420 protein-coding genes, 3 tRNA genes and 1 pseudogene (1 of these 424 running past the window's edge) are annotated in these 449,314 nt (G+C 68.1%); 231 read left to right on the top strand and 193 right to left on the bottom strand.

Annotation, left to right across the window (positions count from 1 at the left end):
- Positions 1-56 precede the first annotated feature (56 nt).
- Positions 57-1,058, bottom strand: coding sequence for a pyridoxamine 5'-phosphate oxidase family protein (locus ACFOMD_RS08120; RefSeq protein ID WP_380859561.1), 1,002 nt, complete (start codon positions 1,056-1,058; stop codon positions 57-59).
- 104 nt (positions 1,059-1,162) lie between these two features.
- Between ACFOMD_RS08120 and ACFOMD_RS08115 the strand changes: the two genes are divergently transcribed.
- The gene (locus ACFOMD_RS08115; protein ID WP_380859558.1) at positions 1,163-1,585 is read left to right on the top strand and encodes an EVE domain-containing protein; all 423 of its coding nucleotides are present in this window, start codon (positions 1,163-1,165) and stop codon (positions 1,583-1,585) included.
- A gap of 14 nt (positions 1,586-1,599) precedes the next feature.
- Here the strand turns inward: ACFOMD_RS08115 and ACFOMD_RS08110 are convergent, their stop codons facing one another.
- From ACFOMD_RS08110 to ACFOMD_RS08100, 3 genes are all read right to left on the bottom strand, one after another.
- Positions 1,600-2,232 (bottom strand): hypothetical protein, encoded by a 633-nt coding sequence (locus ACFOMD_RS08110; RefSeq protein ID WP_380859556.1) that lies wholly within the window; start codon positions 2,230-2,232, stop codon positions 1,600-1,602.
- Positions 2,233-2,300: 68 nt separating this feature from the next.
- The gene (locus ACFOMD_RS08105; RefSeq protein WP_380859554.1) at positions 2,301-4,583 is read right to left on the bottom strand and encodes a GAF domain-containing protein; all 2,283 of its coding nucleotides are present in this window, start codon (positions 4,581-4,583) and stop codon (positions 2,301-2,303) included.
- Positions 4,583-4,906 (bottom strand): hypothetical protein, encoded by a 324-nt coding sequence (locus ACFOMD_RS08100; protein ID WP_380859552.1) that lies wholly within the window; start codon positions 4,904-4,906, stop codon positions 4,583-4,585. The genes ACFOMD_RS08105 and ACFOMD_RS08100 overlap by 1 nt, the downstream gene beginning before the upstream one ends.
- Before the next feature lie 157 nt (positions 4,907-5,063).
- On the opposite strand from ACFOMD_RS08100, the gene gdhA reads away from it, so the two are divergent.
- The 9 genes from gdhA (at position 5,064) to ACFOMD_RS08055 (ending at position 20,378) form a co-directional block, all read left to right on the top strand.
- A complete protein-coding gene (gene gdhA, locus ACFOMD_RS08095) occupies positions 5,064-6,425 on the top strand; it encodes an NADP-specific glutamate dehydrogenase (protein WP_380859549.1) in 1,362 nt (453 codons plus the stop codon).
- Positions 6,426-6,468: 43 nt separating this feature from the next.
- Positions 6,469-7,644: a hypothetical protein gene (locus ACFOMD_RS08090; RefSeq protein WP_380859547.1), complete on the top strand. Its 1,176-nt coding sequence runs from the start codon at positions 6,469-6,471 to the stop codon at positions 7,642-7,644.
- Between the two features lie 66 nt (positions 7,645-7,710).
- Positions 7,711-7,908 (top strand): hypothetical protein, encoded by a 198-nt coding sequence (locus ACFOMD_RS08085; protein WP_380859545.1) that lies wholly within the window; start codon positions 7,711-7,713, stop codon positions 7,906-7,908.
- A 44-nt stretch (positions 7,909-7,952) separates the two neighbouring features.
- Positions 7,953-9,635: an acetolactate synthase large subunit gene (locus ACFOMD_RS08080; protein WP_380859542.1), complete on the top strand. Its 1,683-nt coding sequence runs from the start codon at positions 7,953-7,955 to the stop codon at positions 9,633-9,635.
- Positions 9,636-9,639: 4 nt separating this feature from the next.
- Positions 9,640-11,085: an aldehyde dehydrogenase family protein gene (locus tag ACFOMD_RS08075; RefSeq protein WP_380859539.1), complete on the top strand. Its 1,446-nt coding sequence runs from the start codon at positions 9,640-9,642 to the stop codon at positions 11,083-11,085.
- Between the two features lie 87 nt (positions 11,086-11,172).
- Positions 11,173-12,546 (top strand): multiheme c-type cytochrome, encoded by a 1,374-nt coding sequence (locus ACFOMD_RS08070; protein WP_380859536.1) that lies wholly within the window; start codon positions 11,173-11,175, stop codon positions 12,544-12,546.
- Positions 12,546-14,546, top strand: coding sequence for a heme-binding protein (locus ACFOMD_RS08065; protein WP_380859533.1), 2,001 nt, complete (start codon positions 12,546-12,548; stop codon positions 14,544-14,546). The genes ACFOMD_RS08070 and ACFOMD_RS08065 overlap by 1 nt, the downstream gene beginning before the upstream one ends.
- On the top strand, positions 14,543-16,408 hold the full coding sequence (locus ACFOMD_RS08060; RefSeq protein WP_380859530.1) for a hypothetical protein: 1,866 nt from the start codon (positions 14,543-14,545) through the stop codon (positions 16,406-16,408). The genes ACFOMD_RS08065 and ACFOMD_RS08060 overlap by 4 nt, the downstream gene beginning before the upstream one ends.
- Positions 16,409-16,418: 10 nt before the next feature.
- The gene (locus tag ACFOMD_RS08055; protein ID WP_380859527.1) at positions 16,419-20,378 is read left to right on the top strand and encodes a hypothetical protein; all 3,960 of its coding nucleotides are present in this window, start codon (positions 16,419-16,421) and stop codon (positions 20,376-20,378) included.
- A 22-nt stretch (positions 20,379-20,400) separates the two neighbouring features.
- On the opposite strand, the gene ACFOMD_RS08050 is transcribed toward ACFOMD_RS08055, so the two are convergent.
- The 4 genes from ACFOMD_RS08050 to ACFOMD_RS08035 form a co-directional block, all read right to left on the bottom strand.
- The gene (locus tag ACFOMD_RS08050; protein ID WP_380859524.1) at positions 20,401-21,288 is read right to left on the bottom strand and encodes a phosphodiesterase; all 888 of its coding nucleotides are present in this window, start codon (positions 21,286-21,288) and stop codon (positions 20,401-20,403) included.
- Between the two features lie 129 nt (positions 21,289-21,417).
- Positions 21,418-23,229, bottom strand: coding sequence for a cytochrome c3 family protein (locus ACFOMD_RS08045; protein WP_380859521.1), 1,812 nt, complete (start codon positions 23,227-23,229; stop codon positions 21,418-21,420).
- 7 nt (positions 23,230-23,236) lie between these two features.
- Positions 23,237-24,112 (bottom strand): hypothetical protein, encoded by an 876-nt coding sequence (locus ACFOMD_RS08040; RefSeq protein WP_380859518.1) that lies wholly within the window; start codon positions 24,110-24,112, stop codon positions 23,237-23,239.
- Between the two features lie 5 nt (positions 24,113-24,117).
- Positions 24,118-26,565, bottom strand: coding sequence for a cyclic nucleotide-binding domain-containing protein (locus tag ACFOMD_RS08035; RefSeq protein WP_380859515.1), 2,448 nt, complete (start codon positions 26,563-26,565; stop codon positions 24,118-24,120).
- A gap of 144 nt (positions 26,566-26,709) precedes the next feature.
- Between ACFOMD_RS08035 and ACFOMD_RS08030 the strand changes: the two genes are divergently transcribed.
- Genes ACFOMD_RS08030 through ccmI form a run of 4 tightly spaced genes read left to right on the top strand, consistent with a single transcriptional unit; the run spans position 26,710 to position 30,902 of the window.
- Positions 26,710-28,698: a heme lyase CcmF/NrfE family subunit gene (locus ACFOMD_RS08030; RefSeq protein ID WP_380859512.1), complete on the top strand. Its 1,989-nt coding sequence runs from the start codon at positions 26,710-26,712 to the stop codon at positions 28,696-28,698.
- Positions 28,695-29,228, top strand: a complete 534-nt coding sequence (locus ACFOMD_RS08025; RefSeq protein WP_380859509.1) for a DsbE family thiol:disulfide interchange protein — start codon at positions 28,695-28,697, stop codon at positions 29,226-29,228. The genes ACFOMD_RS08030 and ACFOMD_RS08025 overlap by 4 nt, the downstream gene beginning before the upstream one ends.
- Positions 29,225-29,686 carry a cytochrome c-type biogenesis protein gene (locus ACFOMD_RS08020; RefSeq protein ID WP_380859507.1) on the top strand — a complete coding sequence of 154 codons (462 nt, stop codon included), beginning with the start codon at positions 29,225-29,227 and terminating at the stop codon, positions 29,684-29,686. Before ACFOMD_RS08025 ends, ACFOMD_RS08020 begins: the two co-directional genes overlap by 4 nt.
- Positions 29,687-29,696: 10 nt before the next feature.
- On the top strand, positions 29,697-30,902 hold the full coding sequence (ccmI, locus tag ACFOMD_RS08015) for a c-type cytochrome biogenesis protein CcmI (RefSeq protein ID WP_380859504.1): 1,206 nt from the start codon (positions 29,697-29,699) through the stop codon (positions 30,900-30,902).
- A 119-nt stretch (positions 30,903-31,021) separates the two neighbouring features.
- On the opposite strand, the gene ACFOMD_RS08010 is transcribed toward ccmI, so the two are convergent.
- The 6 genes from ACFOMD_RS08010 to ACFOMD_RS07985 form a co-directional block, all read right to left on the bottom strand.
- Positions 31,022-32,728 carry a ShlB/FhaC/HecB family hemolysin secretion/activation protein gene (locus ACFOMD_RS08010; RefSeq protein ID WP_380859501.1) on the bottom strand — a complete coding sequence of 569 codons (1,707 nt, stop codon included), beginning with the start codon at positions 32,726-32,728 and terminating at the stop codon, positions 31,022-31,024.
- 13 nt (positions 32,729-32,741) lie between these two features.
- Entirely contained in the window at positions 32,742-34,697 is a 1,956-nt protein-coding gene (locus tag ACFOMD_RS08005) for a CHASE2 domain-containing protein (RefSeq protein WP_380859498.1), read from the bottom strand.
- Positions 34,694-35,416, bottom strand: coding sequence for a hypothetical protein (locus ACFOMD_RS08000; protein ID WP_380859495.1), 723 nt, complete (start codon positions 35,414-35,416; stop codon positions 34,694-34,696). Before ACFOMD_RS08000 ends, ACFOMD_RS08005 begins: the two co-directional genes overlap by 4 nt.
- On the bottom strand, positions 35,413-38,418 hold the full coding sequence (locus ACFOMD_RS07995; RefSeq protein WP_380859493.1) for a CHAT domain-containing protein: 3,006 nt from the start codon (positions 38,416-38,418) through the stop codon (positions 35,413-35,415). The genes ACFOMD_RS08000 and ACFOMD_RS07995 overlap by 4 nt, the downstream gene beginning before the upstream one ends.
- Positions 38,415-44,348, bottom strand: coding sequence for a beta strand repeat-containing protein (locus ACFOMD_RS07990; RefSeq protein WP_380859490.1), 5,934 nt, complete (start codon positions 44,346-44,348; stop codon positions 38,415-38,417). The genes ACFOMD_RS07995 and ACFOMD_RS07990 overlap by 4 nt, the downstream gene beginning before the upstream one ends.
- Before the next feature lie 442 nt (positions 44,349-44,790).
- A complete protein-coding gene (locus ACFOMD_RS07985) occupies positions 44,791-45,156 on the bottom strand; it encodes a PilZ domain-containing protein (RefSeq protein WP_380859488.1) in 366 nt (121 codons plus the stop codon).
- A gap of 410 nt (positions 45,157-45,566) precedes the next feature.
- Here ACFOMD_RS07985 and ACFOMD_RS07980 point away from each other — a divergent pair, with 410 nt between their 5' ends.
- The gene (locus tag ACFOMD_RS07980) at positions 45,567-45,698 is read left to right on the top strand and encodes a hypothetical protein (protein ID WP_380859485.1); all 132 of its coding nucleotides are present in this window, start codon (positions 45,567-45,569) and stop codon (positions 45,696-45,698) included.
- A gap of 93 nt (positions 45,699-45,791) precedes the next feature.
- A complete protein-coding gene (locus ACFOMD_RS07975) occupies positions 45,792-46,739 on the top strand; it encodes an isopenicillin N synthase family dioxygenase (RefSeq protein WP_380859482.1) in 948 nt (315 codons plus the stop codon).
- On the opposite strand, the gene ACFOMD_RS07970 is transcribed toward ACFOMD_RS07975, so the two are convergent.
- Positions 46,736-47,053, bottom strand: a complete 318-nt coding sequence (locus tag ACFOMD_RS07970) for a hypothetical protein (protein WP_380859480.1) — start codon at positions 47,051-47,053, stop codon at positions 46,736-46,738. The genes ACFOMD_RS07975 and ACFOMD_RS07970 overlap by 4 nt on opposite strands.
- A 65-nt stretch (positions 47,054-47,118) precedes the next feature.
- Here ACFOMD_RS07970 and ACFOMD_RS07965 point away from each other — a divergent pair, with 65 nt between their 5' ends.
- From ACFOMD_RS07965 to ACFOMD_RS07935, 7 genes are all read left to right on the top strand, one after another.
- The gene (locus ACFOMD_RS07965; RefSeq protein ID WP_380859477.1) at positions 47,119-48,147 is read left to right on the top strand and encodes a serine hydrolase domain-containing protein; all 1,029 of its coding nucleotides are present in this window, start codon (positions 47,119-47,121) and stop codon (positions 48,145-48,147) included.
- On the top strand, positions 48,144-48,623 hold the full coding sequence (locus ACFOMD_RS07960) for a UPF0262 family protein (RefSeq protein ID WP_380859474.1): 480 nt from the start codon (positions 48,144-48,146) through the stop codon (positions 48,621-48,623). Before ACFOMD_RS07965 ends, ACFOMD_RS07960 begins: the two co-directional genes overlap by 4 nt.
- Before the next feature lie 12 nt (positions 48,624-48,635).
- Positions 48,636-49,190: a dCTP deaminase gene (gene dcd / locus ACFOMD_RS07955; RefSeq protein ID WP_380859471.1), complete on the top strand. Its 555-nt coding sequence runs from the start codon at positions 48,636-48,638 to the stop codon at positions 49,188-49,190.
- Between the two features lie 20 nt (positions 49,191-49,210).
- Positions 49,211-50,494 carry a UDP-N-acetylglucosamine 1-carboxyvinyltransferase gene (murA, locus tag ACFOMD_RS07950; RefSeq protein ID WP_380859468.1) on the top strand — a complete coding sequence of 428 codons (1,284 nt, stop codon included), beginning with the start codon at positions 49,211-49,213 and terminating at the stop codon, positions 50,492-50,494.
- Positions 50,494-50,895: a DUF2948 family protein gene (locus tag ACFOMD_RS07945; protein WP_380859465.1), complete on the top strand. Its 402-nt coding sequence runs from the start codon at positions 50,494-50,496 to the stop codon at positions 50,893-50,895. The genes murA and ACFOMD_RS07945 overlap by 1 nt, the downstream gene beginning before the upstream one ends.
- A 4-nt stretch (positions 50,896-50,899) precedes the next feature.
- The gene (locus ACFOMD_RS07940; protein WP_380859463.1) at positions 50,900-52,693 is read left to right on the top strand and encodes a putative 2OG-Fe(II) oxygenase; all 1,794 of its coding nucleotides are present in this window, start codon (positions 50,900-50,902) and stop codon (positions 52,691-52,693) included.
- 112 nt (positions 52,694-52,805) lie between these two features.
- On the top strand, positions 52,806-53,744 hold the full coding sequence (locus tag ACFOMD_RS07935) for a retroviral-like aspartic protease family protein (RefSeq protein WP_380859460.1): 939 nt from the start codon (positions 52,806-52,808) through the stop codon (positions 53,742-53,744).
- Here the strand turns inward: ACFOMD_RS07935 and ACFOMD_RS07930 are convergent.
- Both ACFOMD_RS07930 and ACFOMD_RS07925 read right to left on the bottom strand, forming a co-directional pair.
- Positions 53,719-55,200 (bottom strand): lipopolysaccharide biosynthesis protein, encoded by a 1,482-nt coding sequence (locus ACFOMD_RS07930; protein ID WP_380859457.1) that lies wholly within the window; start codon positions 55,198-55,200, stop codon positions 53,719-53,721. The genes ACFOMD_RS07935 and ACFOMD_RS07930 overlap by 26 nt on opposite strands.
- Positions 55,201-55,247: 47 nt before the next feature.
- A complete protein-coding gene (locus ACFOMD_RS07925; RefSeq protein ID WP_380859454.1) occupies positions 55,248-55,505 on the bottom strand; it encodes a DUF6356 family protein in 258 nt (85 codons plus the stop codon).
- 116 nt (positions 55,506-55,621) lie between these two features.
- On the opposite strand from ACFOMD_RS07925, the gene ACFOMD_RS07920 reads away from it, so the two are divergent.
- Positions 55,622-56,095 (top strand): Lrp/AsnC family transcriptional regulator, encoded by a 474-nt coding sequence (locus ACFOMD_RS07920; protein WP_380859451.1) that lies wholly within the window; start codon positions 55,622-55,624, stop codon positions 56,093-56,095.
- Positions 56,096-56,105: 10 nt separating this feature from the next.
- Positions 56,106-56,807, top strand: a complete 702-nt coding sequence (locus ACFOMD_RS07915; RefSeq protein ID WP_380859448.1) for an SGNH/GDSL hydrolase family protein — start codon at positions 56,106-56,108, stop codon at positions 56,805-56,807.
- Here ACFOMD_RS07915 and ACFOMD_RS07910 read toward each other — a convergent pair.
- Positions 56,804-58,138, bottom strand: coding sequence for an MFS transporter (locus tag ACFOMD_RS07910; RefSeq protein WP_380859445.1), 1,335 nt, complete (start codon positions 58,136-58,138; stop codon positions 56,804-56,806). The genes ACFOMD_RS07915 and ACFOMD_RS07910 overlap by 4 nt on opposite strands.
- Positions 58,139-58,307: 169 nt before the next feature.
- Here ACFOMD_RS07910 and ACFOMD_RS07905 point away from each other — a divergent pair, with 169 nt between their 5' ends.
- Positions 58,308-60,149, top strand: a complete 1,842-nt coding sequence (locus ACFOMD_RS07905) for a DUF885 domain-containing protein (RefSeq protein WP_380859442.1) — start codon at positions 58,308-58,310, stop codon at positions 60,147-60,149.
- A 152-nt stretch (positions 60,150-60,301) separates the two neighbouring features.
- Here ACFOMD_RS07905 and ACFOMD_RS07900 read toward each other — a convergent pair whose 3' ends face one another.
- Both ACFOMD_RS07900 and ACFOMD_RS07895 read right to left on the bottom strand, forming a co-directional pair.
- The gene (locus ACFOMD_RS07900; protein ID WP_380859439.1) at positions 60,302-61,060 is read right to left on the bottom strand and encodes a hypothetical protein; all 759 of its coding nucleotides are present in this window, start codon (positions 61,058-61,060) and stop codon (positions 60,302-60,304) included.
- Between the two features lie 115 nt (positions 61,061-61,175).
- A complete protein-coding gene (locus ACFOMD_RS07895; RefSeq protein ID WP_380859436.1) occupies positions 61,176-62,762 on the bottom strand; it encodes a lysine--tRNA ligase in 1,587 nt (528 codons plus the stop codon).
- Between the two features lie 42 nt (positions 62,763-62,804).
- Between ACFOMD_RS07895 and ACFOMD_RS07890 the strand changes: the two genes are divergently transcribed.
- On the top strand, positions 62,805-65,510 hold the full coding sequence (locus ACFOMD_RS07890) for an ATP-dependent DNA helicase (protein ID WP_380859433.1): 2,706 nt from the start codon (positions 62,805-62,807) through the stop codon (positions 65,508-65,510).
- Positions 65,511-65,578: 68 nt separating this feature from the next.
- Complete coding sequence (locus ACFOMD_RS07885) at positions 65,579-66,118, top strand: SixA phosphatase family protein (protein WP_380859430.1); 540 nt, start codon at positions 65,579-65,581, stop codon at positions 66,116-66,118.
- A 107-nt stretch (positions 66,119-66,225) separates the two neighbouring features.
- On the opposite strand, the gene ACFOMD_RS07880 is transcribed toward ACFOMD_RS07885, so the two are convergent.
- Both ACFOMD_RS07880 and ACFOMD_RS07875 read right to left on the bottom strand, forming a co-directional pair.
- Positions 66,226-67,860 carry a M28 family metallopeptidase gene (locus ACFOMD_RS07880; RefSeq protein ID WP_380859427.1) on the bottom strand — a complete coding sequence of 545 codons (1,635 nt, stop codon included), beginning with the start codon at positions 67,858-67,860 and terminating at the stop codon, positions 66,226-66,228.
- A 116-nt stretch (positions 67,861-67,976) separates the two neighbouring features.
- On the bottom strand, positions 67,977-68,249 hold the full coding sequence (locus ACFOMD_RS07875) for a hypothetical protein (protein WP_380859424.1): 273 nt from the start codon (positions 68,247-68,249) through the stop codon (positions 67,977-67,979).
- Between the two features lie 54 nt (positions 68,250-68,303).
- On the opposite strand from ACFOMD_RS07875, the gene ACFOMD_RS07870 reads away from it, so the two are divergent.
- Together ACFOMD_RS07870 and ACFOMD_RS07865 are read left to right on the top strand one after the other, a co-directional pair.
- On the top strand, positions 68,304-69,809 hold the full coding sequence (locus ACFOMD_RS07870) for a M20/M25/M40 family metallo-hydrolase (protein WP_380859421.1): 1,506 nt from the start codon (positions 68,304-68,306) through the stop codon (positions 69,807-69,809).
- Between the two features lie 26 nt (positions 69,810-69,835).
- Positions 69,836-71,065: a DUF418 domain-containing protein gene (locus tag ACFOMD_RS07865; protein ID WP_380859418.1), complete on the top strand. Its 1,230-nt coding sequence runs from the start codon at positions 69,836-69,838 to the stop codon at positions 71,063-71,065.
- A gap of 134 nt (positions 71,066-71,199) precedes the next feature.
- On the opposite strand, the gene ACFOMD_RS07860 is transcribed toward ACFOMD_RS07865, so the two are convergent.
- The 9 genes from ACFOMD_RS07860 to ACFOMD_RS07820 all read right to left on the bottom strand — a co-directional run bounded on the left by ACFOMD_RS07860 (position 71,200) and on the right by ACFOMD_RS07820 (position 79,380).
- A complete protein-coding gene (locus tag ACFOMD_RS07860; protein WP_380859415.1) occupies positions 71,200-71,553 on the bottom strand; it encodes a HesB/IscA family protein in 354 nt (117 codons plus the stop codon).
- Positions 71,553-71,999: an SUF system Fe-S cluster assembly protein gene (locus ACFOMD_RS07855; protein ID WP_380859412.1), complete on the bottom strand. Its 447-nt coding sequence runs from the start codon at positions 71,997-71,999 to the stop codon at positions 71,553-71,555. The genes ACFOMD_RS07860 and ACFOMD_RS07855 overlap by 1 nt, the downstream gene beginning before the upstream one ends.
- Positions 71,996-73,210, bottom strand: coding sequence for a cysteine desulfurase (locus tag ACFOMD_RS07850; RefSeq protein WP_380859409.1), 1,215 nt, complete (start codon positions 73,208-73,210; stop codon positions 71,996-71,998). Before ACFOMD_RS07850 ends, ACFOMD_RS07855 begins: the two co-directional genes overlap by 4 nt.
- On the bottom strand, positions 73,207-74,319 hold the full coding sequence (locus tag ACFOMD_RS07845; RefSeq protein ID WP_380859406.1) for a SufB/SufD family protein: 1,113 nt from the start codon (positions 74,317-74,319) through the stop codon (positions 73,207-73,209). Before ACFOMD_RS07845 ends, ACFOMD_RS07850 begins: the two co-directional genes overlap by 4 nt.
- The gene (sufC, locus tag ACFOMD_RS07840) at positions 74,316-75,056 is read right to left on the bottom strand and encodes a Fe-S cluster assembly ATPase SufC (RefSeq protein WP_380859403.1); all 741 of its coding nucleotides are present in this window, start codon (positions 75,054-75,056) and stop codon (positions 74,316-74,318) included. Before sufC ends, ACFOMD_RS07845 begins: the two co-directional genes overlap by 4 nt.
- Positions 75,056-75,454 (bottom strand): hypothetical protein, encoded by a 399-nt coding sequence (locus ACFOMD_RS07835; protein WP_380859400.1) that lies wholly within the window; start codon positions 75,452-75,454, stop codon positions 75,056-75,058. The genes sufC and ACFOMD_RS07835 overlap by 1 nt, the downstream gene beginning before the upstream one ends.
- Entirely contained in the window at positions 75,451-76,920 is a 1,470-nt protein-coding gene (gene sufB / locus ACFOMD_RS07830; RefSeq protein ID WP_380859397.1) for a Fe-S cluster assembly protein SufB, read from the bottom strand. The genes ACFOMD_RS07835 and sufB overlap by 4 nt, the downstream gene beginning before the upstream one ends.
- A 3-nt stretch (positions 76,921-76,923) precedes the next feature.
- Positions 76,924-77,352 carry an SUF system Fe-S cluster assembly regulator gene (locus tag ACFOMD_RS07825; protein WP_380859394.1) on the bottom strand — a complete coding sequence of 143 codons (429 nt, stop codon included), beginning with the start codon at positions 77,350-77,352 and terminating at the stop codon, positions 76,924-76,926.
- Positions 77,353-77,556: 204 nt separating this feature from the next.
- The gene (locus tag ACFOMD_RS07820) at positions 77,557-79,380 is read right to left on the bottom strand and encodes a DUF885 domain-containing protein (RefSeq protein WP_380859391.1); all 1,824 of its coding nucleotides are present in this window, start codon (positions 79,378-79,380) and stop codon (positions 77,557-77,559) included.
- Positions 79,381-79,464: 84 nt separating this feature from the next.
- Here ACFOMD_RS07820 and ACFOMD_RS07815 point away from each other — a divergent pair, with 84 nt between their 5' ends.
- The 4 genes from ACFOMD_RS07815 to ACFOMD_RS07800 all read left to right on the top strand — a co-directional run bounded on the left by ACFOMD_RS07815 (position 79,465) and on the right by ACFOMD_RS07800 (position 85,756).
- A complete protein-coding gene (locus tag ACFOMD_RS07815) occupies positions 79,465-80,502 on the top strand; it encodes a quinone-dependent dihydroorotate dehydrogenase (protein ID WP_380859388.1) in 1,038 nt (345 codons plus the stop codon).
- Positions 80,503-80,570: 68 nt separating this feature from the next.
- Positions 80,571-82,301, top strand: coding sequence for a gamma-glutamyltransferase (gene ggt / locus ACFOMD_RS07810; protein WP_380859385.1), 1,731 nt, complete (start codon positions 80,571-80,573; stop codon positions 82,299-82,301).
- Between the two features lie 25 nt (positions 82,302-82,326).
- Complete coding sequence (locus tag ACFOMD_RS07805; RefSeq protein ID WP_380859382.1) at positions 82,327-84,123, top strand: AMP-dependent synthetase/ligase; 1,797 nt, start codon at positions 82,327-82,329, stop codon at positions 84,121-84,123.
- A 160-nt stretch (positions 84,124-84,283) separates the two neighbouring features.
- Positions 84,284-85,756, top strand: a complete 1,473-nt coding sequence (locus ACFOMD_RS07800) for an MATE family efflux transporter (protein ID WP_380859379.1) — start codon at positions 84,284-84,286, stop codon at positions 85,754-85,756.
- On the opposite strand, the gene ACFOMD_RS07795 is transcribed toward ACFOMD_RS07800, so the two are convergent.
- Positions 85,744-86,478: an SIMPL domain-containing protein gene (locus tag ACFOMD_RS07795; RefSeq protein WP_380859376.1), complete on the bottom strand. Its 735-nt coding sequence runs from the start codon at positions 86,476-86,478 to the stop codon at positions 85,744-85,746. The genes ACFOMD_RS07800 and ACFOMD_RS07795 overlap by 13 nt on opposite strands.
- A gap of 83 nt (positions 86,479-86,561) precedes the next feature.
- Here ACFOMD_RS07795 and ACFOMD_RS07790 point away from each other — a divergent pair, with 83 nt between their 5' ends.
- The 6 genes from ACFOMD_RS07790 (at position 86,562) to ACFOMD_RS07765 (ending at position 91,081) form a co-directional block, all read left to right on the top strand.
- Entirely contained in the window at positions 86,562-87,017 is a 456-nt protein-coding gene (locus ACFOMD_RS07790) for an acyl-CoA thioesterase (protein ID WP_380859373.1), read from the top strand.
- Positions 87,014-87,451 (top strand): VOC family protein, encoded by a 438-nt coding sequence (locus ACFOMD_RS07785; protein ID WP_380859370.1) that lies wholly within the window; start codon positions 87,014-87,016, stop codon positions 87,449-87,451. The genes ACFOMD_RS07790 and ACFOMD_RS07785 overlap by 4 nt, the downstream gene beginning before the upstream one ends.
- Positions 87,451-87,855, top strand: coding sequence for a VOC family protein (locus tag ACFOMD_RS07780; protein ID WP_380859602.1), 405 nt, complete (start codon positions 87,451-87,453; stop codon positions 87,853-87,855). The genes ACFOMD_RS07785 and ACFOMD_RS07780 overlap by 1 nt, the downstream gene beginning before the upstream one ends.
- Entirely contained in the window at positions 87,848-88,576 is a 729-nt protein-coding gene (gene gloB, locus ACFOMD_RS07775; RefSeq protein ID WP_380859599.1) for a hydroxyacylglutathione hydrolase, read from the top strand. The genes ACFOMD_RS07780 and gloB overlap by 8 nt, the downstream gene beginning before the upstream one ends.
- Before the next feature lie 264 nt (positions 88,577-88,840).
- Positions 88,841-90,616 carry a gamma-glutamyltransferase gene (gene ggt, locus ACFOMD_RS07770; RefSeq protein ID WP_380859367.1) on the top strand — a complete coding sequence of 592 codons (1,776 nt, stop codon included), beginning with the start codon at positions 88,841-88,843 and terminating at the stop codon, positions 90,614-90,616.
- A gap of 57 nt (positions 90,617-90,673) precedes the next feature.
- The gene (locus ACFOMD_RS07765; protein ID WP_380859364.1) at positions 90,674-91,081 is read left to right on the top strand and encodes a hypothetical protein; all 408 of its coding nucleotides are present in this window, start codon (positions 90,674-90,676) and stop codon (positions 91,079-91,081) included.
- A gap of 103 nt (positions 91,082-91,184) precedes the next feature.
- On the opposite strand, the gene ACFOMD_RS07760 is transcribed toward ACFOMD_RS07765, so the two are convergent.
- Positions 91,185-91,946 carry a tetratricopeptide repeat protein gene (locus ACFOMD_RS07760; RefSeq protein ID WP_380859361.1) on the bottom strand — a complete coding sequence of 254 codons (762 nt, stop codon included), beginning with the start codon at positions 91,944-91,946 and terminating at the stop codon, positions 91,185-91,187.
- Positions 91,934-92,692: an alpha/beta fold hydrolase gene (locus tag ACFOMD_RS07755; protein ID WP_380859358.1), complete on the bottom strand. Its 759-nt coding sequence runs from the start codon at positions 92,690-92,692 to the stop codon at positions 91,934-91,936. Before ACFOMD_RS07755 ends, ACFOMD_RS07760 begins: the two co-directional genes overlap by 13 nt.
- Positions 92,693-92,780: 88 nt before the next feature.
- Here ACFOMD_RS07755 and thrS point away from each other — a divergent pair, with 88 nt between their 5' ends.
- Entirely contained in the window at positions 92,781-94,775 is a 1,995-nt protein-coding gene (gene thrS / locus ACFOMD_RS07750) for a threonine--tRNA ligase (RefSeq protein ID WP_380859596.1), read from the top strand.
- A gap of 72 nt (positions 94,776-94,847) precedes the next feature.
- Positions 94,848-95,447: a translation initiation factor IF-3 gene (gene infC, locus ACFOMD_RS07745; protein ID WP_380859355.1), complete on the top strand. Its 600-nt coding sequence runs from the start codon at positions 94,848-94,850 to the stop codon at positions 95,445-95,447.
- Positions 95,448-95,514: 67 nt separating this feature from the next.
- Here the strand turns inward: infC and ACFOMD_RS07740 are convergent, their stop codons facing one another.
- On the bottom strand, positions 95,515-96,615 hold the full coding sequence (locus tag ACFOMD_RS07740; RefSeq protein WP_380859352.1) for an alkene reductase: 1,101 nt from the start codon (positions 96,613-96,615) through the stop codon (positions 95,515-95,517).
- Between the two features lie 146 nt (positions 96,616-96,761).
- Between ACFOMD_RS07740 and ACFOMD_RS07735 the strand changes: the two genes are divergently transcribed.
- Positions 96,762-97,607, top strand: a complete 846-nt coding sequence (locus ACFOMD_RS07735; RefSeq protein ID WP_380859349.1) for a DMT family transporter — start codon at positions 96,762-96,764, stop codon at positions 97,605-97,607.
- On the opposite strand, the gene ACFOMD_RS07730 is transcribed toward ACFOMD_RS07735, so the two are convergent.
- A complete protein-coding gene (locus tag ACFOMD_RS07730) occupies positions 97,604-98,746 on the bottom strand; it encodes a sugar-transfer associated ATP-grasp domain-containing protein (protein ID WP_380859346.1) in 1,143 nt (380 codons plus the stop codon). The two genes, ACFOMD_RS07735 and ACFOMD_RS07730, sit on opposite strands and share 4 nt — an antisense overlap.
- 80 nt (positions 98,747-98,826) lie before the next feature.
- On the opposite strand from ACFOMD_RS07730, the gene ACFOMD_RS07725 reads away from it, so the two are divergent.
- Together ACFOMD_RS07725 and ACFOMD_RS07720 are read left to right on the top strand one after the other, a co-directional pair.
- On the top strand, positions 98,827-99,873 hold the full coding sequence (locus ACFOMD_RS07725) for a potassium channel family protein (RefSeq protein ID WP_380859343.1): 1,047 nt from the start codon (positions 98,827-98,829) through the stop codon (positions 99,871-99,873).
- A 54-nt stretch (positions 99,874-99,927) separates the two neighbouring features.
- A pseudogene (locus tag ACFOMD_RS07720) lies at positions 99,928-101,264 on the top strand (UDP-glucose dehydrogenase family protein).
- Between the two features lies 1 nt (position 101,265).
- On the opposite strand, the gene ACFOMD_RS07715 reads toward ACFOMD_RS07720, so the two are convergent.
- Positions 101,266-102,675, bottom strand: a complete 1,410-nt coding sequence (locus tag ACFOMD_RS07715) for a helix-turn-helix domain-containing protein (protein WP_380859340.1) — start codon at positions 102,673-102,675, stop codon at positions 101,266-101,268.
- 149 nt (positions 102,676-102,824) lie between these two features.
- Between ACFOMD_RS07715 and ACFOMD_RS07710 the strand changes: the two genes are divergently transcribed.
- The 4 genes from ACFOMD_RS07710 (at position 102,825) to ACFOMD_RS07695 (ending at position 107,170) form a co-directional block, all read left to right on the top strand.
- Positions 102,825-104,420, top strand: coding sequence for an isocitrate lyase (locus ACFOMD_RS07710; protein ID WP_380859337.1), 1,596 nt, complete (start codon positions 102,825-102,827; stop codon positions 104,418-104,420).
- A 119-nt stretch (positions 104,421-104,539) separates the two neighbouring features.
- On the top strand, positions 104,540-106,126 hold the full coding sequence (aceB, locus tag ACFOMD_RS07705) for a malate synthase A (RefSeq protein WP_380859334.1): 1,587 nt from the start codon (positions 104,540-104,542) through the stop codon (positions 106,124-106,126).
- A 62-nt stretch (positions 106,127-106,188) separates the two neighbouring features.
- Complete coding sequence (locus ACFOMD_RS07700) at positions 106,189-106,797, top strand: methyltransferase family protein (RefSeq protein ID WP_380859331.1); 609 nt, start codon at positions 106,189-106,191, stop codon at positions 106,795-106,797.
- A gap of 10 nt (positions 106,798-106,807) precedes the next feature.
- Positions 106,808-107,170 carry a hypothetical protein gene (locus tag ACFOMD_RS07695; protein WP_380859328.1) on the top strand — a complete coding sequence of 121 codons (363 nt, stop codon included), beginning with the start codon at positions 106,808-106,810 and terminating at the stop codon, positions 107,168-107,170.
- Between the two features lie 21 nt (positions 107,171-107,191).
- Here the strand turns inward: ACFOMD_RS07695 and ACFOMD_RS07690 are convergent, their stop codons facing one another.
- On the bottom strand, positions 107,192-109,405 hold the full coding sequence (locus tag ACFOMD_RS07690; RefSeq protein ID WP_380859325.1) for a YjbH domain-containing protein: 2,214 nt from the start codon (positions 109,403-109,405) through the stop codon (positions 107,192-107,194).
- 134 nt (positions 109,406-109,539) lie between these two features.
- Between ACFOMD_RS07690 and ACFOMD_RS07685 the strand changes: the two genes are divergently transcribed.
- Positions 109,540-110,214, top strand: a complete 675-nt coding sequence (locus tag ACFOMD_RS07685; protein ID WP_380859322.1) for a YjbF family lipoprotein — start codon at positions 109,540-109,542, stop codon at positions 110,212-110,214.
- Between the two features lie 99 nt (positions 110,215-110,313).
- Here ACFOMD_RS07685 and ACFOMD_RS07680 read toward each other — a convergent pair whose 3' ends face one another.
- Positions 110,314-110,724, bottom strand: a complete 411-nt coding sequence (locus ACFOMD_RS07680) for a hypothetical protein (RefSeq protein ID WP_380859319.1) — start codon at positions 110,722-110,724, stop codon at positions 110,314-110,316.
- 123 nt (positions 110,725-110,847) lie between these two features.
- Here ACFOMD_RS07680 and ACFOMD_RS07675 point away from each other — a divergent pair, with 123 nt between their 5' ends.
- Genes ACFOMD_RS07675 through ACFOMD_RS07665 form a run of 3 tightly spaced genes read left to right on the top strand, consistent with a single transcriptional unit; the run spans position 110,848 to position 113,901 of the window.
- The gene (locus ACFOMD_RS07675) at positions 110,848-111,975 is read left to right on the top strand and encodes a UDP-glucose 4-epimerase family protein (RefSeq protein ID WP_380859316.1); all 1,128 of its coding nucleotides are present in this window, start codon (positions 110,848-110,850) and stop codon (positions 111,973-111,975) included.
- A 56-nt stretch (positions 111,976-112,031) separates the two neighbouring features.
- Positions 112,032-113,219, top strand: a complete 1,188-nt coding sequence (locus ACFOMD_RS07670; RefSeq protein ID WP_380859313.1) for a UDP-N-acetylglucosamine 4,6-dehydratase — start codon at positions 112,032-112,034, stop codon at positions 113,217-113,219.
- A gap of 4 nt (positions 113,220-113,223) precedes the next feature.
- Positions 113,224-113,901, top strand: a complete 678-nt coding sequence (locus tag ACFOMD_RS07665; RefSeq protein WP_380859310.1) for a sugar transferase — start codon at positions 113,224-113,226, stop codon at positions 113,899-113,901.
- Here ACFOMD_RS07665 and ACFOMD_RS07660 read toward each other — a convergent pair.
- The 23 genes from ACFOMD_RS07660 to ACFOMD_RS07550 form a co-directional block, all read right to left on the bottom strand.
- Positions 113,885-115,876 carry an acyltransferase family protein gene (locus ACFOMD_RS07660; protein WP_380859307.1) on the bottom strand — a complete coding sequence of 664 codons (1,992 nt, stop codon included), beginning with the start codon at positions 115,874-115,876 and terminating at the stop codon, positions 113,885-113,887. The genes ACFOMD_RS07665 and ACFOMD_RS07660 overlap by 17 nt on opposite strands.
- A gap of 110 nt (positions 115,877-115,986) precedes the next feature.
- Entirely contained in the window at positions 115,987-116,766 is a 780-nt protein-coding gene (locus ACFOMD_RS07655; protein WP_380859304.1) for a glycosyltransferase, read from the bottom strand.
- Between the two features lie 2 nt (positions 116,767-116,768).
- Positions 116,769-117,749, bottom strand: a complete 981-nt coding sequence (locus ACFOMD_RS07650) for an NAD-dependent epimerase/dehydratase family protein (protein ID WP_380859301.1) — start codon at positions 117,747-117,749, stop codon at positions 116,769-116,771.
- 11 nt (positions 117,750-117,760) lie between these two features.
- A complete protein-coding gene (locus tag ACFOMD_RS07645) occupies positions 117,761-118,666 on the bottom strand; it encodes a glycosyltransferase (RefSeq protein WP_380859298.1) in 906 nt (301 codons plus the stop codon).
- A gap of 3 nt (positions 118,667-118,669) precedes the next feature.
- On the bottom strand, positions 118,670-119,884 hold the full coding sequence (locus ACFOMD_RS07640) for a hypothetical protein (RefSeq protein WP_380859295.1): 1,215 nt from the start codon (positions 119,882-119,884) through the stop codon (positions 118,670-118,672).
- Positions 119,885-119,972: 88 nt separating this feature from the next.
- Positions 119,973-121,868, bottom strand: coding sequence for an asparagine synthase (glutamine-hydrolyzing) (asnB, locus tag ACFOMD_RS07635; RefSeq protein WP_380859292.1), 1,896 nt, complete (start codon positions 121,866-121,868; stop codon positions 119,973-119,975).
- A 46-nt stretch (positions 121,869-121,914) separates the two neighbouring features.
- Positions 121,915-123,354 (bottom strand): lipopolysaccharide biosynthesis protein, encoded by a 1,440-nt coding sequence (locus tag ACFOMD_RS07630; RefSeq protein ID WP_380859289.1) that lies wholly within the window; start codon positions 123,352-123,354, stop codon positions 121,915-121,917.
- Between the two features lie 145 nt (positions 123,355-123,499).
- Entirely contained in the window at positions 123,500-124,774 is a 1,275-nt protein-coding gene (locus ACFOMD_RS07625; protein ID WP_380859286.1) for a hypothetical protein, read from the bottom strand.
- Positions 124,775-124,833: 59 nt separating this feature from the next.
- Positions 124,834-125,388, bottom strand: a complete 555-nt coding sequence (locus tag ACFOMD_RS07620; RefSeq protein ID WP_380859283.1) for an acyltransferase — start codon at positions 125,386-125,388, stop codon at positions 124,834-124,836.
- Positions 125,389-127,266, bottom strand: coding sequence for an asparagine synthase (glutamine-hydrolyzing) (gene asnB, locus ACFOMD_RS07615; RefSeq protein ID WP_380859280.1), 1,878 nt, complete (start codon positions 127,264-127,266; stop codon positions 125,389-125,391). It lies immediately after the preceding gene.
- A 2-nt stretch (positions 127,267-127,268) separates the two neighbouring features.
- On the bottom strand, positions 127,269-128,294 hold the full coding sequence (locus tag ACFOMD_RS07610) for a class I SAM-dependent methyltransferase (RefSeq protein ID WP_380859277.1): 1,026 nt from the start codon (positions 128,292-128,294) through the stop codon (positions 127,269-127,271).
- Entirely contained in the window at positions 128,266-129,408 is a 1,143-nt protein-coding gene (locus ACFOMD_RS07605) for a DegT/DnrJ/EryC1/StrS family aminotransferase (RefSeq protein WP_380859274.1), read from the bottom strand. Before ACFOMD_RS07605 ends, ACFOMD_RS07610 begins: the two co-directional genes overlap by 29 nt.
- On the bottom strand, positions 129,408-130,385 hold the full coding sequence (locus ACFOMD_RS07600) for an SDR family NAD(P)-dependent oxidoreductase (RefSeq protein ID WP_380859271.1): 978 nt from the start codon (positions 130,383-130,385) through the stop codon (positions 129,408-129,410). The genes ACFOMD_RS07605 and ACFOMD_RS07600 overlap by 1 nt, the downstream gene beginning before the upstream one ends.
- A gap of 10 nt (positions 130,386-130,395) precedes the next feature.
- Positions 130,396-131,601, bottom strand: a complete 1,206-nt coding sequence (gene lhgO, locus ACFOMD_RS07595; RefSeq protein WP_380859268.1) for an L-2-hydroxyglutarate oxidase — start codon at positions 131,599-131,601, stop codon at positions 130,396-130,398.
- The gene (locus ACFOMD_RS07590) at positions 131,598-132,758 is read right to left on the bottom strand and encodes a DegT/DnrJ/EryC1/StrS family aminotransferase (RefSeq protein ID WP_380859265.1); all 1,161 of its coding nucleotides are present in this window, start codon (positions 132,756-132,758) and stop codon (positions 131,598-131,600) included. Before ACFOMD_RS07590 ends, lhgO begins: the two co-directional genes overlap by 4 nt.
- On the bottom strand, positions 132,743-133,327 hold the full coding sequence (locus ACFOMD_RS07585; RefSeq protein WP_380859262.1) for an acyltransferase: 585 nt from the start codon (positions 133,325-133,327) through the stop codon (positions 132,743-132,745). The genes ACFOMD_RS07590 and ACFOMD_RS07585 overlap by 16 nt, the downstream gene beginning before the upstream one ends.
- 13 nt (positions 133,328-133,340) lie before the next feature.
- The gene (locus ACFOMD_RS07580) at positions 133,341-134,393 is read right to left on the bottom strand and encodes a Gfo/Idh/MocA family protein (protein ID WP_380859259.1); all 1,053 of its coding nucleotides are present in this window, start codon (positions 134,391-134,393) and stop codon (positions 133,341-133,343) included.
- A 29-nt stretch (positions 134,394-134,422) separates the two neighbouring features.
- A complete protein-coding gene (locus tag ACFOMD_RS07575) occupies positions 134,423-135,718 on the bottom strand; it encodes a nucleotide sugar dehydrogenase (protein ID WP_380859256.1) in 1,296 nt (431 codons plus the stop codon).
- A 47-nt stretch (positions 135,719-135,765) separates the two neighbouring features.
- Positions 135,766-136,893 (bottom strand): GDP-mannose 4,6-dehydratase, encoded by a 1,128-nt coding sequence (gene gmd / locus ACFOMD_RS07570; protein WP_380859253.1) that lies wholly within the window; start codon positions 136,891-136,893, stop codon positions 135,766-135,768.
- 14 nt (positions 136,894-136,907) lie between these two features.
- Positions 136,908-137,873 (bottom strand): GDP-L-fucose synthase, encoded by a 966-nt coding sequence (fcl, locus tag ACFOMD_RS07565; RefSeq protein ID WP_380859250.1) that lies wholly within the window; start codon positions 137,871-137,873, stop codon positions 136,908-136,910.
- Between the two features lie 377 nt (positions 137,874-138,250).
- Positions 138,251-139,276, bottom strand: coding sequence for a Wzz/FepE/Etk N-terminal domain-containing protein (locus ACFOMD_RS07560; protein ID WP_380859247.1), 1,026 nt, complete (start codon positions 139,274-139,276; stop codon positions 138,251-138,253).
- A gap of 172 nt (positions 139,277-139,448) precedes the next feature.
- Positions 139,449-139,524: transfer RNA gene (locus tag ACFOMD_RS07555), tRNA-Ala, on the bottom strand.
- A gap of 73 nt (positions 139,525-139,597) precedes the next feature.
- Complete coding sequence (locus tag ACFOMD_RS07550) at positions 139,598-139,918, bottom strand: TIGR02300 family protein (protein ID WP_380859593.1); 321 nt, start codon at positions 139,916-139,918, stop codon at positions 139,598-139,600.
- Between the two features lie 164 nt (positions 139,919-140,082).
- On the opposite strand from ACFOMD_RS07550, the gene aroA reads away from it, so the two are divergent.
- A complete protein-coding gene (aroA, locus tag ACFOMD_RS07545; protein WP_380859244.1) occupies positions 140,083-141,420 on the top strand; it encodes a 3-phosphoshikimate 1-carboxyvinyltransferase in 1,338 nt (445 codons plus the stop codon).
- Positions 141,420-141,980, top strand: coding sequence for an NUDIX domain-containing protein (locus ACFOMD_RS07540; protein WP_380859241.1), 561 nt, complete (start codon positions 141,420-141,422; stop codon positions 141,978-141,980). The genes aroA and ACFOMD_RS07540 overlap by 1 nt, the downstream gene beginning before the upstream one ends.
- Here ACFOMD_RS07540 and ACFOMD_RS07535 read toward each other — a convergent pair whose 3' ends face one another.
- Positions 141,981-142,463, bottom strand: coding sequence for a GNAT family N-acetyltransferase (locus tag ACFOMD_RS07535; protein WP_380859238.1), 483 nt, complete (start codon positions 142,461-142,463; stop codon positions 141,981-141,983).
- Positions 142,464-142,821: 358 nt separating this feature from the next.
- Between ACFOMD_RS07535 and bfr the strand changes: the two genes are divergently transcribed.
- Entirely contained in the window at positions 142,822-143,301 is a 480-nt protein-coding gene (gene bfr, locus ACFOMD_RS07530; protein ID WP_380859234.1) for a bacterioferritin, read from the top strand.
- A gap of 9 nt (positions 143,302-143,310) precedes the next feature.
- Here bfr and ACFOMD_RS07525 read toward each other — a convergent pair whose 3' ends face one another.
- A complete protein-coding gene (locus ACFOMD_RS07525) occupies positions 143,311-144,855 on the bottom strand; it encodes a PQQ-dependent sugar dehydrogenase (RefSeq protein WP_380859232.1) in 1,545 nt (514 codons plus the stop codon).
- A gap of 77 nt (positions 144,856-144,932) precedes the next feature.
- The gene (locus ACFOMD_RS07520; RefSeq protein ID WP_380859230.1) at positions 144,933-145,340 is read right to left on the bottom strand and encodes a VOC family protein; all 408 of its coding nucleotides are present in this window, start codon (positions 145,338-145,340) and stop codon (positions 144,933-144,935) included.
- A gap of 53 nt (positions 145,341-145,393) precedes the next feature.
- On the opposite strand from ACFOMD_RS07520, the gene cmk reads away from it, so the two are divergent.
- From cmk to ACFOMD_RS07465, 11 genes are all read left to right on the top strand, one after another.
- Entirely contained in the window at positions 145,394-146,056 is a 663-nt protein-coding gene (gene cmk / locus ACFOMD_RS07515; RefSeq protein ID WP_380859228.1) for a (d)CMP kinase, read from the top strand.
- A 125-nt stretch (positions 146,057-146,181) separates the two neighbouring features.
- Positions 146,182-147,909, top strand: coding sequence for a 30S ribosomal protein S1 (gene rpsA / locus ACFOMD_RS07510; protein WP_380859225.1), 1,728 nt, complete (start codon positions 146,182-146,184; stop codon positions 147,907-147,909).
- 181 nt (positions 147,910-148,090) lie between these two features.
- On the top strand, positions 148,091-148,375 hold the full coding sequence (locus ACFOMD_RS07505; protein ID WP_380859222.1) for an integration host factor subunit beta: 285 nt from the start codon (positions 148,091-148,093) through the stop codon (positions 148,373-148,375).
- Between the two features lie 96 nt (positions 148,376-148,471).
- Positions 148,472-148,825 carry a hypothetical protein gene (locus ACFOMD_RS07500; RefSeq protein ID WP_380859219.1) on the top strand — a complete coding sequence of 118 codons (354 nt, stop codon included), beginning with the start codon at positions 148,472-148,474 and terminating at the stop codon, positions 148,823-148,825.
- 2 nt (positions 148,826-148,827) lie between these two features.
- The gene (pyrF, locus tag ACFOMD_RS07495) at positions 148,828-149,502 is read left to right on the top strand and encodes an orotidine-5'-phosphate decarboxylase (protein WP_380859216.1); all 675 of its coding nucleotides are present in this window, start codon (positions 148,828-148,830) and stop codon (positions 149,500-149,502) included.
- A 5-nt stretch (positions 149,503-149,507) separates the two neighbouring features.
- Positions 149,508-149,678 (top strand): hypothetical protein, encoded by a 171-nt coding sequence (locus ACFOMD_RS07490; RefSeq protein WP_380859213.1) that lies wholly within the window; start codon positions 149,508-149,510, stop codon positions 149,676-149,678.
- Positions 149,675-150,310, top strand: coding sequence for a phosphoribosylanthranilate isomerase (locus tag ACFOMD_RS07485; RefSeq protein WP_380859210.1), 636 nt, complete (start codon positions 149,675-149,677; stop codon positions 150,308-150,310). Before ACFOMD_RS07490 ends, ACFOMD_RS07485 begins: the two co-directional genes overlap by 4 nt.
- Positions 150,307-151,536: a tryptophan synthase subunit beta gene (gene trpB, locus ACFOMD_RS07480; RefSeq protein ID WP_380859207.1), complete on the top strand. Its 1,230-nt coding sequence runs from the start codon at positions 150,307-150,309 to the stop codon at positions 151,534-151,536. Before ACFOMD_RS07485 ends, trpB begins: the two co-directional genes overlap by 4 nt.
- Entirely contained in the window at positions 151,533-152,348 is an 816-nt protein-coding gene (trpA, locus tag ACFOMD_RS07475) for a tryptophan synthase subunit alpha (protein WP_380859204.1), read from the top strand. The genes trpB and trpA overlap by 4 nt, the downstream gene beginning before the upstream one ends.
- On the top strand, positions 152,345-153,196 hold the full coding sequence (gene accD, locus ACFOMD_RS07470; protein ID WP_380859201.1) for an acetyl-CoA carboxylase, carboxyltransferase subunit beta: 852 nt from the start codon (positions 152,345-152,347) through the stop codon (positions 153,194-153,196). Before trpA ends, accD begins: the two co-directional genes overlap by 4 nt.
- A 7-nt stretch (positions 153,197-153,203) precedes the next feature.
- Positions 153,204-154,532 (top strand): bifunctional folylpolyglutamate synthase/dihydrofolate synthase, encoded by a 1,329-nt coding sequence (locus ACFOMD_RS07465; RefSeq protein ID WP_380859198.1) that lies wholly within the window; start codon positions 153,204-153,206, stop codon positions 154,530-154,532.
- Here the strand turns inward: ACFOMD_RS07465 and ACFOMD_RS07460 are convergent.
- Entirely contained in the window at positions 154,529-155,836 is a 1,308-nt protein-coding gene (locus tag ACFOMD_RS07460; RefSeq protein WP_380859195.1) for an AmpG family muropeptide MFS transporter, read from the bottom strand. The genes ACFOMD_RS07465 and ACFOMD_RS07460 overlap by 4 nt on opposite strands.
- A 97-nt stretch (positions 155,837-155,933) precedes the next feature.
- On the opposite strand from ACFOMD_RS07460, the gene ACFOMD_RS07455 reads away from it, so the two are divergent.
- The 4 genes from ACFOMD_RS07455 to ACFOMD_RS07440 all read left to right on the top strand — a co-directional run bounded on the left by ACFOMD_RS07455 (position 155,934) and on the right by ACFOMD_RS07440 (position 160,167).
- Positions 155,934-157,085 carry an aromatic ring-hydroxylating oxygenase subunit alpha gene (locus ACFOMD_RS07455; protein WP_380859192.1) on the top strand — a complete coding sequence of 384 codons (1,152 nt, stop codon included), beginning with the start codon at positions 155,934-155,936 and terminating at the stop codon, positions 157,083-157,085.
- Positions 157,082-157,510, top strand: a complete 429-nt coding sequence (locus tag ACFOMD_RS07450; protein WP_380859189.1) for a RidA family protein — start codon at positions 157,082-157,084, stop codon at positions 157,508-157,510. Before ACFOMD_RS07455 ends, ACFOMD_RS07450 begins: the two co-directional genes overlap by 4 nt.
- Positions 157,511-157,600: 90 nt before the next feature.
- Entirely contained in the window at positions 157,601-159,067 is a 1,467-nt protein-coding gene (locus ACFOMD_RS07445) for a mechanosensitive ion channel family protein (RefSeq protein ID WP_380859186.1), read from the top strand.
- Between the two features lie 8 nt (positions 159,068-159,075).
- Complete coding sequence (locus tag ACFOMD_RS07440; protein ID WP_380859183.1) at positions 159,076-160,167, top strand: hypothetical protein; 1,092 nt, start codon at positions 159,076-159,078, stop codon at positions 160,165-160,167.
- On the opposite strand, the gene ACFOMD_RS07435 is transcribed toward ACFOMD_RS07440, so the two are convergent.
- A complete protein-coding gene (locus ACFOMD_RS07435; RefSeq protein ID WP_380859180.1) occupies positions 160,168-160,845 on the bottom strand; it encodes a DJ-1/PfpI family protein in 678 nt (225 codons plus the stop codon).
- On the bottom strand, positions 160,842-161,426 hold the full coding sequence (locus tag ACFOMD_RS07430; RefSeq protein WP_380859177.1) for a cysteine hydrolase family protein: 585 nt from the start codon (positions 161,424-161,426) through the stop codon (positions 160,842-160,844). The genes ACFOMD_RS07435 and ACFOMD_RS07430 overlap by 4 nt, the downstream gene beginning before the upstream one ends.
- Positions 161,427-161,570: 144 nt before the next feature.
- On the opposite strand from ACFOMD_RS07430, the gene ACFOMD_RS07425 reads away from it, so the two are divergent.
- From ACFOMD_RS07425 to ACFOMD_RS07395, 7 genes are all read left to right on the top strand, one after another.
- A complete protein-coding gene (locus tag ACFOMD_RS07425) occupies positions 161,571-162,545 on the top strand; it encodes a GlxA family transcriptional regulator (RefSeq protein ID WP_380859174.1) in 975 nt (324 codons plus the stop codon).
- A 102-nt stretch (positions 162,546-162,647) separates the two neighbouring features.
- A complete protein-coding gene (gene scpA, locus ACFOMD_RS07420) occupies positions 162,648-164,792 on the top strand; it encodes a methylmalonyl-CoA mutase (RefSeq protein ID WP_380859171.1) in 2,145 nt (714 codons plus the stop codon).
- A gap of 3 nt (positions 164,793-164,795) precedes the next feature.
- Positions 164,796-165,224: a TIGR01244 family sulfur transferase gene (locus ACFOMD_RS07415; RefSeq protein ID WP_380859168.1), complete on the top strand. Its 429-nt coding sequence runs from the start codon at positions 164,796-164,798 to the stop codon at positions 165,222-165,224.
- Positions 165,221-165,613 (top strand): hypothetical protein, encoded by a 393-nt coding sequence (locus ACFOMD_RS07410; protein ID WP_380859165.1) that lies wholly within the window; start codon positions 165,221-165,223, stop codon positions 165,611-165,613. Before ACFOMD_RS07415 ends, ACFOMD_RS07410 begins: the two co-directional genes overlap by 4 nt.
- Positions 165,606-166,505 (top strand): sterol desaturase family protein, encoded by a 900-nt coding sequence (locus ACFOMD_RS07405; protein ID WP_380859162.1) that lies wholly within the window; start codon positions 165,606-165,608, stop codon positions 166,503-166,505. Before ACFOMD_RS07410 ends, ACFOMD_RS07405 begins: the two co-directional genes overlap by 8 nt.
- A gap of 36 nt (positions 166,506-166,541) precedes the next feature.
- Positions 166,542-167,294, top strand: a complete 753-nt coding sequence (locus ACFOMD_RS07400) for an MOSC domain-containing protein (RefSeq protein ID WP_380859159.1) — start codon at positions 166,542-166,544, stop codon at positions 167,292-167,294.
- On the top strand, positions 167,291-167,737 hold the full coding sequence (locus ACFOMD_RS07395; protein ID WP_380859156.1) for a GNAT family N-acetyltransferase: 447 nt from the start codon (positions 167,291-167,293) through the stop codon (positions 167,735-167,737). The genes ACFOMD_RS07400 and ACFOMD_RS07395 overlap by 4 nt, the downstream gene beginning before the upstream one ends.
- 67 nt (positions 167,738-167,804) lie before the next feature.
- Here ACFOMD_RS07395 and ACFOMD_RS07390 read toward each other — a convergent pair whose 3' ends face one another.
- The 4 genes from ACFOMD_RS07390 to ACFOMD_RS07375 form a co-directional block, all read right to left on the bottom strand.
- Positions 167,805-169,175 carry an ammonium transporter gene (locus ACFOMD_RS07390; protein ID WP_380859153.1) on the bottom strand — a complete coding sequence of 457 codons (1,371 nt, stop codon included), beginning with the start codon at positions 169,173-169,175 and terminating at the stop codon, positions 167,805-167,807.
- A 13-nt stretch (positions 169,176-169,188) separates the two neighbouring features.
- Positions 169,189-169,527 (bottom strand): P-II family nitrogen regulator, encoded by a 339-nt coding sequence (locus ACFOMD_RS07385; protein ID WP_380859150.1) that lies wholly within the window; start codon positions 169,525-169,527, stop codon positions 169,189-169,191.
- A gap of 156 nt (positions 169,528-169,683) precedes the next feature.
- Positions 169,684-171,075 (bottom strand): UdgX family uracil-DNA binding protein, encoded by a 1,392-nt coding sequence (locus ACFOMD_RS07380; RefSeq protein ID WP_380859147.1) that lies wholly within the window; start codon positions 171,073-171,075, stop codon positions 169,684-169,686.
- Positions 171,076-171,111: 36 nt separating this feature from the next.
- Positions 171,112-172,356: a putative DNA modification/repair radical SAM protein gene (locus ACFOMD_RS07375; protein ID WP_380859144.1), complete on the bottom strand. Its 1,245-nt coding sequence runs from the start codon at positions 172,354-172,356 to the stop codon at positions 171,112-171,114.
- A gap of 95 nt (positions 172,357-172,451) precedes the next feature.
- Between ACFOMD_RS07375 and ACFOMD_RS07370 the strand changes: the two genes are divergently transcribed.
- Positions 172,452-172,742 carry a UvrB/UvrC motif-containing protein gene (locus tag ACFOMD_RS07370; protein ID WP_380859141.1) on the top strand — a complete coding sequence of 97 codons (291 nt, stop codon included), beginning with the start codon at positions 172,452-172,454 and terminating at the stop codon, positions 172,740-172,742.
- Between the two features lie 3 nt (positions 172,743-172,745).
- On the opposite strand, the gene ACFOMD_RS07365 is transcribed toward ACFOMD_RS07370, so the two are convergent.
- Together ACFOMD_RS07365 and ACFOMD_RS07360 are read right to left on the bottom strand one after the other, a co-directional pair.
- The gene (locus ACFOMD_RS07365) at positions 172,746-173,375 is read right to left on the bottom strand and encodes a glutathione S-transferase family protein (protein WP_380859138.1); all 630 of its coding nucleotides are present in this window, start codon (positions 173,373-173,375) and stop codon (positions 172,746-172,748) included.
- Between the two features lie 13 nt (positions 173,376-173,388).
- The gene (locus tag ACFOMD_RS07360; protein ID WP_380859135.1) at positions 173,389-174,732 is read right to left on the bottom strand and encodes an FAD/NAD(P)-binding protein; all 1,344 of its coding nucleotides are present in this window, start codon (positions 174,730-174,732) and stop codon (positions 173,389-173,391) included.
- A gap of 142 nt (positions 174,733-174,874) precedes the next feature.
- Between ACFOMD_RS07360 and ACFOMD_RS07355 the strand changes: the two genes are divergently transcribed.
- On the top strand, positions 174,875-176,623 hold the full coding sequence (locus ACFOMD_RS07355) for a DUF885 domain-containing protein (RefSeq protein ID WP_380859132.1): 1,749 nt from the start codon (positions 174,875-174,877) through the stop codon (positions 176,621-176,623).
- A gap of 58 nt (positions 176,624-176,681) precedes the next feature.
- The gene (locus ACFOMD_RS07350) at positions 176,682-176,924 is read left to right on the top strand and encodes a hypothetical protein (protein WP_380859129.1); all 243 of its coding nucleotides are present in this window, start codon (positions 176,682-176,684) and stop codon (positions 176,922-176,924) included.
- Here ACFOMD_RS07350 and ACFOMD_RS07345 read toward each other — a convergent pair.
- Together ACFOMD_RS07345 and ACFOMD_RS07340 are read right to left on the bottom strand one after the other, a co-directional pair.
- Positions 176,901-177,281 carry a DUF4345 domain-containing protein gene (locus tag ACFOMD_RS07345; protein ID WP_380859126.1) on the bottom strand — a complete coding sequence of 127 codons (381 nt, stop codon included), beginning with the start codon at positions 177,279-177,281 and terminating at the stop codon, positions 176,901-176,903. The two genes, ACFOMD_RS07350 and ACFOMD_RS07345, sit on opposite strands and share 24 nt — an antisense overlap.
- Positions 177,278-178,405: a glycosyltransferase family 4 protein gene (locus ACFOMD_RS07340; RefSeq protein ID WP_380859123.1), complete on the bottom strand. Its 1,128-nt coding sequence runs from the start codon at positions 178,403-178,405 to the stop codon at positions 177,278-177,280. Before ACFOMD_RS07340 ends, ACFOMD_RS07345 begins: the two co-directional genes overlap by 4 nt.
- 79 nt (positions 178,406-178,484) lie before the next feature.
- Between ACFOMD_RS07340 and ACFOMD_RS07335 the strand changes: the two genes are divergently transcribed.
- Complete coding sequence (locus ACFOMD_RS07335; RefSeq protein ID WP_380859120.1) at positions 178,485-180,230, top strand: hypothetical protein; 1,746 nt, start codon at positions 178,485-178,487, stop codon at positions 180,228-180,230.
- Here the strand turns inward: ACFOMD_RS07335 and ACFOMD_RS07330 are convergent.
- On the bottom strand, positions 180,219-181,085 hold the full coding sequence (locus ACFOMD_RS07330; RefSeq protein WP_380859117.1) for an alpha/beta fold hydrolase: 867 nt from the start codon (positions 181,083-181,085) through the stop codon (positions 180,219-180,221). The genes ACFOMD_RS07335 and ACFOMD_RS07330 overlap by 12 nt on opposite strands.
- A gap of 147 nt (positions 181,086-181,232) precedes the next feature.
- On the opposite strand from ACFOMD_RS07330, the gene ACFOMD_RS07325 reads away from it, so the two are divergent.
- The 7 genes from ACFOMD_RS07325 (at position 181,233) to ACFOMD_RS07295 (ending at position 190,212) form a co-directional block, all read left to right on the top strand.
- Positions 181,233-181,874 (top strand): TetR/AcrR family transcriptional regulator, encoded by a 642-nt coding sequence (locus ACFOMD_RS07325; RefSeq protein ID WP_380859114.1) that lies wholly within the window; start codon positions 181,233-181,235, stop codon positions 181,872-181,874.
- A gap of 33 nt (positions 181,875-181,907) precedes the next feature.
- Positions 181,908-183,311, top strand: coding sequence for a protein adenylyltransferase SelO (locus ACFOMD_RS07320; RefSeq protein WP_380859112.1), 1,404 nt, complete (start codon positions 181,908-181,910; stop codon positions 183,309-183,311).
- A 32-nt stretch (positions 183,312-183,343) separates the two neighbouring features.
- Positions 183,344-184,984, top strand: coding sequence for a thiamine pyrophosphate-dependent enzyme (locus ACFOMD_RS07315; protein ID WP_380859109.1), 1,641 nt, complete (start codon positions 183,344-183,346; stop codon positions 184,982-184,984).
- A gap of 23 nt (positions 184,985-185,007) precedes the next feature.
- Positions 185,008-186,222 (top strand): hydrolase, encoded by a 1,215-nt coding sequence (locus ACFOMD_RS07310; RefSeq protein WP_380859106.1) that lies wholly within the window; start codon positions 185,008-185,010, stop codon positions 186,220-186,222.
- A gap of 163 nt (positions 186,223-186,385) precedes the next feature.
- Complete coding sequence (locus ACFOMD_RS07305; protein ID WP_380859103.1) at positions 186,386-187,405, top strand: arginine N-succinyltransferase; 1,020 nt, start codon at positions 186,386-186,388, stop codon at positions 187,403-187,405.
- On the top strand, positions 187,392-188,825 hold the full coding sequence (gene astD / locus ACFOMD_RS07300) for a succinylglutamate-semialdehyde dehydrogenase (RefSeq protein WP_380859100.1): 1,434 nt from the start codon (positions 187,392-187,394) through the stop codon (positions 188,823-188,825). Before ACFOMD_RS07305 ends, astD begins: the two co-directional genes overlap by 14 nt.
- A gap of 100 nt (positions 188,826-188,925) precedes the next feature.
- Positions 188,926-190,212, top strand: coding sequence for an N-succinylarginine dihydrolase (locus tag ACFOMD_RS07295; protein ID WP_380859097.1), 1,287 nt, complete (start codon positions 188,926-188,928; stop codon positions 190,210-190,212).
- On the opposite strand, the gene ACFOMD_RS07290 is transcribed toward ACFOMD_RS07295, so the two are convergent.
- Genes ACFOMD_RS07290 through ACFOMD_RS07275 form a run of 4 tightly spaced genes read right to left on the bottom strand, consistent with a single transcriptional unit; the run spans position 190,209 to position 193,022 of the window.
- Positions 190,209-190,514: an I78 family peptidase inhibitor gene (locus ACFOMD_RS07290; RefSeq protein WP_380859094.1), complete on the bottom strand. Its 306-nt coding sequence runs from the start codon at positions 190,512-190,514 to the stop codon at positions 190,209-190,211. The two genes, ACFOMD_RS07295 and ACFOMD_RS07290, sit on opposite strands and share 4 nt — an antisense overlap.
- 58 nt (positions 190,515-190,572) lie before the next feature.
- Positions 190,573-191,100 carry a Smr/MutS family protein gene (locus ACFOMD_RS07285; protein ID WP_380859091.1) on the bottom strand — a complete coding sequence of 176 codons (528 nt, stop codon included), beginning with the start codon at positions 191,098-191,100 and terminating at the stop codon, positions 190,573-190,575.
- Positions 191,075-192,319, bottom strand: a complete 1,245-nt coding sequence (mltA, locus tag ACFOMD_RS07280) for a murein transglycosylase A (RefSeq protein ID WP_380859088.1) — start codon at positions 192,317-192,319, stop codon at positions 191,075-191,077. Before mltA ends, ACFOMD_RS07285 begins: the two co-directional genes overlap by 26 nt.
- Before the next feature lie 31 nt (positions 192,320-192,350).
- Complete coding sequence (locus ACFOMD_RS07275; RefSeq protein ID WP_380859085.1) at positions 192,351-193,022, bottom strand: Tim44/TimA family putative adaptor protein; 672 nt, start codon at positions 193,020-193,022, stop codon at positions 192,351-192,353.
- A 165-nt stretch (positions 193,023-193,187) separates the two neighbouring features.
- On the opposite strand from ACFOMD_RS07275, the gene secB reads away from it, so the two are divergent.
- The 20 genes from secB (at position 193,188) to ACFOMD_RS07175 (ending at position 209,830) form a co-directional block, all read left to right on the top strand.
- Positions 193,188-193,703 carry a protein-export chaperone SecB gene (gene secB, locus ACFOMD_RS07270; RefSeq protein WP_380859082.1) on the top strand — a complete coding sequence of 172 codons (516 nt, stop codon included), beginning with the start codon at positions 193,188-193,190 and terminating at the stop codon, positions 193,701-193,703.
- Positions 193,704-193,758: 55 nt separating this feature from the next.
- Complete coding sequence (murJ, locus tag ACFOMD_RS07265; protein ID WP_380859079.1) at positions 193,759-195,375, top strand: murein biosynthesis integral membrane protein MurJ; 1,617 nt, start codon at positions 193,759-193,761, stop codon at positions 195,373-195,375.
- The gene (trpS, locus tag ACFOMD_RS07260) at positions 195,372-196,373 is read left to right on the top strand and encodes a tryptophan--tRNA ligase (RefSeq protein ID WP_380859076.1); all 1,002 of its coding nucleotides are present in this window, start codon (positions 195,372-195,374) and stop codon (positions 196,371-196,373) included. Before murJ ends, trpS begins: the two co-directional genes overlap by 4 nt.
- Positions 196,374-196,456: 83 nt before the next feature.
- Complete coding sequence (locus ACFOMD_RS07255; RefSeq protein ID WP_380859073.1) at positions 196,457-197,128, top strand: DUF4136 domain-containing protein; 672 nt, start codon at positions 196,457-196,459, stop codon at positions 197,126-197,128.
- Between the two features lie 45 nt (positions 197,129-197,173).
- Positions 197,174-197,641, top strand: coding sequence for a universal stress protein (locus tag ACFOMD_RS07250; RefSeq protein ID WP_380859070.1), 468 nt, complete (start codon positions 197,174-197,176; stop codon positions 197,639-197,641).
- Between the two features lie 54 nt (positions 197,642-197,695).
- The gene (locus ACFOMD_RS07245; protein ID WP_380859067.1) at positions 197,696-198,250 is read left to right on the top strand and encodes a NifU family protein; all 555 of its coding nucleotides are present in this window, start codon (positions 197,696-197,698) and stop codon (positions 198,248-198,250) included.
- The gene (locus ACFOMD_RS07240; RefSeq protein WP_380859064.1) at positions 198,250-198,846 is read left to right on the top strand and encodes a malonic semialdehyde reductase; all 597 of its coding nucleotides are present in this window, start codon (positions 198,250-198,252) and stop codon (positions 198,844-198,846) included. Before ACFOMD_RS07245 ends, ACFOMD_RS07240 begins: the two co-directional genes overlap by 1 nt.
- A complete protein-coding gene (gene tsaB, locus ACFOMD_RS07235) occupies positions 198,846-199,466 on the top strand; it encodes a tRNA (adenosine(37)-N6)-threonylcarbamoyltransferase complex dimerization subunit type 1 TsaB (protein WP_380859061.1) in 621 nt (206 codons plus the stop codon). The genes ACFOMD_RS07240 and tsaB overlap by 1 nt, the downstream gene beginning before the upstream one ends.
- Positions 199,463-199,927, top strand: a complete 465-nt coding sequence (locus ACFOMD_RS07230) for a GNAT family N-acetyltransferase (protein ID WP_380859058.1) — start codon at positions 199,463-199,465, stop codon at positions 199,925-199,927. Before tsaB ends, ACFOMD_RS07230 begins: the two co-directional genes overlap by 4 nt.
- A gap of 109 nt (positions 199,928-200,036) precedes the next feature.
- Positions 200,037-200,453, top strand: coding sequence for a MucR family transcriptional regulator (locus ACFOMD_RS07225; protein ID WP_380859055.1), 417 nt, complete (start codon positions 200,037-200,039; stop codon positions 200,451-200,453).
- A 75-nt stretch (positions 200,454-200,528) separates the two neighbouring features.
- Positions 200,529-200,957 carry a Fur family transcriptional regulator gene (locus tag ACFOMD_RS07220; protein ID WP_380859052.1) on the top strand — a complete coding sequence of 143 codons (429 nt, stop codon included), beginning with the start codon at positions 200,529-200,531 and terminating at the stop codon, positions 200,955-200,957.
- Positions 200,958-200,998: 41 nt separating this feature from the next.
- Positions 200,999-201,763, top strand: a complete 765-nt coding sequence (locus tag ACFOMD_RS07215; protein ID WP_380859049.1) for a lysophospholipid acyltransferase family protein — start codon at positions 200,999-201,001, stop codon at positions 201,761-201,763.
- 45 nt (positions 201,764-201,808) lie between these two features.
- A complete protein-coding gene (gene miaB, locus ACFOMD_RS07210; protein ID WP_380859046.1) occupies positions 201,809-203,131 on the top strand; it encodes a tRNA (N6-isopentenyl adenosine(37)-C2)-methylthiotransferase MiaB in 1,323 nt (440 codons plus the stop codon).
- Entirely contained in the window at positions 203,131-204,141 is a 1,011-nt protein-coding gene (locus tag ACFOMD_RS07205) for a PhoH family protein (protein WP_380859043.1), read from the top strand. The genes miaB and ACFOMD_RS07205 overlap by 1 nt, the downstream gene beginning before the upstream one ends.
- On the top strand, positions 204,128-204,643 hold the full coding sequence (ybeY, locus tag ACFOMD_RS07200) for an rRNA maturation RNase YbeY (RefSeq protein WP_380859040.1): 516 nt from the start codon (positions 204,128-204,130) through the stop codon (positions 204,641-204,643). Before ACFOMD_RS07205 ends, ybeY begins: the two co-directional genes overlap by 14 nt.
- Positions 204,644-204,645: 2 nt before the next feature.
- Complete coding sequence (locus ACFOMD_RS07195; RefSeq protein ID WP_380859037.1) at positions 204,646-205,545, top strand: hemolysin family protein; 900 nt, start codon at positions 204,646-204,648, stop codon at positions 205,543-205,545.
- The gene (gene lnt, locus ACFOMD_RS07190; RefSeq protein ID WP_380859034.1) at positions 205,542-207,089 is read left to right on the top strand and encodes an apolipoprotein N-acyltransferase; all 1,548 of its coding nucleotides are present in this window, start codon (positions 205,542-205,544) and stop codon (positions 207,087-207,089) included. Before ACFOMD_RS07195 ends, lnt begins: the two co-directional genes overlap by 4 nt.
- Positions 207,090-207,168: 79 nt before the next feature.
- Entirely contained in the window at positions 207,169-208,335 is a 1,167-nt protein-coding gene (gene metK / locus ACFOMD_RS07185) for a methionine adenosyltransferase (protein ID WP_380859031.1), read from the top strand.
- An 83-nt stretch (positions 208,336-208,418) separates the two neighbouring features.
- Complete coding sequence (gene trmB / locus ACFOMD_RS07180; protein ID WP_380859028.1) at positions 208,419-209,102, top strand: tRNA (guanosine(46)-N7)-methyltransferase TrmB; 684 nt, start codon at positions 208,419-208,421, stop codon at positions 209,100-209,102.
- Between the two features lie 14 nt (positions 209,103-209,116).
- The gene (locus ACFOMD_RS07175) at positions 209,117-209,830 is read left to right on the top strand and encodes a dienelactone hydrolase family protein (protein WP_380859025.1); all 714 of its coding nucleotides are present in this window, start codon (positions 209,117-209,119) and stop codon (positions 209,828-209,830) included.
- A 6-nt stretch (positions 209,831-209,836) separates the two neighbouring features.
- On the opposite strand, the gene polA is transcribed toward ACFOMD_RS07175, so the two are convergent.
- A complete protein-coding gene (polA, locus tag ACFOMD_RS07170) occupies positions 209,837-212,632 on the bottom strand; it encodes a DNA polymerase I (RefSeq protein ID WP_380859022.1) in 2,796 nt (931 codons plus the stop codon).
- Positions 212,633-212,753: 121 nt separating this feature from the next.
- Here polA and ACFOMD_RS07165 point away from each other — a divergent pair, with 121 nt between their 5' ends.
- Entirely contained in the window at positions 212,754-213,800 is a 1,047-nt protein-coding gene (locus tag ACFOMD_RS07165) for a right-handed parallel beta-helix repeat-containing protein (protein ID WP_380859020.1), read from the top strand.
- On the opposite strand, the gene ACFOMD_RS07160 is transcribed toward ACFOMD_RS07165, so the two are convergent.
- Positions 213,797-215,077, bottom strand: coding sequence for a dipeptidase (locus ACFOMD_RS07160; RefSeq protein WP_380859017.1), 1,281 nt, complete (start codon positions 215,075-215,077; stop codon positions 213,797-213,799). The genes ACFOMD_RS07165 and ACFOMD_RS07160 overlap by 4 nt on opposite strands.
- Complete coding sequence (gene nadB / locus ACFOMD_RS07155; RefSeq protein ID WP_380859014.1) at positions 215,074-216,696, bottom strand: L-aspartate oxidase; 1,623 nt, start codon at positions 216,694-216,696, stop codon at positions 215,074-215,076. Before nadB ends, ACFOMD_RS07160 begins: the two co-directional genes overlap by 4 nt.
- Positions 216,697-216,836: 140 nt before the next feature.
- On the opposite strand from nadB, the gene ACFOMD_RS07150 reads away from it, so the two are divergent.
- The 6 genes from ACFOMD_RS07150 to ACFOMD_RS07125 all read left to right on the top strand — a co-directional run bounded on the left by ACFOMD_RS07150 (position 216,837) and on the right by ACFOMD_RS07125 (position 222,801).
- Positions 216,837-217,919: a serine hydrolase domain-containing protein gene (locus ACFOMD_RS07150; protein WP_380859011.1), complete on the top strand. Its 1,083-nt coding sequence runs from the start codon at positions 216,837-216,839 to the stop codon at positions 217,917-217,919.
- 83 nt (positions 217,920-218,002) lie between these two features.
- Positions 218,003-219,064 carry a DUF898 family protein gene (locus ACFOMD_RS07145; RefSeq protein ID WP_380859008.1) on the top strand — a complete coding sequence of 354 codons (1,062 nt, stop codon included), beginning with the start codon at positions 218,003-218,005 and terminating at the stop codon, positions 219,062-219,064.
- Positions 219,061-220,113, top strand: coding sequence for a M48 family metallopeptidase (locus ACFOMD_RS07140; RefSeq protein ID WP_380859005.1), 1,053 nt, complete (start codon positions 219,061-219,063; stop codon positions 220,111-220,113). The genes ACFOMD_RS07145 and ACFOMD_RS07140 overlap by 4 nt, the downstream gene beginning before the upstream one ends.
- Before the next feature lie 98 nt (positions 220,114-220,211).
- Complete coding sequence (locus tag ACFOMD_RS07135) at positions 220,212-221,687, top strand: cytochrome ubiquinol oxidase subunit I (protein ID WP_380859002.1); 1,476 nt, start codon at positions 220,212-220,214, stop codon at positions 221,685-221,687.
- On the top strand, positions 221,687-222,688 hold the full coding sequence (gene cydB, locus ACFOMD_RS07130; RefSeq protein ID WP_380858999.1) for a cytochrome d ubiquinol oxidase subunit II: 1,002 nt from the start codon (positions 221,687-221,689) through the stop codon (positions 222,686-222,688). The genes ACFOMD_RS07135 and cydB overlap by 1 nt, the downstream gene beginning before the upstream one ends.
- Positions 222,688-222,801, top strand: coding sequence for a DUF2474 domain-containing protein (locus ACFOMD_RS07125; RefSeq protein WP_380858996.1), 114 nt, complete (start codon positions 222,688-222,690; stop codon positions 222,799-222,801). Before cydB ends, ACFOMD_RS07125 begins: the two co-directional genes overlap by 1 nt.
- Before the next feature lie 100 nt (positions 222,802-222,901).
- Here the strand turns inward: ACFOMD_RS07125 and ACFOMD_RS07120 are convergent, their stop codons facing one another.
- Positions 222,902-223,825 (bottom strand): ABC transporter ATP-binding protein, encoded by a 924-nt coding sequence (locus tag ACFOMD_RS07120; RefSeq protein WP_380858993.1) that lies wholly within the window; start codon positions 223,823-223,825, stop codon positions 222,902-222,904.
- 81 nt (positions 223,826-223,906) lie between these two features.
- Between ACFOMD_RS07120 and ACFOMD_RS07115 the strand changes: the two genes are divergently transcribed.
- From ACFOMD_RS07115 to speB, 4 genes are all read left to right on the top strand, one after another.
- Entirely contained in the window at positions 223,907-224,089 is a 183-nt protein-coding gene (locus tag ACFOMD_RS07115) for a zinc-finger domain-containing protein (protein ID WP_380858990.1), read from the top strand.
- 33 nt (positions 224,090-224,122) lie between these two features.
- A complete protein-coding gene (gene tldD, locus ACFOMD_RS07110) occupies positions 224,123-225,553 on the top strand; it encodes a metalloprotease TldD (RefSeq protein ID WP_380858987.1) in 1,431 nt (476 codons plus the stop codon).
- Positions 225,554-225,678: 125 nt separating this feature from the next.
- Complete coding sequence (locus tag ACFOMD_RS07105) at positions 225,679-227,007, top strand: dicarboxylate/amino acid:cation symporter (protein WP_380858984.1); 1,329 nt, start codon at positions 225,679-225,681, stop codon at positions 227,005-227,007.
- Positions 227,008-227,009: 2 nt separating this feature from the next.
- Entirely contained in the window at positions 227,010-227,810 is an 801-nt protein-coding gene (speB, locus tag ACFOMD_RS07100; RefSeq protein ID WP_380858981.1) for an agmatinase, read from the top strand.
- Here speB and wecB read toward each other — a convergent pair.
- Positions 227,785-228,834, bottom strand: a complete 1,050-nt coding sequence (gene wecB / locus ACFOMD_RS07095) for a non-hydrolyzing UDP-N-acetylglucosamine 2-epimerase (protein WP_380858978.1) — start codon at positions 228,832-228,834, stop codon at positions 227,785-227,787. The two genes, speB and wecB, sit on opposite strands and share 26 nt — an antisense overlap.
- A 178-nt stretch (positions 228,835-229,012) precedes the next feature.
- Between wecB and ACFOMD_RS07090 the strand changes: the two genes are divergently transcribed.
- On the top strand, positions 229,013-230,122 hold the full coding sequence (locus ACFOMD_RS07090; protein ID WP_380858975.1) for a substrate-binding domain-containing protein: 1,110 nt from the start codon (positions 229,013-229,015) through the stop codon (positions 230,120-230,122).
- A gap of 1 nt (position 230,123) precedes the next feature.
- On the opposite strand, the gene ACFOMD_RS07085 is transcribed toward ACFOMD_RS07090, so the two are convergent.
- Positions 230,124-230,993, bottom strand: coding sequence for a hypothetical protein (locus ACFOMD_RS07085; RefSeq protein WP_380858972.1), 870 nt, complete (start codon positions 230,991-230,993; stop codon positions 230,124-230,126).
- An 80-nt stretch (positions 230,994-231,073) separates the two neighbouring features.
- On the opposite strand from ACFOMD_RS07085, the gene ACFOMD_RS07080 reads away from it, so the two are divergent.
- The 3 genes from ACFOMD_RS07080 to ACFOMD_RS07070 all read left to right on the top strand — a co-directional run bounded on the left by ACFOMD_RS07080 (position 231,074) and on the right by ACFOMD_RS07070 (position 234,868).
- Entirely contained in the window at positions 231,074-231,442 is a 369-nt protein-coding gene (locus ACFOMD_RS07080) for a DUF4345 domain-containing protein (RefSeq protein ID WP_380858969.1), read from the top strand.
- Between the two features lie 75 nt (positions 231,443-231,517).
- Positions 231,518-232,363, top strand: a complete 846-nt coding sequence (locus tag ACFOMD_RS07075; RefSeq protein ID WP_380858966.1) for an amidohydrolase family protein — start codon at positions 231,518-231,520, stop codon at positions 232,361-232,363.
- A gap of 117 nt (positions 232,364-232,480) precedes the next feature.
- Complete coding sequence (locus ACFOMD_RS07070; RefSeq protein WP_380858963.1) at positions 232,481-234,868, top strand: putative bifunctional diguanylate cyclase/phosphodiesterase; 2,388 nt, start codon at positions 232,481-232,483, stop codon at positions 234,866-234,868.
- A gap of 4 nt (positions 234,869-234,872) precedes the next feature.
- Here the strand turns inward: ACFOMD_RS07070 and ACFOMD_RS07065 are convergent, their stop codons facing one another.
- The 3 genes from ACFOMD_RS07065 to ACFOMD_RS07055 all read right to left on the bottom strand — a co-directional run bounded on the left by ACFOMD_RS07065 (position 234,873) and on the right by ACFOMD_RS07055 (position 238,046).
- Positions 234,873-237,143, bottom strand: coding sequence for an NADP-dependent malic enzyme (locus ACFOMD_RS07065; RefSeq protein WP_380858960.1), 2,271 nt, complete (start codon positions 237,141-237,143; stop codon positions 234,873-234,875).
- Between the two features lie 39 nt (positions 237,144-237,182).
- A tRNA-Leu gene (locus tag ACFOMD_RS07060) sits at positions 237,183-237,271 on the bottom strand.
- 16 nt (positions 237,272-237,287) lie between these two features.
- On the bottom strand, positions 237,288-238,046 hold the full coding sequence (locus tag ACFOMD_RS07055) for a competence/damage-inducible protein A (protein ID WP_380858957.1): 759 nt from the start codon (positions 238,044-238,046) through the stop codon (positions 237,288-237,290).
- A gap of 57 nt (positions 238,047-238,103) precedes the next feature.
- On the opposite strand from ACFOMD_RS07055, the gene map reads away from it, so the two are divergent.
- Complete coding sequence (gene map, locus ACFOMD_RS07050) at positions 238,104-238,931, top strand: type I methionyl aminopeptidase (RefSeq protein ID WP_380858954.1); 828 nt, start codon at positions 238,104-238,106, stop codon at positions 238,929-238,931.
- Positions 238,932-238,983: 52 nt separating this feature from the next.
- Positions 238,984-239,625, top strand: a complete 642-nt coding sequence (gene radC / locus ACFOMD_RS07045) for a RadC family protein (protein WP_380858951.1) — start codon at positions 238,984-238,986, stop codon at positions 239,623-239,625.
- Here the strand turns inward: radC and ACFOMD_RS07040 are convergent.
- The 3 genes from ACFOMD_RS07040 to ACFOMD_RS07030 all read right to left on the bottom strand — a co-directional run bounded on the left by ACFOMD_RS07040 (position 239,622) and on the right by ACFOMD_RS07030 (position 241,800).
- On the bottom strand, positions 239,622-240,500 hold the full coding sequence (locus tag ACFOMD_RS07040) for a class I SAM-dependent methyltransferase (RefSeq protein WP_380858949.1): 879 nt from the start codon (positions 240,498-240,500) through the stop codon (positions 239,622-239,624). The genes radC and ACFOMD_RS07040 overlap by 4 nt on opposite strands.
- Positions 240,501-240,587: 87 nt before the next feature.
- Positions 240,588-241,394, bottom strand: a complete 807-nt coding sequence (locus ACFOMD_RS07035; RefSeq protein WP_380858946.1) for a hypothetical protein — start codon at positions 241,392-241,394, stop codon at positions 240,588-240,590.
- A 94-nt stretch (positions 241,395-241,488) separates the two neighbouring features.
- Positions 241,489-241,800 (bottom strand): hypothetical protein, encoded by a 312-nt coding sequence (locus ACFOMD_RS07030; RefSeq protein ID WP_380858943.1) that lies wholly within the window; start codon positions 241,798-241,800, stop codon positions 241,489-241,491.
- Between the two features lie 213 nt (positions 241,801-242,013).
- On the opposite strand from ACFOMD_RS07030, the gene purB reads away from it, so the two are divergent.
- Positions 242,014-243,318 carry an adenylosuccinate lyase gene (purB, locus tag ACFOMD_RS07025; RefSeq protein WP_380858940.1) on the top strand — a complete coding sequence of 435 codons (1,305 nt, stop codon included), beginning with the start codon at positions 242,014-242,016 and terminating at the stop codon, positions 243,316-243,318.
- A gap of 4 nt (positions 243,319-243,322) precedes the next feature.
- On the opposite strand, the gene ACFOMD_RS07020 is transcribed toward purB, so the two are convergent.
- From ACFOMD_RS07020 to ACFOMD_RS07005, 4 genes are all read right to left on the bottom strand, one after another.
- Positions 243,323-243,535: a hypothetical protein gene (locus tag ACFOMD_RS07020; protein WP_380858937.1), complete on the bottom strand. Its 213-nt coding sequence runs from the start codon at positions 243,533-243,535 to the stop codon at positions 243,323-243,325.
- A 155-nt stretch (positions 243,536-243,690) separates the two neighbouring features.
- A complete protein-coding gene (locus tag ACFOMD_RS07015; protein ID WP_380858934.1) occupies positions 243,691-244,224 on the bottom strand; it encodes a hypothetical protein in 534 nt (177 codons plus the stop codon).
- A gap of 104 nt (positions 244,225-244,328) precedes the next feature.
- Complete coding sequence (locus ACFOMD_RS07010; protein ID WP_380858931.1) at positions 244,329-245,450, bottom strand: diguanylate cyclase; 1,122 nt, start codon at positions 245,448-245,450, stop codon at positions 244,329-244,331.
- A 146-nt stretch (positions 245,451-245,596) separates the two neighbouring features.
- Positions 245,597-246,682, bottom strand: a complete 1,086-nt coding sequence (locus ACFOMD_RS07005; RefSeq protein WP_380858928.1) for a phytase — start codon at positions 246,680-246,682, stop codon at positions 245,597-245,599.
- 90 nt (positions 246,683-246,772) lie between these two features.
- On the opposite strand from ACFOMD_RS07005, the gene ACFOMD_RS07000 reads away from it, so the two are divergent.
- Positions 246,773-249,010, top strand: coding sequence for a TonB-dependent receptor plug domain-containing protein (locus ACFOMD_RS07000; RefSeq protein WP_380858925.1), 2,238 nt, complete (start codon positions 246,773-246,775; stop codon positions 249,008-249,010).
- Positions 249,011-249,016: 6 nt separating this feature from the next.
- On the opposite strand, the gene ACFOMD_RS06995 is transcribed toward ACFOMD_RS07000, so the two are convergent.
- Positions 249,017-249,385 carry a hypothetical protein gene (locus tag ACFOMD_RS06995; RefSeq protein ID WP_380858922.1) on the bottom strand — a complete coding sequence of 123 codons (369 nt, stop codon included), beginning with the start codon at positions 249,383-249,385 and terminating at the stop codon, positions 249,017-249,019.
- Positions 249,386-249,775: 390 nt separating this feature from the next.
- Complete coding sequence (locus tag ACFOMD_RS06990; RefSeq protein WP_380858919.1) at positions 249,776-251,371, bottom strand: PAS domain-containing sensor histidine kinase; 1,596 nt, start codon at positions 251,369-251,371, stop codon at positions 249,776-249,778.
- A gap of 46 nt (positions 251,372-251,417) precedes the next feature.
- On the opposite strand from ACFOMD_RS06990, the gene ACFOMD_RS06985 reads away from it, so the two are divergent.
- Positions 251,418-252,044, top strand: a complete 627-nt coding sequence (locus ACFOMD_RS06985) for a response regulator transcription factor (RefSeq protein ID WP_380858917.1) — start codon at positions 251,418-251,420, stop codon at positions 252,042-252,044.
- Here ACFOMD_RS06985 and ACFOMD_RS06980 read toward each other — a convergent pair.
- The gene (locus ACFOMD_RS06980) at positions 252,041-253,333 is read right to left on the bottom strand and encodes a dicarboxylate/amino acid:cation symporter (RefSeq protein ID WP_380858914.1); all 1,293 of its coding nucleotides are present in this window, start codon (positions 253,331-253,333) and stop codon (positions 252,041-252,043) included. The two genes, ACFOMD_RS06985 and ACFOMD_RS06980, sit on opposite strands and share 4 nt — an antisense overlap.
- 199 nt (positions 253,334-253,532) lie before the next feature.
- Here ACFOMD_RS06980 and ACFOMD_RS06975 point away from each other — a divergent pair, with 199 nt between their 5' ends.
- The 3 genes from ACFOMD_RS06975 (at position 253,533) to ACFOMD_RS06965 (ending at position 255,493) form a co-directional block, all read left to right on the top strand.
- On the top strand, positions 253,533-253,895 hold the full coding sequence (locus ACFOMD_RS06975) for a response regulator transcription factor (RefSeq protein ID WP_380858911.1): 363 nt from the start codon (positions 253,533-253,535) through the stop codon (positions 253,893-253,895).
- A gap of 130 nt (positions 253,896-254,025) precedes the next feature.
- Positions 254,026-254,235 carry a hypothetical protein gene (locus ACFOMD_RS06970; RefSeq protein ID WP_380858908.1) on the top strand — a complete coding sequence of 70 codons (210 nt, stop codon included), beginning with the start codon at positions 254,026-254,028 and terminating at the stop codon, positions 254,233-254,235.
- Between the two features lie 10 nt (positions 254,236-254,245).
- The gene (locus tag ACFOMD_RS06965) at positions 254,246-255,493 is read left to right on the top strand and encodes a thiolase family protein (RefSeq protein WP_380858905.1); all 1,248 of its coding nucleotides are present in this window, start codon (positions 254,246-254,248) and stop codon (positions 255,491-255,493) included.
- Here ACFOMD_RS06965 and ACFOMD_RS06960 read toward each other — a convergent pair.
- The 4 genes from ACFOMD_RS06960 to ACFOMD_RS06945 all read right to left on the bottom strand — a co-directional run bounded on the left by ACFOMD_RS06960 (position 255,490) and on the right by ACFOMD_RS06945 (position 259,488).
- On the bottom strand, positions 255,490-256,272 hold the full coding sequence (locus ACFOMD_RS06960; RefSeq protein ID WP_380858902.1) for an acyl-CoA thioesterase: 783 nt from the start codon (positions 256,270-256,272) through the stop codon (positions 255,490-255,492). The genes ACFOMD_RS06965 and ACFOMD_RS06960 overlap by 4 nt on opposite strands.
- Positions 256,273-256,314: 42 nt before the next feature.
- Complete coding sequence (locus ACFOMD_RS06955) at positions 256,315-258,375, bottom strand: PAS domain S-box protein (protein ID WP_380858899.1); 2,061 nt, start codon at positions 258,373-258,375, stop codon at positions 256,315-256,317.
- A gap of 33 nt (positions 258,376-258,408) precedes the next feature.
- The gene (locus ACFOMD_RS06950) at positions 258,409-258,768 is read right to left on the bottom strand and encodes a response regulator transcription factor (protein ID WP_380858896.1); all 360 of its coding nucleotides are present in this window, start codon (positions 258,766-258,768) and stop codon (positions 258,409-258,411) included.
- 99 nt (positions 258,769-258,867) lie between these two features.
- Entirely contained in the window at positions 258,868-259,488 is a 621-nt protein-coding gene (locus tag ACFOMD_RS06945) for a response regulator transcription factor (protein ID WP_380858893.1), read from the bottom strand.
- Positions 259,489-259,674: 186 nt separating this feature from the next.
- Here ACFOMD_RS06945 and ACFOMD_RS06940 point away from each other — a divergent pair, with 186 nt between their 5' ends.
- The 9 genes from ACFOMD_RS06940 to ACFOMD_RS06900 all read left to right on the top strand — a co-directional run bounded on the left by ACFOMD_RS06940 (position 259,675) and on the right by ACFOMD_RS06900 (position 271,659).
- Positions 259,675-260,088, top strand: coding sequence for a hypothetical protein (locus ACFOMD_RS06940; protein ID WP_380858890.1), 414 nt, complete (start codon positions 259,675-259,677; stop codon positions 260,086-260,088).
- Positions 260,089-260,135: 47 nt separating this feature from the next.
- Complete coding sequence (locus tag ACFOMD_RS06935; RefSeq protein WP_380858887.1) at positions 260,136-260,564, top strand: OsmC family protein; 429 nt, start codon at positions 260,136-260,138, stop codon at positions 260,562-260,564.
- A gap of 194 nt (positions 260,565-260,758) precedes the next feature.
- Positions 260,759-261,577 carry an alpha/beta hydrolase gene (locus tag ACFOMD_RS06930; RefSeq protein WP_380858884.1) on the top strand — a complete coding sequence of 273 codons (819 nt, stop codon included), beginning with the start codon at positions 260,759-260,761 and terminating at the stop codon, positions 261,575-261,577.
- Positions 261,578-261,629: 52 nt separating this feature from the next.
- Positions 261,630-262,424, top strand: coding sequence for an SDR family NAD(P)-dependent oxidoreductase (locus tag ACFOMD_RS06925; RefSeq protein WP_380858881.1), 795 nt, complete (start codon positions 261,630-261,632; stop codon positions 262,422-262,424).
- A gap of 117 nt (positions 262,425-262,541) precedes the next feature.
- Entirely contained in the window at positions 262,542-263,711 is a 1,170-nt protein-coding gene (locus ACFOMD_RS06920) for an efflux RND transporter periplasmic adaptor subunit (RefSeq protein ID WP_380858878.1), read from the top strand.
- A complete protein-coding gene (locus tag ACFOMD_RS06915) occupies positions 263,708-266,776 on the top strand; it encodes a multidrug efflux RND transporter permease subunit (RefSeq protein ID WP_380858875.1) in 3,069 nt (1,022 codons plus the stop codon). The genes ACFOMD_RS06920 and ACFOMD_RS06915 overlap by 4 nt, the downstream gene beginning before the upstream one ends.
- Complete coding sequence (locus tag ACFOMD_RS06910) at positions 266,773-269,847, top strand: efflux RND transporter permease subunit (RefSeq protein WP_380858873.1); 3,075 nt, start codon at positions 266,773-266,775, stop codon at positions 269,845-269,847. The genes ACFOMD_RS06915 and ACFOMD_RS06910 overlap by 4 nt, the downstream gene beginning before the upstream one ends.
- Positions 269,848-269,887: 40 nt before the next feature.
- Positions 269,888-270,886, top strand: a complete 999-nt coding sequence (locus tag ACFOMD_RS06905; protein ID WP_380858870.1) for a FecCD family ABC transporter permease — start codon at positions 269,888-269,890, stop codon at positions 270,884-270,886.
- Positions 270,880-271,659: an ABC transporter ATP-binding protein gene (locus tag ACFOMD_RS06900; RefSeq protein ID WP_380858867.1), complete on the top strand. Its 780-nt coding sequence runs from the start codon at positions 270,880-270,882 to the stop codon at positions 271,657-271,659. Before ACFOMD_RS06905 ends, ACFOMD_RS06900 begins: the two co-directional genes overlap by 7 nt.
- On the opposite strand, the gene ACFOMD_RS06895 is transcribed toward ACFOMD_RS06900, so the two are convergent.
- The 3 genes from ACFOMD_RS06895 to ACFOMD_RS06885 all read right to left on the bottom strand — a co-directional run bounded on the left by ACFOMD_RS06895 (position 271,656) and on the right by ACFOMD_RS06885 (position 273,656).
- The gene (locus tag ACFOMD_RS06895) at positions 271,656-273,113 is read right to left on the bottom strand and encodes a cobyric acid synthase (RefSeq protein WP_380858864.1); all 1,458 of its coding nucleotides are present in this window, start codon (positions 273,111-273,113) and stop codon (positions 271,656-271,658) included. The two genes, ACFOMD_RS06900 and ACFOMD_RS06895, sit on opposite strands and share 4 nt — an antisense overlap.
- 37 nt (positions 273,114-273,150) lie before the next feature.
- Positions 273,151-273,222: transfer RNA gene (locus tag ACFOMD_RS06890), tRNA-Thr, on the bottom strand.
- Between the two features lie 140 nt (positions 273,223-273,362).
- Positions 273,363-273,656: a hypothetical protein gene (locus ACFOMD_RS06885; RefSeq protein ID WP_380858861.1), complete on the bottom strand. Its 294-nt coding sequence runs from the start codon at positions 273,654-273,656 to the stop codon at positions 273,363-273,365.
- A 305-nt stretch (positions 273,657-273,961) separates the two neighbouring features.
- Here ACFOMD_RS06885 and ACFOMD_RS06880 point away from each other — a divergent pair, with 305 nt between their 5' ends.
- Both ACFOMD_RS06880 and ACFOMD_RS06875 read left to right on the top strand, forming a co-directional pair.
- Entirely contained in the window at positions 273,962-274,237 is a 276-nt protein-coding gene (locus tag ACFOMD_RS06880) for a hypothetical protein (protein WP_380858858.1), read from the top strand.
- 157 nt (positions 274,238-274,394) lie between these two features.
- Entirely contained in the window at positions 274,395-275,186 is a 792-nt protein-coding gene (locus ACFOMD_RS06875) for a DUF1206 domain-containing protein (protein WP_380858855.1), read from the top strand.
- 123 nt (positions 275,187-275,309) lie between these two features.
- Here the strand turns inward: ACFOMD_RS06875 and ACFOMD_RS06870 are convergent, their stop codons facing one another.
- Positions 275,310-275,528, bottom strand: coding sequence for a hypothetical protein (locus ACFOMD_RS06870; protein WP_380858852.1), 219 nt, complete (start codon positions 275,526-275,528; stop codon positions 275,310-275,312).
- Positions 275,529-275,658: 130 nt separating this feature from the next.
- Here ACFOMD_RS06870 and ACFOMD_RS06865 point away from each other — a divergent pair, with 130 nt between their 5' ends.
- From ACFOMD_RS06865 to ACFOMD_RS06855, 3 genes are all read left to right on the top strand, one after another.
- Entirely contained in the window at positions 275,659-275,988 is a 330-nt protein-coding gene (locus ACFOMD_RS06865; protein WP_380858849.1) for a helix-turn-helix domain-containing protein, read from the top strand.
- Positions 275,989-275,994: 6 nt separating this feature from the next.
- On the top strand, positions 275,995-277,353 hold the full coding sequence (locus ACFOMD_RS06860; RefSeq protein ID WP_380858846.1) for a hypothetical protein: 1,359 nt from the start codon (positions 275,995-275,997) through the stop codon (positions 277,351-277,353).
- A gap of 120 nt (positions 277,354-277,473) precedes the next feature.
- A complete protein-coding gene (locus ACFOMD_RS06855; RefSeq protein ID WP_380858843.1) occupies positions 277,474-280,623 on the top strand; it encodes an autotransporter outer membrane beta-barrel domain-containing protein in 3,150 nt (1,049 codons plus the stop codon).
- A 28-nt stretch (positions 280,624-280,651) separates the two neighbouring features.
- On the opposite strand, the gene ACFOMD_RS06850 is transcribed toward ACFOMD_RS06855, so the two are convergent.
- Entirely contained in the window at positions 280,652-281,932 is a 1,281-nt protein-coding gene (locus ACFOMD_RS06850; RefSeq protein ID WP_380858840.1) for a M20/M25/M40 family metallo-hydrolase, read from the bottom strand.
- A gap of 26 nt (positions 281,933-281,958) precedes the next feature.
- Positions 281,959-282,237, bottom strand: coding sequence for a BolA family protein (locus tag ACFOMD_RS06845; RefSeq protein ID WP_380858837.1), 279 nt, complete (start codon positions 282,235-282,237; stop codon positions 281,959-281,961).
- 44 nt (positions 282,238-282,281) lie between these two features.
- Here ACFOMD_RS06845 and ACFOMD_RS06840 point away from each other — a divergent pair, with 44 nt between their 5' ends.
- From ACFOMD_RS06840 to ACFOMD_RS06815, 6 genes are all read left to right on the top strand, one after another.
- Positions 282,282-282,872, top strand: a complete 591-nt coding sequence (locus ACFOMD_RS06840) for a J domain-containing protein (RefSeq protein ID WP_380858835.1) — start codon at positions 282,282-282,284, stop codon at positions 282,870-282,872.
- A 13-nt stretch (positions 282,873-282,885) separates the two neighbouring features.
- Positions 282,886-283,887 (top strand): cobaltochelatase subunit CobS, encoded by a 1,002-nt coding sequence (gene cobS / locus ACFOMD_RS06835; protein WP_380858832.1) that lies wholly within the window; start codon positions 282,886-282,888, stop codon positions 283,885-283,887.
- On the top strand, positions 283,884-284,645 hold the full coding sequence (locus tag ACFOMD_RS06830) for a hypothetical protein (RefSeq protein WP_380858829.1): 762 nt from the start codon (positions 283,884-283,886) through the stop codon (positions 284,643-284,645). Before cobS ends, ACFOMD_RS06830 begins: the two co-directional genes overlap by 4 nt.
- A gap of 77 nt (positions 284,646-284,722) precedes the next feature.
- Complete coding sequence (cobT, locus tag ACFOMD_RS06825; RefSeq protein WP_380858826.1) at positions 284,723-286,588, top strand: cobaltochelatase subunit CobT; 1,866 nt, start codon at positions 284,723-284,725, stop codon at positions 286,586-286,588.
- Between the two features lie 238 nt (positions 286,589-286,826).
- A complete protein-coding gene (locus tag ACFOMD_RS06820) occupies positions 286,827-288,410 on the top strand; it encodes an amidohydrolase (RefSeq protein WP_380858823.1) in 1,584 nt (527 codons plus the stop codon).
- Positions 288,411-288,716: 306 nt separating this feature from the next.
- On the top strand, positions 288,717-289,076 hold the full coding sequence (locus ACFOMD_RS06815) for a glycine zipper 2TM domain-containing protein (protein WP_380858820.1): 360 nt from the start codon (positions 288,717-288,719) through the stop codon (positions 289,074-289,076).
- Positions 289,077-289,128: 52 nt separating this feature from the next.
- Here ACFOMD_RS06815 and ACFOMD_RS06810 read toward each other — a convergent pair whose 3' ends face one another.
- On the bottom strand, positions 289,129-290,529 hold the full coding sequence (locus ACFOMD_RS06810; protein WP_380858818.1) for an amino acid permease: 1,401 nt from the start codon (positions 290,527-290,529) through the stop codon (positions 289,129-289,131).
- 98 nt (positions 290,530-290,627) lie between these two features.
- Between ACFOMD_RS06810 and ACFOMD_RS06805 the strand changes: the two genes are divergently transcribed.
- Complete coding sequence (locus ACFOMD_RS06805) at positions 290,628-291,299, top strand: YbhB/YbcL family Raf kinase inhibitor-like protein (protein ID WP_380858815.1); 672 nt, start codon at positions 290,628-290,630, stop codon at positions 291,297-291,299.
- Between the two features lie 28 nt (positions 291,300-291,327).
- Here ACFOMD_RS06805 and recQ read toward each other — a convergent pair whose 3' ends face one another.
- The gene (recQ, locus tag ACFOMD_RS06800) at positions 291,328-293,124 is read right to left on the bottom strand and encodes a DNA helicase RecQ (protein ID WP_380858812.1); all 1,797 of its coding nucleotides are present in this window, start codon (positions 293,122-293,124) and stop codon (positions 291,328-291,330) included.
- Positions 293,125-293,170: 46 nt separating this feature from the next.
- Between recQ and ACFOMD_RS06795 the strand changes: the two genes are divergently transcribed.
- Complete coding sequence (locus ACFOMD_RS06795; protein ID WP_380858809.1) at positions 293,171-294,142, top strand: esterase-like activity of phytase family protein; 972 nt, start codon at positions 293,171-293,173, stop codon at positions 294,140-294,142.
- A 130-nt stretch (positions 294,143-294,272) separates the two neighbouring features.
- Here ACFOMD_RS06795 and ACFOMD_RS06790 read toward each other — a convergent pair whose 3' ends face one another.
- The 4 genes from ACFOMD_RS06790 to ACFOMD_RS06775 all read right to left on the bottom strand — a co-directional run bounded on the left by ACFOMD_RS06790 (position 294,273) and on the right by ACFOMD_RS06775 (position 295,958).
- Positions 294,273-294,740, bottom strand: coding sequence for a Rid family hydrolase (locus tag ACFOMD_RS06790; RefSeq protein WP_380858806.1), 468 nt, complete (start codon positions 294,738-294,740; stop codon positions 294,273-294,275).
- A gap of 113 nt (positions 294,741-294,853) precedes the next feature.
- Positions 294,854-295,150, bottom strand: a complete 297-nt coding sequence (rpmB, locus tag ACFOMD_RS06785; protein ID WP_380858803.1) for a 50S ribosomal protein L28 — start codon at positions 295,148-295,150, stop codon at positions 294,854-294,856.
- 99 nt (positions 295,151-295,249) lie between these two features.
- Positions 295,250-295,726 carry a BrnA antitoxin family protein gene (locus ACFOMD_RS06780; RefSeq protein WP_380858800.1) on the bottom strand — a complete coding sequence of 159 codons (477 nt, stop codon included), beginning with the start codon at positions 295,724-295,726 and terminating at the stop codon, positions 295,250-295,252.
- The gene (locus ACFOMD_RS06775) at positions 295,686-295,958 is read right to left on the bottom strand and encodes a BrnT family toxin (protein ID WP_380858797.1); all 273 of its coding nucleotides are present in this window, start codon (positions 295,956-295,958) and stop codon (positions 295,686-295,688) included. Before ACFOMD_RS06775 ends, ACFOMD_RS06780 begins: the two co-directional genes overlap by 41 nt.
- A gap of 238 nt (positions 295,959-296,196) precedes the next feature.
- Here ACFOMD_RS06775 and ACFOMD_RS06770 point away from each other — a divergent pair, with 238 nt between their 5' ends.
- Together ACFOMD_RS06770 and ACFOMD_RS06765 are read left to right on the top strand one after the other, a co-directional pair.
- Entirely contained in the window at positions 296,197-298,101 is a 1,905-nt protein-coding gene (locus ACFOMD_RS06770) for a TonB-dependent receptor (protein ID WP_380858795.1), read from the top strand.
- An 11-nt stretch (positions 298,102-298,112) separates the two neighbouring features.
- Complete coding sequence (locus tag ACFOMD_RS06765; RefSeq protein ID WP_380858792.1) at positions 298,113-298,292, top strand: DUF4169 family protein; 180 nt, start codon at positions 298,113-298,115, stop codon at positions 298,290-298,292.
- Here the strand turns inward: ACFOMD_RS06765 and ACFOMD_RS06760 are convergent.
- The gene (locus ACFOMD_RS06760) at positions 298,289-298,972 is read right to left on the bottom strand and encodes an LrgB family protein (RefSeq protein WP_380858789.1); all 684 of its coding nucleotides are present in this window, start codon (positions 298,970-298,972) and stop codon (positions 298,289-298,291) included. The genes ACFOMD_RS06765 and ACFOMD_RS06760 overlap by 4 nt on opposite strands.
- Positions 298,969-299,343: a CidA/LrgA family protein gene (locus ACFOMD_RS06755; RefSeq protein WP_380858786.1), complete on the bottom strand. Its 375-nt coding sequence runs from the start codon at positions 299,341-299,343 to the stop codon at positions 298,969-298,971. Before ACFOMD_RS06755 ends, ACFOMD_RS06760 begins: the two co-directional genes overlap by 4 nt.
- 52 nt (positions 299,344-299,395) lie before the next feature.
- On the opposite strand from ACFOMD_RS06755, the gene ACFOMD_RS06750 reads away from it, so the two are divergent.
- Both ACFOMD_RS06750 and ACFOMD_RS06745 read left to right on the top strand, forming a co-directional pair.
- Entirely contained in the window at positions 299,396-299,677 is a 282-nt protein-coding gene (locus ACFOMD_RS06750; protein ID WP_380858783.1) for a YciI family protein, read from the top strand.
- A complete protein-coding gene (locus ACFOMD_RS06745) occupies positions 299,674-300,453 on the top strand; it encodes a crotonase/enoyl-CoA hydratase family protein (RefSeq protein ID WP_380858780.1) in 780 nt (259 codons plus the stop codon). Before ACFOMD_RS06750 ends, ACFOMD_RS06745 begins: the two co-directional genes overlap by 4 nt.
- 161 nt (positions 300,454-300,614) lie before the next feature.
- Here the strand turns inward: ACFOMD_RS06745 and ACFOMD_RS06740 are convergent, their stop codons facing one another.
- Positions 300,615-300,902 (bottom strand): hypothetical protein, encoded by a 288-nt coding sequence (locus ACFOMD_RS06740; RefSeq protein WP_380858777.1) that lies wholly within the window; start codon positions 300,900-300,902, stop codon positions 300,615-300,617.
- A gap of 244 nt (positions 300,903-301,146) precedes the next feature.
- On the opposite strand from ACFOMD_RS06740, the gene typA reads away from it, so the two are divergent.
- The 3 genes from typA to ACFOMD_RS06725 all read left to right on the top strand — a co-directional run bounded on the left by typA (position 301,147) and on the right by ACFOMD_RS06725 (position 303,944).
- The gene (gene typA, locus ACFOMD_RS06735) at positions 301,147-302,970 is read left to right on the top strand and encodes a translational GTPase TypA (protein WP_380858775.1); all 1,824 of its coding nucleotides are present in this window, start codon (positions 301,147-301,149) and stop codon (positions 302,968-302,970) included.
- Positions 302,971-303,078: 108 nt separating this feature from the next.
- Positions 303,079-303,405: a hypothetical protein gene (locus ACFOMD_RS06730; RefSeq protein ID WP_380858772.1), complete on the top strand. Its 327-nt coding sequence runs from the start codon at positions 303,079-303,081 to the stop codon at positions 303,403-303,405.
- 83 nt (positions 303,406-303,488) lie between these two features.
- Positions 303,489-303,944: a nucleoside deaminase gene (locus ACFOMD_RS06725; protein WP_380858769.1), complete on the top strand. Its 456-nt coding sequence runs from the start codon at positions 303,489-303,491 to the stop codon at positions 303,942-303,944.
- Positions 303,945-304,080: 136 nt separating this feature from the next.
- Here ACFOMD_RS06725 and ACFOMD_RS06720 read toward each other — a convergent pair whose 3' ends face one another.
- Positions 304,081-304,764 carry an OmpA family protein gene (locus tag ACFOMD_RS06720; protein ID WP_380858766.1) on the bottom strand — a complete coding sequence of 228 codons (684 nt, stop codon included), beginning with the start codon at positions 304,762-304,764 and terminating at the stop codon, positions 304,081-304,083.
- A 78-nt stretch (positions 304,765-304,842) separates the two neighbouring features.
- Complete coding sequence (locus ACFOMD_RS06715; RefSeq protein ID WP_380858763.1) at positions 304,843-305,592, bottom strand: alpha/beta fold hydrolase; 750 nt, start codon at positions 305,590-305,592, stop codon at positions 304,843-304,845.
- Between the two features lie 84 nt (positions 305,593-305,676).
- On the opposite strand from ACFOMD_RS06715, the gene ACFOMD_RS06710 reads away from it, so the two are divergent.
- Positions 305,677-306,996 (top strand): hemolysin family protein, encoded by a 1,320-nt coding sequence (locus ACFOMD_RS06710; protein ID WP_380858760.1) that lies wholly within the window; start codon positions 305,677-305,679, stop codon positions 306,994-306,996.
- Positions 306,997-307,002: 6 nt separating this feature from the next.
- Here ACFOMD_RS06710 and ACFOMD_RS06705 read toward each other — a convergent pair whose 3' ends face one another.
- Both ACFOMD_RS06705 and purD read right to left on the bottom strand, forming a co-directional pair.
- Positions 307,003-308,079 (bottom strand): phosphotransferase, encoded by a 1,077-nt coding sequence (locus tag ACFOMD_RS06705; RefSeq protein WP_380858758.1) that lies wholly within the window; start codon positions 308,077-308,079, stop codon positions 307,003-307,005.
- Positions 308,079-309,350, bottom strand: coding sequence for a phosphoribosylamine--glycine ligase (gene purD / locus ACFOMD_RS06700; RefSeq protein WP_380858755.1), 1,272 nt, complete (start codon positions 309,348-309,350; stop codon positions 308,079-308,081). The genes ACFOMD_RS06705 and purD overlap by 1 nt, the downstream gene beginning before the upstream one ends.
- A gap of 64 nt (positions 309,351-309,414) precedes the next feature.
- On the opposite strand from purD, the gene xseA reads away from it, so the two are divergent.
- The 3 genes from xseA to ACFOMD_RS06685 are packed head-to-tail and all read left to right on the top strand — an operon-like array spanning position 309,415 to position 311,941.
- Positions 309,415-310,845: an exodeoxyribonuclease VII large subunit gene (gene xseA, locus ACFOMD_RS06695; RefSeq protein ID WP_380858752.1), complete on the top strand. Its 1,431-nt coding sequence runs from the start codon at positions 309,415-309,417 to the stop codon at positions 310,843-310,845.
- The gene (locus ACFOMD_RS06690) at positions 310,845-311,063 is read left to right on the top strand and encodes a DUF2093 domain-containing protein (protein ID WP_380858749.1); all 219 of its coding nucleotides are present in this window, start codon (positions 310,845-310,847) and stop codon (positions 311,061-311,063) included. The genes xseA and ACFOMD_RS06690 overlap by 1 nt, the downstream gene beginning before the upstream one ends.
- Entirely contained in the window at positions 311,060-311,941 is an 882-nt protein-coding gene (locus ACFOMD_RS06685) for a M23 family metallopeptidase (protein ID WP_380858746.1), read from the top strand. The genes ACFOMD_RS06690 and ACFOMD_RS06685 overlap by 4 nt, the downstream gene beginning before the upstream one ends.
- On the opposite strand, the gene ACFOMD_RS06680 is transcribed toward ACFOMD_RS06685, so the two are convergent.
- Positions 311,938-313,143: an aspartyl/asparaginyl beta-hydroxylase domain-containing protein gene (locus tag ACFOMD_RS06680; protein ID WP_380858743.1), complete on the bottom strand. Its 1,206-nt coding sequence runs from the start codon at positions 313,141-313,143 to the stop codon at positions 311,938-311,940. The two genes, ACFOMD_RS06685 and ACFOMD_RS06680, sit on opposite strands and share 4 nt — an antisense overlap.
- Before the next feature lie 5 nt (positions 313,144-313,148).
- The gene (locus tag ACFOMD_RS06675) at positions 313,149-313,667 is read right to left on the bottom strand and encodes a hypothetical protein (RefSeq protein ID WP_380858740.1); all 519 of its coding nucleotides are present in this window, start codon (positions 313,665-313,667) and stop codon (positions 313,149-313,151) included.
- A 235-nt stretch (positions 313,668-313,902) separates the two neighbouring features.
- On the opposite strand from ACFOMD_RS06675, the gene ACFOMD_RS06670 reads away from it, so the two are divergent.
- The gene (locus ACFOMD_RS06670; protein WP_380858736.1) at positions 313,903-317,001 is read left to right on the top strand and encodes a TonB-dependent receptor domain-containing protein; all 3,099 of its coding nucleotides are present in this window, start codon (positions 313,903-313,905) and stop codon (positions 316,999-317,001) included.
- A gap of 134 nt (positions 317,002-317,135) precedes the next feature.
- On the opposite strand, the gene ACFOMD_RS06665 is transcribed toward ACFOMD_RS06670, so the two are convergent.
- Complete coding sequence (locus ACFOMD_RS06665) at positions 317,136-318,173, bottom strand: hypothetical protein (protein ID WP_380858733.1); 1,038 nt, start codon at positions 318,171-318,173, stop codon at positions 317,136-317,138.
- 120 nt (positions 318,174-318,293) lie between these two features.
- On the opposite strand from ACFOMD_RS06665, the gene ACFOMD_RS06660 reads away from it, so the two are divergent.
- Positions 318,294-318,572 carry a hypothetical protein gene (locus ACFOMD_RS06660; RefSeq protein ID WP_380858730.1) on the top strand — a complete coding sequence of 93 codons (279 nt, stop codon included), beginning with the start codon at positions 318,294-318,296 and terminating at the stop codon, positions 318,570-318,572.
- 67 nt (positions 318,573-318,639) lie between these two features.
- Here ACFOMD_RS06660 and ACFOMD_RS06655 read toward each other — a convergent pair whose 3' ends face one another.
- From ACFOMD_RS06655 to clpB, 3 genes are all read right to left on the bottom strand, one after another.
- Positions 318,640-320,817 (bottom strand): M3 family metallopeptidase, encoded by a 2,178-nt coding sequence (locus ACFOMD_RS06655; RefSeq protein ID WP_380858727.1) that lies wholly within the window; start codon positions 320,815-320,817, stop codon positions 318,640-318,642.
- 139 nt (positions 320,818-320,956) lie between these two features.
- Positions 320,957-321,436 carry a PadR family transcriptional regulator gene (locus tag ACFOMD_RS06650; protein ID WP_380858720.1) on the bottom strand — a complete coding sequence of 160 codons (480 nt, stop codon included), beginning with the start codon at positions 321,434-321,436 and terminating at the stop codon, positions 320,957-320,959.
- Between the two features lie 224 nt (positions 321,437-321,660).
- Positions 321,661-324,243, bottom strand: a complete 2,583-nt coding sequence (gene clpB, locus ACFOMD_RS06645) for an ATP-dependent chaperone ClpB (protein WP_380858716.1) — start codon at positions 324,241-324,243, stop codon at positions 321,661-321,663.
- Positions 324,244-324,577: 334 nt separating this feature from the next.
- On the opposite strand from clpB, the gene ACFOMD_RS06640 reads away from it, so the two are divergent.
- Positions 324,578-324,841 carry a hypothetical protein gene (locus ACFOMD_RS06640; RefSeq protein WP_380858713.1) on the top strand — a complete coding sequence of 88 codons (264 nt, stop codon included), beginning with the start codon at positions 324,578-324,580 and terminating at the stop codon, positions 324,839-324,841.
- On the opposite strand, the gene acs is transcribed toward ACFOMD_RS06640, so the two are convergent.
- The 3 genes from acs to ACFOMD_RS06625 form a co-directional block, all read right to left on the bottom strand.
- On the bottom strand, positions 324,838-326,775 hold the full coding sequence (gene acs / locus ACFOMD_RS06635) for an acetate--CoA ligase (protein ID WP_380858711.1): 1,938 nt from the start codon (positions 326,773-326,775) through the stop codon (positions 324,838-324,840). The two genes, ACFOMD_RS06640 and acs, sit on opposite strands and share 4 nt — an antisense overlap.
- A gap of 177 nt (positions 326,776-326,952) precedes the next feature.
- A complete protein-coding gene (locus tag ACFOMD_RS06630) occupies positions 326,953-327,303 on the bottom strand; it encodes an endonuclease domain-containing protein (RefSeq protein WP_380858708.1) in 351 nt (116 codons plus the stop codon).
- Between the two features lies 1 nt (position 327,304).
- The gene (locus ACFOMD_RS06625) at positions 327,305-328,084 is read right to left on the bottom strand and encodes a class II aldolase/adducin family protein (protein WP_380858705.1); all 780 of its coding nucleotides are present in this window, start codon (positions 328,082-328,084) and stop codon (positions 327,305-327,307) included.
- Between the two features lie 155 nt (positions 328,085-328,239).
- Here ACFOMD_RS06625 and ACFOMD_RS06620 point away from each other — a divergent pair, with 155 nt between their 5' ends.
- Positions 328,240-329,859 carry an alkaline phosphatase D family protein gene (locus ACFOMD_RS06620; protein WP_380858702.1) on the top strand — a complete coding sequence of 540 codons (1,620 nt, stop codon included), beginning with the start codon at positions 328,240-328,242 and terminating at the stop codon, positions 329,857-329,859.
- Positions 329,860-329,871: 12 nt separating this feature from the next.
- Complete coding sequence (locus ACFOMD_RS06615) at positions 329,872-330,711, top strand: TauD/TfdA dioxygenase family protein (protein ID WP_380858699.1); 840 nt, start codon at positions 329,872-329,874, stop codon at positions 330,709-330,711.
- Here the strand turns inward: ACFOMD_RS06615 and ACFOMD_RS06610 are convergent.
- Genes ACFOMD_RS06610 through ACFOMD_RS06590 form a run of 5 tightly spaced genes read right to left on the bottom strand, consistent with a single transcriptional unit; the run spans position 330,708 to position 334,343 of the window.
- On the bottom strand, positions 330,708-331,418 hold the full coding sequence (locus tag ACFOMD_RS06610) for a hypothetical protein (RefSeq protein ID WP_380858696.1): 711 nt from the start codon (positions 331,416-331,418) through the stop codon (positions 330,708-330,710). The two genes, ACFOMD_RS06615 and ACFOMD_RS06610, sit on opposite strands and share 4 nt — an antisense overlap.
- Positions 331,415-332,128, bottom strand: a complete 714-nt coding sequence (locus tag ACFOMD_RS06605) for a hypothetical protein (protein WP_380858693.1) — start codon at positions 332,126-332,128, stop codon at positions 331,415-331,417. Before ACFOMD_RS06605 ends, ACFOMD_RS06610 begins: the two co-directional genes overlap by 4 nt.
- 5 nt (positions 332,129-332,133) lie before the next feature.
- Positions 332,134-333,243, bottom strand: a complete 1,110-nt coding sequence (locus tag ACFOMD_RS06600) for an FAD-dependent oxidoreductase (protein WP_380858690.1) — start codon at positions 333,241-333,243, stop codon at positions 332,134-332,136.
- 18 nt (positions 333,244-333,261) lie between these two features.
- Complete coding sequence (locus ACFOMD_RS06595; protein ID WP_380858687.1) at positions 333,262-333,831, bottom strand: DUF7010 family protein; 570 nt, start codon at positions 333,829-333,831, stop codon at positions 333,262-333,264.
- 53 nt (positions 333,832-333,884) lie between these two features.
- Positions 333,885-334,343, bottom strand: a complete 459-nt coding sequence (locus ACFOMD_RS06590) for an AAC(3)-I family aminoglycoside N-acetyltransferase (protein ID WP_380858684.1) — start codon at positions 334,341-334,343, stop codon at positions 333,885-333,887.
- Positions 334,344-334,471: 128 nt separating this feature from the next.
- On the opposite strand from ACFOMD_RS06590, the gene ACFOMD_RS06585 reads away from it, so the two are divergent.
- Positions 334,472-335,218: a hypothetical protein gene (locus ACFOMD_RS06585; RefSeq protein ID WP_380858681.1), complete on the top strand. Its 747-nt coding sequence runs from the start codon at positions 334,472-334,474 to the stop codon at positions 335,216-335,218.
- On the opposite strand, the gene aroB is transcribed toward ACFOMD_RS06585, so the two are convergent.
- Positions 335,215-336,321, bottom strand: a complete 1,107-nt coding sequence (gene aroB, locus ACFOMD_RS06580) for a 3-dehydroquinate synthase (protein WP_380858678.1) — start codon at positions 336,319-336,321, stop codon at positions 335,215-335,217. The genes ACFOMD_RS06585 and aroB overlap by 4 nt on opposite strands.
- Entirely contained in the window at positions 336,318-336,872 is a 555-nt protein-coding gene (locus tag ACFOMD_RS06575; protein ID WP_380858675.1) for a shikimate kinase, read from the bottom strand. The genes aroB and ACFOMD_RS06575 overlap by 4 nt, the downstream gene beginning before the upstream one ends.
- Positions 336,873-336,947: 75 nt before the next feature.
- Here ACFOMD_RS06575 and ACFOMD_RS06570 point away from each other — a divergent pair, with 75 nt between their 5' ends.
- From ACFOMD_RS06570 to ACFOMD_RS06555, 4 genes are all read left to right on the top strand, one after another.
- Complete coding sequence (locus tag ACFOMD_RS06570; protein ID WP_380858672.1) at positions 336,948-337,088, top strand: hypothetical protein; 141 nt, start codon at positions 336,948-336,950, stop codon at positions 337,086-337,088.
- 252 nt (positions 337,089-337,340) lie between these two features.
- Positions 337,341-339,125 (top strand): hypothetical protein, encoded by a 1,785-nt coding sequence (locus tag ACFOMD_RS06565; RefSeq protein ID WP_380858669.1) that lies wholly within the window; start codon positions 337,341-337,343, stop codon positions 339,123-339,125.
- Positions 339,125-340,009 carry a tyrosine recombinase gene (locus ACFOMD_RS06560; protein WP_380858666.1) on the top strand — a complete coding sequence of 295 codons (885 nt, stop codon included), beginning with the start codon at positions 339,125-339,127 and terminating at the stop codon, positions 340,007-340,009. Before ACFOMD_RS06565 ends, ACFOMD_RS06560 begins: the two co-directional genes overlap by 1 nt.
- A 54-nt stretch (positions 340,010-340,063) precedes the next feature.
- A complete protein-coding gene (locus ACFOMD_RS06555; RefSeq protein WP_380859590.1) occupies positions 340,064-341,008 on the top strand; it encodes an acetyl-CoA carboxylase carboxyltransferase subunit alpha in 945 nt (314 codons plus the stop codon).
- Here ACFOMD_RS06555 and ACFOMD_RS06550 read toward each other — a convergent pair whose 3' ends face one another.
- Positions 341,009-341,137: a hypothetical protein gene (locus ACFOMD_RS06550; RefSeq protein ID WP_380858663.1), complete on the bottom strand. Its 129-nt coding sequence runs from the start codon at positions 341,135-341,137 to the stop codon at positions 341,009-341,011.
- Positions 341,138-341,357: 220 nt separating this feature from the next.
- On the opposite strand from ACFOMD_RS06550, the gene ACFOMD_RS06545 reads away from it, so the two are divergent.
- Positions 341,358-342,827 carry a M48 family metalloprotease gene (locus tag ACFOMD_RS06545; protein ID WP_380858660.1) on the top strand — a complete coding sequence of 490 codons (1,470 nt, stop codon included), beginning with the start codon at positions 341,358-341,360 and terminating at the stop codon, positions 342,825-342,827.
- Positions 342,828-342,831: 4 nt separating this feature from the next.
- Here the strand turns inward: ACFOMD_RS06545 and ACFOMD_RS06540 are convergent, their stop codons facing one another.
- The 3 genes from ACFOMD_RS06540 to ACFOMD_RS06530 all read right to left on the bottom strand — a co-directional run bounded on the left by ACFOMD_RS06540 (position 342,832) and on the right by ACFOMD_RS06530 (position 344,591).
- Entirely contained in the window at positions 342,832-343,920 is a 1,089-nt protein-coding gene (locus ACFOMD_RS06540; RefSeq protein WP_380858658.1) for a phosphatase PAP2 family protein, read from the bottom strand.
- 138 nt (positions 343,921-344,058) lie between these two features.
- Positions 344,059-344,226 carry a Flp family type IVb pilin gene (locus ACFOMD_RS06535; RefSeq protein ID WP_380858656.1) on the bottom strand — a complete coding sequence of 56 codons (168 nt, stop codon included), beginning with the start codon at positions 344,224-344,226 and terminating at the stop codon, positions 344,059-344,061.
- Between the two features lie 209 nt (positions 344,227-344,435).
- A complete protein-coding gene (locus ACFOMD_RS06530) occupies positions 344,436-344,591 on the bottom strand; it encodes a Flp family type IVb pilin (protein WP_380858654.1) in 156 nt (51 codons plus the stop codon).
- 79 nt (positions 344,592-344,670) lie between these two features.
- On the opposite strand from ACFOMD_RS06530, the gene ACFOMD_RS06525 reads away from it, so the two are divergent.
- Positions 344,671-345,126, top strand: coding sequence for a (deoxy)nucleoside triphosphate pyrophosphohydrolase (locus ACFOMD_RS06525; RefSeq protein WP_380858651.1), 456 nt, complete (start codon positions 344,671-344,673; stop codon positions 345,124-345,126).
- On the opposite strand, the gene ACFOMD_RS06520 is transcribed toward ACFOMD_RS06525, so the two are convergent.
- Both ACFOMD_RS06520 and ACFOMD_RS06515 read right to left on the bottom strand, forming a co-directional pair.
- Positions 345,106-345,921 (bottom strand): class I SAM-dependent methyltransferase, encoded by an 816-nt coding sequence (locus ACFOMD_RS06520; protein WP_380858648.1) that lies wholly within the window; start codon positions 345,919-345,921, stop codon positions 345,106-345,108. The genes ACFOMD_RS06525 and ACFOMD_RS06520 overlap by 21 nt on opposite strands.
- 9 nt (positions 345,922-345,930) lie before the next feature.
- Positions 345,931-347,508: an ABC-F family ATP-binding cassette domain-containing protein gene (locus tag ACFOMD_RS06515; RefSeq protein ID WP_380858645.1), complete on the bottom strand. Its 1,578-nt coding sequence runs from the start codon at positions 347,506-347,508 to the stop codon at positions 345,931-345,933.
- 155 nt (positions 347,509-347,663) lie between these two features.
- On the opposite strand from ACFOMD_RS06515, the gene ACFOMD_RS06510 reads away from it, so the two are divergent.
- The 6 genes from ACFOMD_RS06510 to xth all read left to right on the top strand — a co-directional run bounded on the left by ACFOMD_RS06510 (position 347,664) and on the right by xth (position 351,510).
- Positions 347,664-348,413 (top strand): double zinc ribbon domain-containing protein, encoded by a 750-nt coding sequence (locus ACFOMD_RS06510; RefSeq protein WP_380858642.1) that lies wholly within the window; start codon positions 347,664-347,666, stop codon positions 348,411-348,413.
- Positions 348,414-348,424: 11 nt separating this feature from the next.
- On the top strand, positions 348,425-348,679 hold the full coding sequence (grxC, locus tag ACFOMD_RS06505; RefSeq protein WP_380858639.1) for a glutaredoxin 3: 255 nt from the start codon (positions 348,425-348,427) through the stop codon (positions 348,677-348,679).
- Between the two features lie 8 nt (positions 348,680-348,687).
- Positions 348,688-349,518, top strand: coding sequence for a carbon-nitrogen hydrolase family protein (locus tag ACFOMD_RS06500; protein ID WP_380859587.1), 831 nt, complete (start codon positions 348,688-348,690; stop codon positions 349,516-349,518).
- Positions 349,515-349,961, top strand: a complete 447-nt coding sequence (locus ACFOMD_RS06495; protein ID WP_380858636.1) for a DUF1178 family protein — start codon at positions 349,515-349,517, stop codon at positions 349,959-349,961. Before ACFOMD_RS06500 ends, ACFOMD_RS06495 begins: the two co-directional genes overlap by 4 nt.
- 268 nt (positions 349,962-350,229) lie before the next feature.
- Entirely contained in the window at positions 350,230-350,682 is a 453-nt protein-coding gene (locus tag ACFOMD_RS06490; RefSeq protein ID WP_380858633.1) for a hypothetical protein, read from the top strand.
- A gap of 12 nt (positions 350,683-350,694) precedes the next feature.
- Positions 350,695-351,510 (top strand): exodeoxyribonuclease III, encoded by an 816-nt coding sequence (gene xth, locus ACFOMD_RS06485; protein WP_380858630.1) that lies wholly within the window; start codon positions 350,695-350,697, stop codon positions 351,508-351,510.
- A gap of 169 nt (positions 351,511-351,679) precedes the next feature.
- On the opposite strand, the gene ACFOMD_RS06480 is transcribed toward xth, so the two are convergent.
- Positions 351,680-352,009: a UrcA family protein gene (locus tag ACFOMD_RS06480; protein WP_380858627.1), complete on the bottom strand. Its 330-nt coding sequence runs from the start codon at positions 352,007-352,009 to the stop codon at positions 351,680-351,682.
- A 248-nt stretch (positions 352,010-352,257) separates the two neighbouring features.
- On the opposite strand from ACFOMD_RS06480, the gene ACFOMD_RS06475 reads away from it, so the two are divergent.
- Entirely contained in the window at positions 352,258-353,130 is an 873-nt protein-coding gene (locus tag ACFOMD_RS06475; RefSeq protein ID WP_380858624.1) for a LysR family transcriptional regulator, read from the top strand.
- Here the strand turns inward: ACFOMD_RS06475 and ACFOMD_RS06470 are convergent.
- The 4 genes from ACFOMD_RS06470 to ACFOMD_RS06455 form a co-directional block, all read right to left on the bottom strand.
- Positions 353,127-354,653, bottom strand: coding sequence for a M20/M25/M40 family metallo-hydrolase (locus ACFOMD_RS06470; protein ID WP_380858621.1), 1,527 nt, complete (start codon positions 354,651-354,653; stop codon positions 353,127-353,129). The two genes, ACFOMD_RS06475 and ACFOMD_RS06470, sit on opposite strands and share 4 nt — an antisense overlap.
- Positions 354,654-354,732: 79 nt before the next feature.
- Positions 354,733-356,049 (bottom strand): PDC sensor domain-containing protein, encoded by a 1,317-nt coding sequence (locus ACFOMD_RS06465; RefSeq protein WP_380858619.1) that lies wholly within the window; start codon positions 356,047-356,049, stop codon positions 354,733-354,735.
- 99 nt (positions 356,050-356,148) lie between these two features.
- Positions 356,149-357,156: an inorganic phosphate transporter gene (locus ACFOMD_RS06460; protein WP_380858616.1), complete on the bottom strand. Its 1,008-nt coding sequence runs from the start codon at positions 357,154-357,156 to the stop codon at positions 356,149-356,151.
- Positions 357,153-358,277, bottom strand: a complete 1,125-nt coding sequence (locus ACFOMD_RS06455; RefSeq protein ID WP_380859585.1) for a DUF47 family protein — start codon at positions 358,275-358,277, stop codon at positions 357,153-357,155. Before ACFOMD_RS06455 ends, ACFOMD_RS06460 begins: the two co-directional genes overlap by 4 nt.
- Positions 358,278-358,389: 112 nt before the next feature.
- On the opposite strand from ACFOMD_RS06455, the gene ACFOMD_RS06450 reads away from it, so the two are divergent.
- The 4 genes from ACFOMD_RS06450 to ACFOMD_RS06435 all read left to right on the top strand — a co-directional run bounded on the left by ACFOMD_RS06450 (position 358,390) and on the right by ACFOMD_RS06435 (position 363,137).
- The gene (locus ACFOMD_RS06450; protein WP_380858613.1) at positions 358,390-358,824 is read left to right on the top strand and encodes a MarR family winged helix-turn-helix transcriptional regulator; all 435 of its coding nucleotides are present in this window, start codon (positions 358,390-358,392) and stop codon (positions 358,822-358,824) included.
- Positions 358,821-360,026: an MFS transporter gene (locus tag ACFOMD_RS06445; protein WP_380858611.1), complete on the top strand. Its 1,206-nt coding sequence runs from the start codon at positions 358,821-358,823 to the stop codon at positions 360,024-360,026. The genes ACFOMD_RS06450 and ACFOMD_RS06445 overlap by 4 nt, the downstream gene beginning before the upstream one ends.
- Positions 360,023-360,145, top strand: a complete 123-nt coding sequence (locus ACFOMD_RS06440; RefSeq protein ID WP_380858608.1) for a hypothetical protein — start codon at positions 360,023-360,025, stop codon at positions 360,143-360,145. Before ACFOMD_RS06445 ends, ACFOMD_RS06440 begins: the two co-directional genes overlap by 4 nt.
- 148 nt (positions 360,146-360,293) lie before the next feature.
- Positions 360,294-363,137, top strand: coding sequence for a M16 family metallopeptidase (locus ACFOMD_RS06435; protein ID WP_380858605.1), 2,844 nt, complete (start codon positions 360,294-360,296; stop codon positions 363,135-363,137).
- A 7-nt stretch (positions 363,138-363,144) separates the two neighbouring features.
- Here ACFOMD_RS06435 and ACFOMD_RS06430 read toward each other — a convergent pair whose 3' ends face one another.
- Positions 363,145-363,918: a Crp/Fnr family transcriptional regulator gene (locus ACFOMD_RS06430; protein ID WP_380858602.1), complete on the bottom strand. Its 774-nt coding sequence runs from the start codon at positions 363,916-363,918 to the stop codon at positions 363,145-363,147.
- Positions 363,919-364,104: 186 nt separating this feature from the next.
- On the opposite strand from ACFOMD_RS06430, the gene ACFOMD_RS06425 reads away from it, so the two are divergent.
- On the top strand, positions 364,105-364,821 hold the full coding sequence (locus ACFOMD_RS06425) for a Crp/Fnr family transcriptional regulator (protein ID WP_380858599.1): 717 nt from the start codon (positions 364,105-364,107) through the stop codon (positions 364,819-364,821).
- Here ACFOMD_RS06425 and ACFOMD_RS06420 read toward each other — a convergent pair.
- Positions 364,818-365,966 carry a hypothetical protein gene (locus ACFOMD_RS06420; protein ID WP_380858596.1) on the bottom strand — a complete coding sequence of 383 codons (1,149 nt, stop codon included), beginning with the start codon at positions 365,964-365,966 and terminating at the stop codon, positions 364,818-364,820. The two genes, ACFOMD_RS06425 and ACFOMD_RS06420, sit on opposite strands and share 4 nt — an antisense overlap.
- A 329-nt stretch (positions 365,967-366,295) precedes the next feature.
- Here ACFOMD_RS06420 and ACFOMD_RS06415 point away from each other — a divergent pair, with 329 nt between their 5' ends.
- The 5 genes from ACFOMD_RS06415 (at position 366,296) to ACFOMD_RS06395 (ending at position 368,926) form a co-directional block, all read left to right on the top strand.
- The gene (locus tag ACFOMD_RS06415) at positions 366,296-366,502 is read left to right on the top strand and encodes a hypothetical protein (protein ID WP_380858593.1); all 207 of its coding nucleotides are present in this window, start codon (positions 366,296-366,298) and stop codon (positions 366,500-366,502) included.
- Positions 366,503-366,633: 131 nt separating this feature from the next.
- Positions 366,634-367,341 (top strand): PEP-CTERM sorting domain-containing protein, encoded by a 708-nt coding sequence (locus ACFOMD_RS06410; protein ID WP_380858590.1) that lies wholly within the window; start codon positions 366,634-366,636, stop codon positions 367,339-367,341.
- Positions 367,342-367,406: 65 nt separating this feature from the next.
- On the top strand, positions 367,407-367,754 hold the full coding sequence (locus tag ACFOMD_RS06405; RefSeq protein WP_380858587.1) for a DUF6152 family protein: 348 nt from the start codon (positions 367,407-367,409) through the stop codon (positions 367,752-367,754).
- A gap of 107 nt (positions 367,755-367,861) precedes the next feature.
- Entirely contained in the window at positions 367,862-368,230 is a 369-nt protein-coding gene (locus ACFOMD_RS06400) for a hypothetical protein (RefSeq protein ID WP_380858584.1), read from the top strand.
- An 87-nt stretch (positions 368,231-368,317) separates the two neighbouring features.
- Entirely contained in the window at positions 368,318-368,926 is a 609-nt protein-coding gene (locus ACFOMD_RS06395; RefSeq protein ID WP_380858581.1) for a DedA family protein, read from the top strand.
- Between the two features lie 53 nt (positions 368,927-368,979).
- On the opposite strand, the gene ACFOMD_RS06390 is transcribed toward ACFOMD_RS06395, so the two are convergent.
- The 4 genes from ACFOMD_RS06390 to ACFOMD_RS06375 all read right to left on the bottom strand — a co-directional run bounded on the left by ACFOMD_RS06390 (position 368,980) and on the right by ACFOMD_RS06375 (position 372,577).
- Positions 368,980-370,326 carry a HAMP domain-containing sensor histidine kinase gene (locus ACFOMD_RS06390; protein WP_380858578.1) on the bottom strand — a complete coding sequence of 449 codons (1,347 nt, stop codon included), beginning with the start codon at positions 370,324-370,326 and terminating at the stop codon, positions 368,980-368,982.
- Positions 370,326-371,000 carry a response regulator transcription factor gene (locus tag ACFOMD_RS06385; protein ID WP_380858576.1) on the bottom strand — a complete coding sequence of 225 codons (675 nt, stop codon included), beginning with the start codon at positions 370,998-371,000 and terminating at the stop codon, positions 370,326-370,328. The genes ACFOMD_RS06390 and ACFOMD_RS06385 overlap by 1 nt, the downstream gene beginning before the upstream one ends.
- Before the next feature lie 89 nt (positions 371,001-371,089).
- Positions 371,090-371,599 (bottom strand): PepSY domain-containing protein, encoded by a 510-nt coding sequence (locus tag ACFOMD_RS06380; RefSeq protein ID WP_380858573.1) that lies wholly within the window; start codon positions 371,597-371,599, stop codon positions 371,090-371,092.
- Positions 371,600-371,701: 102 nt separating this feature from the next.
- On the bottom strand, positions 371,702-372,577 hold the full coding sequence (locus ACFOMD_RS06375) for an alpha/beta fold hydrolase (RefSeq protein WP_380858570.1): 876 nt from the start codon (positions 372,575-372,577) through the stop codon (positions 371,702-371,704).
- A gap of 124 nt (positions 372,578-372,701) precedes the next feature.
- On the opposite strand from ACFOMD_RS06375, the gene ACFOMD_RS06370 reads away from it, so the two are divergent.
- Genes ACFOMD_RS06370 through ACFOMD_RS06360 form a run of 3 tightly spaced genes read left to right on the top strand, consistent with a single transcriptional unit; the run spans position 372,702 to position 376,020 of the window.
- Positions 372,702-373,508 (top strand): SDR family oxidoreductase, encoded by an 807-nt coding sequence (locus ACFOMD_RS06370; RefSeq protein WP_380858567.1) that lies wholly within the window; start codon positions 372,702-372,704, stop codon positions 373,506-373,508.
- 5 nt (positions 373,509-373,513) lie between these two features.
- A complete protein-coding gene (locus ACFOMD_RS06365; protein WP_380858564.1) occupies positions 373,514-374,680 on the top strand; it encodes an acyl-CoA dehydrogenase family protein in 1,167 nt (388 codons plus the stop codon).
- Positions 374,677-376,020 carry a M24 family metallopeptidase gene (locus ACFOMD_RS06360; protein ID WP_380858561.1) on the top strand — a complete coding sequence of 448 codons (1,344 nt, stop codon included), beginning with the start codon at positions 374,677-374,679 and terminating at the stop codon, positions 376,018-376,020. Before ACFOMD_RS06365 ends, ACFOMD_RS06360 begins: the two co-directional genes overlap by 4 nt.
- Here ACFOMD_RS06360 and ACFOMD_RS06355 read toward each other — a convergent pair.
- The 4 genes from ACFOMD_RS06355 to ACFOMD_RS06340 all read right to left on the bottom strand — a co-directional run bounded on the left by ACFOMD_RS06355 (position 376,001) and on the right by ACFOMD_RS06340 (position 378,128).
- Positions 376,001-376,279, bottom strand: a complete 279-nt coding sequence (locus tag ACFOMD_RS06355; protein ID WP_380858558.1) for a hypothetical protein — start codon at positions 376,277-376,279, stop codon at positions 376,001-376,003. The genes ACFOMD_RS06360 and ACFOMD_RS06355 overlap by 20 nt on opposite strands.
- Positions 376,280-376,289: 10 nt before the next feature.
- The gene (locus tag ACFOMD_RS06350) at positions 376,290-376,625 is read right to left on the bottom strand and encodes a hypothetical protein (RefSeq protein ID WP_380858555.1); all 336 of its coding nucleotides are present in this window, start codon (positions 376,623-376,625) and stop codon (positions 376,290-376,292) included.
- Between the two features lie 113 nt (positions 376,626-376,738).
- On the bottom strand, positions 376,739-377,179 hold the full coding sequence (locus ACFOMD_RS06345; RefSeq protein ID WP_380858552.1) for a hotdog fold thioesterase: 441 nt from the start codon (positions 377,177-377,179) through the stop codon (positions 376,739-376,741).
- Between the two features lie 67 nt (positions 377,180-377,246).
- Entirely contained in the window at positions 377,247-378,128 is an 882-nt protein-coding gene (locus tag ACFOMD_RS06340; protein ID WP_380858549.1) for an oxygenase MpaB family protein, read from the bottom strand.
- 60 nt (positions 378,129-378,188) lie between these two features.
- Between ACFOMD_RS06340 and ACFOMD_RS06335 the strand changes: the two genes are divergently transcribed.
- The 5 genes from ACFOMD_RS06335 to ACFOMD_RS06315 all read left to right on the top strand — a co-directional run bounded on the left by ACFOMD_RS06335 (position 378,189) and on the right by ACFOMD_RS06315 (position 385,378).
- On the top strand, positions 378,189-378,932 hold the full coding sequence (locus ACFOMD_RS06335; RefSeq protein WP_380858546.1) for a helix-turn-helix transcriptional regulator: 744 nt from the start codon (positions 378,189-378,191) through the stop codon (positions 378,930-378,932).
- An 80-nt stretch (positions 378,933-379,012) separates the two neighbouring features.
- Complete coding sequence (locus ACFOMD_RS06330) at positions 379,013-380,638, top strand: fatty acid--CoA ligase (protein WP_380858543.1); 1,626 nt, start codon at positions 379,013-379,015, stop codon at positions 380,636-380,638.
- Positions 380,638-381,816 (top strand): acyl-CoA dehydrogenase family protein, encoded by a 1,179-nt coding sequence (locus tag ACFOMD_RS06325; protein ID WP_380858540.1) that lies wholly within the window; start codon positions 380,638-380,640, stop codon positions 381,814-381,816. The genes ACFOMD_RS06330 and ACFOMD_RS06325 overlap by 1 nt, the downstream gene beginning before the upstream one ends.
- Before the next feature lie 186 nt (positions 381,817-382,002).
- Complete coding sequence (locus ACFOMD_RS06320; protein WP_380858537.1) at positions 382,003-384,348, top strand: TonB-dependent receptor; 2,346 nt, start codon at positions 382,003-382,005, stop codon at positions 384,346-384,348.
- Positions 384,349-384,541: 193 nt separating this feature from the next.
- Positions 384,542-385,378 carry an energy transducer TonB gene (locus ACFOMD_RS06315; protein ID WP_380858534.1) on the top strand — a complete coding sequence of 279 codons (837 nt, stop codon included), beginning with the start codon at positions 384,542-384,544 and terminating at the stop codon, positions 385,376-385,378.
- Here the strand turns inward: ACFOMD_RS06315 and ACFOMD_RS06310 are convergent.
- The 4 genes from ACFOMD_RS06310 to ACFOMD_RS06295 form a co-directional block, all read right to left on the bottom strand.
- Positions 385,375-386,283 (bottom strand): FAD:protein FMN transferase, encoded by a 909-nt coding sequence (locus tag ACFOMD_RS06310; RefSeq protein WP_380858531.1) that lies wholly within the window; start codon positions 386,281-386,283, stop codon positions 385,375-385,377. The two genes, ACFOMD_RS06315 and ACFOMD_RS06310, sit on opposite strands and share 4 nt — an antisense overlap.
- A gap of 89 nt (positions 386,284-386,372) precedes the next feature.
- On the bottom strand, positions 386,373-387,185 hold the full coding sequence (locus ACFOMD_RS06305; RefSeq protein ID WP_380858528.1) for a DUF4198 domain-containing protein: 813 nt from the start codon (positions 387,183-387,185) through the stop codon (positions 386,373-386,375).
- Between the two features lie 14 nt (positions 387,186-387,199).
- Entirely contained in the window at positions 387,200-387,706 is a 507-nt protein-coding gene (locus ACFOMD_RS06300; RefSeq protein WP_380858525.1) for a DUF2271 domain-containing protein, read from the bottom strand.
- A gap of 11 nt (positions 387,707-387,717) precedes the next feature.
- Positions 387,718-388,344: a PepSY-associated TM helix domain-containing protein gene (locus ACFOMD_RS06295; RefSeq protein ID WP_380858522.1), complete on the bottom strand. Its 627-nt coding sequence runs from the start codon at positions 388,342-388,344 to the stop codon at positions 387,718-387,720.
- Positions 388,345-388,503: 159 nt separating this feature from the next.
- On the opposite strand from ACFOMD_RS06295, the gene ACFOMD_RS06290 reads away from it, so the two are divergent.
- Positions 388,504-388,914, top strand: a complete 411-nt coding sequence (locus ACFOMD_RS06290; RefSeq protein WP_380858520.1) for a hypothetical protein — start codon at positions 388,504-388,506, stop codon at positions 388,912-388,914.
- 45 nt (positions 388,915-388,959) lie between these two features.
- Here the strand turns inward: ACFOMD_RS06290 and ACFOMD_RS06285 are convergent, their stop codons facing one another.
- Positions 388,960-389,274 (bottom strand): hypothetical protein, encoded by a 315-nt coding sequence (locus ACFOMD_RS06285; protein ID WP_380858517.1) that lies wholly within the window; start codon positions 389,272-389,274, stop codon positions 388,960-388,962.
- Between the two features lie 251 nt (positions 389,275-389,525).
- Between ACFOMD_RS06285 and ACFOMD_RS06280 the strand changes: the two genes are divergently transcribed.
- The 3 genes from ACFOMD_RS06280 to ACFOMD_RS06270 all read left to right on the top strand — a co-directional run bounded on the left by ACFOMD_RS06280 (position 389,526) and on the right by ACFOMD_RS06270 (position 391,819).
- The gene (locus ACFOMD_RS06280) at positions 389,526-389,804 is read left to right on the top strand and encodes a hypothetical protein (RefSeq protein WP_380858514.1); all 279 of its coding nucleotides are present in this window, start codon (positions 389,526-389,528) and stop codon (positions 389,802-389,804) included.
- Positions 389,805-389,807: 3 nt separating this feature from the next.
- Entirely contained in the window at positions 389,808-390,704 is an 897-nt protein-coding gene (locus ACFOMD_RS06275) for a LysR substrate-binding domain-containing protein (RefSeq protein ID WP_380858511.1), read from the top strand.
- Between the two features lie 380 nt (positions 390,705-391,084).
- Positions 391,085-391,819 carry a TorF family putative porin gene (locus ACFOMD_RS06270; RefSeq protein WP_380858508.1) on the top strand — a complete coding sequence of 245 codons (735 nt, stop codon included), beginning with the start codon at positions 391,085-391,087 and terminating at the stop codon, positions 391,817-391,819.
- A gap of 121 nt (positions 391,820-391,940) precedes the next feature.
- On the opposite strand, the gene ACFOMD_RS06265 is transcribed toward ACFOMD_RS06270, so the two are convergent.
- The 6 genes from ACFOMD_RS06265 to ACFOMD_RS06240 form a co-directional block, all read right to left on the bottom strand.
- Positions 391,941-393,080, bottom strand: coding sequence for an aminotransferase (locus ACFOMD_RS06265; protein ID WP_380858505.1), 1,140 nt, complete (start codon positions 393,078-393,080; stop codon positions 391,941-391,943).
- Positions 393,077-394,345: an MFS transporter gene (locus ACFOMD_RS06260; RefSeq protein ID WP_380858502.1), complete on the bottom strand. Its 1,269-nt coding sequence runs from the start codon at positions 394,343-394,345 to the stop codon at positions 393,077-393,079. The genes ACFOMD_RS06265 and ACFOMD_RS06260 overlap by 4 nt, the downstream gene beginning before the upstream one ends.
- 56 nt (positions 394,346-394,401) lie before the next feature.
- The gene (locus ACFOMD_RS06255) at positions 394,402-396,495 is read right to left on the bottom strand and encodes a glycosyltransferase (RefSeq protein WP_380858499.1); all 2,094 of its coding nucleotides are present in this window, start codon (positions 396,493-396,495) and stop codon (positions 394,402-394,404) included.
- 14 nt (positions 396,496-396,509) lie between these two features.
- Complete coding sequence (locus ACFOMD_RS06250) at positions 396,510-397,676, bottom strand: HlyD family efflux transporter periplasmic adaptor subunit (RefSeq protein WP_380858496.1); 1,167 nt, start codon at positions 397,674-397,676, stop codon at positions 396,510-396,512.
- 231 nt (positions 397,677-397,907) lie between these two features.
- On the bottom strand, positions 397,908-398,429 hold the full coding sequence (locus tag ACFOMD_RS06245; RefSeq protein WP_380858494.1) for a phosphoribosyltransferase: 522 nt from the start codon (positions 398,427-398,429) through the stop codon (positions 397,908-397,910).
- Positions 398,426-399,448 (bottom strand): adenosine deaminase, encoded by a 1,023-nt coding sequence (locus ACFOMD_RS06240; protein WP_380858491.1) that lies wholly within the window; start codon positions 399,446-399,448, stop codon positions 398,426-398,428. Before ACFOMD_RS06240 ends, ACFOMD_RS06245 begins: the two co-directional genes overlap by 4 nt.
- Before the next feature lie 116 nt (positions 399,449-399,564).
- Here ACFOMD_RS06240 and ACFOMD_RS06235 point away from each other — a divergent pair, with 116 nt between their 5' ends.
- Positions 399,565-400,101, top strand: a complete 537-nt coding sequence (locus ACFOMD_RS06235) for a 3'-5' exonuclease (protein WP_380858488.1) — start codon at positions 399,565-399,567, stop codon at positions 400,099-400,101.
- Here ACFOMD_RS06235 and ACFOMD_RS06230 read toward each other — a convergent pair.
- Genes ACFOMD_RS06230 through ACFOMD_RS06220 form a run of 3 tightly spaced genes read right to left on the bottom strand, consistent with a single transcriptional unit; the run spans position 400,098 to position 402,663 of the window.
- Positions 400,098-400,319, bottom strand: a complete 222-nt coding sequence (locus ACFOMD_RS06230; protein ID WP_380858485.1) for a hypothetical protein — start codon at positions 400,317-400,319, stop codon at positions 400,098-400,100. The genes ACFOMD_RS06235 and ACFOMD_RS06230 overlap by 4 nt on opposite strands.
- Positions 400,320-400,321: 2 nt before the next feature.
- Positions 400,322-402,049: a flotillin family protein gene (locus tag ACFOMD_RS06225; protein ID WP_380858482.1), complete on the bottom strand. Its 1,728-nt coding sequence runs from the start codon at positions 402,047-402,049 to the stop codon at positions 400,322-400,324.
- Positions 402,049-402,663, bottom strand: coding sequence for a YqiJ family protein (locus ACFOMD_RS06220; RefSeq protein ID WP_380858479.1), 615 nt, complete (start codon positions 402,661-402,663; stop codon positions 402,049-402,051). Before ACFOMD_RS06220 ends, ACFOMD_RS06225 begins: the two co-directional genes overlap by 1 nt.
- 235 nt (positions 402,664-402,898) lie before the next feature.
- Between ACFOMD_RS06220 and ACFOMD_RS06215 the strand changes: the two genes are divergently transcribed.
- The 8 genes from ACFOMD_RS06215 to ACFOMD_RS06180 all read left to right on the top strand — a co-directional run bounded on the left by ACFOMD_RS06215 (position 402,899) and on the right by ACFOMD_RS06180 (position 414,409).
- Positions 402,899-404,368 carry an efflux transporter outer membrane subunit gene (locus ACFOMD_RS06215; RefSeq protein WP_380858476.1) on the top strand — a complete coding sequence of 490 codons (1,470 nt, stop codon included), beginning with the start codon at positions 402,899-402,901 and terminating at the stop codon, positions 404,366-404,368.
- On the top strand, positions 404,368-405,759 hold the full coding sequence (locus tag ACFOMD_RS06210) for an efflux RND transporter periplasmic adaptor subunit (protein ID WP_380858473.1): 1,392 nt from the start codon (positions 404,368-404,370) through the stop codon (positions 405,757-405,759). The genes ACFOMD_RS06215 and ACFOMD_RS06210 overlap by 1 nt, the downstream gene beginning before the upstream one ends.
- Entirely contained in the window at positions 405,749-406,453 is a 705-nt protein-coding gene (locus tag ACFOMD_RS06205) for an ABC transporter ATP-binding protein (protein ID WP_380858470.1), read from the top strand. Before ACFOMD_RS06210 ends, ACFOMD_RS06205 begins: the two co-directional genes overlap by 11 nt.
- 2 nt (positions 406,454-406,455) lie before the next feature.
- On the top strand, positions 406,456-407,664 hold the full coding sequence (locus tag ACFOMD_RS06200; protein ID WP_380859583.1) for an ABC transporter permease: 1,209 nt from the start codon (positions 406,456-406,458) through the stop codon (positions 407,662-407,664).
- Positions 407,665-407,792: 128 nt separating this feature from the next.
- On the top strand, positions 407,793-408,062 hold the full coding sequence (locus ACFOMD_RS06195) for a hypothetical protein (RefSeq protein ID WP_380858467.1): 270 nt from the start codon (positions 407,793-407,795) through the stop codon (positions 408,060-408,062).
- Positions 408,049-409,245, top strand: coding sequence for a winged helix-turn-helix domain-containing protein (locus ACFOMD_RS06190; RefSeq protein ID WP_380858464.1), 1,197 nt, complete (start codon positions 408,049-408,051; stop codon positions 409,243-409,245). The genes ACFOMD_RS06195 and ACFOMD_RS06190 overlap by 14 nt, the downstream gene beginning before the upstream one ends.
- Positions 409,246-409,305: 60 nt before the next feature.
- Positions 409,306-411,027: an N-acyl-D-amino-acid deacylase family protein gene (locus ACFOMD_RS06185; RefSeq protein ID WP_380858461.1), complete on the top strand. Its 1,722-nt coding sequence runs from the start codon at positions 409,306-409,308 to the stop codon at positions 411,025-411,027.
- Positions 411,028-411,091: 64 nt separating this feature from the next.
- Positions 411,092-414,409, top strand: a complete 3,318-nt coding sequence (locus tag ACFOMD_RS06180; protein WP_380858459.1) for an amidohydrolase family protein — start codon at positions 411,092-411,094, stop codon at positions 414,407-414,409.
- Between the two features lie 443 nt (positions 414,410-414,852).
- On the opposite strand, the gene ACFOMD_RS06175 is transcribed toward ACFOMD_RS06180, so the two are convergent.
- Positions 414,853-415,578 (bottom strand): LytTR family DNA-binding domain-containing protein, encoded by a 726-nt coding sequence (locus ACFOMD_RS06175; RefSeq protein WP_380858456.1) that lies wholly within the window; start codon positions 415,576-415,578, stop codon positions 414,853-414,855.
- A 178-nt stretch (positions 415,579-415,756) separates the two neighbouring features.
- Between ACFOMD_RS06175 and ACFOMD_RS06170 the strand changes: the two genes are divergently transcribed.
- Complete coding sequence (locus ACFOMD_RS06170) at positions 415,757-416,254, top strand: hypothetical protein (protein ID WP_380858453.1); 498 nt, start codon at positions 415,757-415,759, stop codon at positions 416,252-416,254.
- A gap of 43 nt (positions 416,255-416,297) precedes the next feature.
- On the opposite strand, the gene ACFOMD_RS06165 is transcribed toward ACFOMD_RS06170, so the two are convergent.
- The 7 genes from ACFOMD_RS06165 to ACFOMD_RS06135 form a co-directional block, all read right to left on the bottom strand.
- Positions 416,298-417,779, bottom strand: coding sequence for a reverse transcriptase/maturase family protein (locus tag ACFOMD_RS06165; RefSeq protein ID WP_380858450.1), 1,482 nt, complete (start codon positions 417,777-417,779; stop codon positions 416,298-416,300).
- Positions 417,780-418,206: 427 nt separating this feature from the next.
- Positions 418,207-418,926 (bottom strand): exopolysaccharide biosynthesis protein, encoded by a 720-nt coding sequence (locus ACFOMD_RS06160; protein ID WP_380858448.1) that lies wholly within the window; start codon positions 418,924-418,926, stop codon positions 418,207-418,209.
- Positions 418,923-419,327 carry a cupin domain-containing protein gene (locus tag ACFOMD_RS06155; RefSeq protein WP_380858446.1) on the bottom strand — a complete coding sequence of 135 codons (405 nt, stop codon included), beginning with the start codon at positions 419,325-419,327 and terminating at the stop codon, positions 418,923-418,925. The genes ACFOMD_RS06160 and ACFOMD_RS06155 overlap by 4 nt, the downstream gene beginning before the upstream one ends.
- A 65-nt stretch (positions 419,328-419,392) precedes the next feature.
- Complete coding sequence (locus ACFOMD_RS06150) at positions 419,393-421,018, bottom strand: M28 family peptidase (protein WP_380858443.1); 1,626 nt, start codon at positions 421,016-421,018, stop codon at positions 419,393-419,395.
- Positions 421,015-423,045 carry an amidohydrolase family protein gene (locus ACFOMD_RS06145; protein WP_380858440.1) on the bottom strand — a complete coding sequence of 677 codons (2,031 nt, stop codon included), beginning with the start codon at positions 423,043-423,045 and terminating at the stop codon, positions 421,015-421,017. The genes ACFOMD_RS06150 and ACFOMD_RS06145 overlap by 4 nt, the downstream gene beginning before the upstream one ends.
- A gap of 78 nt (positions 423,046-423,123) precedes the next feature.
- A complete protein-coding gene (locus ACFOMD_RS06140; RefSeq protein ID WP_380858437.1) occupies positions 423,124-423,639 on the bottom strand; it encodes a hemerythrin domain-containing protein in 516 nt (171 codons plus the stop codon).
- 77 nt (positions 423,640-423,716) lie between these two features.
- Entirely contained in the window at positions 423,717-426,152 is a 2,436-nt protein-coding gene (locus tag ACFOMD_RS06135) for a zinc-dependent metalloprotease (RefSeq protein ID WP_380858435.1), read from the bottom strand.
- Between the two features lie 116 nt (positions 426,153-426,268).
- On the opposite strand from ACFOMD_RS06135, the gene ACFOMD_RS06130 reads away from it, so the two are divergent.
- The 6 genes from ACFOMD_RS06130 (at position 426,269) to ACFOMD_RS06105 (ending at position 431,740) form a co-directional block, all read left to right on the top strand.
- Positions 426,269-427,570 (top strand): M20/M25/M40 family metallo-hydrolase, encoded by a 1,302-nt coding sequence (locus tag ACFOMD_RS06130; RefSeq protein ID WP_380858433.1) that lies wholly within the window; start codon positions 426,269-426,271, stop codon positions 427,568-427,570.
- Positions 427,571-427,630: 60 nt separating this feature from the next.
- Positions 427,631-428,320, top strand: coding sequence for a response regulator transcription factor (locus ACFOMD_RS06125; protein WP_380858431.1), 690 nt, complete (start codon positions 427,631-427,633; stop codon positions 428,318-428,320).
- Between the two features lie 597 nt (positions 428,321-428,917).
- Positions 428,918-429,301, top strand: coding sequence for a response regulator (locus ACFOMD_RS06120; RefSeq protein WP_380858430.1), 384 nt, complete (start codon positions 428,918-428,920; stop codon positions 429,299-429,301).
- Complete coding sequence (locus ACFOMD_RS06115; RefSeq protein ID WP_380858427.1) at positions 429,298-429,564, top strand: Hpt domain-containing protein; 267 nt, start codon at positions 429,298-429,300, stop codon at positions 429,562-429,564. Before ACFOMD_RS06120 ends, ACFOMD_RS06115 begins: the two co-directional genes overlap by 4 nt.
- 2 nt (positions 429,565-429,566) lie before the next feature.
- A complete protein-coding gene (locus tag ACFOMD_RS06110) occupies positions 429,567-431,234 on the top strand; it encodes a sensor histidine kinase (RefSeq protein ID WP_380858425.1) in 1,668 nt (555 codons plus the stop codon).
- Entirely contained in the window at positions 431,231-431,740 is a 510-nt protein-coding gene (locus ACFOMD_RS06105; protein ID WP_380858422.1) for a GAF domain-containing protein, read from the top strand. The genes ACFOMD_RS06110 and ACFOMD_RS06105 overlap by 4 nt, the downstream gene beginning before the upstream one ends.
- On the opposite strand, the gene ACFOMD_RS06100 is transcribed toward ACFOMD_RS06105, so the two are convergent.
- The 3 genes from ACFOMD_RS06100 to ACFOMD_RS06090 are packed head-to-tail and all read right to left on the bottom strand — an operon-like array spanning position 431,737 to position 434,842.
- A complete protein-coding gene (locus tag ACFOMD_RS06100; RefSeq protein WP_380858419.1) occupies positions 431,737-433,293 on the bottom strand; it encodes a DHA2 family efflux MFS transporter permease subunit in 1,557 nt (518 codons plus the stop codon). The two genes, ACFOMD_RS06105 and ACFOMD_RS06100, sit on opposite strands and share 4 nt — an antisense overlap.
- 2 nt (positions 433,294-433,295) lie before the next feature.
- Positions 433,296-434,405 carry an HlyD family efflux transporter periplasmic adaptor subunit gene (locus ACFOMD_RS06095; protein ID WP_380858416.1) on the bottom strand — a complete coding sequence of 370 codons (1,110 nt, stop codon included), beginning with the start codon at positions 434,403-434,405 and terminating at the stop codon, positions 433,296-433,298.
- On the bottom strand, positions 434,402-434,842 hold the full coding sequence (locus ACFOMD_RS06090; RefSeq protein ID WP_380858413.1) for a MarR family winged helix-turn-helix transcriptional regulator: 441 nt from the start codon (positions 434,840-434,842) through the stop codon (positions 434,402-434,404). Before ACFOMD_RS06090 ends, ACFOMD_RS06095 begins: the two co-directional genes overlap by 4 nt.
- A gap of 92 nt (positions 434,843-434,934) precedes the next feature.
- Between ACFOMD_RS06090 and ACFOMD_RS06085 the strand changes: the two genes are divergently transcribed.
- Both ACFOMD_RS06085 and ACFOMD_RS06080 read left to right on the top strand, forming a co-directional pair.
- Complete coding sequence (locus ACFOMD_RS06085; protein ID WP_380858410.1) at positions 434,935-435,858, top strand: hydroxymethylglutaryl-CoA lyase; 924 nt, start codon at positions 434,935-434,937, stop codon at positions 435,856-435,858.
- 92 nt (positions 435,859-435,950) lie between these two features.
- Positions 435,951-436,406, top strand: coding sequence for a hypothetical protein (locus tag ACFOMD_RS06080; protein WP_380858407.1), 456 nt, complete (start codon positions 435,951-435,953; stop codon positions 436,404-436,406).
- 148 nt (positions 436,407-436,554) lie between these two features.
- Here ACFOMD_RS06080 and ACFOMD_RS06075 read toward each other — a convergent pair whose 3' ends face one another.
- Positions 436,555-437,844: a hypothetical protein gene (locus ACFOMD_RS06075; protein ID WP_380858404.1), complete on the bottom strand. Its 1,290-nt coding sequence runs from the start codon at positions 437,842-437,844 to the stop codon at positions 436,555-436,557.
- Between the two features lie 12 nt (positions 437,845-437,856).
- Positions 437,857-438,447 carry a DUF2239 family protein gene (locus tag ACFOMD_RS06070; protein ID WP_380858401.1) on the bottom strand — a complete coding sequence of 197 codons (591 nt, stop codon included), beginning with the start codon at positions 438,445-438,447 and terminating at the stop codon, positions 437,857-437,859.
- 65 nt (positions 438,448-438,512) lie between these two features.
- Here ACFOMD_RS06070 and ACFOMD_RS06065 point away from each other — a divergent pair, with 65 nt between their 5' ends.
- Complete coding sequence (locus ACFOMD_RS06065) at positions 438,513-438,836, top strand: GIY-YIG nuclease family protein (RefSeq protein ID WP_380858398.1); 324 nt, start codon at positions 438,513-438,515, stop codon at positions 438,834-438,836.
- A 57-nt stretch (positions 438,837-438,893) separates the two neighbouring features.
- Here ACFOMD_RS06065 and ACFOMD_RS06060 read toward each other — a convergent pair whose 3' ends face one another.
- On the bottom strand, positions 438,894-439,190 hold the full coding sequence (locus ACFOMD_RS06060; protein WP_380858395.1) for a hypothetical protein: 297 nt from the start codon (positions 439,188-439,190) through the stop codon (positions 438,894-438,896).
- A gap of 405 nt (positions 439,191-439,595) precedes the next feature.
- Between ACFOMD_RS06060 and ACFOMD_RS06055 the strand changes: the two genes are divergently transcribed.
- Positions 439,596-439,922, top strand: coding sequence for a hypothetical protein (locus ACFOMD_RS06055; protein ID WP_380858392.1), 327 nt, complete (start codon positions 439,596-439,598; stop codon positions 439,920-439,922).
- A gap of 21 nt (positions 439,923-439,943) precedes the next feature.
- On the opposite strand, the gene ACFOMD_RS06050 is transcribed toward ACFOMD_RS06055, so the two are convergent.
- From ACFOMD_RS06050 to ACFOMD_RS06040, 3 genes are read right to left on the bottom strand one after another with little or no spacing between them, the layout of a single operon-like run.
- Entirely contained in the window at positions 439,944-441,764 is a 1,821-nt protein-coding gene (locus tag ACFOMD_RS06050) for a M56 family metallopeptidase (protein ID WP_380858389.1), read from the bottom strand.
- On the bottom strand, positions 441,764-442,147 hold the full coding sequence (locus tag ACFOMD_RS06045) for a BlaI/MecI/CopY family transcriptional regulator (protein WP_380858386.1): 384 nt from the start codon (positions 442,145-442,147) through the stop codon (positions 441,764-441,766). The genes ACFOMD_RS06050 and ACFOMD_RS06045 overlap by 1 nt, the downstream gene beginning before the upstream one ends.
- 22 nt (positions 442,148-442,169) lie before the next feature.
- A complete protein-coding gene (locus ACFOMD_RS06040; protein ID WP_380858383.1) occupies positions 442,170-442,745 on the bottom strand; it encodes a GIN domain-containing protein in 576 nt (191 codons plus the stop codon).
- 250 nt (positions 442,746-442,995) lie between these two features.
- On the opposite strand from ACFOMD_RS06040, the gene ACFOMD_RS06035 reads away from it, so the two are divergent.
- The 3 genes from ACFOMD_RS06035 (at position 442,996) to ACFOMD_RS06025 (ending at position 446,953) form a co-directional block, all read left to right on the top strand.
- A complete protein-coding gene (locus ACFOMD_RS06035) occupies positions 442,996-445,041 on the top strand; it encodes a hypothetical protein (RefSeq protein WP_380858380.1) in 2,046 nt (681 codons plus the stop codon).
- Positions 445,042-445,136: 95 nt separating this feature from the next.
- Positions 445,137-445,859 (top strand): energy transducer TonB, encoded by a 723-nt coding sequence (locus ACFOMD_RS06030; protein WP_380858377.1) that lies wholly within the window; start codon positions 445,137-445,139, stop codon positions 445,857-445,859.
- A gap of 17 nt (positions 445,860-445,876) precedes the next feature.
- Complete coding sequence (locus ACFOMD_RS06025) at positions 445,877-446,953, top strand: alpha/beta fold hydrolase (protein WP_380858374.1); 1,077 nt, start codon at positions 445,877-445,879, stop codon at positions 446,951-446,953.
- Here ACFOMD_RS06025 and ACFOMD_RS06020 read toward each other — a convergent pair.
- Positions 446,950-447,072 (bottom strand): hypothetical protein, encoded by a 123-nt coding sequence (locus tag ACFOMD_RS06020; RefSeq protein ID WP_380858371.1) that lies wholly within the window; start codon positions 447,070-447,072, stop codon positions 446,950-446,952. The genes ACFOMD_RS06025 and ACFOMD_RS06020 overlap by 4 nt on opposite strands.
- Before the next feature lie 62 nt (positions 447,073-447,134).
- The gene (locus tag ACFOMD_RS06015) at positions 447,135-447,617 is read right to left on the bottom strand and encodes an SRPBCC family protein (RefSeq protein ID WP_380858368.1); all 483 of its coding nucleotides are present in this window, start codon (positions 447,615-447,617) and stop codon (positions 447,135-447,137) included.
- A 50-nt stretch (positions 447,618-447,667) separates the two neighbouring features.
- Here ACFOMD_RS06015 and ACFOMD_RS06010 point away from each other — a divergent pair, with 50 nt between their 5' ends.
- A complete protein-coding gene (locus ACFOMD_RS06010; RefSeq protein WP_380858365.1) occupies positions 447,668-448,888 on the top strand; it encodes a TCR/Tet family MFS transporter in 1,221 nt (406 codons plus the stop codon).
- A gap of 71 nt (positions 448,889-448,959) precedes the next feature.
- Positions 448,960-449,314, top strand: the 5' portion of a protein-coding gene (locus ACFOMD_RS06005) for a metal-dependent hydrolase family protein (protein ID WP_380858362.1). Its footprint extends 950 nt past the window's final position; 355 of the gene's 1,305 nt are visible here — the first part of the coding sequence; it begins with the start codon at positions 448,960-448,962; the stop codon falls past the right edge of the window.

Raw genomic sequence — 449,314 nt, 5'->3', positions numbered from 1 at the left:
TCACAACAAGCCCACTGAGGGAATCCAAATTCGATTCAGAGGAAAATCATCCCGCTCTAGTAGAGATTGGTGGCGTAGTCCTTCTCTAGGCCCTTCTTCATCAGCCCCGGCACTGACAGCACCGCGCCCGCGAGTTTCGCCTGCAGGCCCTTGTCGCGGTTGAGCTTCATATGCGCGACGAGGATTTTCGCCGGATCGATGTCGGGCGCTGGCGCGGCGGGCCACAGTGACGCGCGGGCCAAAGCCGGGCTGTCGCGCAGCTCGATCGCGACATCGTCAACGGTGGTGACGAGGACCGGCGTCTTCTCTTTCACCACGAAGCGCGCGCGTTCGTCGGCATCGGCGCTGAGGCGGGCGACGCCATGCAGGATCGCGACGCGGGTCGCGCCGGGGACGAGCAGCGCCCCGGCAATGCGTGGCTGGGTGAGGATATTGCGGAAGCTGTCGGCGCGGCGGTTGCCGGGGCGGTCGGCGTAGCGGAGCGTGGCGCCGTCGAGCCGCGCCATCGCCCCCGCCGGATCGCCCTTGGGGCTGAGGTCGGCGCCGCCGGCCGCGCCGAGGGTGGCCAGCGCCATGAAGCGGCTGGCGGCGACGAAGTCCGTCGCGTCGGTGGGCGCGTCGGCGGGGGTCGCCTTCCAGAAGTCGGAGCGGATCAGCGCCTTGGCGCAGTGGATATAGGCCTCCTCGACCGCGACGCGCGCGGTGCCGGCCTCGATCGCGGCGACGCGGCTGTTGATGCGCAGAGTCTCGCCGATGCCGGGGATCAGGAACAGCGAACCGAAGGCGTCGCCGACCTGTATTAGCGCCGGGTCATCGATCGCAGCGAGCGGCAGATGCAGGTTCGCGTGATGGCCGCTGGCGAAACCGGCCGCCCCGCCAGCCAAGGTCGCGGTGACATTGCCGTCGCGCCCCAGGCTGGCGAACATCAGCGGTGAGGCGGCCAGCCAGCGCAGGCATTCGCGGTCGAGATGGTCGATGACCTTGAGATCGATCATCGGCGACGAGGCGCCGATGCAGCTTTCGAGCGCCGCGACGCTGTCGACATCATTGCCGTGCATCGCGTCCTCCCCAAGTTGCGATCCGTTCGCATCTTGCGCCGCGCGGGGCTCGCGCGCAACCCGGGCCGCCGCTATGGTCGCGCCACACGAACAACGGAGCATCCATGAGCGGCACGTCGGGCAAGTGGCTGGTGAAGTCGGAGCCGGTCAAATATTCCTGGGACGACTTGGTCCGCGACGGCGAGACGGCGTGGGACGGCGTGCGCAACAACCAGGCGGCGCTCTACCTGAAGGCGATGAAGGTCGGCGACGAGCTGTTCTACTACCACTCGAACGAGGGGCTGGAGGTCGTCGGCATCGCGACAGTGTCGAAGACCGCCTATCCCGACACTACCGACCCCAAGGGCCGCTTCGTCGCGGTGTCGGTGAAGCCCGGCAAGAAGCTCGACCACCCTGTCACCCTCGCCGCGATGAAGGCCGAGCCCAAGCTCAAGGATATGGCGATGTTCCGCCAGTTCCGCCTGTCGGTGGTGCCGCTGACCGCCAACGAGTGGAAGACCATCCTCGCAATGTCGAAGAAGGGCTGATCAACAGGCTGAATTTAAAGGCCCTCTTGAGCCGCAATCTGCAAAAGGTCTTGAGCAAACTCAAATTCAGAGATGAGTTCCTCCGCCGTCTCATTAGGCCAGCCATGCTCCTTAAGCGCCTCTCTGAGCAGCGGCGTATCCACGGCGGCGTGGCAACGATGGACTGCGATAAGAAACTTCGCCCATCGCTTAAAATCTGCAGGATGAGACGAGCCGGTAGTCTTGTTTGCTGCTCCCGAAAATTGCTTGAGGAGGGTGGCCACCTCGGGAGTCGTTTCGGCAGCTAGAGAAGTTCTCGGTAGAGATGTAACAATTGACAGGCCGAGCTCGTCAGCTCCAGGCTGCGCCAACTGAACTAAGAAATCCTGAAGAATACCATTATATTCCGCTCGTGATAGATTTTGCCGATCCCTCGGCACGATATTTACGATCTGTAGCCCATACGGTTCTAGGTATAAAGCGACGCTCGCCGCAGGTAGGCTATCAGCAACTTCGCGATCAAAAACTCGAAATTCGGGTGTGCCGATATTCTCTTCGCCCTCGTAGGAACGGCTCCATGGTGGAGTCGCAAGCGACGTTAGACCTTCTATGAAGGCATCCATTTGGGATGACGTGCCATGAACCTTAAGGTCGCGAGAGATTTCCATTGCGATAGCTTACACAGGTTCTCACAATGTTCCATAGGCATCGTGTTATCTGAGGCGAGTAAACGGCCTTATTTCTCCTTCGCCACCCAGACGCCATCCCAGTCGGCGGGCGGGTCGGCGCGGAGCTTTTCGCAGCGGTCGATGTACATTTGCGACAGCCCGTCGTCGGGGTTGAGCGACAGCGCGCGGGTGAAGGAGGCGATGGCGGCGTCCCATTTGGCGCTGCGATAGGCCTCGATGCCGAACTTGAAGGCGTCGAGCACCTCGCGGGCGTTCGGGAAGCTTTCGTCGGTGTGATAGTCGAGCACCTCATGGACTTCGACGGGCTGGGTCTTACCCTTCACCACCAGCAGGTCGACCGGACGCAGTCGGTAGGTGCCGCGCAGCTTCTTCACCGTGTTCTCGGAGATGAGGATGCGCGCGTGATAGGCCTTGCAGGCGCTTTCCAGCCGCGCCGCCAAATTCACGCCGTCGCCGATGATGGTGAAGTCCATCCGCTTCGCCGAGCCGATGTTGCCGGACACCACCATGTCGGTGTTGAGGCCGATACCCATGTCGATCGGGCGCTTGCCTTCGGCGGTGCGGATCCTGTTCCAGGCGCGCAGGTCGCTGATCATGCCGATCGCGGCGCGCACCGCGCGGTCCTCATTGTCCGAATGCGCGACCGGAATGCCGAAGGCGGCCATGATCGCGTCGCCGATGAACTTGTCGAGCATCCCGCCCTCGCGGAGGATGCAGTCGACCATGATCTCGAAATATTCGTTGAGCATGCCGACGGTGGCCTGCGGGCCGAGCTCTTCGGAGATCGTGGTGAAGCCGCGGATGTCGGTGAACAGCACGGTCGCCTCGACGCTCTTGCCGCCCATAAGATCGCCGCCGTCGCCGCCGGCGAGCAGCTGGTCGGCGATGCCGGGGTCCATGTAGCGCGACATCGTCGATTTCATGCGCTTCTCGGACGAGATATCCTCGAGCATCACCATCGTGCCGAGGCTCTTCGCCTCGGTCGAGATCAGCGGCACGACGGTGGCGTTGACCGAGCGGCGCACGCCGGCGGTTTCGAGGTCGGCGTCCATCAGCACTTCGGACGCGCCGCTCTCCTTCACCTTGCCGATCTTCTCGATGATCCACGGGTTGGGCGCGAAGAAGTCGGTGGCGGTGTGGCCGATCACGGCGGCGGCCTCGATCTCGAAAATCTTCAGCCCCTGCGCGTTGCAGGTGGTGATCTTGCCATCCTCGTCGAGCGTCACCACGCCGTTGGTTATGCTCTGCAGCACGCCTTCATTGTAGTTCTTCATGTTCTGCACGTCGTTGAACAGCTTGGCGTTTTCGAGCGCGACGGCGACCTGCGCGGTGAAGGCTTTCAGCCGCTGCTCGTCCTCGGCGGTGAAGGGGCCGCCGCGGCGGTTGAGGCACTGGGTGACGCCGATGATCTTGCCCTGCTTGTTCGCCACCGGCACGCACAGCATCGATCGGGTGAAATAGCCGGTCTGCCGGTCGAAGCTCGGGTTGAAGCGCAGGTCGGCGTAGCAATAGGGAATGTTGACCGACTGGCCCGAGGTGAAGACCGCGCCGGCGATGCCCGCGGTCTTCGGCAGGCGGATCTGGAAGGCGCCGACGCCCTCGCCAACGATCGAGAATAGCTCGTCGGTCTTCTCGTCGATCAGGAACAGGGTCGATCGGTCGGCGGACAGCATGCGCGTCGCCTCGCCCATGATGCGCTTCAGCAGCATCGGCAGGTCGATCTCGGAGGTGACGTCCGCGACCATGTCGAGGAACGCCATTTCCTGCGCGCGCGCCTTCTGCACCGATTCGATGAACATCGCATGCTGGAGGACCAGCGCCGCCTGCGTGGTCATCGCCTCCAGCAGCTCTTCGTCGGCCTTTGTGAAGCCCTCGGGCAGCTTGTTGAGCACCTGCGCGACGCCGATCAGGTCGCCCTTCATCGTGCGGATCGGCACGCAGAGGATGTTGCGGGTGCGGTAGCCGGTTTGTTCGTCGATGCTGCGGTCGAAGCGATCGTCGGCATAGGCGTCGCCGATGATCAGCGCCTCGCCGCTCTGGAAGACATGGCCGGCGATGCCGCGGTCGTTGAGCAGCCGGATCTCGCGGTTCACATTGCCCTGCGCGACGCGCGAATAGAGCTCGCCGGTCGACGGGTCGTTGAGGAACAGGGTACCGCGCTCGGCGCCGATCTCTTCGGAGGCGGCGTTGACGATCATTTCGAGCAGCGGATCGAGCGCCTCGATCGACGCGGCCTTGCGGGTGAGGTCGAGCAGCAGCTCGACGCGGCGCAGCCGCTCGCGCAGCTTCGTCTCGCTCTCGTCGCGGGCGCGGCTGGTGACCGCGTCCATCAGGCCGCCGCCTTTTCGAGCTGATCGCGCAGCGCGACGATGGTGTCACGCAGTTGGCGGTTCTCGTCGCGCAGGGTCGCACCGGCGTCCTCGACGCGCTTCTCGGCAAGGCCCTGCATCTTCTCCATCTCGGTGCGCAGCGCGTTGATGGTGGCTTTCAGCTGGACGATCTCGGCTTGCGACGCGGCGAGCGCCGCCTGCACCTTCGCGCCTTCCTGCGCCTGCATCTCTTCGAGCTTCAGGCGCAGCGCGTTGATCGTCGCTTTCAGCTGACGATTCTCGGCATCCAGTTGCTGATCGATCGCTGGCGCGACCTCGGTCACGGCGGCCTCTCCCCCCAATGGCGCGCATTAGCCTGCAGATGGGGGAGGGCGTCAAGAATCGCCGCTGGCGTGACATGAAACTGCGCTATGCTCGCCACTTCGCGACTCCGGGGGGTGGGAATGAGGACCGCCGGGGCGCCGTGGGAGGGGACGCGTCATGGGTTTATCTGATCATGTGGATCTCGAGCATTTCGTCGAGGGCGTGAAGAAGCGCAATCCGGGGCAGCCGGAGTTCGTGCAGGCGGTGCAGGAAGTCGCCGAGGACATCTTCGACTTCATCGCCGACAAGGAACCCTACCACCGCTGGCAGATCCTGCGCCGCATCGCCGAGCCGGATCGCGTGGTCTCCTTCCGTGTCTGCTGGCAGGACGACAAGGGCGACATCCGCGTGCAGCGCGGCTGGCGCGTCCAGAACAACAACGCCATCGGGCCGTACAAGGGCGGCATCCGCTTCCACCCGTCGGTGACCGAGGGGACGCTGAAGTTCCTGGCGTTCGAGCAGACCTTCAAGAACGCGCTGACCGGCCTGCCCATGGGCGGCGGCAAGGGCGGCTCCAACTTCAACCCGAAGGGCAAGAGCGACGCCGAAGTCATGCGCTTCTGCCAGAGCTTCATGACCGAGCTGTATCGCCACATCGGCGCCGACATCGACGTGCCGGCGGGCGACATCGGCGTCGGCGGGCGCGAGATCGGCTATATGTTCGGCCAGTACAAGCGCATCACCGGCGAGTTCACCGGCGTGCTGACCGGCAAGGGCCTCGAATATGGCGGCTCGCTGATCCGCACCGAGGCGACCGGCTATGGCGCGGTCTATTTCCTGCAGAACATGCTGACCCACGTCGGCAATTCGGTCGAGGGCAAGCGCGCGGTCATCTCGGGATCGGGGAACGTCGCGACGCACGCGGCGGAGAAGATCGTCCAGCTCGGCGGCAAGGTGCTGACGCTCTCCGACTCGGAAGGCTTCATCCACGACCCGGACGGCATCACCCAGGAGAAGATCGACTGGGTGAAGAACCTCAAGAACAAGAAGCGCGGCCGCATCTCGGAATATGTAACCGAGTTCACCGGCGCGACCTTCCATGGCGGCGGCGCGCGGCCGTGGAGCGTGCCGTGCGATGTGGCGCTGCCCTGCGCGACGCAGAACGAGCTGGTCGGCAGCGAAGCGGAGACGCTGGTGAAGAACGGCTGCATCGCGGTGTCGGAAGGCGCCAACATGCCGACCGATCTCGATGGCGTGCACGTTTTCAAGAAGGCGGGCATTCTCTACGCGCCGGGCAAGGCGGCGAACGCCGGCGGCGTCGCGGTCTCCGGCCTCGAGATGAGCCAGAATTCGGCGCGCATCGCGTGGAAGGAAGACGAGCTGCAGAAGCTCTTGAAGGACATCATGATGGGCATCCACAACCGCTGCGCCGAATATGGCGGCAAGGCGGGCTCGTCGCACATCGACTATGTCCGCGGCGCCAACATCGCCGGCTTCAAGAAGGTCGCCGACGCGATGCTCGCCTACGGCGTCGTCTGATTAGGAACTAACGAAGGCCGCCTAAGAAGGACCTGGGTGCCGGATGGCAACGCTGCTCGGCACCTGGGAACTCGGCCAGGGCTACGGACATATCGCGCATCTGGCGCCGGTCGCCGCTGCGCTTAACGCACGCGGCCACCGGATGGCAGTCGCGGCGCGCAACCCGGCGACCGCCGATGCCGTGCCCGGCGCGCCCTTCGCCGGCGTGATCGAGCCGCCGATCTACCATCCCGCCGCCCGCCAGCCCGAAACGATCAACTATGCGCAGGTGATCGGCGACGGCGGCTTTGCCGACCTGCCGGCGATGCGGCTGATGGTGCGGCGCTGGCTTGAGATCTTCGAGGCGGTGAAGCCCACCGCGATCGTCGCCGAACATGCGCCGGTGTCGTTGCTGGCGGCGCATGTCGCGGGGCTGCCGGCGGCGATGCTCGGTGCGGGGTTCCTGGTGCCGCCCGCGCAGCAGCCGCTGCCGTCGCTGATGCCGTGGAAGGGGCATGACGACGCGGCTTTGCTGGCCGCCGGCGCGGCGGCCGACGCCTCGGTGCAGGCAATCTGCGTGGAGTTCGGCGCGCCGATGCTCGACAGCGTCGCGACGCTGCTCGCGCGTGGCCCCGCCTATCTGACCACCTGGCCCGAGGTCGACCCCTACGGCCCGCGCACCGGTGTCACCTATTATGGGACGATGAACGGCTTTCGCGTGTCGGCGCGCGCGGCGTGGCCGGCGGGCGACGGTCCCCGCGCCTTCGTCTATTTTCCGTTCGCGCATCCGGCGGCGGGCGCGCTGATCGAGGCGCTGGCGCAGCTCGGCTGGCCGGTGCTCTGGCATTCGGTGGGGGCCGAGGCGCCACCGTTACCTCCGAATATCATCCATTCGCCGCAACCGCTCGACATGCCGGCGACGCTCGGCGAGGCGGCGCTGCTCATCAGCCGCGGCGGCCACGCCACTTCCTGCGAGGCGATCCTCGCCGGTACGCCCAATCTGGTGCTGCCCGACTCGCTCGATACGGTGCTGATCGGCCGCAAGCTTACCGCCAACCGCCTCGGCGGCGCGACGGTGCAGCGAGACGGGCTGGGCATCGCCGCTGCCATCGAGGCGATGATGAGCGATGCTGCCATCGCCGCTGGCGTCGCAGCGGCAGCCACGCGTTACGTTCCCTATCGCGGCGAACGGGCGGCGGCGCAGCTGGCCGCGCAGATCGTCGCCGATTTCGCGCTCTGAACCGCCCCTTTCGCTTGCGCCGCAAGCTGATACACTCCGCGCCACCGCGAGTTCGCCGAGGGGGAGATGGGCGACACGGCCGGAGCCTCATGGGATGAAACGCCGCTCGACGCCGATGCGCGCCGGGCAGCCGGCGTCGCTTCGCGACTCGGCGAGAGCGACCGCGAGCGACTCGCCGATCTGGGGCTGGGCCTCGCCAGCGGGGCGGGCGGGCTGGCCGACCATCTGAAACGGCTGATCCGCGACGGCGCCGCCGACGCGTAACCATCGGGATTTAACGCTCGCGAGGGGCGAGCAGGGAGACAGACGTGAGCACCAAGGCATCCGATCTCTTCATTGAGTGTCTCGAGGAAGAAGGGGTCGAATATGTGTTCGGCGTGCCGGGCGAGGAGAATCTCGATTTCCTCGACTCGCTGTCGCGTTCAGACAAGATCAGGCTGGTGCTGACCCGTCACGAGCAGGGCGCGGGCTTCATGGCGGCGACCTATGGCCGGCATACGGGGAAGGCGGGCGTCTGCCTCGCCACGCTTGGGCCGGGCGCCACCAATTTCGTCACCGCCGCCGCCTATGCGCAACTGGGTGGCATGCCGATGATGATGATCACCGGCCAGAAGCCGATCAAGAAGTCGAAGCAGGGCCGCTTTCAGATCCTCGATGTCGTCGCGATGATGGGGCCGATCACCAAATACGCGCACCAGCTTGCGTCGTCGGACAATATTCCGTCGCGCGTCCGAGAGGCCTTCCGGCTTGCCGAGGAAGAGAAGCCCGGCGCGGTCCATATCGAATTTCCCGAGGACATCGCCGACGAGCACACCGATTCGCGGCCGCTGAAGGCCAGCCAGTCGCGCCGACCGGTGCCCGAGGAGAAGGCGGTGCGCGCCGCGATCAAGCGCATCGAGGCGGCGACGTCGCCGGTGCTGGTGATCGGCGCCGGCGCCAACCGCCGGCTGACCGGGCGGATGCTGACGCAGTTCATCGAAAAGACCGGCATCCCCTTCATCACCACCCAGCTCGGCAAGGGCGTGGTCGACGAGCGGCACCCGAAGTTCCTCGGCTGCGCCGCCCTGTCGGCGGGTGACTTCGTCCACCGCGCTCTGTCCGAATCGGATTGCATCATCAACGTCGGCCACGACGTGATCGAGAAGCCGCCCTTCTTTATGAAACAGGGCGGGACCGAGGTGATCCACGTCAACTTCCGCTCGGCGGAGGTCGACCCGGTCTACTTCCCGCAGATCGAGGTGATCGGCGACGTCGGCAACGCGATCTGGCAGATGAAGGAGGACATCCTCAAACAGGGCCACTGGCAGTTCGACAAGATGCTCGCCGCCCGCGCGCACGAGATCGCGCACCGCGGCGACAGCGGCAAGGACCCGCGCTTCCCGATCTATCCGCAGACCCTGGTGCAGACGATCCGCGACGCGATGCCGTCGGACGGCATCATCTGCCTCGACAATGGCGTCTATAAGATATGGTTCGCGCGCAATTACGAGGCGCACCAGCCGAACACCGTGCTGCTCGACAATGCGCTGGCGACGATGGGCGCCGGCCTGCCGTCGGCGATGATGTCGAAGATGGTCTATCCGGGCCGCAAGGTCATGGCGATCTGCGGCGACGGCGGCTTCATGATGAACAGCCAGGAGATGGAGACCGCGGTGCGCCTCGGCCTCGATCTCGTCGTGCTGATCTTGAACGACGGCAGCTACGGCATGATCCGCTGGAAGCAGGCCAACATGGGCTTCAAGGACTGGGGCCTGACCTACGGCAATCCCGATTTCGTGAAATATGCCGAGGCTTACGGGGCACACGGCCACCGCGTGACGAGCGCCGCGGCGCTGCCCGAGATGATCAAGGCCTGCCTCGACGCCAAGGGCGTTCACCTGATCGACTGCCCGGTCGACTATTCGGAGAACGACCATATCCTCAACAAGGAGATCAAGGAGCTGAGCGTTCAGGTCGACCTGTCGGCGCGCGTCGCCGAGCCGGCGGAGTAGGCGCGTGGCCTCGCCGAAGCTGCGCGACACCTACCCGCTGTACCTGGCCAACGAGGCGGTGTTTTCGAACACCGACCTCGAGGTCACCGACAAGTACACCGGCGAGGTGGCGACCCGCGTCGCGCTCGCCGACGCGAAGACCATCGACGCCGGCATCGCGGCGGCCGACGCGGCGGTCGAGCCGATGGCGCGGCTCGCCGCCTATGAGCGGCAGGATGTGCTCGCGCACTGCGTGTCGCGCTTCAAGGAACGCTACGACGAGCTCGCCTATGCGCTGTGCATCGAGGCGGGAAAGCCGATCCGCGACGCGCGCGGCGAGGTCACGCGGCTGATCGACACCTTCCGCATCGCGGCCGAGGAATCGGTGCGGATGACCGGCGAGGTGCAGCCGCTCGACATCAGCCCCCGGGCGCGCGGCTATCAGGGCATGTGGAAGCGGGTGCCGATCGGCGCGTGCAGCTTCATCTCGCCGTTCAACTTCCCGCTCAACCTCGCCGCGCACAAGATCGCGCCGGCGATCGCGGTCGGCTGCCCGTTCGTGATGAAGCCGGCGTCGCGCACGCCGCTCGGCGCGCTGATCATGGGCGAGATTCTCGCCGAGACGAACCTGCCGAAGGGCGCCTTCTCGATCCTGCCGGCATCGCGCGACGGCGCCGACCTGTTCACCACCGACGAGCGGCTGAAATTGCTGTCCTTCACCGGCTCGCCCGACGTGGGCTGGAAGCTTAAAAGCCAGGCCGGCAAGAAGAAGGTGGTGCTCGAACTCGGCGGCAACGCGGCGGTGATCGTCGATGCCGACGCCGATCTCGACGACGCGATCGAGCGCGTGGTGTTCGGCGCCTTCTACCAGTCGGGGCAGTCGTGCATCGGCGTGCAGCGCATCATCGTCCACGCCGACATCTACGAGACTTTCCGCGACCGGCTGGTGGCGAAGACGAAGACGCTGATCGCCGGCGACCCGCACAACGAGGATACGTTCGTCGGCCCGATGATCGACGTGAAGGAAGCGACGCGGCTCGACGGTTGGATCGAGGAAGCGCGCGGAAAAGGCGGCAAGCTGCTGTGCGGCGGCCAGCGGGACGGCGCGATGCTCGAGGCGACGTTGCTTGAGGGCGTACCGCGCGACACCAAGCTCTACCGCGAGGAAGCGTTCGGGCCGGTGGCGATCATTTCGAAGTTCAGCGACTTCGAGGAGGCACTCGAAGAGGTGAACGATTCGAAGTTCGGCCTGCAGGCCGGCGTGTTCACCCGCGACCTCTACAAGATGATGCGCGCCTGGGACGTGCTCGACGTCGGCGGCGTAGTGATCGGCGACGTGCCGAGCTACCGCGTCGACTCGATGCCCTATGGCGGCGTCAAGGATTCAGGACTGGGCCGCGAAGGCGTGCGTTTCGCGATGGAGGACATGACCGAAATCCGCAATCTGGTCATCCGTCGCCGCGACGTCTGAGCCTTTACGGGAATCCCTGTAGTGGTAGAAGGATAAGCAGGGGATCGACCGGGTTTTTCGGTCGGTGCATCATCGCGGGGAGCGAGGATGGCGGGGGGTCGAATCTGGACGCTGATGTGCGTCGCCGGCGCAGGGCTCGCGCTGGCGGTGTTCGGCGTCGTCGGACCCGCCGATGGCGCGCCCACGCAATCGACCCAGCAGAATTACCGGCATGAGGGCGTCGCCTCCTGCGGCGGCTCGACCTGCCACGGCCGGCAGGAGCCGACCGGCGCCGTGGTCCGCCAGAACGAGCTGCTGACCTGGCAGGAACCGAGCAGCCCGGCGGGCGCCCATTCGCGCGCCTATCAGCTGCTGCTCGAACCGCGCTCGCAGGCGATTGCCGCGAAGCTCGGCATCGGCCCGGCCAATCAGGCGCCGATGTGCCTCGGCTGCCATGCCGACAATCCGCCGCCCGCGCTGCGCGGTGCCCGCTTCGACATCACGCAAGGGGTGGGGTGCGAATCCTGCCACGGCGGGTCGCAGCAATGGCTCTCAAGCCATTATGCCGTCGGCGCGACGCACGCCTCGAACGTCGCGATGGGCATGTACCCGCTGTCCGACCCGAAGAAGCGCGCCGAGCGCTGCCTCGACTGCCATTTCGGCAGCGCGGGTCAGGGCCAGTTCGTCACCCACCGCATCATGGCGGCGGGTCACCCGCGCGTGTCGTTCGAACTCGACCTGTTCACCGCCCTTCAGCGCCACCATGACGAGGACGCCGATTACCGGCGCCGCAAGCAGACGGTGCGCGGCGTGAAGACCTGGGCGATCGGGCAGGCGATGGCGCTCGACCGCGCGACGGCGCTCTATGCGACCCCGCGCGGGCAGGACGGCGCTTTCCCCGAATTCTATTTCTTCGATTGCCGGACCTGCCACCGTAATTTCTCCGACGATCCGGGCTTCCGCCCGGCCGATGTGGCGAACCCGGGCCGGCCGTCGCTGTCGGGCTTCCCGACGTTCAACGATGAGAACATCATCATGCTGGCGGCGGCGGCGCGCATCGCCGCGCCGACGCTGGCCGCGCAGCTGACCACCCAGTCGCGGGCGTTCCATGCCGCGTTCGCCAGCGACCGCGCGACCGCGGTGCGGGCGGCCGGGCAGCTTGGCGGCACCGCGCGGGCGCTGGCGGCGGCGTTCGAGAATGCCAGCTTCTCGAATGCGCAGACGCTGTCGATCCTCGAGGCGGTGCTGGCGCAGGGGCAGCTCTACACCGACTATCAGGGCGCGCAGCAGGCGGTGATGGCCGCCGACACCTTGATCAGCGACCTGCAGGCGACCGGCGGCGTCGGCGGCAATGCGGCGAAGCTGCTGCGCGGCGACCTCGACCGCGCCTATGCCGCGGTACGCACGCCGGAAGGCTTCAAGCCCGCGGAGTTCCGCGCAACGACGGCGCGGCTGGCGGCGGGCGTCCGGGGCCTGCGCTGATGCGGCGTGCGCGGGCCGTGGCGTTGCTGGCGAGCGTCGCGTTCGCGGTGAGCTCGTGCGGCGGCGGGGGCGGCGGGTCGTCGACACCCGCGCCAACCCCCTCACCGTCACCCAGCCCCACCCCGACGCCGAGCGGCGGCCTGTTCGCGGCGCCGGCGGCCGAGGCGCTGACCGTCGCCGATGTGCAGCGGATCATTTCGCAAGCGGCCGAGGAAGCGGCGGCGCGCTCGACGCCCTCGGTGATCGCCGTTACCGACCGGGTTGGCAATGTGCTGGCGGTGTTCGCGATGAACGGGGCGCGCGCGACGGCGAAGCTGCGCGCCAGTCGCAGCGGCACCAACACCGACCTCGAAGGCGTCGACGTGCCGGCGGGCGCGGGCGCGATCGCCAAGGCGATCACCGGCGCCTATCTCTCCTCGTCGGGCAACGCCTTTTCGACGCGCACCGCGAGCATGATCGTGCAGGAGCATTTTCCGCCGAGCCGCGGCACGGCGGGCCTCGAGAGCGGGCCGCTGTTCGGCGTGCAGTTCAGCCAGCTCCCCTGCTCCGATCTCGCGTCGCGCTTCGCGGCGGGCGGTGGCCCGGCGGCCTTCATCGGGCCGAAGCGCTCGCCGCTCGGCCTCGCTGCCGATGCGGGCGGCTTTCCGCTCTACAAGAACGGCGTGGTGGTCGGCGGCATCGGCGTGATGGCCGATGGCGACTATGGCTTCGACACCGAGATTCTCGACACCGACGACGATGCCGAGGAGATCATCGCGACGGCGGGGCTGACCGGCTTCGAAGCGCCGACCGAAATTCGCGCCGACCGCGTCTCGGTCGACGGCACCACCCTTCGCTATTCGGACGCGACGCCCGCCGCGCTACGCTCGACGCCGGCGAGCGCGCGGCCGTTCGCCACCATCGCCGCGACGCTCGGCACGCTGGCGCCGGTCATCGGCTACAGCGCCGGCGCGATCATCGCCGGCCAGACCTATGGCACCGAGGGCAGCGGCGTGCGCCGCGCCACCACCGCCGAATATGCCAATAGCGACGTGTTCGTGTTGACCGACGGTTCCGGCGCCAACCGCTACCCGCCGCGCGCCGGCACCGATGGCGCCAACGCGCTGACCGCCGCCGAGGTGCGCAGCGTGCTCGGCGAGGCGTTCACCGTCATGAGCCGAGCGCGCGCGCAAATCCGCCGCCCGCTCGACAGCCGCGCGCAGGTGTCGATCTCGATGGTCGATACCAACGGCAATGTGCTCGGCCTCGTGCGCTCGCCCGACGCGCCGATCTTCGGCATCGACGTGTCGCTGCAGAAGGCACGCACCGCGATGTTCTTCTCAGGCAGCTTCGCGGGTGCCGACCTGCTCGCGGCGCAGCGCAACCCGGCGCTGGCGACCGGCGCCGACGCCAACGTCAGCGCGTTCGTCGCGCGCACCCGCACCTTCCTCAACGACCCGGCGGCGCTGACCGGTCAGAAGGCGATCACCGCGCGCGCCATCGGCAACCTCGCGCGGCCCTATTTCCCCGACGGCGAACTCGGTCGGCCCAACGGCCCACTGTCGCGGCCGATCGCCAACTGGAGCCCGCTGTCGACCGGGCTGCAGTCGGCGCTGGTGTTCGACAATCTCGCGCAGCATGTCGGCCATGTGGTGAGCGGCGGCACCTCGCCCGACACGCCCGCCGCCTGCACCTTCCTGCCCGCGCCGAGCGCGGCGGGACCGCGACTGCGCAACGGCATCCAGATCTTCCCCGGCGCGGTGCCGGTCTATCGCGGCACGACGCTCGTCGGCGCGATCGGCGTCTCGGGCGACGGCATCGATCAGGACGACATGATCTCGTTCCTCGGCACGCACAATGCGGGCGTCGGCGGCGCCAACGTCCGCAATGCCGACCCTGTCAGTCGGTCGGACACCATCGTCGTCGACGTGAACCCCGGCACGGCGCGGCTGCGCTACGTCGGTTGCCCGTTCGCGCCGTTCCTCGACAGCGCCGACCAGTCGGCGTGTAACGGCAAATGAGCGGCGGCGGCTTCCTCGGCGCGATGTGCGCGCTCATCGGCGCCGGCGCACATGGGCCGGCGCACGACACGCATGCCGAGGCGGCGCATGCGCTGGAGCATGCCGAGGTCGCCGAAGCGTCGCATGCCGCGCAACACGCCGGCGAGGCGATGATCGGCGAGATGATCGGCGCGCCGGTCGAGGATCGCCGCCGTCCGGGTGTCCGGCCCGGCCTTCCCGAAGCGACGGTGCAGACCAACGAGGGCGCCATCCGCCCGCCGGCGCCCGAAGCCTTCCCCGGCGACCATCTGCCGGTGCCCGACCGCTGGCGCATCGTCGATGCGATCGGCGTCAAGGACCGCTGGTGGGACCCCTATAACCAGAACACCTTGAAGGGCGACCGGCCGGTCAAGGGCACCGACCATTGCTTCCTCGTGCTGACCGGCATCTCGGACACCGTCGTCGAGCCGCGCTCCTTCCCGATCCCGGTCGGCGTGCAGACCACCGACCGGCCGGGCAGCCTCGACGTGTTCGGCCGCACCTCGAGCCTCGTCTTCTCGCAGACCAGCATCGCCAGCGTTGCCTTCATCAAGGGCTCGACGGCGTTCCAGCCGCCCTCGGTCGAGCTGCGGCTGACCTTGGCTGCCAACTACAATCACGTCGACGTGCCCGAGAAGCGCGTGCTGTTCGTCGAGCCGTCGAAGGGCACCCATCGCTCCGACGCCTTCCTTGGCGTGCAGGAGCTGTTCCTCGACTATCACCTCACCAAGTTCGACAATTCGCGCTACGACTTCGTGTCGATCCGCGCGGGCATCCAGCCCTTCTCGAGCGACTTCCGCGGCTTCCTGTTTCAGGACAGCCAGCCGGGCCTACGCCTGTTCGGCAACCGCGACAACAACCGCTTCCAGTTCAATCTCGCCGTCTTCGGCCGGCTGGAGAAGGACACCAATTCGGGCCTCAACGCCGTCACGCGCACGCCACGCGACGACCTCATCTTTCTCGGCAGCCTCTACCGGCAGGATCTGCCGATCGTCGGCCTGACCAGCCAGGTGATCGTCGCCTACAACCGCAACCGCGAAGGCAACAGCCTCGAGGTCGACACCAACGGCTTCCCGGTGCGCCCGGCGCTGCTCGGCAATCTGCGCGCCCGCGACTATGACGTGACTTACCTCGGCTACAATGCTGACGGGCGCATCGGGCGTATCAACCTTACCGCCTCGGCCTATGCCGCGGTCGGCGAGGATCGCGACAATATCTTCACCGGCCGCCCGGCGAAGGTCCGCGCCTTCTTCGCCGCCGTCGAGCCGTCCTACGACTTCAACTGGATTCGCGTCCGCCTGTCGGGCCTCTACGCCTCGGGCGACGGTGATCCCTATGACGACACCGAGCGCGGCTTCGACGCGATCTTCGAGAACCCGCAGTTCGCCGGTGCCGACACGAGCTACTGGATTCGCCAGACCATCCCGTTCGCCGGCGGCGGCCGCGTCGTCTCGATCGCGGGGCGCAACGGCATCCTCAACTCGCTGCGTTCCTCGAAGGAGCAGGGCCAGTCGAACTTCGCTAACCCCGGCACGATGCTGCTCGGCGCCGGCGCCGATTTCGACGTGACGCCCGAGCTTCGCCTCACCACCAACCTCAACCATCTGTGGTTCGAAAAGACCGCGGTGCTCAAAGCCCTGCGCATGGAGGGCTCGATCCCGCGCGAGATCGGCTGGGACGCCTCGGTCTCGGCGATCTGGCGGCCCTATTTCACGCAGAACGTCGTCATCCGCGCCTCCGCCGCGGTGCTCGATCCCGGCAAGGGCTTCACCGACCTGTTCAGCAACGCGACGGGCGACGACCGCTATTATTCGGTCCTCCTCAACGCGACGCTGACCTTCTAGGGTGGGCGCGATGGGGGGATCGCTGAAACGCTGGACCGCGGGGGCGCTGCTGATCGCGGCGGTGGCCTTCGGCTCGGCGCAGCTGATCGCCGCCGAGGGCGAGAAACCGCGCGACATCAAATATGAATTCACCCCGCCGTCGCCGCTGACGCAGACCAAGGCGCAGGCCGACGCGAAGAGCGCCGGTTGCCTCACCTGTCACACGGCGTCGGACGCCTATTCGATGCACGCTTCGCCGGCGGTGGTGCTCGGCTGCGTCGATTGTCACGGCGGCAAGGCGAGCGTGAAGGCGCCGGCGGGCCTCAACCCGAAGAGCGCCGCTTATATGCGCTTCCAGGAAGCCGCGCACGTGCTGCCGCGCTATCCGGAGAGCTGGCATTATCCGAGCTCGGCCAACCCCAAGGTCAGCTACACGCTGCTCAACAAGGAAGCGCCCGAGTTCGTCCGCTTTGTCAATCCGTCCGACTATCGCGTCGCGCGGCAGGCCTGCGGGGCCTGCCACATGGAGGTGATCGAGGCGGCGGAGCGCTCGCTGATGGCGACCGGCGCGATGCTGCTCGGCGGCGCCTCCTACAACAACGGCATCCTGCCCTATAAGAATTACATCCTCGGCGAGGCCTATACGGCGAAGGGCGAGCCGGCGAAGCTGACCTCGCCGGGGTCGCCGGGGATGAAGCCGGGCGAGCTGTCGGCCGAGGCGAAGGCGCGCGGCGCGCTGCCCGAACTCTACCCGATCCCGCGCTGGCACACGACGCCGCCGGGCGACGTGTTCCGCGTGTTCGAGCGCGGCGGCCGCAACATCGGCACGCAATTCCCCGAGATCGGCCTGCCCAACGCCGCCGGCGCGATCCAGCGCATTGAGGAGCCGGGCCGTCCCGACGTCCGCCAGTCGAACCGCGGCCCGGGCACCGGCCTGCGCATCGCGGTGCCGGTGCTGAACGTGCACAAGACGCGCCTCAACGACCCCTTTACCTGGTTCATGGGCACCAACGATCAGCCGGGCGACTATCGCACCTCGGGCTGCGGATCGTGCCACGTCGTCTATGCGAACGACCGCGAGCCGCGGCACAGCCTGACCTGGGCGAAGTACGGCCGCGACGGCAAGACGGCGACGGTCGACCCGACGATCCCGAAGGAAGAAAAAGGCCATCCGATCAAGCATGTGTTCACGCGCGCGATCCCGACGTCGCAGTGCATGAACTGCCACATGCACCAGCCGAACATGTTCATGAACACCTACCTCGGCTACACGATGTGGGACTATGAATCGGACGCGCCGCACATGTGGCCGGCGAAGCAGAAATACCCGACCGCCGACGAGGTCCGGAAGATCAACGACCGCAACCCGGAAGGCGCGGCGGCGCTCGGCAACTGGGGCGACCTCGACTTCCTGCGCAATGTCTACGACCTCAACCCGAAGCTGAAGGACACCCAGTTCGCCGACTATCACGGTCACGGCTGGAATTTCCGTGCCATCTTCAAGCGCGACCGCGAGGGCAATCTGCTCGACGCGGAAGGCAATATCGTCGCCAACGACGATCCGGAGAAATGGCGCAGACAAGGCGAGGACAAGTTCGTCCCCGTCGGCGTAAACCCCGGCAAGACCGTCCACATGATGGACATCCATGCCGAAAAGGGCATGCAGTGCGCCGACTGCCACTTCGCGCAGGACAGCCACGGCAACGGCTTCATCTACGGCGAGGTGGCGAACGCGGTCGAGATCGGCTGCAAGGATTGCCACGGCACCGTCGATGCCTTCCCCAGTCTGAAGACCTCGGGCCCCGCGGCGCGGCCGGGCGGCAACGACCTGTCGTCGATCCGCAACCCCGACGGCCGCCGCCGCTTCGAATGGGTGGAGCGCGAAGGCCGGCGCACCTTGATCCAGCGCTCGATCATGGACCCCAAGCTCGAATGGGAAGTGTCGCTGGTGAAGGATGCGGTCGACCGCACCAGCCCGCACTTCAACGCCAAGGCGGCGCGGTCGAAGCTGATGTCGAAGACCGGCGCGGAGACCGGCAGCTACGGCTGGGGCCCGGGCGTGCCGCAGGCGGAGCGGGCGCACAAGGACAGCGAGATGGCCTGCTACACCTGCCATCTGTCGTGGACGACCTCGTGCGGCGGCTGCCACCTGCCGATCGAGGCGAACTGGAAGACGCCGGGGCACAAGTATGACGGCGACACCACGCGCAACTTCGCGACCTATAATCCGCAGGTGGCGCGCGACGAGATGTTCCAGCTCGGCAAGCACCAGACCACCAAGGGCAACATCATCGCGCCGGTGCGCTCGACCTCGGCGCTGGTGCTGTCGTCGACCAACATCAACCGCGAGCGGCTTTACGTGCAGCAGCCGCCGATCGCGGCGAGCGGCTTCTCCAGCCAGGCGTTCGCGCCGCACTTCCCGCACACGGTGAGGAAGACCGAGACCAAGACCTGCACCGACTGCCACCTGTCGGCCGACAACGACAATAATGCGATCATGGCGCAGCTGCTGTTGCAGGGCACCAACTTCGTCAACTTCGTCGGCCTCCACGCCTATGTCGGCCTCGACAAGGGGCTGGAGGCGGTGCGCGTCACCGAATGGAGCGAGCCGCAGGCGGTGATCGGCTCTTACCTGCACAAATATGCCTATCCGGACTTCTTCAAGGCGCATGTCGAGCGCAACAAGCGTGAGTTGGTCGAATGGCGGCGCGGCAAGGTCTTCGACGCGAAATGGTCGGGCGAGACGCATGCGGTCGAGGAGTTCGCCAACGTCCACCAGAAGACCGGCGGCGCGACGCAGTGCCTGCAGCTGCGCGGCGAATATCTGTTTGTGACGGAAGGGCGTGGCGGTTTCCGCGTCTATGACGTCGCTAACATCGCCAACAAGGGCACCTCGGAGCGCATCGTCACCGCGCCCTTCTCGCCGCTCGGCCAGGACGCGCGCATCAAATCGAAGAACGCGACCTGCATGGCGCTGTCGACCAACCAGCCGATCGCGCCGACCCGCAACACGCCGATGATGCAGACGGAGAACCAGGAACAGCCGTTCCACCCGATCTACAATTATGCGGTGATCACCGATTCGGTGGAGGGCCTGATCCTCACCAACGTCAACACGTTCGCGGACGGCGAGCCGCGCAACAACTTCATTAAGCGCGCGGTGACCTGGAACGAGGGCGGTGTGCTGACCGGCGCCCGCCACGTCACGCTCGGCGGCCGCTACGCCTATATCACCGCCGATGTCGGCTTGGTGGTGGTCGACCTCAACGATCCGCTCAAGCCGCGCCTCGCGGCGACGGTGCCCATGCGCGACGCCCGCGCTTCCGCGCTGCAGTTCCGCTACCTGTTCGTCACCGATGCCGAAGGGCTGAAGGTGCTCGACGTGACGAAGCTCGACCAGCCGGTGCTCGTCGCAGGCGCGAGCGTGCCGCTGGCGGATCCGCGCAAGATCTACCTCGCGCGCACCTACGCCTATGTTGCGGCGAAGCGCGAGGGCCTCGTCATCGTCGACATCAAATACCCGGAAAAGCCGCGGCTGGTGCAGCGCGTCACCTTCGATGGCGCTTTGAACGACGCCGAGGACGTGATCGTCGCGTCGACCAACGCCTCGCTGTTCGCCTATGTCGCCGACGGGCGGAACGGCATGAAGGTGCTGCAGCTCACCAGCCCCGACAGCCAGCCTAATTTCTACGGCTTCTCGCCGGCGCCGCGACCGGAGCTGATCGCCTTCGCGCGGACCAAGGGACCGGCGCTCGCATTGTCGAAGGGCCTCGACCGCGACCGTGCGGTCGACGAGACCGGCGGCCAGATGGCGGTGTTCGGCCGCCTCGGCTCGCGGCCGTTCACGCGCGCGGAGATGGAGCGCTTCTTCCTCAACCGGAAGGGCGTGCCGTACCGCGTTGTCGATGCGACGCGCATGGAGGATTGGCTGCCGGCGCAGCCGCCGCTGCGCGCGGCCGCCGGCGGTGGCGGAGCGATGCGCCGCCGCTGAGCTTCAGCGTTTCAGCAGAAGTCTAGGAAACGGCGACGGCGGCTTCGCGCTCGACGAGCATGCCTTCGACCATCGGCTGGAGCTGCGGCGTATAGCTGGCGAGCACCGCATGGCCATCCGCGAGGCCGAGATGGCTGAGCAGGGTCTGCCCGTTCCACAGGTGGAGCGCATAGGCCGGCGGCTCGCTGACGATCAGCGGCCGGCCGTCGGGATTCGCCGGATCGATTTCGCGCAGGTCGAGCGCCACCTGCGGCGCGGTCGACGGGCATACCGAGATGCGCGTTCCCGCCCAGGCGACGTTGATCGAGCGGTGGATATGGCCGGCAAGGACCGCAACGACATTGCCGTGGCGCGCGATCACCGCCTCGATCTTTGCCGCCCAGGGCTCGGCGGCGTTGATGGTCATCCAGTCGATGCCGGTCTGCACCGGCGGATGATGAAGGAAGACGACGACCGGCTTGTCGGTCTCGGCCAGCCGCTCGTCGAGCCAGCGGGCGCGGATGTCGCAGAAGGCGCCGCCGTGGCGGCCGACCTCGAGCGTATCGAGCAGGAGGATACGCAGCGGCCCCTTGTCGACGACATATTCGACGAAGCCGTCATGCCCCGGCACCTCGGGAAACACCTCCCAGAAGGTCTCGCGCAGGTCGTGGTTGCCCATCATCGGCAGCACTGGCACCGGCGAGGCATCGAAAATCGCCTTCAGCGTCAGATAGTCGACGAGGTCGCCGTTTTCGGTGAGGTCGCCGCTGGCGACGATGAAGTCGGGGCGCGGCTGTACCGTCGCCAGCTCGGCGAACACCGCGTCCAGCCGCCGTCGGTTGAACTCGTCCGGATTGCCGGGCTCAAAGCCGATGTGCAGATCGGTGATCTGCGCGATCAACAGCGACTGCGACCGGCCGTCGCCGCGCATCGTGCTTGATTGATATGCCGGGTCCATGGATCCGGAAGAGCCCCCTCTAGCCTGCCCGTCGGCCCACATCGTCCCTCACCCAGTCCACATTGCCCCGTGGAGATACGCACGGGAATGCTTGACGGATGATCAACGCGCGGGCCGCGCGCCTCCCTCGATACGCGGTTTGTAAGTCTCCGTCGTCGACGGCGTCCGCCGGTCTGCCCCGACCGGCTTCAGCACGCGGGGCGCGCCCGGCGCCTCATGATAGGTGTGGCAGCTCGCGCAGGTCGAGGTGACCTTGCCCTTTTCGGGGTGCGAGCCGGTGTGGCAGTCGCGGCAGACCGCGATGCCCGGCAGCAGCAGGTCGGCGGCGCGATCCGAGGTTTCCGCCGCATGGCAGGTGCCGCAGGCGGTGACGCTGTTGCCATGGTCGCGATGATCGAACCAGGCGCGGTCCATGTAGCGGTCCTTCAGCACCACCGGCCATATCTTGAAGTCGAGCGAGCCGGCGGCCGGCTCCTTGATGACGTGGCAGTCGTAGCAGGCGCCGCCTTCCTCGAAGACTGCGCGGATGCGGGCATCGACGCTGCCGCCGCGCGACACCGCGCGCTGGCCGACCGCGCCCGGCCGCTGGCGCCCCTCATTTCTGGCCCCCATCGATCCGGCAAAGCTGTTGCCACCGGCGCGGTAGAAGTCGCGAAGATCGGCGACGACCTGCGCGGGCTCGCCGTGGCGAAGCTGCCGCATCGTGCCGCCGACCTCGGCGAAGTCGAGCGTGTGGCAGGAGCCGCAATCGCGCTCCATCTCGATGGCGCGGAAACGCACGCCGGTCGCGTCGGGCGTGTGGCAGTTCGAACAGTCGAGCCCGGCACCGGCCTCGATCGTGCCCATGCGCTGCGCCATCTGCGCGACGCCGCCGGTCTTCACCAGGTGCAGCCGGTGCGGGAATTTGAGGCCAGAGCCTTCCTTGGGCTTGTCGGCGAGCGAGGCGAATTCGATGCGCGGCCCGTCCCATGTCGAGGCGCGGACGATCGCCGGGCGGAACTCGGGGTGATCGTCCTCGAAGTCGCCGGCGTCGAGCAGCTTGGTGTCGGGCAAGGTCTTCGACAGGCCGGTGTGGCAGTCGCTGCAGAAGCTGTCGGCGGTCAGCGGCATCGCGACTGGCCCCTCATGCTCCTTGTGGCAGGTGGTGCAGCCCCATTCTTCGAGGCCGAAGGTGCCCGCCATCGCCGAGCGGAACTTCGCCTGCAGCCCCTTGTCGCTGTGCGCGGCCATCAGCCGGTCGGGCGTCGCATGGTCCTTCAGCTTGATGTGGCAGCCGACGCAGGTCTCGTCGCGCACCGCGACGAACGCCTTCACATGGCAGGACTGGCAGTCATTCTCGAGATTGGCGTGCGCCGCCGACAGGCTGCCCGTCGACCAGCTCGAATCGCCATGGATGCGGCGCGGCTCCTCGGCGTTGCGCGTGATGAACGCGGTTACCGGCCAGATTAGGAAGGCGATCAGCACCGCCGCGATCAGCCCCCACGCCAGGCGCCGCTTGCCGGGAATCGCGCCCGACAGCGAGAAGATCTTCTCCTCGTCCTCCGCCTGCGCGCCTTCCGACAGGGCGGCGACTCGCTCGACGGTGACCATGACGGCGCCGTCGGCGTCGGGCTCGACGGTCAGCCGATGGCTGCCGACGGTGATCTTCGCACCCTTGGCCACCTCGATCTCGGCGCGCGGCACGAACTTGCCGTCGATCTCGAGCGGCGAGCCGCCCAGCGCCTCGGCGAGGATGAAGCCGCCCGGCCGCTCTGTCAGCATCGCATGGTGCGGCAGCACCGCGAGGTCGGCGAGCGCGATGATGTTGTCCGACGCGCGGCCGACGGTCAGCGCCGCGACGTCGTGGCGCACCGCCCGGATGATATCTCCGCCGCCGGTGGCACGGCGCGCGATTTCGCGAACGATGAAGCTCACGCCGGCCTCACCAGTAGAAGAACACGCTGACGATGTGCGCGATCAGCGCCGCCAGCAGGGCAAAGGTGGCCGGGACGTGGACGTACAGCCAGATTTCCAGCAGCGTCTTGTAGCGGATGTGACGGCGCGCCTGCGCCAGCATCGCGCCCTTGCGCTCCAGCAGGAACAGCAGCTGGCTCAGCACCTCCTTGTTGGGCGGGTTGTTGCGCACCTCGGCGCGCACGCCCTCCAGCGCGGCGCGGTTGCCGCACCGCGGATGGCGCGCGGTGATCCGCGCGTAGAGGCCACCCGCGACATCGCAATTCTCGAGGCTCTGCCGCACGATCGCTGCCTGCGCCGGCCCGAGCGGCTGCGCGGTGTCGTGGATCTGCCGGTCGATGGCGCGCAAGGTATCGAGCATCTGCGCCTGCGTGGTCTCGGCGCGATTGAGGCTCATCGCCTGCGGCAGCCGTGCATAGGCGACGATGCCGAAGATGCCCGAGGCGATGACCAGCATCATCATGACGTAAGCGAGCGTGTGGACGTTCCACCCGAGCTGGAAGCCGGTGTGGAGGGTGCCGATGACGATCAGCGCGAGGCCGAGATAGACGTGCGCCGAGGTCCAGGCCTTCAGCGACCAGCGGCCCGGCGTCATCGCGCGCTTGCGGATGCCGAGCAGCGCCAGCCAGACGATCAGCCCGGCGCCGGCGGTGCCGAGCAGATAGCCGTACCAGCTGCCGCCATTGTGGCGCGGCGTCACGTCGACCAGCAGGTAGACGAGGATGGCGACGAGGCTGATCGCCGTCGCCCATTTCAGGTAGCGGCGGTTGGCATAGGCGAGGAAGCCCTCGTGCTGCACGTCGCCACCGCGCCGCCGCTTGCCCTGGGTTGCCGCGCGCGCCATCGCGTTCAGCTATCCCCGCGCGACAGCAGCGCGACCGACAGGAATTCCTCCGGGGAGACGCGGATCGCCGCGCCGGTCGGGCAGGCGCGCACACAGGCGGGGCCGCCGGCTTTCCCTGAGCACATGTCGCACTTGATCGCCTTCTTCGGCGCCTCGACGCCGGCCTTCTTGGCCTTCGCGTAGGCCCATTTCTTGTCGGGCTCGCCGGGGCCGGGGCCGGCGCCGAACGCCAGCCATGACAGCAGGCCCGGCTTCTTCGGCGGCACCTTGTCGAGGCGGATCACGCCGTAAGGGCAGTTGCGCTCGCAATTGCCGCAGCCGATGCAGGTGTCGTCGATGAACACCTCGCCGTCGGGGCCGCGATGGATGGCGTTGGGCGGGCAGTCGGCCATGCAGTGCGGATGCTCGCAGTGCCGGCATGAGGTCGGGACGTGGAGGTGCGCATAGGTGCGCCCCGCCTCGCGGTCGAGCCGCGACAGGCCGTCATGGCTGTCGGCGCAGGCCTTCTCGCAATTGTCGCAGCCGACGCAGAGATGCTCGTCGATGAGCAGCACGTCGGTCGCCTCACCGACGCCGTTCTCGACGAGGAAGCTCGCGACCGAGCTGTACATATCGACGATGCCGCCGAAGCTGTCCTTCTTCGCCTCGATGTAATTGTTGAGGTCCTTTCGCGCTGCCATGTCGGTCTGCGCCTTCTTGGCGAGTTCGGGCTTGCGCGCGAGCAGTCGGCGGAAGGCATCGCCCTCCAGCTTGATGACGTCGGATTTGACCGCCGCCTTGACCGTCGCGGTGCGGCGGCCGCCGTCGATCAGCGCCATCTCGCCGACATAGGCGCCGGCCGGGACATAGGAGAGGAAGATCGGCTTGCCGCCGATTTCCTTCTGCACGACCATCGATCCCGAGCGGATGACGAAGATGTCGTAGCCGTCCTCGCCCTCCTTGATGATCGGCTCACCGGCCTTCACCGTCTTCACCTCGGCCGAGGCGACCACTTCCTCGATGTCGGTGCGCGACAGGCCGGAGCCGAACATCTGCAGCAGCAGCCGCTCGGTGGTGATGCGGTTGATGGTGCGCTTGGCGCTCGGCACGGTGGCCATGAGCTTGAGCGCGGCGGTACGCGAAATCTCGACGAGGATCGAATCGGCGCCGGCGCGGATGGTGGCGCCGCGGCGGCGGCCCGAGATCAGGCCGACCTCGCCGAAGATCGAGCCCGCCGGGATCGGCACGGTCACCGACGGATCGGTCGGCTTGATCTCGACCAGCACGCCGCCCGAGGCGATGCCGAACAGCGACGATCCGGGCGCGTTGCGTTCAAAGACGCGATCGTCCTTCTTGTAGAAGCGCACTTCGGAATCGAGCAGGAACTCGCGCATCTGCAGCGGCGACAGCTCGTTCAGGATCTCGACGTTGGCGCGCAGGAATTCGAGCCACTCGCTGACCGACTTGCGGCCGGGCAGCCCTTCCAGCTTCTTTTCGAGAATCGGCTCGTCGGCGGGCTTCAGCTCGGTGTTGCCGGCGATGAATTCGACGACGTCATAGCCCTGGTTCATGCAATGCTTGATCAGCGGATAGCCGGCGAGCGCGCCGATCACGAACACGCCCGGCGTCGTCGTCTCGAAGGTCGGCGACAGCTTCGGGAACGCCTCGCGGTCCTCGCTGGTGAATTCGATGCCGCAGCTTTCGACGAACTTGCGCGGCGCCGCCGACCCCATGCGCGCGATGACGCGGTCGCAGGGAATGCGCGCCTCGCCGTCGCGGGTGTCGAGCGTCATCCAGCCCGCCTCGATCTTCGACGGCGACGATTCGGTGAGGATGGCGATGCGGCCCTGATCACGCGCCTGCGTCAGCGCCTTGACGTTGGCGTCCTTGGCGCGGGCGAAATCCGCCGAGCGGTTGACGATCGAGACGATGTTGCGCTGCTCAGGGTCGGCGGCGAGGCCGAGCGCATTCTCGATGCCCGCGTCGCCGGCACCGATCACCACGATATTCTCGTCGACATATTCGGCGGGGTCGTCGAGCTGATACTGGACGTGCGGCAGGTGGCCGCCCTCGGCGCGCACGGTGTTCGGGTTGCCCTGCGTGCCGATGGCGAGGACCACCGTCTCGGCGATCAGCTTGTCGCCGTTGGTCAGCGTGATCTCGAAATTGCCTTGGCTACCCGTGATCGACTTCACCTCGGCATTGAGGCGCACGTTGACTGGTCCCGCCTGCTCGTTCCAGGTGCCGAGCACCGTCTCGCGCTTGCCGGCGTCGAACGACATGTCGGAGCGAAGCACGAGCTGGCTCGGCGTCGCCATGACGTGCTTGCCTCGCTGATATTTGTAGATGGTGTCCGACAGATGGTCGGTCTTTTCGAGGAGGATATGCGGCAACCCGCGCGCGGCGGCGCGGCCGGCAGCGCTTAGCCCGGCGGGACCGGAGCCGACGATGGCAATCCGATAGCGTTCCGACACTGTCGACTACTCCCCCTCCGCGCCGGAATATACACTGCCCAGAGGGCTTTGCGAGCAGCTTTCCGCTGCGTCGTTACGACTGGCTTACGGTGTGGCGTCGGCGCGGCTAGATTGCGGCCGGCATCAAGGCTATCGGGGGCGCCTATGTGGGGGGAAATCGGACATTTCGCGCTGATCCTGGCCTTCGTGCTGGCGATCGTGCAGTCGGTGGTGCCGTTCATCGGCGCCGCGCGCGCCGATCCGGCGCTGATGGCGTTCGGGCGCGCGACCGCGATCTGGCAGGCGCTGTTCGTCGCCATCGCCTTCGGCTGCCTCATCGAACTGTTCGTCGGGCTTGAGTTTTCCTACGCGATCGTCGCGCAGCACACCCATTCGACGCAGCCGTTGATCTACCGCTTTGCCGGCACCTGGGGGAACCATGAGGGCTCGCTGCTGCTCTGGGTGCTGATCCTTGCGGTCTTCGGCGGTGCCGTCGCCTGGTTCGGCGACAATCTGCGCGAGACGCTGCAGGCGCGCGTGCTGGCGGTGCAGGGGCTGATCGGCGTCGCCTTCATGGCGCTGCTGCTGTTCACCTCCAACCCGTTCGAGCGGCTGGTGCCGGCGGCGCTGGATGGCAGCGAATTGAACCCGCTGCTGCAGGACCCCGGCCTCGCGCTGCACCCGCCGCTGCTCTACCTCGGCTATGTCGGCTTCTCGGTCGCCTTCGCCTTCGCGGTCGCCGCGCTGATCGAGGGCCGCGTCGATGCCGCCTGGGCGCGCTGGGTGCGGCCGTGGGTGCTTGCCGCCTGGGTCAGCCTCACCGCCGGCATCGCGCTCGGCAGCTTCTGGGCCTATTACGAGCTCGGCTGGGGCGGCTGGTGGTTCTGGGACCCGGTCGAGAACGCCTCGCTGATGCCGTGGCTGCTCGGCACCGCGCTGCTCCATTCGGCGCTCGTCCTCGAACGGCGCGGCGCGCTGATCAGCTGGACGATCCTGCTCGGCATCCTCACCTTCTCGCTGAGCCTCGTCGGCACCTTCCTTGTCCGTTCGGGCATCCTGACCAGCGTCCATGCCTTTGCGGTCGATGCGGAGCGCGGCGTGTTCATCCTCGCGATGATCATCGGTTTCACCGGCGCGGCGCTGGCGCTGTTCGCGTGGCGCGCGCCGACGATGAAGTCGGGTGCGATGTTCGGCGCGGTCAGCCGCGAGGGCGGCCTCACCGCCAACAATTTGTTCCTGATGGCGGCGACCGCCACCGTCTTCCTCGGCACCTTCTATCCAGTGGTGGTCGACGCGGTGAACGGCGACAAGATTTCGGTCGGCCCGCCCTTCTACGCGATCACCTTCGTGCCGATCGTCATTCCGCTGCTGCTGCTGGTGACGCCGGGACCGATGCTGCAGTGGAAGAAGGACAGGCTGCCGGCGCTCTGGCAGCGGCTGCGCTGGCCGGCGATCGCGGCGCTGGCGCTGTTTGCGATCACCGTCGCGTTCTCCGGGCTGGCCGACACGCTCGCCGCCTTCGGGCTGGGCCTGGGCCTGTGGCTGGTGCTCGGCGCGCTGCTGTTGCTGGTGCGCCGCGCGCGGCTCGGCGCGGCCGCGGGCGACAGCTCGCTGCGCCTGCTGCGCACCACCCCGCTCGCCGTCTACGGCATGGTGATGGCGCACGCCGGGCTCGGCCTGATGACCGCCGGCATGAGTGCGATGACCGCGTGGGAGACGTCGAAGGTCGTCACCATGACGCCGGGCGCCACCGAGACGCTCGGCGATATCCAGGTGACCTTGTCCGATGTGCGCATGACGCAAGGACCCAATTATCAGGCGGAGCAGGCACTGTTCCTCGTTCGCCGCGGCAGCCACATTTTCGAGCTGTCGTCAGAGCGGCGCGCCTATCCGGTCAGCGGCCAGCAGACCACTGAGGCGGGCATCCATGCCGAAATCCGCGGCAACACCTATGTCGCGATCGGCGAGGCCAGCGCCGACGGGCTCGTCGTGCGCATCTACAATCATCCGCTGGTCGGCTGGATCTGGGCCGGCGCGATCCTGATGTCGCTGGGTGGTTGCGTTTCGCTCGGTGACCGCCGGCTGCGCGTCGGCGCGCCGAGCCGCGCGGCGCGCACCGTGACGCCGCCGCCGGTGATGGCGCCCGCCGAATGAACCGGCTGCTGTTCCTCCTGCCGGTGGTGATCTTCGCCGTCGTCGTTGCCGCCTTCGCCTTCGGGCTGACGCGCGATCCGTCGAAGCTGCCGTCGATGCTGATCGACCGGCCGCTGCCGGTGCTCGACCTGCCGCCGCTTTCCGAAGGCCAGCCGGGCCTGAAGACCGCGATGCTGACCGGCGAGCCGGCGCTGCTCAACGTCTTCGCCTCCTGGTGCCTGCCCTGCCGTGTCGAGCACCCGCTGTTGCTCGACCTGAAAGCGAAGGGCGTGCCGGTCTATGGCCTCGACTGGAAGGAGCCGGCGGCCGACGGCGCCAAGTGGATCGCCGAACTGGGCGATCCCTATCGCGTGATCGGCAACGATGAATCGGGCCGCGCCGGCATCGAGCTCGGTGTCACCGGCGTTCCCGAGACCTTCGTCATCGATAAGAAGGGCCGCGTTCGCTACAAGCATATCGGCCCGATCACCCCGCAGGACTATGACGAGAAGCTGGCGCCGCTGCTGGCGAAGCTGAGGGCCGAGGCATGAGGGCGCTACGCTTTCTCCTGCTCGCCTCGCTGTTCGTGGCGGGCACGGCAGGCGCGGTGCTGCCGGACGAGCAGCTCGCCGATCCGGCGCTCGAGGCACGGGCGCGGGCGATCAGCAAGGAGCTGCGCTGCGTCGTCTGCCAGAACCAGTCGATCGACGATTCAGATGCGCCGCTGGCGCGCGACCTGCGGATCATCGTCCGCGAGCAATTGTCGGCGGGCAAGAGCGACGACCAGACGATGGACTATGTCGTCGCGCGCTACGGCAATTTCGTGCTGCTCAAGCCGCCGTTCGAGCCGGCGACCTGGGCGCTGTGGCTGCTGCCGATGGGCGTGCTGGTGATCGGCGGCATCGGCGTTGCCCGCTATCTGAAGGGTCGCCGTCATGCGGCGGCCGATACCCCAGACCTGACCCCCGAGGAGCGTGCGCGCGTCGACGCGCTGCTGCGCGACAGCTGACGAGGCCTTCATGATTTTGTGGATCATCCTGACCCTGATGGTCGCGCTTGCCGTCGCCGGCGTATCGATCCCGCTGGTGCGCCGCTACGAGACGCGAGTCGATCAGCGTGCCGCGACCTTGGCGGTGCTGAAGGATCAGCTCGCCGAGATCGACGGGCAGGAGAAGGCGGGCGTCGTCGCCGGGCCCGAGGCCGAGGCGCTGCGCGTCGAGCTGCGCCGCCGCCTGCTGGTCGAATCGCGCGAGATTCACGCCGAGGCGCGGCCGATCGGGGCGCAGAACCTCGGCCGCTTCGCCTTCGGCATGGCGGCGATCGTCGCGCTGGCGGCAACCGGCCTCTATGCGATGATGGGTCGCCCCGACCTGACCGGCGAACCGGTCGCGACCGCGGGCGGGCCAGCCGCGACCGAGGGCGGTGAGGATGTCGACGGGCTGATCCGCGGGCTCGAACAGCGGATGGAAGCCAATCCGAGCGACCCCGAAGGCTGGCGCATGCTCGGCTGGTCCTATTTCCAGCGCGGCCGCTTCGGCGAATCCGCCAACGCCTATCGCCGCGCCGTCGCGCTGGCGCCGACCGCGCCCGGTTTCCAGTCGGCGTTCGGCGAAGCGCTGGTGCAGGCGTCGCAGGGCAATGTCACGCCCGAGGCGGCGGCGGCGTTCGAAGCCGCGCAGAAGCTCGACCCGTCGGACGCCCGCGCCCGCTATTTCCTCGCGGTGGCGAAGGACCAGCGCGGCGACCGCGCCGGCGCGATCACCGACTGGGTCAATCTGCTCAACGAAGCGCCCGCCGATGCGCCCTGGGCGCCCGACCTGCGCCAGTTCGTCGAGCGTATCGCCAAGGAAGATGGCATCGACCTCGCGGGCCGGCTGAAGCCGGCGGCGGTTGCCGCCGCGCCCGTCGCCTCGATGCCGGTCGCCGGCGCCACCGGCGCGATGCCGCAGCCGTCGCAGGAGCAGGTGCGCGACGCGATGGCGCTGCCCGAGGCCGACCGGCAGGCGATGGTGCGCGGCATGGTCGACGGCCTCGCCGCCCGCCTGCAGACCTCTCCTCGCGATTCGGACGGCTGGGTCCGCCTGATGCGCGCGCGCATGGTGCTCGGCGAGCGCGACGGCGCGTCGGCGGCGCTGAAGAGCGGCCTTGCCGCGTTCGGCGATGCGCCGGCCGAGCAGCAGAAGCTGCGCGACGCGGCGGCGGCGCTGGGCGTTCCGGGGGCGTAGTACGCTGGTCGTCATTCCCGCGAAGGCGGGAACCCAGCACATAAAATGGCGCCTGCGCAGCGGGCAGATTCTTTGTGTGGACTGGGTCCCCGCCTTCGCGGGGATGACGGCGCCGCCGTCTAGAAGCCGATAAAGCCCGTCACCGTCACGCGCGGGTCGCGTTGCGGGACCGCGCCGGCGACGCTGCGGGTCGCGTCGGCGAAGCGCACGTCGACGAAGGCTTTCGAGAACAGCGCCATGCGCGCGCCGAGGCCCCAGGAAGCGACGGTGGCGCCGACCTTCCCTTGTGCGCCGTTGGCGAGCGACTGCGCGCGGGCGCGATCGACGAAGGTGTAGAGCTGCACCGAATTGACGCTGGCCTGCTGCGGCAGCTTCATGTCGTAGCGCAGCTCGATGACGCCGCCCAAACCCCGGTCGCCGGCGACCGTCGACGGATCATAGCCGCGGCCGATGCTCGGCCCGCCGAAGGCGATCTGCTCGCCCGACAGCAGGGTGTCGCCGGTGTACTGGCCCTGCACGCCGACGAGCGCGCTGAACCGGTTGGCGATCGGCTGCAGTCGGGTGCCGCTGAGGGTGACTCGCGTGAAATCGGGCTCGAAGCCGACGACCGACGGCAGCGCCGCGTCGCTGTCCATCGAGCCGAGGAACGGCAGGCCGCGGAAGATCGAGACGCTGGCGGTGGTGACACCGCCGAGCCAGCTGCTCTGCTGGAGGACGAGGCCAGCCTCTGCCACCACCGTCTTGTCGAGGATGATGCGCACGCCCACCGCCTCGGTGCGCGAGCGGTTGGCGGTTATCCCGCCATCAAAGAACAGCGATGTCTCGCGGCCGCGCAGGATCGGATGGCGCACGCGCGCCGCGAACGAGGTCACGAAGCTTTCGAGGTCGAGCGGCTTTACCACGCCGCCCGGCTTCGCCACCGCGACGAGGCCGCCGAGGCTGGCGACGGTGCCGCTGCTGCCGATCGGCTCGGCATAGCGGGCGTTGAACGAGCGAAGCTCCTTCAGCTTGTCGCCGGCACCGGCCAGCCCGAGGTCGAGCGCGCCGATGCGGCCGAACGGCCGGCTGAGCGTGGCATTGGCGCCGAACGCCCAGGGGCCGAGCGAGTCGGAACCGGTATTGTTGACGCTGAGGCTGTAGCTCGACGGCAGTTCCGTGACAGCAAGCGCGAGTTCCGACTGGCCGAGCTCGGCGCCCTGGCGCAGCACGCCGTTGCCGGCGATGCCCGGTAGGTCGTTGATAATGAGCAGGCGGCGCTCGAGCGCCTCGAGCGAGATCGGCTTCACCCCGACGATCGGCGCGATCATCTTGCCGAGCCGCTCGCGCGTCGCCTCATCGGCGGATTCGACGAAGGCGTTGCCGATATAGCCCTCGACGACGCGCACGGTCAGCACGCCGTCCTTCACCTGCTGCGGCGGCACGAACACACGGGTGAGGAAATAGCCGTCGCCGCGGTAGCGGTTCTCGAGCGTGTTCGCGGCGGTGCGCAGCTCCTCGAGCACGATCTTGCGGCCTTCGAGCGGCGCGAAGATCGCGCGTACCTCGGCCTCGGGGTAACGCGTCGCGCCCTCGACAGCGATGCGCGCCACCTCGAACTCGATCTCGTCGACCGCGCGCGGCGTCGCGGCGCGCTCGGGTGTCTGGATGCGCAGGTCGAACTGCGGCGTCTCGGGGAGCGGCTGCGGCACCCGCTGGCGCGAGATGTCGGCCTGGTTCGGCACTGGGGTAGCAGTCTGCGCCAGCGCGGGGGTGGCGACGCCGGCCAGCAGCAGCGCGGCGAGGATCGGCGCGGGGGCGCGCGCCGGGAAAGTGGGGGCAAGGGTCACGCGGGGCACCTGGCTATTTGTCTTCCATCACGACGAGATTGGTGACGAGGCCTTTCTTTACCCGCTCGTAATGAAAGGTCGCGATCGGATCGTCGGGATATTGGTCGTGGAGCGCGCGCACCGCGTCGGCGGCGTCAGGCGTGCCGAGCTTCAGCAGCTCGTAGGAGGCGGCATAGGCCTTGGCGAGATCGGACTTGGCGTCCGCCTCGCTGACCGGGCTGTAGAGCGTCACCGGTTCGGTCTTGCCCTTCAGTACGATGTCGCCGATCGGGCGGAAGAACAGGTCGGGGCAGCGCTTCACCACCTCGTCGGTGCAGCAGATGCGCGTGCCGAAATATTTGTTCACGCCCTCGGTGCGCGCCGCGGTGTTCACCGTGTCGCCCAATGCGGTGAAGTCCATGCGCGAATGCGAGCCGAAGTTGCCGATGGTGGCGACGCCGCAGTGCACGCCGATGCGGGTGACGCCGATCGGCACACCGGCCTCATTCTGCCGCTTGCGGAACGCCTCGGCATAGACATCGAGTTCGAGCGCGCATTTGACCGCGCGCTCGGCATGGTCGGCCTGCGGGATCGGCGCGTTGAAGATCGCCATGATCGCGTCGCCGATGAACTTGTCGATCGTGCCTTCATATTTGAGGATGATCTCGCAGGCGCCGTCGAGATACTCGTTGAGCACGTCCGACAGCTGTTCCGAGCCGAGCAGCTCGGACAGCGTGGTGAAGCCGGCGATGTCGGTGAAGATGAAGGTCGCCTCGCGGCGGGTGCCCGAGATGCTGACCGAGGTCGGGTCCTTGACCAGCTGGCTGACGACGGCGGGCGAGACGTAGCGCGAGAAGGCACCCTGCACGAACTCGCGCTGCTTGCGCTCCGCCTTGCCGATCAGCGCGTCCATCATCCACAACGACAGCGCGAAGGCGAAGGTCGGCGCGACCAGCGGCACCATCGGCGCCCAGCCATAGGCGTAGCCGTAGATCGCGCCCACCCAATAGGCGACGATCAGCACGGCGCCGAGGCCCATGTTGAAGATGATGCCGCGCTTGAACAGCGTGATGATCACGCCGAGCGCGGCGAACAGCGCGCTTACCGCGATGACGGTCGGCAGGGTCGGCTTCGCGGGCTTCCGGTCTTCGAGATACTGGGCGATGCCGTGCGCCTGCACGAGGATTCCCGGCATCATCGCATCGTCGCCGTCGGCATAGACGGCGAGCGGCGTGCGGTGGCGGTCAGTCATCGAGACGATGGCGCCGACCAGCACGATCTTGCCGCGAATCCAGTCGTCGGGAAGGAAGGCGGCGGCGTTAGCCGGATAGATCGGGAAGGCCGGCGCCTCGGCGTCAGGGCGCGGGCGCCAGGCGATCTCGACCTGCTGCTTGGTGGTGATCGGCTTTCCGGCGAGCGACAGCGCCTTGTAGACGAAGCCGAGCGGCTCGTCCTTCTTGCTGGCGCCCGGGTAGATGCGGCGCACGCTGCCGTCGAACGGATCGGTCAGCAGGTTCGCCGCGGCGCGGCGCTCCGCCGGCACGAAGGCGTTCATATACGCCAGCTGGTCCTCGTTCACGACATTCTCTTCGATCGTGTAGCTGACGAAGAGCGGCGTGTTCAGGTCGCGGATGACCTGCGCAAGGCGCACATCCTTCGCTTCCTCGGTCGGCTGGTCCAGAATGACGTCGAGCCCGATGACTTTCGCGCCCTTGTTCTGCAAGGCGACCAGCAGGTCGGCGAGGAAGCCGCGGTCGACCGGCGACCGGTAGGGGAATTGCGCGAGCGTCGCCTCATCGAGTGCGACGACGACGATGTCCTTCGACGCCGGCTCGGCGGGCTGGATGGCGACGCGCAGGTCGTTCGCCGTGTTGTCGAGGCTGGTCAGGAAGCTGAGGTAGCGCACCCCCGCCACCGCCAGCGCCGCCGCCGCGAAGGCCACCATCACATAGGCGATGGCCCTGCCGATGTTCCCCCCCAGCAGCTTCACTGCGGCAGGCTCGCGCTCTGCAGCCGCGCCAGCAGCGCGTCAGCCTGCGGGATGCAGCCCTTTTCGAGCATCCATGAGGCGAGGACGAGCTCGTCGGTGATGTCGCGCGGGATCATGTTGACGCCGACCGCGATCTCCTGGCCGTCGGTGCGCACGATGAACATGGTCAGCGCCTCCAGCTTCTGCAGGCGCGGCGCCTTGAGCGCGGTCTGGCCCGCCGCCCAGGTGAAGTCGGCGCGCCACGAACGGTCGATCGGGAAGACGGTGAAGGCCTGCTGGCCGCCGCCCGCCGGGCGCCACCAGATCGGCGCGGTGCCCTCATGCAGACAACGCGGACCCGGGCGGCTGATGTCGATCAGCCAGGGATCGTCGAGCTTGACCGCGCCGGCGCCGGCGCGAACCGCCCCGATCGAGGAGGCGCGGGCGTTGCGGGTGCTTACCAGCGCCGCGAGCGCCTGCCGCGGGTCGGCGGCGGCGCCACCGCCGCGCGAGGCCGGCGCGCCGCTGAACGGGCCGCGCAGCGCCACCGTCTTGCCGTCGGGCGCGATCAGGGTGACGCGCTCGCCTTCCTTCAGGGTCAGCGCCGCGGTGCTCTCGACGCTCATGCCGGGCTTCAGCGAGCCGGCGCGCGCGTCAATCACGATCATCTTCGCCGCCATCGCGGCAGCGGGGGTCAGCGCGATGGCCGCGCCGAGGGCCCAGGTCGTCAGCTTGTTCATTCGGCTGCCTCACTCGCGGCCGGTGCGGTCGAAGCCGCGCCGTCGCCCATCACCACGAACGCCGCCCAGAAGAAGGGATGCGCGGTCTGCGCCCGGCCGATCATCGTCAGCTGCGCGGCGCGCAGCGCGTCCGACGACCCTGACGCCATCTGCGGCCCCAGGCTCGTGAACAGGTTGGACATCAGGCTGGCGGTCGCCGCGGAGGGTACCTGCCAGTGACTGATCAGCATGTTGCGCGCGCCGGCGTGGAAGAAGGCTTCCGACAGGCCGGACAGCGATTCACCGCCGAAGCGCGAGCCGCCGGTGGCGGTGTTGCAGGCCGACAGCACGACGAGATCGGCGTTGAGCGACAGGCTCGCCACTTCGCTCGCCTCGAGCAGGCCATCCTCGGCGCGGCTCTGCGCGGGCGTTGTCGGCGGCGTCAGCACGAGGCCGGGCTCGCCCTGGCACTTCAGCTCGCCCGGCAGCAGGCCGTGCGTCGCCATGTAGAGCACGCGGTAACGCGACAGGTCCTGCTGGCGCAGGTTCGCCTCGCTGGCCCGGCTGCCGAGGAAGAGGTTGCCGTCATCGGCGCCCAGCACGCGCGCGACGTTGCGCACCTCGGCAGCGGTGTCGGGCAGCGAGGCCAGCGCCTTCAGCAGTTCGGGCGGCATCGGCGCGTCCTGACGACAGGTGCCGCCGAGCTGCGCGAGCGCGGTGCCGCTGGCGGCGGCCGACGCGCGGGTCGGCGTCGCGAGGATCGGATCGCCGAAGGCGAGCAGCGGCCGGTCGGGCGTCTTCGCCGGGCGGGTGGTGCGCAAGGTGTAGAAGGCCTGCAGCGACGGCGAATGCGCGATGGCGGCACGGCGCGCCAGCCAGGCGGCATCCTCGTAGCGGCCGGTCTTCGGCGCCTCGGTGATGAGGAGGGCGAAGGGCAGGCTGGCAAGCGGGCCGGTCGGCACGAAACTCAGATGGTCGAGGCCCGCCATGTGCGGCGCAATGCCGGCGAACAGGTCGCGGTACAGCTGATGCGACCGGGCCATGTCGAACTCGTTGATCGAGCCGCCCTGAATTTCGAGCGAACGGCGCAGCGCGGTCACCGCGTCGCGCAGCTCGGCCTCGGTGCCCGTCGCCTCGGCAATGTAGACGCCGTCGCGGCGGACGAGCTGCACGAAGCTGCGGCTGCGACCGACCAGGAAGGAAACGATCCCCTCCCCCTCGCGGATGCGGCTGCGCAGCTCGTCGAGCTGCATCGGCCGGCCCTCGGCCATCGCGGCATAGTCGGGGAAGTCGCCGGTCAGCTTGGTGCGCAGCGCCAGCACCTTCTTGTCGCCCTCGGTGATCGCGGTCTTAAGCTCATCCTCGACCTCGCTGCTGCGCTCGCCGTCGGGCAGCGCCTGCTCGGCGGCGAGGCGCGAGCGGGCAAAGTCGCGGGCGCGCTCCTGGTCCTGCGTCTGGCGCAGCAGATCGGCGATCGCCGGGTTGGCGGCGGACAGGCGCGCGGCGGCCTGGCCGATGGTGCGGTCGACGGTCGGCGAACGCACCAGCTGGAAGGCGTCGAACGCCTCGGCATAGAGGCCCTGCTGTTCCTTCGGATCGCTGAGCGTCTTCGCATAGCCCGAAACGGCGGCAGCGAAGGGAATCAGATCCTCGGTGGTCAGCACCATCGCGTCGCGCGGCAGCGCCTTCGCGGCCTTCAGCGCATCGCGATAGGCGATGATCGCCGAGCTGTGCATGCCCTCGGTCTCATAGGCGCGGCCAAGCAGCGTGCGGATGCGCAAGGTCGCGGCGCCCTCCCCCGAGATCTTGTGACGCTGGTCGAGCGCGAGGCGGAGATAGGTTTCGGCGGCCGACAGGCGCCCTTGCGCGACGCTGACCTGGCCGAGCGTGGTCAGGATGTCGGTGCGCATCCGCCGCGGCAGGCCGGGCGTCGCATCGAAAATACCGAGCGATTCGGACGCGGCGGCATAGGCCGAGACCGGATCGCCCTGCCGGATCGCCATCTGCGCGACCAGGTTGAGCGCCATTGCCGTCTCGGCCTTGGCGAGCGTCACGAGGGCGGTCGGCGACGAATTGATCGCATCGGCGCCGGCGCCGGTGCCGGTGGCCACCTGGCCCCAGATCTCGGCGGCGGTGCGCGCCTGCGCCAGCGCATTGGTGAAGTCGCCGCGGTTGGCGGCGTCATAGCCGAGCGCGGTGGCGAGGCGGGCGCGGTCGGCGGCATTGGCCGATCGCTGCATGATCGGCTCGGCGCGGCGGAACAGCGCCGCGGCCTCGTCGGGCCGGCGCTGGTTCGACACGTTGAGCGCCAGATCCATCATGATCTCGGCGGCGCGGGTGTCGTTCTCGCTGAACAGCCGGGTGTGGACATCGAGCGCCTGCCGAAACAGATCCTCGGCCACGGCATATTTGCCCTCGCCATTGGCGATGCGCGCGTCGCGCAGCAGCGCAGAGAGCCGGTCGACATCGGCGGCGCTCGCGAGCACCACCGGTTCCCCCCAGAGCGTCTGGAGCTGCTGCACCTGCTGCGGGCGCGAACCCTCGACAGTCGCACCGACCGCAGCGGCGAGCGCCGGGAAGGTCGAGGCGGGGCCGTCGACGACGGTCAGCAGGCCGTTCGCCTCCCGCGCCAGCACCAGCGTCGGCCAGCCGCCCGAACGGGCGCGGCAGGGGAGCGCCAGCGCATCGCCAACCCATTGCGCCGGCTTGCAGTCGAGCCGGCCGCGGGCGATCTGGCCGGGCCGGCTCGCCTCGAAGGCGGCGAGCAGCGCGGCGTTGCGCGCCTCGCCCGTGGGCAGTGCCGGGATGGCGGCATAGCTGATGCTGCCGCTTTCCTTGCCGGCGCACATCAGTTGCTTCTCGATCGGGATACCGACGCGGACCACGACGTCGTCGCGGTCGCGCGCCACGCAGGCTTCGTCGGACAGGCTGTTGGCGAGCGGCCGTTCCTGCGCCTGAAGCGCGGCGGGACCGCCGGCGAGCGCGCCGGCGAGCAGCAGCGTGCGGAAGCGATAGCTCATCATTGGCCGCCTGCCCCTCCGACATCGCCGAGGCCGTCAGCCCCGCCCCACAGCGACGAGTTGCCGCTGCTGGTGACGGGGGTATCGACCTGTTGGCCACCCGCATTCACCGACGAGGTGTCGACCATGATGTTCTGCCCCACCACGTTGGTCGTGGTGAGCTGACGCTTCTCTTCGGTCGCCTCGGTCTGCTCCTCGGTCTGCTCGGCTTCGGCGAGCGTCGGGTCGTTCGCGTCGGCGGCGTCGGTCGGCGTTTCCGGCGCGGTATCGCCCACCGGGCTTGACGGCGTCGGCTCGACCGGCGGGCCGGCCGGCGCCGGAGCCGGCTGGGTCGGTGCCGCGCCGCCGGTGGCGCCCTGGCCGCCGGTGCCGCCCGCGGGAGGCGGCGGGGGTGGGGGTGGCGGCGGCGGGGGTGGCGGCGGCGGGTTCGCGCCCGCCGGTCGCTGTCCGCCCTGCGCCGTGCCGCCGGCCGCACCGGCGCCTCCGGCGGTGCCCGCGCCGCCGGTGGTGGCGGGCTGCTGCGTGACGACAGGGTTGTTGTTCGTCGTCGAATTGCTCGCCGGCTGGCGCACCTGGCTGGTGGCCTGCTGGATGACGGTGGTCGTCACCTGCTGCACCGGCGCCTGCTGCGCCGGCGGGACGGTGCCCGGCGGTGGTGGCGGCGGCGGCGTGGTCACGGCGGTGACCGTCAGCGCCGTGGCATTGCCGGCCGCCTGCGCGAACACATAATTGGCCGCGGTCAGCCCGCCGCCGTTGACCGCATAGCTGCCTGCGGCGCTGGCGGCATCGGCGGCAGTGGCGAAGGCCAGCGCGCCGCTGGTGGCGGTGCCCTGCGTCTCGCCGCCCACGAAACCGCCGACGCTGCCCGACAGCGCCGGGTTGGCGGCGCCCGCCGCCCGCGTCGCGGCGTCGGCGGTGTAAGTGAGCGTCGCCGGGGTGATCGTGCCGATCTGCCCGCCCGCGCTGGTCGGCGCGATATAGTTGGCGAGGTCGGTGCCGCTGTTGGCGGTCAGCGCGACCCCGGCGGTGACGGCCTTCGCCGTTCCGACGCCGGCGGTCGCATAGGCACCGTTGCTCAGGCTCGCCGCGGCGCCCTCGCCGGTGATGAAGCCGGCCAGCGCGACGCCGGCATTGCCGAGCGCGGCGGCGAGCGTGGCGTCATAGACCTTCTGCGTCGTGCCGGTCAGCGAGGCGGTCAGCTGGCGGCGCGTGATATCGGCGGTGGTGGTGCCGCCGGCGAAGGAATAGTTGCCGGCGTCGGCGCCGGTCAGCGTGAAGCCGCTGCCGGTGACGGTCTTGCCGGCGCCGGCGTTCTTGTCGGCGAAGGCATAGCTGCCGCCCTGCGCGGCGACGCTGTCGCCGGCGACGATGCCGGCGAGCGTGAGCGAACCGGTCGCGGCGGTCGTGCCGTCATAGATCTTGCCGTCGGCCGCGATGGTACCCTGCAGCGCGCGCTGGGTGATCGTGCCCGTCCCGCTCAGCGAATTGCTCGGCCCGCTGGGGTTCTGCGACGATGACAGCGACAGGATGTAGTTCGACGCCTTCGTGCCGGTCAGGCTGACGCCGCTGACATTCAGCTGCTTGTTGGTGCCGGCATTCTTGTCGGCGAAGGTCGCGGTGCCGGTGGTGCCGACCACGTCGCCGTTGACGAGGCCGACGAGCACCAGCCCGTCCGGCCCGAGCGTCGCGGTGGTGGTGCCGTCATAGACCTTGGAGATCGTACCGAGCGTCGCGCCGATGAAGCGCGGGTCGACCTGCAAGGTACCGCCCTGCGTCACCAGCGTGTAGCCGGCCGGCACGATCAGCGAGCCGCGGTCGACAGTGATCGCATAGCTGCCGACATCGGCGGTAGCCGCGGCGCCGGCCGACGTGAGCGCCGGCGCGCCGGAAAGCACGTCCTGCGTGAACACATTGCCGAAGCTGGCGGCGTTGATGAGGCCGGTTACGCTATATTCGACGCCCGCGACCGGGGCGCTGGTGTTGAGCGTGTTGCCGTAGGTCTTGAAGCGGTTGCCGGCAGAGACGTTGAGCGTCGGCGCCAGCCCAAAGACATAGCGGTTGCCGGAAACGCCGAGCTGCATGCGGCCGTTGGCAGCGAGGCTGGAGAAGCTCTGCCCCCAGGTCGCATTGGCGCCGCTGGCGAGGCCGCCGAATGTGTTGTTCGCCGGCGCCGCCGAATAGATCAGCCACTGGCCGCCGCCCGAGGTGGTGAGCGCACCGGCGCCCGACTGGTTGACGAAGCTGCCGTTGCTGATCAGTTCGACGGAACCGGTGATGTCGAAGGCAAGCCCGGTGGCGAGCGTGATGCTGTCACCGGCGATGAAGCGCAGCAACTCGTTCGGGTCGGTATTGCCCGTGCCCTCGATGCGCACGCGCCCGCCAGTGCCGCCCGACTGGATGGTGGTCGCATGGATGTCGCACGGGCCGCCGTTCTCGCAGGTCGGCGCCGGCGGGCCGCTGGTCGTAAGCGCCAGCGTGACGAGACCGGTGCCGTTGGCAAGCCCGACCGAGCGCGACGGCGCGACCAGGTAGTCGATCTCGAAATCCGAGAGCTGCAGTTCGCCGGCGTTCGGCTGACCGAGGTTGCCGAGGCGGATGTCGCGGCTGACCGTGCGCGGCGCGACCGTGATCGAGTTGGCGATGACCGGCGCGCCGATCTCGATTTCATCGGCGACCATCTGCACGCCGCCACCGTTGATCGTGCCGGCAACAAAGAGGCTGTTGGCGTTGAGGAGAACGGCGCCCTGGCCGAGGCCGGCATCGAGCAGGCCGGACACGTTGATGCCGCTGGCGCCGAGCAGGTTGATGTCGACTGTGCCGGAAAAGCCGTCGGTGACGGTGGCGACGCTGCCGAACAGGCCGACCTGATTGTTACCCATGCCGTTGACGAAAAGATTGCCGCCCGAGGTCACGACATTCTCGAGCCTGAGTTCGCCATTCGTGCCGAGCATGGCGACGAAATTGCCGCCGTTCGAATTGGCGCCGAAAATCTCGACGTCGGTGTTCATCCCGCCACTGACCGAGATGCCGTTGGCTTCGAGGAACAGCGAGCCGTAGGCCATGTCGCCGACGTAGATGCCCGAGGCGTCGCCGGCGGTCAGGCTGATCTGGCCGAAGCCGCTGTCGAGGCTGCCGAGGATTTCCATGAAGGTTTCGCCGCCGACCGACAGCGAGATACTGCCGGTGTCGGTATCGATCTGGCCGTTCTGGGAGATTTCGATCGGCAAGCCGCCCGTCGCGGCGAGTGCCACATTGCCCGACCCGGTCTGTATCTGGCCGGAGAAGCCGATGCTGCCCGCACTTGTGAGGCTGACGTTGCCCTCGTCGGTGTAAAGCGACCCGTTGCCGCCAAGCGAGTCGCCGGCGATGAGCCGGATGCCCTTCGTCGGGTTGCTCGGCAGCGTCGGCGTTTCACTTTCCGCGCGCATCTGCCCGCTGAAGGACAGCAACGCATCCGCCTGGATGTCGATGAAGCCGGCGAGCGCGTAGCCGTTGGCGAGCAGTTCCGAACTGCCGTTAACCTCCACATCATGGCCCGAAAAATCAATCAGGCCGCCGAAGCAGTTGCCCGCGTTCGAGCAGCCATAGCCGAGCCCCGAGGCGTTGACGGTGGTGCCGTTGAGCTGGAGCAGGTAGGCGCCGGCCTCGACCTTGCCGCCGCTGCCGCCGTTGGTGCCGGCCTGCGCGGTCATGTTCCCGGCGAGCGTCGCCACGCCCATCGGCGTCAGGCGATCGGCGAACACCGAGACGCGGCCGCCGGTGCCGAGGTTGCCGGCGTCGGCGTCGAGCCGGGTAAAGGCGCTGATGTTCACGCTTGTCGGCTGGGTCATGCCGAATAGCGGCGTTCCCCCGTCGCCACCGCCGACCGAGATGGCGCCGCCCTGCGCGCCGCCGGTCGTGTCGAGCAGCGTGGTCAGGCTCATGTTGCCGCTGATGGTGATCATGTTCGTTGCGGCGACGTTGATCTGGCCGCCAATGCCGACGGCCTGCGTCGCCGTCGCATTGAGCGTCGAGCCGGGCTGGATGCCCACGCTGCTGCCGCCAATGTCGATGCGGCCGCCGAACCCGCCCATGCCGCCGCTGCGGACGGTCGCGTTTATCCGGGCACTGGTGGTGCCGGTAAGCGTCTCGGACCAGATCGAGATCGTACCGCCGTGCGACGCGACGGCCGACGGATCGGGCGTGCTCGCGAACAGGTTTGCCGTGCCTTCGGGGTCGCCGAGCGTAACCAACGTCGGCAGCGTTCCGCCGGGGAAGGGCGCGCCACCGGGCAGGCCGCCGATGAGGATGTCGCCGCCGTTCTGGTAGCCGACAACGGTGATCGACGGGTCGTTGAGTGTGGCCTTGCCGGCGATCGCGATGTTTCCGGCGTTGATGTCGACGATGCCGCCGCTGCCGCCCATGAAGGTGGCGCGTGCGTCAAGTGTGCCCTTGGATTCGAGCGTGAAGCTGCCAGCGGTCACGCTGATCGTGCCGCCCACGCCGTTCAGGCCGCCGGCGGTATTCTGCGGATCGCCGCCGATGAAATAGCGGTCGGCCTGCACGTTGAACTTACCGTTCACGACCACCGAGTTGCCGCCAAGTGCGATTTCGCCGCCCTGGCGGCTGGTGCCGCCGAAGCTCGCCGCGTCGAACTGCGACAGCGGCGTGTCGGGGTCGAGATCGCGCGAGCCATCACCGATCGTCACGAGCTGCGCCGGGGCGGTGCCGTCATAGTCGGTGCCGGAAAGGCCGATGCCGATGCCGATCCGGCCGCCGTCGCCGGCAGAGGTGCCGGTGTCGCCGCGTACCGCGCTCGCGAGGATCTGGACGCGCCGCTCGCTGGTGGCGATCTGGATGTCCTGCCCGAGAATCTGGATGAGGCCGCCGTGGGCGCCGTCGAAGCCGTTGGCGAGCAGGCGACCGCCATAGGGGTTTGCCGAAACATCGTCGGGATCGGTGCCGATCACCACCTCGCCGTGGGCGCCGCCATCGATAACGATCTCACCCGCCGTCGCCGTCGCGCCGGACAGCACGAGGTTGGTGCCGTCGAACCGGGCGGCCGTCGCATCGACGACACCGGCCATGTTGACGACAGAGCTCAACACACCATCGACGGCACGCGCGGCCAGGAGCACCTTGCCACCATAGGCCTCGATCCGCCCTGCCTGCGTGACGATCGCGGCTTCGACCTGGTCATATTCGCCTTCGAGGGCAAAGCTCACCAGCGAGTTGTTCGCGCCGTCGAGGCCGATGGTGAAGGTCTCCGCGCCGGCAAGGATCACGCGGCCAAGGTTCGCGCGGATGATCGCGTCGCCCGGCAGCGCGTCGCCGCGGTTGATGACTTCGCGCGCCGACAGGATGGCATAACCGCCCGTGCCCAAAGGGGTGTCGAGGTTGATGTCGATCGTACCCTGATTGAGGATCCTCGGATTTCCGCCCGAGGTCATGTCCTCGAAGCTGAAGCTCGTGTTCGCCGCGTTGAGGAAATCACTGTCGGACTGAACGAGCGTGTGCGTCGTCGCGAGGAAACCCTTGGCGGTGACATGGCCGGTCGGCGAAATCATCACGCCCGCCGAATTGAGCAGCCACACCTGGCCGTTGGCGGTGATGTTGCCGGCGATCTCCGACAGGTTGCCGCTGAGGTCGCGGTTCAGAATGATCGACGACGCGCCGGGCTGAACGAAGTTGACCGTGGCGGTCGAGCCGACGTTGAAACTGTCCCAATTGGCGACGGCGCGCGCCTGCGTCTGGGTCACCGTCATCGTGTTGCCGACGGTGCTGGGCGCATTGATGCCGATCGGGTTGGCGCCGATGACCGGCAGCGCGTCGGGCGCGATCTGCGCGGCGGCGGGCGTCGCCGCCAGCAACAGTGCCGACGCGCCGAGCGCGGTGCTTGCGAGCCAGCGGTTGCGCCGGGTTCGCGCCGTGCTGCCACGGGCCGGAAGGGTCACGGAAAGACGGTTCGATGCGCTCATATCGCCAGGCCACTCAGTGCTAAACGGGATCACACCGGGCCAACGCGGCTATGCTCGCTCCGCACGCAACGACCGCGGCCCCTGAACGGACCCGGCACGCTTACGATCGGAGAAAGCAGTGGCGGTACAACTCCCCCGCCTCGCCAACTGCCCAACAACCCCCAAGTACGGCCCTATAGTCATTTCGGATGCACGGCAATATGAATTTGCGCCGCTGCACAGTCGGGGGAGGTGCGCGCGGGGGATGTTGCGGAAGAGCCTCAGTATATCTGCGATATAAATCGGGCAGAAGGGTCAGAAAAAACATTCGGCGATGCCGAAACGAGCGACAACATCTTTCCATCTATCAAATAAATTGGTTGCCTCCTCTGCAAAAAATGTACGGTATCCGCCAATCCTATTCCAAAAAGTGCTACGGCTAGATCATCCAGCGTGACATTTGCTTGGAGGCCTCCACATTTGCCGCGCGGTAGCGCGCGATCATCGCCGGGTCGAGTGACGGGGGCTCATCGAAGCACATGCCGAAGCGTCCGGCGTGTTGCCACCTTACTTCACCCTTCAGCCTCTGGCCGTCGAGCAGCACCGCGAGGCGGGTACCCGGCGCCAGCTCGGCATCGAGGCTGGCCATCAAGCCGCCGGCGGAGATGTTGCCGATGTCGATGGGGTGAAGCGTGCCGTCGAGGTCGAGCAGCGCCTTCAGCGCCACCGCCTCGCGCAGCTCGGAGCCGCGACGATCCGCATCATGCTGTCCGGCGACCAGCCGATCGAGAAGCGAGTCGAACATGGGTGACAGGTCTGGCACGCCTGCGGTTAGCGTTCGCTTAGCGGATGCGGTTAACCGCGCGCTATCGACTTGGGGACCGACCGGGCGCATCATCGCCGCCGGGTTGATGCCGCGGCGGTGGGGGGCTGCGATGGCGAGTTGCCAGACCTGTCATGCCGCTGGCGGCAATTGGCGCCACTGCCTGGCGTGCGGCGCCTATTGGTGCCTCAACTGCCGGCTGCGCGAAGACCGCGCGGCGGCGCATCTCTGCCCCAATTGCCGCCACGGCCGATCGGAAGATCGCGGACCCGATACGATAGCTCCTGCCGCCTGAGCGGTGGTCCGAGGGAACCGTTCGCGCGCCTGCCGCATTGTTTTCGCTGACCTGACGCCGGCTAGAGACCGGGGTCGATCAGTTTGTGAGTAGCGTGATGGCGTATGATGTGAAGAACCGCGACCGCAGCGAGATGCGCCGCGTCCGCCGTGAACGGATCGAGGGCAACCGGGCCGTGTTCTATTACGGTCGGCCGGTTCCCGAATGGCCGCAGGCTTGGATGCTCTGATGAAATGAGCCCCGTTGAAGGGACCTTCTTTGACGGCGAGTAACCCGCGGCAGTAAAGGGCGGGTCTTCTTCCCGTCAGCTCAGGCGAGTCCCATGGCCGATGCCGCCCCCGCCGCGATCCAGCCCGTTTCGATGGGCCTCGCCGCCACCGATCCCGACCGTTTCGCGGAGGAACTGGGCGATAGCTTCCGCCGCACCGGCTTCGCCGTTGTCGCCGACCATGGAATCGACCAAGGCGTCATTGACCGGGCCGTCGAGGATACCAAAGCCTTCTTCGCGCTCCCCGAAGGCCTGAAGCGCCGTTACCACCTGCCCGGCACCGGCGGCGCGCGCGGCCTGACCCCGTTCGGCGTCGAGACCGCGAAGGACGCCAAGGTTCACGACCTGAAGGAATTCTGGCACGTCGGCCGCGACCTGCCCGATGCGCACCCGTATCGCCGCTATATGCCGGAGAACCTCTGGCCGACCGAGGTCGCGGGTTTCCATACGCATGTGAAGACGCTCTACGACGCCCTCGACGAGATGGGCGCGACGCTGCTGCGCGCCATCGCCCGCTACCTGAAGCTCGACGAGCGCTTCTTCGACGACAAGGTGCGCCTTGGCAATTCGGTGCTTCGCCTGCTCCATTATCCGCCGGTGCCGATGGACGCACCCGGCGTGCGCGCCGGCGCGCATGAGGACATCAACGTCATCACCCTGCTGCTTGGCGCCGAGGAGGCGGGGCTCGAGGTGAAGACGCGCGACGGCCAGTGGCTGGCGATCACCCCGCCCGAGGGCGCGCTGGTGGTCAATGTCGGCGACATGCTGCAGCGGCTGACCAACCATTATCTGCCGTCGACGACGCACCGCGTCGTCAACCCGGCGCCCGAGCGCCGCGGCTTGCCGCGCTACTCGACGCCCTTCTTCCTGCACTTCGAGCCGGAATTCGCGATCCGCACGCTTCCCGGCTGCGTGACGCCCGAGACACCCGACCGTTATCCGGAGGCAATCACGGCGGACGAGTATCTCCAGCAGCGGCTGCGCGAGATCAAACTGATCTAGTCGTCGTTCAAGGTGCAGCCATAGCCTTCCGCATAGGTCGCCGAGCGCGAGGCGATCAGCGGGACGGTCGCGGTGATGCGTTTCGCCGCCGGGTCCTCGCTCAGCCGCACCATCTCCATGCCGGGCTCGAAGTCGGTCTTGCAGCTGTCGAGGCTGCGGTTGCCGAGATAGCGGCAGGCGCAGGCGGTGCGCGCGCCATAGCCGACGCCGACCTCGGTCTGCTGGCCGATCGGGCTGGCCCGGAGCGCGAAAAGTCCACCGACGCCGAGGGCGACGATGAGCACCGCCCCGAGCATCCAACGGCTTGCCTTCATGCGCCCCCTCCCTAACCTGCGGCGATCGGGCTAGAGGTGACGCGATGAGGGGCTTTCGGGCAAGCATGATTTTGGCAGCCGCCGCCGCGCTGATCGGCGCGGCGCCGCTGTCGCCTGCACAACAGGCGGCCGATTCCTTCTTCACGCGACCCGAGCTTGGCGAGACGCGCGCGGTGGTCGTGCTGAAGGACGGCGTGCCGGTCTATGAGCGCTACGGGCGCGGTTATGGCCCCGGCAACCGCTTCATCTCCTGGTCGATGGCGAAGTCGCTGACCGCGACGCTGGTCGGGCAATTGGTGGCGGAAGGAAAGCTGCAGCTGGACACGCCGGCACCGGTCGCGGAATGGCACGCCAAGCCGGGCGACCCGCGCGCGGCGATCACCTTGCGGCAACTCCTCCATATGTCGTCGGGCCTCAATCATGAGGAAGGCGGTGAGCGGCTGCAGGATGCCGACACCGTGCGCATCCTCTACACCGACCGCGCCGGCGACGCGGCGGGCGCCTCGATCGCGCAGCCGCTCGAAGCGAAGCCGGGCGCCAAATATGAATATTCGACCGCGACCAGCGTCATCCTTGCCGACATCGTCCAGCGCACCGTCGCGCCGAATGCGAAGACGCCGGCGGCCCGCCGCGCCGCGATGCGCGCGCACATCGAAAGCCGGCTGGCCCGTCCCGCAGGGATGAGCAGCCTCGTCTGCGAATATGACGCGACGGGCACGATGCTCGGCGGCTCGCTCTGCCACGCCAGCGCGCGCGATTGGGCGAAATTCGGCCAGCTCTATCTCGACGGCGGCAAGGGCATCGTGCCGGCCGAATGGGTCAGCTTCGTGCAGGCGCCCGCCGCCACCGATGGCGGGTATGGCGGTCATTTCTGGCTCAACCGCCCGCGCCCGAAGGGCAGCGCACAGGCGCTGTTTCCCGAGGCAGGACCCGCCGACGCCTACGCCGCGATCGGCCACCTCGGCCAATATGTGATCGTCGTGCCGTCGAAGCGGCTGGTGGTGGTGCGGCTCGGCAAGACGCAGGATGACGTGCTGGCCCCGGTGCGCCAGCAGCTCGCGCGGCTGGTCGCCGCCTATCCGGCGGTGCCGTGAGCGATCCGCGCATCATCGATGTGAAGCTCGACGAGCGGACGATCATCTGGCGCAACGCCGATGTCGAGCAGGAGCGGCGCGTCGCGATCTTCGATCTGCTCGAAGGCAATCACTTCGCGCCGGCCGGCCCCTATGACGGCGGCTATGCCGGGCCGTTCAAGGTCACCTTGCGCGTCGAGGAGGGGCGGCTCGCCATCGATATCGCCGCGGCCGACGACCGCGCGCTTGAAACCTTCGTGTTGGCGCTGTCGCCCTTCCGGCGCATCGTCCGCGACTATTTCGCCATCTGCGACAGCTACTACAAGGCGATCCGCAACGCCTCGCCCAGCCAGATCGAAACGATCGACATGGCGCGGCGCGGCATCCACAACGAGGCGGCGGAGACCTTGCAGGAACGGCTGGCCGGCAAGGTCGAGGTGGATTTCGATACCGCGCGGCGGCTATTCACGCTGATCTGCGTCCTGCACATCCGATAGAGGGAGAGTTTCGTGGCCGTCATGTCCGACCGCTGGATCCGCGAGCGCGCGCTCGCCGACGGCATGATCGAGCCGTTCGAGGACCGGCAGCGCCGCGACGGCTGCATCTCCTACGGCCTCTCCTCCTACGGCTATGACGCGCGCGTCGCCGACGAGTTCAAGATCTTCACCAACGTCGATTCGGCAGTAGTCGACCCGAAGAATTTCTCGCCGACCAGCTTCGTCGATCGGAAGACCAATGTCTGCATCATTCCGCCGAACAGCTTCGCGTTGGCCCGCACCGTCGAATATTTCCGCGTGCCGCGCGACGTGCTGGTCATCTGCCTCGGCAAATCGACCTATGCGCGCTGCGGAATCATCGTGAACGTCACCCCGCTGGAGCCCGGCTGGGAAGGGCATGTCACGCTGGAGTTTTCGAACACCACGCCGCTGCCCGCGAAGATCTACGCGAATGAAGGCGCTTGCCAGTTCCTGTTCCTGCAAGGGAACGAGCCCTGCGAGGTCAGCTATGCCGACCGGGCAGGCAAATATATGGGCCAGCAGGGCGTGACCTTGCCGAGGCTCTAGCGCCGCCCTAATCAACGGCGATGGACAAGATCGTCATCCGCGGCGGCCGCACGCTCAACGGCAGCATCCAGATTTCAGGCGCGAAGAATGCGGTGCTCACGCTGATGCCGTGCGCGCTGCTCACCGACGAGCCGCTCACTCTTCGCAACCTGCCGCGGCTCGCCGACGTCGATACCTTCGGCCATTTGCTCAACGGGCACGGCGTCTCGACCACCATTGAGGGCGCGCGCGGCGGCGAGTTCGGCCGGGTGATGACGGCGCGTGCCAACAATATCAGCTCGACGGTCGCGCCCTACGACATCGTCCGCAAGATGCGCGCCTCGATCCTCGTGCTCGGGCCGCTGCTGGCGCGCGAAGGCGAGGCGACGGTGTCGCTGCCCGGCGGCTGCGCCATCGGCAACCGGCCGATCGACCTTCACCTGAAGGCGCTGGAAGCGCTCGGCGCCGAGATCGAGCTGGCGGCCGGCTATGTGAAGGCGACGGCGCCGAAGGGCGGTCTGCGCGGCGGGCGGATCGATTTCCCGATGGTCTCGGTCGGCGCGACCGAGAATGCGCTGATGGCCGCCGTGCTCGCCAAGGGCGAGACGGTCATCGAGAATGCGGCGCGCGAGCCCGAGATCGTCGATCTCTGCCGCTGCCTCGTCGCGATGGGCGCGAAGATCGACGGCATCGGTAGCGAACGGCTGACCATCCACGGCGTCGACCGGCTGCACGGCGCGACCTATGCCGTCATGCCCGACCGCATCGAGGCAGGCTCCTATGCCTGCGCCGCGGCGATCACCGGCGGCGAACTCGAACTGGTCGGCGCCAGCCTCGACGATCTGGGCGCCATCGTCGCGTCGCTGCGCGAGGCCGGCGTCGAGGTCGAGCCGACGGCGAAGGGCATCAAGGTGCGCCGCGCCGGCGAGCTTCGCGCGATCAACGTGACGACGCAGCCCTATCCGGGCTTCCCGACCGACATGCAGGCGCAGTTCATGGCGATGCTGACGCTCGCCGAGGGCGCGTCGCTCCTCACCGAGACGATTTTCGAGAATCGCTACATGCACGTCCCCGAACTGTCGCGCATGGGCGCCGACATCACGGTACGCGGCCGCTCGGCGGTGGTGAAGGGCGTGAAGTCGCTGGTCGGCGCACCGGTGATGGCGACCGATCTTCGCGCCTCGATGAGCCTCGTGCTTGCCGGCCTCGCTGCCAACGGTGAGACGGTGGTCAACCGCGTCTATCACCTCGACCGCGGCTATGAGCGGCTCGAGGAGAAATTGTCGGCGGTCGGCGCGGACATCGAACGCGTTTCGGACGGCTGATGAGCGAGCGCCTGCGCCTGATCGGCCATGAGGCCGACGACCTGCCCGTCATCTCGGCGCTGATGCAGGACGCCGCGGTGCGCGTCGACGACATCGCGTTCGACGCAAAGGCGCGCCGCTTCGCGCTGGTCGCCAACCGCTATCGCTGGGAAGCCGATGTGCCGTCGCGCACCCGCTCGGCGCTGCGCTTCGACGGCGTGGCAAAGGCGCAACGCAAAGGCTGGCCAGTGGCGGGCGACACGGTGCTGGCGCTGCTCGCGATCCGGCCCGAAGAGGGCGGCGTGACGCTCGACTTCGCCGGCGGCGCCTCGGTGCGGCTGGAGGCCGAGTGCATCGACGTGGTGCTGGAGGATCTCGCCGGGCCGTGGGGCACGCGCAGCACGCCCAACCACGACGATTGAGGCGATGACCGCCGGCGTCAATTTGCAGGCGCTGTTCGGCGAGGCGAACGCGGCTTTTTCGGCGGGTGATCTGGAGCGCGCGCGGGAGCTGGCGCGCACGATCATCGGCCAGGCGCCGCGCGTCCCGCAGGTTCGCCATCTTCTGGCGCTGGTCGAAAAGCGGCGCGGCGATACGGCGGCGGCGCGCGCGCAGTTTGCGGCGGCGGTCGAGCTGGGGCCGAACGACCCGCAGGTTCACAACAACTACGCCAACCTTCTCTCCGACCTCGGCGAGAATGCGCTGGCGCTCGATCACTACCGTCGCGCGGTGGCGCTGAAGCCCGATTTCGTCGACGCGCTGGTCAACCTCGCGATGACCGCCGAGACCGAGGAGCGCTTTGTCGAGGCGCGGCAGGCGCTGGTCGCCGCCACCGGCCATCGGCCCGATCTCGCCAACGCCTGGCTGATGCTGGGGCTGATCGATCGCGGCGAGGGCGACCTCGAAGCGGCGGTGGCGTCGCTCGACAAGGCGGTGACGCTGGCGCCGGCGGATTCGAAGGCGGCGCGGGCGCGGGCGACGGTCGAGGCGGAACGCGGCGGCACCGACCCCGCCCCCTATTATGCGCGCGCCGAGGCGCTGACGCCGGGTGACCTTGAACTGTTCATCGCGCGCAACGCCGCCGATCCGGGCGGCCCGCCGGCGATCGAGCGCCATCTTACCGCCAAGGTAAATGCCAATCCCGACTGGCTCGATGGCCATATGGCGCTGGCGCAGCTGCGCGGCCAGACGCGCACCGTGCCGCCCGAGACGAGCTTCGAGGCGGCGCTCGCCGATCGGCCGCGCGAGCGCCAGCTCTGGTACGGGCTGGTGGCGCTGCTCAATCGCGCCGAGCGCCACGCCGAGGCGCGAATGGCGATCGAGCGGGCGCGGGTGGCGCTGATCGGCGATGCCGAGGCGGCGCAGGTGCTCGACCATCTGGAGGCGATCACGGCCGACGAAGCGGGCGACGGCGCCCACGCCGCGAAGCTGCTCGCGGCGCTGCCGCCGGGCGATTTCACGCTGGAGCTGGTGCGCGTCCGCCATGCGCTGCGCCATGGCCGGCCCGACGAGGCGGCGCGGCTCGTTGAACCGCTGACCGCCACCGGCAGCGCGCTCGCCTGGGCCTATCTCGGCACCGCGTGGCGGCTGACCGGCGACGCGCGCCACGATTGGCTGGCCGGCGACGATCGGCTGGTGCAGACGCTCGACATCGCCGACGCCATGCCCCCCCTCGAAGAACTGGCGGCGCGGCTGCGCGAGCTTCACGTCACCCGGTCGCACCCGATCGACCAGTCGCTGCGCGGCGGCACGCAGACCGACGGCGATATCCTCATCCGCAGCGAGCCGCTGATGCGGCAGGTGAGGAAGGCGCTCGGCGACGCCATCGACCTCTACGTCTCGCGGCTGCCGCCGCCCGATCCGACGCACCCGACCCTGAAGGAGCCGCGCAACGGCGCGCGCATCGTCGGCGGCTGGTCGGTGCGGCTGTCGGCGCAGGGCTTTCACATCAACCACGTCCATCCGCGCGGCTGGCTCAGCTCGGCCTTCTACGTGTCGCTGCCGCCGGGCGTCGGCGAAGACGAGAGCGACACCGCCGGCTGGCTGTCGATCGGCGTGCCGCCGGCCGAACTGAAGCTTGGGCTGCCGCCGCTGCGGCTGATCAGGCCGCAGCCGGGGCGCCTCGCGCTGTTTCCGTCGATCATGTGGCATGGCACCGTACCGTTCAGCGACGGCGAGCGGCTGACCATCGCCTTCGACGTCGCGCCCCGCCGCGGGTAGGGCCGCAGCTGATCTTCGACAGACGCGGCCAGCTATTCCACCAACGACCGCCGGCGATCTTGCCCCCGGTTGCCCGCAGCGTAAGCTGGAGCCAACGAAAAGAGGTTGGGTCATGGGTCGATTTTGGGGAGGCGCGGCGCTGCTCGCCGCGATGCTGGCGACGACGACAGCGCGTGCCGAGGTCCCGCAGGCGCCGGTCGGCGATCTGACCGCCACCAATGAATCGGTGCTGGCGACCGCGCAGGACAAGCTCACGCGGATGACCGTGCCGGTGTTCGTCAACGGCCAGGGCCCGTTCGCCTTCGCCGTCGACACCGGCGCCGACCGCACCGTGATCTCGCAAAGCCTCGCCACCAAATTGGGCCTCATCGCCGATCGCGCGGCGCAGTTGCACGGCGTCGCCGGGGTCGACGTGGTGCGGACGACTCGTCTCGAGAAGCTGAAGATCGGCCACAAGGAGGTCGCCGACATCCGCGCGCCGATCCTTCCTGACGCCGCGCTCGGCGCCGCGGGGTTGATCGGCATCGACGCACTCGCTGACCAGCGGGTGACGATGGACTTCATCGGCGAGCAGATGACCGTCCGCCCGTCCGACTATCGCGTGCCGGAAGACAAGGACGCCGACGTCATCACCATCACCGCCAAGCGCCGCTTCGGGCAGCTGGTGCTGGTCAATGCCTCGGTCAACGGCCAGCGCGTCTATGCGATCGTCGATTCGGGGTCGCAGGTGACCATCGGCAACCCCGAGCTGCGCAAGATGATGGTGCGCGGCGCCAAGGGCACCGAGGTATCGACCGAGCTGGTGAGCGTCACCGGGCGCAAGATCGCCGCCGACTATGGCATGCTGCCGCGCATGAAGATCGGTGGCGTCATCCTCGGCGACATTCCGATCGTCTATTCGGACGCGCACCCGTTCAAGAAGTTCAAGCTGGCGGGCAAGCCGGCGATGCTGATCGGGGTCGATATCCTGCGCGCGTTCGAGCGGGTGTCGCTCGACTTCGATACCAAGAAGGTGCGCTTCCAGCTCAGGTCGGAGAAGGCTGCTTTCTGAACAGGATGCGGTCGTCGGGGCGGAAGCCCCATTTCCACATGATCGCGCCGAAGGTCAGGATGATCGCCGGAATGCCGACGGCGATCTGCGCCCAGTCGGGCAGTCCGCGCACCAGCAGGCCGACAGCAGCGGCGCCGATCGTCGCCGGGAACAGCGCCCAGCGCAGCCCGGTGACCGGCGCGCCCAGCTCGCGCGCCAGCAACCGCGCCTTCAGCACCGAGCCGAGGCTCAGCGCCAACGCGAGGCCGAGCGCGGCGCCGACGCCAGCGTTGATCCCGGCATCGATCCAGAAATGGACGAGCAGCACGGTCAGCACGGCCTGCGCGGCGATGGTCACGATCGACAGCATCAGATTGCGCTGCGGGCTGGTGTAGACGAGCGCGGCTTCCGACACCGCGGCGGTCGCCGCCAGCGCCTCGACGGCAAGCAGGACGGCGAGCACCGTCTGGCCGCCGGCGAACTCGGTGCCGACAAGGCTCAGCACCGCCTCGCCGGGCAGGCCGAGCGCCAGCGCGACGCAGAGCTGTGCGGCGATGATCCAGAAGCCGACCTGGCGGACATGGCCCGCCATCGCGATGCGGTCTCCGGCGACGAGGCTGTTCGACAGCAGGGGGCCAAGCACCGGATCGAAGCTGGTCTTCAGTTTCTGCGGCAGCGAGGCGACCTGCTGCGCCACATAATAGACGCCCATCACGCTTGGCGCGGCGAAGATGCCGAGGATGAACAGGTCGAGACGCCGCGTCGCCCATTCGATGGCGTCGGCGCCGGCGAGCGCGATATTCTCGCGGGCGAGCGTGAACAGCCGCTCGGGGTGAGGCACCCAGCCGCGCGGCAGGCCGAACTCGCGGATGCAGGGGATTATCGAGGCGACGAACGCCGCGATCATCGAAGCGGCATAGGCGATGATCAGCCCGTCGCGTTTGAAGATGGTGAAGGCGAGGATGGTGGCGACGATGGTCAGCACCCAGGGCTCGATCACCGAGCGGGCGCGCACCTGCGCCCCGATCTTGTGGTTGTAGGCGAGCGCCGCCAGCGCGATGTCCGACCCGACGATGGCGAGCGCGGTCACCGGGAACATCTGGTCGAGCCCGGTGACGAAGCTGTTCGGGAACACGACGCGCGGGAAGGTGGCGAGCAGGCCGGCGCCGACGGCGGCCAGCGCCCAGCCGAGTACCAGCGCGTCCCAGATCACATGCGAATGCGGTCGGTCGGTCTTGGCGAGTGCGATCGAGATGCCGCGTTTCAGCCCGAGCGTTGAAAGCTGCGCGGTCAGCTCGACGACGAGGATGGCGTAGGCGAAGCGGCCGAGCGTGGCGGCGCCGTAGAGCTGGCCGGCGATGAACAGGAAGGGCAGGCGCGCCAACAGGCGCAGCAGGAAGCCGAGGAAATTGAGCCGCCCGCCACGCGCCAGCGCGGCGATCGGGTCAGCCGATTGTGGGGAAGGGGTCGATGCCATGGCCCTAGGCCACGGCGTCTACACTAGGACAAGGGTCGCCGGAAGGCTCAGATCACCCATTCGAGCGCGTCGGGCGCGGTGACGCCGCTGTCGCGCACCCGGCGGCGGTGCGCCACCATGCGATCGTAGAGGCCGGTGACGGCGGCGCTGCCGGTCTTGACGAACAGGCCCGGCACCAGCGCGTGGACGAGGCAGGCAAGGCCCGCGCCGAGCATGGTGACGCCGAAGCTCGAGGCGACGAGGAAATGCTCGCCGTAGGTTTCGCCGACGCTTTCGGGGTGCTCGGTGAACATCTCGCGCAGCATAGTCTCATTCCTCCCGTGGCTCGCCAGCATCATATGCCAAGCCGGGAAAGAATCATTGCTTTCTATCGCGGTGTCAGGCCATTTCGTAGCATGTTTATACTACGAAATTCACCTGGATGACCCGCGCCGTTTCCGTCGATGCCGTCGACCGGCGCATCCTGACGGCGCTGCAGCGCGATGCGACCTTGTCGATCAACGCGCTGTCGGAGGTCGTCGGCCTGTCGGCGACCCCCTGCTGGAAACGAGTGAAGCGGCTGGAGGAGGCCGGCGTCATCACCGGGCGGGTGACGCTCGTCGATCGCGAGACGGTCGGCCTCGGCGTCACCGTCTTCGTGTCGATCCGCACGGCGGCGCACGACGAAGGCTGGCTGGAGAATTTCGCGGCCGGCGTGCGCCGCATTCCTGAGATCGTCGAATTCTACCGGATGGCGGGCGAGGTCGACTATCTGCTGAAGGTGGTGTGCGCCGACATCGCCGACTACGATCGCATCTACAAGCAGCTCATCAAGGTGGCGCCGCTGCACGACGTCAGTTCGTCGTTCGCGATGGAGCAGATCAAATATACCACCGAGGTACCGCTGCGGCCGTGAGGGGACGGAGATGACGCGCTGGCTGCCCTGGCTGATCGTCGCCGCGCTGGTCGCGGCTTTGGGCGCAGCGCTGTGGCGGCCGGAAGCGGTGGCGCGGCGGCTGGGATTCGATGACCGGATCGGCGAGGCGAAACGCGACCGCTGGCAGGCCGACATGCGCGGCCAGTACGCGCGGCTCGACCGCTCAGTGCCGGCGGGGGCGCTGCTGTTCATCGGCGATTCGCATGTGCAGGGCCTCAACGCTGCGCAGGTCGGGTCCTGTACTGCCAGCTTCGGCATCGGCGGTGAGACCGCGCGCGAACTGACGGCGCGCGTCGCCGAGCTGACATCGCTCGACCGCGCCGCCGCCGTGGTGGTGCAAATCGGCACGAACGACGTGCTGCGCGGCGAGGACGACCGGCTGGCCGACAGCTATTACCGGCTGCTCGCCGCGCTGCCCGCCGACCGGCCGGTGCTGTTGTCATCGTTGCCGCGAACGGTGCCGGGGTCGGCTCACGCTTTCCAGGCGGTGCGCGGCAGCGGCGCGGCCCGCGCGGCCTGTTCGCGCCGCCCCAATTGCCATTTCGTCGATCTGGCCGCGGCGATGGACGAGCCGGAGAAGCTGCTCGAGGACGACGGCGTTCATCTCAACCCCGCCGGCTATGCGCTGTGGGCGCGCGTCCTGCGCGAGACGCTCGACAAGGTGGGCGTCGCCGACAAAAGCTGCGCCTAGCCCTGCCCCGCATCACGCGCGGCGAGCGCCGCCTGCAGTTTCTCATGCGCCGCCTCGTCATGTGGCCACCGCGCGATCAGCCACGCCGCCGTCGCCATCAGCAGGATCGGCGAGACGACGAACAGCAGGGTCATCCCCATGATCGCCTCCGGCGTGTTCACCGCCTTGGGCGACGCGTTGAAGTCGATCCAGTCGAGGAAAGGGTAGATGATCGCGACGGGCGCGGCGTGCGCGATCTTCAGGGTGGTGGTCAGCACCGCTTGGATCAGCCCGTTGCGGTCGAGCCCGGTCTCCAGCCGATCGGCGTCGGCGACGTCAGCGAGCATCGCGCGCGAGAGGAACAGCGGCGCGGTGTAGGGAATACCGGCGATCGCCATGCCGATCATCGCATCGCTGACCTCCGCGGCGGGCAGCAGCGCCAGCGAGCCATGCGCGAGGCAGTAGAAGACGCCGGCGACGGCGGCGGCGCGATGCTTGCCGAGCTTGCCGGCGAGCTTCATCCACAAGGGGGCCGCGGCAAAGCCGGCGACGAAATAGATCAGCAGGAGGAGGCTCGCCTCGCTCGCCGAAAAGCCGAGGCGATGCTCGAAGTAGAAGATGAACATCGCGCCAGTGACGCCGGGCGCGAGGCCGGCGAACACGTCGATGGCGAGCAGCCGCCGCATCAGCGGATTGCGCGCCAGCGCCTTCAGGTCGGCCCAGCTCACCTCGGTTCGTTCGGCGAGGCGCGGCCGTTCGGGGACGGCGACCAGCATCAGCAGGACGGTCAGCGGCGCCATCGCGACGATGAACCAGCCCATCGCATGGATGCCCGGCGCCGGGTCGTGCGCGCCGGTGGCGCGGCCGACCAGCCAGGGCAGCATCAGCACCAGCACCATGCCGAGCACGCCCGCCGCCTCGCGCCAGCCGAACACGCGCGAACGCTGGTGATAGTCGCTGGAGAGGGTGGCGCCCCAGGCGAGCTGCGACACCATCATGATCGAATAGCCGACATACATGAACATCAGCTGCGCGAAGGCGAGGAAAGGCGAGATGCCCGGTTGCGCCATGAACACCAGCAGCGCGCCCAGCATCGTGACGAGCGTGCCGACCGCCAGCCAGGGGCGATAGCGGCCCCAGCGGCTGTTGGTGCCGTCCATCCAGTGGCCGAGAAGCGGATCGAGCGGCACGTCGAGTAGCCGCACGAGGAAGAAGATCAGCCCGACGACGCCGAGGTCGAGGCCGAGGCTCCCCGCATAATAGGGCGGCAAATAGACGATCAGCGGCAGGCCGATGGCGGCGAGCGGCATATACGGGCCGGCAAAGGCGGCGAGCGTTTTACGCTTGAGCACTGACACTCCATCCCCAGGAACGGCGATCATGCCGATGCCCGGCAGGCGCGCAAGCGTCCGCATCGCGAACCTATCGCTTTCTATCGTCATGGAACCGTCGTGCGCGGCTTGCCCGCACCGGGGGACCGTCCTATCCAAGCGTCACACCGGATTTGGGAGTTCCGCCGTCATGACCGCTCGCCTTTTGCTCGCCGCTTCGCTTGCCGCGCTCGTCGCCGGCTGCACCGCCCCCGATGCCGCGCCATCGGCGAGCGCCGCGCCCGCCGCTCCGGCCGCCGCCGAGGCGCCGAAGCCCGACCATGACGCGCAGCTGAAGGCGCTGTTCGCCGAAAGCGACGAGGGCAATCTGAAGCGCAACCCGATCTCGGCGCTGTTCCGCGGCGACCTGCGCTACGCCGACCAGTTCGGCGACTATATCACCGACGAATATTATGCGACCGAGGTCGCCTCGGGGCAGGCAGAGCTGGCGCGGCTGAACGCCATTCCGCGCGACTCGCTGACCGCGCAGGACCAGGTCGCCTATGACGTGTTCAAATGGCAGACCGAACTCGGCCTGCGCGCGCTCGGGCCGGAAATCCTGCCGCTGACCGTCGTGCGGCCGATCGACCATTTCTTCGGCTTCCACACCTTCTTCCCCGATTTGAGCTCGGGCGAGGGCGCGGCGCCGTTCAAGACGCTCGCCGACTATGAGAACAATCTGAAGCGCATCGACGGCTATGTCGTGCTGATCGACCGCGCCATCGGCCGTTTCCGCGAGGGCATGGCGAGCGACGTCACCCAGCCGCGCCTCGTCGTCGACAACGTCATCGGCCAGCTCGACACGCAGATCGGCATGGGCGTCGACAACAGCGTGTTCATGGGCCCGCTGAAGAAATTCCCGGCGGAGATTTCGGCCGCCGACCAGGCGCGGCTGCGCACCGAATATGCCGCCGCGGTGAAGGACAAGATCCTGCCGGCCTATGCGCGGCTGCGCGACTTCCTGAAGACCGAGTATCGGCCGAAATCGCGCGAGGGCGTGGGCCTCGCCTACATGAAGGGTGGCGACCGGCTTTATAGCTACCTGATCGAGCAGAACACCACGCTGCCGCTCGGCGCCGAGGAGGTCCACCAGACCGGCCTGCGCGAAGTGGCGCGCATCAAGGGCGAGATGGAGAAGGTGAAGACCCAGGTCGGCTACAAGGGCGACCTCAAGTCCTTCTTCAACTATCTGCGCACCGACGCGAAGTTCAAGGCGAAGTCGAAGGAAGCGCTGACGCAGGGCTATTACGACATCGGCAAGAAGGTCGATACGCGCATCGGCGAGCTGTTCTCGACCTTGCCAAAGTCGCCGCTCGAAATCCGACCGGTGCCCGCCTATCGCGAGAAGAACGACGCGGGCGGCTCGTACCAGCAGGGTACACCCGACGGCTCGCGCCCGGGCATCTTCTACTTCAACACCTATGACCTGCCGTCGCGCACGACACCGGGCATGGAGACGCTCTACCTGCACGAGGGCGCGCCGGGGCATCATTTCCAGATCAGCCTCGCGCAGGAGAATACCAGCCTGCCGAACTTCATGCGCTTCGGCGGCAACACCGCCTTCGTCGAGGGCTGGGCGCTCTATGCGGAAACGCTCGGGCCGCGCATCGGCATGCTGACCGACCCCTACCAGTATTTCGGCCACCTCAACGACCAGATGCTGCGCGCGATGCGGCTGGTGGTCGACACCGGCATCCATTCGAAGAAATGGGGCCGCGATCAGGCGATTGCCTACATGCTCGACAATTCGTCGATGAGCCGTACCGACGCGGTGTCGGAGGTCGAGCGCTACATCGCCATTCCGGGGCAGGCGCTCGCCTATATGACCGGCCGCCTGAAGATCCAGGAACTGCGCGAGCGCGCCGAGCGCGAGCTGGGGCCGAAGTTCGACATCCGCGAGTTCCACACGCAGGTGCTAATGACCGGCGCGCTGCCGCTCGCGGTGCTCGAGGCGAAGATCGACCGCTGGATCGCCGAGAAGAAGGCCGCGTAAGCGGCAAGGGCATCCCTCTCCCGCTTGCGGGAGAGGTTAGGTGAGGGTGTGCGAGCGTCAGCGAGCTCTTTGGCCGCCGGTCACCCTCACCCACCCAGCCTGCGGCTGGGCCCCTCCCTCTCCTGCAAGCAGGCGAGGGGTTTTTGGGGCGGCTAAACGAGCGTCCCGAACGGTTGCAGGCGCTTCGCCAGCGCGCGGGCGCCTGCAACGTCCTTCTTCTGCAACAGCGGCAGCACCTGCGCCGCCTGCCGCTTCAGCATCGTGTCGAAGGCATCGCCCGGCGCGGCTTTGGCGGCCTGCGCCAGCAGCGCTTCGGCGCGCGGCGCATTGTCGGCGTCGAGCGACAGCAAGGTGAAGGCGTAGTAGGTCGGCACCGCCGCGCCGGCGCCGGGCTTGGTCAGTGCGGTTTCGAAGGCGCGCGTCGCCTCGGCCTTCTTGGCGCCGAGTGCCGCATTGGCGAGAAAGCCGCCGAGCGTCGCCACCGCCTCGCCATGCCAGCCGCCGAGCGCCGCCCAGGCGATCGCGTCATTGGGGAGCGCGGTGCGTGCCTCGTCCATCAGCTTGCGCGCCGCCTTGCCCTTGCCCTGCGAGCGTTCGAGCTTCGCCACATAGCCGACGGCGATGCCCTTCTGCAGGATGGCGGGGCCGTAGCCGGGGCGGGCGGCGAGGGCCTTGTCGGCCAGCTCGGCCGCCTCGTTGCAGATCGCGATGGCGCGCGCCTTGTCGGCGGTGCGGAAGGCGGCGAGCGCCAGCAGCGAACGCGCGGCGAAGGTCTGCGATTCAGGCGTCGCTTCCTGCGCACCGGTCTTGGCGGCCTCGGCGAACTTGCCTTCGCGGTATAGCGAGGCCGTGTCGGCGAACGCCGGCGCGGGAAGTGCCAGCACCGCGAGCGTGATGGCGAGTTTCTTCATGTTCCCCTCTCCGTCATCCCCGCGAAGGCGGGGATCCATTGTCGCCGACGGCGGAGTGAATGGATTCCCGCCTTCGCGGGGATGACGATGGGGAAAGTCTTAGGTTCCGTCCAGCCTAGTGCCGAACCGCGCCCAGCGCCTCGGCGATCAGCCGACGCGTGTTGGCGATGCCGTAGAGCGCGATGAACGAGCCCATGCGCGGCCCCTGCGAGGAGCCGAGCAGGGTCTCGTAGAGCGCCTTGAACCAGTCGCGCAGATTATCGAAGCCGGCGGCCTTGCCGCACTCATAGACCTCGAACTGGATCGCCTCGGCATCGGCGTCGTCGGGCAGCGCCTGCAGCCGCGCATCGAGGTCGGCGAGCGCTTGCGCCTCGAGATCGACCGGTGCACGGCGCTGCAGGGTCGGCACGACGAAGTCGCTGCCGTAGCGCACCGCGTACTGCACCAGCCGGTCGAGCTCGGGGTGCGTCTCGGGCGTGGCGCCGGCGACGTAACGCGAGAGGTACTTCCACAGCCCCGCCGAATCCTGAACCCCGGTGCCGGCGACGGCGACGAGGTTCAGCAGCAGCGCGAAATTGACCGGCAGCTCGACCGGCACCGGCTTGCCCTCATGGATGTGGAACACCGGGTTGCCGAGCTTCTGCTCGGGCGGCTGGTCGGCGAAATTGCCGAGGAACTGATAATATTCGTCGACCGACTTCGGGATGACGTCGAACGACAGCTTCTTCGCCTTGCGCGGCTCGCGGTAGATGTAGAAGGCGAGGCTCTCGGGCGAGGCGTAGGTCAGCCACTCCTCGATGGTGAGGCCGTTGCCGCGCGACTTCGAGATCTTCTCGCCGTTGGCATCGAGAAACAGCTCATAGTTGAACCCCTCGGGCGGCTTGGCGCCGAGGATGCGCACGATCCGCGACGACAGCGTCACCGAATCGATCAGGTCCTTGCCGGCCATCTCATAGTCGACGCCGAGCGCCAGCCAGCGCATCGCCCAGTCGACCTTCCACTGGCACTTCACCGCGCCCCCGGTGACCTTCACGGTCATCCGCTCGCCGTCGTTGGGGTCGAGATAAGTGACGGTGCCCGCCGCCGCGTCGCGCTCGATCAGCGGCACCTGCAGCACCACGCCGGTCTTCGGGCAGACGGGCAGGAAGGGCGCATAGGTGGCGCGCCGCTCCGGCCCGAGCGTCGGCAGGATGACGTCGATCACCGCGTCGTAATTGGCGAGAATCTGGAGCAAGGTCGGGTCGAAGCGGCCGCTGGTGTAGCAATCGGTCGCCGACAGGAATTCGTAGTCGAAGCCGAAGCGGTCGAGGAAGTCGCGCAGCATCGCGTTGTTATGATGCGCGAAACTCTCGAACTTGCCGAACGGATCGGGGATGCGCGTCAGCGGCTTGCCGAGGTTGGCGCGCAGCATGTCGCCGCCCGGTAGATTGTCGGGGACCTTCCGCAAGCCGTCCATATCGTCGGAGAAGGCGATGAGCCGCGTCGGCGCGCCGCCGGTCAGCAGCTCATAGGCGCGGCGGACATAGGTGGTGCGCGCCACCTCCTGGAAGGTGCCGATGTGCGGCAGCCCCGAGGGGCCGTAGCCGGTCTCGAAGACCGCGGGGCGACCCTCGATGCCGCGTGCGACGACTTTGCGCGCCTCTTCGAACGGCCACGCCTTGCTCGTCAGCGCCGCAGCGCGTAGCTCCTCAATGTTGCTCATTCGTTCTTTCCGGCTGCGTCCGCCGGGTTATAGTCGCTGAAGATGGCCGATCAACCGATCTATCCCTCCCTCGTTGCAAGCCATGCCGGCCTGTGGCTCGCCGGACCCGATGGCGAGGTGCAGCGGGTGCGCCGCGGCGACGCGATAAGGCGCGCCGCCGACACGCCGCACCTGCTGCTGAACGCGCCGCTCACCGCCTCCCGATTGGGCTATCCCGAGCTGTCGGGGATGGACCTGTTGGAGCTGTACGCCTTCGTCCATCCGGCGAGCTTCGCGGTGCCGACCCCGCGGGGGCTGGCGAAGGCGCTGGGACTGGAAGCACCGCGTGGCGAGGAAGCCGAAGCGCGCTTCCTGCAGGCCGCGGCCGCGAAGCTGCTGGCGACGCTTGGCAGCCCCAATTGGGCCGAGCGTTACGGCGCGCATGCGGCGGCCAGCTCGCTCAACCGGCTGCGCTGGTCATGGGGCACCGAAGTCGCGGCGCGCGTCGCGCGGCCGGAAAAGCCGGAGCGCGGCCTCTTTCAGGCGCTGCCCAAATGGGAGGATTCAGCGCCGCGCCCCAAGCCGCGCGACGTGACGCTCGACCCGAACGCGGTCGATTCGCGGCTCGATGCGCTGCTTGGCGCCGGGTCGGAGGAGCGACCGGGACAGCGCGCCTACGCCCGATCGGCGACGCATGCCTTCGCGCCGCGCCGCGCGGCGGGCGTGCCCAATGTCGCGCTGTCGGAGGCCGGGACCGGCATCGGCAAGACGCTCGGCTATCTGGCGCCGGCGTCCTTGTGGGCGGAAGCCGCCGATGCGCCGGTGTGGCTGTCGACCTACACCAAGGCGCTGCAACGCCAGCTCGATGCCGAAACCGCGCGCCTCTATCCCGACCCCGAGGTGAAGCGCCGCCGCGCCGTGGTGCGCAAGGGGCGCGAGAATTACCTCTGCCTGCTCAATCTCGAAGATGCAGTGCAGGGCGCCTTTCAGGGCCGCGCAGCGATTTTCTCGCAGCTGGCGGCGCGCTGGGCGGCGTTCACCCGCGACGGCGACATGATCGGCGGCGACTTTCCCGGCTGGCTGGTCACCCTGTTCCAGCGCTCGGCGCTGACCTCGCTCACCGACCGGCGCGGCGAATGCGTCTATGCCGGTTGCCCGCATTTCCGTTCCTGCTTCATCGAACGCGCGACGCGTGCCTCGGCGCAGGCCGATCTCGTCATCGCCAATCATGCGCTGGTGATGGTCAACGCGGTGCGCGGGCGGGCCGAGGGCAGTGCGGCGACGCGGATCGTGTTCGACGAGGGGCATCATCTGTTCGATGCCGCCGATTCGACCTTTGCGCTGGCGCTGACCGGCGCCGAGGCGATCGAGCTGCGGCGCTGGATCATCGGCCCCGAAAAGGGCTCGCGCGGGCGGCGGCGCGGGCTGTCGGCGCGGCTGTCCGACCTGCTGTCCTACGACGAGGAGGGCGCCGAGGCGCTCGATGCCGCGGTCGAGGCCTCGCGCGAAATGCCCGCCGACGGCTGGCTGTCGCGCCTCGCCGAAGGCGCGCCCGACGGGCCGATCGAGGCCTTGCTCGCGGCGGTGCGCGCGCATGTCTATGCCCGCGCCGAGGCGCCCGACAGCGGCTATGGGCTGGAGACCGAGGTCGCCAATTTGCTGCCACAGGTGGTCGACGCGGCGGGCACCGCGTCGATCGCGCTCGAACGGCTGGTGAAGCCCTTCGCCAAGCTGGAGGCGCGGCTGGTCGCGCTGCTCGAGGAGCCGCCCGACTGGCTCGACATCGCGGCGCGCGCGCGGGTCGAAGGCGCGGCGTCGGGGCTGCGGCTGCGGCAGGCGATGCTCGCCGGCTGGCTCGGGCTGCTGGCGCGGCTCGCCGGGCCCGCCGATCCCGATTTCGTCGACTGGTTCGCCGTCGATCGCATCGACGGGTCGGAGCGCGGCGTCGGCCTCCACCGCCACTGGCTCGACCCGACCAAACCGCTGGCGAAGGCGGTGCTGGAGCCGGCACATGGCGTGCTCGTCACCTCGGCGACCTTGCGATCACGCGGGTCGGAGGCGACCGACGACTGGCGCGATACCGAGATGCGCACCGGCGCAACGCATCTGCCGCTGCCGCCGGCGCGCTTTGCCGCCGACAGCCCGTTCGACTATGCGCGCCAGTCGCGGGTCATCGTCGTCAACGACATCAAGCGTGGCGACATCCCCGCGCTCGCCGGCGCCTATCGCACGCTGATCGAGGCGGCGGGCGGCGGCACCCTGGGACTGTTCACCGCCATCGCCCGGTTGCGCGCGGTGCATGCGCGCATCGCCGATGGGCTCGCGCAGGCGGGATTGCCGCTCTACGCGCAGCATGTCGATCCGATCGATACCGGCACGCTCGTCGACATCTTCCGCGCCGATGCGCACGCCTCGCTGCTCGGCACCGATGCGTTGCGCGACGGCGTCGACGTGCCCGGCCAGTCGCTGCGGCTGGTGGTGATGGAGGGCGTGCCGTGGCCGCGCCCGACCGTGCTGCACGCGGCGCGGCGGGCGGCGTTCGGCGGCGCGGCCTATGACGATCTCGTCACCATGGGGCGGCTGGCGCAGGCGTTCGGGCGGCTGATCCGGCGCGGCACCGACAAGGGCGTGTTCGTGCTGCTCGGCGCAGCGGTGCCGTCGCGCCTGCTCGCGGCGTTCCCGGCGGGTGTCACGGTCGAGCGGGTCGGCCTCGCGCAGGCGGTCGCGACGGTGCGGCAGCTGCTCGCCGACGAACGGGTCGACGCCTGATCGCGGCTTGTCGGACTCCGGCCCCGCTTGTATCGATGGCGCGGCCCGTTCGGGACCTGGGGAGCCGAATGAAGACGCTGACGCTGCTGCGCCACGCCAAGTCCGGCTGGGATGACCCGGTCGAACGCGATTTCGACCGGCCCCTGAACGGCCGCGGTCGCCGCGCCGCCAACCGCATGGGCCGCTATCTTCGCGACGAAGGCCTCGCCTACGACCAGATCGTCGCCTCGCCGGCGCTGCGCGTGCAGCAGACGATCGCCGGGGTCGAGGACGGTCTCGGCCGGGCGCTGACACCCGCCTATGACAAGCGGATCTACATGGCTTCGGCCTCGACCCTGCTCGATGTCGTTCACGCGCTCGACGACGCGCATGGCAACATCCTGTTGGTTGGCCACAATCCGGGTCTCGAAGACCTGGTGCTGATGCTGGTGCCCGAAGGCGCGGCGGGCCTGCGCGACGAGGTCGAAATCAAATATCCGACCGCGACGCTCGCCGAGATGCGTTTCGATGTCGCCCGCTGGGCCGACATCGACGAGCGCGGCGGCACGCTGGTGCGCTTCACCCGCCCGCGCGAACTGGACCCGAGCCTGGGGCCGGACGACAGCTAGTCTTCGCTAGACAATCCCTACCCGTCATTCCGGCGAAGGCCGGAATCCATGCCCACGGTCGGTGTGGATTCCGGCCTTCGCCGGAATGACGGTAGGGATAGTGAGGCCTATTTCTTCTTCGCGAGCGCCGGCGCCTTCGGCTGGTCCTTGGCGAAGATCTTCCCGAAGAAGCTGTCGGCGTACCAGCGCGGCGCTTCCGGGGTGTCGGCGATCTCGCGGGCGATCAGATAGTTGATGCGCGCGAACTTGGCGCCGGCCTTCCAGTCAAACGGCACCTTCAGGTCGTCGCTGACCTGATGATAGTGATTCGCCTCGAAGTCGTCGTTGGCCTTCTTGCCCGCGCCGGCATAGCCGGTGACGAGGAAGACCGAGGGCACGCCCTGCCGCACGAACATATAATGGTCCGACCGGGTGAACACGCCCTGCTCGGGGATCGGGTCGGGCGACAAGGTCACCCTGTCGAGGCCGGCGGCGCGCTCGACGATCGGGCCGAGCGTCGAATGTTCGGCGCCGAACGCGATGACGTCGGTGAAGTCGTAGGTCAGCACCGGCATGTCGAGGTTGACCACGCCGACGACCTTGCCGCCTTTCGGCAGGGGATAGCGCGCCAGATAATCGGCGCCGAGCAGCCCGTCCTCCTCGGCGGTCACCGCCGCGAACAGGATCGAGCGCTTCGGCTTCGTGCCCGAATTGACCATGGCGTGCGCCACCTCGAGCATCGTCGAGATGCCCGCGGCATTGTCCATCGCGCCATTGTAGATCTTGTCGGCGCCCGCCAGCGTCTCGTCGACGCCATCATGGTCGAGGTGGCCCATCAGGACGACATATTCGTCCTTCAACGCCGGGTCGCTGCCCGGCAGCACCGCCAGCACATTGGGGCTGTTGACGATCGACTTCACGCTGCGGCGCTCGATCTTCACCGTCGGCTTCAGCGCGAAACCCTTGGGGCGTGCGCCGTTCTTCTCAGCCTCGGCGAGCACGCTTTTCAGCGAACGCGGCGCGCCGGCGAACAGCGCTTCCATCGCCGGGCCGTGCAGCGCGGCGCCCGCCTGAATGCCCGGCGCCTCGACATGTGCCTTCCCGTCGGGCGCGACCCAGGTATAGGAATCGGCGTCGGCATAAGCCGCGCGGCGCTCCCACGAAAAGGCCTTCAGCGAGGTCGGCGTCATCACCGAGATCGTGCCGATCGCGCCATGCGCCTGCGCGAACTTCGCTTTCTCCGACGCGAGGTGCGCGGCGATGTCGCTCGGCAGGCCCTTGGGGAAGCCGCTCAGGAAGGCGACATATTTCCCCTTCACGTTGAGGCCCTTGTAGTCGTCGAGGCCGTGCTCGGGCGCGACGAGGCCGAAGCCGACGAACACCACCGGCGCCTCGAGCGACTGCGCCGCCTCGCGGGCGCTCGGGCTGAACAGCACATCGACGCCGTTCCTGAAGCTCTTGCCGCCGATCGTCACCGATCCGTTGGTGTCGGCGAGGCTGCTCTTCTGCAGCGGCACCTGCTGGTACCAGCCGCCGTCGGCGCCGGCGGGCTTCAACCCGAGCGACTGATACTGGCTGGCGACATATTTGGCGGCGAGATCATAGCCGCGCGTGCCGGCGTTGCGGCCTTCGAGGAGATCGTCGGCGAGGAACTCGACGTGCGCGCGCACACGGTCGGGCGAGAAGACAGGCGTGCTGTTCTGCGAAAGCGCCGGAGCGGCGAACGACAGCGCGGCGAGGGCCGCACCGGTGACGAAGCGCATGAGATCAATCCCCCTCAAAGGTCATGATCGCTTCCTGCGCGAGCCGGCGATTCCTGTCCATCGCCCGCGTGACGGACGCCGGATGATTTTCGATCAACGTTGGAATATTGACGAACTCAGTCGTCGCGCTTGCGGGCTTCCTTGGCGGCCTTCTTCGCCGCCTTGCGGTCGCGCTCGGCCTGCTTGCGCATCTCGCGCCCGGCGTTGCGGTCGGCTTCTTCCTGGCTGGTGGTCATCAGGTCGACGGCGCCGCTCGCCGCCTTGACCGGCAGGGTGACGACATCGACCGCCGCGTCGGCGACGGTGGCGACGACGCAGCCCGACAGCGACAGGGCCATCAACGGTACCAGCAGAATCCGCACGAAAGCCCCCTTCAAACCAACTTCCATCCGGCGCATGCTGCCGTTTCGTGGCTGAATGATGGCTGACCGGGGGATGCGACTGTGATCAAAAATCGTCTGAAGCTTGGATGCGCGCTGCTGGTGCTGCTGGCCGGACCCGCGGCCGCAGAGACACCGAAGCGCGACGAGTTGAAGGCCGCCGTCGCCGCCAGCCATGACAAGACGGTCAAGGCGCTGCAGGACTGGATCAAGCTACCGACGATCGCCGCCGAGGGGCTCAACGTCGACAAGGGCGCCGACTATATGCGCCAGCTCGCGCTCGATGCCGGTTTCCAGAAAGCGAAGGTCGTCGCCTCGGGCGGCGTGCCGGGGGTGTTCGCGACGCTCGACGCCGGCGCGCCCGTCACGCTCGGCGTCTACTTCATGTACGACGTGAAGCAGTTCGATCCGGCCGAATGGACCTCGCCGCCGCTCGAGGCGAAGCTGGTCGACCGGCCCGGCGAGGGCCTCGTGATGATGGGCCGCGGCGTCGTCAATCAGAAGGGTCCGGAAATGGCCTTCCTCGCCGCGCTGAAGGCGTTCAAGGCGACCGGACGCAAGCTGCCGGTCAATCTCGTGCTGGTCGCGGAGGGTGAGGAGGAGATCGCCTCGCCCAACTTCCCGACCGTCGTCGCCGACCCGGAAGTGACCGCGGCATTGAAGAAGACCGCCGGCGTGTTCATCCCGACGGCGTCGCAAACCAATGCCGGAACGGCGGGCATCACCTTGGGCGCCAAGGGCTCGGTCGAATTCCAGCTGATCGTCGGCGGCGAGACCAGCGACAAATACCCCAAGGCCGATATCCATTCGAGCAACCACGCCCGCATCGAAAGCCCGGCGTGGCGGCTGGTGAAGGCGCTCGACACGCTCGTCGCCGACGACGGCCACACCCCGGCGATCGACGGCTGGTTCGAGAATGTGAAGCCGCTGACCGCGCGTCAGAAGGAGCTGATCACCATCGGCGTGAAGAGCCGCGCCGAGGCTGACGTGAAGAAGGAACTCGGCATCGGGCGCTGGATCGACAATGAGGATTTCCAGACCAGCAGCGAGCGTTTCCTGTCGCAGCCGACGGTCAACATCCAGGGGTTGGTCAGCGGCTACACCGGCCCCGGCGGCAAGACCGTGCTGCCCGGCCGCGCCGAGGCGAAGCTCGAATTCCGGCTGGTGCCCGACATGACCCGCGCCGAGGCCGAAACCAAGCTGAAGGCGCATCTGGCAAAGCGCGGCTTCGATGATGTGAAGGTAAACGTCAGCGGCGGCTACGGGCCGAACCAGACCGACGAGAACACCGCGTTCATCCAGGCGCAGAAGCGGACGCTCGACAAGGCGGGCATCCCCTACACGCTGACCCCACGCAACGCGGGTAGCTGGCCGGGCGTGGTGTTCAACGGCAAGCCGCTCAACCTGCCCGCCGGCCAGTTCGGCGTCGGGCGCGGCGGCGGCGCGCATGCGCCCGACGAATGGTTCCTGATCAAGAGCAGCAACCCCAAGGTTGCCGGCCTCGACGACGCGACGATGCTCTATGTCGACCTGCTCTACGAGATCGCGGCGACCGGCGGCAAAAAGTAAGCGAGCAGTCCGAGGGGGACGGAAACATGACGCGCTATCAGAGCCTCGATGCCGTGCGCGGCTTCGCGGTGCTCGGCATTTTGCTGATGAACATCGTCGGCATGGGGCTGCCGGCCTTTGCCTATATGAACCCGACGGTGGCAGGCGGCGACAGCGGCGCCAATCTCGTCGCCTGGGCGCTCGCCTATGTGCTGGTCGACGGCAAGATGCGCGCGCTGTTCACTTTGATGTTCGGCGCCAGCCTGCTGCTGATCGCCGATGCGGCGGAAGGAAAGTCGCCGGGGGCGGCGGGCACGCATTACCGGCGCATGTTCTGGCTGCTGCTGTTCGGCATGATCCACGCCTGGGCGATCTGGTTCGGCGACATCCTCGTCACCTATGCGCTCGCCGGCAGCCTCGCCTTCCTGTTCCGCAACATGCCGCCGCGGCGGATGATCGGCACAGGCCTCGTCATCCTAGGCCTCCTCATGGCGTGGAATTTCATGGGGCATTTCCACTTCGTGCAGATGCGCGCGCTCGCCGAGGCGCCGGGGGCGGCGCCCGAACTGGTCGCGGCGTGGAAGACCGCCTATGCCGAGCTGGCACCCTCGGGCGCGGCGGTCGCCCGCGAGATCGCCGGCTACCGCGGCGGCGTCATGGACGTGTTCCACATCCGCGCCGAGACGGTGATCTTCTTCCAGACTTTCCTGATCCCGACCAACTTCGTCTGGGAGGCACTGGGCTTCATGTGCATCGGCATGGCGCTGTTCCGCCTCGGCTTCTTCACCGGCGCGTGGGAGACGCGAACCTATGCGAAGCTCGCGGCGGTGCTGATCCCGGTCGGCATCGTGTTCGGCGCGCCGCTGGCGGGCAAGCTGTGGATGGTGCGCTGGGACCCGGTCACCACCTTCGCCACCGATGCGCTGGCGATCCCGGTGCATCTGGCGATGGGCATCGGCTATGCGGCGGTGGTGATTGCGATCGTGAAGTCGGGCGCGCTGAAGGGCGCGGTCGAACGGCTGGCGGCGGCGGGGCGGATGGCCTTCACCAACTATCTCGGCGCCTCGCTGATCACCACGACCCTGTTCTACGGCTATGGATTCGGTCTCTACGGCCGCTTCGAGCGGGCGGAACTCTATTGGGTGGTGTTCAGCGTCTGGGCCTTCCAGCTCACGTTCAGCAAACCGTGGCTCGATCGCTTCAACTATGGCCCGTTCGAATGGCTGTGGCGCTCGCTGGTGAAGATGGAGCTGCAGCCGATGCGGCGGATAGCCTGACCCCTCGCCCGCTTGCGGGAGAGGGAGGGGCCCAGCGAAGCTGGGAGGGTGAGGGTGTCTGCCTGGCCGTGGGCTCGCTGCGCTCGCACACCCTCACCTAGCCTCTCCCGCAAGCGGGAGAGGGATATGGCCGGTCAGACCATGAAGCTTTCGCCGCAGCCGCAGGTGCCCTTGGCGTTCGGGTTTTCGAACACGAAGCCCGCGGTGAAATCGTCCTCGCGCCAGTCCATGCGCGAGCCGATCAGGTAGAGCAGCGAGCCGCCATCGACGAACAGCGTGCCGCCCGGCGTCGCGATGCGCTCGTCGCCCGGCTTCGCCTCGGCGACATAGTCGAGGCTGTAGGCAAGGCCCGAGCAGCCCTTGCGCGGCGTGGTCAGGCGCACGCCGGCGGTGCCTTCCGGTGCACGCGCCATCAGGTCGCGGATGCGCTCGACAGCGCCGTCCGACAGCAGGATCGGGGCCGGACGTTCACGGACGGTCGTCGCCATCACAACATCCCCAGTTCGAGCTTGGCCTCGTCGGACATCTTCTGCGGGTCCCAGGGCGGATCCCAGACGAGGTTCACCTCGGCAGAGCCGACACCCGGCACTGCGCCGACGCGCATCTCGATCTCGCCCGGCATCGATTCGGCAACCGGGCAGTGCGGCGTGGTCAGCGTCATGGTGACCACGACATGCCCCTCGTCGATATCGACGCCGTAGATCAGGCCGAGGTCGTAGATGTTGACCGGAATCTCGGGATCGAAAATCTCGCGCAGCGCCTGAATGACATTCTCGTAGAGATCGCCGCCCGGCTCGGCCGCCGGCGCGGCATTGGCGGGTTGGCGAAGGAAGCCGTCCAGATAGTCGCGCGTGCGGCCGATCGCCGGCGCCTTGGACACTTGCGGGGCTTCGTCGATGATCTCGACGTCGAACTTGCGTGGTTCCTCGTTCATCCGAAGATCCTCGTTACTTTCGCGATGCCGTCGGCGAGACGGCCGATGTCCGCATCCACATTGTAGATGCCGAAGCTCGCCCGTGCGGTGGCGGGCACGCCCAGCGCCGCCATCAGCGGCTGGGCGCAATGGTGGCCGGCGCGGATCGCCACGCCCGCCTCGTCCAATATGGTGCCGATGTCGTGCGGATGCACCCCGTCCATCGCGAAGGACACGATTCCGGCCGAATCATCGGGCCCGAACAGCCGCACCGAATTGAAGCTGCGCAACATGTCGCGCGCCGCGCGGGCCAGCGCATCCTCGTGCCGGGCGATGCGGTCGAGCCCGATGCCCTCGACATAGTCGATGGCGGCGGCAAGCCCGAGCGCGCCGACGATATGCGGCGTGCCTGCCTCGAAGCGCGCCGGTGGCGGGGCGTAGGTGGTGCGCTCGAAGCTCACCGTCTCGATCATCGCGCCGCCACCATGCCACGGCGGCATGTCGGCGAGGATGTCGGCGCGCGCCCACAGCACACCGATGCCGGTCGGGCCGTACAGCTTGTGGCCGGAGAAGGTGTAGAAATCGCAGCCCAGCGCCTGCACGTCGATGGCGAGCCGCGGCGCGGCCTGGCAGCCGTCGACCATCAGCTTGGCGCCGACCGCATGCGCGGCCTTCGCGACACGCGCGATGTCCGCGATACTGCCGAGCACGTTCGAGACATGCGCGATCGATACGAGCTTGGTGCGCGGGGTCAGCAGCGCTTCCAATGCATCGAGGTCGATACGGTGGTCGTCGGTCAGCGGCGCGACGTCGATCTCGATACCGGTGCGGTCGCGCAGCAGCTGCCACGGCACGATGTTGGAATGATGCTCCAGCGTCGAGATCAGGATGCGGTCGCCGGCCTGCAGCCGGGAGCCCCAGCTCTGCGCGACAAGGTTGATCGCCTCGGTCGCGCCGCGCAGGAAGACGATCTCCTCGGGCGTCGCCGCCCCGATGAATTGCGCGACGCGAACGCGCGCGGCCTCATAGGCCTCGGTCATCGATGCCGAGCGCGCGTAGACGCCGCGATGCACCGTCGCATAGTCGGTGGCATAGGCGCGGGTGATGGCATCGATCACGACCTGCGGCTTCTGCGCGGTGGCGGCGGAATCGAGGTAGGTCCAGCCGGCGATCGCGGGGAAGTCGGCGCGGCGGTCGAAGGTCACCGGCGGGATGGTCACGGGGGCGTTCATGCGCCCCTCCGCAGCCAGCCGATGGCGTCGGCGGTCAGTGCCTCGCGCACGGCGTCCTCGCCGATGGTGGCGAGCGCATCACTGAGGAAGCTTTCGGTGAGGATGGCGCGCGACTCGGCGGGCGGCACGCCGCGGCTGGCGAGGTAGAAGAGCGCGTCCTTTGACAGCTCGCCGACGGTGGCGCCGTGCGCGCATTTCACGTCGTCGGCGAAGATTTCGAGCTCGGGCTTCGAATTGACCGTCGCGGTGCGCTCCATCAGCAGCGCCTTCACCGACTGCTCGGCGTCGGTCTTCTGCGCCGCACGGGCGACCTGGATCTTGCCGGCGAAGGACAAGGTCGCGCGGTCGTCGGCGACCGAGCGCCAGGTCTGGCGGCTGGAGCCGCCCTCGGCGGCATGCTCGATGCGGTTGACCACGTCGAAGGTCTGACGGTTGCGGCCGAGCATGATGCCGTCGAGGCTGGCGAAGGCGCCGATGCCGTGGAGACGTGCGTGGCTCTCGATGCGGACATTCTCCGCCTGCGTCAGCAGGGTGGTGCCCATGAAGCTGGCGCCCTGGCCGACACCGGCGCGCAGGGTCTCGGTATGCACGCCGCCCTCGCCGAGCCGGCGGACGGTGCGCATCAGCCGGGCGCTGTGCGCCAGTTCGATATCGACCGCCACGTTGGTCCAGCTCGCCGGCGCGCCGACATAGGTTTCGACGATCGACGCCTGCGCATCTTCGGCGAGCGTGAGCCGGTGATGGAGATGTGCCTGCCCGCCGGTGGCGACATGCACGAGCTGGATCGGCCCCGCGGCCTGTTCGCGGCCGAGGCGCAGGGTGGCGCCGACCGCGCCGCGGGTCAGCCGCGACAGAATATGCGCCTCGTCGCCGCCCGAGGTCTCGATGGTGACGCCCTGTGGGTCGCTGCCCTCGGCTGAGTAGCGGCCATCGACGAACAGCAGCACCGGGCCGGTGACACCGTCGATCAGCCAGCGCCGCGCATCGGGCGCGCCATCGTTGGCGCGGGCGGCCAGCGCCGCCTCGATCGCCGACAGGTCGCTCCAGCGCCAGTCCTCGTGGCGGCGGCCGGGCAGGCCGAGATCGTCAAAGCGTACCGGCAAGGTCACGCGGCGATGGCTCCATAGCCTTCGCGCTCCAGCTCATGCGCCAGCTCGGCGCCGCCCGAACGGACGATGCGGCCCGCGACCAGCACGTGTACGAAGTCGGGCACGACATAGTCGAGCAGGCGCTGATAGTGGGTGATCAGCAAGGTCGCGCGCTCCGGCGAGCGCAGACGATTGATGCCGTCCGACACCACGCGCAGCGCGTCGATGTCGAGGCCCGAATCGGTCTCGTCGAGCACGGCGAGCCTTGGCGCGATCACCGCCATCTGCACCATCTCGTTGCGCTTCTTCTCGCCACCCGAGAAGCCGACGTTCACCGGGCGCTTCAGCATGTCCATGCTGAGCCCGAGGTCTTCGGCATGGCCCTTCACCAGCTTCATGAACTCGGCGCCCGAGGCCTCGGCCTCGCCGCGCAGCTTGCGCTGGGCGTTGAGCGCGGTGCGCAGGAAATTGAGATTGGAAACGCCCGGAATCTCGACCGGATACTGGAAGCCGAGGAATAGACCGGCGGCGGCGCGTTCATGCGCTTCCATGTCGAGCAGGTCGCGGCCCTCGAAGGTCACCGAGCCGCCGGTCACCTCATAGCCCGCGCGGCCCGACAGCACATAGCCGAGCGTGGATTTGCCGGCACCGTTCGGGCCCATGATCGCGTGGACCTCGCCCGGGTTCACCGTCAGCGACAGGCCCTTCAGGATCGGCTTGCCGTCGACCTCGGCGTGCAGGTCGGAAATGATGAGCATTACTGGGCCTTCTGCTGGTCGACGCCGCGGCTGACGTAGATCGCGATAGCGTCGTTGCGGATTTGCGGCTCGAGCTGCTGGATCGACGCTTCGGCGACCACCTCGGTCTGCTCGGGCGTGAAGCTCGGGTGGCCGATGGCGTGGAATTTCTCGATCGCGTCGGCGAGCGCCTCGCGCTGCGGCTGGCAGGCGCGAACCACCTCGCCGACAACGAGGCCGGGCGAGCGGCCGAGCGCGGCGGTCTCGGCGCCGGTCTCGATGCACTCGGCATAGGCGAGCGTCTGCGTATCGACGAGCTTGCGGGCCTCGGGGCCGGGCACCGGCGGCCGCGGCGGCGCATCGCAGGCGGCAAGCGCGAGCAGCACGACGGCGGGCAGGGCTGCGACGAGCTTCATCATCCGACCGATCCTTCCAGGCTGATGCCGAGCAGCTTCTGCGCCTCGACCGCGAATTCCATCGGCAACTGCTGCAGCACCTCCCGGCAGAAGCCGTTGACGATCAACGCGACCGCTTCCTCGGCGTTGAGGCCGCGCGACATGGCGTAGAAAAGCTGGTCCTCGCTGATCTTCGAGGTCGTCGCCTCATGCTCGATCTGCGCGGTGGGGTTCTTCACCTCGATGTACGGCACGGTATGCGCGCCACAGTCGCTCGACAGCAGCAGCGAATCGCACTGGGTGAAGTTGCGCACGCCCTCGGCCGTCGGGCCGACGCGGACGAGGCCGCGATAGGTGTTGTTCGACCGGCCGGTGGAGATGCCTTTCGAGATGATCGTCGAGCGGCTGTTCTTGCCGAGGTGGATCATCTTGGTGCCGGTGTCGGCCTGCTGGCGGTTGTTGGTGACGGCGACCGAATAGAATTCGCCGACCGATTCCTCGCCCGACAGCACGCAGGACGGATATTTCCAGGTGATCGCGCTGCCGGTCTCGACCTGCGTCCAGCTCACCTTGCTGCGCTTGCCCGCGCAGAGCGCACGCTTGGTCACGAAATTATAAATGCCGCCCTTCCCTTCCGCGTCGCCGGGGTACCAGTTCTGGACGGTCGAATATTTGATCTCGGCATCGTCGTGCGCGACCAGCTCGACGACGGCGGCATGCAGCTGGTTCTCGTCGCGCTGCGGCGCGGTGCAGCCTTCGAGATAGGAGACATAGCTGCCCTCGTCGGCGATGATCAGCGTGCGTTCGAACTGGCCGGTGTTCGCGGCGTTGATGCGGAAATAGGTCGACAGCTCCATCGGGCAGCGAACGCCCTTCGGCACGTAGACGAAGGTGCCGTCGGAGAAGACCGCCGAATTAAGGCAGGCGAAGTAGTTGTCGCGCGTCGGCACGACCATGCCGAGGTACTTCTTCACCAGCTCGGGATATTCGCGGATCGCCTCGGAGATCGACAGGAAGATGACCCCGGCGCGCAGCAGCTCCTCGCGGAAGGTGGTGGCGACCGAGACGCTGTCGAACACCGCGTCGACCGCGACCTTGCGCGCGCCCTCGACGCCGGCGAGCACCTTCTGCTCCTCGATCGGAATGCCGAGCTTCTCGTAGGTGCGGCGGATTTCAGGATCGAGTTCGTCGAGCGACTTCAAGGTCGGCTTGGCCTTGGGCGCCGCGTAATAATAGGCGTCCTGATAGTCGATCGGCGCGATTTGCAGCTTCGCCCAGTCGGGCGATTCCAGCTTCAGCCACTGGCGGAAGGCCTTCAGCCGCCAGTCGAGCATCCACTCCGGCTCGTTCTTCTTCGCCGAGATGAAGCGGACGATGTCCTCGTTGAGGCCCTTGGGCGCGAACTCCGATTCGATGTCGGAGGTGAAGCCCCATTTGTAGCTGCCGGTGGCCTCGTCGACCGCGGCGAGTGCTTCCTGATTGCGGGCCATCGCTTACGCTTCCTCGAACTGAACGGCGGGCGCGCCGGCAAGCTGCGCCAAGGTCACCGACCGCAGCGCCTCGCGCACGGTGCGGCTGACGATGCCGAGATGGGGCTTCACCGCGCAGGCGCCGATGATCGCGCAGTCGGACGGCACCTCATGCGCGCAGGCGGTCAGCGCGATTGGGCCATCAATGGCCTCGACCACGTCGACCAGGGTGATCTCGCGCGCGTCACGCGCCAGCCGGAAGCCTCCCGCGACGCCGCGCGAGGAGGCGAGCAGCCCGGCCTTGGCGAGGCTGCCCATCAGCTTGGCGACGGTCGGTGCCGGCAGGCCGGTGGCCGCGGCGACGCTGCCCGCCGACAGGCGCGGATCGCGCGCCTTGGCGGCCGCGGTCATCACCACGACGGCATAGTCGGCAAGGTTGGTCAGGCGGATCATCGGATACCGGATTAATTTGGTCGGGTTTCATCTAGGGTCGCGCGATGAGAAGTCAACCGCGCGCAGGCCCTCTCCCCGCGGGGGAGAGGGTTGGGTGAGGGGTGCGAGCGCTTAGCGCGAGCTTTGTTCGGAGGGAAGGGTTCCCCTCACCCCGCTCGCCTGCCGGCGAGTCGCCCTCTCCCCGGCGGGGAGAGGGGTTGAGGCTCAGTTGCCCTTGATCCAGGCGTCCACATTCTCTTCGAGGATGTCGAGCGGCACCGGGCCGGGCAGCAGCACGGTGTCGTGGAAGCCGCCCATGGTGAAGCGGCTGCCCATCTGCGCCTGCGCGCGGTCGCGCAGTTCGCTGATCTTCAGCCGCCCGACGAGGTAGGCGGTCGCCTGCCCCGGATTGACGATGTAGCGCTCGATCGCCTTGACGATGCCGCCCGGCGCGTCGGCCGAATTGTCCTCGACATATTTGATCGCCTGCTCGCGGGTCCATTTCTTGTGGTGGAGCCCGGTGTCGACGACGAGGCGGATGGCGCGATGAAGTTCCAATTGCAGCCGCCCGAAGTCGCGATACGGGTCGGTGTAGAAGCCCATGTCCTTGCCGAGCTTCTCGGTATAGAGGCCCCAGCCCTCGCTATAGGCCGTGAAGCCGCCGAAGCGGCGGAACGGCGGCACGTCCTTCAGCTCGGTCTGGATGGTGCGCTGGAGGTGATGCCCCGGCACGCCCTCGTGATAGGCCAGCGCCTCGACCTCGGTCGAAGGCATGTCGGCCATGTTGTAGAGGTTGACGTAATAGGTGCCCGGCCGCGAGCCGTCGGGCGCCGGGCGCTGGTAGAAGGCCTTGCCCGCCGACTTCTCGCGGAACGGCTCGACTGCCTTCACCGTCAGCCGCGCCTGCGGCAGCGTGTCGAAATATTCCGGCAGCTTCTTGTACATCGCGTCGATCGCCTTGTTGGTCTCGGCGAGGTACGCGGCTTTCCCTTCCGCATTGTTGGGGAAGTAGAACTGCTTCGACGTCCGCATGTGCGCGAAGAAGGCGGGCAGGTCGCCCTTGAAGCTCACCTGCTTCATGATCCCGCGCATCTCCTCATGGATGCGCGCGACGTTGGCGAGGCCGAGATCGTGGACCTGATCCGGCGTCATCGCGGTGGTGGTGTAATAGCCGAGGCGCTCCGCGTAATAGTCGCCGCCCTTGGCGAAGCGCCACACGCCGTCATCGGTCCCGGCGCGCTTCTCCTGCGCCTGCATCAACGCGATGAGCCGTTCGTAGGCGGGCTTCACCGAGGTGAGCAGCGCCTGCCGCCCGTCGGCGACCAGTGCGTCCTTCTCGGCCTGCGGGATGTCGAGCTTGGCGACCTTCGACTTGAGGTCGGCGAACAGCGTGGAGTCGGCGCCGCTGTCGAACGGCGCGCCCTTGATGATGTTGCGCGAGTCGGAGATCACATAGGGGAACACCCACTTCGGCGGCAGCACCGCGTCGGCGGCGCTCGCCTCCGCCATGATCTGGTCGAGCGCCGGGCCGAGGCCGTGCAGGCGCTTCACATAGGCTTCGGCATCCGACTTCGATTCGACGCGGTGGATGTTGATGAGGAAGGCCGGCAGCCCGCTCTGCGCACCGTTCATCTGGTCGAAGACATAGTTGAGGTTGCGGTAGGGGAAGCCCTTCACCGCGCGTTCGACGTCCTTTTCGAACAGGCGGTAGGACAGCCGTGCCTGCGGGCTAAGATTGGCGCTGGCAAACTTCGCGCGCATCTCGGCGAGCGCCGCGATGCCGGCCTCGTTCTCGCGCACCGCTTCGGCGTCGGAGAAATCGTCCCACTTGTCATAGTCGGTCTTGATGCCGCGATAGGACTGGCCCATCGGCGACTTCGCGAGCTGCGCCTGATCATAGGCGTCGAAGAAAGCGTTGATCGCCACCGTCTGGTCCTCGGCGGGCGCGGCCGGCGGCGGCGGGGCAGCGGCCGGAGCCTGCGCCGTCTCGGTGGCGGTGCAGGCGGACAATGCCAGCGCGGTCGCGGCGAGCAGCAGATGACGGTTCATGGGGCCTCCCGGGGGATTTGTTTCGGCGCGCACCATGACGGGGTCGATTTGATTCGTCACGCGCGCCGCCGCATAAGCCGCCGCATGCTCGCCTATGCGCTCGCCCGTCCGCTGCTGTTCGCGCTCGATCCCGAGGTCGCGCATGGCCTGACGGTGAAGGCGCTGAAGCTGGGGTTGCTGCCCCCCGCCGCACCCGACGACCCCATCCTCGCCACGACGCTCGCCGGGCTGAACCTGCCCAATCCGATTGGCCTTGCCGCCGGCTTCGACAAGAATGCCGAGGTGCCCGACGCGATGCTGGGGCTGGGCTTCGGTTTCGTCGAGGCGGGGACGGTGACGCCGCTGCCGCAGGTGGGCAATCCGAAGCCGCGCATGTTCCGGCTGGTCGAGGACCGCGGCGTCATCAACCGGCTCGGCTTCAACAACGAAGGCCTCGACGCCTATGTCGCGCGGTTGCGCGATCGTGCGGGTCGGCCGGGCATCGTCGGCGCCAATGTCGGCGCCAACAAGGACGCCGTTGACCGTATCGCCGACTACGAGACCGGCGTGCGCGCGGTGCGCGGGCTTGCTGGCTACATCACTGTCAACATTTCCTCGCCCAACACGCCGGGCCTGCGCGCGCTGCAATCGCGCGAGGCGCTCGCCGAGCTGATCGAGCGGTCGCTGGCGGCGCGCGGTGAAGGGGGACCGCCCATCTTCGTGAAGGTCGCGCCCGACCTGACCGAGGAGGATATCCGCGACATCGCCGAGGTGTCGCTGGCCGGTGGCATCGACGGGCTGATCGTCTCCAACACCACCATCGCCCGCGACGGGTTGCGCAGCGCCAAGGCTGGCGAGACCGGCGGCCTGTCGGGCGCGCCTTTGTTCGAACGTTCGACACGGGTGCTTCGCGAGTTTCGTGCCGCAACGGGCGCGCGGCTGCCGCTGATCGGCGCCGGCGGCGTCGCCAGTGGCGCCGACGCCTATGCCAAGATCCGCGCCGGGGCGTCGGCCGTGCAGCTCTATTCGATGCTGGTCTACGAAGGGCCGGGCCTCGTCGCCCGCATCAAGGAAGAACTGCTCACGCTGCTGCAGCGCGACGGCTTCCCAAGCGTCGATACCGCGGTCGGGTCCGACGCCTGACGCGCTGTTCAGGGTTGGCGAGCCTTGCGGGCCGCGCCTAAGGTGACGGCAACCAGAAGGGGATCTGCGTGAGGATCGCGTCGCGTCTGTTGCCGCTGCTGCTGCTCGCAGCCTGCTCAACCACCACGATTGCCGAGCGGCCATCCGCCGCGCCGTCGTCGATCGGCGCCGCCGTTTCCGCCGCCGATCCGCGCGCCGCCGAGGCGGGCCGCGAGATTCTCGCCAAGGGTGGCTCGGCGGTCGATGCCGCCGCCGCGGTGATGCTGGCACTGACCGTCGTCGAGCCGCAGTCGTCGGGGATCGGCGGCGGCAGCTTCATCGTCGTGCATGACGCGAAGACCGGTCTCGCCACCTATGACGGACGCGAGGAAGCGCCGTCGTCCGCGACGCCCAAATGGTTTCTCGACGCCGCCGGCAAGGCGCCCGCTTCGTTCGACGCGGCGCGCGCCGGCGGGCGCAGCGTCGGCGTGCCGGGCAACATCGCCAACATCGCGCTGGCGCATAAGCAGCATGGCAAGCTGCCGTGGGCAGCAATCTTCCAGCCGGCGATCAAGCTGGCGCGCGACGGCTTTGCGATCACCCCGCGCTTCCACGGCGTGCTCGAAAGCTATCGCAGCTTCCTGTCGTCATCGCCCGAGGCGCAGCTTCTCTATTATCAGGCGGACGGCACGCCGAAGCCGCTCGGCGCCACCGTCTACAATCCGGCGCTGGCGAGCTTCCTGTCCGATGTCGCCGAGCACGGCCCCGAGCATTTCTACCGCGGCAAGGCGGCCGAGCGGCTGGTGGCAGCGGTGAGGAGCAGCCCGCGCAGCCAGTCGACGATGACCGTCGCCGACGTTGCCGCCTATGAATCGCGCCCGCGCGCGCCGGTCTGCGGCCAGTATCGCACCTACAAGGTCTGCGGCATGGGCCCGCCCTCGTCGGGCGGCCCGGCCGTCTATGCGATCCTGAAGCAGCTCGAACGCTTCGATCTGCCGGCGATGAAGCGCAGCGACGCGACGACGTGGCACCTGATCTCCGAATCGATGCGCCTCGCCTATGCTGATCGCGCGCAGTGGATCGCCGATCCCGACCATACGCCGGTGCCGACCGCGGGGCTGATGAGCGATTCCTACATGACCGAGCGCTCCTCGCTGATCGCCGCCGACAAGCGGATGGCGACGGCGCCCGCCGGCAATCCGCCCGGCGCGATGAACATCGCCTCGGCGCCCGATACCGAAGTGGCGGGCACGTCGAGCCTGTCGGTGGCGGATGCCGCCGGCAACGTCGTCGCGATGACCTCGACGATCGAGGCGCCCTTCGGGTCGGGCGTGCTGGTCGACGGCTACGTGCTCAACAACGAGCTGACCGACTTCAACCTCGTCCCCGATGTCGACGGCGTGCCGACCGCCAACCGGGTGCAGCCCGGCAAGCGGCCGCGCAGCTCGATGGCGCCGATGATCGCCTATGATGCCGCCGGCAAGCCGGTGCTGTCGATCGGTGCCGCGGGTGGCGCCACCATCATCGCGCAGGTGGCGAAGGCGATGATCGGCGTGCTCGACTGGAAGATGAGCGTGCAGGACGCGATCGCCATGCCGCAGGTGGTGGCGATGGGCGACCTCGTGCGGCTGGAAAAGGGCACCGACCTCGAGGCGCTGGCGCCGGCGCTGACCGCGATGGGCCACAAGGTGCAGATCACCGGGCTGCCGCTGAAGGCCAATGGCGTCGAGCTGGCACCGCAGGGCTGGCGCGGCGGCGCCGACCCGCGCTCGGAAGGCGAATCGCTCGCCTTCGGGCAGGCGTTGCTCGAACCGAAATAACAAAGGCAAAGGGGAGCCTGGGGAGATGAAGACGCCGGCGACGTGGCCGAACCTGGTCACCATGTTCTTCGATCAGGCGGAGCGGCGCGGGTCGAACCCGTTCCTGTGGCGCAAGAGCGAGGGCGCGTGGCGCTCGATCTCCTGGGTGGACGCCGCGCAAGCGGTGGCAAGCCTTGCCGCTTCGCTGAAGGCGATCGGCATCCAGCCGGGCGACCGGGTGGTGCTGGTATCGGAGAACCGCCCCGAATGGTGCATCGCCGACCTCGGCATCATGGCGGCCGGCGCGATCACCGTGCCGACCTACACCACCAATACCGAGCGCGATCACGTCCACATCCTCGAGAACAGCGGCGCGCGCGCGGCGATCGTGTCGACGGCGAAGCTGGCGAAGGTGTTGCTGCCCGCGGTCTACCAGTCGACTGCCTGCACCGCCGTCATCGGCATGGAGCCGCTGCGCATCGGCCAGTCGTCGTCGGCGGCGATCCATGAGTGGGACAAGCTGCTCGCGGAGAACCCCGGCGACGTGGCGGCGACGCGCAAGGCGGTGGCGAAGCTCAAGCGCTCGGACACCGCCTGCCTCATCTACACCTCGGGCACTGGCGGCGCGCCGCGCGGCGTGAAGCAGCATCATGGCGCGATCCTGATGAACTGCGACGGCTGCCTCGACATCATCGAGAATGATTTCGAGAAGGACGAGCCTGAGAGCTTCCTGTCCTTCCTGCCGGCGAGCCACGCCTATGAGCATAGCGGCGGGCAATACCTGCCGATCGCGCTCGGCGGCGACATCTATTACGCCGAAAGCCTTGAGAAGCTGGCGGCGAACATTGAGGAGACGAAGCCCACCATCATGGTGGTGGTGCCGCGGCTGTTCGAGGTGCTGCGTCAGCGCATGCTGAAGACCATCGAGAAGCAGGGCGGCCTCGCGCCGAAGCTGCTCGACCAGGCGCTGAAGCTCGGCCGCAAGCGGTACGACAACGGCCACAAGCTCGGCCTGCTCGACAAGCCGCTCGACCTCGTCATCGACGCGACCCTGCGCAAGAAGGTGCGCGGCAAGTTCGGCGGGCGGCTGAAGGCGATGGTGGCGGGCGGCGCGCCGCTCAACCCCGAAGTCGGCATCTTCTTCTATTCGCTCGGCATCAACCTGCTGCAGGGCTATGGCCAGACCGAGTCCGGCCCGGTGGTCTCCTGCAACCGGCCGAGCGCCAACATCAAGATGCACAGCGTCGGCCGCCCGCTGAAGGGCGTCGAGGTGCGCATCGCCGCCGACGGCGAAATCTGCGTGCGCGGCGAACTGGTGATGCAGGGCTATTGGCAGAATGAGGAGGAGAGCGCCCGCGTCCTCCAGGACGGCTGGCTGCACACCGGCGACATCGGCCACATCGACGAGGACGGCCATATCGTCATCACCGACCGCAAGAAGGACATCATCGTCAATGACAAGGGCGACAATGTCGCGCCGCAGCGCGTCGAGGGCATGCTGACCCTGCAGTCGGAAATCCTGCAGGCGATGGTCCATGGCGACCGCCGGCCCTATCTCGTCGGGCTCATCGTGCCCGATCCCGAATGGGTGGCGGAATGGGCGGCGGAAAACGGCCGCGCCAACGACGCCGCGCTGCGCGCCGACCCCGCCTTCCACAAGGCGGTGATGGCGGCGGTCGACCGGGTGAACACGCAATTGTCGGTGATCGAAAAGGTCCGGCGGGTGATTCTCGCCGACGAGGCGTTCACGGTGGAGAACGAGATGATGACGCCGTCGCTGAAGATCCGGCGGCATGTGATCCGGCAGGCCTATGGCGCGAAGCTGGATGCGCTGTACGGGTAGGTCCGGTCGACCATCACACCCCTTGCCGTCATACCGGCGAAAGCCGGTGTCCAGTTCGACGGCCGGTCTGGATACCGGCTTTCGCCGGTATGACGACGGGGGTTGTTCGGTCAGTCGCGATAATTCAGAACCCTCTTCCCGCTGAAGGCTTCACCTCCCGATGAGCAGCCGTCCCGCTCCCGGTGCCCGCGACCTCACCACCGGGCCGATCGCCTCGACGCTGGCCGCCTTCGCGCTGCCGGTGCTCGGCGGCAATGTGCTGCAGTCGCTGAACGGGTCGGTCAACGCGATCTGGATCGGCAATCTGCTCGGCGAGGCGGCGCTGACCGCCACCTCCAACGCCAACCTCGTGCTCTTCCTGCTTTTGGGCGCAGTGTTCGGCGTGGCGATGGCGGCGACGATCCTCGTCGGCCAGGCGTTCGGCGCCCGCGACATCGACCGGGCGAAACATGTGGTCGGCACCGGCGCCACCTTCTTTTTCGCCACCTCGGCGGTGCTGGCGACCGCGGGCGTGATCTTCACGCCGGCGATCCTGCGGCTGCTCGGAACGCCGGCGGAGGCGCTGCCGCTCGCCATCGCCTATCTGCGCGTGATCTTCGTCGCGGTGCCGTTCATGAACGCCTTCGCGTTCGCGATGGCGGTGATGCGCGGCGCGGGGGATTCAAAGACTCCCTTCTATTTCATGGCACTGTCGGTGGCGCTCGACATCGTGTTGAACCCGCTACTGATCCGGGGAGTCGGCCCGATCCCCGCCCTCGGCATCGCCGGATCGGCGCTCGCCACCTTGATCGCACAGGGCGTCAGCTTCGCGGCTTTGCTGATGCTGCTCTACAGGCGCCAGCATCCGCTGCTGCCGCGCCGGCATGAGCTCGGCCATTTCCGGCCGCAGCCGCACCTGCTGAAGGCCATCGTCGCCAAGGGCGTGCCGATGGGGCTGCAGATGGTGGTGATCTCCTCGGCCGCGCTGGCGATGATGGGGCTGGTCAACGGCTATGGCGTGCAGACCGCTGCGGCCTACGGCGTCGCGGCGCAGCTCTGGACCTATATCCAGATGCCGGCGCTGGCGATCGGCGCGGCCGCCTCGTCGATGGCGGCGCAGAATGTCGGGGCGGGGCGCTGGGATCGCGTCGGGCGGATTGCCGGGGCGGGCATCGGCTTCAACATTGCCATGACGGGCGTGCTGGTGGTGCTGCTCTATTTCATCGACCGCGCGGCGCTCGGCCTGTTCCTGCCCGGCGACGGCGGTGCGATCGAGACGGCGGTACACATCAACCACCTCGCCAGCTGGTCGTTCGTGCTGTTCGGCATCACCATCGTGCTGTTCGGCGTGGTGCGCGCGACCGGCGCGGTGATGCCGCCGCTGATTATCCTCTGCATCTCGCTGCTGGGCGTGCGGTTGCCGTTCGCGGCCAACCTGCAGGACAGCCTCGGCGCCGACGCGATCTGGTGGAGCTTCCCGCTCGGCTCGGCCGTGTCGGTCGTGCTGGCGCTCGCCTACTACCGGTTCGGCGGCTGGCGGAAGGTGCAGTTCGCCGCCTCAACACCGGCGACCGGCGAGGCGGCGGATACCGGCGTCGCGGCGCCGACGATGGACCGCGACCCCGAGTATCAGGCCGATCCTCAGTCGAGATAGAAGTCGATGGTGGTGACGACGCGTACCTTCTGGAACGGCGTATCGGCGCCGCCGCGCTCGCTGCCGCCCTCGCCGTCGCGCGGGCCGACCGAGAAATAGCCCTGCGCGGCATGCTTGATGCCGCCGACGCCCGAGCCTGAATCCTTGGCGAACTGCTCGGCGCCGCGCCGTGCGTCACGGGTCGCCGTCGCGATCATCGCCGGCTTGACGCTCTCCAGCCTGGTGAAGCTGTAGGTGACGTTCGACCCTTCCTCCAGCGCGACGCCGGCCCGGACCAGCTCGGAGACCCCGGCAGCAGCGCGGCGGGCGTCCATCACCTTCGTCGTGCGCAACTGCAGCCGCTGCCGCACGGTGACGTTGCGGCGGCCCTCGGTGCCATAGGCGGGATTGTTGTCGACCCACTGGTTGACCGACACGCCAGCGGTCGCGACCTCGGCGTCGGCGAAGCCGTAGCGCTTCAGATAGGCGCGGATCGCCGCGGTATCCCGGTCGATCTTCGCCTGCACCGGCGCCACGTCATTGCCGGTCGAGCTGAACGCCAGGGTCCAGGTGGCGAGGTCGGCGGTGACATCGCGCTCGGCGAGGCCGCGCACCGTCACCGACCGGTCGGCCAGCCGCGTCTCGGCGATGTTGTGGCCGAGCCAGCCGCCGCCGGCGATCATGCCGCCGGCAAGGATGGCTGCCGCAATGACGAGGCTGTTCGCGCGCGGGCTGTCGGTCATGCTGTTCCTGGATCGTTGAGGCTTCTTCCCGCCTCGACTAGGACAGGGCCGTTGAACGGCGACTGAATGTTGAGGAGAATCGCGTGGCCCGGGCCGATTTCCGTTTTGCCTTCAGGAAGCGGGTACGCTTCGCCGAGATCGACGCGCAGTCGGTGGTCTTCAACTCGCGCTATCTCGAATATTTCGACATCGGCATCACCGAATATTGGCGGACGGTGGGCATGTACGACAACACGCCGGTGTCGGGCGAAGGCGCCGCCGAATTCCACGTCGCCAGGGCGATTGTCGACTTCAAGGTGCCGATCATGCTCGACGAGGAGATCGACATCTGCGCGCGCTGTTCGCGGATCGGCACCAGCTCGATGACCTTTGCGTTCGAGCTGCACGGTGCGGCGAAGGACGATCTGCGTGCCACCGGCGAGGAAGTGTCGGTGCATGTCGCCGAGGTGCGGGGCAAGTCGTCGCCGGTTCCCGACTGGGTCGTCGCGCTGTTCGAAACCTATGAGGGGCGCGCGCTTCGCGAAAGGAAGGCGGCATGAAGTATCTGCACACCATGGTCCGCGTCACCGACCTTGAGGCGTCGGTCAAATTCTACGAGCTGCTGGGCCTGACGGAGATGCGCCGCTTCGACAATGAGAAGGGGCGGTTCACCCTCGTGTTCTTCGCCGCGCCCGACGACGAGGGCCGCTCCTCGGCGGAGCGCGCCCCTGAGGTCGAGCTGACCTATAATTGGGACCCGGAGGAATACACCGGCGGCCGCAACTTCGGCCATCTCGCCTATGTGGTCGACGACATCTATGCCGCCTGCCAGCGGCTGATGGACGGCGGCGTCACCATCAACCGCCCGCCGCGCGACGGCCACATGGCGTTCATCCGCTCCCCCGACAATATCTCGGTCGAGCTGCTGCAGAAGGGCGAGCGGCTGCCGCCCGCCGAGCCCTGGGCCTCGATGCCGAACACCGGCGTCTGGTGATGCGCCTCATCCTCAACATCGATGTCGAAGATCAGGCGCGCGCGGAGGCCTTCTATACCGCAGCACTCGGCTTGCACGTCGGTCGCCGGTGGGACGGGATGACTGAGCTGCTCGGGGCCGAGGCGCTGATCTACCTGCTGCAGAAGGACGGCGGCACCCCCATCGGCCCCGACGGCGGCGATACCCGCCGCTACGATCGGCACTGGACGCCGGTGCACATCGACCTCGCCGTCGACGATCTCGACGCGGCGGTGACGCGCGCGCTCGCGGCCGGCGCGGTACAGGAGGGCGAGCTGCGCGAGGCCAACTGGGGCCGCATCGCCATGTTCGCCGACCCGTTCGGCCACGGCTTCTGCCTGCTGCAGTTCAAGGGACGCGGCTATGACGAGATTCCCCATGCTTGAGGTCGTGCAGGTCCCCGTCCTCTCGGACAATTATGTCTATCTCGTCCATGATGCGGCGAGCGGCGAGACGGCGGTGGTCGATCCCGCCGTGCCCGAGCCAGTGCTGGAGGCGGCGGGGGCGCGCGGCTGGCGGATCACGCAGATTCTGAACACCCACTGGCACCCCGACCATGTCGGCGCCAACGCCGCGATCAAGGCGGCGACCGGCTGCACCATCACCGGCCCCGCCGGCGAGGAAGCGAAGATCCCCGGCATCGACCGCGCCGTCGTCGAGGGCGACGCGGTGTGCATCGGCGCGGCGGTCGGCAAGGTGATCGACGTGCCGGGCCATACCGCCGGCCACAACGCCTATCATTTCGCGGCGGACGGCCTGCTGTTCTGCGGCGACACCCTGTTCGCGATGGGCTGCGGTCGCCTGTTTGAGGGCACGCCGGAACAGATGTTCGGCTCGCTCGGCAAGCTGATGGCACTGCCCGATGCCACGCAGGTCTATTGCGCGCATGAATATACCGCGTCGAACGGCCGCTTCGCGCTGACCGTCGAGCCCGACAACCACGCTTTGCGCGAGCGGATGGATGCAGTGATTGCCGCGCGCGGGGCGGGGCGGCCGACGGTGCCGTCGACGATCGCGCTCGAACGCGCCACCAACCCCTTCACCCGCGCTGCGACCGTCGATGAATTCGCCGCGCGCCGGGCCGGCAAGGACTCGTTTCGCGGCTAAAACTGTCGCCGGTTTTTACAGCGGCGCTGTCACCATTTTTTCAAGTGATTGATTTTGCTTGATTGATGCACTTGGCATCGTCCTTGCGATGTTGGCCTTATCCGTTCGAGAGAGGGGCAATCTCTGTTAGCGGACTCCGCATCCGGTTCGCCGCATGCGGCCACGAAAGGGCGACCACTGGGGGCAGTGGTCGCCCTTTTCATTTGCGGTTTCAACACGCTCCACGCCATAACCCGCCATCACGTCAGGGCAGGGAGCGGGGACATGCGGCGCATCGGAATCATGCTGGCAACGGCGATGATCGGCTGGGGCGGCTTCGCGCACGCCATCGAACCGATAATCAAGGACCAGGGCGACCGTGTGTCGGGCGCGCCGCAGGCGACGCGTTCCGCCGTGCTTGGTGTCAACGGCATGGCGGCGACCAGCCAGCCGCTGGCGACGCAGGTGGCGCTCGATATCCTCAAAGCCGGCGGCACCGCGGTCGACGCGGCGATTGCGGCGAATGCGGCGCTCGGGCTGATGGAGCCGACCGGCAATGGCATCGGCGGCGACCTGTTCGCGATCATCTGGGACCCGCGGACCAAGAAGCTGCACGGCCTCAATGCCTCGGGCCGCTCGCCGCTCGGCCAGACCTTGGCGCAGCTGAAGAAGGCGAACGGCGGCAAGCTCGAGCTGCCGCCGCATGGCTGGCTGCCGGTCACCGTGCCGGGTGCCGTCGACGGCTGGTTCGAGATGCACGGCAAGTTCGGCAAGCTGCCGATGAGCCAGATCCTCGCGCCGACGGTCTCCTATGCCGAAGCCGGTTTCCCGATCAGCGAGGCCATCGCTTATTATTGGGATCGCAACATCAAGGGCTTCGAGCGGTCGGCATCGAGCGGCATGCTGCAGGAAGCCGGCAACATGCGCCGGGTGTATACGCCCAACGGCCGGTCGCCGGTCGAAGGCGAAATTTTCCGCAACCCCGACCTCGCCCGCACCTTGAAGACCATCGGCGAGAAGGGCCGCGACGCCTTCTATAAGGGTGAGCTGGGCGACGTGATGGACGCCTATTTCCAGCGGATCAGCGCACCGCATCGCAAGAGCGATCTCGCGGCGCACAAGTCCGAATGGATCGACCCGGTGTCGGTCAACTATCGCGGCTATGACGTGTGGGAACTGCCGCCGAACGGGCAGGGCATCGCGGCGCTGCAGATGCTCAATATCCTCGAAGCTTATGATTTGAAGGCGATGGGGCGGCAGTCGGCGGATTTCTGGCATGTAATGGTCGAGGCGAAGAAGATCGCCTTTGCCGACCGCGCCAAATATTACGCCGATCCGGCGTTCGTGAAGGCGCCGGTGCGCGAACTGCTGTCCGACGACTATGCCGCGGCGCGGCGCAAGCTGATCCGCATGGACCAGGCGGCGAAGTCGGTGGATGCCGGCATCCCCGACAAGGCGGGCCGCGACACCATCTACATGACCGTCGCCGACAAGGACGGGATGATGGTGAGCCTCATCCAGTCCAACTATCGCGGCATGGGATCGGGCCTCGTCCCCGGCAGCGCCGACGGGCGCACGCTCGGCTTCATGCTGCAGGACCGCGGCGAGATGTTCGCGATGGAGGCCGGCCACGCCAACGCCTACCAGCCGGGCAAGCGGCCGTTCCATACCATCATCCCCGCTTTCATCACCAAGGATGGGCAGCCGTGGCTGTCGTTCGGGCTGATGGGCGGCGCGATGCAGCCGCAGGGCCATGCGCAGATCGTCGTCAACATGGTCGATTTCGGCATGAACGTGCAGGCGGCGGGCGACGCCGCGCGCTTCCACCACGACGGCTCGACCGAACCGCTGAGCGCGCCGCCGATGACCGACGGCGGCAAGATCGAACTGGAAGCCGGCGTCCCGGCGGCGGTGGTCGCCGAGTTGAAGAAGCGCGGCCATCAGGTCGAGTATGTGACGGGGGCCTACGGCGGCTATCAGGCGATCCTCCGCGACCCGAAGACCGGCGTCTATTGGGGCGCGTCGGAGTTCCGCAAGGACGGGCAGGCGGCGGGCTATTGAGCCGCCGCCTCGGCGATCCCCGGGCGCTGTGCTAGTCTGGTGCCCGAGGAGAGTCCGATGCTGAAATACCTGCTGCCTGCCGTCGCGCTGACCGTCGCGGTCGCCGCTTACGCCGGCTCGAATGACCGTGCCGCCAACCGGGAACTGGCGCTGCGCGGCAAGGCGCTCGCCGAGCCCGTGTCGTGCATCCTCACGCGCCAGATCGACGACATCAACGCGGTCACCCCGCGCGTTGTGCTCTTTCACCTCAAGAACGGCCGCACCTACCGCAACGATCTGCCCAACGCCTGCCCGCAGATCACGCGCAGCGGCAGCTCCTTTGCCTATCGCAGCTACGGCCGGCTGTGCGCGGTCGATGTGATGCAGGTCAGCGAGCCAGCGTCGGGCTTCGACTATGGCGGCTGCCAGCTCGGCAAGTTCACGCGATACGAACTGCCGGAAGGGCTGAACCCGCGGTCGTTCTAGGGTTTCGGCCCAAACATCACCGTCATACCGGCGAAAGCCGGTATCCAGACCGGCCGTCGAACTGGATTCCGGCTTTCGCCGGAATGACGGTTGTTGGGAGAAGCTACTTTGCCGGCGCGGCGTTCGCCGCCAGCGCTTTTGCTGCTTCCTTGCCGGCGGGCGAATCGGGCGAGGCTTTCACCACCGCGTCCCACGCCGTCCGCGCTGCCGCCGGGTCGCCCTGCGCGCCGGCGATATTGCCCTGTTCGAGCAGGATATCGGGGTCGTTGGGCACCAGCTTCGCCGCCTCGGCGATCTCGCTCGACGCGCGCAGCAGCTCGCCTTGACGGCGGGCGAGCGTCGCGCTGAGCAACCACGCCGCCGGCTCCTTCGGCATCAGCCGGATCGCCTGGTCGAGATCGGCGCGTGCCTCGCTCGGCTTGGCGAGTTCGACGCTCGCCCGCGCCCGGTCGATCAGCAACTGGCCGCGGCGCTGGTTGTCCGGCCCGGCGCCGAGCAGCGCCGACGACAGATAGGCGTGCGCCTTCTCGGTATCGCCGGCGAGCAGCGCGGCGTTGCCCGCCTGCCCCCAGAGATCGGCGGCGGCGGGATCGCGCTCGGCCTCGGCGGCGCGCGCTGCCTGCTCCAGCGCGACGGCGGCGGGCGCGAAACGCTCCTGCGCCAGATAGGCCATGGCGAGGCAATGCCGCGCCGGCAGCCCGCCGCCGGCGGCGCGCCAGTTGTTGGCGGTCTCGACCGCCTTCGCCGCGTCGCTGCGCGTTTCGGCGATGCAGCGGCCGTAGCGGTCGCGGTCGGCCGGGTTGCGCTGCGCATAGGCAGCCGTGGCGGTAAGGCCGATGAGGAGAGCAAGAGTCAGGCGGCGCATGGCGTCTCCGGCAAATCGTCGAGGGTGGCGGTCAGCAGCGAAAGATCCTGCGGGCGCGACAGCCGATGGTCGCCGTCTTTTAGCAGGATCACCTGCACGTCCGATGAATTGAGCTTGTCGGCGATGTCGAGCGCGAGGCGCCACGGCACATCCGGGTCCTGCTGCCCTTGCAGCAGCCGCACCGGGCCGGAATAGGCGACCGGACCATCGAGCAGCCGGTTGGCGCGACCGTCCTCGACGAGCGCGCGGGTGTAGACATAGGGCTGGTCGCCATAGTCGCTTGGCTGCTCCAGTCGCCCATCACGCATCAAGGTTTCGCGCTCGGCCTCGCTGAGGTCGGCCCACAGCCCCCAGTCGACGAAATCGGGCGCGGCGGCGACGCCGACCAGCGCCGCGACCCGCTCGGGCATGGCGGCCGCAAGCAACAGCGCGATCCAGCCGCCCATCGACGATCCGACCAGCACCAGCGGCCCCGGCGCGACGGCGTCGATCACCGCCCGCGCATCGTCGCGCCAGCGGCCGATGGTGCCGTCCTCGAACGCTCCCTCGCTCGCCCCGCAGCCCGAATAGTCGAGGCGCAGGAAGGCGCGGCCGGCCGCCGCCGCCCAGGCATCGAGCGCCTCGGCCTTGGTTCCGCTCATGTCGGACATATAGCCGGAGAGGAAAACGACCGTGGGGCCCTCGCCCGCGCGGTGGCGATAGGCGAGGCGGATGTCGCCCTGATCAACGTATCGCAGGTCGCTCATATGCGCTCGCCTTGACAGTCGGGCCGCCATCCATAGGGTGCGCGCGACTTATCCCCAAGCCCGGAAAGGCCCAATTCCCGTGTCCGAAATGATCCGCGTCACGCTTCCCGATGGTTCCGCGCGCGAGCTTCAGCGCGGCACGACGGCGGGTGATGTCGCGCGCTCGATCGGTGCGGGACTGGCCAAGGCGGCGCTCGCCGCGCGCATCAACGGCGAGGTCCGCGACCTCGAACGGCCGATCGAGGCAGATGTCAGCCTCGCCATCGTCACCTCGAAGGACGAGGCCGACGCGCTGGAACTGGTGCGCCACGATTATGCGCATGTGCTGGCCGAAGCCGTGCAGAACCTGTTCCCCGGCACGCAGATCACCTTCGGCCCGGCGACCGACGACGGCTTCTATTACGACTTCGCGCCGAAGGACCGGCCGTTCACCGACGAGGATCTGCCGGCGATCGAGGCGGAGATGCGCAAGGTCATCGCCCGCGACGAGAAGCTCGTCCGCGAGGTGTGGACGCGCGACCAGCTCATCGCCCGCTTCAAGGATCAGGGCGAGACCTTCAAGGCGGAATGGGCGGCGGAGCTGCCGGCGGGCGAGGAGCTGACGATCTACCGCGCCGGCGCGTGGCTCGACATGTGCCGCGGGCCGCATCTGCCCTCGACCGGCAAGCTCGACCCCAACGCTTTCAAGCTGACGCGCGTGTCGGGCGCCTATTGGCGTGGCGACCAGAAGAACGCGATGCTGAGCCGCGTCTACGGCACCGGCTGGCTCAACAAGAAGCAGCTCGACGAGCATCTGACGCGGCTCGAGGAAGCGGGCAAGCGCGACCACCGCAAGATCGGCCAGGAGATGGACCTGTTCCACCTGCAGTCGGAAGCACAGGGGTCGGTGTTCTGGCACCCGAAGGGCTATCTGCTGTGGCGGCAGCTCGAGGCCTATATGCGCCGCCGGCTCGACGCCTCGGCCTATGTCGAGGTGAAGACGCCGCAGCTGATGGACGCGCGGCAGTGGGAGCAGTCGGGCCACTGGGGCAAGTACCGCGAGAACATGTTCGTGGTGCCCGACGAGATTCCCAACGCCGAGGAAGAAGGGCCGATCCTGTCGGGCGATGCCGACCTGATGGCCTTGAAGCCGATGAACTGCCCGGCGCACGTGCTGATCTTCCGGCAGGGCATCAAGAGCTATCGCGACCTGCCGATCCGCATGGCGGAATTCGGCTGTTGCCACCGCAACGAGCCGCATGGCGCCCTCCATGGCATCATGCGCGTCCGCCAGTTCACGCAGGACGATGCGCACATCTTCTGCCGCGAGGATCAGCTGATCGAGGAGATCCGCGACTTTTGCGACCTGCTCGACAGCGTCTATCGCGACCTCGGCTTCGACAGCTACGCGATCAAGCTGGCCCTGCGCCCCGAGAAGCGCTTCGGCAGCGACGAGATGTGGGACAAGGCCGAGGCGATCCTGCGCGAGGCGGTGAAGGTCGCCGGCCGCGCCACCGAGGAATTCGGCTGGGAAGAGCTGCCGGGTGAGGGCGCCTTCTATGCGCCGAAGCTCGAATTCCACCTGACCGACGCCATCGGCCGGACCTGGCAGGTCGGCACCATCCAGGCGGATACGGTGCTGCCCGACCGCCTCGACGCCAGCTACGTCGGCGAGGATGGCCAGCGGCACCGCCCGGTGATGCTGCACCGCGCGATTCTCGGTACCTTCGAGCGCTTCATCGGCATCCTGATCGAGCATCACGCCGGCCGCTTCCCGGCCTGGCTGTCGCCGGTGCAGGCAGTGGTGGCGACGATCGTCTCCGATGCCGACGACTTCGCCAACGCTGCGGTCGCGAAGCTGCAGGCGGCGGGGCTGCGCGTCGAGGCCGATCTTCGCAACGAGAAGATCAACTACAAGGTGCGCGAGCACAGCCTCGCCAAGGTTCCCTACCTCCTCGTTGTCGGCAAGCGCGAGGCGGAGGAAGGCACCGTCGCGGTGCGGAAGCTCGGCGCCGAGGGTGGCCAGGAAGTGATGAAGCTCGACGATTTCGTCGCCCGGCTGGTGCGCGAGGCGACCCCGCCGGACCTCGCGCGCGCGGGCTGAACGGCCACATCGCCCAAGGATTCGGAACTACGGGGCCGTCACGGTCTTTCACGAAAGCATGATCCGCATTAAATGCGGGCGTTGAATAACGGACCCACTACAGGAGACGACGCCATACCACCGCCCTATCCCCGCCGCGGGCTCGCGCCCCCACCGCCGCTGTCCGGTCCCCGCTTCAACGAGCATATCGTCTCGCAGAAGGTGCGCGTGATCGATCACGAGGGCGAGAATCTCGGGGTCATGTACACGAAGGAGGCGATCGCCTCCGCCGCGGAAGTCGGCCTCGACCTGGTCGAGATCAGCCCGAACGCCGATCCGCCCGTAGCGAAGTTCCTCGACATCGGCAAGTTCAAGTACGAGGCGCAGAAGAAGGCTGCCGCCGCGCGCAAGAACCAGAAGACGCAGGAGATCAAAGAGATCAAGATGCGTCCGAACATCGATGATCACGACTACGACACCAAGATGAAGGCGGTTCACCGCTTCATCGAGGAAGGCGACAAGGTGAAGATCACCCTGCGCTTCCGCGGTCGCGAGGTGACGCAGGGCCATATCGGCATGCAGCTGATGCACCGCGTTCAGGCCGACACCGTCGAGGTCGCCAAGGTCGAGCAGCATCCGAAGATGGAAGGCCGTCAGATGCTGATGGTCATTTCGCCGAAGCTGCAGACCTGACCCGCCTGCCGATAGGCAGATGAAAAAGGGCCCGGCCGCCGAAGGGCAGCCGGGCCCTTTTTCATATCTACGCCGCCTTGGCCGCGTCGTGGCGCGGATAGTCGGAATAGCCTTCCGGGCCCGGCGAATACCAGGTCTTGATGTTCGACTCGGCAAGCGGGAGGTCGTCGCGCAGCCGCTCGACGAGGTCGGGGTTGGCGATGAACGGCCGGCCGAAGGCGACCGCGTCGGCGCGGCCGGTCAGCACGACGTCGAGCGCCTCCTGCCGCGTATAATCGCCGTTGAGCGCCAGCGGGCCGTTGTAGACCTTGCGGATGTGCGGGCTGACTGCCGGCACGTCGCTGCGCCCGAAGGTGCCGTCGGGGCGCTGCTCGCGCAGCTCGAGGAAGGCGAGGCCGCGGCTCTCGATCACCTGCGCCGCCGCGGTGAACAGCGTCACCGGATCGCTGTCCTCGACCCCCTGCGTCTCGCCGTTGGGCGAAAAGCGGATCGAGGTGCGTTCGGCGCCGATCGCCGCGACCACCGCGTCGACCACCTCGGTCATGAAGCGCAGCCGGTTCTCGATGCTGCCGCCATACTCGTCGGTTCGGAAGTTGGTGTTGTCGCGCAGGAACTGGTCGATGAGGTAGCCGTTCGCGCCGTGGATCTGCACGCCGTCGAAGCCGGCACGGATCGCGTTCTTCGCGGCATGGGCATAGTCGGCGACGACGCCCTTGATCTCCTCGACGCTCAAGGGGCGCGGCACCGAATAGTCGATGCGCTGGCCGCCGCTCTTATAGGTGCGAACGTTACCCGGCGCCTGCCGGTCGGACGAGGAGACCGGCGCTTCGCCGTCGAGGAAGTCCGAATGGACGAGGCGGCCCATGTGCCACAGCTGCAGGAAGATGCGGCCGCCGTCGGCGTGGACCGCGTCGGTGACCGGCTTCCAGGCCTCGACCTGCGCGTCGCTCCAGATACCGGGCGCGTCGACCCAGCCGAGGCCCTGGCGGCTGATACCGGTCGCCTCGGTGATGATCAGGCCGGCGCCGGCGCGCTGGCGATAATAGTCGATCTTCGGGGCGAGCGGCACGCCCTCGGCGTCGGCGCGGCCGCGGGTGAGCGGCGCCATCATGATGCGGTTGGCGGCCTGCGTCGCGCCAAGACGGATGGGGTCGAAAAGCGTGGGCATCTGAACTTTGCTCCTGTTCAACCCTCCCCCGAGGGTTCCCCGACATGGCGACGGGTGGACGGACGGACACCTGACTGCCACAGCAGGGCAGCCATGCACGACCGCCAAAAGGTTCAGGTGTGAATAGCCGAGCTTTAGCCTTTCCGATGTTCCTCCTTGGCAGCGCCATCCTCTCGGCCGGGCCGCTGCTCGTGCGCTTGTCCGATGTCGGGCCATTGTCGTCGGCCTTCTGGCGGGTCGGACTGGCGGTCGTGCCGCTGATGATGCTGGCACGGCTGACCGCATCGCGCGCGGCGCCGGTCGAGGGCGCGCCGGCGAAGGCACATTGGGGCTGGTTCGTCGCGGCGGGCTTCTGCTTCGCCGCCGACCTGTCGACCTGGCATCTCGGCATTGAGCGGACGACGCTCGCCAACGCCGCGCTGTTCGCCAATTCGGCGAGCTTTCTCTACCCGCTCTGGGGCTATCTGGTGGCGCGCACCTGGCCGAGCCGCCCGGCCGCCGCCGCGCTGCTGCTCGCCGGCCTCGGCATCACCCTGTTGATGGGGCTGTCCGCCGACGTGTCGCCGCGCAACCTCGCCGGCGACCTGCTCTGCCTGGTCGCGGCGGTGTTCTACACCGGCTATTTCGTCGCGATGGAGCGCGCGCGGGGCAGCCATTCGGCGCTGGCGGCGCTGGGCTGGGCGACCTTCGTCTGCGCGCTGATGCTGCTCCCGGTCGCGCTCGCGGCGCCTGGCGCCTTCTGGCCGGGCGACTGGACGCCGCTCGTCCTGCTCGCGCTGGGCAGCCAGGTGATCGGGCAGGGGCTGATCATCTTCGCGCTGCCGCACATCGCGCCGGTTGCCGCCGGGCTCGGCCTGCTGATCCAGCCGCTGTTGTCGGCGGCGTTCGGCTTTGTCTGGTTCGGCGAGCGGCTGAGCGGGCTCGAGGCGGCGGGCATGATCGCCATCCTCGTCGCGCTGGTGCTGGTGCGATTGCCCGAGCGCGCGCGCTAGAGTCGGCGCTGCGCCCATTCGACGGGCGCCGCCGCGTGCCATGTCGCGGCGGGCAGCCGGTCGAGATGATGGCGATAGAGTTCGCCGAGCCGCATTTCGCCGAGGCCCCGGCCGTGGACGAGCTGCATGACGTTGTAGCCCGGGTTCCAATTTCCCTCGATCAGCGCCGGGCCGCTTTCCGCGAGGCCGATGTCCCAACCGATTACCGTGAAGCCTGGCGCCAGCGGCGCATGCGCGCGGCAGGCGAGCGCCATTGCGGCGTCGAGCGCGGCGAGCTGTTCCCCGGCGATCGGCGCGCGGGTGGCCGGGTGCGCTACCAGCTCGGCAAAGCCGCCGGCGATGCGGCGCAACGCCGGGCCGAGGCGGCCGCTCGCACGGTCGACGCCGCAGACCAGATTGTCGGCGTTGAAATTGTCCGCGGCGCGGTCGTCGCCGAGCGACAGGCGCAGCGCCACGTCGGCGACCTCGGGCACCCCCTTTTCGTTCAGGCAGGTGGTGATGCGCAAGGTCGGCAACGCGCCCGGAGAGATTGAGCGCAGCGCCGGGTTGGTGCGCAGCAACTCCTGCACGATCATTCCGCCCGCCTCCTGCGCGGCGACCCAGCGGGACATGCTGAGGGCGGCGATGATCTCGCCGTCATTGGCGACCCACTGCCCGTCGCGCCGCTCCAGCCGGCGCACGCCGCGGCCCTTCGACCCGTAACGCGGTTTGACGATCAGGCCGTCGGCGCCGGGGCCGGGGCGCGGCGCCGGCAGGCCCTGCGCGGCGCAGAAGGCGGCGAAGCGCGCCTTGTTCTTCAGCGGATTGGCGTCGAAGGGCAGCGCGCCGGGGTTGAGCAGCGCGTGGACGCCCTTGCGCTCGTCCTGGTCGAGAAAGGCGGCGAGCGCCGCGCCCGGCTGCCGCCGCGCCTCGACCTCGTCGAACATCGTCGGCGTGAAGCCCAGCCGCCACGCGGCGAGCGCACCGCGGCGGGCGGCCGCTCCATAGCGTGCCGCCGTCAGCGCCTTCGCCAGCGTGCGCTGCGCCATCGACCAGCCATCCCACAGCCGCCGGTAATAATAGCCGCGCAGACCGTTGGCCGGCAGCGCCGACAGACGCGGCGGCACCGGACGGAGAATCAGGGCGAGGCGCGTGCTCATCGCGGCCTTGATGCGCCCGTCATGTGACGGCCTGCTTGCAGGCGGTGGCGCCGCGCCGCGGCGCGCGCTAACCATGCGATATGCCGCGCCGCCTCCCCGTCACGCACCGCGAACATCTGGTGCTGCGCCGGCCCGAGCGGCTGACGCCGTGGCAGTCGATCGGCGTGCGGGTCGTGGCGGTCCTGCTGCTGATCAGCATTGCCGTGATCGGCCACTGGATCGATCGCGATGGCCTGCGCGACAATGTCGACGGGCACATCAGCTTCCTCGACGTCATCTACTTCACGATGATCACCGTCACCACCGTCGGCTATGGCGACATCGTGCCGGTGACGACGAGCGCGCGGCTGTTCGATACGCTGGTCGTGACGCCGATCCGGATATTCGTCTGGCTGATCTTCCTCGGCACCGCCTATAGTTTCGTCTTCAGGCGCACCTGGGAGCGGTACCGCACGCGGATGATCGAGAAGAAACTCAGCGGCCACATCATCGTCTGCGGCTTCGGCAACGGCGGATCGGCGACCGTCGCCGAGCTGCTGCGCAAAGGCTATGACCCCGCGAAGATCGTCGTCGTCGATCCCAGCGAGGAGCGGGTGACCGTCGCGATCGAGGCGTGCGGCGTGATGGCGCTGAAGGGCGACGCCACCCGCGATGCGACCTTGAACGCCGTCGGCATCGACCGCGCCGCCAGTGTCATCATCTCGCCCGGACGCGACGACACCACCGCGTTGATCGTGCTCACCGCGCGCAAGCTCGGTCGCAAGGCGCATATCAGCGCCAGCGTTCGCAACGAGGAAAATGAAGACGTCGTCCGCCAGGCCGGCGCCGACACCGTGGTCAACCCGGTCAACTTCGGCGGCCACCTCCTTGCCCAGTCGATCGCCGGCGGCCATGCCGTCGACTACATCCAGGACCTGAGCATGGCCGGCGGCTCGGTCGAGATCCACGAGCGCCCGGTCGGCGCTGACGAAGTTGGCCGCCCACTCGCTGACATCGCCACCGGGCTCGGCCTGCGTATCCTGCGCGATGGCGGCAGCCACGGCTTCTGGGAAGTCGCTGCAAGCAAGCTGCAACCCGGCGACATTATCGTCGAGGTGGTGCCGGTGCGCGAGGACGCAGCGGGCTAGTCAACAGGGCCGGCGGGCTGCTACCCGCCGCGCGGGTTTCCAAAGGGTAGAAGAATGCGCCTCGCGATGATCGGCACGGGTTATGTCGGGCTGGTGTCCGGCGCCTGCTTCTCCGAATTCGGGCATGAGGTCGTCTGCGTTGACGTCAATGCCGAGGTGGTCGAGCGGCTGCGCCGCGGCGAAATCCCGATCTTCGAGCCCGGCCTCGCCGACCTCGTCGCCCGCAACGTCAAGTCGGGACGGCTGAGCTTCACCACCGACCTCGCCGCCGGCGTCGCGGGCGTAGACGCGGTCTTCATCGCCGTGGGTACCCCGACCCGGCGCGGCGACGGCCATGCCGATCTCACCTACGTGTACGCCGCCGCGAAACAGGTCGCCGAGGCGGTCGACGGCGATTGCGTCATCATCAACAAGTCGACGGTGCCCGTCGGCACCGCGCGCGAGGTCGAGGCGATCGTCCGCGAGGCGGCGCCCGTCAAGAAGATCGAGGTGGCGTCGAACCCCGAGTTCCTGCGCGAGGGCGCGGCGATCGAGGATTTCATGCATCCCGACCGCGTCGTGTGCGGCGTCGACAGCGAGCGCGCCCGCGCGGTGCTGGCCGCCATTTATCGTCCGCTGTCGCTGCGCGACGTGCCGGTGCTGTTCACCGGGCGCGAGACCGCCGAGGTCATCAAATATGCGGCGAATGCCTTCCTCGCGGTTAAGATCAGCTACATCAACGAGATGGCGGATTTCTGCGAGGCGGTCGGCGCCAATGTGCAGGATGTCGCGACCGGCATCGGCATGGACAAGCGCATCGGCGCCAAGTTCCTGCATCCGGGTCCGGGCTATGGCGGCNGTTCCTGCATCCGGGTCCGGGCTATGGCGGCTCTTGCTTCCCCAAGGACACGCTCGCGGTGCTGCGGACGGCCGAGGAGGTCGCGGTGCCGCTGCGCATCATCGATTCGGCGGTGCGGGTGAACGACGAGCGCAAGCGCGCCATGGCGCGGCGGGTGATCGCTGCCTGCGGCGGTAGCGTGAAGGACAAGAAAATTGCCGTGCTCGGCCTGACCTTCAAGCCCAACACCGACGACATGCGCGATGCGCCGTCGCTGGTCATCGTGCCGACGCTTCAGGCCTCGGGCGCCGAGGTGCATGCCTATGACCCCGAAGGCATGGCGGCGGCGATGCCGCTGCTGCCCGACGTCAATTTCGCCGACAGCACCTACGCGGCGATCGACGGCGCCGACGTGCTGGTGATCCTCACCGAATGGAACGAGTTCCGCGCGCTCAACCTCGCAGAGGTGAAGCGGCGGATGCGCGCGCCGGTGATCGTCGACCTGCGCAACGTCTACCGCCCCGACGAGATGGCAGCGGCGGGCATCGCTTACAGCTCGATCGGGCGGCCCTGATTCATTCGGTCGCGAAGCCGAACGGCGCCGTCGTCCGCAGATAATCGTCGGGCAGCACGGTGCGGCCGATCGGCGGGGCCGAGCGCGCCGGACATTCGGTGCGGTGGCAGAGGCGGCAGGTAACGCCGATTGGGGTTGCCGCCTGCATTTCGGTCACCGGCTGGCCCAGCGTGTAGACCAGCTTCGACGCATGCTCGGCGGCGCAGCCGAGCGCGACGGCGCGGGTGACCTTCGCCGCGCCATAGCTGCCGCCGCCGCCGGCGACGGTGCGCGCGATCGAGAAGAAGCGCTGGCCGTCGGGCAGCTCAAGCCATTGCGTGATAATCTCGCCCGGCCGCCGAAAAGCGTGGTGCAGCGACCACAAGGGGCAGCCGCCGCCGTGGCGCGCGAAGGGAAAGCCGGCGCCGTCGAGCCGCTTCGAGACATTGCCCGCCGGGTCGATGCGGATGAAGAAGAAGGGCACGCGCTCCTGCCCCGGCTTTTGCAGGGTGGTCAGCCGGTGGGCGGTTTGCTCGAAGCTGGTGCCGAACTGCCGCGACAGCGCCTCGACGTCATAGCGCCGGTCCTCGACCGCCTTGGCGAAGGTGCCATAGGGCATGAGGATGGCGCCGGCAGCATAGTTGGCGAGCGCGCGGCGGGTGAGGCGGGCGCCGCTGTCGCTCTCGAACCCGCCACCGGCGAGCAAGCCGTCGAGCGCCGGCCCCATCTCCAGATAGACGAGCTGCAAAGCGAGCTGGAAATGCTGGCTGGCGGTATCGAGCGCGTCGCTCAGCAGGATCGCCTCGCGGTGGCGGTCGAGCCGGCGCAGGAAGCTCGACATCACCTCGGCGGGCAGGCGGCGGACGCGCAGCTTGTGTCGCTCGCGGAAATAGTCGTTGATCCGCGCCATGCCGCCGACGCGGTCGGCGATGGCTTCGGCGGCCTCGTCGAGCGCAGGGAAGCTGTTGCGCCGCGCCGACAGGAAGCGGCGCGATTCGGCGACGGGGTCGCGATCCTCGCCGGCATCGGCCAGCGGATCGGCGCGCCGGTCGGCGAGCGCGAGCTGCTCCTCCTTGTAGGCGGTGTACAGCCGCAGGATCGCCTCGGTGACGCCGGCATAGTTGGCGGATACGTCGACGGTATCGAGCGACGGCACGTCGAGGTCCGCGAACATCGGGTCCTTGAACACCGCCTGCAGCCGCGCGCTGTAGTCGGCGCCGTCGTCCTGCGCGATGCGGGCGATGTCGATCTTGTAGGTGCGCGCGAGGCGCAGCAGCAGGTCGGCGGTCAGCGGCCGCTGGTTGCGTTCGAGCAGCGCGACATAGGAGGCGGAGATGCCGAGATCCTCCGCCATGTCGCTCTGCTTCAGGCCGAGGTCGCGGCGCAGCCGCCGCAGCCGCGGCCCGACGTAAACCGCGCGATCCTTCGCCATCGCTGCACAATCCTCGCCTGTCGTGACCTTACAGCTGTACAAGAAAATTTTGTAAAGTTCGACAAGTGAACTTCATTTCGCTTCTGCAAAGGCAGCAAAGTTGGTCTTCCTCGGTTCACCGAACACACCGCAAATCGAGGAAGCGTACCGTGACCTATCAGACCGAAACGGCCCAGGCGGGCGAACTCATCCGCAGCTTCAACGGCACGTGGGACGGGATCAACGCCGAGTCGGTCGCGCGCATGCGCCTCCAGAACCGGTTCAAGACCGGCCTCGACATCGCGAAATACACCGCTGGCGTCATGCGCCGCGACATGGCGGCCTATGACGCCGATCCGGCCAACTACACCCAGTCGCTCGGCTGCTGGCACGGCTTCATCGGTCAGCAGAAGCTGATCTCGATCAAGAAGCATTTCGGCACCACCAAGGGCCGCTATCTGTATCTGTCGGGCTGGATGGTCGCGGCGCTGCGCTCCGACTTCGGCCCGCTGCCCGACCAGTCGATGCACGAGAAGACCAGCGTGCCCGCGCTGATCGAGGAACTCTACACCTTCCTGAAGCAGGCCGACGCCCGCGAGCTGAGCGGCCTGTTCCGCGAGCTCGACGCGGCGCGCAGCAGCGGCAACCAGGTCGAGGAGCAACGCCTGCTCAACGCCATCGACAATTACGAGACGCACATCGTGCCGATCGTCGCCGACATCGACGCCGGCTTCGGCAATGCCGAGGCGACCTATCTGCTGGCGAAGAAGATGATCGAGGCGGGCGCTTGCGCGCTCCAGATCGAGAACCAGGTGTCCGACGAGAAGCAGTGCGGCCATCAGGACGGCAAGGTGACCGTGCCGCACGAGGACTTCCTCGCGAAAGTCCGCGCCTGCCGCTACGCCTTCCTCGAGATGGGCGTCGACGACGGCATCATCGTGACCCGCACCGACTCGCTCGGCGCCGGCCTCACCAAGCAGATCGCCTTCAGCCGCGAGCCGGGCGATATCGGCGATCAGTACAACAGCTTTCTCGACTGCGAAGAGATCTCGGACATCTCGCAGGCGAACGGCGACGTCATCATCAATCGCGGTGGCAAGCTGATGCGGCCGAAGCGGCTGCCGTCGAACCTGTTCCAGTTCCGCGAGGGCACCGGCGCCGACCGCTGCGTGCTCGACTGCATCACCTCGCTGCAGAACGGCGCCGACCTGCTGTGGATCGAGACCGAGAAGCCGCACATCGAGCAGATCGCCGGCATGGTCGACCGCATCCGCGAGGTCATCCCGAACGCCAAGCTGGTCTATAACAACTCACCGTCGTTCAACTGGACGCTCAATTTCCGCCAGCAGGTGTTCGACGCCTGGGGTGCCGAGGGCAAGGACCTGTCGGCCTACGACCGCGCCAAGCTGATGAGCGTCGACTATGACGCGACGCCGCTGGCGGCAGAGGCCGACGAGCGCATCCGCACCTTCCAGAAGGACGCCGCAGCGCGCGCCGGCATCTTCCACCACCTGATCACGCTGCCGACCTATCACACGGCGGCGCTGTCCACCGACAATCTCGCCAAGGAGTATTTCGGCGAGGCGGGCATGCTCGGCTATGTGAAGAACGTGCAGCGGCAGGAAATCCGCCAGGGCATCGCCTGCGTGAAGCACCAGAATATGTCGGGCTCCGACATCGGCGACGACCACAAGGAATATTTCGCCGGTGAGGCTGCGCTGAAGGCCGGCGGCGCCCACAACACGATGAACCAGTTCGCCGCCTGAGCGGCTGCCGACCCTGGGGAGGGGGACAGCCCGGAGCCTGAAACTCCGGGCTGTTTCGACTCTGGCTCCCGCCGCCGCGCCGTGTAGGGTGGCGTCAAATCAATGAAGGAAGAACGAGCATGACCGTCGCGGGCATCGAGGTCCGGGGGGCGATGAAGCCCGGCTATGAGACGATCCTGACGCAGGAGGCGCTGAGCTTCCTTGCCCTGTTGCACCGTCGCTTCGAGCCGACCCGCCAAGCGCTGTTGCAGGCGCGCGAGGAGCGGCAGCGCTGGGTCGACCGCGGCAACGGCATGGACTTCCTGCCCGAGACGGCGGCGGTGCGCGCCGGCGACTGGAAGATCAAGGGCACGCCTGCCGACCTGCAGGACCGCCGTGTCGAGATCACCGGCCCCATCGACCGCAAGATGGTGATCAACGCGCTCAACTCGGGCGCGAAATGCTTCATGGCCTGCTTCGAGGATGCGACCGCCCCGACCTGGGAGAATATGGTCGACGGCCAGGTCAATCTGCGCGATGCCGCCGCCGGCACGATCAGCCTTGAGGACAAGGGCAAGAGCTACAGCCTCAATGCCGAGACCGCGGTGCTGATCGCGCGCCCGCGCGGCTGGCATCTCCCGGAAGCGCATGTGCTGATCGACGGCGAGCGGCTGTCGGGCGCGCTGTTCGATTTCGGCCTCTATTTCTTCCACAACGCCCGCGCGCTGCTGGCGAAGGGCTCAGGCCCCTATTTCTACCTGCCGAAGATGGAGCATCACCTCGAGGCACGGCTGTGGACGCAGGTGTTCATCCAGGCCGAAAGCTTGCTCGGGCTTCCCTTGGGCACCATCAAGGCGACGGTGCTGATCGAGACGCTGCCCGCCGCCTACCAGTGCGACGAAATTCTGTTCGAGCTGCGCGACCATATCGTCGCGCTCAACTGCGGCCGCTGGGACTATATCTTCAGCTACATCAAGACGTGGCGGAACGACGAGAGCAAGGTGCTGCCCGACCGCGCCGCCGTCACCATGAAGTCGCCGTTCATGGCGGAGTACGCGGCGCACGTGGTGCGCACCTGCCACCGCCGCGGCGCGCATGCGATGGGCGGCATGAGCGCCTTCATCCCGGTAAAGAACGACGAGGCGGCCAACGAAAAGGCCTTCGCCGCGGTGCGCGCCGACAAGGAGCGTGAAGCCACGCTCGGCCACGACGGCACCTGGGTCGCGCATCCGGGCCTCGTGCCCGTTGCGAAGGAGGTGTTCGACAAGCTGATGCCGGGGCCGAACCAGCTCGACAAGCTGCCCGCCGGCGAAGCCTCGGCCGAGGCGCTGTCGACCGCACCCGAGGGACCGAAGACCAAGGCCGGCTTCGACATGAACGTCAACGTCGGTATCGGCTATATCGCCGCCTGGCTGCGCGGGCAGGGCGCGGTGCCGCTGCATAATCTCATGGAGGACGCCGCCACCGCCGAGATCAGCCGCACCCAGCTCTGGCAGTGGCGCGTCACCGGCCAGGCGCTCGACAGCGGTGAGACGGTCGATGCCGCGCTCGTCGAAAAAAGCGTCGGCGAGCAGCTGGCGGTGTGGAAGGCCGAGGTCGGCGACAATTTCTACGCCACCGGCAAATATGAGGAGGCGGCCGAGCTGTTCCGCGCGCTGGTGCTGCACGAGCAGCTGGTGCCGTTCCTGACCTTGCCGGCCTATGAACGCTGGTTCGCCCACGCCTGATGCTGGTAGTTGCCTCGCAAAGCCGCTAGCAATCGGCGGGAATGGGGAACGGGGCATCAGGCATGCGGATCAATCCGGCGGTGGCCGACCGGGTCGAACAGGGCCTGGCGGTGATCTTCTACCTCTGGTTCTGCTACCGCTTCACCGCGGCGATTGCCGCCGGCGCCACCGATCCGCGCGTCTACGCCGTGCTGGTCGTCGACGGCATCGTGCTCGCCTTCATGCTGGCGCGGCGGCCGACCACCAACATCTCGATGCGGCCGCAGGACTGGTTCTGGGCCTTGTCGGCGACGCTGGCGCCGCTGCTGCTGCTGCCGGTGCCGCCGCTGGCGCCGAATGCCGGACTGGTGCTGGTGTTCGTGGGCATGGCGTTCAGCCTGTCGGCCAAACTGATCCTTCGCCGCAGCTTCGGCATCGTCGCCGCCAACCGCGGCATCAAGCGCGGCGGGCCGTATCGCTTCGTCCGACACCCGATGTACGCCGGCTACGTCATCACCCATATCGGCACGCTGCTGCTGCTGCCGCACATGTGGAACTGGGTGCTGTTCCTGTTCGCCTGGACGGCGATGGCGATGCGCATTCAGGCGGAGGAGCGCGTACTCGCCGGTGATCCGGCCTATGCCGCCTATATGGCCGATGTCCGCTACCGGCTGATGCCGGGGATCTACTGAGGAGATAGGGATGCGCCCGAAGACGATCATGCTGTTTGAGCAGCTCTACCTGCTGGCGATCCTCGTCGAAGTGGTGCGGATCGCGCTGCAGTGGCAGCTGGCCGCATCGGCGCCTGCCGACGTCTGGATCCGCATCGCCGCGGTCGTCATCTCGCTGGCGCTGGTCCTGCTTGCGTCGCGCGCTCGCAAGCGGATTGCGGGCATCGTTCTCGCAGCGCTGTTCGTGATCGGGCTGCCGACGGTCGCCACGGTCTTCCAGGCCGGCCTCGACACCGCGAGCAAAGCGTTCATCGTCGTGCAGGTCGTGCTACAGGCGGCGGCGATCCTGCTGTTCTTCGCCCCCGCCAGCCGCGCCTGGTACGCCGGGCGCTGATCGCCCGGCGCCGCCGAAGCGCTATTCGAGCACGTCGCGCCAATCGCGACGCATGTTGAACATCGTCATGCTGCCCGTCGTGTCGAGAAGCGGCCGCCGAATAACCAGCATCTGCCCGCCGTCGCGAATCAGCGGCTTCCAGCCGATGCCGAGACCGCCGCGGACATTCCGCACGTAGAAGATATCGAGCGGCACGGTGATGAACAGGCCCTTGTCGAAGCGGCCCTCGCCGAACTCGCGCGACGAAACATCGGTGAAGGTCGCGAAGCCGCCGACCCTGATGCCCGATTTGAAGGTGCGCGAAAGCTGGACGGTAGCGCCCCAGTCCTTCGCGAGATAGCGGCCCGCCTTCACCAGGCCGTCCACCTCGAGACGCTCGAAGTGGTAGAAGCCGGTCACATGGCCGGTCAGCACCTTATAGTCGCGTAGCGAGAACCACTGGTCGTAGTCGCGCTGCCGGGCATAGGTCAGATCCCATCCCACCGCCCAGTTCGCATCGAACGGTCGATACAGCATCTCGGCGCCCACGCCGGCGAACATCTCTTCGAGGAAGCCGCCGTAGACGTGACCGTAAAGCCCGTCCGCTATGTTGAAATTATAGTCGGCCTGAAGATAGGGCATCGAGGTCTTGCCCTCGGCCAGATACTCCTTGATGTCCGATCGCACATGCGGGAGCTGGCTGTCGGAAATGACACGCAGCTTGTCGAAATTGTCGATGACGTTGACGGCAAGACTGCCGCTGGCCGACAGTCCGCGGGACAACTCGGCGATGGCGTTGAAGCGCATCAAGAACTGATAGAGCAGGAATTGCTCCGGCCGGCCGAGCGTGGTCCGCAAGCCGGGGCGAATGGCGTAGTAGAAGCCGGGCTTGGTTTCGCGGACATAGTCGGCGGCGCTCAGCGCGAGCGGCGGCTCGTCGAATTCGGTCCTGACGAATAGCTGGTCACTCGACCCCATTCCCGGCGTCAGCGCCTTTTCCAGCTCCGAACGATAGACGGTCACCGCCATCGTCTCGACACCGCTTTCCACGAAGACGATGGTCACGGCCCCATAGGAGGGAGGGATCACCGAGAAGGCGGTTCGGCCGATCCGCCCGAGGCCGGTCGCGACGTTGCGGAAGCGCGCCTGCGCCACATAGAGAGTCAGGCGGCTCGGCGAATGATCCAGCGCGATCAGGCCGATCCCTTGCTTGCCGAGCGCCATGGTGAGCTGGTCGACATCGACCTCGCCAAGCATATTCGCCGGCGCTGCGGGCGCCATTCCCGTGGCTGCTGTCTGGGCCGCGGCAGCGTCAGGCACGATGGCCGCCGGTACGTCGGCCGGCGCCTCGGCTGCTCCAGGCTTCGGGCTGTCCGCCAACGGCCAGGGTGGCGCTGGCGGATCTATCTTGGGCGCCTTCGAGCGACGGTTGAAATTGGTGGTCAGGGCCAGCTTGAGGCCGATCTTGTTGCCGCGCTCGAAGCTTGCGCCGACATGCAGCCAAGACCTGACGCGGTAGTCGAGGCCGACATTGATCGGCGAATCGACCTTGAACACATTGTTGAGCGCTTCGGTCTGATAGTCGTTCGGGTCATACTCGACCTTCGCGGTCAGGCCGGGCAGCGGCGTTTCGTAGCTGATGCCGCCGAACAGCGAGACGCGCCTGCCCTTGAAATAGGAATTATTGAGCGTTCCGCCGCCGGCGGTGAAGCCGCCCCGGTCGGCGAAGCTTTCCGACAGCAGGCGAAGCGGATTCCGGATGTGGCCGCGCGTCCCCATGTTGCCCCAGCCCATGCCGAACGAGGTGTCGAACGGGCCGGCCGACTTGCTGATGACGATATATTCCGAGGAGAACAGGCCGGTGCCGAGGAAGTCGCGCGCGCCGATCGCAAGGGCCGGACGCAGCCGCCCTTCGCCGAAGAGCTTCACCTTCGCGTCGAGCCCGCGGTCCTTGTAAGACTGATCGCCGCTGAAGTCGGGAACTGCGGAATACAGCCGGTTGTCGACCGAGCTGTAGCGCAGCGTCGCCTCCAGCCAGGGTGTGCCCTGTACCGTGACGAAATAGCGCTCATAGGGATAGACGCGACTGCCGCCGAAGTAGAGCTGGCCGTCCTCGGCAAAGCGCGCGGTCGGCGTCTGGATGAGGCCGACGCCGCCGAAATCGTTGACAAACTTCGTCGTGGGGAATGGTTCCCAGTCTTCGGCGGCAGCGGATGTGCCGACTGCCGCGGCACCTGCGAGCAGCGCCAGGCGCAATAATGAACGCGCGGATCGGCCCGCAGAAAGCCAAGTGCCGGAATACACGATGAAAGCCACTCCCCGCCCTGCCAAGGCCATTACAACCTGCAGCAATGGCGCTATACCGAATAGGGCGGATCATCCAGCAGAGAATGGCATTTCGAGTGACTTATGCGGTTTCGTCGCGTCGTGGCGCGCTTGCCATGCTCTCCACTTTCGCGCTCACGGGCTGCGCCAGTTCACCCTTCTGGGGTACGATCCGGGCCGGTATCGCCGGCGGTACCGACGATGGACCGGCCATCAGTCGGGCGTATGCCGACAAGCTGCCCTACGCGTCGATGCTGGCGTGGTTCGACGGCTCGCCTCCGGCGCTGGTGGTCCTGGCTGAATTCGCAGCCAACAACCGCTGGGTGTGGCATTCGGCGCAGCGGCAGTCGATCGCAACCTTTGGCCCGTTCATCACGGGGCTGCTCGGCGTCGAACGCGAACTGCGTAGTGCAATGCTTGCCGGCGGTTGGGACCGCAATCCGTTGCAGCTGGTTGGCCGACGGCTCGAGCGTGTCATCGACGTCGCTGCGGAAGGCGATCGGGTCCAGGTAGCCCTTTCCTCGCGGTTCGAGAAGGCCGACCTTGAGGAGGTCGAGATTCTCGGCGTGCGCAGAACCTTACGGCGTGTTGACGAGCACGTTCGGTCGCAAGGGCGTCATCGGTTCACCAATCGCTATTGGGTGGACGAGGCCTCGGGGCGCTGCTGGAAGAGTAGCCAGACAGCGGTGCCGACCTTGCCGCGCTTCAACATCGAAATACTCAAATATCCGAGCGCCTAAGGCGCGGCGAAGCTGCGTTGCCGCCGGCGCACGCTAACGAGTGCACACAAAAAAAGAGCCGCCTTTTAGGCGGCTCCTTCTTTTTCGACTGACGTACGATTACGGATTGGTGCCCGTCGTCGTCGTCGTCGCCGTCGACGTGGCCGTCGTGGTCGGCGGATTGGTGGTCGGCGGCGGGGTGGTGCCACCGCCGTTGTCCGGGGTGCTGTCGTCGCCGCCGGTCGCCGCGATCGCAGCCGCCGCCAGGACGGTCGCCGCCGCGATGGCGAAGCCAACGCCGAGGCCGCCCGAGCCCGCGCTCGAAGCCGAGCCGCCAGCCGCACCGCCCGAGGTCTCGGTGGTCGTGGTGGTGGTCGAGGTCGGCGTGTCGACAGTCGTCTCAACGCTCGTCGACGTCGGGGTCTCCGTCGTCGTGGTGGTGACAGCCGGCGCTTCAGCAGTCTGAGCGTAGGCCGTGGTCACCTGCGCGAGGACCAGCGCACTGGCCGCAAGCATGGTAAGTTTCCGCATGAATCACCCCTGTGGTCGAAGTTCGAAACTCCCGATAGTCGATTCTCCAGCGAAAGCAAGGGCGAGCGCGTCAAAGTTGCAATCTCGCAAGCGCAGTGGCCGAAAAGTAACTACCGATCGTCGTTGCTGTTTAAGTTCGTTCCACGCCATTATGACAAGCAGCACGTCGATGTAAAGCAAACATCGGGAGGCGAAACAGCGCTGGCGCGCCAATTGTTCCGCGCGACGGCTCTTTCCGGGACGCGCGGGGTTGCCGCGAAGATGCTTGCGCGCCGGGTCCCGAAAATCCTAGGGCAGCGCATGGCTAGCCCCAATGACCTGCCGGTCCTCGTCACCGGTGCAAACGGCTTTCTCGGCCGTGCGCTCGTCGCCGAACTCGCGGCGCGCGGGCGGGCCGTAAAGGCGGCGACGCGCACCGGCGGAGCGGCCGCCACGGCGGTCGGGCCGATCGAATCGGCAACGGACTGGCGCGCCGCGTTGCGCGATGTCGGCGCGGTCATTCATTGCGCGGCGCGCGTTCACGTGCTGAACGACGCCTCCGCCGATCCGCTCGCGGCGTACCGCGAAGTGAACACCGAAGGTACGCTCAATCTCGCGCGGCAGGCGGCCGACGCGGGAGTCCGGCGGCTGGTGTTCGTCAGCTCGATCAAGGTGAATGGCGAGGAAACGGCCCCCGGTCGTCCCTACACTGCCGACGATGCGCCTGCGCCGAGCGGCGGCTACGGCATTTCGAAGCTGGAAGCCGAACAGGGCTTGCACGCCATCGCGGCCGCGACCGGGCTCGAGGTCGTGATCGTGCGCCCCCCGCTGGTCTACGGACCCGGTGTGAAGGCGAATTTCGCCGGCATGATGCGTTTGCTGGCGCGCGGCGTGCCGCTGCCGCTCGGCAGCGTCACCGGGAATCGCCGGAGCCTCGTGGCGCTCGACAATCTCGTCGACCTGCTGATCGCCTGCACCGATCGGCCGGGCGCGGCGGGCGGGACGTTCCTTGTCAGCGACGGCGAGGACCTTTCGACGGCCGAACTGCTTCGCCGGCTGGCGGCAGCGATGGATCGCCGCGCCGCGCTGCTGCCGGTGCCGGTCCCTGTGCTGGCTGCCGGGGCGGCGCTGGTGGGCAAGCGCGAGGTGGCGAAGCGGCTGCTGGGAAGCCTGCAGGTGGACATCGAAAGGACCCGTGCCCGGCTGGGCTGGACGCCGCCGGTCGCGGTGGACGAGGCTTTACGCCGCGCGGCCACCGGCATATCGCGGTAGGCTCGCCCGGCGTCATCGCCCGCCAGGGGCTTGTCTTCAAAGGAACAAGAGCTGCAATGGACGTGCTTTCCCTGATCGGCCGCGATCGCGCGCTCTTCGATGTCGATGTCGCCCGGCACGACGCCGAGCTGCGATCGATCGTGCGCGGCGGCCGCTTTCTCGTTATCGGCGGCGCCGGCTCGATCGGCCAGGCGGTGGTGCGCGAGATCTTCCAGCGCGATCCGGCGGCGCTGCACGTCGTCGATATCAGCGAGAATAATATGGTCGAGCTGGTGCGCGATATCCGCAGCACGCTCGGCTACATTGAGGGCGATTTCCGGACCTTCGCGGTCGATTGCGGCAGCGTCGAGTTCGACGCGCTGGTCGACGCGGAGGGGCCCTACGACTATATCTTCAACCTGTCCGCGCTGAAGCATGTGCGCAGCGAGAAGGACCCGTTCACGCTGATGCGGCTCGTCGAGGTCAACGTCCTCAACACGATCAAGACGGTCCAGCTGGCCAGGCGATTCGAATCGAAGAAATATTTCTGCGTTTCGACCGACAAGGCGGCGAACCCCGTCAACATGATGGGCGCCAGCAAGCGCATCATGGAGCTGTTCCTGATGCGCGAGAGCCTGGCGCAGCCGATCTCGACGGCGCGTTTCGCCAACGTCGCCTTCTCGGACGGCTCCTTGCTGCACGGCTTCAACCAGCGATTCGCCAAGCAGCAGCCGATCTCGGCGCCGAACGACGTGCGCCGCTATTTCGTCACGCCGCAGGAATCGGGGCAGCTCTGCGTGATGTCGGGACTGCTCGGCGGCAACCGCGATATCTTCTTCCCCAAGCTCAGCGAGCATCTTCACCTGACGACCTTTGCCGAGATCGCCGAGCGCTATCTGCGGGCGCTCGGCTATGAGCCCGTCGCCTGCGCGACCGAGGAAGAAGCGCGCGAGAGCGCCGCGCGGCTGATCCCGCAGCGCAAATGGCCCTGCTATTTCTTTGCCAGCGACACCACCGGTGAAAAAGACTTCGAGGAGTTCTTCACCGCTGACGAGGATGTCGACATGAGCCGATTCGACGGCATCGGCATCGTTCGCAACGAGCCGGCCTTCGATTCGTCGGCGCTCGACGCCTTCCTCACGGCGATCACCGGCCTCCGCGCGGCGGGCCGCTGGTCGAAGACCGATATCCTCGACCTGTTCTTCACCTTGATCCCGTCGTTCGGGCATCTGGAGACGGGCAAGTATCTAGACCAGAGAATGTAGGCTGATGCAGCGACTGTTCGACATCCTGTTCGCCGGCGCCGCGCTGCTTCTGCTGCTGCCGCTGCTGCTTCCCATCGCCATCGTCCTGCGCCTCAGCGGCGAGGGCGAAATTTTCTTCGCTCAGCGCCGCATCGGGCGCGGCGGGCAGACGTTCGATCTGCTGAAGTTCGCGACGATGCTGAAGAACAGCCCCAACATGACCACCGGGACGGTGACGGTGCGCGGCGACCCGCGCATCCTGCCGGTCGGCCGCTTCCTGCGCTCGACGAAGATCAACGAGCTTCCGCAGCTATTGAACGTGCTGCGCGGCGACATGAGCCTGATCGGCCCCCGGCCGCTGACCGCGCAGACCTTCGGCGCCTACTCGCCCGAGACGCAGGCGGTGGTGACGCAGGTGCGGCCCGGCCTTTCGGGCATCGGATCGGTGATCTTCCGCGGCGAGGAGGATATCCTTGCTGACGCCAACAGCTCGGTTGCCTTCTACAACGAGATGATCGCCCCCTATAAGGGCGCGCTCGAGCGCTGGTACGTCGCGCACAGCAACCTCTACACCTATTTCGCGCTGATCTTCGCGACGGTGGGCGTGGTGGTGCTGCCGAAATCGCAGCTCGGCTGGCGGCTGTTCCCCGACCTGCCGGTGCCGCCCGATCAGCTGAAGCCGCTGCTCAATTACCCGGGCTGACGATTCCGTCCGCGCGGACCTCAGCGGGCTCGATCTTGCGAGGTTCCCATTGCTTCGTTCGCTCGAGCGCGCTTCGAAATGCCGGCGCAAACTCCGGAAGCGCCGCGACGGCGAGATGACCGCTGTCTGCGAACAGCGATCGGTCGTTCCGAACGAACGCACATTCGCCCGCTGCGCATTGAACGTGATCTGGCCGGATGAACGCAACGTCCCGGCGACTGGCGAAATGGTCGATCAATTCTCCATATCGCGCCATGAAGCGAGCCTCCGGCTCGAACAACGGGGACGTGATCTCGTGCCCAAATGCCAACCGGCGGCTCACCTCCGACGCCACGTCGTAATAGGGGATCGCGATCGGGCCGATCAGGGCCACTTCCACGCCGCGAGCGTGCAGCCGTCCGATAAGCGCGTCGAGCGCTTGGCGCAGTGCATCGGTAGAGTGTGGCGCGACGGTCCCGAGCGGATCGACGAGAATAGGATCATGGTAGGTAGGGCCAAGAATGACCAACCGGACGTTCGGCATCGCCTCCAGCGCTTCCAGATTGATAGCTGCCACCTTGGCACAGGCGGGTGACAAGTTGAGCGTGGGCGTGGGGAGGCACCCGTTGGCGGGCACGAGGATACCTGTCGATCCTGTCTCCACGAGCAGCCCGCTGACAATCGGCGCATACATTTGGGCAAATGAATTGCCCAGCAGCACGACTTCGGCCTTCGCCATGTCGGCTTCGGGAAGGTTGAGGACGCAGGCCCGGGACGCGCCGAACGCCCGATACTCGCTTACGGCACAGCGATAGTTTGTGCCGACGGCGGCATTTATCGTCGCTGCCGGACCTTGGAGGCGCTTCGGAAGTCCGTCGGTGATGATGAATATCGCAGCGACAACCGCGATGGCCGCTGCGCCGAACGCCGTAACTGCATAGACTCGACCGACCGACATCCGGCGACCGCGAAAAGGCTGTTCGACATAGCGCCAGGACACATAGGCGAGGCCGATCATCGCGATGAACGCCCCACCAAACTCAGCGAGGCTCAGCTCGCGCACCAGATAGTAGCGGCTGAAGACCAGCACAGGCCAGTGCCAGAGATAGAGCGAATAGGAGATCAGCCCGATGGCCACGAAAGGCCGGGTCGCGAGCAGCCGGCTGATCGCACCGCCGTTTGTACCTGCGATGATCAGGAGCGCTGTGCCGGCGACGGCGGGGAAGGCGGCCGGCACGAAGCTGCCGATCATCGGCTCGCGCCACAGCAAGGCGAATATGATGAGCGCGGCCCCGCCGAGGCTGGCGGCTCGACGCGTGGCGGTCGGCAGCGAGAGAGCCCCCGGTATAAGTGCGAGGAGGGCGCCGATGCCCAATTCCCAGGCGCGGGTGGGCAGCAGGAAGAACGCGGGGGACGCACCGTCGAAGTGAACCGCAACGACATTGGCGACGAGCGACAGCAGGACGAGCGTGCTGACGACTGCGATGGTCGCGCGCGGGACCCACCGCTTCAACGCGATCAGGAGCAACGGAAAGAAGATGTAGAACTGCTCTTCGACACCCAGCGACCAAAGGTGAAGCAAGGGCTTCTCTTCGGCGACCCGTGCGAAATAGTTGGTGTCTCGCCAGAAATAGACATTGGCTACGAAGCCCAGCGAAGCGAGCGCGCTCTTGCCGTATCCAATGAGGTCGGCAGGTAGGAGCTGGATCGCCGCGACCACCGTCACGACCGCCATCAATGTGAGCAGCGCGGGCGCGATCCGCCTTACACGGCGCTCATAGAAGCGCGCCAACGAGAAGCTGTTCAGCGTTGTTTCGCGCCAGATGATCGAGGTGATGAGATAGCCGGAAAGGCAGAAGAAGATATCCACCCCAAGATAGCCGCCAGGAAGGACGGTCTTCGACATATGGAAAGCGATGACGGCGAGAACCGCCACGGCTCGCAGTCCATCGATATCGGGGCGATATTCAGCGCGCATGCCTGCGTGCGATTTCATCTAACGAACATTTCCTTTGACGGATTAACTCTTTAGCGCGCGAGGCAGCGGGTGCAATGGGGGGCGGTGGCACATCCGCGCCGAAGTGAAGCGATCGACCGCTTTCAGGGCTATTTCAGGATGGTCTGGCGCGTTTCGCCGCGCAGCTTGAAGATCAGGCTGGCGAGATATTTCGTGCCGAGCTTGGTTGCCAGCGCCGCGAACGCGAGCGGCGCCGGCATGTAGCGCCGGTGGGTGGTGAACAGCTCGGCATGCATGCGCAGGCTGGTCTTGTAATTGAGGTTCGAATAGCCGCCGACCTCCATGAAGGTCGCGATCTTCGGCGTGGTGCGCACGCGCGGTTGCTGCGCGAAGATGCGCAGGAAATAGGCGATGTCGGAGCCGCGCAGATCGAGCGCGAAGCGCTCTGACTTCAACAGCGCGGCGCGGCCGAAGGTCGAGAAATGCGGGTTGTTGATGACGAGGTGGGTCAGCCGCCGGCGCGACGACCAGCTGCGCGTGATCCGCGTCACCGCCTCGCCGCTGACATGCGCCGTCGCTGCGACATAGAGGTCGCAGGCCTCGAGATTTTCGATCACCTCACGCGATTTCACCTCGCCGGTGAAGGCGTCGTCGGAGCCGATCCAGCCGATGAACTCGCCGCGCGCGGCGGCAAGGCCCTTGTTCAGCGCGTCGAAGATGCCCTTGTCGCGCTCGCTGACGAAGACGTCGTCCTCGGTCATCCGCTCGGCGATCTGCGCCACCAGCTCGGGCTTCGAGCCGCCGTCGATCAGGACGATCTCGACCTCGCCGCTGTCGTCGAAGGCGCGGACGCTGTCGATCGCCTGGAAGATGCGGGCGTCGTTGAAGCTCGGGATGATGATGCTCAGCCGCTTGGGCCGGCCTGCCATCGTCAGAGGCCTTCCTGCGCCGCGATCCAGTCGACCATCGACCGCAGGCCCTTCTCGAGCGTCACGGTCGGCTTCCAGCCGAGCACCTCGGTCGCCTTCGAATAGTCGGCGCAGCGGCCCTTGTCGCCGACCGGCTTGCTGGCGTCGAAGCGGATGTCGATCTTCGGGTCGACGATGCCGACGATGGTGCGCGCCGCGTCGCCGATCGAGGTGCAGACGTTGGGGCCGATCTGGATCGGCCCGGCGCCGGCGCCCTTCGAAAGGCCCATGACCAGCGCGTCGACGATATCGTCGACATGGACGAAGGCGCGGCCCTGCGTGCCGTCGCCCCACACGTCGAGCACGCCCGTCTGCCGTCCCTGCAACGCGCGATAGGCGATCGCGGGCAGCGCCTGCGCGCGGTTCGACTTATAGTCGCAGGGCGTGCCGTAGACGTTGTGGAAGACCAGCGTCACCGTCTCGATGCCTGCATATTTGGCCATGTAGCCGGCATCGAGCTCGCCCATCAGCTTGCTCCAGCCATAGGCCGACTCCGGATGCGCCGGGAACTGGTCGCTTTCCTTCAGCGGGGCGGCATCGACGCCGCTCTGCAGGTGCAGCGGGAAGGAGCAGGCGGTACCGACATAGACGTAGCGCTTGACGCGCATCATCTCGGCGGCGGTCGCCACCGACGCGTTGATCAGCAGATTCTTGCGGAAAATGCTGCTCTCGTTGGTGAAGACGTAGCCGATGCCGGCGACGATATCGGCGAGGTGGTAGACGCAATCGGCGTCGCGCAGCGCCTCGGCCCAGTCGGAGATCGCCGACAGATCGGCGTTGAGGAACGCCAGCTTGTCGAAATTATCGCCGCAGGTCGCGCGCAGGTTGTCGAGCGAGCCGCGCCACAGATTGTCGATGGCGACGACGTCATGGCCCTCCGACAGCAGCCGGGCGCACAGGTTGGAGCCGATCATCCCGGCGCCGCCGGTGACTACGATTTTCATGACGCGAACCTTTAGATCTGGATCATTCGACCGGAGAGCAGCCGGAACATCACGGCCCTCACCCGGTAGAGAAGCGGGCTGGAGTAATAGGCGAAGAGCAGCTTCATAGTGAGCGGGAAGTTCGGCGACAACAGCACGGGCAGGATACGGCCGGCGCGGAGCGCCGCCAGTCCCTCGACAAAGCGCGCGACATGGTGCTGGACGAAGTCGTTGCCGGTCGCCGTGTCGCGGTATTTCGCGTGGAACAGCTCATAGGCGCGCATGCGCCGCAGAAAGGCGTCCTTCTTCGCGGCATAGCTGACGCCGTAGCCGAACGAATTCCCGCCATGAATGCGATAGTCGTAGAGCGCATCCGGATAATGGAAGTGCCGGCCGAAGGCGCGCAGGTGGAGCTGCGTCCAGGTATCCTCGTTGGGCAGGTCGGTCGGCAGCGGGAACACCCCATCGGCGAGATCGCGCGAGAAGATCAGCACGCCGCCGCTGAAATTGGGCCGGGTGACATCGCGCGGCATGACGAGGCCGTCGAACTTGGGGTCGTCCGACTGGGTGCGCATGGCGGAGGTCGAGAAAGTGGCGCTGCCCTGGTCGATCAGCACCGACAGGCGCTTCTCCAGGCTGTCCGGCGGCAGCGTATCGTCGGCGGCGAAATAGCCGACATAGTCACCATCGGAGAGCTCGAAGGCGCGGTTGTAGGCGAGGTTCTTGCCCTTTTCCTCCAACCGTACCGCCCTGACGCGCGCATCCTCGGCGGCATGGCGTTCGGCGACCGCGAGGCTGCCGTCGGTAGAGCCGTTGTCGACGACGATCAGTTCCCAGTTGCTCCAGCTCTGCCGCCGCACGCTCGCGATCGCCGCATCGAGCCAGGGACCGCCATTGTAGACGGCGAGCAGGATCGAGAGCTTGGACGTTTCGGTCATGGTTTATCCGATTGCGACGGCGTCGCGCCGTGCGTCAGTTGGGGACGGCGCCGCGCCGCGGTTCGCGCGCAGCCAGCCGATCGCGTCGAGGAAAGCGCCCAGTTTCGAATGGGCGATGGTCATGCCGATCAACAGGCCGACGAAGGGCAATCCGACCGGACCGCTGATATATTGGAGGACGAACCAGGCGAAGAGGGCGAGCTTCATCTTGAACCCGGTGCGGGCGACCAGAATGGCGCTGACGAACAATAGCAGGAGGAGAAGCCCGTAAAGCCCAACGGCGGCGGGCAGGCTGCCGAGCCCGCCGCCGCCATAGTAAGCGAAGGCATCGCCGAACCAGGGATGCGCCGCGAACACCGCCAGATACTCGCTGAAGGACTTCAGCCGCTCCGCCGCTGACAGGTCCACGATCTTGAGGGTGTCGCTGCTTAAGCTCGTCGCCAGCGACGCGAAAAGCTGGACGAAGCGCAGCGCGTCGAGGTTGATGCTGCCGGCGAGGACGACCAGCGCGCCGCCGCCGAGCACGACAGCGGATAGCATATAGCGCCATCCGGCAAGGGCGACGACGATGGCGGCGTAGACGATGCCGTAGCCGGCGAGCGACGACAGCAGCAGCGCGACGGTGAGTATCTGCACGACGTGGCGCTGGCGGCCGGTCAGCTCGTGCCAAGCCGTCAGGCGAGTGAGCATGAAGATCGTGAAGATCTGGAAGGCGAAGAACGAGGGTTCCGGCGACAGCGTCGCCGCGCCGCGCCCGCCTGCCGTCAGCATGCTCAGCGCCTCCTCGCTGCGCGAGCGGATGATCAGTCGCTCGACCGCCGCGTTGGTGGTGAAATAGATGGCTGTGAACACGGCATATATCTTCAGCACCGTCGTCACGCGGTACGCGCTGATCAATCCGCGGTTCAGCAGGCCTGCCGCGATCGCGACGAGAAGCAGCCCAAACGAGATCATGCGGTTGACGTTGCCGGCATCGAAGCGATTGGCGGCAAAGCTGGCGATCAGCGCCAGCAGCCCGCCGATGACGATGGCGGCGGCAAACAGCATGTCGCTTCGCCGGACATCGACTCGCCGATCGAACGACGACAGAATTGCCAGCCCTGCGAACAAGAGGGCGAAAAGCGCGAAGGTCGGCTGCGTGTCGGCAAACGGGACGAGCGGAATGAGGAACGGGAAGGCCGCCGCGAGGAAGAGAATGCCTTGGGCCGTGATGCGCATGCGAGCCGCTTTCCAGCCGTAACGGCTTCGATCGATTTTCAACTATCGATGACGGGCGCGACTGGTCAAGCCGCGCCGGCCGTTGCCGTCACTGGGCCTCGATGAACTTCTCATGCCACCTGAAGAAGTTGATCCAGCGCCATATCTGCCACGAGAACGGCCGCTGGCCGGCGACCATCTGGTCGAACTGGCGGAGTACTTCAGGTTGATCGATGAACGGCACTCCGGGATCGCGGGCGAGCCATTGGCGAACCGTCGGCGCCATGCCGAGCAGCCACTCCTTCTCGGGGGTCGCGAAGCCGACCTTGTCGCGACGATCGAGGATTTCATCCGGTACGATGCCGCGCATGGCGGCGCGGAACACATGCTTGGTCTCGCCCTTCGGCGAGATCAGATAGCTTTCGGGCAATGAGAGCAGCAGGTCCGCCATATCGGTGGTCAGGAAGGGGACACGACTCTCGATCGAGAAGCGCATGGAGTTGCGATCACCGTGGCGCAGCAGCGCAGGCAGGCCATTGTGCGTCAGCGAATCCGCCAGCTTGGCAACGACGCGGCGACCGCGCGCTTCGAACGCCGCTTTCTGCATCGGATGGCGGGCCGCGACGCCGCGCTCCTCCAGCGGGCCGCGCCGGATCCACGCGGGGAAGCTGTCCATGCCGTTGAGCTGGCGCAGCTGGTGATGCAGCGATCCGGAGGTGAGCTCCGCCATCAGGCGCTTGACCCCGTCCGCCCGGCTCCGCCCCGGCCACTGCGCCCAGGCGTTAAGAAAGCGCCACGCTTCACCGAGTTCACCGCGCTCGATGAGGCTGCGCAGCCGGTGGCCTGGATATCCATTGTAGCCGGCGAGCAGCTCATCTGCGCCCTGGCCGTCGAGCGTAACCGTAATCCCGGCCTCACGCGCGATGCGGAAGACGCTGTACTGTGCGTAGATGCTCGTGCTGCCGAACGGTTCGCCCTGAACGGCGATCAGATCGTCGAGGTCGGCCGCGAGATCGTCGCCGCCAAGCGTGATCTTGTGGCCATTGGCGCCGACCTGCGTGTTGATCTGATCGACCCATGCCTCTTCGGACATCGGGCTGTTGCGCGCGATGAAGCTGAAGGTGTGGATGGGGTGATCCGGCGCGACGTGCCGCATTGCGCAGACGACCGCCGAGGAGTCGACGCCACCCGAAAGCGCGGCGCCTAGCGGAACATCGCTCCTGAGATGCAGCCGGATGTTCTGCAGGAACTGCTCGCGTACCATCTCGACAGCGGTATCGAAGCTGATATCGCTCCGCTCCGCGATCGAGGGACTCCACCAGCGGAAGGGTTCGCCCAGCCGTCCGCTTTCAAGATCGAGCGTCACCCGGTGGCCGGGGGCCAAGCTTACGACGTCCCGCAGGAAGCTGCTGGTGTCGTTGTCGTACACGCCGTGCACCAGATAGTCGTAAGCGCGTTGCCAGTTGAGTTCGGCGCGCTCGCGCTTCATCGTCCGGAGCGCCGGCAATTCCGAGGCAAAAAGGAAGCGACCGGCTTCGCGTGTGTAGAAGAATGGCTTGATTCCGAACGCATCGCGGACGCAGGTCAGCGTGGCGGCTGCCCGGTCGTGAAGGACGAAGGCGAACATGCCGATCAGCCGATCGAGGCATTCCGCGCGCCATTCGAGCCAGCAGGCCAGCAGCACTTCGGTATCGGAATCCGTCGCGAAGATATGGCCGAGGCCGCGCAGCGTTTCGCGCAGTTCTCGATAGTTATAGATCTCGCCATTGAAGATGAGCGAGAGGCGGCCGCAGCGGCTGTGCATCGGTTGATGGCCGCCCGCCGAGAGATCAATGACGGAGAGGCGGGTGTGGCCAAAGACCACTTCACCGCCACCCTGCGCCGGTGCCCGTTCCAGGCCTGAGTCATTGGGCCCGCGGTGGCCGAGCAACGCGAGTGCGGCTTCAAATGACGGCTGATCCGCCTTTTCGCCTGGGGCGAGCCAGGCGCCGAGAATGCCGCACATGATTTTATCCGTTAAGAGAAGCGAACGCGCCGATCAGGCGCGCTCTCTATAGCGATCTGCGTATCCGCGCAAAGGCTGAGCGCAGCGGCGCTGGGCCCAGCATGCCGCTGAGGCCGGCGGCCGCCGCGAAAGCCGCCAGCAGGCCAACGCGCGAAGATATCGAATAGGCGAAGCCCAGGTCGAGCGTGGCAAGGAATGTCCCTGCCATTGCGACGGCGATGGCGGCAAGGCATGTGACCGACAGCGGGATCCAGCGGATCGGCAGTCGATAGAAATGCTGGCTGGCCGGAACCCAGAGCGCCATGAACAGCAGGCCGCCCCCCAGGGTCGCGATGGCGGCGCCCGGCACACCGAAGGCGTCGATCAGCAGCCAGTTCGCCAGCAGGCTGCCGCTCGCGGAAAGGATGAAGATGTACAGCTGCCAATGCGTCTTGCGCGCGATCGCAAGGCCCGGAAAGAAGATGTACATCTGGCTGAGGACGGCTGCTGGCGCGAGCGCCATGATGAACGGTGCCGCCGCTGCATATTCCGCGTCGGCGAAGATCAGGAGCGCCTCGTCAGCGAAGAGGCCGAGGCCAAGGCAGCCGCCGAGCGCGACGGCGACGAAGCCTTCCATGATCCGCGCAAGGCGCACCGGGGTCTCCGCCTCCCTGTAATGCGCGTAAATGAGCGGCGTGAGCGCCGCCTGGAAGCCCAGGATCGGCAGCGTGACCATGGTGGCGATGCGCGTCGCGACGCCGAACACGCCGACGGCGCCAAGGCCCATCAGCGTGTTGAGCAGGAGGCGGTTGCCGTAAAGCGTGACGAACGTTGCCAGCGCCGAAGGTACCAATGGCGCCGAGAAGCCCAGCATGGTTCGCAGCATTCCGCTGTCGAAGCTGAACGCATAGGTGTCGCGAAGCAGCAGCGCACCCACCGCGACGGCCACCGTGGCAGCGAGCAGTTGCGCGATCAGAATGCCCGCCAGCCCGAGCTCCAGGCCGAAACCGAACGCGATGCCGAAGCTGAGCGTCAGCACGGCATAGACCGAGCTGGCGATCGCATAGTCCTTGCTGCGCAGTTCGAAGCGAAGCTGGTTCTGCATAAGGAAGAAGATGCCGCTCACCGCGATGAACGCAGCGCCGAGCCGGAAAATGTTGGCGCGCTCGGCGCCGCCGAGCAACTGCGCCGCGACCCATGGGGCGGCCATGATCGCCACCGCGAAGGCCAGCAGATAGGCGCCGGCGGTGAACCACAGAGCGGTGCTGGCCATTCGTCGTCGCGCGGCGAGATCGTCGAGATCGTTCAACAGGCGGGCCAGCGCCTGCGAAATCTCAAGCGGCACGACCAGCGCGGCGAGCGTGGCGATCACCAGGATCGTGTCGAGCGCACCATATTCGGACGGCGCCAAGACCCGCGTGTAGATCGGCAGCACGAGCAGCGCGAGGCCGCGCGAAAGCGCCGCCGCCAGGCCGTAGATGACCGTATCGCGCGCCAGCCCCTTCACGGCTCGTCGCCAATCGGAAGGACCGCCGCCCACGGGGCAGGTTGCAGGGGATGGCCGCCAACCCCGCCTTGCTGCCACCCGTTCATATCGGCGCTCATTCCCCTTCTCGTGGCGGTGATAACGCCTTTAGCACGGGCGTTGGCGATCAGCTTGCCGCGAAACGCAGGAAGGCGCGCTCAAGCTCGGGCGAATGCTGCATCTGAAGCGCGCCCGGCCCGCCGCTCTCGACCACCTGCCGAACGATATCGCGGACCTGCGCTTCGGCGAGGCCGCATCCCTCGACATATTCAAAGCCCGGCTCAACCAGCCATTCGTCAGGAATGTCGCCCGACAACAGGCGCAGATAGCGGGTTGAAACGGCGTCGAGCGACCAGGACGCATGGACAAAGTCATGGGCTTCCCGGCCCAGCGACTGCCGATATGCCACATCGTCGATCATCTTCTCGATGGCGGCCTCGAGATGATCGGGATGGACGCAAAGGCTCGGCGGAAGCGCCCATTCCCGCGCGTGCTGCTGAAACTGCGCTGCGGCATAGCTGCCGATGATCGCCGGCTTGCCGACCATGGCGGCTTCCGTCGCGAAGCCCGCCATCGGCGTGTCGGAATAGAGCTGATCGACGATGAAGTCGCATTTACGCAGTTCGTCGATGACCACCGCGTTCGGAACGCCGCGCAGTTCGACGAACTCGATGTTTTTGCCCTTTTCGCGAAGGCGCTCGACCATCGCCCGGATGATCGCGCTGCCCTTGATTTCGGGGTGTGAAGGCGAGTGGAGGATGCGCACGGGGGCGCCCGCGCCGCCATCGACGACCGTGACGAGGTCGGACGGCGGAATCTCGCGCGGCACACCGATCGAAAACCAGTTCACATAGGCCTGGCTGTGAAACTGTCCGGTGAGCGGTGAGTTGACCGAGCGAAAGCCGAAGCGCTCCCGGCGATGCAATTGCCTTGCCATGCGCCGCGCCGCCGACCCCAGCTTCGAAATCTTCGGCCCTCCCGGCACCTGGCAGGCAGGGCCGTCGATATAGGGCGGGCGGATATCGGACCCGCAGTAGATGAAGATCAGCTTGTGACCCAGCGCGCGGTGGAGAACGTCCTCAATCCACGAGTTGGTGATGCTGCGCCCGAAGATGAAGATATAGGAATCGAAACGCGGCAGCGCCCAGAGCAGCACAACCCAACTCCACGCTTGCCAGAGCAGCCACGTCAGCACCTTGAGCGGGAAGTTGTGGCGATTGCGCATGATGAGGCTGCCGAGCGCGAGCCAGACGCGCGGAACCAAGCCGTCACCGGCATATTCATATTTGAACGGATGCGGCAGCGAGACGACGAGCGACACGTCGCAGTTGAGAGCGCGCAACCCGGTGTAGAGCCCGTGCGCGATGCCGGCGATTTCGGTTTTCCCGACGAATATCTTCATGGTGGCCTTCTGCATCGCGGGCGGGAGCCGCAGCGTCGTCTTCGCCCCGCCGGCGGGCGCTAGTCGTAGCGCAGCTGGATGTCGTCGCCGTCGATCTCGACTCGACCGAGCGGTCGCGCGGGGCTTCCGCCGACGATCGTTCGCGGCGGGACGTCGCGATTGACGAAGCTGTTGGCGGCGACCACCGCCTGGGTGCCGATCGTGACGCCGGCGGCGACGATCGACTGGCTGCCGATATAGCAGCAGTCGGCGATGGCGACCGGCGCACGCTTCGGCGGCGCCTTGCCGCCCGACAGCGCCCAGGCAACGGTATCGTGCGTGTAGATCTGGACGCCTGAGGAGATCGAGCAGAATTTGCCAATCGTCAGCCCGGCGGAGCCGTCGAGAACGACGAAGGGTCCGACCCAGGTGCCTTCGCCCACCGAGACGTCACCGAACACCAGCGTGCTATTGTAGATGCTCGCCTTTTCGCCGAAGCCCAGCCGTTCGGCGCGCTCCCAGCGGTCGAAGAAGCCATCCTGGAACGGCAGGCTGCGGTTGAAGCTGTCGGCCAGGCGCGCTTCCTGCTCCGCGTTGAGCTTGCGCAGCGCCTCCGCCAGTTCCTTCGTATCCATCTAGGAGGCGGCCTTGAGGTAGACCTTGCACCACTCCTCGAGATTGAGGAGCGACCAGATGAGCAGGCGGCGATTGCATTGCCCGGCGAGGTGCTCGGAGATCAGCTTCTCCACCGTCGTCCGGTCGAGATAATTGTAGATCGCGGCGTTCTTGTTGAGCAGCGTGCCGCGCACATATTCCATGCTCTCGCCGCGGAACCAGGTCGAATCGGGGGCGGAGAAGCCCTGCTTGCGGCCCTGCGACACGCTGGCGGGGACGTGACGGGCAATCGCCTCGCGCAGGATCATCTTGCCGTCGCGGGTATTCTCGACATAGCGGCCGAGGTCGCCCTCGTCGGCACGCAGCACCTCCTCGAAGTTGCCGAGCTTGTACGACACCGGAAGCTTCATCGCGAAGTCGACGAGGTCGTTGTCGAGGAACGGCACCCGCGATTCGAGGCTGTGCGCCATGCTCAGCTTGTCCTCGACGACCAGCAGGCCGTGCAGGAAGGTCTTCGCCTCGAAGTAAAGCGAGCTGTTGATATAATCCTCGGGCGTTTCGAGCGGGATGCCCGACCCCTTGAAGATATTGTCCATGATATCGCGCGGACGGACATCGCGTACGTCGGCGGCGATCGGCGCGAGCACCGACGCCAGTTCGTCGCCGGGAAGCAGGCGCTGCCAGAAGCCGAAATATTTATCGAGATAGGCATCCGCCGACGTCGCGCGGGCGGCACGATAATAGCGCCACGGATAGCCGGCGAAGATCTCGTCGCCGCCGGTGCCCGACAGCACGACCTTGACGAATTTCGACGCCAGCTTGGCCGCGTAGAAGTTCGGATAGCTCTGCCCGACGCGCGGCTCCTCAAGGTGCCACACCAGGTCGCGCATGCAGCGTTCCATGTCGCCGGCCTTCAGCACCATCTCATAATGTTCGGTACGGAACAGATAGGACATGTGCTCGGCGACCTGACGCTCGTCATAGGCCAGTTCGACGCCCGACACCGAATTGAGGTCAAAGCCCACGGTGAAGGTGTTAATGTAGGGGAGCTGCTTGGCGGCGAGCGCCGTCAGCGTGCCCGAATCGAGGCCGCCGCTCAGGTAGGAGCCGACGGGCACGTCGCTCATCAGCTGGCGGCCGACCGCCTGCTGCAGCAGCCGGTCCAGCTCCTCGACACAGGCCTGGCGGTCACGCGTGATCGCCGGGTCCGACTGGAAGCGATAGTCCCAATAGCGTTCGGGCTTCGCCGATCCGACCCGGCGCGGGTCGACGGTCAGCATGGTGCCGGCAGGCAGCGTCCTGATGCCCTTGAACAGCGTATTTTCGGTGAAGAAGTTCTGGAAGGCGAGATATTCGACGAGGCCTTCGCGGTTCATCGCCGCATGCGCGCCGGGATGGTTGAGGATCGCCTTGATCTCGGACGCGAAAATGAAGCGCTGGTCGTCCTGCCAGTAATAGACCGGCTTGATGCCGTAGCGGTCCCTGGCGATGAACACCGAGCCGTCGGCCCTGTCCCAGATCGCCAGCGCGAACATGCCGTTGAAGCGGCTGACCGCGGCGCGGCCCCACTGCATGTAGGCGTGCAGCACCACTTCGCTGTCGGTGCGCGACTGGAAGCGGTGGCCGAGGCCGGAGAGTTCGACCCTTAGCTCCTGATAATTATAGATTTCGCCATTGTAGACCATGACGAAACGGCCGTCCGGCGAGCTGAGCGGCTGCCGGCCTGCCGTCGACAGATCGATGATCGACAGGCGCCGGTGGCCAAGCCCGACGCTTGAATCAATGAACATGCCCTCATCGTCGGGACCGCGATGGGAAAGCGTGTCGCACATCCGGCGGAGCACCGTCGGCGCGACCGGCGTACCCTCAGCTTCGACGACCCCGACGATACCGCACATGACTAGGCTGTCCGACGCGCCTGGATGGTGATCCCGGCGTCCTCGACGACCTCACGCTCGATCTCGAGCCCGGCCTCGCGGCACCACTGCCGCACCTGCTCGGGCGTCTGGCGCGCGGCGTTGCGCGGCGCGTACCAGTCGAAGTTGATGTGGTTCATCTCGTCGAGCGTCAGGTCTTCGCGATAGAAGGCCTTGAACACATGCCAGTAGAACAGCCGCTGGAGGTTGATCTTGCCGGCCGGGATTTCGAGCAGCGAGATTTCCTCGGGGACGGTCAACTCGATGTTCAGTTCGCCGAGCGCCTGGCCGAGCTTGGTCAGCGGCATCATCAGCTCCCACGCCTGCTCCGGCGCGATCGGCTCGAGCTTGTCGCGGATGTAGTCGTCGGTGAACTCGCGGATCGGGCCCTTGGTCTTGTAGACGTAGAATAGGAAGCGGCCGCCGACCTTCAGGCGGCGCGCCAGGCTCTTCAGGGCGCGCTCGGTCGAGTCGGTATGATGCAGCACGCCTTCCGAGAAGATGACGTCGACCGAACCCTCGGGAAGCGGCAGGTCGGTGATGTCGGCCTGCATGAAGCCGGCGTCGAGGCCCGCCTTCTCGAAGCGGTCACGCGCGACATCGACCGCCGTGGAGATATCGACGCCGAGGTAGCGGATGCGCGGCACGGCTGGCGCGAACAGCTCAAGCCCCGACATGCCCGCGCCGCAGCCCGCATCGACGACCAGCGGCTTGTCGCCATGGTCCTTCCACCAGCCGGCATTCGGCACGTCGCCGTAGCGCTCGATCAGCCATTCCTTCATGCGGCGGAGCGAAGCTTCCGACTCGAAGGTGTCGCGCTTTTCCCACTTGAAGCCGAAGGTCGACTTGGTCTGCTCCTGCTGGTCCGAGGCGAGGCTCAGTTCGCGCAGGATGTCGTTGCGCCGCACGAAGGCGCGGCCGCCGAGGTCGGCCTGGCCGCCTTCCGGAAGCGCGCCGAACAGGTCGCCGAGCCAGCCCGGCTCAGATCGAGAGAAGGGCGTCGACGACATAGTCATAATCTTCCTTGGTCATGCGGTTGTGCAGCGGGATCGCCATCGTGTTGGCATCGCAGTCGCGCGCACCCGGAAAATCCGCGTCCTGCAGATCATATTTTTCGCGGTAGAGGTTGAGCATGTGGACCGCGTGGGTACCTGGGCGGGTCGCGATGCCGCGCTCCTTCAGATACTCCATGATCTCGTTGCGCGGACGCGGGCTCTTCGCCGGATCGACGTAGCAGACGAACGCCTGCCAGGCGTGACGGCCATCGGCCGGCTCCTGCGGGAGCTGCAGCCAGTTGAGGTGGCCGAGCCGCTCGCGATAGTAGCTCGCCCAGGTCGCGCGTTCCTCGATGAAGCGATCGAGCTTGCCGAGCTGGACGATACCCACGGCCGCCTGGATGTCGGTCATGCGGTAGTTGAAGCCCAGCAGGTTGAACTGCGGCAGCAGGTAGGGGCGCGGGCCGGCGTGGCGCTGCTGTTCCGACACGGTCGCGCCGTGGTTGCGAAGCTGGTCGGCGATCTCGGCAAGCGCCGCGTCGTTCGTCGTCACCATGCCGCCTTCGCCCGTCGTGATCGACTTGCGCGGGTGGAAGGAGAAGACGGCGGCGTCGCCGAGCGCGCCGGCGCTGCGGCCCTTGTAGGTGGCGCCGGCGGCGCAGGCGCCGTCCTCGATGATCTTCACATGCGCGGGCAGGGCTGCGCGGATCGCATCGATATCGGCGCACAGGCCGAACAGATGGACCGGGATGATCGCCTTGGTGCGCGGCGTGACCTTGGCGGCGATCGCCGCGACGTCGATGTTGAAGGTCGTCGTGTCGACATCGACGAAAACCGGGGTCGCACCGCAGTAGAGCACGACGTTGGCGGTGGCGATCCAGGTGAAGGCCGGGACGATGACCTCGTCGCCTGGGCCGATGCCCATTGCGGCCAGCGCCAGATGCAGGCCGGTCGTGCACGAGGTGACCGCCAGCGCATGGCCGACGTCATGCCGGTCGGCGAACTGGCGCTCGAACGCCGACACCTTCGGGCCGCTGGTCAGCCAGCCGCTCTGCAGCGGCTCGCGGACGGCGTTCCACTCGTCGTCGCCCGTCGAGGGCAGCGAGATCGCGATGTTGCGCGTTTCCATCAATACTGACCCTTGTTGGCTTCGCGCCAGGCGATAAGGTCGAGCAGGCCCTCACGAAGGCCGTCGCTGAAACGGAAACCGAGATCGCGCGCCGCCTTTTCGGGGCAACCGATGCGGTTCTGCACCATCCGGCGCGCGTCGTCGGCGCTGTAGGGCTTGTAGGTCACCGTGATGTCCGACTGCTTCAGCTCGAGGATCAGGTCGCACAGCTCCCCGATGCTTGTCTGGACGCCGGTGCCAACGTTGTAGAACTCGTCGACCGCTTCCGACTGCAGCGCGAGCACGTTGCAGCGCGCCACGTCCTTCGCCGACACGAAGTCATAGGCCTGGCTGCCGTCGCCGTTGATGACCGGCGCCTCGTTGGCGTCGATCTTGTTCAGCATGATCGGAATGACGCCGGTGTAGGCGGCCGTCTGGTCCTGGTGCGGGCCGTAGACGTTCATGTAGCGCAGCCCGACGTAGCTCAGGTTGTAGCGGTCGTGGTAGGCGCGGCACATCGCTTCGCCGGCGATCTTGGTCGCGCCGTAGAAGTTGCGGTTGTTGAACGGATGCTCCTCGGTCATCGGTACCTGCGACGCGTCGCCATAGACCGACGCCGACGAGGAATAGACCAGCCGCTCGATGTTGTTGCGCACGCACGCCTCGAGAACGTTGAACGTGCCCTCGATGTTGACGTTGAAGGCGGTGCGCGGGAAATCCTTGCAATGCAGCAGCCACATCGCCGCGAGGTGGATGACGGCGTCGCTCTCGCGCACGGCCGCGTCGAGCACGTCGACATCGCGGATATCGCCGCCCGCCGCGAAGATCGAACAGCGCGGATCGGCGAGCAGGTGCTCGATGTTGCTCTTCTTACCGCGCGCGAAATTGTCATAGATCACGACCGACGCGACATCGGTCGCCAGCAGTTCCTCGACGACGTGGCTGCCGATGAACCCGGCGCCGCCGATGACCAATATCCTCTTTCCGGTAAGTTGCATTGCCCAGTCCTTAATTAGCCATCAGCCGGTCGGCGAGCATGCCAGCCACCGCGAAGGAGCTGGTGAAGGCCGGCGAGATCGAGTTCAGCACGTGAAGCGAGCGACGGCCATCCTCCACAATGAAATCCATTTCAAGCCTGTGCGTGCGCGTATTGACCAGTTGGGGCCGGATGCCGACCTTTTTCGTCGGGCTGATCCACTCCGGTCTCAGCTCGCGAACCAGTTTCGCGGCCGAGGCGCGGAAGCCGGGTGCGGTGAGGTGCGGCAACTCCTTGTGGACGAGACGCCGGAAGCCCTGATGGTTGCGCAGATACATGCCGCCAAGCTGCATCAGGGTCAGCGCGGTTTCCACCGGCTCGGTGCCTCGAAGTCCCTCGTAATTCTCGCGGCCCAGCGCCGGGATGGCGCTCGGCCCGATATAGACATCGTTCTTGATCGACCGCGTGAAATGGATGCCGAGGAAGGGCAGATTGGGGTCGGGCACCGGGTAGATGCTCGCGCGCACCAGATGCGCTGCATCCGGCGTCAGCTTGTAGTAGATGCCCTTGAACGGCAGCAGCCGATAGTCGCCGCCGGCGCCGGTCAGCTTGGCGACGCTGTCGGCATGTGCCCCGGCGCTGTTGAGCAGTCGGCCGAAGCTCAGCTCATTCGACGGCGTGCGCAGCCTGCCGGCGGCCTCGTCGATCGATGCGACGCCTTCGCCGAGAACGAAGACGACGTTCTGTTCGGCGAGCTCACGCTGCAGCGCGGCCATCACCGCCGGCGAATCGATCACCGCCGTGTCGGGGCAGAAGATGCCGCCGAACTCCGATCGGGCGTGCGGCTCGATCGCCGTCACCTCTTCCGGGCCGATCCGCTCGGCGCGGATGCCCGAGGCGGCTGCGTTGGCAAGCAGGGCCGTCATCCCGGCCTGGGTATGCGCCGACGAGGGGATGATCAGCTTGCCGTCGCGGCGAACGTCGATACCCCGCTCGGTCGCATAGTCGAACAGCGCCTCGGCGCCAGCCTTGCAGAACTGCGCCTTGAGCGTTCCGGGGGCGTAGTAGATGCCGGTGTGCAGTACGCCGCTGTTGCGCCCGCTGGCGTGCAGGCCGAGCCGTGATTCCTTGTCGACGATGGCGATCTTCGTGGACGGGGCGCGCTTCAGGATTTCGCGCGCGGTCGTAAGACCGATGATCCCGCCCCCGACGATCACATAGTCGTAGGCTGTATTCACGCAGTGGCTTCCACCAGCGCCTGAACGACGCGATCCTGGTCGCTTGCCGTCAGGTCGGGGCCCATCGGCAAGCTCATCACATACTGGCTCATCCATTCGGAAATCGGCGCGTCGGTCGCCGGGCCAAGGCCGGCATAGGCCGGCTGGAGGTGAAGCGGGATCGGATAATGGACCGCTGTCGGGACGCCCTTCGCCGCGAGCTTCGCCGCGACCGCCTCGCGGTCGGGGCAAGCGACGGTGAACTGGGCGTGTACATGCGTCGATTCATTGATGCACGACAGCAGGCGCAGACCCTGAAGCGGGCTGCCCACGTCCTCGGCGGACGGGGCGGGCGCATTGCCGATCGCGGCCTGGATCAGCCCGCGGTAGCGATCACCGATCTGCGCCCGCAGCTCCACTTCGCGCTCGAAACGGTCCATCTTGGCGAGGACGATGGCGCATTGCAGCGTATCCATGCGGCCGCCGACCCCGATGCGGGTGTGGGTGTAGCGTTTGCTCTGCCCGTGGACGCGGATTTCCCGGCAGGCCTGGGCGAGCGCATCGTCGCTGGTGAAGATCGCGCCGCCGTCGCCGTAGCAGCCGAGCGGCTTGCTCGGGAAGAAGCTGGTGCAGCCGATCGTCGAGAGGTTGCAGCTCTTGCGGCCGCGATATTCGGCGCCGAAGCTCTGCGCGGCATCCTCTATGACCGGAATGTCGCCGTGGCGCGCCGCGACCGCGTTGATCGCGTCCATGTCCGGGAGCTGGCCGTAGAGGCTGACCGGCATGATCGCTTTGGTGCGCGGCGTGATCGCCGCCTCGATCAGCGCGGCGTCGATATTGCAGGTCTCGGGCTTGATATCGACGAAGACCGGCGTGGCGCCGAGCAGCGCAATGACCTCGACGGTGGCCGCGAAGGTGAAGGGCGTCGTGATCACCTCGTCACCGCGGCCGATGCCGAGCGCCATGAGGCTGATCAGCAGCGCCTCGGTGCCGCTCGCGACGGTGATGCAGTGGCGGGCGCCGGTATAGGCTTCCAGCCGCTCCTCGAGTTCGCGAACCTCGGGTCCCATGATGTACTGGCCGTGGTCGAGCACGCGGTTGATGCGGGCCTGAACCTCGGGCTTCAGCGCCTGATACTGGCTTTTCAGGTCGATGAAGGGAATCATTGCGGCTGACATATGACCTCGCCGTTCTGCAGTTTGTAGGTAGCGCCCGTCTCCGGACAGATGGTTTCCGCATCGCCGGTCAGCGGCAGCGCCAGGCGCTCGCCGTGCCGGCTCATCCAGCCGATCTGACGGGCGGGCACGCCTGCCATCAGCGCATAGGCGGGAACGTCCTTGTTGATCACCGCGCCGGCGGCGACGAAGGCATATTCGCCGACGGTGCTGCCGCAGACGATGGTGCAGTTGGCGCCGAGCGTCGCACCTTTGCGCACCAGCGTGCGGCGATACTCGTTCTTCCGCTCGACAGCGCTGCGCGGGTTGTAGACGTTGGTGAAGACCATGCTCGGCCCGCAGAACACATCGTCCTCGAGCGTTACCGCGTCATAGACGCTGACGTTGTTCTGGATTTTCACATTGTCGCCAATGACGACGTCGTTGCCGACGAAGACATTCTGGCCAAGCGAGCAGCCGCTGCCGATGCGCGCCTGGCCGCAAACGTGAACCCAGTGCCAGACGCGCGAACGCTCGCCGATCTGGGCGCCCTCGTCGACGATCGCCGTCGGATGAATGGAAATGGTTGTCATCCCGACCTGCCGATCAATGCTCGAGCGGCAGGCTGACGGTCTTGCCGTCGCGGGCCGACAGATAGGCGGCGATCAGCAGCTCGAGCGACTTCAGCCCCTCGCGGCCGTCGGTTGCTGCCTCGCTGCGGCCGCGCATCACGTCGACGACGTTCTTGTAATAGAGCGGATGGCCGAAGCCGTAGACCGAGGTGGTCTCGTAATTGGCCGTCTTGATCTCGGCATCATAGTCGCGCGGCTCGTCGAAATCCCACATCTGGATGTCGTTGACCGCGACGCCGCCGATCCGGACGGTGCCCTTCTCGCCGAGGATGGTGATGCTGCCCTCGAGATTCTGCGGATAGGTCAGCATGGTCACGCTCATCGAGCCGAGCGCGCCGCTGCGCCAGCGAATGTTGAGCACGCCGGTGTCCTCGACCTCGATGTCGCGGGTGGTGCTCATCATCGCCTGCACCTTATCGACCGGCCCGATCAGCCAGTCGAGCAGATCGACGTAGTGGCTGGCCTGGTTCATGAAGGCGCCGCCATCGAACTCCCACGTGCCGCGCCACTTGGCCTGGTCGTAGTAGGACTGCGGGCGGGTCCAGAACACGTTCAGATGGACCATGTGAATCTTGCCGAAGCGCTTCTCGTCGACGGCGCGCTTCAGCAGCTGAAGCGTGGTGTTGCGGCGGTTCTGCTTGACGACGAACAAGCGCACGCCGGCCTCGTCGCAGGCCTTCACCATGCGGACGCCGTCGTGCCAGCGGGTCGCCATCGGCTTTTCGGTGACGACATGAACCTTGTGACGGGCGGCGATCACCGCCTGGTCGGGGTGGATGCCGCTCGGCGTGCAGAGCACGACCATGTCGAGCTGCTCGCTGGTCAGCATCTCCTCAAGATCAAGATAGCCCTTCACGCCATATTTCTCGACATGAGCACGCAGCGTTTCGGGGTCGTTGTCGCAGACCGCGGCGAGTTCGAGATCGTCGCCATGCTTCTCAACCGAGCCGAAATGATTGCTCGAAATGCGGCCGCAGCCGACGATCGCCAGGCGAATCTTGCGATCGGTGATTGCTTGATAATGCATCGTGGTTCCCAAAGCCTTGTGCGATCCGCCTAGAGGCGAAATACCGTGAAGCCGGCGTCGCCGGCGGCGTGGCGATTGTAGAGTGCCTTTACGTCGGCGAGGACAGGCTTGTCGCCCCGGCACAGGGCCCGGAGCGCTTCCGGCGCCATGCCGGCGAACTCCTTGTGCCCCACCGCGACGACCAGCGCATCGACCGGATGGTCGGCATCGACCGTGCCGAGCTTGATCCCATATTCATGTTCGACCTCGGCCGGGTCCGCCCAGGGATCGCTGACGATGACGTTGACGTTCCACTTCTGCAGCTCGGCGATCAGGTCGGTCACCTTGCTGTTGCGGATGTCGGGGCAATTCTCCTTGAAGGTGATGCCCAGTACGCCGACGGTGCTGCGCGGCACGTCGATGCCGTTGTTCAGCATGTGCTTGATCACGTTGCGCGCTACGTAGCGCGCCATATTGTCGTTGATCCGGCGTCCGGCGAGGATCACCTGCGGATTGTAGCCGACCTCTTCCGCCTTGTGGGTAAGGTAATAGGGGTCGACGCCGATGCAGTGGCCGCCGACCATGCCGGGGCGGAACGGCAGGAAGTTCCACTTGCTGCCCGCGGCCTCCAGCACTTCGAGCGTATCGATGCCGAGCCGGTCGAAAATCACCGACAGCTCGTTTACCAGCGCGATGTTGAGGTCGCGCTGCGTGTTCTCGATCACTTTCGCGGCTTCGGCGACGCGCAGGCTGGTGGCCTTGAACGTGCCGGCGGTAATGATCGCGGCATAGAGGTCGTCGACGGCCTTCGCCGCTTCGGGCGTTGATCCGCTGGTTACCTTACGGATCTTGGTTAGCGTATTGACCTTGTCGCCCGGATTGATGCGCTCCGGGCTATAGCCGCAGAAGAAGCCCTCGTTGAACTTCAGGCTGGACATCTTCTCGAGCACCGGCACGCACACTTCCTCGGTACAGCCGGGGAAGACCGTCGATTCATAGATGACCAGCGCGCCGGGGCGGATCACCTTGCCGACCGTCTCGCTGGCGCGGATCAGCGGCGTCAGGTCGGGCCGGTTCACCTTGTCGATCGGTGTTGGCACCGTGACGATGAACACCGAACAGTCGCGCAGCGCCTCGAGGTCGGTGCTGAACGTAAGATGCTTCGACGTCGCGAGTTCCTCGGAGGTCACCTCGAGCGTGCTGTCGCGCCCCGCGCGCAGCTCGGCGACTCGCGCTTCGTCGATGTCGAAGCCAAGCACCGGGCGTAGCTTGCCGAACTCCGCCGCCAGCGGCAGGCCGACGTATCCGAGGCCGATGACGGCGATCTTTGCGTCGTCGATGTTCATCTATGGTCGCTTCCGGCTGTCTCAGGTGGTTGGCGGTAGAGGGTCGACTATTCGAGGCTGATGTTCACGCGAAAGCCGCTTTCTTTCAGCAGCGCATCGCGACGCGCGGCCTCGAGGTCATGCTTGACCATCTCCGCGCACATTTCCTGAACGGTGATCTCCGGCACCCAGCCGAGCTTCTCGCGCGCCTTCGACGGGTCGCCGAGCAGCGTTTCGACCTCGGTCGGGCGGAAGTAGCGCGGATCGACGCGAGCGATGACATCACCGACCTTCAGCGCCGGAGCGAGATCGCCCTCGATACCCGCCACGACCGCGCGTTCGTCGACGCCTTCGCCCTCGAAGCGCAGGCTGATGCCCAGCTCCTTGGCGCTCCATTCGATGAACTGGCGCACGCTGAACTGCACGCCGGTCGCGATCACGAAGTCTTCCGGCTGGTCCTGCTGCAGCATCATCCACTGCATGCGGACATAGTCCTTGGCGTGTCCCCAGTCGCGCAGCGCGTCGAGGTTGCCCATGTACAGGCAGTCCTCGAGGCCGATCGCGATATTGGCGATGCCGCGGGTGATCTTGCGCGTGACGAAGGTCTCGCCGCGGCGCGGGCTCTCGTGATTGAACAGGATGCCGTTGCAGGCATACATGCCGTACGCCTCGCGGTAGTTCACCGTGATCCAGTAGGCATAGAGCTTGGCGACGGCATAAGGACTGCGCGGATAGAAGGGCGTGGTCTCGCGCTGCGGGGTTTCCTGCACCAGGCCGTAGAGTTCGCTGGTGCTCGCCTGGTAGAAGCGCGTCGTCTTCTCGAGGCCGAGGATGCGGATCGCCTCCAGCAGGCGAAGCGTGCCGATCGCATCGACGTCGGCCGTATATTCGGGGCTCTCGAAGCTGACCGCGACATGGCTCTGCGCGCCGAGATTGTAGATCTCGTCGGGCTGCGTTTCCTGAATGATGCGGATCAGGTTGCTCGCATCCGACAGGTCGCCGTAGTGCAGCTTGAACGGCACGCCAACCTTATGCTCGTCGTGATAGATATGATCGACCCGCTGCGTGTTGAACGAGGAGGCGCGGCGCTTGATGCCGTGAACGACATAGCCCTTCTCGAGCAGGAATTCGGCGAGATATGAGCCGTCCTGCCCCGTCACGCCTGTAATCAACGCGACCTTCTTACCGTCGATCATGTTTCCGTCGTCTTTCAATGCGTCTGGTGCGCGAGGAAGTCGGCATAGGCGTGCCGAAGGCCGTCCTCCAGCGGAATCCGCGGCGCCCAGCCGAGCCCGCGAAGTCGGGAGCTGTCCATGAGCTTGCGCGGCGCGCCGTCCGGCTTCGTCGCGTCGAACACGATGTCGCCCTCATAGCCGACAACGCGTTGAACCAGCAAGGCGAGCTCCCCGATCGACACATCGTCGCCGTAGCCGACGTTGATGTGGCTGATCATCGGCTCGACGCTGGCGTGGTAGACGGCGGTCGGCAGGTTCATCACATGGACGCTGGCTGCCGCCATGTCGTCGGCGTGGAGAAATTCGCGCCGCGGCGTGCCGCTGCCCCAAATGGCAACGCTCGGCGCCTTCGCCTCGCGCGCTTCGTGAAAGCGGCGGATCAGCGCCGGGATCACGTGCGAGTTCTCCGGGTGATAATTGTCGCCCGGCCCATAGAGATTGGTCGGCATGACGCTGCGATAGTCGCAGCCATGCTGGCGATTGTAGCTTTCGCAAAGCTTGATGCCTGCGATCTTCGCGATGGCGTAGGGCTCGTTGGTCGGCTCCAGCGTGCCGGTCAGCAAAGCATCCTCGCGCATCGGCTGGGCCGCGAGGCGCGGATAGATGCAGCTCGAGCCCAAGAACAGCAGCCGGCCAACCCCGTTTCGGAAGGCGGCGTTGATCACGTTGCACGCGATCATCAGGTTTTCGTAGATGAAGTCGGCCGGATAGCTGTTGTTCGCGTGGATGCCGCCGACCTTGGCGGCAGCGAGGTAGACCTCCGCCGGCTTTTCCGCTGCCATGAACGTATCGACAGCGCGCTGATCCGCAAGATCGAGTTCCGCGCGCGTACGGATGATGATCGTGTCGCGCGGGTGCCCGGCTTCGATCAACGCGCGCGTGATCGCAGATCCTACCATGCCCCGGTGGCCGGCAACGAAGATTCGGGGGGCGGCGCTCATCGCGCGTCCCTTTCGCCGACCTTCTCCATCCGTTCAAACCTGTCTGCGGCCATTACCGCCTGATCCGTCCCTAGCTTGCTTCTCATCGACATACCGAATTCCTGCCGCGCCTTGCGACTGCGGCGCGTTCCGCGCTTCCGGCGAACAGGGCGACAAGGACGGGTTGGCACGCCGCAGGGGCTCGACACGTCGTTTCATCGATCTGCTATTCGGTCGCGCTCGGATCGTTCAGCCCCACCAAAGCCCAACGCTCGCGATGAGGGCGGGCATTGAAAACTGCTCTACGGAGCGATCTCGCATCGTTTCCGCACCGACCCGCGGCGCCAATACCAGCGGCCAAGGCTAATTGTAAAGGCGTTCAGCGGCTTGCTACCGGCTCAGGTGGCCCGGTCCCTGGCAAGATATCGGCGAACCGGCGCCAGTGTCGTAATCAGCGCGCCGATGAGCCCAACGGCGAAGCCGCCGATGACGCCGAATACCAGCATCAAGGTCGGGGCCGGCGTCGTCGGGCGCAAGGTCGGCGTCGCGACGTCCACCGGCTCGGCCGCAAAAGCAAGCGTGGAGCTGGCCGTCATGCGGGCCTTCTCCTGCTCGCTCAGGGCGTCCGCGATCGCCGTCCGATGTTCAACCAGGCTGATGGTGCGCAGCTGCCCGGAGAGATACTCGATATACTGGGTTGCACGCCGCCGCGCTTTCAGGCGCAGATTCCGATCCGCGATGTAGTGGACCTCCATCAGGAAGCGTGCGGCGAAAGCCGGGTCCGGGTGGCCGTAAGTCAGCGTCGTGACACCCGTCTCGGGGTTGTCGACGACCTTGATCGCACCCTTGAGATAGTCCTGCATCCGCGCGGCATTTGGCGCCACCCATTCATGCTTCGGATAGCCGAGGATCGATTTCACGCCCTGCGCCGTGCGCCCCACGAGGCCTCGGCGCGGCTCGACATACTTGCCCTGCGCAGCGTCCCATTCGCCCGCGAAGACGACGTGCATGATATCCGGCCGTTCAGCCAGTGCGGCTGCCAGCGAGCGCGTGGCAAGCCCTTCCTTGTAGAGCGAGAAGGACGAACTGCCTGCGCTTTGGCCGAGGCTCAGGCCGGCGCGGGCAGCGAGGCCGGCCATGCCGCCCAATGCGCCGCCTCGTCCGCTCTCGCTTGACTGTGCGGGGCTCACTTTCAGCTCGGCGGTATAGATGAACGTCGAACGATGAATCTGGTAGACAGCGACGACAAGGCCAAGCGCAGCGCAGATCAGAATCAGCCAGCGGCGTGACCAGAGCCTCGCCATAAGCTCGGCCAGGTCGATGACCTCCTGCGACGGTTGCTGCCCTTGCGACATGGCGCCTCCGGTCAGCGAATCCTGCCTGTCGTTCATATCAATTATGCGGCCCCCGGCATCGTGCGACATCTTGAATGGACCCAATCCGTAGGCGCGTAGCGGCGACGAGGCAACGGGCACGAACGGGCCGCGATCAGCCTGGCGTCTCCGATGCAAGGCGCGCTCTGGCGCACCGGCGGGTCCGACTTCCCGTCATGAATCAGTAAGGCCGGCCTCCATGGGAAGCCGGCCTCGCCTGATTTGGTGGAGCCGAGGGGGATCGAACCCCTGACCTTCGCAATGCCATTGCGACGCTCTCCCAGCTGAGCTACGGCCCCGAAACTTTGCGACCCGCCTGGGCGCGGGCGCGCTTACCTAAGCGAAGCTTGCGCGAGGCGCAAGCCGCTCGTTTCAGCTCTCTTCGTCGTCGTCGCTGGTGACAACGCCGATGTCGTCGTCGCCGCCGATATCGACGTCGTCGTCCGGGCTGGGCTCTTCCTCCTCGTCGAGGTCCAGGTCGTCGTCATCCGCCAGCTCGGCGTCTTCGGCGCGTTCGCTCTCCTTCGGCTTGGCGCTTTCGAAGGGCAGCGGCTGCTTCGACTTCAGAATCGGCTCGGGCGCCCAGGCAAACCCGCAGTTGATGCAGGTCACCGGATCTTCCTTGGTCAGGTCATAAAAGCGCGTATTGCACTTCGGGCAGGCGCGCTTCGTGCCCCATTCGGCTTTCACCACGGCTCTTGTCTCCAGTGTTGGGGCCGGGAAAATAGGAGTCCGCAGGCCATCGCCCAAGGCGGGTCCGCGACAGGCGGGCTGCCTTGCCACAGCCCCCCGCGACTGTCAAAACCAAAGTCGCCGGGCCGCCCGGCATCTTTTCCCCGCCTTTGCCGCAGGATGCCGTGACCGACGCTGCCGCCGAACCCTTGGCCCTGAGCCTGACCGCCGCTGGCCCGCTCTCGGGCACCGTCACTGTGCCTGGCGACAAGTCGATCTCGCACCGCGCGCTGATGTTCGGCGCGCTTGCCGTCGGCGAGACACGGATCGAGGGATTGCTTGAGGGCGAGGATGTGCTCGCAACCGCCGCGGCGCTGCGCGCCATGGGCGCGGACGTGACGCGCGCGGGCGCGGGGAGTTGGCGTGTTCACGGTGTCGGAGTCGGCGGGCTGCTGCAGCCGCGAACCGCGCTCGACATGGGAAATTCGGGCACCTCCACCCGCCTGCTGATGGGCCTCGTCGCCGCGCACCCGATTACCGCCACCTTCATCGGCGACCCCTCGCTGTCGAAGCGGCCGATGGGCCGCGTCGTCGAGCCGCTGTCGCGCATGGGCGCCAGCTTTGCCGCCGCGCCGGGTAACCGTCTGCCGCTCACCCTGACCGGCGCCTGCCCGGCGGTGCCGATCCGCTACGAACTGCCCGTCGCCTCGGCACAGGTGAAATCGGCGGTGCTCCTGGCGGGCCTCAACACGCCGGGCCGCACCAGCGTCGTCGAACGGGTGCCGACCCGCGATCACAGCGAGCGCATGCTGCGCGGCTTCGGCGCCACCGTCGAGGTCGAGGAGAGTGCCGAGGGTCGCGTCATCACCATCACCGGCGAAGCGGAGCTGCGGCCGCAGACGATCACCGTGCCGGGCGACCCCTCGTCGGCCGCCTTTCCGCTGGTCGCGGCGCTCATCGTACCGGGCAGCCGCGTCACCATCGCCAACGTCGGCCTCAATCCCACCCGCGACGGCCTTGTCCGCGTGCTGCGCGACATGGGCGCCGACATCCTGCTCGCCGATGAGCGGATCGTCGGCGGTGAGCCCGTCGCCGACCTCATGGTCACCGCCGGCCCCTTGCGCGGTATCGAGGTGCCGCCGGAGGTGGCGCCGTCGATGATCGACGAGTATCCGGCGCTGTTCATTGCCGCCACCTTCGCAGAAGGAAAGACGGTGATGCGCGGCCTTGAAGAGCTGCGCGTCAAGGAATCGGATCGCATTGCGGTGATGGCGGCGGGCCTCGCGGCGTGCGGAGTCGGGGTGGAGGAGCTGCCCGACGGGCTCATCGTCCATGGCCGCGGCGGCGAGGCTGTCCCCGGTGGTGCCACCGTCGCCAGCCATCTCGATCACCGTATCGCGATGAGTTTTGCGGTGCTGGGCTTGCGCGCCGCTGCGCCAGTGGTGGTCGACGACGCCCGGCCGATCGCCACCAGCTTTCCGGATTTTTTGCCGCTGATGAGGCGGCTTGGCGCCCGCGTGTGATGAGGTCGGAGATCGTCGCGCTCCGCGACATCTATCGCGGTTGGATGGGGCTGCTGATGGCGACGCTCCGCACGCCGAGCGGCGACGTCGAGCGGCACATCATGCTCAATCGCGAGGCGGTATGCGTCCTCCCCTACGATCCGGAGCGTCGCACGGCGATCGTGGTGTCGATGCTGCGCGCGCCGGTCGCCTATGCCGGCGAACCGGATATGCTGGAAGCCATCGCGGGATCGCTCGATGGCGCCGATCCGGCGGATTGCGCCCGGCGGGAGGCGCTCGAGGAGGGCGGCGTGCGGCTGGGAATGCTGGAGCCGGTCGCGCGGGCATGGACGATGCCGAGCAATTCGACCGAGCGTCTCGCCTTCTATCTCGCGCCCTACCGGCCAGCGGATCGCATCGGCGACGGCGGCGGCATCGCCGACGAGCATGAGAATATCACCGTGCATGAGCTGCCGCTCGAAGCGCTGTGGCGGCTGGTCGACACCTGCGAACTGCGCGATGGGAAGCTGCTGTTGCTGCTGCAGGCGCTGCGAATCCGCCGCCCCGACCTGTTCGCCTGATCAGAGCCCAAAGGCCGGCGCGTAGCGAATCCCGGCACCGGCCGGAAGACCCCCCGGCGTCAGTTCGATCGCCATGAACGACGGTCCCGAAAACGGCCCGGTCAGCCGTTCGCCGAGCGTCGCCGAAAAGCCGAAGCGCGGATAATAGTCGGCGTGGCCGAGCACCACGACCGCCGGCAGCGTCAGCGCACGGCAGCGATCGAGCCCGGCATGAATCAAGGCGCCGCCGATGCCGCGGCCTTGGCGGTCGGGCAACACGGCGACGGGCGCGAGCGCCGCACCGTTGGTGGCACCGATACCGAGGCGGCTGAACAGGATGTGGCCGGTGATCGCCCCCGCCTCGACCGCGACCAGTTCGACCAGGGCATCGCCGTCGCTGCGTAGTCGGTCGACGAGAGCCGGCTCATCGGGCTGGCCAAAGGCGGCGGTCTCGACAGCGCGGATTGCGTCGATGTCGGCGGGCGTGGCGTCGCGAATCTCCATGGGCCTCTCTCATAGCGCCGGCATGCACCGCGACAAATTCGACTGCGGTAATGCGAACCAGTTGCAGTGCGCGAAAGCTGCTGATACTCATTCGCAACGTCGATTCGTTGGGGAGTGGCGGGGTCTTGATCGTCTGCGTTTGCAATGGTCTTCGCGAAAAGCAGGTGCGCGCCAAGGCGCGTGACTGCGAAGGCTCGGTTGGCCGTATCTACGCCAGCCTCGGTTGCAAGCCGCAATGCTGTCAGTGCCTGCCCTTCGCTCGCGACGTCATCAGGGACGAGCGTAGCCGCGCGGCTTGACGCCCGTCTCCTTTGGGATTTAAGCCCCTTCCGACGAGTATAAGTCGGGAGACGTTTTCATGCGCGGCGACGACAAGGTCATCAGCTTCCTCAATTCGGCGCTCAAGAACGAGCTGACGGCGATCAACCAGTACTGGCTGCATTACCGCCTGCTCGACCATTGGGGCATCGCCAAGCTGGCCGAATATGAGCGGCACGAGTCGATCGACGAGATGAAGCATGCCGACGAGTTGATGGAGCGCATCCTGTTCCTCGACGGCCTGCCCAACCTCCAGGCGCTCGGCCGCCTGCGCGTCGGCGAGAACGTCCCCGAGCTGCTGCAGGCCGATCTCGAGCTGGAGCTTGAGGCGGTGCCGCTGCTGCGCGACGCCATCGTCCACTGTGAGTCGGTGCGCGACTTCGTGACCCGCGACCTGCTGCAGCACATCCTCGACAGCGAGGAAGAGCATATCGATTTCATCGAGCGCCAGCTCGACATGATCGAGGCGATGGGCCTGCCCAACTATATCCAGCTGCAGAGCAAGCCCGCCGGCGAGTAAACGCGCGGCCTAACGCGCCTCGACACGGAAGATCGAGCCGCCCAGCGTCACGATGTACAGGTTGCCCGCCGCATCCAGGCCGAAGCTCGACAGGTTGCTGATCGTGCCCACGTCAGGGCGGAAATCGGTCGTGCGGATCGTGAAGCTGTCGCTTGAGAGAGTCGCGCTCGCCGACAGGCGCGAGACCGGCACCGACCAGAGATTGCCGCTGACGAAGTCGCCGAACACATAGTGGCCGTTCAGCGCCTCGATCGGGCCGCGATAGACATAGCCGCCGGTGACCGACTGGCCCTGAAGCGGGCCGGTTCCGCGCGAATACTGTAGCACCGGGTTGGTCAGCGTCTCGGTGGTCGTGCCCTGGAAGGGTTGCGTGCCCTCGCGGATGCGCCAGCCGAAATTGGCGCCGCCCTCGGTGGGGCGCATCTGGTTCACCTCCTCGATCGCGCCCTCGCCGACATCGGCGATGTAGAGCAGGCCGGTGGCCCGGTCGAAGCTGTTGCGGAACGGGTTGCGCAGGCCATAGGCCCAGACCTCGGGCGCGCCACCGCTGGTGGCGAAGGGGTTGCCGCCCGGGATCGCATAGTCGCGGTTCGGGTCGGCCGGGAAGGCATCGCTCGCCACATCGATCCGCAGGATCTTGCCGAGCAGCGAGTTACGGTTCTGGCCATTGTTGTCGGGGTCGCCGCCGCCACCGCCGTCCCCCACCGCGAGATAAAGGAGGCCGTCGGGGCCGAAGTCGATCCAGCCGCCGTTGTGGTTGCTGCGCGGGTGCGGGATGCGCAGCAGCACGTCGGCGCTGGCCGGATCGGCGAGGTCGCGGTTGCCGGTCTGGGTGCGATACCGGCGCAGCTCGATGTCGCCAGCCGTCGCCGTGACATAGACGTAGAAGATACCGCTGCTCGCGAAGTCGGTTGCCGTGGCAAAGCCGAGCAGGCCGCGCTCGCCGTCGGTGGTGAGGCCCGCCGACGCGTCGAGAAACGGCGTCGCGGCGATGGCACCGGTGGCGATCGTCAGCAGGCGGATACGGCCGCCTTTCTCGACGACGAACATGCGCGCGGCATCGCCGGGGACGGGCGCGATGTAGAGCGGCTGGTTGAAACCGGTGGCGATGCGGCGGACGCCGAAGGCGTCGGGGCCGGCGTTGGTGACGGTGATCGCGAGGTCGAGCGTCGCGCTGGCGGTGCCGTCGCTCACCTGAAGCTGCAGTTGGTAGACGTTTTTGCCGTCGGCGTCGGCGGGCGACTCGAAGTCGGGCGAGGCGGCGAAGCTCAACGCGCCGGCGGCGGTGATCGAGAAGCGCGCCGCATCGGCGCCGCCGGCGATCGTGTAGGTAAGGCTGTTGCCGTCAGGGTCGCTCGCCGCCGCGGTGTAGACCGTCCCGGTCGCATTTTCGGCAAGCGTCGCCGTGCCGATTGAGGTGAAGGCCGGCGGGCGGTTCGCGGCCGGCGGCGGCGTCCCGCCGCCCCCACCCCCACCGCCATCATCGCCACCACAGGCGGTGAGCGCCAACGCCAGGGAAATCAGACCCGTCCGGGCTGCGATTGAAACCGCCATGCCACCAACTCCTGCCGCACCCCGCCTCAGTCACATAAACGTTTCAGCGATGGAGCGTTCCAGCAGCAGTGGTGGCTTTAATCGGCGCCGTACTGAGCCAGCACGACATGGTGGCCGCCGGGCTCGCGGAAGCCGATCTCGGTTGCGCCGTAGAAGGTTTTGCGGCGCGGCAGGAAAATCTCGTGGCCGGCGAGCGCGCGGGTCGCCGCACCCACGTCGGCGACGCTCAGGAACAGGAAGCTGCCCGCGCCTTCGAACAGCGCCGGGTCGGCGTCGGTCATGTCGCCCCGCGCCGCAGCACGGGTCTGCAGCATCACCCCCAGCCCCGAGTCGTTGCGCCCGCCCTGCATCAGGATGACGAAATCGGCCGGGCCGTCGCCATCCTCGGGTACCGACACGGTGCGCTCGAACCCCAGCTTGGCGAAGAAGGTTTCGGAGGGCTCCACCGCGTCGACGAACAGGACGGGGGTCGATTGCAGGATCATGGCGGGGCTCCTCTCCCTTGTGCTGCCCCCGGCGGCTCTTATAACCCCGGGCCGTGCAACGCCGTTCATTCAATCTCGTCATCGCCGTGGATGGCCCCGCGGCTTCCGGCAAGGGCACGATCGCCAAGGCGGTCGCCCGCCACTACGGGCTGCCGCACATGGACACCGGCGCGCTCTACCGGGCGGTCGGCCTCGCGGTGCTGCGCCGCGGCGGACAGCCGGGCGATGCGGCCACCGCCGAAGCCGCCGCTCGCGCGCTCGATCTGTCGCTGCTCGAAGACCGCGCGCTGCGCGACGCTGCCACCTCGGAGGCCGCCTCGGGCGTCGCCGTCCATCCGGGGGTGCGGCAGGCGCTGTTCGACCTGCAGCGCGCCTTCGCGGCGCAGCCCGGCGGCGCGGTGCTCGACGGCCGCGACATCGGCACGATCATCGCCCCTGACGCCACCGCCAAGCTGTTCGTGACGGCGAGTCCCGAAGTGCGCGCCGCGCGCCGCCAGGCCGAGCTCGCGTCGCGCGGCGAGGTGCGCAGCTTTGACGAGGTGTTGGCTGATGTGCGCAAGCGCGACGCGCGCGACGCCGGTCGCGACGCCGCGCCGCTAGTGCAGGCCGGCGACGCCGCCTTGCTCGATACCAGCGATTTGGCTATAGACGCCGCCGTCCAGCGAGCCGTCGCGCTCGTGGAAAACCGGATCGGCGCAATGCGCGAGCGGGGCTGACAAGCCCCGGCCTCGCGCCTTTTCGTTTTTCAGGACACACCGAAGGCGCAGCATGGTGCTGCGCGTGCAAGACCGTCGGAGACAACCGGCCGGCCTGCAAACACGACCAAGGATTGACCATCAGCATGGCTACCGCCGCTCAACCCACTCGTGATGATTTCGCCGCGATGCTCGAAGCGTCGCTGGGCACCGCCCAGTCGTTCGAAGGCCGCGTGGTAACCGGTCGCGTCACCGCGATCGAGAACGACATGGCCGTCATCGACGTCGGCCTGAAGTCGGAAGGCCGCGTGGCGCTGCGCGAATTCGCTGCGCCCGGCCAGAAGGCAGAGATTTCGGTGGGCGACGAGGTCGAGGTCTATGTCGACCGCGTCGAGAACGCCAATGGCGAGGCGATGCTGAGCCGCGACCGTGCGCGCCGCGAAGCCGCGTGGGACAAGCTGGAGAAGCAGTATGAGGCCGGCGAGCGCGTCGAAGGCGTGATCTTCGGCCGCGTGAAGGGGGGCTTCACCGTCGACCTGTCGGGCGCCGTGGCCTTCCTGCCGGGCAGCCAGGTCGATATCCGCCCGGTTCGGGATGTCGGCCCGCTGATGAACATGCCGCAGCCGTTCCAGATCCTGAAGATGGACCGCAAGCGCGGCAACATCGTCGTGTCGCGCCGCTCGATCCTCGAGGAATCGCGCGCCGAGCAGCGTTCGGGCCTGATCCAGTCGCTGACCGAGGGTCAGGTGATCGAAGGCGTGGTGAAGAACATCACCGACTACGGCGCCTTCGTCGACCTCGGCGGCATCGACGGCCTGCTGCACGTCACCGACATGAGCTACAAGCGCGTCGGCCATCCGTCGGAAATCCTGAACATCGGCGATACCGTCCGCGTCCAGATCGTCCGCATCAACCGCGAGACGCAGCGCATCAGCCTCGGCATGAAGCAGCTTGAGACCGATCCGTGGGCCGGCGCTGGCGCCAAGTACCCGGTCGACGGCAAGTTCAGCGGCCGCGTCACCAACATCACCGAATATGGCGCCTTCGTGGAGCTGGAGCCGGGCGTCGAAGGCCTGGTGCACGTTTCGGAGATGAGCTGGGTCAAGAAGAACGTCCACCCGGGCAAGATCGTCTCGACCAGCCAGGAAGTCGATGTCGTCATCCTCGAAGTCGACGAGGACAAGCGCCGCATCTCGCTCGGCCTGAAGCAGGCCCAGCGCAACCCGTGGGAAGGCTTCGCCGACGCCCATCCGGTGGGCTCGATCGTCGAGGGCGAAGTCAAGAACGCCACCGAGTTCGGCCTGTTCGTGGGCCTCGAGGGCGACGTGGACGGCATGGTTCACATGTCGGACATCGCCTGGGGCATGTCGGGCGAGCAGGCGCTGGCGCTGCACCGCAAGGGTGAGAGCGTCCGCGCGGTCGTCAAGGAGATCGACGTCGAGCGCGAGCGCATCTCGCTCTCGATCAAGGACGTTGATAGCGCCGGTTCGGGCGCGGGTGCTGCCGCTGCCGGCGGCGCCGCCGCGGCCGGCGGCGATGTTCGCAAGGGCGCGGTCGTCACCTGCACCGTCATGGCGGTGATCGATGGCGGCCTCGAGGTCACCATCGGCGACGACGGTGGCTCGGGCTTCATCAAGCGCAGCGACCTCAGCCGCGACCGCGACGAGCAGCGTCCGGAGCGCTATCAGGTCGGCCAGAAGGTCGACGCGATGGTCACCGGCTTCGACAAGGGCCGCAAGCCGACGCTGTCGATCAAGGCGATGCAGATCGCCGAGGAGAAGCAGGCCGTGGCGCAGTACGGGTCGTCGGATTCGGGCGCTTCGCTCGGCGACATCCTGGGCGCCGCGCTCAACAAGGCGCGCGAGGGCAACTAGGCCTTCGGCTCGCGTCTTACCGCGACCAAACAGCAACGCCCCGCCGGGAAACCGGCGGGGCGTTTGTCGTTCCGGGAGCGACCGCAGTAGAAAACCGAGGATTTCCGCGGCTTCGCGCTTGGATTCATCGGTCCCCTACCGTACAGTCCGCCATCCGGACACACCGGGGAAGAGGGGCTCCATGATCAGGTCCGAACTCGTGGCATCGGTGGCGCAGGCCAATCCGCATCTCAGCCACAAGGACGTCGAGCGTGTGGTTGCGACCGTGTTCGATTCGATCATCGAGGCGCTGGCCGATGGCGGCCGCGTCGAACTGCGTGGTTTCGGGGCGTTTTCGACGCGTGGTCGCGACGCCCGCACCGGGCGCAATCCGCGCACCGGCGAAGCGGTGCCGGTCGATGCCAAGCGCGTGCCCTATTTCAAGGCAGGCAAGGAGCTTCGCGAGAAGCTCAACGCCGACGGCTGACGGCTGTTCGTTAGGGCGGGGCCGCGCTTAAGCTCCGCGCTGGCGCCCGTCGCCGCTTGCCGCTAAGCAAGGCAAGGGTCACGAGACGGGCGGACGATGCGGTTCCTGAAAGTCCTGATTTTCCTGATACTGGCGCTGGCGCTGGCCTGGTTCGCCGCGCTCAACTGGGTGCCGGTTACCGTCAAGCTGTGGGCGCCCTATGAGCTGGTGATCCGCCTGCCGGTGCTGATCGTCGCAGCGGTGCTGATCGGCTGGCTGCCGAGCGCATTGTTCCACTCGGTCAACCGCTGGCGCTGGACGCGCAAGCTGACGCGCACCGAGCGCGAGCTAGAGGCGCATAAAGTCGTCGCCGAGCCCGCCACTCCGGCTGCGCCGACCACCGCAACAGTCAACACCGAGATCGCGCCGCCGCAGGCGCAGCCGATCATTACCCCGCCGGCGGGGGCGTGACCATGAACCCGATCTACGTCGCGCTCGATACGCCCGAGCTGGAGAAGGCGCGCGCAATCGCCAGCGCGGTGCGCGGCCACGTCGGCGGGCTGAAGCTCGGCCTCGAATTCTTCATGGCGCAGGGGCCGCAGGGCGTCCGCGCCCTCGCCGACATCGGCCTGCCGATCTTCCTCGACGTGAAGCTGCACGACATTCCGAACACGGTGGCGGGCGCGATGCGCTCGCTGAGCCCGCTCGACCTCGCCATCGTCAACGTCCACGCCGCCGGGGGCCGGGCGATGATGGCCGCGGCGCGCGAGGCGATGCGGCCGGCGACCAAGGTGATCGCCGTCACCGTGCTGACCAGCCTTGATGCCTCAGACCTCGCCGACATCGGCGTCGGCGGCGCGCCCGCCGACCAGGTGGCGCGCCTTGCGGATCTCACCTGCAGCGCCGGTCTCGACGGCATCGTCTGCTCGGCGCATGAAGTCGCCGCCCGTCGCGCTGCGTGGAGCGATGGCCTGTTTGTCATCCCCGGCATCCGCCCGGCCGGCAGCGATATCGGTGATCAGAAGCGCGTGATGACGCCGCGGCAGGCGCGCGACGCCGGCGCCTCGGTGCTCGTCGTCGGGCGGCCGATCACCGGCGCCGCCGATCCGGCGGAAGCCGCCGCGGCGATCGCCGCCAGCCTGGAGTAGCGACCATGTCGAAGTTCATCGAAGGCAGCCGCGCGACGGTGAAGGCGGGCATCGGCTTCGGCACCGCGCTCGCCATCGCGATCAGCTACACGCACAATGAATCGATCCTCTGGGCCATTTTCCACGGCATCCTGTCGTGGTTCTATGTGATCTACGCCGCGCTCACCTACCCATGACCCAGGTGAAGATTTGCGGGCTCAGCGAGCCCGCGACGCTCGACGCGGCGGTCGCGGCGGGAGCGGACTATGTCGGCTTCGTGTTCTTCGCCAAAAGCCCGCGCAACGTCTCGCTGGAGCAGGCAGCAGCGCTTGCCGCGCGCGTGCCCGATCGGGTGGGCCGGGTCGGCGTGTTCGTCGATGCGGACGAGGCGCTGCTCGGCGGCGCCATCCACGCCGGGCGGCTGACCGCGATCCAGCTTCACGGCGCCGATCCCGCGCAGGCAGCGGCGGCGAGGCGGCGGTTAGGTATCGAAGTGTGGGCGGCGCTGCCGGTGGCGACGCGCGCCGATATCGAGCGCGCCGGTGCGTTTCGCGGGGCGGCGGATCGCTTGTTGTTCGATGCCAAAGCGCCTAAAGGCGCGGACCTGCCCGGCGGCAACGCGCTGCGCTTCGACTGGCGATTGCTGGACGGGGTCGCGATGACGATGCCATGGGGTCTCGCCGGCGGTCTCGACGCCGGCAATGTCGCCGAGGCGTGTCGAGCGACGGGGGCGCCGCTGGTCGACGTGTCGAGTGGGGTGGAGGACGCGCCCGGGATCAAGTCCGCGGATCGGATCCGGGCGTTCGTGAAGGCGGTGCGTGAACGATGAGCAATGCGGCAAGCCTCCGGGCCGGTCCCGACGACCGCGGCCACTTCGGCGATTTCGGCGGGCGCTATGTCGCCGAGACGCTGATGCCGCTCATCCTCGATCTCGAACGCCATTATCGCGCGGCGAAACAGGACCCAGCGTTCCAGGTCGAGCTCGACGACCTTCTCGAACATTATGTCGGCCGCGAAAGCCCGCTCTACTACGCCGAGCGCCTGACCGACGCCCTTCGGGCGGAGGCGCCGGCCGGCATGGGCGCCGAGGTCTGGCTGAAGCGCGAAGACCTCAACCACACCGGCGCGCACAAGATCAACAATTGCATCGGCCAGATCCTGCTCGCCCGGCGGATGGGCAAGACGCGGATCATCGCCGAGACCGGGGCCGGCCAGCACGGCGTCGCCACCGCGACCGTCGCCGCGCGCTTCGGCCTGCCCTGCGTCATCTACATGGGCGCGCGCGACATTGAGCGGCAGCAGCCCAACGTCTTCCGCATGCGCCTGCTCGGCGCCGAGGTCCGCCCGGTCGAAAGCGGCGCCAAGACCTTGAAGGATGCGATGAACGAAGGGCTTCGCGACTGGGTCGCGAACGTCCACGATACTTTCTACATCATCGGTACCGCCGCCGGCCCGCACCCCTATCCCGAGCTGGTCCGCGACTTCCAGAGCGTGATCGGCCGCGAGGCGCGGGAGCAGATGCTGGCGCGCACCGGCGCTTTGCCCGACCTGCTGGTCGCAGCGATCGGCGGCGGCTCCAACGCCATCGGCCTGTTCCACCCGTTTCTCGATGATACGGCCGTGAAGATGCTCGGTGTCGAGGCGGCGGGCGAGGGGCTCGACAAGCGCCATGCCGCGAGCCTCGCCGGCGGCTTTCCGGGCGTGCTCCACGGCAACAAGACCTATCTGCTGCAGGACGAGGACGGCCAGATCGACGAGGCGCATTCGATCTCGGCGGGCCTCGACTATCCCGGCATCGGCCCCGAGCATGCCTGGCTGCGCGATGTCGGCCGCGTCGACTATGCCAGCGCCACCGATGATGAGGCGCTCGAAGCCTTCCAGCTGCTGTGCCGCGCCGAGGGCATCATCCCGGCGCTGGAGCCGAGCCACGCCATCGCCGCGGTGACCAAGATCGCGCCGACGATGGCGCGCGACCAGCGCATCCTCGTCGCGCTGTCGGGGCGCGGCGACAAGGACATCTTCACCGTCGCCGACGCGCTGGGCGTGAAGATATGAGCTCACGCCTCCCAACCGCCTTCGCCCATGCGAAATCCGAGCGCCGCGCCGCGCTGGTCGCCTTCGTCACCGGTGGCGATCCGACACCCGCCGATACCGCGGCGATCCTCGATGCGCTGGTCGAGGGCGGTGCCGATGTCATCGAACTCGGCATGCCGTTCACCGACCCGATGGCCGACGGCCCGGCGATCCAGCTCGCCAATCTGCGCAGCCTCGGCGCCGGCACCCGCACCGCCGATCTGCTCGACATCGCGCGCGCTTTCCGTCAGCGCCACCCGGAGACGCCGCTGGTGCTGATGGGCTACGCCAACCCGATGCTCCGCCGCGGCGCGGACGCGTTCGCGCAGGATGCGGCGGATGCCGGCATCGACGGCGTGATTTGCGTCGACATCCCGCCGGAAGAGGATGATGCGCTCGGGCCGGCGCTGCGGACGCGCGGCCTCCACCTCATCCGCCTCGCGACGCCGACCACCGACGCGGCGCGCTTGCCGACCGTGCTCGATGGCGCGTCGGGCTTCGTCTATTATGTCTCGGTGGCGGGCATCACCGGATTGCAGCAGGCAGCGCAGGCCTCGATCGAGGAAGCCGTCGGCCGCCTCAAGGCGTCGACCGACCTGCCGGTGGCGGTCGGGTTCGGCATCCGCACGCCCGAACAGGCCGCCGATGTGGCGCGCGTCGCCGACGGAGTCGTCGTCGGCTCGGCAATCGTCGAGCTGGTCGGCCTGCATGGATCGCAGGCGCCCTACCATATCCGCGCCTATCTTCGGTCGCTCAGCGACGCGATCGCCGCATCCCGGAAGGAACCCGCATGAGCTGGCTCACCCGTCTCCGTCCGAAGCTTTCATTCCTGCAGAAGCGGGATACGCCCGACAACCTCTGGCACAAGTGCAAGAGCTGCGGGCAGATGATCTTCCGCAAGGAGTTCGTCGAGAATCTCTCGGTCTGCCCGCGCTGCGAGCATCACGAGCGCATCGGGCCGACCGAGCGCTTCGACCAGGTCTTCGACAGCCCCTATGAGCGGCTGGCGGTGCCGAGCGCGCCCGAAGACCCGCTGAAATTCCGCGACCAGAAGCGCTACACCGATCGCATCAAGGCGGCGCGCGCCGCCACCGGCGAGCCGGAGGCCTTCGCGCTCGCCAAGGGTTCGATCGCCGGCACCGAGGCAGTGGTCGGCGTGCAGAATTTCGCCTTCATGGGCGGTTCGATGGGTGTTGGCGTCGGCGAGGCGTTCGTCGCCGGCGCGCTGGCGGCGCTCGCCGCGCGCACGCCCTACATCGTGTTTACCGCCGCCGGCGGCGCGCGCATGCAGGAGGGCATCCTCAGCCTGATGCAGATGCCGCGCTCGACGGTCGCCATCGCCGAGCTGAACGAGGCGGGCCTGCCCTATATCGTCGTGCTCACCGACCCGACGACCGGCGGCGTCACCGCCTCCTATGCGATGCTCGGCGACGTTCAGATCGCCGAGCCCAACGCGCTGATCGGTTTCGCCGGCCAGCGCGTCATCGAGAACACCATCCGCGAGAAGCTGCCCGAAGGCTTCCAGCGCGCCGAATATCTGCTCGAGCACGGCATGATCGACATGGTCACGCACCGTCGCGATCTGCGCGACACGCTCGGGCGGCTGATCGGCATGCTGGCGGGCGCCAAAGCCGCCGCCTGACGCGCCGATGATCGAGGGCGCGCGCTCGGACAATGCCGCGCTTGACGCGCTGCTGAAGGACGCGCTGGCGCTCCATCCGCAGCGCATGGACCTGTCGCTGGAGCGGATCGAGCGGCTGCTGGCGCGGCTCGGCAATCCGCACGAGCATCTGCCGCCGGTGTTCCATGTCGCCGGCACCAACGGCAAGGGCTCGACCACCGCCTTCATCCGCGCCTGCCTCGAAGCCTCGGGGCGTCGTGTCCACGCCTATACTTCGCCGCACCTCGTCCGTTTCAACGAGCGCATCCGGCTGGCCGGGCAGCTGATCGACGACGCCAGCCTGATCGCGCTGATCCGCGACGTGCTCAGCATCAACGGCGGCGAGCCGATCACCTTCTTCGAGCTGACGACGGCAGCCGCGTTCCTCGCCTTCTCGCGCACGCCCGCCGACGCGCTGGTGCTGGAGGTGGGCCTCGGCGGCCGGCTCGACGCGACCAACGTCGTGCGCCGCCCGGCGGTGACCGGCATCGCGCAACTGGGGCTCGATCATCAGCAGTTCCTCGGCAACACCATCCTCGAGATCGCCGGCGAGAAGGCGGGCATCGCCAAGCCGGGCGTGCCGCTGGTGCTGTCGCGCTATCCGAAGACGGTGACCGCAAGGATCGGCGAGATCGCCGGGCCGATCGGCGCGAAGCTGATCGTGCGCAGCCTCGACTGGGACGCCGCCCATTATGAAGGCCAGCTTCATTATCGCGACACCTCGCTGAAGATCGCGCTGCCGCTGCCGCGCCTTCAAGGGGGGCATCAGCTCGACAATGCCGCGCTCGCCGTCGCGATGCTGCGCCACCAGAATGATCTCCCGATGCCCGACAGCGCCTTTCGCGCCGGCATGGGCTGGGCGGAATGGCCGGCGCGGCTGCAGCGGCTGGAGCGCGGGCCGCTGACCGAGCGGCTGCCGGCGGGCAGCGAGGTCTGGCTCGACGGCGGCCACAACCCGGCGGCGGGCCGCGTCGTCGCTGACGCGTTTCGCGGCCACAACCTCGCCGAACGGCCCTTCTATCTGGTGGTCGGCATGCTGGCGGCGAAAGACGCAACCGGCTTCCTGAAGCCCTTCGCTGGGCGCGCGACGGCGGTCTACACCGTGCCGATCGTCGAGCATGAAGCGCACGAGCCGGCCGCGCTCGCCGCCGTCGCCAAGGACATCGGCCTCCCCGGCATCGCCGCAACCGATGTGGCCGACGCGCTGGCGCAGATCGCCCGCAGCGCCGACCGCGCCCGCCCGCCAGTGGTGCTGATCGCCGGCTCCCTCTACCTCGCGGGCGAGGTGCTCAGCGCTAACGGGTTTGTCCCGAACTAGGGCTTGGCCTCCGCGTCGGCCACGTCGTCGCGGCCGATCGACTGGTCGACGAGGCCGCTCTTCATCATCCAGGCGTAGAGCAGCACGCCCGGCACCGCAGCCAGCGTGGTCAGCAGGTAGAAATTGACGTAGCCGAGGCTCTCGATGAGGCCGCCGGCGGTGGTGCCGGTGACGAAGCGGCCGACGATGGAGGCGGCGGCCGAGATCAGCGCGTACTGCGAAGCGGTGTAGCGCAGGTCGCAGAGCGCCGAGAAATAGGCGACGACCACGACGCCGCCGATGCCGCTGGCGAAATTCTCGAAGCCGATGGCGGCGGCCATGAAGGCGTTCGAATGACCGGCGGCGGCCAGCCCCGCGAAGCTGAGGTTCGACACCGCCATCAGGATGAGGCTCAGCATCACCGATCGCTTCATGCCCATGCGTGCGTAGAGCACGCCACCGACGAAGATGCCGATCAGATAGGCCCAGAAGCCGACGGCGACGTCCCAGAGCGCGATCTCGTCGTTGGAGAAGCCGAGGTCGTCGAACAACAGGCGGAAAGTCAGGTTGGCGAGCGTGTCGCCGATCTTGTGAAGCAGGATGAACAGCAGCACGAGCATCGCACCCTGCCGCTGGAAGAACTCGCCGAGCGGCTTCCAGATCGCGCCGACCGCAGCGCCGATGCCGCTGCGGGCCGTCGGCTCGCGGTGGCGCTTGGGCTCCCCCATCCACAGCGCGGTGAGCATCGCGGGCAGCGCGAAGGCGGCGCAGGCCAGATAGGCGGCCGACCAGCCGTAGCGGGCGGCGACGACGAGCGCGAGCGCGGCGGCGCCGTTCGAACCGATGCGCCAGCCGTACTGGCTCATGCCCGAGCCGACGCCGAGTTGCTCGGGCGACAGCACCTCGATGCGATAGGCGTCGATGACGATGTCGAAGGTGGCGCCGGCGAGGCCGACGAGGATCGCCGCATAGGCGGTGGCGGCAAGGCTGGCGCTCGGGTCGACGAAGGCGAGGTTCACCACCGCCGCGATGGTGAGCACGCCGATCAGCAGCATCCACGACACGCGCTGCCCGAGCCGGCCGAGGATCGGCAGCCGCACGCCGTCGACCACCCAGGCCCAGAGGAATTTCAAATTGTAGACGAGAAAGGCGAGCGTGAAGGCGGTGACCGCCTTCTTGTCGATGCCGTCCTGCGCGAGGCGCGTGGTCAGGGTCGCGCCGATCATCGCATAGGGAAAGCCCGACGACAGGCCGAGGAAGAAGGCGGCGAGCGGCGCCTTCTCGAAATAAGGCCGGACTCCATCCACCCAGCTGCGCGTCGTCATCGGCCGATCCTCCCCCGGAACGCTAGCAGGATAGAGACTTGGCGAGTCTCCCGTCTAGGCGCAAAGTCCGCGACCCGTGGTTAGCTGGCGCTGAACAATGGATGCGATCACTCCCGTGAAGGGCCCGACGCCCGGTCAGCTCGCGCTGGCGCGCGCCATTCCGCACCATCAGGCGCCCGAGATGGTCACCTCGACGGTGGCCGCCGCCGTCTACACCAGCCCCGAACGCTTCGCCGAGGAGCAGGCGCGGCTGTTCCGGCGCACGCCGCTCGCGGTGGCCGTTTCGGCGCTGCTGCCCGAACCGGGCATGTCGGTGACGCACGACGGCTATGGCGTGCCGATCCTCGTCACCCGCGACAAGCAGGGGCGCGCCCGCGCCTTTATGAACGTCTGCCGCCATCGTGGCACAAGGCTGGTCGAGGCGGAGGGTGCGGAGAGATGCCCGCGGCTGGTCTGCCCCTATCATGCCTGGACCTACGGGCTCGATGGCACGCTGATCGGACTGCCCCGCCCCGAAAGCTTCCCCGCGCTCGACAAGTCGGCCTATGCGCTGGTGCCGCTCGCCTGCGTCGAGGCGGGTGGGGTGATCTGGGTCGGGATCGACCGTGCCCATGCGCCGAGCTTCGACGACCTGACCGGCGAGCTCGCCGACGATCTCGATGCGCTGCAACTGGGCGACATGCACCTCTACAAGCGCCGCACCCATGACGTGCGCGCCAACTGGAAGCTGATCGTCGACGCCTTCTCGGAAAGCTATCACGTCACCCGGCTGCATGCCGACACCATCGGCAAGTTCTTCGCGGATTCGGTGACGATCGGCGACATGATCGGGCCGCACAGCCGCTCGGCGGTGGGGCGCGCCTCCTTCGTCGAGGCGGCGGGCCTGTCCGATCTCGCCTCGCTGCGCGCGACGGTGACCTACACCTACCATGTGTTTCCCAACACGATCATCATCGCCAGCCCCGACTATGTGAACGTCATGGTGATGATGCCGAAGGCGGCCGACCGCACCCTGGTCGAGGATTTCATGCTGATCCCGGAGGCGCCCACGACCGAAAAGGCCGAGGATCATTGGCGGCGCTCGTTCGAACTGCTGGACGGCGGCGTGTTTGCGAGCGAGGATTTCAGGGCCGCGGCGCTCGGGCAGGAAGGCCTGTCGACCGGCGCGGTGTCCGAAGTGCTGATCGGCGGGCTCGAACAGGGCATTCGCCGCTTTCACGAACAGGTCGAAAGGGCCGTTACCGCATGAAGTCGACGATCGCCGCCGCGCTGCTGCTTGCCGCCATCCCCGCCGCCGCCCAGCAGGGGCCGATCCCGCCGCAGTCCGAACTGCCCTTCTCCGAGGCGCGGCGCATCGGCGAGACCGTCTATCTGTCGGGCGCCATCGGCCGGGCGCCGGGGGCGTCGTCGCTGGTCGCGGGCGGCATCGGGCCGGAAACCGAGCAGGTGCTCAGGAATCTCGAAAGCGCACTGAAGGCCGAGGGCGGCACGCTCGCCGACGTGGTCAAATGCACCGTCTTCCTCGCCGACATGGCCGAGTGGCCGGCGATGAACAAGGTCTACGTCACCTTCTTCAAGAAGCCCTTCCCGGCCCGCTCGGCGCTCGGTGCCAATGGCCTCGCGATGGGTGCGCGCGTCGAGATCGAGTGCATCGCGCACGTTCCGAAGAAATAAGCCGGGCGGCAACTTGCCGCTAAATATCTGCCATAGTTGGCAAAGCCACCCCTGCGGCATATGATGCTTCTGTTACGGGGGTCGCTTTCCATGTTGTTGAAGTTCGCGCGGCGCGTGCTGGCGCCGCTGGCGGCGTTCGCGCTGCTGCTGTTCGCCACTTATTATCGCGCCGACTTGGCATTGGCCGAGATGACCGGCCTGTCGCCGCGCGTGACCCTCATCATCTTCGCGGTGATCGGCTGGCTGGTCGGCGCGATGTCGGCGATCCGCCTGCTCGACGCGCTGGTGTGGAGCCGCATGGGCCGCAACGGCCGCAAGCGCCCGCCGCGCCTGCTCATCCAGCTCACCGGCCTTGCCATCTACATCGTCGTCGCGGTCAGCATCGCCACCAACGCCTTCGGCTTCTCGCTGACCGGCATCATCGCCACATCGAGCGTCATCGGCCTCGTCGTCGGTTTCGCGGTAAAGAGCCTGATCTCGGACACCTTCTCGGGCATCGCGCTCAACCTCGACCGCGGCTTCGCCGTCGGCGAGTTCGTGCAGATCATGTCGCGCGGCATCCCGGGCCGGCTGATCGGCCGGGTGACCGAGATCAACTGGCGCAGCACGCACATCCAGACGCCCGAGAACAGCGTGCTGATGGTGCCCAATACGCTGATGTCCGAATCGATCATCGTGAACCTGTCGCGGCCCGACATCGCCAGCGAGTTCGAGCAGATCATCGTGCTCGACTTCCGGGTGCCGAGCGACCGCGCGGTGCGCGTGCTGACCGCCGCCATTCAGGCCGCCGCGCTCGACAATCCGGCGATCTTCGACGTGAAGGCGCGCATCTCCGAGACCAGCGTGCTCGGCGTCCACTACAAGCTCAAATATATGCTCGACCCCGCGCGGTTCGCACCGGGCAAGGCCAAGCACCTGATCTTCGGCCATGTGCTGCGGCACCTGACCAAGGCCGGCCTCGCGCTCGCGCATCCGAAGCAGGACGTGTGGAACATCGAGGGTGCGCCGGCGCACATGCTGACCGGCGGCGAGGCGCACCGGCGCAACCTCTTGCAGCAGGTCGACCTGTTCGCCGACCTCGCGCCGGCCGACATCGACATGCTGACCGCGCGGATGAAGGAGCGGATCTTCCGCCCCGGCACTGCAGTGATCCGCGCCGGCGAGCCCGGTGAATCGATGTTCGTGGTGAGCGAAGGCCTCGTCTCGGTGCGCATCAAGGCCGCCGAGGACGAGGTCGATGTCGCGCGGCTCGGGCCGGGCGATTTCTTCGGCGAAATGTCGCTGCTGACCGGCGAGGCGCGCAGCGCCACCATCGTCGCGCTGACCGACGCCGTCATCTGCGAGATCGGCAAGGACGACGTCGCCGAGCTGCTCGATCACAGCCCCGATGCCGCCGCGACCTTGAGCGCCGCCGCTGCCGAGCGCCGCGTGGTGTCGAGCGCCGCGATGGCCCGCTCGCCCGAGGCTGCCGAGGCCGAGAAGGCGTCGATGGCCGAGGCGATCCTCGCCAAGATGGGCAGCTTCTTCGGGCGGCTGCGCCGTCCCGCTTCTGTCTGAGGAACAAGATGAATCTGCGCCACGCCGGCCTTGCCGCCTTCGTCCTGCTCGCCGGCTGCGGCTATGCCGGCCCGGATTCGCTGCGCGCGACGCGGCCCGCCTATAATCTCGCGATCCAGTCGACCAACGATCAGGAGCTGCTGCTCAACCTCGTGCGGCTGCGCTACCGCGACACCACCTATTTCACGAGCGTCGAGCGGATCGCCGCGACCCTGGAGTTAAACCGCAGCATCGGCGGGCAGGGCGCGATCTCGCGCACCTCGAGCACCGCGGTGAAGGATACGATCGCGCGCACGCTGACGCTCGGCCCGGGCTCGGTGTCGCTCAACGAAAAGCCGACGATCTTCTACGCGCCGCTGGAGGGCGAGAAGTTCGTCCGCCAGATGATGACGCCGATGAACCCCGATCTGCTGCTGCTGCTGGCGCGCTCGGGCTGGTCGATCGACCGGGTGTTCTCGATCGGCGTGCAGGAAATGAACGGGCTGAAGAACGCGCCGACCGCCAGCGGCCCGGCGCCGTCGCGCGAGCCCGAGTTCCGCGACTTCCGCGAGGCGGTGCGCCTGCTCCGCCTGATGCAGCGCGACGGCAAGCTCGACCTCGTCCGCGCCAAGGGCAGCGACGGCATCGAGCTGCGCTTCACCCGCGGTGCCGCGACGACGCCCGAGGCGCTGCGCTTCAAGCAGCTCGCCAATCTCGCGCCTGAGGCCGAGGCCTATCGCATCCTCATCGCCGCCGAGGCGCCCGACAACGCCACGCTCGCCATCACCACCCGCCCGGTGATGTCGGCGCTGCACTTCCTGTCGACCGGCGTCGAGGTGCCCGCCAGCGATATCGCCGCCGGCCGGGTGCGCGCGACCACCAAGGCCGATGGCAGCGCGTTCGACTGGCAGGAAATGCTCGAAGGCCTGTTCCGCGTGCGCAGCTCGAAATCGGCACCCGAGGATAGCGCCACCGCCGTCGAATATCGCGGCACCTGGTTCTACATCCCCGACGACGACCTCGAGGCGAAGTCGACCTTCGTGCTGCTCACCCAGATCATCGCGCTGCACTCGGCCCCGCCCTCGGGCGCACCGCCGATCAGCTATTCGATCGGGAAATAGTCAGCGCGTCGCGGCGATCCGCTCGATCGTCGCCAGCCGGTCGCCCAGCCCGCGTTTCGCCATCACGCCGCGCACCGCCGCGACGATCTCCGCGCGGGCGTTCTCGGGCGTGCCGCCGCCGATCGGCGCGGGGTCATATTCGAGCACGAGCTGGATCGATTCGGCGGTGTCGCGGCCTTTCAGGCGCTCGATGACGCGGAAGGCGAAGTCGATGCCGGCAGTGACGCCGCCGCCGGTGATGCGGTTGCGGTCGGTGACGACACGCTCGGCCACCGGCGTCGCTCCGAACAGCGAAAGCTGGTCGCGCCACGCCCAGTGGCAACCGGCGCGGTAGCCGTCGAGCAGGCCGGCGGCGGCGAGGATCAGCGAGCCGGTGCAGACGCTGGTGACGAGGTCGGCGGTCGCTGCCTGCGTGCGCAGCCAGTCGAGCACCTCGGTGTCCTCCATTACGGCGGTGCAGCCGTAGCCGCCCGGCACGCAGATCATGTCGAGCGGCGGGCAGTCGGCGAGCGTGTGCGTCGGCACCAGCGCGAGGCCACAATCGCTCATGACGGGCGCGCGATCCTTCCAGACGAACAGCACCTCGGCATCGGGCATGCGCGACAGAATCTGCGCCGGGCCCGTCATGTCGAGCTGGGTCACGTCGGGATAGAGCAGGAATCCGATCCGATAGGTCATTGCGCGGCCTCCTTCAGAATAGTGTCGGTGTCGAGCACGGTGGCGAACTCGCCGTTGATGTGGGCGAGGGCGATGCGGTGGCTGAGTTCGGGGTCGACCTCGATCGCCTCGCCGTCCTGCCAGCCGCGCGCGGTGTTGCCGGCGAAGGTGACGCTGGCGTCGGCGGCGACGAAGGTCGCGAAGTCGAGGTTGCCGGCCATGCGCGCGGTGGTCGACACGCAGTGCGGCGTGGTCAGGCCGAACACGATCACCGTGTCGATGCCGCCGCTCCGCAGCTGCGCCTCGAGATCGGTGCCGATGAAGCCGCTGTTCACGTCCTTCACCAGCACGGGCTCGCCGGGCAGCGGCGCGACCTCGTCCTTGAACGCGAAGCCGGGGCCGGTCGGCGACAGCGGCGAGTTGGGGTTTCGCGAGCCGTGGCGGACATGGAAGACCGGCCGGCCGGCGGCGCGCCACGCCGCGAGCAGGCGACCGGCGTTGGCTTCGGCCTGCGGGTTGTTGCGCGCCCCCCACATCGGGTCGTCGAACCCTTTCTGTATGTCGATCAGGATCAGGGCGGCGTTGGCGAAGCGGTTCATCATTTTCCCTATCGTCATCCCCGCGAAGGCGGGGATCCATTACCGCCGACCGTCAGAGTGAATGGATCCCCGCCTCCGCGGGGATGACGATCAAGTGGGGCGAGTCAGCTCTAGCCTGCCGCCTGCTTGGCAGATATGACAAGCATCATGCGAAAACTGCCAAACCGTATCGTGATGCTCGCGTTCGACACCGCGCAGATCCTCGACATCACCGGACCCGCCGCGGTGTTCGCCGCCGCCAACGACGAGGTGCCGAACAGCTATGAGGTCGTCGTCGCCTCGGCGGCGGGCGGCGTCATCACCAGCAATTGCGGGGTCGGCGTCGCGACGGTGCCGGTGGCCGAGATCGCGCCTGAATCCGTCGCGATGCTCATCGTCGTCGGCGGCGACGAGGACGGGCTGCGCAAGACCCGCCGCGACCCGGCGATGAAGGACTGGGCGATGCGCGTCGCCGAGCGCGCGCCGCGCATGGGGTCGGTGTGCACCGGCTCGGTCGTCCTCGCTGGCTGGGGGATGCTGGAGGGGCGTAGGGTGGCGACGCACTGGCGCGCCGTCGACGATCTGCGCCGTCTCCACCCCGATCTCATCGTCGACGGGCAGGCGCTCTATGTCGAGGACGGCCGCTTCTGGACCTCGGCGGGGATCACCACCGGCATCGACATGGCGCTGGCGATCGTCGAGCGCGACTGCGGCGCGGCGGCCGCCACCAGCGTCGCGCGCCGGCTGGTGCTCTATGCGCGCCGCCCCGGCCACCAGTCGCAATTCTCGACCCTGCTCGATGCGCAGGAGGCCTCTGCTTGCGGTTACGGCCCGCTGGTCGATTGGATCGCGGCCAATCTTGACGCCGACCTCGGTATCGAAGCGCTTGCCGACCGCGCCGGCCAGTCGGTGCGCAGCTTCCACCGCAAGTTTACCGGTGCGGTCGGCCGCACGCCTGCGGCCTTCGTCGAGGCGTTGCGCCTCGAACGCGCGCGCACCCTGCTCACCGACGGCGCGCCATTGAAGCGGGTGGCGGCGGAGGCCGGCTTCGGCACGGCCGAACGGTTGACCCGCGCCTTCACCCGCGTGTTCGGCGTCGCGCCCTCGACCTGGCGCGCCGTCCACGCCCCGCGCGTCGCCTAATTCGCCCCGTGACTATTGCGTGGTTGGCGGAGCGGCCCGCCGCCTTTGACTTGACGCGAGGGCGACGCGCCTTACGGAAAGGCGCGTGAGGAGAGGGTTGCGATGACCGAGAAGACCACCGCCGACTGGCAGGCGCTCGCCGCCAAGGAAGTGAAGGGCGCCGACCTGACGTGGCAGACGCCCGAAGGCATCGCGATCAAGCCGCTCTACACCGCCGAGGACACCAGCGAGATCGATCCGGGCCTCCCCGGCTTCTTCCCGTTCACCCGCGGCGTGAAGGCGACGATGTACGCCGGCCGTCCGTGGACGGTGCGCCAGTACGCCGGCTTCTCGACTGCCGAGGAATCGAACGCCTTCTACCACCGCAATCTGAAGGCGGGTCAGAAGGGCCTGTCGGTCGCCTTCGACCTGGCGACGCACCGCGGCTATGACAGCGACCATCCGCGCGTCACCGGCGATGTCGGCAAGGCCGGCGTTGCGATCGACACGCTCGAGGACATGCAGATCCTGTTCGACGGCATCCCGCTGGGCGAGATGTCGGTCAGCATGACGATGAACGGCGCGGTGCTGCCGTGCCTTGCCTTCTACATCGTCGCCGCCGAGGAGCAGGGCGTTTCGCAGGACAAGCTCGAAGGGACCATTCAGAACGACATCCTGAAGGAGTTCATGGTCCGCAACACCTATATCTATCCGCCGACGCCATCGATGCGGATCATCGCCGACATCATCGAGTACACGGCGACGAACATGCCGAAGTTCAACTCGATCTCGATCTCGGGCTACCACATCCAGGAAGCCGGAGCGACGCAGGTGCAGGAGCTGGCGTTCACGCTGGCCGACGGCATGGAATATGTCCGCGCCGCGATGGCGAAGGGCCTCGATATCGACGCCTTCGCCGGCCGCCTCTCCTTCTTCTTCGCGATCGGCATGAACTTCTTCATGGAAGTGGCGAAGCTGCGCGCCGCGCGCGGCCTCTGGGCGCGGATCATGAAGGACTTCGGCGCCAAGGATCCGCGCTCGATGATGCTGCGCACCCACTGCCAGACGTCGGGCGTGTCGCTGACCGAAAAGGACGCCTACAACAACGTCATCCGCACCACGATCGAGGCGATGGCGGCAGGCCTCGGCGGCACCCAGTCGCTCCACACCAACGCCTTGGACGAGGCGATCGCGCTGCCGACCGATTTCTCGGCGCGCATCGCCCGCAACACCCAGCTCATCCTTCAGGAAGAGACGGGGATGACCAAGGTCGTCGATCCGCTGGGCGGCTCCTACTATGTCGAGGCGCTGACCCGCGAGCTCGAGGACAAGGCCTGGGGGCTGATCGCCGAAATGGAGGCGATGGGCGGCATGACCCGCGCCGTCGAGCTCGGCTTTCCCAAGGCGGAGATCGAGAAGGCGTCGGCGGCCAAGCAGTCGCGCGTCGACCGCGGCGAGGAAGTCGTCGTCGGCGTCAACAAGTACAAGCCGGCGGTCGAGACGCCGATCGAGACGCTCGACATCGACAACGCCAAGGTCCGCGAGGGGCAGATCGCCCGCCTCGCCAAGACCCGCGCCAACCGCGATGAGGCGAAGGCGCAGGCCGCGCTCGACAATCTGCGCAACGGCGCGCGCGGCGACGCCAATCTGCTGGCGATGGCGGTCGAGGCGGCGCGGGCGCGCTGCACGCTCGGCGAAATCAGCCAGGCGATGGAGGATGTGTTCGGCCGCCACGCCGCAGTGGTGAAGCTCGTCACCGGCGTCTACGGCCAGGCCTATGGCGGCGATCCCGGCTTCGCGCGCGTCGTCGAGGGCATCGAGGCGTTCGAGCGCCGCAAGGGCCGCCGCCCGCGCGTGCTGATCGCCAAGATGGGGCAGGACGGCCACGACCGCGGCGCCAAGGTGGTCGGCACCGCCTTCGCCGATCTCGGCTTCGAGGTCACCGTCGGGCCGCTGTTCCAGAAGCCCGAGGAGACGGCGGCGCTCGCCATCCAGCTCGACGTCGACGTCGTCGGCGCCTCGAGCCTCGCCGCCGGCCACAAGACGCTGGTCCCGGAACTGATCCAGCAACTGAAGGAACTGGGCCGCGGCGACATCCGCGTGGTCGCGGGCGGCGTGATCCCGCCGCAGGACTATGACTTCCTGCGCAACGCCGGCACCGTCGGCATCTTCGGCCCCGGCACCAACATCGTCAGCTCGGCAGCGGACATCCTGCGCCTTCTGGGGCACAACATGCCGCCCGAGGGCATCGACGAGGCGGCGGAGTAAGCCATGTTCATCCGCATCAACGATAGCCTGTCGGTGGCCGGCCAGATCGGCCCGGCCGAGATCGCCGAAGCGAAGGCGCAAGGGTTCACCCGCATCGTCAACAATCGCCCCGATGGCGAGGCGCCCGACCAGCCGGCGGGCGATGTCATCGCGCAGGCCGCGGCCGACGCCGGCCTCGACTATGTCGCGATTCCCGCCGCCGGCGGCTTCTCGGTGCCGCAGGTCGAGGCGATGGCGGCGGCGCTCGCCGATGCCGGCGGGCCGGTGCTCGCCTTCTGCCGCTCGGGCACGCGCTCGACCAACCTCTGGGCGCTCGCCTCGGCGATGCAGGGCGGCGATCCCGACGCGCTGATCGAGCAGGCGGGTGCCGCCGGCTATGACATCAGCGGGCTGACGCCCGCGCTGCGCCAGCTTTCGGCCGCCGCCAGATGACCCTCGTCAGCCTCGGCGGATCGATCGCCGCGGTGCTGCTGGTATCGTGGCTGGTCGGCCGCCTGGGCCTCGGCCGCGGCGCTAAGCTCGACGCCGCCACCGCACGCCGCATCGCCGGCGACACCTATATCGGCCACCGTTTCGACGAGGTGGTGATCGACCGCGACAATCGCGGTGCGCTGGTCGCGGGCAGCGCGGGTGAGGTCGTGCTGCTCCGCGCGCATGGCGACAAATGGGTGGCGCGGCTGCTCGGCCTGCCGCTGCCGGCGCGCGCCGACGGCGAGGCATTGATCATCCCGGCCGGCGAGACCATGTTCGGGCCGACGACGCTGACACTCGGAACCGAAGCGGCGCTGGCTTGGGGAAGGAAACTCAGAGGCGATGCCTGACCTGATCAATCCGGTCCAATGGGCGGTGCCGGCGTTCGTGGTGCTGGTGATCGCGGAAATCCTGTTCATCCGCTGGAAGAACCGCGGCGCCTACGAGCAGCGCGACACCATGTCCTCGCTGCTGCTCGGCACCGGCAGCACCATCGCCGGCGCGCTCACCGGCGGCCTCGTCATCCTGATGGCCTTCTGGATGTACGAGCACCGGCTGTTCGACATCGGCTGGGTGTGGTGGGCGTGGCCCTTGTGCTTCATCCTCGACGACCTCGCCTATTTCTTCACCCACTGGTTCATGCACCGGGTGCGCTGGGGCTGGGCGAGCCATGTCATCCACCATTCGAGCCAGCATTATAATCTGTCGACGGCGCTGCGTCAGACCTGGACCGGCTTCCTGTCAGCGGTGTGGGTGTTCCGGCTGCCATTGTTCCTGATCGGCTTCCACCCGGCGATGGTGTTCTTCTGCGCCGGCCTCAACCTCATCTACCAGTTCTGGATCCACACCGAGACGGTCGGGCGGATGCCGCGCTGGGTTGAGGCGGTGATGAACACGCCGTCGCACCATCGTGTCCACCACGCCACCAACCCGCGCTATCTCGATCGCAACTATGCCGGCGTGTTCATTGTCTGGGACAAGCTGTTCGGCACCTTCGAGCCCGAGCATGACGAGGAACGCCCCCGCTACGGCATCGTCAAGAACCTCGGCAGTTTCAACATCTTCTGGGCGGCGATCCATGAATGGGTCGGCATCGCCCGCGACGTCGCTGGCGCAAAAAGCTGGCGCGAGCGCTGGTTCTATGTCGCCGGCCCGCCGGGCTGGAGCCCCGACGGCAGCCGCGACACTGCCGAGGCGATCAAGGCACGTTGGGAGGCGACAAGGGCCCAGCCAGCGGAGTAAAAGCGCGGCGGTATCGCGTTTCGGGGGTGTGCGAAGGTGCGACGACTGATCGGCGTGGTCGCCGAACTCAACCGCTTTCCGGTGAAATCGATGGCCGGCGAGGAACTGGCCGAGGCCGAGGTGCGCTGGTCGGGCCTGCGCGGCGACCGCGAATATGGCTTCGTGAAAGCCGACAGCCTGCGCCGCTTCCCCTGGTTCACCGGCCGCGATCATTCAGCGCTGCTGCGCTATAGGGCGGCGAGCGCGGGCGACTACGGTTCGGCCGGCTTGCCGGTCGAGGTGGCGACACCCGACGGGCGGCGTCTCGGCGTCGGCGATCCGGCGTTGGCCAAGGAACTGGCTGCGGCGGCAGGCGGCCCCGTCCAACTGATCCAGTTGTCGCGCGGCACCTATGATTCGATGCCGGTGTCGCTGGTGACGCGTGCCACGCTCGCTGTCATCGATGCCGCGCATGGCGCGTCGCTCGATCCGCGCCGCTTCCGCATCAACATCGTCATCGACAGCGCCGAGCGTGACATCGAATGGCGGGGCCGGAGCATCGAGTTCGGCCTCGACGGCGCGCGGCTGGCGGTGGTGCGGCCGATCGAGCGCTGCGCGATGATCACCATCGATCCCGACACCGCCGGGCGCGACGCCAGCGTCATGCGCACGGTGGCGCGCCAGTTCGGCAATGAGGTCGGCGAATATGCCTCGGTGCTGCGGCAGGGGCCGGTGCGCATCGGCGACGAGGTCTATCTGGTCGACGAGGCCGCCGCGCCGGTCGCGATCACCAGCGAGTTGGCACGGTGAACGTCGAAACGATCACCGGCGCGGGCGTTGTTGCGCTCGGCCCTGAGCTACTGGCGCTTTGCGAAGCGGCGTTCGACAGCTTCGACCCCGCCTACCTGCTCGGCCGTCTCGCCGATCTCGACGCGCCGGCGGCGACGTTGGCGCGTGACGACGGCGGGCGGCTGGTCGGCTTCAAGCTCGGCTACCGGCGCGCGCCCGACCTCTTCTACAGTTGGCTCGGCGGCGTGCATCCGGATGCGCGGCGGCAGGGCATCGCGGCGCGGCTGATGGCGGCGCAGCACGACTGGGCGCGAACGCAAGGCTATGCCGCCGTCGAGACCCGAACGCGCGCCAGCAACAATGCGATGATCGTCCTCAATCTGCAGAGCGGCTTTCATGTCGCCGGCTTCGAGGTCGACAGCGCGGGCCGGCCGGTGGTGACGCAGCGCCGCGCGCTTTCCTGACCCGACAAGAAAATGGCCGGGACGTCGCCGTCCCGGCCAGTGTGTTTCCTTGGGGAGGAATTGAGATTTAGTAGTGGTAGGCGCGCTCGCCATGCTCGGCGAGGTCGAGACCCTCGCGTTCCTTCTCTTCGGGAACGCGCAGGCCCATCACGGCCTTGATGATGAAGAACAGCACCGCCGAACCGATGCCCGACCACAGGATCGCGATGGCGACCGCGATCGCCTGCGTCGTGACCTGGCCGGCCATCGAATAGTCGTCGAGGCCGATGCCGCCCAGCGCCGGGCTGACGACGATGCCGGTTCCGATCGAACCGATAATGCCGCCGATGCCGTGGATGCCGAACACGTCGAGCGAGTCGTCGAGGCCGGTCTTCGGCTTGATGTAGCCGACGAACCAGTAGCAGATGACGCTGGCGACGGCGCCGAGCACGATCGCGCCCATCGGGCCGGCGATGCCGGCCGCTGGGGTGATCGCCACGAGGCCGGCGATGACGCCCGACGCCGCGCCGAGCAGCGAGGGCTTGCCGCGCGTCGCCCACTCGGCGAACAGCCAGGCCAGCGCTGCCGCCGCGGTGGCGACGAAGGTGTTGATCATCGCGAGCGCAGCACCACCGGTCGCCTCGAGGTTCGAGCCGGCGTTGAAGCCGAACCAGCCCACCCAGAGGAGGCCGGTGCCGATCAACGTCATAGTCAGCGAGTGCGGCGCCAGGATTTCCTTCTGGTAGCCGAGACGCTTGCCGAGGATCAGCGCGCCGACGAGGCCCGCCACACCGGCGTTGATGTGGACGACGGTGCCGCCCGCGAAGTCGAGCGCGCCCATCTCGAAGATGTAGCCGCCGGCCCACCACACCATGTGCGCGATCGGCAGGTAGACGATGGTGATCCACAGCACCGAGAAGACCAGCAGCGCCGAGAATTTGATGCGCTCGGCGAGCGAGCCGACGATCAGCGCGGTGGTGATCGCGGCAAAGGTCATCTGGAAGGCAATGAACACATATTCCGGAATGACCACGCCATCGCTGAACGTCGCGGCGGTCGAGTCAGGCGTCACGCCCGACAGGAACAGCCGCGAGGTGCCGCCGAGGAAGGCGTTCACCGGACCATCGGTGAAGGCGAGGCTGTAGCCGTAGAACACCCATACGAGGCAGGCGACCGCGGTGATCGCCAGCACCTGGGTGAGCACCGACAGCATGTTCTTGGTGCGGACGAGGCCGCCGTAGAACAGCGCGAGGCCCGGCACGATCATGGCGAGGACCAACACCGTCGACACCATCATCCAGGCGGTATCGCCCTTGTCGGGCACCGGATCGGCGGCCGGCGCGGCAGCGACGGTCTCGACCACGGTGGTCACGACTTCCTGCGCCAGTGCCGGCGCAGCGACGAGCGTCAGGCCGGCCGCGAGGCCGCCCCAGCGCAAAAGCTTGTTTGAAGAGATCATCCCTCGAACCCCCTTAGAGCGCGATGTCGTTGGTTTCGCCGGTGCGGATGCGCACGGCCTGACCGAGATCGAGCACGAAGATCTTGCCGTCGCCGATGCTGCCCGTGTGGGCGGCTTGCTGCACGGCCTCGACCACGCGCGGGGCGAGGTCGTCGGCCGCCGCGATCTCGAGCTTGATCTTCGGCACCATGTTGGTGGTGTATTCGGCCCCCCGGTAGATTTCCGTCTGGCCCTTCTGGCGTCCGAAGCCCTTCACTTCGGATACCGTCATTCCCTGCACCCCCAACCCGGCGACGGCCTCACGGACCTCGTCGAGCTTGAAGGGCTTGATGATCGCAATGATGAGTTTCATCCCCGCTGCTCCCTGCCTTCAGCCGGGGACACGGTGCAGAAGCCGTGCCAAGCACGAGTCACGCTGCGGTGCAGCATGTTTGCGCATGATTGTTGCCCATTTCGCAGGCACAACGAAATGCGTGTCTAAATTTCAGGCAGAATCTTTGCCGAAAGCTTAAGCGAGCGCTGCCAGCCGGCTCTTGATGTTGCGCAGGTCGTCGACGAAGCGGGCATATTCCACTTGTTCGCTCGCTTCATCCTGCTGCCGCAGCAGAAAGCTCGGATGGATCGTCACCCAGGCTTCCGACCCATCCGCAAGGTCGATCGGCGCGCCGCGGACGCTTGAGATGGTCGTCGCCTTGCCGAGCAGCGAGCGGGCGGCGGTGGCGCCGAGCGCGACGACGAGGCGGGGCTTTACCAGTGACCGCTCATGATCGACCCAGAAGCGGCAGGCGTCGATCTCGCCGGCGTTGGGGCTCTTGTGCAGCCGGCGCTTGCCGCGCGGCTCGAACTTGAAATGCTTCACCGCATTGGTGACGTAGGCGTCGTCGCGGTCGATCCCGGCGTCGGCGAGCGCTTCGTTGAATTTCTGTCCCGCCGGGCCGACGAAGGGCCGCCCGGCGAGGTCCTCCTGATCACCCGGCTGCTCACCGACGAACATCAGCTTCGCGTCCGCCGGCCCTTCGCCGAACACCATCTGCGTCGCGTCCTTGTAGAGCGGGCAGCGGGTGCAGTGATTGGCGGCGGCACGAACGGCAGCGAGGCTGTCGTAGCGCTCATCCGCCACCGGCAGCGCAGCTTGTGCGATCATCGCCGTGGTGCGGGTACCCGCCGCCGCGATCAGCGACGGCACCAGCGCGGTCTCGGGCATGTTGCGCCAGTATTTCTTCGGCATCTCCTTGGTCATCGCCTTCACTTTCAGGCGCGCCGGATTGAAGATCGAGGCGTAGTAGGTGCGCCACGTCTCCTCGAGCGGATCGCCGCCGGGCGCGTCGGCGCGGGTGGCGCCGGGGGTGAAGTCGAGCACGTCGCCGTCCCAGTGGACGCAGAGCTCGGGAGTCAGGATCGACCAGCGCATGCTGGCGAAGCGCCGGGTGAAGAAGCCGGCGTTGCGGCGGACGATATGATGCTCGGGCTCGAACCAGGCGACGAAGCGGGTGCCGCTGTCCTCCTCGATCTCACGGAAACGCACGAAGGCGCGCATCTTGTGAATGTCGCGGCCAACCGACTTCGCCATCGCCTCCAGCCGGTGGACCAGCGGATCGGCGCTGTCCTCGAACAGCTTCGGCGATCCGCGCAGCCGCCGCAGCGCCTGATAGAGTAGCGCGAAGCGCGCCGGATCGCGGTGGCAGATAACGCTTTCCGCCAGCTCGACGAAGCGGCGCGGCACCGAGAAGCTGGCGGTGGCTTGGGGCAGCGGCGTCGGCACCTCGGCGAGCAGGTCGGCCTGACCGCCCGCCACCTGCCAGATGATTTTGTCCGACGGGATTTCGGCGGCGAGCAGCGCGCGGGCGGCGGCACGCCAACCGTCGAAGTCGGCGTCGTGGTCGAGGAGGACGACAGGCATTGGCGGTCAACGCGGGGCGGGCGTCGCGGCTCCGGCTCAGGCCGCGAACAGGTCGAGCTGCTTCACCGGCGCGCGCAGCGTCGGCCGCAGGTCGAGCTTGTCGCCGACGAGGGTCGGTCGCCAGCCGTCGGCAATCAGGAACGGGCGGATGCGATCGACCGACACGGTCAGCCGCCCAACATCCTCCAGCCGCAGCCGCCGCCAGCGGCGCGCCGCGACGATGCGGTTGACCGCCTTCACCCCGAGCCCCGGCACGCGCAGCAGCATCTCGCGCGGCGCGAAATTGACGTCGATCGGGAAGATATCGCGGTGCTTCAGCGCCCAGGCGGTCTTGGGATCGACGTCGAGCGGCAGCCAGCCGTCGTCGGTGGCGGCCTGCACCTCCTTCGGCGCGAAGCCGTAGAAGCGCATCAGCCAGTCGGCCTGATACAGCCGATGCTCGCGCATCAGCGGCGGGCGCGACGGCGGCAGGCTCGACGAGGCGTCGGGGATCGGGCTGAACGCCGAATAATAGACGCGGCGCAGGCGGTAGCGGTCGTAGAGCTGGCTGGCGGCGCCGACGATGTCGCTATCGCGCGCATCGTCGGCACCGACGATCATCTGCGTCGACTGGCCGGCGGGGGCAAAGGTCGGCGCGGAGCGGTAGCGCTTCTTGGCGTCGGCGGTGTCGTCGATGTGGCGGCGGAGTTGCCCCATGCTGCCGCGAATGCGCGCGGCATCCTTCTCGGGCGCGTAAGCGGCAAGGCCGCTTTCGGTCGGCAGCTCGACGTTGATCGACAGCCGGTCGGCGTAGAGGCCCGCCGCCTCGATCAGCGCGGGATCGGCATCGGGGATGGTCTTCAGGTGGATATAGCCTCGGAACTGGTGCGTCTCGCGCAATTCCTTCGCCACGTGGACGATCTGCTCCATCGTATAGTTGGACGAGCCGATGATGCCTGAGGAGAGGAACAGGCCCTCGATGTAATTGCGCCGATAAAAGGCGAGGGTGAGCTGCACCACTTCATCGACGGTGAACCGCGCGCGGCGCACGTTCGACGACTTGCGGTTGATGCAATAGGCGCAATCGAAGATGCAGCTGTTGGTCAGCAGGATCTTCAGCAGCGAGATGCAGCGGCCATCCGGGGCATAGGCATGGCAGATGCCCATGCCCTCGGTCGACCCGATGCCCCCCTTGCCCCCCGCCGAATCGCGTTTGGTCGTCCCAGACGAGGCGCAGGACGCATCATATTTCGCGGCATCGGCGAGAATCGCCAGCTTCTCACGGGTATCGAGCTTGGCCATGAGTTCTATTTATGTTCTTCGCCGGCGAAGTCGAGACTTTTGCGATGAATGACAGGCGGTTGGTGCCGAACCCGCGTCCGTGCGTTGGCGGTTTCATGAACAATGAACTGGACCAGCTTCGTGATCGCATGGAGGCCGCCGCCGCGGCGCTCGATTTCGAGGAAGCGAAGCGCCTGCGCGATCAGCTCAACCTGCTGCGCGGCGGTGCGTCGGCAGAGGATGCGGCCGCCGCCGACACCAGCGGTCTCTCCCGCCAGGAGCCCGGCCGCATGGGGCTGGGCACCAGCCAGCAGCAAGTCACGCCGCCGCCGGGCTGGCGGCCGCCGCCCAAGCCCGATCCGATGACCACCGGCCACGCGCGCCCGCGCGGCCGGCGTTCGAGCTGAGTCTCAGGCGAAGTCGTATGGGCCGCCCTTTTCGAGGGCGCGCTTGTAGGCGGGTCGCGCGTGGATGCGCTGCAGGAAGCGCCAGAGGTGCGGCCGGCTCTGGTCGAGGCCGGCGCGCTGCGCGGCGGCCTCCAGCGGGAAGCTCATCATGATATCGGCGGCGCTGAAGTCGCTGCCGGCGAACCATTCGCGGTCGGTGAGCTGCGTTTCGAGATAGTCGAGGTGCAGCTTCAGCTGCGCATCGACGAACTTGCGCGCCGGCCAGCCGAGGATACCGAGCTTGCCGAGCACCAGCTTCAGCAGCAACGGCGTCATCATCGACCCTTCCGCATAGTGAAGCCAGTAGGCGTAGCGCCACCAGGCGGCGCTATCGCGCGCCGGCGCCAACCGCCCGTCGCCATGCTTCGCGACGATGTAATCGATGATCAGCCCGGTCTCGGCGATCGTCTCCTCGCCGTCGGTGATCACTGGCGACTTCCCCAGCGGATGGATGCGCTTCAGCTCGGGCGGCGCCAGCATCGTCTTCGCGTTGCGCTGATAGCGAAGCACCTCATAGGGCAGCTCCAGCTCCTCGAGCAGCCACAGCACCCGCTGCGACCGCGAATTGTTCAGATGATGAACCTGGATCGTCATTGATGTCCTCCCCTCAGAGTCCTTCGCCGCCCACCCAATGCGCGTTGGAGACGCGCCGCGCGAGATGCCAGACCTGCGCGCGGATGTCGGGAACGGCAGTGATCTCCCAATGCGCGCCGCGCGTCACCGGGCCGAGCGCATAGAGCCGGCGCTGCGGCGTGCCGTCGGCGCCGACCAGTCGCGAATCGGCATCGACATCGAGGCCGAGATTGAACGCATCGGGCCGAGCGAGACCATCGGCAAGCAACTGCCGCAACAGCGGATCGGCGGCGCGCGCCGCCTCGCCGGCCGGGCCGGTGCAGTTGATGACGCGGGAGACCTCGATGCGCTCGACGGGCTCGCTGCCGCGCGGCCGCCAGCGCACCGCGCCGGCCTCGCTCGCCACCGGCTTGCCGGCGTGGATTTCCAGCCGCCCCGACGCCACCAGCGCCTCGACCCGCGCCGCCACTTCGGGTGCGAGGCGGTGACGATGCACGTCCCACCAAGGGCGCAGATGCCGGAGGAAGCGCGCGCGATCCGCCTCGGGTGCGCGCCGCCACAGTTCCTGCGTGAATGGCCGCAACTCATCGACGGCGCCGCGCCAGCCGATGGCTTCGGCACGGCTGCGCACCGCACGCAACAGCGCGGTGGTCGTGGCTGGCGGATGCTCGCTGAGCTTGCCCGGCTTCGATTCGGCGTGGGCGCGCGGCAGCAGCCCGCGCCGCGACAGCGCCACCAGCCGGCCGCGAAAACCCGCGCCGTCGAGCGCCAGCGCCACGTCGACCATGGTGAGCCCGGTGCCGAGCAGCAGCACTGTGTCGCGATCGTCCAACCCGCGCGTCGCCTGCGGGTCCCACGGGTCGCCGAAATAGCGCTCGCCCAGCACCTCGGCGTCGATCCCCGGCGGCGCATGCGGCGGCAAATTGCCCGTCGCCAGCACGGCCGCGTCGGCGCGCTCGCGCAAGCCGTCGGCAAGCACCACGGTGACGCCGTAGCTGTCGGGCTCGATCGCCACCACCTCGCCTCGCCGGCGCACCAAGCGGGTGCCGGCATCGCCCGCCGTCTCGGCGAGCAAATCGCCGAGGTAAGCGCCGTAGGTGGCGCGCGGCACGAAGGCGGTCGGACAGGCGTCGCGATCGCGCCCCGCCAGCCAATCGGCGAAATGCGCCGGTGCGTCGGGCAGCGCGCTCATATTGGCGGCGCGGACGTTGAGCAGGTGATCGGCGTTGCCGGTCGAATAGGCGACGCCGCGGCCGAAGGCGGCGCCGCGCTCGATCAGCAGCGCGTCGGGCCCGTCATGGCGCACGAGATTGATGGCGAACAGCGAACCGGAAAAGCCGGCGCCGACGATGGCGATCCTCGACAGGCGGTTCGGCATTCAGACTCCCGGGTGGCGCCGCGCCCCAACTGCCCGGCCCGTCCATGATGGCGACGCTTGCGTAACGATCAACCGTGCGCGAAGTCTCCCACGATAAGGCGCCCGATGCGAGCGGCGCCGCGATCCGAAGGGGAAAATGCCCATGCGCCTGTTGCTGTCGGCCGCCGTTGCCGCGCTGCTGTCGTCCACCACCTCCGTTGCCGCGCCCGCCGACCAACTGAAGACGCTGCTCGACGACCATTGGGCGTGGAGCATGAAGAACTCGCCGGTCTATGCGACGATGCTGGGCATCCGCACCTATGACCGCGAACTCGGCGACCCGTCGCTTGCCGCCGAGGATCGCCGTGCGGCCGAGGCGCAGGCGCTGATCGACCGGCTCGACGAGATCGACACCAAAGCGCTGACGCCGATCGACCGCACCAACGCGGCGATCCTGCGCCGCCAGCTTGCCGAGCAGGTCGAGGGCAACAAGTTCGGCCAGCGCGCCGTCACCTTTACCACTTACTCGAGCTGGTTTCAGAATTTCGCCGGGCTGGGCGAGGATCTGCCGTTCCAGACCAAGGCGGACTACGAAAGCTACCTCGCGCGTCTCGCCGCCTATCCGGCCTATAACGACGCACAGATCGAGGTGACGCGGCGCGGCCTGAAGGATGGCTATGCGCAGCCGTGCGAGCCACTCAAAGGTTTCGAGAAGACCATCGGCGGGGTGGTGGTCGACGACGTGACCGCCTCGCGCCTGTATCTGCCGTTCAAGCGCAAGCCATCGACGATCTCGGCGGCGGATTGGGCCGCGCTCGACAAGCGCGCCCGCGACCTGATCGCAAAGAGCGTGAACCCGGCCTTCGCCCAGACGCTCGACTTCTACACCAAGGAATATGCACCGAAGTGCCGGAACGTCGCGGGTATCGGCTCGACGCCGGGCGGCGCCGACTATTATGCCTTCCGCGTTCGCGCCGAGACGACCACCGATCTGGCGCCCGACGCGATCCACAAGCTCGGCCTGTCGGAGGTCGCGCGCATCACCGCCGAGATGGAGGCGGTGGCGAAGAAGGCGGGCTATGCCGACCGCAAGAGCTATGTCGAGCACCTGCGCACCGACCCGCGCTATTATCCGAAGACGCCGGCGGAGCTGATGCGCGAGGCGGCCTATCTGGCGAAGCTGATCGACGGCTGGATGCCCAAGCTGTTCGTCAACCTGCCGCGCCTGCCCTACACGGTGCGCGAGATTCCGGCGGAGATCGCGGAAGGGACGACCACCGCCTATTATGGCAGCGGCAAGCTCGCGAGCGCGACGCCCGGCGTCTATTGGGTCAACACCTCGAAGCTCGACCAGCGGCCCTTCTACGAGCTGCCCTCGCTGACCATCCACGAAGCGGTGCCGGGGCATCATCACCAGATCAGCCTCGCGCAGGAACTCGACCTGCCGATGTTCCGCCGCTTCGGCTTCTCGAGCACGGCTTTCGTCGAGGGATGGGCGCTCTACACCGAGGGCCTCGGCTACGACATGGGCCTCTACGATACGCCGGCCAAGGAAATGGGCCGGCTGTCCTACGAGATGTGGCGCGCCTGCCGTCTCGTCGTCGACACCGGCATCCATTCAAAGGGCTGGACCCGCGAACAGGCGATCCAGTTCATGCTCGACAACACGGCCTTGAGCCGCGGCAACATCGAGGCGGAGGTCAACCGCTATATCACCTGGCCGGGGCAGGCGCTCGCCTACAAGCTGGGTGAGCTGACCATCCGGCGGCTGCGCACCAAGGCGGAAACCGCGCTCGGCGAGAAGTTCGACCTGCGCCGCTTCCACGATGCCGTTCTGGAGCAGGGTTCGGTGCCGCTCGATGTTCTCGAAAGCCACATCGACGAATGGATCGTCGCGCAGAAGAAGGCGTGACGGGAACCGACGGACGTTCCGCGCGCTCAACGGTAAATACTTTGATGGAGTTAGGTAAATGATCGGACGTATTCTCAGCGCTCTCGCCGGCCGCTCGATCGCGCGCAACGTCGGCACCGTCGCCGGCGGCACGCGCGGCGCGCTGATCGGCGCCGCGATCCCGACGGTGCTGCGCCGCATGGGCCCGGTGGGCCTGATCGCGGCAGCGGCGGGCGGCTATGCCGTCAAGCGCCACCTCGACAAGAAAGCGGCGCAGGATGCCGCCGCGGCGCGGCCGTCACGCCGCCGCACGGCGCGCTAGTCGCGCCTGCCAGACGACCAGCAACGGCGTCACGACGATTTCCAGGCCGAGGCCCAGCAGATGGCCTCGGCCTGGTTCGCTTCCGGCGAGCACGCCGCCGAGGCGGGCCAGCCCGCCGATCACCACCAGCGCCGCCACCCAGCGGAAGCGCACCGTCATCAGCTCGATGCGCGGAATGCAGCTCAGCAGCGCCAGCCCCAAGCCGAAGAAGATGCCCGACAGATAGCGAAAATGGCTGTCGAGGTCGGCATTGCCGCCACCCAGCCACGCAGCGCCGCGCAACATCCCCATCGTTCCGAAGCCGAGCGGCGACAGGCTGAGCAGCAGCAAGGTTGCCTGCAGCAACCGCTTGCTCATCGCCGCATCGCCGCTTCGTAGATGGCGCGATAGCGGGCGGCGGTGCCGGCAAAATCATAGTCGGCGGCGACCTTGGCGCGGTTGGCCGCGCCGACCGAAGCGCGCAGGTTGGCGTCGCCGATCAGTCGCGCCAGCGCCATGCCCAGCGCCGGCTCGTCACCCGGCGGCGCGAGGAAGGGCCGGTTGGGCGCGGCAACGATCTCGGCCACATCGCCGACCGCAGTTGAGGCGGCGGGCAGGTTTGCGGCCATCGCCTCGACGAGGCTGATCGGGAACTGCTCGCTGTCCGACGATAGCGCGAAGATATCGAACAGCCCGACATAGCGGTGCGGATGCGCGAGGAAGCCGGGCATCACCAGCCGGTCGGTGATGCCTTCCGCTTCAGCCGTCGCGCGGATCGCCGCCTCGTCGGGGCCGCGCCCGATGATCACCAGCCGCGACGGCTGCTGCGGTGTCGCCCGCGTGGCGGCGGCGAAGGCGCGGACCAGCCGCGGCAGGTTCTTGACCGGGCGCAGGCCGGCGAGTGTGCCGACGATCACCTCGCCGGGGCGGCGGATGAGGCCGGGGATGGCGTCGGCGGCGGGCGGGGTGTCGAACAGCGACAGGTCGACGCCGTTCGGCACATAGGCGATGCGCTCGGGCGGCTGCCGCCAGATGTCGCGGGCAATGCGTTCGAGGTTGCGCGACGGCACGACGAGCCTCGCGACGCCGGGCAGGAACAGCCGGCGGAACATCACCCGCTTGGGCTTCTGGCGGACGGTCTCGTCCTCGTTGAAGCCGTCCTCATGATGGACCATCGGCCGGTGAGCGAAGACGCGGTTGGCGCCGACCGCGTCCATCGACCCCCAATTATAGGTGAGGATCAGGTCATAGCCGGCCAGCGCCGCCGCAATCCGGCGCCAGCGGCCGGGACCGGGCTTGCCTTCGAGCGAGGGGAAATCGCCACGGATGCGCCAGTCGACCGCGTGGTCGATCAGCGCTGCCGCCGCCGTCTCGCCCGGTGCCGCCGACACGATGTCGTGCGAATAGGCGTCGCTCCAGGCGTTCATCAGCGCGACGGCGCGCGCTTCCTTGCCGCCGAGGTTGAAGGTCGAATGGAGGTGCAGCAGGCGCGGGCGCTTCATCTGTGGTTGCTATAGCAACGCCGGACGTTGCCGCGAAGGCGCTGGCGGTGGCGATATTGCTTCGCTAGGACCGTCGCCGATGGCGGGTTTCTTCCTGTGCCGTAACGACGAGCGTGCGCCCGAGCGGCTGGCCGGCGCGCGGGAGCAGTTCGTTCGCCACGGATTCCCGGAACCCACCGCGTTCGCAACGCCCACGCATATCGGCTTCCACGCCGCCTATATCCATGGCGGCCCGGCGACTTTCCTGGCGCGCGGGGCGGATTTCGCCGCGGCTGCCGGCACCTTCGTATTCGACGGCAAGATGGGCGAGCCGGCGCTGGCGGCGCTGCTCGATGCCTTCACGCTGCCGTTCACCGACTGGTCGCGCGTCGGCGGCCATTTCGCGCTGCTTGTCCACAAGGGCGGCCGCACTGCGCTGCTCACCGATTTCTTCGGCGCCTTCCAGCTCTTCCACGACCGGCGGTTCGAGGTGGTGTCGACCTCCTTCCTCGCCACGGCGGGAAGCCTGTCGCACCTCAGCTGGACGCGACAGGGCGTCTATGAATTCGCCTTCAACGTCTTTCCCGTCGGCGACGACACCGTGTTCGACGAGGTGCGCCGCCTCGGTCCCGACGTGCAGGTGGAGCTCGGCGCCGAGGTCACCCGGCACGCTGTCGACAAGCCGCTGCCGACGCAGCCGAGCGATGCGCCGCTCGCCGAGCGCGTGGTCGAGGTCGCAGACCGGCTGCGCCGTGTCGCTGACCCCTTCGTCGCCGAATGGGGCAACCGCATGCAGTGCCCGCTATCGGGCGGGCTCGACTCGCGGCTGGCGCTGGCGTTGCTGCGCGACCGTGGGGTGACGCCGCACGTATACGTCTATGGCCGGCCGGGCATGGAGGATGTCGAGATCGCGCGTGCGATCGGCGCCGCCGAAGGCTTCGAGGTCGAGCTGTTCCAGAAGGCGGCGTGGCGGCAGATCGACCCGGAGGGCTATGCCGAGCAGGTCGAGCGCAATTTCCACGAGACCGACGCGCTGGTCACCGACGGCGGCCTGTTCGACAATGGCGGCAATGCCTATGCCCGCCATGCGCGGCAGGTCGACGGGCAGCTCGCGGTGTCGGGCGGCTGCGGCGAGGTGTTCCGCAACTTCTTCTACCTGCCCAACCGCCGCCTGCGCGCCCGGCAGGTCGCCGCCGCCTTTTTCTCGCGCTTCACCACCACCGACACCAGCGACGCCTTCGATTCGGCGCGCTTCCTCGATGCGATCGAGGCGAAGTCGCTGCAGGCGCTCGGCCTTCCCGCCGACAGCCACGGCGCGCTGCCGCGCACCCTGATCGAACAGCTGTATCCACGGCTGCGCTGCCGCGCCTTCTTCGGGCGCGAAATCAGCCTCGTTGCCCGGCAGGGTGGTTATTTCATGCCCTTCTTCGACCGCTCGGTGATCGAGGAGGCGCTGCGGCTGCCGATGGCGCTGAAGGATCTCGGCCTGTTCGAGGCGGCGCTGCTCACCCATCTCGATCCGACGCTGGCGAGCCATGAGTCCGCCTACGGCCACAGCTTCGACCAGCCGCCGACGCGGGCGCACCGGATGGAGGAATGGAGCACCCGAATGCGGCCGACCTGGGCGCGACGCCATTCCTATGCGCTGCGCCGCCGCCTTGGGCCGCTGGTCGACGAACATGGCGGGCTGCTGACGCCGATCTTCCTGGGGCGCGTGCTCGACCTGCACTTCCCGCACATGCGGCGTTTCTTCGAGGTCGGGAATGTCGAGGACAGCGGGCTCTACCGCCGCATCGCGACGCTCGAATATCTAGGCCAGCATTTCGAAGGCAGGTTAGGCGGCTAGACCGTGCAGGAAGCTTTCGATCGCCGCGACGGCTTCCGGCTCGTCGAGCGACGGCGCATGGCCGACGCGCGGGATGACCACCGGCGTCAGCGTCGGCACCCGCCTTGCCATCTCCGCCTGCGTCGCCGCGACAAACACGTCGGACAGTTCGCCGCGCAGCGACAGCGTCGGCACGCCGGCAAGGCCGTCGAGCGCCGGCCACAGATCAACGCCGGTCTCGCCGCCGGGCAGGCGGAAGGGCTCGGCGATGCGCGCGTCATAGTCCCAGACGATGCGGCCGGCGTTGGTGATGCGGCATAGCTGCTTCGCCATGCGCAGCCAGTCGGCGATCGCATAGCCGGGGTAAACGGCGGCGTTGGTCGTGGCGATGTCGCGCGCCGCATGCATCCAGGTCGGCCAATTGCCGCCCTTGCCGACATAGGCTTTGATCCGCGCCAGCCCGTCGGGCGCGATCTCCGGCCCGACGTCGTTGAGCACAGCGCCGGCGAGAAGCCCCGGGTGCGTCGCGCCGATCAGCATGGTGATGAGCCCGCCGAGCGAGGTGCCGATCGCCACCAGCCGAGTGAGTTTCAACTCCTCGACCAGCACCTCGACGTCGTGGAGGTAGGTGAGCGGGACGTAGGTCAGCGCATCCTTGGCATAGGCCGACTCGCCGCGCCCGCGCAGCGACAGGCAAATCACCCGCCAGTCGCCGGCCAGCCGCGCCGCCAGGCCTTCGAAGTCGCGCGCGTTGCGGGTCAAGCCGGGCAGGCACAGGATCGGCGGCCGGTCGTCGCGCCCGCCATAGTCGCGGTAATGCAGCCGCAGGCCGTCGCGGGACCAGAAATAGCCATCGGTGAAGGGTGCGGTGTTCATGTTGCGGCGCACAAGCTATCGCATCGCAGCGTCATGTCCACTGCGACGCGTGACGGGCAAAGCTTTTGACTCTGACTCAGAAAAACGAGATACCCTTGTCGTTTCAGGACCTGTCGCGGCGTTTTCGCGGCCCGAGGGGAAGATCGAATGGCCACCAAAGCCGCCGAAACGCGGTCGCGACGCTATGATCCCGCCGAAACGCGCCAGCGCGTGCTCGAGGCGGCGAACATGCTGTTTTCGACCAAGGGCTTCGTCAGCACCGGCACCGCCGACATCGCCCGCGAAGCTGACGTCTCGGAAGGCTCGATCTTCTATCACTTCGGGTCGAAGAAGAACCTGCTCATGGAGCTCGGCCGCCAGTACGGCCAGAACATGATCATGGCGATGGAGCAGGGCGACAGCCTCGACGTGCTGACCATCGAGACGACGATCCGTCGCTGCTTCGACTATTGCAACGAGCACAAGCAGTGGGAAGCGATCAGCCGCGGCGGCGAGGACCGCATCGGCAAGGCTGCACCGGGAAGCCATTTCCACGATCCAGAAGCCGAGCCCTTCTACCGCGCGTCGCGCGATGTCGTCGTCGCCTGGAGCGAGGCGCATATGCGCGCGCAGCTGGCCCGCGCCGGCCGGGAAGACGTCAACATTCCGGTCGCCGCCTCGCTGGTCTATGCGGCGGTCAGCGACGCGCTCGACCGCGCCTTCGGGCCGGGTGCCGATCCGGCGGAGCGCGGCGCCGTCGCCGACGAGACCATCCGCTTCGTCAGCGCCGCCTGCGGCTACCGTAACTAGGAAGCGCCGGTCGCCGAGGCTATTGAGGCCGGCGTGAACGATCCAGCCTACCGCCCATCGCGCGCCGTCCATGAACTGGGCAGCGACTTCTACGATCCCGTCGCGGCGGCGTCGTTTCCGCAGCATATCCTGCGCTTCCGCAACGACCGGCACGCGGCGACCGTCGGCCTCGCGGCGCTGTCGGATGACGACTGGCTGGCGCATTTTGGTCGGTTCGAACCGCTGCCGCGCAGCCTCGAGACGCCGTTGGCGCTGCGCTATCACGGCCACCAGTTCCGCACCTACAATCCCGATCTCGGCGACGGCCGCGGCTTCCTGTTCGCGCAGCTGCACGACGATCGCGGCCGGTTGCTCGACCTCGGCACCAAGGGCTCGGGGCAGACCCCGTGGAGCCGCTTCGGCGACGGGCGGCTGACCCTGAAGGGCGGGATGCGCGAGGTGCTGGCGACCGAGATGCTGGAAGCGCTCGGCGTCGATACCTCGAAGAGCTTCTCGCTCATTGAGACCGGCGAGGCGCTGACCCGCGGCGACGAGCCGTCGCCGACGCGATCGGCGGTGCTGGTGCGGCTTTCGCACAGCCATATCCGCTACGGCAGCTTCCAGCGGCTCGCCTATCTGAAGGACAATGAGGGCATCGAGCGGCTCACCGACTATGTGCTGCGCCACTATGTGCCGGGCGGCGCGGAAGCCCCCGACCGTTATGCCGCGCTGATGGAGCATGCGGTGACGGGGGCGGCGCGGCTCGCCGCCGGCTTCATGGCGGCGGGCTTCGTCCACGGCGTGCTCAACACCGACAATATCAACATCACCGGCGAAAGCTTCGACTACGGCCCCTATCGCTTCGCGCCGCGCTACGACCCCAGCTTCACCGCCGCCTATTTCGACCACTCCGGCCTCTACGCCTTCGGGCGGCAGGCGGAGGCGCTGCACTGGAACGTCCACCAACTGGCGCTGGCGCTACGCACCGTGGCGGAGACCGACTGCTTGGTGCCGGCGTTCCGCGACTATCCTGCCCGGTTTGAGGCGGAGTTGCGCGCCGCGGTACTGAAGCGGCTCGGCGTGGTGTCGAAGGACGAGGCGAGCGATCTCGCAGTGATGCAGGCGATGGAATCGGCGCTGGAGGCCAGCGGGCTGCCGCTCGACCGTTTCTATTTCGACTGGCGCGGCGGCCGGCGGCGCGGCGAGAGCCCCGCCGAGGCCACTTACGCGCTGCCCGCCTTCGCGATCTTCGTCGATCGCATCGCCAGCTACGAACCCGCGGCCGACCTGTCGCACCCGTATTGGGCGGACGCCGATCCTTGCGCGCTGCTCATCGATGAAATCGAATCGATCTGGGCCGCCATCGCCGAACGCGATGATTGGGCGCTGTTTCACGCGAAAATCGCCGCAATTCGGCGCATGGGCGCGGCGATGACGGCCAAAACCGGCCTGAGTTGACCCGAAACCGCGCCGCTGCCACGAAGCGACGCATGAACTCCGTCTCCAAAACCATCGTCGACACGCTCGTCGCGCAAGGGATCACCCATGCCTTCGCGGTGCCGGGCGAAAGCTATCTCGGCGTCCTCGACGCGCTTTTCGACGTGCAGGACAAGCTGCAGCTCGTCACCTGCCGGCACGAGGCGGGCGGCGCCAATATGGCGGAAGCGTACGGCAAGCTGACCGGCAAGGCTGGCGTCGCGCTGGTGACGCGCGGCCCCGGCGCCACCCATGCCGCGATCGGCGTGCATACCGCGCGGCAGGATTCGACGCCGATGCTGCTGTTCGTCGGGCAGGTCGGCACCGACATGCTGCAGCGGGAGGCGTTTCAGGAAATCGACTACCGGCTGATGTTCGGCTCGGTCGCGAAGCGCGTTGTCGTCATCGACCGCGCTGACCGCGCCGCCGAGCTGGTGGCCAGCGCCTATGCCACCGCCGTCTCGGGTCGCCCCGGCCCGGTGGTGATCGTGCTGCCCGAAGACCTGCTCGCCGACGAAGCGCCGCCCGCGCTCACCGCGCCGATCGTTCCCGCCGAGCCGTCACCCGACGCGTCGAGCATCGCCAAGCTGGCGAATCTGCTCGCGGATGCCGAGCGCCCGATCCTGTGGATCGGCGGCCCCGGCTGGTCGGAGGAATCAGTCGCCAACATCGCGCATTTCGCCGAGGACGCGCGCATCCCCGTCGTCACCAGCTGGCGTCGCAAGGACCGCTTCGACAACGCGCATCCCAAATATGCCGGCGAGCTCGGCCTCGGCTCCAACCCCAAGCTCGTCGAGCGCGTGAAGTCGGCCGACCTGATCATCGCGCTCGGCACGCGGTTGGGCGAAGTGGCGAGCCAGGGCTACACGCTGCCGGCGACGCCGACCCCGGCGCAGAAGCTCGTCCATATCCATGTCGACGGCGATACGCTCGGCACCGTCGCGCAGCCGGTGCTCGCCATCCAGTCGTCGGTGAGGCTGGCGGCGGCGGCCTTCGCCGAACTCGGCTTCATGATCGACGGCGAGCGCTGGGCCGACTGGGCCGAGGAAGCGCGTGCCGACTATGAGGCGTGGGTCACCCCGACCACCGTCCAGGCCGGCGTCAACATGGCCGAGGTGATCGCGCATGTCGGCTCGGTCGTCGGGCAGGACGCGATCTTCACCAACGGCGCCGGCAATTTCGCGAGCTGGCTGCACCGTTTCCACCAGCACCGCCGTTTCGGCACCCAGCTCGCGCCGACCTCGGGCGCGATGGGCTATGGCGTGCCCGCCGGCATCGCCGCCAAGATCATGTACCCGGCGCGCGAGGTCATCACGGTGGCCGGCGACGGCGACTTCCTGATGTCGGCGCAGGAGCTGGCGACGGCGGCGCGCTACGGCGCCAACGTCATCATCCTCGTCGTCGACAATGCGCAGTACGGTACCATCCGCATGCATCAGGCGCGCGACTTCCCCGGCCGCCAGTCGGGCACCGCGCTGACCAACCCCGACTTCGCGGCGTTCGGCCGGAGCTTCGGCGCGTTCGGCGCCACCGTCGAGCGCACCGAGGATTTCGCCGAGGCCTTCGCGGCGGCGCGTGCGGCGGGCACCCCAGCGGTCATCCATCTCAAGACCGACCCCGACGAGATCGCGCCCGGACGACGGCTGACGCGCTAGGGATCGGCTGCTAGAAGAGCTCCATGCCGGGATTGTCACCGTCGGAAGCTGCCGTGCTCGAAACGCTCGATGCGCGCCACGACGCCATGCTGGCGCGCGTCGAGGCGTGGGCGGCGATCAACTCGGGCAGCCGCAACATGGACGGCCTCGCGCGCATGGCCGACGAGCTGTCGGCCGCTTTCGCGCCCCTCGGCGAGGTGGCGTTGCGCGAGCCGACGCTGGTTGAAGCGGTCGACGCCGCGGGCAAGCCGCAGCCGCTCGCGCATGGCCGCAACCTTCACGTCCAGCGCCACGGCAACGCCATGACGCGCGTGCTGCTTACCGGCCACATGGATACGGTGTTCGCCGTCGATCACCCGTTCCAGGCCGGCCGCTGGATCGACGAGCGCACGCTCAACGCGCCGGGCGCCGCCGACATGAAGGGCGGCATCGTGGTGATGCTGACCGCGCTTGAAGCCTTCGAGGCGTCGCCCTTCGCGAAGCACCTCGGCTGGGAAGTGGTGATCAACAGCGACGAGGAGGTGTCGTCGCTGGGCAGCGGCGCGCTGCTCTCGGAAGCTGCGCAGCGCTGCGAGGTCGGGCTGACCTATGAGCCGGCGTTGCCTGACGGCACGCTGGCCGGCGCGCGCAAGGGCAGCGGTAATTTCTCGGCGGTGATCCACGGCCGCGCAGCCCATGCCGGGCGCGAGCCCGAGAAGGGGCGCAACGCCATCGTCGCCGCGTCCGATCTCGCGATGCGGCTGGCGGTGCTTGCCCGCGACGGCCTGTCGGTGAACCCCGCGAAGATCGAGGGCGGCGGGCCCAACAACATCGTTCCCGACCTCGCGGTGCTGCGCTTCAACGTCCGCCCCGCGACGCTCGCCGACCAGCGCGCGTTCGACGAGGCGCTCGCCGCGGCGCTGCACGGCGTGAAGTCGCTTCACGAGGTGTCGATCGAGCTGCACGGCAGCTTCGCGCGGCTACCGAAGCCGATGGACCCCAACCAGCTTCGCTTGTTCGAGCTGGTGAAGGAAGCCGGCGCGGATCTCGGCCTGCCGATCGGCTGGCGCGACACCGGCGGCGTCTGCGATGGCAACAATCTCGCAGCGCACGGCCTGCCCGTCGTCGACACGCTCGGCGTGCGCGGCGGCGCCATCCATTCGGCCGACGAATTCATGCTCGCCGACAGCCTCGTCGAGCGCGCCAAGCTCTCGGCGCTGGTGCTGATGCGCCTCGCGCAGGGCCGCCTGCCGTCATGATGATCGCCTCGCCCACGCTGTCATCCGCCCCGGGACGGGGAGGGGGACCCTGCGCAGCAGGGTGGAGGGGTATTTGCGCCAGTCACCCCTCCACCGCCTGCGGCGGTCCCCCTCCCCGTTCCGGGGCGGATTGCGTTACACTTGTCTGCGACGGGCGTGGGCGATGAGCTGGTTTGTCCGCCCGGCGCGCGAGGACGATCTCGATGCGCTGCTCGATCTCGCGAAGATGACCGGCGGCGGATTCACCAACCTGCCGCCCAACCGCGACGCGCTGGCGAAGCGGCTGGCCTGGTCGAGCGACTCCTACGCCAAAGCAGTCGAGACGCCGGACAACGAGCTCTACATGCTGTTCCTCGAAGAGGCGGAGACCGGGCGGATCGGCGGCACCGCCTGCCTGTTCAGCCGCGTCGGCGTCGAATGGCCCTTCTACAGCTACAAGCTCGGGATGGTGACGCAGAGTTCGCGCGAGCTGAAGCGCACCTTCGCGATGCAGACGCTCTATCTGGTCAACGACTATGACGGCGCGTCGGAGGTCGGCGGGCTGTTCCTCCACCCCGAGCTGCGGGTCGCCGGCCTCGGGCGGCTGCTGGCGCGCTCGCGCTATCTGTTCATGGCTCAGCATCGCGAGCGCTTCGGCGAGCGCGTCCTGGCCGAGCTGCGCGGCTTCATCACGGCGGAGGGCGGCTCGCCCTTCTGGGACGGGCTCGGCGCCAAGTTCTTCGGCATGCCCTTCCAGGAGGCCGATCATTTCAACAGCCTCCACGGCAACCAGTTCATCGCCGACCTGATGCCCAAGCACCCGATCTATGTGTCGATGCTGCCCGACAGCGCGCGCGAGGTGATCGGCCATCCGCACCCAAGCGGCATCCCGGCCAAGAAGCTGCTGGAGGCGGAAGGCTTCGCGTTCGACGGCTATGTCGACATCTTCGACGGCGGCCCGACGATGTGCAGCCGCGTCGAGAATGTCCGCACGGTGCGCGACAGCCGATCGGCGGCGGTCGGCGAGTTGACCGAGAGCGCCGGCGGCCTGCTGCCGGCCTTGCTGGCGACGGGCCGGCTCGGCGACTTCCGCGCGTGGATGGGGCATAGCGACTGGTGCGCCGACGGCCTCGTCCTTCCCGCCGACGATGCCCGGCTTCACGGCCTTCAGATCGGAGACTTGGTGCGTCATGCCCCAGCCTGAACTTCTCTCCTTCGACCCCTGCACCGGCGACGAGATCTGGCGCGGCCCGGTGGCCGATGCCGCCGCGGTCGATGCCGCCGTCGCTGCGGCGCGGGCGGCCTTTCCGGCCTGGGCGGCGACGCCGCTCGACGCGCGCATCGCGGTGCTGCGCCGCTTTCAGGAGGTGGTGCGCGGCGCCGCCGACGATTTCGCGGCGCTGATCGCGCGCGAGACCGGCAAGCCGCTGTGGGAAACCAAGACCGAGGTGGCGAGCGTCGTCGCCAAGGTCGACATCTCGATCACCGCGCATGCCGAGCGCACAGGGGAGCGGAGCGGAGAGGTCGCCGGCATCCGGCAGGTGCTGCGCCACAAGCCGCACGGCGTCCTCTCGGTCCTCGGGCCGTATAATTTCCCCGCACACCTGCCCAACGGCCACATCGTACCTGCGCTGCTCGCCGGCAACGCCATCGTGCTGAAGCCCTCCGAACTCACCCCGGCGGTCGCCGCCTTCATGGCCGATTGCTGGCGCGCGGCGGGCTTGCCGGAGGGGCTGCTCAATGTCGTTCAGGGCGCCGGCGATACTGGTCGCGCGCTGGCCGGCCATGACGGCATCGACGGGTTGCTGTTCACCGGCAGCGCCACCACCGGCGCCGCGCTCCACCGCCAGTTCGCCGACACGCCGCACAAGATCCTCGCGCTGGAGATGGGCGGCAACAATCCGCTGATCGTCTGGGACGTGGCGGAGGCCGATCTCGCGGCGACGGCGGCACTGATCGTCCAGTCGGGCTATCTGTCGGCGGGTCAGCGCTGCACCTGCGCGCGGCGGCTGATCCTGCAGGACAGCAAGGCGGTCGAGATGATCGCGCATGTCGTCGAGCTGATCGACCGACTGATCGTCGGCGCCCCGTTCGACGATCCGCAGCCGTTCATGGGCCCGGTGATCGACAATGCCGCGGCCGACCGCCTCATCGCCGGCGTCGACAAGCTGGTCGCAAGCGGCGGTCACGCCATCCGGCCGCTGAAGCGGCTGGTCGAGGGCAAGCCGTTCCTCACCCCCGCGCTGATCGACGCCACCACCTCGCTGGAGCGGCCCGACAGCGAGCTGTTCGGCCCGGTGCTGCAGGTGATCCGCGTCCCCGATTTCGAGGCGGCGCTGGCCGAAGCCAATGACACGCGTTTCGGCCTGTCCGCCGGGCTGATCGGCGGCGATCAGGCGCTCTACGACCGTTTGTGGGCGGCGAGCCGCGCCGGCGTCGTCAACTGGAACCGCCCGACCAACGGCGCTGCCTCCAATGCGCCGTTCGGCGGCATCGGTCTCTCCGGCAACCACCGCCCCAGCGCCTATTACGCCGCCGACTATTGCGCCTGGCCGGTGGCGAGCCTTGAAGCCGACGCGCCGGCGGGAAGCATCGCGACGGGGCTACGATCGGACCCGGCATGATCCTCCCAATCCGTCATACCGGCGAAAGCCGGTATCCAGTCGAACCGCCGGTCTGGATCCCGGCTTTCGCCGGGATGACGAACAAAGGAGGATCGGCCGCATGACCTTCGTCGAGATCAACTTTGACGGGCTGATCGGCCCCACGCATAATTATGGCGGCCTGAGCCTCGGCAATGTCGCCAGCCACAAGAACGCCGGCGGCGTTTCCCGCCCGCGCGCGGCGGCATTGCAGGGACTCGGCAAGATGCGCGCGCTGATGGACCTCGGGCTCCGCCAGGGCTTCCTGCCGCCGCATGACCGGCCCAGCGCTGGCTGGTTGCGCAAGCTGGGATTCGCGGGTGGCGACGAGGCGGTGCTGGCGGCGGTGTGGGCGGCCGATCCGGTGCTGCTGCGCAATGCGTCGTCCGCCTCGGCGATGTGGACGGCGAACGCGGCGACCGTCTCGCCCGCGCCCGATACCCGCGATGGCCGCTGCCACCTGACCGTCGCCAACCTGTCGTCGATGCTTCACCGGACCTTGGAGGCGGAATCGACCGAGCGCAGCCTGCGGCTGATCTTCGGCGACGACCGCCATTTCGCTATCCACGCCGCCGTTCCGCCGCGTCTCGGCGACGAGGGCGCCGCCAACTACATGCGCATGGCCGCGCATCACGGCGCGCCGGGCATCGAGATTTTCGTCTACGGCGAGGACCAGCGCGGCGGCTTTCCGGCCCGGCAGAATATCCGTGCAAGTCAGGCGGTGGCGCGGCTGAACGGCCTCGATCCCGACCGCAGCTTCTTCGCCCGCCAGAGCGATGCCGCCATCCAGGCCGGCGCCTTCCACAACGACGTTGTCGCCGTCGCCAACGAGAATGTGCTGTTCGCGCATGAGCAGGCGTTTGAGGACAAGGCAGCGCTGTTCGAGTTCATTGCCCGGCACCTGCCGCAGGCGACGATCATCGAGGTGCCGGCGAGCGTCGTCAGCCTGCAGGACGCCATCGCCTCCTACCTGTTCAACTCGCAGCTGGTGACCCTGCCGCAGGGCGGCATGGCGCTGGTGCTGCCCGAGGAAGCGCGCGAGACGGCGAGCGTCCACGGCTGGCTGCAGGAACTGGTCGCCGGCAACGGCCCGATCCGCGCGCTGCATTTCCTCGACGTGCGGGAGTCGATGCGCAACGGCGGCGGCCCGGCCTGCCTGCGGCTGCGCGTGGCGGTCGATGAAGCCGCGCGCGCCGCGATCGACCAGCGCTTCCTGCTCGACGAGGGCAAATGGGAGGCGCTGCACCGGATCGTCGAGACGCACTGGCCCGAAGCCATTGGCGCCGACGACCTCGGCAATCCGTCGCTATGGGCCGAAGCGCGCGCCGCGCGGGCGGCGCTGCTCCGGCACCTGAACGTCGATCTTTAGCCGCAGCGCGCGGAACTGACCTTGCCGGCGGCGTCGGTGTCGAGGTTGAGGCGACCGCCGTTGAACTCCATCGTGACGACCTGACCCGGTATCAGTTTGCGCACCATCTTGGCGCCAGCCGCCTCGCGTGCCTGTTCGGCGAGGCTGTCGCTGTAGCTCTGGCCGACGGCGAACTGCGCCTTTGCGGCGTCGCAGGTCCAGCCCGCCGGTTGGCCGGCAGGCGCCTGCCCGGAGCTGCCCTCGGTCGGGGTGCAGGCGGCGGCGAGCAGTGCAGCGGCGGTGAGGCAGGTGGCGCGGATCATCGGAAATCTCCCTCGGGAATATGACGACCTAACGCGGCAACCGCCCGCGCGGTCCCTTTCAGCGGGCGCGGCGCAGGATGATGTAGAAGGCGCCGCTGCCACCATGGCGCGGATGCGCCGGGCGAAGGGCGGCGACATAGGGGCGGAGCGCCGGCGTCTCCAGCCAGTGCGGCAGGTTCGCACGGATCACCCCGCGCGGCCGGTCGCCGCCCTCGTCGCCCTTCGCACCCTTGCCGGTGACCACCAGCAGCGCGCGATGGCCGGACAGCGCCGCATCCTCGATGGCGCGGCTCAGCACCGCATAAGCCTGGTCGCGGCTGTAGCCGTGGAGGTCGATGCTGCGGTCGGGGGCGAGCTTGCCGCCGCGCAGCCGCCGGTCCCAGCCGCCGTCGAGCGTCGAGGCGTCGACCGGCTTCGCCAGCGCCTGCCGCGACACACGCGGCGGTTCGGGTGGCGTCTCACGGATTTCGGCAACGCGCGGCGCCGGCTGCGCTTTCACACGCGGCCGGCCGGTGAGGGGGCGGATGGTCGCGGCGACGCGCGACCAGGCCGCCTCCTCGTCAGCGCCGAGGCGTCGCGGCGGCACCGGCGAGCAGCCGGTCGGCGACGGCCTTCGGAAGGAGCAGCACGGTGCGTCCCTGCGAGGACAGGCCACCCGCCACCTTGCGGGCGCGGTCGCCCGGCCCCCAGAACAGGTCGAGCCGGTTGGCGCCCTTGATCGCGCCGCCGGTGTCCTGCGCGATCATCAGCCGGCGGAACGGCGTCATCGTATAGCCCGTCGGCGCCTTCGGCTCGGGGATCGAGCTGTCGAGCCAGAGCGGTGCGCCCAGCGGCACGAACTTCGGGTCGGCGGCGACCGAATATTCCGGCGTCAGCGCCATGTTGAGCGCGCCCAGCGGGCCGTCGCCGGTCAGGATCTTGAAGAAGATGTAGCTCTTGTTCTCGCGCATCAGCGTGCGCCCGCCCTCGGGATTGGCCTTCATCCAGTTGATGATGCCGTCCATCGACGCCTGGCCCGGCCCGAGTGCGTTCATCTGGCGCAGCCGCTGGCCGATGCCGACATATTCGCGGCCGTTCTGCCCGTCATAGCCGATGCGCATCACCGAGCCGTCGGGAAGCTTCAGCCGGCCCGAACCCTGGATGTGCAGGAAGAACAGTTCATAGGTGTCGGCCGCATAGCCGATCTCCAGCCCCTTGCCGGATAGCGCCCCGTCCTCGATCGCCGCGCGGTCGTAATAGGGCACCATCGCGTCGCCCTCGACCCGCCCGCGAATGCGGCGGCCCTTCAGGCTGTCGGTGAACAGGCCGAGGTCGACCTCGATCAGGTCCGACGGCCGCTTGTAGACCGGCACGGCATAGCCCGGTCCCGGTGTGCGCGACCCGAGAATCTCAGGCTCGAAATAGCCGGTGTTGAGCCCGGTGCCGCCGCCGATGCTGACCGGGGTGAACTGGGTTTCGAAGAAGGCGCGGGCGTCGGTTGCCGTGGCCGCGGTCGCGCAGACGGCGTCCCAGTCGCCCGACTTGGTCAGCCCGGTGGCGTCGGTGCGACGCATCAGCGCCCGGCAGCTCTTCTTGAAGGCTTCCAGCGCCGGCTTCGGGTCGCTCTGCGCCCAGCCGAGTTGTCCGGCGAGCGCCGGCGCGGCGCTGACGCCCGCCTGCAGCGCGGTTTCAATCGGAGCCGGCGGCGCCGGCGTCGGGGCAGGCGTGACGGCCGGTGGCGGGACCGGCACCGCGGGCGTGTCGACGCGCGGCGCCGAGCAGGCCGCGAGCACGGCCAACGACGCCAAAGTCAGGAAACGATACATCAACCCTCCGCCCAGCAAGCTGGGCCGAGCGTTAGGCCTCGTCGTCGGTCTCGATCAAGAGCCAATTGGGATCGGCCGACCCCATGTGACGGCTGAACGTCCACAGATCGTGGGTCTGGACCGCGTCGGAGGTCGATCCGGCGACGACATTGCCGTCCTTGTCACGGGTGACGGCGACGAGGTCGGCGTCGAAGCGGACGGTCACTTCCGCCATCATGCCCGACACGTTTGCGCCGACGATGCGGCTGCCCTCGATGCGCACGATGCGGTTGTCGAGCGTCACGCCCTGCTCCTCGCGCGCGGCGATGGCGGCGCGGAAGTCGGCGGCGACATCGTCGGAAACGAGGCCGTCGAGCGCCGGGGCATCGCCCTTCCAGAATGCCTCGAGGATCATGCGATAGGCGGCCTTGGCGCCTTCGGTGAAGCGCGCCGGGTCGAAGCTCGTGTCGGCATCGGCAATCGCCTGCAGCGGCTCGCGCAGCGACGGGTCGATGTCGGCGGGCAGGTTGACCAGCGCGGGCTGGCGCACGTCGCCGTTGCCGGCGCCGGGCGCCGCAACCTCGGCGGGGCCGCCCGGATAGCCGGTCGGCGCCGGGTTCTCATGGCCGGTGCGACGACCGAGCACGCTCACCAGCCGCAGGGCAATGAAGCCCGCGAGCATGGCGAGGAAGACGATCTCGATCCACCAGTTGCTGTCCGACATGATCCGCTTCGCTTCCTTCAGTCCGCCGCGACTCTTAACAACTGCCGCGCGCTTTCGCCACAGATAGGCACAAGCGGCTAACGCGCCAAGGCGCAAGCTTGCTTCAAAACGCCTCGCCTGCTAGCGGACGCCCCGCATTTCCAGACATCGAATGGACCGATCATCATGGCCGACGAGACCGACGCGGGCGCGCCCGAGACCCCCGAGATTCCGGTTGCCAACGGTGCCGACACCGCGCCGCAGGTCGGCATCATCGCGCAATATGTGAAGGATCTGTCGTTCGAGAACCCGAACGCGCCGCGCTCCTTCCAGAGCCAGGCGCAGCCGCAGATTGAGGTCAACGTCAACGTTCAGGCGCGCCGCCAGAGCGAGGATGTGTTCGAGGTCGACCTGAAGATCGAGACGGTCGCGAAGGGCGACGGCCAGACCGCGTTCGTCGTCGACCTGCTGTACAGCGGCCTGTTCGGCCTGCGGAACATCCCCGACGAGGCATTGGAGCCGTTCCTCGTCGTCGAGGCGCCGCGTATCCTCTTCCCGTTCGCCCGCCGCATCATCGCCGATGCGTCGCGCGACGGTGGCTTCCCGCCGCTGATGCTGGAGCCGATCGACTTCGCGACGCTCTACATGGCGCAGCGCCAGGGCGGCGGCGAAGCGTTCGGCCAGGTCGAAGGTCAGGCGTAGCCAGCGCATCCCGCTTCGGGGATAGTGCCGCCGGCGGACAGCGAGCGGGGCGAGCGTGGCTGACAAATCGAAGGAAAAGGGCGGAGCCGCCGGCAGCCTGATCAAGGCGACCGGCACGATCGGCGGGCTGACCATGGTCAGCCGCGTCCTCGGTTTCGCGCGCGAGATGATCTTCTCGCGCATCCTCGGTGCCGGCATGGCCGCCGACGCCTTCGCGCTGGCCTTCCTGATCCCCAATCTGTTCCGCCGCCTGTTCGGCGAGGGCGCTTTCAGCCAGGGCTTCGTGCCGCTGTTCAGCCAGCGGCTGCGCGGCGACGGCGGCATGGAGGAAGCGAAGCGCTTCGCCGACGAGGTGCTGGCGGTGTTCCTGCCGGTACTCATCGTCATCAGCGCGATTTTCATGATCTTCATGCCGACCTTCGTCTGGCTGATCGCCGAAGGCTGGCGCGACGATCCGACGAAGTTCGCACTCGCGGTTGAGCTGTCGCGGATCACCTTCCCCTATCTGATCCTCATCAGCCTGGTGTCGTTGCTGTCGGGCGTGCTCAACTCGCTGACGCGCTTTGCCGCCGCCGCCTTCGCGCCGGCGCTGCTCAACGTCGCGCTCATCGTCGCGCTGCTCGTCGCGAGCCGCGGCCAGCCGACCGCGGACCAGGCCGCCGCGATCGACGTGGCGCAGGCGATGGCGATCGGTGTGATCGCCGGCGGCGTGCTGCAGCTGCTGCTGTGCTGGATCAGCGTGCGGCGCGCCGGCTTCAAGATGCGGCTGTTGCCGCCGAAGATGACGCCGCGCGTCAAGGAATTGCTGGTGCTGATCCTGCCGGCGACGCTCGGCGGCGGCATCTACTATATCAGCCAGCTCTTCTACGCTTATTTCGCGACCAGCCTGCCCGAGGGCTCGCTCGTCTATCTCGGCTTTGCCGACCGTCTCAACCAGTTGCCGCTGGCGATCATCGGATCGGCGCTTGGCACCGCGATCCTGCCGACGATCAGCCGGGCCGTCGGTGATGGCGACGGCGCGCACGCCGCAAAGGTGCAGGGACAGGCGGTCGAGCTGGCGATGCTGCTGACGCTGCCCGCCGCCGTCGCGCTGGCGGTCACCGCCGGGCCGATCGTCGCGGCGCTGTTCCAGGGTGGTCGCTTTACCGCCGAGGATGCGGCGACCACCGGCCTCGTTTTGTCGATCATCGTCGCGGGCCTGCCCGCCTATGTGCTGATCAAGGTGCTCGCTCCCGGCTTCTACGCCCGCAAGGACATGAAGACGCCGGTGGTGATCGCGGTCGCGATGCTGGCGGTCGGTATCGCGCTGAACTTCGCGCTCATCCCCGTCATCGGTATCGCTGCGCTGGCCTTCACGACGGCCTTGTCGGCGTGGCTGAACGCGCTGGCGCTCTATGCCATCCTCCATCGGCGCGGCCATTTCCGCATCGAAGGCTGGCTGTGGAGCCGCATATTCCGCCAGCTCCTCGCGGCGGCGGCGATGGCGGCCGCGCTCTACTTCGTCCGCGAATCGCTCGACCATTATTTCGCCGGATCGACCGGGCGGCGCCTGCTCGGTGTCGGCGCGCTGGTCGGCTCGGGCGGGGGCGTCTATTTCGCCGTCGCCTGGGTGATCGGTGCGATGAATCGCGACGACATCCTCATTCTCCTCCGGCGCAAGAAGGTCACATGAAACGCGTCGTCTCCGGCATCCAGCCCACCGGCAATCTGCACCTCGGCAATTATCTCGGCGCGATCCGCAACTGGGTGCGCATGCAGGACGAGGAGCCGGGCTGCCTGTTCTTCCTCGCCGATCTGCACGCAATCACCGTGTGGAACGACCCAAAAGACCTGCGCGCCAATATCCGCGCGATGGCGGCGGCGCTGATGGCGGCGGGCATCGACCCGACGCGCGCGACGCTGTTCCCGCAGAGCCTGGTCCCCGAGCATGCCGAGCTGGCGTGGATTCTCAACTGCATCGCGCGCATCGGCTGGCTCAATCGCATGACGCAGTTCAAGGAGAAGTCGGGCAAGGACCGCGAGGGCGCCTCGATCGGCCTGTTCGCCTATCCAGTGCTGCAGGCCGCCGATGTTCTCGTCTACAAGGCGACGCACGTGCCCGTCGGCGAGGACCAGAAGCAGCATCTCGAACTCGCCCGCGACATCGCGCAGAAGTTCAACACCGATTACGAGACCGAGCTGTTCACCCTGCCCGAACCCTATATCCAGGGCCGCGCGGCGCGGGTGATGAGCCTCCGCGACGGCAGCGCCAAGATGTCGAAGTCCGATCCGTCGGACATGAGCCGGATCAACCTCACCGACGATGCCGACACCATCGCCACCAAGATCAAGAAGGCCAAGACCGACCCCGAGGTGCTGCCTGCCGATCCGGCGCTGCTCGACGGGCGGCCGGAGGCGCGCAACCTCGTCGCCATCTACGGCGCGCTTGCCGATCAGTCGGAGGCGGAGGTGCTGGCACAGTTCGAGGGCAAGGGCTTCGGCGCGTTCAAGCCGGCGCTCGCCGAGCTGACGGTGGCGAAGATCGCGCCGATCACCGCGCGCTACAACGAACTGCGGCAGGACATCGCCTATATCGACGACGTGCTGGGCAAGGGCGCGGCCCGCGCCCGCGAGCTGGCGCGACCGACGGTCGCGGAAGTCTACGAAACGGTTGGCTTTCTGGCGCGTTAAGGGTCTGCTGTTCACGGCCTGTTCAGTCGTGATACGCTAACGCCCGATCGAACAAAAACCATAACCACAAGGAAGTGTGCGTCATGCGCGCCGCCCGCCTGCTGCCGATCCTGCTCCTCGCGGTTCTGACCGCCTGCACCGCGACCTTGCCGGCCAACGTCGCGCGCTTTCAGGCGATGCCGGCACCGTCGGGGCAGAGCTTCGTCATCCAGGCCGCCGATCCGGCGGACAACGGCAGCCTTGAGTTCCGCACCTATGCGAACCTCGTTCGTGATCGCCTCGTGGCGCAGGGCTATCAGCCGGCGGCGAGCGCCGAGGCGGCGACCTTGCAGGTGACGCTGGACTATGGCGTGTCGAACGGCCGCGAGCGCATCGCCAGCCGGCCCGGCTTCGGCCCGAGCTTCGGCGGCTATTACGGCCGCGGCTTCTACAGCCCCTACCGCTATCCCTATTACAGCGGCCGCGGCTATTATCGCCCGTATCACTATGGCGCCTTCTACGATCCCTTCTGGGGCAGCGCCTGGGATCAGCCCGAGGTTTATTCCTACACCGTGTTCAACAGCTACGTGGACATGAAGATCGCGCGCACCGCCAACAAGGAAAGCGTGTTCGAAGGCCGCGCCGAGGCGAACACCCGCAGCGACGACCTCACCCGGCTGGTGCCGAACCTCGTCACGGCGATGTTCACCAACTTCCCCGGTCGCTCGGGCGAGCGCGTCCGGGTGAACGTGCCGCTCGACAAAACGGGCTCGTAACGAAGCCCGCTTTTGCCGGACGCCGCGCTGCGGTAGTCTGGCGTCGTGCCTGATCGTCCCCGCTCCTATCTCGTCGTCGTTGACGATACCCCCGAAAGCCGGCTGGCGCTTCGCTTCGCGGCGAAGCGCGCCGCGCGTAACGCCGGCCATGTCTCGGCGCTGCACGTCATCCCGCCCACCGATTTCATCCAGTGGGGTGGCGTTCAGGACGTGATCGAAGCGGAGGCGCAGGAGAAGGCCGAGGCGATGCTGGGCGAGCTCGCCGAGGCCGCGCTGACCGAAACCGGCATCCGCCCGTCGATCTTCGTGCGCTCGGGCAAGCCGACCGAGGAAGTCCGGAAGGCGATGGACGCCGACTCCAACCTCCATCTGCTGGTGCTCGGCGCCGCGTCGAAGGGCGCGCCGGGGCCGCTGGTCGCCTTCTTCTCCGGCGAGTCGGCGGGCGAACTGCCCTGTCCGGTGCTGATCGTGCCGGGCGGCCTCGACGAACCATCGCTCGAACGCCTTGCTTGATCTTCGCAAGCCCACGCGCCACATGCGCGGGAAGTAATTGAAGGCGGCTTTCCCATGTTCATCGAAACCGAGCGCACGCCCAACCCGGCGACGCTGAAGTTCCTGCCCGGCCGCGACGTCACGTCGGGCGGCACCGCCGACTTCCCCGATCCTGAAAGCGCAGAAGGCTCGCCGCTCGCCGCCGCGCTGTTCAGCCTCGGCGATATCGAGGGCGTGTTCTTCGGCAGCGACTTCGTCTCGGTAACCAAGGCGGAAGGCTCGGCCGACTGGTCGAGCCTCAAGCCACAGGTGCTCGGCATCCTCGTCGACCATTTCGCCAGCGGTGCGCCGCTGCTCGCCGCCGCGGAGGTTGAGGAGGCGCTCCACGACGATCCCGCTGATGCCGACATCGTCGCGCAGATCCGCGACCTCATCGATACCCGCGTCCGCCCGGCCGTTGCCAACGACGGTGGCGACATCATTTATCGCGGTTTCGACAAGGGTGTCGTTTTCCTGCGCATGCAGGGCGCCTGCGCCGGCTGTCCGTCCTCGACGGCGACCCTGAAGAACGGCATCGAGAATCTGCTCAAATATTATGTCCCCGAAGTCAGCGAGGTCCGTGCCGTCTGATGTCCGACCCTATCCTGTCCGATCGCGACCTCGACACCATCTTCCGCAGCGCCCGCACCTATTACAGCTGGGCCGACACGCCGGTGACCCGCGTGCAGATGCAGGCGATCTACGATCTGGCGCGCATGGGCCCGACCTCGGCCAACGCGTCGCCGGCCCGCTTCATCTGGTGCGAGAGCCAGGAGGCGAAGGAAAAGCTCGGCGCCTGCGTCAGCGACGGCAACCGGCCGAAAGTGCTCGAGGCGCCGGTGACCGTGGTCATCGGCATGGACATGGAATTCTACACCAAGCTCCCCGAACTGTTCCCGCACGACCAGACCGCGCGGACCTGGTTCGAGGGGCATGACGGCGTGGTCCGCGACACCGCCTTCCGAAACTCGTCGCTGCAGGGCGCCTATCTGATCATGGCGGCGCGCGCCGTCGGGCTCGACTGTGGCCCGATGTCGGGCTTCGACAAGGCGAAGGTCGACGCGGCGTTCTTCGCCGGCACGAAGGTCGAAACCAATTTCATCTGCTCGATCGGCCATGGCACCGACGAGAAGCTGTTCCCGCGCCTGCCGCGCCTCGCCTTCGAGGAGGCCTGCGAAATCCGCTGATGGAGCTGGCGATCGAAACCGCGCTCCACGCCTGCTCGGCGGCGCTCATCGATCGGGGGCGGATCGTCGCCGAGCGGCATGAGATCATCGCGCGCGGCCATGCCGAGCGGCTGGTGCCGCTGATCGCCGAGTTGCTGGCGGAAGCCGGCGTCACTCGCGCCAACCGCATCGCCGTCGATGTCGGCCCCGGCAGCTTCACCGGCATTCGCGTCGGCCTCGCCGCCGCCCGCGCCTTCGGCCTCGCGTGGAAGGCGCCCGTCGACGGCTTCACTTCGACCGCACTGGTTGCCGCCGGCGTGTTCGCCGACCATCCCGACATCGACCGCCTCTACGTCGCCTTCGACGCCTCGCGCGGCGAGGTCTATGCGCAAGCCTTCGATCGCGATGGCAGGGCGGGGCCGCTCGATGCGCTCGCGCCCGATGCCGCCGCCGCGGCGGCGCCGGGGCGAACCGTCGCCGGGTCGGGCGCAGCACTGCTCTCGGCGGTCGATCCGTCGCTCGCCGTCATCGATCATCCATGGCCGCGCGCCGCCGACGCCCGGCATTTGCCCGCCGCCGCGCGAGGTGAGGCGGCCCGGCCGCTCTATATCCGCGCGCCCGACGCCAAGGTGCCGGCATGAGCATCCGCCTCGCGCTCGCCGGGCCGCGCGACGTGACGCGCATGGGGCGGATCATGGAGACCTCGTTCGACCCGCGCTTCGGCGAGGCGTGGAACGCGATGCAGCTGGCCGGCGCGCTCGGCATCGCCGACACTTGGGGGCAATTGGGCTTCGACAAGGAAGACGCGTTCGGCTTCTCGCTCACCCGCCGGGTGATCGACGAGGCCGAGCTGATGCTGGTCGCCGTCCTTCCCGGCGAGCGAGGCCGGGGTCTTGGTCGCCGGCTCGTCGAAGGCGCGATGCACAAGGCGCGGCAGCGCGGCGCCCACAAGATGTTCCTTGAAGTACGGGACGGCAATTCGGCCGCCTTTTCGCTCTACGAAAGCTTGGGCTTTTCGGAAGCGGGGCGGCGTCAGAATTATTACAGCGGAGATATGGGCGAGCGTTTCGACGCAATCACCATGCGCCGCGACTTGATCTGATCTCGCGAATATTCTGCTTTTTAATGTCGCAGGACTTGCCAGGCAGGCACGCTTAATATTAAGCGCTCCCCCACAAATCCTCTCACCATGTATTTCAGGGAGACGCGACATGGACGACCGTAATAACGCGCACAACGAGCTGCTGACGCTCACCACCGAGATCGTTTCGTCGCACGTCGCCAACAACACCGTCGCGGTTTCGGACCTGCCGAACCTGATCGACAATGTTTTCTCGACGCTCGCCCGTCTCGGCACCGACGCCAAGGCCGAAGCGCCGAAGCAGGAGCCGGCGGTTTCGATCCGTGCGTCGATCAAGCCGGACTACATCGTCTGCCTTGAAGACGGGAAGAAGCTGAAGATGCTGAAGCGGCATCTGATGACCCACTACAACATGACCCCCGACGAATATCGGGCGAAGTGGAATCTTGCCGCCGACTATCCGATGGTCGCCCCCAACTATGCGGCCCAGCGCCGCACGCTGGCCAAGAAGATCGGCCTCGGCACCAAGCGCGGCGCCAAGCGCTAACCCTTATCGTTATCGATTGCGGGCGCCGCGGCAGATGCTCTGGCATTTGCCGCGGCGCCCTTTTACATACGGGCCATGACCGGTCGCATCGATCTCGAGGCGCTTTGCGCCGAAAAAGGCCTCCGCATTACCGAACAGCGGCGCGTGATCGCGCGCGTGCTGTCGGATGCACTCGATCACCCCGATGTCGAGGAGCTACATCGCCGCTCCGTCGCCATCGACCCGCATATCTCGATCGCCACCGTCTATCGCACGGTGCGGCTGTTCGAAGAGGCGGGCATCCTTGAGCGTCACGACTTCCGCGACGGCCGCTCGCGCTACGAGACGGTGCCCGACGAGCATCACGATCATCTGATCGACGTCGAAAGCGGCAAGGTCATCGAATTCCACGATCCGGAGATCGAGGAACTGCAGCAGCGCATCGCCGAGCGGCTCGGCTATCGCCTCATCGACCACCGCATGGAGCTCTATGCCGTGCCGGTCGGGTCGCCGCGCAAGGGTTGACGCCCGCCGATCCCGATCGGCCGCCGCCGCCCCGCTGGGGCATGGCCAAGGGCGCGCTCGCCATCGCGCTCGGCGCCGCGGCGCTGGTTCCCGCGCAGCTGCTGCTTCGCAACGCCAGCCCCGGCCTGCCGCCCTATCTGCCGCGCCAGTTCCACAAGCTGCTGCTCGCGGGGCTCGGCGTCCGCGTGCGGCTGCACGGGCAGGCGGCGCGCAAGGGCGGCGTGCTGTTCGTCGCCAATCACCTGTCCTGGGCGGACATCCCGGTGCTCGGGTCGAAGCTGCTTGGCAATTTCGTCGCCAAGGCCGAAGTCGGCCAGATGGGGCCGGTCGGCTGGTTCGCCGGGCTGCAGCAGACCATCTATGTTGACCGCGAGCGCAAGCGCACCACCGGCGATCAGCGCAACGCGGTGGCCGAACGGCTGGCGGCGGGCGCCAACGTCTTCCTGTTTCCCGAAGGCACTACTGGCGACGGTGTCGACATCCTGCCGTTCAATTCCTCGCTGTTCGCCGCGGTGGAGGGCGTTGAGGACGCGCTCGTCCAGCCGGTCAGCCTCGCCTACACGCGCATCCGCGGCATGCCGATCACGCGGCGCCGCCTGTCCGAGGTGGTGTGGCTCGGCGACACCGGCATGGGCGAACATGCCGCCGATTTCCTGCGGCTCGGGCAGGTGACGGCGGAGATCGCCTGCCACCCGGCGGTGCGTCCGCAGGATTTTCCCGATCGCAAGGCGCTCGCCCGCCACTGTCAGGCGCAGGTCGCCGCCGGCTATGCATCATTGATGCGGGGTCTCGATGTTCCCTTGTGAGGGGCCTTCGCCTATACGGGAATCGTATCCGGCGATGAGTAGTTCGTGACCAAACCCCAGACCTATTTCGTGAAGACGTTCGGCTGCCAGATGAACGTCTATGATTCCGAGCGGATGAGCGAATTGCTCACCGCCGAGGGTATGCGCGCGGTCGACAACAGCGACGATGCCGACCTCGTCGTGCTCAATACCTGCCACATCCGCGAAAAGGCGGCGGAGAAGGTCTATTCGGACATCGGCCGGCTGAAGGCGTCGAAGCGGCCGAGCGGCGTCAAGCCGATGGTCGCCGTCGCCGGCTGCGTCGCGCAGGCGGAGGGCGAGGAGATCGTTCGCCGCGCCCCCGCCGTCGATGTGGTTGTGGGTCCGCAGGCCTATCACCGCCTGCCGGAAATGCTCGCGCAGGCGGCGGAAGCGCGCGCGGTCGATACCGATATGCCGCTCGAATCGAAATTCGCGGTGCTGCCGCGCCGCGCCAAGCAGTCCGGCCCGTCGGCATTCCTGACCGTGCAGGAAGGCTGCGATAAATTCTGCACCTTCTGCGTGGTGCCTTACACCCGCGGCGCCGAGGTCTCGCGGCCGGCTGAAGATGTGATCGCCGAGGCACGGATGCTCGTCGAAGGCGGCGCGCGCGAGCTGACCCTGCTCGGCCAGAACGTCAACGCCTTCAACGGCTCGGGCGTCGGCTTCGCGCAATTGATCCGCGAGATCGCCGCGATCGAGGGGCTGGCGCGGCTGCGCTACACCACCTCGCACCCGCGCGACATGGACGACGATCTGATCGCCGTGCATGCCGAGGTGCCGGAGCTGATGCCCTATCTCCACCTGCCGGTGCAGTCGGGGTCGAGCCGCATCCTCAAGCGCATGAACCGCGCGCACACCGCTGAATCCTATCTGGCGACGATCGAGAAGCTGCGCGCGGCGCGACCCGACATCGCGCTGTCGGGCGACTTCATCGTCGGCTTCCCCGGCGAGACCGAGGCGGATTTCGAGGACACGCTGTCGATCGTCCGCGCCGTCGGCTACGCGCAGGCCTATTCGTTCAAATATTCGTCGCGGCCGGGTACACCCGCTGCCGGCATGGACGGCCACCTCGACGAAGAGGTGAAGTCGGAGCGGCTGGCGCGGTTGCAGGCGCTGATCGTCGAGCAGGCGTTCGCGTTCAACCGCGCCACCGTCGGCCGCCGTGTCGAGGTGCTGATGGAGCGGCAGGGCAAGAAGCCCGGCCAGCTCATCGGCAAGTCGCCCTATCTGCAATCGGTTCATGTGATGGCGCCCGGTCTCGCCATCGGCGACCTCGTCGAGGTCGAGCTCTTGTCGGCCGGTCCCAACAGCCTGGAGGGCGCCTTGATCCAGAAAGCCGCGGCCTAGTGGCCAAGAAACCCGTGTCGCCCGCCCCGCGCGCCGATGAGCGCGCCCGGCTCGAGATCGAGTTCGACAAGCCGCAGCTGCTCGGCGCCTTGTTCGGCCAATATGATCAGAACCTGATCGCGATCGAGAACCGGCTCGGGGTCTATATCGCGGCACGCGGCAACCGGCTGTCGATCGAGGGCGAGGCCGAATCGGCGGCGCGCGCGCGCGACGTGATGACCAGCCTCTACAACCGGCTCGCGCAGGGCCAGCCCGTCGATATCGGCGATGTCGAAGGCGCCATCTCGCTGTCGAACGATCCGTCATTGGAAGGCCTCGTGCGTGCTGCCGACGGTTCGGCGGCGGCGGTGGTGATCCGCACCCGCCGCAAGACCATCGTGCCGCGCTCGCCGACGCAGGTGCGCTACATGGAAGCGCTCAACCGAGACGACGTGATCTTCGCGCTCGGGCCGGCGGGTACCGGCAAGACCTATCTGGCGGTGGCGCAGGCGGTGCAGCAGCTCGTCGCCGGCTCGGTCGACCGGCTGATCCTGTCTCGCCCGGCGGTCGAGGCCGGCGAGCGGCTCGGCTTCCTGCCCGGCGACATGCGGGAGAAGGTCGACCCCTATCTCCGCCCGCTCTACGACGCGCTCTACGACATGCTGCCGTCGGAGCAGGTCGAGCGCCGCATCGCCAGCGGCGAGATCGAGATCGCGCCCTTGGCCTTCATGCGCGGCCGCACGCTGGCGTCCGCCTTCGTCATCCTCGACGAGGCGCAGAACACGACGCCGCTGCAGATGAAGATGTTCCTGACCCGATTCGGCCAGGGCTCGCGCATGGTGATCTGCGGCGATCCCAACCAGGTCGACCTGCCGCCGCAGACCCGTTCGGGCCTCGCCGACGCGGTCGAGAAGCTGGAGGGCGTGCAGGGCATCGCCACGCTGCGTTTCGCCACCTCGGAAGTGGTGCGCCACCCGATCGTGGGCCGCATCGTCGACGCTTATGACGGGCCGCTCGATGCTGGTCGTTGAGGCGGAGGTCGCCGGTGGTGACTGGGATCCCGACATAGGCTGGGCGGCGCTCGCCGCCCGCGCCGCCGAGACCGCGCTCGCGCTGACCCCGCATGCGGGGCTCGCCGACGCGTCCTTCGCCGCCGAAATCTCGGTGCGGTTCACCGACGATGCCGAGGTGCGGCAGCTCAACGCCGCCTATCGGAATAGGGACAAGCCGACCAACGTATTGTCCTTCCCGATGGTGCAGGCCGACCTTCTCGACACGCTCTCGAACGGCGACGACGGCGAAGTGCTGCTCGGCGATATCGTGCTCGCCGCCGAGACGGTGACGGCCGAAGCGGCGGCCAAGAACATCGCCGCCGACACGCACGCCATCCACCTCATTGTCCACGGGACATTGCACCTGCTAGGTTATGATCATGGAACCGACGACGCCGCCGAGCATATGGAGGGCATCGAACGCGATGCGCTGGCCCGGCTCGGACTGCCCGACCCTTACGGCCTCGATGACGGGGCCTGACCGTGGCTGACCCTTCCAGTAGCGACGAGATCGGACAAAGAGTTTGGCGCTTCCTGCGCCTGCTCGTCACCGGTCGCAGCGACGAAGCCTCGCTTCGCGAACAGATCGAGGAAGCCATCGACGAGCGCGCGGGCGATGCCGAGAACGGCGACGACCTCAGCGCCGCCGAGCGGCAGATGCTCAAGAACCTGCTCCATTTCGGCGAACGGCAGATCGACGACGTCGCGGTGCCGCGCGCCGACATGATCGCCTTCGAGGCGTCGGGCAGCTTCCAGGGGTTGGTCGAGCTGTTCCGCGAGGCCGGCCACAGCCGCGTGCCGGTGTTCCGCAACAACCTCGACGATGTGATCGGCATGATCCACATCAAGGACGTGTACGCGCGCCTTGCCGAGGAGGGCCGCGCCGCCGTTGTCGACCCGGAGGCGCTGCTTCGCCCGGTGCTGTTCGTGCCCGCCTCGATGGGCGTGCTCGACCTGCTGGCGCGGATGCGCCACGCCCGCACCCACATGGCGATCGTCATCGACGAATATGGCGGTACCGACGGTCTCGTCACCATCGAGGATCTCGTCGAGGAGATCGTCGGCGACATCGAGGACGAGCATGACGAGGCCGAGGAAGGGCTGAAGGCGCTCGGCGACGACATGTACGAAGCCGACGCTCGCATCGAGCTGGCCGAGCTTCAGGCGACGCTCGGCGTCGTGCTCGATGAGGATGAGGAAGACGAGGTCGATACCGTCGGTGGCATGGTGTTCATGCTCGCCGGGCGCGTGCCGCCGGTCGGCGAGACCATCGTCCATCCGAGCGGCTGGCGCTTCGAGGTGATCGCCGGCGACACCCGCCATATCCAGCGCGTCCGCATTCATCCGCCCGAAGTCGCTCGCCAAGAGGCTGCCGCCGAGTGAGCCGTACAGCGGGGCTCGACTGGCTGGCGCGCCGCACGCCGCGTCAGCGTCTCGCGCTCGCCTTCGCGGCGGGCCTCGCCAGCGCATTGGGCTTTTCGCCGATCGACATCTGGCCGCTGACGCTGGCCGGCCTCGCGCTGCTCCTGCTGCTGATCCCGCACGCGACCAGCCTGCGGAACGCGCTGGCGCTCGGCTGGTGGTTCGGTTTCGGCCACATGCTCGCCGGCCTCTACTGGATCGCGCAGGCGTTCAACTTTCAGGACAATATGCCTGCCTGGTCCGGCTGGGTGGCGGTGGTACTGCTGTCGGTGCTGATGGCGATCTACCCGGCGGCGGCGACCGGGATCGCGTGGCGCTTCCGCGACGGGCTCGCCCGCGTGCTGGCGTTTGCCGGCACGTGGATGCTCGCCGAATGGCTGCGCGGCTATCTGTTCGGCGGCTTCCCATGGAATCCGCTCGGCGTGGTGCTGTTGCCGCTTTTCCCGACCGCGCAAGCGGCGAGCCTGATCGGCGGGCTCGGCCTTTCCGGGCTGGTAGCGCTGACCGCCGGCGCCATTGCCCTGCTGCTGCGCGACCGCGCGTGGCGCTTCGCCGCCGCCATTGCGGCGATGCTGGTTGCGGCGACGATCTATGGCCTCGTCATCCTTGGCCAGCCGATCGCGGCCACTGATACGCGCATCCACATCGTCCAGGCCAACATCAGCCAGGCTGACAAATGGCGGCCCGATGCCGAGGAAGCCAACCTTCGCCGCTATCTGTCGCTCAGCGGCGCGGCGAAGACCGACGGCGAGCCGAGTCTGCTGCTCTGGCCCGAAGCGGCGGTGATCGGCCTGATCGACGAGGAGCCGTGGCTGCGCCGCCGCCTTGCGCGCGCGCTGGGGTCGGGCGATCTGCTGCTGACCGGCGGCGTGCAGGCGATCCGCGGGCCGACCGGCCGTGCGATCGCCGCGCACAACAGCCTGTTCGTGCTCGACGAGCGCGCCGCGGTGCGGGGCCGCTATGACAAGAACGCGCTGGTCCCCTTCGGCGAATATCTGCCGTTGCGCGGCGCGATGGAGGCGATCGGTGTGGCCCGGCTGGCGCCTGGCGCGCTCGACTTCTGGCCGGGGCCGGGGCCGCGCACGCTCAGCCTCGCCGGCTTCCCCGCCGTCGGCCCGCTGATCTGCTACGAAGTCGTGCGCCCCGGCCATGTGGTAGCGCGCGGCGACCGTCCGGCATGGCTGCTCAACGCCTCGAACGACGCGTGGTTCTCCGATGCGGGCGCCTGGATGCACCTCGAGCAAGCGCGGCTGCGCGCCATCGAGGAAGGGCTGCCGATCGCCCGTGCCACGCCGACCGGCGTTTCGGCGGTGATCGACGCGCGGGGGCGGCTGCTGGCGACGCTTGGCCGGGGGAAGATGGGCACTTTGTCTGCCAACATCCCTGGCGCGGCGGCAGCCACGCCCTTCGCGCGCGGCGGTTCGCTGATCCCGCTGCTGCTGGCGGCGCTGCTGCTGGTCGCCGCGATGCTGACGGCGAAGCGCAGCTTCCAGTCAAACATATAAACATATCTTTATACGCCCTTGTCGGCGGGCCTCACGAACGCTACACGCTCCCCGCATCTTACCAATTTCGGGGAATCCCATGCGCAGCTCGTACCTGTTCACGTCGGAGTCGGTGTCGGAAGGCCATCCGGACAAGGTTGCGGACCAGATTTCGGACGCGATCGTCGACCTGTTCCTGGCGAAGGACCCGGTGTCACGCGTGGCCTGCGAAACCATGGTCACCACCAACCGCATCGTGCTCGCCGGCGAAGTGCGCTGCGCCCAGGACATCAGCCTCGCCGAGATCGAGGCCGCCGCGCGCGCCACGGTGAAGCGCATCGGCTACGAGCAGCATGGCTTCCACTGGCAATATGCGGATTTCGCCTGCCACCTGCACGGCCAGTCGGCGCACATCGCGCAGGGCGTCGATGAATCGGGCAACAAGGACGAAGGCGCTGGCGATCAGGGCATTATGTTCGGCTTCGCCTGCGACGAGACGCCTGACCTGATGCCGGCAACGCTCTATTACTCGCACCGCATCCTCGAAAAGCTCGCCGCCGACCGTCACGGCAAGGTCGTCGACTTCCTCGAGCCCGACGCAAAGAGCCAGGTGACGCTGGCGTTCGAGAACGGCCGCCCGGTGCGCGCGACCAAGGTCGTCGTGTCGACCCAGCATGCTGTCGGCTGCGACCAGAAGAAGCTCCGCGACTATGTGAAGGGCGTCATGAACGACACCCTGCCGCAGGGCTGGATGCCGAACGACGAGGACGCGATCTTCGTCAACCCGACCGGCCTGTTCGAAATCGGCGGCCCGGACGGCGACGCCGGTCTGACCGGCCGCAAGATCATCGTCGACACCTATGGCGGTGCCGCACCGCACGGCGGCGGCGCCTTCTCGGGCAAGGACCCGACCAAGGTCGACCGCTCGGCCGCCTATATCTCGCGCTACCTAGCGAAGCAGGTGGTCGGCGCCGGCCTTGCCAAGCGCTGCACCATCCAGCTCAGCTACGCGATCGGCGTCGCCGAGCCGCTGAGTTTCTACGTCGACACGCACGGCACCGGTACCGTCGGTGACGATGTGCTCGAGAAGGTGTTGCCGGAATTGGTACGGCTGACGCCGAAGGGCATCCGCACCCACCTCGGCCTCAACAAGCCGATTTACCAGCGCACCGCCGCCTACGGGCATTTCGGCCGCGCCACCGACGCCGATGGCGGCTTCTCGTGGGAGAAGCTGGACCTCGTCGAGCAGCTGCGCGCCGCCGTCTAAACCGGCCGCGAAACCTGATCAACGTCACCCCCGCTACGTGCGGGGGTGACGTTTTTCATTTGGGGCGATAGTCAGCGAGCCGAATGTCGGGCGATCCCACCACCATCCGCCGTCTTTACGGCCGCCGTCAGGGTCATGCGCTGCGCCTCGGCCAGCAGGCGCTGGTGGACGAGGTGCTACCGCGCGTCGCGGTGCCTGAAGAGGGCCCGCTCGATTCGCGGGCGCTGTTCGGCGACGACCGCCCGTTGTGGCTGGAGATCGGCTTCGGCGCCGGCGAGCATCTGGCGGGACAGGCGGCGGCGAATGCGCACGTCGGCCTGATCGGCTGCGAGCCCTTCCTCAACGGCGTCGTCGGCGCGCTCGGCCATATCGAGCGTGAGGGGCTGCCCAATGTCCGCCTGAGCATGGGCGATGCGCTTCGCGTGCTCGAGCGGCTGCCCGATGCCAGTCTCGACCGCGTTTTCCTGCTGCATCCTGATCCCTGGCCGAAGGCGCGCCACGCCAAGCGCCGCTTCATGAATCCGGGGCCGCTCGACGTGATCGCGGCGAAGCTGAAGCCCGGCGGCGAGTTTCGCTTCGGCACCGACCATCCGATCTATTGCCGCTGGGCGATGATGCAGATGGACCGCCGCCGCGACTTCGACTGGCTGATCGAGACACCGGCCGATTTCCAGCATCGCCCCGCCGACTGGCCGCAGACCCGCTATGAGGCGAAGGCGCGGCGGCTCGGCCATGAAGTCTGGTATTTCCGCTATCGCCGCAATTGAGGGAGCCTGCGACCATGCCGACCGCCACCATCGACTATCGTGACGGCGATACCGTCTGCGAAGCCTATGTGTCGCACGACGGCAAGGGCGGGAAGCGGCCGGCGGTGCTGGTGGCGCACCAGTGGGGCGGGCAGGGGCCGAACGAGCGCGCCGCCGCCGACCGGCTGGCCGCGCTCGGCTATGTCGGCTTCGCGGTCGATGTTTACGGCAAGGGCCGGCGCGGCGAGCCCGGCGGCGACAACGGCTATCTGATGGCGCCGTTCATGGCGGATCGCGCCGCGCTGCGCGCCCGTCTGCTCGCCGCCGTCGAGGCGGCGCGGTCGCACGAGGCGGTCGATCCGGAGAAGATCGCGATCATCGGCTATTGCTTCGGTGGCCTCTGCGCGCTCGACCTCGCCCGCGCCAACGCACCGGCCTTGCGCGGCGCGGTCAGCATCCATGGCATCTTCCCGCCGCCGAACCTCGGCCCGCAGGCCGACATCGACGCCAGCGTCCTCATCCTGCACGGCTGGGAAGACCCGCTGGCCAAGCCCGACGAGGTACTCGGCGTGGCCAAGGAGCTGACCGACGCCAAGGCCGACTGGCAGCTTCACGCCTATGGCCATGCGATGCATGCCTTCACCGCGCCGACCGCCAACGCGCCGGAAAAGGGCCTCGCCTACGACCCGAAGGCCGCGGCGCGATCATGGGCGTCGATCGAGGCGTTCCTCGCGGAAGTTCTCGCCTAGCGCGAGTTAGTGCGCCGCGCCCCAGCTGGGGCCGGTGCCGATCTCGACGCCGAGCGGCACGCTCAGCTCGACCGCGGGCCGGTGCGCCGATTCCATCACCGATCGGATCACCGGCGTCGCCGCCTCGACATCGCGCTCGGGCACCTCGAACACCAGTTCGTCGTGCACCTGCAGCAGCATGCGCACGCCCGTCAGCCCCGCCTCGGCGAGTGCCAGCGGCATGCGGATCATCGCCCGCTTGATGATGTCGGCGCTGGTGCCCTGCACCGGCGCGTTGACCGCCGCGCGCTCGGCGAACTGCCGCTCCGCCGGATTCTTCGAATGGATCAGCGGCAGGTTGGTGCGCCGCCCGAACAACGTCGTGACGAAACCGGTCTCGCGGCAGCCGTTGATCGTCTCCGCCATGAAATTGCGGATGCCGGGGAAGCGCGCGAAATAGGCGTCGATGATCCGCTGCGCCTCGCCGCGATCGAGCCCGAGCCGATTGGCGAGGCCGAAAGCGGAGATGCCGTAGAGGATGGCGAAGTTCACCGTCTTGGCGCGCCGGCGAGACTCCTGCGGGTCCATCTCGGTTCCGAACACCTCGCGCGCGGTCAGCGCGTGGATATCCTCGTTGTTCGCATAGGCGCGCTTCAACTCGGGCACGTCGGCCATGTGCGCGGCCAGCCGCAGCTCAATCTGGTTATAGTCGGCGGCGAGGATCACATGCCCTGGCTTCGCGACGAAGGCATGGCGGATCTGCCGGCCGATCTCGGTGCGGATCGGGATGTTCTGCAAATTGGGATCGGTCGATGACAGGCGGCCGGTCTGCGCCACCGCCATCGAGAAGCAGGTGTGGACGCGCCCCGTCTTCGGGTTGATCGCCGCCTGCAGCGCGTCGGTATAGGTCGACTTCAGCTTGGTGAGCTGCCGCCAGTCGAGCACCTTCTGCGCGATCACGTGGCCTTGGCCGGCCAGCTTCTCGAGCTCGTTGACGTCGGTGGCATATTGCCCCGACTTGCCGCTCTTCTTGCCGCCGGAAAGCTGCATTCGTTCGAACAGCACTTCGCCGAGCTGCTTGGGCGAGCCGATCGTGAAGGGGCCGCCGGCAAGGTCATGCACCTCTGTTTCAAGGGCGGCGATTTCGGTGCCGAAGGTCGCCGACAGCCGGGCGAGCGCCTCGCGGTCGACCTTGATGCCCTCCAGTTCCATGTCGGCAAGGACCGGCAGCAGCGGCTTGTCCACGGTCTCGTAGGTGCGCGTCACCTGCTCGGCCGACAGGCGCGGGCGGAACAGCCGGTGCAGCCGCAAGGTCACGTCGGCGTCCTCGGCGGCATAGTCGGTGGCGCGTTTGAGCGGCACCTGGTCGAAGGTGCACTGGCTCTTGCCGGTGCCACACACCTCCTTGAACGGGATCGGCGTGTGACCGAGATACTTCTCCGACAGCTCGTCCATGCCGTGGTTGTGCTTGCCGGCGCTGAGCGCGTAGGACAGCAGCATCGTGTCGTCGAAGCCGGCGAGATCGAGCCCGTGACGCTTCAGCACGACGAGGTCGTATTTGAGGTTCTGGCCGACCTTCAGTACCGCCGGATCGACAAGCAGCGGCCCCAGCTTTTCCTTCACGTCCTGCCAAGCGAGCTGGTCGACCTTCTCGGCGAGCAGCCCTTCGCCCTGCACATGCGCGACCGGGATATAGCAGGCGAGGCCGGCGTCGAGCGCGAGGCTGACGCCGACGAGGTCGCAGCGCACCGGGTCCTTGGCGGTAGTCTCGGTATCGATCGCCACCACGCCCCGCGCGCGGGCCTCCGCCAGCCACCAGTCGAGCCGGTCGAGCGTGATCACCGTCTCATACTCGGCGTGGACGAACGGCTTCTCCGGTTCATCCGGCTGCGCTGCCACCTCGGCCGCCTGGCTCTCGCGGCCGAGCTTCGCCAGCATCGACTTGAAGCCCTGCTCGGCGAGGAAGGCGCGCAACGGATCATGCGGCGGGTCGCGCATCACCAGCTCGCCGAGCGTATGCGGCGGATCGAGATCGCATTTCAGCTCGACCAGCACGCGCGACAGCCGCGCCATTTCGGCATGCGCCTCCAGATTCTCGCGCAGCTTCGGCTTCTTGATCTGGTCGAGATTGGCGAGCACGCCCTCGACATCGCCGAACTGCTGTACCAGCTCCGCTGCCGTCTTCGGGCCGACGCCCGGCACGCCGGGCACGTTGTCGACGCTGTCGCCCATCAGCGCCAGCACCTCGCCGAGCTTCTCCGGCGGCACGCCCCATTTGGCGGTGACGGCCTCGACGCCGTAGCGCTCGTTCTTCATCGTATCGAGCATGTCGACATGGGGCGTGACCAGCTGCATCAGATCCTTGTCGGAGCTGACGATGGTGACGTTGTAGCCGGCGGCGGTGGCCTGCGCGACGTAGCAGGCAATGATGTCGTCCGCCTCGAACCCCGACATCTCGATGCAGGGCACCGAAAAGGCGCGCACGGCGTCGCGGATCAGCGGGAACTGCGGCAGCAGATCCTCGGGCGGCGGCGGCCGGTTCGCCTTGTAGTCGGCGTAGAGCTCGTTGCGGAAATTGTCCTTCGCCGCATCGAAGATCACCGCAAGGTGCGTCGGCTCCTCGGCGCCGTGCAAATCCTCGATCAGCTTCCACAGCATCGCGGTGAAGCCATAGACCGCGTTGACCGGGGTGCCCGCCGGATTGTTGAGCGGCGGCAGCCGGTGATAGGCGCGGAAGATGAAGCCCGACCCGTCGACCAGATAGAGATGCTTCTGCTTCGCCGGTGCGGGCGCGGCGGCGGTGTCGTCGGGTGCGGTAGCCATGCCCCGATGTAGCGCTTCGCCGGCCGGATTGCGACCGTCTCCGAACGCAGATGCACAGGCGTTCCGATCGCGCTAAGAGGGCGCGGGGTAGAGGATTCTTCGGGGGCTTTCGATGCGCGTGGTGAAATGGCTGCTTCTGCTGGTCGTGCTGGCGGTGGCCGGTGTCGCCGGCTGGTGGATGATGCGCCCCGAGGCCGCCAAGGCGTCGCCGACGCACCCGCAATGGGTACGCGAACTCGATGCCGCGCGCACCGACACGCCCGGCGCCGGCATGCCCTTCATGCTGCAAAGCGGCGGTGCTTTCCCGAAGCTGGCCGATGCCGTGCGGGCCGCGCGCGATACCGACACCATCACCGTAATGCCCGGCACCTATGAGGATTGCGCGGTGATTTCGCGCGGCCGCCTGACGCTGCGCGCGATGATCCCGGGCACCGTCACCTTCCGCGGCAAGACCTGCGAGGACAAGGCGGCGCTGGTGGTGCGCGGAGACGAAGCGATCGTCGAGGGGCTGCGCTTCACCGGCTACAAGGCCGCCGACGGCAACGGCGCCGGCATCCGCCTCGAAAAGGGCGACCTCACCATCGAGTCGTCGACCTTCGAGGACAGCGAGAACGGCATGATCAGCGGCAACGGCCAGGAAGGCCGCGCCACCATCGAGCGCTCGATCTTCCGGCGCCTCGGCAAATGCCGCCCCGACAATTGCTCGCACTCGCTCTACATGGGCCGCTTCGCCGGGCTGACGGTGAAGGAGTCGCTGTTCGAGGAAGGGCGCGGTGGTCACTACATCAAGGCGCGTGTCCGCGAGGTCGATATCCAGGACAATCTCATCGACGACAGCAAGGGCGAGGAAACCAACTACCTCATCGACCTGCCCAACGGCGCGACCGGCACCATCCGCGGCAACGCGATGATCAAGGGCATCACCACGCAGAACCGCTGCTGCGTCGTGGTGGTCAGCGCCGAGGTCCAGCAGAATGAGGCGACGGTGCTGGTCGACGGCAACCAGGTCGCCAATCTCGACGACCGGCCGGTGATCCTGCTTGCCGACTACAAGGGGCAGGCACGGCTCGGCGACAACCAGACGACCGGCTGGTTCATCGATCGCGCCGACTACAAGATAGCCGGCAAGTGCGTCGGCTGCGCACTGCTGAGCGGAAAGATCCTTTAGCGAGGCCGATCGTCGATCGCCGGCGGCGTTGCGGGCTTGTCGTCGATGCGCGTCTCGTTGGGGCCGCGCTCCTTTTGCAGCCGCGCGGCGACGACTTCCGCCTGACGCATCACGCGCAGGATATTGCCCTGCGCGATCTTGCCGAGGTCGGCCTCCGAATAGCCGCGGCGCAGCAGCTCGGCGAACAGGTTGGGCACCGCCGCCACATCCTCAAGGTCCACGGGCGTGTTCGGAATGCCGTCATAGTCGGAGCCGATGCCGATGTGGTCAATGCCGGCGACCTTGCGGACGTGATCGACATGGTCGGCGACCTGTTGGACGGTGGCGCGCGGGCGCGGGTTCGCCGCCACCCAGGCGTCGAGGGCCGACTTCACCGCCGCCGCGTCCGCGGGATTGCGCGATTTCAGCCGCGCTTCCTCGGCCGACTGGCGGGCATCCCATTCGGCGGTCGCCTGGCTGGTGAACGGCTGGACGAAGGTGACCATGATGACGCCGCCGTTCCCCGGCAGCCGCTTCAGCACGTCGTCGGGAACGTTGCGCGGATGGTCGGCGACCGCCTTGGCGTTCGAATGGCTGAAGATCACCGGCGCGACCGAGGCATCGATCGCGTCGTTCATCGTCGCCGGCGCGACATGGCTCAGGTCGACGAGCATGCCGAGGCGGTTCATCTCCTTGACCACCTCGACCCCGAACGGTGTCAGCCCGTCATGCTTCGGCGCGTCGGTGGCGCTGTCCGCCCAGTCGATGGTCTTCGAATGGGTCAAGGTCATGTAGCCGACGCCGAGCGCGTGCAGCTGACGCAGCACCGCGAGCGAATTGCCGATCGAATGACCGCCCTCGGCGCCCATCAGCGAGGCGATGCGGCCGCGCTTCATGATCCGCGCGGTTTCGGCGGCGTTCCCTGCGAACTCTAGCGCCTCATAGCGGTCGATCAGCCGGCGGGTGATGTCGACCTGCTCCAACGTCGCCTGCACGCCGTCGGGCCCGGTCATGCCGGCGTCGATATAGACCGACCAGAACTGCCCGCCGACGCGGCCGTCGCGCATCCGCTCGATGTCGGTGTGCCAGTCGCTGCGTTCGTTGTCGGGCAGGCGCTCGAAGGCGAAGCCGGCGGTCTTGCCGCGCAGCTTCTGCCGCACGCCCCACGGCACGTCATTGTGTCCGTCGATCACCGGCGTCTTCGCAAGGATCGCCTTGGCGCGCGTCAGATCGTCGGCCGGGGCGAAGCCGGTGGTCAGCAGCAGCGCGGCGGTGGCGAGCAGGATCGAGCGGGTCATGAGGTCTCCGGCAGGTCGGGCGTGAGGATCGTGTCGACAGCCTGCGGCAGCAGGCCGGGGTAGTCGAGCGTGTAATGAAGCCCGCGGCTTTCCTTCCGCGCCAGCGCCGACTGCACGATCAGGTCGGCGACGGTGACGAGGTTGCGCAGCTCGAGCAGGTTCGGATTGACGCGGAAGTTCGCGTAATATTCGGCGATCTCGCCCTTCAGCAGCGCGACGCGGTGCGCGGCGCGCTCCAGCCGCTTGGTCGTGCGGACGATGCCGACATAGTCCCACATGAAGCGGCGAAGCTCGGCCCAATTGTGGGTGACGACGATCTCTTCGTCCGAATCGGTAACGCGCGATTCGTCCCACGGCTGCACATCGGGGCGCGGCGCGGCGAGCAGGTTGCTGCTGAGAATGTCGTCGGCCGCCGCCTGCCCGAACACCAGGCATTCGAGCAGCGAGTTGGACGCCATGCGGTTGGCGCCGTGCAGGCCTGATTGCGAGACCTCGCCGATCGCATAAAGGCCGGGCAGGTCGGTGCGGCCGGCCAGGTCGATGTCGACGCCGCCGCAGGTATAGTGCGCCGCCGGCACCACCGGGATCGGCTGCTTGGTCGGGTCGATGCCCAGCTCGATCAGCCGGCGGTAGATCGTCGGGAAATGGCCGACGACGAAATCGGGATCGAGGTGGGTGACGTCGAGCAGCACATGCTCCAACCCCAGCCGCTTCATCTCATGGTCGATGGCGCGGGCCACCACGTCGCGCGGCGCCAGCTCCTCGCGCGCATCGAAGCGCGGCATGAAGCGCTCGCCGTCGGGCAGGCGCAGCTTGCCGCCCTCGCCGCGCATCGCCTCGGTGATCAGGAAGTTCTTGATCTGCGGATGGTAGAGGCAGGTTGGATGGAACTGGTTGAACTCAAGGTTCGACACCCGGCAGCCGGCGCGCCACGCCATCGCGATGCCGTCGCCGGTCGCGCCATCGGGGTTGGTCGAATAGAGATAGACGCGCGAGGCGCCGCCGGTGGCGAGGATGGTCGCGGGCGCCGCGAAGCGCTCGACCTGCCCGCTCTCGCGGTTGAGCGCATAGACGCCGTGGCAGCGCCGCGCGCCGTCGTCACCATTCGCCAGGTGCCGCTCGGTGATCAGGTCGACGCCGATCCGGTCGGGCACCAGGGTGATGTTCGGGTGCGCGCGCGCCGCCCGCTCCAGCGCCACTTGTACCGCCCAGCCGGTCGCGTCGTCGACATGGACGATGCGGCGGCGCGAATGGCCGCCCTCCTGGGTCAGGTGAAATCGCTCGCGCTCGCCGGGGTTGAACGGCACGCCGAGGTCGGCGAGGCGGGCGATGGCGGCGGGGGCATTCTCCACGACCAGTTCGACGGCGCGGCGGTCGTTGAGGCCAGCGCCGGCGACCATCGTGTCCTCAACATGGCTTTCGAAGGTGTCGCCCTTTTCCAGCACCGCGGCGATGCCGCCCTGCGCCCAGGCGGTCGACCCGGCGGAAAGCCCGCCCTTCGACAGCACCGCGACCTTGGCGCGGTCAGCAAGGTTCAGCGCCGCGGTCAGCCCGGCGGCGCCCGATCCGATGATGACGACATCATATTCCTGCGCCGCGGAGGGGACGGACTTGGCCATGCGCGGTGTGTAGCGTGACGCGCCGGCGGGTCAAAGGGGAGAGCGACTCGCCTTGCGCCGGCGCGTCACGCCCCGCAGGGGTAAGCTGGCCGATGTCGCGTACAGCCAAGAAGGGCAGGGCTCTTGGGGGGAAGATGCAAATGCTGAAGAACGTCATGCGAGCCGTCGGACTGATGTTCGCCGCGATGGCGACGCCGGTTGCCGGTCAGGCGCCGGCCGCGCCGGCAACGCGCGATCCGGCAACCCTGGAGGGGATGGACGCCGCGCTGCGCCGCGGCGAGTTCAAGCGCATTACCAGCGTGCTGATCGCTCGTGACGGCCGCCTGATCCACGAGGCCTATTTCGATGAGGGCGGGCGCGAAAAGCCGCGCGACACCCGGTCGGCGACCAAGACCGTCACCGGCATGCTCGTCGGCATCGCGATCGAGAAGAAGCTGATCGCCGGCGTCGCGGCGCCGGTGGTGCCGTTCTTCCCTGACCGCCAGCCACTCGACAATCCCGATCCGCGCAAGGCGCAGATCAGCGTCGAAGACCTGCTGACGATGAGTTCGCTGCTCGAATGCAACGACAGCAACAGCTTCTCGCGCGGCAATGAAGAGCGGATGTACCTCATCGAGGACTATGTGAAGTTCGCGCTCGACCTGCCGATCAGGGGCTTTCCGCCGTTCGAGGAGAAGCCCGCGGATCGCCCCTACGGCCGCGCCTTCAGCTATTGCACCGCGGGCGTGGTGATGCTCGGCGGCATCGTCGAGAAAGCCGCGAAGCAGCCGCTGGCGGATTTCGCGCGCGCCTCGCTCTTCGAGCCGCTGGCCATTCCGAAAGCCGATTGGCAGATCACGCCGACGGGCCTCGCGATGGGCGGTGGCGGGCTCCGCTTGCGAAGCGTCGATCTCCTCGGCCTTGCGCAGCTCTACCTCGACAAGGGGCGGCGGAACGGGCGGCAGATCGTTCCCGAAGCCTGGGTCACCGCCTCGACCACGCCGAAGGCGAACGCCCGCGAGAATGTCGATTATGGCTATCTCTGGTGGCTGGCGCCGTTCACGGCAGGCGGGCAACCGCACCGGAGCTGGGGCATGTACGGGATGGGCGGCAACAAGATACTGGTGTTCCCCGATCTTCGCGCCACCGTCGTCGTCACCAGCGAGAATTTCCGCGAGCGCGACGCGCACGCGCTCACCGACCGCCTGATCACCGAACATATCCTGCCGGCGCTGGGTCGGTAGCGCCTGCGCCGCATCCCTACGGTAGTGCCGCGGGTTGCGCGCGCCGCGCCGCCGGCTAGGCTGCGGATCGGGGGGAAGCGGGAATGGACGAAACGACCGGCAGCGCGCGCGACAGTTTCGCGTTCGACGGCAATATCGCCGACTATGCGCGCATCGCCTTCGTCAACCTGCTGCTGACCCTGCTGACCCTGCTGACGCTCGGCGTCTATGCTTTCTGGGGCTCGGCGCGGGCGCGGCGCTATCTCTGGGCGCACACCCGTTTCGTCGACGATCATCTCGAATGGACGGGCACGGGCAAGGAGCTGTTCAAGGGCTTCGTCGCCGTCTTCTTCCTCGTCATGCTCCCGCTGTTACTCATCAACCTGCTGCTGCAATCGGCGGTGATGCGCGGCGAGCCGCTGACGGCCGGGCTGCTCGGGCTCGGCTTCACGCTGTCGATCCTCTACCTTCTCGGCGTCGCGCATTTCCGCATGCTGCGCTACCGGCTCAGCCGCACCCTGTGGCGCGGCATCCGCGGCGGCAGCGACCGCGCCGGCTGGAGATATGGCGGCTTCGCGCTGGCGCGCGGCGCACTGCTGCTCCCGACCTTCTGGCTGACCCTGCCCAGCTACAATATCGCGCTGTGGAACCGGCGCTGGGGGGAGATGAGCTTCGGCCCCTTTCCCTTCGAGACGGCGGCGACCACGAAGGGCCTGTACAAGCGCTTCTTCGGCCTCTTCGGCCTTGCCATCCTCGGCTTCCTGGTGATGGGGCTCATGCTCGGCTTCATGGTCGCCGCCGGCGAAGCGCGGCTCGCCTCGACGCTGGTGACCGGCTTCATGTACCTGCTGTTCGCGCTGGTCGGCGCGCTCTACTTCGCCGTCTATTTTCGCAACGCGGTCGGCGGGCTGTCGCTCGGCGGATTGCACTTCCGCTTTCTCGCCAGCTCGGGTGACTGGGTGCGCTTCTTCGCCGGCAACTTGGCGCTGGTCGTGGTGACGCTCGGTCTCGGTGTGGTGCTGCTGCCCTATCGCAACTGGCAATTCTTCATCACGCATCTGGCCGCGACCGGTGGCATCGACGCCGATACACTCAGCCAGTCGTCCGCCCGCGCGCCGGGCGAGGGCGAAGGGCTGGCCGGCGCCTTCGAGATCGGGGCGATATGACCGCGACCGGGCATCTCTATGACGGCGTCACCGGCGTCCGCCGCGAGGCGCTGGTGCGGCGAGACGGCGACGCGCTGCACATCGAGGCGCGCGGCATCGAGCCGGAACGGGTGCCGCTCGCGCTGCTCCGCCACGCCGGTCAGCGCAGCACCGCCGACATCTGGTCGCGCACTGACAGGGTCGGCTGGCGGCTGACGCTGATCGATGCGCCCGCCGAACTGTGCGATGCGCTGCCGGGCCGCGACGGCTTCGAGGCGCGGCTCGACCGGATCAGCCTGCCCGCCGCCGTCGCCGCGGGCGCGGTGGCGCTGGCGATCGTTGCGACGGTGGCGCTGAAGTTCGTCGACTGGGTAACGCCGCTGGTTCCTGACCCGCTCGCCGATCGCATCGGCGCGGAAGCCGTCACGCTGCTTGGCCGACCGGGCCAGTGCACCGGCGCCGACGGGCAGGCGGCGCTCGACCGGCTGGTCGCGCGGTTGCAACCGGGCAAGCCGCCGATCCGTGTCCATGTCATCGACTCGCCGACGATCAACGCCTTTGCCGTGCCCGGCCGCCACATCGGCGTGCTGCGTGGGTTGATCAACGAAGTGAAGACCCCCGACGAACTCGCCGGCGTGCTCGCGCACGAGGTGGCGCACGTCGAGGGCAAGCATCCGCTGAAAGGCGTCATCCGTGCCGGCGCGCTCGCCTTCGTGCTGCAGAATGTCGGCGGCGACGCGGCGAGCATCGCGCAGACGGCGTTGCTCCTCACCTACACGCGCGGCGCCGAGACCGAGGCGGATGCGAAGGCGATCGTCGGGCTGAAGCGCATCGGCGTGTCGCCCAAGCCGCTCGCCGATTTCCTCAGCTACATCGGCGACCATGACGGGCAGGATTTGCAGGAGCAGGGCAATTGGCGCGTCGTACTGCGCTATGCCTCGACGCATCCGCTGACCGGCGACCGGCGGCGGATGCTGCTCGGCGCGGTTGAGCCGGGCCGCGCCTACGCGCCGGCGATGACGGCGGCCGAATGGAGCGCGGTGCAATCGATGTGCGAGCCGCGCCGCTGACGCCCTCGTCGCGGCGAGATGGCGCAGTCCGTTTCGCGTCCGAAGCGTTATAGAGGCCGCGGGACCGACGGCGGCCCCTCCGAGATCAGGAGGAACCCGTGTTTGACGACCTCGACGCCCTGTTGCTGGCGCGCATCCAGTTTGCGTTCACCGTGTCGTTTCACTTCATCTTCCCGGCCTTCTCGATCGGGCTGGCGAGCTATCTCGCGGTGCTCGAGGGCCTGTGGCTGAAGACCGGGCGCGAGGTCTACCTCACGCTCTTCAGATACTGGCTGAAGATTTTCGCCATCACCTTCGCGATGGGCGTCGTCTCGGGTATCGTCATGTCCTACCAGTTCGGCACCAACTGGTCGGTGTTCTCCGACCGCGCCGGGCCGGTGATCGGTCCCCTCATGGCCTATGAGGTGCTGACCGCCTTCTTCCTCGAGGCCGGCTTCCTCGGGGTCATGCTGTTCGGCATGGAGAAGGTGGGGAAGAAGCTGCACTTCATGGCGACGCTCGCCGTCGCCGTCGGCACCTTCATCTCGGCGTTCTGGATCCTGTCGGTGAACAGCTGGATGCACACGCCGCAGGGCTTCACCATCGGCGCCAACGGCCAGTTCCTGCCCGCCGACTGGTGGGCGATCGTCTTCAACCCGAGCTTTCCCTACCGCCTCGTCCACACCGTCATCGCCGCCTATCTGACGACGGCGCTGATCGTCGGCGCGGTGGGCGCGTGGCATTTGCTGAAGGCCCGGCGCAGCGAAGCCGCGCCGTCGGTCGAGCCGAATGGCTCGCCGGCCGCCGTGGCGAGTCCTCGGGCGAGCACGCCCGAGGCCGCCCGCACCATGTTCTCGATGGCGATGTGGATGGCAGCCATCGTCGCCCCCATCCAGATTTTCGCCGGCGATCTCCACGGCCTCAACACGCTCGAGCATCAGCCGGCGAAGGTGATGGCGATGGAGGGGCATTTCGACAGCCACCCGAATGGCGCGCCGCTGATCCTGTTCGGCCTCCCCGATCAGGACGCCGCCACCGTCCGCTACAAGGTCGAAATCCCCAAGGCCTCGTCGCTGATCCTGAAGCACGACCTCGACGCACCGCTCGCCGGGCTCGACACCGTGGCGCGCGAGGACTGGCCGCCGGTGCCGATCGTGTTCTGGTCGTTCCGGGTGATGGTCGGCCTCGGCTTCCTGATGCTCGGGCTCGGGCTATTCAGCCTGCTCGCGCGGATGCGCGGCAAGCTCTACGACTGGTCGCTGCTCCACCGCTTCGCGGTCGTGATGGGGCCCTCGGGCCTGATCGCGGTGCTCGCCGGCTGGATCACCACCGAGGTCGGCCGCCAGCCCTATACGATCTACGGCCTGCTCCGCACCTCGGCCTCGGCGTCACCGCTCGACGCGCCGGCGGTGGCGACCTCGCTGATCGCCTTCGTCCTCGTCTATTTCGCCGTGTTCGGCGTCGGCGTCTGGTACATCTTGAAGCTGATGGGCCATGCCCCACAAATCGGCGAGCCCGGCCTCGAAGCCGATCCCGACGGGCCGATCCGCAGCGCCGGCATCACCCCGGCCCCCTCTGTCGAAAGGGCACCCTGATGGGCATCGATTTCGATCTGACCATCGTCTGGGCGTTCATCATCGCCTTCGCGGTCTTCGCCTATGTCGTCATGGACGGCTTCGACCTCGGCGTCGGCATCCTGTTTCCGCGATTGGAAGGCGAAGAGCGCGCGGTGGCGATGAACTCGATTGCGCCGGTGTGGGACGGCAACGAGACCTGGCTGGTACTCGGCGGCGGCGGGCTGTTCGCCGCTTTCCCGCTCGCCTACGCGATCGTCATGCCGGCGCTCTATGCGCCGATCGTCGCAATGCTGCTGGCGCTGATCTTCCGCGGCGTCGCCTTCGAATTCCGCTGGCGCGATCCGCGTCACCAAGGCTTCTGGGACGCTGCCTTCTTCGGCGGATCGGTGGTGGCGGCGTTGGCACAGGGCATCGCGCTCGGCGCGCTGCTGCAGGGCATCGACGTCGACGGCCGCGCCTATGGCGGCGGCTGGTGGGACTGGCTGACCCCGTTCAGCCTGCTCTGCGGCATTAGCCTCGTGGCCGGCTATGCACTGCTCGGCGCGACGTGGCTGATCATGAAGACCGAGGCGGACTTGCAGGCAAAGGCCCGCCGCTACGCGCGCTGGGCCGGACTGCTGACCTTGGCCGGCGTCGGCGCGGTCAGCGCGGTGACGCCCTTCCTCGAAATCGAATATTATGCCCGCTGGTTCGCCTGGCCCAACGTGCTGCTGACCGCGCAGGTGCCGCTGCTGGTGGCGATCACCGCCTTTGCCTTCTGGCGCAGCCTCGCCAAGCGCGAATCTGCGCCCTTCCTGCTGGCGCTCGGCCTGTTCGCGCTCTGCTTCGTCGGTCTCGGCATCAGCATGTTCCCCTATGTCATCCCCAACGAGGTGACGATCTGGGCGGCCGCCGCGCCGGAGAAGAGCCAGGTGTTCATGCTGGTCGGCGCCGGGGTGCTGATCCCGATCATCCTGGCCTACACCGCCTATGCCTATTGGGCGTTTCGCGGGAAGGTCGGGGTGCACGGCTATCATTGATGGCGGAAGCACCGCTCCGCCGCCGGCTGCTGTGGTTCGTCGGCCTGTGGGTCGCGGGCGTCGCCGCGGTCGGCAGCGTCGCGTGGGTCATACGCTTGTGGCTGATGCCCTGACGCCCAACCCATCATCGTCATCCCCGCGAAGGCGGGGATCCATTCTCCGAAGCGTCGGCGGTAATGGATCCCCGCCTTCGCGGGATGACGAAAAAGGTGGCTAAGCGGCGACGGAGCGCGTCAGCGACAGGAACACGTCTTCCAGATCGGCTTCCTGCGTCGACACGTCGACGATGCCCAACCCCGCCTCTGTCAGTGCATGCAGCACTGCGCCCGCCTGCCGCTCGCGCTTGTCGTAGGTGATCGCGAGCTGGCGGGTGCCGCGTAGCTCGACCTTGCCGACGCCGAGATGGTCCGGCGCGAGGTCGAGATCGCGGTCGATGGTGACGACCACCACCTTCTCCTGCGCGGTCGCCAGCAGGGTGCGCGTCTCGTCATTGGCGACGACGCGACCGTGATTGATGATCGCGATGCGGTCGCACAGCGCCTCGGCCTCTTCCAGATAGTGCGTCGTCAACACCACCGTCGTGCCATAGCTGTGCAGCTCGCGGACATAGGCCCAGAGCTGCTGGCGAAGCTCGATGTCGACGCCGGCGGTCGGCTCGTCGAGCACGAGGATCGGCGGGTTGTGAACCAGCGCCTTGGCGACGAGCAGCCGCCGCTTCATGCCGCCCGACAGGGTGCGCGCATACGCGTTGGCCTTATCCTCCAGCCGCACCGCGCGAAGAATGTCCATCGTCCGCCGCTGCGCCTTCGGCACGCCGTAGAGGCCGGCCTGCAGCTCCAGCACCTCGAACGGCGTGAAGAAGGCGTCGAACACGATTTCCTGCGGCACGATGCCGATCGACGCCTTGGCGTTACGCGGATTGGCGTCGATGTCGAAGCCCCAGACCCGCGCCGACCCCGCGGTCTTGTTCACCAGCCCGGCGAGGATGTTGATCGTCGTCGACTTGCCGGCGCCGTTCGGCCCCAGCAGCCCGAACATCGACCCGCGGGGGATATCGAGGTCGATGCCGTGCAGCGCCACCTTGCCGTTGCCATAGACCTTCTCGAGGCCGCGGATCGAAATCGCCGGTTCGCTCATGGCCCAAGCGCATAGCCGGTTCGGGCGGTGCGGCCAACTTCCCGGTAGCGCGAGGGGCACCCGCTTTGCTAAAGCGCGGCCATGGACACGATGCCGGCTCCCGAAACGCTCTATGTCGATACGGCGCGCGTCGCCTGCGACGGTGATGAAGGCCCGCTCGGCCATCCGCGCGTATGGCTGCAGATCGACGCGACCGGCGCGGTCGACTGCGGCTATTGCGACCGCCGCTTCGTGCTGAGCGGTGGCCCCGCCGACAAGCGGTAGGAATCCGCCGCAAGACTCCCTAGATCGGGTCACATGACCCAGATTGACCCCGCCAATCTCTTCTACCGCGACACCGGCCTCGACCCGGCGCGCACCGAACGCCTCGTCGCCGAGGCGCTTGCCGGCTGCGACGACGGCGAGCTCTATCTGCAATATGTCGCGTCGGAGAGCTTCGCCTTCGACGACGGGCGGCTGAAGGCGGCGACGTTCGACACCAACCAGGGCTTCGGCCTGCGCGGCGTCGCCGGCGAGACCACCGGCTATGCGCATGCCAACGAGCTGTCCGATGCGGCAATCCGCCGGGCGGCCGAGACGGTGGCGGTGGTTCGCGCGGGTCACGGCGGCACCGCCTCGCTCAATCCGCCGCGCACCAACCGCCAGCTCTACATCTCCGACGATCCGCTCTCGGCGGTGCCCTTCGCCAAGAAGGTGGCGCTGCTGCAGGAGATCGACGCGATCGCCCGCGCCCGTGACCCGCGGGTCCGGCAGGTGTCGGCGTCGCTGCTCGGTAGCTGGGGCGTGGTCGAGATCATCCGCCCCGACGGCTTCCGCGCCCGCGACGTGCGGCCGCTGGTCCGTCTCAACGTGCAGATCGTCGCCGAGAAGGATGGTCGCCGCGAGACCGGCTTCCACGGCCTCGGCGGGCGCTATCTCTACGACCGGCTGTTCGAGCCCGCCACCTGGGGCCGCGCGATCGACATCGCGCTGGCGCAGGCGCTGGTGAACCTCGACGCGGTGGCGGCGCCGGCCGGCGAGACCACCGTGGTGCTGGGGCCGGGCTGGCCGGGTGTGCTGCTGCATGAAGCGGTTGGCCACGGCCTCGAAGGTGATTTCAACCGTAAGGGCAGTTCCGCCTTCTCGGGCATGATCGGCCAGCGCGTTGCCGCGCCGGGCGTCACCGTGGTCGATGACGGCTCGATCGAGAACCGCCGCGGCTCGCTGACCATCGACGATGAGGGTACGCCGACGCAGCAGACGGTGCTGATCGAGGACGGTATCCTGAAAGGCTATATGCAGGACCGGCTCAACGCCCGGCTGATGGGCGTCGCCGCGACCGGCAACGGCCGCCGCGAATCCTATGCGCACGCGCCGATGCCGCGCATGACCAACACCTTCATGCTCGGCGGCAAGGACGATCCGGCGGAAATCCTCGGCCGGGTGAAGGACGGCATCTACGCCAAGAGCTTCGGCGGCGGGCAGGTCGACATCACCAGCGGCAAGTTCGTCTTCTCCTGCACCGAGGCGTACAAGATCGAGAACGGCCGCCTCGGCGCGCCGATCAAGGGCGCGACGCTGATCGGCAACGGCCCCGACGTGCTGACCCGCGTGAAGGCGATCGGCAACGATCTCGAACTCGACGAAGGTGTCGGCATCTGCGGCAAGGGCGGCCAGTCGGTACCCGCGGGCGTCGGTCAGCCGACCCTGCTGATCGAGGGGCTGACGGTCGGCGGCACGGCCGCGTAAGCAAGCCGCGTCCTGTCCCTCTCCCGCAAGCGGGCGAGGGGAAGCTCTAAAAGCTTTCGCTTGACCTTACGCCCCCGGTTCTTCGTAACTGCGCGCCTGTTTACAGCCGCTTTCGAAGGACCTTCATGGCCAAGCGCCTCACCTGGTACATCCTCGGCGCCATGGCGCTCGGCATCCTCGTCGGCTGGGCGATCAATGCCAGCATCGGGACCGCCACCCCGGCTGCCGAAGCGCAGCTGAAGGAAATCGCCGGCTATTTCTCGATCATCACCACGCTGTTCCTGCGGCTGATCAAGATGATCATCGCGCCGCTGGTGTTCGCCACCCTGGTGGCGGGCGTCGCGCACATGGGCGACACGGCGGCACTGGGCCGCGTCGGCGGCCGGGCGATCGGCTGGTTCCTCGCCGCCAGCCTGATCTCGCTCAGCCTCGGGCTCGTCCTCGTCAATTTCTTTCAGCCGGGCGTCGGCCTCGGCTTCCCGATCCCGCCCGAAACCGCGACGAGCGGCGTCGACCAGGCGGCGTTCAACCTGAAGGACTTCGTCACCCACCTGGTGCCCGCCTCGATGTTCGAGGCGATGGCGACCAACGAGATCCTGCAGATCGTCGTCTTCTCGCTGTTCGTCGGCGTGGCGATCACGGCGGTCGGCGAAAAGGCCGCACCGCTGGTGCGCGGCGTCGAGGCGCTGGTCGCCGTCATGCTGCAGATCACCGACTATGTGATGCGCGTCGCGCCGATCGCGGTGTTCGCCGCCGTCGCCGGCACCATCGCGGAACGTGGCCCGCAGATCATCGGCACCTTCGGCTATTTCATGGGCACCTTCTACTTCGGCCTCGCGCTGCTGTGGCTGCTGCTCATCGGCGTGTGCTTCCTGATCGTCGGCAAACGCACCACCCTGCTGGTGCGCTACATCCGCGAGCCGATCCTGCTCGCCTTCTCGACTGCGTCGTCGGAAGCAGCGTTTCCGCGCACCCTGGAAGCGCTCGACCGCTTCGGCGTGCCGCGCCGCATCGCCAGCTTCGTGCTGCCCTTGGGCTATTCGTTCAATCTCGACGGCTCGATGATGTACATGACCTTCGCGACGATCTTCATCGCGCAGGCCTACGGCATCGACCTGACCCTCGGTCAGGAAATCACCATGTTGCTGGTGCTGATGGTGACCTCGAAGGGCGTCGCCGGCGTGCCGCGCGCCTCGCTGGTCGTCATCGCCGCCACGCTGGCCTTCTTCGACATCCCGGAGGCCGGCCTGCTGCTGATCCTCGCGGTCGATCACTTCCTCGACATGGGCCGCTCGGCGACCAACGTCGTCGGCAATGCGGTGGCGAGCGTCGTGGTGGCGAAGTGGGAAGGCAAGCTCGAGGTGCTCGAGCCCGCCGAGATCGAGCCGCCCAAGGCACCGGCCCACACGGCGCATGACGGCGCGCGCGGGCTGGATATCGACCCGAAGGCCTGAGGGTGGGCGGCATCGCCCTTCTCGGGCTGCCGACCGACCGCGGCTCTTCCTATCTACGCGGTGCCGCCACGGCGCCCGCGGCGATCCGTGCGGCGCTGCACTGCGGGTCGAGCAACCTGTTCGCCGAGAACGGCATCGACGTCGGCGCCGCGCTGGTCGATGCCGGCGACCTGACGCTCGACGGCACGCCAGCGGAGATCGACGCGATCACCGCCGGGGTCGACGCCGAGCTGGCGAAGGGCCACCGCATCCTCGCGCTCGGTGGCGACCATGCGGTGACCTACCCGGTACTGCGCGCGGTGGCGAAGCACCACCCCGGCCTGTCGATCCTGCACTTCGACGCCCACCCCGATCTCTACGACAGCTACGAGGGCGATCCCTATTCGCACGCCTGCCCGTTCGCGCGGATCATGCAGGAGGGGCTGGCGACGAAGCTGGTTCAGGTCGGCATCCGCGCCGACACCGCCGAGTTGCGCGCGCAGGCGGCGCGCTTCGGGGTGGTGACCGTCGGCATGGACCGGCTGGCCGAGCTGCCGACGCTGCTGCCGACCGGGCCGGTCTATGTCTCGATCGACCTCGACGCGCTCGACCCGGCCTATGCGCCCGGCGTGTCGCACCATGAACCGGGCGGGCTCAGCAGCCGCGCGGTGATTTCCGCGATCCAGGCGCTCGAAGGCCCCGTGATCGGCGGCGATGTCGTCGAGCTCAATCCGACGCGCGACGTCAACGACATGACCGCGATGGTTGCCGCCAAGTTCGTCCGCGAGCTGGCCGGCGCTATGCTCCAATCCACTCGCGGATGATCGCGGCGATCCGCCAGGCGGCAAGCCCGTCGCCATAGGGTGATCGGACGTTCGCCATCGCCGCATGCGCCGCCGGGTTGGCGAGGAGGCGGGTGGCGGCGGCGGCAATCGCGGTGGCGCTCGATCCGACCAGCGCGGCGCTGCCCGCGGCGACGCCCTCCGGCCGGTCGGTCGAATTGCGCATCACCAGCACCGGCACGCCGATCGACGGCGCCACCTCCTCGATGCCGCTCGAATCGGTGAGGATGACCTGCGCGTGGCGCATCGCCTCGACGAAGGCTGGATAGTCGAGCCGGCCGGCGATGCGCACGCGCGGCGTCCCCTCGAACACGATGTTCAGCCGCTCATGCTGGGCGGGATCGGTGACGAACAGGAAGCGCGCCTCGGTTTCCATCACCATCGCCTGAACCACCGCCGTCACCGCGGCGAGCGGTGTCTCGCCGCGCTCGGCGGTAACCAGCACCAGCGGGCCGTCACCTGCGGGCGCGAGCGTTGCCGCGGCGGCAAAGCCCGCGTCGCTCTCCAGCCGCTCGATCATCATGTGCAGCGCATCGACGCCGCTGCTGCCCGTCACATGGATGCCGGCGGGTGTCGCGCCCTGCGCCAGCAGCCGCTCGCGCGCGCTGCCGGTCGGCGCGAAATTCAGCGTCGCGAGCCGGCCGATCGCCAGCGCGTTGGCGTCGCGCAACCCGTCGAGCGCCAGTCCTGCCTCGACATGCGCCACCGCCGATCCGGCATCGACGGCAGCGAGCGCGGCGGCGAGCGCGATGGCGCTGCGGCCGTGGACCAGCAGCAGGTCGGGCCGCTCGTCGCGGATCAGCGGCACCAACTGGCGACGGGCGGCCTCCAGATCGTCGGGCGCCTCGATCGCCGTGTCGGGCTTCAACCCGAACAGCGTGGCGAGCGCGGCGAGCCGGTTACGCGGCACCCCGGCGGTGACGAAGGGGATCTTAAGGCCGGGACGCGCCCGCAAGGCGCGAACCACGGGGGCGAGCTTGATCGTCTCGCGACGGGCGCCGGCCACGACCATGACTCGCCGTGCACGACTACCGCTACCCGCTCCACCCATCGTGGATGGCTAGCATGCGCCATCGCGCGCGGGCATCGGGTAAACACCTGTATTCCGGGGATTCATCGCACTGTCATCCAAGCGTCACAAAAGCGGGCCAATGCCCAATCGACACTGCTCACGGAGCCCGCAAATGAAGACGCCGTTCCTGCTCGCCACCGCCGCCCTGCTCGCGCTCGCCGCCTGCGACTCGGGCCCGCAGAACGTCCAGCCGATCGAGGGCGATCAGGCGGGCACGGCGGCCGGCGCCACCGCCGGCGCGGTCAACGTCTCGGGCCCGGCGATCCGCGCCGTCGGCTCGTCGACCGTCTATCCCTTCACCACCGCCGTCGCCGAGGCGTTCAAACGCCAGTATCCGCAGGCGGCGACTCCGATCGTCGAATCGACCGGCACCGGCGGCGGCATCAAGCTGTTCTGCGCCGGCGTCGGTATGCAGCACCCCGATCTCGCCAACGCCTCGCGCCGCATCAAGAAGTCGGAAGTCGAGGATTGCGCCAAGAACGGCGTCAACCAGATCGTCGAGGTGCAGGTCGGCATCGACGGCATCGTGATGGCGGAGGCCACCAACGGCCCGGCGCTGAAGCTGACCCCGCGCGACGTGTTCCTCGCGCTCGCCGCCACCGGCCCCGACGGCAAGCCGAACACCAAGCGCACCTGGAAGGACGTCAATGCGGCGCTGCCGGCGCTCCGCATCGAGGTGCTGGGCCCGCCGCCGACGAGCGGCACCCGCGACGCCTTCAACGAGCTGGTGCTCGAAGCCGGCTGCAACAGCTTCGCCGACCTCGCCGCGCTCAAGAAGTCGAACGAGGAAGAGTACAAGACCCGCTGCACCAAGGTCCGCGAGGACGGCCCGTTCGTTGAGGCGGGCGAGAACGACAACCTCATCGTGCAGAAGCTGGTCGGCAATCCGAACGCGCTTGGCGTCTTCGGCTATTCCTACCTCGAGGAGAATCTCGACAAGGTCCGCGGCGTGGCGCTCGACGGCGTGTTGCCGACCTACGAGACGATCGCCGACTTCAGCTACCCGGCGGCCCGCCCGCTCTACGTCTATGCCAAGGGCGAGCATGCCCGCGCCAAGCCGGCGCTGAAGGCGTTCCTCGGCGAATATGCCAAGGAGTCGACATGGGGTGCGAACGGCTATCTGAAGGGCCGCGGCCTCGTCGCGGCGCCGGAGGATGTCCGTGCCAAGAATGCCGCCGCGGTCGAGAATATGACCCCGCTCGACAAGGCAGGCGTGAAGTAAGTCAGTTTCCCTCGCGCGTGCGCTGCCGCCGGTAGCCACGCGCGAGGAAGCGAAGCGCTTCCTCGATCTCCTCGGCGGTCGCCCGCCACCAGCCACGCGACCGGTCGGGCTCAGCTTCGGCTGGCTTCAGCGCCTTGATCTCGCGATATTCGGGCGCCCGGAACATCGCCCAGACGAAGCCTTCGGGGTCGTCGACCGCGAACGGATAGGCGGCGACCTCGTCGGCGCTCACCAATTCGCCGTCACTCCCCTCGAACACCAGCACGCCGAACAAGGTCGCGACCGGCACGTCGGCCGGCGGCGAATCCGCCAGCGGCACCGGATAGCGGTTCTGCCGGCGGTCGGCTTGCCGCTGCCGCGCCAGCGGATCGGGGGTGCGCGCCAGCGCGCGGGCCAGCCGCTGCTCGGGCTCATTGCGGGCCGCCGCCGCCTCGATGTCCGGCCAGCGCCGTCGCAACTCGGCGACCGAGCGGTAGGGCACCCGCCAGACCCGCGCCAGCGAGTCCCAGCGCGCCCAAGGTATTACCCGCATCGCCGCGACGATGGTCCGCGACCAGGGCGTGCGGACGATCAAATCGTCGTCGCCGGCTTCCAGATAGGGGCTGGCAAAGGGATCGAACAGGAAGTCGTCACGGCCCTTGGCGTCGGCGTGCAGGTCGATCGCCGCCTGCTCCGCCGCCATCCAGCGGTCGAGCCGCCGCGCGGCGCGCACCCCGGGGACGAACCAATGGCCTGCTTCGCGCCATCGCGCCCGCGGGAAGGCCTCGCGGAAGCGACGCACGAGCTCGCGGTCATAGGGGAATTCCGCGTGCGCGCCGGGGCGCATGCCCTCGACGGGCGTGACACGGAATTGGGTCGCGGGCGCCATCATCCTGCTTGTAACGCCAAACTGCCCGGCGCAGCATGACTTCGTCGGTGGCGTCGCGGCTCAATCCTTGGGGGAGGAAGTCCATGCCGGCGCGCCAGCGCATCGTTCAGATCTGTCTGTTCCTCGTCGCTGCCATCGCGATTGCCGGTGGCATGCTGCAGCTCTGGCTTGGTCAGCCCGAGACCACGCCGCGGCTCGATAACGTCCATCGCTTCATGGCGGGGGTCTATCTATCGACCGGCGTGATCGCCGGTTGGGCGGCGGTGACGATCCGTCAGCAGGGTACGCTGGTCTACCTGCTGGCGTTCGGCGTGCTGATGGCGGGCATCGGCCGGCTGGTGTCGATCTCGGTTGTCGGCCTGCCCGACCCGCCGCAGGTCTGGCTCGGCTATCTCGTCCCCGAACTGCTGCTGCCGGTGATCATCGCGGTGTGTCACCGTCCGACGCGATAGCGCCCGTCCTACCCTTCAGGTAATTGCCGGCCTCCCATAGAAGGGGCACCGGATTTCCGGGTGCAGGAGAGTCGAATGAAACGGTGGATCATCGGACTGGCACTGGCGGTTGCCGTGGTCCGGCCGGCGGCGGCCCAGCCGGGCCTCTTCGATCTCCATGTCCATTTTCATCGCGGCGAGGAATCGCTGCGCGCCTATGAGGCGCAGCTTCGCGCCGACGGGCTTGCCGTCACCGGCTATGGCGCGATGTGGTTCGGTGGCCCCAATCAAGCCGCGACCGGCAACCCGGCAGCGATCCGCGCGGGAAATGACGCGTTGCTCTCGCTCGCACGGAAGCATCCGGCGATGCTCCCGGTCGCGACGGTCCACCCCTATGACGGCGAGGCGGCGCTGGCCGAGTTGACGCGCGTCGCAGGCCTCGGCGTCAAGCTGCTCAAGATCCACGCGCACACACAGCGCTTCGACAACGCCGACCCGCGCGTTCTGGCGGTGGCGAAGAAGGCGGGAGACCTGGGCGTCGTCGTGCTGATGGACAACGCCAACATCCTGCCCGGCGACAATGAGAAGCTGTTCAACCTCGCGCTCGCTGCGCCGAAGACGAAATTCATCTTCGCGCACATGGGCGCGCTCAACTTCCGCTTCTGGAACATCCTGAAGGGCGCGCGCACCGCCGAGAATCTGTTCGGCGACAATATCTATTTCGACATCTCGGCGACGGTGGCGATCGTCGCCGATTCGCCGATCGAGGACGAGTTCGTCTGGACCATCCGCAATGTCGGCGTCGAACATGTGCTGCTCGGCTCCGATTATCCGCAATTCTCGCTGAAGCAGAATGTCGACGCGCTGAACGCGCTGCCGCTGACCGACGCGGAGAAGGCGAAGATCGCGGGAGAGAATGCGGCGAAGCTGTTCGGCCGCTGAGAATCCGCCCGCTACGGGCGAATGCCGTAATGCTCCGGCAAGACTTTTCCGTCGCAATGCAATAGCATGGCCCTCGCGTTAGGGGATTGGCTACGCATTCATGGCAGGGCGGGGGGCATGCTGAGACTGTTGCTGTTCCTGCTGCTGTTCATGCCGGGCAGCGCCGTGCTGGCCGCCGACGCGCCGGTGCGGCTGCAGGTCCAGCCACTCGATTGCGCCACCGCGGCGGCGCCCTGCTCGCAAAACGGCCCGCGCTGGACCTGGGTGCAGATCGGCAACCCGCAGGCGCTCGCCGCGCTGCCCGCCAATTTCGACCTGTTCGTCGACCAGACCCGCTTTCGCACCATTCGCATCGAGATCGGCGGCGCGCAGCCGCTGGTGATCGAGCGCCGCGGACATGAACTCGAAGGCGACTGGACGCTCGGCCAAAACCTCCGCTTCGACGTGCCTGTCGCCGGTGCCGGCGTGCGCTCGATCCGCATCGGGTTCGAGGATATCGACGACATCAGTCTGATGCGGTCGGTGAAGGCGATGACGCCGAAGGCTTCGGCAGCGCACGAACAGCGCTGGTCGGCGCTGATCGCGATGGTGACCGGCATCCTCACCTGCTCGCTGATCTACAATCTCTTCCTGCTGTCCTGGCTGCGCACCACCTTCCAGCGCTGGTACGTCGCCTGGGTCGCCAGTGCGCTTACCTATATGCTGCTGTGGACCGGCGGCATCTTCTACCTGTTCCCCCAACTGACCGGCCCGACCGGGATCCGCATGGGCCTCGTCGCCGTCGCCGCGGTCATCGCCTCGGCCACCGCCTTCTTCGTCGAGCTGATCGAGCCGGGGAAGCTGCCGCGCTGGCTGATCCAGATGGGGCGGGCGACCGCGCTCGTCGTATTCGTGTCGGGCTGTATCGCCGCCGCCGATCCGTGGATCGAGCCGATGATCGGCGACCGCGCGCTCAACCTCGGGTTCATTTCGACCCTGCTCACCATCGGCATCGGCTCGGTCATCGCCATCCGGCGCGGCAGCCGCACCGTCTGGTTCTACCTCGCCGGCTGGAGCCCGCCGCTGATCGTGTTCGGCGTCCGCATCGCGCGTAACTTCGGCGTCGCGCCGCAGTCGGACATCATCGACATGCTGACCTTCGTGGCGATCGCGCTGGAGGCGGTAATCCTGTCGCTGGCGATCGCCGACCGTTTCCGCGAGATTCGGCGCCAGCGCGACGCCGCCGATGTCGAGCGCGAGACCATGCGCCGGGTGGCGACCACCGATCCGCTGACCGGTCTCTCCAACCGCGCCGCCTTCCAGGAATGGATGACGCAGCTGCCCGCCACTGGCGGCGCCGACCTCGTCATCATCGATGTCGACCATTTGAAGGAAGCCAACGACCTCGCCGGCCATGACGCCGGCGACGCGCTCATCCTCGCCGCCGGCGACCGGCTGCGCACCGCGGCGGGCGAGGACGCGCGGGTGGCGCGCATGGGCGGCGATGAGTTCAGCGTGATCCTGACCGGCGATCACCGCGCGCGGCTGCCGGCGGTGCTCGACGCCATCGCCACCTCCTCTGCCGATCCGATCGAGCATCGCGGCCGCCAACTGCAATTGTCGATGAGCGCCGGCCATGCGGTGTGGACGGCCGAGGGCGACAGCTCGACCGAACTCTACAAGAAGGCCGATCTCGCGCTCTACCGCGCCAAGGCGCAGGCGCGCGGCGGCTGGTGCAGCTACGACGAGTCGATGCACGACGAGGTGGAGGCCGACCGCCGCACCGTCGCCGAGGCGCGCCGCGGCATCGATCGCGGCGAGTTCCAGCTCTACTTCCAGCCGGTGGTCGATCTGGCGACCGGACGCATCGTCAATCACGAGGCGCTGCTGCGCTGGAACCACCCGACCTACGGCCTGCTCCTGCCCGCCGACTTCATGGCCATCTTCGACGATGTTCGCACCGCCGGCGCAATCCAGCCGCGCGTGCTGGCGATGGCGCTCGACCATGCCGCCGCCACCGGCGGCCGGGTCAGCGTCAACTTCCTCGGCAGCCAGCTACAGGGCGAAGCGGGCGCGGCGGAGATCCTCGGTCAATTGGCGGCGCGGGGCCTCAAAGGTCAGTCGCTGATCGTCGAGGTGACCGAGACGGTGATGCTTGGCCGGCACGACGCGCCGATCATCGATTGCCTCCACCGGCTGCGCGCCGCCGGCGCCACGGTGGCGCTCGACGATTTCGGCACCGGCTTCGCCTCGCTCATCCACCTGCGCGATTTCCCGGCCGACGTGCTGAAGATCGACCGCTCGTTCATCGCCGGCCTGCCCGGCGACGAGGGCAGCCAGAAGATCGTCCGCGCCATCATCGCGCTCGCCCACGGCCTCGGCAAACGCGTGGTCGCCGAAGGCATCGAGACGGAAGCGCAGCATGACTTCCTGCACGCGCTCGGCTGCGACCTCGGCCAGGGCTACCTTCTCGGCCAGCCGGCGCCGGCTCCGGCCGGCGCGCTGGGCTCCGACCAGGCCGCGTGATGACCTAGCCCTGCCGGTTGGCGTGGGCGGCGACCACCGCCGTCAGATTGACGATGCCGCGCGCCGTGACCGAGGGGACGAGGACGTTCACCGGCTTAGACAGGCCGAGGAACATCGGGCCGACCACCTGCGCCTCCGCCGCGCTCGCCAGCAGGGTGGCGGCGATGTTGGCGGCGTCGAGGTTCGGCGCGACCAGCAAATTCGCCGGGCCCTCCAGCGGTGAATCATGCACGATGCGGCCGCGCAGCGCGGGCGACAGCGCGGCGTCGGCGTGCATCTCGCCGTCGACCGCGAAGCCGAGGTTACGGGCACGCAGCAGCTTCAGAGCGGCGCGCATCTTGGCGGCGCTCGGCGAATTCGACGCGCCGAAGTTCGAATGTGACAGCAGCGCGGCGCGCGGCTCGATGCCGAAGCGCTTCATCGCGTCGGCGGCGAGCGTCGTCATCTCGGCGATCTGCGCCGCGTCGGGGTCGAGGTTGATGTGCGTGTCGCCGATGAACAGCGTGCCCACCGGCAGGATCAGCGCCGACAGCGCGTAGACGCGCTCGACGCCGGCGGCGCGCGGCACGATCGGGAACACCAGCTTCGTCTGTTCCCACCAGTCCGAATTGCCGCCGCACACCGCGGCATCGACCTGGCCCATGCGCAGCAGCATCGCGGCGGTGACCGTGGGGCGGCGGGTGACCGACCGCGCTGCCGACTCCGGCACGACGCCCTTGCGCACCACCAGCGCCTTATATTCGTCGGTCATCCGCTCGAACATCGGATCGCCGCTCTCCGGATCGACGACTTCGACGTCGCGATCGAGCACCAGCCGCAGGCCGAGCGTGCGGATCTTCTCGGTGAGGATGCGGCGCCGCGCGACCAGTACCGGCCGCGCAAGATTCTCGTCGACGACGGTCTGCACGGCGCGCAGCACGCGGTCGTCCTCGCCCTCGCCATAGGCAACCCGCGCCGCGATGCGCCGCGCCGCTTCGAACACCGGGATCATCAACTGCGCGGAGCGGTAGGTCAGCTGACCGAGCCGCGCCTTGTAGGCGGCCACATCGGTGAGCGGCTGGCGGGCGACACCGCTGTCGCTCGCGGCCTTGGCGACGGCCGGCGCGATCTCGAGCAGCAGCCGCGGGTCGAACGGCTTGGGGATGATATAGTCGGGGCCGAACAGCGCGTGCGCGCCGCCATAGGCCGCCGCCACCGTTTCCTCGACCTCGGCGCGCGCCAGTGTGGCGATCGCCTCGACCGCGGCAAGCTTCATCGCGTCGTTAATCTCGGTCGCCCCGACGTCGAGCGCGCCACGGAAGATATAGGGGAAGCAGAGGACGTTGTTGACCTGGTTGGGGTAATCCGAGCGTCCGGTGGCGACGATCGCGTCGGGGCGCAGCTCGCGCGCGATCTCGGGCAGGATTTCCGGCTCGGGGTTCGCCATCGCGAGGATCAGCGGGTTGGGCGCGAGCAGCGGCAGCCATTCGGGCTTCAGCACGCGCGGTGCGGACAGGCCGAGGAAGATGTCGGTGCCGGGCAGCACGTCGGGCAGCGACCGCGCATCGGTCGGTCGCGCATAGACGGCCAGATCGGCATCAAGGTTGGCGCGCCCCGAATGAACGACGCCGTCGATATCGGTCAGCGTGACGTTGGCGCGGGGCAGGCCCATCGCCACCAGCAGGTTGACGCAGGCGAGCGCCGCGGCGCCCGCGCCCGAGGTCACCAGCCGAACCTCGCCGAGCGACTTGCCCTGCAGCTGCAGCGCATTGCGGATCGCCGCGGCGGCGACGATGGCGGTGCCATGCTGGTCGTCGTGGAAGACCGGGATGTTCATCCGCTCGCGCAGGCGCCGCTCGATCTCGAAGCACTCGGGCGCCTTCACATCCTCGAGGTTGATGCCGCCGAAGGTCGGCTCCAATGCCGCGACGATCTCGACGAAACGGTCGGGGTCCGGCGCATCGAGTTCGATGTCGAACACGTCGATCCCGGCGAACTTCTTGAAGAGCACCGCCTTGCCTTCCATCACCGGCTTCGACGCCAGCGGGCCGATGTTGCCGAGGCCGAGCACCGCGGTGCCGTTGGTGACCACCGCGACGAGATTGGCGCGCGCGGTATATTCGGCGGCGCAGTCGGGATTGGCGGCAATCGCCTCGCAGGGCGCCGCGACGCCGGGCGAATAGGCGAGCGCCAGGTCATGCTGCGTCGCCAGCCGCTTGGTCGCGGTGATCGCCAGCTTCCCCGGCATCGGATTGCGATGATATTCGAGCGCGGCGCGGCGGAGCACGTCGTCCATGTGGGGTTGCCTTTCGCTGCTCTCAGCTCGTTGAATTCATGGTGCCCACGGCCGGGATCGAACCGGCACGAACCTTACGGAACGAGAGATTTTAAGTCTCTTGCGTCTACCAATTCCGCCACGTGGGCCTTGAGGGAAAGTCGTTCAGATTTCGCCGTCGACCGGCTCGACGCCGGCGGCGCGTAAGCCGTCGAGGAGGGCCGCCGCGCAGGTGGCGAGGCCGTGCGGGTCGGCGCTGCGGATGACAAAGTTGGCGCCGACCTTGCCGTCGCGCCAGAAGGGGTAGCTGCCGATCTGCACGCCGGCGTGCGCCGCCTCGGTCTCGCGCAGCAAGTCGGCGACGGCGCTCTCGCCGATCCACGCGCCGACGCTGCGCGACAGCATCGGCGCGCCGCCCTCGAGTATGCCATCGAGCCCAGCGAGCATGCCCTGCGTGATCTTCGGGACGCCCGCCATGATGAAGATGTTGCCGACGCGGATGCCGGGCGCCCCCGATACCGGGTTGGGGAGGAGTTCCGCCCCGTCGGGCACCCGCGCCATGCGCAGCCGCGCGTCGGTGATGCGGTCGCCATAATAGGCGCGCAGCGCCGCCTCGGCATCCGGGTGCATCACCACGGGCACGCCGAGCGCGGCGGCGATGGCGTCGACGGTGATGTCGTCATGCGTCGGGCCGATGCCGCCGGTGGTGAACAGATAGTCGCAGGCGGGCGGTTTCAGCGCATTGACCGCTTGCGCGATCGCCCCCATCTCGTCGGCGACGACGCGCACTTCTTTCAGGCGGATGCCCTGCACGTTGAGCCATTTGGCGAGATAGGCGAGGTTCGCGTCCTGAGTGCGCCCGGACAGGATTTCGTCGCCGATGATGATCAGCGCAGCGGTCCAGATTCGGGAAGCGTCGGCCATGGCTCCTCCCGCTTAGCGCGTGGCGCGCGGGCCGCCAATGCGTTAAGGGCTTTCGACATGAACTACGTTGCCGCCATCGATACCGACACCGCCGAACCGACCTCGGCGATCAAGCTGCACGGGCCGGAAGGCTTCGCCGGCATGCGCAAGGCCGGGCAGATCGCGGCGCGCGTGCTCGACATGCTCGTCGCGCATGTGAAGCCGGGCGTGACCACCGGCGAGCTCGATCAGCTCGCCTATGACGCGGTACTCGAACAGGGCGCCGTGCCGGCGACCGTTTTCTACCGCGGCTACAGCCACTCGCTGTGCACCAGCATCAACCATGTGGTTTGCCACGGCATTCCGGGGTCGAAGAAGCTGGCGTCGGGCGACATCGTCAACATCGACGTCACCGTGGTGTTCGACGGCTGGCACGGCGACACCAGCCGCATGTACCTCGTCGGCGACGTGCCGCTGAAGGCGAAGAAGCTCGTCGACGTCACCTATGAATGCCTGATGCGCGGCATCGCGGCGGCGAAGCCCGGCAACACGCTCGGCGATATCGGCTACGCCATCCAGAGCTATGCGGAGAGCCAGCGCTATTCTGTGGTGCGCGACTTCTGCGGCCATGGCCTCGGGCGCGTTTTCCACGATGCGCCGAACGTCGTTCATGTCGGCAAACCCGGCCGCGGTGTCGTGCTGAAGCCCGGCATGTTCTTCACCATCGAGCCGATGATCAATCTCGGCCGCGCCGATGTGAAAGTACTCGACGACGGCTGGACGGCGGTGACGCGCGACCGCTCACTGTCGGCGCAGTTCGAGCATTCGGTTGGCATCACCGAGGACGGCTGCGAGATCTTCACGAAGAGCCTCGCCGGCCTCGACGCGCCGCCCTATTCGGCCTGACCTCTTGGCGCGGGAAGACGACGCTGGATCAGCCGACGGCCACCGCGCCCGGATGCGGGCGCGGCTGATCGCCGGCGGCGAGGACGCTTTCCACGACTATGAACTGCTCGAATATGTGCTCGCGCTGGTCACGCCGCGGCGCGACACCAAGCCGCTCGCCAAGCGGCTGATCGCCGAGTTCGGCACCTTGTCGAGCGTGCTCGCGGCGACGCCGGCCGAACTGTCGCGTGTCGATGGCCTCGGCGACACCGGCATCGCCGCGCTGAAATTCGTGCAGGCGGCATCGGTTCGCGCGCTTCGCGACGACATCACTGGCCGGCCGCTGCTGTCGAGCTGGCAGGCGGTGATCGACTATCTCCACGCCGACATGGCCCATGGCGCGGTCGAGCGGTTTCGCGTGCTGTTCCTCAACAACCGCAACCTGCTGATCCGCAGCGAACTGATGGCCGAAGGCACCGTCAACCAGGCGCCGGTCTATGTGCGCGAAGTGATGAAACGCGCGCTCGAACTGGGCGCAACCGCGATCGTGCTCGCGCACAATCACCCCTCGGGCGATCCGCAGCCGAGCCGTGACGACATCGCGATGACCGCGCAGATCGCCGCCGCCGGCAAGGCGCTCGGCATCGCGCTTCACGACCATGTGGTGATCGGCCGATCGGGCCACGCCAGTTTCCGGCAACTGGGCCTGATCTAGGCGGGCTTTTTTGTCAGCAGCGCCATCAGGTGCCAGCCGAGCTGCTTTCCGAACGGCAATCGGCGCACCGGCAGCGGCGGCGCGTGCATGAAGTCCTTGCGGGTCTCGATGAGGTCGAACCGGTCGAAGTCGCGCTCGATCTCCGCCGCTTCATAGACCTTGCTGTACGGATTGCCCGGCCCGTCGGTATTGGCGTGAATGAAATTCTCGAGCCGCAGATAGCGCGCCATGCCGAGGCGCCGCGCGTTCGCCAGATGCCCGCCGACGATCCCGCCGGCGCCTGGCCGCAACAGCCGCATGAGGATCAGCGCGAGCCGGCGCACCACCGTGATCGCCAGCCAATAGTTCAGCGAGTGCTTCGCATAGAGCATCGCCGCCAGCCGGCCGCCGGGTTTCAGCACGCGGGCGATTTCCGCCTGCGCCAAGCCGATCTCGGGGATGTGATGCAGCACGCCCCAACTATAGACGAGGTCGAAGCTCGCGCCGGGGAAGGGCAATGACCGGGCACTGCCCTGCACCACATCGTCGAACTGCAGGCCCTTCATCTCGAGCCGGCGGCGGGTGCGCGCGGCGGCCTCGGCGGTGAGGTCGATGCCGGTCCAGCGCGCGCCGCGGCGGATCAGCTGCTCGGCGTCCGCCCCCTGGCCGAGCCCGATTTCGAGCACGCGCAGGCCATCGACGTTGAGATAGTCCAGCCAGCCGAGAATGTGCCCCTCGGTTCGATACCGATATTCGTCATAGGTGGCGAAGAAGGCGGCCCAATCCTCGGTGCCCTGATCGACGAGCGTCTCGCCGCACGGATTCTGCTGCCAGAACTCGCGGATTCCGCTCTCTTCGGCGCGCGCCTCGACCATCGCTTCCCCCTCGCCGGGCATGGAGCCCGCGATCGGCGGAAGCGTCAAGGACCAAGGAAAAGGGGAGCTGCGTACGCAGCTCCCCTTCCGGTCAGAAGTCGTCCGGCCTTAGTTTTTGGGCGGGGTGTCCGTCACCATGGTGTCGTCGGCCTGCTTGGGCTCGACCGCCGGATCGGCGGGCGTCATGTCGGTGCTGCTGTCCGCGGGGGGCGCGGCGCTGTCATCCGGCATGGCTTCGGGGATCGGCGTCCCGGTGCCGGCGCCCGTAGTCGCCGCGCCGGGTGCAGGGTTGGTGGCCGGCGTCATGTCGGTGCTGCTGTTCGCGGGCGGCGCGGCGCTGTCATCCGGCATGGCTTCGGGCATCGGCGTCCCGGTGCCGGCGCCCGTGGTAGCCGCGTCAGGCGCAGGGCCGGTGGCCGGCGTCGCGGTCGACGCCATCGCCGCCGATCCGCCGGTCTGCCAGGCCGCCAGTTCGCTGCCATCGACCTTGCGGTCCCGGTTCGTGTCGGCTTTCGAGAAATCCGCGGCAGTGGTATTCAGCAGCTTGATCGCGCCGTTTCCAGACGCGCGGCTGAAGCGCTCGCGCTTCGCCTCGGCCGTCAGTGCGCCGTTGACTGCATCGACGTGCATCGCGAATTCGAGCGGGGTCAGCGCGCCGTCCCTGTCGGCGTCATGCTGCGCCCAGTTCGTGTCGGCGGCGGCGGTGACGGACGCCCCCATGGTGGCGCTCGCATCCATCGGCGCAGGCGTTTCGACGCTGGTCGTCGAGGTCACCGTGGCTTCGGTCGCGGGGGCTTCGGTCGCTGGGGCGCTCGTGTCGGTGTCGGAAGAGGTCGCCGGTTCGGCGGTCTGAGCCAGCGCGCTCGTCCCACACATCAGGGCGGCGGCGAACGCGATCGGGGCAAGGCTGCGCATGGTCAGCTCCTTTATATTTTCTTTCAGGTGCCCACCAACGGACAGGGCTCCCCGCCGGTTCCGGCGAGGAGCCCTGTATTTGGCTCAGCTCAGCTTAGTTCTGGGGCTGTTCCGGGGCCGGCTCGCTGGTGCCGGCACCAGCGGTGACACCGAAGTCGGCCGAGGCCAGCTGCGGGGTCAACTCGCCGGCCATCGCCAGCTTGGCCTGCTCGCCCTGCAGCGTCTGCACCATGACGGTGCCGTCGGCGAGGACGCGATGCACGGTGTAGTGGTCGCCACGAGCGATGATCTTGGTGACCGCACCCGACTCAACGGTCGGCGCCGGGGCCGGAGCCGCAGTCATCTCTTCCTGAGCGACGGCGGCGGTGCTGCACACGAGGGCGGCGGCGAGAATGATGGTACGCATAGCTAAAAGCTCCTACTCAACATACGAAACTGTAAACGACTTCCTCACACTCCCTGTCGTTTCCCGCCGAGGCTTTCTGCCTGCCCAAGGCGTAGGCGATCAGAGACATGGGAAGAACGTTCGTTACGGTTGCGGGTTCCGAAAATCGTTCGTATCCCCTTGACACGAATCACTAATTGTTTCGCGAACGTATATAAATCAGGAGCTTGGCTGATGATTCCCCGCTACTCGCGGCCCGAGATGGTGGCGCTTTGGGAGCCCGAGGCGCGCTTTCGCATCTGGTTCGAGATCGAAGCGCACGCGATGGATGCGCTCGCCGAACTGGGCGTGGTGCCCGCCGACGCGGCGAAAGCGGTGTGGGAACGCGGCGGCTTCGACGTGGCGCGCATCGACGAGATCGAGCGCGAGGTGAAGCATGACGTCATCGCCTTCCTGACCTCGCTGGCCGAGCATGTCGGCGAGGAAGCGCGCTTCGTCCATCAGGGCATGACCAGCTCGGACGTGCTCGACACCTGCCTGAATGTGCAGCTCGTCCGCGCCGCCGACATCATCATCCGCGATCTCGACGAATTGCTCGTCGTACTGAAGCGCCGCGCCTTCGAGCATAAGCTCACCCCGACCATCGGCCGCAGCCACGGCATCCACGCCGAGCCGACCACGTTCGGATTGAAGCTCGCGCAGGCCTACGCCGAGTTCGATCGCTGCCGCGCGCGCATGTTGCTCGCGCGCGAGGAAGTGGCGACCTGCGCCATTTCCGGCGCCGTCGGCACCTTCGCCAACATCGACCCGCGCGTGGAAGAGCATGTCGCCAAGGCGATGGGCCTCGCGGTCGAACCGGTGTCGACGCAGGTCATCCCGCGCGATCGCCACGCCATGTATTTCGCGACGCTCGGCGTCGTCGCCTCGTGCGTCGAGCGGCTGGCCACCGAAGTGCGCCATCTGCAGCGCACCGAGGTGCTGGAGGCCGAGGAATATTTCTCGCCGGGCCAGAAGGGCTCGTCGGCGATGCCGCACAAGCGCAACCCGGTGCTGACCGAAAATCTCACCGGCCTCGCGCGTCTCGTGCGCGGCTATGCGATGCCGGCGATGGAGAATGTCGCGCTGTGGCATGAACGGGATATCAGCCATTCGTCGGTCGAACGGATGATCGGCCCCGACGCGACGGTGACGCTCGACTTCGCGCTCGCGCGCCTGACCGGCGTCATGGACAAGCTCGTCATCTATCCGGAGCGGATGGAGAAGAACCTCAACAAGATGGGCGGGCTGATCCATTCGCAGCGCGTGCTGCTGGCGCTGACCCAGGCCGGCGTCAGCCGCGAGGACAGCTACCGCCTCGTGCAGCGCAATGCGATGAAAGTGTGGGAATCAGACGGGGCGCTGCAGCTGCTCGACCTGCTGAAGGCCGATACCGACGTCACCGCCCGGTTGAAGGTCACCGAGATCGAAGCGCTGTTCGACCTCGGCTACCATTTCAAGGCCGTCGACACGATCTTCGACCGCGTCTTCGGCAAGGCGTAAGCGGTTAGGCGGCGGCGAGCTGCGGCATGCCGCGGCGCTGGCCGGTGGCGAGCAGCGGGCTGTTGCGCAGCGGCAGCACGGTGCCGCAGAACGCGCACTCGGCGACCATGCGGCCGATCATCCAGTTGCTGTGGGTACAGCCCGGACAGTGGTTCACGGCATCGCTGCGGTAGACCAGCGCGAACGGACGCGCCAGGAAGTCCATCGAATACGCCATAACGCTACTCCAACAACTCATCTCGAAATCGTAACGTATTGACGCTCGACCTCCGTTTTTTGTTGCATGAACGGAAAACAACAAAAGACGGCCGGCGATGACTCGCCGGCCGTCGGGCCTCCGCCAAGGGGAAACGGAGGCGGCAAGGGGGAGGATTATCCCTTGCGCTTGGCCTTCCACGCCTCGCGTGCCGCCGCGACTTCCTCGCGGGTCACGGTGCCGTTCTTGTCGGCGTCGAAGCGTTCGAAATACTTGCCGCCGCCCGCCTGGAACTCGGTGAGGCTCAGGCGGCCGTCCTTGTTGGCGTCGCGCGCCGCGAAGCGCTCGGCGGCCTTGCCCTCGCGATTGGCGAAGCGCTTCTCCATCCGATCGCCGCGCTTTTCGACGCGGGCCTTGGCTTTTTCGCCGGCCTTTTCCGCCCGCTCGGCGCGCTTCTCGGCCCATTTGGCCTTGGCGTTGTCCTGCTGCGCCTTCAACTCGGCCGGGGTGACGAAGCCGTCCTTGTTGCTGTCGATCATTGCGAAGCGCGTCGCCGCCTTGGCGTCCACCTCGGCGCGGGTCACCGACCCGTCGCTGTTGGCATCGAACTTGGCAAAGCCGCGATGGCCGCCGCCCTGGCCTGGCGCAGCAAAGGTCACCGCCGACGCCAGAATCGCCGTCGAGACGGCCAGAAGAATCTTGGTACGCATGCCCAACTCCACTCACTGTTGTGATATAGATACGGCGTGCCTTTTAGAATTCCCTCGCTGAACCCGGCGTTTATCTTCGGTTCAGCTTGCCGAAAGCCGGAGCGTCAGGCAGCGTAGCGGGCGAAACGGTCCTTGCCGTCTCGCTTGGCATTGTAGAGCGCGCGGTCGGCGTGCGCGATCAACAGCTGCGCGTCGCAGCCGTCGTCGGGGGCCAGCGCGATGCCGATGGAGGCGGTCACGCGCACGCGCGCAGGGAGATCGATGTCATGCGAGGCGCCGATCACCGCCATGATCTTCGTCGCCAGCGCTTCGGCGCGCGCGGCGTCGGCGCGCGGCATCACCACCAGGAACTCGTCGCCGCCGATGCGATAGGCGCGGTCGTCGCCGTCGAGCGCGGCGGCGAGGCTGCGGCCGATCCGTTCGAGCAGCTTGTCGCCGACGGCATGGCCATGGGTGTCGTTGACCGTTTTGAAGCCATCGAGATCGACATAGAGCAGCGCGAAGCCGGCCTCGCCCGGCGTCGCGCGCAGGCGGGAGCAAGCGCCGTTCAGCTCCTCGTAGAGCTGCGCGCGGTTGCCGAGGCCGGTCAGCAGGTCGGTGCGCGCCATCTGCCAGTTGCGCTGCTCGGCGCGCAGCATGCGCACGAGGATGTGATGGTTCTGGATGGTCTGCGCGCTGGTGGTGACGCCGATCAGCGCGAACTGCAGCGCCGCCAGCCACACCGCGCCGCCGGCGAGCACCGCCAGCGACCAGCAGACGGGCGCGCCGACCAGCGTGATGGTGACCAGCGTCAGTCGCGGAAACGCCGCCCAGCGCGACACCAGGCCCGCGAACACCCCCATCACCGAAATCACCGCCATCAGCGTCAGCGTCGGATCGGCGGTGCTGATGCTGGCGGCGCAGCCGAGGCCGAAGATGACGAACAGCACGAAGCTCGACGCGACCACCGCCTCGCGGCCCTCGGTCGGCGGGCGGATGCCGTCGTCGTAGCGGAAGGACAGGTAGAGGCGGTAGGCGATCAGCACCGCGTCGATCGCCAGCCAGGCGAAGGCCCAGCCCGACCGCGTGATGATCGCGGCGGCCACGCTCATGATCAGCAGCGCGGCGCAGGAGATATAGACGGCGGGCCGGCGCTGGATCAGCGTGGTCAGCAGCCGGTCGCGCACCTTCGGCGGCGCGCCACCGGTCAGCCAGCGGCCCACGGCGCTCACCGCCGCTACCGCCATGCCGGCTCTCCGATGCTGCGTGCGTCCCGCCCGATCGCCAAGATCTCAGTCCCCCGGCGCATCTATCCACGCGCGGAGGCCATCGGCAACAGGGTTAAGCATCCATTTGGCGACCGAAAGTCACCGAATGGCGCGAGAGCTCGGCGCTAGAGCCCGAGCGCGCGCTTCACCTCGCGCCAGTCGACGAGCTTGAAATTCTGCGTGCCGCCGGTGTCGATATCGTCCTGGATCGCGAGCAGTCCTTCCGGGTAGGCGCCGATCGGGCCCGAAAAGCCGTCGAGCCCGTCGGTGCCGGTCACCGCATCGACGGCGCCGGCGCCCTCGACGCGGAAGCGGCCGCGATAGACCGGCGTGTCGCCGTCGACCCGCCACACCGCGAAGGCGCTGTCGCCCTGGCTCGACACCACGAGATGAGTGACCTCGCCGTCACGCATCAAGGTCACGCCCTCGACGTCGGTGACGAGCTGCTTGCCGTCGGCGGTGCCGACCTGCAGCCGGTCGTTGCCCGCCGCGGGATCGAGCGCATAGCGCCACACGCCCTTCATCTCCTCGCCGACGTAGAGGCGCCCGGCGCGGTCGTCGATCACACAGCCCTCCGACTGCGAGCCGATGGCGAAGCGCCGTTCCTCGACGCCCTTCGGCTGACCATTCTCGGCGGTGATGCGGTACTGGCGGACCTCGCCGTCCTTCGCCACCAGCACCGCGACGACCTGATCGCCGCGGCGGCCGAAGCAGAAGCCATAGGGCTCGACTACATCGGAGGCGATCGCGCCCCAGGGTCGCACCGCGTTGGCCGGATCGGTCGAGGCCGGATCGAACAGATACAGCGCGATGCCCTTGCGCGCGCCGCGGTCGGAGGCGGCAATCAGCAGCTGCGGCTTGCCGTCGACGACGAAGTCATCGCGCAGGTCGACATTGTTGAGCAATCCTTCCGGCAGGAACTGCAACTGCGCGCCGTCGACGCCGTAGACGTAGAGACCGGCCTTCTTGTCGGTGCCGACAATCAGCCCGGGCAGTTCCTGACCCTTGAAACGCAACATACCGCCCGCCGGCGGCGCCCAGATCGCCGGATCGTCGGCGGCGTCGGCATTGGCGGTCGCGACCGCCGTCGTTTCCGCCGCCGCAGGCACCGATACGGCCGGGTCACCCGTGATTTTCGGAGCGCATCCAGACAAAAAAGCAAGACTTGCGATCGTTGTCACAGAAACGAAACAGTTCCGAAAAGAAATCATCACTGGCTCCCCGGTAAAGCGGCGCGGCACGCCGTCGACATACAGCTTGTCGGCGCGGCGTCAACTTCGATCGAGCTGGAGCGGGATGATATGAAATCGACGACTCTTCTTCGCCTGAGCGCGGCTTTGCTGCCGCTCGCCTTCGCCGCTCCCCTATTCGCGCAGGAGGCAACGACCGGCGCCGGCGAGGTGGCGGAAGCCGAGGACGCGGTGGATTCGCAGGAAATCGTCGTGACCGGCGAGCTCTACTTTCGCAACCGCACGCTCGATGCCAACCCGGTGCTCTCCTACGATCTCGAATATTTCCAGCGGTTCGAGCCGGTGTCGGTCGGCGAGATGCTGAAGCGCGTGCCGGGCGTCACCTTCACCTCGGACGTGCTCGAATATGACGGCGTGCAGATGCGCGGCCTGCCGTCGGGCTTCACCCAGGTGCTGATCAACGGCCGCCGTCCGCCGGGCGGCGAGAGCGACCGCAGCTTCTTCGTCGACCGCCTGCCCGCCGAGCTGGTCGAGCGGATCGAGATCGTCCGCGCGCCGCGCGCCGATCAGCCCAGCGAAGGCGTCGCCGGCACGCTCAACGTCGTCACCAAGGAATCGGCATCGTTCGACGGCGGCTTCCTCAAGGGCGGCGTGCTGATGAACGAGGACGGCAAGCTCCGTCCGTCGGGCGCGATCGCCTATGCCGACGGGAAGGGCGACACCACGCTTTGGGGCGCGCTCAACTATCAGGGCCGCCGCAACCCCAAGAAGAAGACCACCGACTTCTTCGACGGCGAGTTCGCCGAATATACCGGCCGCGAGCTGCAGGACGACACCCGCGACGGCACCGACATCTCGGGCAATTTCGAGGTGACGACGAAGAGCGATGCCGGCCGGCTGCGCATCAACGCGCTGGTCGTCGACACCGACCGCGACGAGGATGAGGTCTCGACGATCTTCGAGGGCGATTCGCCCGCCGATCTCGATCTCGACAGCGTGGAGATCCAGCGCGAGCGGATCAGCCAGCAGACCTATGCGCTGGCCGCCGACGGCGAGCTCGCCGTGGGGCCGGGCGATCTCGGCGCCGCCTTCGGCTGGTCGGGCTTCCGCGACAAGAGCCGCGTCAGCACGGAGGAGGGCGACGACGTCGACGATGTCGACCTCGTCGAGCGCGAGACGCTCGACATCCGCGACAGCGAGTTCACCCAGACGCTCTACTACGCCTTCGGCGAGGATGACGCCCGGGTGCGTGTGAAGGTCGGCATCGATCTCCTGCAGAAGGAGCGCGACGGCACCAACCGCGTGTTCGAGATCGACGGCACCGACGTCAGCGAGGAAACCGGCCCCGGCGCGATCTTCACCATCAAGGAAAAGCGCTATGACCCCTATGCCCGCGTCACCTTCACGGCGAGCGAGGCGATCACCATCGACGGCGGCCTGCGCTACGAGATCACCCGCCGCGACACCACCAGCGACGACGGCACCGCCGACTATGACGCCGAAAGCCTCAACCCGTCGCTGCACCTGCGCTGGGCGCCGAGCGAGGCGGGCCAGTTCCGCGCCTCGGTCGCGCGCACCGTGCGCCGCCCAGACTATGATCTGATCTCGCCCTACACGCAGGAAGAAGAGCCCGCGGACGAGGACGACCTGGTCGGCAACCCCGGTCTCGCCAACGAACGCGCCTGGGGCGTCGACGTCGGCTACGAGCATCGCGTTGGCAGCAACGGCATCGTCGGCGTCAATATCTTCTACCGCGACGTCTCCAACCTCATTGAGCTGGTCGACACCGGTGAGGTCGCGTCGGGCGGCGGCAACGTCTACACGCCGCAGAATATCGGCGACGGCAAGACCTGGGGCATCGAGTTCGACCTGTCGACCTCGCTCGCGGTTGCGGGCCTGCCCGATACTGGCGTGTTCGCCAACTACACCTATCTCGACAGCGACGTGACTGATCCGTTCACCGGGCTCGAGCGCCGGTTCAACGGCCAGCCGCACCACGTCTACAACATCGGCTTCATCCACAATCTGCGCAGCGCCGGCGTCAGCTTCGGCGCCTCGCTGTCGGGCCGCAGCCGGTCGCTCGAATCGCAGCTCGATGAGACGGTGGAGCTTCGCTACGGCCGCGATCTCGAAGCCTTCATCGAGAAGCGCTTCGCCGATGCCTTCGTGGTGCGCCTGTCGGCGCAGAACCTGCTCGATCGCAAGAAGAAGGAAGATTTCCGCTTCTACGATGGCGACTCGGTCGAGGACATTCTCGAGGCGCGCGCCGGCAACGACGTGGAGGAATCGGAACTGGAGAGCGAGCGCTCGGGCGCGCTGTTCCAGCTCACCCTGCGCGCGGCCTTCTAGCCTCGGCTAGCTCCGCTCGAACGCGGGCGCGAAACCGAAGCGCGCGAACAGCGCATCGACCTGGAACGAGGTGAAGCCGGCGTCACGCGCCGCCTTCGCCTCGCGGGCGACGATGCGGTCGCTGCCCAGCCGGGCGGCGACGGCGAGCCGGCGCAGCGTCTCGAGCCGCGGATCGGCGAGCGCCGAGGCGACATGCAGCCCGAGTAGCCGCTCGAAGAAACGGCCGATGCGGCCAGGCTGGCGGAGCGAGGCGAGACCGTCGTGCTGCGCGACCTCGATCGCCGCCTCGTCAAGCCGGTCGAAGACCGGCGTGGCGGGGCGGCGGGTGCGGGCCTGCGGGGTGGTGTTCAGGCCGGTCAGATCGAGATACGCCATCGCTTCCTCCATCGGGCCGCCCTTGGGGGCATCGGCGACCGTCGATGCAACCGGATGTACGCCCGGTCTCCGCCGCGATCATTCAGACGCGCGGTTCGCGGACCTATACGTTGGTTTATCTGCCTGCCCGATGAACGAATGGGCCGGGCCCGAAACAAAAGCCAAACGAAAGCGGGCGGCGCTTGGGGAAGCGCCGCCCGCCAGGGTTTCCGCGGGACCTCGGGGGAGGGGAGGAAGGGCTCCCGCGGGAAGAAGGGCCGGAACGGGGCTTTGGGGGAAGACCGTTCCGGGTCAGGCGGCGAAGCCAAGAGGGGGAGGGCGCTCGCCGTCTTCGCCATCATCAATGGCAGACGGCGCCTGTTCACGACATTCTACGTGGGTCTGCGAAAACTATACCTGCGTATGGTTCGGGCAGTCGTCGCCGTCGTGCGCCGGCACGGTGAAGCGGAAGGCAGCGCCAGTGCCCTCGCCCAGGCAATATGCGTCGATCACGCCGCCATGCGCCTCGACGATGGTGCGCGCGACCGACAGGCCCATGCCCATGCCGGTCGGCTTGGTGGTGTAGAAGGCGCCGAACAGCTTCGATGAATCACAGCCCGGGAAACCGGGACCGGTATCGGCGACCTCGAACAGCACCGCGTCGCCCTCATGGCGCGAGGCGACGGTCAGCTGGCGGGTGCCGGCCGGCTGGTCGGCCATCGCCTGCGCGGCATTGATCATCAGGTTGATCGTCACCTGCTGAAGCTGGATGCGGTCGGCGTTGATCGGCGGCAGGTCGTCCGCCAGCTCGAGCCGCAGTTCGACCCCGCCGGCATCGAGTTGGCGGCGCACCAGCGCGACCGCGTCATGCACCATGGTATTGGGGCAGAACACCTGCCGCTCGGTCTCACCCTTCATCGCCAGCGCCCGCGTGCGCGCGATGATCTCCGAGGCGCGCGTCGCCTCCTCGATGATGCGGTCGATCGCCGCCTTCACCTCGCCGATGTCGGGCACCGGCCGGTTGAGCCAGCGCAGCGCCGCGTTGCCGTTGGCGGCGACGGCGGCGAGCGGCTGGTTGACCTCATGCGCGATCGAGGCGGTAAGTTCGCCCAAGGTCGCGACGCGCGCGGCATGCGCCAGATCGGCTTGCACCTTCGCCAGCGCGCGCTCCTTGGCGACACGCTCGCTGATATCGACGAAGCCGACCGTCACATAGTGCGCCGGGCCGGCATCCCGCGGGAACGCGCAGGTGAACAGCACGTCGACCAGCCGTCCGTCGGCGCGCAGCAGCACCGTCTCGACCTCATAGGTGGCGTCACCCTGGAAGGAGGCGGCGACGCTGCCGACGAACGCCGTTTCGCTCGCCGGTGGCCAGAAGCGACTGACGCTGCGCCCCGCCACCGCGTCGCGGTCGACGCCGAACAGCGAGGCCGCCTTGTCGTTGACGTCGATGATGCGCACCGCGTCCATCGCCGCGCGGATGCGCAGCGGGTCGGTGGCGAGTTGCGCGATCGGGTCGGTGACGCCCCGCTCGACTTCGGCCATCAGCAATGCGGTGACGCCGGAAACATCGATTTCCCAGAAGGCGACGGCATTGCCGTCGAACACGCTGCGGAAGCGGTGCTGCTGCACCGCGACGTCGAACACCAGCGTATAGAAGCCCGCGAAGCCGCGCGGCCCCATCTTCGGCACATAGCGGATGGCGGCATCATGGAGCGTGCCGTCGCGATGCGGCACCGGCGCGTCGAACGACACCTGCTCGCCGGCGGCGACGCGCGCGAGGTAGGGCAGGCGCTTGGCGTAAATCTCGGGCGGCAGGAATTCGCTCATCGGCAGCCCGATCAGCTCCTGCGGCGACCGCCCGTACCAGCGGTTGTGGTGCGCGTTGGCGAAGCGGCAGACGAGATTTTCGTCGAAGAAGGAGATGAGCACCGGCACCGCGTCGGTGAGCATCCGCAACTCCTCGAGCGCGGCGAGCGGGCGGTCCAGCTGATCGAGTGGCGACATGCCCTTATAATTGACGATCGGCGCGGCTTTGGTCCAGCATCCGCCGATGACATCCCCCGAAACTGCGGCCCCGGCCGTTCACGTCATCGACGACGATGCCGGCCTGCGTGCCGCGCTCGACAGCCTGTTCCGCTCGGTCGGCTATGCGACGCGCCTCTATGGCAGCGCCGCCGAGTTCATGGCGGCGGGCGCCGGCGACGGTGCCGGCTGCCTTGTCCTCGACATCCGCCTGCCCGGCACCAGCGGCCTCGACTTCCAGGACCAGCTCGCCGACGCGGGCGTCACGATGCCGATCATTCTGATGACCGGCCACGGCGATATCCCGATGACGGTGCGCGGCATGAAGGCCGGCGCCGTCGATTTCCTGCCCAAGCCCTTTCGCGAGCAGGACATGCTCGATGCGGTGGCCGCCGCACTGGCGAAGGACGCCGAGGAGCGCGCCGCGCGCAGCCAGAGCGATGGCCTGCGCAGCCGCTTCGACTCGCTCTCCGCGCGCGAACGCGACGTGATGGGGCGTGTCGCGACGGGCAAGATGAACAAGCAGATCGCCTTCGACCTCGGCCTGTCCGAGATCACGGTGAAGATTCATCGCGGCAACGCCATGCGGAAGATGGGGGCGAAGACGCTCGCCGACTTCGTGCGGATGGCGGAGACGCTGAAGTTGCCCGCCTAGGTTGGCTCCTCGAGCAGCGCGCCGCGCTTCGCCACGATCGTCGGCACCAATGCTTGGCCTGCCACGTTCACCGCCGTCCGCCCCATGTCGACGATCGGGTCGATCGCCAGCAGCAGGCCGGCGCCTTCCATCGGCAGGCCGAGCGTCGACAGGGTCAAGGTCAGCATCACCACCGCGCCGGTCAGCCCCGCCGTTGCCGCCGAGCCCACCACCGACACGAACGCGATAAGCAGATAATCGGTCGGCGCCAGCGCCAGCCCATAATATTGCGCGACGAACAGCGCGGCGATCGCCGGGTAGATGGCGGCGCAGCCGTCCATCTTGGTGGTGGCGCCCAGCGGCACCGCGAAAGCGGCATAGTTGGCGGGCACGCCCAGCCGCTCGACGACGCGCTCGGTCACCGGCAGGGTGCCGATCGACGATCGCGACACGAAGCCCAGCTGGATCGCCGGCCAGGCGGCGGCGAAGAAGCGGCGCGGCGACAGGCCGTTCGCCAGCAGCAGCAGCGGATAGACGAGGAACAGCACGAGGCCGAGACCGACGTAGATCGCGATGGCGAACCAGCCGAGCGCGCTCAGCGACTCCCAGCCGTAGCGCGCCACCGCGTCGCCGATCAGCGCGGCGGTGCCGATCGGCGTCAGCTTGATCAGCCAGCCGAGCAGCTTCCGCGCCACCGCCAGCAGCGACGCGTTGAAGCGCAGGAACGGCCCGCCCGCCTCGCCGCTCTTCACCGCGGCGGCGCCGACCGCCAGCGCCAGCACGATCAACTGCAGCACGTTGAACGAGAGCGAGGTGGTCGCGCTGCCGTCGGCAAGCTTGGTCGAGGCCGAAAGCGCGAGGAAGTTGCCGGGGACGAGGCCTTTGAGGAAATCAAGCCAGCCGCCGACCGCCGAGGGCGCCGCGGCCGTGCTCGCCGCCACCGTCGATCGCGCACCGGGCTCGATCAGCAGGCCAAGCGCGACGCCGATCACGACAGCGATCAGCGCTGTGACCGCGAACCAGCCGAGCGTCCGCCACGCGAGCTTCGCGGCATCGGTCAGCTCGCGCAGCGCCGCCACGCTGGCGATGATGGCGCCGAACACCAAAGGCGGCACCAGCAGCTTCAGCAATTGCACGAACGTCGCGCCGATCGTCTGCAGCGCCACCGCGAGCCCGGAGGGCGCGTCGGCCTGCCCGAGGTCGCGGGCGAGCAGGCCAAGGCCGATACCGGCGACGAGGCCGATGGCGACCTGCGTACCGAAGGACGGCCGAAGGCCGCGCGGGCGGGGAAGACTGAGCGTCGCAGTCATGCGATAACAGGTGGCGTCGAGAACCTTGGTGCGCCACGAAGCATTTCTACCGCGCCTTGAAGCGGTTATTTAACCGGCGCGAGTCATGACGAGCGCATGACGATGCTATCCTCGGGTATAATTTCGGGGCGTGTCGCGTTTGGGCATCTAGGACTGGGCGCCCGGCTTCGGAGTCGCGCCGTGAAGGATGTAGTGTGACGTGAGTGATTGTCCGCTGATCTCGGTCGTCGACGACGACGAAGGCGTTCGCACCTCGCTCGACGGGCTGGTGCGCAGCCTCGGCTATCGTGTCGAAACCTTCGGCTCGGCCGAGGCCTTCCTCGACTCCGATGCGCGCAACACCTGCGACTGCGTGATCAGCGACGTGCAGATGGACGGCATGAGCGGCATGCAGCTCGCGCAGGAGGTCACGCCCTCGGGCACGCCCGTCATCCTGATTTCCGCCTTTGCCGATGCCTGCGCGCAGGCGAAGGCCGCAGCCGCCGGCGCGCATTGCCTGCTGAAGAAGCCGTTCGACTGCGAACAGCTGATCGGCTGCATCGACAGTGCGCTCGAAGAATAGTGCGGGCGACTAACACCCGCGTATAGGCGCGGCATCCGCAAAGCCGATCGTTTCACCCCCGCGTAGAATGTCGCGGGCGCTTCGGTGCGCGCATCTTCCAGGCATGAACTTGCCTCTGGAAGGACGCGCCATGAAGCTGACCCCCGCCACCCCCGACGCCTATGGTTTCCACCGCGGCCGCCAGACCGTCGATCGCGGCGCGGTGCTGATCGCGGCAGTCGTATCGCTCGTCGCCGGCATCGGCACCGTGCAGGCGACGCTCAGCCTGCCGCTCGGCGTCATCGCCGGCGGCACGCTGTTCGCGGTGCTCGCGCCGCTCTTCTCCGCCACGACGCGCTGAGGGGGCCGTGATGACCGATCGCTATCTGATCCCGGGCCTGCGCACCCCCTTCGTGAAGGCAGGCGGTGTCTTCGCCGGGCAGGATGCGCTGTCGCTCTCGGTGCCGATCGCGCAGGCGATGGCTGAACAGGCGCGGCCCGACCTGCTGGTCTGGGGCCAGGTAATCCCGAGCCCGCGCGTGTCGAACATCGGCCGCGAGCTGCTGCTCGATGCCAAGCTCGACCCGACCATCCCGTCCTTCGCGACGACGATGGCTTGTTCGACCAGCATGATGGCGGCGATCGAGGCGGCGGGCCTCGTCGGCCACAGCGATTTCCATCTGGCGCTGGTCGGCGGCGTCGAGACAATGAGCCGCGTGCCGATCGCGCTGACGCCCGGAAAGGCGATGGCGCTGATGGCTGCCGCCCGCGACCCCGCCGCGATTGCCGAAGCCGCAAAGACACTCAGCCTCGCCGACTTCGACCTGCCGGTGCGCGGCTGGGCGAACCGCATCAGCGGCCGCAGCATGGGCGAGCATACCGAGGATACGGTCAAGCATTTCGCCATCGCGCGCGCCGCCCAGGACGAGGTGGCATTGTGGAGCCACCAGCGCGCCGTCGCCGCGCAGGGCAGCGGCTTCTTCAGCGATCTGATCCTGCCGTTCGGCGAGGTTGCTGCCGACAATCTGCCGCGCGGCGATTCCACCGCCGACAAGCTCGCGTCGCTGCCACCCGTGTTCGACCGCAGCGGCGCCGGCAGCATCACCGCCGGCAACAGCTCGCCACTGACCGACGGCGCCGCCTCGCTGTGGGTTGCCGATGCCGAAGGCCGCGCACGATTGGGCGGCCGGCCGGCGGCGCGGCTGGTCGACTGGCAGCTCGCCGCGATGGACTGGCACGAGGAGGGAATCCTCATGTCGCCGGCGCGCGCCATCCCGCGGCTGCTCGCGCGTAACGGGCTGACCTTCGCCGACATCGACCTGTTCGAAATCCACGAGGCCTTCGCCGGCCAAGTGCTCGCCAACGTCAAGGCGGTGAGCGACCCCGCCTATCGCCGCGCCAATGCGAAGGTCGACGTCGATCTCGGCGACTTTCCATGGGAGCGGTTCAACCCGAACGGCGGCTCGCTCGCCATCGGCCATCCCTTCGCCGCCACCGGCGCGCGCATCCTCAGCCAGACGGTGAAGGAGCTCGCCGTCCTCGGCCCGGGCCGCAAGGCGATCGTGTCGATCTGCGTCGACGGCGGGCAGGGCACCGCCGTGCTTCTCGAATCCGCCTAGGCGTAGATCGCGACCGTCTGGCGCGCCGCCATCACCGGGCGGCCGTCGGCGGTCCACATCGTCATCGTCTGGCTCGAATAGCCATCGGCGACGGTGTCGCCGACCACGTGCAGCAGATGCCAGGCGCCGCCGTCGAAGCTGTCGGCGAGCACGTCGACCGACCAGGTCATCGTGCTGATCGGCGCGCGATCGGTGAACATCGTCATCGCCGCGGGCGGCGGCGCGTCGCCGAGCGCCAGCAGGCTCGCCGGGCCATCGGGCGCGGCATCGTCGCGATGCCGCAGCCACAGCAGCAGCTCGGGCCGCTTCGCGCCGGTCACCACCGTCGCACCGCCGGCGCGGCGGCTATCGAGATGCTGGGTGAACACCGGCGCGACCGGCGGCTGAAAGAACGGCTCATAGGCGTCGGGCGCCTCGACCTTCGGCATCGGCAGCTCGGTGTAGCGATGTGCGGAGTCGCGCGCGGCGCCGAAGCACAACAGCAACTGCGCCGCCGCGCCCGCCTCGGCGGTGACGCCGACCGAGATGAAGGCGGAGGATTTGCCGGCGCGCAACAAGGTCGGCGTGATCTCGATCTCCCCCGCCGACGGCCCGACATAGGCGATCTGCGCCGACCGCAGCGGCGGCAAATCGGGGTAGGCGCGCTGCACCGCCTCGACGGCGAGCGCCGCCTGGATGCCGCCGTAGAGCGTGCGGCCTTGCCGCCAGTCGTCGCCGGGGCAGGCGCGGTAGAGGCCGTTGTCGGCGGTCAGCGTGGCGAGTGTCTTGGAGAGCGTCATGCCTCCGGGATGCCCCAGCCGCGCTGCCGCGCCAACTATACCTTATGGTGTGCCCTCGGCGGGCAGGGTGAAGTGGAATCGCGCGCCGCCGGCGGGCGCGTTGGCGGCACTGATCTGCCCGCCATGGTCGTCGATGATCGACCGGCAGATGGAGAGGCCGATGCCCATGCCGTCGGCCTTGGTGGTGAAGAAGCTGGCGAACAGGCTGCCGAGATGCTCGGGCGCGAAACCCGGCCCGCTGTCCTCGATCTCGAGCGCGGCGCCGGTGCCGTGCGCGCGGCTGCGCACGATGATGCCGCGCCGGGTGACGCCGGCGCCCGCCATCGCCTGCATCGCGTTGACCATCAGATTGACCAGCACCTGCTGCAACTGCGTGCGGTCGCCGAGGATCGGCGGCACGCCGGCGGCAAGGTCGAGCGTCAGCGTCACCCCCTGCGCCTGCATCTCATGGCGCAGGAACAGCGAGGCTTCCTCGACCAGCGCGTTGACCGACAGCTCGGCGCGGGTCGGCGCGCTCGGCGTGGCGATGCCGCGGATGCGCTTGATGATATCGGCGGCGCGGCGCGCATCGGCAACCATGCGGCCGGTCAGCGTGTGTACCTCCTCGACATCCGGCTCGGGGCGCCCCAGCCAGCGCAGGCTCGCCTCGCCGTTGGTGGCAATGGCGGCGAGCGGCTGGTTCACCTCATGCGCGATCGAGGCGGTCAGTTCGCCGAGCGTGGCGATGCGCGCGGCGCGGGCAAAATCGGCCTGCACCCGCTGCAGCGCCGCCTGCGTCTCGACCCGCTCCGTCAGGTCCATGAAGGTGACGACGTTGATGCCGAGTTCGGTCAAGGTCGGCGGGAAGGCGATGTTGTAGAGCACGTCGACGACGCGGCCGTCGCGCGTCGAGATCTTCGTCTCCTCGACATAGCCGGGCTCGCCGCGCAGCCGCGCCAGCAGCGAGCGGCGGATGGTGTCGGGCCGCGCCTGCCACGCCGGTTCGATCGGCCCGTGCAGCGCGGTCGGGTCGGTGACGCCGAACAGCTTCATCGCCGCGTCGTTGACCTCGTCGATGGTGACGAGGCGCAGCGCTTCGGTCAGCAGTTCGTCGTCGGTCGCGATCTTGTCGGCGACATCGACCCCGGCCGTCTTCATCGCCGCGATCTTGTCGAACAGCGGCCGCATGTCGAGCTGCAGCAGCGCGATCGGCATGTGGTGGAACAGGTTGCGGTAGCGCGTCTCGCTGTGCCGCAGATGCGCTTCGGCGGCGGTGCGGTCGGAGATGTCGATGACGCCGATCAGCAAGGTGCCCTTGGCGATCGATTCCGGCGGGAAGGCCGCGGTGAACAGTGCATCGAACACGCGACCATCGAGCGTGCGCAGCGGCGTCTCGGTGACGTAGTTGGGCTTGCGGGTGACCGCCGAGATTACGCTCGCGGCGAAGACGTGCAGGCTCTCATCGGGCCAAAAGGGTTCAAGGTCGCGCAGCAGCTCGCCCTTGTCGCCACGCCCGAACAGCGCGACCGTCTGCTCGTTGACGTCGACCACCCGTGTCGCGCGGATCATGCGCCGCACATAATCGGGATTGGCGGCGAAATAGGCCGGATAATCGGTGACGCCTTCGCTGCGCAGTTCGCGCAGCATGTCACCGATCGGGGTGAAGTCGATCTCCCAGAAGGACGCCGCCATCGCCTGGAACAGGTTGCGGTAGCGGTACTCGCTGCGCTGGAGCGCCTCCTCGACCGCGCGCCGCTCGGTGACGTCGCGCCCCGTTTCTATGATCTCGACCGGCGCTCCGTCAGCGTCGCGCCGCACCGACCAGCGCGCGTCGATGGTCAGCATGCGGCCGTCGGCGGCGGCGCGCGAAAGGCGCCCTTCCCAGCGGCCCGTCTCCAGCAGTTCGGCCTCGCGCGCGGCATCGCGCTCGGGGCGGCGCGGCGGCAGCAATTCGTTGACGAGACGACCCACCGCCGCTTCGCGCGACCAGCCGTAGAGCGCCTCCGACGCGGCGTTCCACGAGCGGATGTACCCCGCGCGGTCGCGCACGAAGATCGAATCATGGACGAGGTCGAAAATGTCGACCGTCGCTTCGAGTGTCCCGCTGTCGTCGCGCCCCGCCATGCGCGCGAGCCTAGCCGATCGCTCGCGTGGCCGTCACGCGGCGAGCGCCTGTTCGATACAGGCGATCAGCTCGCTCGCCTCGAACGGCTTGGTGAGCAGGCACAAAGCACCGCTATCCTTCGCGCGTTCCCGCAGCGCCGGCTCGCTGCGCGCGGTGATCATGATCACCGGCGTAGAGTCATGGTCGGCGCTCAACTGCTGCTTCAACTCGATGCCGCTCAGCCCCGGCATGTGGATGTCGGTGACGATACAGTCGAAACCCGCGGCGCCGCCGGCCGCGAGGAACTGCTCGGCAGAGTCGAAACCCTGCGCCCCATAGCCGAACGACTTCACGAGGCTCACCAGAGCCCCCCGAAGCGAGTCGTCGTCGTCGATAATCGAAACCTGCGGCACGCAACGTCCTTTCACGAAGCGCCGGCTTTGCCCAACAGGCCGGACGCTGCCGCTTGCGTCGCACAGGCGGTTCGCGGTGCCTATAATCCGATGGTGTTATCAGGCCGGGCGGGCGAGGCTCAGCGTGTCGGCCATCCGCACCAGGTCGGCGAGGGTGCGCGCGCCCATCTTGCGCATCGCCGAACCGCGGTGGATCTTCACCGTGACCTCGCTCAGCTCGAGATCGCCCGCGACCTGCTTGTTCATCTTGCCGGCGGTGACCAGCGCCATCACCTGACGCTCGCGCGGCGACAGCGTCTCGAACCGGTCGCGGATGTGGGTGGTGCCGGCCTCGGCGCCGCGCCGCTTGATGTCGCGCTCGATCGCGATGGCGACGGCGTCGAGCATGTCCTGGTCGCGGAACGGCTTGGCGAGGAAGTCGACCGCGCCCGCCTTCATGCCGCGCACCGACATCGGAATGTCGCCGTGCCCGGTCATCAGGATGACGGGCAGGCCGATGCCGCTCTCGGCGAGCTGGACCTGGAAGTCGAGGCCGCTGGTGCCTGGCAGGCGGATGTCGAGTACGATGCAGCCGGGCCGGGCTGTGTCGACGCCGTCGAGGAATTCCTTCGACGAACCATAGAGGCGCGCCTCCATCCCGACCGAACGGAACAGGCTGCCGAGCGCCTCGCGCAATGAGTGGTCGTCATCTACGACATGGACGATGGGGGCGTCGGCCATGGGTCCCTCCGATGTGGCGCCGGGAGCTTAGGCCAGGTCGCCGCATCCGCCGATAATACCATGGTATGGGACGCGCCTGCCAGCGCGCGACCCTCATCCTTTGGTGTGCAAAACCTGTCCGCGCGTCCGAATTGAGGGACGCGCCGACCCGGCAGATCATCATGCTCATCCTGTCAAAGGAGCCGCATGATGGACGCCCAAACTTTCCGCTTCGACGACCGCCCCGCCGACCTCGTCACCGGCCTTTCGCAAACGCCGGCCCGCGAAACTCCGCCGCCGCTGTTCGAGCTGCCGTCGGTGATCTTCGCGGCGATGGCGGTGGCCTATCTGCTGTTCATCGCGGCGATGCTGTTCAGTTTCGGCAGCGGCGCCGGGATGCCGCTTCTGCTCGGCATCGTCGGCTTCTACCTGCTGATGTATCTCGGAACCCCGGCGGTACTCGCGCATCTCGGTCTTCATCGCCGCGCGACGCCCTTTCGCGGCATCGACACGCCCGGCGGCCGGATGAGCCCCGGCGCGGTGCTCGGCCAGGTGCTCGTCGTTCCCGCCTGCGTCGCCGGCTTCGGCTTCGCCATCGGCGTCATCGTCGCCTTGCTGTAAGCTGGCGGCGGCAGACTTCCCCCGACCCCCCTCGAAGGAGCATGCACATGAAGATCGATCGTACCGGCTCGGCCGGCTGGACCGGCGGCCTCAAGGACGGCCGCGGCCGTCTCTCGACGCAAAGCGGCGCGCTTAAGGATTACCCTTACGGTTTCTCCAGCCGCTTCGAAGGCGTCGCGGGCAGCAACCCCGAGGAGCTGCTCGGTGCCGCGCATGCCGGCTGCTTCACCATGGCGCTGTCGCTGATCCTCAGCGAGGCGGGGCTGACCGCCACCTCGATGGAGACGACCGCCAAGGTGACGCTCGAAAAGCTCGACGACGGCTTCGCGATCACCGCGATCAAGCTCACGTTGCGCGCGGAGATTCCCGGCGCCGACGACGCGACCTTCCAGGAGCTGGCGGCGAAGGCCAAGGCCGGCTGCCCGGTCTCGAAGGTGCTCAACGCCGACATCAGCCTCGACGCGACGCTGGTTTAGAAATCCACTTTCATTCGTCATCCCGGCGAAGGCCGGGATCCATCCAACGGTCGGCATGGATCCCGGCCTTCGCCGGGATGACGAACGGGGGATTCATGCCCCCTAATACCAACGTGTCATCGGCCCGGCCCGACGTCTGATTCCGTTGCGTGATGTGCGTCCTACACTGGCTGCATCGAACCGGAGGAACCGCCATGACCCGCCCCACCAACTCCATCGTCTTCGTTCACGGCGCCTGGATGACCGCGCGGTCGTGGGACAATTTCCTGCCCCCGTTCGAAGCCGCCGGCTACACGGTGCACGTCCCGACCTGGCCCGGCCTCGACGGGCTTTCCGCCGCCGAGATCAACAAGGCGCCGCCCGCCGGGCTCGGCTCCTTGCGCATCGGCCAGATCGTCGATCACTATGCCGACTTCATCCGCACCCTGCCCGAACCGCCGGTGCTGATCGGCCACAGCTTCGGCGGGCTGATCGTGCAGCTGCTGCTCGACCGCGGGCTCGGCGCCGCCGGCATCGCGCTCGATCCCGCGCCGATCGGCGGCGTGCCCGCCGGTTGGCGCGCGCTGCTGTCGGCCTTCCCGATCCTCGCGCGCTGGAACGGCTGGAACCGGCCCTATGCGCTCGACCTCGGCGAGTTCGCCGCGAAGTTCGCCAACGCCGCGCCCGCCGGGCAGCAGGCGGAGGCGCATCGCAGCGTCGTCATCCCGACGCCGGGGCGCATCTTCTACCAGGCGGCGTTCATGCTCGGCACCTGGATCAGCCCGAAGCGCCGCAACGTGCCGTTGCTCGTCACCGGCGGCGAGCGCGACAATCTCGTCACGCCGTTCATGTCGCGGCTGACCTATCTGCAGCAGAAGCGCTCGCCGGCGCGCACCGACTATCGGCTGTTCAAGGGCCGCTCGCATTTCCTCACCGCCGAACCCGGTTGGGAGGAGGTTGCCGCCACCTCGGTCGCCTGGCTCGACACCGTGCTCGGCACGACCGCCGACCGGCCGTTGCGCGCCGCCGCCTGACCCTCGAAGCCTTTCAACCGATCGCCGCCCCTCGACCGCGACAGGAGGACCCATGTCGACCACCAACCGCACCGCCCTCATCACCGGCGCGTCCGCCGGTATCGGCGCCACCTATGCCGATCGCCTCGCCCGCCGCGGCCATGATCTCATCCTCGTCGCCCGCGACGCCGCGCGGCTGACGGCGCTCGCCGATCGCCTCCGCGCCGAAACCGGCGTCGCCGTCGATGTGCTGCCCGCCGACCTCACCGATCGTGCGCAGCTCGCCAAGGTCGAAGCGCGCATCGCCGACGACACCGCCATCTCGATGCTGGTCAACAATGCCGGCATGTCGCTCGGCGGCACCATCGTCACCGCGCCCATCGCCGACCTCGAGCGGCTGATCGCCCTCAACGTCACTGCCCCCGCGCTGCTCGCCGCCGCAGCCGCCCGCGCGTTCGTCGCGCGGGGTGGCGGCGCCATCGTCAACATCGCCTCGGTGCTGGCGCTCGCGCCGGAGATGTTCGATTCCGCCTACAGCGGCACCAAGGCGTTCATGCTCAACCTCAGCCAAGGCCTCGCCGCCGAGATCGGCGGGAAGGGTGTGCAGGTTCAGGCGGTGTTGCCCGGCGCCACCCGCACCGAAATCTGGGAGCGCTCGGGCATGAGCGCCGACGCGCTGCCGGCGGAAATCCTCATGGAGGTTGGCGACCTCGTCGATGCCGCGCTGACCGGCCTCGACCGCGGCGAGACCGTCACCATCCCGCCGCTCGCCGACGACAGCGGCTGGCAGGCGATGCAGCAGGCGCGTCTCGCGCTCGCCCCGCATCTCTCGAAGCGCGACGTCGCGCCGCGCTATCGCACGACATAGCGCGGCCGATCAGCGCATCGCGTTGCGTCGAAACATTTCTCCCGCCGAAATCTATGGCGCCCACGTCGCATTTGTTGATAATGGGTTGCAATAAGTGAAGCGAGCGGGGGAAATTTCGTGGATATCCGCGACGGGGCGCAGGCGCACCGGCTGAAGATCATGGGTGCCGTGCTGCTGGCCGGCGGCGCGCTCGCCTATTGGACGCTCGGCGGCGAGCCCGAGGGCGAAGCGGCCGACGACGACATCGCGCCGGTGCGCGTGGCCATCGTCGAGCGCGCGCCGTTCGATGTCGAGCTGAAGGCGCTCGGCACCGTCACCCCGCTGGCGACCGTCGCGGTGCGCAGCCGTGTCGACGGTGCGATCACGCGGCTTCATTTCCGCGAAGGCCAGCAGGTCGGCCGCGGGCAGTTGCTCGCCGAAATCGACCCGCGTCCCTTCCAAGCCAGCCTCGCGCAGGCGGTCGGCGAACGGCAGCAGAATCAGGCGCAACTCCGCCAGGCGCAGAGCCAGCTCGGCCGCCATCGCGAGCTCGCTGGCAAGGGCTTCACCACCAAGGCGCAGCTCGAGCAGCACGAAGCGCTGGTCGGCCAGCATGGCGGCGCCGTTGCGACCAGCAACGGCCGCATCGCCGACGCGCGGTTGCAACTTGAATTCTCGCGCATCCGCGCGCCGATTTCGGGGCGTATCGGCTTTCGCGGCGTCGATGCCGGCAATCTGATCAGCGCCGGCGACGCCGCGCCGATCGCCACCATCACGCAGGTGCAGCCGATTTCGGTGGTGTTCACCGTGCCCGAGACTCAGGTCGACGCGGTGCGCGCGGCGATGGGCGCGGGTGCTTTGCGCGTCGAGGCCTGGGATCGCGGCGAGCAGGCGGTGCTCGCCACCGGACGCCTCACCAACATGGACAATCAGATCGACGCCGGCTCGGGCACGTTGCGGCTGCGCGGCGAATTCGCCAACGGCGACGCGCGGCTGTTCCCCAACCAGTTCGTCAACGTGCGGCTGGGGCTGCAGACCTTCGCCGACGCGATCACCGTTCCCGCCGTCGCGGTGCAGCAGGGCACGGCCGGGCCGTTCGTCTACGTCGTCGACAAGGACGGCGTCGCCCGCCGCCGCGTCGTGACACTCGGGCCGACCGATGGCGAGCGCACGATGATCCGGCGCGGCGTGACGCCCGCAGAACGCGTGGTAATCGAGGGCTTCGACAGCGTGAAGGACGCCGAGAAGGTCGAGATCATCGGCACGCCTGCCGCCGCCGCCGGCGCCGCTTCCGCCGCCGACAAATGAACATCTCGCGCGGGTTTATCCTGCGGCCCGTTGCCACCGCGCTGTTGATGGTGGCGCTGCTGCTGTCGGGGATGATCGCCTATCGGCTGCTGCCCGTCGCCGCGCTGCCGCAGGTCGATTACCCGGTCATTCAGGTCTTCACCTTCTACCCCGGCGCCAGCCCCGAGGTGGCGTCGAGCGCGGTGACCGCGCCGCTCGAACGCCGCTTCGGCCAGATTCCCGGCCTGCGCCAGATGTCGACGAGCAGCTCGGGCGGCGCCTCGATCGTCACGCTGCAGTTTGCGCTCGAAGTGCCGATGAGCATTGCCGAGCAGGAGGTGCAGGCCGCCATCGCCGCCTCAGCGACCTTGCTGCCCGACGATCTGCCGACGCCGCCCGTCTACCGGAAGGTCAATCCGGCCGACACGCCGATCATCACGCTGGCGGTCAGCTCGGCGGCGCTGCCGCTGCCGGCCGTCTACGATCTTGTCGACACGCGCATGGCGCAGAAGCTGTCGCAGACGCCGGGCGTGGGCATGGTCAGCCTCGCCGGCGGCCAGCGCCCCGCGGTGCGGCTGCAGGTCGATCCCGCCGCGCTCGCCGCGCGCGGGCTCGACATGGAGGATGTGCGTACCGCCATCAACGCCGCCTCGGTCAACCAGCCGAAGGGCAGCTTCGACAGCCCGACCCGCTCGATCATGATGGACGCCAACGATCAGCTGTCCTCGGTCGAGGATTATCGCGGGCTGGTGATCGCCTGGGTCAACGACGCACCGCTCACCCTCGGCGAAGTCGCGCGCGTCGAGGCCGGCGCTGAGGACCGGCGCCTCGCCGCCTGGTCGGGCCGCGTGCCGGCGGTGCTGGTCAACATCCAGCGCCAGCCCGGCGCCAACGTCATCGAGGTGGTGGACCGCGTCCGCACCCTGCTCCCCGAACTGACCGCCGGTATGCCCGCCTCGGTCGATGTCGAGATCCTCACCGACCGCACCGAGACGATCCGCGCCTCGGTGCGTGGCGTGCAGGTGGAGATGGTGTTCGCGGTGGCGCTGGTGGTGCTCGTCACCTTCCTGTTCCTGCGCAACCTGCCCGCAACGATCATCCCCGGCCTCGCGGTGCCGCTGTCGCTGGTCGGCACCTTCGGGGTGATGCATCTGCTGGGGTTCAGCCTCAACAATCTGACGCTGATGGCGCTCACCATCGCCACCGGCTTCGTCGTCGACGACGCGATCGTCATGCTGGAGAATATCGCCCGCCATCTGGAGAAGGGCGAGAAGCCGATGCAGGCGGCGCTGAAGGGCGCGGGCGAAATCGGCTTCACGCTGGTGTCGCTCACCGTCAGCCTGATCGCGGTGCTGATCCCGCTGCTGTTCATGGGCGATGTCGTCGGGCGGCTGTTCCGCGAATTCGCGATCACGCTGGCGGTCGCCATCGCCATCTCGTTGCTCGTCTCGCTGACGCTTACACCGATGATGTGCGCGCGGATGCTCAAGGCGCATGCGGTGAGCGACAAGAAGGATATCCTCGACCGGCTGATCGATCGCTACGGCGTGTGGCTGGACTGGGCGTTCGCGCGGCAGCGGCTGATGCTCGGCGTCACCGTCGGCACGCTCGCATTGACCGCTTTGCTCTATCTCGCTGTGCCCAAGGGTTTCTTCCCGGTGCAGGACGCTGGCGCGATTCAGGTGGTGACGCAGGCGCCCGAGGATATTTCCTTCGCGGCAATGGCGCAGCGGCAGCAGCGGCTGGTCGATCTCGTGCTTGCCGATCCGGCGGTCGACAGCGTCTCCTCCTTCATCGGCGTCGACGCCACCAACCCGACGCTCAACAGCGGCCGGATGCTGGTCAATCTGAAGTCGCACGGGTCGCGCGACGGCGCGCTCGAGGTGATGGCGCGCCTCGGAAAGGACGCCGCCGCCATCCCCGGCATTCGCGCCTATATGCAGGCGGTTCAGGAACTGAACATCGACGACCGGGTCAGCCGCACCCAGTATCGCTTCACCCTGTCGACGCCCGACGCGGCCGTGCTCGCCGACTGGACGCCGCGCCTTGTCGAGAAGTTGCGCGAAGCGAAGGTGCTCGCCGACGTCAGCGACGATCTCCAGTCGGGCGGCTTGCAGGCCTTCGTCGAGATCGACCGTGCCGCCGCCAGCCGCCTCGGCATCAACGCCGCCGACATCAACGCCGCGCTCTACAACGCCTTCGGCCAGCGCCAGATCGCGACGATGTTCACGCAGGCGAACCAGTATCGCGTGGTGATCGAGGCCGATCCGGCGCTGCAGCAGGGGCCGGAGGATCTCGGCCGCATCTTCGTCAAAGCCGCGGGCGGCACGCCGGTGCCGCTCGCCAACCTCGCGCGGATCGAGGTCCGCGCCGCGCCGCTGCTGCTCAATCGCGTCGGCCAGTTCCCGGCGGCGACCGTCTCGTTCAACCTCGCCCCCGGCGTGTCGCTCAGCGATGCGGTGGAGGCGATCGACACCGCCTGGGCCGAGCTCGGCGCGCCGCCCTCGGTGGTGCTCGCCTATCAGGGCGCGGCGAGCGCGTTCGAAGCCTCGCTCGACAGCACCTTGCTGCTCGTCCTCGCCGCAGTAGTGGTAATGTATCTGGTGCTAGGCATGCTCTACGAGAGCACCATCCACCCGATCACCATCCTGTCGACCTTGCCGTCCGCCACCGTCGGCGCGCTGCTGGCGCTGTTCATCGCCCGCCAGCCGCTCGACCTGATCGCGGTGATCGGCATCATCCTGCTCATCGGCCTCGTGAAGAAGAACGGCATCATGATGGTCGACTTCGCGCTGGAGGCGGAGCGGCGTGAAGGCATGGCGCCGCGCGAAGCGATCCGGCGCGCGGCGCTGCTGCGCTTCCGCCCGATCCTGATGACGACGCTCGCCGCGCTGTTCGGCGCGCTGCCGCTGATGTTCGCGCAAGGTGCCGGCGCAGAGCTGCGCCAGCCGCTCGGCCTCGTCATGGTCGGCGGCCTCATCGCCAGCCAGATCCTGACGCTGTTCACCACGCCGGTCGTCTATCTGTTCTTCGACCGGCTGGCGAAGCGCCGCCGCGGCGCCGCCACCGAACCCGCCGCCGCGTGATCGCGCGCTTTTTCATCGCCCGGCCGGTGGCGAGCATCCTGCTCGCCGTGGCGATGATGCTGATGGGGCTGCTCACCTATCGGTTGCTGCCGACGGCACCGCTGCCCGAAGTCGACATGCCCGCCATCTCGGTCGAGGCCAGTCTGCCCGGCGGCAATCCGCGCACCATGGCGGCGGCGGTCGCGGTGCCGCTGCAACGCGCGCTCGGCAGCATCGCCGGCGTGCAGCTGATGGAGGCGACGAGCGGGCAGGGCTCGGTCGAAATCGAGCTGATCTTCGAGCTCGGCCGCGACATCAACGACGCCGCGCGCGACGTGCAGGCGGCGATCAACGCGGCGCGCGGGCAATTGCCGGCGGGCATGCCGTCGGAGCCCAGCTACCGCAAGCTCAACCCCAGCCAGGCGCCGATCATGGCGCTGGCACTGTCGTCGGAGACGCTGCCGCCGGGCCGGCTCTACGAGGAAGCCTCGTCTATCCTCGCGCAGAAAATCTCGCAGGTGCCGGGGGTCGGCGAAGTGTCGATCGGCGGCGCGTCGCTGCCCGCCGTCCGCATCCAGCTCAACCCGCATGCGCTCGCCGCCAACGGCGTCGCGCTCGACGAGATTCGCGCCGCCATCGCCAATGCCAATTCGCTGTCGCCATTGGGCGCCACCGAGCGCGACGGCCGCAATTGGCAGATCGGCAGCAACGCGCAGCTCCGCGACGCCGCGAGCTACGGCAACCTTGTCGTCGCGCGGCGCGACACTGGGCTGGTGCGGCTGTCCGATGTCGCGACCGTCTCCGAATCCACGCAGAACCGTTATGCGATGGGCTTCCATAACGACCGCGACGCGGTACTGCTGACCATCCGCCGCCAGCCCGGCGCCAACATCGTCGCCACCACCGATGCGATCCGCGACAGCCTGCCCGGCCTGCGCAGCCTGATGCCCGCGCAGGCGCGGCTGGAGGTGGTGCTCGACCGCTCGCCGGGCATCCGCGCCACCATCCGCGAGGCGCAGCTGGCGCTTGCGCTGTCGGTCGGGCTCGTCGTCCTCGTCGTCGGCTTGTTCCTGCGCCAGTGGCGCGCCGCGCTCATCCCCAGCCTCGCGATTCCCGTCGCGCTGATCGCCAGCTTCGGCGCGATGTGGGCGATGGGGTTCAGCCTCAACAACCTGTCGCTGACCGCGTTGATCGTCGCCGCCGGGCTGGTGGTCGATGATGCCATCGTCGTGCTCGAAAATATTGCGCGCCATATCTCGGCCGGCCTGTCGCCGGCGCGCGCGGCGGTGCGCGGCGTGCGCGAGGTCGGCTTCACGCTGATCGCGATGAACCTCGCGCTGCTGGTGGTGTTCGTCGCCATCCTGTTCATGGGCGGTGTCGTCACCTTGCTGTTCCGCGAATTCTCGCTGACGCTGGCCGCGGCGATGGTCTTCTCGCTGATCGTCTCGCTGACCTTGACCCCGGCGCTCTGCGCCCGCCTGCTGCGCCGCGAGGATGCCGCCGAACCGACCGAAGGGCGCTACGCGCGGGTCGCCGCTTTCTACGAACGCTCGCTCGACAAGGTGATGCGCCACCCGCGCCTCGCGCTCGGGCTGTTCGCCGTGGCGATCGCGCTCAACGTCGGCCTCTACATCCTGATCCCCAAGGGCTTCCTGCCCGAACAGGACACCGGCCAGCTCACCGCCTTTGCGCGGGGTGACGACGGCATGTCGTATCAACTGATGCAGCCGAAGATCGAAATCTACCGCCGCTACCTGCTCGCCGATCCGGGGATCGCCGACGTGGTCGGGCAGGCGGGCGGCGACACCGGCATCAACAATGCGTTCATGATGGTGCGGCTGAAGCCTGTCGAGGAGCGTGGTGAACCGGCGGGCGCGGTCGTCGACCGGCTGCGCGCCGGCATGCCCAAGGTGCCGGGCGGCGTGCTGTGGGTGAATGTCGATCAGGACATCCAGCTCGAACCGCCGGGCCAGCAAGGGCAGGAATATGATCTGCGGCTGCTGTCGCCGAAGCTTGAGGGACTGAAGGGCTGGCAGCGCAAGGTCGCCGCCGCGCTGGAGGAGGTGCCCGAGCTCACCGACATCGACGGTCGCGCCGACGGCGGCAACCTCCAGATCGATCTCGACATCGACCGCGACGCGGCGCGCCGATTGGGCGTCGACATGCGGACGATCACAACCGTCCTCAACAACAGCTTCAGCCAGCGGCAGGTCGCGACCATCTACGACAGCCTCAACCAGTATCGCGTCATCCTCGAGCTGGAGCCGCGCTACACGCAGGATCCGGCGGTGCTCGATCTCGTGCAGGTCATCGCCGCCGATGGCCGCCGCGTGCCGCTGTCGTCGCTCGCGACGCGCAGCTACAGCCTCGCCAACGACTGGATCCAGCATCGCGACCAGTTCGCCGCGCGGCGCATCAGTTTCACGCTCGCCCCCGGCGTCTCGCTCGAACAGGCGAAGACCGCGATCGACCGCGCGCTCGCCCCGCTGATGCTGCCGAGCGACGTCCAGGCGAAGCTCGCCGGCGAACTCGACATGGCCGGGGACAGCATGCGCAACCAGCCGCTGCTGCTGTTGGGCGTCATCCTCGCCGTCTACATCGTGCTCGGCATTCTCTACGAAAGCCTGCGCCACCCGCTGACCATCCTGTCGACCCTGCCGCCCGCCGGCATCGGCGCCTTCGCGGCACTGTGGGTGACCGGCTTCGAATTCTCGCTGATCGCGCTCCTCGGGCTGTTCCTCCTCATCGGCATGGTGATGAAGAACGCCATCCTGATGATCGACTTCGCGCTGATGCTGCAGCGAAAGCAGGGCAAGACCGCCGAGGATGCGATCCGCGCAGCCGCAAAGCTGCGCCTGCGCCCGATCCTGATGACCAACATGGCGGCGATCCTCGGCGCGCTGCCGCTGGTGCTGGGCGCCGGCGAAGGGTCGGAGATGCGCCAGCCGCTCGGCATCTGCATCGTCGGCGGGCTGTTGGTGAGCCAATTGCTCACGCTCTACAGCACGCCGGTGATCTATGCGCTGGTCGACCGGCTGGGCCGGCGCGCCGTGACCGCACCGCTTTTGCCCTCGGCCCCGGAAACGCGCTAGGGCTCGCGCGGCGCAGGCCAAAGGAGCGAAAAGCGGGGCGATGACGGGAAGCGGCAGGAGCATCGGGCTGATCGCGACGCTGGTCGTCGTGCTGCTCGTCGCCGCGGCGCTGTCGCTGTCGGTCGGTACCGCGTCGCTTGGCGTCGAGCGCACGCTCGCGGCACTGACCGGCGGCGGCGATGCGACCGCGCGTACTATCCTGTTCGAACTGCGGCTGCCGCGCGTGCTGCTGGCGCTCGGCGTCGGCGCGATGCTCGGCATCGCGGGCGCGGCGATGCAGGGCTATCTGCGCAATCCGCTCGCCGAACCCTCGGTCCTCGGCGCCTCGAACGGCGCGGCATTGGGGGCGGTGGCGGCGCTCTATTTCGGGCTCGCGGCGCTTCACCCCGCGCTGCTGCCGGCGCTGGCGATCGGCGGTGCGCTGCTGGCACTGCTGCTGCTGTTCCTGCTCGCCGGACGATCGGAAAGCGCGCTGACCCTCATCCTCGCCGGTATCGCCATCGGCACGCTCGGCGGCGCGGCGATCAGCCTGGCGCTCAACATGTCGCCCAACCCGTTCGCGGCGATGGAGATCATGAGCTGGCTGCTCGGCTCGCTCGAGGACCGGTCGATGCAGCATGTGCTGCTGGCGCTGCCCTGCATCGCGGTCGGCATAATGCTGCTCGTCTGGGACGGTCGGGCACTCGATGCGCTGACGCTCGGCGAGGACGGCGCACGGTCATTGGGTGTCGATCTGAAACGCACCCGGCTGCGGTTGCTTGCCGGTGTGGCGATCGGCGTCGGCGGCGCGGTGGCGGTGTCGGGCGCGATCGGCTTCGTCGGGCTCGTCGTGCCGCACCTCATTCGCCCGCTCACCGACCGCTCGCCCTCGTCGATCCTGCTGCCGTCGGCGCTTGCCGGCGCGGCACTGCTGGCGATCGCCGATGTCGCGGTGCGGGTGATCCCGACCACCAACGAGCTGAAGCTCGGCGTGGTGACCGCCTTCCTCGGCGTGCCGGTCTTCCTCTTCCACCTGATGCGGGAGCGGCGGCTATGGTAGCGCTGTCGGTGGAAACGCTGGGCGTCACGCTCGGCGGGCGTCGCGCTGTCGAGGGCGTATCGGCGAACTTCGCGCCGGGCGGGCTTGTCGGCATCATTGGGCCGAACGGCGCCGGCAAGTCGACATTGGTCCGCGCGATGCTCGGACTCGTCGAACCCAGCGCAGGCGACGTCCGCCTCGATGGCGCGCCGATCGCCGGACTGCGCCGCGCCGAGATCGCGCGGTTGCTCGCCTATCTGCCGCAAGGGCAGGTGCTGCACTGGCCGCTAGCTGTCGAGCGGGTGGTAGCGCTCGGGCGCCTGCCGCTGCTCACGCCGATGTCGCGGCTTGCCGCTGCCGATCTTGAAGCGGTGGATCGCGCCATGGCGCGCGCCGACGTCACGCATCTGCGTGGCCGCGTCGCCACCGAACTGTCGGGCGGCGAGCGGGCGCGCGTGCTGCTCGCTCGCGCGCTCGCGCAGGAATCGAGCGCGCTGATCGTCGACGAGCCGCTGGCCGCGCTCGACCCCGGCCACCAGATCGAGATCATGGACCTGCTGCGCGCGCAGGCGGCCGCGGGACAACTGGTCATCGCGGTGCTGCACGATCTCAGCCTCGCCGCGCGCTACTGCGACCGGCTGCTGCTGCTGGATGGCGGGCGGCTGGTCGCCGACGGGACGCCTGACGCGGTGCTGACGCCGGAGCGGTTGGCGCAGACATTCGGCGTGCGCGCCTGGTTCGGCAGCGACGGCGGCGTGCCGCTGATCGTGCCCACGGCGCGGATCGGCGGCTAGCCGGCGGTCTTCGTCAGCGCGATCAGCGCGTCGATATCGACATGCCGTTCGAGCGTCGCGGCGATGGCGTCGAGCGCCTCGTCGATCGAGGCGTGATAGTCGCGCCCGCTGCCGTCAACGCCGATCGTCGCCAGCCATGCCTGTCGCTGCTCGGGCGCGGCGAGCAATCCGTGAACATAGGTGCCCGCTACCAGCCCGTCGGCGCTGCGCGCGCCGTCGTGGCGGCCATCGGCGAACTGCACGACCGGCCGCGCGGCGTCGGGACCCGAGGTTTCGCCGATGTGCATTTCATAGCCGGCGAACGGGGCGCCGAGCGCCATGCCTTCGACGCGGCGCAGCGCCTTTTCCGGCGTCAGCACCGTCTCGACATCGAGCAGCCCGAGTCCGTCGGCGCTGCCCGCCGGCCCCTCGATGCCGTGCGGATCGGCGATGCGCCGGCCGAGCATCTGATAACCGCCGCATAGCCCCAGCACCGGTCGCCCGCGGCGGTGGTGCGCGAGGATGTCGATGTCCCAGCCCTGCGCCCGCAGGAAGGCGAGGTCGGGGAGGGTGGCCTTCGATCCGGCGAGGATGATCAGCTGCGCCTCTGCCGGGATCGGCTGGCCGGGCGGCACCATGCGCAGCTCGACGCCGGGCTCGAGCTTCAGCGGGTCGAGGTCGTCGAAATTGGCGATGCGCGCGGTGATCGGGCAGGCGACGACGACGCGGCCGGTGGCAGGCGCGTCGTGGCGCTCCAGCACCACGCCATCCTCGCTTGGCAGCCGCGCTGCTTCGGGCAGCCACGGCACCACGCCATAGCCGCGCCAGCCGGTGCGCGCCTCGATATCGCGATAGCCGTCGTCGAACAGCGCCGGGTCGCCGCGGAATTTGTTGACGAGGAAGCCGCGGATCATCGCCGCGTCCTCGGGGTCGATGACGACGCGCGTGCCGACGATCGAGGCGATGACGCCGCCGCGGTCGATGTCGCCGACCAGGATGACCGGCACGTTTGCGGCGCGCGCGAAGCCCATGTTGGCGATGTCGCCTGCGCGCAGATTGGTTTCGGCGGGCGAGCCCGCGCCTTCCACAACGACGATGTCGGCGGCGGCCCGCAGGCGATGGTAGCTCTCCAGCACCTCGGGCAACAACGGCCGTCGGCCTTCGTGCCAATTCTCCGAATGAAGCGTGCCGCGCATCCGGCCATGGACGATCAGCTGCGAGGTGCGGTCGCCCTGCGGCTTCAGCAGCACCGGGTTCATGTCGACGGTCGGGTCGACGCGCGCTGCGAGCGCCTGCAGTGCCTGTGCGCGCCCGATCTCGCCGCCGTCGACGGTGACCGCGGCGTTGTTGGACATGTTCTGCGGTTTATAGGGGCGGACGTTCAGGCCCCGATTGGCCAGCGCCCGGCACAGGCCGGCGACCAGCACCGACTTGCCGACGTCCGACCCGGTGCCCTGCAGCATGATCGCTGCCATATCCGTCCTGATAAAACGCGGTGACCAAGGAAAACGGTGCCGGATGAGGGGATCGAACCCCCGACCTTCGGTTTACAAAACCGCTGCACTACCGCTGTGCTAATCCGGCGCGCCGCCGCCCTTCTAGGGTAGCAGCGCGCCGGGGGTCAACGCCGTGACGAGCGGGGGACAGGAGGACGCCCCGGGCGGGGACTTGGGGGCAAGGATGCCCGGGGCGGCTCGTCACGGCGCGGGAAAGGTTGGCGCCGCTTACGACTTCGGCGGCTTCTCGGTCTTGGTCACCGACTTGGTCTTGCCGTCGGCATCGGTCTTCGCTTCGACCTCGGTACTGGCGCCATCGGGCGTTTCGACCGTCTGCGTCGTGGTGGTTTCACCCGCGCCCGTGGTCACGGACTCGTTGGTCACTTCGGTGCCGGTCGCGTCGACCGTGGTGCTGGTCGTCGCTTCGACCGGAGCGTCGGCCGGCGGCGCGGAAACGGTCTGAGCCTGGGCCGCAGCAAGGGGGGCGGCCAGCAGCACGCCGGCGAGAAGGATACGGTTCATGGGGGGAATTCCCTTTTTTGTTTTACACATACAAATGGGCGAGCCGGGCGCAGGATGAGGGGGACACGCACCCGGCTCGCCGTTGAATTCGGCAGCCTGGCCGTGAACCGAAAGTGAATAGAGGGGCAAAAGCGCGACATCCCGACGCGCCCGACGGGACGAGCCGAGAAGTTCGCCGCCCGGTCGTTACGTTGCCGCGCGAGTCGCTGCGCACCGCAAAAGCGCTTGCCTAACCGTTGCAGCCGCGTAACGTGGCAGCGCTTTCCGTCGGCCCGTGGGGGGTCGGCCTGAAGGGGGAAATGACGATGAAGAAGCTTGCGATTTCGCTGGCGATGGTTGCGGCTCTGGGCGTTTCGGCCTGCAGCGAGAAGACCGAGGAGGCCGCTGAGGTCACCGCGGATTCGGCTGGCGCCGACGTTGAAGCCGCCGCCGCCGATGTCGGCGCGGCGACCGAAGCGGCCGTCGACGACGCCGGTGCGGCGGTCGACGCGGCGGCGACTGATGCGGCGGTGGCCACCGATGCGGCGACCGCCGAAGTCGGCGCCGAGGTCGAGCAGGCCGGCGAAGAGATGCAGAAGTAAGCTGCCTCACCGCAGATCTACTTTCGGAGAGGGCGCCTTCGGGCGCCCTCTTTCGTTTGACCCTGATGTTGGTTGAAACGGAACTCGCGCGCACCCGCGCACATTGAGCCCCCAACCACTTCCGGCATCGGCCGGATTGGCGTTGAGGGAGCCACCGATGCCGCCGATCGCCCGTTTCGAAACCCTGACCCGCATCGGCTTCGCTGCCCGCGGTCTTACCTACATCCTTATCGGCTGGCTGGCGCTGCGCGCCGGGCAAGCCGCCGGCGCCTCCGAGGCGCTCGGCACGCTCGCGGGCGACGGCTTCGGCACCGGTCTTCTGGCGCTCGCGGCGGTCGGCCTCGCCGCCTATGGCGCTTGGCGACTGCTCGAGTCGACGCTCGACCTCGAAGGGGCCGGCGACGATGCCAAGGGCAAGGCGGTGCGCGCCGGCCATGGCCTCAGCGGTTTCGCGCATCTGTTTCTCGCGCTGGCCGTCCTGCAGATGGCGCTCGGCAACGGCGGCGGCAGTGACGACGGCGACACCGCGCGCTCCGCGACCTCCTGGCTGCTCGGCCTGCCCGCCGGCGGCGTGCTGGTGCGCCTCGTCGCGGTCGGTCTCGTCGCCGCCGGCATCTTCCAGTTCGTCGAAGCGGTGCGCCTCAGTTTCCTGAAGCAACTCGACCCGCCCGCGGCGCGCAAGGCCTGGGTGCAGTGGGTTGGCCGGCTCGGCTACGCCGCGCGCGGCATCGTGTTCGGGCTGGTGGGCCTGGGCTTCTGGCGCGCCGGGGACAGCGCGAATGCCGCTGCTGCCGGCGGCATGGGCGACGCGCTCGCCGGCGTCTCCGGCTGGATGTTCACGGCCGTGGCGCTTGGCCTGCTGCTGTTCGGTGTCTTCAGCCTTGTGCAGGCGCGCTACCGCCGCATCGCCGACCCGCAGGTCGGTGATCGCATTCGTTCCGCGCTGTGAGATGAAGTGCGGACCGGCCCCGGAGTGAGGGGTCGTTTGGGGCCGGTCCGCCCAGGGTCAGACTGAAGGGAGTCCGCCGGCGTTACAGGGGGGACTTGTCGCCGGTGGGTTTCAGCCTGGAGCTCAGGTCGCGATGATCGCCTCCACGGCTGGATCGGGGCGGGTGTCGAGACGCAGCACGGCATTCACCGTCAGCGTTTCGGCCGCGCCGCGGTCGGCGTCGTCGACACGCAGCGGCGCCCGGGCGTCGTCGGCATCGAGCGGCACCGCCGGCTTCGGCACACCGGCCATGGCGAAGCCGACGGCCAGCGCCGCCGCTCCCTGCCACCCCTTGAGCCTCATCCTGTCAGCCACCGCTGATCCTTCTCGACAAGCGTTCCGCGATCCAGTATCGCAAAGCGACATAATCACTAGTTGCGTAACTACTAAACAAGGTGAGCCGGCGCAAGCCCCGTTTACCAGGAGAGACAGAATGCCCCGAGCCGCCCCCGATGCCGCCCAGGCCGCGCTGACGAAAGAGCTGCGCCGGGAGGCCGGACAGTGGCTGAAGGCGGCGCGCGAGACGACGGGCATCACGCAGGCGGAACTCGCCGAGCGCGTCGGGCTGCGCTATTACACCTTCGTGAGCCAGGTAGAGAGCGGCTTGGGCCGCGTTCCCATCGATCTTCAGGCGGCGTGGGCCGCCGCGCTCGGGCAGGAGGCGCAGGCCTTCGCCAAGCATCTGCTCGGCTATTACGAGCCGGAGCTGTTCCGGCTGCTGTTCGGCAATGCCGCGCGTCGCGCGGGCAGCGCCAAGGCTTAAGGCGCGATGGGGGCAATCCTCCCTTTCCGCATCCCGCAGCGCGGCGACTGGTCGCCGGGCGAGCGTGCCCGGCTCGACGAGCTCGCCGCCCGCTTTGCCGATGAGGCCGGGGTCGAGGTCGCCTACGGGCTGACCGATAGCGGCGATCCCTGGTGCGTCGTGCTCGATTCGCGCGACGAGGTGCTCGTCCATGTCGCGCGCGAGGGCGGCAGCTTCGTCGCCCACACCGCCGACGATTTGTTCGTGCGCTCGACCGATCTCGCCACCGCCGTCGAGCGCGTGCTCGGCGCGCGCTGGAACGAGGACCGTACCGATGTGGTGGTGCCCTTCGCCACCGCCGGCCGCGCCTCGGCGCAGGTGGTGACCGCGGTGCTGGTCGTCGCCTCCTTCGTCTATCACCATCAGGTCGAGGCGCAGACGACCGACGAATGGGCGTTCGCCGCGCAGCGGGCCGGGAACGCCGACGATGATCGCGACGCGCGCGACGCGGCGAAGCCGGTCACCGCCGCCGACCTGCTGCCCACCAAGGATTTCCATGCCGCCGTCACGGCGGTGGGGCTCGACGACAGCAATCTCATGCTGCCGCTGCTGATGGAGTCGGACGGGACGGCGGACGCGCCGTCGCGCGCCGTGCCGGAGCCGTCGATGTCGCCCGGCCAGCATATCGCCAAGCTGGTGATCGACGCCTCGGCCGAACAGCCGGGCGGCGATCTCGCGCCGAACGTCATCGTCGGCACCCCCGGCGATGACCGGCTGGAGCGCAACAGCGGCATCGATGCACCGCATCATCTGCTCGACGGCGGCGACGGCAACGATCATCTGAAGCTCGATCCCGGCACCGTCGCCATCGGCGGCGCGGGCAACGACACCTTCGAACTGAACGCGCCGCAGGGATCGACCGCCGCGACCCTGCTCGGCATCATCGTCGACTATGATCCGAGCTACGACGTGATCGTGTCGAACCAGCCCGGTGGGACCGCAACGGTTGTCGTGCTGGACCAGGTCGCGCTGCCCAACATCTTCGACGATCCGAACTTCAGCCTCGGCTCGCTGTCGGCGTCGTCGTCGCTGCCGGTATTGCCCGGCCAGCGCCTGACCCTCGATCTCGATGGCGACGGCATCGCCGACGGCTATCTGCTGCTCAACAACATTGCCGCCGAGCCGATGGCGATGAACGACGTGCGCGAGGCCTTTGGGCTGCGGGGCGGGCCGACCTGGAACCATCCGGCCAACAGCGGCGACAACGCTGCGCACAATATCACCCCGGTCAGTCCGGCGGTGTTCGAAAGCCACATCGCGCCGCCGCCCCATGCCGGGCCGGAGCCGATCGCGACCCTGCCGCCAGCGCTTCCCGAAGTCATCTGATCGTTCCGTTCCGCTGCTGGCGGGCGGCTCTTGCCATGTCAGATATTCAGTAATAACTAGACTATGAAACAATCATAGTCGGCCTCGATTGTCGCCGGGCCGCGAAGCGGGGATTTGCTCATGCGTTACATGTTGCTTGCCGTTACCGCGTTGCCCCTCATCCAGGTTGCGGCGGCGCACGCCGAAACCAGGATCTCGACCGCCACCACCGCGCCGGTTGCGACCTCGACCATCGCCAGCGGTGCGCGCGACGATCTCACCATCGAAAAGGCGGGCTCGATCAAGCCGGCGGCAGCAGGCGTGGCCGTTACCGTCGACAGCGCAAACAACGTGAAGAACGACGGCGAGATCAACCTCGACGACAAGGATAACTCGGTGGGCGTGCGCTTCACCACGACCGCCGCCGCCGGATCGGAGAACAACGGCACGGTGCGCCTCATGGAGGATTTCACCGGCACCGACGACGATAAGGACGGCGACCTCGACGGCCCGTTCGCCAAGGGGACCGGCCGCCACGCCATTCGTCTCGATACGGGCGTGACGGTCACCGGCAACATCACCAACAGCTCGGCGGGCGTGATCTCGGTCGAGGGCAATGATTCGTCGGGCATCCGCCTTGACGGGCGGCTGGTCGGCAACCTCAACCATGCCGGCGTCGTCTCGGTCACCGGCGACCGTTCGGTCGGCGTGCTGGCCACCGCCGTCGAGGGCATTGTCGCGCTCACCGGCTCGGTCACCGCGATCGGCGAGGGCTCGACCGCGGTCTCGCTCGGCGACGTCAGCGGCGTCGTCCATCTCCAGAACGCAATCAGCGCCACCGGCTATCGCAGCACGGATCGCGGCACCGACGCGGTGCGCGCCAAGCTCGATGCCGATGATCTCCGCCAAGGCGGTGCAGCGGTGCGGATCGCCGGCAGCGTCGGCGGCGGCATCCTCCTCGACAAGCCGCCGGTCGACGGCAACGCCGACGACAAGGACGAGGACAAGGACGGTGTCCCCGACGCCGACGAGCGCAGCGCGGTGCTGACCTCCTACGGCGCGGCCCCGGCGCTCGACCTCGGCGGCGCCGGCGCGCCCACCGTCATCGGCCGCGTCGGCACCGGCGACAATGCCTATGGCGTCGTAAACAAAGGCCAGATTCGCGGCCTCGGCATCAACGACGGGGTCGCTGCCACCGCGCTTCGCATCGGCCAGGCCGGCGGCGGGACGACGCGCGTCGAGGGCGGCATCAACAATATCGGCGGCACGATCAACGCCGCCTCCTTCGGCGCGGCGGCGACGGGCATCCTGCTCAACGCCGGCGCGCGGGCCGACGAACTGCGCAACAGCGGCGAGATCGGCGCGGTCGCCACCACCGAAGGCGCCGCCGGCGCCGCGGCCGTGCGCATCGAGGCGGGCGCCACCATGACCGCGATCCGCAACAGCGGCACCATCGGCGCGACGGTCAACGGCGAGGCGGCCGACTCCGTCGCCATCCTCGACCGCTCGGGCACACTCGCCACCATCGAGAACACGGGTCGCATCCTCGCGAAGATCACCCCGACCGACGACGCCAACGACAAGGACGACGCCGACCTCGATGCGGGCAACGAGGCCATCACGGGTCGCGCCGTCGCCGTCGATCTGCGCGCCAACACCAGTGGCGCGCTGATCCGTCAGACCCGCGCCTCGGCGACCGCCGACCTGCCGTCGCTGACCGGCCAAGTGCTGATGGGCAGCGGCGCCGACCGGGTCGAGCTGCTGAGCGGCAGCTATCTGGGCATGCTGTCGTTCGGCGCCGGTGCCGACACACTGCTGATCGACGGCGGTGCGACCGTGACCGCCGAGCTGGTCGATTCGGACGGCGCGCTCGCCGTCAGCCTCGGCAAGGGCTCGCTCACCGTCGTCAACACGGCACCCCTGGCGCTGAGCTCGCTAAGCATCGGCGCCGAAGGGCAATTGCGCGTGGCGATCGACCCGGCGGCGGCAACCGCACTGCGCTTCGATGTGGCCGGCGCCGCCACCATCGCCAGTGGCGCGAAGATCGAGATCGAGCTGGGCTCGCTGTTGCGCGGCACCCGCGAGTTCGAGATCATCCGCGCCGGCTCGCTGACCCTCGGCGACGCGACGACGACGCTGACCGGCGCGCCCTATCTCTACGCCGCCACCCTGCGCCGCGACGCCGCAACCAACAGCCTTTACGCCGGCGTCCGCGCCAAGACGGCGGCCGAGCTTGGCCTCAACCGCTCGGGCGCCGAGGCCTATGCGGCGGTGTTCGACCGGCTCGACCGCGACGCGCGCATCGAATCGGCCTTCCTCGGCGCCGAGGACGAGGCGGCGTTCGACGCCCTCTATAACCAGATGCTCCCCGACCATTCGGGCGGCTCTTTGCTGTCGGCCGCCGCTATCTCATCCGCAATGTCGGCGGCGATGGCGGCGCCGGTCGGCCGCGTCGAGGGCGGTAGCGGCCTCGCCGTCTGGGGGCAGGAAATTCTGTTCAACCTGCGCCGCGACGCCGACGACGCGGCGGGCTTCAAGGCCAACGGCCTCGGCCTCGCCGCCGGTCTTGAACGCGCCGGCAACGGCCATGCGCTCGGCCTCGCCGCCAGCTTCGTCGCCACCACCTACAAGGATCGTGGCGCCGCCGCCGATGAGGAAGTGGTGATGCAGTTCGCGCAGGCCGGCGCCTATTGGCGCGGCGAGATCGGGCGCCTGCGCGCCAATGTCCGCGCTGCGCTCGGCCATGTCTGGTTCGACAGTGACCGCAAGCTGGTCGGCGCCGGCGTCGACCTCGCCGCCACCGCCGACTGGACCGGCTGGCTCGGCGACGCGCATGCCGGCGCGGCCTACGAGCTCGGCAGCGGCTGGCTGGTCGCGCGGCCTGAACTGTCGGTCGACTATGTCTACCTGAAAGAGAAGGGCTACCGGGAGAGCGGCGGTGGCGAGGGCTTCGATCTCGCCGTCGACGGCCGCGACGGCCAGCTGCTCACCGGCACCGCCGCGCTGACCCTCGGCGCGCGCTTCGGCGACACCTTCCGCTGGGGACCCGAGGTGAAGGCCGGCTGGCGCCAGCGCCTCGCCGGCACCCCCGGCCGCACCACGGCCCGCTTCCTCAGCGGCGGCAGCGACTTCACTTTGTCGCCCGAGGAGGTGCCTGACGGCGAGAAGATGGTGCAGCTCGCGCTGCGCGGCCAGACCGAGGACATCGCCTTCGGCATCGAGGTCGGCACCGCGTTCGACGGCGGCTACCGCCAGCACGACGTGCGCGCCACGGTACGCTTCGCCTTCTAGGGCGAAGCGTACCGGGCGGGGGTAACGGCTACTTCAGCCCGGCGGTTGCCAGCAGCATGGTGAGGCCGATGGTCATGCCCTTCAGGCTCGACCCCTTCTCGACGTCGATCCATTCGTCGAGCGAATGAGCGCGGCCGCCGCTGCCGCCCGAGCCGATGGTGATGCCGGGGATGCCGAGCGACATCGGCATGTTGGCGTCGGTCGACGACGCGCCGAGGTCGGGCTTCAGGCCATGCGCGCTCACCGCCGCCGACGCGATCTGGACGAGCGGCGCGGTCTCGGGCGTCGTGCCCGCCGGCCGGTCGCCGATCATCTTCAGCTCGGCGACGATCTTGCCCTCGCGGGTCGAGCGCGCGGCGTTCTCCGCCTCGGCCGCCGCCGGCATGATCTCGAGGAAGCGCTTCTCGAGCTTGGCCAGCTCATCCTTGCTGACCGAGCGCATGTCGAATTCCATCCAGGTCGCATCGGGGATCGAGTTGACCGAGGTGCCGCCGCCGGTGACGCTCGCGGCATAGGTGGTTTTCGGCTCGGCCGGCACCGCAATCTTGTAGAAGTCGGTGACCGCCGCCGACATCGCCACCATCGGATTGACGAGGCCGAAGGCGCCATAGCTGTGGCCGCCCGGCCCCTTGAAGGTGACGCGGTAGCGCTTCGATCCGACGCCGCCGTTGACGACCCGCGCCGCCGACGTGCCGTCCATCGAGAAGAAGCTGTCGATGCGGTCCTTGTACTTGCCCTTGGTGAACAGGTAGCGGACGCCGCGCAGGTCGCCCGGCCCTTCCTCGCCGACGTTGCCGACGAACAGGATATCCTTGTCGGTGGCGATCTTCGCCGCGTTCATCGCACGGACGTAGCCGAGCAGCACCGCGAGGCTGCGCGTGTCGTCGCCGATGCCCGGCGCCAGCAACCTGGTGCCCTCGCGCTTCACCTTGATCGGCGTGCCCTCCGGGAACACCGTGTCGAGGTGCGCGGCGATCATCACCAGCGGGCGGCCGGCCTTGCCGGTGCCGCGGCGCAGACCCATCACATTGCCCTCGGCGTCCATCTCGACGTCGGTCAGCCCGGCGGCCTTCAGCATCGCCATATAGGCTTCGGCGCGCGCCTTCTCCTTGAACGGCGGCGCCGGAATCTCGGTCAGCGTGATGATCTCCTCGACGATCCGCTCATGCTCGGCGTCGAGGTGGGCGATCGCGGCCTTGTAGCCGCCGCTGCTCATCACCTTCGCCACCTTCTGCGGCGCGGTCTGGGCGTAAGCGGCGGGCGCAGTCGTCGCGAGCAGCGCGGCGGCGAGAAGGGCGAGGTGGCGCATGAAGACTCCCTGGGGCGGGCGCCGGTTCAGGACTCGCCCGGCGCTCTCGCCTCGATGGATAGAGCGTGGATGCGGTCGGGCGCAATGAGGTCGCCCAATGCTGTATACACCGCCCGCTGCCGGGCTAACCGGTTCTGGCCGGTGAAGGCCGCGCTGGTCAGCCGCACGGTAAAATGGCTTTCGGCATCGTCGCCGCGGTGGCCGGCATGGCCCGCATGCTTCGAGCTGTCGTCGACGATCTCCAGCCGGTCGGGCGAAAGCGCTGCCCGAATGCGCCGGTCGATTTCCTCTGCCACGCGTCCCATTGCGCTCTCCTGCGTTGAAGCCTGTCGCCTATATAGAGAGGACAATGACTGAGCCTAGATTCAAGCGCGGCAGCCGTTTTCACGGCCGCGTCGAACATGACGAGCCCACGCCCTGCGGTGCGCCCGGCTGCAAGGAGGCCGGCGAATTCCGCGCGCCGTCCCGCGATGGGGCGCCGGGCGACGGTCCCCGCGCGTGGCGCTGGTTCTGCCTCGATCATGTCCGCGAGTTCAACGCCGGCTATAATTTCTTCCAGGGCATGACCGCCGACGAGATCGCCGCCGCCCAGTCGCCGCACCCCTCGTGGGAGCGCAAGACCCGCGGCTTCGCCTCGAACGCCTACGCCCGCGGCGATGTGCAGGACCCGCTCGACATCCTGTCGGGCCGCTACGGCGCCGGCAGCTTCGCGCGGGCGACCGCGAAGAACGGGCGGGTACTCAGGGCGAAGGATCGCGAGGCCCTGTCGGTTTTGCGGCTCGACGACGAGGCGAGCCTCGCCGATATCCGGCGGCGGTACACCGAGCTTGTCAGGCGCTACCACCCCGATGCGAACGGCGGCGACCGGACGCACGAGCGGCAGTTGCAGGACGTGATCGATGCCTATACGCACCTCAAGTCCGCGCCCGCCTTCGCCTAGGGAGTCCTGAATCTTGGCTACCAATTCGCGTCCCGACATCGATCCGCATGCGACGACGGTGCTGTCCGCGCCGGACACGACCGTCGATGCGCGCGAGGTGTTCGGCCTCGACATCGACTGGCAGGTGCCGGCCTTCTCGGTCGCCGACGAGCGTGTGCCCGATCGCGACGACACCTATGTGTTCGACGCCGACACCACGATGGCGATCCTCGCGGGCTTCGCCTTCAACCGCCGCGTGATGATCCAGGGCTATCACGGCACCGGCAAGTCGACGCACATCGAGCAGGTCGCGGCGCGCCTCAACTGGCCGTGCGTGCGCATCAACCTCGACAGCCACATCAGCCGCATCGACCTCGTCGGCAAGGACGCGATCGTGCTGCGCGAGGGCAAGCAGGTCACCGAATTCCGCGAAGGCCTGCTGCCCTGGGCGCTGCAGACGCCGACCGCGCTGGTCTTCGACGAATATGACGCCGGCCGCCCCGACGTGATGTTCGTCATCCAGCGCGTGCTGGAGGTCGAGGGCAAGCTGACCCTGCTCGACCAGAACCGCGTCATCCGCCCGAACCCCTATTTCCGGCTGTTCGCCACCGCGAACACCGTGGGCTTGGGCGACACGACCGGGCTCTATCACGGCACGCAGCAGATCAATCAGGGCCAGATGGACCGCTGGTCGATCGTCACCACGCTCAACTATCTGCCGGCCGAGACCGAGACCGACATCGTCTCGAAGAAGGCGCCGAATCTCGACCGCAAGACCATCGCCAACATGGTCAAGATCGCCGACATGACCCGGCAGGGCTTCGTCGCCGGCGACATCTCGACGGTGATGAGCCCGCGCACCGTGCTCACCTGGGCGCAGAATGCGGCGATCTTCGGCGGCAACCTCGGCTTCGCCTTCCGCGTCTCCTTCCTCAACAAGTGCGACGAGGCGGAGCGGTCGCTGGTGGCGGAATATTACCAGCGGGTGTTCGGCGAGGATCTGCCGGAGAGCGTCACCGCGAAGGCCAAGAGGTGATTCCTGCCACGGCGCGAGTATCGATTTGCGCCGGTCTGATGGCCGGGATAGTTGCGGGCTGCTCACCTGAAGCGCCGCAACAGGAGAAGCGGCAGGAGGTTGTCGCGGCGCCGCGCCCCGCATCGGTGACGGGCTGGGAAGACTATAAATTCGGCATGTCATTTGATGAGGCCGTCACCGCGCGCTCCGACGTGGAGTGGAATGCGGTGTCATTCGTTGAATGTCGGCCGGAGATGGCGACTAAAGGCTGTTATCTCGTCTCCGATGATCGGGAAACATACCTCCCATTGATCGACGGCATCGCGTTTTCTCCCAATCTGACGTTCAACGCACGGGGAAAGCTAATCTCCGTGGCGCTCGATTTTGACGAGGAGGGAGAGGTTACAAAAAGCCAGTGCCTCGACATTCTCGAGCGCACGATAGACCGGATTAGCAGCACCTACGGACCCATCGACTACTGGCGGGAGCGCCCTGGTGTGGACGGTGAGGAAAGGGGCTGGAAAAAGGTGGTAGCGAAAACGGCAGCGGGCAACGCGTATCGATACGGCTTGCAGGTTGCTGACGACGACTACGTAACCACACCGATGCGAACGCATCGCCCTGACAGTGTGCCACTTGATAGCGATCGACCCATCACAGAGTGGGGCAGCGGCCCATACGTGACTGTGTTCTCCCATTTGATCACGCTGGGGCGAGGCAATCGCTCCTGTTCCGTAAACATCGACTATCGTTCGGGCGAAGAGCGTCCGTCTCGCTAAGGTTGTGGCGAGATTCACACCTACGCCACTCAGGTGCGGTGGCTGAAACTAACTGGAGGCGGACCTAGTCCGAGTTCATGGCCGGCCCCGAAAATCCCATCGAAGACTTCCGGCAGGCACTTGCCGCGACCTTGCGGGCGCTAGGCCATGAGCGCGAGGCGGAGCTCAGCTACACCGCCGACAAGCCGGGGATGAGCGGCAAACAGGCGCGCGTGCCGCAGCCGGCGCGCAACCTGCCGCCCGAACAGGTCGCCGAGGCGCGCGGCTGGGCCGACGCCTTCGCGCTGCGCCAGCGTCACCATGACCCCAAGCGCCATTTGGCCGACCAGCCGCCTGCCGGCCTGCCGCGCGACATCCACAACGCCGTCGAGCAGGCGCGTATCGAGGCGATCGGCGCGCGCGCGATGGCGGGCGTCGCCACCAACCTCAGCCGGATGACCGAGGCGCGGATCAAGGCCGACCCGATCGCCCGCGCCCGTACCGAGGCGGAGGTGCCGCTCGCGACCGCGCTGGCGCTGATGGTGCGCGAGCGGCTGACCGGCGAGCTGCCGCCCGCCGCCGCCGCGCCGGCGCTGGAAATGATCTGCGCGCGCATCGAGGAGAAGGCCGGCAGCCATCTCGACGCGCTGACCGACCGCATCGACGACCAGCAGGCGTTCAGCGCGATGCTGCGCCGCGTCCTCTCCGACCTCGGCCTGACCGAGGACATTGGCGAGGAGCCCGAGCAGGACGATTCGGAGCAGCAGGACGAATCGGACGAGGAAAAGCCGAGCGACGGCGACGACGACAGCGATGACGAATCCGGCGGCGCCGAGTCGGATACCGAGACGCGCGCCGAGGAAAGCGACGAGGCCGGCGACGAAGGCTCGACCAAGCAGGCCGAAATGGACTCGGACATGATGTCCGACGCCGAGATGGGCGAGGAAGGCGAGGAGGGGATGACCCCCTGGCGCCCGAACCAGCCGATGTCGGACCTGCCGCCCGACTTCGACTACCGCGCCTTCACCGACAAGTTCGACGAGATCGTCGGTGCCGAAGAGCTGTGCGACGCCGAGGAACTGACGCGGCTGCGCGCCTATCTCGACCAGCAGCTCACCCATCTGCAGGGCGCGGTCACCAAGCTCGCGAACCGGCTGCAGCGCCGGCTGATGGCGCAGCAGAACCGCGCCTGGGACTTCGATCAGGAGGAAGGCCAGCTCGATGCCGCGCGCCTGTCGCGCATCGTCGCCAACCCGATGCACGCGCTCTCCTACAAGGCCGAGCGCGACACCGATTTCCGCGACACCGTCGTGACGCTGCTCATCGACAATTCGGGCTCGATGCGCGGGCGCCCGATCTCGATCGCCGCGATCTGCGCCGACATCCTCGCCCGCACGCTCGAACGCTGCGCGGTGAAGGTCGAGATCCTCGGCTTCACGACGCGCGCGTGGAAGGGTGGGCAGGCGCGCGAGCGCTGGCTCGCCGAGGGCCGCCCGGCGAAGCCCGGTCGCCTCAACGACCTCCGCCACATCGTCTACAAGACCGCCGACGCGCCATGGCGCCGCGCGCGCAAGAACCTCGGGCTGATGATGCGCGAGGGGCTCCTGAAGGAGAATATCGACGGCGAGGCGCTGATGTGGGCGCACCGGCGGCTGCTCGGCCGCCCGGAGGATCGCCGCATCCTCATGGTGATCTCCGATGGCGCGCCGGTCGACGATTCGACGCTGTCGGTGAACAGCGGCAATTATCTCGAGCGCCACCTGCGCCAGGTGATCGGCTGGATCGAGGGCAAGTCGCCGGTCGAGCTGATCGCCATCGGCATCGGCCACGACGTCACCCGCTACTACAAGAGCGCCGTCACCATCATGGACGCCGAGCAACTGGGCGGCACGATGGTCGAACAGCTCGCGCAGCTCTTCGAGGAAGACCGCGGTATCGGTGGCCGGAAAGTGGCACGCCGCTAGAACTGCGCTGCCCCGTCCCTCTCCCGCTTGCGGGAGAGGTTAGGTGAGGGTGTGCGAGCGTAGCGAGCCCCCAGCCGACAGACACCCTCACCCTCCCATCCTCCTTCGCTAAAGCTTCGGAGGAAGGGACCCTCCCTCTCCCGCAAGCGGGCGAGGGGTACACCCCGCAACCCCGCGAGGGGTGACGCGCCCGACCCCGCCCGCTAGCTTGCCTCCCGGACAGGGAGGGTTCTCACGCATGAAGAAGATTTTCGCCGCCGCCACGCTTGCGGCGCTGCTGGGTTCGGCCGCGCACGCACAGGATGTCACCGCGCTGAAGGCGCAGGCCGTGGCCGGCGTCGAGGCGCGGGCCAAGATGGCGCAGGTGCTCAACGACCAGATCTTCAGCTTCGGCGAGCCGGGCTTCGAGGAGGTCGAGACCTCCAAGCTGATCACCGCGACGCTCGAGAAGAACGGCTTCACCGTGAAGCGCGGCATCTCGGGCATGCCGACGGGCTGGGTCGCCACCTGGACCAACAAGGTGAAGGGCAAGCCCGCCGGGCCGACCATCGCGCTCGGCTCCGACATCGACGGCGTGCCGCGCACCTCGCAGAAGCCGGGCATCCCCTGGCATGACCCGCTGGTGGTCGGCGCGCCGGGTCACGGCGAGGGCCACAACTCGGGCAACCCGCTCAACATCGTCGCCGCGCTGGCGGTGAAGGACGTGATGATCCGCGAGGGCATCCCCGGCACCCTGATGCTGTGGCCGGGCGTCGCCGAGGAGCTGGTCGCGGCGAAGGCGTACATGGTCCGCGACGGCGTGTTCAAGGACGTCGACGCGGTCATCTTCACCCACGTCGACGACAATCTCGCGGTGTCGTGGGGCCCGACCTCGGGCACGGGCCTTGTCTCGGTCGAATACAACTTCCTTGGCGAGACGGCGCACTCGGCGGGCTCGCCGTGGCGTGGCAAGTCGGCGCTCGACGCCGTCACCCTGATGAACCTCGGCTGGGAGATGCGGCGCGAGCATCTGCGGCCCGAGCAACGCTCGCACTATGTCATCAAGAAGGGTGGCGACCAGCCCAACGTCGTCCCCGCCGAGGCGAGCGTCTGGTATTATTTCCGCGAGCAGAGCTTCGACGCGATCGCCAAGAACTTCGAAATCGGCAACACCATCGCCGATGCCGCGGCGAAGATGACCGACACCACGGTCAGCCGCCGCATCCTCGGCACCGCAGCACCGCGTCACTTCTCCAAGCCGATCGCCGAGGCCGCCTACGCCAACATCCAGCAGGTCGGCCTGCCCAAGTGGACCAATGACGAGCAAGCCTTCGCCAAGGCCGTCCAGACCAACCTCAAGGTGAAGAAGGTCGAGGGTCTGTCGACCGAGCTCGACAAACTCGAGCCGCCGGCGGAGGAGCCCAAGTCGGGCGGGTCGGACGATATCGGCGATGTGTCGTGGGTCGTGCCGACGATCACCCTGCGCTACCCGGCGAACATTCCCGACGTCACCTACCATCACTGGTCGGCGGCGATCGCGATGGCGACGCCGATCGCGCACAAGGGTGTCGTGTCGGGCGCCAAGGTGGTGTCGATGACGGTGCTCGACCTGCTCACCAGTCCGACGCTGCTCGGGGAGGCCAAGACCTATTTCACCGACGTGCAGACCAAGGAGCAGAAATATCTGCCGATGATCGGCCCGAAGGACCAGCCGCCGGTCACCATCAACGCCGACATGATGAGCGGCTACCGCGCCGACATGCGCAAGCTCTATTACGACCCGGCGAAATACCCGACCTACCTCGACCAGCTCGGTATCAAGTTCCCGACGCTGAAAAAGTAGCCGGATCGGTCCCTCTCCCGCTTGCGGGAGAGGTTAGCTGAGGGTGTGCGAGCGCCAGCGAGCCGCTTGCGCGGTACACCCTCACCCTCCCACCGCTTCGCGGCGAGCCCCTCCCTCTCCCGCAAGCGGGCGAGGGGTAAAGGGAGCGCCTCCCGTTAATCTCCAGTAAATATACCCGTTCATTTTCGATAAATACTTCGGTTCACAAGCGGTTCAGTCGAATAGATTAAATCTAGACCTCGGAAACCAAGTAACGGCTCGCCCGTTATTGATGCAGGTTCCAACTGATTTGTTCAGGAGGTCGACATGAAGAAGATCGTTCTTACCGCCGTTGCCGCAACGATGTTCGCGGCCCCCGCCATGGCCCGCCCGCCGCAGCATGCCCCGGCCCATGGCTGGCGCGCGCAGCAGTATGCGCAGAACTATCAGCAGCCGCGCTACTACAATGACGGTCGTGCCTATTACGGCCAGCAGCGCGCCTACAACGACGGCGTCTGCCGCAAGGATTCGAACACCGGCGGCACCGTGCTCGGCGCCCTCGCCGGCGGCGTGGCGGGCAACGTCATCGCGGGTCGTGGCGACAAGACGCTCGGCACCGTGATCGGCGTCCTCGGCGGCGGCATCGCCGGCCGCGAGCTCGACAAGCGCAAATACAGCTGCCGCTAAGCCGGCAGTTGGTGAGGGGAGGGCCCGCCGGGAAACCGGCGGGCCCTTTTCCTTAGGCCTTGGCCAGCCGGCTCTTGCGCATGCCGTAGGCGAGATAGACCAGCACGCCGAGGACGTTCCAGACGAGGAAGTAGAATTGCGTCTGCGTCGGCAGGCTGAAGAACAGGTAAGTACAGCCGAGGATCGCCGCGATGCCGACCGGCCAGGCCAGCGGCGTGCGGAACTTGCGCTCCATCTCCGGCGCACGGACGCGCAGCACCAGCATGCACACCGACACCGCGACGAAGGCGGCGAGCGTGCCGGCGTTGGCGAGCGCGGCGATCTCCTCCAGCGGGATCAGGCCGGCGATGACCGCCACGATGACCGCGGTGAAGATGGTGATCCGCACCGGCGAGCCGCGGCTCGACACCTTGGCGAGGCTTTCGGGCAGCAGGCCGTCGCGCGCCATCACGAAGAAGATGCGGCTCTGGCCGTAGAAGAAGGCCAGGATAACGGTCGGCAGCGCGATCACCGCGGTGGCGGCGAGGAAGGTCGCCACCCCCGGTTGCTGCAGCTGGCGCATGATCAGCGCCAGCGGCTCGGGGCTGTTGGAGAATTGCGTGTAGCTGAGCGCGCCGACGGCTGCGACCGCGACACCCATGTAGATGATCACGCACAGCAGCATCGATCCGACGATGCCGATCGACAGGTCGCGGCTCGGGTTCTTGGTCTCCTCGGCCGCCGTGGCGATCGCGTCGAAGCCGTAGAAGGCGAAGAAGATGATGGCCGCCGCCGCCATCACGCCGACCTCGGCCCCCGCCTCGCCGCTCTTCGGGAAGCCGAAAGGCATGAACGGCTCGAGGTTGTCGGCGCTGAAATAGGGCAGCGCCACCGCGACGAACACCGCCAGCGCGATCGTCTTCACCACGACGAGGATGGCGTTGAGCGTCGCGGATTCTTTGGTGCCGATGATGAGCAATCCGGCGACGACGGCGATGATGAAGATCGCCGGCAGGTTGACGATGCCGCCGAGCTCCGGTCCTCGCATCAGGCTCATGGGCACCCCCGCCCAGGCCTCCAAGAGCGGCGCGGCATAGCCGGACCAGCCGACCGCCACCGCGCTCACCACCAGCGAATATTCGAGGATGAGGCTCCAGCCGATCACCCAGGCGAGCGCTTCGCCGAGCACGACGTAGGAGTAGGTATAGGCGCTGCCCGAGGTCGGGATCATCGTCGCCATCTCGGCGTAGGCGAGCGCGGCGCAGGCGCAGATCAGCCCGGCGATGGCGAAGGACAGGATGACCGCCGGCCCGGCCTTGCCGGCGCCGACGCCGATCAGGGTCAGGATGCCGGTGCCGATGATGCCGCCGACGCCGAGCGCCAGCAGGTGCGGCCAGGACAGCGTCGGCTTCAGCCGCTGCGCCTCACCGACTCCAGCCAGGTCCATCGACTTCTTGCGCGTGAGAAAACTCATTCCATCGCCCCATATTATCGTTTCGGCCAAGGAGCATGCCGAACCGGAACCCGTCAAGGCGCGGCCCGTTGGTCGCCCGAGTTTCGGAAAGGACCATCATGCTGGAAAAAGTCCCCGCGAGCATCGGCCGCGCCCTCTCGAACGTGCGCGCCGGCGCCACCAAACTGGCGATCTACGACGAGGCCTTCGCCGACGTGCCGGAAACCATCGAGGTGCGCAGTCCGTCATTCGCCGACGGCCAGGCCATCCCCGAACGCTACACCGCCGACGGCGCGGGCACCTCGCCGCAGCTCGCATGGCGGCTGCCCGGCGATGCCGCGTCGCTGGTGCTGCTCGTCGAGGATTCGGACATTCCGGCGCGCGAACCGCTGGTCCATGCGATCGCCTGGAACCTCGACGCGGATCTGCTGGGACTTCCCGGCGGCGCGCTCAGCGGCGAGCCTTCGGTGCCGACCGGGCGCAACTCCTTCCTGCGCAGCGACTGGCTGCCCTGCGACCCGCCCACCGGCCACGGCCCGCACCGCTACGCCTTCCAGCTGTTCGCGCTCGACAAGCGGCTCGACTTCGACAGCCCGCCCGGCCGCGGCGCATTGCTCGCCGCGATGAAAGGCCATGTGCTGTCCAAGGGCGTGCTGATCGGCACCTATGAGCGCGTCGCGCCGGAGGGTGCTGCCAGCGGCAAAAACGTCGCCGCCGTCGCCGCGCTGGCCTTCGGCGCCGGCCTGCTCAGCGTCGCCTTCTGGCGCCTGCGCAAGCGCAACCGCGCCTGAATCCCCTCGCCCGCTTGGGGGAGGGGGATTAGGAATTGATCGCGCTGAGGAACGCGGGCCCGTAGGCGTCGAGCTTGCGGGCCCCGACGCCGCTGATCTCGCCCAGCGCGGCGAGGCTGGCGGGTTTCAGCTGCGCCATCTCGCGCAAGGTCGAATCGTGGAAGATCACATAGGGCGGTACGCCCTGATCGGAGGCGAGCTGGCGGCGCAGCTCGCGCAGCCGATCGAACAGCGGCGCATCGGCGGCGTCGACCGGCGCGGTGCCGCGTTTCACCCGCGTGCGCCGCGTCCGCTCGGGCTCGATCCGCAGGGTGAGCGATTGCTCGCCTTTCAGCATCGGCCGCGCGTTCGGCCCCAGCGACAGCCCGCCATGCTCGGGATCGATGCGCAGCGCATCGGCGGCGACCAGTTGCCGGCTGAGCGCCCGCCAGCCGCGCTCGTCGAGCTCGGTGCCGATGCCGAACACGCTCAGCGCGTCATGCCCCAGTCGCTCGACCCGCTCGTCGCGCTTGCCGTGCAGCACCGACACCAGATGCCCGAGCCCGAAGCGCTGGCCGGTGCGGTAGACCGTCGACAGCAGCTTCTGCGCCGCTTCGGTCGCATCGCGTGTCTCGGGCGGCGTCAGGCAGGTATCGCAATTGCCGCACGGCTCGGGCGCCGGCTCGCCGAAGTAAGTGAGCAGCGGAATGCGGCGGCAGCCGGTGGTCTCGCAGAAACCGACCAGCGCATTGAGCCGCTGATGGTCGGCGCGCGTCTTGGCCTCGTTGATGCCGCCCGCTATCTCGATCTGGTTGCGCGACCGGCCGATGTCGGCGGCGCCGTACAGCATGAAGGCGATCGCCGGGTCGCCGTCACGCCCCGCCCGGCCGGTCTCCTGATAATAATGCTCGATCGAATCGGGCAGCCCCATGTGCGCGACGAAGCGCACGTCGGGCTTGTCGATGCCCATGCCGAAGGCGACCGTCGCCACCATCACCATGTCCTCGGCCTTCACGAACGCCGCCTGATTGGCGTTGCGCACCCGGCCGTCGAGCCCGGCGTGATAGGGCAGCGCGTTGACGCCGAGCCCTTTCAGCCATTCGGCGGTGCGCTCCACCTTGTCGCGCGTGCGGGCATAGATGATGCCGCAGCCGTCCTGACTTTCGAGGAAGGCTTTGAGCTGCCGCTTCTCCTCGACCTTGCCGTGCACCTCATAGCGGATGTTCGGCCGGTCGAAGCCGGCGACGACCATATGATCGGGGTCGATGCCGAGCTGGTCGAGGATGTCGCGCCGCGTGATCTCGTCGGCGGTGGCGGTCAGCGCGATGCGCGGCACGCCCGGGAAGCGGTCGCACAGCGCCTTCAACTGGCGATAGTCGGGCCGGAAGTCATGCCCCCACTGGCTGACGCAATGCGCCTCGTCGATGGCGATCAGCGACAGCGGCACGCGATCGAGTTGCGACTGAAACCCCGGCAGGTTCGCCCGCTCGGGCGCCACATACAGAAGGTCAATCTCGCCGGCGCGGAGCCGCGTGAGGATATCGTCCTGCGCGAAGCGATCTTCCTGGCTGGTCAGCGCCGCGGCGCGCACGCCGTTGGCCGCCAGCGCCCGCACCTGATCGTGCATCAGCGCGATCAGCGGCGAGATGACGAGGCCGGTGCCAGGCCGTGCCAGCGCCGGGATCTGATAGCAGAGCGACTTGCCCGCGCCGGTCGGCATGATCGCCAGCACGTCCGATCCCGCCATCACATCGGCGATGATCTCCGCCTGCGGCCCGCGGAAGGACGAATAGCCGAAAACGTCGTGGAGGATTTGCTCGGGCAGGATCTGTTGGGGGCGCGACACCGGGGCACAGATAGCGGGGGTGGCGGCCTTCTGCTATGGCGCTTTCATGCGTTCGATCATCGCTCTGGCGCTGCTGGCGCTCGCCGCCTGCACGCCCGCCGATGCCGATACCCGGCCCGGCCTTCGTTCGATCAATGTCACCGCGACGCCGGTGCCGCTCGATGCGGCCGATCCGGCGCGCGACCGGGTGGGCAAACTGCGCTACCTCGGTGGCCTCGTCGTCAGCAGCAATGACCCGCGCTTCGGGGGGCTCTCGGCGCTGCGCATGATGGCCCCCGCGCGGCTGCTGTCGGTGACGGACGGCGGCCAGTGGGTGGCGCTCGATCTCGACGAGAAAGGCGACCGGCTGGTCGGGCTGAAGGGCGCCGCCGTCGACATCGTGCGCGGGCCGCAGCGCGAGCCGCTGAAGGGCAAGGCGCATGTCGATGCCGAATCGCTCGAGATCACGCCGCAGGGCATCGCCGTCGGCTTCGAGCGTGAGCACCGCATCTGGCACTACCGCACCCTCGGCGCCCCGGCGCGCGCCGAGCCGTTCGCCGACCAGCGCTGGCTCAGCAGCCTGCCGCTCAACGACGGCATAGAGGCGATGGCGAAGATCGGCTCGGCCTGGCTGTACATCGCCGAGGCGCGGCTGGCCGACGGGCGGCACGAGGGCATCCTGCTAAGTCCCGCCGGGCTCAACCGCAACTATGCGCGCGTTACCGTCGATGTGCCCGCGCCCTACAACCCGACCGACGCGCATGCCTATGGCGACGACCAGCTGATCATCCTCGGCCGCCGCTTCTCGCCGCTGGCCGGCGTCGGCGCGATCCTGCTGCGCGCACCGGTCGACCTGAAGACGATGAAGGTCGGCAAGTCGGAGGTGCTCGCCGAGCTGGCGCCGCCGCTCACCGTCGACAATATGGAAGGGCTGGCCGTCGTCCGCGAGCGCGGCCGGACCTTCGTCTACATGGCGTCCGACGACAATTTCTCGCCGCTGCAGCGCACGCTCATCCTGAAGTTCGAACTGCTGCCCTGAAATTCCCTCGTCCGCTTGCGGGAGAGGGAGGGGCCCAGCCGCAGGCTGGGAGGGTGAGGGTGTCTGCCGTGGCTCGCTGACGCTCGCACACCCTCACCTAACCTCTCCCGCAAGCGGGAAAGGGATTTCGTCATTTCTTCGCCGGCAGCTTCGCGACCAGCTTGATCTCGGCGATGCCGCGGTCGGGCACCAGCCGCGATATGCCAATCGCCGTCCAGGCCGGCGGCGGCGAGGCGAGATACTTCTTCTTCACCGCGGTCATCGCCGGCAGCTGCGTGGTGAGGTCGGTGTGATAGCTCGTCATGTCGACGACATCGTCCCAGGTCACGCCCGCGCGCTTCAGCGTGTCGCCCATCCGCTCGAAGGCGCGGGTGAAGCCGGCGGTGAGGTCGGTCTCCTTCGGGCCGACACCGACCACCACGCCCGACAGATAGACGGTGTCGCCCGCGATCACCGCGTCGGCGAATCCCCAGTCCTCCTGCAGCTCGCGCTGCTTCGGGTCGGTCGGCATGATGACGGTGCCTGTCTGCCGCGCGCCCGCGGCGAGCGCCGGGTTGGCGATGAGGGCGGCGAGGACGACGGACAGGGCAAGGCGCATCAAGGTCTCCGATTCGGGCAGGCGAGGCGCGGCTCTGGGCGAATCGGGGGCAAAGAAAAACCCGCCGGTGACGAACCGGCGGGCTTTTTCGACTGACGCAGTTGGTCGAAGGCTCAGGCGGCCTTCGCCTCGTCCTGCTTCTTCGCGATCTCGCGCTTCAGGCGACGCGCGGTCAGGCTGAGCTTCTCTTCCGAGGTCTTCAGCAGCCAGTTGTCGAGGCCGCCGACATGCTCGACCGAGCGCAGGCCGTTGGTCGACACGCGCAGGCGAACCGAGCGGCCGAGCGAATCGGACATCAGCGTCACGTGCTGCAGGTTCGGCAGGAACGTACGCTTGGTCTTGTTGTTGGCATGGGAAACATTGTGACCCACCTGCCGGCCCTTGCCGGTCAGCTCGCAAACGCGCGACATCGCTCAAATCCTATTCGTCAGACGGTTGTCCGGAAAGGCCGGCCATGTAGCGAACGTGCGCCGCGCGGTCAACCCGCCGGCCGCTTTCCGCAGCGTGAACTATGCGCGCTTCTTCGCATCAATGTCGGTCGCTGTCCCGCGTCCGCCGCGGGGGCCGACCTCACGGTAAGCGCCACTACCCGAATCACGGCCGACTTTGGCGGGGCCACGAGACAGGTTCATCATCCTTTCAAAGAGAGTCAGCGGGCGGTCATCATCGGTCGGCTCTTCGCTGGCGAGGTGCCGCGCGCGATCGACATGCTGCTGCAGCACATCGTCAATTCGCGTCATCCAACCCTCACCGGTAGCGCGGAAATATTCGACCACCTCGGGCGACAGCTTAAGCGTCTGCTGCACCTTTGCGGCCTTGCCTGCGGGCGGACGGCCCCGACCACGCTTCGACATGGTGTCGGTCGCCGTGCGCACGATGCGGTCGCCGATGCGCACCTCGGCATTGTCGAAGAAGTGCCCGTCGAGTTCCGGCGCGTCGTCAGGGTCAACCCAGTCGACCGGCGTAGAAGGCTTGTTCGCGGTCATTGGCTTTCCTCATTGAGATAATACGGCGGAAACCGTCGCGGGGCGTCCAAACGATAACGACCATGCGACGATTGAGGCGCCCCACTGTGATACAGCGCTCCTCGCCGTACTCCTCACGATCGTCGACCATTGTGTAGGTCGCACCGTCGAAAACGATCGCGGCGTCGGCAAAATCGAGGCCGCGGGCCTCAAGGGTCGCTTTCCGCTTGGCCGGATCAAAGGCGATTTCCACATTTATTAATGTAGTACCGAAATTCTTTCGCGGCAATAGAAATGGGTGCACCGATAATCGGAATTGGTGTGTTCGAAGGCTGGTGTAGCAGCGCCGAGGTTTCGCCGATGTGATCGCAACCGACGACTGGCGTTTGTCGATCGAGTGATCGACCAACCGCCTGTCGCGCTCGACCGCGGTCGTGGTGGGACCCTGTTGATCAGAATATCCGTTGCGGCGCCAGAATGGGGAGTGAGAGATGCGCCGCCTGACGATCGCCACGCTGATGCTGACCTGCGCCGAAGCCGCGCTGGCGCAGCGCGCGGACGACAATGCGACGACCAAGGCGGAAGACGCCTTCGGCACCAGCGTCGGCAACGAAAGTTTTGGCCTTTACAACCCCTTCTCGGTGCGCGGCTTCTCGCCGGTCGATGCCGGCAACGTTCGCATGGAGGGGCTGTACTTCGATCAGCAGGCGAGCCCTACCGGCCGGCTGATCGGCGGCACCACGGTGCGCGTCGGCCTGTCGGCGCAGAACTACCCGTTCCCCGCGCCCACCGGTATCGCCGACCACAGCCTGCGCAAGGCCGGATCCGACGCGAGCTTCAGCCCGGTCGTCGGGCTCGGTCCCTATGGCGGCTGGTTCGCCGAGTTCGATGCGCAGCTGCCGGTCAGCGATACGCTCAGCATCGCCGGCGGCTCAGGCTTCTACCGCGACCAGACGCATTTCGGCGGCGATCCGCATTTCTTCTCGATGTCGGTCGCCCCGCGCTGGCAGCCGGCCGAGGGCATCGAGGTCATCCCCTATTGGAGCCGCGTCCGCTATTCGAGCGAGGAGTCGGAGCCGCTGATGTTCACCGGCGGCGACTATCTGCCGCCGAAGATCAGCCGCAAGAACTTCTACCCGCAGGACTGGACGACCCGCACCGGCACCAACTTCAACTACGGCATCCTCGGCCAGGCGCCGCTTGGTGACTGGACCCTGCGCGGCGGCGTCTTCCGCTCGGTCAATGATCGCGAGAAGGGCTTCGCCAATCTGTTCACCGGCATCCAGCCGGATGGTGCGGCGCAGGAGACCGTCGTCGCACAGCGCGACGGCAAGTTCGCCTCGACCTCGGGCGAGGTGCGGCTGTCGCGCAGCTTTGATGAAGGCGACCGGCGCCACAGCGTCCATCTGGCGGTGCGCGGCCGCGAGCAGACCCGCCGCTACGGCGGCGACGATGTCATCAATCTGGGGCCGACGGTGATCGGCGTACGCGATCCGGTCGCGAAACCCGTGTTCAACTTCGGCGCGCAGAGCCACGACCGCATCGAGCAGAAGACCGGCGGCATCTCCTACGAGCTGCGCTGGCGCGACATCGGCGAATTCTCGGCCGGCATCCAGAAGACCGACTATTCGAAGTCGACCGACACGCCGACCGGCGCACTGCCGACCTCGAAGGACAGCCCCTGGCTCTACAACGCCACCGCGGCCGGCTATCTTTCCGACAGCCTCGTCGTCTATGGCGGCTATACCCGCGGCCTCGAGGAGAGCCCGCGCGCCCCCGATATCGCGGTCAACCGCAACGATGCGCCGCCGGCGATCCGCACCGAGCAGGTCGACGCCGGCATCCGCTGGGCGATCCGCCCGAACCTGCGGATGGTGGCGGGCGTGTTTGACGTGTCGAAGCCCTTCTACGATCTCGATCAGGCCAACATCTTCACCCGGCAGGGCACCGTCCGCCATCGCGGTCTCGAACTGTCGATCGCCGGGCAGATCCTCCCCGGCCTCACCATGGTCGCGGGCAACGTCCTCCTCGACGCCGAGGTGACCGGCGAGCAGGTCGACCTGGGGCTGATCGGGCCGGAGCCGGTAGCGACGACCAAGCGTTACACCATCGCCAGCCTCGACTACCGCTTCCCCAACTCTCCCTTCTCGATCGACGCCTTCGCCGAATCGACCGGCGACCGCGTCGCCAACCAGGCGAACACCTTCGTCGTCCCGCCGCGCGCGGTGCTCGCGCTGGGCGGTCGCTACCGCTTCAAGCTTGGCGACAAGTCGGCGACGTTGCGCGCGCAGGTTGGCAACGTGTTCAACAATTACGGCTTCGGGGTCGGCGGCGGCGGGCTGTTCGTCTACAATCTGCCGCGGCGGTTCACGATCAACCTCGCCGCCGATCTGTAGCGGAGACGCCCGTGGCCGACATCGTCAACCTGCGCGCCGCTCGCAAACGCAAGGAACGCGAGACGGCGACGGCCACCGCGGCGGCCAACCGCGCCCAGTTCGGGCGCACGAAGGCCCAGAAGCAGGCGTCGGAAATGGATGCCGAACGTCTTGATCGCACCCTCGACGGCGCGAAGCGTGATGACGGCTAGATTAGCCAGCCCCAGAGCAGCGGCAGCAGGATCGCCGTCGCGATCCCGGCGAGCGCCATCGTCAGCCCGCTGAACGCCGCGGCCTTGGCGCTGCGCCGCGACAGCGCGTCCGTCCCGACGATATGCGCCGACTGGCCGACCGCCACCCCCTCGGTCTCGGGGTCGTCCAGTCGCAGCGCCTTCAGGATCGGCGGCACCAGGATGGCGCCGATGATGCCGGTGACGATCACTAGCCCCGCCGCCAGCTCGGGCGATCCGCCGAGCCGCTCCATCAGCGCGATGGCGAAGGGGCTGGTCGCCGACTTGGGCGCCAGCGCGTGCTGCAAGGACAGGTCGAGGTCGAGCACGCGCGCCAGCGACACCGCGCTGGTGATGCCGGTCAGCGAGCCGCCGATGATCGCGATGGCGAGCGGCCGCGCGTTGGCGCCGAGTGCGGCCCGGTGCGACCAGATCAGATGGCCGAGCGCCACGATCGCCGGCCCGAGCAGCCAGCGCAGCGGCTGCGTCAGCTCGGTGAAGCGCGCGACCGGCAGTCCGGACAGCCAGAGGCTTGCCCCGATCATCGCGGCGGCGAGCAGGATCGGGTTGAGCAGCGGATGATGCCGCCCGTGATGCGCGATGCGCCGCGCGATCAGGAAGGCGGCAAACACCGCAGCGCAGGCGGCGAGGCTCGCGATCATCGCTTGAACCCCGCATACAGCAGCGCCGTGGTGACGCCGGTGAACACCGTGCTGATCACCAGCACGAGGATCAGGCGTGGCGCCACCTCGATCAGGAACGGCGCGAAGGCGGCCAGGCCGACCGCGGCGGGCACGATCAGCGCGCCGAGAAAGCGGGTGAACAGCCGCGCCGCGGGCAAGGTCCAGCTCGCGAACGCCGGCGACAGCTTCATCAGCAGCAGATAGGCGCCAAGGCCGATGATCGAGCCCGGAACGTCGATGTCGGCAAGCGCGGCGATGATCTCGCCGGCCATCCACAGCAGGATGAGCGCGGCAAAACCCGCCGCATACACGGCCCGCCCTTCCGCACGTGTCGGTTCGTCGTCGCCCACGGGCCGGAGCCTATAGACCGAGCCGCGCCGACCGCCTAGCGTGGCGTGCGATATGCCTCACTTCGCCATCCACTGCATCGACAAGCCCGACAGCGTCGAGCTTCGTATCGCCACCCGGGCCGACCATCTCGCCCACCTCGAAAGCGTCATCGACGACGTGCTCGTCGCCGGGCCGCTGCTCGATCTCGAGGGCAAGCCGATCGGCTCGCTGCTGATCATCGATTTCGCCGAACGCAAGGACGCGGTCGCCTTCGCCGCCGCCGATCCCTATGCGCTCGCCGGGCTGTTCGCGAGCGTCGCGGTGACGGCCTGGCGGAAAGTCTATCCGAAGTGAGTTCGGTGGCGGTCGACCGCGACGGGCCGGTAACGGTCATCGCGATCGACCGGCCCGACCGCCGCAACGCCGTCGACCGCGCCACCGCGCAATCGCTCTACGACGCTTTCCGCGCCTTCGATGCCGATGACACGGCCAGCGTCGCGATTCTCACCGGGCGCGGCGGCAGTTTCTGCGCCGGCGCCGACCTCAAGTCGCTGAGCGAGGGCGGCGGCAATGCCGTCACCGGGGAAGGCCTCGATTCGCTCGGGCCGATGGGCCCGACGCGGCTACGCCTCGGCAAACCGGTGATCGCCGCGATCGAAGGTCATGCGGTGGCGGGCGGCATGGAACTGGCGGTGTGGTGCGACCTGCGCGTCATGGCGGCCGACGCGACCTTCGGCATCTTTTGCCGCCGCTTCGGCGTGCCGCTGATCGACATGGGCACGGTGCGCCTGCCGCGGCTGATCGGCCACAGCCGCGCGATGGACCTGCTGCTCACCGGCCGTCCGGTCGGCGCCGAGGAGGCGCTCGCCATCGGCCTCGCCAACCGCGTCGCCCCGCCAGGCGGCGCGCTCGACGCGGCGATCGAGCTGGCAACGTCGATCGCCGCTTTCCCGCAGCTCTGCCTCAGGAACGACCGGCTGTCGGCGATCGAGCAATGGGAGCTGACGGAAGACGCGGCCTTGCGCAACGAGACGCGGCGCGGGCTGGCGGTCATCCGCAGCGGCGAAACCCTGTCAGGCGCGACACGCTTCGCCTCGGGCGCCGGCCGCGGCGGCAATTTCGAAAGCTAGCGAAATTCCCCCCTCGCCCGCTTGCGGGAGAGGGAGGGGCCCGCCGCGAGGCGGTGGGAGGGTGAGGGTGACCGGCGGCCGAAGGGCTCGCTATCGCTCGCACACCCTCACCTAACCTCTCCCGCAAGCGGGAGAGGGACAGATCGCACCTAATTCTAAACTCAGGTCTTCTTCTTCGATGGCTTCACCACGACGTACTGCGTCACGGTCTCGCCGCGGGTGCTCGATTCGAACTCCCAGTTCTTCAGGATGGTGGCGCAGACATTCTGCCCCATGGCGACATCCTCGAAATTGGTCTCCAGCACCTTGCACGACATCGCGTCGCCATCGCTGCCGACGGTGTAGGTGACCTTGGCCCACGACGTGCCCGGCGCCGGCTTCTGCGGCTCGGCGGCGGTGGCGGCGGTCGCAACGGTGGCGAGCAACGCGGCGGCGAACAGACGGACCATCCCTCAGTCTCCCTCTCAGAACGTCGATCAGCTTATGCTAAATCGCCCGGCCCATCCAGTAGTTACTTAAGGCGCGGTTCGGTCGGCCGATCCACTGGCGGAAGGGCATGCGTCGCGTATCTCGACCGATGCGACCATTATGGGCGACGGCTCGCCTTGTTGCAGTGCATCAAATCGACTATATGCGCCCCCGATCAGCCGGGGCCGCGAAGGTGCCCGGCTCTTTTCTTACTCAGGGCTAGACATGAACCTGCGCAACATCGCGATCATCGCGCACGTCGACCACGGCAAGACCACGCTCGTCGACCAGCTTTTCCGCCAGTCGGGCACCTTCCGCGACAACCAGCGGGTGGCCGAGCGCGCGATGGACTCGAACGACCTCGAAAAGGAGCGCGGGATCACCATTCTCGCCAAGTGCACCTCGATCGAGTGGGAAGGCACGCGCATCAACATCGTCGACACGCCCGGCCACGCCGACTTCGGCGGCGAGGTGGAGCGCATCCTGTCGATGGTCGACGGCGTCATCCTGCTGGTCGACGCTGCCGAAGGCGCGATGCCGCAGACCAAGTTCGTCACCGGCAAGGCGCTGGCGTTGGGCCTCCGCCCGATCGTCGTTGTCAACAAGATCGACCGGTCGGACGCCCGCGCGCAGGAAGTGCTCGACGAGGTGTTCGACCTGTTCGTCAGCCTCGACGCCACCGACGAGCAGCTCGACTTCCCGGTGATCTTCGCCTCGGGCCGCAACGGCTATGCCGGCGACAACCCCGACGTGCGCGAGGGCGACCTGACGCCGATGTTCAAGGCGATCGTCGGCCACGTCCCGGCCCCGAAGGCCGACCCCAATGGCCCGTTCAAGTTCCTGGTGACGCTGCTCGACCGCGACAACTTCTTGGGGCGCATCCTCACCGGCCTGATCTTCTCGGGCTCGATCAAGGTCAACGCGCCGATCCAGGTGCTCGATGCCGACGGCAACATCGTCGAGACCGGCCGCGCCTCGAAGGTGCTGGCGTTCCGCGGGCTGGAGCGCGTGCCGGTCGACGAGGCGCAGGCAGGCGACATCATCTCGATCGCCGGCCTCACCAACGCCACCGTCGCCAACACCATCGCCGAGCCGGGCGTCACCGAGCCGCTGAAGGCGCAGCCGATCGATCCGCCGACGCTGTCGATGCGCTTTGCCGTCAACGATTCGCCGATGGCGGGCCGCGAAGGCACCAAGGTCACCTCGCGCATGATCCGCGACCGCCTGTTCCGCGAGGCGGAATCGAACGTGGCGATCAAGGTCACCGAATCGGCCGACAAGGACAGCTTCGAGGTTGCCGGCCGCGGCGAGCTTCAGCTCGGCGTGCTGATCGAGACGATGCGCCGCGAGGGCTTCGAGCTCGGCATCAGCCGGCCGCGCGTCCTCTATCGCAACGATGACGCCGGCAACCGGCAGGAGCCGTACGAGACCGTCGTCATCGACGTCGATGAGGAATATTCGGGCACCGTCGTCGAGAAGATGGCGACCCGGAAGGCCGAGATGACCGACATGCGCCCGTCGGGCGGCGGCAAGATCCGCATCAGCTTCTCGGCGCCGTCGCGCGGCCTGATCGGCTATCATGGCGAGTTCCTGTCGGACACCCGCGGCACCGGCATCATGAACCGGCTGTTCGAGAAATACGGCGCCTTCAAGGGCCGTATCGAGGGCCGCCGCAACGGCGTGCTGATCTCGAACGGCGCCGGCGAGGCCAACGCCTATGCGCTCGGCCCGCTCGAGGAGCGCGGCGTGCTGATGGTGGCGCCGGGCGAGGTTCTCTACGAGGGCATGATCGTCGGCGAAAACGCCAAGGACGACGACCTCGAGGTCAACCCGATGAAGTCGAAGCAGCTGACCAACTTCCGCGCCTCGGGTGGCAAGGACGACGCGATCCGGCTGACCCCGCCGCGCCGCCTCACGCTGGAGCAGGCGATCGCCTACATCGACGAGGACGAGCTGGTCGAGGTGACGCCGAAGTCGATCCGCCTGCGCAAGGTCCATCTCGACCCGCACGAGCGCAAGCGCGCCTCGCGTCAGGCCGCCGCCAGCTAAGGCGAGCGCACCGTTCGTCGCGCCGCGGTGAAACCATCGCGGCGCGAGGAACGTTACGCCCCTGTTCAACGACGAGCCGTGCGGTTCGTCCGACAGGGAGGAATATACATGGCTGATGGACTTGATCGGCGTGGCGGCGGTGGCCGCACCGTCGTCATCATCCTCGTGGTCGTCGCGGTTCTGGCGGTGCTCGCCTATGCGCTCGGCCTGTTCAACGTCGACGCCGAAGGCGAACTACGGACCCCCGAGGTCGCCGTGGCCGTCGAGGGTGGCGAACTGCCCGAGGTTCAGGTCGAGACCGCCGACATCGATGTCGGCACCAAGACCGAGACGGTGGAGCTGCCCGAGGTCGACGTGTCGACGACGGAAGAGGAGATCAAGCTCCCGACCGTCGAGGTCAGCCCGGCCGGCGACGACGGCACGACCCAGAAGTAAGCGCTCACGCGCGGACGAGCGAAGGCCCGCGACACCCGTCGCGGGCCTTTTCTTTTGGGCCGGCCACGCTAACCCTCGCGCGCATGGCCTTTCCGGGTTCAAATGCGATGGCGGTGGCGTTCGACGAAGCGCGGGCGGCCGGCGCGCGCGGCGAGGTGCCGATCGGCGCGGTGATCGTCGATGCCGCCGGCAGCATCCTCGGCCGCGCCGGCAACCGCACCCGCGAACGCAACGACCCGACCGCGCATGCCGAGGTGCTGGCCATCCGCGCCGCCGGCGCGGTGCTCGGCAGCGAACGGCTGATCGACTGCGATCTCTATGTGACGCTTGAGCCGTGCCCGATGTGCGCCGCCGCCATCGGCTTCGCGCGGGTGCGCCGGCTCTATTATGCGGCGCCCGACCCCAAGGGCGGCGGCGTCGATCATGGCCCGCGCATCTATGCGCATCCGACCTGCCATCACCGCCCCGAAGTCTATGGCGGCATCGGCGAGGCGGAGGCGGCGACGCTGCTCCGCGATTTCTTCCGCGAGCGGCGCTAGCCGCGGCCCTCGGCTCGGCACACCCCCAAAAAGCACGTCATTCCGGCGAAGGCCGGGATCCATACCGAGCGGGGCATGGATACCGGCCTTCGCCGGGATGACGAAACCGAAGGGCTTTAACACCCTTCCCGTCAAATCAGCGCGCGCTGACGTCCTGCTGCGTCACCGGGACGACGCGGATGTTGACGCGGCGGTTCTGCGCGCGGCCGACCTCGGTGTCGTTCGAGGCGACCGGCTGCGATTCGCCCATGCCGCTCGTCGCGATGCGGGCGCGGTTGACGCCCTGGCCCGACAGATAGTTGGCGACCGAGGCGGCGCGCTGCTCGGACAGCGTCTGGTTGGCGGCGTCCGAGCCCACCGAATCGGTGTGGCCGATCACGTCGATATAGGTCGAATTATACTGCGACAGCGTCTGGGCGACCTGGTTCAGCGTGCCCTGGAACTGCGGCTGGATCGTCGACTGGCCGAAGGCGAAGGTGATGCCGGCGGGCATGTTGAGCTGAAGCTCGTCGCCCTGGCGCACGACCTCGACGCCGGTGCCGGCGGTCTTCTCGCGCAGTTCCTTCTCCTGCTTGTCCATGTAGGAGCCGATGGCGCCGCCGGCGATCGCGCCGATGCCGACGCCGACGATCTTCTCGGTGCGGTCGCCCTTGCCGCCGATGATGTCACCGGCGAGGAAGCCCGCGCCCGCGCCGAGCGCGGCGCCGATGGCGGCCTTGGAAATCTTCTTCTCGCCGGTCACCGGATCGGTGGTGCAGGCGGCGGTCGAGGCCAGCAGGCCGATCGCCGCGGCGCTCATGATGAAGTTCTTGCGGAGCATATTGCCTCCCAGGGCTGTTAATTCGTTGTTACGGGCACTGATACGCCGCGCCATGGTCACCTGTTCCTCTGCATCGCCTTAACCGGCGATGACCGCGCGGTTCAAATGGAGAAAGCGCCGGATCATCGCCGCGACCTGATCCATCACCTCGAACTGCACCATATGGCCCGACCCCGCGACCTGCGCGGTCGAAACGCGGGGGGTGAGCCGCGCCACGTCGGCGGGCCGGTTCAGCGCCTTGTCGATAGCGATCAGCAATGTCGGGCAGGTGACGGCGGCAATGGCGGCGCGGCCGTCCCAGCCGAGGATCGCGTCCCAGGCGGCGCGCGTCACCGCCGGATCGGTCGCCTTCATCACCTGCACCAGCGCCTCGACGGCCGCCGGGTCGCTCGCTTCGACGATCTGGTTGCGGCCGAACACCTCGATCATCGACGGGATATCGACCCGCGCCAGCTGCACCCGCATCCCTTCGCCGAACGCCAGCGACTTTTCGTGCGGCGCGATGAAGGCGGGATCGAGCAGCACCAGCGCCGCCACCCGCTCCGGCGCGGCGACCGCGGCGGCGATCGCGACCTGCGCGCCCATCGAATGGCCGATCCAGACCCCCCGTGGCGGCGCGACGGCCAGCGCGGCGGCGGCCTGCGCCTCGATGCTGTAGTCGGTCGCCTTGGGGCTGCGGCCATGGCCGAGCAGATCGACGAGCGTCACCTCATGCTCGGGAAACGCCTCGGCAACGGGCGCCATCGCGCTGTGATCGCAGGTCCAACCATGGACCAGCATCAGCGGCGGTGCGCCGCTTCCGCGCATCAGGTGAAACAGTTTTTCCATCGGCTGGTCGTTTCGGATGCTGCACGATCGCTTGGCAAGCGTTTATACATGCGACTGAACAACGGAGGGATCGTTTACACCCTGATGCACCCTTTTCCCTGGCTCGATGTCGCGATCATCTTCGCGCTCATCGCGCTCAACGGCTTCTTCGCGATGTCCGAGCTGGCCATCGTCTCTGCGCGCAAGCCCCGCCTCCAGGCCCTGGAGAAAGCGAAGAATCGCGGTGCCACCGTGGCGTTGCGCCTCCAGTCGGATCCCGGCCGCTTCCTGTCGAGCGTTCAGATCGGCATCACCCTCGTCGGCATCGTCAACGGCGCCTATTCGGGCGCGACGCTGTCCGATCCGATCGCGCAGCGCCTCGAATGGCTCGGTCTCGATGCGGAAAATTCCGCCGATGTCGGCTTCGCCATCGTCATCGCACTGACCACTTATTTCTCGCTGATCGTCGGCGAGCTGATCCCCAAGCAGTTCGCGCTGCGCAATCCGGAGCCGATCGCGGCGATGGTCGCGCCGGTCATGTCGGCGGTCGCCTGGATCGGCGCGCCGCTGGTCTGGCTGCTCGACCAGTCGATCGGCCTCGTGTTCCGCCTGCTCGGCCTCCAGCGTGAATCCGAAAGCCAGGTGACGGCGGAAGAACTCCACCTCGTCGTCGCCGAGGCCACCTCGGCCGGCGTCATCGAGGAGAGCGAGCGCGCGATGATCTCAGGCGTGATGCGGCTCGCCGACCGGCCGATCCGCGCCGTCATGACGCCGCGCGGCGAAGTCGACTGGCTCGACGCCGACACGCCCGAGGCGTTGGTGCGCGAACGGCTGGTGGCGACGCCGCACAGCCGGGTGCCGATCGCCGAGGGCACCGTCGACAAGATCATCGGCGTCGTCCAGGCGCGCGACGTGCTGGCGGCGCTGCTCGAGGGCAAGCCGCTCGATCTGCGCGCGCTCACCCGCTCGGTGGCGGTGGTCCCGGACCTGATGGACGCGATGGACGCGCTGGCCGCGCTGCGCGATGCCGAAGTGCCGATGGCGCTCGTCCACGACGAATACGGCCATTTCGAAGGCGTCGTGACGCCCGCCGATCTGCTCGCCGCCATCGCCGGCGCCTTCCGCTCGGACGTCGATGTCGGCAGCGATCCGCCCGCCGTCGAGCGCGAGGATGGCTCGTGGCTGCTGTCGGGCTCGATGCAGGCCGATGAGATGGGCGAGCGGCTGGGCATCGACTTCGACGACGACCGCGACTTCCACACCGTCGCCGGCTTCGTCCTCGATCAGCTCCGCCACCTGCCGGAGACCGGCGAGACCTTCACCGCCGGCCAGTGGCGCTTCGAGGTCGTCGACATGGATGGCCGCAAGGTCGACAAGGTGATCGCCACCTGCTTGCCGCGCCCGGCGACCGAAGGCGACCTCTAACCCGGCCTACGCCTTGCCCTGCGCCTTCAGCGCCTGCTGCCAGGCGAGGTCGGCGAGCGGCTGCACGCGCTCGCTCATCGCCTTGGCATGCGCGCTCGCCGCGGTCCCGCGCACCACGCGGCCGCGGATGCCGTGGATGATGCCGGCCAGCCGGAACATGTTGTAGGCGAGGTAGAAGTCGAGGTTGGGGATGCCGTCGGGCCGGCCGGTGCGGCGGCAATAGTCGGCGACATATTCCTCTTCGCTCGGCAGCCCCAGCGCGTCGAGGTCACGCCCGGTCAGCCCCGCGGTTTCTTGCGGCGGCATCCGGTACATCATCAGATGGTAGGTGAAGTCGGCGAGCGGGTGGCCGAGCGTCGACAGTTCCCAGTCGAGCACCGCGTTCACCACCGGCTCGCTGGCGTGGAAGATCATGTTGTCGCAGCGATAGTCGCCGTGGACGATCGAGGTCTCGTCGCCCGCCGGAATGTTTGCCGGCAGCCATTCGACGAGCTTGTCCATCGAGTCGAAGCGCCCGGCCTCCGGGTCTTCGACATATTGCTTCGACCAGCGGCCGATCTGCCGCGCGAAATAATTGCCGGGCTTGCCGAAGTCCGACAGGCCGATCGCGGCGTAGTCGGTGTTGTGCAGGTCGGCCATGCCCTTGTTCATCGCGTCGAAATAGGCGCGGCGCTTCTCGCGCGGCTCCTCGGGGAAGGTGGTGTCCCAGATCACCCGGCCCTCGACGCAGTCCATGATGTAGAACCAGGTGCCGATGACGCTTTCGTCGGTGCAGAGCGCATAGGTGTTCGCCACCGGATAGCCGGTCTTCCCGAGCGCGGTGATCACTGCATATTCGCGGTCGACGGCATGCGCCGATTTCAGCAGCATCCCCGGCGGCTTGCGGCGCATGACATAGTTCTTGGCGGGCGTGATCAGCTTGTAGGTCGGGTTCGATTGCCCGCCCTTGAACTGCTCGACCGTCAGCGGGCCGTCGAAGCCTTCGACGTTCTGGCCCATCCATTCCTGAAGCACGCCCACGTCGAAGCGGTGCTGCTCACGGACCTCGGCGGTTCCCGAGAACTGGTCCTGCTTGCTCGCCATTACGCCTCCCGTTCAACCGCCCGCCAGCCGATGTCGCGGCGGCAGAAGCCGCCCGGCCAGTCGATCTTGTCGACGGCAGCATAGGCGCGGGCCTGTGCGGCGGTCACGCTGTCACCAAGAGCAGTTATGCCGAGCACCCGGCCGCCGTCGGCAAGCAGCCTGCCGCCCTCTTCGCGGGTGCCGGCATGGAAGACGGTCGCGCCCGTCGCCTCGGCCTCGGCGATGCCGCGAATTTCGGTGCCCTTCTTCGGCGGCCCCGGATAGCCGTTGGCGGCCATGACCACGAGCAGCGCGGTTTCATCCTTCCACTTCGGCGCGATCGACCACAGCTCGCCCTCGGCCACCGCGAGCAGCAGTTCGAGCAGGTCGCTGTCGAGCCGCGCCATCAGCACCTGGCATTCGGGGTCGCCGAAGCGGGCGTTGTATTCGATCAGCTTCGGCCCCTCGTCGGTCAGCATCAGCCCGGCATAGAGCACGCCGTGGAACGGCTTGCCGCCCGACGCCATCGCTCGCGCGGTCGGCTCGATGATCTCCCGCATCGCGCGCGCCTGCAGCTCGGGGGTCAGCACCGGCGCCGGCGAATAGGCGCCCATGCCGCCGGTATTGGGGCCCTTGTCGCCGTCGCCGACGCGCTTGTGGTCCTGCGCGCTGCCGAAGGCGACGGCGGTGGCGCCGTCGACCAGCGCGAACAGGCTCGCCTCCTCGCCGGTCATGAATTCCTCGATGACGACGTTGGCGCCCGCCTCGCCGAGCCCGCCCTCGAACATCATGACCAGCGCCGCATCGGCCTCATCATAGCTCTCGGCGATCACCACGCCCTTGCCGGCGGCAAGCCCATCGGCCTTGATGACGATGGGCAGCGGCTGCTCGGCCACATAATTGCGCGCCTCCTCCAGCTCCTCGAAGCAGGCATAGGCGGCGGTGGGGATGCCGTGCGCGAAGCACAAATCCTTGGTGAAGCCCTTCGACCCTTCCAGCTCGGCGGCGGCAGCCGACGGCCCGAAGGTCTTCACATGCTCGCGGCGCAAGGTATCGGCGAGGCCGTCGACCAGCGGCTGCTCGGGACCGATCACCACCAGCCCGATGTCGTTGGCATGCGCGAAGGCGACCACCGCCTGATGGTCGGCCGGGTCGAGCGTGACGAGATCGGCGACCTGCGCGATGCCGGCGTTGCCGGGCGCGCAATAGAGCTTGCCGAGGCGCGGCGACTGCGCAAGCTTCCAGCAGAGCGCATGTTCGCGCCCCCCGCTGCCGATCACCAGGACGTTCATGGCACTTGACCCCTTACCGCTCGATGCCGCGGCGTTGTAAGGGGCGGGGACAGCGGAGACAACATTGACCCAGCCGCCTGCCAATACGCCCGAGTTCTCGGTCTCCGAGATCGCCCACGCCCTGAAGCGCACCGTCGAGGATGCGTTCGGCCATGTGCGCGTGCGCGGCGAGATTTCCGGCCTGAAGGTCGCCGCCTCGGGCCATGTCTATCTGTGCCTGAAGGACGAGAATGCGCTGCTCGACGGCGTGATGTGGAAAGGGCCGGCCAACGCCCTGCGCTTCCGGCCCGAGGATGGCCTCGAGGTGATCGCCACCGGCAAGCTCACCACCTATCCCGGCCGCTCCAAATATCAGCTGATCATCGAACGCATGGAGCCCGCCGGCGCCGGCGCGCTGATGGCGCTGCTCGAGCAACGCAAGACGAAGCTCGCCGCCGAAGGCCTGTTCGCCGCCGAGCGCAAGCGGCCGCTGCCGTTTCTGCCCGGTGTGATCGGTGTCGTCACCTCGCCGACCGGCGCCGTCATCCGCGACATCCTCCACCGCCTGTCCGACCGCTTCCCGCGCCATGTGCTGGTGTGGCCGGTGCTGGTGCAGGGGGAGGGGGCGGCGGAGCAGGTGGCGCGCGCGGTACGCGGCTTCAATGCGCTGCCGCCCGGTGGGCCGATCCCGCGCCCCGACCTCCTCATCGTCGCGCGCGGCGGCGGCTCGATCGAGGACCTCTGGGCCTTCAACGAGGAAGTCGTCGTCCGCGCCGTCGCCGACTCCGATATCCCGACGATCAGCGCGGTCGGCCATGAGACCGACACCACCCTCTGCGACTTCGCTGCCGACCGCCGCGCGCCGACTCCCACCGCCGCCGCCGAGATGGCGGTGCCGGTGCGCGACGACCTCATCTACACCGTCGGCACGCTCGGCCTCCGGCTCGACCGCGCGCTGTCGAAGGACGTGGCGGCGCTCGGCGAACGGGTGCAGGCGGTGGCGGCGCGGCTGCCGACCCCGCACGCGCTGTTCGCGCTCCGCCAGCAGCGCTTCGACGACCTCGCCGACCGGCTGCCGCGCGCGCTCGGCGCCAATGCCCAGCGCCAGCGCGTCCGCTACGAACGCGCCGCCGCGCCGTTGCGCCCGGCGCTGTTCACGCAGGGGCTGAAGAACGCCACCCGCGACCTCACCCAGCTTGGTCAGAAGCTCGACGCCGCGATGGCCGATCTGCTGCGCCGCAAGCGCCATGCCTTCGATCCGGTCGCCCGTGTCGCCGAGACGCTCAACCCGCGCGCGACGTTGCAGCGCGGCTATGCGGTGGTGACGCGCGGCGACGGTCATTATATCACCGGGGCAGACGAAGCCCGCGCCGCGGGCGCGCTGACCATCGAATTTGCCGACGGCAAGGTCGATGTCACCACCGGCGAGGCGCCGGCGGCGCCGCGCTCCGCACCGAAGCCGGCACCGCGACCGCGCGATGCGGGTCCGGCAGGGCGGCAAGGAGAGTTGTTGTAATGCTGAACATGAGCGGTGGCCGCGTGGCGCGGCTGCAATATCTGTCCGGAAGCTATCGGGTGATGACGGCGGGTGACCATGTCCTCTGCGCCGTCACCGGCCAGCGCATCGGCATCAACAACCTGCGCTACTGGTCGCACGAGCTGCAGGAGGCCTATTCCAACGCCGAGGTCGCGGCGACACGCTATGCCGAGGCGCGCGCCAAGGGACAGCTTTGACCCGTTCTCTGGCGATCGCCGCGCTGACGGCGCTCGCCGCCTGCACGGCGCCCGCCGCTGAACCGGTCGCGCCACCCGCGCCGCCACCCCCTCCGCCGCCGGTCGAGCGCATCCTCGACGGCAGCTTCGATTTCCGCGGCGCGATCGTGCAGGGCGGCCTCGCCGTCGGCCAGGCGCCGGCGGGCGCGGTGTCGGTGACGCTCGACGGCAAGCCGACACGGCTCGATCCCCAGGGGCGCTTCCTCGTCGGCTTCGGCCGCGACGCGGTTCCTGATGCGCTGGTTGAAGCCCGCCTCGCCGATGGCACCCGCGTGCGGCAGGCGCTGAAAGTTGGCCCGCGTGACTGGCGGATCGAGCGCATCCCGCAACTCGCGCAGAGCAGCACGCCCAATCCCGAATATGAAAAGCTGCGCAGCGCGGAAGTCGCGCGCATCGCCACCGCACGTTCGGCGACGAGCGACGCCATCGGCTGGACGCAGCGTTTCGCCTGGCCGGCGACGGGCCGGATCAGCGGCGTTTACGGTTCGCAGCGCATCCTCGGCGGCGTGCCGCGCGCGCCGCATGCCGGCGTCGATATCGCGCGGCCGAGCGGTACGCCGGTCGCGTCGCCCGCCGATGGCATCATCGTCCTCGCCTCGCCACCGAAGTTCAGCCTCGAGGGCAATCTCCTGATCATCGATCACGGCAACCGGCTGTTCTCGAGCTTCCTTCACCTGTCGCGCATCGATGTGAAGGTCGGTGACGTGGTGCGCCAGGGCCAGCCGGTCGGCACCATTGGCATGACCGGCCGCGCGACCGGGCCGCACCTCCACTGGGCGATGAGCTGGGGCGATGTCCGCGTCGATCCGCAGCTGCTCGTCCCGCCGATGCAGCCTTAGGACGCGTAGTCCTCGCGCCGCTCGGGCGCATGGCCGCTGCTGTCGGCGACCAGGAAGAACTCGCGCACCATCTTCTGCTCGATCTCGGTCAGGTGCGGGTTCCACACGTCGAGGATCAGCACGGCGCGCAGCTCGTCGCTGTTGTTCCACGCCTCATGCTCGATGGTATCGTCGAAGCCGAACGCCTCGCCGACCTTCCATTCGCGCGTCTCGCCGCCAACCCGGAACTGACAGCCCGGCGGCACGATCAGGGGCAGGTGGACGATGGTGCGCACGTTGGTGACGCCGGTATGCGGCGGGATGTGCGTGCGCGGGCGCAGCACCGAGAAGAAGGCGGTCGGCGCGCGGGCGGGCAGCTCGGCGCGCGGCACTTTGGCGAGCGCTGCGGCGGTCGCCGGGCAGCGCTTCAGCGCCGCCTCGACCGGCTCGCCATATTTCCAGAGATAATAGGCGCCCCACGCCAGCGAATTGTCGAGCGGCGTCCATTTGGTCTGCGGCGCGCCCGGCGGCATCGACACATAGGGGACGAAACCCTCGTCGCCGTGGGTCAGCAGGTCGACCAGCTCGGCGCGGATCGCGTCGGTCGCGGCTTCCAGTTCGGCCATCCACGGGAAGCGGCGGCGCGGGAAATATTCGTCCGCCGGCAGGAAAGGGAAGTGCAGCCCGGCGCAGTCATTGGTGTAGATGCGCCGCCGGCCGAGCGTCGCATCGATCGCGGCGTCGACGCGGCGCAGCTCGGCATCGCCCGCCGCGGCGCGCGTGGCGGCGAGCCCGGCATCGACGGCAGCGCCAAGTGCGGCGCACTGTTGCGTGACGAAGGCCTGCCCGTGGTCGAGAAGCTCGGCGAGGGCCGGCGGCCGCTGGTCGGGCGGCGGCGCGACTTGCAGCACCGCCGACCAGCTGACCGCGGCCTGCCCCAGCTCGCCGAGCCGCTCTTCCAGTTCGGCGCGGCGCAGCAACGCCATGAAGTGGCGGGCATCGACCGCGAGCGCGCTGTTGAGCGCGGCCCGCTCGCCCTCGACATCGCCCAGCTCGCGCTGCGCCTTGGCGAGGTTCAGCCACAGCGCCGGCGCCTGGGGGTCGGCGGCGATGGCGCGGCGGAAGAAGTCGGCGGCGCGCGCCGGCTCGCCGCTGCCCAGCGCCTGCACGCCGGCCGCATTGAGCTGTTGCGGCGTCTCCGCCGCCCCGCCGCTCCCCGACATGATCGTCAGCCGACGCGCATCGCGCGCACGCCGCGCAGGCCACCGACGCTGAAGAAATAGCTGCCCATGGCGGCCTTCTTGATTTTCACCTTGTCGCCGGCCTTCGGCATCTTGCGCAGCGGCTCGGTGGTCCGCCACACCGCGTCGTCGGCGACGGTCACCGTGTAGTTGCCGTCGCGGTTCTGCCGCGCCGACTTCACGGTGGTCTCGACCTCATCGGGCTGTTCTTCCTTGGCGCTGTCGTCGTCGGAGAAGAAGGGAAGCTTCGGCAGGGTGAAGCCGAACAGCGAGCGCCGGGTCTTGCGCACGTCCTCGCGGCTGACCACGGCGATGTCGCCCTTGTCGGTGGCGCTGGCGAGCACGCCGGTCGCCTTGTCGTAGCAGGCGAGGCGCTTGGCGTCGTCGGTCTCGGCCCGGCATTTCATCACGTCGCCGACCACCGGGGGAATGCTGGTTTCGGCGGCAACGACGCCGGTCGTCATAAGCACCGCGAGCGCCGCGGCTGGACCGATGAACTGCTTCATGTCTCTATCCTAACCCCCAGAAGAATCGCCGTCCTATGTGTCACATCGGTCTGGTTACCGGGATGTGTCGATTCTGCAACAATCTCCCCCAGACTGTTGTGCAAATCCGCAAACTCGGTTGCGGACACCCCCCGCCCGCTCTCATAGACAGCCGGTATGCAGCCGCATTCTGTCCCTGGGAGGGGGCGCGCGGTGTGCAAACGGAACGGACCAACAAGGGGACAGAGGACCGATAATGTCGAACAGCCTCCTCAAGAAGAACCTGCTCCGCTCGACGATTCTCGTCGGCGCGGTTGCCTATTCGCTTCCTTCTTACGCGCAGACCGCGACGGCTGATGCCGACACGGCTGCCGAAGAGGAAATTGTCGTCACCGGCTCGCTGATCCGCAACCCGAACCTCGAGGCGTCGAGCCCGGTTTCGGTGATCGGTCAGGAAGAGATCGAGCTTCAACAGGCGAACGTCGCCGAAGAGCTGCTGCGCGAGCTGCCGGGTGCGACCCCGTCGATCGGTTCGGCGGTTAACAACGGCAACGGCGGCGCCTCGTTCGTCAACCTGCGCAACATGGGTTCGAACCGCAACATCGTGCTGCTCGACGGCAACCGCATTGCGCCGTCGAACTTCATCGGTCGCGTCGACCTCAACAACATCCCGCTGGCGCTGATCCAGCGCACCGAGGTTCTGACCGGCGGCGCCGCGACGACCTACGGCGCCGACGCCGTGTCGGGCGTTGTCAACTTCATCACCCGCAAGGATTTCGCGGGCGCCGAGATCAACGTCTCGGAGCAGATCACCGAAGAGGGTGACGGCAACCGCTTCCGCGCCGACCTCACCGTCGGTGCGAACTTCGACGATGGTCGCGGTAACGCGGTGTTCTCGGTCGGCTACCAGGAGACCGATCCGGTCTATCAGGGCGCGCGCGACATCTCGGTCCTGAACGTCGACTCGTACTCGGGCGCCATCGGCGGCGGTTCGGGCACGGCGGTTCCGTCGTCGTTCTCGTTCAACCGTGCCGGCATCGCCGCGGCGACCCCGGCCCCGGCCGGCGTCTTCGGCAACACCCGTCAGGTTGGCCCGCAGTTCGGCGGTGGCGTGAACCCCGCCCCTGCGAACGCGAACCAGATCTACGCGCCGTTCAACTTCAACCCGGCGAACATCTTCCAGACGCCGTTCGAGCGTTTCAACATCTTCGGTCAGGCGAATTATGAAGTCGCCGACGGTGTTGAGATCTACACGCGCGGCCTGTTCTCGAAGAACACCGTCAACACCATCATCGCCGCCTCGGGCGTGTTCGCCTCGTCGGTGACCATCCCGGTGTCGAACCCGTTCCTGCCGGCGGCGCTGCGCGCTCAGTTCTGCGCGAACAACGACTTCCAGCATGGCGGTGCGAACGGCTCGGGCGCTAGCGCCGGTACCGTCGGCAACACGAACACGGCTGGCATCCAGACGATCACCCCGGCCGAGTGCGCCGCGGCGGCTCTGGCGACCTCGCCGACCGATCCGAACTACCGCACGTTCGTGACCAACCTCAGCCGTCGTGCGACTGAGGCCGGCCCGCGTATCTCGAACTTCCAGACGACGATCTTCGACTATCAGGTCGGCGTCCGGGGCGATTTCAGCGAGTCGCTCAGCTACGACTTCATGGGCGCCTACGGCGAAAGCGAGAACACGCAGACGCTGCAGGGCTACGTCCTGACGTCGCGCGCTCGTCAGTCGCTGCTCGCCACCAGCACCACGGCCTGCCTCAACACCGCCAACGGGTGTACGCCGGCTGACTTCTTCGGTGCCGAAGGCGCGCTGACTCCGGCGGCGATCAACTTCCTGACCTCGGAGTCGACCACGACCAACCGCACCTCGCTGTCGCAGGTTCGTGGTACGGTCGCCGGTGAGCTCGGCTTCTCCTCGCCGTGGGCGGAAGAGACCGTCGGCTTCGCCGTCGGCGCCGAGTACCGCAACTACACCGCGTCGCAGCGCGCTGACTCGCTGGCCCAGCAGGCTGGTGAGCTCGGTGGCTCGGGCGGTGCTGCGCCGGTCATCGACGGTGCGTACAACGTCAAGGAAGTCTTCGGCGAGCTCATCGCTCCGCTGATCGAGGACAAGCCCTTCTTCGAGAGCCTCAGCCTCGAAGCCGGCGTTCGCTACTCGAAGTACGAAGTGCAGGCGGCTGGCAACCCGTCCTACGACGCGACCACCTACAAGGTGGGCGCCCAGTGGGAGCCGGGTGCGGGCGTGAAGTTCCGCGGTCAGTACTCGCGCGCGGTTCGCGCCCCGAACATCGGCGAGCTCTTCTCGCCGGTTAACACGGGCCTGACCACGCTCAACACCGATCCGTGCCAGGGCACTGCCCCGAACGCCAACGCCGAGCTCCGCGCGATCTGTATCGCTCAGGGCGCCCCGGCGTTCGCGGTTGGTGGTATCGCTCCGCCGACGGCCGCGCAGGTTAACGCCACGGGTGGCGGCAACCTGAACCTGAAGCCGGAAAAGGCCGACACCTACACTGTGGGTATGGTCTTCCAGCCGGAGTTCGTCCCGGGCCTCAGCCTCGCTATCGACTGGTTCGATATCAAGGTGAACGGTGCCGTGTCGGCTCCGACCCCGGGTGACGTCATCGCGGCGTGCTTCGGCTCGACCGTGACCTCGCCGCCGGCGGGTGCCTCGACGACCCCGGCCTGCTTGGCGATCCGTCGCGATCCGGCCACCGGTTCGCTCTCGGGCAGCCCGGAAACGACCCCGGGTATTCCGCTGAACATCTCGAACCTCGGTACGCTTACCAACCGCGGTATCGACTTGACGGCGAACTACTCGACCGATCTCGGCTTCGCGAACCTCGCGCTGGGCTTCGTGGGTACCTACAACAAGGACTCGAAGTTCAAGGCGACCCCGACTGCCGTCGATCGTGAGTGCGTCGGCTTCTACTCGCCGAACTGCGGCTCCATTCAGCCGAAGTTCCAGTTCTCGCAGCGCACGACGCTCAGCCTCGGCGATGTCGATGTGTCGCTGCTGTGGCGCTACCTCGACGCCGTCGAGTTCGAGCCGCTGGAGATCGTCGAGAGCGGCGCTGCTCCTTGCGGCCCGGGCAACACGGCTGGCGCTTGCGGCACCAACGGGTTCAACTTCCAGGAGATCGATGCCTACCACTACTTCGATCTCTCGACCCGTTTCGGCGTCACCGAGAACATCAGCCTGACCTTCTCGGTCGAGAACCTGTTCGACAAGGACGCCCCGCTCGTCGGTGCGTCGGTCGGTAGCACCGCCTTCAACAGCGGCAACACCTACCCGTCGACCTACGACGCTCTCGGTCGCAAGTTCGCTGTTTCGGCTCGCGTCCGCTTCTAAGCGCGACGCCGGTCAACCGGACAAGGGAAGGGCGGGCCGAAAGGCCCGCCCTTTCTCTTTGTGTGCAAGGCGCCGGGGTCAGGCCAAAAAAAAGCGGCCACGCAGGGCCGCCGGTCACATCGAGACGCTGCGGATCAGCCGAGCAACGGCGCGCCCGGATCGATCGCGACGCCGGCATTGGCGGCAACCGCCTCCGCCCATGCCGCAACCTTCTCGATCTCATCGCCGAACCGGGTGTCGGCTTCGCGCTGCTCGGCGGCGCGATCATCACCGCCGAAGGCGGCTTCGCTCTTCGAATGCCGGGTAAACGCCGGTCCTGCCACCACGGCGTCAAGCGCCGCTTCGTCGAGCGCAACGCCAAAGAGCGCCGACAGCGCCGCCATCGTCTCGCGCGGGCGTGCGGTTACCTGCTCGCTGCTCAGCGTCCGTACGCGGTCGGGCCCGAAGCGCGCGACCAGTCGACCGAACAGCGCATGCTGCGCCAGCCAGCCGACCGCGGCCGCCTGCAGATCGGTGTGTCGCAGATAGGCCTCGCCGTCGAACCCGAGGTCGATCAGCCGGTCCTTCAGCAGCTTCACCAGCAGGTCGCGCACCCACAGCCGCCCGTCCATGCCCTTGCGCGCGATCGAATTGAGATAGTCGCGCAACGGCGCATAGAGCAGCAGCGCGTTGGCTTGTGGGCGCATCGTCAGCATCGCCGGCGCGAAGGCGTTGGCAACGTTCGACGGCTTCATCACCAGCGTCTCGCCGTTGCCGAACGGCCGCGCGAGAAGGGTCAGCGCATCGTCCAGCACCTGTGCGGCCGGCGCCGGCTGCGCGCCGCGATGGGCCCAGCCGACGAGGTCGTTGAGGATATAGGGCTCCTTCAACCCCATCGCCTTGCCCTCGATGTCGAAGGCGCGCGCCAGCAGCGTCGAACAGCAGAAAGCCGAATGGAAGATGAAGTGCAGCGGCGCGGGCCGGGTCGCAGTGGCCATCACATCGGTGCGGCGCAACACCATCGGCGCATCGCCCGCCGGCAGATAGTCGTCGGTCAGGAACGTCGCGGCGCGATGCTCGGCGCGCGGCGTCCGCCGGAAATGGATCGCGTCCTCGCCCGGATCATAGCGATGCGGCAGCCATTGCGCCTCGCGGGCGACGGCGGCGATCAGCGTGTCCGGCGAGGAAGCCATGTCGCCGTCATGCCGGGGATGTCGCCGCCCCGCAACCACCGACTACGCGCGCACTCGCTCGACGCCGATGTCCAGTTTATGCTAAACATGGGCCGGGAAATATTGAGGGAGTGCGAGGAAATGCGCCTGATCGCCGCCACGCTGATCGTCGCCGTTGCCGGCCTGTCATCGACCACCGCCGTCCTCGCGCAAGGCGAGGCCAAAGTCGTCGGAACGACCGGCGATGAAGGTGTCGGCGACCAGCGCATCATCTGCCGCAAGCAGACCGAGGTCGGGTCGCTCGTCCGCAAGAAGAAGATGTGCTTCACCAAGGCCGAATGGGATCTGATTGCCGAGCGCGAGCAGGTCGGCGTCAAGCGCACGCAGGACGAGCTCAGCGCTCGCTCGACGGGCAACTAGCGCCGGGCAATCCAAAGAAAAGGGCCGCGCTTCGAATCCGAAGCGCGGCCCTTTATCGTTCAGGCGCTCACTTCTTCGCGGGATTGCCGGTTGGGAAGCCGCGGTTCTCGAGTAGCGCATCGACGTCCGGATCACGGCCGCGGAAGGCGCGATAGGCCTCGGCGCGGTCGATGACGTTGCCCTGCGCCAGGATGATGTCCTTGAAGCGCTTGGCGGTCGCCGGATCCCACGGGTTGCCGGTCTCCTCGAACGCCGCCCAGGCGTCCGACGCCATCACGTCCGACCAGAGGTAGGAGTAATAGCCTGCCGAATAGGCGTCGGAGGTGAACAGGTGGTTGAACTGCGGCAGGCGGTGCCGCATCGCGATCTCCGCCGGCGCGCCGATCTCCACCAGCGTCTCGCGCTCGAACTTGTCGGCGTCGACCACGCCGCCTTTCAGCATGTGCAGCTTCATGTCGACGATCGCCGAGGACAGATATTCGACCGTCGCATAGCCCTGATTGAACTTCGATGCGTTGCGCACCTTGTCGACCAGCGCCTGCGGCATCGGCTCGCCGGTCTTGTAATGCTTGGCGTAGCGGTCGAGCACCTGCCGCGTCAGCACCCAGTTCTCGTGCACCTGGCTCGGGAACTCGACGAAGTCGCGCGGCGTGAAGGCGAGGCCGGGGTAGGTGCCGGTGTTCAACAGGCCGTGCAGCGCATGGCCGAACTCGTGGAACAGCGTCTCGGTATCGTCGAGGCTGATCAGCACCGGCTCGCCCGGCGCGCCCTTCACGAAATTGTTGTTGTTCGACGTGATCGCGGTGATCGGCCCGTCGAACTTGCGCTGGCCGCGATAGCCGGCGGCCCAGGCGCCCGAGCGCTTGTACTGGCGGGCGAAATCGTCGCGGTAGAACACGCCGACATGGCGGCCGCTCGCCTTGTCTTTCACCTCATAGACGCGAACGTCGGGGTGGAAGCCCGGCACCTGCCCGGTGATCTCGTGGAAGGTCAGGCCATAGAGCTGCTCCGCCATATAATAGGAGGCGGCGATCATGTTGTTCAGCTCGAAGTACGGCTTCATCTCGTTGGTATCGAGCGCGTACTTCGCCTTCCGGACCTTCTCCGCATAATAGAGATAGTCCCACGGCTCGATCTTGAGATTGGTGCCTTCCCCCCTCTTATTCTCGGCGTCGGCCACCGCCTGCATGTCGGCGACTTCCTCGCGGACGCGCGCAACCGCCGGCTGCCACACCCGCATCATCAGCTCGGTGGCCTTCGCCGGGTCTTTCGCCATCGTGTCGTCCATGCGCCAGTGCGCATGCGTCTCGAAGCCGAGCAGCTTGGCGCGGTCGGCGCGCAGCTTCACGATCTTGGCGATGACCGCATTGGTGTCGGTGGCGTTGGCGTTGTCGCCGCGGCTCTTGAACGACTTCCACACCGTCTCACGCAGCGCGCGGTTGTCGGCGAAGGTCAGGAAGGGATCGACCGAGGAGCGGGTGTTGACCACCGCCCATTTGCCGGAAAGCTTCCGCTCGTCGGCCGCCGCCTTGTAGGACGCGACCAGCGACGCCGGCAGGCCCTTCAGGTCGGCCTGATTGTCGATGACGGTCCACTTGTCCTCGTCGGACAGCACCTTCTGGCCGAAGTCGGAAAAGGCGCTGGCCAGCTCCTGGTTGACCTTCGCCAGCTCGGTCTTCTGCGCGGCATCGAGCTTGGCGCCCTGGCGCACGAAGCTGTCGTAGGTGCGCTTGGTCAGCCGCTGCTGTTCAGGCGTGAGCCCCGACCGCTCGCGCGCCTCGTAGACGGCGGCGATGCGCGCGAACAGCTTCTCGTTGAAGGTGATCTCGTCATCGGCGGCCGCGAGGATCGGCGACATTTCCTTGTCGACCGCTTGATAGGCCGGCGAATTCATGTTGCTGGTCATCACGCCGAACAGCACGTCGATGCGCTGCAGCGCCCGGCCGCCGCGCTGCATCGCCTCGATGACGTTGGCGAAGGTCGGCGCCGCCGGGTTCTCGGCGATCGCCTTCACCTCGGCGCGCTGCAGGTCGATGGCGGCGAGATAGGCGGGCTTGAACAGCTCAGGGCTGACCTTGTCCCACGGCGGCACGCCGCCATAGGGGCCGGTCCATTCCTTCAGCAGGATATTGTCGGCGGCGACCGCCGGTGCGGCGGCGCCTGAGGTGGCTGCGGTCTGCGCCAGCGCCGGCAGCGCGACGACGAACGCCAGCGCGCTCGCGCCGGCCAGTATCAGTTTGTTCAAATCGGCTCTCCCCGAAAATTGCAGACGGCCAGAGGGGCCGCTTTCCGCGCGCGGGCGCGCGAGATGGGTCGAATAGGGCGAAACCGGGCAGGAGCGTCAAGCGTCGGTTCGATGAACGACAATTGGCCGCGCCGAATCGTCAGTCGTCGGCGGCAATCATCGCCTCGACCCACGCGATGCGGGTGCGGGTCACCGCCTGCGCATGCGCATGGGCATGCTTCATCGCGGGGATCGGCCATTCCTCGGCAAAGCGTTCGATCTCGACGAGCTTTGCCTTCAAGGCCACCAGAAGCTCGGCGCGCCATCTCGCGCGCTCGGCCTTGCTCAGCATGTCGGCGAAACCGGCGTGCGTGCGCAGCGGGTCCTCGGGCAACAGGTAGACCGGCCGGATCGCCTTCACCCAGGCCTTCACCGCCGCCTTGCCGTCCTTGGTCACGCGGAGCCGCTCGGTCTTGCGCCCGTCGCCTTCGACGCGCTCCGCCTCGATCAGCCCGCGCGTGCGCAGCCGTTCGATGATCGGATACATCTTGCCCGGCGACGTCGAAAAGCTCGTCGTCGGGCTTTCGTTGAGCATCTTGCGGATCTGATAGACGGTCGTCGGCTGCCAGCGAGCGATCATCGCGAGCGTCAGGCTCTCGTGCTCCGAGAGGGCGGGCGCAGGGGAGGGGGGCATGGCCGGCACAGTCCATGCCCCGTCGCCGGGTGTCAATGTTCCCTGATGACCCATCGCCTACTTCCGTGAACCACCCAACGCCCGTCATCCCGGCGAAGGCCGGGATCCATGCTAGCGGTCGGTATGGATCCCGGCCTTCGCCGGGATGACGGGCAGAAAGGGGCGGGCGGCTAGCTTCCCGCCACCGACAAGGTTAGATGCCCGTCGCCCTCATCGACCTTCACCGTCGACCCGTCGGGCACCTCGCCCTTCAGGATCAGCTCGGCGAGCGGGTCCTGCAGATGCTTCTGCACGCTGCGCTTCAGCGGGCGGGCGCCATAGACCGGATCATAGCCGACCCGCGCCAGCCAGCGCGTCGCCGCCTCGGTGAGGTCGAGGCTGATCTTGCGGTCCTTGAGCAGCTTGGCGACGCGGCCGACCTGGATGTCGACGATTGCGCCCATATGCTCGAGCGCCAGCCGGTGGAACAGGATGATCTCGTCCAGCCGGTTGAGGAACTCGGGCCGGAAATGCCCGCGCACCACCTCCATCACCTGGTCCTCGACATCCTCGACCTTCTGGTCGTCGCGAAGCCCCGCGATGAACTGGCTGCCGAGGTTGGAGGTCAGGATGATCAGCGTGTTGGTGAAGTCGACCGTGCGGCCCTGCCCATCGGTCAGCCGCCCGTCGTCGAGCACCTGCAGCAGGATGTTGAACACGTCGCCGTGCGCCTTCTCGACCTCGTCGAACAGCACGACCTGATAGGGCCGCCGCCGCACCGCCTCGGTCAGCACGCCGCCTTCTTCATAGCCGACATAGCCGGGAGGGGCGCCGATCAGGCGGGCCACGGAATGCTTCTCCATGAACTCCGACATGTCGATGCGGACCATCGCCTGGCTGTCGTCGAACAGGAATTCGGCGAGCGCCTTCACCAGCTCGGTCTTGCCGACACCGGTCGGCCCCAAAAACAGGAAGCTGCCGAGCGGCCGGTTCGGATCCTGCAGGCCGGCGCGCGCCCGGCGCACTGCCTGCGACACGGCTTTCACAGCGGACGCCTGCCCGATCACGCGGCGGCCGATCGCCTCCTCCATGCGCAGCAGCTTATCGCGCTCGCCCTCCAGCATCCGGTCGACCGGCACGCCGGTCCAGCGCGACACGACGCCGGCGATATCCTCGCTGGTCACCTCCTCGCGCACCATCGCCGTCGCGGCGGCGCCCTCCGATTCCGCCAGCTGGCGCTCCAGCTCGGGGATGGTGCCGTAGGTCAGCTCGCCCGCCTTGGCATAGTCGCCGCGCCGCTGCGCCTGCTCGACCTCGAGCCGCGCCGCGTCGAGCTGCTCCTTCAGCTTGGTCGCGCCCTGCAGCTTGTCCTTCTCGGCCTGCCAGCGGCCGGTCAGCTCGGCCGACTGCTGCTCGAGGTTGGCGAGATCGGCCTCGAGCGCCGCCAGCCGGTCCTGCGAGGCGCGGTCGCTTTCCTTCTTCAACGCCTCGCGCTCGATCTTCAGCTGGACGATGCGCCGGTCGAGATTCTCGATCTCCTCGGGCTTCGACTCCACTTCCATACGCAGCCGCGACGCCGCCTCGTCCATCAGGTCGATGGCCTTGTCGGGCAGGAAGCGGTCGGTGATGTAGCGGTTGGACAGCGTCGCCGCCGCCACCAGCGCGCCATCGGTGATGCGCACGCCGTGGTGAAGCTCGTACTTCTCCTTCAGGCCGCGCAGGATCGAGATGGTGTCCTCGACGGTTGGCTCGCCGACGAACACCGGCTGGAAGCGCCGCTGCAGCGCCGGGTCCTTCTCGACGTGCTTGCGATATTCGTCGAGCGTCGTCGCGCCGACGCAGTGCAGCTCGCCCCGCGCCAGCGCCGGCTTGAGCAGGTTGGACGCATCCATCGCGCCCTCGCTCTTCCCGGCGCCGACCAAGGTGTGCATCTCGTCGATGAACAGGATGATCTCGCCGGCTGCGGCCTTCACCTCGTCGAGCACGCCCTTCAGCCGCTCCTCGAACTCACCCCGATACTTCGCGCCGGCGATCAGGCTGCCCATGTCGAGCGCCATCACCGTGCGGTCCTTCAGACCGTCGGGCACGTCGCCGTTGGCGATGCGCAGCGCCAGCCCTTCGGCGATCGCGGTCTTGCCGACGCCGGGCTCGCCGATCAGCACGGGGTTGTTCTTGGTACGGCGCGCCAGCACCTGGATAGTGCGGCGGATCTCCTCGTCGCGGCCGATGACCGGATCGAGCTTGCCGTCGCGCGCCGCCTGCGTCAGGTCGCGCGCGAACTTCTTCAGCGCGTCATAGCGGTCCTCGGCGCCGGCGGTGTCGGCGGTGCGGCCCTGCCGCAGCTGCTCGATCGCCGAATTGAGGCCCTGCGCGGTGACGCCCGCCTTCTTCAGCGCGTCGCCGGCGAGCGTGGTGCCGGCCAGCGCCAGCGCGAGCAGCAGGCGTTCGACGGTGACGAAGCTGTCGCCCGCCTTGGTCGCGATCTGCTCGGCGCTGTCGAGCACCCGCACCGTATCATTGTCCCACGACACATTCTGCGCGCCCGATCCCGACACCTGCGCGATCTTGGCCAGCGCCTGGTCGGTCAGCTGCGTCGCCGTCTCCGGCCGCCCGCCGGCGGCGCGGATCAGCCCCGACGCCATGCCCTGCTCATCCTCGAGCAGCGCCTTCAGCAGATGCTCGGGCGCGACGCGCTGGTGGTTGTTGCGGATCGCGACGGTCTGCGCCGACTGCAGGAAGCCCTTCGCCCGATCGGTGAATTTCTCGATGTTCATGTCGCCCCTGATCTAGGTGGTTGCGACCGATATGGTGTGACCTTGCGGCAACACAAGATATCGCACGCGACACAAATCACATCGTCGACGGACAGGCCAACACCCTCTCTTTACGCGCAGTTCCGGCGATCGGGGAGTCCGGCAGCGTGCGGCCCGCGTGTCTATCGTTGCGGCGGAGCTGTCGATGGCGCATGCAGCAGGCGACCGCCGACATCCGGCGCCGCCGCAGCCCTTCTTCGGCTGCTGTCCTGATCATGTTGATCTTCTGAACCACCGGCCGGCGCCCCTATCGCGGCGCCATGTTCCGCGTAGCGAGGCGTAAGCAATGGGTATCATGAACTGGTTCACGGGGCCGGCGGAGCCGCCGGAAGCTTTGCTGGTCGCCGCCGAGCGCGGCGAGCTGACCGCCGATCTGAAGCTGGAGCGGCTGCGCCGCGCGATCATCGATTTCCCGGGCCGCACCGAAAGCAACCTCGCGCGGATCATATATGGCCGGGACGAGGCGAGCCTCATCGCTGCGAGCGTCCGCAAGCTCGAAGCCGACGGCATCGCCACGCGCGATCCGGAAACCGGCGGCCTCTACGCCGCGCGGCGCTAACGGTTCTTCCGGCCCTCGATCAGCGCCTGCACCACGCTCGGGTCGGCGAGCGTCGAGATATCGCCGAGGTTCGAGGTGTCGTTCTCCGCGATCTTGCGAAGGATGCGCCGCATGATCTTGCCGCTGCGCGTCTTCGGCAGGGCCGGGGTCAGGTGGATGAAGTCGGGCGTGGCGATCGGGCTGATATGCTCACGCACGCAGAACTTCAGCTCCTTCACCATGTCCTCGGTCGCCTCCACGCCCATGTTCGGCGTCACATAGGCGTAGATGCCCTGGCCCTTGATGTCGTGCGGCACCGCGACGACCGCGGCCTCCGCCACGTCGGGGTGCGCGACCAGCGCCGACTCGATCTCGGCGGTGCCGAGGCGGTGGCCGGAGACGTTGATGACATCGTCGACGCGGCCGGTGATCCACCAATAGCCGTCCTCGTCGCGGCGCGCGCCGTCGCCGGTGAAGTACATCCCCTTGTAGGTCGAGAAATAGGTCTGAACGAAGCGCTCATGGTCGCCATAGACGGTGCGCATCTGCCCCGGCCACGACCGCGTCAGCACGAGGTTGCCGCTCGCCGGCCCCTCGATGAACTGCCCTTCCGCATCGACCAGTTCGGGGCACACGCCGAAGAAGGGCTTGGTCGCCGACCCCGGCTTCATGTCGATCGCGCCGGGCAGCGAGGAGATCAGCACGCCGCCGGTCTCGGTCTGCCACCAGGTGTCGATGATGGGCAGCTTCTCGTCGCCGACGGTGCGCCAGTACCAGAGCCACGCCTCGGGATTGATCGGCTCGCCGACCGATCCGAGCAGCCGCAGCGACGACCGGTCATGCTTCTTCACCGGCGCCTCGCCCTCGCGCATCAGCGCGCGCAGCGCGGTCGGCGCGGTGTAGAAGATGTTGACCTTGTGCTTCTCGATCACCTGCCAGAAGCGCGACACGTCCGGATAGTTCGGAATGCCCTCGAACATCAGCGTCGTCGCGCCCTGCGACAGCGGCCCGTAGACGATGTAGCTGTGCCCGGTCACCCAGCCGACGTCGGCGGTGCACCAGTGGATCTCGCCCTCGCGATAGTCGAACACATAATGGAAGGTCAGGTTTGCCCACAGCATGTAGCCGCCGGTGGTGTGCAGCACGCCCTTCGGCTTCCCCGTCGACCCCGACGTGTAGAGGATGAACAGCGGGTCCTCCGCCCCCATCGGCTCGGGCGCACAGTGGGCGGGCACGGTTTCGCGCGCCTCATGCCACCAGACGTCGCGGCCGTCGGCCATCGCCACCGGCTTGCCGTCGTGGCGCACGACCAGCACGCCGGTCACGCCGGGGCAGCTCTCCAGCGCCTTGTCGACATTGACCTTCAGCGGCACCGGCCGCCCGCCGCGCGCGCCGGCATCGGCGGTGATGACGAAGCGGCAGTCGGCATCCTGGATGCGGCCCGAGATCGCGTCGGGCGAGAAGCCGCCGAACACCACCGAATGCACCGCGCCGACCCGCGCGCAGGCGAGCATCGCCGTCGCCGCCTCGGGGATCATCGGCATGTAGATGGTGACGCGGTCGCCCTTGGTAACGCCCATGCCCTTCAGCACGTTCGCCATCCGGCACACTTCGCCGTGCAGCTCGCGATAGGTCAGCGTGCGGCTCGGCGCGTCGGGGCTGTCGGCTTCCCAGATGATCGCGGTCTGGTCGCCGCGCGTCGCGAGGTGGCGGTCGAGGCACTGGGTGCTGGCGTTGAGCACGCCGTCCTCGAACCATTTGATGTCGACCGGATCATAGGACCAGTTGCCCATGACCGTCGGCGTCTTCACCCAGTCGAGCCGCCCGATCTGGTCCCGCCAGAACCCGTCCGGGTTCTCCATCGACTGCGCATACAGCGCCTCGTAACCGGCGAGATCGCAATGCGTGCCGGCCTTGGCGGTGGCGGGCACGGCGATGCGGGTCTCGTCGGTCATGTCAGGCTCCCCAGGCGAAAAATTCCGCCCTTGNGCGGGAGAGGCTAGGTGAGGGTGTGCGAGCGCCAGCGAGCCTATCGCCGCTGGCGGGAAAACTGAGAGGCCGGTACACCCTCACCCTCCCACCGCTTCGCGGCGGGCCCCTCCCTCTCCCGCAAGCGGGCGAGGGGAAATGCGCTAGCGTTGACCGGCGGCGGCGAGGACCATTTCCAGCACGCCCTCCAGATTGGTGAGCGCATCGATGTTGGAAAAGCGGATTACCCGATAACCCTGCGCTTCCAGATATCTCGTGCGCCGCTCGTCATACTCGACCGCGTCCGCATGTTGGCTACCGTCCAGTTCGACGATCAGCCCCCCTTCAACGCACGCAAAGTCCGCGACGTATGGCCCCAAACTAACCTGCCGCCGAAACTTCAACCCGGCCAGTTGCCGGTTACGCACCGCCCGCCAGAACCGCCGCTCGGCATCCGTCGCCTCGCGGCGCAACCGCGCCGCTTCCGGATGCGTCTCCCGCGCGACGCGCGACAAGCTAATCCCGGAAGCTCGGATCGATCCGGTCAAGCTTCCTGAGCAGCGCCGGCCAGGCGAGCATCTGGTTGAGCGCCTGCATGCCGCGGCCCGACGACTGGTCCTTGACCTTCTCCGGCGTGCCCTGCGGCGGGTTGGAGAGGTTCTCGCGGCCCGCCGACAGCATATGGACCTGCGCCTCGCAGGCGCGCTCGAGGAAATAGAGGCGCATGAACGCGTCGGCGACGGTCTCGCCCACCGTCAGCGTACCGTGATTGCGCAGGATCATCGCGTTCTTGCTGCCCATGTCCTGCACCAGCCGCTCGCGCTCCTCGAGGTCGGTCGCGATGCCTTCATACTCGTGATAGGCGACGTCATGCTGTGCGATCATCGCGGTCTGCGTGTGCGGCAGCAGCCCGAATTCCATCGCGCTCACCGCCTGCCCGTAAGGGGTGTGCAGGTGCATCACCGCATGCGCGTCGTCGCGCGCCATATGGATCGCCGAATGGATGGTGAAGCCCGCCGGGTTGGTGATGTAGGGCGTCTCCATCACCGGGTTGCCGTTGGTGTCTATCTTCACAAGGCTCGACGCCGTAATCTCCTCGAACATCAAATTGTACGGGTTGATCAGGAAGTGATGCTCCGGCCCCGGCACGCGCACCGACAGATGGGTGAAGATCACGTCGTCCCACTTGTAGAGCGCGACCAGCCGATAGGCGGCGGCAAGGTCGACGCGGAGCTTCCACTCCTCCTCGGACACCTGATCGCGAACGTTGGGCTGGCTTTTCAGCGCGGTGGCCATGACTCGTCTCCCCAGCAATAAGTTGGCCGCAGTTTGCCTGAGTGCCACTCACTTGCACACCCTCCAATCCGCGAGCCCAATTCGCAAGTCGTGGCCGAACCGTCACAATCGACGCATAGTGAGGCCCAACGATAATCGGCACGGGGACAGGCTACATGATCGACTTGCGGCGGCGTTCGCTTCTGAAGGGCGGCCTGTTCGGCGCCGGCGCGCTGGCGGCGCCGGCCGCGGCGATCGGCGTGGCGCGCGGCTTCACCCACGGCGTCGCCAGCGGCGAGCCGCGCGCGACGAGCGTGCTGCTGTGGACGCGCTACGTCCCCGCGACGGGCGCCGCCGCGCCGCTGCGTTTCGAGGTCGCCGAGGATCCCGGCTTCGGCCGCATCGTGTCGCGCGGCGAGGCGGTCGCCGAGGCCGGAAACGACTATTGCGCCAAGCCGACCGCCACCGGTCTGACCCCGGGCCGCTGGTATTATTATCGCTTCACCGGGCCGGAAGGCGCGCAGTCGATCGCCGGTCGCACCCGCACCCTGCCCGAAGGTGGCATCCGGTCCTTCCGCATCGCCGCCTTCTCCTGCGCCAACAAGCCGTTCGGCTGGTTCAACGCCTATGCGCACGCCGCGGCGCGCAACGACCTCGATCTCGTCGTCCACCTCGGCGACTATATCTATGAATACCCCCGCGGCGATTATCCGTCGGAGCGCGATGCCCTGGCCGGCCGGCCGATCGCCCCGTCGACCGAGATCGTCCACCTCGCCGACTATCGCGCCCGCTACGCCAGCTACCGCGACGATCCCGACCTGCAGCGGCTCCATCAGCTCTATCCCAGCCTCAACATCTGGGACGATCACGAGATCACCAACGACGCGTGGAAGGGCGGTGCGCAGAACCATCAGCCGGAGACCGAGGGCGACTGGGAGGCACGCAAGACCGCCGCGAAGAAGGCGTTCCGCGAATGGCTGCCGATGTCCGACGCGGACTATGACAGCTACGAGGTCGGCGACCTGCTGACCCTCGTCCGCCTCGAAACGCGCCTCGTCGGCCGCGACGCGCAGCCCGATCTTGCGGGCGCCATCGCCCGTGCGACCGACCTGCAATCGGCGCTGGAATCGTTCCGCGACGGCCCGCTCGCCGACCCCAAGCGCTCGATGATGGGCGCGAAGCAGGAAGCCTGGGTCGGCGATCAGCTCACCCGATCGGTGCGCGGCAACAAGCGCTGGCAGCTCGTCGCGCAGCAGGTGCTGATGGGCGGCCTCACCACCGCGCGCGACGCCAGCGCCGACTGGCTCGGCGAGAACCCGTCGGAGCGCACGCGCTCGCGCTTCACCACCGGCCTCGCCGCGGCCAAGGCCGGCATCCCGTTCAATCCCGACGCCTGGGGCGGCTACCCGGCGGCGCGCGCGCGGCTGCTGTCGCAGGCGCAGAATGCCGGCGCCAATTTCGTCACCATCGCCGGCGACAGCCACAACGCCTGGGCGTTCGACCTCACCAACGACGGCAAGCCGGCGGGCGTCGAGTTCGGCACCAATTCTGTGACCTCGCCGGGCTTCGAATGGTCGCTGCGTGGCGTCGCGCCGACGCGGCTGGCGCAGTCGCTGGTGTCCTCGAACCCCGAGCTCAAATGGTGCGATACCTCGCACCGCGGCTACATGGCGCTGACCTTCACGCCCGACGAAGTGCGCTGCGACTGGCAGCTGCTCGACACCATTCGCGAACGCTCGGCCACTTGTGCTACGAAGACGGCGCGCGTGGCGCACGGGGCGCGACGGATGGGGTGAGCTGATCGCGGGATGAGCGGGTTGCACATCGAACCGACCGGGCAGGTCTGCGGCGCACGCGTCACCGGGCTCGATCTGCACGAACCGATGTCGCCCGACCTCGTCGCCGAGCTACGCGCCGCTTGGGTCGAGCATGCCGTGCTCGCCTTCCCCGACCAGCAGATCGACGATGACGATCTCGAACGCTTCACGCTCGCCTTCGGCCCGTTCGGCGACGACCCGTTCATCGCCTCGGTCCCCGGCCGCCGCCATGTGATCGCGGTCAAGCGCGCTGCTGACGAGACCGCGCCGCTGTTCGCCGAGAATTGGCACAGCGACTGGAGTTTCCAGGCGATCCCGCCCGCCGGCACCTGCCTGCGCTCGATCACCGTGCCGCCCACCGGCGGCCACACCCTGTTCGCCGATCAGCGCGCCGCCTGGGATGAATTGCCCGCTGACTTGAAGGCCCGCTGCGAAGGCGTCACCGCGCTCCATTCGGCGAGCCGCGCCTACGCACCCAGCGGCTTCTACGGCACCGCCGACAAGGGCCGCAGCATGGACATCCGCCCGTCCGAGTCAGCCACCGCCATCCAGCGCCACCCGCTGATCCGCCGCCACCGCGAAAGCGGGCGGCAGGCGATCTACAGCACCATCGGCTACATCGTCGGGCTCGAGGGCACCGACGAGCCCGAGGCGCTACTCGCCGACGTTTATGCGTGGCAGACGCAGGACCGCTTCGTCTACGCCCATGCGTGGGAGCCCGACATGCTGATCATGTGGGACAACCGCTCGCTCCTCCACCGCGCCACCGGCGGCTACGAAGGCCACGCCCGTTTGCTGCACCGAACAACAATCGGCGATACCGAATTTTAGTCGGTCGGCGCTGTACGCTTGCCTGCGCAGGTCGCCGCCCAGTCTTCTGACTCAACCCAGAGGTCATATTCGGGAAGGGCGTCGCATGGCGCATAAGGCTTAATGCTTCGATAGATGAGGCGGCTGAGGTCCGTGTAGTGGCTGACACACAAGCCGACGCCAGAGCTGATCTTCTGTCCGCGAACCCGCTCGAACGCCGTCGCGGCACCGTCAAGGCAACCGCCATAGCCCTTGCCGTTCCAATTGTCGGTTTGCTCGTCGAGCTGTTGCGTCATCCGGCGATAGGCATCGCGCGGCATGGTAAAGCGTGCGGCCGAGAGCAATATCGGCTTGTCGCCGTTCACCGACATCCGCAAGATCTCGCCCGATGCGCGCGGTGCATTGGCAGGGAGGGCGAGCGAAAGAGCATAGCTCTTATCACTGAGCGAGAAGTGCGTGCCGAAGCGGAGAGCATCACGGCCGAGGCTCGGCAGTGGAGGCAACAACGCCAGTTCCTGGGTGAGCGCCTTGCCGGCGGGCAGTGGCCCTTCGCGCGTGCGATTTTCGCGCCGCTGCTCGGCCCAGAGTGCCGCGATGCGGTAAATTTCCGGACCAGCGACCGCGGCCAGCGCGACCAACTCAGCGCAGAAAACAGCGGTCGTCACATAGCCGATGCGATGGAGCCATTTTAGACGCCGGCCGGCGTTGCTTGGTGCGACTGCGCTCATCGGCCGGCGTTCGACAGCGGGGGTGTAGTTTGGTGTGGGCAGTTCATTTTCCACTCCCCAACCTCGCGCCAAGGCTCACCTTCGTTCATCGCCTCACAAGGTACGTTTGCCCTGATGCCCTGATAGACAATCGTGCCGAGGCGGTCGTAGTGCGCCAGGCAAAACCCGCCACCAGATGTCACGCGGTTGCCGCGACCTCGCTCAAAAGCGGTGAAGCGGCCATCGCGCGTCTGACATGCGTTGCCCCACCCCTTGCCGGGCCAGCCATCGGTATGTGCATCAATCTGCTGCATCAGTTTGCGATGGGCTTCGGGCGGCATGGTGAAATGGGCGATTCTGACCGCCTTTTTTGGGTGAGGTTGGGTAAGCACTACTGTGCCGGTCGCTTCGGCGGCCCCGTGGCGCAACGACAGCAGCAGGGCGTGCTGATAATAGCCGGACGCGTCGGTAACAAAGCGCAACGTGTCGCTTCCCGGTTCTACAGTGGGCAACGCGGCCAGATTGTCGGATAGAAACGCGCTTGCTCTCACCGGCCCTTCACGCGTTCGGTTCTCGCGCTTCTGCTCGGCTCGAGATGACAGGTCGCTATAGAATGCCGGTATGCCAAGAGCTGCAATTACAATGGCCTGTAAGGCGATGACGCCCGTCGTGACATAGCCGAAGCCGTGCAACCAATTGAGCCAGCGGGCAGGGGGTGTCTCGCTGCCCACCGCCTTCAGCTTTCGGTTGTGCCTTGGCAGCGAAACCGGCTGAACAGGTCGCGGTGCGCCTCGATGATCCGCGCCGCGGTCGCCGGGTCGGGGTCGGTCGACCAGTTGCCGTGGTCGAAGGTGCCGCCGAGGATCAGGCCGTCGGCGCGCGGGAACATGTAGCCGGCATCGGCGGTCAGCGCGTAAGTTACCTCGGGCTGCGGCAGCAGGATGGCGAGCTGGCCGCGGATCGGCGTCAGCTCGCTGTCGCCGAACAGCTTGCCCGCGCCCAAGCCCGTGCAGTTGAACACCAGTTTCTCGGGCAGCGCGGGGATCTCGGCGGGCGTGTCGAAGCTGCGGATGGCGATTCGGCCGCCCGACACCTCGATGTCCTGCTGCAACTGGCGCAGGAACCGCCCGGTCTCGACGTACATGGTGTCGTAACGGAACAGCCGCTCGATCGGGAACGGATGCTCGCTCGCCGTCAGGCTGCGCGCCGCCGGATGATAGGGATACAGCGCCGCGGTCGGCGGCGGCGCCTCGCCCTCGCTGTAGGTGGTCAGCCAGCGCACGCCATAGTCGTCGCCGATCATGATCTGGAAGCGCCGCCAGCTATAGTCGAGCGCGGCGGCGAACTGCGCGCGAAACTCCGGCGTCACCGCGCTGTCGCGATAGACGCTGAACGGCCCCCATTGCCCGCCGGCGATGTTCGAGGTCGTGTCGGGCGGCAGCGCGGCGGTGTAGATCGTGACGGGGAACCCCGCCTCCTGCACCAGCCGCGCGGTGGTCAGCCCCATGATGCCGGCGCCGATCACTGCCACCGGCCCGCTGTGGCCGGGCAGGCCGAGCTGCGTCGCCAGCTTCGAGCTGCCCCAGCTCAAGGTGATGCCGCCGCCGCCGTGGCCGTAGTTGTGGACGAGCTTCGTCGCGCCCAGCGCCTCGGCGCGCACCACGAACCCCGACGGGCGATAGGGACGCAGGCCCACCACATGGCGGATCACCCGGCTCGGGTCGGCCTGCACGCGCGGCAGGCAGGCCGGCGCCGGGACAATCGGTGAGGGACGGGTGCCCGTCGCCGCGCAGCCCGGAAGCAGCGCGGCGGTCCCGGCGATCAGGCTGCGGCGATCGAGAAGCATCGCCGCTTTTTGACCGAGCTAGGCGGCGGGCACAAGCGCGCTGGACGGCCGCTTCATGAAGGTCAGCGAATAGACATAGGCGACCACCACCACCGCGCAGATCGCCGTCGCGCGGTACGCGTCGGGCGCATAGGCGAAGGCGAGGTAGCAGCCGATGGCGCGCGCCACGGCGTGCCGCATCCCGACCGGGTCGCCCGCCGCCCAGCCATAGGGAATCCAGATGACGCCGGCGAGGATCGCCATGCCGAGCACGACGATCGTCGGATCGCTCGCACCCTTCGCGCCGATGATCACCACCGGCACCGTCACCGCGATGCCCACGACCGAGATCAGGAACAGCTTTACCAGCGGATTGGTCGCGCCGCCCGCGAAGAAGTTGCGCCCCCGCAGCCGGTCGAGACCGATGGCGAGCGGCATGATCAGGCCCATGATGTAGAGCGCCAGCGTGCCGATCGTCGCCGGCGGCAGCCGCAACGCGGCGATTCCGAGCAGGCCCCAGGCAATCATGCCGGCGATCGGCATCGAAGTGGTGCTGCCGGCCAGATAGTCCGCGCGCAGGTCGCGCAGCGAGCGAGTGTCGTCGATCATCGTTCCCCCCGATCAGAAGAGCCGAAGTCTAGACCGCCGCCTGCAATCGGCAACTATGTCTTGCGGAGCGGCGGAATGTCGAAGTGCATCACATCCTCGCGCACCCCGAGCTTGGTGTAGAGCGCCACCGCCGGCGCGTCGCCATAGTCGGCCTGCACATAGATCACCCACGCCCCGCGCCGGGTGGCGATGGCCTGCACCTCGGCGATCAACGCGGTGGCGATGCCACGCCGCCAGTGCGTCTCGCGCACCGCAAGGTCGTAGATGTAGATCTCGCTGCGCGCCTGCTCGAGCTTGTCGAGCTCATAGGCGACCAGCCCGCCGACGACCGCCTCGTCCTCGACCGCCACCAGCGCGATGACATTGTCCTTCGCCAGCGTGCGCGCGGCGTAGCCGTCATCGGGCGGCGCGGCGGCATAATGGTCGGGGTCGTCGAACACCTCGGCGAACAGCGCATTGAGCGCGCGGAAGTCGGGGAGGTCGGTGGCGGTCAGGCGGCGAAAGATCGGCATCGCCCCGATCTAGGATATGCTGAGCCGCCGCGGAAGACCGTCGCTCGCCGACAATCCGCGGTCGTTCATGCCGCGCCGATTCCGCGTTTGCCGCCCACCCGCCTATCCTGCGCGGCAAGGAGAACGAGATGCTGCTGATGATAGCGATAGCCGCGACGCTTCAGGCCGCGCCGATCTACGATTATCGCCGCTCGAACCAGGACGGCAGCGAGGCCGAGCGCATCCTCGTTTTCCTGCCCGATCCCACCCACGTCGAGGTGGTGAAGACGCGCGAGCGCTGCACCAGCGCCGCCTATGTCACCGCCACGATGGCGCCCGATCGCACCTACGCGGCCGAGCTGGTCGCCGGCCGGCTGGAGCGGGACGCGGTGCAGCGCAAGATCGGTGTTCTCGACTATGACGCCGCGACGTCGACCATCCGCGTCACCATCGACGGCCTGCCGAAGCCGGAGACGCTGACCATCACGCCGGGCCCGTGGCACCTGTTCGACTACGACCTCGCCAGCCTGACCGCCGCGCTTGCCGGCCGAACGCCGCCCGCGACGTTGAAGTTCGCGCTGCCTCTGGTGTGGAACGGCGAGCCGCCGCTGCTCCGCGACCTCGGCGTCGTTACCGCCAACCGGGTCCGCAGTGAGCGTTTCGAGGGGCGGGCGGCGGTGCGCTATCAGGTGCGCGGCAGCGGTGCGTTCAAGGGCGGCCCGCTGTGGCTCGACGCGGCCAGCGGCGTCGTGCTCGGCGCCGACTGGCGCTCGCCCAACCATGCCGAATATCGCGACTTCCGGCTGCGGCTGCGCGACGTCCATGGCGGCGGCGCGGCGACATGGAAACGGATGCTGAATTCGCATTTCGCCGGCTGCCCGGCGAAGGCCGACTAGGCTTCGGCCAGCACCTTCGCGAGGAACGCCTCGACGGTCGCCAGCTCCACCTCCTTGGTGGTGAACGCCTGTCCGATGCCGCGCGCAAGGATCAGCCCGAGCCGGCCGCCCTGCATCTTCTTGTCCTGCGTCATGTGCCTGACCAGCGTGGCTGCGTCGGTTGTCAGCCCGATGTCGCGCGGATGCGCCGGCAGCCCGGCGCGGACGATATGCGCCGCGACCCGCTCGGCATCGGCGGCGGGGCAGAGGCCCAGTTCGGCCGACAACCGGAACGCCAGCACCATCCCGCACGCCACCGCCTCGCCGTGCAGCAGCAGGTCGGAGAAACCCGCTTCGCCCTCCAGCGCATGGCCGAAGGTGTGACCTAGGTTGAGCAGGGCGCGCAGCCCCGTCGTCTCATGCTCGTCGGCGGCAACCACTTCGGCCTTGGCGCGAACCGCCGTTTCGATCGCTTTCGCCAACGCGGCGGGGTCGCGCGCCAGCACCGCGTCGAGGTTGGCGTCGCACCAGTCGAAGAAGCCGGCGTCGCCGATCAGCCCGATCTTGACGATCTCGGCATAGCCGGCGCGCAGCTCGCGCATCGGAAGGGTGGCCAGCACGTTCGGGTCGATCAGCACCAGCGACGGCTGGTGGAACGCGCCGATCAGATTCTTCCCCGCCGCGCTGTCGATCGCCGTCTTGCCGCCAACCGAGGAGTCGACTTGGCTCAGCAAGGTCGTCGGCACCTGCACGAAGCGGCAGCCGCGCCGCAGGATCGCCGCAGCAAAGCCGGCGAGGTCGCCGATCACGCCGCCGCCCAGCGCCACGATGAAGTCGCCGCGCTCCACACCGAGCGCCAGCAGCCGATCGGTCAGCAGTGCGAGGTGCGCCCACGACTTGGTCGCCTCGCCCGGCGGCAGGATGATCGCCTCGACTTGGCGGCCGGCGCCTTCCAGCGCCGCGCGCAATGTGTCGAGATGCAGCCCCGCCACCGTTTCGTCGGTCACCACCGCCACCATTGCCCGCCCGCGCATCTCGGCGGTCAGCGCACCGGCTTCGCGCATTGCGCCCGGCGCGATCAGGATCGGGTAGCTGCGCGGCCCCAGCTCGACGGTCAGTTTCAAGGCGTGGTCTCCGGCTGCAGGGCGGCGAGAATCGATTTCACCGTCGCGTCGTGCGGCGCGGGGCGGCTTTCGACATGGATCGGGGCTTGCGCATAGATCGGGTTGCGCTTCTCGGCGAGTTCGGTGAGCACCGCCCGCGCATCGCGACCGGCTAGCAGCGGGCGATGGTCGCGGCGCCCCGTGCGCTCGACCAAGGTGTCGATATCGGCGTCGAGCCAGACGGCAATGGCGCGCTCGAGGATCAGCGCGCGCGTCTCGTCGTTGATGAAGGCGCCGCCGCCCGTCGCGATGATCTTGGGCGTGCCGTCGATCAGCCGCGCGATCACCCGCCGCTCGCCGTCGCGGAAATAGCTTTCGCCATAGCGCTCGAAAATTTCGCTGATCGAAAGCCCCGCGGCATTCTCGATCTCGGTGTCGGCATCGACGAACGGCAGGTTCAGCCGCGCGGCGAGCCTGCGGCCCACCGTCGACTTCCCCACCCCCATCAGCCCGACGAGGACGATCGGGCGGTCGGGCCCCGGGCCCACGGTATCTTTGGCGTCGCGCTCCATCGAAGCAGGGGCTATACACCGCGCGAGCGCCGGGCCAAATCCGTCGCCCCAGTATGCTGTGTAAAAGGTGGGTGAATGGGACGATTGCTGCTTTGGGTGCTGCTCCTCGCGCTGGTCATCGTCGTGGGCGGATCGATCTACATGATGTTCGCCGAACCCGAGGTCGCGCCGCAGCGCGTCGAGAAGATCGTGCCGAATGAAAAGCTGGGTCGATAGGGTGTATCCTCATGCCTGCCGGCCGTCTGGACGGAGCGGATTTGGCCCAGGGCTAGGAACGAGGAAGGGCGCGATGCAGTCGCATCGAGCCCGACGAGCGACGCCGCCATGGGCCAAATCCGCCCGCCGCGAAGCGGTTGTCAGGAGAAGCCCGCTGGTCAGCGTCGCTTGCTTGCGCGTAGCAACCGCTACGCGTCTGCGCTGCATTCCTTGCCAGCGGACTTCTCCTGACAATCCAGACGGTCGTCAGGCATGAGGATACACCCTTGGAAAGCGGCGCTCGCCGCGAGCGTCGCCACCCTCGCCACGGTCATCGCCCTCCCGGTCATCGGCCAGGAAGCGCCCAAGTCGATCCTGCCCGAAGGCTTCGACGACGCCCCGCCGCCGCCCGTCGCCCCCGCAGCGCCCGTGCCCGGCACGCAGCCGGCCGCGCCCGCCGCGACGCCTGAAGGCCCCGCGATCCTCGCCCCCGGCCTCGCCGATACAGCGCCGGCGATCAGCGTCGGCCCCGATCCGCTGCTGTCGGCGCCGACCTCGCGCAACGTCGATTTCGTCGGCTGGCTGTCGCCGCAGGCCGGCGGCTACGGCCCCAATATCTTCGCCGGCACCAACGGCCGCTTCCTCGACGGGCTGCTGAAGCGCCTCGACGCGCCGATTTCGTCGCGCTGGGTGCATATCGTGCTGCGCCGCGCGCTGCTGTCCGAAGTACCGACGCCCGCCGGCGCGCGTCCTGCCGACTGGGTGGCGGAGCGCGCCTGGGCGCTGGTGCGCATGGGCGAGGTCGACGGCGCCAAGCGCCTCGTCGCCGCCATCCCCGTCGATCGCTACACGCCGCGCCTTTATGCCGTCGCCGCGCAGGTCCACCTCGCTGCCGGCGACGCGCTCGGCCTCTGCGCGCTGGCGCCGACCGCCATCACGCTGTCGAAGGAAACGCTGTGGCCGCTCGCCAACGGCCTCTGTGCGGCGCTCGAGGGCGACGACCTGACGGCGGCTACCACCTTCGACGGCCTGCGCAATCGCGAGGCGGCGAGCCCCTTCGACATCAGCCTCGCCGAACGCCTCGCTACCGCCGCCTCGGGCACGGGCCGGGCCGCGAACGTCGAGTGGAACGAGGTGACGAAGCTCAACGTCTATCGCTTCGGCCTGTCCGCGGCGGGCGGCGTCGCCATCCCCGAGGAACTGGCTGCCAAGGCCTCGCCCGCCGTGCAGGCATGGCTGCTGCGCAACCCGTCGACCACGCTCGACCGCCGCCTTGCCGCCGCGCCCACCGCCGCGGCGCTCGGCGTCTCGTCGGCGGCGGAAATGGTGCGCGTCCATTCGGCCTATGCCGCCGACATGGACCCCTTCGCCTTCGAAGCGTCGCCGAGCGGCCGCCTGCGCGCCGCCTTCGTCGCCCGCTCCGCCGACGATCGCATGACCGCGCTCCGCACCCTCTGGGCGCGCGGCAACAATGAACGCGAACGCTTCGGCGCCAAGATCCTGACGGCGCAGGCCGCCGCCCGCTTCCCGGTCGACGACGCCCATGTCGAGGCCGCGCCGGAGCTGGTCGAAAGCGCGCTGTCCGCCGGCTACACCAACGCCGCGATGCGCTGGTGGCCGCTCGCCGACGATGAAGGCGGTTCGGTGCGCGACCGGGTCTGGGCGCTGGTCGCGCTCGCCGACCGCACCGGCAGCATCCCCGCCGACACCGGCCGCTTCGACGACTGGTTCGGCAGCGAGAAATCGCGCGTCGGCGAAAAGCGCGCCACCTACCGCGCGCAGCTTCTCGCCGCCGCTTTGTCGGGTCTCGGGCGCGGCAGCGATTGGGACGAAATGCTCGACGATCTCGAAGTCGCGCCGCTCGACAATGCTTGGTCGCGCCGCCTCGATGCCGCCGCGCAAGGGCGCCGGATCGGCGAGGTCGCGATCCTCGCCGGCATCGGCCTGCAGCGGGGCGTGCCGCCGCGCCATCTGCAGAAGATCATCGCCGCCTACGCCCGTGTCGGCCTGCAGACCGAGGCGCGCATGCTCGCCGTCGAGGCGCTGACGCGAGCCTGATGGGCAGCGTGTCGGATCGCGAGGCGATCGCGCTGTTCCTCGACATGCTGATGGCCGAGCGCGGAGCGGCGGCGAACACCATCGCCGCCTATGGCCGTGACCTGTCGCAGGCCAGCGAATTGCTTGGCGGCAAGCTGGCCGAAGCCGATAGCGCGGCGCTCGCCGGCCTCGGCGCCGAATGGGCGACGCTCGCCCGCGCCTCGGTGGCGCGCAAGAGCTCGGCGCTGCGCCGCTTCTTCGCCTTCCTCGTCGATGAAGGCCATCGCAAGGATGATCCCTCGCGTGACCTGCCGCGCCCCGGCAACGCGCGCCCCTTGCCGAAGACGCTCTCCAACGCCGACATCGACCGGCTGTTCGAGGTGCTGGAATCTACCCCCGACAGCCCCGCCGCCCGCCGCCGCCGCGCGCTTGTCGAGCTGCTCTACGGATCGGGCCTGCGCGCCACCGAGCTGGTGTCGCTGCCGCGCGGCGCGATCCAGCCGGGACGGCCCTATGCGGTACTGCGCGGCAAGGGTGACAAGGAACGGCTGGTACCGGTCGGCGAGCGCGCGCTTGCCGCCGTCGCGTCGCATGCCGAACTCGTCCCCGCCGACTCGCGCTACCTGTTCCCGTCGGGCGCCAAGCATCTGTCGCGCGTGCGCCTGTTCCAGATCGTGAAGACGCTCGCGGCCGAAGCCGGCATCCCGCCCGATCGCATCAGCCCGCACGTCCTGCGCCACGCTTTCGCGACACATCTGCTCGAAGGCGGCGCCGACCTGCGCGCGCTGCAGATGATGCTCGGCCACGCCGATATCGCGACCACGCAGATCTACACGCACGTCCAGTCGAAACATCTCGTCGACCTCGTGCAATCGAAGCATCCCTTGGCTGACGCCAAGTCCTGATCCCCCACGCGCCATCGTTGACGCCCTCGGCGCGGCGGCTTATCCCCCGTGGCCATGGTCACCTTCCTCGAATTCGAGAAGCCGGTCGCGGAGCTCGAAGCCCGGATCAAGGAACTTAAAGGTTCGTCGTCGAGCCTCGACATCGCGCCCGAAGTCGAGAAGCTGGAGGCCAAGGCCTCGAAGCTGCTGCGCGACACCTATGCCAAGCTGACACCCTGGCAGAAGACGATGGTCGCGCGCCATCCGGCGCGCCCGCACTTCAAGGATATCGTCGGCCGGCTGATCGAGGATTTCACGCCGCTCGCCGGCGACCGCAAGTTCGCCGAGGACGCCGCCATCCAGGCCGGCCTCGGCCGCTTCCGCGGCCAGCCGGTGATGGTGATGGGCCACGAAAAGGGCTCCGACACCGCGAGCCGCATCAAGCACAATTTCGGCATGGGCAAGCCCGAAGGCTATCGCAAAGCCGCGCGCCTGATGGAGCTCGCCGACCGTTTCAACGTGCCGATCATCACCTTCGTCGACACCTCGGGCGCCTTCCCGGGCGTGCAGGCGGAGGAGCGCGGCCAGGCCGAGGCCGTCGCGCGTTCGACGCAGGCCTGCCTGTCGGTCGGCGTGCCCTTCGTCGCGGCGATCGTCGGCGAGGGCGGCTCGGGCGGCGCGCTGGCGTTGGCGACGGCCAATCGCATCATCATGTTCGAACATTCGGTCTATGCGGTGATCTCGCCCGAAGGCTGCGCCTCGATCCTGTGGCGCACCGCCGACAAGGCCGCCGATGCGGCCGAGGCGATGAAGCAGACCGCGCAGGATCTGAAGCGCCTCGGCGTCATCGACACCATCGTCGAGGAGCCGCTGGGCGGCGCACAGCGCGCGCCCGAAGAGGCGATCGACCGGTTGGGCGATGCCGTCGCGCATGAGCTGCAACAGCTGTCCGGCCTTACCCCGGCGCAGCTCAAGGCCGACCGGCGCGGCAAGTTCCTCGCGATGGGCCGCGCCGCCTAGCTATTTGCCGGCAGTAACGGGTCGGCCCCACGCGTCGCGCGGCACCGCCCCTTCGGTGGTCGACGTCGCGGTCGTCGTGCAAGCCGCCAACGCGAACGCCACGCACATCGTCAGAACGATCCGGATCATGGTCGAGGCTCCCTCGCGGTCACGGCAGCCTCATGCCGTGACGATGTGACGATAGCGCGAATCTCGACGAATGACGATGTGACCATTACGTGTCCGCAACGGCTTTTCCCTGACCGCTCGATGAACGCCGATGTCAGGCCGAGTTCAGCGACAGGCCGTTATGGGAACAGCCTTTGATGCGTGGGGTTTGGACGCTGAAGATATTCGTGAAGGACGTGACATGACCCGCCGCCATTCCGCTTCGTTCCTGGCCATCGCCGCCGTCACCGCGGTGGCGCTGTCGGCCGGCGCCGCGCAGCGCGCCGACGCCCAGGCGCGCGGCATCTCCGAAAGCGACCGCCGCCTCGGCGCGCAGGAGCATCCGAAGATCCTCGCCGAGTTCGGCGGCGCCTACAATGGCCCCGGCGTTGCGATGGTAAACAAGGTCGGCAAGTCGATCGCCGTGCAGTCGGGCATTGCCGCGACGGGCTCGGAATGCACCGTGACGCTGCTCAACACCACCGTGGTGAACGCCTTCGCCATCCCCGGCTGCTACACCTATGTGACGCGCGGGCTGCTCTCGATCATGAACGACGAGGCGGAGCTGGCCTCGGTGATCGGGCATGAGATCGGCCATGTCGCCGCCCGCCATTCGCAGAAGCGCCAGCAGCGCTCGACGATCGCCGGCCTCGGCTCGGTGCTCGCCGGCATCTTCCTCGGCGGTCAGGTGGCGCAGCTCGCCAACATCTTCGCGCAGGCGAACGTGCTCAGCTATTCGCGCAGCCAGGAATTCCAGTCGGACGACCTCGGCATCCGCTACATGAACGCGGCGGGCTACGATCCCTATGCCTCGGCCGACATGCTGAAGTCGCTCGGCGACCAGTCGGCGCTGGAATCGCGCCTGCGCGGCCAGACCGAGGCGGCGCAGGTGCCGACGTGGCAGCGCAGCCACCCGCTCACCACCGATCGCGTCAACCGCGCCACGCAGACCGCGCAGAAGACCGGCGTCCGCCCGGGCCAGAAGGCGCGCAACGCCGATCAGTATTTCGCCGCCGTCGACGGCATGCTCTACGGCGACGATCCGAGCCAGGGCTATGCCGAGGATTCGGTGTTCTCGCACCCGACCCTGAAAATCCGCTTCCAGGCGCCGCAGGGCTTCTACCTCAACAACGCCACCGACTCGGTGACGATGGAGGGGCCGAACAACCTGCGCGCGCAATTCTCGGGCGGCCGCCTGTCGGGCAGCCTCGACAATTATGTCACCGGCGTCGCGCAGGCGCTGGTCGGTCAGTCGCAGGGCGTGCAGGCCGGCTCGATCCAGCGCACCAACATCAACGGCATGCCGGTGTCGATCCTGCCGCTGCGCGCCCGCACCCAGTCAGGCAATGTCGACGTGCAGATCGTCGGCTATCAGTGGGACAGCGGCACCGCCTATCATTTCGTGACGATCGCGCCGGCGGGCAGCTCGGGCAATTTCGAATCGCTGATCCGCTCGCTGCGCCGCCTGTCGGACAGCGAGGCGGCGGCGCTCCGCCCGCGCGTCATCGATGTGGTGACGGTCGGTGCCGGCGACACCATCCAGTCGATGGCGCGCCGCATGGCGTTCTCGAATTATCAGCAGGAGCGCTTCCTCGTCCTCAACGACCGCCAGGCCAACCAGCCGCTGCGGCCGGGCGAGAAGGTGAAGATCATCGTCTACGGCCGCGGCTAAATGACTATTCCGCAAGCGCCGGTCGCCACGCCGCGGCCGGCGCTTCGCGCATCACCAGCCGGTCGACGAGCCAGCCGCTTGCCTTCCAGATGCCGAGCGTCATCCCCAGAGCGACGAGGCCGTCGGTGGCGTAATGCCAGCCGAAATGCACTGACCCGACCCAGATCGCGCCCGCAAAAACGGTAAGAATCCACCCGAGGCGGCGGTTCAGCTTCCACCCCGCGCAGGCCATCAGCACCGCGAGCGACACATGCATCGACGGCATCGCCGAGATGCCACCGCCGAACAGGTCGCGCTTGGCGACGAAATTGCTCCACAGCAGATCCTGCAGCCGCAGGCCATGCACACCGAACGTTGGATAGATCGTCTGGAGTTGAGCATCGACCGCCTGCAGCCGGTCCATCAGCGGCCGGAACTGCGGGTCACCGAAGGCGCGTTCGTAGAAGCAGGGACCGGCCGAGGCGAGAAAGTAGGCGGCGAACGAACCAACGATCATCCACGACAGCAGGAACGCGACGATGTAGCGCGCGCGCAGCCGCACCAGCTCGGGCCGCATCATGAAATAGATGATGCTCAGCCACATCATCACGAACCACATGTTGTAGCCCATGTGGAGGATGAAGGTGACCGGCGCGCTGCCGAACAGCGCATGGGTCAGCTCCCAAGGGTCGTGGCCCATGAAGATCGCGCGGTCGAGCCCGGCCAGCGCCCTGTCGAGGGGGAAGCCCTGGATGTGGCCGATCATCACCTTGAACGGCGTGAAGAAGATCATCAGGCAGAACCAGCCGGCGACGACAGTGGTGCGCGCGATCAGCCAGTCGGGGCGCAGCACCTGCGCGCGAAACTCGCTGGCCATCACCATCAGCGGCCGCTCGGGGCGGCGGCGGAGCATCAGGTCGAGCGCATAGGCGCAGAACACGAAGGCGAAAGCGGTGATCCAGATCGCCGCCATCGTATTGCCGATCTCCTTCATGAAGATCAACTCGAGCTGGCCGTGCGCGATGGCGACGGTCGAAACCGCGGCGCCATAGCCGGCGATCAACAGCGCGACGAGCGCGAACAGGCGGATTTCGCGGGCGGTATCGTGGCTCATGCGCCGATCATGCCTCGGGAAGCGTGAAGAAAGCGGAAACGGCGGCCTCCCCAAAAGCCTGCGCGTTCCCCCAAAAACGGCGAAGGGCGGCAGGTTTCCCTGCCGCCCGACACCCCACATGACGAGATCGTCTGCGGCTTAGCGCGCGTCCATCGCCTTCGAGGCGCTGGTGAACGTGCCCTGGATCGAGCTGCCCAACGAGTTCATCGCGGTGATCGCGGCCACGGCGATGAGCGCGGCGATGAGGCCGTACTCGATGGCGGTGGCGCCCTTGTCGTTCTTCATGAGCTTACGGATGAAAGCCATGATCAGTCTCCTTCAGTGCCCAAGCGGTAGTAAGTCCCTCTGTCCCGCACCCCGGGTCAGCACCTTGGCTTTACGCCCCCTAATCCTACCAATTGCTTAAAAGCGTCACTGAATCGTCGTTAACCGTCATTTTATTGACTTTCCGTTACGACACGGTGCCGAAACGATTGCTGGCCGGATGTCGAAAAGCTGACGCGCGCGGGGGAGGGTCAGTCCATCGCCTGGGCGGCGCTCGAGCTGACCTGAGTCCACATCGAAGCGGTCTCGTCGGCGAAGGCCTGCATGCCGACTAGCATGGCGAGCACCATCAGCGCGGCGATCAGGCCGTACTCGACCGCCGTCGCCCCGCGTATGTCCCGCAGCATTCGTCGCCACAGCTTCAAGGATTGGCCCTCGCCCAATTTCCCGGATGCCGTCCTAAAGGCGAAGCGTTAAGGAACCGGCATGAACGATGCTCATCAAGCGGTTAACCTCTGCCCCGGCGACGAGCCGCCATCGGGGCTGCCCATCGTCCTCGTCTCCGCCGTCGCGCTGGTCGACGCCGACGGGCGCGTGCTCGTCGCGCAGCGCCCCGAAGGAAAGCACCTCGCCGGCTTGTGGGAATTTCCCGGCGGCAAGGTCGAGCCCGGCGAGCCGCCCGAGCTGGCGCTGGTCCGCGAGCTGAAGGAAGAGCTCGGCATCGACACCGCCGCCTCCTGCCTCGCCCCCTGCGGCTTCGTCAGCCACGCTTACGAGAAATTCCACCTGGTGATGCTGATCTTCGCCTGCCGCAAGTGGAACGGCCGCCCGGTCGGGCAGCAGGGCCAACCCTTGCGCTGGGTGCGTGTGCCCGACCTGTTCAAGCTCGACATGCCGCCGGCCGACCGCCCGGTGCTCGGCCTATTGCAGGCGCTGCTTTAGCGCTTCGTTCAGCGGCGCGGCCGCCGCCCCCGGCGCCCAGCCGGCGAGGTAGAGCATCTGCACCCGCACCGCGACCTTGCCGTCGGCGCCCGCGCCCTGCTGGAACCGCTCGGCCGCCGCCATCAGCACGTCGCGCCGCAGCGGCCGGCGCGCCGACAATATGTTCGCCTCGCCCGCGCCGCGCAGTTCGGCCAGTGCGGGCAGCAGCCCGGCGTAGCGCACCTGCACGGTGTCGATATCGGCGACCGGCATGGTAAAGCCGGCGCGCTGCAACAGCCCCGCGGCCTCGGCGACATCGACCATCGGCATCGTCCGCGCCGACACCCCGCCGCGCAGCTCGCTCTCCGCCTCTAGAAACGCCCGCCGCACCTCGGCCAAAGTTTCGCCAGCGACAAACCCCGCGACGAACAGCCCGCCCGGTTTCAGCGCGCGCCGGATCTGCACCAGCGCCCCCGGCAGGTCGTTCACCCCGTGCAGGCTTCCCGCCGACACCACCAAGTCGAAGCTTGCATCCGCAAACGGCAGCCGGTCCTCGTCGGCGGCCACGCCGCCCGCCGCCTTCGCGAACGCCGCGCCCGCGTCGGCAAACGCCATCGCCCCCAGCCGCCGCCCCAGCCGCCCGTCATGGCTGCCCAGATCGAGCACCCGCGCAAACTCGCGCCCCGTATCCCCAACCCGCGCGACGATCTCCTCGATCATCGCGTCCTTCAGGAAGGCATGCGCGTCGAAGCCGGCGGCGGCGCGGTCGCGCTGCGCGCGCCGGGCGGTGCGGTCGAAAGGTTCGGCAGTATCCACGCGCGCGCTCTAGCCGATTGCGATCCGCCGCGTCACCCCGATCGCGTCGAGGAACGCCGCGTCGTGGCTCACCACCAGCAGCGCGCCGTCATAGCCGCGCAGGCCCGCCTCCACCGTCTCGATCGAGTCGATGTCGAGATGGTTGGTCGGCTCGTCGAGCAGCAGCAATTGCGGCGGCGTCGGCCCGCCCAGCACGCAGGCGAGCCCGGCGCGCAGCAGCTGCCCACCGCTCAACGTCGCCACCGTCTGCAACGCTGCGTCGGCGCGGAACATGTAGCGGGCCAGCGCGGCGCGGCAGGCATTCTCGTCGGCGACCGGGTTAAGGCGGCGGAAATTGTCGAGAATGGTCGCGTCGCGATCGAGCAGCGCTACCTCCTGATCGAACATCGCGAACGGCACGCCCACCCGAACACTGCCCTCCCACGGCGCCAGCCGCCCGGCGATCAGGTCGAGCAACGTGCTCTTGCCGCTGCCGTTCGCCCCGGTAATCGCGACGCGCTCCGGCCCGGTCAGGTCGAACGAAAAGTCGTCGATCAGCGGCTCGCCCGATACATGGCCGAAGGTCAGCCCGTCCGCGCGCAGCACGATCTTGCCCGGCAGCAATCCCGTGGGCGGCTGCACCACCTTGAACGGCTGCAACACCTCGACCCGTTCACGTGCCGCCGCCGCGGCGCTCGAAGCCTCGTCGCGCTGCTTGTCGGCCAGCCGCGCACCGGCGCCGCCGGTCTCCTCCGCCCGCCGCTTCATCGCGCCGATCAGGATGCGCGGCATGTCGCCCCGCGCGCCCTTCTTCGCGCCGACCGAGTCTTTCCGCGCCTTGCGCTCGACCATCGCCTGCGCGCGTCGGTCAATCTCGGCGACGCGGCGGTCGGCGACGGCGAGGTCATGTTCGGCCGCCGCCAGTTCCAGCGCCTTACGCTCGCGATAGGCACTCCAGCCGCCACCGTAGCGTGTCGCGCCCAGCGAGGTCAGCTCGACGATCGCGTCCATCGCCTCCAGAAGCTCACGGTCATGGCTGACCACGATCGCGCCCGCCCCCCAGCCCGCCAGCAGTTCGGCCACGGCCGCGCGCCCCTCGCGGTCGAGATTGTTGGTCGGCTCGTCGAGCAGCAGGAAGTCGGGCGCGGCAAAGGTCAGCGCGGCGAGCGCCGCCCGCGTCCGTTGCCCGCCTGACAGCTGGACCAATGGCGCATCGGGTTCGGCGGCCAGGCCGACGCTCGCCAACGCCGCCTCCATCCGCGCTTCGAGTGTCCAGTCGGCGTCCGACAGCTCATCGACACGCGCGTCACCCCGCGCCGCGCGGTCGAGCACCGCCAACGCCTCACGCACCCCGAACAGGTCGGCGATCGTCGCGTCAGGATCGGGCAACAGCTCCTGCCGCAGCACGCCGATGGTGCCGTCGATCGTGACGCGCCCGCTCAGCGGTGTCAGCTCCCCGGACATCAGCCGCAGCAGGCTGGTCTTGCCGGTGCCGTTGCGGCCGACAAGTCCGGTTCGCTCGGACGTGAAACTCAGGTCGAGGTTGGAAAGGACGCGACGTCCGTCAGGCGTCGCCCAGGAGAGATTTGAGAGTGTGATCGCAGGCATGGAATTCCCCGGCGGCAAGGTTCTGGGTCTTGGCGGTCGGGTGGAAATCCATGTCGTCTCTCCGGTCGTCGAACCCCGGCAAAATGGCGCGGGCGGCGGCGGCTTTCAACCCCGTGCTTGCCGGGCTACCCGCTTCGCGCCTAGCCTCCGCGCTCATGGGGTGGCTGCAACGAGCACTGGGGGCAGGGGTCGATCTCCTGCTGCCGCCGCGCTGCGCCGCCTGCGGCACCATCGTCGATGCGCAGGGCTCCTTCTGCCTGAAATGCTGGAGCGATCTGCCCTTCATCACCGCGCCGATGTGCGCCTCCTGCGGCCTGCCGTTCGAAACGCCGCAGCCCGAGAGCAGGCAGTGCGGCGCCTGCCTCGCCAAGCCGCCGCGCTACACCGCCCGCGCCGCGCTCGCCTATGAAGGCCCGGCGCGTGAGATCGTACTGCGGCTGAAGCACAGCGACCGCCAGCATCTCGCCGCCGACATGGCCGGCCACCTGCGCCGCGCCGCCGGCGAGCTTCCCGACGACGCGCTGATCGTGCCGGTGCCACTTCACCGCTGGCGGCTCTGGCGGCGCGGCTACAATCAGGCCGCCGAGCTGGCGAAAGCGCTCTCCAAAGCCACCGGCAAACCCTTGCTGGTCGACGTGCTGGTCCGCCACCGCGCCACCAAATCCAGCCAGGGCCTCAACCCCACGCAGCGCCGCCGCAACCTCGCCGGCGCCTTCGTCCTGAATCCCCGCGCGAAGCCGCTGATCGCGGCCAAGTGCATCATTCTGGTCGATGATGTGTTGACCACCGGGGCGACGGCGAACGCCTGCGCCCGCGTGCTGTTGCGCGGCGGCGCGACCTCGGTGCGGCTGCTAGCCCTTGCGCGGGTTGTGCGCCCGGACAGCACGGGCCATATCGCAAGCTGAAGGAGACATCCGTGGCGAAGGTCGAGATCTACACCAAATTCCTCTGCCCCTACTGCACGCGCGCCAAGTCGCTGCTGCAGTCGAAGGGCGTCGAATTCACCGAATATGACATCACCATGGGCGGGCCGAAGCGCGAGGAAATGCTCTCGCGGGCGCCGGGCCGCAGCACCGTTCCGCAGGTGTTCATCGACGACAAGCATATCGGCGGCTCCGACGATCTTGCCGCGCTCGACCGCGCCGGCGGCCTCGACCCGCTGCTCGCCTAGACGTGAGCATGCTCAAGGTCGGCGTGCTGCAGATGACGTCGGGCATCGACCCGGCGGCGAACGCGCGCGCCGTCGCCGACGGCATCGCCGCGCTGGCGGCGGAAGGCGCGCAGATCGTCTTCACCCCGGAGATGAGCGGTCTGCTCGATCGCGACCGCAGCCGTGTCGTCGCCAACTCGACCGTCGAAGCCGACGACCCTACGCTCGCCGCCGCCCGCGAAGCGGCGACGGCGGCGAAGGTCTGGGTCCACCTCGGCTCGTGCGCCATCCGCCCGACCGCCGACGCCGACCGCCTGCTCAACCGCGGCTTCCTGATCGACGACCGCGGCGTGGTGCGCGCCCGCTACGACAAGATGCACCTGTTCGACGTCGATCTGCCGACCGGCGAACGCTACCGCGAATCCGCCACCTACATCCCCGGCGAGGCGGCGGTCGCCGCCGACACGCCGTGGGGCCGGCTCGGCCTGTCGATCTGCTACGACCTCCGCTTCGCGCGGCTGTTCGAGGCATTGTCGGGCGCCGGCGCCGCGATCATCGCCGTGCCTGCCGCCTTCACCCGCCCGACCGGCGAGGCGCATTGGCACACGCTGCTGCGCGCCCGCGCCATCGAGGCCGGCGCCTTCGTCGTCGCCGCGGCGCAGACGGGCGAGCATGAGGATGGTCGCGCCACCTACGGCCACTCGCTGGTCATCGATCCGTGGGGCCGCGTGCTGCTCGACATGGGAGAGGCCGCGGGCCACGCGATCTGCGAGATCGACCTCGCCGCCGTCGCCGACACCCGCGCCCGCATCCCCACCATCGCGCACCGCCGCGACGTGACCCTGCGGGTCGAGGCATGATCGTCTTCGACCTCCGCTGCGCGCACGCCCATGTGTTCGAGGCGTGGTTCGGCTCGACCGAGGACTATGACGACCAGCGCACGCGCGGGCTGGTCACTTGCCCGCTGTGCGGCGACGCCGAGGTGACCAAGGCCGCGATGGCGCCCGCGGTGCCCGCCAAGGGCAACCGCGCGCCTGCCGGCAAGCAGCCGGTCGCCGCCCACCCGCCGGAGGCGGTCAAGGCCATGCTCGCCGCCATCGCCGAGGTGCAGGCCAAGGTCGAGGCCAATTGCGACTATGTCGGCAACCGCTTCGCCGACGAAGCCCGCGCCATCCACCACGGCGACGCCGAAGAACGCGGCATCTACGGCGAGGCGACGGTCGAACAGGCCGCGGCGCTGAAGGACGAAGGCATCGACGTGGCGGCGCTGCCGTTCAAGCCGAAACGCGTAACCGACGCCTGAGCGCTCTATTCCCCTCGCCCGCCTGCGGGAGAGGGAGGGGCCCAGCCGCAGGCTGGGAGGGTGAGGGTGACCGGCCGCCGACGGGCTCGCTACCGCTCGCACACCCTCACCTAACCTCTCCCGCAAGCGGGAGAGGGACGGTCAACACGCCGACAGTGGGCCCGCCGCAACATACCGAGGCTGTCGCTGCTCATCCTGCTTTGCTAGGTCACGCGGGCCGCGTCGTCCATGCGGCCAACCCTGAGCCCTGCGCGTTGGAGAGCCTGCGATGAAGAAGTCCGCGACCGATGTGATGGAAGAGGCGCTCTACGCCGCCGTCATTGATGCCATCGCGGCGCTGAAGGCGGCGTCGAAGGGCCTGCCCAACACGCTGCTGCGCGACATCGGCGCGATCCACGCCAACACCGCCGTCGCCGACCTGCCGAAGGAGGTTCAGGCCGCCGTCGCCGCGAGCGTGCGCACCACCTTCACCCGGCTGATGAAGGAGGGCTACACCGTCATCGGCAAGGACGCCCCACCGCCGCGTGCGCCGTCGGTCACCGGCCCGCCGCGCGGCGACCGCCCCTATCGCGGCGGTCCCGGTGGACGTCCCGGCGGTCCCGGCGGCCCGCGCGGCGATCGTCCGGGCGGCGGCCAGCGCCCCGGCGGCGGCCCGCGTGGCCCGAAGCCTGATGGCGGACCTCGCAGCGACGCCCCGCGCCCGCCGCGCCGCCCGAAATAGTCGAACGGCGCGGTGAAGATCGCGACGTTCAACATCAACGGCATCAACGGCCGCCTGCCGCGCCTGCTCGACTGGCTGGCGGCAAGCGAGCCCGACATCGTCTGCCTGCAGGAATTGAAGGCGCCCGACGAACGCTTCCCCGCGGCGGCGATCGAGGCCGCCGGCTACGAAGCGATCTGGCACGGCCAGAAAAGCTGGAACGGCGTCGCCATCCTCAGCCGCATCGGCACGCCGGTCGAAACGCGGCGCGGCCTGCCCGGCGACGGGGCCGACACGCAAAGCCGCTACCTCGAGGCGGCGGTCGGCGGCATCCTCGTCGCCGGCCTCTACCTGCCCAACGGAAATCCCGCGCCGGGCCCGAAGTTCGATTACAAGCTGGCGTGGTTCGAGCGGCTGCACGCGCACGCCGCCGACCTGCTGGCCAGCCAACTGCCCGTGGTCATCGCCGGCGACTTCAACGTTATGCCGACCGACCTCGACGTCTACAAACCCGAACGCTGGCAGGACGATGCACTGTTCCGCTCCGAGGTGCGCGAGGCTTTTGCAAAACTGGTCGCGCAGGGCTGGACCGACGCGATCCGCACCCTGCATCCGGGCGAGCGCATCTACACCTTCTGGGACTATTGGCGGAACGCCTGGGGCCGCAACGCCGGCCTGCGCATCGACCACCTCCTGCTCAGCCCCGACCTCGCCGCGCGGCTCGACTCGGCAGGGGTCGACCGCGAGGTGCGCGGGCAGGAGAAAGCCAGCGACCATGCGCCGGCATGGGTCGTATTGGGCGACAAGAAGCGTCGAAGGTCTGCCCCGCAAAGACCCCCGTCATCCTGACGAAAGTCAGGATCTCCCCGAGAGAAGCACCGCTGTCACGGCGCACCCGCCACTCCCCCAGAGATCCTGACTTTCGTCAGGATGACGTGTCTTGCCCGAACGCAAAACGAGGGGCGGCCCTGGGGATGGCCGCCCCTCGTCACACGTGGGAGTGTGACCCCTTGCGGGGTTACTTGGCCGCGGCGACCTGCACCGGCAGCGACTCGCCGCGGTGGAGCGCGGTCAGCACCGGCGCATCGGCCTTGGCGACCAGCGCGGCGACGGTGTCGGCGCGGCAGCGGTCATAGTCGCCCGACCAGCGGTCCCATTTGGCGTCGAGACCGCAGGCCCGCTCGGCGGCGGTACGCGCCCGCTGCAGCAGTTCGGCAGCTCCCGCCGGGGTGGTGACGTCGAGGCCGGCGACCGACACAGCGGCCGGGCGGCTGGTCAGCGGTTCCGCGGTGGCGACGACCGAGGCCGTCATCAACAGCGGGGCGAAAGCGATCAACAGACTCTTCATGGCCGAATTCCTTGGGGTCAGGGAGGGGAAGTCAGCACCGGTGCAGCCCCTATCTAGGCCGCAAATTCAGTTTCAACTAACAACGATGTTGCAAAGCGGTTCTGCAAAAGTGCAGAATGACAGGCGCCCTGACCCACACCATGTCCGTCATCCCGGCGAAGGCCGGGATCCATGCGCGGGCGGGTCTGGATCCCGGCCTTCGCCGGGATGACGCAAGGGGAGTGGCCGCGCCCCGCCCGAGGTGAACGATGCTCGACTGGACCGACCTGCGCTATTTCCTCGCCGTCGCGCGCAGCGGCAGCACGCTCGCCGCCGGCCGCGCATTGGGCGTCAGCCAGACCACCGCCGCGCGCCGCGTCAGCGCGCTTGAGGAGTCGCTCGAACTCACCCTCTTCGAGCGCCGCCAGTCGGGCTATGTCCTCACCCCCGCCGGCGAAACCCTGCTGACCAGCGCGCAGCGCGTCGAGTCAGCCGCCGGCGCCTTCGCCGACCTCGCCGCCGCGCAGACGCGCGAGGTCAGCGGCACGGTGAAGCTGACCACCGAGGAGATGTACGCCGTCACCGTGCTCGCCCCGATCTTGCGCGAGTTGCGCGAGGCCTATCCCGCCATCCGCATCGAGCTCGACACCAGCGACGAGGTCCGCGACCTCGGCAGCGGCGCCGCCGACGTGGCGCTGCGCAGCGCCAAGACGCTGGTCGGCGACGGTCTCGTCGCCCGCCGCATCGCCTGGGATCCGTGGACGGTCTATTGCAGCCGCGCCTATGCCGAGGCGAACGGCATCCCGCGCAACCGCCACCAGCTGAAGCAGCATGTGCTGATCGGCGGCGGCGGCAAGGACATCTGGCGCTACTATCGCGCGTGGTTGCAGGAGAGCGACCTCGAAGGCGCGGTGGTCATGCAACACAGCTCGCCGCTCGGCCTGCTGTCCTCGGTTCGCGCCGGCGTCGGCCTCGCCGCGCTCCCCACCTTCATCGCCGACCGCGACCCCGACCTCATCCAGTGCCTGCCGCCCAAGAAGGGTGGCGAAATGGGCCTCTACCTCGTCACCCACGAGCGCCTGCGCCACACGCCGCGGGTGCGCGCGGTGATGGATTTCCTGGCGGAGCGGCTGGTGCGCTAGCTTTTCGCGATCTCCTCGAGGAAAGCCACAAAAGCCACCGCCGCCTCGTCCATCCCGAGCACCTTCGGGTTCGAACTCTTGATCACGAAATACTCGTTCGGCGCGTGCGCGCCCGAGCCGTGGCCAAGCCCGAACTGGCCGGCGGGCAAATTCACCGGCGCGCCGGTGAAGGTGACGCCCGGCCAGCTGCCGGCGAGGCGCGGGTAGAGCGTCGTCGGCACGTTGAAGCGCTTGTAGGTCGCCTGCATCGCGCGGACGAGGTCGCTGTCCTCGGGCGTTTCGGTCGGGTCGTAGCCGCCCGAGACATTCACCTCGATGTCCTTGAAGCCGCGCTTGTCGAGGTGGGCGCGCAGCTTGGCGATGCTGTCGTCGCGCGTCATGTTGGGCACCAGCCGCATGTCGATCTTGGCGACCGCGCGGCTCGGCAAAATGGTCTTGCCGCCGGGGCCGGTATAGCCCGACACCAGCCCCTCGATGTTGATCGTCGGCTGCGCGGCGAGCCGCTCCAGCGCCGCCTCCCACGACATGTCGTCGATCCAGTGGGTGACGCCCGCCGCGCGCTTGGCGTCGGCCTCGTTCAGATTCTTCGATGCCAGCAGGATCAGCTCGCGCTCGCGCGGGGTGAGCGGCCGCACCTTGTCCATGAAGCCGTCGACCAGCGGCGTGTTGCCGTCGGGGGTGACCAGCGTCGACAGCGCCGCCACCAGCCGCCACGCCGGGCTGTCGACGCGCGCCTTCTGGCTCGAATGCAGATCCTCTTTCGGCCCGCGGCCCCATTTCTCGCCGCTCGCCACCAGTTCGAACTCGACGACGCCCTTGGCGCCCAAATTGATCTCGACGCCGCCGGTCGCCGGGCTCTGCCAGCCGGTCGGAATGATGACGCCGACGCATTTCTTCAAGGCGGCGAGCACGTTCGGCTTGATGACGATGTCGGAGAAATGCGGCGAGCCGATCTCCTCCTCGCCTTCCGCCACCAGCACGAGATTGACCGGCAGCTTCTTGCCCGCCTTCTTCATGCCGTGAAGCGCGGCGAGGAAGGTCGCCTGCGGGCCCTTCTGGTTGACCGCGCCGCGGCCCATCACCACCTGGCCGAAGCCCTCCTTGTCGAGCAGCCGCGCCTCGATCGGCGGCGACGACCATTCTGCCGGGTCATACTGCTTCACGTCGTACATGAAGTAGATGCCCATCGTGCGCTTGGCGCCGGCGTCCAAGGTCGCGAACACGCCGGGATGGCCGCGCGTCGGCACGATCTCGGCATGCTGGAAGCCGGCGTCGGTGGCGAGCTTCGCCATGTAGGCGGCGCCCTCGGGCATCGCCTTGTTCTCGGCGGCGATCGAGGGCAGCCGAATCCAGTCCTGCAGCCGCTTCACCGCCTCGTCATGGTTGGCGGCGACCGCCTTGCGCACGGCATCGAGCCCATCGGCGGCGAACGCCTTCGCCGGCGCCAGCAGCGCGGCGGCCGATGCCGCGGCGCCCGCCAGAAGCGTCCGCCGGTCGGTCGTCCAGTTGCTGTCGTTGCGCATCGAAATCCCCCTGTCCCGTGAATCCGTTCACGGGCCAGTAGAAGCGTTGCGCGCGCGGCCCGCAATCCCCGCGAAAACCTCAGGATATCGGTGAATCGTCGACCTTCGCCAGCCGCCGCGCGATGGCGCCGATCTCGTCGCGGCGCGCGACGGGCAGCGCATGGCTCAGCGGCTCGCGCTCGGCGAGCGGCCGGCGGCGCTCGCGGTCGACGGCGTCGGCCATCTCGGTCAGCGGCCGGGCGACCTGCGTGATCAGCAGATGGTGGAGCAGCAGGAGGACGCCGGTACCGCCCGCGACGACCAGCGCCAGCGTCTTCAGCGTCACCTCGGCGGCACGGCGACGCACATCGCCGCCCTTCGCGATGACGACGAAGCGCCAGTCCGCGCCGCGCAGCGGTGCCGCCGCGATGAAGTGATCGTCGTCGGCGTTGTAGGCGATGCGCGCCTGTTCGCGCGCCCTGTCGGCAAGCTGCGCAGCGCGCGACAGGCGCGCGTCGCCGCTGCGCGCGATATCGAGGTAATCGCGGCGGCGCTCACTGCCGCTGTCGGTGCGGAAGCGGTGGGCGAGAAGCTTGCCGTCACCGGTCAGCATCATGTGCTCGGTCCCGGGTAGCCGTCTGTGCGAATCGCTTCCGGTCAACTGGTCAAGTCGCAGCGCCACGCCCCACGCGCCGATATGCACGCCGTCGACCCGCGCCGGCGTCAGGCAGCCGACCATCAAGTCGGGCGAGCGGCTGTCGTAGAGCGGCGGCTGCGGGCGGGTGCAGCGCATCTCGCCGGTGGGGTTGGCGGCGGGGAGCGTCATCTGTGTGATGTCATCGACAGCGACGCTGAAATTCGCGGGCGCCTGGCGTCGATAGAAATCGAGCCGGGCCGGCTGCTTCGGTGAGAAGATGATCGCCCTGTTCGCCGGGGTGTAGAAGAAGAAATTGTCGAAGCGGAAGGACACCGCCGGCCCGAAGCGGCTGACGACGCGCAGCGCCGCGAGCAGCTCGGCCTTCTCGTCGCGGCCGAGGTTGCGGCCATCGGCGATAAAGGCGCCGATGCCGAAGACATAGGTGCCGTCGCCCGGGGCATATCCTTCGTGCAGCGCATCGCTGCTGCGCCGCGTGCCGTCGGCACGTAGCGGAAAAAGCCGGTCGAATTCGGTGTCGATCCGATCTTGATCGAGCGAGCGCAGCGAACGGGCGAAGCTGCTGTTTGCCTGATCGTGCAGCTTGGCGAGGTCGTCGAACCGCCGGCTCTCGCGCCCCGCGCGCTCCGCGGCGTGATTGACCAGCTCGGCGCGCATCTTCTTCACCTCGCCGGCGTGGACGGCGAGATAGGTCAGCGCCGCGCCGACGACGGTGAACAGCGCCATGACGATCGCGGTCGGCAGCAGCACGCGCGTGGTCACCGTCTGCCGCCGCGCGTGTTTGAAACCCCATCCCACGCCGCGACGCTACACCCGCGATTGGGGCGCGCGGTACCTCGGAAGGGTCCGAGGTGGACTGATCTACTGGAACAGGCGTGTCAGCAGGTAGAAGAGCGCGCCGACGCCTGCGGAGGCGGGAATGGTGATCAGCCAGGCGATGACGATCCGCCCCGCCACGCCCCAGCGCACCGCCGAGGCGCGCCGTGCCGCACCGACTCCGACGACGCAGCCGGTGATGGTGTGGGTGGTCGATACCGGGATGCCATAGGCGGTGGCGGCGAACAGCATCACCGATCCGCCGGTGGAGGCGCTGAACCCCTGGTGATGCGACAGCTTGGTGATGCGCGTGCCCATCGTCTGGATGATCTTCCAGCCGCCCGACAGGGTGCCCAATGCGATGGCGATATAGCAGCTCAGCACCACCCATTCGGGCACATGGAAGTCGCCCTCCAGCATGCCCTGCGAATAGAGCAGCACGGTGATGATCCCCATCGTCTTCTGCGCGTCGTTGGCGCCGTGGCCCAGTGAATAGGCGGCCGAGGAGATGAGGTGCAGCGGCTTGAACGCGGTTTCGGCGAAGCGCGCCGTTGCCTTCATCAGCGCCCAGGACGTGATCAGCATGATCGTCATCGACAGGAGGAGGCCGAGCATCGGCGACATCACGATCGCCGAGGCGGTCTTCAGGATGCCGCCCCACATCAGCCCATCCATGCCGGCCTTCGACACGCCGGCGCCGATCAGCCCGCCGACCAGCGCGTGGGATGAGGAGGAGGGGATGCCCTTCCACCAGGTGACGAGGTTCCAGAACATCGCGCCGACCAGCGCGCCGAAGATGACGGCCGGGTCGACGATATTCTTGTCGATGATGCCGTTGCCGATCGTCTCGGCGACCTTCAGCCCGAACAGCCAATAGGCGGCGAAGTTGAAGAAGGCGGCGAACACCACCGCCTGCACCGGCGACAGCAGCCGTGTCGACACCACCGTCGCGATCGAGTTGGCGGCGTCATGCAGGCCGTTCAGAAAATCGAACGCCAGCGCCAGCGCGATCAGCGCGACGATCCACGGCAGGGCGACGACGGCTGTCGTCATGCGTGATCGATGACCAGACCGTCGATCTCGTTCGCCACATCCTCGAAGCGGTCGACGACGCGTTCGAGGTGACTGTAGATTTCGCGCGAGACGATGAAGCGCAGCGTGTCGCTCTTGCCGTGGTTGACGAACAGCGACTTCAGCCCCGCGGCGTGGATGTCGTCGGCCTGGCCCTCCATCCGCACCAGCCGTTCGGTCAGCTCGTGCAGCCGCCCGGCGTTGGCGCCGATGTCGCGCAGCAGCGGCAGCGCCTCGGCGGTGATCCGCGCCGCGTCGACGATGATCGCCGCCATGTCGCGCATGCCGGGCTCGAACTCGGTGACGTCGTACAGGCGGATGGCGCCGGCGGTCTGCTGCATCTGGTCGATGGCGTCGTCCATCGAACTGATCAGGCTGATGATCGCGCTGCGGTCGAAGGGCGTCAGGAAGGTGCGGCGCACTGTCTGCAGCACCTCGCGGATGATGTTGTCCGCCTCATGCTCGCGCTCGACGATCTCGTTGATATGGTCGGCCATGCCGGGGCCGCCCTGCAGCAGCCGGGCGAGCGCGCCGCTGCCGGCCGTCAAGGTCGCGGCATGCGCTTCGAACAGGCCGAAGAAATTGCCCTGCCGCGGCATCAGCGCCTGGAACCAGTTGAACATGCGGAAGCCCTCTTTCAGCGTGGCGGCGCCGGTCGGACGCGACCAGCCGCGGATGTCGCGCTGGAGGGCGGCGGGCCGGAAGTTGCGGATGAGTGCCTTCAGATCGGGTTCGTCGACGGCGTCGGCGGCGGCGTTCAATGGAAACCAGCGGCGCTCGCGCTGATGCTGCTCCTTCCACTCGGGCAGTTCGTCGGTGACGCAGATCGGGAACACCTCGACATCGACCATCAGCGACGCGCCGGTCCATTTGGTCTTGCGATAGCGATAACCGCCGATCGGCGTCGGGCAGGTCGCGCCGCGCACGCCCGCCTCCTCCTCGGCCTCCTGCGCCGCCGCGGCATGCGCGCTCATCCCCGCATCGATATTGCCCTTCGGCAGCACCCAGCGCCGCGTCCCCCGCGAGGTGACGAGCAGAACCGACGCCGGCCCGTCCGGCGAATTGCCGGCGATCCGATAGGGCAGGGCGGCGATCTGGCGAATGGCGGTGTCCGATTGTTACAGATTTGTGACGGACCTAGCCCTGCCCGAGTCAGCCGTCAAACTCGCAGATGGTCTCGACAGTTCATGCAATGCGTGTATATGCACGCATCGGATGAGCAAGCTCGACATCGCCTGTGCCTGCGGCCGCATCCGCCGCGCCTCGCGTGCGCTGACCCGCCTCTATGATGCCGCGCTCGACGGCGCCGGCCTCACCACCACGCAATTCTCGATCCTGCGGTCGCTGGCTCGCCTCGACGGGGCCTCGGTGACCGAGCTGGCGGCGGCGATGGGGCATGAACGCAGCGGGCTCACCCGGCTGCTCCGCCCGCTCGCCGACGCGGGCTATGTGCAGATGGGCAGCGGCGTCGATCAGCGCAGCCATGGTCTGCGCATCACCGACGCCGGCCGCGGCGCCATCGCGCGCGCGCTGCCCGGCTGGGAGGCGATGCAGGCGCGCGTCGAAACCTGCCTCGGGACGGAGGATCGCGCCGCGCTGTTCGATCTGCTCGAACGCATCGAGGCCATCGATGCGAAGGCGGCGGCATGAACGCGCTCGCCCGCCGCAACCCCTGGCTGGTCGTCGCCTGCGGCGCCTTCATCGTCACGCTGGCGATGGGCGTGCGCCAGTCGTTCGGGCTGTTCATGCGCCCGATCGGCCTCGACATCGGCATCGGCCGCGACATGTTCGGCCTCGCCATCGCCTTCCAGAATCTGCTGTTCGGGCTGGTGCAGCCGTTCATCGGCGCGCTCGCCGACAAGCATGGCGCCGGCCGCATCACTGCCGTCGGCGCGCTGGTCTATGCCGCCGGGCTGCTGACGGCGGCGAGCGCCACCAGCGCCTTCGGCCTGCACCTGTCGTTCGGTGTGCTGATCGGCCTCGCCATGTCGGCGACCACCTTCGTCACCGTGCTCGGCGCCGTCGGCCGCGTGGTGCCGGCGGAAAAGCGCACGCTCGCCTTCGGCCTCACCACTGCGGGTGGCTCGCTCGGCCAGTTCCTCGTCGTGCCCGCCGCGCAAGGCCTGTTGAGCGAACTCGGCTGGCGCAGCGCGCTGATCGTGATGGCGGGCGTCGTCTCGCTGGTGTTCGTGCTGGCCGCCGGCATCGCCGGCAAGCCTCCCGAAGCGGAGGAAGAAGGCCCGCCGCAGTCGCTGTCGGCGGCGCTCGCGGAAGCCTCGCGCCATCGCGGCTATTGGCTGCTCAATGCTGGCTTCTTCGTCTGCGGCTTCCACATCGCTTTCATCGCCACGCACTTTCCCGCCTATCTCACCGACAAGGGCCTCGATGCGAAGGTCGGCGCGATGAGCCTCGCACTCGTCGGCCTGTTCAACATCTTCGGCTCCTATTTGTTCGGCGCCTGGGGCGACCGCTGGCGGAAGAACTATCTGCTAAGCGGCATCTATACGGCACGGGCGCTGCTCATCGTCGTGTTCGTCAGCCTGCCGCTCGGCAACGTCACCGCGCTCGCCTTCGCCGCCGGCATCGGCTTCCTGTGGCTCGGCACCGTGCCGCTGACCTCGGGGCTCGTCACCGGCATGTTCGGGGTGCGCTATCTGTCGATGCTCTACGGCATCGTTTTCCTCAGCCATCAGGTCGGCAGCTTCTTCGGCGCCTGGGCTGCCGGCTATGCCTATGACCTGACCGGCAACTATGATTTCGCCTGGGGCGCCTCGATCGCGCTCGGCCTGCTCGCCGGTCTCGTCCATCTGCCGATCCGCGACGAAGGGCTCGTCGCCCGCCCCGCCGCATGACCCGCAGCCACGCCCTTGTCGCCGCCGCCGGGCTGGTTGTCGGCCTCGCCGGATTGCTCCTCTGGGACCGCTGGGGCGCGCAGGTCTGGCTCGACGCCGCTATCGCCTATTGCTTCTAGGCTTTACGGTCGATCCCGCGGCACGCCGCGCCAGCCTCGATGCAGACCGGGTGTTGCCGCCTCGCTGGCGACGCTGCGCGGCGACTGATCGATTGCCGGACTGGCTGTCGTGCCCCATGATGACAGCAACTCACCGGGGGAGATTCACATGATCCGTCATTTGCTGCGCCGCCGGCTGCTGCTTGCTGCCGCGCCTGTCCTCGCGTTCGCCGCCCCCGTCGCGGCGCAGGAGGCGGTGCCCGCGCCCGTCGGCACCCTGATGCCGGTGTCGCAATTCACCCTCCCCAACGGCTTGCGAATCGTCTTCCACATCGACCGCTCCGATCCCGTCGTCGCCGTCGCGCTCGCCGCGCACGTCGGCTCCGGCCGCGAGCTGCCGGGCCGCACCGGCTTCGCGCATATGTTCGAGCATCTGTTCTTCCTCGACTCCGAAAATCTCGGGCCGGGCGGGCTCGACCGGCTGTCGGCGCGGGTCGGCGGCTCGGGCGCCAACGGCTTCACCAACCGCGACCAGACCATCTACTTGCAGACCGTCCCCAACGACGCGCTCGAAAAGATGATCTGGGCGGAAGCCGACAAGCTGGGCTACTTCATCGGCACCGTCACCGACGCCGTGCTGGCGAAGGAAAAGCAGGTCGTCAAAAACGAGAAGCGTCAGGGCGTCGACAACGTCCCCTACGGCCACGCCTATGGCGTGATGTCGGAGGCGATCTACCCGGCTGGCCACCCCTATAGCTGGTCGACCATCGGCTCGCTCGCCGACCTCGACGCCGCCACGCTCGCCGACGTGCGCGCCTTCCACAAGCGCTGGTACGTCCCCAACAACGCGACGCTCGTCATCGCCGGCGACTTCGACCCCGCGCAGGCCAAGGCCTGGGTCACCAAATATTTCGCCGACATCCCGCGCGGCGACGCCGTCACCCGTGAGCCGCTGCGCCCCGCCATCGTCAAGGCGACGCAGAAGCTGCTGCACGAGGACAGCTTCGCGCAGCTCCCCGAACTGACGCTCGCCTACCCGACCGTCCCCGCCTTCCACGCCGACGAATGGCCGCTGGCGGTGCTGGTCGACCTGCTCGCCGATGGCCCCGACGGCCCGCTCTACAAGCAGCTCGTCGAGGAAGATAAGCTGGCCAGCGAGGTCACCACCGATCTCAACCACGCGCAGCAGGCCGGCGAAATCTTCCTCAGCGTCCGCGCCTTCGACGGCGTCGATCTCGACAAGGTGAAAGCGGCGATCGACGCCGGCTTCGCGCGCTTCGAAAAGCAGGGCGTCGACCCCGCCGCGCTGGCTCGCGTGAAGGCGGCGCACGAGGCGGCCTATTACGGCCGCTACGAAGGCGTGCTCGGCAAGGCCGCCGCCATCGCGCGTTACGACGGCTTTCTCGGCAAGCCGGACTTCGCCGATACCGAACTGGCGCGGCTGCGCGCCGTCACCGCCGCCGACGTGCTGCGCGTCTACCGCAGCTACATCGCCGGCAAGCCCTTCGTCGCCACCAGCTTCGTCCCCAAGGGCAAGCCGGCGCTGGCGCTCGAAGGCTCGACGGTTGCCAAGATCGTCGAGGAACCGATCGTGCAGGGCGCCGAGGCTGCCGTCGATGCCGCCGCCGGTCGTCCCGCCGCACGGCCGAAGACCGCGTCGAGCTTCGACCGCGCCATCGAGCCGCCCGCCGGCGCGAAGCCGGTGGTGAAGCCGCCGGTGCCGTGGATCGCGACCGCCGAGAACGGCCTCGCCCTTTCCGGCATCGAGGCCGCCGAGCTGCCGGTCGCCAAGTTCGAGATCGCCATCGACGGCGGTCGCCTGCGCGACGATGCGGCGAAGCCCGGCGCCGCCAACCTCGTCGCCGCGATGCTGCCGCGCGGCACCGCGAAGCGCAGCCGCGCCGACTTCGAAAATGCGCTGAAGACGCTCGGCGCCGAAGTCGGTGTCGAGGCCGGCGACGAGCGGTTGATCGTCATGGGCTCGACGCTCGCGCGCAACTTCGCCGCGACGATGGCGCTGGTTGAGGAAATGCTGCTCGAACCGCGCTGGGATGCCGCCGAGCTGGCGCTGGCCAAGTCAGCTACCGTCGCCGCCATCCAGTCCGACCGCGCCGAGCCCGAAGCGATCGCCGAGATCGCCTTCGCCAACGCCGCCTACGGCAAGGGCCATGTGCTCGCCGGCGATCCGCGCGGCACCGAGTCCTCGGTCGGTGCGCTCACCACCGCCGACCTCAAGGCCTATCACGCCGGCCTCGCGCCCAACGCCGCGCGCGTCCGCATCGTCGGCGCGATCGACGCGGCAACGGCCCGCGCCGCGCTCGCCGGGCTGGAAAAACGCTGGACCCGCCGCACCGTCGCGCCGCTCCCTTCCGCTGCGTTCAAGGCCCCCGCGAAGACGCATATCCTCTTCCACGACGTGCCCGGCGCCAAGCAGTCGATGCTGTTGTTCGCCGCCCCCGGCCCGCGCCGCGCCGACCCGGATTTCTTCGCGCTGACCGCCGCCAATTTCGTCCTCGGCGGCGGCGGGTTCGCCTCGCGGCTGACGCAGGAGGTGCGCGAAGGGAAGGGCTACACCTATGGCGTGCGCACCCGTGTCGAAGGCGGGTCGAGCGGCGGCCGCTTCGTGATGACCAGCCCCGTCCGCTCGAACGTCACCTTGGAGGCCGCGACCTTGATCCGCGACATCATGCGCGACTATGGCCGCAGCTTCACGCCCGCCGACCTCGACCTCACCCGCACCTCGATGTCGAAAAGCCGCGCGCGCTCGTTCGAGACGCTGGCGGCGAAGCTGCGCATGCTCGGCACCATCGGCGACTATGGCCTACCCGCCGACTATGTGGCGCGCGAGGACGCCGTGCTCGATGCGCTCACCGTCGATCAGGTGAAAGGGCTCGCGACGCGCTGGATCGACACCGGCCGCCTGAACATGATCGTCGTCGGCGACGCGGCCAGCCAGGCGCCACGCCTTGATGTCCTCGGCTACGGCGCGCCGGTCAGGGTCGACAAGCGCTGACCGGGGGTCAGTCGGTCGTGTTCAGGTGCAGATAGGTCGGGTCGAAGCCACCGGCGTCGACCAGCCCGCGCCAGTTGGCGATGCGAACCTCGCTGCCGCGCGTTTCGACGAGCCCGTCGCCGCGCAGCCGCTGCAGGGTGCGGTTGATGTGGACCGGCGTCATGCCGGTGGCGTCGGCGAGATCGGACTGCGTCGCCGGCATCTCGAAGCGATCGGCGCGGCCGATGCCCGCGGCTTCCGCGCGTACCGCCAGCTCGCACAGCAGATGCGCGACGCGCGCATAGGCGTCGCGGCGGCCGATGTTCAGCAGCCACTCGCGCGAGATCGCCGCCTCGACCAGCGTCTCGCGCCAGAAGGCCCGCGCGATGCCACGGTGCGCCGCCACCGCCGCGAGGATCGCGTCGTGCGGCAGCTGCGCGACATGCACCGCGGTCAGCGCGGCCAGCCCGTGATCGGACACGCCGAGCAGCGCCGCATCGAGGTCGATCACGTCGCCCGGCAGGTGGAAGGACAGGATCTGCCGCGATCCGTCGGCGAGCAGCTTGAAGCGGAAGGCATGGCCCTCGAGCAGCACATAGGCGCCATCGGGGGTCTCGCCTTCGTGCAGGATCGGCGCGCGGGCGGCGATACGGCGCGGCCGCACCGGCATCGCCAGCAGCAGCTCGGTCTCGCCTTCGCTCAGCGACGCATGCCCCGACATCTTGCGCAGGAAAACGCGCGCCAGTTGCAGACGGAGAACTTCGGAATCGCCGTCTTCGACGGCCGGGGGGAACGCATTCACGCTAGCGGCCTAGCGGCTCGGCGCCGGTTGCACATTAGTATGTACGTCATCGTACAGTTGTCGCCCCGCCCGCCTTGCTGCGCATATCCTTAGGCGACGATGACGGCGCGGCGCCTTAACCTATGAAAGTCACGGTCGAATTTTGGCGCGGGGAACAGCCGTCCCTTGCGCGCGGTTCTGTCCGGCATGGGCAAGGTGACAAAAGGGACGGTGCGCAACCGCCTGCTGAAAGAGCTGTCCGATGAGGATTTCGATCGGTTGGCGCCGCTGCTGACGCCGGTCGAGCTGCCGAAGCATGCGGTGCTGATCGAACAGGACGGCCCCGTCCTGCATGGCTGGTTCATAGAGGACGGGCTCGGCTCGGTGATCGCGCACGCGCCCGACGGCGATACCGCCGAACTCGGCCTCTACGGCTTCGAAGGCTTCGCCTGCGTCCCGTCGATCCTCGGCGGCGGCCATTCGCAGCACAGCCTTGTCATGCAGGTCGGCGGCAACGGCCTCCGGCTCCGGGCGGACGCGCTGCAGCAAGCGATGAGGGAGAGCGAGAAGCTCCACGGCCTCATGCTCTGCTACGTCCATTACTTCCTGACGCAGGTCGGCCAGACCGCGGTGTCGAACGCGATGCACACGGTGGAGGAGCGGCTGGCGCGCTGGCTGCTGATGTCGCACGACCGATTGGACGACGACCGCATTCCGCTGACGCATGAATATCTGTCGGTGATGCTCGCGGTGCGCCGCCCCAGCGTCACCACCGCGCTCCATGTCCTCGAAGGCCTCGGTTACATCCGCGGCCATCGCGGCGTCGTCCAGATGCGCGACCGCGAGGGGTTGGAGAGCTTCGCGGCGTCGGCCTACGGCATTCCCGAAGCGGCCTACGAGAAAATGATTGGCCCGCTGCGCTAGCTGGTCTCCAGCTTGCGGGTAGGATCGTCGGTAATGTCGAGCCAGCGTAGCTCCGGCTTCCCGGCATTGCGCTTGATTAGCGAATTGATTGGTATCACCGCCGGTGCGACGAAGGTGAAGCGCTCGATCCGGTAATTGCCGGGGTCGCCCGTTGTCGCCGCGAAGGCGGCATAGCGGCGGCCCTCGATCGATTGAAGGACGGGGATCGCCCAGCCCTGCCGCTTCGATCCGCGCAGCACCTCGACCTCATCAACCTTACCGTCAGGCCGAACCCAGAATCCGACGTCCACCCAACGGATCGGCACGATCTCTCCCGAGGTCGCGCCCGTCGCTGCCGACGCCATGCCGTAGCGGCGGGCATGCTCGGCCGACCGGTTGACGGCGTCGTTGATCGGCGGCGCCCAGACCAGCAGCGGTTTCGACTTCGCCGGCTGCGTGCCGACCATCGCGATCATCCGCTCGGCGGTGCGATAGTCCTCGCGCTCGCGCGCCACCCGCGCTGCCAGCACCGCCGCCTGCAACCGCACGCGGCGATCGGCGCCCGCATCGTCGGCCATCCGCGTCAGCCGTTTTTGCGCGGCAACATCTTGGTCGCGCGCCGCCAGCAGCCAGGCGCGGCGCAGGTCGACGACATCGGCGAGCAGCGGCATGCCCGCCGCCCGCGCGCGCTTTGCGGCCGATTTATAGGATTGCTCGGCCTCGGCGAGGTTGCCGATCTTCTCCTCCATGCTGCCGCGCTGCGCGACTGCGGCGACGGCGCGGGGGTGGGTTTCGCCAAGCGCTCTGTCGAGGATCGCGATGGCGCGCAGGCCCGACCGTCGCGCATCGCTGTGCTCGCCGACGTGCAGTGCGACTGTCGAATTGGCATCGTAGAGCGCCGACACTGCGTCAGGATGCGTAGCTGCATTTTGGCTATGCCGGCGGATCGCACGCTTCAGCGCCTTGCGCGATCCGCGATAATCGCCGGCGAGCAATTGTTGCTGCGCATAGGCGAGGGTCGCATTGGCCTCGCGATTGGGGTCGCAACCGCCGTCGCGGCATGCCGCATATTCGGCGTCGATCGCCTTGCGCCCGACGACGGTGATCGTCGGATCGGTCTCGGGAACCGCCTGCATCGCCAGTAGCGCCACCAGGGGACCGATCATTGCCGTCTCTCCTCGCGATCCCGCGAGCAGAACATTGCGCCGATCCGCTGTCGAGCCGCCCGCGCTACTACCGCATATCCCCGGTGATTCCGCCGTTTCGGAACTAACTTAAGTTAGCTCCGTTATCGCTTTGATCGCCTCGGCACGGGCGGTCGACCATCGGCAGCGTTCCGCCGGTGCGGCGTACTCCTTGGTTCAATGGCGCGAACCGACGCCCGCCTCGCGGCATCTCGCGGGCGGGCGTCTTTCGTGGTCGCGGGGGAGCTTATGTCTGAAGCCGAACATAGGGCGGGGCGTTAGCAGTCCCTAGGTAAAGAGTTGCGTTGCGTATGAACGACGATGAACGGGGTGGCGACGTCGACCGTCGCATCGACAGGTGGGAGGAGCTGCGCGACAGTCTTGGTCGCGATGCGCCCCACTCGATGGTGGGCTTCCTCAATGCCGAGATGGACCGGATGCGGCTGAACAAGCTCGGCGCTGATCGGGAGCGCGCGGCCGACGAAGCTGAGGCTAAATCCCCGAAAAATCACGACTAAACGTCGGCGGCCTTTACACTCCGCAACAATGTGCAACATTCGATTCACGCTAACCCACGGGAATCGATGACTTAACCGCATATGGCACGGCTGCTGCTTCAGATTCCTCCAAATCGGGGGGAATTTTCCACATGAAGTTTGTTGCTGCTTTCGTCGGCGCCGTTGCGCTCGCCGCCGCGCCGCTCGCCGCCGCGCCGATCACCTGGCAGGCGCCGACCGCCATCACCACCGCCGACGCCGCGCTGAACCTTGGCGGTACCATCGAATATGCGGTGTCGTGGAACGGCATGGGGCCGGTCGATGTGACGCTCGCCGACAACAGCGTCGTCAGTTTCGAGCAGGGCCAGATCAACGGTACCGGCTCGGTGCAGGTCGGCGGCGCCTACGGCATCTGCGGCGGCAACTGCGCCGAATTCTACGGCACCTCGAACAGCGCCTTCAACAGCGCGCTCGGCGGCTTCGCCTTCGATGGGCAGCAGACCGCGACGCTGACCAACCTCACCATCGGCCGCGAATATTCGCTGCAGATCTTCTCGCTCGATAACCGCGGCTGCTGCGGCCACCAGGTCCAGTATTGGTCGGACATGGTCGGCAATTCGACCGCCGGCTACGCGCACAACCAGGCGATCTTCACCATCGGCACCTTCGTCGCCGACGCCGCGACGCAGAGCTTCCGCGGTTACACCAACCTCAGCGGGCAGTGCAGCGGGCAACAGTGCACCAACCTCAACGCGGTGGTGCTGCGCTCGGCCGATGTCGCCGAAGTTCCCGAGCCGGCGATGCTCGCGCTGTTCGGCCTCGGCCTCCTCGGCCTCGCGACGCGGCGCCGCACCGCCTGACCTTGCGATCCCGGCTCGCGCGGTGTTCAATCGCCGCCGAGCGGGGGCTCGCAAGGGAGAGGGTGATGAAGAAGTTTCTCGCCGCGGCGCTGCTCGCCGCTGCTGTGGCCGGCCCGGTGCAGGCGCACCATGGCTGGAGCTCGTATGACGCGGCCAAGACCATCGAGATCACCGCCGCGCTCGACAGCGTCACCTGGGGCAACCCGCACGGCGCCGCCAAGGTCACCTATCAGGGCAAGAGCTGGGACGTCGTCCTCGCGCCGGTCGCGCGCATGGAGACGCGCGGGCTGACGAAGGAAATGGTCGCGCCGGGCAAGAAGGTGACGCTTGTCGGCTATCCGCGCACCGACGGCACCCCCGAAATGCGCATCGAACGCGTGATCGCCGCCGGCAAGACGGTCGAGCTGCGCTGAGCGTCGCCGACCTCGCGGCGCTGGTCGAGGCCTCCTCGTTCGGCGCCTGGGCGCGCGGGTCGGCGGTCGCCTATCCGGCCGCCAATCTCGCGCATCTGCTCGGCCTCGTGCTGCTGCTCGGCGGCATCGGCGTCGTCGACCTGCGCCTCACCGGCCTGATCCGCCGGGTGCCCATCGAGCCGCTGCTCGCCGCGCTGACTCCACTCGCCATCACCGGGCTGTTGTTGCTCGTCGCCAGCGGCGCGGTGATGTTTGCTGCCGACGCCCGCTCGCTGGTCGCCAACCCGATGTTCCTCCGGAAGCTGGTGATGATCGCGCTCGGCCTCGCCAACGCCGCGCTGTTCGCCCTCCTGTGGCGACGGCGGGTCGCGGGCTGGTACGACCGGGTGCCGGCGGGCGCGCGCGCCGCCGGCTTCGCGTCCCTCATTTTCTGGCTGCTTGCCGCCGCCTTTGGACGCCTCATCGCCTACGTTTAGCGAACATGGGCGGAAACAAATGTGCGGCCCACGCCGTGTCCACCCGCTCCCGCTAGGGCGAGCGGGAGACAGCGGCGTGGGGCAGAAATGATCGACTTCATCACCCGGACCATCGAGCAGCTCGGCTATGTCGGCGTGGCGCTCTTGATGTTCATCGAGACGCTGATCCCGCCGATCCCCTCCGAGCTGATCATGCCGCTGGTCGGCGTCGCCGCCGCACGCGGCGAGATGAGCCTTGCCGGCGCCACCTTCGCCGCGATCCTCGGCGCCACCGCCGGCGCGACTATGTGGTACGCCGCTGCCCGCGCTTTCGGTCCCGACCGGCTGCGCCGTCTCGCCGAGCGCCACGGCCGCTTCTTCGGCCTTGCCGCCAAGGTCGTCGACAAGCCCGCCGCCTGGTTCGCGCGCTACGGCGGCTGGACGATCTTCATTGCGCGCATCGTGCCCGGCATGCGCGTCCATATCTCGATCCCCGCCGGCCTCGCCGGCATGCCGCTCGGGCGCTTCCTCGCCTTCACCTTCGCCGGCTTCGCCGTCTGGTACGGCCTGCTTGGTATCGTCGGCTACACGCTCGGCCTCAACGTCGAACTGATCGTGAAGCTGATCGCCTCGGCCGCGCCGTGGCTGTGGGCGAGTGTCGCGCTGCTTATCGGCTGGCGCCTGCTCGCCGCCCGCCGCGCCCGGGTCGCCTTCTGATGATCGTGCTGTTGCTCCGCTGGTGCGGCCTCTGGGTCGAGGCGCCGCGTGGGTCAGGCGGGCAGGCGCAACCGCACCACCAGCCCCGGCGCGCCGTCCGCAAGCTCTAGCGCCCCGCCGTGCGCGCGGGCGACCGCCGCGACGACGCTCAGTCCCAGCCCGAGGCCCGGCCGGCCGTCCGATCCCGGCACGCGGTAGAAGCGCTCGGTCACCCGGTCGCGATGCTCGGCCGGGATGCCCGGGCCATCGTCGGCCACCTCGATCACCGCGCCGCGCTCCTGCCGCCCGGTCAGCCGGATGCGGCTGCCCCCTGGTGCATGTTTCAGCGCGTTGTCGAGCAGGTTGGTCACCGCCTGGAACAGCAAATTCGCGTCGCCGCTCGTCGCCAATCCCTTGGCAATCTCGACATCAAGCGTCCGCCCCTGGGCTTCGATCTCGGGCGCATAGAAGTCGGCGGCATCGCGCAGCAGCGCTTCGAGATGGACCGGCTTGCGGTCGATGCTGTGGCGGCCGGTCTCCAGTCGCGCGATGCGCAGCAGCGAATCGAACGTCGCCTGCAGCCGCGCCGCTTCCGCCATCGCCGCATCAAGCAGTTCCGCCCGCGCGGCGGGATCGCGCGCCGCGCCCAGCTCGCCCAGATCCGCCTGCAATCGTGCCAGCGGCGTGCGAAGCTCATGCGCGATGCTGTCGGAGACCCGGCTCACCGCCTCGACCAGCTCCTCGATGCGCCCGAGCATATCGTTAAGCGTGTCGCCCAATTGGTCGAAATCGTCGCCGCTGCCGCGCGTCGGTACCCGGCCGGACAGGTCGCCGGCGATCACCTTGCGCGCGGTGGCATTCACCGCCTCGATGCGCCGCCCGACCGCGAGGCTCATCACCACGCCACCGGCAAGGCCCAGCACCAGCACGGCCGCGGCGCCCCACAGCAGCATCTGCTGGATCAGCTCCTCGCGCTCGGCGATGTCCTCCACGTCGCGGCCGACGAACAGCCGCGCGCCGTCCTTGAACACCTGCTCATAGACTAGCGCCTCGTAGTCATCCTCGTCGCCGTCGACATAGAGGTCGGCCTCGAAGCGCGCGAAGCCGCTGCTGGCGCGCGACGGCCAGGTGGGCAGGTTGGCGACGATGCCGCCGTCGGTGCCGGTGAAGGCGTGGAAGGCCTTGCGCTCGGAGATCGTCGTCGCGCGCTGCGCCAGCGCCGCTTCGAGCGCTCTGCGCCCGTCGACGATATAGATGTCGGCGAGCGCATCGGCCTCGGCGAGCACCGACTCCTCGACATCCTCGATCGGCTGGATCACCGTCGACCACCAAGTGACCGCGAGCAGCAGCGCCACCGAGATCGCGAACAGCGCGAGATAGATCAGCGCCAGCCGGAAGGTGAGGCTGCGAAAAAGGCGCATCAGTCCGCCCTGGCCACATAGCCAACGCCGCGCACCGTGTGGATCAGCGCGACGCTCTGGTCGCGATCCACCTTCTGGCGCAGCCGGCTGACATGCTGGTCGACGATGTTGGTCTGCGGGTCGAACTGATAGTCCCACACCGATTCGAGCAGCATCGACCGGGTGACCACGCGCCCGGCGTTGCGCACCAGATGGTCGAGGATGCGGAATTCGCGGTCGGTCAGGTCGATGCGCTTGCCGGCCCGCCGCACCTCACGGCCGAGCAGGTCGATCTCCAGATCGCCGAGCGTCAGCCTGGTCGTCTCGGTCTGCACCGGCCCGCGCCGCCCCAGCGCCTCGACGCGCGCCTGCAGTTCGGACAGCGCGAACGGCTTCGCCAGATAATCGTCGGCGCCGGCGGTCAGCCCCTTCACCCGCTCGTCGACCTCGCCGAGCGCGGACAGGAACAGCACTGGCGTGGTGTCGCCGGTGGCGCGCATCGTCTGCAGGATTTTCAGGCCGTCGACGCCCGGCAGCATGCGGTCGAGGATCACCACGTCGTAGGTCTCGCCCGCGACGCGAAACAGCCCTTCGCGGCCGTCGCTCACATGCTCGACCAGATGCCCGGCCTGGCGCAGTCCCTTTGCGACATGCTCGCCGACACGGGCGTCATCCTCGACCAGCAACAGGCGCAACGGGCAGGCTCCTTCCGGGCGGCTTCGGTAGCATGAAGGGCGGGACGCTCCAACGGAACGCCCCGCCCAACAAGATCAGGTCGAAGACCTCAGTCAGCGTAGATCGACGGCAGACGCTTGCCGGTCGCCGGGTCGAGCGCGATCTCGGCGGTGCCGGCGGCAGTGGTCAGCTCGACCTCATAGACCGCGCGGCCCTTCTCGATGTCGAAGCCGACTTCCTCGACCTTGCCGCCGGTCTCGGCCTCCAGCGCGGCGAGCGAGGCGCTCAGCGGGCGCGGCGCCTTGCTGAGCTTCTCCTTGGCAAACCAGCTCGCCCACAGGCTCTCCATGCGCTTCTTGCCGCTCGACAGCAGCTTGCCGTTCGTCGCATCGACGCGCGCTTCATAGAGGGCGCCGCCGCGCACCAGCTCGATCTCGTAGAAGAGCTGGCCCTTCTCATGCTCAAGCTCGGCCTCAAGCGCGCGGGCCGACAGGCCCTTTTCGGCGATGGCGACGGCGCGGGCGATGCCGATCGGCTCGGCGGGGAGGGGCTGGGCAGTGGCGGCAATCGCGGTGCCGGCCAGCAGCAGCGCGGCGGCGGCGGGGATGAACTTGGTCATGTGAATCTCCATCGGGGGGCAGCGGTTCGATGGAGCCTAGATGGCAGGGCCGGGTGGAGGGGGCATCGCCCCCGCATTTGATCTTCGCAATCTTTGCCGAAACTATTCCGCGAGGAATGTGGTGACCTCGCCCATGAACCGCTCGAACTGGTCATGGTGCAGCCAGTGGCCGGCATTCTCGAACTCGACGACGCGGGCATTGCTGAAATGCGCGATGCGCCCGTCCTTCTCCGGGTTCGACGCCCAGCTGTCGGCGCCATAGAGCAGCAGGGTCGGGCAGCTGATCGCCGCCCACAGTTGCTCGATCTCCGCCTGCGGGATGTCGTTGAACGGCCAGACGTTGAGGTGGTTGTCGAACTTCCAGCTCCACGTCCCGTCCTCGTTGCGGCTGATGCCGTGCACGGTCAGGTGGCGGGCCTGCTCGTCGGTCAGATAGGCATTCTCCGCCTTCATCCGCGCCAGCGCGTCTTCGAAGGTGGCATAGCGCTTGGGCAACCGGCCGGCGGCGGTGCGCTTGTCGGCGATCCACTTGCGCCAGCGCTCGGCGAACGGCGTCTGCGCCCGATCGGCGAGCACTTTCGGCGACGGCCCCAGCCCCTCGATTGCGACGAGCTTGCGCACCTTCTCCGGATAGAGGCCGGTGAAACGCAGCGAGACGTTGCCGCCGAGCGAATGCGCGACGATCGTCACCTGCTCGACGTCGAGCTGGTTCACCAGTTGCGCGAGGTCATAGATCATCGCGGTGATGTCGTAGTGCCCGTCCGGCGACCAGGCGCTGTCGCCGTGGCCGCGCAGGTCGGGGGCGATGACGTGCCAGTCCTTGCGCAGCCGCTCCGCCACCCAGTCCCAGCTGCGGCCGTGGTCGCGCCCGCCATGAACGAGCAGCAGCGGCGGCGCATCCTCATTGCCCCAGTCGGCATAATGGAGGCGCAGCCGCTGCGAAACGAAGCTGTGCGAGGTGGGGCCGTGCAGGGGCATGAAGAGGTCTCCGGCAGTTGCTGCGGGGTCATTGCGCCATCAGCGGCCCTAGTGACAATGGTCGGTTGCCATATCGGTGCGCCTGCCGCCACAGAAGAAGCGGCAGGACAAAGGGGAGTCGAAGATGGCTGATGCGTTCAAGGATCAGGTGCTGGCCGGCAAGGTCGCCTACATCGCCGGCGGGTCGAGCGGCATCAACCTCGGCATCGCGCAGCGCCTCGCGGCACAGGGTGCGAAGGTCGCCATCGTCAGCCGCAGCCAGGACAAGATCGACGCGGCGGTGAAGACCATCACCGATGCCGGCGGCACCGCCTGGGGCACCAGCGTCGACGTGCGCGACTATGCGGGCGTCGAGACCAGCCTCGCCGCCACCCGCGACAAGTTCGGCGAGATCGACGTGCTGGTCTCGGGCGCGGCGGGCAACTTCCTCGCCCCCGTCGTCGGCATGTCGGCGAACGCCTTCAAGACCGTCGTCGACATCGATCTGATCGGCACCTTCAACGTGTTCCGCGCCTGCTTCGACTATGTGAAGAAGCCCGGCGCCTCGCTGATCGCGATCACCGCGGGACAGGGCACCCATCCGATGATGTTCCAGGCACACGCCTGCGCGGCGAAGGCGGGCATCAACATGCTGACCCGCGTGCTGGCGATGGAGTGGGGCCCGGCGGGCATTCGCGTCAACGGCATCTCGCCCGGCCCGATTTCGGAGACCGAAGGCATGCAGCGCCTCGCCGCCTCGCCGGCCGCCGAAGCGGCGCTGAAGGGCCGCATCCCGCTGCGCGATTACGGCACCAAGCGCGACATCGCCGACATGGCGCTCTACCTCGCCAGCGACAATGCCGCCTACATCACCGGCGCGATCCTCGACGTCGATGGCGGCTCGTCGCTTGGCGACGCTTCGCCGAATGCGCTCACCCCGCCCAAGAGGTAAACCGCATGGATTTCGAGCTCGCCGAGGAGCATCGGCTGCTGCGCGACCTCGTGCAGCGCTTCGTCCGCGACGAGCTCATTCCGCTCGAACCCGCCGTCCTCGCCCGCGGCGCCGACGGCAAGGGCGCGGGACTGCTGCCTGAGGAGCGCGTCTGCCTCGATGCCGTGTCGAAGGACATGGGCCTGTGGAGCCTCGACGCGCCCGAGGAAGCGGGCGGCATGGGGATGCCGCATGTCGCCCTCGTCGCCGTCAACGAGGCGCTGGGCAGCACGGTGGCCACCTACACCCTGCCGCCCGACTCCCCCAATCTGCGCATGCTGATGGAAACGGTGAACGAGCCGCAGCGCGCGGCCTATCTGGAGCCCTACGCCCGCGGCGAGACGATCTCCGCCATCGGCATTTCCGAACCCGGCGCCGGTGCCGATCCGGCGGGCATGATCACCCGCGCGGTGCGCGACGGCGACGACTGGGTCATCAACGGCCGCAAGATCTGGATCACCCGCGCCGCCGAGGCCGACTTTACTATCCTGATGGCGATCACCGACGCCGAAAAACGCGCGCGCGGCGGTATGTCGGCCTTCCTCGTCGATCGCGACACCCCCGGCTTCAAGGTCGAACGCCGCATCGCCATGCTCGGCGGCGAATACACCTATGAAGTGCTGCTGGAGGACTGCCGCGTTCCCGGCTGGAAGCTGCTCGGCGCGGAAGGCGGCGGCTTCGGCCCGATGCAGGTCCGCCTCGGCACAAGGCGCATGGAAATGGCGGCGTGGTGCATCGGCGCCGCGCAGCGCGCGCTCGACATGATGACCGACTATGCGCCGCAGCGCCGCACCTTCGGCGAGCCGCTGTCGGCGCGGCAGGCGGTGCAATGGTGGGTCGCCGACGGCGCCACCAAAATCCACGCCGCGCGCCTGATGGCCTATGACTGCGCATGGAAGCTCGATACCGGGCGTGACGTGCGCAGCGAAATTTCGATGCTCAAGGTCTATGCAACCGAGATGGCGCAAGAGATCATCGACAACGCCATGCAATGTTTTGGAGCGATGGGAATGACCAAGGAACTGCCGCTGCAGCTGCTCGCGGGGCGCGTGCGCAACATGCGCATCTACGATGGCCCGTCGGAGGTGCACCGCATGGTCGTCGCCCGCAATCTGATGAACACCCGCGCATGAAGGCGCTGCTGTTCGCCGCCGGCCTCGCGCTCGGCACCGCGGCTGTTGCGCAAGGCAATTTCCGCGACACCGAGGTCGACCATCCCGCCGCCCCGCCGATCCTGCCGCTGAAGGACCAGGCGAAGCTCCGCGACGCCTGGCTCGCCGAGCGGCTGGAGACGGTGGTGCCGTCGCTGATGCGCGAACGCGGCGTCGACATGTGGGTGATGGTCGCCCGCGAATATCTCGAAGACCCGGTGGTCGCGACGATGCTCAACGCCACGAGCATGCATGCCCGCCGCCGGACGATTCTCGTCTTCTATGATCCCGGCGCCGGCAAGCCGGTCGAGCGGCTGACCGTCAGCCGCTACGGTCTCGGCAACCTCTTCACCGGCTCGTGGGAGCCCGAGAAGCAGCCCGACCAGTGGGTCCGCCTCGGCGAGATCATCGCGGCCCGCGACCCCAAGCGCATCGCCATCAACGTTTCGCCGCTCACCGCCTTCGGCGACGGCCTGACCAAAAGCCAGCATGACGGCCTGCTCGCCGCGATGCCCGAGAAATACCGCGCGAGAACCGTCCCGGCGAACGAGCTGGCGATCGGCTGGCTGGAAACACGCATCCCGGCGGAAATGGCGGTCTATCCGGACATCGTCCGCATCGCCCATTCGATCATCGGCGAGGCTTTCTCCGACAAGGTGATCACGCCCGGCAAGACCACCGCCGGCGATGTCGTCTGGTGGATGCGCGAGCGCGTCGCCGGGCTGAAGCTCGACACCTGGTTCCAGCCTTCGGTCGCCATCTTCCGGCAGGGCGAGAAGGCCGAACTCAGCGGCGACGCGGTGATCCAGCCTGGCGACATGCTGTGGACCGACTTCGGGATCATGTATCTGGGCCTCGCCACGGATACCCAGCACCTCGGCTATGTGCTGAAGCCCGGTGAGACCGACGCGCCCGCCGGGTTGAAGGCCGGGCTGGCCGCCAACAACAAGGTGCAGGACGCGCTGACCTCCTCCTATCGCACCGGGCTCTCCGGCAACGAGATGCTGGCGGCGGCGCGGGCAAAGGTGGCGGCGCAAGGGCTCAATGCGACGATTTACTCACATCCGATCGGCTACCACGGCCATGCCGCCGGCGCGGCCATCGGCTTCTGGGATGATCAGAAACCGAGCGAGCGCGGCGAGCACAAGCTGCGGCCGAACACCGCCTGGTCGATCGAACTGCAGGCGACGCACGCCGTCCCCGAATGGGGCGGGCAGTCGGTGAGTTTCCGGTCGGAGGAAGACGGTTTCTTCGACGGGACGCGGCTGCGCTACCTCGACGGGCGGCGCACCGCGTTTCATCTCATCGGCGGGAAACGCTGAACAGGCTGATCGCGATGGCGGCGATGACGCCGGTGGCGGCAACGCCAAGCAACTGCGAACTGAGCACCTCGGCCACCCACAGGTGAACGCCGACCGCGGTGACCGCGCCGCTGGCGATGGCGGCGAGCTTGCGCCACCGCGACATCGGGGCGGGGGCGGGCTCGTCAGCCATCGCATACCAGTCGGCATGGATGCGCAAGGTCACCCCGGGGCGGCGGGTGGCGAAGGGCGAGGCGGCGTTAACATCGAGGAAGGCCATGTCGATATCCTCAAGCGGGGCAGCCGGTGGGGTGATCGCTGCGGAACAGCGACCAGAGCGTCTGAAGCTGAAGCTCGCTGACGCCGGCGCGCAGCGCGGCGTCGATCTGCCGGCGCGACGGCAGGCGGGCGTGGCCGAGCAGCACCGCGAGACGTCGCAGCGCCTCGAGTTGCGGGTTGGCCAGCGGCAGCCGGTCGGCGCGCCCCAGCAGCCAGCGCATCATCTGCGACCGGCCGCTGTTCAGCGAGCTCAACGGGTCCGATGCACCCAGCCGCACAGCCGCCGCTTCGGCCTTGTCAAAGACCGGGGTGGGGGCGTCGAAAGCGGCGGCGGCAGGCAGAAACATCGGGTCGGCTCCGGAAAACGTCAGGCCGACGGGGGCGTCGGCATGAGTTGTTACGGGACAGACTCGTTAACGGATGCAGGCCTCGGCGATTTAGGCCGCGGAAATGATAATTTTCAGGTCGTGCGCTGCGTCGGGATGACAGCGAGCGTCATGCGGCCAAGACAGACGAGGCGGTCCTCCTCGTCGGTCACCCGCACCGTCCACACCTGCGTGGTGCGCCCGCGCGATTCCGCGGTGGCGACGGCATAGACGAAGCCGTCCTTCGCCGGGCGGATGTGGTTGCCGTTGATCTCCATGCCGACCACGCCGAACTGGCTGTGATCGACGGTGCTTGCGCCGCCGACCGAGGCGATGGTCTCGATCAGCACCATCGAGGCGCCGCCGTGCAGCCGGCCATAGGGCTGGCGGGTGCGCTCGTTGACCGGCATGCGCGCCTTCAGCCAATCGTCGCCGGCGTCGACGAACTCGATGCCGACGAAGCCGGGCATGAAGCCTGCGCCGAACGCGGTGAGCTGCGCCAGGTCCACCGTGCCGCCGTGCCAGATCGCCGCCATCGAAACGCTCCTCGAAGTTTCGACCCGCTATGCCGCAGGCGAGGGCGTCGGCGAACCGCGAAAAGCGTCAGTGGCCGTAGAGCTGGCGAAGCGGCAGCCCGACGCGCTTCGCCGCCTGATAGGGCGGGGTGCCGGGGATGGGGATACGGTCGGCGATGGCGCCGAGCGTCCGCACCAGCCGCTTCTCGAAGCCGCTCAGCCGCCACTCCGGCCCCAGCTCCAGCCGCTCGATCACCCATTCGGGCAGCAGCTCGACGCCGGCGCGGACCAGCAGCCGCTGCAGCGGGCGCAGCGGGCCTTTGAGGCCGATGCGCGTCGTCATGATCGACAGGAACTCGTCGACGATCGGGTGTGGCTCGAGCAGCGGCCGCATCGCCTCGACCTGCGCCTCGCACTCGGCGACCGATCGCGGCGCGCCGGTGGCGCCGAACAACTGCCCGCCGATCTCCGATTCCGCATAGGCCCGGTCGCGCTCGGCGCGGGAGAGTGTGTTGGCGAACCGCGAATAGGCCTCGATGAAGCCATAGGACGCGGTGGCCTGCACCCAGTCGAGCAGCACGGGGTCGTTGGCGAAATAGGGCAGGCCGCCCGGCGTCTCGCCCTTCACCTTGTCGTGCATGCGCACCACGCCCTTGATCACCTGCCGCGCGACATTGGCCGGCGCGTAGAAGGTGACGTGGGTCGCGAGGCCGGTACGGCGGATGCGGGTCAGCGGGTCGGTCGGGAAGATCGAATGGCCCCAGACGCCCGACCGCACCCGCGGCTCGGCGAGCTCGAGCAGCACCGCGGCGACGCCGCCGATGAACAGCGAGATCGGGTTCTTGAACACCCGCCACGAGATGGAATCAGGCGCATAGAGCGCGGGCGCGCCGGCGGGCGACGTGAAGTCGATGCTCGGCATGCCGCGCGATGTGCGCTTCGCTGCCCAGTTGATCGGTTCGGCATTCATGGCATCTAGATTGGCGATGCGGCGCTAAGCTGCAAGCTGGCGGGCGTGGCAGGAGGACAAGTGGGTCTCGATAGCGAGCAGGGCTGGCAAACGGTCGAGGCGCTGGTCGACGCGGTGGCCGACGTCGGCGCGGCCAATGGCCTGCCCTTCGTCGCCGCGCAAAGCGACCTCGGCGACCCCGGGCCGATGAGCGACGCCCACGGACAGCCGTATGGCGAGCAGCGTCTTCGCTGGATCGACGAGGCCAGCCCCTATTGGCGCAACCGCCGCCTGGCGCTCGACGCGCAATTCCTCAACGCCGCCCGCGTCACTGCCGAGCCTTTCTTCTATACCGGCGGCAAGCTGGCGAGCTGGCGGCCGACCGCCCTGCTCGACGGCTTCGATTGCCACAACGTCACTGAGGCGACCGGCATCGCCGCCGCGATCATCGCCCCGGCGCATCTGCCGCGCGGCCGGCTCGGCGCGGTGGTGTGGGTGGCGCGCCATCCCATCGACGTGCGCGCCGTCTTCGCTGCCGAGGCGGAACGCTGGCAGGCGCTGGCGCTGAAGCTGGTCGCCGCGCATGCCGAGGTGACGACGAAGCGCCCGCTCACCGGCAAGCTCAAGACCTTGAGCCGCCGCGAGGTGCAGTGCCTGCGCTGGGCGGCGGCGGGCAAGACCGACGGCGAGATCGGCATCATCCTCGGCCTGTCGGTCTCGACCGTCCGCTTCCACCTCAGGAACGCCGCCACCAAGCTCGGCACGACGGGGCGCGCGCAGGCGATTCAGACCGCCGCCGGCCTCGGCTTCGTCGGCGCGCGATAAGCTACGACGTGTAGCAGGCTGGCGAAGCGCCGCCCGATCGCGCATCCTCCCGGTCAACGAATGACCTGGGGAGGCCATCGATGACCACCGACACGCTCGACCGAACCGCCGGCCGCTGGACCGACACCAGCCAGATGCGCACGCTCGCCGACATGGCGCGCTACCACGCGGCGGTGCGCGGGACCGAAACCGCCTTCGAGTTCGAAGGCCGCAGCACCAGCTTCGCCGGCTTCGACGCCGCCACCAGCCGCGTCGCGCAGGCGCTGATCGCCGAAGGGCTGAAGCCGGGCGACCGCATCGCCTATGTCGGCAAGAACAGCGACCATTATTTCGAGCTGCTGTTCGGCGCGGCGAAAGCGGGCGTGGTGATGGCCCCTGTCGGCTGGCGTCTCGCCGGGCCGGAGATCGCCTATATCATCGCCGATACTCGCGCCCGCCTGCTGTTCGTCGGCACCGAGATCGCCGACACCATCGCCGCCGAAACCGGCAACCTGCCCGCTGTCGAGCGCTTCGTGGCGATGGAAGGATCGGCGAACGGCTGGACCAATTACGAGACGTGGCGCGACGCGCACCCCGCCGTCGATCCCGAATTGCCGACAAAGCCCGGCGACGTGACGTTGCAGCTCTACACCTCGGGCACCACCGGCCACCCGAAGGGCGCGATGCTGACGCACGGCAATCTGCTCGACGGCCGTACCGAGGCGGCGGCCTCGGACGATCCGCGCCTGCAATGGTGCAAATGGGACGACAGCGACGTCAGCCTCGTCGCGATGCCGGTGGCGCACATCGGCGGCACCGGCTGGGGCATCATCGGGCTCTACAATGGCGCCAAGGGCATCGTCGCGCGCGAGTTCGACCCGTTCAAGGTGCTCGACTTCATCGAGCGCGACCGCGTGTCGAAAATGTTCATGGTGCCCGCCGCCCTGCAGATCGTCGTGCGCCAGCCGCGGGCGCGGGAGATCGACTACAGCCGGATGCGCAACATCCTCTACGGCGCCTCGCCGATCCCGCTCGACCTGCTGCGCGAGTGTATCGAGATCTTCGGCTGCGGATTCGTCCAGCAGTACGGCATGACCGAGACGACCGGCACTATCGTCTACCTGCCGCCGCAGGATCACGACCCGGCCGGCAACCAGCGCATGCGCTCCGCCGGCCTCCCGATGCCCGGCGTCGAGCTCGCCATCCTCGGCCCCGACGGCGAACATCTGCCGGTCGGCGAGGTCGGCGAGGTGGCGACGCGTTCCGCCGCCAACATGGCCGGCTACTGGAACCTCGACGAGGCGACGAAGAAGACCATCGCCGCCGACGGCTGGCTGCGCACCGGCGACGCCGGCTACATGGACGCGGACGGCTATCTCTTCATCCACGACCGGGTGAAGGACATGATCATCACCGGCGGCGAGAACGTCTATCCGGCCGAGGTCGAAAGCGCCGTCTACGGTCACCCCGCCGTCGCCGAGGTCGCGGTGATCGGCGTCCCCGACCCGACGTGGGGCGAGGCGGTGAAGGCGGTGGTGGTGCCGAAGCCCGGCATGACCATCGATGTCGCCGACATCATCGCCTTCGCGCGCGGCCGGATAGCCGGCTTCAAGGTGCCGAAGTCGGTCGACGTCATCGCCGCGCTGCCGCGCAACGCCTCCGGCAAGATTCTGCGCCGCGAACTGCGCGCGCCCTATTGGGAAGGCCGCGAGCGGCAGGTGAACTGATGCAGCTTGAATTGAATGACGCCGACCGCGCCTTCCAACAGGAGGTGCGCGACTTCATCGCCGCGAATTTGACGCCCGAGCTGCGCGATGCCGGCCGGCGCATGACCAGCGTGTTCGTCGAAAAGCAATGGAGCCTCGCCTGGCAGCGCATCCTTCATGCGAAGGGCTGGGCGGCACCCGCCTGGCCGGTCGAATTCGGCGGCCCCGGCTGGACCGACACGCAGCGCTACATCTTCGATGCCGAATGCGCCCGCGCCGGCGCGCCGCATCTGTCGCCGATGGGGCTGAAGATGGTCGCACCGGTGATCATGCGCTACGGCACCCCCGAACAGCGCGCCTACTACCTCCCGCGCATCCTCGCCGGCGAGGATTATTGGTGCCAGGGCTATTCGGAGCCCGGCGCCGGCTCCGATCTCGCGCGGCTTCAGATGCGCGCGGTGTCGGACGGCGACGACTATGTGCTCAACGGCTCGAAGATCTGGACGACGCACGCCCATTTCGCCAACCGCATCTTCTGCCTCGTCCGCACCTCGACCGAGGGCAAGCCGCAGCAGGGGATCACCTTCGTCCTCGTCGACATGGATCACCCCGGCATCAGCGTGGAGCCGATCATCACGCTCGCCGGCGAGCATGAGGTGAACCAGGTCTTCTTCGATGACGTGCGCGTGCCCAAGGCCAATCGCCTCGGCGAAGAGAATGACGGCTGGTCGGTCGCCAAATATCTGCTCGAGTTCGAACGCGGCGGCGGCGCCGCCCCCGGCCTCTACGCCGCGCTGCGCCGCGTGCGCGCCATCGCCGCGGTCGAAGGCGTCGACGATCCCGATTTCCGCCGGCGCCTCGCCGAAGCCGCGACGGTGATCGACGCCATCGCCATGACCGAACGGCGCGTGCTCGGCGCGCTGGCCACCGGCAGCAACCCCGGCCCGATCTCCTCGATCCTGAAGATTCAGGCGACCGAGGCGACGCAGCGGCTCGACGAGCTGGCGGTCGAGGCGAGCGGCCATTATGCCGCCGCGCAGCCGGTCGTGCCCGAACCCGGCCGCAACGACGGCAGCATCGGCCCCGAGCATGCCGGCATCGCGGTCGCCCGCTACCTCAACAACCGCGCCGCCTCGATCTACGGCGGCTCCAATGAAATCCAGCGCGGCATCGTCGCCAAGACGGTGCTCGGCCTCTAACGAAACCGCCCTCATTCCGGCCGGTCTCGCCGCGCGCAGGTGCGGCGGGGCCGTCCGCGCGACCGATTCTCAAAGAACTCGCGAGGGATTTTTAGAAACACTCCGTAACAAAATGCCTTGACGAATCTGCGAACGCCTCTCAATAGCGCAGCAATTGATATTCATTTGCACAAAGGGGCAATCTTCATGGCCGACGACCGCAACTATGGATCGAGCTACCTGGCGCTGACCTGCGCCGGCTTCGCGGCCATGCTGACGCCCACCGCGGCGCTGGCGCAGGACGCCGCCGAGGCGGCGCCGACGACCTTGAAGGGCGTCACCGTCACCGACACCGCGATCGAGGATGAGACCAAGTCGGAAGAGCTGGCGTCGCCGCGTTACACCCGCCCGCTGCTCGATACGCCGCAGACCGTCACCGTGATCACCGATCAGGTGCTGCTCGAACAGAACCTGCTCACCCTGCGTGACGCGCTGTCGACCGTTCCGGGCATCACCTTCGGCGCCGGCGAAGGCGGCGGCGGCTATGGCGACAGCATCAACCTGCGCGGCTATTCGGCGAACGGCGACATCCTCGTCGACGGCGTCCGCGACAGCGCGCAATACACCCGCACTGATCCGTTCAACCTCGAGCAGATCGAGGTGTCGAACGGCGCCAACAGCGTCTACTCGGGCACCGGCTCGGTCGGCGGCACGATCAACCTCGTCAGCAAGGTGCCGGCCCGTCGCGACGCGACGACGGTCACCGCGGGCATCGGCACCGACAATTATTATCGGGCCACCGCCGACGTGAACAAGGTGTTCGGCAACCTCGGCTTCCGCGTCAACGCGATGTACCACGAGAATGACGTGCCGGCCCGCGACGTCGAGCGCTACAAGCGCTGGGGCATCGCGCCGTCGCTGACCCTCGGCCTCGACGAGCCGACGCGCCTCACCATCTCCTACGTCCACCAGGAGGACGACAACACCCCGCAGTACGGCGTGCCCTACTACAAGAACGCGGTGAACGACGGCCCGCTGCCGGGCGCCGACCGTGAGGGCTATTACGGCTACGCGGATGTCGATGCGCAGGAAACCAGTGTCGACAGCGTCACGGCGATCTTCGCGCATGACTTCAGCGAGACGCTCGGCATCCGTAATCTGGCGCGCTACCAGAAGGTCACGCAGTTCGTGCTGCTCAACCCGCCGCAGGGCACCTACTGCCTCGCCAACGGCCGCCTGCCGACCGGCGCGGTCTGCGCCGCGCCGACCAACGCGCCGGGCACCTACTACCCGAGCGGCCCGCGCGGCACGACGCGCGACAGCGTCAACGACCTCTTCTACAACCAGCTCGACCTCAACGCCGAGTTCGATACCGGCGGCATCACCCACTCGCTGGTGGTCGGCGGCTCCTTCTCGAAGGAGGATTACCACCTCGACAGCGGCAACTCGCTGCGCAATCCGCTCGGCGCCACGCCGAACCCGGCGCTGCCGACGATCAACATCGCCGACCCGAACCCGATCTACGGCGGCCCGGTGAACTTCATCCGCACCGCCGCGACCGAGGGCGATCTGGAGGCCTGGGCGGTCTACCTGTTCGACACCATCGCACTCAACGAGCAGTTCGAGATCAACGGCGGCATCCGCTACGAGGATTCGGACAACCGCGTCACCAGCCTGTCCTACGCCAACAGCGGCGCGCTGACCGCGGCGCCGAGCACCTTCGGCGGCAACGACAAGCTGTTCTCGTACCGCGTCGGCGCCGTCTACAAGCCGGTGCCCAACGCCTCGATCTATATCGCGACCTCGAACTCCGAGAATCCATCGCGCACCAGCGTCAACGGCGGTTGCACGCAGAGCGTTACCCCCGTCGCCGGCGCCCCGGCGGTCACGGTTAACCTCTGCAACATCGAGCCGGAACAGGCGAAGAGCTACGAGGCGGGCATCAAGTGGAACCTGTTCGAGGACCGCTTGCAGCTGAACGGCGCGCTGTTCCGCAACGAGCGCAGCAACTACCGCGTCGCCTCGAACGACCCGACGCTTCCCGATCCGGTGCTCGACGGCAAGTCACGCGTCGACGGCTTCGCGCTCGGCGCCTCGGGTGAGGTCAACGACCGCTGGACGATCTTCGCCAACTACACCTACCTCGACAGCAAGGTGGTGCAGAACATCTCCGATCGCTGCCGCGACAATCCGGCGGCGGCGGGCTGCGGCACCGTGGTCGACGTGACGGCGGGCAACCCGCTCACCAACACGCCGAAGCATTCGGGCAGCCTCTGGACGACCTATGAGATCTTCGACGGCTTCAGCCTCGGCTACGGCTTCACCTATCAGGGCAGCTTCTTCCTCAACAACGGTGCCGCGCCGCTGTTCAAGTCGGACGATTATTGGGTGCACCGCGCCTATGCGTCCTACGAGATCACCGAGGGCGCCAGCCTGCAGCTCAACGTCACCAACCTGACGGACGAGACCTATTACACGCGCATTCGCAACAACGGCTGGGCGACCCCGGGCGAGGGCCGCGCCGCGATCCTCACGCTCAACTACGCGTTCTAAGCATCCTCCCCGTCCCCTCGCTCGCCGCGAGGGGACACAGGACGTCCCCCTCGGGCCCGGTTCGCCGGGCCCTTTTTTTGACCCATCTTAAGGCTTTTTGTCTGCGTCTCCGATATTGCGATTGATGTGCAATAGGCGGAGGTCTATGAGTGCGCGCGAAGAAGGGGCAGGCATGGCGAGTCTCGCGATACCGATGGCTGACGGAGCGGCGCCTGCTGCTGCCGCGCCGTCACGCGCCGCGCCTCCGGCATCCGTTGAGACGCAGATTGCCGAGAGCGCCGCCGGCTTTGCCGCGGGCGGCGGCCACAACTGGGCGGCGATCGGCGTCATCGGTGGCCTCCACGCTGCGGTCATCGGCCTGTTGCTCACCACCGGCGCGATCCACCTCGGCAACGCGCCGCCGCCGGTGCATGTCAATTTCGTCGAGGAAGTGATCCAGCCCGAGGATCAACCGCCGCCGCCCGTCGAGCTGGAGCCGGTGCAGACCGAGGTTTTCATCCCCGACGTGATCGTCGAGGCGGCGCCCCCGCCGCCGCCGACCATCACCGCCAGCCCCACCCCGCCGGCGCCGAAAGTGGTGGCGGCGCCCACGGTTCGCGTCAGCGAAGCGCCGGTCATCCCGCCCGATTTCACCGCCGATCAGCTCAACAATCCTGGGCCCCGCTACCCGTCGGCCTCGCGCCGCGCGCGCGAGCAGGGGACGGTGATGCTGAAGGTACTGGTCTCGCCCGACGGCCGCGCGCAGGAGATGCTTGTCGCCACGTCGAGCGGCTTCGTGCGCCTCGATGAAGCGGCGATGGCGACCGTGAAGCGCTGGGCCTTCCTCCCCGCCAAGAAGGCCGGCAAGGCGGTTTCGGCCTGGGTGCTGGTGCCGGTCACCTTCGCGATCGGCCCCGGCGACGGCGGTCATGGCCGCGGCGATCGCGGTCGCGGGGGCCGTGGCGACCGCGACGACCACCACCGCGGCGATCATGGTCCGCGCGGCCCCGAGGCCGAGACGCCGGGCACCGCGCCCGAGCCGACCAACTAATCCAGCATCGCCCCGAACGCCGGCGTCATCCGCTCGACGAAGCCGCCGTCGCGCTCGAGCATGAAATGCGCCGCCACGCCCCGCAGGCTGGCGAACTCGAGCCCCTTTACCGGCCCCAGCACGGTCAGCGCCGTCGCCATCGCGTCGGCCGCCATGCAGTTCGGGTGCAGTACCGTCACCGAGGCGAGCGCGTTGTCGACCGGCCGGCCGGTGCGCGGATCGAGCGTGTGCGCGAAGCGCTGCCCGCCCGCATCGAAGAAGCGGCGATAATTGCCCGAGGTCGCGATGGCGAGCCCGTGCAGCGCCGCCACGATCGGCGTCATCGCGATCCCCGGGGGCGCCTCGATCTCCACCCACCAGGGGCTGCGATCGGGCTTCAGGCCTGCGCCGGTCAGTTCGCCACCGACCTCGACCAGGTAATTCTCGACGCCCGCCGCGCGCAACGCCTCGGCGGCGGCATCGACGCCATAGCCCTTGGCGATCGACGACAGGTCGAGCCGCAGCCCGCCCGGCTGCTGCACCGCGCGGCGCTTGCGGTCGATCTTGAGCCGCTGCCAGCCCGCCGTTGCCAGCGCTGCCGCGATATCGGCGTCGAGCGGCGGCAGCTCCAGCGGCGCCGTCGGGCCGAAGCCCCACAGGTCGACCAGCCGCCCGGCGGTCGGGTCATAGGCGCCGTCGGTCGCCTCGGCGAGCGCCAGCGCATGGTCGAGCACCGCGAAGAACGCCGGCGGGAGTTCGCGCCAGCTGCCTGCGGCTGCGCGGTTGAAGCGGCTGATGTCGGAGCCCGGCTCCCAGTCGCTCATCTCGGCGACCACGCCGGAAAGCGCTGCTTCGACAGCCGTCTGTAAATCCGGCAGCCTTGCCTCATCCTCGACGACAACTCTCGCGCACCAGCTCGTCCCCATCGTCTCGCCGCCCAAAGCGGCAACGCGCCCCGCCGGTGCGATACCGGCGGAGCGCGTCAGGTCGCGCGGAACGAGGATGCGACGGTCGGCTATTGCGACATCACTTCGAGCGTGGCGACGTAGCTCAGCCGCCGCGACTTCGCCTGCGGCACCGACGTCTTGTTGTCCTGTGCCGAGGCCTCGATCCAGTACATGCCGGCGGTCGGCCAGGTGACGCTGAACTTCCCTTCCGCGTCGGTCTTCACCTTCACGTCGCCCAGCTTGTCGCGATAGCGGATGCCGCCGGGGACGACCTCGACCTCGATGTCCTTCGCCGGCGCGCCATCGATCAGCAGCTGGAAGGTCGCCGCCTCGCCCGCGACGATGTCGTTCGGGTGGGTGACCGGCACCATCTCCATGCCCTGGCCGGTCGGCTTCAGCGCGTCGGTGCTCGGCGCCTTGGCGGTCACGAAAGTCTCGACGCGGCCGGCGGCCTGCATGACGTTGAGGTCGGTGGCGTTCGCCGGCACTTCCTTGGCGAAGCCCTCGGCGGTGCCGCGCCAGCGCTTGGTCTCGGTGCCTTCCTTCCAGCTCGCCGACAGGCCGGCATTGACGCTGGCGATGCGGTAGGTGCCCGGTTGCGTCAGCTGCACGTCGAAGGTGCTGCGATAGCGGCCCGTCGCCTTGTTCTGCGCCTCGACCGGCTGGCCGTTCGGCCCGATAACCTGAAGGTTGGTCAGCCGCAGCGGCTGATGCTCGAAGTAGAACAGGTCGTTCGACACCGCGGCGTCGACGGTGACCCAGTCGCTGTTGCCCGACAGCACGGTGGCCGACGGCAGCAGCCACTGGCGGTGCGCGGCGGCCGGGGTGGCGATCGCCGCGAGCGAGAGCGCCGCGAGCGTCAGATGGCGGAACGTCTTCATATTGTTCACTCCCTTCACGGCTTGATCTCGAGGCCGATGGCGCCGAGTTCGCTCGTGCCCTTGGCATTGCCCGTCGTGCGCGCCTTCGGCGGCCACTGGAACGGTACGCGGATGATCTCACGCCCGCCGACCTCGCGCGCCGCTTCGACAACGAGGTTGTAGCTGCCGGGCGCCAGGCCCTTCAGCTTGGCGGCGTTGAAATTCTGCTTGTGGCTGCCCGGCGCGCGGGTCGCGCCGGTCAGGCCGTCGACCGGGAAGGTCAGCTCGCGGCCGGCCTTGCGCCACCAGGTGCGAAGGTCACGGAGCCACTTGGTGCCCTCATTGTCCTTCATGTCGAAGTCGTACCAGACGGCGAGGTTGTTCGCGACGCTCTGGTCGGGCTTCTCGACCCACAGCGCCACATACGGCCGGTGATATTCGGCGACGTTGAGGCGCGGAATCTCGACCGACACCGTCAGGTCGGCGGCGACCGCCGGCGTGGCGGCGAGCCCGGTCAGAAGGAAAGTGGCGGCGACACGCATCGGCAAGGCCCTCACATGTGAATGAAAAGAATGGCGATCAGCGCCGGAACGATCAGCCCCAGGCCCACCGTCGGCCAGGTCATCGGCCGGTTGCGGGCATGGAGCTGCAGGAGCACGAGGCCGGTCAGGCAGAAGGCGAGCGTCGCCACCGAGAAGATGTCGATGAACCAGCTCCACGCCTCGCCGGCGTTGCGGCCCTTGTGCAGGTCGTTGAAATAGGAAATCCAGCCGCGGTCGGTCAGCTCGTAGAGGATCTCGCCGCTCTCCCGGTCGATCGACAGCCAGGCGTCGCCGCCGGGGCGCGGCAGGCCGATATAGACCTCGTCCTCCGACCATTCGCCGGGCTTGCCGCCGAGGTTCACCGAGATTTCGTCATCGACCCACTTGCGCACGTCGGCGGGCACCGCGGCCTTGTCGCCTTTGGTGGCGTTGAGCGTGGCGAGCAGCGGCGCGGGCAGCGTCGCGGTGCGCTCGCTGATCACCGGCGCCGACTCGACGGCGCCGGCATGATTGAGCGTGATCCCGGTGATTGCGAACAGCAGCATGCCGATCAGGCACACCGCCGAGCTCACCCAGTGCCAGGTGTGCAGCTGCTTGAGCCAGAAGGCCCGCTTCGCTTTTGCCGTCTTTGCCGTCATGCCCCGGAGTCGAATCCCCTTGCGGCGCCTTCATACCCATATGCGGTGTAAGCGCAACTCATTCTCAATAAGGATTCGCACAAGGCGGCGCGGCAGCATGTCACAATCAACCGCGCTATAGCGTCAGATGGGGAGAAATAGCCGCTGAGGGAGATGACGATGGCTGCTGCGAACATGGGGTGGGGCAAGTGGGTCACGCTGGGTCTGGCGGCCGCCGTCGGGCTGCTCGGCATCGGCAATGGCATCGCGATGCTGGTGATGCCGCAGACCTGGTTCTGGTCGGTGAAGGGCGTGTCGCTGACCGGCGGCTACAACGCGCATTTCATCCGCGACATCGGCATGGTCTATCTGCTGACCGGCGCGGCGATGTTCGCCGGGATGGCGCGGCCGGCCAACCGCACGCTCCTTTGGGGCGCTGCCGCCGGCTGGCTCGGCGCGCACGCACTCTTCCATCTCTGGGAAGTCGCCGCCGGCATCTGCGGGCCGGAGGCGATCGCGCGCGACTTCATGGGGGTGACGCTGCCGGGGCTGCTCGCCGCGGGGCTCACCTGGTACTCGACGCGCGACTGACCCCGGCCGGCCTCAGCGAGCCGGGGTTGCCGCGATAGCTCTGGATCAGCGGGCGCCGGCGCCGCTCGCGGTCGCGGCTTCGGCGAGCTGCACGTCGGACGGCGCGGTGCCCATCACATAGTCGATGGCCTTGCCGTCCCAGGTGCCGACGACGCGGCCGCCCTTCGACACCTTCACGCGGAAGGTCTTGCCGGTGTCGGGGTGGCGGCCGGAGATGCGCAGCCAGCCGCCGACATCGCGGGTCTCGACGACATAGCCGCTCTTCTCGTCGACATAGCGGGTCGAACCGAGCGGCAGCGCGGTGGCGGCGTTGGCGGTGAAGGCGAGCGCGAGCAGCGCGAGGCGGGCGGTCTGGAACATGGGAGTCCTTCCTGTTTCTTCGCACCCGCCGGCCTCGTCCGGGTCAGCTCTTGTGCGCTGCAACATGATGCGCTCATGGCCGGCACGAGCCATCGCGCAACGTGCAAGCCGCCTTGCAACGGTGACAAAGCATGGCCGACCCCAAAGGCCGCTTGCCAAGCACCCGCTGCGCTGCAACAATCGCGGGCAACAACAAAGGCGAGCATGAATCCAGTTTTTATCGGCCGGGCCCGGGGGCCGGCGGAGGGTTTATGTTCATTGCGTTGGTCGGCAACGACGGTTCTATCGAGATGATCGTCCCCCATATGATCGTGCGCGCCGCGCCCTGCGCCGGCGGCACCCTGGTGACGCTCAGCGACGGGCGCCGCATTTCCTCGCTCGACGACATCGCGACTTTGCGCCGCCGCGTCCGCGCGGTCGGCCACAGCGCGCCCGGCCGCACGCGGCTGCTGCGCCGTCTGTGGATCGCCGACATCTGGCACGCGGCGCGGGCGCGGCTGCGCCTGCCGCTGCGACGGGCGGCCCGATAGATCATGCGCCGCTTACCGCCGATGGGCGCGCTCGAGGCCTTCCTCGTCGTCGCGCAGAACCGCACCCTCGCCGCCGCCTCGACCGAGCTCAACCTCAGCGTCTCGGCGCTGAGCCGCCGCATCCAGGCGATCGAGACCTATGTCGGCCGACCGTTGTTCGAGCGGCTGCATCACGAACTGCGCCTGACCAGCGAGGGCGAATGGCTGCTCGATCAGGTGCGCCCCTCGTTCGAGGCGCTGGCGCAGGCGCTCGGCGATCTGAGCCAGGCCGATGCGCACAACGTCACGCTCGGCGTGCCGCCGTCCTTCGCCAGCGCCTGGTTGTTTCCGCGGCTCGCGCGCTTCAAGGCGGCGCACCCCGAGATCGATGTCAGCTTCGATTCGTCGGGCGCGCCCTTCTCCAAGCTCGGCAGCAGCCTCGATGCGGTGATCGTGTTCGCCGAGGATGTCGCCGGCGAATTCTACGCGCGCGAGGTGCGCAAGCAGGCGGCCTTCGCCATCTGCGCCCCCGGCTATCTCAAGGCCGGCGAGGACGTGCGGACGATGGTGCAGACGCGCACGCTGCTGCTGCACGACGGCCTGCCCAAGGTGCTGCCGCTCTGGCTCGCCGGCATGGGGCTGTCGGACGTGACGCCGCGCAACGTCGAACATTATGACAGCGGCCCAATGCTGCTCGCAGCGGCGGAAAGCGGCCTCGGCGTCGCGCTGACGCTTGGCGACACGGTGCGCTTCTATCCGGGCGAGGGGCGGCTGGAGCAGCCCTATGGCGAGGGCGTGCCGACGCCCTACTCCTATTATTTCGTTTGCAAGAAGTCGGCGCTGCGTGGCCGGGCGCTCCGCCGCTTCCACGACTGGATCTTCGCCGAAGCCTCCAGCGACGGCCAGGCCATCGCCGCCTGATTCTTTCCGGCGCGCGTCTTTCGCGACGCCTGCCGAATCCCGCTGAAACGAAAAAAGGGCCGGGCACTTGGCCCGACCCTCTAGTTCGATATTCCTTGGGGAGGAATGAGCACTATTGTGCATCGCAGCAGCGAAAGCACGAGCGCATTAGGTGCAATGAACGTTGCGGAAAGTGCAACGGCCTATCGATTCTAGCAATATGCACAAAGTCACTGTTGCGGAGTCGCAACAGAAGAACCCGGCTGCCGCGGATGTTGCAATTTTCTTGTTGTGCGCCGCAGCAACGATGGCAGTCTGCGCCACCGGAGGCCGCCGCACTTACAAGAGCGGTCCCACAACCCGAGCGAGCCGACCTGGATGGATCTAGGAAGGTGGGTTGAATGAAGAATTTGTCCAAGATTGCGGCGCTGCTTCTGGCCGCGAGTTCGATGCCTGCGCTGGCGCAGGAAGAAGCCAGCGAGCCGGTAACCATCACGGGTTCGGCGACGGTGGTCTCGCAGTATCGTTTCCGGGGCATTTCGCTGTCCGACGAGGAAGTCGCCATTCAGGGCGGCTTCACCGCCGCGCATGAATCGGGCTTCTACGCCGGGACCTGGGGCTCCAGCCTCGCGGGCTTCGGCTCGTTCGGCGGCGCCAACGCCGAAATCGATGTGTTCGCCGGCTATGGCGCCGATCTCGGCGGCGCGACGCTCGACGTCGGCCTGCTCTGGTATCTGTATCCCGGCACCGACGGCACCGACATCGCCGAGCCCTATGCCTCGATCACTGCGCCGTTCGGCAACGCGACCGCCAAGTTCGGCGTCGCCTATTCGCCGAAGCAGGATTCAATCGGCTCGGGCGACAACCTCTATGTCTTCACTGATCTTGCGACGGCGATCCCCGATTCGCCGGTGAAGGTGAAGGCGCACCTCGGCTATTCGACCGGCGATTCCACGCTGACGCCGACGGGCGACTATCTCGACTGGCTGGTCGGCGTCGACCTGAGCTGGAAGGCGCTGACCTTCGGCGTCGCCTATGTCGACACCAACATCACCAGCGGCGACGCCGCGGCGGCGACGTTCGACCACAATATCGTCGACTCGGCCGTCATCTTCTCCTTGTCGGCCGCCTTCTAGGCGCAGCCGCTGCGGCCGGCGCGGAGGGGCGCCGGCCGTACACCCACCGGAATCTGCGTATCGCCGGGGGGCGTTGCGCGGGGCCGGCGCCGCAAAGGTCGGGCGCCGGCCCCGTTGCGTTTCAGGCAAACAGCGTTCGCGCCCGCGCGAGACCTTCGAGTCCCGCATCAAGCGTCGCATCGGCCTTGGCGAAGCATAGCCGCACGACATGGCGCACCGGGTCCTCGGCATAGAAGGCCGATACCGGGATCGCCGCGACCCCGGCCTCGCGCACGATGCGTTCGCAGAAACTGACGTCGTCCGCATCGATGCCCGAGACAGGCAGGTCGACCGACAGGAAATAGCTGCCCTGCGAGGCGAGCGGCACATAGCCGATCTCGACCAGCCCCGCCGCCAACCGGTCGCGCGACCGCTGCAATGCCGCGCGCATATCGTCGAAATAGCCGCGGTCCTTGCCCAATCCGTACGCCGCCGCCGTCTGCAGGTTCGGGGGTGTGGTGAAGGTGAGAAACTGATGGCTGCGCGCCACCCGCTCGGCGAGGCCGGGCGCCGCGACCAGCCAGCCGACCTTCCAGCCGGTCAGCGAGAAGATCTTGCCCGCCGACCCCACCTTCACCGTGCGCTCGCGCATGCCCGGCAGCGCCATCAGCGGCACGTGGCGCCGGCCATCGAACACCACATGCTCCCAGACCTCGTCGCTCACCGCGATCAGATCGTGCCGCACGCAGGCGTCGGCGAGCAGTTGCAATTGCCCCCGGTCGAACGCCACGGCGGCGGGATTGTGCGGATTGTTGAACACCATCAGCCGCGTCTTCGGCGTGATCGCCGCCTCGATCGCTTCCGCCGTCAGCTTCCAGTCGGGCGGCGCCAACCGCACCAGCTTAGGCACCCCGCCGGCCCGCCGCACCATCGGCAGGTAGCTGTCGTACAGCGGCTGGAACAGCAGCACCTCGTCGCCCGGCTCGATCAGCGCGAGCAGCGCCGCCGCCAGCGCCTCGGTCGCGCCCGAGGTGACGATCACCTCGTCGGCCGACAGCTCGAGCCCCTGATGCGCACGGTAATGGTCGGCTACCGCCTGCCGCAGCTCAGGGATACCCCGCATCGGCGGATACTGGCTCGCCGCCCCGGTCAGCGCTGCGGCGGCCTTGTCGATCACGTCCTGCGGCCAGCCGAAATCGGGAAACCCCTGGCCCAGGTTCACCGCGCCATGCGCGCGCGCCAAGCCCGACATATGCTCGAAGATCGTCGTGCCGGGGCTCATTCGGCCTCAGGTAAATGCCGCATCGGCGCCAGCGCGATCAGGCTGATCAACCCGGCGCCCGCGAGATAGAAGCCGACCCACGCCAGCCCGCCGCGCTCGGCCAGCGCCTGCGCGATGATCGGCGTCAGCCCGCCGCCGAGGATACCGCCGATATTGAACGCCATCGACGCCCCGGTGTAGCGCACCCGCGCCGGAAACAGGCTCGGCAGGAAGGCGCCCAAAGGCCCGTAAGTGAGCCCCATCACGGCAAGGCTCAGCGACAGGAACAGCCAGATCAGCAGCAGCGATCCCGCGCCCATCATCGGCCCGAGCAGCAGCCCCGCCGGCACCGTCAGCAGCGCGCCGAGCATCAGCACGCGGCGCGGGCTGCTCCAGTCTGACAGATAGCCGGCGGCGATGATGCCGCCCGCGAGGAACAGGATCGCGCCGAGCTGCACGATCAGGAACCGCTCGCGCGGGTACCCGAGCACGGTGGTGCCGTGGCCGAGCGCGAAGGCCGTCGCGAGGTAGAAAAGCACGAAGCAGGCGACCACCGCGAAGGTGCCGCCCACTAGCGCGCGCGGATGCTCGCGGATCACCTCGGCGAGCGGCACCGCCGCCGGCTTCTCGTGCGCCATCGCGTCGGCGAACGCCGGCGTCTCGGTCAGCTTGGCGCGGACCCAGAGGCCGATCGCCACCAGCACCGCGCTCAGCAGAAAGGGGATGCGCCAGCCCCATTCGACAAACTGCGCCTCGGTCAGCAGCAGCCCGAGAATCAGGAACAGGCCGTTCGACGCCAAGAATCCGACCGGCGCACCCAATTGCGGGAACATGCCCCATCTCGCGCGGTGCCCCGGCGGCGCATTCTCGACCGCGAGCAGCGCCGCGCCGCCCCATTCGCCACCGAGCCCGAAGCCCTGCCCGAAACGCAGCAGGCACAGCAGCAGCGGCGCCACCCAGCCGACCATCTCGTAGGTCGGCAGGAAGCCGATCGCGAGGGTCGACCCGCCCATGATCAGCAGCGAGGCGACCAAGGTCGACTTGCGCCCGATCCGGTCGCCGAAATGCCCGAAGGCGATGGCGCCGATCGGCCGCGCGACGAACGCGACGCCGAAGCTCGCATAGGCGGCGAGCAATTGCGCCGACGACGAGGTCGACGGGAAGAACAAAGGCCCGAACACCAGCGCCGCGGCCGTGGCGTAGATGTAGAAGTCGTAAAATTCGACCGCGGTGCCGACGAGGCTGGCGCCGAGAATGCGGCGGGCGGGAACGGGCTTGGTGTCCATCGCCCAAGCTGTGCGCGGCCCCCGCGCAAAACTCAACGCGCAAAACTCAACGGCGATTAGGCGGCCACGCGTGCCGGCATCGGCACCACCACCGGCGGCTTCGCCGTCTCCGTCCAACGCCCCTCGATCGCCCGCGTCGCTGCGGTAAGCTTCCGCGTATCCTCCGGCGCGCTCTCCAGCACATGCCCGTCGTCGCGCATGTCCGCCGACCACAGCCGGCCGAGGATCGCCCAGGTCACCTGCCAGGCGTTCGGCCGCAGCACATTCTGCGCGATGTGGCCGGTGAACAGATGCACGACCAGCCGGTCGCGCTCGGCGTCGTCGGCGAACTCGAACACCACGCCCAGCCGCCCGCTGGCGCGCACCACCTTGCCGCCGATCGCGCCGACCCCGGCGATCGCCACCTTCACATGCTCGCCCACCGTGAACGCCGGCGCCTCGGGCCGCAGCCCGACGCCGATGCCGGACAGCGACATGTCGCCCCCCTTGGTCGCATACCAGTCGCCCGCCGCGGTGAAGATCGTCACTTCGGACGACAGCGGAAAGCGCTCCTCGGCGCGCATCGGCGACTTCTGCAGGCACATCATCGCGACGAGCAGCAGCACGACGATGTTGAGCCCGCCCCAGAACACCATCATCGGCATCAGCGCCTGTTCGTCGATGATGCGAAAATCGGGATGCGCGTTGAGCCCGAGCCCGACGATGGTCAGCGCGATCAGTGCGCTCGCGGTGAACCAGATGCCGGTCTCCCACCCGGCTCCGGCTGCCGCCGACCCCTTGGGCGTCACCTTGAAGATTAGGCCCTTCGGCCGGAACAAGGTCTGCAACGCCACGGGGAGGATGCGGAAGCTCTGGAACGATCCGAGGACATGCGAGGCGGCGGGGAAGTAGCGGCCGGCGGCCAGCATGGTGATCCCGCCGACCAGCCCGACGATCATCGGCAGCGCATAATGGAGGAACCCCGCCATATCGACGCGCAGCATCGGCGGCAGATTGAGCCACATGAACACGATCGGCGTGATGAACGAGAAGATCGTCATCAGGCTCTGGCTGATCCACGAACTCGGCAGGAACAGCAGCCGGTGGACGAACTTGAGGCCCGGCCCCAGCGGCCCTTCCTTCAGGTGCAGAATCTGGATGCCGCCCTGCGCCCAGCGCTGGCGCTGCACGAAGAAGGCGGCGACGCTCTCAGGCGCCAACCCATGCGCCAGCGGCTCGTTCAAATAGCGCGTGACATAGCCGTTCCGCAGGCTCGCCATCGTCAGCAGCATATCCTCGGTGATCGACCCTTCGGGCAGCCCGCCGCCGATGTCGTCGAACAGCTTCCGGCGCGTTACCGAGTTCGACCCGCAGCAGAAGGCCGCGTCCCAGGCATCGCGCCCGGGCATGATCGCCTCGAAGAAGAAGCGCTGGTCGTCGGGCATCGACCCGCGCAGCTGCAGGTTCGATTGCATCGGGTCGTGGTTGTAGAAGCTGTGCGGCACCTGGACGATGCCGATCTTCGGATCGTCGAAGAAGCCCATCGTGCGCATCAGGAAGTCGCGGCGCGGCACAAAATCGGCGTCGAACACCGCGACGAATTCGGCGCCGGTCACCGCCAGCGCATGGTTGATGTTGCCCGCCTTGGCGCCCTTGTTGTCGGGCCGGGTGATGTAGCCGGCGCCCTTCGACGCCGCATATTCCTGCAGCCAGGCGCGCCGTCCGTCGTCGAGCACCCAGACGCGCACCTCGGGCCAGTCGAGCGCAAGGCAGCCGAGAATGGTTTTCTCCAGCACCTCGCGGCCTTCGTTGTAGGTCGCGACGAACACGTCGACCGGCGGCAAGCGCTCGGGTGCGGCGGCCCGCAGCCGCGCCTCGCCGATGTCGGCCTCGCGGCTGCGATCCGCTTTCCGGGTCAGCGCGAGGTACAGGATACCCGCGTCGAACAGCGAGATCGCCTCGATGGCGAGGCAGGTCAGCGGCCACCAGAACATGGCGCCGCTTTGCTCCCACGGCATCGTCACCGTCAGCCGCCAGTGGAGATAGTAGAAAACCGCCGCCCAGGTGGTGGCGGTGATGCCCAGCCGCGATTTCCACACGCGGCGGAAGAACAGATGCCCGGCGATCACCAGCGCCAGCGGCGCCAGCGTCACCGCATCGATGTACGGCACCCCCGGGCTCCCGCTTAGCCGAAGCGGACTTCGGCAAGCCGGCCGACGTCGCAGCGCCGCTCGGGCGAGCCATGCGCCGGCGTGTCGAGCGTCACCTCGACGCTGATCTCGCGGTCGCTCGGCAGCGAGGAGGTCTTCGCCGCGAACAAGGTGTCGCTGCGCTGCGCCGCCGCGCCCGCGACGCGGGCGACACGCCCCGACTGCCAGCCGTCGCTGCCGATCAGCCGCACCTCGGCCTTGTTGCCCGGCCGGATCGCCTCGGCGCGCCGCTCAGGAAGCGCCACCTCGACGAAGCGCCGGCGGCAGTCGACGAGGTCGAGCACCGGCTCGCCCGCCCGCACCGCCGCGCCGGGGCTGGCCAGCTGCGACCACACCAAAGTTCCCGGCGGCGCCGCGAAATGCGCGCGCGCGTTCGCCTCGGCCCAGCGCCGCAGCGCCTCGGTGCGCTTCGCCGTTTGTTCGGAGACGATCTGCTCCAGTTGCTGACGCTGCAGCATCAGCCGGTCGCGCTGCTGCTCGGCGTAAGGCGCGTCATTATAGCCATCACCGATATAGACGCCGCGTGCCGCCGCCTCGCGCATCGCCTGGAACGAGCCGAGGCGTGCCTTCTCGGCATCGCAGCTTCCCGCCGCCATCGCGGCGGCCGACCTCGCGCGTTCGAGGCCGGCCGCTGTCATGAAGCCGCTCGCCATCAACTTCTCGGCGCGGACCAGCGCAGCCTGGCTCGCGCTCTTTTCAGAGTCGCAGGCAGAGGCGGACGCACCGGTGGCGCGGATTTCGGCGTTGAGGCGGCGGGCGGACGCGGTGGAGAAAACCTGGGCGCGCCCGGCCAGGCGCACTTCCTCGCTCGACAGTTCGGCGAGCTGCCGCTCGGCCAGCGCGAGGGCTGCGGTGGCCAGCTCGGCATCGGCCTTGAACTGGGCGACGTCGCCGGTGTCGTGCGACGGGGTGACGATGCTGAGGCGCGCCGGGGCGGCATAATAGCTGCCGACGGCGGGCAGCTCGGGAACGGTACCCTCGACCACCGCGGTAAGCCGGATGATCGGCGCGTTGACCGCCGCGCGGGTGGAGACATCGCCCATCACATAGGGCGCAAAACTCCAGCCGCCGAACGTCGCCAGCGAAATGATCAGCGCGACGCGTACCGGACGCGATCGGGCGATGCCCTCGAGCCTTCCCATCGGAAACCTGCCTTGTTGACTGAATTGCATGCGACGCAACCGCCCCTCGTCCGGCACCGCCGGCGGGAAAGGGCCGCGGCCGCCGAAACACAGGCGGCCGCGAGTCATCCGGGGGGAGTGCGACCAATGAGGACGGACGGCCGCGACAGGATGTCTGCAGCTGATAACGCCAGATTGGAGGTAATCTTTAGGTGCCGGTTCGACGAAATTTTCGCCGGTTCGGCGGACGCGTCAGGCGATGCGTTCGGGCACGATCTGCGCGTCGTGGATGACGTCCTCGGTGGGCGCCAGCGCCTCCCAGGGGAACACGAACCAGTCCTTGGTCACCGTCCGGTCGATCGTCCGCGCGCGATAGTCGACGCGCGCCTTCGACACCTGGTTGTCGATCAGCACGCCGAACCGCACCTGCGTCAGGTCGGCGCCCGCCGCCGCCAGCGCGCCGCGCAGCCGCTCGATGGTGCCGCCGCTGTCGTTGATGTCGTCGACGACCAGCAGTTTCTCCCCGCCGAGCGTCCGTGCCGCCAGCTTGCCGATCAGTGCCGCGCTGAACTCCTCGACGTCGGATGACCAGTCGACCGACAGCATCGGCAGGTGCGTCGCGTGCGACAGGTAGGTGCAGGGCGCGAGCCCGCCGCGGCCGATGCCGATCAGATGGTCGGGCCGCCAGCCGCCGCTCCGCACCGCCGCCGCCAGCGCCCGCACGTCGGCGACGAATTGCTCGTGCGAGATCGGGGTCAGGATCGGATCGCTCATGCCGACGCCGCCGCATAGGCATCGACGCTCGCCACATGCCGCGCGATCGTCGCGTCATCGAGAAACGAGCCGAGGAAGCTGTTCTTCGCCAGGGTGACGAAGTCGGCGCGGCTCAGCCGGCCGGTCGCGGCCAGCGCGCGGAAATTGTCGTTCACATAGCCCCCGAAATAGGCGGGATCGTCGGAGTTGACCGTCGCCCGCAGCCCCGCATCGAGCATCGCCCGCATCGGATGCGTGTCGAGGTGATCGACCACGCACAGCTTCAGGTTGGACAGCGGGCACACCGTCAAGGTCATCTTCTCGCGCGCCAGCCGCGCGACCAGCGCCGCATCCTCCAGCGCGCGGTTGCCATGGTCCAGCCGGTCGATGTGCAGCAGGTCGAGCGCCTGCCGCACATAGTCGGGCGGCCCTTCCTCGCCGGCATGCGCCACCCGCTTCAGCCCCATCGCGCCGGCGCGTTCGAACACCCGCGCGAACTTCTCCGGCGGATGCCCGACCTCCGACGAATCGAGCCCCACCGCCGCGAGCCTGTCGACCCACGGCTCCGCCATCTTCAAGGTTGCGAAGGCCGCGTCCTCGTCGAGATGCCGCAGGAAGCAGAGAATGAGCTTCGACGTCAGCCCATGCCTGCCTTCCGCCTCAGCCATCCCGGCGAGCAGCCCGCGCATCACCACATCGAACGGCACGCCCCGGTCGGTATGCGTCTGCGGATCGAAGAAAATCTCGGCGTGGCGGACGTTGTCCGCCGCCGCCCGGTCGAAATAGGCGAGCGCCAGGTCGCGGAAATCGTCCTCGGCGCGCAGCACGTCGGCGCCCTGATAATAGATGTCGAGGAAGTCCTGCAGCCGCGAAAAGCTGTACGCTGCGCGCAATTCCTCGACCGTCCCGAACGGGATCGCGATGCCATTGCGCTGCGCCAGCGCGAACATCTGCTCGGGCTCCAGCGATCCCTCGATATGCAGGTGCAGCTCGGCCTTGGGCAGGCCGGCGACGAAGGTATCGAGATCGGTGGGCGCCATCCCTGCTGACTGGCATGATTCGCTGCGCTGCGGAAAGCACGCGCTGACAAGTTTCGGTCAAGGTGGCGCGAATGTCACGTTGCCGCCCCGCGCGCGGGGGTCTAGGGCGGGGGCGAATGCGTATCCTCGCCATCGATTTCGAAACCGCCGACGTCACGCGCGACAGCGCCTGCGCGGTCGGGGCGGTGCTCGTCGAAAACGGCCGGGTGGTCGAAAGCTTCCACCGGCTGATCCGCCCGCCGCAATCCTATGTGCTGTTCACCGCCATTCACGGCATCCGCTGGGAAGACGTCGCCGACCAGCCGCGGTTCAACGAGATCTGGCCGGACCTCGCGCCGCTGGTCGCCGCCGCCGACCTGTTCGCCGCGCACAACGCCGGCTTCGATCGCAGCGTGATGTTCGGCTGCTGCGCGGCCTATGGCATCAAGGCGCCGACGCAGCGCTGGCTCTGCACGGTGAAGCTGTCGCGCACGCTCTGGAACATCTTCCCGACCAAGCTGCCCAACGTCTGCGATCATTTCGGCATCCCGCTCGATCACCATGACGCGCTGTCCGACGCGAGCGCCTGCGCCGAGATCGCCCGCCGCGCGGTGATCGGCGGCAACGTCCTCGAATGCGGCATCCTCGGCGACCGCCGGCTGGTCGCCGCCTAGAGTACGTCGCCGACGCCCTCGACGACCCCTTCGATCAGCTTGCCGCCGGCATCGAGCACCGCTTCCCCGGCGTCGAGCGCCAGCCGGCCGGTTGCCCGCGTCGCCGATAGCGCGATCCGCGCGGCGGCTTCAGGCGCTTCGAGCAGAATGTTGAAGCCGATTTCGGCGCCCACCTCCTCGGCGACCTCGCGGGCTTTCGACTTTTTCCGCGCCGCCATTGTCAGTCGCGTGCTTCCACCGGCTTGGCGGGTTCGGCGAGCTTCGCGGGCTCGGGCGCCGGCGGGCTGGCGATCGTACCCGCCGCGCTGGTCAGCCCGGCGAGCGACGTGCCGTCGAGGCCCAGTTCCTTGATCAGTCCGTCGACCAGCGGCGCCTGCGCGCGGTAGCGCAGCGCGGCGTTCACCGCCGCCGACGCGAGATTGGAATCCCCGTCGCCGCCACCGCCGCCCAGGCCCGCCGCGCCGCTGCCGGTGATGCCGTCGACCTGCACGATCTTGATGCTGTCGATCGATTCGAGCGGCTTCGCCGATTCACGGATGACCTCGGGCAGCACGCGCAGCAGGGCGAGCTTGGTCTGCAGCGAGATCTGGTCGCTCGACAGCAGGTTCGCCGCCTCGTTGATCGCGCGCTGGCCGGCGGCCTCGACCTCGAACCGCACTCGCGACGCCTCGGCCCGCAGCTTTTCCGCTTCGGCCTCGCCCTGTGCCGCCATCCGCGCCGCCTCGGCGCGGTCGGACGCCGCCTGCTTTTCGGCGTCGGCCTGCACGCGAACGCCGATCGCCTGCCGCTCGGCTTCCTTTGATGCTTCGATCAGCTCGATACGCTTGGCGCGGTCGGCGACTTCGGTCGCGCGCGCCGTCGTCACTTGCTCCTCGGCGGCGACGGCGGCGGCGCGTGCCTTGTCGGCCTCGGCCTTCGCCTGGCTCTCGTCGCGCGACTTGGCGGCGATGGCGATCTGCTGCTCCTGCCGGGCGATGGCGACCGCCTGCTCCTGCGCGATGCGCGCCTCGCTCACCGCGCGGTCGGCTTCGATCTGCGCCGAATCCACCTGCTGCTTGGCGGAAATCTTCGCCTGCTCGGCCTCGCGGCTGCGCTCGGCCTGCTGCTGCGCGACCTCGGCCGATTGGGCGGCGCGGCGGGTTTCCAGCTCGCGCTCCTGCTCTAGCCGCGCGAACTCGCCCTCGCGCGAAATCTCGAGGCTCTTGCGCTCGGCCTCGAGGTTCTTGGTCTCGATCTGGACGCGCGTGTCCTGCTCGATGTCGTTGCGCGCTTTCTTGCGCAGCTCGATCTGCTCGGTGAGCTTGGTCAGGCCCTCGGCGTCGAAGGCGTTGTTGGCGTTGAAATGCTCGATCGAAGTCTGGTCGAGTCCGGTCAGCGACACCGACTCCAGTTCGAGGCCGTTCATCGCCAGGTCGGCCGACGACACCTGCTGTACCTTCTGCACGAAGTCGGATCGCTGCTCGTGCAGCTGGCTCATCGTCATCCCGGCGGCGACCGACCGCAGCGCGTCGACGAACTTGCCCTCGATCAGCTCTTTCAGCTGCTCGGGGTGCATCGTGCGCATGCCGAGCGTCTGAGCGGCGATGGCGATCGACTCGCGGTCGGGGCGCACGCGGACATAGAATTCCGCCTTCACGTCGATGCGCATCCGGTCGGAGGTGATCAGCGCGTCGGCGTTCTTGCGCTCGACCGCGAGGCGCACGGTGTTCATGTTCACCGGCATCGTCTCGTGAAGGACGGGCAGCACCAGCGCGCCGCCGTTGATGACGACCTTCTCGCCGCCGAAGCCGGTGCGGACGAAGCCGATTTCCTTCGATGCGCGCTTGTAGAGCCGTGCCAGCACCACCCCGAGGATGATCAGCGTGATGAGCGCCACGCCGGCATAGAGGGTGATCGCGATCAGCGAGCCGGCGCTCTGCGCCACACCGGCGGGGACGAGTTCGTTCATCACAGGGCTCCCAGGTCGACCGCGGCGCGCGGCACGATGCCGACCGCCCGGAAATGGTTGGTTTCGCGGGCGACGATCAGCACCTCATCGCCTTCGAGGAAAATCTCGTCGGCGGTGTTGGGCTCGACGAGAATGTAGTGGCTCTGGCCGTGCACGTCATAGGCCCGCGCCCGCGCCGGCGAGCTGGCGGTCGCGGTGCCGACAACGATGGTCGCCCGCCGACCGACGAGGGTGCTGAGGCTGACGGCGGTTGTCTCGTCGCGCGGCATAATGCGGGCGATACCGCGCGCCAGCAGCGAGGTGACGGGCAGCGACGCTGCGGCGGCAGCGGGGACGGCGATCCACGGCGCGAGCAGTGCGCCAGCGGCGCCAGTCGCTAGTTGCTGGAGGATCAGGCCGGTGACGCCGAAGCTCGCCAGCGCCACGACGATAACCATGAGAAGCGGCAGCCGGCCGATGCCGAGCCAGCCCAGCCAGCCATGGTCGAGCCCATCGGCTTCCAGGTCGACCGCGCCCGTGCCGAGCCCGACGACCTCGACGATACCGATCAGCAGCATCAGCAGCAGGGCGGCCGAGAAGGCGATATTCTCCGGCGCGAGAAGAAAGTTGAGCATGTCCCCCCAATGACCTCACCATCGAAGATAGGAAGACCGGCGCTCTCCCTCAATGGGATTCGGCCGCACTCGTTACGGTAGTAGTTATCCCCAAGGCATAAGCGCCGGTCGTTACGTCGCGGCGACGGGACGCTTCAGGGGATTGCCGCCTGAAACGGCGTAAACGTCATATTGCAGTTGGAACGATCGCGCCGCTGAAGGCGTCTCGCAAGCTGCGGTATCAAGGGGCCAGAGCTTGTCGTTTCGCACGTTCGCTATTCGCTGCCTGCCGCTGGCGCTGCTCGCCGGCTGCACGGTCGGCCCCGACTATAAGGCGCTGAGCCCGGCCGAGCTGGGCGTGCCGGCGCGCTTCAACGCCGCCGCCGCCGATGTTGTCACGGCCGATCAGGTCGATCTCGCCCGCTGGTGGCGCGGCTTCAACGACCCGACGCTGACCACACTCGTCGAGCGCGGCCTCGCCGCCAATCTCGACATCTCGCAGGCCGGGTCGCGCCTGCGGCAGGCGCGCGCGTCGTTGCGCGGCACCCGTGGCGCGCTGTTCCCGACGCTGTCGGTCGGCGGCTCAGCGTCGCGCACCATCGGCCGCTCCGACGGCGCCTTCGTCGACGACAATGGCAACGTCACTACCACCGAAGGCGACCAGACCCGCTTCCAGCTCGGCTTCGACGCGGCTTACGAGGCGGACCTGTTCGGCGGCACCCGCCGCTCGATCGAGGCGGCGCGCGCCGATCTCGCCGGCAGCGAGGCGAGCCTGCGCTCGACGCAGCTCACCATCGCCTCCGAAATCGCACTCTCCTATCTCGACGCCCGCTTCGCGCAGGTGCAGCTCCGCGTCGCGCGTGACAGCCTCGCCTCGCTCGACGAGACGGTGCAGATCGTCGACTGGCGCGTGCAGGCCGGCCTCGTCGGCTCGCTCGATCTCGAACAGGCGCGTCAGCTCCGCGCCCAGACCGCCGGCAACATCCCGCAGCTCGAAGCCAGCTACACCGCCGCGGTCAACCGCCTCGCGGTGCTGCTCGGCGAGACGCCCGGCGCGGTGACGCCGCTGATCGACGCGGCCGCCGCGCGCGACATCCCGCTGGCCCCGGCGGCGTCGGACATTCCCGCCGACGTGCTGCGCCGCCGCCCCGACATCAGCATCGCCGAACGCAGCCTCGCGGCAGAGACCGCGCGCATCGGCGTGCAGACCGCGCAGCTCTATCCGGCGCTGCGTCTGTCGGGCTCGTTCGGCGGCTCGGGCCTCTCCATCGGCGATTCGATCGACACCTCGATCGGCAACCTCATCGCCAGCATCACCGCGCCGATCTTCCAGGGCGGGCAGATCCGTGCCGCCATCGAAGGCCAGCGCGCCGCCACCGACGCCGCGCTCGCCGCCTATCGTCAGGCGGTGCTCGTCGCGCTCGAGGAGACCGAGAACGCGCTGACCCAGGTCGCCGCCTCGGAGCGCCGTGAGCGCGAGGTGCTCGTCGCCGACGAGGCCTCGCGCAACGCCGTGCTGCTCGCGCGCAGCCAGTATCGCGCCGGCCTCTCCGACTTCCAGTCGCTCCTCGAATCCGAACGCAGCCTGCTGTCGAGCCAGGAGAGCCGCGTCGCCGCCCGCGCCGACCGGGCGATCGCCACCGTGCAACTCTACAAGGCGCTCGGCGGCGGCTGGCAGGCCGCGCCGCTGCCCGCCAGCGTCACAACTTCTGCAGCGAGGCCCTGATGGCAACGACCCCACCGCCCGCCGACAAGGCCGGTCTCGACGATTTCCTCGGCGCCAAGCCGCCGTCGCCGCTGCAGAAATATCTGAAGTGGGGCGCCATCGCGGTCGGCGCGCTGCTCGTTCTCTGGTTGCTCGCGAAGATCATCGGCGGCGGCGAGGAAGCGCCGCAGTATACGACCGTCCCGGTCGAGCGCGGCTCGCTGCGCGTCACCGTCTCGGCGACGGGCAACCTCCAGCCGACCAATCAGGTCGATGTCGGCTCCGAACTGTCGGGCACCGTCACCGAGGTCAACGTCGACAACAACGACAAGGTGCGCGCGGGGCAGGTGCTTGCCCGCCTTGATACCTCGCGCCTGCAGGACGCGATCAACCAGGCGCGTGCCTCGCTCGCCGCTGCGCAGGCCGGCGTCGCACAGGCCCGCGCCACCGCGACGCAGGAACGCGCCGACCTCAACCGGCTGGAGGAGGTTCGCAAGCTCTCGGGCGGCAAGGTGCCCGCCGCGACCGAGCTCGACGCCGCCCGCGCCGAATATCAGCGCGCGCTCGCCGGCGTGTCGTCCGCCGAAGCCTCGGTGGCGCAGGCCCGCGCGCAGCTCTCCGCCGACGAGACGCAGCTCTCAAAGGCGATCATCAAGTCGCCGGTGACGGGCGTGGTGCTGTCGCGCCAGATCGAGCCCGGCCAGACCGTCGCCGCTTCCTTGAACGCCCCTGTGCTGTTCGTCATCGCCGAGGATCTCGCGCAGATGCAGCTTGAGGTGAAGGTCGACGAGGCCGACGTCGGGCAGGTCGACAGCGGCCAGCGCGCCGAGTTCGCCGTCGACGCCTTCCCCGGCCGCCAGTTCGCCGCCTCGGTGAAGCGTGTCGACGTCGGCGCCAACGCCGGCACCGCCTCGTCTAGTTCGACCACCAGCACGTCGACCACCGGCCAGGTCGTCGCCTACACGGCGGTGCTCACCGTCTCCAACCCCGACCTCACGCTCCGCCCCGGCATGACCGCGACGGCGGAGATCGTCACCGCCGAACGCAACGGCGTGCTGCTGGTGCCCAACGCGGCGCTGCGCTTCTCGCCCGACGCGGCGGCGCGCGGCGGTTCGCAGGGTGGCGTCACCTCGGTGCTGGTGCCGCAGCGTCCGCGCCGCGGCGGCAATGCCGAGCGCGATGTCGCCATCGGCCGCGGCAGCAAGCAGACCGTCTACACCGTCGGCGCCGACGGCCAGCCGACCCCGATCCAGGTCACCGTCGGCGACAGCAACGGCAGCCAGACCGAAGTGTCGGGCCCGCAATTGAAGCCCGGCCTCAAGGTCATCACCGGCCAGCTCGCCAGCGGCGAGGCCGCCGGCGGCGCGGCGCCGGGCGGCGGCAGCGGCGGTCGAGGCCAGCGTGGCGGGTGATCATCTGATCTCGCTGCGCGGGATCACCAAGACTTTCGGCACCGGCCAGGCCGCGTTCCGCGCGCTGAAGGGCGTCGACCTCGATATCGAGGCGGGCGACTTCGTCGCGGTGATGGGCGCCTCGGGTTCGGGCAAGTCGACGACGATGAACATCCTCGGCTGCCTCGATGTGCCGACCGAGGGCAGCTACCAGTTTAAGGGTGTCCACGTCGAACAGCTCGATCGCGACCAGCGCGCGCTGCTCCGCCGCCGCTATCTCGGCTTCGTGTTTCAGGGCTTCAACCTGCTCGCCCGCACCAGCGCGCTCGAAAATGTCGAGCTGCCCTTGGTCTATCGCGGTGAGGACAAGAAGGCGCGCCACGATCTCGCGATGGCGGCGCTCGACAAGGTCGGGCTCGCCGACTGGTGGGACCACACGCCCGCCGAACTGTCGGGCGGCCAGCAGCAGCGCGTCGCCATTGCCCGCGCCATCGTCACCAGCCCCTCGGTGCTGCTCGCCGACGAGCCGACCGGCAACCTCGACAGCGAACGCTCGGTCGAGATCATGGAGCTGCTGTCGGGGCTCAACCGCGAGGGCGGCATCACCGTGCTGATGGTCACCCACGAGCCCGAAATGGCCGCCTTCGCGCGCACCATCGTCCGCTTCAAGGACGGGCTGATCGAAAAGGTCGAGCGCAACGAGGCCCGCCCGTGAGGATGCTCGGCACCACCATCACGCTCGCCTTCCGCGAAATCCGGCGCCACCTGCTGCGCTCCTTCCTCACCATCCTTGGCATCGTCATCGGCGTCGCCGCCGTCGTCACCATGGTGACGCTCGGCAACGGCGCGACGGCGGCGGTGCAGGAACAGATTTCCGGTCTTGGCGCCAACATCCTGCAGATCCGTCCCGGCCAGGGCTTCGGCCGCGGCGGCGGCGGGCCGCAGCCGCCCGACTTCGACGAAAAGGATGTCGAGGCCATCGCCGAACAGGTGGCGGGTGTCGCCGCCGTCGCTCCGCAGGCGCAGTCGTCGGGCATGGCGGTCAGGAATGCCGCCAACTGGTCGACCACGATCAACGGCACCACCGGCGCCTATTTCACCGCGCAGCAATGGGCGCTGGCGTCGGGCCGCATCTTCACGCCCGCCGAGGAGCAGGGCGGCAAGGCGGTGTGCATCATCGGCGCCACCGTTCAGCAGAATCTGTTCCGCCGCGACGATCCGGTGGGGCAGCGCATCCGCATCCGCGACATCTCCTGCGAGGTGGTCGGCTCGCTGGTGCGGCGCGGGCAGGGCGGCTTCGGCAACGATCAGGACGATGTCGTGATCATGCCGATCAAGACGGTGCAGCGCCGCTTCACCGGCAGCCGCGACATTCGCAACATCATGGTGTCGGTGAACCCGGCCTATGACAGCGCAACGGTGCAAAGCTCGATCAGCGACCTGCTGCGCGAACGCCGGAAATTGCAGGGCGGCGAGCCCGACAATTTCAACATTTTCGACACCGCGCAGATTTCCGAAACCCTGTCGGGCACCACGCGTATCCTCACCGCGCTGCTCGGCGCGGTCGCGGCGGTCAGCCTGCTCGTCGGCGGCATCGGCATCATGAATATCATGCTGGTGTCGGTGACCGAGCGCACCCGAGAGATCGGCATCCGCCTCGCCATCGGCGCGGTGGCGCGCGAGGTGCTGCTGCAATTCCTCGTCGAGGCGATTGCGCTCGCCTGTCTGGGCGGCGTCATCGGGCTGATCCTCGCGCTGCTCGCCTCGGTGTCGCTGGCGCCGCTGCTGCAGGTGCCCTTCATTTTCGACCCCCAGATCAACCTGCTCGCCTTCGTGTTTTCGGCGCTGATCGGCGTGGTGTTCGGCTATTTCCCGGCGCGCCGCGCCGCCTCGCTCAACCCCATCGACGCCCTCCGCCACGAATAAACTTATCCTCCCCGGAACGGGGAGGGGGACCCTGCGCAGCAGGGTGGAGGGGTCACGGCGCCGCCACCCCACCACCGCCTGCGGCGGCCCCCCTCCCCTTCCAGGGGAGGATCGGCTAATCGACGTGAATGGAACTCGACCTCCTCCTCTACCGCTATTTCGGCACCAATGATTTCGACGCGATCACCCCGGCGGTGTTCGACGCCGGCCGCGACCGGCTGACCTTCGACTTCGCCGACGAGAAGGACCCCGGCCGCCGCTTCGCGCTGTGGACCCTGATGTTCGTGTTCGAGATCGCGCCGAGCCCGGAGGAAGCCTTCAAGACCGAGGACGAGCGCCGCGCCGCGCGCATGTTCATCGACGCCGCCGCACAGCAAGGCGACGATGACGACGATTGAGCTGTCCGCCAAGGAAGCCCGCCGCATCGCCCTGACCGCCTCGGGGCTGGCGAAGCCGCGACCCGCACGCCCCGGCCCGGCGGCGTTCGATGCGATGCTCGACCGGCTGTCGATGGTCCAGATGGACTCGGTCAACGTGCTGGCCCGCGCCCACTACATGCCCGGCTTCGCGCGGCTGGGCGACTATGACCCCACGCTGCTGGACAAAGCCGCCTGGAGCCGCAAACGAAGTTTGTTCGAATATTGGGGCCATGCCGCCTGCCTGATCCGCACCGAGCTTCAGCCGGCGCTGCGCTGGCGGATGGAAGGGATGCGCGCCGGCACCGACGGCTATGTCGGCCTGCGCCGCTTCGCCGCCGAGCGTGGCGACTTCATCGCCGAGGTGCTGCGCCAGATCGAACAGCGCGGCCCGCTGGCGTCGCGCGAGCTTGAAGGCGGCGGCAAGGCGACCGGAAGCTGGTGGGGCTGGTCCGAAGGCAAACGCGCGCTCGAATGGCTGTTCTCCGCCGGCCTCGTCACCACCCACTCGCGCCCCGGCTTCGAGCGCATCTACGACATCACCGAGCGCGTCCTTCCCGAGGCGGTCGCCCTCCCGACGCCGACCCGCGAGGAAGGCCAGCGCCAGCTCATCCTCGCCGCCGCGCAGGCGCTCGGCGTCGGCACCGTCGCTGACCTCAGCACCTATTGGTACATCAAGCCGAAGGAAGGCGCGGCGCGCATCGCCGAGCTGGTCGAAGCCGGCGCGCTCGTTTCTGCGAAGGTGCAAGGCTGGCGCGATGCCGCCTGGCTGCTCCCCGGCATCACCTCGGCGCCGAAGCCGCAAGGCGCCGCCATCGTCTCCCCCTTCGACCCGCTGATGTGGGAGCGCGACCGCGTCGAGCGCATGTTCGATTTCCGCTACCGCATCGAAATCTACGTCCCCGCGCATCTGCGCCAGCACGGCTATTACGTCCTGCCCTTCCTGATGGGCGACCGCATCGCCGCGCGCCTCGATCTGAAGGCCGATCGCAAGGCCGGCACGCTGGTCGTGGCCGCCTCCCACCTCGAACCCGGCGCCGACCTCGGCGCCGTCGCCCCGGCGGTCTCCGCCGAACTGGCGCTGCTCGCGAAGTGGTTGAAGCTCGGCGCCATCCGCATCGACCCGCGCGGCGATCTCGCGCCGCATCTTTCCTCCCAAGGTTGAGAGCGGCGCGCCGCTGCCGCGGAGGTGGTAGGCTGTCCATCCTTGGGGAAGGAGGCCGCAATGACGGCAGGCTATGATCTGGTGATCCGCGGCGGCACGGTCGTCGACGGCAGCGGCAATGAGCGTTTCGACGGCGATGTCGCCATCCGCGACGGCCGCATCGCCGCGGTCGGCGCCTTCGCCGGCAGCGGCGCCGAGGAGATCGACGCGCGGGGCCGGCTCGTCACCCCGGGCTTCGTCGACATCCACACCCATTATGACGGCCAGGTCACTTGGGACGACCGGCTGCAGCCCTCGTCGTGGCACGGCGTCACCACCGTCGTCATGGGCAATTGCGGCGTCGGCTTCGCGCCGTGCCGCGCCGACGATCGCGACCGCCTGATCCGGCTGATGGAAGGCGTCGAGGACATTCCGTTTCCGGTGCTGACCGAGGGGCTGCCGTGGAACTGGCAGGACTTCCCGAGCTACCTCGATGCCCTCGCCGCCCGCCGCACCGACATCGATTTCGCCGCGCAGCTCCCGCACGCCGCGCTCCGCGTCAACGTGATGGGCGAGCGCGGCACCAACCGCGAGCCCGCCAGCGATGCAGACATCGCCGCGATGGCCGCGCAGGCGGAGGCCGCGATGCGCGCCGGCGCACTCGGCTTCACCACCTCGCGGACGCTCAACCACCGTACCAGCGACGGCCAGCCGACCCCCACGCTCACCGCCGCCGAGGACGAGCTGCAGGGCATCGCGCAGGGGCTGAAGCGCGCCGGCAGCGGCGTTCTCCAGTTCGTCACCGACTTCCCCGATCCGCTCGCCGAATTCGGCATGATGCGCCGCCTCGTCGAACGCTCGGGTCGGCCCTTGTCTTTCTCGCTGGTCCAGGCCGACCGCGCGCCCGATGCGTGGAAGATGCTGCTCGGTCTGCTCGAGGCGGCGACCGCCGACGGCCTCGAAATGCGCGCGCAGGTCGCCGGCCGCCCGGTCGGGATCATGCTCGGGCTCGAGCTGACGCTCAATCCGTTCAGCTTCCACCCGAGCTACCGCGAGATCGCGAAGCTCCCGCTCACCGAGCGTGTCGCCGCGCTGCGCGACCCGGCGTTCCGCGCCCGCCTGCTCGCCGAGGAAGCGGTGGGCGAGAACCCGATGGCGCGCGACACGCTCACCAATTTCGCGCGCATGTGGCTCATCACCACCCCGCCCGACTACGAGCAGACCGCGGAGACCACCGTCGCTGCCCGTGCCGCCCACGCCGGCGTCTCGCCCGCCGCCTACGCGCTCGACCATCTGCTCTCGGGCGACGGCCGTGGCATGATCTACCTGCCGTTCCTCAACTATTCGAACGACTCGCTCGTGCCCGCGCTGGCGATGATGCAGCACAAGGACACCGTGCTCGGCCTGTCGGACGGCGGCGCGCATGTCGGCACCATCTGCGACGGCAGCTTCCCGACCTCGATGCTCGTCCACTGGACGCGCGACCGTACCCGCGGCCCGAAGCTGCCGCTCGAATGGGTGATCAAAGCCCAGAGCGCCGACACCGCGGCCGCTGTCGGCCTGCACGACCGCGGCCTGCTCAGGCCCGGCTACAAGGCCGACCTCAACATCATCGATTACGACCGGCTGACCCTGCACGCGCCCGAAGTGCGCTTTGACCTACCTGCGGGCGGCAAGCGGCTGGTGCAGCGCGCCGACGGCTACGCCGCGACGATCGTCTCCGGGCAGGTCACCTACCGCCACGGCACCGCCACCTCGGCGCTGCCCGGCCGCTTGGTACGCGGCGGACGAAAGCCGGCTTGAACGATCGTTACGGCTGGGGTCTAACAGGCGCCATCCTGACTCCTCGCTCAAGGACCTGCCCCCGATGAAGCCGACTCTCGTCTCGCTGTTCGCGCTCGCCGTCGCCCTGCCTGCCGTCGCGCAAACCCCGCCGCCGGTCGCGGCGACGCAGGCGCCGGAGGATCAGGCGACCGATCCCGACCGCGACGCGGTGCTCCCCACGCCGACCCCCGGCGCGGCCTCGGGCACCGGCGACGCCGCCAAGCCCGACCCGAAGAAGTGGGACGTCAACGCGCCGACAGGCGCCACCATCCGCCAGGTCGCCATCGACACCGACGAAGGCAGCTGGATGGACGTCGACGTCAGCCCGGACGGCCGCACGCTCGCCTTCACCTTGCTCGGCGACATCTACACCATGCCGATCGCCGGCGGCACGCCGCGCCGCATCGCGGAAGGGCTGGCCTATGAATCGCAGCCGCGCTTCTCGCCCGACGGCCGCCGCATCGCCTTTACCTCGGACCGCGGCGGCGGCGACAATATCTGGGTGATGAACGCCGACGGCAGCGACAAGAGGCAGGTGACCAAGGAGGACTTCCGCCTCCTCTACCAGCCGAGCTGGAGCCCCGATGGCCGCTTCATCGCCGCGAAGAAGCATTTCACCACCGGCCGTTCGCTCGGCACCGGCGAAGTGTGGCTCTACCACGCCTCGGGCGGCGGCGGCGTGCTGCTGGTGAAGCGCCCCAACGAGCGCCACCAGAAGGAGCTGGGCGAGCCGGCGTTCAGCGCCGACGGCAAGAGCGTCTACTACACCAAGAACGTCACCCCCGGGCCGACCTTCGAATATGCGCAGGATTCGAACACGACGCTGTTCGAGATCGAGCGCTACGACCTCGACAGCGGCGAAACCTCGACGATCGTCTCCGGCAACGGCGGCTCGGTCCGCCCGACCCCGTCGCCCGACGGCAAGCGCCTCGCCTTCGTCCGGCGCGACGCCGGCAAGTCGAAGCTCTACGTCCGCGACCTCGCCTCGGGCGTCGAGACCAAAGTCTATGACGCGCTCGACCGCGACGTGCAGGAGACCTGGGCGGTCACCGGCGTCTACCCGAACATGGCGTGGACGCCCGACAGCCGCTCGATCGTCTTCTGGGCCGGCGGCAAGCTGAACCGCGTCGACGGCGATGGCGGCAACGCCCGCCAGATCCCGTTCCGCGTGTCGGACACCCGCGGCACCGCGGTCGCCACCCACCCGCAGATCGAGGTGTCGCCCGACCGCTTCACGACGAAGATGACCCGCTTCGCCGAGGTCTCGCCCGATGGCCGACAGGTGGTGTTCGAAAGCCTCGGCAAGCTTTGGGTGAAGCCGATGGCCGGCGGCGCGCCGAAGCGCCTGACCAGCGGCGGCGGCGACGGCTTCGAACTTTTCCCGTCGTGGTCGCGCGACGGCCGCACCCTCGTCTATGTCGACTGGACCGACCGCGGCCTCGGCCGCCTGCGCACCGTCGCGGCCTCGGGCGGCAAACCCCGGGACGTCACCAGCCAGCCCGGCCACTACGCCCGCCCAAGTTTTTCGCCCGATGGCCGCACCATCGTCTTCGAACGCGGCAGCGGCGGCCGCATCACCGCGCCGACGTGGAGCAACGACCCCGGCGTCTACCGCGTCGCCGCGTCGGGCGGCACTCCGGTGCGCGTCGCCAAGGACATGGCCCGCCCCCGCTTCGGGTCGGCCAACGACCGCCTGTTCATGGTCGCCGCCAAGGACGGCAAGCGTCAGCTGATCAGCACCGACCTGAGCGGCGAGGCGCAGCGCGTCCATGCCAGCGGCGAGCTCGCCAACGACTATGTCGTCTCGCCCGACGGCCGCTACGCCGCCTTCCGCCAGAATTATCAGGCCTTCGTCATGCCGCTGATGCCCGGCGGACAGGAAGTCGCGGTCGACATGAAGGGCGGCGCGATGCCGGTGGTGCGCGTCAGCGACGCCGGCGCCGACTATATCCACTGGTCGACCAACGGCGCGCAGCTCCACTGGAGCCTCGGCCCGACGGTCTTCACCGCCGCCACCAGCGCGCTGTTCCGTAGCCAGCCCGCCGGCGAGGACGCGCCGAAGTTCGAGGCGCCGAAGACCGGCGTTTCGCTCGCCCGCGAGGTCGCCGCGTCGAAGCCCGGCGGCACCGTCGCCCTCACCGGCGCGCGCCTTGTCACCATGGCGGGCGCCGACGGCGGCATCATCGACGACGGCGTCGTGGTCATCCGCGGCGACCGCATCGCCGCCGTCGGCCGCCGCGGCGAGGTCGCCGTTCCGGCAGGCGCGACCGTTGTCGACGTCACCGGCAAGACCATCATTCCCGGCCTCATCGACGCGCACGCGCACGGCCCGCAGGGTAGCGACGAGCTGGTGCCGCAGCAGAACTGGACCGCGCATTCCGATCTCGCGCTCGGCACCACGACGATCCACAACCCGTCCTCTTCGGCGAGCGACTTCTTCGCCGCGCAGGAAATGCAGCGCGCCGGCCTCATCCTCGCCCCGCGCCTGTTCTCGACCGGCGAGGTGGTCTACGGCGCCAAGGCGCCCGACGGCTATGCGCAGATCGACAGCCTCGACGATGCGCTGGCGCACATCCGCCGCCTGAAGGCGCAGGGCGCGCACAGCGTGAAGAACTACAACCAGCCGCGTCGCGAGCAGCGCCAGCAGGTGCTCGCTGCCGCCCGTCAGGAAAATATGCAGGTCGTCGTCGAGGGCGGCTCGCTGTTCGGCCTCGGCATCAGCCACATCATCGACGGCAACTCGACCTTCGAGCACAATCTGCCGCTCGACACCTTCTACAAGGACGTCGTCGACTTCTGGGCGGGCAGTCAGACCTATTACACCCCGACCTTGGTGGTGACCTTCGGCGGCCTCGCCGGCGATCCCTACTGGCGCTCGCACACCAACATCTGGGAGCAGCCCTTGCTCGCCGCCCACGCCCCGCCGGCGCTGCTCCGCGCCGACGGCGCCCGCCGCAACTCCGCGCCCGAAGCCGACTTCGTCGATGACGAGGCCGCGCGCGAGGCGCACAAGCTGGCGAAGCGCGGCGTGCCGGTGTCGATCGGCGCGCACGGCCAGCAGGCGGGCATCGGCGCCCATTGGGAGCTGTGGTCCTTCGTGCGCGGCGGCATGACGCCGATCGAGGCGCTGCGCGCCGGCACCATCGTCCCGGCGCAATCGCTGGGCATGGCCCGCGACATCGGCAGCCTCGAGGCGGGCAAGCTCGCCGACCTGGTGGTGCTCGACGCCGACCCCACCGCCGACATCCGCAACAGCGAAAAGGTCAGCCGCGTCATGCTCGGCGGCCACCTCTACGACGCGGCGACCCTCAACGAGGTGTCGACGGGCACCCGCAAGCGCCCGCCCTATTGGTGGGAGTGACGAATTTACATTTGTTAACTCGGGAAAATCGCCCGCCTCTGGCACAAGGGCCTCAGCAGCAGGCCGGGGGGCTCGCTGCGGGGTTACAGAGTATGGGGGACATCGGCTGGGGGGTTGATGTTAAGAGCGCCCGGAGCGACGGCTCCGGGCGCTCTTTCCACGTCTGAGCCACCCACCACCCAAGTCCCTCTCCCGCCTGCGGGAGAGGCTAGGTGAGGGTGTGCGAGCGCCAGCGAGCCATGATCCAGCAGACACCCTCTCCCTCCCACGGCTACGCCGCGGGCCCCTCCCTCTCCCGCAAGCGGGCGAGGGGAACCTGTTGCGATGCGCTGACGGACGGGCGCTTGCGTCGCTGATACAGCGCCCACCGGCCAAATCCTTCTCCCGCCTGCGGGAGAGGTTAGGTGAGGGTGTGCGAGCATCAGCGAGCCACGATCCGGCCGCTAACCCCGCGCCGCAAACCGCGCCCGAACCGCCGCGCTGAACGTCCGCCCCACCGGCACGAGCCGGCCATCGCTCAGCCGAACCCCCGCCGCCTCCATCCCCGCCACCGCGCCCTCGGCCACCCACCAGCGCCGATGCACCTGCGCGCCCAGCCGCGCATCGAGCAGCGCCACCGCATCCGCCATCCGCATCAGGATCAGCGCGCTTTTCCCCGCCGCCCCATACACGCGCAGATAATGGTCCTCGGTCTCGATCGCGACGATCTCGCGCCCCACGTCCGCCGGCAGCTTGCCGGTCAGCGCAACCGGAAACCCCGCCGGCTCCGCCGCCTCGCCTGACACCGGCAGCACCGGCGCCCCCGCCTCACCCTTCGCCGAGCTGACCGCCGTCGCCCACGCCACCAGCAGCTGCACCGCCGCCACCGCGACGAACAGCGCCGGCAGCTGCGCGGGCGCATAGACCCGCCCCGGCTGCACCAGCGACATCGTCCACGCCACCACGAAGGTCATCGGCACCGCCGACAGCAGCGCCACCGCGCCGATCCGCGCCACCCCCGCGCGCAGCTTCGCCAGCGGCAGCACGGCTTGCGCCGCCATCACCGCCACCACCCCGGCGAGGGTCAGCCCCAGCCAGAAGCCATAGCGCGTCGCGGTCGGCAGCGCCGGATAGGTGCCGAACGGCCCGGCAAAGCCGAGCAGCAGCCCGACCGGAATCGCCGCCAGCACCGGCCGCGCTCCCCCTCGCAAAAACCGTTGGCGCTGCGCGAACTGCATGCTTCCCACATTGGCGAAAAAGCCAAGGCTATTGGCGAAACCCCGCCTTGTCGATGCGCCGCCGCCCGGGCGATGGCCCCGCCGCCGGCGCCACCCGCGCCACGACACCCGAACAAGACGGAGACTGAACATGCGCATCCTGATGACGACGCTTGCCCTTGCGGCGGCGGTTACCGGCCCCGAAGCCCTCGCCACCTCGCTGACCATGGACTGCGGCCCCGCCACCCCCGTCGCCGCCGCCGCGCCCGCCGCCAGCCCGACCGCCGCCCCGGCCGCCCCCACCGAGGCCCCCAACCTCCACGGCAACTGGGATTTCCTGATGGACGTCGGCGGCACGCCCAGCTTCGGCCTCCTCTCGATCGGCCAGATCGACGGCGGCTACGGCGGCTCCTTGACCCCGATCCGCACCGCCCCCGTCGTCCTCCGCCGCATCACCTTGACCGGCGGCAACTTCCACATGGTCGTCGCCTCGCGCGAAGGCGACGTGCTGTACGACGGCATTCTCTCGCCCGAGGGCGACCGCATGTGCGGGATGGTCACCTACCACAACGGCCAGAGCTTCCCGATGCTCGCGCAGAAGCGGGCGTCGACGTATGTGTCGCGGCCTTGGGGGCAGGCGGGGCGGTAGCGGGTCATGATGCTGGGAGCGCCCGGCGGCGGCGGGCGATCCTTCACTCGACCGCTGTGCTTGCCGCCTCGCGCTTCAACTTACGTTGCACCGCTTTTCCAATCTCTGCGTTAACCCTAGCCCGAGAGCGACGTCTCAGTCTGCGAACCTGGGCCAAGATTTTCTTTCCAGCCGGACCAAACTCTTCGGTCGCACGAACTACGTAAGTCCAGAACGTCCATGTTTTATTGCTTGAGGTCGGTTCGAACCCCTCCACGCGACCAAAGCGCTTGCTGAACTGTTCGAAATTGAATGCCGCGCAAAGCTCGTCGTAGCTCTTTCCGGTGTAGCGTCTCACCGTGGCGTCGGCCTGATTGCGTGCGACGGACGCCACCTTACGATAGAGGTTCGACATCGTCGCGTCCCGAAGGAAAACATCTCGGCCATCAAAGCGGAAGCCGAGATACTCTAGGCCGTTTTTCCCCTTGCCGGCGATTAGCTCGCACGTCTGACCATTTGCGCTTTTCGCGTAGCGGATCAGTGATGACTTGCTCGGCTTAATCAAGAGCTGATCCCCATACGCGCGGATGCGCGCAGGCAAGTCATCCATAATCTTCTGGGCTTGGTGTACCGGTATCGGAAGTATCAACAGAATGTCGTCTGAATACCGGACATAGCTGCCACCCAAAGAGTGGGCGAGAGTGTCCATCTCCACATCGAAGTCGATGAGATACAGATTCGCTAATAGGTCAGAGATTGGAGCACCTTGCGGGATGCCGTGGGCGTCATCGTTGGGGATCACCAGCGAATCGTATTGGCCATTCTCGCCCAATATTTTCTGTCTAAATTCGTGAGGAGAACAAAGCTGCGTGGGCACGTCCTTATACGGTACGAGATACCCGTTGATGGGGGTGCCATTTTTGGCTGTGCTCTTAACGCCGTAAAATCCAAGTCGTTTGTAGGCTTCTATTCTTTCCACGACTCGATACCGGGTAATATTCTTAAAAACGGCAAAATGATCTTGTGGAAGTCGCTCCACGCCTAACAGGCGGCACCAAAGTGCCTTTAACCGCTCGTGATCAATTGACTCGAAGTATGCACTTATATCGACAGCGATCGCGCAGCAGTCCCCATGCCCACGGATGCGGTCGAACGCCTCGCGCGCGAATTGAATGTTACACTTGCCCCGACGAGCATCAACTTCGGTGGGTATGCGGCGGTAGGCCACTGGGCAGTGGCTGATGCCAAGGCGAGCAAGCTCTGCTTCGTAGAGAATGCTGAGCAGATGACGATAGTAGGCGAAAATATAAGCGTCCCGCCGAGCCGCATAGCGGATGGGCCTGTCTTTCGGCTTTGGCCGCGGCTTGCCGCTATCCTTATCTGGGCGGAAAGGTTGCCAACCCTTAGTGTAGCGCAGCAATGGAAAGAACGTGTTCTGCGCGACCCTGAGCGGGTCAGCGACAAGTGCGATGATATCCGCCGGCTTCAGAATCTGATCGAAATGCGGATAACGCTTGAGGTCACTCGGTTTGAGCTTCCACTCCACTACGCCCCCTCAACGAGAGGGGGCGGCAGCAACCGGTTCCATCCGGTTAACACTGCCGCCCCGCACCGTTTGTAGCGAGCTAGGCGAACCCAGCTCTGTCTGGAAGTCGTTCGACGAAGTCGAGTATGCTGTCGCTGCTGCGGCATTCGCGTGTGTCGCGAGTGTCGTGCTGCCGGCGACGCTGCGTTCGGCTATCAACGGAGTTGCCAGTATGACTCTCCGCCTCCTGCTTCGGGCTGCGATCATCCTTTACAGTCATAACGCGCTACTCTGCCCCCCGAAGGTGCAGATGGACGCGATGTAATAACGACTCATTTGCTGCGTCAATCCGCGCGCGCTCGTTTGAGAACAAACAGGGGATGTAGCGACATTCTTGCCACACTCGCCGATGGATGTCCTTGTCGGAGGATGGAACACATCCCGCTATCTAGCCAAACCGCCCGGTAACCCACTCAAACGCCTCAAACGCGCCGTACCCCAGCCCGTACAAGATCGCCGCCGTCCCCACCGCCGCCGCATAGCCGCCAAGCACCGCCAGCCCATCGCGCGCCAGCAGCCCGAACGCGAACAGCGAGATGCCGATCGCCGGCACCACGTTGCCGAGCGGGATCGGCAGGGCCAGCACCACCGCCAGCAGCAGGCTGGCAAGCCCGATCAGGCGGCGCCCGACCACGCCGGTGAGCAGGGTCAGCCGCCGGGTCAGCATCGCCTCGGCGCGGCGGGTCATCGGCTCCAGCCGGGTGCCGACCGCGGCGAACTTGCTCGTCGCGATGCCGCGTTCGCGCATCAGCGCGGGAAACCACGGGCGGCGGATGCCGATCGTCAATTGCGCCGACAGCAGGATCAGCGGAATGCCGAGAATCCCCGACGCGCCGGGCGGCAGCGGCAGGATGTTGGGCGCCGCCAGCAGGAACATCAGGCCGGCATAGCATTTGTCGCCGAGCGTGCCGGCGAGGTCGTCGAACGAGATGCGCTCGCCCGCGCAGCCCGACGCCAGCACCTCGAGCGTGTCGCTCAGCCGCGCGTCGGACCCGGTCGGGATCGCGCAGGCCGCGGGCGCGCCGCCGCCGGCGGCCGCGGCCTCATCGGCGCTGACGCCTGCAGAGGGGGCGCTAGCGACGGCGGCGTCCGCGGCGCTCGCGCTCACTCGCTGGTCTCGCCGTCCCACTCGTCCGCGTCATGGTCGCGCTCGGCCTGCGCCTTGTCCTTGTGGACGCGGCCGTCCTTGTGCTCGGGCGGGCCGTAGAGGGTGTAGAAGCGCAAGGGGGCGTCCTTGCCGGCGATGACGTTGTGGCGGGCACCGGCGGGCACGATCACCGCGAAGTCGTCCTCGACCGCATTGGCCTTGCCGTCGATGGTGACGGTGCCCTGGCCCTCCTCGATGCGGAAGAACTGGTCGCGGTCCTCATGGACCTCCTCGCCGATCTCCTCGCCGGGCTTCAGGGTCATCAGCACCAGCTGCAGATGCGCGCCGGTGTAGAGCACGCGGCGGAAATCATCGTTCTCGACCGTCAGTCTCTCGATGTTGTCGCAATAGCCCTTCTTCACGGATCGTCGCTCCTCGGCAGGTTGGGGATTCAAGGTTTGAACCCGTGCCGGGGAGTGCTGTTCCGCTAGGGACGCCGCGCGGCTGCCGAACGGTTGCGAACCGTCTTGAAGTCGACCCCGTCGTTCCAGTCGGGCCAGCGTCGGCTGGTCGCCAGCTCGCGGCCGATCTCGTAGGCGACGGTCGCTTCCTGGGCCGCGCCGGCGAAGCTCCACCCGGCGTCGAATTCGTCGGTCGTCTGGTGATAGTCGCGCTCGTTGTACGCATCCGCGACCTTGTTGCCCGCGGCGAAACCCCCGTCGATTAGGTCGCGGCCGGCGCGGAAATACACCGTGGGCACGCCCTTCTTGGCAAAGGCGAAATGGTCGGAGCGGAAATACCAGCCGGCCTCCGGATTGGCCTCGTCATCGACGCGCAGATCATGCTTCGCCGCGATGCGCTTCAGGTCCGCCTCAAGCGGCGTCCGCCCGCCGCCGATCAGGTCGAGGTTGCGCGCCGCGCCGAGCACGACATGCGGGTCGAGGTTGAGCACCGCCACCGTCGTCTCCAGCGGCCGCAGCGGCTTCGCGGCATACCACTCCGCGCCGAGCAGCCCCTTCTCCTCGGCGGTGTAGCCGATGAACAGGATCGAGCGGTCGGGCTGCGGCCCGGCGGCAAAGGCGCGCGCCACCTCGATCAGCGTTGCGGTGCCCGTCGCATTGTCGACCGCGCCGTTGCGGATCGTGTCGCCCTTGGCGTCGGCCGGGCCGGTGCCGTTGGCGTCCCAGTGCGCGCCGTAGATGATCGTCTCGTCCGGGTGCGCCTTGCCCTTCAGCAGCGCCACCACGTTGCGGCTGACGAACGGCGTCGCCGTCGTCGAGAAACGCGTCGAGAGCGTCGCGTTGCCGATCGCCACCGGCTTGAACGCGCCGTCCCGAGCCGCCGCTTTCAGCTTCTCGAAATCGAGCCCCGCCCGCTTGAACAGGTCGGCGGCCACATCGCGGTGCAGCCAGCCGCGCAGCCCCAGCGGCTTGGCGTCCACCGTTCCGAAATCCAGCCCGAAGGTGGGCACGCTGTCGCCGTTGCCGACCTGCGACCAGGGGTAGCTCGCCGCCGCCGTCTCATGGACCACCAGCACCGCCACCGCGCCGGCCTTCGCCGCCGCTTCGACCTTGGCGCCGAAGCGCCCGGCATAGACCAGCGTGCGTCCGCCGAACGCCCCCGGCGCCGCCGCCTCGAAATCGGGATCGTTGGCGATCAGCACCGCCACCTTGCCGTTGAGGTCGGCGCCGGCAAAGCCGGTCCAGCCGATCGCCGGGTCGGCGATGCCATAGCCCGCGAACACCAGCGGCGCGCCCGACAGCACCGTCTCGCCGAGGATGCGCGACGAGGCCGTCACGTCCTTGCCCGCGACCAGCGGGATCGTCGCGCCGCCGACGCGCGCCGACATCGTCACCGGCCCGCGGTCATAGCGGATCAGCTTCACGTCCTGCGTCCAGCCGCCGTTCTCGCCGCCCGGCGCCAGCCCCGCCTTGCCGAACTGCTCGGACAGGAACTGCACCGTCTTCGCCTCGCCCGGCTGCCCCGGCCCGCGCCCGCCGAAGGCATCGCTGGCCAGCGTCTTTACGTCCGCCTTGATGCGATCGGCGCTGATCTGCGCTGCCGCCGGAGCGGCAGCGAGGAGGAGCGCGGCGGCGAGCGCGGCGCGCCTCACTTCTTCGGCTCGACGATCGCCGGCGCCTTGGCGAAGGGCGCGATGCCGAAGTGCGAATGGATTTCGCTCGGGAAATAGACGGTGCCGTTCTTCACCACCATGCGGATCGCCTTGATCGCCTTCAAATCCTTCGTCGGGTCGCCCGCGACCAGGAAGAAGTCGGCGAGCTTGCCGCGCTCGATCGATCCGCGCTGCTGGTCCTGCTTCAGGAACGCGGCCATGTCCCAGGTCGCGCGCTTCAGGATCTGCGCCGGGGTCATGCCGATCTTCTGATACAGCTCCAGCTCGCGGTGATAGGTGAAGGCGCCGCCCATGTCGGTGCCCGGCACGATCATCACGCCGCTGGCGTTCAATCGCTTCACCACCTCGACGATCTTGTCGAACGCGCCCCGATAGGCGGCGTCGTCGCCGGCCTGCGACAGGTCCACCCACGCGCGCTTGGCGTCGCGCTGCGTGCTGATCGGCATGTGATCCAGATAGTCGACCATGCCCGGCGGCACCTGGCCGTCGCGCGACTGGGTGAACGCCTCGTGGATCACCAGGGTCGGGTCGATGGCGATCTTCTTCTCGACGATCGTCGCCATCGTCTTCTTGACCGGCGCGCTGTCGAGGTCGAGGCCGGGCAGGCGGCGCAGCGCGGTCAGGCGCAGCAGGTTGCGAGTGTCCTCCCCGGGCTTGAGGATCCAGCCGAGCACGAACTGGTTGATGTGCGTCAGCTCGTCATAGCCCGCCGCCATCATCTGGTCGGCGGTGGCGAAGGCGGGGACGTGCCCCATGACATGCATATCCAGCTTGTGTGCCTCGGCGACCATCGCCGGCACCCACTCGGGTTTGATGCTGTTGTAGATCTTGATCGCCGGGAAGCCGCGCGCCGCGTACCAGCGCACCGCGTCGACCGCCTGTTGCTCGGTCTCCGCGACGATGCCGTTGTTGCTGCTGAACGGGCTACGGCCCTCGATGAAGCCGCTCGGCACGATCCGCGATCCGGCGGACTCGCCCTTCTCGATGCGGTCGATCATCGCCAGCATTTCGGTATTGTTGTTGCCCATGTCGCGGATCGAGGTGATGCCCGCCGCGAGGTTGAGCACCGCGTCGTCCTCCGACGCATGGCCGTGGCCCTCGGTCATGCCCGCGACCAAGGTGCCGCCGGCGCCGTCGATGGTGACTTCGCCGGGCGTCGCCGGGCTGTTCAGCTCCTCGACCGCGGCGATGCTATCGCGGAACACCACCACCGATTTGGGCGCGGTCAGCGCGAGGGTCTTCGGGTCGAAGATGCGCACATTCCTGATGCGGATCGGCGCGTCGAAATTATGCGCGGTCGCCTTCTGGATCGCCGCATAGCGCGCCGCCGACAGCTTCTCGGCCATCGCCCGCAGCCGGTCGTCCTCGCCCTCATAGCCTTTCCGCACCGTCACGCCGCGCCCCTGCGTGGAGGCGAAGAAGGCGCCGTCCTTGTCGAGGAACAGGTAATTTGGGTTGAGGTCGATGCCGGTCAGCGCATAGGCGGTCACCTCGACCGGGCCGCCCGTGCCGTTGGCGGTAAACGTCTCGATCTTCTCCAGCTTCACATTGCCGCCCGGCAGGCCCGGCATCGTCCGGTCGGCATCCTTCAGCAGCGCGCGCGCATAGAGGCCGAGCGACCACGGGCTCGCCGACTGGCTGATGTAGAGGCTCGGCTCGCCGACGCGCTTCGTGCCGCTGCCCGCCGAATCGGTCCAGCTCGCGGTCTTGCCCTTCAGCGCGAATTTCTCGTCGACCTTGCCGCCGAAGGTGGTGGCGCCCTTCACTGTCCACGCGGTCGGCAGGCCGTCCGCCCCGAGCGTCAGCGTCTCGGCGATCGTCGGCCCGCGGCCGTTGTTCTTGTAGTCATAGTCGATGACGGTCGACGCACCGTTGGTGTCGGCCTTCAGATGGCCGACGGTCCGGCCCCCGACGATCACGGTGTAGGTTTCGGTTGCCGCGACGGCCATCGAGGGCAGCGAAGCGGAGGCGAGGAGGCCGGCGGCCAGCAGCAGGGTGCGGTTCATGGCCGCCGATAGAGCATGGCGCACCAGGGCCGTAAAGGGCCGGCCCGCCCGGCATGGGGCAGGCCGGCTTTCGGTACGTTAGGCCACCTTCGCCTGCGTGAAGGTCGTCGTCTCGGGCAGCGGCAGCCCGCGCTTCTTGTATTGCGCGACCAGCTCTTCCTTGCGCGCCGCCATCTGCTCGCCGAGCGCCTGCAGGTCGATGTCGGCCTTGCGGGCCTGCGCGAACATTCCTTCGCCGCGCTTCTCTTCCTCTTCGACGTGATGCTCGATGATCTCGCTCAGCACGTGGACCTTGGTGTCGTAGAATTCCTCGTCGGGGCCGCCGGCCTCGATCTCGGCGATCAGCACCTTGCCGGTGTCATGCTCGACGTAACCTTCCTTCAGCAGGTCTTCCTCGATCTTCCCCTCGCACGCCGGGTAGAAGATCGTCTCTTCCAGCTCCATGTGGACGGTCAGCTCCAGGCAGATCTGGTTGGCCAGCTTCTGCTTGCGGTCGGCGCCCTTCGCTGACTCGAACTTCTCGAACAGCTCCTCGACGGTGCGGTGATCGGTCTTCAGCAGCGCGATCGCATCCGGGTTCTTCGCTTCAGCCATCTTGTCCTCCGGCACAGGTTGAATTTGCGCGGGGTCAACGATGCGTCGGCGGGGGACGTTCCGGTTGCGAATCACTCTCAGCCGATGGGCATGCCCGGCGGGATTTTCGGCTCGCGCTTCTCGTCCTTCAGCACCGCGTCGAGCGCCTCGCGGTCGAGCAGCAGGCGGGAGAGGCTGAGGCTCCACGCCCGCTCGTCGGGGTTCATCCCCTGCCGCCCCGCCAGCTGCCGCGCGAAATCCGCCAGCCGCTGGTCGATCACCGCCGCCACGCCGGGCGACAGCTTCTGATCGCGCTGCGTCGCCGCCAGCGCCAGCGCGCTGCGCGTCCCGATCCGCCGCCGCACCTCCTCCAGCCGCCGCGTCCCCGCCGGCAGCAGCGCCAGCCCGACCACCCGGTCGACCACCTCGCGCGCGCCTGGCAGATTGCCATTCCGCCGGTTCTGGTCCGCCATCCGGTTCAGCCGCTCGGGCGCCAGCAGTGCATTGAGCGTCTGCTGTGCCGCTGCATCGGTCGCGGTCAGCGGGTCGAACACCGTCGAGCCTGCAGTGGGGAAAATCTCGATCTCGAACTGCCGATCCTCGCTCCCCGACCAGCCCGCCGACAGCAAAGGCACCAGCCGCTCGGGGATATCGAGCGCCGCGGGCTCAAGCGTCGCGAACAGCGCGGTCAGCGCCCGTTGCTGGTCGTCCGCCGGCGTGGCCCGTGCCACCCCGTCGCCATCGCCCTTCACCGCATAGGTCGATTCAACGCCGCCGACATACTTCGCCGCCGCCTCGACCTGATAGCGGTGCATCAGCCAGATCGGCACCAGCTTGCGCCGCAGGTTCGACGCCGGCTCGGCCGGGTGCAATGCGCTCATCCCGAACCGGTCCACCGCCGCCCGCCGCACCGCCATCACGCGGTTCAGTTCGACCGCCGCATCGGCGCCGTCGTCCCACAGCCCGCCCCACGGCTGCGACGACCCTACGCTGCGCGAATTCTCGTCGCCGACAAACCGCAGCCCCGCGCGCGTCGCCGCATCGGCCTTCGCCCGCGCCGCCGCATCGAGGTCGCCGCCCGCCGGGTCGCCGTACAGCCAGTCGACCGCGTAATTGTCCCACTTGCCGACGCCGACGCCGTACGCATCCGACAGGTCGGGCACGCCGTTCACCAGCCCGACGCGCGGCGCCGGATAATCCATCACAGACGCGCGATCCTGCGTGCTCCCCGCGAAATTGTGCAGGATGCCGAGCGCATGCCCGACCTCGTGCGCCGACAATTGCCGGATGCGCGCCAGCGCCACCTGCGCCGGGTCGTTCGGCCCGCCGGTGCCGACCTTGTCCGCACCGACGAGGCCCTCATAGATCAGCATGTCCTGCCGCACCCGCAGCGAGCCGAGCAGCACCGTGCCCTTTAGAATCTCGCCGGTGCGCGGGTCGGTCACCGCATAGCCATAGGACCAGCCGCGCGTCGCCCGATTGACCCAGTTGACGACGTTGTAGCGCACGTCGAGCGGGTCGATCCCCTCGGGGAGAATCTCCACCCGATAGGCATCGATCAGCCCCGCCGCCTCGAACGCCGTCTTCCACCACGATGCGCCTTCCAGCAGCGCGGTGCGTATCGGCTCGGGCGCGCCATTGTCGATGTAAAACACGATCGGCTTCTTCACCGTCGACCGCGCCGCGGTTGGATCGGTCTTCTCCAGCCGGAAGCGGTTGGCCAGCTCGTAGACGATCGACGATCCCAGCGGCGACGCGAAGTCGAGCACCTGCGTCGCGAAGCTGCCGCCGCGCGGATCGAAGCGGCGCGGGCGATAGCCGGCCTCGGGCAGCCGGACCAGCGAATGTCGCACCACGATGCCGATCGACCGCGGGTCGGGCGCGATGTTGCTCACCTCGTCGCCCGGCTCGTCGGAGACATAGGTCTGCCGCGCCTCGAACTCGATATTGTCCGGAAACACCTTCACCGCCGACGGGTCGGCGGCGCTCAGATCGGCGACCAGCTTGTAGCCCTTCTCCCCGCCGTCCTTCAGCTGCGCGGCGATGCCCTTGGTGTCGCGCGCGAGGAACGGGGCGATATCCACCGCCAGCCCGCCGCCCGGCAGGTCGATCGCGTCGCCCAGCCACAGGGTCGAGTAAGCAAACGCATCGCGCGCCGCCGCCAGCTCGCTCGCCCCGGCCCCCGTCGCCCGGAAGCGCGGGTTCTCCAGCTCGATCGCCACCTTCTTTCCGAGGCGGCGGAACACCAGCATCTGCGCCGGTCCCGGCTGCGCGCGGTCGAGCCCGATCGGCGCCGAGCCCAAGCCTGTCTTCAGGCTCGCCATATAGAGATAGCGCCCCGAAATCCCGTCCGCGTCGGCCTTCGGCAGCGACAGCAGGATCCGCCCACCCTTCGCATCGACGTTCACCGGCAGCAGCCCGTCACGCGCCACCGTGCCCTTCATCGGATCGCCCGGCTTGTCGTCCTTCGCCAGCGCCGGCGCGGCCAGCACGATCGACAGGGCGGTGGCGGCGACGGCAAGGCGCTTCAGCATGGATATCCCCCGATGACAGACAGTCGAGCCTAGTGCCCGCTCTGGGGCAAGTCCATGTGGCGGGCCAGGATTCGCTCGGCTAGGGTCAGGCCAACACATCGCCTCGGGGAGTCGCCATGAAGACGTATCTCTTGCTCGCTGCCGCCGCCGTCGCGCTGGCGTCGCCCGCTCACGCCGCGCTCTCGTCGGCGGAAAAGAAGATGGTCGCGACCGTCGATGCCGAGGCGGAGCGCTCGATCCTGTTCCTCGAGAAACTGGTCAACCAGAACAGCGGCACCTTGAACATCGAAGGCGTCACCAAGGTCGCCGAGATGGTGAAGCCCGAGTTCGACGCGCTCGGCTTCACCACCGTGTGGAAGCCGCTGCCGCAGACCAAGCGCGCCGGCCATCTGATCGCCACCCACAAGGGCAGGCCCGGCGGGAAGCTGCTGCTGCTCATCGGTCACCTCGACACGGTGTTCGAGCCGGACTCGCCCTTCCAGAAATTCGAGCGCAAAGGCGACCAGGGCGTCGGGCCGGGCGCCGCCGACAACAAGGGCGGCGTCGTCGCGATGCTTGCCGCGCTGCGCGCCATGAAGGCCGCCGGCACCCTGAAGGACGCCAATATCGAGGTTCATCTGACCGGCGACGAGGAGCGCAGCGGCGACCCCATCGATATCGCCCGCGCCGACCTGATCGCTGCCGGCAAGCGCGCCGACGCGGCGCTTGATTTCGAAGGCCTGTCGGTCGAGGATGGCCGCGACATGGGCTCGATCGCCCGCCGCTCGTCGAACAGCTGGGAGCTGCATACCACCGGCAAGTCCGGCCATTCGTCGGGCATCTTCCGCGCCGGCGTCGGCGACGGCGCGATCTACGAGATCGCGCGCATCATCGCCGCGTTCCGTACCGAGCTGCCCGAGCCCAACCTCACCTTCAACGTCGGGCTTATCACCGGCGGCGCCACCGCGACGCTTGATGCCGATGCGGTGCGCGCCACTGCCACCGGCAAGGGCAACATCATTCCCGGCGTCGCCATCGCGCGCGGCGACTTCCGCACCTTGTCGCAGGAGCAGACGGTGCGGGTGCGCGAGAAGATGCAGGCGATCGTCGCCAAGCATCTGCCGGAGACCGGTGCCAAGATCAGCTTCGACGAAGGCTATCCGCCGATGGCGCCGACCGCCGGCAACCGCGCGCTGCTGGCGAAGCTCAATGTCGTCAACAAGGACATGGGCCTCCCGCAGATGGCGGAACTCGATCCGCTGAAGCGCGGCGCCGGCGACATCGCCTTCGTCGCCAACGATGTCGACGGTCTCGTCGGCCTCGGGCCGTCGAGCCGCGGCGACCATGCGCCGGGCGAGGCGGTCAACCTGCCGAGCATCGCCAAGCAGGCGAAACGCGCCGCCATCCTGATGACGCGGCTCAGCCGTGAACCGAAGTGACTGAAATTGTGGGTTTCAGCCGGCGCTAGACCGGCGGTATAACGCCATCGGAGGGGCACGATGCGCATAGCCGTGATGGAGGACGATCCGCTGCTGGCGGAGCTGCTATGCGCGACGCTCGGGCCGCTCGGCCATGATTGCCATATCGTTGTCACCGGCTCGTCGATGCTCGTCCGGCTGCGCCAGGAATCCTTCGATCTGCTGCTGCTCGACTGGAACGTCCCCGGCGCCACCGGGCTCGAAGTGCTGCAATGGGCGCAGGAACATCTCGATCCGTGCCCGCCGGCGATCATGATCACGCTCCGCGACGCGGAAACCGACATCGTCGCCGCACTCGACGCCGGCGCCGATGACTATATCACCAAGCCGTTCCAGCCGGCGGTGGCGCGCGCCCGCGTCGATGCCGTGCTGCGCCGCCGCTACCCGGCGCCGGTCGCCGCCTCGACCGAGGAACTGAGCGGCCTGACCTTCGACCACCGCGACCAGTCGGTGAAGATCGGTGCGGAGACGGTGACGCTCACCGCCAAGGAATTCGCGCTCGCTGCGATGCTGATGCGAAATACGCAGCGCCCGCTGTCGCGCGCGCACCTGCTGGAGGCGGTGTGGGGCCGTAACCCCGATCTGCCCACCCGCACGCTCGACGCGCACATCTCGAAGATTCGCACCAAGCTTCACCTGACTCCCGAAAAGGGCTTCCGGCTGGTGCCCGTCTACAGCTTCGGCTACCGGCTGGAGCTCGTAGAAGCTTAGCCCTTCTCAAGAGCTTATCGCAGTTTACAGTTGTTTACGCGGCGATCCGAACGGGCCGTGATAGCTCAAAATCCATCGAACGGGGGCTGACCCCGCAGATGGAGTTTTTTGAGATGGCCCGCATCGTCCGCGCTCTTCGCCCTCCGCAACCCCGCCGCCCGGCCTCGCCGCGCGTCCGGGTTGCCGGCGCGCCGGATGGCCGCTGGCCTGGATGCTCTGAGGGGAGCCGCTACTCCCCTTGGTAGGGACCGGCGGGGCACCCCTTTGACAGGCGACTCCCGCAGTCGTCCGCCCCGCCGGTTTCCCTGCGCTTCAGTTGCTTTCCAGTTGTTTTTCCGTCGCTTTGCGTTTCCAGCCGCCAAGGCTATTCCCGCGACCGTTGCCGCCATCGCGCCGAAGGCCGGTCGAGCGCCACGACGGCGGCTTCGGCGGATCGGCTCATAACCGCGCCGCACGCCAAGATCGCCGGCCCGAGGCTTGATCGTCGCACCGGGGGCGCGTGTGAACAGGCTGCTGGCAGCATCGCGCGCAACGATGCTAGGCACGGGACCGTCCCGGCACGCCGCGGCTTCGCCACCACCAGTTGAAAGTCGATCGATGGCGCTCAGCAAGATCCTGTATGTCGAGGACGACGACGACATCCGCACCGTCACCGTGATGGCACTGGAGATGATCGGCGACTTCACTGTCGAGGCGCATAATTTCGGCGGCGACGCCATCGCGCGGGCGGAGGCTTTCGCCCCCGACTTGATCCTCCTCGACGTGATGATGCCCGGCATGGACGGCCCCTCGACGCTCGCGGCGCTGCGCGAGAAGCGGGCGCTCGATCATGTGCCCGCCGTGTTCTTCACCGCGAAGGCACAGCCTGAGGAGGTCGCCCGCCTGCGCGCGCTCGGCGCTGCCGACGTGCTGGCCAAGCCCTTTGACCCGCAGGTGCTTCCCGACGCGCTGCGCCGCATCTGGACGGCGGCGACCGCGTGAGCGACGACGACGCCTTCGCGCGGAAGTTCGCCGAGCTGGGCGAACAGTTTCGCGCCGAACTGCCCGCGCGCCTCGCCGAAATCCGCGCGCATCTGGCGGCAGGCGAGTTCGACGAGGTTCGCGCCATCGCCCACCGCCTCGCCGGCCGCGGCGGCACCTTTGGCGCGCCCGGGATCACCAGTGCCGGTCGCGCCGTCGAGGAAGCCGACGCGGCGGCGCTCCCCGCCGCCGTCGCCGCGCTCGCCGCCGTGATCGGGGGCTGAGCATGCCGCGCCGCCGCTTCTCCACCACCACCATCCGCGCCTGGGTCGGCTTCGCGCTGATCGTCGCGCTGGTGATGGGCTCGGCGCTCGCCATCGGCCTGCGCCTCAGCGCCGCGGCGGAAGCGCGCGCAGCCGTCGAGGCGGCGAGCGCGCGCATCGAGCGGCTCAATCTGTTGATGCGCCAGATACTCGATGCCGAGGTCGGCCAGCGCGGCTACATCATCGCCGGCGACGAGCGTTTCCTCGAACCCTATCTGGTCAGCAAGGACGAGGTCGGCGGCACGCTCGACGCGATCACCCGCGACGCGCAGGGTTCGCCGATCGAGCGGCAGCGCGGCGATCGCCTCGGCAAGTTGCTCGCCGATAAATTCGCCTTCATGCGCTCGACGATCGATCTGCGCCGCACGCAAGGGCTCGACGCTGCGACGGAAAAGGTCGCCGGCCTCGAAGGCAAACGGCTGATGGACGAGATTCGTGCCGAGATCGGCGCGATGGCCGCCTTCGAGCGCAACCGCCTCGCCGAGCGCGGCGCCGAGCTTCAGGATGCCGACCGGCTGACGCAGCAGGTGATCTACGCGGCGCTCATCGGCGCCCTGTTCCTCGTCCTTGCCATCGGCCTGATGCTGCTCCGCCAGCTGCGCGGCCGGATCGAGGCGCAGCGGCTGGCCCGGCAGGCGGCGGCGCTGCTGCGCGTCACGCTCGACAATATCGGCGTCGCGGTGGTGGTCACCGACCGCGAGGGCCGCATCCTCGGCCGCAACGCCGAACTGCTCCGCCTGATCCCCGCCGCCGCCGAAGGCAGCGCCCCCGAGGCGATCGCCGACGAGCTGACCCTGGCGCGCGAGGGCCGCTCCTTCCTCTTCGAACGCGATGTCGCCGCCTATACGCCGGCGGTGGTGCGCGGCGTGCCGCTGCCCGGCCGCCGCTTCCTCGTCACCTATCTCGACGCCACCGACGCCCGCCGCGCCGATCGCCTCAAGAGCGAGTTCGTCAGCACCGTCAGCCACGAACTGCGCACGCCGGTCACCTCGATCCGCGGCGCGCTCGGCATGCTCGCCGGGCCGCTCGCCGCCGGCCTCTCCGACACGCAGGCCTCGCTCACCGATATGGCGTTGCGCAACGCCGACCGCCTGAGCCTGCTCGTCAACGACATCCTCGACATGGAGAAGATCGAATCGGGCCGGATGGCATTCGATATCCGGCCGCACGACCTCAACCAGCTGTTGCAGGACGCCGCCGAGACCAACCGCTCCTATGCCGAGGCGCGCGGCGTCACCCTCGCGCTCGGCACCTTGCCGCGCCCGCTGAACGTGCGCGCCGATTCGCACCGTATCCAGCAGGTGATGGCCAACCTCATCTCGAACGCGGTGAAATTCTCCGACAACGGCGGCATCGTCACCCTGACCGCCGAGGAAGGCGACGGCGTCGCCTATGTCTCGGTCGCCGATCAGGGCCCCGGCATTCCGGAGGCGTTCAAGTCGCGGATGTTCGAACGCTTCGCGCAGGCCGACGCCACCGACACGCGCGCCAAGGGCGGCACCGGCCTCGGCCTCTCGATCGCCAAGGCGATCGTCGACCGCCACGGCGGCGGGCTCAGCTTCGAAAGCGAGCCCGGCAACACCATCTTCACCTTCACCGTGCCGCTGACCGGCGCCGGGGAGCCGTCATGAGCATCCGCCGTTTCACCATCGCCGAACGCCCCGCCAACGAAGCGGGGCGGCAGGCCGCGCTCGATGCCTATGGCGTGGCCGCCGCGGCACACCCCGAACTCGACGATATCGTCGCCGAGGCCGCCGCCGCCTTCGACGTGCCGACCGCGCTGGTGTCGCTGATCGATCGCGACCGGCAATGGTTTCCAGCGCGCGTCGGGCTGGAGGCGGCGGAGACGCCGCGCTCGATCTCCTTCTGCTCGCACGCCATTCATCAGGACGGGCCGTTCGTGGTGCCCGACGCCACCGCCGATCCGCGCTTTGCCGGCAATCCGCTGGTGGTGGGGGAGGCGAACATTCGCTTCTACGCCGGCGCGCCGCTGGTGACGCCCGAAGGCTATCGCATCGGCACGCTCTGCATCATCGGCACCAGCGCGCGAAAGCCGCTCGACGTGATCGAGCAGCAGCGGCTGACTGCGTTCGCGCGCGAGGTGATGGATGTGCTGGAGCAGCGCCGGAAACGCTAATCCATATGCGCAGGCGGCGCGTCCGGGTCGGGGGCGTGGCTCGGTTTTCGCAGCAGCACGACCAGCGGCATGATCGCCAGCGTCAAGATCAGCATCAGCTGGAAATCGTCGAGATAGGCGATCATCAGCGCCTGCCGGTTTACCTCGGCATCGAGCGCGACCAGCGCGGTATCGCCGACCGAGGCCATGCGCGCCGCCAGCGCGGGGTCGGCGAGCGGCACGTTGAACGGCGTCAGATGCGCGGCGAGATCGGCATGGCTGGTCTGGAGGTTGTGCGACAGCATCACCGTCACCAGCGAGATGCCGATCGAGCTACCGAGGCTGCGGATCAGGGTCAGCAGGCTCGCCGCATCGGTGCGCAGATTGGGCGCGATGGTGGCGAAGGCGATCGTGTTCAGCGGCACGAAGATGAAGCCGATGCCAAGGCCCTGGATGACGCCGCTGACGATCACCGGCGTCATGTCCATCTCCAGCGAAAAGCCGGTCATCTGGTAGAGCGACAGCGAGGTCAGGCCGAAGCCGAGGAAGATCAGCAGCCGCGGGTCGACCTTCCCGACGATCCGCCCCACCACCATCATCGCCAGCATCGTGCCGACGCCGCGCGGCGCGAGCACCAACCCGGTGGTGATCGTCGGATAGCCGAACAGATGCTGCAGCATCGGCGGCATCAGCGCCATGCCGGCGAACAGCACGAGGCCCAGCCCGGCGCTGAACACCAGCGCGGTGACGACGTTGCGGTCGCGCAGCAGCGCCCCCGGCAGCACCGTCTCACGGCTCGATGTGGCGGTGTGGACGATCAGCATCCACAGGCCCGACACCATCAGCCCGGCGTAGATCCAGATTTCCAGCGCCGCGAACCAGTCCTCGCTCTCGCCACGGTCGAGCAGCAGCTGCAGCGCGCCCACCGCCATTGCCAGCAGCGCGAAGCCGAACAGGTCGAACCGCCGCTCGCCGCGCGGCGTCTCGTCCATGCACAGCCAGATGCCCAGCGCCGCGAGAATGCCGATCGGCAGGTTGATGTAGAACACCCAGCGCCAGTCGAAATTCTCGGTCAGCCAGCCGCCGAGCATCGGACCCATGATCGGGCCGATCATCACGCCCATGCCCCACAGCGCCATCGCCTGGCCGTGCTTCTCGCGAGGGTAGATGCCGAGCATGACCGACTGCGCCAGCGGCACGAGGAAGGCGCCGAACACGCCCTGCAACACGCGGAAGGCGACCATCTGGTCGAGGTTCTGCGCCGCCCCGCACATCATCGAGGTGACGACGAACCCGCCGATCGAGATCAGCAGCAAGCGCTTCACCCCAAAGCGGTCGGCGAGCCAGCCGGTGATCGGGATGGCGATGGCGGAGGCGACGATATAGCTGGTCAGCACCCACACGATGGTGTCCTGCGCCGCGCCAAGGCTCGCCTGCATATGCGGCAGCGCCACGTTGGCGATCGTCGAGTCCAGAACCTGCATGATCGTCGCCGCCATCACCGAAAAGGTGATGACGACGCGATTGGGCGATCGGGCCACGCCCGGCGCAGTTGCCGCGGCGGACGCCGCCATGGCTAGTGCGCCGTCGCCATCGCCAGCGAGGGGCCGGTAGCGGGCTCACCCGCCTTCGGCGTCGCGCCGGCCGAGGCGACTGCGCGCGCGCGAGTGTCGATGGTGACCTCGGCCGACAGGCCGGCGAGCAGCGCGCGGCGCGGCGTGCCGTCGATGGCGATGCGCACCGGCACGCGCTGGGTGACCTTCACCCAGTTGCCGCTGGCGTTCTGCGCCGGCAGCACCGAGAATTCGGAACCGGTGCCGGCACCAATGCTGGCGACACGGCCCCTCAGCTCCAGGTCGGGATAGGCGTCGAGCTCGATCGTCGCCGGCTGGCCGACCGCCATGTTGGCGAGGTCGGTTTCCTTGTAATTGGCCTCGATCCAGATGCCCTGGCCGCCGACGAGGCTGACCATCGGCAGGCCGGCGGCGGCGACCTGGCCGACCTGCAATCGGTCGGTCTGGCTGACGATACCGCTGCGCGGCGCGCGGACGGTGGTGCGATAGAGGTCGAGCGCCGCCTTGTCGCGCTTGGCGATGGCTTCCATCACCTCGGGATGCGCGTCGATCGGCCGGCCGACGCTGCCCGCGACCGCGGCCTGCGCACGAGCGCCCTCGGCCTCGGCGGCGGCCAGCCGGGCACGCGCTTCCTTCAGCGCATTGTCCGACGCCTGATAGCTGGCGCGGGTGGTGAAGCCGCGCTTCAGAAGCTCAGCCTGCCGCGCGAAATTCTGCTGCTCGAGCGCGACCTGCGCGCGGGCGCCCTCGATGCCCGCGCGGGATGCATTGATGCCGGTGCGAAGCTGCGCCACCGACAGGCGGGCGTTGGCGACGGCGGCCTCGGCCTCCTCCAGCGCGATGCGATACGGGCGCTCTTCGATGCGGAACAGCAGGGCGCCCGCCGCCACCTGCTGGTTCTCGGCGACCGCCACTTCGCTGACGCGGCCCGACACGTCGGGTGCGATCGACAGTAGATCCTGCCGCACATAGGCGTTGTCGGTCGACACATAGCGCCCGCCGGTCACGTAGAAATAGGCGCCGACGGCGGCGAGCAGCAGCGGCACGCCGAACATCAGCACCGGCCGCCACCAGCGGCGCTGGCCGGTCTCCTCGACGATCGCCTCGCTCATCGCGCGGCCTCCTTCAGCGGCTCATCGGTCGGTCGGGTGGAGAGATTGGCGCGAATGATACCCAGCGTCTCGGCCAGCGCGTCGCGGCGCGCGGCGTCGAGGCCGTCGAGCGCCTCCTCGATCACCCGGTGGCCGATCTCGTGCATCGTATCGAGCAGCGGCCGCGCCTTGTCGGTGAGGAACAGCCGCCACGCGCGCCGGTCGGCCGGGTCGGCGCGGCGCTCGACGAGGTCGGCCTCCTGCAGCCGGTCGACCATTCGGCACAGCGTAATCGCCTCGACCTCGAGCTGCTCGGCGAGCCCGCCCTGGTTGATGCCTTCGGCCCGCGACAGCGCGAACAGCAGGCGCCACTGCGGGCGCGTTACGCCGATGGCGCGCGCGTCCTGATCGAACCGGCGGCGCAGCAGCCGGGAGGCGTCGCCGAGAAGAAAACCCATCGAGTCTGACATGAGTGGGGAGATAATAAGCATACACAATATAGGCAAGGCAGGGATTTGACGTTTTGCGGGCGCGATGCCATTTGCCGCGCATGGACCGCGCCGTTGAAATTCTCGAGGTCGGCCCGCGCGACGGGCTGCAGAACGAACCCGAAGTCGTCTCGACCGAGGCGAAGCTCGGCATGATCGGCCGGATGATCGACGCCGGCGTGCGGCGGCTGGAGGTGGCGAGCTTCGTCAATCCGGCGCGGGTGCCGCAGATGGGCGACGCCGAAGCGGTGATCGCCGGCCTGCCCGACCGGGCGGACGTCAGCTACATCGGCCTCTGCCTCAACAAGCGCGGCGTGCTGCGCGCGATCGAGAGCCGCGAGGGCAACAAGCGCGGCGTCGACGAGGCGGGCTGCGTCATCATCGGCACCGACAGCTTCGGCGTGCGTAACCAGAACCAGACGGTCGCACAGGGCATCGTCGAAAATACCGACATGCTGCGCCTCGCGCGCGAGGCGGGGCTGAAGCCGCAGGTCACCATCTCGGTCGCCTTCGGCTGCCCGTTCGAAGGCCATGTCCCGCCCGATCGTATCGTCATGATGGCCGAGAAGATGGCCGAGGCCGGCGCGGTCGAGATCGCGCTCGCCGACACCATCGGCGTCGCGGTGCCGGCGCAGGTCAGCGACTTGTTCGGCCGGGTGCGAGAGGCGATCGGTCCCGACATCGCGCTCCGCGCCCATTTCCACGACACCCGCGGCATGGGCCCGGCCAATGCCTGGGCGGCCTATCAGGCGGGCGTCGCCACGCTCGACAGCTCGCTCGGCGGCCTGGGCGGCTGCCCGTTCGCGCCCGGCGCCACCGGCAACGTCGCGACCGAGGAACTGCTGTTCCTGTTCGCGCGCTCGGGGCTTGAGACCGGCGTCGACATCGAAGCGGCGTTTGAGGCGAACAAATGGTTCGCCGGCATCCTCGGCCGGCCGCTCAGCAGCAAGGTCGCCAAAGCGGGCAATTTCCCCCACCCGGCGTGACCTAAACGCTGTTTCAGGGCATATCGATACGCAGGCGCAAGGGTCCCGATTCGGGATTCCGCGCGTTGATGTGGTTCGAAAAGGAGGCCCCGATGCGTACCGCCCTTGGCCTGGCCCTGCTGCTGACGGCGCTCACGCCGCCGGCTTTCGCGCAGGATGCCACGGCACCCGCCGCCGCCAGCGAACCTGATACGTCCACTGTCGCGATCGTCGAAAATTATCGCCGTCGCATGGTCACCGTTTACGGCAATGATCCGTGCCCGGCGGCCTCGAGTATCGACGAGATCGTCGTCTGCGCCCGCCGTCCGGAGGAGGAGCGCTTCCGCCTCCGTCAGCTCGACGTGCCCGACGGCGTGCCTGTCGAGCAGGGCGCGCGCATTGTCGAACAGGGCGGCACCGCCCGCACGCTCGGCACCGATGACGTGCGCATCGCCGGCGGCACCGGCACCTGCACGCCGATCGGCCCCGGCGGCCTCACCGGCTGCAACAAGGGCGTCAACCTCCTCGCCATCGGCGAGGCGCTGAACAGCCTCGTCACCGACGAGTAGATCAGCGCTTCTAGACAGGCGCTTCGCTACTAACACCTACCATCGTCATACCGGCGAAAGCCGGTATCCAGACCGACCGTTCGACTGGATTCCGGCTTTCGCCGGAATGACGACTGTGGGGTGGTGGCTGGATGTGCGAGCCCAGACCCTAAAGCGTCATCATGCTCGCTGACGGCGTGCTGCCGCTCAGCACCAGCATCGAATCAAAGCCGTGGATCATCCGTACCAGATCGGGGTCCGCGGTCTTCGTCTGCCGTGCCGACATGATCGGGCGTAGCGGCCGCAGGTCGATCAGCGTCGGTGCGTCCGGGTAGGCCAGTGCCGCCAGCGCCTCGGCGCCGAACGCCCCTTTGTAGAGCCCCGACGGGCCAGGGTCGTAGCCGAAGGTCGTCAGGTTGATGCCGGCGACCTGCCGGTCCATCCCGGCGCCGACCAGCAGGTGATAGCTGTGGCTGCCCTCCAGTTCGGCGATGGCGGGCGCGAACTCGCCGATATCATAGACCTCGGTGCCCGACCGGCCGCGTGCGGTGTGATAGGCGCCAAACTTGAACAGCGTCTTCGGCGCCCGCCCCGCCGCCTTTTCGGCGAGCCAGTGGCGGCGGAGGTTGGCGCGCAGGAAGGCGGTGCGCCGCGCGTTCGACGCCCAGCCCTGGCCCTTGGTCCACAGCTGGTTGATCTCGAGCGTCTCCTCCAGCGTGTCGAGGATCCAGCCGCTCTCGGCATCGGGTGACGGCCAGGCGCGGCGCACCGCGCGTACCAGTTCGGGGTCGCCGGCGAAGGCGAAGATATGCTGCTGCTGCCGGGTGGCGAGGAGCTTGGCGCGCGCGTCGGTCACGACCGTGTACAGCGCGTCCATCGGCGCCTTTGCCGACGCCGGCGCCTTGGCGCGCAGCCGGGTCACCAGCAGCGGGTCGCCCATGATCTCATAGTCGAGGCCCCAGAAGCGGTAGCCGCCGCCTTTCGCCACGTCGGCGAGCATCTGCGCTTCCTCGCGCATCGTGTAGAAGGCGACGCCCGGCGCGTTGGCGCGCATGAAACGCTCAAGGCCGGCATAGCCGTCCTTCGCCACCTTCTCGATCTCGGCGGTCATCGGCGGCGATACCTCGATCGCCAGCCGCTCATAGCCGGCGGGTTTCAGCGCTGCAGCCAACTGCCCGACCAGCTTCGGCACCTCGGCGACGCCATGCTCCTCGCCGACCATGAAGAAGTGCGCGGCGCGCCCCTCGCTGACCAGCCGGTCCCAGCCCGGTCCCGAGAAGCGCCCGCCCTGATAGTCCATGCGCAGCCGGTTCTCGCTCGCGCGCTCGACCAGCCGGTCCATCAGTGGCTTGGGCTGCGCCGCGACCGGGGTTTGCGCGCGAGCGGGCAGGGCGCTCGCGGCGACCGCGACGCCGGCGCCGGCCAGCATGGCGCGGCGGCTCAGCGCGTATGATTGCACGGTCCTGCGCAATCAACCGTCGCGGTGCGTCCCACCATCTGTTGGCGATTCACGCCATGCCAGCCGCTCGACATGCGCGCGAACGTCGGGCCACCAGTGGATGCTGTGCTTCCTGAACGCCGCGTGGTCGCCCGCGAACAGGGCGCGCGCCGCTTCCTCGAAGCCGGCGTGGTGCCCGACCTTCACGGCCGCGAATTTGTAGGCGGCGGCCTGCGCGGCGCGGATGTCGTAGATCGCTTCCTTGCGGGCGGCGTCGACCAGCCGGCGCAAGGTGGTCGATGCGCCGCCGGGCTGGCGCATCAACCAGTCCCACTGGCGCGGCAGCAAGGTCACCTCGCGCGACGACACCCCGAGCTTGGGGCGCCCCCGGCCGCGCGGTTCGCCTTCGGGCGTCAGGCGGGCGACGATCTCTTCTGCGGTCCCGCGCAGGTCGAGGTCGATGATCGCGCCGGTCGCATCGTCGAACACCTGAACCGGGTGGCTGCGATGGTTGCGCTCGATCCAGCCGGGGATGGCGACCGCGACTTTGGCGAGCGGGCCGCGGCCGATCAGCCGCACGCCGGAAAAGGCGGTGACGGGGCGGTCGGGGCTGTCGTCGTCCATCGCTGATTATTACCCGGGTAAAATTCCGCTTGTCAATTTTTACCCGGGTGATATTCGCCGCTTCCATGGACCGCAAAGCCGCCATTGCCGCGTACAAGGAACGCAAAACCGTCGCCGGAATCTATGCGATCCGCTGCCTCGCGACCGGCGAAGCCTGGGTCGGCCGCGCCCCCGATCTCGACTCGATCTGGCGCTGCCTGTCCTTCGAATTCAGCGCCGGCAGCCGCCGCACGGCGGGGCTGCAGGCTGCCTGGAACGCGCACGGCGCGGAAGGTCTGTCGTTCGAGGTGCTGGAGAAAGTCGACGAAGAAATCGACTATGTCCGCGACAAGCTGCTGAAATCGCAGCTCGATCACTGGACCGCGACGCTCGGCGCGACGCCCGTCTGAAACGCAAACCGCCGCGCACCCTCTCGGGCCGCGGCGGCGCGTTCCGAACTGAAAAGCTTATCGCGTGCCGGGCTGGTCCGGCGCGGTGGTGTCGGCCTGCGGCGGCGTGGTCGCCGGGGCCGGCTGCGAGGCGGGCACCGGCGTCGTGGCGGCCTGCGCCTTCGGCGCTTCCTTGCGCTCGGTCACGTTCACCGCCGTGCGGCACTGCTTGGCCTTGCGGGTGAAGCTGCCGGTGACCGCCTCCTCCTTGCAGGCCATGCGGACCTTCTTCGGCTTCGTCTCGCCCGACTGCGCCATCGCCGGCGCGCTGAGACCGGCAAGCGCGATCAGCGCGGCACCAACCATGAACTTCATAGCATCTCTCCCTCCACGGCGCCGTGACCGGCGACGCGTCAACCGTTGCAATTCCAATGATGTGGCGCCCTCGGCGGCTGTCCCCATCCGCCGATCTCTTTCCAGCGCCGTGCACGGCACCGGGTCGGGTCGTCGCTTGCACGCATAAGCGGAATCAAATTGCATTACAACTGGATTCCGCACTGCTCAGCGCGCTGCTTTCGTTCGGGAAAACAAGGGAAACACGCTGTTAACCATATCTATACCTTTTGGGCACTAAATCCCCTTCAGAGCGCATCGACCGATTTTTCCCTTTCGACCCGGTGCGCTCACCTTTTTCCCTTATCGATGCTCCGATGACGCTCGCGTGCTTGACGCGGGCGCGCGGCACGCCCACTCGGGCGGCACCTTCGATGGAGCACCCGGATGACCAACAGCGATACCCCGACCTCGCCGCTCGATGCCCTGTCGGACGCCGAATATGATGCGCGCGTCGGCGAGGCGATCGGCGTGCTGATGGATTCGCTCGACGCGGCCATCGACGGCGGCGCCGACGAGCTCGAAAAGGAAGTTCGCTATGCCGCGGCCCCGACCGCGCTGCGCAACCTGCTGGCGCAGCTGATCGCCGAGCAGTGCCTCGAGCAGCCGCGCCCCTTCAAGCTGGTCAAGGAGCTGATCCGCGACCTCGAGCTGGAAGCAGTCGCGCTGTCGATGCTCAAGGAGCTGCAGGCCGAGGGCGGCGAGGAGGCCTGAGCCTCCCCGCCGCGTTCTACCCTAGTTGCCGACGCGGTTGATGGTGCCGCCGCCCTCGATGGCGCGCGCCACCTCGCGCGGGTCGCCGCGATAGTTGATGTCGCCGCCGCCGGTGACGCTCGCCGCCAGCTCATGCTCGACGCGGGTCCGGATCTCGCCGCCGCCGCGAATGGCCGCTGCTACTTCATGCGCCTTGATCGCGTCGGTCTCGACGACGCCGCCGCCGTGAACGGCGATGGCGAGGTCGCGGGTCGGCGGGAATTCGCCGCGGGCGACGACGACGCCGCCGCCGCGGATCGAGATCGCCTCGATCGACGGCACGGTCAGTTCGAGCTTCAGCCCGTTGGCGCCGCCGCTGATCGACAGATTGTCGTTGGAGACATTGAGCTTCGCCGCCGCCGGATTGCCGCCGAGGAAGCGGACCTGGCTGCGCGCGCCGTGACGCAGGATCACCTCGCCGCCGCCGTTGAGCGCGAGCGCCTCGACGCGCGGCAGCGGCACGACCGAACCGACCTTCCACGGCGCCTTGCCGCCGCTGCGGAAGGTCATGTGGCTCGGCTCGTCCAGATCGAGGTCCACGTCGACATCCACATCGACGTCGATATCGGTATCGACAGCATTGGCGAGTTGCTGCGGAACCGCGACGGCCACCGCCTGCGTGATCGCGGCTGCCATTGCGGTCGGCGCGACCGGCTGCGCCGGCGCCGCAAGCGGCTGCGGTGCCGCGGCCGGCGCGGGAATGGCGGGCGGCTGCAGCGCCGCCATCTGAAGGCGTTCGCCCGGTGCCTCGCCACCCGCCGCACCCAGCGACAGCGCGGCGAGCGGCGCGGCGAAGATCAGCGCGCCGGCAGTGATGCCGGCGGTCCAGCCGAAACGCGCCGGCGCACGGCGCAGGCTGGTATCGAGCACGCGGGTGACGCGCTGGGCCAGCGAACCGCGGCTCGGCGCCACGCCGTTGGCGGCGAGCAGCAGCGCGCCGCTCTCATGCCGGGCGACGCCGACCAGCAGCTCGGCATAGTCGAGGTCGGGCACGTCGTGCGACAGCACCGCGTCGTCGGCGGCTTCCTCGCGCAGCTGATGGCACTGCTTGGTCAGCACCCAGACCAGCGGGTTGAACCAGAATACCGCCGCGGTGATGCGGGCGAGCAGCAGCTTCGCCCAGTCGAGGTTGGCGACATGCGCCAGCTCGTGCGCGATCACGGCTTCGGCCTGTTCGCGCGATTCGAGGGCTTCGGTGTTGAGCAGGATCACCGGGCGCAGCACGCCCCAGCTCACCGGCGAACCGATGTCCGAGCTGACCAGCAGCGCAGTGCCATATTTGAAGTCCATGCGATGCTGCGCGCGGGCGAGTGCCGACAGCCAGCTGTTCTCGATCAGCACGTTGGCGCGGTGGCGCAGGCCGAACAGGCGCACCACGGCGATCAGGGTGATGCCGAGCAGCAGCGCGGCGGGCAGGCCGTAGATCAGCAGTGCGGTGTCGATCCACTCGAATATCGGCAGCAGCGGCGCTGCCGCCGGTTCGGGCGTGGTGGCGATGGAAACGGTGACAGGCGTTTCGCCGATGGTCGCGGGCGACGTGGCGACGACGGTGTCCGGCGTGCTCGCCCCGGCCGTTGTGGTGACCGGCGCCAGCACTTCGGCGACCGGGGCCGGCGCCTCGACGTTCCAGCGCGGCATCGCGACATGCGCGAGCGGCAGCAGCAAGGTGAACAGCAGGCCGGCATGCGCCAGCCACGACCGCTCCGCCGCCGAGCGGTGGCGGAGCAGGCGGAGCAGCAGCAGGGTCGCGCCGAGCGTCAGCGTCGACTTCCACGCCAGCTCGATGAGGAGCGCCGTCGTCATCACTTCTTCTCCTGTCGTGCCTTCCGCGCTGCCGCGATGCTGCGCTCAAGCTCGGCGAGTTCGGCATCGTCGAGCTTCGCCGACATGCCGAGCAGCGCGGTCGCAGCCCCGACCGGCGAACCGCCGAAGAAAGTGCGAACGAGTTGGCTCAGCGCCGACTGCTTGGCCTTCGCCTCGGGCACCGAGGGCGAATAGAGGAAGCCGCGGTCGGAAGGCGTGCGGCTGACATAGCCCTTCGCCTCCAGCCGCGTCAGCATTGCACGCACCGCCGAGGCGGTGAGCGTGTCGGGCAGGGCGGCGCAGACATCAGCGACGGTGCGCTCGCCCTGCGTGTAGAGCAGGTCGACGATCTCGCGCTCGCGCGGCGGCAGTTTCTCCAGCATCTTCTATCCCCTCCGTCGCCGCTTATTCCGAATCGGCCTTCACGCCGCCGCCGCCCCGCACTGACGTGGCGAGAGTCGGGCTACCCTTGTAGCGCACGCCGCCGCCGCCGCGAACCGAGGCGGCGAGGGTCTTGCTGGCCCAGGTGCGGATGCCGCCGCCGCCTTCGACCGAGGCGGCGACGGTGCGCGCCTCGACCGCGCGGGTGTCGAGCAGGCCGCCGCCCTGCACCGACAGCGCCAGCTTTTCCACCGCGGGGAAGCCGGTCATCTCGACCTTGCCGCCGCCGCGCACCGCGAGCGCGTCGATGTCGGGAACGGTGACCAGCACCTCGAGCTTGTAGTTGTTGGGGCAGCCATCCGGGCAGGCGCGAATGCGCAAGGAGCGCTCGATCACCTGGAAGCTGCTGACTTTGGGATCACCGCGCAGGATGGTGACCTTGCGAGTCGGACCCTGCTTCACCGTGACGGTGCCGCCGCCGTTGAGCGACAGCGCCGAGAAGGCCGGGGTGGGCACATCGACGGCGGCGCCCGCGGGCGCGGCGACAGCGGTGAGCGCCAGCACGGCCAGCGACATCAGCGGGAGGGAGCGGAAGGTCATTCGTCGTTCCTTTTCACAAAAGCGCTTGCACCATATGCGCTACATTTGTAGTTAGCTACAATCGTAGCGCGTCGTCAAGCAGCGATTGTCCCTTACCGGACAGTCGCTGTCCGGTTCCGGACGCCGGCCGTTGCCCGACCCCTGCGGATTGCCGAGGGAGAGGGCGGTGGCCTGCATCTTGCAGACGCGTCACGTAAACAATGTAGCAAAGCGCGGGCCAAGATCTGCGCAGAGCAAGGGCAGAGCGAATATGAAGATGCTGGGACGACGGCTGTTCGCCGCCGCACTGTTGTGTGCGGCCTCGGGACAGGCGCTGGCGCAGGCCAGCGTGGGCGGGCGCACCGTCTATGAGGTGGCGTTCTTCCAGCAATATGCGCCGTCGAACGCGCTGCAGATCATCGAGCGCGTGCCCGGCTTCCAGCTCGACGAAGGCGATACCGAAGTGCGCGGCTTCGGCCAGGCGGCGGGCAACGTCGTCATCAACGGCCAGCGGCCGGCAACGAAGAGCGACACGCTCGATACCGTGCTGTCGCGCATCCCGGCCAACCGCGTGCTGCGCGTCGAGGTCGGGCCGGGCGAGACCTTCGGGTCCGAATATGCCGGCAAGGCGCAGGTGGTGAACCTGATCCTCAGCGAATCGGGCGGCGTCGCCGGGACGGCGATGGCGCATGCGCGCCGCGGCTACGACGGCACCATCTACCCCGAAGGCAGCCTGTCGGGCCTCGTGCGCAGCGGCGCCTCGACCTTCAACGCGGCGATCGAGTTCGACAGCGATGCGGTGACCGAGGAAGGTAGCGACCGGATCACGAGGCTGCCGTCGGGCGAGCTGATCGAATTCCGCCGCAAGATCAACGAGACCGAGGAGCCGAACCTCAACGTCTCCGCGTCATGGGCCTATGACGGCGGCACCAACAAGACCGCGCATCTGAACGGCCGCTATTTCATCGACTGGTTCCGGCTGAGCCAGGCGAACAGCGTGTTTCCCGCCACGGGGCCGGCGCGCGACGACAGCCTCGATCAGAAATACGATTATGAGGAATATGAGATCGGCGGCGACATCACCCGGCCGCTCGCCGGCGGCGGGCTGAAGCTGGTCGGAGTCGCGACGCGCCGCAACCGCGAGCGGCTCGACGAATCGGTCAATCGCGTCGGCGCGGCCACGATCGGCGGCTCCGACCAGCTGCTGGTCGACCGCCGCGAGGAGACGGTGGCGCGCCTCGTCTGGAACCGCACCGGCTGGGCCGGTTGGACCGTCGAGGCCGGTGCCGAGGGCGCGCTCAACATTCTCGACAGCGACGTCGGCTTCTTCACGATCGACGGTACGGGCACGCGCACCCGCGTCGACCTGCCGGTGGACCAGGCGAAGGTGAAGGAGAAGCGGGCCGAGGGCTTCATCAACGGCGGCCGCGCGCTGTCGTCGACGCTGCGTCTCGACATGGACCTGACCTACGAGGCGTCGCGCCTCACGGTGTCGGGCGACGCGACCGCCGAGCGGGAACTTCAGTTCTGGAAGCCGAAGACGACGCTCGACTGGCGCCCCGGCGACGGCTGGCGCCTGCAATTGTCGGCGCAACGCACCGTGGCGCAGCTGCAGTTCGAGGATTTCATCAGCGTCGCCGAACTGTCGAACGACCGCGTCAACGGCGGCAACGCCAACCTCGTCCCGCAACGCGCCTGGGAATTCCTGCTCACCGCAGAAAAGACCGTCCTCGGCGACGGCCTCATCAAGCTGGAGGCGGGGCGCACCTTCGTCAGCCTGGTGCAGGACCGCGTGCCGACGCCGGAAGGCTTCGACGCGCCGGGCAACCTTGGCGATGGCACCGAGCTGATCGCGCGCGCGACGGTCGACGTGCCGCTCTCCGCGATGGGCATCAAGGGCGGGCGGCTCAAGACCTATTGGTCGATGGTCGATACCTCGGTGCGCGATCCCTATACGCTCAGGAACCGCAGCTTCTCGGGCAACAATACGCTCTACACCGAGACCAGCTTCCGTCAGGACCTCGGCAAGTTCGCCTGGGGCGTGCTCCATGAATATGGCACGGTGAACACCAATTTCCGGCGCAACGAGCTCGATCGCAACCTGGGCAGCCACTATGTGGAGATCTTCGCCGAGTACCGCCCGTCGGCGACGACGACGATCACCGTCGGGATTGAGAATCTGCTCGACAGCAAATATGTGCGCGAGCGGACCTTCTTTACGCCCGATCGCCGCAGCCCGAACCCGACGAGCTTCGAATATCGCGAGCGCAAGCGGCACATCCTGCCGTTCATCACGATCAAACGGAACTTCGGGTAAGGCCCCCGGCCCGTTCAAGCTGGCGCAAGCCGGGGTCGTGTAGAGGGAACCTTGTCCTCCGCCCTGTCGTCCTGTGGCGGACGACAGGAGGTGGAATGGCCTTTGCCGATCCCGGTTCGCACCGCAGCCCCGCGACCGCCGCAGCGGTGGTCGTGGCGCATGCGGCCGTGGTCTGGCTGGTGGCGACGCAATCGCCGGTGATTTCGCCGATCGTCACGCAGGCGATGGAGGTGTTCGAGGTGCCGACCCCGGCGCCGCCGGTGGCACCGTCGCCCGAGCCGGCGAAGCAGGCGCCGAACGAGGCGGGTGAGGCATCGGCGGCGAACAAGCACGCCAAGCCGACTGAAGTGGTGGCGCCGAAACCGGTGGTGAAGGTGGAGACGCCGCCGCCGATCGTCGCCGCGCCGGTGGCGAGCAGCGGGCGTGAGGCCGATGCGGGCGCGACGCCGGTGGTTGGGCCCGGTACCGGCGCCGGTGGCGTGGGCCAAGGCCTCGGCAGCGGCGGTCAGGGCACCGGGACGGGCGGCGGGGGCGGCAGTGCCTATTGGGTGAGCGGCCGGATCCGCGACCGCGACTATCCGCGCGCGGCGAGCAAGGCGCGCGCCGGTGGTGCGGTGGTGACCAATTTCGAGGTCGGGACCGATGGCCGGGTGAGCAATTGCCGGGTGGTGCAGTCGAGCGGGCGTAGCGATCTGGATGCGACGACCTGCGCGCTCATCGAGAAGCGCTTCCGCTACAAGCCGGCGCTCGACGCCAATGGCCGGCCGGTGAGGTCGGTCGAGGGCTGGCGGCAGACCTGGTGGCTGGAGCCGCGCTGAGCCGCTAGTCTCGCGGCATGAAACTTCGAATCCTCCTGGCGCTGCCGCTGCTCGCCGCCGCGCCCGCGTCCGAAACCGACCCTTACGCGCCCGGCCGCGAGGTGGTGGCGAAGATCGGCACGATCGTGACGCCGGAGGGCGTGCAGGAGACGTTCGAAGTAACGCTCGGCGGGGCGCGGCAGATGGTCAATGTGCGCGGCGCCGACCGGGCCAACCCGATCCTGCTGTTCGTCCACGGCGGCCCCGGCGCGGTCGAGCTGCCGACCGCCTGGGCGTTCCAGCGGCCGTGGGAGGATGTTTTCACCGTCGTGCAGTGGGACCAGCGTGGGGCCGGGCGGTCGTTTCCGCTGAACGATCCCGATGCGCTGGCGCCGACGCTCAATCCCGACCGCTACCGCGACGACGCCATCGAGCTAATCGAGCAGCTGACGAAGCGCTATGGGCAGCGGAAGGTGGTGCTGCTCGGCCATAGCTGGGGATCGGCGGTCGGGCTGGCGGTGGCGGCAAAGCGGCCCGACCTGCTGCACGCCTATGTCGGCATGGGGCAGATCATCGACTTCCGCAAAGGCGAGCGCGCCGGATACGAATGGACCTTGGCGAAGGCAAAGGCCGCGGGCAATGCGACGGCGGTGCGCGAGCTGGAAGCGCTGGAGCCCTATCCGGGGCCGGGCGAATTCAGCATCGACAAGATGACCACAGAGCGGAAATGGTCGGTGCATTACGGCGCGCTCGCCGCCTATCGCGATAACGCCGATTTCTATTTCCAGTCGAAGCGGCTCTCGCCCGAATATCTGCCCGCCGACCGCAAGGCGTGGCTCGACGGCAGCGCCTTCACCATCAAGGCGATGTTCCCGCAGCTCGCGCCGCTGTCCTTCGCGCACGTGAAGCGGCTCGACGTGCCGGTGGTGATGCTGCTCGGGCGGCACGACTATACGACGCCGTCGCCGATCGTCGCCGACTGGATGCGCGAGCTGAGGGCGCCAGCGAAGAAGATCGTGTGGCTGGAGCATTCGGCGCACCTGCCGATGATCGAGGAGCCGGGGCGGACGTTCGCGGCGCTGTTGCAGGAGGTGCGGCCGCTGGCCGGGCGCTAGCCGCGCAGGTGGAGCAGCGGATAGGGGCGGCCGACGCCGACGAATCCGCCCGCGCCCGCGTTGTCCTCGTTGACATCGACCGTCAGCACCGGATGCACCGCCCGCGCACGGGCGAGCACCGCGCCGCGTCAGATGGCGAAATTGGCGGCGACATCCGCCGGTGTGGCGAGGCGAAGGCGGATCATCGAGGCCGCTTTCGCGGTGTTGTCGCCTCGACCAGCGCCGCCAGCTTGCCGAGGGACTCACTCCAGCCCGCCTCATTGTCCTCGGGCCTTATGCCCGGCGGTACGTCGGCGTGGACGGCGACGAGGTGGGTGCCGCCGTCGGGGGTGGGGGTGAGGGTGTAGGTGGCGGTCATGGTGCCGTGCATCGACGGGTCGTCGCTTTCGAACTCCATGGTCTGGACCATGCGCTCGGCGGGGATCAGCTCGACGAACTGGCCGTGATAGCTGTCGGTTTGCGCGTCGCTTTTGCCGCTGTCGGTCGGTGCGTCGTAGGTCAGCGAAATGCGGAAAGACCCGCCGACGCGCGCGTCGAGGTGGTGGACGGTCATGGTCATGCCGTCGGGGACCATCCAGCAGACGAGGTCGTCGGGGGTGATGAGCGCGGCATAGACGCGGTGTGGCGGCGCGGCGACATGGCGGGTGAGGCGGGTGGTCGACATCCGTTTCGTCTAGCACGAATGCCATGCGGCCGTGCTACACGCCCCGCGCCATGTCGTCCGTGTTGCCCCGTTCGCGGTATCGCCCCGCCGTCGCCTTCATCCTCGTCACCGCGTTGCTCGACGTGATGGCGATGGGGCTGGTGATCCCGGTCCTGCCGACCCTTATCGAGGAGTTCGCGGGGTCGAATGCGCAGGCGGGCGTGTGGAACGGCGTGCTGGTGGCGCTGTGGGCGGCGATGCAGTTCCTGTGCTCGCCAGTGATCGGCGCGCTGTCCGACCGGTTCGGGCGGCGGCCGGTGCTGCTGATCTCGACCGTCGGCCTGTCGCTCGACTGGGCGCTGATGGCGCTGGCGCCCGACCTCTGGTGGCTGGCGGTGGGCCGCATCATCGGCGGCATGACGTCGTCGAGCTTCACCGCGGTCTTCGCCTATATGGCCGACATCACCGAGCCGGAGGAGCGGTCGAAGGGCTTCGGCTGGATCGGCGCGGCGTTCAGCGCCGGCTTCGTCGCGGGGCCGGCTTTGGGCGGCGTGCTCGGCGATATCGATCCGCGCCTGCCCTTCTGGGTGGCGTCGGGCCTTTCGGCGCTCGCCTTCCTCTACGGGCTGCTGGTGCTGCCCGAATCGCTGCCGCCCGAGCGGCGGATGGCGTTCAGTTGGGCCCGCGCCAACCCGCTCGGCTCGCTACGGCTTTTGCGCTCGCACCCCGAGCTGTTCGGGCTGTCGGGTACCTATTTCCTGCTGCACTTCACGCATCACGTCTTCTCGGCCGTGTATGTGCTCTACGCCGGCTTTCGCTATGGGCTGAGCACGCTGGAGATCGGGCTGCTGCTCGGCGCGGCCGGGCTGCTGGAGATGGCGGTACAGGGCTGGCTGGTCGGCCATGTCGCGCGCTGGCTCGGTGACCGGCGCACGATGGTGCTCGGCTTCGTATTCGGCGCCAGCGGGCTGCTGGCGATGGCATTGGCGCCGAACGCGCTGTGGTTCGCGCTGGCGCTGATCCCCAATGCGCTGTGGGCGATCGCCATGCCGACGATGATGTCGCTGATGACCGCGCGCGTGTCGGAGCGCGAGCAGGGCCAGTTGCAAGGCGCCAACAACAGCGTCGCCAGCATCGCCGGGGTGGCCTCGCCGCTGTTCTTTGGCTGGGTCTACAGCCTGACCGCCGCGACCGACGCCGGGTTCAGTTTCGTCGTCGCCGCGGTGACGATGCTGGCGGCGGCGGCGCTCGGCTTCCTGGTAACGCGGGCGGGGCAGCGCGCGCTCGGCTAGCCGAGCGGATCGCCGTTTGAAATTACCGTGCGGGCGTTGCACACCGTCTTCCTCAACGGGGAGGCGGGACGATGAAGAAAGTTGCGATGCTGGTAGCGGTGATGATGGCGGCGCCGGCCGTGGCGCAGACCACCTCGACGACCCTGATCCATGCCGGCACCCTGATCGCGGTGCCGGGGCAGGCGCCCAAGGCCCGGCAGACGATCGTGGTGCAGGGCGGGCGCATCGTCGCGGTGCGCGACGGCTTCGTCACCGAGCCCGGCGCGACGGTGATCGACCTCGGCGACCGCTTCGTGCTGCCCGGTCTGATGGACATGCACGTTCACCTCGACGGCGAACTGGGGCCGAGCAACGAGCTCGACGGCGTGAAGCTGAGCGACCAGGATCTGACCCTGCAGGCGGCGATGTATGCCGAGCGGACCCTGC

Source organism: Sphingoaurantiacus capsulatus (genome assembly GCF_042648405.1).
In the GTDB taxonomy this organism is placed as follows: domain Bacteria; phylum Pseudomonadota; class Alphaproteobacteria; order Sphingomonadales; family Sphingomonadaceae; genus Sphingoaurantiacus; species Sphingoaurantiacus capsulatus.
This window is presented reverse-complemented; position numbering and strand designations above follow the sequence as displayed.

What these genes read in the sequence shown, in the direction of transcription:
- ACFOMD_RS08120 (WP_380859561.1), bottom strand. Translation starts at nt 1,058, where the DNA reads ATGCACGGCAATGATGTCGACAGCGTCGCGGCGCTCGAAAGCTGCATC.
- ACFOMD_RS08115 (WP_380859558.1), top strand. Translation starts at nt 1,163, where the DNA reads ATGAGCGGCACGTCGGGCAAGTGGCTGGTGAAGTCGGAGCCGGTCAAA.
- ACFOMD_RS08110 (WP_380859556.1), bottom strand. Translation starts at nt 2,232, where the DNA reads ATGGAAATCTCTCGCGACCTTAAGGTTCATGGCACGTCATCCCAAATG.
- ACFOMD_RS08105 (WP_380859554.1), bottom strand. Translation starts at nt 4,583, where the DNA reads ATGGACGCGGTCACCAGCCGCGCCCGCGACGAGAGCGAGACGAAGCTG.
- gdhA (WP_380859549.1), top strand. Translation starts at nt 5,064, where the DNA reads ATGGGTTTATCTGATCATGTGGATCTCGAGCATTTCGTCGAGGGCGTG.
- ACFOMD_RS08090 (WP_380859547.1), top strand. Translation starts at nt 6,469, where the DNA reads ATGGCAACGCTGCTCGGCACCTGGGAACTCGGCCAGGGCTACGGACAT.
- ACFOMD_RS08085 (WP_380859545.1), top strand. Translation starts at nt 7,711, where the DNA reads ATGGGCGACACGGCCGGAGCCTCATGGGATGAAACGCCGCTCGACGCC.
- ACFOMD_RS08070 (WP_380859536.1), top strand. Translation starts at nt 11,173, where the DNA reads ATGGCGGGGGGTCGAATCTGGACGCTGATGTGCGTCGCCGGCGCAGGG.
- ACFOMD_RS08065 (WP_380859533.1), top strand. Translation starts at nt 12,546, where the DNA reads ATGCGGCGTGCGCGGGCCGTGGCGTTGCTGGCGAGCGTCGCGTTCGCG.
- ACFOMD_RS08060 (WP_380859530.1), top strand. Translation starts at nt 14,543, where the DNA reads ATGAGCGGCGGCGGCTTCCTCGGCGCGATGTGCGCGCTCATCGGCGCC.
- ACFOMD_RS08055 (WP_380859527.1), top strand. Translation starts at nt 16,419, where the DNA reads ATGGGGGGATCGCTGAAACGCTGGACCGCGGGGGCGCTGCTGATCGCG.
- ACFOMD_RS08050 (WP_380859524.1), bottom strand. Translation starts at nt 21,288, where the DNA reads ATGCGCGGCGACGGCCGGTCGCAGTCGCTGTTGATCGCGCAGATCACC.
- ACFOMD_RS08040 (WP_380859518.1), bottom strand. Translation starts at nt 24,112, where the DNA reads ATGGCGCGCGCGGCAACCCAGGGCAAGCGGCGGCGCGGTGGCGACGTG.
- ACFOMD_RS08030 (WP_380859512.1), top strand. Translation starts at nt 26,710, where the DNA reads ATGTGGGGGGAAATCGGACATTTCGCGCTGATCCTGGCCTTCGTGCTG.
- ACFOMD_RS08025 (WP_380859509.1), top strand. Translation starts at nt 28,695, where the DNA reads ATGAACCGGCTGCTGTTCCTCCTGCCGGTGGTGATCTTCGCCGTCGTC.
- ACFOMD_RS08020 (WP_380859507.1), top strand. Translation starts at nt 29,225, where the DNA reads ATGAGGGCGCTACGCTTTCTCCTGCTCGCCTCGCTGTTCGTGGCGGGC.
- ccmI (WP_380859504.1), top strand. Translation starts at nt 29,697, where the DNA reads ATGATTTTGTGGATCATCCTGACCCTGATGGTCGCGCTTGCCGTCGCC.
- ACFOMD_RS08000 (WP_380859495.1), bottom strand. Translation starts at nt 35,416, where the DNA reads ATGAACAAGCTGACGACCTGGGCCCTCGGCGCGGCCATCGCGCTGACC.
- ACFOMD_RS07995 (WP_380859493.1), bottom strand. Translation starts at nt 38,418, where the DNA reads ATGATGAGCTATCGCTTCCGCACGCTGCTGCTCGCCGGCGCGCTCGCC.
- ACFOMD_RS07985 (WP_380859488.1), bottom strand. Translation starts at nt 45,156, where the DNA reads ATGTTCGACTCGCTTCTCGATCGGCTGGTCGCCGGACAGCATGATGCG.
- ACFOMD_RS07980 (WP_380859485.1), top strand. Translation starts at nt 45,567, where the DNA reads ATGGCGTATGATGTGAAGAACCGCGACCGCAGCGAGATGCGCCGCGTC.
- ACFOMD_RS07975 (WP_380859482.1), top strand. Translation starts at nt 45,792, where the DNA reads ATGGCCGATGCCGCCCCCGCCGCGATCCAGCCCGTTTCGATGGGCCTC.
- ACFOMD_RS07970 (WP_380859480.1), bottom strand. Translation starts at nt 47,053, where the DNA reads ATGAAGGCAAGCCGTTGGATGCTCGGGGCGGTGCTCATCGTCGCCCTC.
- ACFOMD_RS07965 (WP_380859477.1), top strand. Translation starts at nt 47,119, where the DNA reads ATGATTTTGGCAGCCGCCGCCGCGCTGATCGGCGCGGCGCCGCTGTCG.
- murA (WP_380859468.1), top strand. Translation starts at nt 49,211, where the DNA reads ATGGACAAGATCGTCATCCGCGGCGGCCGCACGCTCAACGGCAGCATC.
- ACFOMD_RS07945 (WP_380859465.1), top strand. Translation starts at nt 50,494, where the DNA reads ATGAGCGAGCGCCTGCGCCTGATCGGCCATGAGGCCGACGACCTGCCC.
- ACFOMD_RS07940 (WP_380859463.1), top strand. Translation starts at nt 50,900, where the DNA reads ATGACCGCCGGCGTCAATTTGCAGGCGCTGTTCGGCGAGGCGAACGCG.
- ACFOMD_RS07935 (WP_380859460.1), top strand. Translation starts at nt 52,806, where the DNA reads ATGGGTCGATTTTGGGGAGGCGCGGCGCTGCTCGCCGCGATGCTGGCG.
- ACFOMD_RS07930 (WP_380859457.1), bottom strand. Translation starts at nt 55,200, where the DNA reads ATGGCATCGACCCCTTCCCCACAATCGGCTGACCCGATCGCCGCGCTG.
- ACFOMD_RS07925 (WP_380859454.1), bottom strand. Translation starts at nt 55,505, where the DNA reads ATGCTGCGCGAGATGTTCACCGAGCACCCCGAAAGCGTCGGCGAAACC.
- ACFOMD_RS07920 (WP_380859451.1), top strand. Translation starts at nt 55,622, where the DNA reads ATGACCCGCGCCGTTTCCGTCGATGCCGTCGACCGGCGCATCCTGACG.
- ACFOMD_RS07915 (WP_380859448.1), top strand. Translation starts at nt 56,106, where the DNA reads ATGACGCGCTGGCTGCCCTGGCTGATCGTCGCCGCGCTGGTCGCGGCT.
- ACFOMD_RS07905 (WP_380859442.1), top strand. Translation starts at nt 58,308, where the DNA reads ATGACCGCTCGCCTTTTGCTCGCCGCTTCGCTTGCCGCGCTCGTCGCC.
- ACFOMD_RS07900 (WP_380859439.1), bottom strand. Translation starts at nt 61,060, where the DNA reads ATGAAGAAACTCGCCATCACGCTCGCGGTGCTGGCACTTCCCGCGCCG.
- ACFOMD_RS07895 (WP_380859436.1), bottom strand. Translation starts at nt 62,762, where the DNA reads ATGAGCAACATTGAGGAGCTACGCGCTGCGGCGCTGACGAGCAAGGCG.
- ACFOMD_RS07890 (WP_380859433.1), top strand. Translation starts at nt 62,805, where the DNA reads ATGGCCGATCAACCGATCTATCCCTCCCTCGTTGCAAGCCATGCCGGC.
- ACFOMD_RS07885 (WP_380859430.1), top strand. Translation starts at nt 65,579, where the DNA reads ATGAAGACGCTGACGCTGCTGCGCCACGCCAAGTCCGGCTGGGATGAC.
- ACFOMD_RS07880 (WP_380859427.1), bottom strand. Translation starts at nt 67,860, where the DNA reads ATGCGCTTCGTCACCGGTGCGGCCCTCGCCGCGCTGTCGTTCGCCGCT.
- ACFOMD_RS07875 (WP_380859424.1), bottom strand. Translation starts at nt 68,249, where the DNA reads ATGGAAGTTGGTTTGAAGGGGGCTTTCGTGCGGATTCTGCTGGTACCG.
- ACFOMD_RS07865 (WP_380859418.1), top strand. Translation starts at nt 69,836, where the DNA reads ATGACGCGCTATCAGAGCCTCGATGCCGTGCGCGGCTTCGCGGTGCTC.
- ACFOMD_RS07860 (WP_380859415.1), bottom strand. Translation starts at nt 71,553, where the DNA reads ATGGCGACGACCGTCCGTGAACGTCCGGCCCCGATCCTGCTGTCGGAC.
- ACFOMD_RS07855 (WP_380859412.1), bottom strand. Translation starts at nt 71,999, where the DNA reads ATGAACGAGGAACCACGCAAGTTCGACGTCGAGATCATCGACGAAGCC.
- ACFOMD_RS07850 (WP_380859409.1), bottom strand. Translation starts at nt 73,210, where the DNA reads ATGAACGCCCCCGTGACCATCCCGCCGGTGACCTTCGACCGCCGCGCC.
- sufC (WP_380859403.1), bottom strand. Translation starts at nt 75,056, where the DNA reads ATGCTCATCATTTCCGACCTGCACGCCGAGGTCGACGGCAAGCCGATC.
- ACFOMD_RS07835 (WP_380859400.1), bottom strand. Translation starts at nt 75,454, where the DNA reads ATGATGAAGCTCGTCGCAGCCCTGCCCGCCGTCGTGCTGCTCGCGCTT.
- sufB (WP_380859397.1), bottom strand. Translation starts at nt 76,920, where the DNA reads ATGGCCCGCAATCAGGAAGCACTCGCCGCGGTCGACGAGGCCACCGGC.
- ACFOMD_RS07825 (WP_380859394.1), bottom strand. Translation starts at nt 77,352, where the DNA reads ATGATCCGCCTGACCAACCTTGCCGACTATGCCGTCGTGGTGATGACC.
- ACFOMD_RS07820 (WP_380859391.1), bottom strand. Translation starts at nt 79,380, where the DNA reads ATGAACCGTCATCTGCTGCTCGCCGCGACCGCGCTGGCATTGTCCGCC.
- ACFOMD_RS07815 (WP_380859388.1), top strand. Translation starts at nt 79,465, where the DNA reads ATGCTCGCCTATGCGCTCGCCCGTCCGCTGCTGTTCGCGCTCGATCCC.
- ACFOMD_RS07805 (WP_380859382.1), top strand. Translation starts at nt 82,327, where the DNA reads ATGAAGACGCCGGCGACGTGGCCGAACCTGGTCACCATGTTCTTCGAT.
- ACFOMD_RS07800 (WP_380859379.1), top strand. Translation starts at nt 84,284, where the DNA reads ATGAGCAGCCGTCCCGCTCCCGGTGCCCGCGACCTCACCACCGGGCCG.
- ACFOMD_RS07795 (WP_380859376.1), bottom strand. Translation starts at nt 86,478, where the DNA reads ATGACCGACAGCCCGCGCGCGAACAGCCTCGTCATTGCGGCAGCCATC.
- ACFOMD_RS07785 (WP_380859370.1), top strand. Translation starts at nt 87,014, where the DNA reads ATGAAGTATCTGCACACCATGGTCCGCGTCACCGACCTTGAGGCGTCG.
- ACFOMD_RS07780 (WP_380859602.1), top strand. Translation starts at nt 87,451, where the DNA reads ATGCGCCTCATCCTCAACATCGATGTCGAAGATCAGGCGCGCGCGGAG.
- gloB (WP_380859599.1), top strand. Translation starts at nt 87,848, where the DNA reads ATGCTTGAGGTCGTGCAGGTCCCCGTCCTCTCGGACAATTATGTCTAT.
- ggt (WP_380859367.1), top strand. Translation starts at nt 88,841, where the DNA reads ATGCGGCGCATCGGAATCATGCTGGCAACGGCGATGATCGGCTGGGGC.
- ACFOMD_RS07765 (WP_380859364.1), top strand. Translation starts at nt 90,674, where the DNA reads ATGCTGAAATACCTGCTGCCTGCCGTCGCGCTGACCGTCGCGGTCGCC.
- ACFOMD_RS07760 (WP_380859361.1), bottom strand. Translation starts at nt 91,946, where the DNA reads ATGCGCCGCCTGACTCTTGCTCTCCTCATCGGCCTTACCGCCACGGCT.
- ACFOMD_RS07755 (WP_380859358.1), bottom strand. Translation starts at nt 92,692, where the DNA reads ATGAGCGACCTGCGATACGTTGATCAGGGCGACATCCGCCTCGCCTAT.
- thrS (WP_380859596.1), top strand. Translation starts at nt 92,781, where the DNA reads ATGATCCGCGTCACGCTTCCCGATGGTTCCGCGCGCGAGCTTCAGCGC.
- infC (WP_380859355.1), top strand. Translation starts at nt 94,848, where the DNA reads ATGCGGGCGTTGAATAACGGACCCACTACAGGAGACGACGCCATACCA.
- ACFOMD_RS07740 (WP_380859352.1), bottom strand. Translation starts at nt 96,615, where the DNA reads ATGCCCACGCTTTTCGACCCCATCCGTCTTGGCGCGACGCAGGCCGCC.
- ACFOMD_RS07735 (WP_380859349.1), top strand. Translation starts at nt 96,762, where the DNA reads ATGTTCCTCCTTGGCAGCGCCATCCTCTCGGCCGGGCCGCTGCTCGTG.
- ACFOMD_RS07730 (WP_380859346.1), bottom strand. Translation starts at nt 98,746, where the DNA reads ATGAGCACGCGCCTCGCCCTGATTCTCCGTCCGGTGCCGCCGCGTCTG.
- ACFOMD_RS07725 (WP_380859343.1), top strand. Translation starts at nt 98,827, where the DNA reads ATGCCGCGCCGCCTCCCCGTCACGCACCGCGAACATCTGGTGCTGCGC.
- ACFOMD_RS07715 (WP_380859340.1), bottom strand. Translation starts at nt 102,675, where the DNA reads ATGGCGAAGGATCGCGCGGTTTACGTCGGGCCGCGGCTGCGGCGGCTG.
- aceB (WP_380859334.1), top strand. Translation starts at nt 104,540, where the DNA reads ATGACCGTCGCGGGCATCGAGGTCCGGGGGGCGATGAAGCCCGGCTAT.
- ACFOMD_RS07700 (WP_380859331.1), top strand. Translation starts at nt 106,189, where the DNA reads ATGCGGATCAATCCGGCGGTGGCCGACCGGGTCGAACAGGGCCTGGCG.
- ACFOMD_RS07695 (WP_380859328.1), top strand. Translation starts at nt 106,808, where the DNA reads ATGCGCCCGAAGACGATCATGCTGTTTGAGCAGCTCTACCTGCTGGCG.
- ACFOMD_RS07685 (WP_380859322.1), top strand. Translation starts at nt 109,540, where the DNA reads ATGGCATTTCGAGTGACTTATGCGGTTTCGTCGCGTCGTGGCGCGCTT.
- ACFOMD_RS07680 (WP_380859319.1), bottom strand. Translation starts at nt 110,724, where the DNA reads ATGCGGAAACTTACCATGCTTGCGGCCAGTGCGCTGGTCCTCGCGCAG.
- ACFOMD_RS07670 (WP_380859313.1), top strand. Translation starts at nt 112,032, where the DNA reads ATGGACGTGCTTTCCCTGATCGGCCGCGATCGCGCGCTCTTCGATGTC.
- ACFOMD_RS07665 (WP_380859310.1), top strand. Translation starts at nt 113,224, where the DNA reads ATGCAGCGACTGTTCGACATCCTGTTCGCCGGCGCCGCGCTGCTTCTG.
- ACFOMD_RS07660 (WP_380859307.1), bottom strand. Translation starts at nt 115,876, where the DNA reads ATGAAATCGCACGCAGGCATGCGCGCTGAATATCGCCCCGATATCGAT.
- ACFOMD_RS07655 (WP_380859304.1), bottom strand. Translation starts at nt 116,766, where the DNA reads ATGGCAGGCCGGCCCAAGCGGCTGAGCATCATCATCCCGAGCTTCAAC.
- ACFOMD_RS07650 (WP_380859301.1), bottom strand. Translation starts at nt 117,749, where the DNA reads ATGAAAATCGTAGTCACCGGCGGCGCCGGGATGATCGGCTCCAACCTG.
- ACFOMD_RS07645 (WP_380859298.1), bottom strand. Translation starts at nt 118,666, where the DNA reads ATGACCGAAACGTCCAAGCTCTCGATCCTGCTCGCCGTCTACAATGGC.
- ACFOMD_RS07640 (WP_380859295.1), bottom strand. Translation starts at nt 119,884, where the DNA reads ATGCGCATCACGGCCCAAGGCATTCTCTTCCTCGCGGCGGCCTTCCCG.
- asnB (WP_380859292.1), bottom strand. Translation starts at nt 121,868, where the DNA reads ATGTGCGGCATTCTCGGCGCCTGGCTCGCCCCAGGCGAAAAGGCGGAT.
- ACFOMD_RS07625 (WP_380859286.1), bottom strand. Translation starts at nt 124,774, where the DNA reads ATGAAGATATTCGTCGGGAAAACCGAAATCGCCGGCATCGCGCACGGG.
- ACFOMD_RS07620 (WP_380859283.1), bottom strand. Translation starts at nt 125,388, where the DNA reads ATGGATACGAAGGAACTGGCGGAGGCGCTGCGCAAGCTCAACGCGGAG.
- asnB (WP_380859280.1), bottom strand. Translation starts at nt 127,266, where the DNA reads ATGTGCGGTATCGTCGGGGTCGTCGAAGCTGAGGGTACGCCGGTCGCG.
- ACFOMD_RS07610 (WP_380859277.1), bottom strand. Translation starts at nt 128,294, where the DNA reads ATGTCGTCGACGCCCTTCTCTCGATCTGAGCCGGGCTGGCTCGGCGAC.
- ACFOMD_RS07605 (WP_380859274.1), bottom strand. Translation starts at nt 129,408, where the DNA reads ATGGAAACGCGCAACATCGCGATCTCGCTGCCCTCGACGGGCGACGAC.
- ACFOMD_RS07600 (WP_380859271.1), bottom strand. Translation starts at nt 130,385, where the DNA reads ATGCAACTTACCGGAAAGAGGATATTGGTCATCGGCGGCGCCGGGTTC.
- ACFOMD_RS07590 (WP_380859265.1), bottom strand. Translation starts at nt 132,758, where the DNA reads ATGTCAGCCGCAATGATTCCCTTCATCGACCTGAAAAGCCAGTATCAG.
- ACFOMD_RS07585 (WP_380859262.1), bottom strand. Translation starts at nt 133,327, where the DNA reads ATGACAACCATTTCCATTCATCCGACGGCGATCGTCGACGAGGGCGCC.
- ACFOMD_RS07580 (WP_380859259.1), bottom strand. Translation starts at nt 134,393, where the DNA reads ATGCATTATCAAGCAATCACCGATCGCAAGATTCGCCTGGCGATCGTC.
- ACFOMD_RS07575 (WP_380859256.1), bottom strand. Translation starts at nt 135,718, where the DNA reads ATGAACATCGACGACGCAAAGATCGCCGTCATCGGCCTCGGATACGTC.
- gmd (WP_380859253.1), bottom strand. Translation starts at nt 136,893, where the DNA reads ATGATCGACGGTAAGAAGGTCGCGTTGATTACAGGCGTGACGGGGCAG.
- fcl (WP_380859250.1), bottom strand. Translation starts at nt 137,873, where the DNA reads ATGAGCGCCGCCCCCCGAATCTTCGTTGCCGGCCACCGGGGCATGGTA.
- ACFOMD_RS07560 (WP_380859247.1), bottom strand. Translation starts at nt 139,276, where the DNA reads ATGTCGCACGATGCCGGGGGCCGCATAATTGATATGAACGACAGGCAG.
- ACFOMD_RS07540 (WP_380859241.1), top strand. Translation starts at nt 141,420, where the DNA reads ATGAGGTCGGAGATCGTCGCGCTCCGCGACATCTATCGCGGTTGGATG.
- ACFOMD_RS07535 (WP_380859238.1), bottom strand. Translation starts at nt 142,463, where the DNA reads ATGGAGATTCGCGACGCCACGCCCGCCGACATCGACGCAATCCGCGCT.
- bfr (WP_380859234.1), top strand. Translation starts at nt 142,822, where the DNA reads ATGCGCGGCGACGACAAGGTCATCAGCTTCCTCAATTCGGCGCTCAAG.
- ACFOMD_RS07525 (WP_380859232.1), bottom strand. Translation starts at nt 144,855, where the DNA reads ATGGCGGTTTCAATCGCAGCCCGGACGGGTCTGATTTCCCTGGCGTTG.
- ACFOMD_RS07520 (WP_380859230.1), bottom strand. Translation starts at nt 145,340, where the DNA reads ATGATCCTGCAATCGACCCCCGTCCTGTTCGTCGACGCGGTGGAGCCC.
- rpsA (WP_380859225.1), top strand. Translation starts at nt 146,182, where the DNA reads ATGGCTACCGCCGCTCAACCCACTCGTGATGATTTCGCCGCGATGCTC.
- ACFOMD_RS07505 (WP_380859222.1), top strand. Translation starts at nt 148,091, where the DNA reads ATGATCAGGTCCGAACTCGTGGCATCGGTGGCGCAGGCCAATCCGCAT.
- ACFOMD_RS07500 (WP_380859219.1), top strand. Translation starts at nt 148,472, where the DNA reads ATGCGGTTCCTGAAAGTCCTGATTTTCCTGATACTGGCGCTGGCGCTG.
- pyrF (WP_380859216.1), top strand. Translation starts at nt 148,828, where the DNA reads ATGAACCCGATCTACGTCGCGCTCGATACGCCCGAGCTGGAGAAGGCG.
- ACFOMD_RS07490 (WP_380859213.1), top strand. Translation starts at nt 149,508, where the DNA reads ATGTCGAAGTTCATCGAAGGCAGCCGCGCGACGGTGAAGGCGGGCATC.
- ACFOMD_RS07485 (WP_380859210.1), top strand. Translation starts at nt 149,675, where the DNA reads ATGACCCAGGTGAAGATTTGCGGGCTCAGCGAGCCCGCGACGCTCGAC.
- trpB (WP_380859207.1), top strand. Translation starts at nt 150,307, where the DNA reads ATGAGCAATGCGGCAAGCCTCCGGGCCGGTCCCGACGACCGCGGCCAC.
- trpA (WP_380859204.1), top strand. Translation starts at nt 151,533, where the DNA reads ATGAGCTCACGCCTCCCAACCGCCTTCGCCCATGCGAAATCCGAGCGC.
- accD (WP_380859201.1), top strand. Translation starts at nt 152,345, where the DNA reads ATGAGCTGGCTCACCCGTCTCCGTCCGAAGCTTTCATTCCTGCAGAAG.
- ACFOMD_RS07465 (WP_380859198.1), top strand. Translation starts at nt 153,204, where the DNA reads ATGATCGAGGGCGCGCGCTCGGACAATGCCGCGCTTGACGCGCTGCTG.
- ACFOMD_RS07460 (WP_380859195.1), bottom strand. Translation starts at nt 155,836, where the DNA reads ATGACGACGCGCAGCTGGGTGGATGGAGTCCGGCCTTATTTCGAGAAG.
- ACFOMD_RS07455 (WP_380859192.1), top strand. Translation starts at nt 155,934, where the DNA reads ATGGATGCGATCACTCCCGTGAAGGGCCCGACGCCCGGTCAGCTCGCG.
- ACFOMD_RS07450 (WP_380859189.1), top strand. Translation starts at nt 157,082, where the DNA reads ATGAAGTCGACGATCGCCGCCGCGCTGCTGCTTGCCGCCATCCCCGCC.
- ACFOMD_RS07445 (WP_380859186.1), top strand. Translation starts at nt 157,601, where the DNA reads ATGTTGTTGAAGTTCGCGCGGCGCGTGCTGGCGCCGCTGGCGGCGTTC.
- ACFOMD_RS07440 (WP_380859183.1), top strand. Translation starts at nt 159,076, where the DNA reads ATGAATCTGCGCCACGCCGGCCTTGCCGCCTTCGTCCTGCTCGCCGGC.
- ACFOMD_RS07435 (WP_380859180.1), bottom strand. Translation starts at nt 160,845, where the DNA reads ATGACCTATCGGATCGGATTCCTGCTCTATCCCGACGTGACCCAGCTC.
- ACFOMD_RS07430 (WP_380859177.1), bottom strand. Translation starts at nt 161,426, where the DNA reads ATGATGAACCGCTTCGCCAACGCCGCCCTGATCCTGATCGACATACAG.
- ACFOMD_RS07425 (WP_380859174.1), top strand. Translation starts at nt 161,571, where the DNA reads ATGCGAAAACTGCCAAACCGTATCGTGATGCTCGCGTTCGACACCGCG.
- scpA (WP_380859171.1), top strand. Translation starts at nt 162,648, where the DNA reads ATGACCGAGAAGACCACCGCCGACTGGCAGGCGCTCGCCGCCAAGGAA.
- ACFOMD_RS07415 (WP_380859168.1), top strand. Translation starts at nt 164,796, where the DNA reads ATGTTCATCCGCATCAACGATAGCCTGTCGGTGGCCGGCCAGATCGGC.
- ACFOMD_RS07410 (WP_380859165.1), top strand. Translation starts at nt 165,221, where the DNA reads ATGACCCTCGTCAGCCTCGGCGGATCGATCGCCGCGGTGCTGCTGGTA.
- ACFOMD_RS07405 (WP_380859162.1), top strand. Translation starts at nt 165,606, where the DNA reads ATGCCTGACCTGATCAATCCGGTCCAATGGGCGGTGCCGGCGTTCGTG.
- ACFOMD_RS07390 (WP_380859153.1), bottom strand. Translation starts at nt 169,175, where the DNA reads ATGATCTCTTCAAACAAGCTTTTGCGCTGGGGCGGCCTCGCGGCCGGC.
- ACFOMD_RS07385 (WP_380859150.1), bottom strand. Translation starts at nt 169,527, where the DNA reads ATGAAACTCATCATTGCGATCATCAAGCCCTTCAAGCTCGACGAGGTC.
- ACFOMD_RS07380 (WP_380859147.1), bottom strand. Translation starts at nt 171,075, where the DNA reads ATGCCTGTCGTCCTCCTCGACCACGACGCCGACTTCGACGGTTGGCGT.
- ACFOMD_RS07375 (WP_380859144.1), bottom strand. Translation starts at nt 172,356, where the DNA reads ATGGCCAAGCTCGATACCCGTGAGAAGCTGGCGATTCTCGCCGATGCC.
- ACFOMD_RS07370 (WP_380859141.1), top strand. Translation starts at nt 172,452, where the DNA reads ATGAACAATGAACTGGACCAGCTTCGTGATCGCATGGAGGCCGCCGCC.
- ACFOMD_RS07365 (WP_380859138.1), bottom strand. Translation starts at nt 173,375, where the DNA reads ATGACGATCCAGGTTCATCATCTGAACAATTCGCGGTCGCAGCGGGTG.
- ACFOMD_RS07360 (WP_380859135.1), bottom strand. Translation starts at nt 174,732, where the DNA reads ATGCCGAACCGCCTGTCGAGGATCGCCATCGTCGGCGCCGGCTTTTCC.
- ACFOMD_RS07355 (WP_380859132.1), top strand. Translation starts at nt 174,875, where the DNA reads ATGCGCCTGTTGCTGTCGGCCGCCGTTGCCGCGCTGCTGTCGTCCACC.
- ACFOMD_RS07350 (WP_380859129.1), top strand. Translation starts at nt 176,682, where the DNA reads ATGATCGGACGTATTCTCAGCGCTCTCGCCGGCCGCTCGATCGCGCGC.
- ACFOMD_RS07345 (WP_380859126.1), bottom strand. Translation starts at nt 177,281, where the DNA reads ATGAGCAAGCGGTTGCTGCAGGCAACCTTGCTGCTGCTCAGCCTGTCG.
- ACFOMD_RS07340 (WP_380859123.1), bottom strand. Translation starts at nt 178,405, where the DNA reads ATGAAGCGCCCGCGCCTGCTGCACCTCCATTCGACCTTCAACCTCGGC.
- ACFOMD_RS07335 (WP_380859120.1), top strand. Translation starts at nt 178,485, where the DNA reads ATGGCGGGTTTCTTCCTGTGCCGTAACGACGAGCGTGCGCCCGAGCGG.
- ACFOMD_RS07330 (WP_380859117.1), bottom strand. Translation starts at nt 181,085, where the DNA reads ATGAACACCGCACCCTTCACCGATGGCTATTTCTGGTCCCGCGACGGC.
- ACFOMD_RS07325 (WP_380859114.1), top strand. Translation starts at nt 181,233, where the DNA reads ATGGCCACCAAAGCCGCCGAAACGCGGTCGCGACGCTATGATCCCGCC.
- ACFOMD_RS07315 (WP_380859109.1), top strand. Translation starts at nt 183,344, where the DNA reads ATGAACTCCGTCTCCAAAACCATCGTCGACACGCTCGTCGCGCAAGGG.
- ACFOMD_RS07310 (WP_380859106.1), top strand. Translation starts at nt 185,008, where the DNA reads ATGCCGGGATTGTCACCGTCGGAAGCTGCCGTGCTCGAAACGCTCGAT.
- ACFOMD_RS07305 (WP_380859103.1), top strand. Translation starts at nt 186,386, where the DNA reads ATGAGCTGGTTTGTCCGCCCGGCGCGCGAGGACGATCTCGATGCGCTG.
- astD (WP_380859100.1), top strand. Translation starts at nt 187,392, where the DNA reads ATGCCCCAGCCTGAACTTCTCTCCTTCGACCCCTGCACCGGCGACGAG.
- ACFOMD_RS07295 (WP_380859097.1), top strand. Translation starts at nt 188,926, where the DNA reads ATGACCTTCGTCGAGATCAACTTTGACGGGCTGATCGGCCCCACGCAT.
- ACFOMD_RS07290 (WP_380859094.1), bottom strand. Translation starts at nt 190,514, where the DNA reads ATGATCCGCGCCACCTGCCTCACCGCCGCTGCACTGCTCGCCGCCGCC.
- mltA (WP_380859088.1), bottom strand. Translation starts at nt 192,319, where the DNA reads ATGTATCGTTTCCTGACTTTGGCGTCGTTGGCCGTGCTCGCGGCCTGC.
- ACFOMD_RS07275 (WP_380859085.1), bottom strand. Translation starts at nt 193,022, where the DNA reads ATGTCGGACAGCAACTGGTGGATCGAGATCGTCTTCCTCGCCATGCTC.
- secB (WP_380859082.1), top strand. Translation starts at nt 193,188, where the DNA reads ATGGCCGACGAGACCGACGCGGGCGCGCCCGAGACCCCCGAGATTCCG.
- trpS (WP_380859076.1), top strand. Translation starts at nt 195,372, where the DNA reads ATGAAACGCGTCGTCTCCGGCATCCAGCCCACCGGCAATCTGCACCTC.
- ACFOMD_RS07255 (WP_380859073.1), top strand. Translation starts at nt 196,457, where the DNA reads ATGCGCGCCGCCCGCCTGCTGCCGATCCTGCTCCTCGCGGTTCTGACC.
- ACFOMD_RS07245 (WP_380859067.1), top strand. Translation starts at nt 197,696, where the DNA reads ATGTTCATCGAAACCGAGCGCACGCCCAACCCGGCGACGCTGAAGTTC.
- ACFOMD_RS07240 (WP_380859064.1), top strand. Translation starts at nt 198,250, where the DNA reads ATGTCCGACCCTATCCTGTCCGATCGCGACCTCGACACCATCTTCCGC.
- tsaB (WP_380859061.1), top strand. Translation starts at nt 198,846, where the DNA reads ATGGAGCTGGCGATCGAAACCGCGCTCCACGCCTGCTCGGCGGCGCTC.
- ACFOMD_RS07230 (WP_380859058.1), top strand. Translation starts at nt 199,463, where the DNA reads ATGAGCATCCGCCTCGCGCTCGCCGGGCCGCGCGACGTGACGCGCATG.
- ACFOMD_RS07225 (WP_380859055.1), top strand. Translation starts at nt 200,037, where the DNA reads ATGGACGACCGTAATAACGCGCACAACGAGCTGCTGACGCTCACCACC.
- ACFOMD_RS07220 (WP_380859052.1), top strand. Translation starts at nt 200,529, where the DNA reads ATGACCGGTCGCATCGATCTCGAGGCGCTTTGCGCCGAAAAAGGCCTC.
- ACFOMD_RS07215 (WP_380859049.1), top strand. Translation starts at nt 200,999, where the DNA reads ATGGCCAAGGGCGCGCTCGCCATCGCGCTCGGCGCCGCGGCGCTGGTT.
- ybeY (WP_380859040.1), top strand. Translation starts at nt 204,128, where the DNA reads ATGCTGGTCGTTGAGGCGGAGGTCGCCGGTGGTGACTGGGATCCCGAC.
- metK (WP_380859031.1), top strand. Translation starts at nt 207,169, where the DNA reads ATGCGCAGCTCGTACCTGTTCACGTCGGAGTCGGTGTCGGAAGGCCAT.
- trmB (WP_380859028.1), top strand. Translation starts at nt 208,419, where the DNA reads ATGTCGGGCGATCCCACCACCATCCGCCGTCTTTACGGCCGCCGTCAG.
- ACFOMD_RS07175 (WP_380859025.1), top strand. Translation starts at nt 209,117, where the DNA reads ATGCCGACCGCCACCATCGACTATCGTGACGGCGATACCGTCTGCGAA.
- polA (WP_380859022.1), bottom strand. Translation starts at nt 212,632, where the DNA reads ATGGCTACCGCACCCGACGACACCGCCGCCGCGCCCGCACCGGCGAAG.
- ACFOMD_RS07160 (WP_380859017.1), bottom strand. Translation starts at nt 215,077, where the DNA reads ATGACCCGCTCGATCCTGCTCGCCACCGCCGCGCTGCTGCTGACCACC.
- nadB (WP_380859014.1), bottom strand. Translation starts at nt 216,696, where the DNA reads ATGGCCAAGTCCGTCCCCTCCGCGGCGCAGGAATATGATGTCGTCATC.
- ACFOMD_RS07150 (WP_380859011.1), top strand. Translation starts at nt 216,837, where the DNA reads ATGCTGAAGAACGTCATGCGAGCCGTCGGACTGATGTTCGCCGCGATG.
- ACFOMD_RS07145 (WP_380859008.1), top strand. Translation starts at nt 218,003, where the DNA reads ATGGACGAAACGACCGGCAGCGCGCGCGACAGTTTCGCGTTCGACGGC.
- ACFOMD_RS07140 (WP_380859005.1), top strand. Translation starts at nt 219,061, where the DNA reads ATGACCGCGACCGGGCATCTCTATGACGGCGTCACCGGCGTCCGCCGC.
- cydB (WP_380858999.1), top strand. Translation starts at nt 221,687, where the DNA reads ATGGGCATCGATTTCGATCTGACCATCGTCTGGGCGTTCATCATCGCC.
- ACFOMD_RS07125 (WP_380858996.1), top strand. Translation starts at nt 222,688, where the DNA reads ATGGCGGAAGCACCGCTCCGCCGCCGGCTGCTGTGGTTCGTCGGCCTG.
- ACFOMD_RS07120 (WP_380858993.1), bottom strand. Translation starts at nt 223,825, where the DNA reads ATGAGCGAACCGGCGATTTCGATCCGCGGCCTCGAGAAGGTCTATGGC.
- ACFOMD_RS07115 (WP_380858990.1), top strand. Translation starts at nt 223,907, where the DNA reads ATGGACACGATGCCGGCTCCCGAAACGCTCTATGTCGATACGGCGCGC.
- tldD (WP_380858987.1), top strand. Translation starts at nt 224,123, where the DNA reads ATGACCCAGATTGACCCCGCCAATCTCTTCTACCGCGACACCGGCCTC.
- ACFOMD_RS07105 (WP_380858984.1), top strand. Translation starts at nt 225,679, where the DNA reads ATGGCCAAGCGCCTCACCTGGTACATCCTCGGCGCCATGGCGCTCGGC.
- ACFOMD_RS07090 (WP_380858975.1), top strand. Translation starts at nt 229,013, where the DNA reads ATGAAGACGCCGTTCCTGCTCGCCACCGCCGCCCTGCTCGCGCTCGCC.
- ACFOMD_RS07085 (WP_380858972.1), bottom strand. Translation starts at nt 230,993, where the DNA reads ATGATGGCGCCCGCGACCCAATTCCGTGTCACGCCCGTCGAGGGCATG.
- ACFOMD_RS07080 (WP_380858969.1), top strand. Translation starts at nt 231,074, where the DNA reads ATGCCGGCGCGCCAGCGCATCGTTCAGATCTGTCTGTTCCTCGTCGCT.
- ACFOMD_RS07075 (WP_380858966.1), top strand. Translation starts at nt 231,518, where the DNA reads ATGAAACGGTGGATCATCGGACTGGCACTGGCGGTTGCCGTGGTCCGG.
- ACFOMD_RS07070 (WP_380858963.1), top strand. Translation starts at nt 232,481, where the DNA reads ATGCTGAGACTGTTGCTGTTCCTGCTGCTGTTCATGCCGGGCAGCGCC.
- ACFOMD_RS07065 (WP_380858960.1), bottom strand. Translation starts at nt 237,143, where the DNA reads ATGGACGACGTGCTCCGCCGCGCCGCGCTCGAATATCATCGCAATCCG.
- ACFOMD_RS07055 (WP_380858957.1), bottom strand. Translation starts at nt 238,046, where the DNA reads ATGGCCGACGCTTCCCGAATCTGGACCGCTGCGCTGATCATCATCGGC.
- map (WP_380858954.1), top strand. Translation starts at nt 238,104, where the DNA reads ATGAACTACGTTGCCGCCATCGATACCGACACCGCCGAACCGACCTCG.
- radC (WP_380858951.1), top strand. Translation starts at nt 238,984, where the DNA reads ATGCGGGCGCGGCTGATCGCCGGCGGCGAGGACGCTTTCCACGACTAT.
- ACFOMD_RS07040 (WP_380858949.1), bottom strand. Translation starts at nt 240,500, where the DNA reads ATGCCCGGCGAGGGGGAAGCGATGGTCGAGGCGCGCGCCGAAGAGAGC.
- ACFOMD_RS07035 (WP_380858946.1), bottom strand. Translation starts at nt 241,394, where the DNA reads ATGCGCAGCCTTGCCCCGATCGCGTTCGCCGCCGCCCTGATGTGTGGG.
- ACFOMD_RS07030 (WP_380858943.1), bottom strand. Translation starts at nt 241,800, where the DNA reads ATGCGTACCATCATTCTCGCCGCCGCCCTCGTGTGCAGCACCGCCGCC.
- purB (WP_380858940.1), top strand. Translation starts at nt 242,014, where the DNA reads ATGATTCCCCGCTACTCGCGGCCCGAGATGGTGGCGCTTTGGGAGCCC.
- ACFOMD_RS07020 (WP_380858937.1), bottom strand. Translation starts at nt 243,535, where the DNA reads ATGGCGTATTCGATGGACTTCCTGGCGCGTCCGTTCGCGCTGGTCTAC.
- ACFOMD_RS07015 (WP_380858934.1), bottom strand. Translation starts at nt 244,224, where the DNA reads ATGCGTACCAAGATTCTTCTGGCCGTCTCGACGGCGATTCTGGCGTCG.
- ACFOMD_RS07010 (WP_380858931.1), bottom strand. Translation starts at nt 245,450, where the DNA reads ATGGCGGTAGCGGCGGTGAGCGCCGTGGGCCGCTGGCTGACCGGTGGC.
- ACFOMD_RS07005 (WP_380858928.1), bottom strand. Translation starts at nt 246,682, where the DNA reads ATGATTTCTTTTCGGAACTGTTTCGTTTCTGTGACAACGATCGCAAGT.
- ACFOMD_RS07000 (WP_380858925.1), top strand. Translation starts at nt 246,773, where the DNA reads ATGAAATCGACGACTCTTCTTCGCCTGAGCGCGGCTTTGCTGCCGCTC.
- ACFOMD_RS06995 (WP_380858922.1), bottom strand. Translation starts at nt 249,385, where the DNA reads ATGGCGTATCTCGATCTGACCGGCCTGAACACCACCCCGCAGGCCCGC.
- ACFOMD_RS06990 (WP_380858919.1), bottom strand. Translation starts at nt 251,371, where the DNA reads ATGTCGCCACTCGATCAGCTGGACCGCCCGCTCGCCGCGCTCGAGGAG.
- ACFOMD_RS06985 (WP_380858917.1), top strand. Translation starts at nt 251,418, where the DNA reads ATGACATCCCCCGAAACTGCGGCCCCGGCCGTTCACGTCATCGACGAC.
- ACFOMD_RS06980 (WP_380858914.1), bottom strand. Translation starts at nt 253,333, where the DNA reads ATGACTGCGACGCTCAGTCTTCCCCGCCCGCGCGGCCTTCGGCCGTCC.
- ACFOMD_RS06970 (WP_380858908.1), top strand. Translation starts at nt 254,026, where the DNA reads ATGAAGCTGACCCCCGCCACCCCCGACGCCTATGGTTTCCACCGCGGC.
- ACFOMD_RS06965 (WP_380858905.1), top strand. Translation starts at nt 254,246, where the DNA reads ATGACCGATCGCTATCTGATCCCGGGCCTGCGCACCCCCTTCGTGAAG.
- ACFOMD_RS06960 (WP_380858902.1), bottom strand. Translation starts at nt 256,272, where the DNA reads ATGACGCTCTCCAAGACACTCGCCACGCTGACCGCCGACAACGGCCTC.
- ACFOMD_RS06955 (WP_380858899.1), bottom strand. Translation starts at nt 258,375, where the DNA reads ATGGCGGGGCGCGACGACAGCGGGACACTCGAAGCGACGGTCGACATT.
- ACFOMD_RS06945 (WP_380858893.1), bottom strand. Translation starts at nt 259,488, where the DNA reads ATGGCCGACGCCCCCATCGTCCATGTCGTAGATGACGACCACTCATTG.
- ACFOMD_RS06940 (WP_380858890.1), top strand. Translation starts at nt 259,675, where the DNA reads ATGATGGACGCCCAAACTTTCCGCTTCGACGACCGCCCCGCCGACCTC.
- ACFOMD_RS06935 (WP_380858887.1), top strand. Translation starts at nt 260,136, where the DNA reads ATGAAGATCGATCGTACCGGCTCGGCCGGCTGGACCGGCGGCCTCAAG.
- ACFOMD_RS06930 (WP_380858884.1), top strand. Translation starts at nt 260,759, where the DNA reads ATGACCCGCCCCACCAACTCCATCGTCTTCGTTCACGGCGCCTGGATG.
- ACFOMD_RS06925 (WP_380858881.1), top strand. Translation starts at nt 261,630, where the DNA reads ATGTCGACCACCAACCGCACCGCCCTCATCACCGGCGCGTCCGCCGGT.
- ACFOMD_RS06915 (WP_380858875.1), top strand. Translation starts at nt 263,708, where the DNA reads ATGAACATCTCGCGCGGGTTTATCCTGCGGCCCGTTGCCACCGCGCTG.
- ACFOMD_RS06905 (WP_380858870.1), top strand. Translation starts at nt 269,888, where the DNA reads ATGACGGGAAGCGGCAGGAGCATCGGGCTGATCGCGACGCTGGTCGTC.
- ACFOMD_RS06900 (WP_380858867.1), top strand. Translation starts at nt 270,880, where the DNA reads ATGGTAGCGCTGTCGGTGGAAACGCTGGGCGTCACGCTCGGCGGGCGT.
- ACFOMD_RS06895 (WP_380858864.1), bottom strand. Translation starts at nt 273,113, where the DNA reads ATGGCAGCGATCATGCTGCAGGGCACCGGGTCGGACGTCGGCAAGTCG.
- ACFOMD_RS06885 (WP_380858861.1), bottom strand. Translation starts at nt 273,656, where the DNA reads ATGAACCGTATCCTTCTCGCCGGCGTGCTGCTGGCCGCCCCCCTTGCT.
- ACFOMD_RS06880 (WP_380858858.1), top strand. Translation starts at nt 273,962, where the DNA reads ATGAAGAAGCTTGCGATTTCGCTGGCGATGGTTGCGGCTCTGGGCGTT.
- ACFOMD_RS06875 (WP_380858855.1), top strand. Translation starts at nt 274,395, where the DNA reads ATGCCGCCGATCGCCCGTTTCGAAACCCTGACCCGCATCGGCTTCGCT.
- ACFOMD_RS06870 (WP_380858852.1), bottom strand. Translation starts at nt 275,528, where the DNA reads ATGAGGCTCAAGGGGTGGCAGGGAGCGGCGGCGCTGGCCGTCGGCTTC.
- ACFOMD_RS06865 (WP_380858849.1), top strand. Translation starts at nt 275,659, where the DNA reads ATGCCCCGAGCCGCCCCCGATGCCGCCCAGGCCGCGCTGACGAAAGAG.
- ACFOMD_RS06860 (WP_380858846.1), top strand. Translation starts at nt 275,995, where the DNA reads ATGGGGGCAATCCTCCCTTTCCGCATCCCGCAGCGCGGCGACTGGTCG.
- ACFOMD_RS06855 (WP_380858843.1), top strand. Translation starts at nt 277,474, where the DNA reads ATGCGTTACATGTTGCTTGCCGTTACCGCGTTGCCCCTCATCCAGGTT.
- ACFOMD_RS06850 (WP_380858840.1), bottom strand. Translation starts at nt 281,932, where the DNA reads ATGCGCCACCTCGCCCTTCTCGCCGCCGCGCTGCTCGCGACGACTGCG.
- ACFOMD_RS06845 (WP_380858837.1), bottom strand. Translation starts at nt 282,237, where the DNA reads ATGGGACGCGTGGCAGAGGAAATCGACCGGCGCATTCGGGCAGCGCTT.
- ACFOMD_RS06840 (WP_380858835.1), top strand. Translation starts at nt 282,282, where the DNA reads ATGACTGAGCCTAGATTCAAGCGCGGCAGCCGTTTTCACGGCCGCGTC.
- cobT (WP_380858826.1), top strand. Translation starts at nt 284,723, where the DNA reads ATGGCCGGCCCCGAAAATCCCATCGAAGACTTCCGGCAGGCACTTGCC.
- ACFOMD_RS06820 (WP_380858823.1), top strand. Translation starts at nt 286,827, where the DNA reads ATGAAGAAGATTTTCGCCGCCGCCACGCTTGCGGCGCTGCTGGGTTCG.
- ACFOMD_RS06815 (WP_380858820.1), top strand. Translation starts at nt 288,717, where the DNA reads ATGAAGAAGATCGTTCTTACCGCCGTTGCCGCAACGATGTTCGCGGCC.
- ACFOMD_RS06810 (WP_380858818.1), bottom strand. Translation starts at nt 290,529, where the DNA reads ATGAGTTTTCTCACGCGCAAGAAGTCGATGGACCTGGCTGGAGTCGGT.
- ACFOMD_RS06805 (WP_380858815.1), top strand. Translation starts at nt 290,628, where the DNA reads ATGCTGGAAAAAGTCCCCGCGAGCATCGGCCGCGCCCTCTCGAACGTG.
- ACFOMD_RS06795 (WP_380858809.1), top strand. Translation starts at nt 293,171, where the DNA reads ATGCGTTCGATCATCGCTCTGGCGCTGCTGGCGCTCGCCGCCTGCACG.
- ACFOMD_RS06790 (WP_380858806.1), bottom strand. Translation starts at nt 294,740, where the DNA reads ATGCGCCTTGCCCTGTCCGTCGTCCTCGCCGCCCTCATCGCCAACCCG.
- rpmB (WP_380858803.1), bottom strand. Translation starts at nt 295,150, where the DNA reads ATGTCGCGCGTTTGCGAGCTGACCGGCAAGGGCCGGCAGGTGGGTCAC.
- ACFOMD_RS06780 (WP_380858800.1), bottom strand. Translation starts at nt 295,726, where the DNA reads ATGACCGCGAACAAGCCTTCTACGCCGGTCGACTGGGTTGACCCTGAC.
- ACFOMD_RS06770 (WP_380858795.1), top strand. Translation starts at nt 296,197, where the DNA reads ATGCGCCGCCTGACGATCGCCACGCTGATGCTGACCTGCGCCGAAGCC.
- ACFOMD_RS06760 (WP_380858789.1), bottom strand. Translation starts at nt 298,972, where the DNA reads ATGATCGCGAGCCTCGCCGCCTGCGCTGCGGTGTTTGCCGCCTTCCTG.
- ACFOMD_RS06750 (WP_380858783.1), top strand. Translation starts at nt 299,396, where the DNA reads ATGCCTCACTTCGCCATCCACTGCATCGACAAGCCCGACAGCGTCGAG.
- ACFOMD_RS06740 (WP_380858777.1), bottom strand. Translation starts at nt 300,902, where the DNA reads ATGGTCCGTCTGTTCGCCGCCGCGTTGCTCGCCACCGTTGCGACCGCC.
- typA (WP_380858775.1), top strand. Translation starts at nt 301,147, where the DNA reads ATGAACCTGCGCAACATCGCGATCATCGCGCACGTCGACCACGGCAAG.
- ACFOMD_RS06730 (WP_380858772.1), top strand. Translation starts at nt 303,079, where the DNA reads ATGGCTGATGGACTTGATCGGCGTGGCGGCGGTGGCCGCACCGTCGTC.
- ACFOMD_RS06725 (WP_380858769.1), top strand. Translation starts at nt 303,489, where the DNA reads ATGGCCTTTCCGGGTTCAAATGCGATGGCGGTGGCGTTCGACGAAGCG.
- ACFOMD_RS06720 (WP_380858766.1), bottom strand. Translation starts at nt 304,764, where the DNA reads ATGCTCCGCAAGAACTTCATCATGAGCGCCGCGGCGATCGGCCTGCTG.
- ACFOMD_RS06715 (WP_380858763.1), bottom strand. Translation starts at nt 305,592, where the DNA reads ATGGAAAAACTGTTTCACCTGATGCGCGGAAGCGGCGCACCGCCGCTG.
- ACFOMD_RS06710 (WP_380858760.1), top strand. Translation starts at nt 305,677, where the DNA reads ATGCACCCTTTTCCCTGGCTCGATGTCGCGATCATCTTCGCGCTCATC.
- ACFOMD_RS06705 (WP_380858758.1), bottom strand. Translation starts at nt 308,079, where the DNA reads ATGGCGAGCAAGCAGGACCAGTTCTCGGGAACCGCCGAGGTCCGTGAG.
- purD (WP_380858755.1), bottom strand. Translation starts at nt 309,350, where the DNA reads ATGAACGTCCTGGTGATCGGCAGCGGGGGGCGCGAACATGCGCTCTGC.
- ACFOMD_RS06690 (WP_380858749.1), top strand. Translation starts at nt 310,845, where the DNA reads ATGCTGAACATGAGCGGTGGCCGCGTGGCGCGGCTGCAATATCTGTCC.
- ACFOMD_RS06680 (WP_380858743.1), bottom strand. Translation starts at nt 313,143, where the DNA reads ATGTCGGGGAGCGGCGGGGCGGCGGAGACGCCGCAACAGCTCAATGCG.
- ACFOMD_RS06675 (WP_380858740.1), bottom strand. Translation starts at nt 313,667, where the DNA reads ATGAAGCAGTTCATCGGTCCAGCCGCGGCGCTCGCGGTGCTTATGACG.
- ACFOMD_RS06670 (WP_380858736.1), top strand. Translation starts at nt 313,903, where the DNA reads ATGTCGAACAGCCTCCTCAAGAAGAACCTGCTCCGCTCGACGATTCTC.
- ACFOMD_RS06665 (WP_380858733.1), bottom strand. Translation starts at nt 318,173, where the DNA reads ATGGCTTCCTCGCCGGACACGCTGATCGCCGCCGTCGCCCGCGAGGCG.
- ACFOMD_RS06660 (WP_380858730.1), top strand. Translation starts at nt 318,294, where the DNA reads ATGCGCCTGATCGCCGCCACGCTGATCGTCGCCGTTGCCGGCCTGTCA.
- ACFOMD_RS06650 (WP_380858720.1), bottom strand. Translation starts at nt 321,436, where the DNA reads ATGATCGCTCGCTGGCAGCCGACGACCGTCTATCAGATCCGCAAGATG.
- clpB (WP_380858716.1), bottom strand. Translation starts at nt 324,243, where the DNA reads ATGAACATCGAGAAATTCACCGATCGGGCGAAGGGCTTCCTGCAGTCG.
- ACFOMD_RS06640 (WP_380858713.1), top strand. Translation starts at nt 324,578, where the DNA reads ATGAACTGGTTCACGGGGCCGGCGGAGCCGCCGGAAGCTTTGCTGGTC.
- acs (WP_380858711.1), bottom strand. Translation starts at nt 326,775, where the DNA reads ATGACCGACGAGACCCGCATCGCCGTGCCCGCCACCGCCAAGGCCGGC.
- ACFOMD_RS06625 (WP_380858705.1), bottom strand. Translation starts at nt 328,084, where the DNA reads ATGGCCACCGCGCTGAAAAGCCAGCCCAACGTTCGCGATCAGGTGTCC.
- ACFOMD_RS06620 (WP_380858702.1), top strand. Translation starts at nt 328,240, where the DNA reads ATGATCGACTTGCGGCGGCGTTCGCTTCTGAAGGGCGGCCTGTTCGGC.
- ACFOMD_RS06615 (WP_380858699.1), top strand. Translation starts at nt 329,872, where the DNA reads ATGAGCGGGTTGCACATCGAACCGACCGGGCAGGTCTGCGGCGCACGC.
- ACFOMD_RS06610 (WP_380858696.1), bottom strand. Translation starts at nt 331,418, where the DNA reads ATGAGCGCAGTCGCACCAAGCAACGCCGGCCGGCGTCTAAAATGGCTC.
- ACFOMD_RS06600 (WP_380858690.1), bottom strand. Translation starts at nt 333,243, where the DNA reads ATGCTTCTCGATCGCCGCAGCCTGATCGCCGGGACCGCCGCGCTGCTT.
- ACFOMD_RS06595 (WP_380858687.1), bottom strand. Translation starts at nt 333,831, where the DNA reads ATGATCGACGACACTCGCTCGCTGCGCGACCTGCGCGCGGACTATCTG.
- ACFOMD_RS06590 (WP_380858684.1), bottom strand. Translation starts at nt 334,343, where the DNA reads ATGCCGATCTTTCGCCGCCTGACCGCCACCGACCTCCCCGACTTCCGC.
- ACFOMD_RS06585 (WP_380858681.1), top strand. Translation starts at nt 334,472, where the DNA reads ATGCTGCTGATGATAGCGATAGCCGCGACGCTTCAGGCCGCGCCGATC.
- ACFOMD_RS06575 (WP_380858675.1), bottom strand. Translation starts at nt 336,872, where the DNA reads ATGGAGCGCGACGCCAAAGATACCGTGGGCCCGGGGCCCGACCGCCCG.
- ACFOMD_RS06570 (WP_380858672.1), top strand. Translation starts at nt 336,948, where the DNA reads ATGGGACGATTGCTGCTTTGGGTGCTGCTCCTCGCGCTGGTCATCGTC.
- ACFOMD_RS06565 (WP_380858669.1), top strand. Translation starts at nt 337,341, where the DNA reads ATGAGGATACACCCTTGGAAAGCGGCGCTCGCCGCGAGCGTCGCCACC.
- ACFOMD_RS06560 (WP_380858666.1), top strand. Translation starts at nt 339,125, where the DNA reads ATGGGCAGCGTGTCGGATCGCGAGGCGATCGCGCTGTTCCTCGACATG.
- ACFOMD_RS06555 (WP_380859590.1), top strand. Translation starts at nt 340,064, where the DNA reads ATGGTCACCTTCCTCGAATTCGAGAAGCCGGTCGCGGAGCTCGAAGCC.
- ACFOMD_RS06550 (WP_380858663.1), bottom strand. Translation starts at nt 341,137, where the DNA reads ATGATCCGGATCGTTCTGACGATGTGCGTGGCGTTCGCGTTGGCGGCT.
- ACFOMD_RS06545 (WP_380858660.1), top strand. Translation starts at nt 341,358, where the DNA reads ATGACCCGCCGCCATTCCGCTTCGTTCCTGGCCATCGCCGCCGTCACC.
- ACFOMD_RS06540 (WP_380858658.1), bottom strand. Translation starts at nt 343,920, where the DNA reads ATGAGCCACGATACCGCCCGCGAAATCCGCCTGTTCGCGCTCGTCGCG.
- ACFOMD_RS06535 (WP_380858656.1), bottom strand. Translation starts at nt 344,226, where the DNA reads ATGGCTTTCATCCGTAAGCTCATGAAGAACGACAAGGGCGCCACCGCC.
- ACFOMD_RS06530 (WP_380858654.1), bottom strand. Translation starts at nt 344,591, where the DNA reads ATGCTGCGGGACATACGCGGGGCGACGGCGGTCGAGTACGGCCTGATC.
- ACFOMD_RS06525 (WP_380858651.1), top strand. Translation starts at nt 344,671, where the DNA reads ATGAACGATGCTCATCAAGCGGTTAACCTCTGCCCCGGCGACGAGCCG.
- ACFOMD_RS06515 (WP_380858645.1), bottom strand. Translation starts at nt 347,508, where the DNA reads ATGCCTGCGATCACACTCTCAAATCTCTCCTGGGCGACGCCTGACGGA.
- ACFOMD_RS06510 (WP_380858642.1), top strand. Translation starts at nt 347,664, where the DNA reads ATGGGGTGGCTGCAACGAGCACTGGGGGCAGGGGTCGATCTCCTGCTG.
- ACFOMD_RS06500 (WP_380859587.1), top strand. Translation starts at nt 348,688, where the DNA reads ATGCTCAAGGTCGGCGTGCTGCAGATGACGTCGGGCATCGACCCGGCG.
- ACFOMD_RS06495 (WP_380858636.1), top strand. Translation starts at nt 349,515, where the DNA reads ATGATCGTCTTCGACCTCCGCTGCGCGCACGCCCATGTGTTCGAGGCG.
- ACFOMD_RS06490 (WP_380858633.1), top strand. Translation starts at nt 350,230, where the DNA reads ATGAAGAAGTCCGCGACCGATGTGATGGAAGAGGCGCTCTACGCCGCC.
- ACFOMD_RS06480 (WP_380858627.1), bottom strand. Translation starts at nt 352,009, where the DNA reads ATGAAGAGTCTGTTGATCGCTTTCGCCCCGCTGTTGATGACGGCCTCG.
- ACFOMD_RS06475 (WP_380858624.1), top strand. Translation starts at nt 352,258, where the DNA reads ATGCTCGACTGGACCGACCTGCGCTATTTCCTCGCCGTCGCGCGCAGC.
- ACFOMD_RS06470 (WP_380858621.1), bottom strand. Translation starts at nt 354,653, where the DNA reads ATGCGCAACGACAGCAACTGGACGACCGACCGGCGGACGCTTCTGGCG.
- ACFOMD_RS06460 (WP_380858616.1), bottom strand. Translation starts at nt 357,156, where the DNA reads ATGACGACAGCCGTCGTCGCCCTGCCGTGGATCGTCGCGCTGATCGCG.
- ACFOMD_RS06450 (WP_380858613.1), top strand. Translation starts at nt 358,390, where the DNA reads ATGAGCAAGCTCGACATCGCCTGTGCCTGCGGCCGCATCCGCCGCGCC.
- ACFOMD_RS06445 (WP_380858611.1), top strand. Translation starts at nt 358,821, where the DNA reads ATGAACGCGCTCGCCCGCCGCAACCCCTGGCTGGTCGTCGCCTGCGGC.
- ACFOMD_RS06440 (WP_380858608.1), top strand. Translation starts at nt 360,023, where the DNA reads ATGACCCGCAGCCACGCCCTTGTCGCCGCCGCCGGGCTGGTTGTCGGC.
- ACFOMD_RS06435 (WP_380858605.1), top strand. Translation starts at nt 360,294, where the DNA reads ATGATCCGTCATTTGCTGCGCCGCCGGCTGCTGCTTGCTGCCGCGCCT.
- ACFOMD_RS06425 (WP_380858599.1), top strand. Translation starts at nt 364,105, where the DNA reads ATGGGCAAGGTGACAAAAGGGACGGTGCGCAACCGCCTGCTGAAAGAG.
- ACFOMD_RS06420 (WP_380858596.1), bottom strand. Translation starts at nt 365,966, where the DNA reads ATGATCGGTCCCCTGGTGGCGCTACTGGCGATGCAGGCGGTTCCCGAG.
- ACFOMD_RS06415 (WP_380858593.1), top strand. Translation starts at nt 366,296, where the DNA reads ATGAACGACGATGAACGGGGTGGCGACGTCGACCGTCGCATCGACAGG.
- ACFOMD_RS06410 (WP_380858590.1), top strand. Translation starts at nt 366,634, where the DNA reads ATGAAGTTTGTTGCTGCTTTCGTCGGCGCCGTTGCGCTCGCCGCCGCG.
- ACFOMD_RS06405 (WP_380858587.1), top strand. Translation starts at nt 367,407, where the DNA reads ATGAAGAAGTTTCTCGCCGCGGCGCTGCTCGCCGCTGCTGTGGCCGGC.
- ACFOMD_RS06395 (WP_380858581.1), top strand. Translation starts at nt 368,318, where the DNA reads ATGATCGACTTCATCACCCGGACCATCGAGCAGCTCGGCTATGTCGGC.
- ACFOMD_RS06390 (WP_380858578.1), bottom strand. Translation starts at nt 370,326, where the DNA reads ATGCGCCTTTTTCGCAGCCTCACCTTCCGGCTGGCGCTGATCTATCTC.
- ACFOMD_RS06380 (WP_380858573.1), bottom strand. Translation starts at nt 371,599, where the DNA reads ATGACCAAGTTCATCCCCGCCGCCGCCGCGCTGCTGCTGGCCGGCACC.
- ACFOMD_RS06375 (WP_380858570.1), bottom strand. Translation starts at nt 372,577, where the DNA reads ATGCCCCTGCACGGCCCCACCTCGCACAGCTTCGTTTCGCAGCGGCTG.
- ACFOMD_RS06370 (WP_380858567.1), top strand. Translation starts at nt 372,702, where the DNA reads ATGGCTGATGCGTTCAAGGATCAGGTGCTGGCCGGCAAGGTCGCCTAC.
- ACFOMD_RS06365 (WP_380858564.1), top strand. Translation starts at nt 373,514, where the DNA reads ATGGATTTCGAGCTCGCCGAGGAGCATCGGCTGCTGCGCGACCTCGTG.
- ACFOMD_RS06360 (WP_380858561.1), top strand. Translation starts at nt 374,677, where the DNA reads ATGAAGGCGCTGCTGTTCGCCGCCGGCCTCGCGCTCGGCACCGCGGCT.
- ACFOMD_RS06355 (WP_380858558.1), bottom strand. Translation starts at nt 376,279, where the DNA reads ATGGCCTTCCTCGATGTTAACGCCGCCTCGCCCTTCGCCACCCGCCGC.
- ACFOMD_RS06350 (WP_380858555.1), bottom strand. Translation starts at nt 376,625, where the DNA reads ATGTTTCTGCCTGCCGCCGCCGCTTTCGACGCCCCCACCCCGGTCTTT.
- ACFOMD_RS06345 (WP_380858552.1), bottom strand. Translation starts at nt 377,179, where the DNA reads ATGGCGGCGATCTGGCACGGCGGCACGGTGGACCTGGCGCAGCTCACC.
- ACFOMD_RS06340 (WP_380858549.1), bottom strand. Translation starts at nt 378,128, where the DNA reads ATGAATGCCGAACCGATCAACTGGGCAGCGAAGCGCACATCGCGCGGC.
- ACFOMD_RS06330 (WP_380858543.1), top strand. Translation starts at nt 379,013, where the DNA reads ATGACCACCGACACGCTCGACCGAACCGCCGGCCGCTGGACCGACACC.
- ACFOMD_RS06325 (WP_380858540.1), top strand. Translation starts at nt 380,638, where the DNA reads ATGCAGCTTGAATTGAATGACGCCGACCGCGCCTTCCAACAGGAGGTG.
- ACFOMD_RS06320 (WP_380858537.1), top strand. Translation starts at nt 382,003, where the DNA reads ATGGCCGACGACCGCAACTATGGATCGAGCTACCTGGCGCTGACCTGC.
- ACFOMD_RS06315 (WP_380858534.1), top strand. Translation starts at nt 384,542, where the DNA reads ATGGCTGACGGAGCGGCGCCTGCTGCTGCCGCGCCGTCACGCGCCGCG.
- ACFOMD_RS06310 (WP_380858531.1), bottom strand. Translation starts at nt 386,283, where the DNA reads ATGGGGACGAGCTGGTGCGCGAGAGTTGTCGTCGAGGATGAGGCAAGG.
- ACFOMD_RS06305 (WP_380858528.1), bottom strand. Translation starts at nt 387,185, where the DNA reads ATGAAGACGTTCCGCCATCTGACGCTCGCGGCGCTCTCGCTCGCGGCG.
- ACFOMD_RS06300 (WP_380858525.1), bottom strand. Translation starts at nt 387,706, where the DNA reads ATGCGTGTCGCCGCCACTTTCCTTCTGACCGGGCTCGCCGCCACGCCG.
- ACFOMD_RS06295 (WP_380858522.1), bottom strand. Translation starts at nt 388,344, where the DNA reads ATGACGGCAAAGACGGCAAAAGCGAAGCGGGCCTTCTGGCTCAAGCAG.
- ACFOMD_RS06290 (WP_380858520.1), top strand. Translation starts at nt 388,504, where the DNA reads ATGGCTGCTGCGAACATGGGGTGGGGCAAGTGGGTCACGCTGGGTCTG.
- ACFOMD_RS06285 (WP_380858517.1), bottom strand. Translation starts at nt 389,274, where the DNA reads ATGTTCCAGACCGCCCGCCTCGCGCTGCTCGCGCTCGCCTTCACCGCC.
- ACFOMD_RS06280 (WP_380858514.1), top strand. Translation starts at nt 389,526, where the DNA reads ATGTTCATTGCGTTGGTCGGCAACGACGGTTCTATCGAGATGATCGTC.
- ACFOMD_RS06275 (WP_380858511.1), top strand. Translation starts at nt 389,808, where the DNA reads ATGCGCCGCTTACCGCCGATGGGCGCGCTCGAGGCCTTCCTCGTCGTC.
- ACFOMD_RS06270 (WP_380858508.1), top strand. Translation starts at nt 391,085, where the DNA reads ATGAAGAATTTGTCCAAGATTGCGGCGCTGCTTCTGGCCGCGAGTTCG.
- ACFOMD_RS06265 (WP_380858505.1), bottom strand. Translation starts at nt 393,080, where the DNA reads ATGAGCCCCGGCACGACGATCTTCGAGCATATGTCGGGCTTGGCGCGC.
- ACFOMD_RS06260 (WP_380858502.1), bottom strand. Translation starts at nt 394,345, where the DNA reads ATGGACACCAAGCCCGTTCCCGCCCGCCGCATTCTCGGCGCCAGCCTC.
- ACFOMD_RS06250 (WP_380858496.1), bottom strand. Translation starts at nt 397,676, where the DNA reads ATGGGAAGGCTCGAGGGCATCGCCCGATCGCGTCCGGTACGCGTCGCG.
- ACFOMD_RS06245 (WP_380858494.1), bottom strand. Translation starts at nt 398,429, where the DNA reads ATGAGCGATCCGATCCTGACCCCGATCTCGCACGAGCAATTCGTCGCC.
- ACFOMD_RS06240 (WP_380858491.1), bottom strand. Translation starts at nt 399,448, where the DNA reads ATGGCGCCCACCGATCTCGATACCTTCGTCGCCGGCCTGCCCAAGGCC.
- ACFOMD_RS06235 (WP_380858488.1), top strand. Translation starts at nt 399,565, where the DNA reads ATGCGTATCCTCGCCATCGATTTCGAAACCGCCGACGTCACGCGCGAC.
- ACFOMD_RS06230 (WP_380858485.1), bottom strand. Translation starts at nt 400,319, where the DNA reads ATGGCGGCGCGGAAAAAGTCGAAAGCCCGCGAGGTCGCCGAGGAGGTG.
- ACFOMD_RS06225 (WP_380858482.1), bottom strand. Translation starts at nt 402,049, where the DNA reads ATGAACGAACTCGTCCCCGCCGGTGTGGCGCAGAGCGCCGGCTCGCTG.
- ACFOMD_RS06220 (WP_380858479.1), bottom strand. Translation starts at nt 402,663, where the DNA reads ATGCTCAACTTTCTTCTCGCGCCGGAGAATATCGCCTTCTCGGCCGCC.
- ACFOMD_RS06210 (WP_380858473.1), top strand. Translation starts at nt 404,368, where the DNA reads ATGGCAACGACCCCACCGCCCGCCGACAAGGCCGGTCTCGACGATTTC.
- ACFOMD_RS06200 (WP_380859583.1), top strand. Translation starts at nt 406,456, where the DNA reads ATGCTCGGCACCACCATCACGCTCGCCTTCCGCGAAATCCGGCGCCAC.
- ACFOMD_RS06195 (WP_380858467.1), top strand. Translation starts at nt 407,793, where the DNA reads ATGGAACTCGACCTCCTCCTCTACCGCTATTTCGGCACCAATGATTTC.
- ACFOMD_RS06190 (WP_380858464.1), top strand. Translation starts at nt 408,049, where the DNA reads ATGACGACGATTGAGCTGTCCGCCAAGGAAGCCCGCCGCATCGCCCTG.
- ACFOMD_RS06185 (WP_380858461.1), top strand. Translation starts at nt 409,306, where the DNA reads ATGACGGCAGGCTATGATCTGGTGATCCGCGGCGGCACGGTCGTCGAC.
- ACFOMD_RS06180 (WP_380858459.1), top strand. Translation starts at nt 411,092, where the DNA reads ATGAAGCCGACTCTCGTCTCGCTGTTCGCGCTCGCCGTCGCCCTGCCT.
- ACFOMD_RS06170 (WP_380858453.1), top strand. Translation starts at nt 415,757, where the DNA reads ATGCGCATCCTGATGACGACGCTTGCCCTTGCGGCGGCGGTTACCGGC.
- ACFOMD_RS06145 (WP_380858440.1), bottom strand. Translation starts at nt 423,045, where the DNA reads ATGAACCGCACCCTGCTGCTGGCCGCCGGCCTCCTCGCCTCCGCTTCG.
- ACFOMD_RS06140 (WP_380858437.1), bottom strand. Translation starts at nt 423,639, where the DNA reads ATGGCTGAAGCGAAGAACCCGGATGCGATCGCGCTGCTGAAGACCGAT.
- ACFOMD_RS06135 (WP_380858435.1), bottom strand. Translation starts at nt 426,152, where the DNA reads ATGCTGAAGCGCCTTGCCGTCGCCGCCACCGCCCTGTCGATCGTGCTG.
- ACFOMD_RS06130 (WP_380858433.1), top strand. Translation starts at nt 426,269, where the DNA reads ATGAAGACGTATCTCTTGCTCGCTGCCGCCGCCGTCGCGCTGGCGTCG.
- ACFOMD_RS06125 (WP_380858431.1), top strand. Translation starts at nt 427,631, where the DNA reads ATGCGCATAGCCGTGATGGAGGACGATCCGCTGCTGGCGGAGCTGCTA.
- ACFOMD_RS06120 (WP_380858430.1), top strand. Translation starts at nt 428,918, where the DNA reads ATGGCGCTCAGCAAGATCCTGTATGTCGAGGACGACGACGACATCCGC.
- ACFOMD_RS06110 (WP_380858425.1), top strand. Translation starts at nt 429,567, where the DNA reads ATGCCGCGCCGCCGCTTCTCCACCACCACCATCCGCGCCTGGGTCGGC.
- ACFOMD_RS06105 (WP_380858422.1), top strand. Translation starts at nt 431,231, where the DNA reads ATGAGCATCCGCCGTTTCACCATCGCCGAACGCCCCGCCAACGAAGCG.
- ACFOMD_RS06100 (WP_380858419.1), bottom strand. Translation starts at nt 433,293, where the DNA reads ATGGCGGCGTCCGCCGCGGCAACTGCGCCGGGCGTGGCCCGATCGCCC.
- ACFOMD_RS06095 (WP_380858416.1), bottom strand. Translation starts at nt 434,405, where the DNA reads ATGAGCGAGGCGATCGTCGAGGAGACCGGCCAGCGCCGCTGGTGGCGG.
- ACFOMD_RS06090 (WP_380858413.1), bottom strand. Translation starts at nt 434,842, where the DNA reads ATGGGTTTTCTTCTCGGCGACGCCTCCCGGCTGCTGCGCCGCCGGTTC.
- ACFOMD_RS06085 (WP_380858410.1), top strand. Translation starts at nt 434,935, where the DNA reads ATGGACCGCGCCGTTGAAATTCTCGAGGTCGGCCCGCGCGACGGGCTG.
- ACFOMD_RS06080 (WP_380858407.1), top strand. Translation starts at nt 435,951, where the DNA reads ATGCGTACCGCCCTTGGCCTGGCCCTGCTGCTGACGGCGCTCACGCCG.
- ACFOMD_RS06070 (WP_380858401.1), bottom strand. Translation starts at nt 438,447, where the DNA reads ATGGACGACGACAGCCCCGACCGCCCCGTCACCGCCTTTTCCGGCGTG.
- ACFOMD_RS06065 (WP_380858398.1), top strand. Translation starts at nt 438,513, where the DNA reads ATGGACCGCAAAGCCGCCATTGCCGCGTACAAGGAACGCAAAACCGTC.
- ACFOMD_RS06060 (WP_380858395.1), bottom strand. Translation starts at nt 439,190, where the DNA reads ATGAAGTTCATGGTTGGTGCCGCGCTGATCGCGCTTGCCGGTCTCAGC.
- ACFOMD_RS06055 (WP_380858392.1), top strand. Translation starts at nt 439,596, where the DNA reads ATGACCAACAGCGATACCCCGACCTCGCCGCTCGATGCCCTGTCGGAC.
- ACFOMD_RS06050 (WP_380858389.1), bottom strand. Translation starts at nt 441,764, where the DNA reads ATGACGACGGCGCTCCTCATCGAGCTGGCGTGGAAGTCGACGCTGACG.
- ACFOMD_RS06045 (WP_380858386.1), bottom strand. Translation starts at nt 442,147, where the DNA reads ATGCTGGAGAAACTGCCGCCGCGCGAGCGCGAGATCGTCGACCTGCTC.
- ACFOMD_RS06040 (WP_380858383.1), bottom strand. Translation starts at nt 442,745, where the DNA reads ATGACCTTCCGCTCCCTCCCGCTGATGTCGCTGGCCGTGCTGGCGCTC.
- ACFOMD_RS06035 (WP_380858380.1), top strand. Translation starts at nt 442,996, where the DNA reads ATGAAGATGCTGGGACGACGGCTGTTCGCCGCCGCACTGTTGTGTGCG.
- ACFOMD_RS06030 (WP_380858377.1), top strand. Translation starts at nt 445,137, where the DNA reads ATGGCCTTTGCCGATCCCGGTTCGCACCGCAGCCCCGCGACCGCCGCA.
- ACFOMD_RS06025 (WP_380858374.1), top strand. Translation starts at nt 445,877, where the DNA reads ATGAAACTTCGAATCCTCCTGGCGCTGCCGCTGCTCGCCGCCGCGCCC.
- ACFOMD_RS06015 (WP_380858368.1), bottom strand. Translation starts at nt 447,617, where the DNA reads ATGTCGACCACCCGCCTCACCCGCCATGTCGCCGCGCCGCCACACCGC.
- ACFOMD_RS06010 (WP_380858365.1), top strand. Translation starts at nt 447,668, where the DNA reads ATGTCGTCCGTGTTGCCCCGTTCGCGGTATCGCCCCGCCGTCGCCTTC.